This window comes from Pseudarthrobacter sp. Y6 (assembly GCF_050156205.1).
GTDB lineage: Bacteria > Actinomycetota > Actinomycetes > Actinomycetales > Micrococcaceae > Arthrobacter.
Genome location: NZ_CP189574.1, coordinates 2,494,669 through 2,952,305, shown reverse-complemented (window position 1 = coordinate 2,952,305; position 457,637 = coordinate 2,494,669). Strand labels below are relative to the sequence as shown.

Genomic DNA, 457,637 nt, shown 5'->3' with positions numbered 1-457,637 from the left:
GCGGCTGCCACGCCGCAGGTGTGCAGAAGGTCCAGCGTGGTGGCCGAATGCGGCGCCGCGGCCGCCAGCCACCACCAGGAACCTTCCTGCCGGATTCCCGTGAGATTGACCTGGAGGACACTGTCCAACGGGTAGCCGGGCGCGTTCAGGACTGCTTCCAGCGCGGCCCGTCCGCCCCAGTCCTCCATCGCGGCGGTACCCAAAGCCTTGGCCAACGCGGCCACCGCCGCGCCGCTGCAGAGCAGCAGGACGGGAATCATCGCCTTGGTGAGGGCCAGCCGTCCGATGACGAGGCCCACCAGCAGGTATGACAGCCACTGGAACACCGGGTAGTAACCGGTCAGGAACAGGTCTCCCAGGAGACGGAAAGGGGTCGAGAGGTCTTCCCAGGACGGGTTGTGCCCCAGGTTCAGGGGAGGGTTGGCCGCCATCAGCCAGGGGCGGAGCAGATAGGCGAGCACCGGGGAAACCATGATCCAGCCGACAGCCCACGCGCACAGCGCCCTCAGCTTCAGGCCCAGGAACGGGAGGATGCACAGGAACAGCAGGGCGTAGTGGACCAGGATGATCGCGAGGTTTACTTCCAGCCCGCCCAGTGAGAGCCCGACGGCGGCAATCACCAGGGCGCGCAGTGCGATGCCGCGGCGGGCTGCGTTCAAGGCAGTACCTTCCGGAGGTACCTGCTTTCCGGTGGACAGTGCTAGTCCCACGCCAGCCAATACGGCAAACAGCGCGGCCGCCCTGCCGGAGAAGGTGAGGCCGATCCACGTGGGCGTGAGGTCGGCGTTTGCCTCGAAGGTGGGGAGCAGATGCGTGGCCATCATGCCAAGGAGCGCCAGCCCCCGGGCTGCGTCAATACCGCGGAGGCGGCCCGCGGCATGTGAGGTTCGAGGCACCCGCGAGGGTCTTGCCGGGGCGCGGGACGTCATGAGGCGATGTTCTCACACCAACCTTTGTGACGGCAGCCAAGAGCCGGCAGGAAACACGGTCTTGTAGACCTTGTGTTCGAATATATGTTCGAATAATATGAACACCATGCAAACCCCATCCCAGCCGCGACCGCTTCCGGAATCCCCAACCGCCGGCGGATCGGTGCGCCCCGCCCGGGATGCCCAGGACGCCGCCTTGGCACATCCTGCAGGTCTGATGAAAGCGATGAGCCCAGGAGTTGTGGACTTCCTCTTCCGCCAGCTCGTGGCAGGTCGACCCCCTGTGGACATCCAGTGGCAGGACGAAGGCGTGACACTCACCGCCCAGCCGGCGGGGGCAGAGCTGGCCCGCAGATTGGCCGACACCGACCTCGATGCCCTGACGCCCACTGAGCTGTTCCACTACGTCCGGGCGGCACAGCGGCTCGCGGCCTGGGCTGAGGGGCTGCGGGAGGCTGGGGTGGACCGGTACTGCCAGCCGGGGAAACCGCAGGATGGCGTGGCACGGGCTGACGAGCCTCCCGCTCAGTTGCGGCGCCCGGCTGAACTGCAGCCCCCTGCTGAACTACAGCGCCCGGCTAATCTGCAGCGCCCTGCCAATCTGCGGCGTTCCCTCGGTTAGGCGAGCCCTAGGATAAAGAGGTGACTGATGCCCTGACCGTCTCTGCCGTGCAGTACCAGGCGCTGGAAGGCGGGATTATCCCGAATGTGCAAGAACACGTCCGGCTGATCGAAGATGCCGAATCCCACGGTGCCCGGCTGGTGGTTTTCCCCGAGCTGTCGCTGACGGGGTACACCCTGTCGCAGTTGGCCGATGACTACTATTGGCTCCAGCACGGCGACCCGCGGCTGGGCGATCTCCACGAAATCTGCCGTCGGACCGGGATCACCGCCGTGGCCGGTGCTGCCTATTGGGAACCTGATGGCACGCCGCGGCTCGCCAGCCTCGTGATCCACCCCGACGGCACCATCGAACTCGGCTTCAAAACCCACCTCCACGGCCAGGAGCGGGAGGTCTTCACCGCGGGCGACGGTGCACTCGTGATCGACCTGGATGGCTGGCAGATCGCGCTGGCCATCTGCTTTGACGCCGCGGTTCCTGCCCACTCCACCGGGGCAGCCCAGGCCGGCGCGGATATCTATGCCGTATCGGCGCTGTATACGCTGGCCGAAGAACGGCGGCTTGCGCTGCACCTCGGGGCCAGGGCCATGGACAACCGGATGTTCGCCATCCTGGCGAACCTTGGCGGATCCACCGCGCTGGGCCCGTCCTGCGGCCTCAGCGGGTTCTGGGGGCCGGACGGCTTCGAACTGAAAAAGGCCGCCGGAACCGGCACTGAAGTGGTCACCGCCGTCCTGCAGCGGAGTGCCTTGCGGAAATTCCGCTGACGCTGCGGATGTCGGACTCCCAGTGGTGGTGACCGCAGTTCCTGGGGCACGGCAGCCCGCTATTTGACGCGTATCACGCCGCCCCCATTGTCCTAACCAGCCGCCGACAGGGTAACGTTTTTTCCATGCCTCACAAATCCGCCACCGCTCCTGCCCTTGGTACGCTCCTGACCGCCATGGTCACGCCCTTCACCAAGGATGGCGCAGTGGACTACAAGCAGGCAGCCGAACTGGCCACCAAACTTGTGGACGATGGCTGCGACGGCCTGGTCGTCACCGGGACCACCGGCGAAACTTCCACCCTCTCGGACGAAGAAAACCTTGGCATGTTCCGCGCTGTCAAGGAGGCCGTGGGAGACCGTGCCGCCATCATCGCCGGCACCGGGACGAACGACACCGCACATTCGGTGCACCTCTCCCAGAAGGCGGCAGCGCTCGGCGTCGACGGCCTGCTGCTCGTCACGCCGTACTACAACAAGCCCAGCCAGGCCGGCGTCCGCGCACACTTCGAGACCGTCGCGTCTGCAACTGATGTGCCCGTCATGCTGTATGATATTCCGGGCCGCTCCTCCATCGCGATCGAGCCCGAAACCATGATTCGCTTGGCGCAGCACCCGAACATCGTCGCCGTCAAGGACGCCAAAGCCGATTTCATGGCAGCCAGCCGGGTGATGGCAGAGACGGACCTGTACTTCTACTCCGGAGACGACGGACTGACCCTTCCGTGGATGTCCTTGGGCGCCGTCGGACTCGTGGGTGTCACAACCCACGTCGCAACGCGCCGCTTCCGCGAACTGATCGACGCCATCAACGCGAACGACCTCGAAACCGCGCGTAAGATCAACGTCGAGCTGCTGCCCGTCGTGAGGGCAACGATGACCCGCGTCCAGGGAGCCGTTGCAGCCAAACTAATTCTTAAATGGCAGGGAGTCCTGCCCAACTCGATTGTCCGTTTGCCCCTCGTGGAGCCGGACGAAGCCGAGATCGTAACCATCCGCGAGGATTTGGCGGAAGCGGGGCTGGTCTTTCCCTGAGGGCTAAGACCAGCACCCTTCCGCCTGGAAAGTAGTGCACTATGACCCAAACCGCCCTTCCCGGCCTTGTCACGCCTCCACGCCTGCCGCAAGGCACCCTTCGGATCGTTCCGCTGGGCGGACTGGGGGAGATCGGCCGGAACATGGCCGTGTTCGAAATCGACGGCAAACTGCTCATCGTGGACTGTGGTGTCCTCTTCCCGGAGGAGACCCAGCCCGGCGTTGACCTGATCCTGCCCGATTTCTCTTACATCGAGAACCGTCTCGACGACATCGTGGCCGTTGTCCTTACCCACGGCCACGAGGACCACATCGGTGCCGTTCCCTACCTCCTGCGGCTCCGCGCCGACATCCCCCTGGTTGGCTCACAGCTGACGCTGGCCCTCATCGAGGCCAAGCTGCAGGAACACCGGATCCGTCCGTACACGATGACAGTTGAAGAGGGCCAGGTCGAAAAGTTTGGCCCCTTCGAATGCGAGTTTGTCGCGGTCAACCACTCCATCCCCGACGCACTGGCAGTGTTCATCCGCACGGCCGGCGGCACTGTCCTGCACACGGGCGACTTCAAGATGGACCAGCTGCCGCTGGACGGCCGGATCACCGACCTCCGGCACTTCGCCAAGCTGGGTGAAGAGGGCGTTGACCTCTTTATGTCCGACTCCACCAACGCCGACGTGCCGGGCTTCACCACCGCCGAGAAGGAAATCGGCCCCACGCTGGAACGGCTCTTCGGCCAGGCCACCAAGCGCATCATCGTGGCGTCCTTCTCCTCGCACGTCCACCGCGTCCAGCAGGTGCTTGACGCCGCCGCCAAGCACAACCGCAAGGTGGCCTTCGTGGGCCGCTCCATGGTCCGCAACATGGCCATCGCCGCCAAGCTCGGCTACCTCGACGTTCCCGAGGGCCTCCTCGTGGACATCAAGAACATCGACAACCTGCCGGACAACCGCGTGGTCCTGATGTCCACTGGTTCCCAGGGCGAACCGATGGCCGCGCTTTCCCGCATGGCCAACGGCGACCACCGCGTAGTTGTGGGCGATGGCGACACCGTGATTCTGGCCTCCAGCCTCATCCCGGGCAACGAGAACGCCGTGTTCCGTATCATCAACGGCCTGCTCAAGCTCGGCGCGGACGTCATCCACAAGGGCAACGCCAAGGTGCACGTCTCCGGACACGCGGCCGCCGGCGAGCTGCTCTACTGCTACAACATCCTTGAGCCGCTCAACGCCATGCCCGTGCACGGCGAGACTCGCCACCTGATCGCCAACGGCAAGATCGCCATCGAGTCGGGCGTCCCCACCGCCAGCGTCATCCTTGCCGACAACGGCACGGTGATCGACCTCAAGGACCACCGCGCAGACGTAGTGGGCCAGGTTGAAGTGGGCTTTGTCTACGTGGACGGCTCCAGCGTCGGCGAAGTCACGGAAGCGGACCTCAAAGACCGCCAGACGCTCGGCGACGAAGGCTTCATCTCCATCATCACCGTCATCAACCGCACCACCGGCAAGGTTGTCTCCGGACCTGAGATCCACGCCCGCGGCGTGGCCGAAGGCGATTCGGTCTTCGACGAGATCATCCCCAAGATCAACGCCGCCCTGGAAGAAGCCGTGCTCAACCGCACGGACCACACCACCCACCAGCTTCAGCAGGTTGTCCGCCGAGTCGTCGGCACCTGGGTCAACCGCAAGCTGCGCCGCAAGCCCATGATCATCCCGGTGGTCCTCGAGGCGTAACAGCCCCGAAGGCAAGCGGAATGGCAAAGGCCCGGTTCTTGTAGAACCGGGCCTTTCCCATCCGCAACATGAGGCCGGGAACAGCCGGAAATCCGCGGAAAACCGCGCCAGTTCCGGTACCGTGGCACGTATGGCCACTCGTACTACTCCCGCGCCCCGAGGCGCCGCTGGCGGCAAATCCAGCGCCAAATCCGGCAGCTCGGGGGGCCGCGGTGCAGGCGCCACAGCGTCCAGCAGCACCGGCAGCCGGGCCGGATCATCGGCGGGTACTGCGCGCACCCGCCAGCTTCCCGCCGTCGAACAGCGGCAGCCCTGGCTCCTGCGCGTTGTAGGCGGCGCCTGGTTGGGCGTCGGCCATCTGGTCGGCGGCGGCGTCCGCAGGATCGGCTCCGATGTCAGCGACCTGCCGGCAGAGGAACGCCGCGACGGCGCGGCCCTGTTCAACCTTGCCCTGGGCGTCTTCATCGCCACCTTCGCGTGGTGGGGAATGACCGGCTGGTTCCCCGACGCCGTCTACAGCGTGGTCAACGGCACCTTTGGCTGGATGTCACTGCTTTTGCCGCTGATGCTTTTTGTGTGTGCCTTCCGGCTCTTCCGGCAGCCCGACGACGGCCGCGGAAACAACCGGGTGGGGATCGGTTTCCTCATCATGACCTTTGCGGGCTGCGGCCTTGCCCACGTTGTGGGCGGGCAGCCCACCGTAGCCGAAGGCTTCGACGGGCTCCGCCAGGCCGGCGGTATGCTCGGCTTCCTGGCCGCCTCACCCCTCGCGGCCATCCATGCGGCGGTGCCCGTGGTGGTCTACGGCCTGCTGGCCTTCGTCTCACTGCTCATCATTACCGCCACTCCCTTCGGAGCCATTCCGCGCCGGCTCCGGGTGTCCTATGAGCACCTGATGGGCCTGGACCTGCAGGAACCCGGCGACGCCGGGGACAGCCACGACCGCAGCTACCTCGAGGAAAAAGGGGCGGCCGCTGCGCCGCGGAAGAAGAAGCGGCGCTTCTTCGGTAAGGACGACGAGTCCGACGCCGGGCTGGAAGGCTACGTGGGCGACGAAGCCTTCGAGCACGCCGTCATTGACGACGACGAGGCCGACGCAAAGTCAGGCCGTGGACCGCGCCCCGCTCCCGGCGTGCGCCGCCCCACCCAGGCGGAAATTGCCGTCGAAAAAATCAAAGCAGCCCAGGGGCTCGGCGCTGCCGGGAAGGGGCCGGCAGAGGACAACGCCACCGAGGCCATCCCGCTGGTCACACCCGGAATGGTGGCTGCCGGCTCACTCAACCCCGTCCCCGCCGCCGTTGCGCAGGTGCCGGCCAAGCCCGTCACACCCGTGCCTCTCCCTGCGCCCATTCCGCAGCGGACCGAGCAACTCTCACTGGCGGGCGACGTCACCTACACCCTGCCGCCGTCGGACGTTCTGACCCCGGGCTCCATCCCCAAGGAGCGCACCGAAGCCAACGACGCGATTGTGGCTTCCCTGACCGAAACCCTCAACCAGTTCAACGTGGAAGCGCAGGTCACCGGCTTCAGCCGCGGGCCCACCGTCACTCGGTACGAGATCGAACTGTCCCCGGGCACCAAGGTGGAGCGCGTCACCGCACTGTCCAAGAACATCTCGTACGCGGTTGCTTCCAGCGACGTCCGGATCCTCAGCCCTATCCCGGGCAAGTCCGCCATCGGTATCGAGATCCCCAACACGGACCGCGAGACCGTCTCACTCGGTGACGTCCTCCGCAGCCAGAACGCCCGCCGGACCGACCACCCGATGGTGATGGGTGTCGGCAAGGACGTCGAAGGCGGCTACGTCGTGGCGAACCTCGCTAAAATGCCCCACTTGCTCGTCGCAGGTGCCACGGGCGCCGGCAAGTCCTCGTTCGTGAACTCCATGATCACCTCGATCCTCATGCGGGCAACCCCGGACGAGGTCCGCATGGTCATGGTGGACCCCAAGCGTGTGGAACTGACCGCCTACGAAGGCGTCCCGCACCTGATCACGCCCATCATCACCAACCCGAAGAAGGCTGCCGAGGCCCTGCAATGGGTGGTCCGCGAGATGGACGCCCGTTACGACGACCTCGCCAACTACGGGTTCAAGCACATCGATGACTTCAACAAGGCAGTCCGCGCAGGCAAAGTCCAACCGCCCGTGGACTCCAAACGCGTCATCAGGCCCTACCCGTACCTGCTGGTGATCGTTGACGAGCTCGCCGACCTGATGATGGTGGCCCCGCGCGACGTGGAAGATTCCATCGTCCGCATCACCCAGCTGGCCCGGGCTGCCGGCATCCACCTGGTCCTGGCCACCCAGCGGCCCTCCGTGGACGTCGTCACCGGCCTGATCAAGGCCAACGTGCCTTCCCGGATGGCCTTCGCCACGTCATCCGTCACGGACTCCCGCGTGGTCCTTGACCAGCCCGGTGCTGAAAAACTCATCGGCCAGGGCGATGCGCTGTTCCTGCCGATGGGTGCCTCCAAGGCCATGCGTGTCCAGGGCGCCTGGGTCACGGAGTCTGAAATCCACAAGGTCGTGGAACACGTCAAGGGCCAGCTCAAAGTCGACTACCGCCACGATGTCGCCCCCGAGGCGCCAAAAAAGCAGATCGACGACGACATCGGGGACGATCTGGACGTGCTGCTGCAGGCGACCGAACTGGTGGTCACCACACAGTTCGGTTCGACGTCGATGCTCCAGCGCAAGCTCCGGGTGGGCTTCGCCAAGGCCGGACGGCTGATGGACCTCCTCGAGTCCAGGGGAGTGGTTGGCCCCTCCGAAGGGTCCAAGGCACGCGACGTCCTGGTGAAGCCGGACGATCTCGCTTCGGTGCTGGCGGCCATGAAGGGCCAGGACGCGCCGGCAGTTGCTGATTCGCAGACGGCGGCGCTCAGCGACAACGCCAACGCGAACATCGCCCAGGGCGGTTATGCGGAAGACCTCGTGCAGGCGGATCTGGACCAGCGCAGCCAGAAGGTTGAGTACTTCGACGGCGCCGATGGCACCTCCGGCGACGACGAGGACGGTTCCGAAGACGCGTGGTCACTCACCGGACGGTAGCCTAGGAGTGTGACTAGCACCGAAGCAACTCCCGCCGGCTCCAGCAGCCCAGGAATCTGGAATCTTCCCAACATCCTGACCATGCTGCGCATCGCCCTGGTGCCTTTCTTCGTCTGGTTCCTCCTCGCCGATGCTCCCGGGCTGAACAGCGAGTCAGGGCCTTGGCGCTGGGCCGCGGTGGTGGCGTTCGCCGTCGCCATCTACACTGACAAGCTCGACGGCGACATCGCCAGGAGCCGCGGCCTCGTCACCAATTTCGGCAAAATTGCTGACCCCATCGCCGACAAGCTCCTCATCGGCTCAGCACTGGTGATGCTCTCCATCCTGAATGAACTGCCGTGGTGGGTCACCATCGTCATCCTCGTCAGGGAATGGGGCATCACCGCCCTTCGCTTCTTTGTCATCCGGTACGGTGTCATCCCGGCCTCGCGCGGAGGCAAGCTCAAGACCGTCGTTCAGACAGCCGCGATCTTCCTGTACCTCCTGCCAGTCGGTGCGCTGGCACCGTGGCTTGTGTGGGTGGCTTTCGCCGTCATGATGGTGGCCGTACTGATCACGGTGTGGACCGGCGTCGAATACGTCATTGAAGCCCTGCGAATTCGGTCACAGGGCAAACGGGCCGGAAAAACTACAGCTGGCAACTAGGGAGCCGACGTGACCAACCTTCACCACCTGGCGGAACAGGCAGTCAAAAAGGCCCTGGAATCGGGCCGCACCGTGGCGACCGCGGAGTCGCTCACGGCGGGAATGGTCAGTGCCGTTCTCGCCGACACAGCCGGAGCCTCAGGCATGCTCCAAGGCGGCGTGGTGGCCTACCAGAACTCCGTCAAAGTGGACGTCCTGGGCGTTCCGGCAGAGCTGCTGGCCGCCGCCGGGTCCGTTGACGGCGCCGTAGCAGCGGCCATGGCGGCCGGGGCGAGGACTGCGCTGCGTGCTGACATCGGCGTCGCCACCACAGGGGTAGCCGGCCCGGAGGAACATGACGGCAAGGCGGTGGGGACGGTGTTCATCGGGGTTGCCACAGCGGCCGGTGCATCCTACGTCGAGTACGGCTTCACGGGTAACCGCGCAGAGATCCGCGGACAGGCCTGTGGTGCTGCACTGGAAGGTCTGATCGCGGCCCTGCCTTCCTGAAGCTACCGGGCGTAAAGTTGCCGGGAACAAATCCCGGTGTCCATTAGTTATTACATTGTGTCGCTTCCGGAGAGCGGAGGCGCCTAGGATGAATAAACCACCACGGTTCGCTCCACGGCGGACCGAACTTATGAGGGAGCAAGGCGATACAGATGGTAAAGCAGCCCGTATCCATTAACGGCGTTGTCCGCTGGAAGGATGTGGGCCTCGCCGATCAGGCCAAGAGCGAACAGAAGGAGCGGAAGATGGTTGTCCTCCGTCACGAAATCGGTGATGTCCTGCGCGATGTACGCCAGCGCCAGGGACGCACGCTCCGCGAAGTTTCGCACAGTGCCCGTGTTTCCTTGGGCTACCTCAGCGAAGTAGAGCGCGGCCAGAAGGAAGCTTCATCAGAGCTCCTCTCGTCAATCTGCTCAGCCCTGGACGTGCCGCTGTCCAGCATGCTCAGGGAAGTCAGCGACCGTGTCGCCGTCGCCGAGGGCGTTGCCGTTCCGGACACCGTTCCTCAGGAATTCTCACAGCGCTATGGCCGCGACCTTGATCGCGATTTGAGCGCTGAACTCAACAACGAACTGTCCAAGGGCCTGCTTTCCGGCGCACGGTAAGCCGTCCGCAGGAGCCAGACAGGAAGTACAACAAAGCCTCCGGCCATGGGCCGGAGGCTTTTGTTGCGTGTGGTGGCTATTTTGCAGTGTCGCCGGCGGACGGGTCCTTTGCGCAGCCGTCGAGTTCAAAGATGGAGTTGAGCTTTGCCATGTATTCGGCGAGGGTCTGCAGTTCCCCGACCGGCCACTCACCCAGCCGCTCACGGAAGTCCTGGCGGCGCGCATCCTGGACCTGATGCATTTTTTCCTCGCCCTTTTCGGTGAGGCGGATCGATTGCGCCCTTCCGTCCAGTGGATCAGCTTCCTTGAACACCAACCCGATGCTTTCCAGGAAGGCGATCTGGCGGCTGACGGAAGGCTTTCCCACGCCGATGTTCAGGGCGAGGTCGGTCAACCGGATGGGTCCCTCGCGCCGGATGACCGCAAGCAGGCCGTAGGCCGCCGGCTCCATGTCCGGGTGCACCTGCCGGGAGAGCTGATGGGACACTGAACGGGCACGCCGCCAAAAGAGACTTATTTGGTGTTCCACGGTGTTCAAGGCTTCATCGACGGTGTCCTTGTCGGTGCCTGTCTCCACAGGGGACGTCGCGGGAAGGCCTGTCGCGGGAAGGCCTGTCGCAGGAGGGTTGCTCATGGCAACAATTCTAGGGTCCGGGACCGTGAGAGACTCTATTGGTGCGGATCAGTGACTATTGGCGGCTTATGGACGACGAATTCGGGGCTGGCTACTCCCGGGTTTTGAGCAGCACCCTGGTCCTGGCCGGGGCCGGCGGGCGCACCGCCGACCAGGCACTCGCAGCCGGAGTGAGCCCCCGGCATGTGTGGTCGGCCGTCTGCGACGTCCAGGATGTGCCGCCGGAGCGGCGCCTGGGACGCGACGTCAAACCCCTGCGCGACTGACGCCGCCACCAACGCGTCCGCGTTCTCCAGGCTCATGTGCGCCCCTTTCTGCGCTGACACGCCGCCGGATCTGTTCGAATATCTGTTCGGGTAAAGCTATGCTTTTCGTAGTGGGTTATCCACATAGGCGATGTCATCCGGCCAGAATGTCAGCGGGTGCCATTAGCGTCAGAGATGACCAAGAAATGGCCGCTGAGGCCACTCCAAAGCGAGAAAGCATTAGAGGTGTGAACCATGGCGGCAGCCCCGGATCGTCAAAAGGCGCTCGACGCAGCGCTGGCACAGATTGACAAGCAGTTCGGCAAGGGCTCGGTCATGCGGCTGGGCGATGAAGTCCGTGCCCCTATCGAGGTCATCCCCACCGGATCCATCGCGTTGGACGTGGCTTTGGGAATTGGCGGCCTGCCCCGCGGCCGCGTAGTGGAGATCTACGGTCCGGAATCTTCGGGTAAGACCACCGTGGCCCTGCACGCCGTTGCCAACGCGCAGCGCCTGGGCGGCATTGCCGCCTTCATCGATGCCGAGCACGCCCTGGACCCTGAATACGCCGCCCGGCTGGGCGTGGATACGGACGCCCTCCTGGTCTCGCAGCCGGATACAGGCGAGCAGGCCCTGGAAATCATGGACATGCTGATCGGCTCCGGCTCGCTGGACGTCATCGTCATCGACTCCGTTGCTGCCCTTGTGCCGCGTGCGGAAATCGAGGGCGACATGGGCGACAGCCACGTGGGTCTGCAGGCCCGCCTCATGAGCCAGGCGCTGCGAAAGATCACCGGCCGCCTGAGCCAGACCAAAACCACCGCCATCTTCATCAACCAGCTCCGTGAAAAGATCGGCGTGTTCTTCGGCTCCCCGGAGACCACCACCGGCGGTAAGGCCTTGAAGTTCTACGCGTCCATCCGCATCGACGTCCGTCGGATCCAGACGCTCAAAGAAGGTGCCGACTCCGTCGGTAACCGCACCAAAGCCAAGATCGTCAAGAACAAGATGGCCCCGCCCTTCAAGATCGCCGAATTCGACATCATCTATGGCCAGGGCATTTCCCGCGAGGGCGGCATCATCGACATGGGCGTTGAGCACGGCATTATCAAAAAGTCGGGTTCGTGGTTCACGTACGACGGCGACCAGCTGGGCCAGGGCATGGAGAACTCCCGCAGGTTCCTGCGCGACAACCCCGAGCTGGCAACCGAACTGGAGCGCCTGATCAAGGAGAAGCTTGGTGTCGGGGTAGTCAAGCCCGCCGAAGCCGAGGCCAAAGAGACACCGAAGCTGAAGGCTGTTGACGGCTTCTAGGGACGCCCCTGACCTGACGGCCGGGCAGAGCGCCGGATGGCGTGCCGCCGGGCAGGACGCCGGATCGGGGCGACGGCAGCGGAGACGGGGCGGCGGACGCCACGGCTTCGGACCGGACGGACCCGATCCGGATGCTGCCATCGCCGCAGACGCAGACGCAGACGCAGAACCGGATCCCGCGTCCGTGGCGCGGGCCATCGTGCTCCGGCAGCTGACCAGTTCGGCCAAGAGCCGGCTGCAGCTGGCGCGGAAACTGGCCGAGCGGAACATTCCGGAGGATGTGACGGAAGCCGTCCTGGACCGCTTCCAGGAGGTCCGCCTCATTGACGACGCCGAGTTCGCCGACATGTGGGTGCGCTGCCGGTCGCAGTCTCGGAAGCTCGCCAAAGGGGCCCTCCGGCGCGAACTGGCGGACAAAGGGATTGATGCGGACACCGCTGCCGCCGCCCTGGAACAGCTTTCCGACGCGGACGAGGAAGTGTCTGCCCGGCTCCTGGTGGAGCGGAAGCTCCGGGCAGGCACAGATTTGTCGGACCGCGCTGAGCGGGACAAGACCACCCGGCGGTTGGCGTCAATGCTGGCCCGCAAGGGCTATCAGCCGTCGCAGGCGTTCCGGATCGTCGGAGAGGTGCTCGACGCACGTGCAGATAGCCAGGCAGAGCCACCGGACGGCCTGCTGGATCCATAGGCCGCCGGAGCGGCGCCTCCGCCGATCCGGCAACCTGAGCGACCCGGTACCCTTAACAGGTGAGTTTGACCATTCCTTCCCCCGCATCCGGTACCGCCCCGCCAGCCGACCCTGCCCTCCGGCAGCCCCGCACCTATCAGGTGCGCACGTTTGGCTGCCAGATGAACGTGCATGATTCGGAGAGGATGGCAGGCATGCTCGAGGACGCGGGCTACATACCGGCCAGCGGTGAGCCGGCCGACGTCGTGGTGTTCAACACCTGCGCCGTCCGGGAAAACGCGGACAACAAGCTCTACGGCAACCTGGGCATGCTGGCCCCGGTCAAGGCGGCCAACCCGGGGATGCAGATCGCCGTGGGAGGCTGCCTGGCCCAGAAGGACCGCGAGACCATCCTGAAAAAGGCTCCCTGGGTGGACGCTGTCTTCGGCACCCACAACGTCGGGGCGCTCCCGGCACTGTTGGACCGGGCCCGGCACAACAACGAAGCCCAGCTGGAGATCCTCGAATCCCTGGACGTCTTCCCCTCCACGCTGCCCACCAAGCGTGACTCGGTGTATTCCGGCTGGGTGTCCATCTCGGTCGGTTGCAACAACACCTGCACCTTCTGCATCGTCCCGGCCCTGCGCGGGAAGGAAAAGGACCGCCGCCCGGGCGACATCCTGGCTGAAATCCAGGCCCTGGTGGATGACGGCGCCATCGAAGTCACCCTGCTGGGCCAGAACGTGAATTCCTACGGCGTGGAGTTCGGTGACCGGCAGGCGTTCTCCAAACTCCTACGCGCGTGCGGTGAGATCAAGGGCCTGGAACGGGTCCGCTTCACCAGCCCCCACCCCGCCGCCTTCACCGACGACGTCATTGACGCCATGGCCGAAACCCCCAACGTGATGCCGCAGCTGCACATGCCGCTGCAGTCCGGGTCCGACAAAGTCCTGAAGGACATGAAACGGTCCTACCGATCCACCAAATTCCTCGGCATCCTGGACAAGGTCCGCGAGAAGATCCCGCACGCCGCCATCTCCACCGACATCATTGTCGGCTTCCCCGGCGAAACCGAGGAAGACTTCCAAGCCACCCTCGATGTTGTGGAGCAGTCGCGCTTCGCTACCGCTTTCACCTTCCAGTACTCGAAGCGTCCCGGTACTCCGGCCGCGGACCTGCCGGACCAGCTTCCCAAGGCCGTGGTCCAGGAGCGATTTGAACGCTTGACCGCGCTGCAGGACAGGATTGCTGCCGAGGAAAACGCCAGGCAGCTTGGCCGCCGGGTAGAGGTGATGGTCACTGCCCATTCAGGGCGCAAGTCCGAAGAAACCCACAGGCTGTCCGGCCGGTCCCAGGACCAGCGGCTGGTGCACTTCTCTGTTCCCGATGGGGCACAGGCGCCACGACCCGGGGACCTGGTCACCGTGACCATCACCGAAGCGGCAGCCTTCCACCTTGTGGCGGACCCGTCGGTGCAGGACTACAGCCTGCGACGCTCCCGCGCTGGGGATGCCTGGGACAGGTCCCAGGCAGATTCGTGCGGCGCTCCCGTTCCGGCTGCCGCAGGCGGTGGCGGCGGACGGACCGGGGTCTCGCTGGGTATGCCCACGCTGCCGGTCCGGAGCCGCTGACCGGTGGCCCAGCCTCCGGTTATTGCTGTTGTTGGTCCCACGGGGTCGGGCAAGTCCGATCTGGCCGTGAGCCTTGCGCTGGAGCTGGACGGCGAGGTCATCAACGCCGATGCCATGCAGTTCTATCGCGGGATGGACATCGGCACCGCCAAGATCACGCCGGCAGAACGCAAGGGCGTTCGCCATCACCTTCTGGACATCCTGGACGTCACGGAGGAAGCCAGCGTTTCAGACTTCCAGCAGCAGGCCCGGAGCCTCATCTGCGACATCCATGCCCGCGGCAAGCGCGCCATTCTGGCGGGCGGTTCGGGTCTCTACGTGCGGGCTGCCCTCGATGTCCTCGAATTTCCCGGCACGGATCATGTCCTCCGGCGGCAGCTTGAGGCTGAGCTTGATGAAGTCGGCCAGGATGCCCTCCTGGCGCGGCTCCGGGAGGTGGATCCGGTGTCCGCGGGCCGTGTCTCCGATTCGCGCCGGATCATCAGGGCGCTCGAAGTCCACGAGCTCACCGGCCGGCCCTTCAGCTCCTTTATGCCGCAGCGGGAGTATTTCCAGCTTGCCGTCCAGATCGGGCTGGCGGTGGACCGCGACGTCCTGCGCGAACGGTTGGCTCTGCGCGTCCACAACATGGTGGACAAGGGGCTGTTGGCGGAAGTGCGCCGGCTGGACGCGGCGGGTCTCCGCGGTGGCAAAACTGCGCCGCGGGCGCTGGGCTATGCCCAGTTCCTGAAAGTGCTCGACGGCGGCTCAACAGTTACCGAGGCTGCCGAGGACACCATTGTGGCCACCCGGCAGTTCGCCAGGCGCCAGCTCACGTGGTTCCGTGCCGATCCTCGCATCACCTGGCTGGACTGGCAAGCGCCGGACCTTGCGGCCCAGGCCGTGGCTCTCAGCCGGTAATCTAGGACCATGGATGCAACTCCCGCAGAGATCACAGAGCCCGCCTTCGGAACATTGGGCGGTCTCCGCTTCTCCAAGGGCCATGGAACAGGCAACGACTTTGTGCTGATCGCTGATCCCGACGGCGTCCACACCATCGACGCCGACCGGGTAGCCGCGCTCTGCGACCGTCACCGCGGGATCGGCGGCGACGGCCTGATCCGGGCCGTCCCCTCCCGGTACCTCTCCGAAGGCCGCGAGCTGCTCCTTAGCAGCCCCGAGTCCGAATGGTTCATGGACTACCGCAATGGCGACGGCTCCCTGTCGGAAATGTGCGGCAACGGGGTCCGCGTTTTTGTGCACTTCCTGCGTGCCGAGGGCCTGGTAGACCTGCCCGACGGCGGTGCGCTCACCATCGGGACGCGCGGCGGCGTCAAGACCGTGGTCCGGACAGGGGACAGCTACGCGGTGGACATGGGGCCGTGGGAATTCATTTTCCCCGGCGACGCGACCGCCAAAGCCATGGATTCGCTGGTAACCGCGGACGGCTTGGAGGTGCCCCGCCCGGCCCTGTCAGTCAGCATGGGTAACCCGCACACCGTGGTGGCACTGGCGGAACTATCCGAACTGGAAGCCACCAGGCTATACACGGCTCCGCAGGTCGATCCGGTGCCCGCCAATGGAACCAACGTTGAATTCGTAGTGCCTTCTGAACCGCTGGTCCACAACGGGATCGGCACCGTCACCATGCGCGTCCATGAGCGGGGCGTGGGCGAAACCCAGTCCTGCGGAACAGGCGCGTGCGCCGCCGCAGTGGCCATCCGGCACTGGGCAGGGGCGGAAGCGCCGGATTCCTGGCAGGTCAACGTGCCGGGCGGCGTCGTAGGGGTCAAGTTCTTCGCCGGGGCGGGCGGGCACGAGCACGTCGAGCTCAGCGGGCCCGCCGAGATTGTCGCTACCGGGACGCTTTCCTGACCCGAAGCATCCGGAAGGACTTGGACGTGGACTCTCGGCTTACGGTGAACGATGCATCCAGCTCCGTCGAGAGCCAGCGCTGCAGCGAATCAGAGCCCAGGTTCTTTTGGACCACCAGCCACGCGGAGCCGCCCGGCGCCAGCCGGGGCAGCCACATCTTCAGGAGACTGTGGAGTTCATCCTTGCCGATCCGGATGGGCGGATTGGACCAGATCGTGTCAAAGCGCAGTCCCGGGTCCACCGCGTCAGGCGTGCTGGCCAGCACGTTGCCCAGGCCCAGCAGGGCCGCATTCTCATTGGTCAGCGTGATGCAGCGTTCATTGACATCCACGGCGTACACCTTGGCATGCGGCGCCCGCAACGCGAGCGTCAGGGCAATGGGCCCCCAGCCGCAGCCGATGTCAAGGAGGTTGCCTGTGGGGTCCGGAGCCGGGACCTCAGCCAGGAGCACCGCCGTCCCCTTGTCGACGCCGTCGGGGCTGAAGATGCCGCCGGACGTCTGCAGCGTGCGCGTCTCGCCGGCCAGTTCCACTGTGAGCGGCTTGCGGGTGAACGGCCCGGCGGGCGTTGCGCTGAAATAGTGTGCAGACTCCATAACTGGCCAGATTAGTTGGCCGGGGTGGACAATGCGAAACCGCGGCCACCGCTTCTGCTAATCTTGAACCCATGTTCTTGATCTTCGAGTAGCCGGCACTGCCGGTGTCCACCCGACGCCGCCTGTCCCGAAGCCGTGCCCCGCAGCGATGCAGGTATTAACCTTCCGCAAGTGCGCCACACAACAGGTCTTTCGTACCTGTTATGCCGCCGGGCAATACTCGAGCGATCTGCCGCTGCCGGTCCCTTGCTGTTTTGCCCGCGCTTTCCACCACTCCACGCATCTCCCGGATGCGAAGACTCCCTGCGCGCCACGGTCCTGACCGGCGCGCACAGCAGACCAGGAGGCCCGGATGACTGCAAGCCGTCAGCCCAGCGCGAATACTTCACCACTGACCAACGATCGGCACTATTCTGAAAATGCCGAATCTTCAAAGGAGACCATGACCAGCCAGCCCAACACCGGTTCCGATCCAGCAGCCCAGGACATGAGTCCCGAAGAGATCCAAGCTGTCATCGACCGGATTCTCGCCAAGGACGTACCGGCCAGGAACGTCACCGCCGCAGACGGTGACAAGGCCGTGTTCGGCAGGGCACAGGCGATCTCCCGCCTGGACGACGAACACACCAGCTACGACGGCGACCAGCAGGACCGGGAGGAACGCCGGGCCCTGCGGCGTGTGGCCGGCCTGTCCACCGAACTCGAAGATGTCACCGAAGTCGAATACCGGCAGCTGCGGCTCGAACGTGTGGTCCTGGCCGGGCTATGGTCCGAAGGCACCTTGGCGGACGCGGAAAATTCCCTGCGTGAACTCGCCGCCCTCGCCGAAACAGCAGGCTCGGAAGTCCTGGACGGGATGGTGCAGCGCCGTGCCAAACCGGACCCGGGCACATTCCTGGGTTCCGGAAAGGCCCTTGAGCTCAAGGAAATCGTGACGGCCACCGGGGCTGACACCGTTGTGGTGGATGCCGAGCTGGCACCGTCCCAGCGCCGTAGCCTTGAGGACATTGTCAAGGTCAAAGTCATTGACCGCACGGCCCTGATCCTGGACATCTTCGCCCAGCACGCCAAGAGCCGTGAAGGCAAGGCCCAAGTGGAGCTGGCGCAGCTCGAATACCTCCTGCCACGCCTGCGTGGCTGGGGCGAATCGATGTCCCGCCAGGCCGGTGGCCAGGTGGGCGGCGCGGGCGCCGGCATGGGTTCGCGCGGACCGGGTGAAACGAAAATCGAACTGGACCGCCGCCGGATCCGCACCCGCATGGCCAAGCTGCGGCGGGAGATCGCAGCGATGAAGCCGGCAAGGGAAACCAAGCGGGCCAACCGCCGTCGTAATTCGGTGCCTTCCGTTGCGATTGCCGGGTACACCAACGCCGGGAAATCATCGCTGCTGAACAGGCTGACCGACGCCGGCGTGCTGGTGGAGAACGCACTGTTCGCCACCCTGGATCCCACCGTGCGAAAGGCCGAGACCTCCGATGGCCTCGGGTACACCCTGGCGGACACCGTGGGTTTTGTCCGTTCACTGCCCACCCAGTTGGTGGAGGCCTTCCGCTCCACGTTGGAGGAAGTGGCTGACGCGGATCTGATTCTGCACGTGGTGGATGTTTCCCATCCGGACCCCGAGGGCCAGATTGCTGCAGTCCGCAAGGTCTTCAGCGAAGTGGATGCCCGCAAGGTGCCCGAGATCATTGTCCTGAACAAGGCCGATGCCGCTGATCCGTTTGTGGTGGAGCGCCTCAAGCAGCGCGAGCCGCGCCACGTGGTGGTCTCGGCCCGCACAGGCCAGGGGATCGCCGAACTGCTGCGGGCCATCAGTGAAGGGATTCCGCGGCCCAGCGTGAAGCTGGAGCTCCTTATTCCCTACGATCGCGGTGACCTGATCAGCAAACTACACGAGACCGATGCCGAGATCCTGAGCCTGGATCACGGCGAGCACGGTACCCGCGTTTTGGTGATGGTGCGCGAGGGCCTTGCGGCTGAACTGGAATCCTTCATCAACCATGACTGAGGTCGCGGCGGGGGAAGTCAAAGGTACGGCCAGCGAACAGTTCGTGATCGAATTGCTCGACCGCGCCGTGGCTGGCATGGGCGGTCAAAGCCGCAGTGGGCAGCACGAGATGGCCAGGCAGGTGGCCAAGGCCATCGAAACGGGCGACCACCTCCTGGTTCAGGCCGGAACGGGGACCGGAAAGTCGCTGGCCTATCTGATTCCGCTCATTGCGCACTCGCTCGTGAGCAACAAGCCCACACTGGTGTCCACAGCCACGCTTGCGCTGCAGACCCAGATTGTGGGGCGCGACCTTCCCCGACTGCTGAAGACCATCACCCCTGCCCTGGACCGCCCGGTCAAGGTGGCCCTGGTCAAGGGCCGCTCCAACTATGTGTGCCAGCACAAGCTCGAAGGCGGGTTCCCCTCCGAGGAACCCGCCGAGGGCCAGCTGTTCTCCCTCGGCGAAGACACCAGTGTCCCGCATTTCGCCGCTGCATTGGGCGGGCCGTCGTCCCAGCTGGGGAAGGAAGTGGTGCGCCTGCGCGAGTGGGCGGAAAAGACCACCACGGGCGACCGTGATGAACTGCTTCCCGGTGTTACCGACCGGGCGTGGCGGCAAGTTTCTGTTACGTCCATGGAATGCCTGGGGGCCCAAAAATGCCCGATGGCAGCCGAATGTTTCAGTGAACTGGCGCGCCACGACGCCGCCGAGGCTGACGTTGTGGTCACCAACCATGCCATGCTCGCCGTCAGCGCGTTTGAAGGCCTCGCAGTGCTTCCCGAATACGACGTTGTGGTGGTGGATGAGGCCCACGAACTGCAGGACCGGGTCACCGGTGCGGTGTCGGGGCAACTCTCCGTGGCAATGGTCCACGCTGCGGCGTCGGGCGCGCGGAAACACACGGCCATCACGGTAGATGCCCTCAACGCAGCTGCCGCCAACCTGGAACTCGCCTTGGCCGGGGTGCCCAACGGGCTGCTCCCCAACGGCCTCAACGACGAACAGCTGGACTGCGTGGACCAGTTGCGTGAGGCCTGCCGGGCTGCCCTGTCCGATTCCAAGGGCGACGGCAGCCAAACGGCCGACGGCGGGCGGCAGCTCGCCCGGTCACGCCTGATGCTGATCCTCGAACTGTGTGAACGGCTCATCGGGGCCCGTGAAAACCGTGAAGTGGTGTGGTTTTCCCGCGCAAGTTCCTTCGATCCGCAACAGGGCTATGCGCAGCCCGACGAGTCAGCTCCGGCCCTGGTCAACATCGCGCCGCTCAGCGTTGCCGGCAAGCTCCGCGAAGGGCTTTTCGCCGGCCACACCGTGGTGCTGACCTCGGCAACGCTTGCCATCGGCTCAGCCTTTGAACCGGCCGCCGGAGGCTTGGGGCTGGTGGGGGAGGGTGCGCCGAGCTGGACCGGGATCGACGTCGGATCGCCCTTTGATTATCCCAAACAGGGGATCCTTTACGTCGCAGGGCACCTCCCCAAGCCAGGCCGCGGGGCGTCGCCGGAGGCACTCGATGAACTTGAGGCGCTGATCCGGGCGTCCGGCGGCGGCGCCCTGTGTCTCTTTTCATCGCGCCGTGCCGCTGAGGAGGCCGCGGAGGCGATGCGTCCCCGGCTCGGCCTCAGCATTCTCTGCCAGGGCGACTCCACCATGACGGCACTCGTGAAGCAGTTCGCGGACGAGCCCGATACCTGCCTCTTCGGAACCATGTCCCTGTGGCAGGGTGTTGATGTTCCGGGTGGATCATGCCGGCTCGTGGTGATCGACCGCATTCCGTTCCCGCGGCCGGATGATCCGCTGATGACCGCGCGGTCCCGCGCCGTTGCGCAGGCCGGCGGAAACGGCTTTATGGCGGTATCGGCGACCCACGCGGCCATCCGCCTGGCCCAGGGCGCGGGCAGGCTGATCCGTTCAACCGGAGACAAAGGCGTGGTGGCCGTGCTTGATTCCCGGCTTGCCACCGAGCGCTACGCCGGATTCCTCCGCGCCGCACTGCCGCCGTTCTGGCCCACCACGGACCGCAGGACAGCGTTCGCAGCCCTGGAGAGGCTGGCCGGGAAGGGCGCCTGACTGAACGCGGACCCGGTATGGCCTTGCAAGCCGGGCCCCGTCCCGCAGCGCACCCTCGTCCTGGCCGGGGCGTGCAGGGCCCGATTGCGTCCTAGAGTGACCGCAGGACCGAGACGACCTTGCCCATGATCGTGGCGTGATCGCCCAGGATGGGCTCATACTGGGTGTTCTGCGGCAACAGCCACGTGTGGCCATCGCGCTGGCGGAACGTCTTCACGGTGGCTTCATCGTCCAGCAGGGCCGCGACAATATCGCCGTTTGCGGCGTCGGCCTGCCGGCGGACCACTACCCAGTCGCCGTCGCAGATGGCGGCGTCCACCATGGAGTCGCCGGCCACGCGCAGCATAAACAGCTCACCTTGGCCCACGAGCTGCCGCGGCAGGGGCATCACGTCTTCCACCACCTGATCAGCAAGGATGGGCCCGCCGGCCGCGATCCGGCCCACCAACGGCACCATGGCGGTGTCCATGGCAGTGGGAAGTTCGGTGACCGTTCCGCCGATGCCGTGCAGGACTGAGGGCTTGGTTGCCCCGCTGGTTTTGGCCGACCCGCCGTCCAGCGTCAACGGCATCAGGACTTCCATGGCGCGCGGACGCTTGGGGTCCCGGCGCAGGTATCCCAGCTTCTCCAGCTGCGACAGCTGGTGGGTCACGCTGGACAAACTCGCCAGGCCCACGATGTCGCCGATTTCACGCATCGACGGCGGATAGCCGTTGTCATTCACCGAGCGCTGGATGGTTTCAAGGATCTTCTTTTGGCGGGCGGTGAGCCCCTTGGGGGTCCGTTGGGGCTGGCGGCGCTGCGGTGTCGCCTTGCCCTCGGCGGCTGGTGCTGCCATGTTCGCCAATGCCTTTCGGTTGCCCGGATCCGCTCCGGCCGCTGGTGCCTGGAACGCCCCGGGGCTGTTTGTCGGAGTTGATTGTCAGACCCTGCTGATCAACTACAGAGGTGGTTGTTCTTTGATCCAAACGTAGGCCAGCCACAGGGCTTTTTCAAACATTTGTTCTAGCGAGTCTCGACAATATTCGTTGATAAGTGCTAAAAATGAAGAAGCAAAGTTCGAATATGTGTTCTACTCGTTGCTTGCGGATTCGAATATTCGAATTATGGACGGCCCAGGCCGGCACCGGCAAGTGGACGCGGAGGGCGCGCCGGGCAGCACAGTATGGTCCAGGAGGGCTCATTTCATGTCAGCTATATCTGCTTCGCAGGACTCGCGTCCGCAACTCATTTCCGTGCAGGACCTCACTTCGCGGCCGTGGTCCGCACCCATGTCGGCCTCGGTTTCGGCGCCCAGGCAGCGCAGGGAATCCTTGCCCCCGCTGCGCCTGACCGGCAGGGGCCGGATTGTCCTCATTGGCATCCCGCTGGTGATCCTCGCCGCAATCCTGCTTTCGCTGGCCGGTTTCCTCAACGCCCCGGCGAAGGCCGCCGATTCCGCCGCCGACCTGTCGTTGACGCCAACAGTCTCGGTCACAGTGCAGCCCGGACAGTCGCTCTGGGCCATTGCCGGTACCGTGGCGCCCGAGCGTGATCCCCGTGATGTCATCGCGGATATCGCTCAGTTGAACAACCTTTCCGCCGGGGGTGTTGTCCCCGGGCAGCAGCTCTTCGTCCCCACCAAGTAGGTGCCTTCGGGCTCGGGGGCGTGCCGCAGCAACCCGTCACATTTTCAGGCCGTCTGCTTCGGACCTAAACTGTTCAGGTGAATGACCAGCTAGAGCGTCTGAACAGACTTCCCCTCCGGACCAACCTCCGCGGACTGACCCCGTATGGTGCCCCGCAGTTGGATGTACCTATCCTGCTGAACGTCAACGAAAACACCCATGGCGTCCCGGCGGACGTGCGGGCCGCGATCAGCGTGGCCGTGACGGAAGCCGCGGCAGGCCTCAACCGCTACCCGGACCGTGAGTTCACCGAGCTCCGGGAAGCGCTGGCCGAATATCTCGGCCACGGTCTTGATGCCACCAACATTTGGGCGGCCAACGGGTCCAACGAGGTCCTCCAGCAGATTCTCCAGGCTTTCGGCGGACCCGGGCGCACGGCCCTGGGTTTCCCGCCCACGTACTCCATGTATCCGCTCCTGGCCAGTGGCACGGACACCGGGTACATCGTAGGGCAGCGGGCGGATGATTACGGGCTCAGTGCTGAGTCGGCCGCCTCGCAGGTCAAAGAGCTTCAGCCCAACATCGTTTTCCTCTGCTCGCCGAACAACCCCACCGGCACGGGCCTGGGCCTGGACGTTGTGGAGGCCGTGTACGCGGCCGGCGAGGACAGCCAGACCATCGTGATCGTTGACGAGGCCTACCACGAGTTCGCCCACGACGGAACGCCCAGCGCCCTGACGTTGCTGCCCGGCCGGGAGCGCCTCATCGTGTCCCGCACCATGAGCAAGGCGTTCGCCCTCGCGGGCGCCCGCCTGGGCTACATGGCCGCCGCTCCTGAAGTCACGGACGCACTCCGCCTGGTCCGGCTGCCGTACCACCTTTCGGCCATCACCCAGGCAACAGCCCTCGCCGCCCTCCAGCACCGCACGGCCCTGATGGCCGACGTCGAGGACATCAAGGCGCAGCGAGACCGTATCGTGTCGGAGCTGACGCGCATGGGCCTCAAGCCTGCCGCCTCCGATTCGAACTATGTCTTCTTCGGCGGCCTCGACAGCCCACATCACGTCTGGCAGCAGTTGCTGGACGACGGCGTACTGATCCGTGACGTCGGCATCCCCGGCCACCTGCGTGTCACGGCGGGTACTGAGACGGAGACCACAGCGTTCCTGACGTCGCTGGAACGCATCCTGGCCAGCCAGGCCAAGCTGTCCGCCTAAACTTGAAGTATCGGCGCTGCCGCGCGCTGGCACATCTCCTTCGCTTACGCATCACTGACTTCGCCTAAAGGACGTATGACCATGAGTTCCACCGGATCGAACGCTGCCGCGCCCCGGACCGCACGCATGGAGCGTGCCACCAGTGAATCGTCAGTGCTCGTGGAGATTAACCTCGACGGCACAGGAGTATCGGACATCGACACGTCCGTCCCGTTCTACGACCACATGCTGACTGCGCTGTGCAAGCACTCGCTCATTGACATGACGGTCAAGGCCACCGGTGACACCCACATTGACGTCCACCACACGGTGGAGGACGTCGCCATCACGTTCGGTGAAGTGCTGCGAACCGCCCTGGGCAACAAGGCCGGGATCCGCAGGTTCGGTGAGGCCACGGTGCCCCTCGACGAAGCACTGGCGCAGGCTGTCGTCGACGTCTCCGGCCGCCCCTACCTGGTGCACGGCGGCGAGCCTGCCGGGCAGGAGTACCACCTGATCGGCGGCCACTTCACGGGGTCGCTGACCCGCCACGTCTTTGAGGCCATCACACTTCATGCCGGCATCTGCCTCCACATGAACGTCATCGCGGGCCGCGACCCGCACCACATCGTGGAAGCGCAATTCAAGGCCTTCGCCCGCGCCCTGCGTGCTGCGGTCGAACCCGATCCCCGCGTTGAGGGGATTCCGTCCACTAAGGGTGCCTTGTGAGCGGCCAAATTCTCCGGGACGGCGCCGTCATCGATCCGGCCGCCGGTAAGAAGCCCGTTTCGCCCGAAGGCAAGCCCACGGTCACCGTCCTGGACTATGGTTCCGGAAACGTCCGCTCCGCCGTGCGCGCTCTTGAGCGGGCCGGGGCCGAGGTCATCCTCAGTTCCAAGCCTGAGGACGTGCTTAATGCCGACGGCCTGGTAGTACCCGGCGTCGGCGCCTTCGAGACTGTTATGCGCGAGCTCAAGGCCGTGGACGGCATCCGGCTGATCGGCAGGCGGGTGGCCGGGGGCAGGCCGGTCCTGGCAATCTGCGTCGGCCTGCAGGTCCTGTTCGAAGCCGGGGTAGAGCACGGGACAGAAGCCGAAGGCATGGGGGAGTGGCCTGGCAAGGTGGAACTGCTTCCCGCAGAGGTGGTGCCGCACATGGGCTGGAATACCGTGGACGTACCGGAAGGATCCAAGCTCTTCGCCGGGGTCGCGGACCAGCGGTTCTACTTCGTTCACTCCTATGGTGTCCAGGAGTGGAACTTCGACGTGATCCAGCCGCGGATGACTGCGCCGCTGGTGACCTGGTCAGAGCACGGCGCCCGCTTTATCGCCGCTGTGGAGAACGGCCCGCTCTGCGCTACCCAGTTCCACCCCGAAAAATCCGGCGACGCCGGTGCACGGCTGCTGCGTAACTGGGTAGACGGCCTTCGCAAGCCAGCTGCCACGGACGCCGCCTAGATGTGGTCGATTGTCCTGATGGGCCTGGCCGGCGTCCTGGTGGGCGGCGCCCTGTCCTTCAGGCAGCAGGACAAGCCGCTCTGGACCCAGGTAGGCTTCTACGTCCTGGCCGGTATGGCGCTGCTGGCCGCTTACCTGCTGACGCTTCCTGGGAACTAGCCCCACGAACTACCAGTTCCGCTTCCACGAGCAACCCAACACCCAAGAGGATTTGAGATGACCACCGCAACCGATCTGCCGGTTCTTGAACTGCTGCCCGCCGTCGACGTCGTAAACGGACAGGCCGTGCGGCTGGTCCAGGGAGAGGCCGGCAGCGAGACGAGCTACGGCACACCGCTGGAGGCAGCCCTCAACTGGCAGGAGCAGGGCGCCGAATGGGTGCACCTGGTGGACCTTGACGCCGCGTTCGGCCGCGGCTCGAACGCCGAGCTGCTCCGTGAAGTGGTGGGCCGGCTGGACATCAAGGTGGAGCTCTCCGGCGGCCTCCGGGATGACGAATCCCTCGAAGCGGCGCTGGCCCTCGGCGTGGCCCGCGTCAATCTCGGCACGGCGGCGCTGGAAAACCCGGAGTGGACCCGCAGTGCCATCGACCGCTTCGGCGACAGGATCGCCGTCGGCCTCGACGTCCGTGGAACCACGCTGGCAGGCCGCGGCTGGACCAAAGAAGGCGGCGACCTCTGGGAGGTCTTGGGCCGCCTCGAAGAAGCCGGGTGCTCCCGGTATGTTGTCACTGACGTCACGAAAGACGGCACTCTCCAGGGTCCCAACGTTGAACTCCTGCGGCAGATGGTGGAGAAGACCGGCAAGCCGGTGGTTGCCTCCGGTGGCATCTCCAGCCTGGACGACTTGAAAGTGCTGCGCTCCCTGGTGCCGCTGGGCGTGGAAGGCGCGATCGTGGGCAAGGCGCTGTACGCCGGCGCCTTTACGCTCCCCGAAGCCCTCGACGTCGCCGGACGCCGCTAAGCAGTTTCCGTGGACAGCACGCACAACGCCGACACTGCTGGGGAATCCCCGCCGCCGCGCCATCTGCCCGGACACATTGCCGCGGCATTGGCGGGCGCGGGTGGCCGCGCTGACTCGGCGGGCCAGCCGTGGGAAGGTCGGAGCCTCGCCGGGGACGACGGCAAGATCCACAACTTCGAGGACGACGACGGCACGGCCGACGTCGGCTACCTCGCCGCCGTCGCGGCTCTGGTTGAAGGCACCGGCGACGAAGCGGCAGTGGTCGCCTCGCTGGCCACCGCCCGAGTCTTCATCCCGATCATCGCGCAGCTTGGCGAGCAAGCGGCAGGCGTCGACGGCCTGATGGCGGACAAGCAGGCGGACATGGCGCTGGTCACCCTGAAGGCCGCCGACGGCCGGACGGCCATGCCGGCCTTTACCTCGGCGGATGCCCTGGCCGCCTGGCATCCCGAAGCCCGGCCGGTGGCCGTGTACGCGGCCCGGGCCGCCCTCTCAGCCGTGGCCGAGGGTGCTGAGTTGCTGGTGCTCGATCCCGGCTCGGAGGTCACCTTCGTGGTCCGGAGGCCCGCCGTCTGGGCGCTGGCCCAGCAACGGGACTGGGTCCCTTCCTACACTGATGCAGCGTTGGCAGCAGAGATGTCCGAGGCAACCGCCGGATTCACTGCAGTCCGTAAGCTGGCGCTCCACCCGGGATCCGGCGTCGGAGCCCTCACCGGCACGGGTGCCACGCTTCCGGGGGGCGGCGCCGGACCGGAACTGCAGGTGCTGCTCCACCTTGAGGATGGGCTGGACGCCCCGGCAGTCCAGCAACTCGTATCCGGGCTCCAACAGGCGTGGTCCCGGAATGTATTGTTTGGAGAGCGTGTTGACTCGATCGAAATCAAGTTGCGGCGCGCAGCACAGTAGCTAACGGTTGGCGCGGAGATCCCGGGCTGCCGTGGGCAGACCCAAAGGATTTTCCGTGAACTTCGCTCTTTACCGGGAGCTGCTGGCCGTCCGGCCCATCCGCCGGCTACTGCTGGTCGGCATGATCGCCCGCATTCCCCACTCGGCGGCAGGCGTGCTGCTGACCCTGCACATCGTCCTGACCCTGGACCAGGGCTACGCAGCGGCCGGTGCCGCGGCGGCTGTTATGACCATCGGTATTGCGGTGGGCGCACCATGGCGCGGCCGGCGCGTGGACACTGTTGGCCTGCGCCGGGCGCTGATTCCGTCAGTGGTGTCAGAGACCCTGATCTGGTCCGTGGTGCCGCACGTGTCGTACCAGTGGCTGCTCCCGCTGGTGTTCGTCGGCGGCCTGCTGACGTTGCCCATCTTTAGCGTCGTACGGCAGTCCCTGGGCGTCCTGGCAGACGGCAACCAGCGGCGCACGGCCTTCGCCCTTGATGCCATCACCACCGAGGTGGTGTTCATGATGGGACCGGCGGCCGGAGCCGTCGTAGCCACCAGCGGCCATACCGTTGTCGGTCTGACCGTCGTGGGAGTTTCCACGTCACTCGCCGGGCTGTTCCTGATGTGGTTCAACCCGCCCACCCGAAGTGCCACGCAGACTGAGGAAAGCGAGGCAGACCAGCGCCATGCCGCGGAAGCGGCTGTGGTTTCTGCCGCTCCCGCCCACCTCCAGGAGGCGGCTGCCGACCTGGTTCCCGCGGGACCCCCCCGGATCGGGGCAGAACGCGTCCTAAGCGGGCAGGCGGGGCTGCGCGGCAAGGTGGCCCACAACTTCGCCTGGTTCACGGCCACTGTCGCGGCCGTCTTCGCCGTGGCGGCTGGAACCGGCATGGTGCTCAGCGGCACCGACGTTGGCATTGTTGCTGCCTTGGAAACTGGCGGCCACCAAGCCGAAATCGGCATTGTGTTCCTCTTTTGGTGCGCCGCATCGGTGGTCGGCGGGCTGGTGTACGGGGCCATGCACCGCCCAGTTTCGCCGATCTTCCTGCTGCTGGGCATGGCTGCCCTGACCATCCCGATGGGCTTCGCCCAGGACACCTGGACGTTGGCCTTCGTCTCGATCCTTCCGGGCCTTTTGTGCGCCCCCGTCCTGTCGGCTGCCTCCGAACAGGTGGCAGACCTGGTGGCGGAGGACCGCCGCGGCGAGGCAATGGGCTGGTACGGCTCTGCGCTGACTGCCGGGGTGGCGCTCGGGGCACCACTTGCAGGGATTTTCATCGACGGGATGGGGTCATCCGGCGGGTTTGTCTCCGTGGGGGTCGGCGGGGTGGCGCTGTGTCTGGTGGGTCTGCTGCTCCAGGCCCTCCGACGCCGCCGCGCTGCCGTCTGAGCGGGCCTCTCGAAAGATCAACGAAGGCTCAGAATTCACCGCCCACCATCCACAGTTTTTGTCCAGATATCGCGCCTTTTCCGGTGCGGAAGTCCCAGTATCTGGACAAAAACTCAGGGAAATGACGACGTCGGCGGGCGGACCACCATAGTCCGCCCGCCGACGTCGTAATTAATTGGGAAGGATTGCTTGAGTCAGGTCAGTTGACGGCGCCCGTGTACTTCTCGCCCGGGCCCTTGCCCGGGGCATCCGGAATGATGGACTCCTCGCGGAACGCGAGCTGCAGGGAACGCAGGCCATCGCGCAACGGGCCTGCGTGCTGGGATCCGATTTCGGGGGCGGCTGAGGTCACCAGTCCGGCAAGGGCGGTGATGAGCTTGCGGGCCTCGTCCAGGTCCTTGAGTTCCTCGGCATTGTCCTCGGCGGCGAGGCCCAGCTTGACGGCGGCTGCGCTCATCAGGTGCACTGCGGCCGTGGTGATGACCTCGATGGCCGGCACCTCCGAGATGTCGCGGATTTGCTGGGTGACGTCAGCCTTGGCGTCCGGGGCCTCGAAAACGTGTGAATTATTGTCTGGGGTGCTCATGCTGGTAAGCTTGTCACAGACCGACTGGATGTCGTTATTTCGCTGTGGAAGGTCCCACTAACGCCTAGCCGCGTTGGGCGGGATTTTTTTCTGTAGAATGACATGCAGTTTGCAAGCGGAGTTCTCTCCCACCCGCGTCAGCCGTTTTCCCGCCGGAAGTAATTCCTGAGGAACCAAGGTTGCCGGGTACCGGTCGGACAGTTCTTTCAGGCGTTGAGCCTGGGGAAGTGCGCACTGCCTCTACTGAGGACCGTGCATCCGATCATCGAGGCCTTCGATTGCTCCGGCAATTGGGGGCCTTCTCTATTTTCCGGTGGAATACCACATCAATCACAGGAGTTTTAACATTAGCGAGCCAAGAATCAATGAGCGTATCCGCGTCCCCGAGGTGCGGCTGGTCGGCCCTGCAGGTGAACAAGTAGGAATCGTCCGTATTGACGATGCCCTGCGTTTGGCTGCCGAGTCTGATCTTGATCTCGTTGAAGTTGCACCTCAGGCCAAGCCTCCGGTGTGCAAGCTGATGGACTTCGGCAAGTACAAGTACGAGGCCGCCGTCAAAGCACGTGAAGCACGGAAGAACCAGACCAACACTGTTCTGAAGGAAATCCGCTTCCGCCTCAAGATTGACACCCACGACTACGAGACCAAGCGCGGCCATGCACTGCGCTTCCTCGGTGCCGGTGACAAGGTCAAGGCCATGATCCAGTTCCGCGGCCGTGAGCAGCAGCGTCCGGAAATGGGCATCCGCCTGCTCCAGCGCTTCGCTGACGATGTCGCCGAAGTGGGCGTTGTTGAGTCCAGCCCGCGTATCGATGGCCGCAACATGGTGATGGTTGTGGGCCCGCTGAAGAACAAGGCCGAAGCCAAGGCTGAGGCACGCCGCGCATCGCAGCGTGCAGAGGCCAAGGCGGAGAACGAAGCGAAGGCTACGGGCGGCGGCCGCATCGACGTCTCCGGCGACGACCAGGCACCGCTGACGCAGTCGCTGGCTGACCTTCTTCCGGAAGGTTTCGCCATCACCACGGAGCCGGAACCCGAAGCTCCGGCAAAGTCTGAAGCACCTGAGGCGCCTGTTGAAGCCGCTCCGGAAACCGAAGCCCCTGTCAAGGAAGCTCCGGCAAGGGAGGCTACCGTAAAGGAAGCTGCCGCGAAGGAAGCTCCTGCAAAGGAAGCCGCCGCGAAGGCAGCCCCCGTGAAGGAAGCCGCCGCCCAGGAGGCGCCCAAGCAGGCCGCCCCGAAGGCCGCTGCTCCCAAGCGTGAGGCTCCCAAGGCAGCTCCGGCGCCGGTCAAGGCTCCTGCCGCTGCCAAGCCCGCCGAAGCAGCTGCTCCGGCTCCGGCTGCCCCGGCCGCTCCTCGGCCGCCGGTGCCGATGCCTAAGCCGGTAGCCCGGCCGGCAGCGCCGAAGCCTGCTGCAAGGCCTGCCCCCAAGGCAGCTCCGAAGCCGGCTGGCAAGAAGACTACCTAGTTCAAAGCTGCGGGAGGTTATCCTCCTGCAGTACGCAACCAGCATGCCGCCTGCAGGGGTGGCTGCTCGAAAGAACTGCAGACAATGTCTGTGGACACGTAAGGAGATCGGTTCCCATGCCGAAGATGAAGACCCACAGTGGTGCTAAGAAGCGCTTCAAGCTGACCGGCAGCGGCAAGCTGCGCCGCCAGCAGGCCAACCGCCGCCACTACCTTGAGCACAAGTCCTCCAGGCTGACTCGTCGCCTCGCCGGCGACAAGATTGTCTTCAAGGGTGACGCGAAGGTCATCCGGAAGATGCTCGGCATCTAAGTTCCAAGTTCTCTGACTGATGCCACCTGGCAGCAGTCAACTACCAAAAAGGCTTCTCAAGCCAGCCGGTTGTTCCGGCAGTAGATGCTTGGGATCAGAATTTTCGAAGGAGTACGCACGTGGCACGTGTGAAGAGGGCGGTCAACGCCCACAAGAAGCGCCGGGTTATCCTTGAACGCGCAAAGGGCTACCGTGGACAGCGTTCACGCCTGTACCGCAAGGCTAAAGAGCAGCTGCTGCACTCGTTTGTGTACAGCTACGGCGACCGCAAGAAGAAGAAGGGCGACTTCCGCCGCCTGTGGATCCAGCGCATCAATGCTGCATCCCGCGCCAACGGTCTGACTTACAACCGCCTGATCCAGGGCCTGAAGGCCGCTGAGGTCGAGGTTGACCGCCGTATGCTTGCTGAGCTGGCCGTTTCGGATGCGAACGCATTCGCCGCGCTGGTGAAGATCGCCAAGGATTCCCTGCCTGCTGACACGTCCGCCCCGGCCGTCGAGGCAGCAGCCCCCAAGGCTGCCAAGGCACCCAAGGCCAAGGCTGCAAAGCCTGCCGCTGACGTGGCTGCCGAGTAGCACCCACGCCAGTTCGAGGACTGGTGGCTGAAGCCACTAAGGTTCTTATATGAACGAAACCGGGCGCCCGCAAGATTTTCCACTCTCCAATCCCCGAGCTGATCGGGTGAGGAAGGTGGCACAACTTGCCGGGCGCCCGGCCCGTTTAAAGCGCAGCGAGTTCCTGGCGGAGGGTCCCCAAGCTGTCCGTGAGGCCCTGACGCTGCACCAGAAAAGGATTGCTGCGGGGGAGCCCGGCGTCGTCTATGAGGTGTACGCGAGCGAGGCCTGCCTCGACCGGCACCCGGACCTGGAGACACTCGCGGAGGGCACTACCGCATACCTCACCACCGACGAAGTGCTGGCCGCGATGGCGGACACGGTAACCCCGCAGGGCATTCTCGCGGTCTGCGGTTTCCTGGACGTGAGCCTTGAGCAGGTCCTCGACGCAGGCCCGCGGCTGCTTGCCGTGCTGTGTCAGGTCCGGGACCCCGGCAACGCCGGCACCGTGCTCCGGGCAGCTGACGCGGCCGGGGCGGACGCCGTTATCCTGACCGCATCCAGCGTTGACATCTATAACCCCAAGGCGGTCCGTTCCACCGCCGGTTCCCTGTTCCATCTGCCCGTGGTCCTGGGCGCCGATATTGCGGAAGTGGCAGCTGCGTGCCGTGCGCGGGGGATTGGATTACTGGCCGCCGACGGCGACGGCGACGTCAACCTGGATACGCTCCAGGACGAAAACGCCGCCCGCCGGATCGCAGGCCCTGGCGTCGAATCGCTGTTCGCCCTGGAGGGTCCCACAGCGTGGTTGTTCGGAAACGAAGCGCAGGGGCTCTCCGAAGATGAACTGGCCTTGGCCGATCACCGGGTAGCCGTGCCCGTTTACGGGGCCGCGGAAAGCTTGAACCTCGGCACGGCGGCAACTGTGTGCCTCTACGCGAGTGCACGGTCCCAGAAGGCGTGACTCACCAGAAGGCGTGACTCACCAGAAGGCGTGACTCACGAGATAGTCCGACTCACCCGAAGACGTGACTTAAAAGTCAGGGCCCCGGAAGTTCTCCGGGGCCCTTGCTGTCTGAATCAGATGACGTAGATGTAATCAGGGTGCCCGTGTGCTCTTGCTGCGTCCCGTGATGGCGCCGTAGACACCGGCAACTACCAGGCCGCCTACAATGGCCAAGATCCAGGTACCCAGATCAAAGAATCCCATGTCGCCCTTGGCGAACAGGAGGTTGCCGATCCACCCGCCGACAATCGCGCCGACCACGCCGAGCACGAGGCTCGTCACCCAGCCGCCGCCAACCTTGCCCGGCATGACGGCCTTAACGATGGCCCCTACGATGAGGCCGAGAATAATCCAAGCAAGAAAACCCATGTCTCCTCCTTCATATTCGTCGGGATTAAACGTCCCGATTAGTGTTCAAGCTAACACACGGCCGCAGCATTGTCAGCAGGCTTAGTGCCTGTCAGAGGTGCGTCTTCTGCACCCGAAAAGGTACGGTGTTCGTGGGCGGAGCCGACTGCGGCGCCGCGAATATCCCTGCTTGTTCTTGAAACCTGTGAAGAGGAGAAGCCTCCGTGGCTGCAAATGGCGGTACCAAGGCGATCGTCGCGGCCCTAGCCGCAAACCTGACCATCGCCGTCCTGAAATTCGTGGCCTTTTTTCTGACGGCATCCTCGTCAATGCTGGCCGAAGCCATCCACTCGGTGGCCGACTCGGGCAACCAACTACTGCTCCTGATCGGCGGTAAGAGCGCCAGGAAGGCAGCCAGCCCGGAGCACCCCTTCGGGTATGGCCGGGAACGCTACATTTACGCCTTTATCGTCTCGATCGTGCTCTTCAGCGTGGGCGGGCTGTTCGCACTCTTCGAAGCGTGGGAGAAGCTGCAGCACCCGCATGCCATCGAAGGGGACTTCTGGTGGGTTCCCCTGGCCGTGCTGATCGGCGCGATCGTGGCTGAGTCCTTCTCGTTCCGGACGGCCATCATCGAGTCCAACCACGTCCGCGGCAAGCAGGGCTGGGTGAGTTTTGTGCGCACGGCCAAACAGCCGGAGCTGCCCGTGATCCTGCTGGAAGACCTCGGGGCGCTTCTCGGCCTCGTGTTCGCGCTCGTCGGCGTGAGCATGACCCTCATCACCGGCAACGGGATCTGGGACGCCGCCGGTACCGGCATGATCGGCCTGCTGCTGGTGGCCATCGCGGTGGTGCTGGCTATCGAAACCAAGTCGCTGCTGCTGGGAGAATCTGCCACCCGGGACGACGTGGCCCGCATCAGCGAGGCCATCGAGGCCGGGGGACACAACCGCATCATCCACCTCAAGACCCTTCACCTCGGACCGGAGGAGCTGCTTGTGGCCGCCAAGATCTCCGTGGGTGCCGCCCAGACCGGCCGGGACATCGCCGCTGCGATTGATGGTGCTGAGTCCAGGATCCGCACGGCTGTTCCGACGGCCCGGGTGATCTACCTCGAACCGGATCTGCACCGCGAAGTCGGTCAGCGCACGGACGGGGTCTCAGGCACAGGTCAGGTCTCAGGTGCCGGCCACATCTCCGCCGAGGCCGGGTCGCAGGACGCACAGGCTTGACGTTCCGCCCTCAGCCCACCTGATGCTTTGGTGAAGCCGTTGGCCGCCCGTCCCCCAGGATCAGGCGGTCAGCGGCTTCTTGCGTTCCAGGAGGCCGCTGGTCACGGCGATGGCCAGCCCCAGAACAGCCAACACGGCCCCCACGAGCGCGGGCGCCACGAAGCCCCAGCCCCAGGCGATCACTACGCCGCCCAGGAAGGCGCCCAAGGCATTGGCAACGTTGAGCGCGGCGTGGTTGAGCGAAGAAGCGAGTGAGGGGGCGTCCGGCGAGGCATCCAACAGGCGGGTCTGCAGGGCCGGGATCAGCATGGAGCCGGACGCCCCCACCACAAAGACCATCACGAGGGCTGACCAGGGCCAGTGCACAGCCACCGCGTAAACCACCAGGGCGACGGCGATACCGGGCAGGACCCAGTACAGCGTGCCCATCACTGACTTGTCGGCAAGCCTGCCGCCGACGACGGTTCCCGCCACCATGCCCAGTCCGTAGAGTGCCACCACAATGGGCAACAGCGACGCCGGAATCCCGGCCACCAGCGTCATGGTGTGGGCAATGTAGGTGTAGGTCGCGAAGAAGCCACCAAAGCCGACGATGCCGATCAGGATGGCCAGCCACACCTGAAGCCGCTTGAGCGCACCGAGTTCGCGGCGGATGCTCGCGTCGGGATGGGGTGCCTGGTACGGAACATAGCGCCACAGCAGGACCAGCGTCAGCAAGCCAATGCCTCCTACGAGGAGGAACAGCAGCCGCCAGCCGAAGGTCTGGCCGACCCAGGTGGCCGCGGGCACGCCGATGACGTTTGAAACGGACAGGCCTGCCATCACCATGGAGATGGCCCAACCGCGGCGGGTGGGGGAAACAAGGGAGGCGGCGATCACGGCCGCGACTCCGAAGAATGCGCCGTGCGGCAGTCCGGCCGCAAACCGGGAAACCAGCATGCTGCCGTAGTCGGGAGCAAGATAGGACGTCAGGTTTGCCAGGGTGAAAAACAGCATGAGGCCGAGCGCGAGGTGTTTGCGCGGCAGTTTGGCTCCTACCGCGGAGAGCAGCGGTGCGCCAACCACGACTCCGAGGGCATAGGCGGAGATGAGGTGCCCGGCCTCAGGGGTGCTGATGCTGAGTCCTTGTTCCACCTCTTTCAGCAGGCCCATCATGGTGAACTCCGTGACACCGATTCCGACGCCGCCCATTGCCAGCGCAAAGATCGCTGCGCCAACGTGCGGTGTCTTCGCCTTGGACGCGGTGGGTGTTTGGACGATGCTGCTCATGTGCCTGCTTTTCAGGAAGATTCTGGGATGGAGCCGGTGTGGAGGCCCGCAGTCCATTGTCCCCCATAGGCGGGGTGCCACTCGAAGGCGGTGCGTCACGCACGGGCAGCATCGCCCACAGGCAGCCTCCCTCATAGACTGAGGCGGTGAGTGGACTGATACAGGTAGTTGGCGGAGCAATAGTGGACTCGTTGGCGGGCCCTGCCCGCATGCTGGTGGCTAGGCGGACTGCTCCCGAGCAGTTCGCCGGACTTTGGGAATTTCCCGGCGGGAAAGTGGACGCCGGTGAGGAATGCGAGGCCGCTCTGCACCGGGAACTGAGGGAGGAGCTGGGCATCAGTGTGCGGTTGGGGCCCGAGCTGCCGGCAGCGGCGGCCACCGGGTGGCCACTGAACGACCGGGCAAGCATGCGGGTCTGGCTGGCCGAAATTATCCAGGGCGAGCCGCAACCGCTCGAGGACCACGACGCATTACGGTGGGTCGCACTGACGGACCATCGGGAAGTGCTCGACCTGCCCTGGATCCCGGCCGATTTCCCCATTGTCGAGGCGCTCCTGCACTCACTCAGTTCACAAGAGCTTGACACGCGTACGCGATAAGTTCTCCAACACGCTGAATTCTCTGTAGGGCTGAAATCCCCAGGTCAAAAAAGGGTTGGCTGGCGTTCCGAGGCTGCCTCCGCAGGATGCCGAATGCCTGTTGTCCCCGAGCCGTCTGGCCCGGGAGTGCTCACCGCCCGGGAAACAGGCAGGATTCCTTCCGGATACTGGGCTTCCTCGCTCCGGGGGTCGTCCTCCAGATCGCGGTGGCTGAAACGGTGGGAACTTGAGAAGCCATGCCGCTGCTTGAAGTAGCGGACTTTGGCGGCGAGCCACGTGCGGTATTCCTTGGAGGCATAGGAGCCTGTGCCGTAGAGCCTCCGGTAGCGGCCTGCCAGTTCCGGGTGGTTCCTGGCAATCCACTCCATAAACCATTCCCGGGTACCCGGCTTCAGGTAAAGGGCGCCGGCCGTCACGCCGGTGGCTCCTGCGGCGGCCAGGGAGCCGAAGAGGGCATCAAGCGCTTCGTCGCTGTCCGACAGCCACGGCAGGATGGGCATCGCCATAACGCCGCAGGGGAGCCCGGCATCGCGTAAGCGGGAGACCAGCTTCAGCCGTGCCCGCGGCCCTGGCGTGCCTGGTTCCACGGCTTCCGAGAGTGCCTCGTCCGTCATCGCCAGGGAAATGCCCACTCCTACCGGCACCTGGGCGGCAGCCCGCTTCAGCAGCGGAATGTCCCGTGCGAGCAACGTCCCCTTGGTGAGGATGGACAATGGCGTGCCTGAGTCCGCCAGCGCCGTGATGATTCCCGGCATCAGCTGGTAGCGGCCCTCGGCCCGCTGGTAGGGGTCCGTGTTGGTGCCAAGCGCCACCTGGTGGCGGCCCCAGGACGGCTTAGCCAGCTCCTTCCGGAGGACCTCGGCAGCATTGACCTTGACCACCACCTGGCTGTCGAAATCCAGCCCGGCGTCAAAGTCGAGATACGTGTGGCTCTTGCGCGCAAAACAGTAAACACAGGCATGGCTACAGCCGCGGTACGGGTTCACGGTCCACTCGAACGGCATCCGTGACCCGGCCACCACCTTGTTGAGCACCGATTTGGCGGTGACCTCATGGAAGGTGATGCCGGCGAACTCGGGGGTGGTGACCGAACGGACCAACCCGGCAAGGGGGAGCAGTGCAGGTGATGGGCCACTTCCGAGGTCATCGGCGGGCCGGGGCATCAGTGCTTGTGCATCCCATCTCATGTCCTCTATTCGAAGATATGTTTCCTTCAGCCCTTGGCTGGATGTCTTTGACGTAGCCTACGGGCGGCCTACGACAGTCACGTCCGGCTTGTGTGGAGCGTTATCTGGAGTGTTGTCCACGAGTTCACGGTTCAGTCGATTGGGCCTGTTAGACCTGATGCCAGAACATGAGTCTGTTTCCAAGGAGCCGCCATGCCCTGGTCCGTTCAACGAGTGATTCAGCACGATGGCGAGGAGTCCTGGACGGTCACCGACCCCTCGTACGACGTCGTGGCTCCAGTGGACCGATTTCTTGCCCACCTGGGTGCCGTGGACCGTTCGCCCGGGACGGTCAGGTCTTATGCCTTCGATCTGCGGGATTTCTTCACTTTTCTCGAGCAGTCCCAGGTTCGGTGGCTTGACGTGCAATTGGAGGACTTTGGCCGCTTCGCCAACTGGCTGCGACTCGCTCCCGCCGAGAGATCGGGACAACTGCGCAGCCTGACGGGCAGGGAGGAGCATTGTTCGGCGACGACGATCAACCGTAAGTTGTCCGCCGTCGGATCGTTCTACCAGTTTCATCAGCAACACGGGGCGGGTTTTGAGTTCATGCCGCTGTCGGGCCGGCGTGGCGGCGGCGGTTCGTGGAAGCCGTTGCTTGCCCATCTTGGCGGTGCGGCCAGACCGGGCAAGGAACTGAAACGGCGGACGCCGTCCCGGATACCGCGGACGCTCAGCGCAGAACAGGTTTCGGCGGTGCTGGGTGCGTGTGACCATCTGCGGGACCGGTTGCTCTTCGCCCTGCTGGCTGGATCCGGAATGAGGATCGGTGAAGCACTTGGGCTTCGGCACGAGGATATTGACTCCGCTGAATGCATCGTCAGGGTGCGGGCCCGGCAGAACGCCAACAACGCCAGGGCGAAGACCGGCGACCGTGACATTCCCGTCCAGCCGGGTCTGGTGAGGATGGTCGCCGATTACCTGTTCGACGAGTACGGAACGCTGGACTGCGACTATGTCTTCGTGAATCTCTGGTCGGAGCCCGTGGGCCGTCCGATGACTTATCAGGCAGTCCTTGATCTGGTCACCCGGCTCAGGGTCCGCACGGGGTTTCACTTCACACCGCACCAGTTCCGCCACACGTATGCCACGGACCTGCTTCGGCGGAACGTCCCGTCTGAGGTGGTCCAGAAACTGCTGGGCCACTCGTCGGTCGCGACCACGATCGATACCTATTCCCACCTCGACATCCGTCACGTGCGGAAGGCGCTGGCATCGGCGGGCTGGCTGCCGGATAAGCCGGCTACCGACGGCGATACTTTGGGTCCGAGCAAAAAGGGGGCCGCTGATGACCCGACGTGAAGTCAGGGGCGGTTCCACGGGCCCGGGCGACGCCCTGCCACGGATGCGCCTTGCCCTTTCGCCACGGTTTGATGCCGCTGTGATTGTGCTCGATGACGCTGACCTGGCGGGAAACCTGTTCCCGGTCTGCAGCATTGCAGGGTGCGTCCGGTTCCTCCGTACCAAGCAGATGTGCCAGACGCACCTCTTCCGGTGGAACAAGCTCGGCCAGCCTGGTCTCGATGAGTTCCCGGCATTGTCGGGGTCGGCGACCAAGCCTGAAAGGTTGGATCTGGGCGGCTTGCCGGAAAGGTTACGCATTGAGCTGGCCTTGGCGATCCAGCTTCTGGCTTCCAGCCCCAGGGAACGGCAAGGGTTCCGGTCACAGGACCTCCGCAGTCTGCTCAGCATGCTGAGGCAACGGGAGGCAGGGTCGTTACTGACCGATTCGAGCGCAGAAAGCACCGAACTTCAGGATGCGCCATCGCCGGTACGCCGTGCGCACACGGCACTGTCCTCGGCGCTGGAACATTTTCTGGAACCGCCCAACGCTTCCTCGGAATTCGAGCGCGATGTCTGGCGGCTCGAGGTCATGGGATTCAGGGGCAGGACCGGCCAGCAGGGCAGGTTGCGGTTTAGCACCCTGCCGCAGCCGTGGCTGAGGCTGCTGGCGAAGCGGTTCATGCGCTGGCGGATCTCCACCGGCACGAGCTATTCCCAAATCAACCGGGACATGACATCCCTTCAGCGATTGGCTGACGCTTTCACCGAACACGCCGGTGCCAACGGCGCAGTGCAGCATTTCACCCGGGAAAGCATCGAGGTCTATCTCAACCTGTTGCTTCGGCTTCGCCTCAGTCCCGCCAGCCGCAGCTACTCCCTGAGCTCGACTGCCTTGTTCCTGCGCGCGGTCCGCGAAAACAACTGGGAACCGGCGCTGCCCTCATCTGCCGGGATCCGAATGGGTGACCATCCCCGCCGTCCGGCAGCACTGCCCCGGGCACTTTCGGAGTTCGTCATGGCCCAAATCGAAGACCCCAAGGCGCTCGAGCAGTTGGAGCAGCCACACCGGCTCATGATGCAAATACTCATCCGCACCGGGCTTCGCCTTTCCGATACGTACCGTCTGGAAATCGACTGCCTCCTCAACGACAACCAGAACGCCCCCTACCTGCGCTACATCAACCACAAGATGTCCCGCGAAGCGACGCTGCCGATCGATGACGAACTCGCCGCCGCGATCACCCAGCAGACGATTACCGTCCGAGCCCTCATGCCGGAAGCCCGCTACCTGGCCCCCGCCCGAAACTCCCGAAGCGGGGACCGGCCATGGAACCCCGGAACCGCCGCCGGCCTCATTCAGGTCTGGCAGACGACGATCGGGCTACATGATGAACAGGGCCACCCGTTCCGCTTCACCGCACACCAACTCCGCCACACCTACGCGACACGACTCATCAACGCCGATGTCCCGCAGGAAGTGGTCCGCCGGTTGCTGGACCACGAATCCCACGAGATGACCGCCCGCTACGCCCGGCTCAAGGACGAAACCGTCCGCCGTCACTGGGAACAAGCAACGAAAATCAACATCCACGGCGAAACCATCAGCGCAGGGCAGGATGACACGATCAATGACGCGGCCTGGATGAAAGAAAACCTGGGTCGGGTCACCATGGCCCTGCCCAACGGGTACTGCGGACTGCCACTGCAGCAGGCCTGCCCCCACGCCAACGCCTGCCTGACCTGCCCGGTCTTCGTCACCACCCCGGACTTCCTGTCAGAGCACCTCGACCATCTACGCTCCACGAATCGGCTCATTGCCCAGGCCGAGACGGCAGGGCAAACGCGAGTCGTCGAAATGAACCGACGCGTCGCGGCCAACCTGGAAAGCATCATCGGCACCATCCAAAGCACCGGGGACGGGAGCAGCAACGATGCGAACTGACAACACCCATCACCTCCTGGCCGCCGCTCGCCAGCGATCGGAGAAAGCGCGTCAACAAGTGGAGGAGGCGCTCAAGCAACTGGACCAAACCACCCGACCCGCGACCGTCAGCGAGCTCGCCAGGACAGCGGGCGTGTCACGGTCCTGGCTTTACACCCAGCCGGACCTGTTGGAGCAGCTCCACCAGCGGAAACGACCAGGGAGAACGTCACCAACGGGGTCGTCTGTTCGCGCGTCCGAGGCCTCCATGCAGCGGCGGCTTCAACTTGCCCACCAGCGCATCCGGCAGCTCACGGAAGAGAACCGCCGCCTGCAGGAGCGGCTGGCACGGGCGCACGGGGCGCTGCGCGAGGCCCGACGTTGACGTCGCAGTAGTCCCCGCGTCATCGTGCACTTGATTGTGCATGGTTCTGGCCTGTGCTCTGGGAATTGAGCGTGGAACGGGGGTCTAGTTTCTGATGGCTGTGGCGGGATTTTGGCGGCTGGCCACCCACGCAGGGTAGAGGGAGCTGAGGAGTCCGGCGCAGATCGCTGCGCCGAGGCCGATGAGGGGCAGGCTGCTGGCAAGGACGGGGGTCCATCCTTGTGCGGCGGCGCCCAACAGTGTCCCGGCAATGCCGAGGGCGACTCCAATGGCGCCGCCCATCGAGGAGATAAGGATTCCTTCGATGATGAAAAGGCGTCCGATGAATCCCCGACTGGCTCCGATGGCCCGAAGGAGCGCGATTTCCGACGTCCGGGATTGGACGGTCAGATACATAACGGTGGCTGCGCTGGCGGCGGTCAGGGCGAGGAGTACCGATGAAAGAATTCCGACGAATATGCCAAGGTCATTGGATACACCGTACCGGAGGGTGTCCAGATCAGCGACGGTTCGAGTCTTGATGCTTCCCGGGCTTGCGGGGCTGAGGGCGATAGGCACGGCGCGCGCGACGGCCGCGGGGAAACCCATCTCCGTTCGTATGATGAGGGAGAGCTGAACGTCCGCGTTACTGGCGATGACGCCAGGGCTGACGACGACAGAATTTTCGAGCTGTTGAAACCGGTCGTTGACCTCAAATGTGCCGACCACCGGTACGCGGACCTCGTCTATCCAGATGGCATATCCGGGGCTGAGGCTCATTCCGTCCTGGACGGGGAGGCTAAGTGCCGTGGCAGCATTCTTGGAGACCAGCGCGACAGGCCCCATGGATGTATTTTCCAGCAGTTGGGCGCTGGAGGCGGGTGTTACCTGGGTGGTTGCCAGGTTCATGAGGGATGCGGAGCCGCTGGCAAGCCCGATGGCTTGATGCGGTTCCTGGCCCGTTGGGTGCAACCGGGAAATCCAGGTGCCAGCGGGGTCGACCGTGGCAAGGAATCCTGCGCCGGCCACATGGGGCAGGCTGTTGATCTTTTGCAGGTCCAGGCTCAGTTGCTCGCCGGTCGTGTTGAGGAGAGTTGCGGGGTTGTCGAGGTCGACCCGGACTTCATCGAGGGCCGCAGCGGTCAGGCGATTGCTGATTTGGGCTGATGCGGTTTCGCTCAGCCCTGCCGAGGTCACGAGACCGCCGATGCCGAGCGCAAAAGCCACCATCAGCAGCAGCGTGCGGACACCGCGCGTTGAAAGTGCCGATACGGCGGCGAGAACGTCATCGACCAGGGATCCCCAAGGGCCCAGTCGTCCGCTTTTCTGCTTGAAGGTGGCGAGGGGTGCTCGTTGGGGTGCCGGTGCTGGTGGCCGGTCACGTGTGGTGGCGTCCTGAACGATTCTTCCATCGAGGACGCTTATCCGGCGAGTGGCTGCGGCAGCAACGTCCATGTCGTGCGTAATGATGACTACCGTGGCCCCTGCGCGGTGGAGGCTGCGGAGGTGCTCGACAACCTTCTGGCTGTTCTCGGAATCCAGGTTCCCTGTTGGTTCATCGGCAAGGATCAGGGCCGGTGAGGCTGCAATCGCACGGGCTATGGCGACGCGCTGCCGCTCACCACCCGAGAGCAGTTTTGCCCTGGCGGTGGTCTTGGCTTCCAGTCCAAGCTGTGTGAGGGCGTCGGCAGCGAGCCGGACACGTTCCCGGATCGGAACCCGCTGGACACGCAAGCCCATCGCGGTGTTGGAAAGGACGGATTCGTCGCCCAGTACGTGTGAGGATTGAAAAATGAATCCGAAGGCTGCCGAGCGGAGATGGTTGAGCTCCTTCTCGTTCATGGAGCCTGTATTCAGGCCCAGCACCTGATACTCGCCTCCCGTGGGAGTATCTAGCAGGCCCAGGATGTTCAGGAGTGTGGACTTTCCGGATCCCGAGGGGCCCACGATGGCAACGAATTCTCCGGGATGGATTTCGAGGGAGATCCCGTCGATGGTGGGGGCGTCGTTGCCGGGATAGCGTCGGGACACCTCCCTTAGTGACAACAGTGGGGAGCCGGGAGCCGGATGCCGGACATCCTCAGCGGCTTGGTCAAGCAGCGTCATTGCTAGGACACCTTGACCTGATCGCCGGCGTTCAGCTCGGCGTTGATCGCAGCGTAGCCTCCACCGGTTCGCAGGACTTTGACATCAATGCGCTCTACCACTGCGACCGGGGCCGGTGACGTTCCACCGGGGTTTTGGGCTGCATCGTTTACCCGTCTGGTGACATAGTGCCCCTCAGCGTCCTCACGGACAGCGATGAGTGGAACGGAGAGGGATGCCTCGGTCTCACCGACGGTGACGATGATCGCCGCCTGACCGACCGGAAGATCCAAATCGCCGCCCTCGGCGGGAGCCAGCGAAATAGGCTTCCCGGGTTTGGTTCCTTCCTTTCCTTCCTGAAAGGCCCCGATGTTTGCCACGGTGGCCAGGAATTCCTTGGAGTCGAGCCGGACGGAGAGCTTCTGGCCTATCTGGAGGCGATCTGCCTGGGCGACGTCAGCCGTGAACTCCACGAAGCTGGGCGTCGCACGAATCGTCAGGAGAGGGGTGTCGGCAGTGATTTCGGCTCCCACCGGAGCGGTCGTGGCAACGACACCGCCCCCTGCCGGCATCACCAAAAGCTGCCGGAACGGGATATATGGAATCTTGGCTGCGGATGCCGGCTGGCCGGCCTTCGATTCGGACCCACCAGCCGGGAGATTCTGGGATGCCGAAGAAGGATCGGGTAGGGAAAAGCCTGCGGCAACAAAGAGATCCTTCACAGCATTCAGGGTGAGCTGATCCACTACTCCGCTCAGTTCGACACGATAGCCGGTTCTTCCGAGCGCCGTCTGAAGGGCCAGCACGTCGTCCCCCTCGTCGTTGAGCGACATATTTCGGTACAGGGGAAGCGGTCCCGGCAGGAAGAAATACGGTCGCCCAGACACCACCCCCGCCAGGCTTCCGGCCGCTACTTGGTCGCCAATTGCGAGGACCTGCCGCACCACAACATTTGGCAAGGCATCGGAGACTACCGCAATGCTGGCATCGGTTCCCGGCTGAACCCGGCCCGTAAACGTTACCCGGTCATCGACGACCTTGGTTTCAACTGCCGACCAAACATCGATGGCCTGCTGCGCCGATTGAATGGCATCGCGGGGAGGTGCCTCAATGAAACGCCCGGCAAGAAAAGCCGCTGCCAGCAGCACCGCCACCAGCGCAGTGACAACGGCCACGCGGAATGGATAGGCGACCCGCCGGGACCGGAACTTCTGGCCAGTAGTGTCCGCAGACCCCGGCGACTGCCTACTGGTGGTTTGCAAGATAGGTTTCTGCCTTCGTAACGTATTCCAGATTCTTCGACTTTTGTTCGTTGAGGGCTGCCTGTCGTGCTTTGATCAAACCCACCTGGTAGCCGGCCTCAATATCGCCCAGATTTTGGGTAAGGGCGGTCGATTCGTTGCAGGTTGCCTCCTTCACCGCAATGCGGATCTCTTCCTCTTTTTCCGCCGGCGCCTCTCCGCGGGGGCGGTCAAGTGCCTGCTGGCTGGACCAGCCCTCCTCGTTGGCAGGGGGGACCAGCCCGGCGTCCCTCAGACACTGCCACCACTCGTCGCGATGCTTCTTCCATTGCGGGTCCTTCGCGGCCAGGTTGGAGGCCTCCAACCTCACCTCGAACGATGGCGGGTGGGTGGTGAGTTCGTCCGGAGGTGTGAAGGCATCAAGTTCGCTGGAAAGGGACCGCATGCACGTGGTTCTGGCTTCGACCCATGCCGGATCCAGTTCCCGGTACACGCCCGAGGGTCCGACTGAGGAAGTTGATGTTTGGTCTGCGGGGGCCAACCCGAAACCATACAACTTGGCCCGCTCAACGATCCAGAGCCCGTAGGTACGATCTTCCTTTACGGTTGCTTCGGGAGAACCGGCATCCGCGACCCCGTGCTGGGCCATGCAGCCGCTGAAGGCAAGTTCACGCGCCCGGGATATGGTCGCAAAGCCATCATCCGATATGTCGTACTCATCCAAGGGCATCGTGATCGTGGATGCTGCACGGTCCAACTTGGCCCGGGTTACTCCGCCGGTGGCTTCGTTGCCGATGACGCCGCATCCGGCTACCCACACACATGCCAGTGCAAGCGTTATGGCAGTCACGCGTTGGGAATTTTTCAATTGTTAAGCCCATTCCTGGTTACTAATTGCCGTGGGTAGCGGTTTGCCGGATACCGATAAATTTTTCAGCGGATCTTGCTAGGTAGGAAACTCCGAAAGCCGCCGCCGGCATCAGCGGAATTTCTTCCCTGCCGGCGGCGGCTAGCCGGCTATTACCAGCGTCGGTAGCTGCTGATGTCGTCGTCCCAGTTCCAACCCGGGTACATCGAAACAGCCCTCAGATCGTTGTAGTCACTGCTCGAGGTGAAGTGGAGGCCGAGGTAGTCGTCGTACTGAAAGAAGCGAACGTTGTATCCGTAGTTCTTAAGCGAGGTTGCCTGGTCATCCATCGCACCCAGTATGTTTGCGTTGTCGGCGCCATACGTGAATCCGCTGTAGTTAAGGCCGCTGAAGAGAACAGTGGCATTTGCTCCGGGAGCAAGAGTCAAGCTCAAGGCGGCGGCGGCTACTACGCCCGCCAGTGTCTTGGATATTTTGTTCACGATTCCCCATTTTTCTACGCGAATCTGCAAGCGTTGCATTCCTCGAACGGTTGTCCGGAAAAGTGCTGCGCTCCAAGAGTATGAGCGGCTCAACGAAATAACAATACGGATGACCGGTTTTTTGATATGTTACAAACCGTTCGACCGGTATGATTCTGGCATGCGTGTCAGCGGGGGAAAATCGGCAGGGAAATTCTATGAACAGGATCGGGAATCGGGTGATTGGTTCAGTGCACCTATTGCGCGAGAGCTCGTCCACCGCCGAGCCGTAGCCGAGGTCTTCCTCACCGGAATCCACCGCGTCGAAGACCTGACCTACTCGGTCGCGGCGCAATGGCCCCGATGGCATGTCTTTTACGGATCCCACCATGATCGTTTTGACTCTGCACTGGTCGTTGAAACTCTGCGTCAGCTGACTGTTCTCATAGCCCACACTCAACTGGGTGTCGTGTTGGGAATGCAATTCCTAATGCCTGAGATGTCCGTCTCCATGGTCTCCGGTGTTACTCAAGACCGGTCCCGCCCCGCCGACGTGATCGTCGAAGTAAATGTTTCAGAGGTCAAGGAAGCGGGCCGGCGCATTTCATCTTTTCGTTCCATTGCCACCTTCCTGGTGGACGGGCACAAGATCGCTGAGGGAACAGCAAGAGCCCGGATCGTTGATCCTGAAGCGTATAGCCGGATCAGGGCCCGCCGCCGGGCCACTGGGGAACAACACGAAGTCCTGCCCGTATCGGCCGCCAGCGTGGGCCATGCGTCTGCCTGGAATGTAGTCCTCGGCGAGAGTGACACAGCTGGGCTTTGGCGCCTGCGCGTCGATGTCTCCCACCCGATCCTGTTTGATCATCCACTGGACCATATTCCGGGGGTTCTGCTTATCGAAGCCGTGCGGCAGGTTCTGCGGCTGGCTGTGCAGGATCCGGAACTGGACTTCGCCACTTTTGATGCCCAGTTCACCTCCATTGCCGAACTCAGCGATGAAGCCACGATTGCTCTGGAGTCCCTGACCATCGGCACGGATTTAACGACGGCGGTGGCCTCCATTCAGGCCAAGGGAAAGGTTCTGATGCGTGCACTCGTGGGCATCAGGCCGACGATCCCGCCATTGCTCCCAGCGGAACGGGATATCCAGTGGACACCAGTCCGGACAGTGCCTGCGGGTCCTCGTGGGAGTCTTCATGGATGATCCCGGGCAGCAGTAGATGCCACATCTCCTCGATTCGCTGCATAACGTCAGCGCGACCGGTGAGGACCTCGGAAACCATTTGAACCCCGGTGAACGAGGCGACAACATATCTGGCAAGAACTGCCGGGGCCACGGAGGACCGTACCTGCTTCTCTCCCTTGGCCCGGTTGATCAACTGCTCCATGGTGGCGATCCAGTCCTCGTAGGGCCCTTTCACGGGCAGGCCAAAGGTGGTGGCCTCCATCGTGAGCCGGATGCCGGCCCTGACCACCGGCTCGTGGACGAGCTTGAGCCCAAATGCGCGGCACATGAGGATCACGGTCACCAGGGCAGGGTAGTGCTCAGAGAGGATGCCCTCGCTCTCCGCCACAACCAAGCGATGCTGTTCTTCGATGACCGCTCTGGCCAAGTCGTCCTTGGACTTGAAGTGAAAGTACAGTGCCCCCTTGGTCACACCGCCCGCCTCGGCTACCTGGCTCAAACTGGCGCTGCCGTAACCGTGCTCCTCAAAGATCGCCGCCGCCCCGGCAATGATCGCCTCTCGCGTTGCTTTTGCACGATCCTGAAGGACCATATATGAACCTCAACTCTGGTAATTACGCATGTGTTCACGGCGTTCACCCGTCCGCTGTTTGCAGCGAGCCGGCACCTTGGACGACGAAGGTCCTGCTGATCGGAGCCACCGGTTTCATCGGAAGTCGGATCCTCCAGGCGCTCAGGGCCCGTGACGACGTCTTGGTTTCGATCCTAGCAAGGCGGTCAACCGGAATGGTTTCAGAGGGCTCCCAGGCGATTCACTTCGGGGATGTCAGGGACGAGGAATCGGTCTTCCGGGCAGTTGGGGGCGCGGATGTCGTGATTAACGCGTCCTCGTACGTTGGCCGCGAAGAGCATGTTGCCATGGAGGTCAATCTGGCAGGCACGGAGTCGATTCTCCGCGCCTGCGAAGAGTCACATGTCCGGCGGATAATTCAGATCAGCACGACCGCTGTCTATGGTTCGGGACCCCACCGGGCGCTTCTCACCTCGGAGGCTCAATACCGCCCTGAGTCTGCCGCCAGCCGAACCCGAGCATCGGCAGACCGGGCAGTGCTAGCCGCTGGTGGCGTCGTCGTCAGGCCCAACCTCATCTACGGCATCGGAGACCGCTGGTTCATCCCCGGGGTCGTGGGCATGTTCAGGGCTCTCGCCACGAACATAGAGCACGGCAGAGCGATGCACTCCATGATTGATGTCGCAGACCTAGGTAAACTCGCGGCTTCCCTTGCTGCGGCAGCCTTTCCCGTGGCCGGCGCCTTTCATGCTGTCGACCCCACCCCGGTTAGTCTGTCCATTCTTCTCGAGACCATCAGCCGGCAAATATGCCCGCTTGCTCTGAGCGGAAGTTCCTCGCTTGAACAGGCGCACCGGGCCCTCGTACCTGCCGGATTTCGACCCCATCAAATAAACTTGGTCGGCATGGACCACCACTACGATGCGCAGGAACTGTGGAATATTGCCGGGCTACAGCCATCGGGTTTCCGGTTGACGCCAGAAACCATTGCTTGGTACAAGGCCCAGAAAGTCGCCTAACGCCGGGAGCTGGCCCCCGGCTGTCCAGCACATTCCCAGTGCAATGCAGGTGGGCCCCGGTGGCGGCACCGACAGGACAGAGTACACAGACGCTGGGATCGGTTGGATGAGGGTTCACGGAGCGGTCCTCTTTTCTCGGTCCGGAATCGTATTCGTCGAAGCCCAGCCACCTAAAAAGCGGGTTCTAGCCATCGGCCATTCGGGTCCGATGGCCCCGTTTCGGTGCTGGCCTGACTGGGGTCACTGGGCAACGGTGCACAGACTGTGCCCATGCTGGTTCTTCGGGCCAGAGCTCGAAGTGGCCAGCGCCAACGCGCGGAGGCGGCACCGAAAGTCAGCTCATAAGACCGCCCGCTGAACCTGTGATTTAACCGCCAAACGAAGGTAACAATCACAGGCCAGAGTCCGAACAGCATCATGAATAGTCCGCCGAGCGGGCAGCGGTACGCTTCGATGGAGATCCGTTGACTGTGAAGAAGGGGACGCTCCGTGAACCCTTTTGCGGCCAGCGGGCAATACATAATGTGAGCACAGATAACGACATCATCAGGCGGTCCCGGGCCAGTCCCGCAGTTTTCGGGGAGTTGTACGACAGACACGCCTCAGCCATCTACAGATACGCCGCCAGGCGGGCCGGCGACTTCGCGGCCGACGACGTCACATCCGAAACCTTTCTGGTGGCCTGGGAACAACTCGAAACCTACGACCTTGACCGGGAGGATGCCCGGCCCTGGCTGTTCGGCATCGCCACGAATCTGCTCCGGCGGCATCACCGTGCTGAAGCCAAGGTGCTGAAAACCGCGGCCAAAGCAGCGTCACGAGAATCCGTGGCTGATGCTTCTGACCGGATCGCCGCCCAAGTGGACGCCGTTGTAACCACCGGGCGCATCGCCGGCACCCTGAAGTCCATGCCGGCCATCGACCGCGAAACGTTGCTGCTCTACGCCTGGGCGGACCTGACCTATGAAGGCATCGCCCTAGCTATGGACGTTCCGGTGGGCACCGTGCGCTCCCGCCTGAACCGCGCCCGCCAGACACTGCGGACGCAGCTCAAACTCGAAATACTTGACGAAACGGAGAACGATCATGGACGACTTGCAGCTGCTCCGCGAAATGCGTAGGGACATCGGTTCCCCCTCGCCGGCTACGCTGGCCCGCGGCCGCACCAAACTCATGACCAGGATAAATTCGACTTCCGCCTCCGTGGCGTCGACAGACAGGGACACCAAAGGCACTGTCAGCCCGATCCGGTTTCGGCGCCGGGTCCTGCTCGCTTCGGCGGCTGCGGCTCTGCTCGTGGGCGGAATCGTCGTGGCAGACGTAGTCAGGCCCAGCGGTCCGGGCGCAACTGCCGAAGCCGCCGAGGTCCTGAACAACGCCGCGGCAGCAACCATCCAGACCTCCGACCCGGTAGTGGGACCAGGCCAGTACCTGAAAATCGAGACGACGGAGCTCACCGGCAGTGGCTTGCAGGCCGCCGATGGAAGCGACATTTCCTGGCAGGAAACGACCGGCGGACAGGTCTACGTACCGGCAGAAGAGAACGGGGAATGGGTCTGGAACCGTGATGAGCGCGTTCCCCTTGACTCCTCCAGCGACGCCGCCAAGGCTGCAGCGGCCGAGTTGGCACAGAGACGGAAAGCACAACCTGAAGGTGCCCCATTACTGGTCGGGATCCTACGTGCCCCAGGAGGTGCCTTCTACGGAAACGAGCCAACCATCATTATCGGCACGCCCCTCAAGGACGCCATCAGTCTGCCCAGAGACCCACAAGCCCTGCTGGACATCATCTACGAGCGGACCAAGGGCGCCGGGAAGTCTCCCGAAAGAGCGGCATTCGTGACCATCGCTGACGGCCTCCGCAACGGAGTTGTACCTGCCGACCTGCGCGCAGCCCTCTACAAGGCCGCTGCCCTCATCCCCGGCGTCACCGTCGGGGACCGGCAGGCAACAATCGATGGCAGGACGGGGATCGCCATTGGAATCCCGTCTCCCGACGGAATAGCGAGGACGGACATCGTCATCGATCCCACCTCGGGACTGGTGATCGGGGAGCAGGACATACTGCTCAAGGACTATCCTGGCTTTCCCGCCGGGACCGTCTCGACCTGGACATCCGTGAAGACATCCGTGGTGAACGCCGCGCCCTGAGCTCCTGACGACAACGACAACGACAACGACGCCGAGACGGCCGGTCACCCATCCAAGGTGACCGGCTGGCTCCCTCGATTGCGTGACGCGTATACGGCCGCTGTGAATGCTGGCCTCGATAAGGTCTCATTCGCGGAACCCTCGACGGACGTTTGTCGGGTCAAAAAGACAGGTGTCTTAGACGTAAAACCCATGCTCCAAGCGGGAAAACACGCCAAGAGCTAATGGGAATATATGTTCGAACTTAAGTCAAGGGCCGCTCACCGCGGGAGTCCGCGCGCCGGGCTCGACACCGGCTGGGGGCCTTCAGGCCTGCAGTTCCCACACCACGGTGACGCTGGCGTTAATGCTCGCGTGGCCCGCTTCCACGCTGATGGATTCGCTGGCGGCGGCGCGCTGGATCCGGGCCACCGGTACCGGCCCCGGCGCATCGGGGTGCTCGGCAATGGACAGTACCGCGCCAAGCCGCGCCGTCGCCAGGGATGCAAACTGTTCGGCCCTGGCAGCGGCATCCTGCCACGCAGCTTCCCGGGCAAGGGAGGCGACGGCTGACTCATCCGAGAAGCCAAGCTCCAGTCCGTTCAGACGCACGTCATCGCCGCCGGCATCTACTGCGGCGGCAATGACATCGGACGCCGCGCTCACCTGCCGCAGGCGCACGGTGAGCACGCTGGAGGTCGCATACCCGGTCACTTGCTGGCCCCCGCCGTCGCGCCAGACGAACTCCGGCCGGACGTTCAGTCCGGACGTCCGGATGTCCGCGTCAGCCACGCCGTGCCCGCGGAGCGAACCGGATACAGCCGCGGACGCTGTTCCCGCATCCGCATAGGCGGTGCCCACGCTGTCCCGCCGGCACTCGATGCCCACAGAAATGGTCAGCAGGTCAGGTGGCGCCTCGGCCGTCCCCGTTCCGGTCACGGTGATGGTCCTGTTGCTGGGTTCGCCCGTCATTGTCAGACCTCGATTCTGTCGGCGCCCCGGGGAGCCGGTCCTGGTGCGCTGATGTCAATGTAACCGCCGGCTGCCAGGCCGGCCTGCCGTTCGAAGAAATTTGCGGACGCCGGATTTCCCGTCCGTAGCCGCGACCAGCCGGCGGCCAGGAAATACAGCGGAAGGAAGGGCAAACCCAGGCAGTAGGCGTACTGGCTGCAGTGTTTCTCCTCATGCCCGAGGAGCGCCGGATTGGAGGTGAGTTCTTCAGTCCGGATCCGGCAGATGACCACGTTGCCCAGAGTGAAGGCTCCCGCGTAAGGAATGCGCCACCGGTAGCCGGACGCTATGAACAGTCCTCGGGGGCCTTGGCTGACGGCTGTTCCCGCAGCTGCGGCAACGGCCAGGCCCAGCAGGGTAGTGCCGTTGGCCAGGTTGGCGAGGTGCCGTACCCGCTGCCCCGGCGTCAACAGCTGCGCGGCTGCCCGGCCCTGCCCTTGTGTCATGAGGCCATGGTAGCCGGAGCCTTCACTTAGACTGGAGGATAGTGGCCACCAGTTTTGATCGGTGTGCCCTGACCTGGTCATCGAGTGCATTCATCAAGCATGGATTCACGGAATGACCTGCCAGTGACGGATGCGCTGCCGGGAAACCGCGCACGGCTGCACCGCTCACCGGCAGCCCCGACTCGTAGCTAAGAACAGTAGATGACTGAAACTTTGCCGGGCGCCGCCATCCCGAACCCTACGGATGAAGCCGCCATCACTGCCGCTGTAGACCAGGCCATCGCCGCCATTGCCGGCGCCGGCTCCCTTGACGAACTCAAGGCGGTGAGGCTGGCGCACACCGGTGAGAAGTCACCGCTCAGCCTGGCCAACCGGGAGATCGGCGGACTGCCGAAAGACCAGAAAGCCGTAGCCGGCAAACTCATGGGTTCCTCCCGGGGCCGGGTCAACAAGGCGCTCGCGGACCGCACCGCCGAGCTGGAAGCCGAAAACGACGCCCGGATCCTGCTGGAAGAGACAGTGGACGTCACTGCCGCGCCCCGCCGCCGTCGTGCCGGCGCGCGCCACCCGCTGTCCACCCTGCAGGAGCGCGTGGCGGACATCTTCGTCGGCATGGGCTGGGAGATCGCCGAAGGCCCCGAGGTCGAGTCCGAGTGGTTCAACTTCGACGCGCTGAACTTCAAGCCGGACCACCCGGCCCGCGAAATGCAGGACACCTTCTTCGTCGAGCCGCCGGAAGCCCACCTCCTGATGCGCACGCACACCTCGCCGGTGCAGGTCCGCTCCATGCTGGAACGCGAGCTGCCCATCTACGTGCTGTGCCCGGGCAAGGTGTTCCGCACCGACGAGCTGGACGCGACGCACACCCCGGTCTTCCACCAGTTCGAGGGCCTGGCCATCGACAAGAAGCTCAGCATGGCGGACCTCCGCGGCACCCTGGAGCACTTCACGCGCCAGATGTTCGGCGACGGGGCCCAGATCCGGCTGCGCCCCAACTATTTCCCGTTCACCGAGCCTTCCGCGGAGCTGGACATCTGGCACCCGGGCGCCAAGGGCGGCCCGCGCTGGATCGAATGGGGCGGCTGCGGCATGGTCAACCCGAACGTGCTCCGCGCCGCAGGCATCGATCCGGACATCTATTCAGGTTTTGCCTTCGGCATGGGCATCGAGCGTGCCCTCATGTTCCGCAACGAGGTCGGCGACATGCGCGACATGATCGAAGGCGATGTACGTTTCAGCGAACACTTCGGGATGGAGATCTAACAGTGCGTATCCCACTTTCCTGGCTGCGTGAATTCGCGCAGGTACCGGCAGGAGCATCGGCCGAAGACGTCATGGCCGAACTCGTTAAGGTCGGCTTTGAAGAAGAAGCAGTCCACCGCCCCACGGACACCTTGCAGGGCCCCATCGTGGTGGGCCAGGTCCTGAGCATCGTCAAGGAACCCCAGACCAACGGCAAAACCATCAACTGGTGCCAGGTCCGGGTTGTCCCCGAAGGCCAGGAACAGACCCTCGCCGGCGACGGCATCGACCCGTCCGGCGTGCAGGGGATCATCTGCGGCGCCCACAATTTCGTTGAGGGCGACAAGGTGGTAGTCACCCTTCCCGGAGCAGTCCTGCCCGGCGACTTCCGCATCTCCGCCCGGAACACCTACGGCCACCTGTCCGCCGGCATGATTGCTTCTGTCCGTGAGCTTGGCATCGGCGAGGACCACGACGGCATCCTGGTGCTGTCCCGCATCGGGCTTGATCCGAAAATCGGCACGGACGCCATGGAACTGCTGGGCCTCTATGACCAGGCAGCCGAGATCAACGTGACCCCGGACCGCGGCTACGCGTTCTCCATCCGTGGTGTGGCCCGTGAATACGCCCACGCCACCGGAACCTCCTTCACGGACCCCGCCGCCAAGGTCCAGGCCCCGGCGGAACTTTCCGGCGGTTACGGCGTCAAGCTCAACGACGACGCGCCCATCTACGGCAAGCCCGGCTGCGACCGTTTCGTGGCCCGCACCGTCCGCAGCGTCGACGCCACGAAGCCGACACCCCCGTGGCTGACCTCGCGGCTGCGGCTTGCCGGGATCCGCTCCATCTCCCTGCCAGTGGACATCTCCAACTACGTGATGGTCGAGCTTGGCCAGCCCACGCACTGCTACGACCTGGACAAACTGTCCGGCGACATCGTGGTCCGGCGCGCCGTGGTGGGAGAGAAGATCACCACCCTGGATGGCAAAGAGCGCGCGCTCGACGTCGAGGACCTCCTCATCACCGATGGTTCCGGCCCGATCGGCGTTGCCGGCGTGATGGGCGGCGCAGCCACCGAGGTGAGCAATTCGACGTCGAACGTCCTGGTGGAAGCGGCCCACTTCGACGAGGTGTCCATTGGCCGTTCCCGCCGCCGGCACAAGCTGCCGTCCGAGGCGTCCAAGCGCTTCGAGCGCGGCGTCGACTGGCACGTTGCGGACATCGCTGCCCAGCGTGTTGTTGACCTCCTGGTGGAACTGGCCCGTGGGGTTGCTGACCAGGCGGGGACCGACGTCGGGACCGCGCCGGACGCGGTGACCATCGCGCTGCCGGCAGCCTTCGCCGCCCAGCGGATCGGCATCGACTTCACCGAAGAACAGATCACCACCTCGCTGGTGGACCTCGGTGCCATGGTGGAAAAGAACAACAGCGGCTGGACCGTTACCGCCCCCAGCTGGCGCAACGACCTGGAAACCAAGGAAGACCTCTCCGAGGAAATCGCGCGGCTGGTGGGTTACGACAACATCCCCGCCACCCTTCCGGTGGCCCCTCCGGGACGGGGTCTGACCCGCGTGCAGCAGCAGCGCCGTCGGCTCATCCAGGCCCTGGCGGACGCCGGGCTGACCGAAGTCCTGGCCTACCCGTTCGTCTCCAAGGCCGCCAACGACACGTTCGGCGTCGCCGAGCAGGGTGCTGCCCGGAGCGCGGTCAAGCTGGCGAACCCTATCAGCGAGGAACACAGCTTCCTGCGCACGTCCATCCTCCCCGGGCTCATCGAGGTGGCCAAGCGGAACCACTCCCGCGGATTCCGCGACCTGGCGCTCTTCGAGTCGGGCCTCGTTTTCCTGCCCGGCGGGACCGTCGGAACACCGTCCATCCCGCCGCTGGGCGTCAAGCCCGCCGATGAGGTACTGGATGCACTGTACGACGGCGTTCCGGACCAGCCGCTGTACGTCGCCGCTGTCCTCACGGGCCACGATTCACCAGCTGCCGCCAGCCACACGCCGCGCTTGTGGGACTGGTCCGACGCGCTGGATATTGCCCGGCTCGCCGGGGATGTCCTGGGCGTGGAGGTCGTTGTCAGCCAGGGTGCGCACCAGGCGTTCCACCCGGGCCGCGCCGCGCAGCTCTCGCTTCGGACCGGTGAAGTGGTGGGTTACGCCGGCGAGCTGCACCCGAAGCTCCTGGCCGCGCACGACATGCCGGCCCGTTCGGTGGCGCTGGAATTCAACGCGGATGCGCTGTTCGAGGCAGCCGCGGATGTGATTGTGGCCCGCCACATCTCCACGTTCCCGGTAGCCACCCAGGACGTTGCCTTGGTGGTACCGCAGGACATTCCCGCGGACCAGGTCCTCGAGGCGCTCCGCGAAGGCGCCGGCGAGCTGTTGGAGGACGTGGCGCTGTTCGACGTCTACGCCGGCAAGGGCATTGAAGAAGGCAAGAAATCGCTGGCCTTCGGCTTGCGTTTCCGGGCAACGGACCGGACGTTGACTGCCGATGAGGCCTCGGCTGCGCGCGAAAGCGCTGTTGCCCTGGCTGCAGAGCGCTTCGGCGCCGTGCAGCGCTAAGCGCGGATCCGGATGGCAGGGCCGGGGGCCCCAGAGATGGCGGAGCCGGTGGCGCCAGGGCCAGTCCTGCGGTCCTGCCCTCCCGGATTGCCGGGAGGGCAGGACACGACGGCGGGCGGCCAGCGGGTAGTGCTGGAGCCTGCAGAGCTGGCGCGCGCCGACGCCTTGGCGCCCGGCCCGCGGGCCGTTTTTGTGGCTGGCCGGCGTGCCCTGCGAACGTTCGCAGCAGAACTGCTGGATGTCCCGGCGTCGGACCTCACCACGCACTTCCGCTGTCCCCGGTGCGGCGCCGGCCCCGAGCTGTCGCACGGCAGGCCCGGGTACAGGCTCAGGGGAGAACCGGTGCCGCTCGCGCTGAGCCTGTCCCGGAGTTCCGGGTGGATCCTGTTGGGCGCAGTGGTGGATCCACCTGCCGGAGTCACCATGGGCGTGGACCTGGCTGACCCGTCCGGCATGGCCTTTGAAGGGTTCGACGGCGTGGCCCTCACCGCCGCCGAGCGCGCGGCCCTCGCCGGGCTGGCAGGGCCTCAGCTGCTGCGGGAGCGGGCACGGCTCTGGGCGCGCAAAGAAGCCTGGCTCAAGATGACGGGCGACGGCCTCGCTACCGCCCCGGACACCCTCGATGTTCTGTCCCGCCCTGAAATCCGGGACCTGGCCGCCGGAGAGGCGGGCCTCCCGCTCGACTTTCGCGCCGCCGTCGCGGTTTCGCGCACCGGCAGCTAGCGCACCTGCCCGTCAGCGCACAGGCAGCGGCGGAAGGGCTGCCTCGAGCAGCCACGGGTGCAGCAGCGCCTCAGTGTCCAGGCCGGTGGCCCGGTCCGCGGCGAGGATAAACGCCGCAGTGGACACTGAACTGTGACGGTGGGCATCCGTCCAGTCGTGCAACAGCGCAAAAAATGCCAAGTCGCCGCAACGGATCCGCAGGGCATGCAGGGCCAGGGCTCCGCGCTTGTAGACGCGGTCATCAAACATAAGCTCCGGCCCCGGGTCGCCCACGATGATGTCTTGGCTGCCGGCGGCCAGCTTCCGCCAGGCTGCGGCGGCCCGGTCCGCGACGGGCAGGACGCCCGCTTCCTCGGACCAGATCCACTCCGCGTAGCAGGCAAAGCCCTCGTGGAGCCAGATGTCCGCCCAGGATGCGGCAGTGAGGGAGTTCCCGAACCACTGGTGCGCGAGCTCGTGGGCGATGAGCCGCTGGGACTCCCACTCCTGCGTCAGGTGGTTCCGGCCCAGAATGGAAAGCGTCTGCGCCTCAAGCGGTATTTCCAGCTCGTCTTCGGTCACCACCACGGAATATTCCGGGAAGGGGTAGGGCCCGAAGCAGTTGGCAAAGGTGCGCATCATCTCAGGCTGCCTCGCCAGGCCTTCGCGGGCCGCGTCGAACAAAAGCGCCGGGACGGCGGCGAACTGCGGAACCTGCCCGTCCACGGGGAAGGGAGTCAGGGTGAGGAACTCATACCGGCCGATCTGGACCGTGGCAAGGTAGGTGGCCATGGGCTCCGCTTGCTCGTAGACCCAGGTCTCGCGGCTGGCCCTGCTGGTGTGGGAGATCAGCGTGCCGTTACACACGGCCCGGTAATTGGCGTCGGTGGTCACGCTGATCCGGTAGCTGGCCTTGTCACCGGGGTGGTCGTTGCACGGGAACCATGAGGCGGCACCGTTGGGCTGGCCAGCCACGAGGACGCCGTCGGTGAGTTCCTCCCAGCCGACCTCGCCCCAGAACCCGCGCCGGGGAGCAGGGTTGCCTTCGTAGCGGATGTCCAGGGTAAATTCCTCGCCCGCCGGCAGTGCGGCCTCGGGCACAATGACTAATTGCCCTGCGCGCTGGCTGAACTTTTTTACCCGGCGCCCGCTGAGCTGGATCTTCGTGGCCCGGAGCCCGGCCAGGTCCAGCACAAGGGCAGCCGTCGCGTACTGGGTGACGGCGTTCAGGACCGCGCGCCCGCTCAGGCGGTTGCTGCTGAGCTTGTAGTCAAGGTCCAGTTCGTAGCGGCTGACTTTGTACGCGTTCGTGCCATGGCCCGGCATGTAGGGATCAGGTGCTGAAGCATCCTGCTCCGACGTGCGGGCAGGGCCGGTACTCGCGGCCGTCGGGCTCGGTGCGGGGGAACTCATAAGAGGGTCTTTCCGATCAGCGTAGGGCGGCAGGACAGCTGGTGCGGGGGCTACCGTGGTTTGGGAGCGGACGCTGCGGGACCACTCCAGGGGCTCACCGGATTGCCCATCCAATAGGTCGCGGCTGGAACCGATTCGCCCCTCATCACGAGCGACGCCGGTCCTACCGTTCCACCGCTGCCGATGCTCGCCTGCGGCAGGATGACACCGTGAGGCCCCATGGTTGCTCCGTCTTCGAGGGTAACAGTGTCCAGGCTCATGACGCGGTCGTGGAACAGGTGCGTCTGGACCACGCAGCCTCTGTTGACGGTGGAGTTCCGCCCGAGGGATACGAGGTCAGCTTCGGGGAGCCAATAGCTTTCGCACCACGTTCCGCGGCCGATCCGTGCGCCGAGCGCCCGGAGCCACCAGACCAGGGCCGGCGTGCCGGTTGCTGCGCGGGCGAACCAGGGGGCGCTGACCATTTCGATAAACGTGTCCACCACCTCGTTGCGCCAGATGAAGGAGCTCCAGAGCGGGTGCTCGCCGGCACGGATCCGTCCCACGAGGACCCATTTGGCGACGACGGCGCTGCCCGCGGCCACCGCGCCCGCCAGTAGCATAACGACGCCGCCCAGGGCCGCGGCAATTCCGTAGTTGTACGCGGCGGCCAGCCAGTCGAAGGCAAGCATCACGGCGGCCGCGATGGAGACCGTGGTCATGACGGGAACGAAGCGGCCCAGTTCCCAGAGGCCGCGGGCAATCTTGAGCCGCAGCGGCGGCTGGAAGGTGCGCGTGTCATCCGAAGCGATGGCGGTGCGCCGGAGCCGCACAGGCGGGCTGCCCAGCCACGACGTCCCGGACTTGGCCTTGGCCGGGGTGGCCGACAGGACGGCGACGAGTGAGTTCTTGGGGACGTTCCGGCCGGCAGCGGTCATGCCGGAGTTGCCCAGGAAGGAGCGCTTGCCGATCTTCGCGGGCGCAATCCGCAGCCACCCGCCGTCGAGCTCGTAGGAGGCCACCATGGTGTCGTCGGCCAGGAAGGCGCCCTCGCCCACGGTGGTCATCTTGGGGATGAGCAGGACCGTGGAGGCTTCGACGTTCTTACCGATCTTGGCGCCGAGGAGGCGCAGCCAGACCGGAGTGAAAAGGCTGGCGTAGATCGGGAAGAGCAGGTCGCGGGCCAGATCCAGTACACGTTCCGTGGCCCAGACCTGCCAGCCGATCCGGCTGCGGACGCGGTAGTAGCCCTCCGCCAGGCCTATGCCGAGCAACCGGGTAGTACCCAAAATGAGCAGCAGGTTGACGACGAACCACACGAGGGCCGCGGGTGCGAGGGCGAGCATGAGCTGCGGGACAGCGGCGGAGAGCGATTCACTGCCCCGGATAAAGCCAAAGACCACCAGTGCCGCGGCGGCGGCGGAGACGTAAGGGATCAGGGCCAGCACGGCCGAAGCCACGGCGAATCCGGCGAACCAGAGCCGGCCAATCAGCCGATGTTCTGCGGGAGTATCCGGCAGCGAGTGCTTCGCCTTGCCCCGACGCTCGGCCGGGGACCCGGCAACGTGGTGGCCGGCCTTCACCTTGCCGAGGACGGCCGAGCCCGGCTCCACCTGGGCTCCGGTGCCGATGGAAGCGCCGGGCATCAGCGTGCTGCGCGCCCCGACGCTGGCTCCTGCCCCGATGTGGACGGCCCCGATGTGGACGATGTCCCCGTCGATCCACCAACCGGAAAGATCCACCTCAGGCTCGACGTTGGAGCCACTGCCGAGGGAAAGCAGCCCGGTGACCGGCGGCAGCGAGTGCAGTTGGACGTTGTTGCCGATCTTGGCGCCCAACGCCCGGGCGTAGTACGGCACCCAGGGTGCGCTGGCGAGGCTGATGGCGCCGGCGAGGTCCTGGATCTGTTCGGCCAGCCAGAGGCGCAGGTGCACGCGCCCGGAGCGCGGGTACGTTCCCGGCCCCACCTTCCGGAGCAGGATCCGGGCCGCGGCCACGGAAATCAGCATCCGGCCGGCCGGAGAGACGAAGACGAGCCAGGACGCGGCCACCCACCACCAGGAAACGGTGGGGGCCGCGCTGAAGCCGGCCAAGGCGGCCAGCACGTTGTTAGTCGCCATGAGGTAGGTCAGCCAGCGCATCCCCACCAGGATGTGCAAGGGAATGCCCATCAGCGTCTGAAAGACCTGGGACTTGAACGCGGTGGGGCGCACAGTCCTGGACGGCGCCGGTCCGGCGGCCACTCCGCCGGGAAGCGTCTGGCGGGCCGCATCAATCAGGGCCCCGATCCTGGGCGTGGCATAGATGTCGGCGACCGTGATGGTCGGGTACCGGCCCCTGAGGGCGGAGACCAGTTGGGCAGCGGATAGGGAGCCGCCGCCGTAGGCGAAGAAGTCGGCGTCGAGGCTTGTTACGGGGCTACCCAGGACGGCAGTCCACCGTTCGGCCACCCAGGCGGCATCTTCCGGCAGGTTCAACGGGGCAGCGTCAGCCTCCGCCGCGCCGGTCCCGGTCAGCGGCCAGGGCAGGGCATGACGGTCCACCTTGCCGCTGGTTTTTGTAGGCAGGGAGTCGATGACCGTCAGCAGTGGAATGAGGGGCGCGGGGAGACTCGTCGCCAGGAGTTCGCGGGCTGCCACCAGATCCAGGTCCGCATCAGCGGCGGCCAAATATCCCACCAGGATCTGGTTGCCCGCCGCGGTTGTCCGTACGGCCGCCGCAGCTCCGGCAACGTGGGGGAGGGCCTGCAGGGCGGAGTCAATTTCGCCCAGTTCGATCCGGCGTCCACCGAGCTTGACCTGTTCGTCGGCGCGGCCCATAAAGATCAGTCCGACGGCTTCGTAGCGGACCAGGTCGCCGGAACGGTACGCGCGCTGCCAGCCGAAGGACGGCATGGGCGCGTACTTCTCCCGGTCCTTGTCCGGGTCAAGGTAACGGGCCAGTCCGACGCCGCCGATGATCAGTTCGCCGATGTCCCCTTCGCCGACGGGCAGTCCTTCAGCGTCCACCACGGCCAGGTCCCAGCCGTCCAGCGGTAGTCCGATCCGGACCGGACCGGGACCACCCAGAGGGGCCGCGCAGGCCACTACCGTGGCCTCCGTGGGGCCGTAGGTGTTCCAGACTTCACGGCCCGGGACGGCCAGCCGCTCTGCGAGCTCGGGCGGGCAGGCTTCGCCGCCGAAAATCAGGAGCCGGACACTCTCCAGGGACTCGGCCGGCCAGAGGGCAGCAAGGGTAGGGACAGTGGACACTGCGGTGATGCCGTGGCTGATGAGCCACGGGCCGAGGTCCGTTCCCGTCCTGACCAGGGTACGCGGCGCGGGCACCAGGCAGGCGCCATGACGCCAGGCAAGCCACATTTCCTCGCACGAGGCATCAAAGGCGACGGAAAGCCCTGCCAGCACCCTGTCCTGCGGGCCGAGGGGTTCCTCCTGCAGGAAGATCCGGGCTTCGGCGTCAACAAAGGCAGCGGCGGAGCGGTGCTGGACGGCGACGCCCTTGGGCGTGCCGGTGGATCCGGACGTGAAGATCACCCAGGCGTCATCGCCGGGCCTGGCAGAACGGCGCTCGACAGAACGGTGTTCAGCGCCACGGCGGTCTACGGTGGGCCGGGAGGCCGGCACAATGACCGCGTCCCCATGGGTGAGGACTGCGGTCACTCCTGCCTCGCCGAAGACCAGCCGTGCACGCTCCTCAGGGTCGTCGGCGTCCACTGGCACGTAGGCGGCGCCGACGTGCAGGATGGCGAGAATCGAGATGTAGAGCTCGTTGGTCCCGGACGGAATCCGTACACCGACCCTGTCCCCGGCGCCCAGCCCGGCGGCATGGAGCTCCCGTCCTTTGGCCCGGACTGCGGCCATCAGTTCGGCGTAGCTCAGGGAACGCCGGCCGTCGTCGAGCGCCGACGCCTCCGGGAAACGGGTGGCCGATTCCTCCAGGATGGCCGTCAGGGTCCGCTCGGACGGAGCCAGGGGCGAACCGGCCAGCTGGGGGCGGTACAAGACATCCGGCAGGGATGCGACGACGTTCGACGGATGCTCACTCACGGTCGGATTGTGCCCGGGCAAGGTGAACGGAAGGTGTCCGAGATTGGTTGAAGGTTCATATTCCGTTTATCCGGATCCCATGAATATTTCAGGGAACCAGGAGGACCTTGCCCGTGGTGCGCCGGCCCTCGAGGTCCTCGTGGGCCTGCCGCGCCTCGGCCAGGGGATAGGTGGCACCGATCCGTACCTTCACGCTTCCGTCGGCTACGGCCCCAAAGACCTCGCTGGAGCGCCACCGCCGTTCCTGCGGGTTGGCGAGGAAATGCGCCAATGTCGGCCGCGTCAGCGACAGCGAGCCGCCCGCGTTGAGCCGCTGCGGATCCACCGGCGGCACCGCCCCGGAGGCAGCCCCGAACAGGACGAGGAAGCCGCGGGTGCGAAGGCTGGCAAGCGAGCCATCGAACGTATCTTTCCCGACGCCGTCGTAGACCACCTGGACGCCGGCACCGTCGGTAAGGTCGCGGACTGCTTCTGCGAATCCTTCATAGCGGAGCACAACGTCGGCGCCGGCTCCCTTGGCCAGTGCTTCCTTCTCGTCGGTGGATACCGTGGTGATAACCCGGGCTCCGCGGGCCTTCAGGAGCTGGGTGATCAGCAGTCCTACGCCGCCTGCGCCCGCATGGACCAGCACTGTGTGGCCGGGCTCCACCTTGAAAGATGAATTGATCAGATAATGGGCGGTCATGCCCTGGAGGGGCAACGCCGCCGCCGTCAGAAGGTCCACGCCATCCGGTACGGGGAGCGCTTTCGCAGCGTCCAGCAAGGTGTAGGCGGCGTAGCACTTAGTGCCCTCGGCCGTGGCCACCCGGCTGCCTACGGTAAAACCCTCAACGCCCTCGCCAATTTCCCCGACAACGCCCGCTGCTTCCGCGCCCGGTGTGAAGGGATAGGCAACCTTGTACATGCCGCCGCGCTGGTAGGTGTCAATGAAATTGACGCCCGTGGCCGCCACTTTGATGAGCAACTTGCCAGGGCCCGGCGTCGGACGGTCCACCTCGGCAAGCTCGAGGACTTCCGGACCTCCGGACCGGCGGGCAACGATGGCATGCATAAAGGGTCTCCTCTCCGGGCGGGAATTTCCCGCGGCCGGTGTCTCTGACCATCCTAGGGATACCGCTACCGACGAGGAAGCGACGGCCGGTAGCCGGCCGTCGCTTCAGGTCATGTGGGGGAAAGAATCATGTTGGCGAGCCCGCGTGACCCGGTGTGCGTGCTAGAACCGCCGGGTAACCGTAGCCATAGGGCACTCGAAGTGGCGTCCTGCAGCAAGGCCCACGTCGTTGAGGTAGCGAACGATGATGCCGTAGGACTGCAGCAGCGTGGTTTCCGTGTAGGGAACCTGGTGCTTCTTGCAGTACTCGCGAACGATCTTGGCAGCCTTGTCCAGCTGGGGGCGCGCCATGTCCGGGAAGAGGTGGTGCTCAGCCTGTCGGTTCAGGCCGCCGAGCAGGATGTCCATGAACCGGCCGCCGGAGATGTTCCGTGACGTCAGCACCTGGCGGCTGAAGAAGTCCACGCGGCTGTCCGCGGGCAGGACCGGCATGCCCTTGTGGTTCGGTGCGAAGGAAGCACCCATGTAGAAACCGAAGACGGCGAGCTGCACGCCGATGAAGGCGAACGCCATTCCCAGCGGCAGGAACGTAAACGCCAGCACGGGCAGGAGGCTTAGGCGTACCAGCAAAATGGGAAGCTCTACCCAGCGGTGCGTCACCTTGGCCCGGCGGAAGACGAACTTCACCGAATCGATCTGCAGCCCGAGGCCAACTAGGAACAGCAACGGGAAGAAGAACCAGCCCTGCTTGCGGGTCAGGAATGAAAACCGGCCTTGCCGCGTAGCGGCACCTTCGGTGTGGAAGGCGATGGCCCCGGTGGCAATGTCCGGATCCTTGGAAATGACGTTGGGGTGGTTGTGGTGGGCGCCGTGCTTCTGCTCCCACCAGGAGTAGCTCATGCCTGCCACCGAGGTGGCCAGGATCCGGGCGGTCCAGTCGTTGGCCCGGCGCGATGCGAAGATCTGGCGGTGCCCGGCCTCGTGGGCCAGGAAACTCAGCTGCGTGCAGAGAACCCCGACTGCCGCGGCGATGAGGAGCTGGAACCAGCTGTCGCCGATCAGGGCGAAGCCGAACCAGGTGGCGGCCATCAGGAGGACCAGGCTGGCAAAGAGCGTGATGTAGAAACCGACGCGGCGTTCCAGCAGGCCTTCAGCCTTGACGCTCTTCAACAGCTCCGAATAGCTCAGGACAACGGCGTTGGGCTGCCGGACACGCGATTTAGGGCGCTCTGAAGTGGGGAGGGTGGTGGTCATGGAGCGGGCCTCGTAACTGTTTCGGGCAACGCTGCAGCCGACATTCGGACTGCACGGTCACGATCACCCTCACCCCAGCCTACGCCTGCTTGCCTAACGGCCCTGGGAATCGATGAAACGCCTGATGCATAAATATCGGGCACACTGAATACTTTTGCTGTAAGATTCACGGCATGACTATTTCTGTTGCCGTCTCCGGAGCCAGCGGCTACGCCGGGGGAGAAGTCCTGCGCCTCCTGGCGGGGCATCCGGACGTGACCATCGGTGCCATCACCGCGCATAGCAATGCAGGCTCCCGCCTCGGCGAACTGCAGCCCCATCTGCACGGACTGGCCAGCCGCATCCTGGAAGACACCACGGTGGAGAATCTATCAGGGCACGATGTGGTGTTCCTGGCGCTCCCGCATGGCGCTTCCGCCGAGATTGCGGCGCAGCTTCCCGAAGGCACCGTAGTGATCGACGCCGGCGCAGACCACCGCCTCGAAGATCCGGCCGCGTGGGAAAAGTTCTACGGCTCGGCCCACGCCGGCACCTGGCCCTACGGTCTGCCGGAGCTCCCCGGCCAGCGCGAGGCCCTCAAGGGCGCCACGCGGATCGCCGTCCCGGGCTGCTACCCGACGTCGGCCCTCCTGGCGCTGACGCCCGGGTTTGCCGCCAAGCTGCTCCAGCCGGACGACGTCGTGATCGTTTCCGCTTCCGGCACCTCGGGTGCGGGCAAGGCCGCGAAGGTGAACCTGATCGGCTCTGAGGTGATGGGCTCCATGAGTCCGTACGGCGTGGGCGGCGGTCACCGCCACACCCCCGAGATTGAGCAGGGGCTATCCCGTGCGGCGGGGGAGAGTGTCACGGTGTCCTTCACCCCGACGCTCGCGCCGATGAGCCGCGGCATCCTCACCACCGCCACCGCGAAGGTCAAGCCCGGCACCACCGCGGCGGACCTCCGCCAGGCGTGGGCGGATGCCTACGACGACGAACCGTTTGTCCACCTCCTGCCTGAAGGGCAGTGGCCCGCCACCAAGTCGGTCCAGGGCTCCAACCACGCGGCCATGCAGTTGGCACTGGATGAACACACTGGCCGCGTGATTGTGACGTGCGTCATTGATAACCTCACCAAGGGGACTGCCGGCGGCGCCGTGCAGTCCATGAATATTGCGCTTGGCCTGCCGGAAACCGCCGGCCTCAACCTGCAGGGAGTTGCACCGTGACCGTTACCGCCCCCTTGGGATTCCGCGCCGCAGGCGTCACCGCCGGCCTGAAGACGTCCGGTAAGCCGGACTTCGCCCTGGTCGTCAACGATGGCCCGTCCAAGGCGGCTGCAGCCGTCTTTACCAGCAACCGGGTGGCCGCGGCTCCCGTCCACTGGTCCCGCCAGGTGGTCTCGGACGGCCGCGTGGACGCAGTGGTCCTCAACTCCGGCGGTGCCAACGCCTGTACCGGTCCCCAGGGGTTCCAGAACACCCACAGTACGGCCGAGAAAGTGGCTGCTGTCCTGGGTATCTCGGCGACGGACGTGTTTGTCTGTTCCACCGGCCTGATCGGCGAGCAGCTGCCCATGGACAAGATCCTCCCGGGCGTCGAAGCTGCCTCGGCAGCGCTCAGCACGGACGGCGGGCCGGATGCGGCCAACGCCATCATGACCACCGACTCGGTGCCCAAGTCCGCACTGTTCATCGGCACGGACGCCGACGGCCAGGAGTTCACCATCGGCGGCATCGCCAAGGGCGCCGGCATGCTGGCACCCGGCCTGGCCACCATGCTGGTGGTCCTCACCACTGACGCCGACGTCGAAGCGGAAATGCTCGACGTCGTCCTCCGCGATGCCACGCGCGTCACCTTCGACCGGGCTGATTCGGACGGCTGCATGTCCACCAACGACACCGTGGTGCTGCTGGCTTCCGGCGCGTCCGGCGCGGTCCCGTCCGCGGAAGCCTTTGGTGCAGGGCTGACCCAGGTGTGCGCTGAACTGGCGCGCAAGCTGATCGGGGACGCCGAAGGCGCCAGCCACGATATCGCCATCCGCACGTTCAACGCGGCCACGGAGCGGGACGCCGAAACTGTCAGCCGCTCCGTGGCCCGGTCCAACCTGTTCAAGGCAGCCATCTTCGGCAAGGACCCCAACTGGGGCCGAGTGCTGTCCGCCGTGGGCACCACGGACGCCGTGTTCGAACCGGACCAGCTGAACGTCGCCATCAACGGCATCCAGATCTGCCGCAACGGCAGCATCGGCGACGACCGCAACCTGGTTGACCTCGAACCCCGCGAAGTCCTGGTGGAAATTGACCTTCAGTCCGGGGACGCCGAAGCCACCATCTGGACCAACGACCTCACCCACGACTACGTCCACGAGAACAGCGCCTACTCAAGCTGATCCGCAAGCTAGATCCACCGGCAACCCTGGAGATACTGCACGCATGAACACCCAGACCCGCGAAGCGACGTCCATGAGTGATGCCCAAAGCAAGGCCGGCACGCTGATCGAGGCGCTGCCCTGGATCCAGCGGTTCGCCGGCACCACCATGGTGATCAAATACGGCGGCAACGCCATGGTTAATGACGAACTGCGCCGTGCCTTCGCGGAAGACGTGGTGTTCCTGCACCATGTTGGCATCCACCCCGTGGTGGTCCACGGCGGCGGCCCGCAGATCAACTCGATGCTGGCGCGGCTGGGTATTGAGTCCGAGTTCAAGGGCGGCCTCCGCGTCACCACCCCCGAAGCCATGGACGTTGTCCGGATGGTCCTTACCGGCCAGGTGGGCCGCGAACTGGTGGGCCTGATCAACTCCCACGGCCCCTACGCCGTGGGAATGTCCGGCGAAGACGGTGGCCTGCTCCGTGCCGTCCGGACCGGCACCGTCATTGACGGCGAGGAAGTGGACCTGGGCCTGGTGGGCGAAGTCGTCGGCGTAAACCCCGAGGGCATCCTGGACATCCTGGCAGCCGGCCGCATCCCGGTCATCTCCACCGTGGCCCCGGAAATCGAGTCCGACGGCGTCGAGACGGCAGCCGGAGAGGTCCAGACCACAGGCCAGGTCCTGAACGTCAACGCGGATACTGCTGCGGCGGCCCTGGCCGAAGCGTTGGGGGCGTCCAAACTGGTGATTCTCACCGACGTCGAAGGACTGTACGCCAACTGGCCGGACCGGTCCTCGCTCATCTCCTCCCTCACGGCCTCGGAGCTGCGGCAGCTGCTGCCCTCCCTTGAGTCCGGCATGATCCCCAAGATGGAAGCTTGTCTCAAGGCGATTGACGGCGGAGTGGAACGCGCGCACATCGTGGACGGCCGTCTGCCGCACTCCATGCTCCTGGAAACATTCACCACCGCCGGCATCGGCACACAGGTGGTCCCCGACGGGGACACCGGCAGCGACGCAAAGGGAGTTAACCCATGAGCCAGACGAAGACAGGCAGCCACGCTGCCGCCACCCTGGAGAAGACCCCGGCAGGGGACCTGCTCGACACCACAGGCCACACCAGCGGGGCCGACTGGCTCGCCCGCTATTCCACGTCCCTGATGGGGGTGTTCGGCACTCCGCAGCGGGTCCTGGTCCGCGGCGCCGGCTGCCTGGTATGGGACGCTGACGGCAAGGAGTACCTGGACCTGCTCGGCGGCATCGCCGTCAACGCCCTGGGCCACGCCCACCCGTTTGTCACGTCCGTGATTTCGAGCCAGCTGGCCACCCTTGGCCATGTCTCCAACTTCTTCACCAGCCCCACCCAGATCGCACTGGCCGAAAAGCTGCTGGCACTGACGCACGCCCCGGCGGGCTCCAAGGTGTTCTTCACAAATTCCGGCACCGAGGCCAACGAAGCCGCCTTTAAGCTGGCACGGCGCAACGGGGCCAGCCCCGACGGCACCACTGGCAAGCGCACCAAGATCATCGCCCTGGAAGGTGCCTTCCACGGCCGCACCATGGGTGCCCTGGCCCTGACCGCCAAGGAAGCCTACCGCGCACCGTTCGAGCCGCTGCCCGGCGGCGTGGTCCACATCCCGTTCGGCGACGTCGCAGCCCTGGAAGCAGCCATCGACGAAACCGTGGCCGCCGTCTTCCTGGAGCCCATCCAGGGCGAAGCCGGAGTGCGGCCACTGCCCCCGGGCTACCTGAAGGCAGCCCGCGAGGCGACCACCAAAGCGGGAGCTCTGCTGATCCTGGACGAGGTCCAGACCGGAATCGGCCGGACCGGCAAATGGCTCGCGACGGAGGACGCCGGGATTGTTCCGGACGCCGTCACCCTGGCAAAGGGCCTCGGCGGCGGCTTCCCCATCGGAGCGCTCCTGACGTTCGGTGAGCAGACGTCGTCGCTCCTGACCGCGGGCCAGCACGGCACCACCTTCGGCGGCAACCCGGTGGCGACGGCGGCCGCGCTGGCCACGCTGCACGCCATCGAAAGCCAGCGGGTACTGGAAAATGTTGCTGCCGTGGGGGACTACCTCCGCGCCGGACTCGCCGCCGTCGACGGCGTCACCGAAGTCCGAGGCGAAGGCCTGCTCATCGGCTTCGACCTGGACGCCGCTGTCGCGCCTGCCGTGGTGACGGCCGGCCTGGACGCCGGATTCATCGTCAACAGCCCCGGCCCGCACACCATCCGGCTGGCCCCGCCGCTGGTCCTCACCAAGGACCAGGCAGGCACCTTCCTCGCGGCCCTCCCGGCAATCCTCCAGACAGCTAAGGACGCGCAGTGACCCCTGTAGTTTCTTCCGCCGGAACGGCACCCAGCACCCGCCACTTCCTCAAGGACACGGACCTCAGCCCCGCTGAGCAGGCCGAGGTCCTGGACCTGGCCGTCCGGATGAAGGCAGCGCCGTACAGCGTGCAGCCCTTCGCCGCGGAGCAGCGCGGCCGCAAGACAGTTGCCGTCATCTTCGACAAGACCTCCACCCGTACGCGCGTTTCGTTCGCCACGGGCATCGCGGACATGGGCGGCAACGCCCTGATCATCAACCCGGGCGAGGCCCAGATCGGCCACAAGGAATCTGTCGAGGACACCGCCAAGGTCCTGGAGCGCATGGTCTCCACCATTGTGTGGCGCACCGGCGCGCACTCGGGCCTCGTGGCGATGGCGGAAAACTCCAGGGTGCCCGTTATTAACGCCTTGTGCGATGACTACCACCCGTGCCAGCTCCTGGCGGACCTGCTCGCGGTCAAGGAACACAAGGGCGAGCTCAAGGGCCTCACCATGAGCTACCTGGGCGACGCCGCCAACAACATGGCCAACTCCTATCTCCTGGCGGGCGTCACCGCGGGGATGCACGTCCGCGTCGCGGGTCCGGAAGGTTACCTCCCGGCCGCGAAGATCGTGGCCGCCGCGGAGGAACGCGCCGCGCAGACCGGCGGGTCCGTGCTGGTCACTACTGACGCCGCCGCTGCACTCAAGGGCGCGGACGTTGTGGCCACGGACACGTGGGTCTCCATGGGCCAGGAAGCCGAAAAGGAAGCCCGGCTGCGGCTGTTCCGGGAGTACTCCGTGGATGAGGCGGCCATGGCACACGCGGCGGACGACGCCGTCGTGCTTCACTGCCTGCCCGCGTACCGCGGCTACGAGATTTCGGCGGGGGTCATCGACGGCCCCCAGTCGATCGTGTGGGACGAGGCCGAGAACCGGCTGCACGCGCAGAAGGCCCTGATGGCCTGGCTGATGCACCAGTCGGGACTCGCCGTCGTCGAAGGCCTGGCCCTGGTGGACGGGCTGGCGCCACGGGAGGTTGGCAACTAGTGTCCGTCCCGCCGGCATCGCCGGGCTCCAGTCCGGCCACCAAAACAGCCCGCCAGGCGCGCATCACCGCCATCCTGACGGGTGAATCGGTGCGCTCCCAGGCGGAGCTGGCCGCTTTGCTGGCGGACGACGGCGTCCAGGTCACCCAGGCCACGCTCTCCCGGGACCTCGTGGAACTCGGCGCCGTCCGCGTCCGCGGCAAGGAAGGCGTGCTGGTTTACGCCGTCCCCGGCGAGGGCGGCGAACGTGCGGCCAAGAGCGGGGTTAGCCAGGAGATCCTCGATGCCAGGCTTGCCCGGCTGTGCAGCGAACTTCTGGTCACGGCGGAAGCCTCGGCCAACATCGCGGTGCTCCGGACCCCGCCCGGTGCGGCCAACTTCCTGGCACTGGCCATCGACCACTCGGTGATGCCCTCCATCCTGGGGACCATTGCCGGTGACGACACCGTGCTGCTGGTCTCCCGCGATCCCCAGGGCGGGCAGGACCTCGCGGTCCGGTTCCTGCAGCTCGCCGAGGAAGCCGGCGGCAGCCAGTAACGGCGCACGCCGCCAGAACACCCTCCCGGTGTGACAGGCTTTCCCCAGAACGTTTTTCCCCGAAGAATTTCCCCGACAATATCTACAACCCCAATTAGGAGCATTTTCGTGACTGAGCGCATTGTTCTGGCCTACTCCGGTGGCCTCGATACTTCCGTAGCCATCGGCTGGATCGGTGAAGCCACCGGTGCCGAGGTCATCGCCGTGGCGGTCGACGTCGGACAGGGCGGCGAGTCCCTCGAGACCATCCGCCAGCGTGCACTGGGCTGCGGCGCCGTCGAGGCATACGTGGCCGACGCGTCCGACGAGTTCGCCAACGAATACTGCATGCCCACGCTGAAGGCCAACGCCCTCTACCAGGGCCACTACCCGCTGGTTTCCGCCATCTCCCGGCCGGTCATCGTCAAGCACCTGGTCAAGGCCGCCCGTGAATTCGGCGCCACCACCGTGGCCCACGGCTGCACCGGCAAGGGCAACGACCAGGTCCGCTTCGAGGTGGGCATCCAGACCCTCGGCCCGGACCTGAAGTGCATCGCACCTGTCCGCGACCTCGCCCTCACCCGCGACAAGGCCATCGCCTTCGCCGAGGAAAAGGGACTGCCGATCGAGACCACCAAAAAGAACCCGTACTCGATCGACCAGAACGTCTGGGGACGCGCCGTCGAAACCGGTTACCTCGAGGACATCTGGAACGCGCCCACCAAGGACATCTACGACTACACCGCGACGCCGGAGTTCCCGCCGGCCCCGGATGAGGTCACCATTTCCTTCGAAGCCGGCGTGCCGGTAGCGATCGACGGCGTCCGGGTCACCCCGCTGCAGGCCATCAAAGAACTCAACCGCCGCGCCGGCGCGCAGGGCGTGGGCCGGATCGACGTCGTCGAGGACCGCCTCGTGGGCATCAAGTCCCGCGAGATCTACGAAGCCCCGGGTGCCATGGCGCTGATCACCGCGCACAAGCACCTCGAGGACATCACCATCGAGCGCGAGCAGGCCCGCTTCAAGGCCTCTGTTGGCCAGCGCTGGGCCGAACTGGTCTACGACGGCCAGTGGTTCTCACCGCTCAAGCGCTCCCTGGATGCCTTCATCGAGGACACCCAGCAGTACGTCTCCGGTGACATCCGCATGGTGCTGCACGGTGGACAGGCGATCGTGAACGGACGGCGTTCCGAGACTTCCCTCTACGACTTCGACCTCGCCACCTACGACACCGGCGACACGTTCGACCAGTCCATGGCGCGCGGCTTCATCGAACTGTGGGGCATGTCCGCCAAGGTTGCCTCCGGCCGCGATATCCGCGTCGCAGGACAGTAAACCGTTGGCTGAGCAGACCCCGGTTCCGACAGGCTCAACCACCGGCTCGACGAACACGGGCGCACTGTGGGGTGGCCGGTTCGCCGGCGGCCCCGCAGATGCCCTCGCGGCCCTGAGCAAGTCCACGCACTTTGACTGGCGGTTGGCCCGCTACGACATCGCCGGCTCCAAAGCTCACGCCCGCGTGCTGCACAAGGCCGGGCTGCTGGACGACGCTGAGCTCGAAGGCATGCTGGACGCCCTGAGCCGGCTGGATGACGACGTCGCCTCCGGCGCGTATCTTCCGGCCGAGTCCGATGAAGACGTGCACGGGTCACTGGAGCGCGGCCTGATCGAGCGCGCCGGCACCCAGCTGGGTGGCAAGCTCCGCGCCGGACGGTCCCGCAACGACCAGGTGGCCACGCTGGGACGTATGTTCCTGCGTGACCACGCCCGGATCATTGCGCGCGGCGTGCTGGCAACCATCGAGTCGCTGGTGGGGCAGGCCAAGGCCCACCAGGGCGTGGCCATGCCCGGACGTACGCACCTGCAGCACGCCCAGCCCATCCTGCTCAGCCACCACCTGCTGGCCCATGCCTGGGCGCTGCTGCGCGATGTGCAGCGGCTCCAGGACTGGGACAAGCGCGCAGGGGTTTCGCCTTACGGCTCCGGTGCCCTCGCGGGCTCGTCGCTGGGCCTGGACCCGGAGGCCGTCGCGGCTGACCTGGGCTTCTTCTCCGCCACCCACAACTCGATTGACGGCACCGCATCGCGCGATGTCTTCGCCGAGTTTGCGTGGGTTACGGCCATGATCGGCGTGGACCTGTCCCGCGTCTCGGAGGAAGTCATCCTCTGGGCCACCAAGGAGTTCTCCTTTGTGACCCTGCACGATTCCTACTCCACCGGTTCCTCGATCATGCCGCAGAAAAAGAATCCGGACGTCGCCGAGCTTGCCCGCGGCAAGGCAGGGCGCCTGATCGGCAACCTGACCGGGCTGCTGGCCACGCTCAAGGGCCTGCCGCTCGCGTACAACCGCGACCTGCAGGAGGACAAAGAACCGGTCTTCGACGCCGCCGACACCCTCGAGCTGCTGCTCCCGGCTGTCTCGGGGATGATCGCGACGCTGAAGTTCAACACGGAACGGATGGAGTCGCTGGCACCCCAAGGCTTCGCGCTGGCCACGGACATCGCCGAATGGCTGGTCCGCCAGGGCGTTCCGTTCCGCGAGGCACACGAGCTCTCCGGAGCGGCCGTGAAGCAGGCCGAAAGCCGCGACGTGGAGCTGTGGGACCTGACGGATGAGGAATACCTTGCCATCTCGGAGCACCTGACTCCGGAGGTCCGCACGGTCCTGTCCACCGAGGGGTCGCTCAAGAGCCGCAACTCCCAGGGCGGCACCGCACCCGCCGCCGTCGAACGCCAGCTGGTTGCTCTCGAAGGCGAGCTTGCAGGCGTGCGCGGGTACGCGGGCTAGCTACATGCGAGATGGCATTTCGCGGCAGTGCTTTTCCCAAACACCGCCGTGAAATGCCATCTCGTTCTGCGTTAAGGGCTGTTAACTCTGTCGGATACTATGGCGCTATGACCGAGATCACTACTTCCGCAGTTCTGGCCGAACTGCATAAGGCCGCCGACGCCGTGGCCTCCACAGCCGCGAAGTTCACCGATGAGGACGTCAAGGCGCACTCAGCCCTCCCCGGATGGACCCGCGGGCATGTCCTGGCGCATCTTGCCGGCATCTCCAACGCGATGGCACGGCAGCTGGAATATGCCGCCCGCGGTGCCACTGTTGAGCTGTACGACGGAGGCCAGGACGGACGCACGAAGGCCATCGAGATGGCCGCAGGCCACAACGCGGATGCTCACCGGGCTGACGTGCAGGCAGGCCTGGACCGGGCACTGAAAGCCTTTGATTCGTTGGAATCCAACTCCAGTTGGCAGAGACCCATTGCCTATCGTGGAGGAGTGGTCTTCGACGGCGGCCTCGCGCTGTGGCGGGAACTGGTGATCCACACGGCCGATCTGGGCGCGGGCCTCGGCCCCGAGACGTGGAGCCGGAAATTCTGTGAGCACCTCTTCGACTTCCTGGCGGCCCGGGTGCCGCCGGGGGACAAACTGGTGCTGCAGCCGCTCGGGCTGCCACCTGTGACCCTCGGCGGCGGCCGCTCCACCGTCATCAGCGGCATGATCACCGACATCGCTGCCTGGCTGGCCGGCCGTGAACCGTCGCTCGGCAGCCTGCGTGCCTCAGCCGCCGCGGACGGCGTGGACCTCCCGGAACTGCTGCCCTGGCCATCCGGGACACCGGCTTCCGGAGCTACGCCATCCGGGACATCCGCAGCGCGGTAGCCCCTATCCGGCTTCGCGGGCCAGCAGGCTCTCCTTGATGGCCAGGCCCCAGCGGAAACCGCCCAGGGAACCGTCGGTGCGGATGACGCGGTGGCACGGCACAAACAAGGCTGCCGCGTTGAAGGCACAGGCGCTGGCTGCGGCCCGGACAGCTTTCGGGTTTCCGGAAAGTCCGGCGTACTCGGTGTACGTCACCGGCGATCCGGGGCGAACGGTCCTCAGCACATCCCAGGCGTGTGACCGGAAGGGTCCTGACTTCTGGCGCACGGGGACGGCCATAGCGGGTGCGGGGTCGCCGGCATAGAAGGCTTCCACGGCCCGGGAGATGCTGCCCAGATCCGTAACCGCCTCAATGTCTCCGGGCCGCAGCTCGGGGTGGATCTGGCCCGTCAGCTCACCCGGCTCGGCGGTCCAGCCCGAGGCCAGGACCACGCCGTCCTGGGCAAGGATGGTGAACGGACCATCCGGGGTGGACATCACTAACAGCTGGGCTTTCATAGGATCGCTTTCTCTGGAACGGCTTGTTCACGTTTGGGGAATTTGGGCGCCGCGCCGGCGCGCCACAGGTGCATGGTGGCGTAGGACCGCCACGGGCTGACCTCGCGGAAATCGGGGCTAGTCGTCAGGCCAGGCGAGTCAACGCCGCGGCCGTCTTGGCTCGTGCGGGCTGGGTCAAGCACCCGGATGCCGTTTCGCACAGCGGCATCGTTGGCCAGGAACACGTCCGGCGCGCCGATGACACGCATTGCCACGTAGCCGACGGTCCACGGGCCCACGCCGGGAAGGGGGAGCAGCTTGGCGCCGAGTCCGGGCAGATCGTCCCCGTAGCCGAAATCCAGTTGGCCTCCAGCGAGGGCCGACGCGGCAGAACGGATGGCGTCAATCCGGCGTTGCGGACCGCGCAGCAGCGAGTAGCCGGCCTCGGCTATTTCGGCCGCGGTGGGAAACAGCCGGTCAAGTCCCTCGTCGGGGACCGCGCTGGGACTGCCGGCGGCGGCCAGTTGCGTCAGTGCGGTCCGGGCAGCTGCCACCGTGATTTGCTGCCCGATCATCGCCCGGATGAGCAGCTCCTGCGGCTCCACCGCCCCAGGCATCCTGATGCCCGGCGCACTGGCAACCGAGGCGGTCAGGCGGGGCTCCTGAGACAGGGCACTGTCGATGGCTACCGGATCGGCGTCGAGGTCGAAGAGCCGGCGTACCCTGCTCAGCAGGGCGGGCAGGTCCCGGAGGTCCACGGCGCCGATGGTGAGGGTCAGCGGCCGTCCGGGAGCGCCGTCGTCGTAAGTCACGCTGAAGCGGGCATCAGCATGTGGGAGCTGCAAAGTACGGGCGTACGACGTCGGCGTCCCCGCCTCGATTCCGGGGATCGCCCTGACGGCGAGGAAGGAAAAGATGCCGGGATCGAACGGTTCGCGGTACGGCAGGCTCAACGTCAGTGACGTCGCGGCGGCAGGGGAGGGGTGGTGCCTGGCGGTTGCGCGCAGGGCAGTGGGGGTCATGGCGAACACCTCCACCATGGTGTCGTTGAACTGGCGGACGCTGCTGAAGCCGGACGCGAACGCGATGTCCGCCAGCTTCATCGCCGTGGACACCAACAGGGTGCGGGCGGTCTGGGCGCGGCTGGCCCTGGCGAGGGAGAGCGGACCGGCGCCGAGCTCGTGGCTGAGGATACGGTTGAGCTGGCGGGAGGAATATCCCAGGCGGGCGGCGAGGCCCTCCACCCCGTCCCGGTTGATTACGCCGTCGTTGATCAGGCGCATCGCGCGGCCCGCCAGGTCCTGCCGGATGTTCCACGCGGGAGTTCCGGGCACCGCCTCGGGGAGGCAGCGCTTGCACGCCCGGTATCCGGCGTCGTGCGCTGCGGCAGAGGTTTCGTAGAAGGTGACGTTCACCGCTTTCGGGGTCCGGGCGGGGCAGGACGGACGGCAGTAGATGCCGGTGGTCCGGACAGCGGTGTAGAACTGCCCGTCGAACCGGGTGTCCCGCGCGTCAATCGCGCGGTAGCGCTGCCAGAAGTCCATGCCCTCCATCCTGCCAGCCGGCGACCGGGTCTGCTAGCGGAAATCGGACACGGCCGTGGCGTTCGGTAGAGTCGGACCATGACCGTCAGCAGCAGCCCTATGGCTCCGGAGCAACTCCGCGAACTGCTGTCGGGCGACGCCCGGAGTGTCGCTCCGCAACTGCTGGGATCCGTGCTGACCCACCACAGCCACGAGGGAACGGTGGCCGTGCGGATTACCGAGGTGGAGGCGTACATGGGTCCTGGCGACTCGTCGCATCCGGATCCCGGCTCCCACGCTTTCCGTGGCCCCACGGCGCGCAACGCGCCCATGTTCGGCCCGGCCGGCCGCCTCTACGTCTATTTCACGTATGGCATGCACTGCTGCGCCAACATCGTCTGCGGCCCGGCGGGCACGGCGTCAGCCGTCCTGTTGCGGGCGGGCGAGGTGGTGGAGGGGCAACACCTCGCGCTGGTGCGGCGTCCGACGTCAAAATCGGCCCTCGACCTGGCGAGCGGCCCGGCCCGGCTGGCCACCACCCTGGCCCTCACCACTGCCGACAGCGGCCGGGATGCGCTGGCTGACCCCTTCGAGCTGCGGCTGCCTTCGGTTCCTGCCATGGAATTCATGTCCGGGCCGAGGGTAGGCGTCTCCGGCGACGGCGGCTCCGCGACGTTTCCATGGCGCTTCTGGCTGCCAGGCGATCCCACCGTGTCCCGCTACAAGGCGGCGAAGGTGCGCCGGGCATAGTCCGTCCCGCCCGTGGGGTCTCCCGCCAGTGCGAAGGGCTCCAACCGGTGCTGGAGCTGCGGCGCTGCGCACACTGCGTGCATCGCAGCGAAACGCAACCCGCTGCACTTGAAGGACTTCGAACGCAAACTCAAGCAGGGCGTGCTTGCTGGCGGATTTACTTGAGTGCCCCAGAATTGCCGTCCAAAGAAAGTGCCGCCCACTTCCACGCGTTGCTGGGCGGCCTCGAAGGCATTCAGGGCGGTTGTGCCCAGGAGGGCCCCGGTCCGCTGGTCCAACACGGCGAAGGCCAGGCTGGCCGGGTCCTCAATCCTGGCCGCAAACAGTCCTGAAAGCTCGTGCGCAGTGGCCGGCAGGGGCGCGGCCATTCCTGCCCACATCGTGGCGTCCACGAAGTCAAACAGCCCTTCGGCATGGTGCGGAGCCAACGGAAGTAGGGAAAGCCCGTATCCGGTCAGGACGCTCTCGTGGTGCATTGCAGCATTGAATCACTCACGCGGCGGCGCAGCTACGGATGTGTGCGGCCTGAAAGTGAACATTGGGTTACTTCCGGGGCAGGGGACCGGCGGGCGGGTTACCCGAAATGGTTGTAGAATGGACGGTCTGTCTTTTGCGATAGGGGAACGTTTAATGCTCGACGCCGATTTGGCCCACGAACGGGACTATGTTGCCGGCCTGTATGCGCGGCTGGAAGAGCTCCGCACGGAAAAGCGCCAGCAGTTGGCGCAGGTCCGCCGGGCCGGTGCCGTGGGCACCATGCAGAATGTTTCCGAACGCGACGCCTTCGCCGCGCTCTACGAGGACCGCCTCGCCCAGCTCGACGCCGTCGATGACCGCTTGGTCTTCGGCCGCCTCGACCTGGATTCCGGAGAGGCCCAGTACATTGGGCGCATCGGCCTGACCACCGATGACCTCCAGCGGCTCATGGTGGACTGGCGCGCGCCCGAGGCCGGCCACTTCTATCAGGCAACGGCGTTTGACCGGCAGGGCGTCCGCCGCCGGCGGCACCTGATTCTGCAAGGCCGGGAAGTCAAGGCCATCGAGGATGACGTCCTTGATGCGGACATGCTCGCGGACGACGCCTCGCTGCAGGGCGAAGGTGCATTGCTGGCGGCGCTGGATTCCAAGCGCACCGGCCGGATGTCCGACATCGTCGGCACCATCCAGTCCGAGCAGGACCGCATCATCCGGTCATCCATTTCCGGTGCCCTCGTGGTGCAGGGTGGTCCCGGTACCGGTAAAACTGCTGTGGCACTGCACCGGGCCGCGTACCTGCTTTACACGCACCGGGAACGGCTGAAGACTGCCGGTGTGCTGCTGGTGGGCCCGTCGTCGTCGTTCATGAAGTACATCGAACGTGTTCTTCCATCGCTCGGTGAGACCGGCGTGGTCATGGCCAGCGTGGGTCGCCTGATGCCGGGGATCAAGGCGGTTGCTGAACCCGAGGCAGAGGTCGCGGCCATCAAGGGGCGGCTGGACATGGTGAAGGTTGTGGCCAATGCGGTGGCGAACCGGCAGCGGATCCCTGCCGAAGACCGTGTCCTGGACGTTGACGGCCGCAAGCTGGTGCTGACGCGGCGGCAGGTAAGCCGTGCGCGCGAACGTGCCCGGTCCACCGGCAAGCCCCACAACGAGGCACGCCTGACGTTCATCAAGATTCTGCTCCGCGAGCTGACCGAGCAGATCACCGATCTCGTGGAGGCCGGGAGCATCGGCAACAATGCCGACCGCTCGTATCTGGCCGAAGATGTCCGAACGGCCCGCGACGTCCGGATCGTCCTGAACCTGTGCTGGATGCCGATGACTCCGGAGAAGCTGATTACTGAGCTTCTGAGTAAGCCCGCAGTCCTGGCGGCCTGCACACCGCAGCTGTCCCTTAAGGAGCAGTCGCTGCTGCTGCGCCCAGCTGATGCTCCCTGGACCGAGGCCGATGTCCCGCTTCTGGACGAAGCCGCCGAGCTCCTCGGGGAACTGGACCCGGCCGCCGGACGTGGACTTGCACAGCAGGAGCACGACCGTGCCCGGGACCTTGCCAACGCCAAGCAGACGCTGGTGAACATGGGGGACATGGGTGTCGACGTCCTCATCACCGCCGAGGAACTCGCCGACCAGAACCAGGAGCGCGAGAACCGCCAGACGGCCGCAGAGCGCGCCACCAGCGACCGTACGTGGGCCTTCGGCCACATCGTGGTGGATGAGGCGCAGGAGCTTTCGCCGATGCAATGGCGCCTGCTGGTCCGCCGTTGCCCGCTGAAATCCTTCACCATCGTGGGCGATATCGCGCAGACCAGTTCAGTTGCCGGCGCCAACTCCTGGCAGGGGGCACTTGCGCCCATGTTCGGTGACCGCTGGCAGTTGGAGGAGTTGACAGTCAACTACCGGACGCCCTCGCAGATCGCCGAAGCCGCCGCCCGCATGGCCAACGCCGCCGGACTCGTGGTTTCCGCGCCGAAGGCCGTCCGTGAGGGCCGTTGGGCCCCTGTCATCGACAAAGTTGACCACGGACAGGTGGTGAGCCGTTTGGTAGAGGTGCTCCCCGAGGAGCTGGCAGCGCTCGACGGCGGCCTCCTGGCCGTGATTGCCGACGGCGACCTTCTGCCCGCAGCAACGTCAGCGCTGCGTGCCGTGTACGGCCGGCGCATCGGCAACGGGGCAGGCAGCTACGTGCAGGACATCGTGGTCATCAGCCCGCGCGAGGCCAAGGGCCTGGAGTTCGACGGCGTTGTGGTCCTTGAGCCGTCCGTCATGCTCAACCACGAGCACGGCCGCGTGGGCGATTTGTACGTCGCCATGACCCGGCCCACTCAGCGGCTCAGGCTGATCGCCGCGGAAGGTATTCCGGCCGGCATAGAAGACTGAGCCGGTTCGCTTTGCCCCTTGACGCCCGGCGCCGTTCATTTCGGCGCCGGGCGTCGCCGATCCTGCTAACTTAGAAGTCGTGTCAGAACTCAACGATCTCGAATCCCAGCAGAACGACCCCACCTTCGCCAATGTCTGGCAGGAACTGAAGTGGCGCGGCCTTGTCCACGTCTCCACCGATGAAGAGGAACTGGAAAAGCTCCTCGCCGGTGATCCGATCACCTATTACTGCGGATTCGACCCCACCGCGCCGAGCCTGCACCTGGGAAACCTGGTCCAACTCCTCGTCATGCGCCGGCTGCAGCTCGCCGGGCATAAGCCGCTGGGGCTGGTGGGCGGATCCACGGGACTGATCGGCGATCCGCGGCCCACCGCCGAGCGCACGCTGAACACCAAGGACACCGTCAATGAATGGGTGGGCTACCTCCAGGCCCAGGTCCGCCGATTCCTCAGCTTCGATGGCCCCAGCGCCGCCCGCATGGTCAACAACCTCGACTGGACCGCGCCGTTGAGCGCCATCGACTTCCTGCGCGAGATCGGAAAGCACTACCGGGTCGGCACCATGCTTCGCAAGGATGCTGTCGCTTCCCGCCTCAATTCGGACGAAGGCATCAGCTACACGGAATTCAGCTACCAGATCCTGCAGGGCATGGACTACCTCCAGCTGTTCCGCGACTACGGCTGCATGCTGCAGACCGGCGGCTCGGACCAGTGGGGCAACCTCACCAGCGGCACTGAACTCATCCGCAAGGTTGAGGGTAAGAGCGTGCACGCCCTGGGCACGCCGCTGATCACCAATTCGGACGGCACCAAGTTCGGCAAGAGCGAAGGCAACGCCATCTGGCTCGACGCCGGCATGTGCAGCCCGTACGCCTTCTACCAGTTCTGGCTGAACACCGCCGACTCTGACGTAGTGGACCGGATTAAGGTCTTCACCTTCCTCAGCCGCGCGGAGATCGAAACGCTTGAAGTCGCTGTGGCCGAGCGCCCCTTCGCACGGGAAGGCCAGCGGAAGCTGGCATACGAAGTGACTTCCCTCGTCCACGGTGTGGAGGCAACAGAGAAAGTCATCGCCGCATCTGCTGCCCTCTTTGGCAACGGTGACCTGTCCGCCCTGGACCGGCCAACGCTGGAAGCAGCCACATCAGAGCTTCCGTCCGCCCGCATCCAGGTGGATGGCCTCGGGATCATTGATCTGTTGGTGGCATCTGGCCTGTCGGAGAGCAAGTCGGCGGCACGGCGGACTGTCGGCGAAGGCGGCGCCTATGTAAACAACGAGAAGGTGTCCGACCCGGAAGCTGTCATCTCCGAGTCGGAGCTGCTGCATGGCCAGTACCTGCTCCTGCGCCGCGGCAAGAAGAATCTCGCGACTGTCGAAGTCCTGGTTCCTTAGCCTTCCCAAGCCCAATTCACGCTCCTCCGCAGCCGATTTGCACGGCCGCGGGGGAGCGTGTATTGTTTTCTGAGTCGCCGCCGCTGAGTGGCGATAAACCCCCTCCACAAGAGAAGCAATTCATCGTGTGCAAAGCACGAAAATGATGAAAAGCTTCAATTTCTGATGGGCGGATTCGTTCCACAGAGTGAATATCGGGAAAATAACCCGGATTTGCAAAGTGAATAAGAATGAAATAAGCTATAAACATCGCAGCGAAGAAAAGCGAAATAAAAGAATTCATTTGAATATGAATTGTTTCGGGAATTATTCGAATGTGTCTGTTGTTTGAGAACTCAATAGTGTGCCAAGTTTGTTGATACCAATTGTTTTATTGATTGGTTGTTTTGGCCAGGTCCGCCACCCCGTGGTTGGGTCTGGTTTTTACAGCTGGTTTCAAATTTTGCAGCCATTTTATCCTGTTATTTCCGGGGTTGGTGGTTGTGTTCGTTTTTGTTTTACTTCAACGGAGAGTTTGATCCTGGCTCAGGATGAACGCTGGCGGCGTGCTTAACACATGCAAGTCGAACGATGATGCCAGCTTGCTGGTGGATTAGTGGCGAACGGGTGAGTAACACGTGAGTAACCTGCCCTTAACTCTGGGATAAGCCTGGGAAACTGGGTCTAATACCGGATATGACTCCTCATCGCATGGTGGGGGGTGGAAAGCTTTATTGTGGTTTTGGATGGACTCGCGGCCTATCAGCTTGTTGGTGAGGTAATGGCTCACCAAGGCGACGACGGGTAGCCGGCCTGAGAGGGTGACCGGCCACACTGGGACTGAGACACGGCCCAGACTCCTACGGGAGGCAGCAGTGGGGAATATTGCACAATGGGCGAAAGCCTGATGCAGCGACGCCGCGTGAGGGATGACGGCCTTCGGGTTGTAAACCTCTTTCAGTAGGGAAGAAGCGAAAGTGACGGTACCTGCAGAAGAAGCGCCGGCTAACTACGTGCCAGCAGCCGCGGTAATACGTAGGGCGCAAGCGTTATCCGGAATTATTGGGCGTAAAGAGCTCGTAGGCGGTTTGTCGCGTCTGCCGTGAAAGTCCGGGGCTCAACTCCGGATCTGCGGTGGGTACGGGCAGACTAGAGTGATGTAGGGGAGACTGGAATTCCTGGTGTAGCGGTGAAATGCGCAGATATCAGGAGGAACACCGATGGCGAAGGCAGGTCTCTGGGCATTAACTGACGCTGAGGAGCGAAAGCATGGGGAGCGAACAGGATTAGATACCCTGGTAGTCCATGCCGTAAACGTTGGGCACTAGGTGTGGGGGACATTCCACGTTTTCCGCGCCGTAGCTAACGCATTAAGTGCCCCGCCTGGGGAGTACGGCCGCAAGGCTAAAACTCAAAGGAATTGACGGGGGCCCGCACAAGCGGCGGAGCATGCGGATTAATTCGATGCAACGCGAAGAACCTTACCAAGGCTTGACATGAACCGGAAATACCTGGAAACAGGTGCCCCGCTTGCGGTCGGTTTACAGGTGGTGCATGGTTGTCGTCAGCTCGTGTCGTGAGATGTTGGGTTAAGTCCCGCAACGAGCGCAACCCTCGTTCTATGTTGCCAGCGCGTTATGGCGGGGACTCATAGGAGACTGCCGGGGTCAACTCGGAGGAAGGTGGGGACGACGTCAAATCATCATGCCCCTTATGTCTTGGGCTTCACGCATGCTACAATGGCCGGTACAAAGGGTTGCGATACTGTGAGGTGGAGCTAATCCCAAAAAGCCGGTCTCAGTTCGGATTGGGGTCTGCAACTCGACCCCATGAAGTCGGAGTCGCTAGTAATCGCAGATCAGCAACGCTGCGGTGAATACGTTCCCGGGCCTTGTACACACCGCCCGTCAAGTCACGAAAGTTGGTAACACCCGAAGCCGGTGGCCTAACCCCTTGTGGGAGGGAGCTGTCGAAGGTGGGACTGGCGATTGGGACTAAGTCGTAACAAGGTAGCCGTACCGGAAGGTGCGGCTGGATCACCTCCTTTCTAAGGAGCACCTACAGATCAGCTGCCTCATGTATGTGGGGTGGGGGGTTTGTCAGGAGTATATGCCCGTTGCGCAGACGCTAGTTCTGCGGCGGGTGCTCAAGGGTGGAATATCAATGAATAGCGGCCGCTTGTTTTGCTCCTTGCCCAGTACGGATCCCCTCTTGAGGGTGTCCTGGAACGGTGTGGGTGTGGGGTGGGTGGTTTAGTGTTTGGCACACTGTTGGGTCCTGAGGCAACAGGGCCGGGGGATGGGGTCGTGGCTTTCGGGTTGCGGTTGTGTCTGTCGGGTTTGTTTGTTTCTGGTTTCCTGGCTGCATCGATCATGCGCGTTTGGCTCTTTTGGGGGCCTGTGTGTGGGGTGTGTGGTATGGGGTTGTTGTTTGAGAACTACATAGTGGACGCGAGCATCTTTTATAAGAAGCAATTTCCAAGAATATGAACCTGGATCTGTCTGCACCTTTGGGTGTGGGTGGTTTCCGTGGTTCTCTCGAAAATTAGCGTTTTTGATCTTTTGTGGTCAAGTTTTTAAGAGCACACGGTGGATGCCTTGGCATTAGGAGCCGAAGAAGGACGTAGGAATCTGCGATAAGCCTGGGGGAGTCGATAACCGGACTGTGATCCCAGGGTGTCCGAATGGGGAAACCCCGCCAGGGGCGCGAGCTGCCTGGTGACCCGCATCTGAACACATAGGGTGCGTGGAGGGAACGCGGGGAAGTGAAACATCTCAGTACCCGCAGGAAGAGAAAACAATAGTGATTCCGTCAGTAGTGGCGAGCGAACGCGGATCAGGCTAAACCGTTCCATGTGTGATAGCCGGCGGGCGTTGCATGGTCGGGGTTGTGGGACTTTCCGTACTGTCTCTGCCGGGACAGTGAGGTGTGATGTGCAGGCATAGGTGAACGGTCTTGAAAGGCCGGCCAGAGAGGGTGTGAGCCCCGTAACCGAAATGTTTTGTCCGCCTGGAGAGTATCCCAAGTAGCACGGGGCCCGAGAAATCCCGTGTGAATCTGTCAGGACCACCTGATAAGCCTAAATACTCCCTAATGACCGATAGCGGACCAGTACCGTGAGGGAAAGGTGAAAAGTACCCCGGGAGGGGAGTGAAACAGTACCTGAAACCGTGTGCTTACAATCCGTCGGAGCATCTGCAGCTTGTCTGTATGGGTGTGACGGCGTGCCTTTTGAAGAATGAGCCTGCGAGTTAGTGTTACGTCGCGAGGTTAACCCGTGTGGGGAAGCCGTAGCGAAAGCGAGTCTGAATAGGGCGTTGCAGTGGCGTGATCTAGACCCGAAGCGAAGTGATCTACCCATGGCCAGGTTGAAGCGACGGTAAGACGTCGTGGAGGACCGAACCCACTTCAGTTGAAAATGGAGGGGATGAGCTGTGGGTAGGGGTGAAAGGCCAATCAAACTTCGTGATAGCTGGTTCTCCCCGAAATGCATTTAGGTGCAGCGTTGCGTGTTTCTTACCGGAGGTAGAGCTACTGGATGGCTAATGGGCCCTACAAGGTTACTGACGTCAGCCAAACTCCGAATGCCGGTAAGTGAGAGCGCAGCAGTGAGACTGTGGGGGATAAGCTTCATAGTCGAGAGGGAAACAGCCCAGACCACCAACTAAGGCCCCTAAGCGTGTGCTAAGTGGGAAAGGATGTGGAGTTGCGAAGACAACCAGGAGGTTGGCTTAGAAGCAGCCATCCTTAAAAGAGTGCGTAATAGCTCACTGGTCAAGTGATTCCGCGCCGACAATGTAGCGGGGCTCAAGTACACCGCCGAAGTTGTGGATTTCAGATAATTAGCTAAGCCGCCCCCTTTGTGGGGTTGGTTCAGGCGTCTGGAGTGGTAGGGGAGCGTCGTGTGGGCAGTGAAGTCGCGGTGTAAACCAGCGGTGGAGCCTACACGAGTGAGAATGCAGGCATGAGTAGCGAAAGACGGGTGAGAAACCCGTCCGCCGAATGATCAAGGGTTCCAGGGTCAAGCTAATCTGCCCTGGGTAAGTCGGGACCTAAGGCGAGGCCGACAGGCGTAGTCGATGGACAACGGGTTGATATTCCCGTACCGGCGAAAAACCGTCCATGTTGAACAGGGGATACTAACCGCCCGATACCTGCCCGATCGCCCTTGTGGTGTGAGGGTTTTGGTGGAGCGCGGGACCTGATCCTGGGAGGCAAGCGTATTAACAGGTGTGACGCAGGAAGGTAGCCAAGCCGGGCGATGGTTGTCCCGGTCTAAGGATGTAGGGCGAACGGTAGGCAAATCCGCCGTTCATGATGCCTGAGATCTGATGGGACCCCCTCACGGGGGGATTTGGTGATCCTATGCTGCCGAGAAAAGCATCGACGCGAGGTTTTAGCCGCCCGTACCCCAAACCGACACAGGTGATCAGGTAGAGAATACTAAGGCGATCGAGAGAATTATGGTTAAGGAACTCGGCAAAATGCCCCCGTAACTTCGGGAGGGGGGCCCCAACCTTGATGGACACTTGCTGTCCGGAGGGGATCGGGGCCGCAGAGACCAGGGGGAAGCGACTGTTTACTAAAAACACAGGTCCGTGCGAAGTCGCAAGACGATGTATACGGACTGACTCCTGCCCGGTGCTGGAAGGTTAAGAGGACCGGTTAGCCTTACGGCGAAGCTGAGAATTCAAGCCCCAGTAAACGGCGGTGGTAACTATAACCATCCTAAGGTAGCGAAATTCCTTGTCGGGTAAGTTCCGACCTGCACGAATGGAGTAACGACTTCCCCGCTGTCTCAACCATAAACTCGGCGAAATTGCAGTACGAGTAAAGATGCTCGTTACGCGCAGCAGGACGGAAAGACCCCGAGACCTTTACTATAGTTTGGTATTGGTGTTCGGAGTGGCTTGTGTAGGATAGGTGGGAGACGTTGAAGCCCGGACGCCAGTTCGGGTGGAGTCATCGTTGAAATACCACTCTGGTCACTTTGGACATCTAACTTCGGCCCGTAATCCGGGTCAGGGACAGTGCCTGATGGGTAGTTTAACTGGGGCGGTTGCCTCCTAAAAAGTAACGGAGGCGCCCAAAGGTTCCCTCAGCCTGGTTGGCAATCAGGTGTCGAGTGTAAGTGCACAAGGGAGCTTGACTGTGAGAGAGACATCTCGAGCAGGGACGAAAGTCGGGACTAGTGATCCGGCGGTACATTGTGGAATGGCCGTCGCTCAACGGATAAAAGGTACCTCGGGGATAACAGGCTGATCTTGCCCAAGAGTCCATATCGACGGCATGGTTTGGCACCTCGATGTCGGCTCGTCGCATCCTGGGGCTGGAGTAGGTCCCAAGGGTTGGGCTGTTCGCCCATTAAAGCGGTACGCGAGCTGGGTTTAGAACGTCGTGAGACAGTTCGGTCCCTATCCGCTGCGCGCGCAGGAAATTTGAGAAGGGCTGTCCTTAGTACGAGAGGACCGGGACGGACGAACCTCTGGTGTGTCAGTTGTACTGCCAAGTGCACCGCTGATTAGCTACGTTCGGATGGGATAACCGCTGAAAGCATCTAAGCGGGAAGCTCGCTTCGAGATGAGATTTCCATACACCTTGTGTGTGAGAGGCCCCCAGCCAGACCACTGGGTTGATAGGCCGGATGTGGAAGCGAGGACTAACGACTCGTGAAGCTGACCGGTACTAATAGGCCGATAACTTACACCACACACCACCCCCGTAAACCCATTTCAAAAGGGGTTTACACCACGGGGCGGTAAAAAGAAAACAAGACTGCTTGCGTCCACTATGTGGTTCCCAAACAACAAACCCGTCCACGGACGGCACGTTGCACAGGGAACAAAAACACAACACAATAACAACACCACACCTGCAACAACAATTGCAGGGCATGTTGTAACCAGATTTCCCACACACCCCCTTTTCGGGTGTGACGGGTCGAAGGGTTACGGCGGTCATAGCGTGGGGGAAACGCCCGGTCCCATTCCGAACCCGGAAGCTAAGACCCACAGCGCCGATGGTACTGCACCCGGGAGGGTGTGGGAGAGTAGGTCACCGCCGGAACATCATTAAATGGTCGAGAGCCTCCAGACACACGTCTGGAGGCTCTCCCACTTTAACCACCACACCGGCACCAACCGTCCAGGTACTGCGATTGCGTCCCCGGGACACTGCAGGAACTGCGAGAGCGTCGGCTGGGGGTGTGAACATTCCCACGACGGAGGCCTGGAGACGGATCCATGTCATCTGTCGGTGGGGTCTCGCCTAGAATTGACTGAGATGTACGGACTTCGAAGCGCTTGATTTCGGGTTGCGTAGGATAACGAAACACGGAACGAGCGGCTGCGATTGCGCCAGTGGTCGGCTCATAACAGGAGGAATCCCCATGGCTGAGCACAACGGCGGCAACCGCGGCGGTAACGACCGCGGTCCTTTCCGCGGCAATAATAACTCTGGCGGCGAACCGCGCGGATTCCGTTCCCGCGAAGACCGTGACTCCGAGGCTCCGAAGCGCGCGCCAGGTTCCGGTGAACGTAAGCCTTTTGGTGATCGTCCGCGCCGCGAGGGCGAGGGTGAGCGTCGTACCTTCGGCGGGGGAGAGCGCAAGCCGTTCAGCGGCGGTGGCGGTGAGCGGAAGCCTTACGGCGACCGTGACAACAAGCCTTATGGTGATCGTCCGCGCAGAGAGGGCGACGGCGAGCGTCGTGGATTCTCCGGTGGTGGAGAGCGGAAGCCGTTCAGTGGCGGTGGCGGTGAGCGGAAGCCTTACGGCGACCGTGACAACAAGCCTTATGGTGATCGTCCGCGCAGAGAGGGCGACGGCGAGCGTCGTGGATTCTCCGGTGGTGGAGAGCGGAAGCCCTTCAGCGGTGGTGGAGAGCGGAAGCCTTACGGCGACCGTGACAACAAGCCTTATGGTGATCGTCTGCGCCGTGAGGGTGACGGCGAGCGTCGTGGATTCTCCGGCGGCGACAACCGGAAGCCGTTCGGTGACCGCCAGGACCGCGCCCCGCGCAGCTTCGACCGTGGTGATTCCGGCCCCCGCCAGTTCGGCAGGGACCGTGCGGAAGACCGCCCGGCCCGTGTACCCAACGCGCGTGACCTTCGCAGCGCCAACCGCCCGGACCGCGAACGTTCCCCGGAAATCGATGAGGATGTCACGGGCAAGGAGCTTGACCGCGCTACGCAGCACCAGATCAAGACTCTGGAAGACAAGAGCGCCGAGTGGGTTGCCCGCCACCTGGTAATGGCCGGACGCCTGATCGACGAAGAACCCGAGCTGGCTTTCCAGCATGCTCTCGCCGCGAGCCGGCGTGGTGGCCGGCTCGCGGCCGTCCGTGAAGCCGTCGGACTCACCGCTTACGCTGCAGGACACTACGGCGAAGCACTGCGCGAATTCCGGACCTACCGCCGCATCAGCGGTTCGAACGTCCACCTGCCCGTGATGGCAGACTGCGAACGCGGACTGGGCCGGCCTGACCGTGCCCTCGACGTGGTGCGGTCCGAGGAAGCGAATGACCTGGACGCGCCCGGCAAAGTCGAGTTGGCCATCGTGGCGGCCGGAGCTCGGTCTGACCTCGGCCAGTTGGACGCTGCCGTGGCTGAACTTGAAATTGCCCAGCTGGACATGAACCGTGCGTTCTCCTACAGCCCAAGGCTCTTCCGGGCCTACGCAAATGCTTTGGCCGCCGTTGGTCGCGAAGACGAGGCGGCTAAATGGCAGAAGCAGGCCGTGGTGGCTGAAAATGCCCTTGGCCTTGGTGCCGATGAGGAACCGGACATCGTGGACCTGGGCTGGGACGAGGAAGAGGAAGCCCGTGAGGAAGCACAGCGCCGGCGACTGTTGGAGCGCGCTGCCGCAGGCCCCGAGGCCAGTGCTTCCACGCCTGCTGCCCGTTCCGAGGTAGCCGCGGACAAGACTGTCGTTGAGGCCGCCGGCGTGGATGCAGCCATCGATGACGTGGAATCGGACTTCTTCGAGTCCGATGACGCCGAATCTGATGAGGATTCCGTCGAAGCAGACGAGCTGGAAGCCGGTGAGGCCGAGCCCGACGCAGAAGAGCCCTACGCCGAGCACAGCGAAGCAGACGGCAGTAACAACGGCACCGATGGCGACTCTGAAGGACGGGACAGCTAGCCCGCTATGACTGAAGTTCCACTGATTTCCCTGTTTGACGCCCTTTTGGCGGATCTGGACGGTGTGGTCTACGCCGGACAGCACGCCATCCCAGGCGCCGTGGACTCGCTGCAGCAACTGGAAGGTTTGGGCATTGGCCTGGGGTATGTCACCAACAATGCCTCACGCACTCCGGCGCAGGTAGCGGAGCATCTTCGTGAACTGGGCGCACCGGCAGACGACGATCAGGTGGTCAGTTCCTCGCAAGCGGCAGCTGAGCTCCTGGCATCGCTCGTCGCCCCCGGAGCGCGGGTGCTGATCACCGGCAGCCCAGCTCTGGCGCAGGAAATCGAGCTGGTGGGACTGACTCCTGTCTACAGCCAGGATCAGGATCCGGTAGCCGTGGTCCAGGGATTCAATCCCGGGATCGGTTGGAAGGATCTGGCCGAGGCGTCATACGTCGTCTCGGCTGGAGCACTGTGGATCGCTACCAACACCGATATGTCCATTCCGCAGGCACGCGGCATAGCCCCGGGAAACGGCACACTGGTGGCGGCAGTAGCCGCCGCCACCGGACAGACTCCGCGGGTTGCCGGCAAGCCGGAGGCCCCGCTTTTCCACGCCGCCGCCAAACGGCTCGCGGCTGACCGCCCGCTGGTGGTGGGCGACCGCCTGGACACCGACATCCTCGGCGGCAACAACGCCGGGTTTGCCACGGTGGCTGTGCTGACCGGCGTCGACACCACGGCCACCATCCTGGCCGCACGCACGGCCGAACGCCCGGACTACATCATCAATTCCCTCAGCGACCTCCACCGTCCCTACCCGGCCGTGGACCACACTGACGGAACGCACCGCTGCGGGGCCTCCACCGCGCGGGTCAGCGGTGACACCATCCAGATCAGCGGCAGCGAGAGTGACCTGGATTCGTGGCGGGCCGCCTGCGCCGCCTGGTGGACTGCGGTCCCTGACGCCGCCCGGCCCACCGAGCCCAAACTCGAGTGGCGCAATCATTAGACTGGTCCGATGACTGAGCTCAACGAAGCCCAACATCCGAAAGCAGCCCAGCCAACGCTGGAATGGCCGGACACAGCTGCGCCGGCAACCACCGATCCGTCCATTGCGGCCCTTATGGCCACGCTGGGCGGCGTCGAAGACTTGCCCGTATCGGAGCATGAAGCTGTTTACAGCGACCTCCACGATGCCCTGCTGCACGCGTTGAACGAAGAGGCCCCAAACGGCGAGGGAGAAGCTTGAGCATGGCACGACTTGACCAGGCGCTCGTCGCCCGCGGCCTGGCGAGGTCCCGGACCCACGCAGCATCGTTGATTGCCGAGGGCAAGGTGAGCTCGGCCGGCCAGATTCTGTCCAAGGCGTCCCAACAGGTAGACGACGGCAAAGACCTGTCGGTCGAGCGAACGGAAGAGGACAGCTACGTCAGCCGGGCCGGGCACAAGCTGGCGGGCGCTCTGGACGTATTCCCGGAGGTCACGGTTGCGGGCAAGAGGTGCCTGGACGCCGGGGCCTCCACCGGCGGCTTCACCGAGGTGCTCCTGCGGCGCGGTGCGGCACACGTGGTGGCGGCCGACGTCGGCCATGACCAGCTGGTCCCGCAGCTCCGCGCCGATGAGCGGGTAGCCGTGCATGAAGGCCTGAACGTCCGGTACATGGCGCCGGCGGATATCGGCGGACAGGCCGAACTCACGGTGGCCGACCTCTCCTTCATCTCGCTGACCCTGGTGGTCCTGCCACTGGCGCTGTGCACGCAGCCGGGTGGTGACCTGGTGCTGATGGTGAAACCCCAGTTCGAGATCGGCAAGGACAGGCTGGGCCGCACCGGCGTGGTCAATTCAGAGCGCGAACGACGCATGGCGGTGGAAAAAGTTGCCAATGCAGCGCTCGACGCCGGACTGGACTTATGCGGCTTAGCGGCCAGTCCGCTGCCGGGCCAGGACGGAAACGTCGAATACTTCCTGTGGATAAAGCGCAGGATGACCCAAGAACTGCCTAAGATCGAAGAGCGCCTCGCAGCCATTGACGGATTGCTTGGACGAATCTGGCCGAACCACTAGAAAGCGGAACCCGATGAGCAGGCGAGTTCTTGTCCTTGCCCACACTGGCCGCGAGGAATCACTGAAGGCCGCCTGGGAAGCCTGCGCCCAGTTGCATGACTCCGGCATTGTTCCCGTCATGCAGGAGTCTGAGCTGCGTGACATGGAAAGATTCTTCGGGCAGCTCACCCAGCCGGTAGAGATCCTGCACGACCACGTACAGTTGCCGGACGTCGAGCTGGTGATGGTGCTGGGCGGTGACGGCACGATCCTGCGCGCCGCAGAGCTGGTGCGGGAGGTGGACGTGCCGTTGCTGGGCGTCAACCTTGGCCACGTCGGCTTCCTGGCCGAAAGCGAGCGCGCGGACCTGGCCCAAACGGTGGAATGGATTGCCCGCCGCGACTACACGGTGGAAGAGCGCATGACCATCGACGTCCAGGTCTGGGTCCGCGGCCAGAAGATCTGGCACACCTGGGCCCTGAACGAGGCCGCGATCGAAAAAGGCAACCGCGAACGCATGATCGAGGTGGTGACCGAAGTGGACGAGCGTCCGCTGACCTCCTTCGGCTGCGACGGTGTGGTGGTGGCCACCCCAACGGGTTCCACGGCTTACGCGTTCTCCGCCGGCGGGCCCGTGGTCTGGCCGGAGGTCGAGGCCCTGGTGATTGTTCCCATCAGCGCCCATGCGCTCTTTGCCAAACCGCTGGTCGTGTCGCCTCGGTCCCGGCTGGCCGTGGAAGTCCTCACTCGCACCGGTGCCCAGGGCGTGCTCTGGTGCGATGGCCGGCGCTCCGTGGACCTGCCGCCCGGCGCCCGGGTTGAAGTGACCAAGTCCGCCACACCGGTCCGGCTGGCCAGGACGCACCAGACACCATTCTCAGCGCGACTGGTCCGCAAATTTGAACTCCCCATACACGGCTGGCGCGGGCCCGTGCCGCAGTCGGAGACCATCCACACCGGACCCATCCCGATCGTCCGGACGCCACGGCCCAGGCCGCCGCTCCAGCTTGCCTCAGGCGACCAGCCGGAGGACCAAACCGATCCCGCGACGGCAAAGTGAACCATGCTTGAAGAACTGAGAATCCGCGATCTGGGCGTCATCACCGACGCCACGCTGCCGCTCGGCCCCGGGCTGAGCGTCGTCACCGGCGAAACCGGTGCCGGCAAGACGATGGTGGTCACCGCCGTCGGCCTCCTCCTGGGGGCGAGGTCCGACGCCGGGGCGGTCCGGAGCGGTGCGAAGAGCGCCACGGCGGAGGCCGTCCTCAAGCTCGACGCCGGGCATCCGGCGATTGCACGGGCGGTGGAAGCGGGTGCCGACGTCGAGGAGTTCGACGGCGGCGCTGAGCTCATCCTTGCGCGTCGCCTCGGTGCCGACGGGCGCAGCCGGGCCTTCCTGGGCGGGCGGGCAGCCCCCGTGGGCGTCCTCGCGGAGATCGGTGAAACCCTCGTGGTGGTCCACGGCCAGTCGGACCAGATCAGGCTGAAGGGGGCGGCCGCCCAGCGCGGCGCCCTGGACAAATTTGCCGGCGATGCGCTGGCGGGCCCGCTGGCCTCCTACCAGGCGCTCTACAGCCATTGGAAGGCCAGCCAGGCGGAGCTGGAAACCCTGCGCAGCGCCGCTCGTGACAGGCTCCGCGAGGCCGAGTCGCTGGAGGTTGCCCTGGCCGAAATCAGCAACGTGGATCCGCAGCCGGGGGAGGACGAGTCCCTCAAGGCCGAGGCCGTGAAATTGGCCAACGTCGAAGAGCTCAGGATTGCGGCGAACACGGCGCACCAGGCGCTCATCGCGGAGGACTACGGTGACGCGGGCGACGCAACCACCCTCGTGGACGTTGCGAAAAGAACTTTGGAGCACGTGGCCGAGCACGACGCCGAGCTGGGGTCTGCCGCCGCCCGGCTGGCCGAAGTGGGCTTTCTGCTCAACGACATCGCTACGGAGTTGGCCAGCTACCAGGCCGGCCTGGATTCAGAGGGCCCCGAACGCCTGGCCGAGATCGAGGACCGGCGGGCCGCCCTGGCTACGCTGGTCCGCAAGTACGCCCCCAGCATTGACGAAGTCCTGGTGTGGGCGGAAAATTCCCGGGTCCGCTTCGACGAGCTGCAGGACGACTCCACCAGGATCGAAGCCCTGGACGCGGACGTGGTCCGGACCGAGGCGGAGCTGCTGAAGCAGGCAGCCGCCGTGAGCAAAATCCGGGCCAAGGCTGCCAAGGACCTGTCCGGCCGGGTGAGCTCGGAGCTGAAGGCACTCGCCATGGCGGACGCCACCCTGGTAATCACCCTTGAGTCCGCCGGGCAGCTGACACCGTATGGAGCGGACGAGATCTCGTTCCTGCTCCAGCCGCACTCTGGAGCCCCGGCCCGTCCGCTGGGCAAGGGCGCCTCCGGCGGCGAGCTGTCCCGCGTGATGCTGGCCATCGAGGTGGTGCTGGCCGCGGTGGATCCGGTGCCCACGTTTGTGTTCGATGAGGTGGACGCCGGTGTCGGCGGGCGGGCCGCCGTCGAAATTGGCCGCCGGCTGGCCATGCTGGCGCAGCACGTGCAGGTCCTGGTGGTCACGCACCTGCCGCAGGTGGCAGCCTTCGCGGACCAGCACATCACCGTCACCAAGACATCCGTCAGAGGGGCCGACGGCGGCACCGCCACCGGGTTCACGTCCAGTGATGTTCGCCTCCTGGACGGCCCTGAGCGCGTGCGGGAGCTTGCCCGGATGCTGGCCGGCCAGGAGGATTCAGAATCGGCCCAGGCACACGCCCAGGAGCTGCTGGACGACGCAAAACTGCTGCCGCAGCGGGCCTGACGGCGGACACCCCTTGATCGCAGGGCGCCTCGCCCTGCACACTGGATCATTTGGGGAGACAGTTCCTGATCGGGAAAGGCTCAATTGATGATAGGCTCGAATTCCGTGGTGCAGCGATCAAATTCCCGTGTAAATTCCCGGTTCCCGGGCTCGTCCAAGACGACCAAACACATCTTCGTAACCGGTGGTGTGGCGTCCTCGCTCGGTAAGGGACTGACGGCTTCAAGCCTCGGTCACCTCCTGCGGGCACGCGGCCTGTCTGTAACTATGCAGAAGCTCGATCCCTATCTGAACGTGGATCCGGGCACGATGAACCCCTTCCAGCACGGCGAGGTCTTCGTCACTGACGACGGCGCCGAGACTGACCTGGACATCGGACACTACGAGCGGTTCCTCGACGAAAACCTCGAGGGCTCAGCCAACGTGACCACCGGCCAGGTCTACTCCACCGTGATCGCCAAGGAACGCCGCGGCGAATACCTCGGGGACACCGTCCAGGTCATCCCGCACATTACCGATGAGATCAAGCGGCGTATGCGGCTTCCGGCCGAAGGCAAAAACGCGCCGGACGTCATCATCACCGAAATCGGCGGCACCGTGGGCGACATCGAGTCGCAGCCCTTTCTTGAGTCGGCCCGCCAGGTCCGCCAGGACATCGGCCGCGGCAACGTCTTTTTCGTCCACGTCTCGCTGGTGCCCTACATCGGACCCTCGCAGGAACTGAAGACCAAACCGACGCAGCACTCCGTGGCAGCCCTGCGCTCCATCGGCATCCAGCCCGAGGCAATCGTGATCCGCTCGGACCGCGAAGTCCCCGCACCCATGCGCGCCAAGATCGGCCGCATGTGCGACGTCGATATCGAAGCCGTCATCGGGTGCCCGGATGCGCCCAGCATCTACGACATCCCCAAGACCCTGCACACCCAGGGACTGGATTCCTACATCGTCCGCGCCCTGGACCTGCCGTTCAAGGACGTTGACTGGACCAGCTGGGACAAGCTGCTCGAAGCAGTCCACAACCCCAAGCACCACGTGGAAATCGCGCTGGTGGGCAAGTACATCGACCTTCCGGATGCTTACCTGTCCGTGACCGAGGCCCTGCGCGCCGGCGGCTTCGCCAACGACACCAAGGTCAAGATCCGCTGGGTACCGTCTGATGAATGCGAAACCCATGAAGGCGCCGTGGCGTCCCTGGACGGCGTGGACGCCATCTGCGTTCCCGGTGGCTTCGGCATCCGCGGCCTCGAAGGCAAGCTGGGCGCCCTGAAGTACGCCCGCGAAACCAGGCTGCCAGTCCTGGGCCTGTGCCTGGGCCTGCAGTGCATGGTGATCGAATATGCGCGCAACGTGGTGGGCCTCGAGGGCGCTTCCTCGTCCGAGTTCGAGCCGGATTCCAAATACCCGGTGATTGCCACCATGGAAGAGCAGCTGGACATCGTGGACGGCAAGGGCGATCTTGGCGGCACCATGCGTCTTGGCTTGTACGAGGCAAAGCTCGACGACGGCTCGGTCATCGCAGAGACCTACGGCAAGACCACCGTCAGCGAACGCCACCGGCACCGCTACGAGGTCAACAACAAGTACCGCGACCAGATCGCTGCCGAGGGCCTCGTGTTCTCCGGAACGTCACCGGACGGCAAGCTCGTGGAATTTGTTGAGCTGCCCCGCGAGGTCCACCCGTTCTACGTGGCAACCCAGGCGCACCCCGAACTGAGCTCTCGGCCCACGCGGCCGCACCCGCTCTTCGCCGGGCTCATCAAGGCCGCACTGGACCACCAGAACGCACAGGATGCGCCGGCGGCCAAGCCGTCGCGCACCGCCGCCGCAAAATAGAAACGAATAAGTAGAGGACGGCGCGATGCCCGGCACACCTGAAACCCCCCAAGCTGCACGGCAGGTTTCGGATGCACCGAGCCCGCGCCGTCTTCTGTCTACGGAGAAGGTCTATGAAGGCCGCATCTGGGATGTGGTCAGCGACAGCTTCCAGCTGAGCGAGACAGGGGAGTCCCTGACCCGCGACTACATCGACCACCCCGGCGCCGTGGCAGTTCTGCCGATGAACGACGCCGGCGAGGTTCTGCTGATCAGGCAGTACCGGCACCCCGTAGGCATGGACCTTTGGGAAATCCCTGCCGGCCTCCTGGACGTGGAAGGCGAGGATTTTGTGGTGGGGGCTGCCCGCGAGCTCGCCGAGGAGGCGGACCTCGGGGCCGGCGAGTGGAACGTCCTGGTGGACTTCTTCAATTCGCCGGGCTCCTCCAGCGAGGCCATCCGCATCTACCTCGCCCGGGACCTCACGGAGGTGCCTCACCACGAACGCCACGAGCGGACTGATGAGGAAGCGGAAATTGAATTCCATTGGATCGCTTTGGACGACGCCGTGGCCGCGGTCCTCGAGGGCAGGCTGCACAACCCGTCCGCCGTCGTCGGAATCCTGGCCGCGGCCGCGGCGAAGGCTGAGGGCTTTGCCGGACTGCGTCCCGCGGATGCACCCTGGCCTGCGCACCCCAGCCAGCGTTGATGACAGCGAGTACTGAGGCAGAAGCCCCGACGCCGCCCGTGCGGCCACAGACGGCCATCGATCGCGCCATCACCGAGTATCTGCAGCATATGGGGGTGGAACGCGGCCTGGCCGCGAATACACTCTCCGCCTACCGCCGTGACCTGGCGCGGTACTCCCGCTACGTGACCTCGGAGGGCTGCCTCGGCCCTGGCCAGATCACCCGCCATCACGTGACGGGGTTCGTTATGGCCCTCAACGACGGATCCGACGGCGGCACATCCCTGGGCGTGAGGTCTGCTGCCAGGACTGTGGTGGCTGTCCGGGGACTGCACAAGTTCTGGGCTCTGGAGGGGATCACGACGACGGACCCCGCCAGCGACGTCCACCCGCCGATACCGGGCAAGAGACTGCCCAAAGCCATCAGCGTGGACGAAGTCACCCGGATCCTTGAAGCCGCGGGCACGGACACCGCCACAGGACTCCGGGACCGCGCCCTGCTCGAATTTCTCTACTCCACCGGGGCGAGGATCAGCGAGGCCGTGGGCCTGGACGTTGACGACATTGCCTTACAGGAGGCCGAGTCGGGGCCTGCCGTGGTCCGCCTGTTCGGCAAGGGATCCAAGGAACGGCTGGTGCCGCTGGGATCCTATGGGGCGCGGGCTGTGGACGCGTACCTGGTGCGCGGCCGCCCGCTGCTGGCGGCGAAGGGTGCCGGAACGCCCGCCCTGTTCCTGAACGCCCGGGGCGGCCGGATAAGCCGGCAAAGCGCCTGGACCATCCTGAAGGCGGCTGCCGACAGGGCCAACATCACGAAGGACGTTTCCCCGCACACACTGCGGCACTCCTTCGCGACGCACCTGCTCGAAGGCGGCGCGGATGTCCGCGTTGTTCAGGAGCTGCTGGGGCACGCCTCGGTCACCACAACGCAGGTCTACACCCTGGTCACCGCTGACACGCTCAGGGAAATTTACGCAGCAGCCCACCCCCGGGCGCTGGGCTGACGCTGGCGGCCAGGCTATCGCTATAGGGTTGAGGGATGACGTTCACCCCTGTCACGCTGTGCTTCCTCACCCGGGAGTCCGCCGGTGTGCCACAGGTCCTGCTTGGCCTGAAGAAGACCGGCTTCGGCCGCGGCAAAGTGGTGGGACTTGGCGGCCATGTTGAGCCGGGGGAGACGGATGAAGAGGCTGCCTGCCGCGAAGTCCACGAGGAAGCCGGCATTGTGGTCCGGCAGGAGGACCTGCGCGACGCAGGCGTGGTGACCTTCGATTTCCCGGCCCGCCCGGAGTGGAACATGAGTTCACGGCTCTTCGTCGCAGCCCGATGGACCGGGCAGCCAGCCGAAAGTGCCGAGATCCGGCCGGAATGGTTCGATGTCGGCGCCTTGCCCGTGGACCGGATGTGGCAGGACGCAGCGCACTGGCTTCCGCTGGCGCTTGGCGGGTCCGTGTTGCGCCTGACAGTGGTCCTGAACGATGACAACGAGACCGTCCACGAAGTGCTGGACTACTCGAGCCGCTGAAGCCTGAAACGGCTTAGTACTACAGTTGCGGTTATTTTCTGACGTATCGGCGTTACAAGCACGCTCCCGCGAGCGGGGTTACGTCCCGTGGGGTGGTGTAGTTCTCCGCAGTTGCGCGTTGCCCGGGCAAGGTAGTGAGCCATCGTGCGATGGTCAGTGAGTACCGATCAAAGTCACTCACAGAAAGACACAAACACACGATGGCTCTAGACTAGCAACCCTAACGTCGGATATTTCGCTTTTTCACAGGACGCCCTCTAGTCTTGCAACCCTGATCGTGGTCGATATCTCGGAGTGTTCTCTTTGTTCTATCCGGAGAACTTTGAACCGTCCCGGGTTTGATGCCGCTATCTTCTGTGAGAAAGATAGTGATCATGCCCAAGCAGTTCCCTCCCGAAGTCCGTGACCGTGCAGTGCGCATGACGATGGACCGGTTGTCCGAATATCTGTCTGTTTATGCTGCCTGCAAGGCACTGGCCCCGAAGCTCGGAGTCGGCCCTGAATCGCTGCGCCGCTGGGTTGTCCAAGCCCAAGTAGATGCCGGTGAGAAGACCGGTTCGAGCAGTGACGAGGTGGAGGAAAGCAGGCGGCTTCGAGCTGAGGTGCGGGACTTGAAGGAGTCCAACGAGATCCTGAAACAGGCCTCGATTTTCTTCGCGAGGGAGCTCGACCCTCGCCGCCGCTGATCTGTCGATTCATCGACGAAATGCGGGCTGAAGGTTATGCGGTCGAGCCGATCTGCGGCGTCCTGCGGGAGCAGGGCGTGCAGGTCGCCGATGCGAAGGGTCGCCCCCGGCCCGAGATCATCTACGGACGGCGGAAGATGACGCACTGGCTGCGTCGTAACGGCTTCCCGGAAGCCTCGAAACACACCGCGGACCGGCTCATGCGCGAAGAGGGCATGAACGGCCTCGTGAGAGGCCGTAAGACCCGCACCACAATCCGTGGCGAGGACGGCCGCCGCGCCGGCGACCTGCTCAGCAGGAACTTCACAGCCCCCGCCCCGAACTAGATTTGGGTGACCGATTTCACGTACGTGCCGGTCTACTCCGGATTCGTCTACGTCGCCTTGGTCATCGACCTGCACTCCCGGGCGTTCGTCGGCTGGCAGACCTCAACGGTCAAGGACACGGCGTTCGTCGAACACTACCTTCGTATGGCCCTATGGAGGCGCCAACACACTGACCGCCCGGTACCGGCAGGACTGATCCACCACTCCGATTATGCCGAGGAAATCGTTAAGGGGCCCGTCTGGCGGAGCTCCTGTGCTGTCCCAAGAGCAGGGGCAGCTTGAGCAGATCAAGTACCTGGCGGGTATGAGCCGGCCGCCTAATCAGCCGAGCAACGGCCCGGCCGCGACGCCGCCGGGCGCTGAGAGTGCCAAGGCTGCAGAGAAGTCCAAGGACAAGGGACGGGGCCGAATAACTGTCGGCGTGGCCTCGGCCAGCGTGAAACTCAGTATCAATTGACATGAAACTTAGTTTCAGTGTAGAACGGTGGCATGGTTCCTGACAATGTCGTTGAAACTGCCTCGCTCGCGGGGGCTGGCCCAGCTGCCTCCAAAGCGCCCGGAAAATCGGCCAGTGCATATGCCGCGGCCCTACTGGCCATTGAACGGCACCGTCCGCCGGGCGCTCCCGGAGCTGATCCGCGCCCTGTCCGCAGCGTCGGGGTGATCGGAGCCGGGCTCATGGCCAGCCAGCTCGCCCTGGTCTTTGCCAAGCAACTTGGAGTTCCGGTCCTGATCACCGATCTGTCCCAGGCAAAGGTGGATGGCGCGCTTGCATGGGTCGCCGCACACCTGGACAAGCTGGTGCGCCGCGGTCAGCTCAGCCAAACGGCGGCGCGGGAGCTTGGCGATCTTGTCCGCGGAACGGTGGATAAGAACGAGTACCGGAACTGTGACGTGGTCATTGAGGCGGTGTTCGAGGAGTTGAGCGTCAAACGCGCCGTCCTCGCGGATATCGAGCCCCTGCTGCGCGCCGATGCTCTGCTGCTGACGAACACCTCGTCCCTGTGCGTGACGGCGATGGGCCGCGGCCTGGCCCATCCGGAACGCCTGGTGGGACTGCATTTCTTCAATCCTGTGGCTGTGCTGCCGCTCGTGGAAATCATCAGGACTGAAAACAACGACGACGCCAGCGTCGCCACCGCCTGTTCGCTCGCCCGGCTGCTGGGCAAAACTGCGGTCCTGGTTACGGACACGCCGGGCTTTGTGGTGAACCGGATCCTGACCCGGCTGTTCTGTGAACTGCTCCAGGTCATTGATGACGGGGCGGATATCGAACTGGCGGACCACGCCTTGGACCCGCTGGGGCTGCCCATGACTCCGTTGACCCTGCTGGGTTTCATCGGACCCGCGGTCCAGCTGCATATCTGCGAGACCATGCACGCCGCCTACCCTGACCGTTTTTATGTCAGCACAAGCCTGGCAGCCATTGCGGATGCCCGGCTGCGCGGCTATCTGGACAAGCCCGGCACCGTGCTTCCCGAGGCGGCCGCCCTGCTGCCGGCTGCCGACGCCGGCAATCCGCCGGTGCCTGACACAGACGCCATCCAGGCACGGATCCTTGATGCCCTGGCCGAGGAGGTGGGCCTGATGCTGGCCGAAAAGGTGGTGGCCGGTCCGGCGGAAGTGGATCTGTGCATGCTTCTCGGCGCCAACTTCCCGCAGCATCAGGGGGGCCTCACACCGCTGCTTGACCTCAGCGGCGCCTCCCGGCGCGTGTGGGGAACGGAATTCCACCCCGGCTCCGGATTTGCCGAATAGATAAGGGCGCGCGGGCCGCCCGAACAAACTCCGCTTCAAACCACGCCATTCCTCAATTCCTCCCCCCAAAAAGGATGCAAACCATGCCCGACTATGACGTCGCCGAACCGCTGGACACGGACTACTACTCCGTCTTCGCGAACATTCCCGCACCCGACCGCGACGTGTGGAGGCGCGCCAGGGCTTTCACCGGGGAGGCCCTGCCGCAGATGAACGACTACTGGGAACGCGCCGAATTCCCCGCCCACCTGGCCAAGCGGATGGGCAGCATGAACCTGCTGGCCGATGGCATTGACGTGCAGGGTCTGGAGCCGATGTCCCCGCTGGCCGCCGGGCTGGTCAACATGGAGATCTCCCGCGGGGATGGTTCGCTGGGTACGGTGATCGCTGTCCAGGGCGGGCTGGTAATGCGCTCGATTGCCCTTTTTGGTTCCGAAGCCCAGCGCGGGACGTGGCTTGGTCCGCTGGCCCGCGGCGAAAAGCTCGGCGCCTTCGCCCTGACGGAACCCGACCACGGCTCGGATTCCGTGGCACTGGAAACCACCGCCACGCTCGACGGGGAGGAATACGTCCTCAACGGCGAGAAGAAGTGGATCGGCAACGGCTCCGTCGGGGATGTCACCGTGGTCTGGGCACGCGATGACGCCGGCGATGTCCGCGGCTTCCTGGCGGAGCAGGACCGGGAGGGTTACGAGGCAGAGACCATCACCGGAAAGGCCTCGCTGCGCGCAATACACCAGGCCCGGATCAGGCTCAACAACGTCCGCATCCCAAAGGCTAATCTGCTCCCCGGTGCGCGCACTTTCAAGGACACGTCCGAGGTCCTGGTTGCCACTCGCCTGGGTGTGGCCTGGTCCGCCCTCGGCCACGCCACCGCCGTCTACGAAGCCGCGCTGAACTACGCCACGCAGCGGACACAGTTCGGCAAGCCACTGGCAAAGTTCCAGCTGGTCCAGGAGCGTCTGGCGTACATGCTCTCGGAGCTGACCAGCATGCAGCTGCATTGTTTCCACCTGGCGGGTCTTGATGCGGCCGGCCAGATGCGCCCCACCCAGGCCTCGATGGCGAAGTACCACAACACCCGCAAGGCCCGCGAGCTGGCATCCATTGCCCGCGACATGTTGGGCGGCAACGGCATCCTGCTGGAAAACCACGTGATCCGGCACCTGCTGGACATCGAATCCATCCATACGTATGAAGGCACGCAAAGCATTCAAACCCTATTGATAGGCCGCGATGTCACCGGACAAAGCGCCTTCGCCTAAGGATTCGCCATGACCACATTTGAGCTTCCCAATGAAACTCCGCTGAGCCCCCTGCGGTTCCTCCAGCGCTCCGCCGAGGTCTTCGGGCAGAAGACGGCGATCATCCACGGCGACCGCTCCTACACCTACCGGGACTTCGCTGCCGAAGCCCAGCGGCTGGCCAAGGCGATCAAGAGCCGGATCCAGCCCGGTGATCGCGTGGCCTTCCTGTGTCCCAATGTGCCGGAACTGCTGATTGCCCACTTCGCCGTCCCCCTGGCCGGGGGCGTCCTGGTGGCCCTGAACTCGCGGATGACCGCCCGGGAGCTCCAGTACATCCTGGAGCATTCCGAAGCCAGGCTGCTGTTTGCCGATTCGGAACTGCTGGGCACCGTTGCGGGACTGGACCTGGGTCTGACGCACCTCGCTGCGTTGATCGAAGTGCCTGACAGCACCATCAGCTATCCGGAGGTCCCCGCGGGCATTTGCGCGACGCAGTATGCGGATTTCCTCGCTGCGCCGGGCGGCCAGGACGCAGATCTTCCGTGGGGCATCCAGGACGAACGCGCACCGATTACCCTGAACTACACCTCCGGCACCACCGGCAAGCCCAAGGGCGTGCTGTATTCGCACCGCGGGGCCTACCTGAACTCGCTCGGAGAAACCTTCCACAATCACTTCACCGGCGACACTCGCTACCTCTGGACGCTTCCGATGTTCCACTGCAACGGCTGGTGCACCACGTGGGCCGTGACAGCGGTGGCGGGCGTCCACATCTGCCTTCGGGCGGTGCGCGCGGACACAGTTTGGGACGCCATCGACACTCTCGGCGTCACCAATCTCTGCGGCGCCCCCACAGTGTGCAGCATCATTGCCGGCGCGCCCCAGGCCCACGAACTGAAGGTGCCGCTGCGGATCACGACGGCGGGCGCGCCGCCGTCGCCCGCGATCATCACCTCCTTGGAGTCGATCGGGATCAGCGTGGTCCACGTTTATGGGCTGACCGAGGTGTACGGTCCGTACACCATCTGTGAGCACCAGGCCGAGTGGGATGATCTGTCCGCCCAGGACAGGGCCGTGAAGATCTCCCGGCAGGGGGTCGGGATGCTGCAGGCCGAGACGGCGCGCATCGTGGACCTGGACATGCGCGATGTCCCGGCCGACGGCGCAACGATGGGCGAAATCGTGCTGCGTGGCAACAACGTGATGCTCGGCTACTTCAAGGATCCCGAGGCCACCGCCGATGCCTTCCGCGGCGGTTGGTTCCACACCGGAGACCTCGGCGTCATGCATCCCGACGGCTACATCCAGCTCAAGGACCGGGCCAAGGACATCATCATCTCCGGCGGCGAAAACATTTCCACCATTGAGGTGGAGCAGGCCATCATCAGCCACCCTGCGGTACTGAACGTGGCGGTGATCGGCGTCCCGCACGAGAAATGGGGCGAACGGCCGGTTGCCTTTGTCATCCGCAGCAGTTCGAGCTCAGTGACGGCCGAGGAGATCCGTTCGCACGTCAAGGGCCTAATCGCCGGATTCAAGGTTCCGGACAGGATCCTCTTCGCCGACGAGCTCCCTCACAACTCCACCGGCAAGGTCCTGAAGTCGCGGCTGCGCGCCCTGGACATCAGCAGCAAGGAAGGCACCAAATGAGCAGCGAGGACATAGTCGTTGTGGGTGCGGCACGCACGCCTCAAGGAAAACTGATGGGGCAGCTGGCTTCGCTGAGCGCGGTGCAGCTGGGTGCCGCCGCCATCGCCGCGGCCCTGGAACGCTCCGGGATGGAGCCGGCGGCCGTCGATGCGGTCATCATGGGCCAGGTCCTGACGGCCGGCGCGGGCCAGAACCCGGCGCGGCAAAGCGCCGTCGCGGCAGGAATACCGCTCAGCACCCCCGCCGTCACCGTGAACAAGGTCTGCCTGTCCGGGCTGACGGCCATCATCCAGGGCGTCAGGCTGCTCAAACTGGGCGAGGCGGACGTCGTCGTCGCCGGTGGCCAGGAATCCATGAGCCAGGCGCCGCACCTGCTCGCCGGCTCGCGCGCCGGCTACTTCTACGGCGGCATCACGGCCGTGGACTCGGCCGGCCACGACGGACTCACGGATGCCTTTGACCAGGAGTTGATGGGCATTGCCACGGACCGCGCAAACGCGAACCTTCAGCTTTCCCGCGAGGCGCAGGACCAGGTCGCGGCGCTGTCCCACCAGCGGGCGGCCGAGGCCCAGGCCGAGGGGAGATTCAGCGCCGAGATTGCCCCTGTTGCGGTGCCGCAGAAGCGGGGCGCACCCGCGCTGGTAAGCCAGGACGAGGGCATCCGCCCGCAGTCCACACAGGAGGTACTGGCCGGACTGAAGCCGGCCTTCACGGCGGCGGGGACTGTCACGGCCGGAAATGCCTCGCCGCTGAACGACGGCGCTGCCGCCGTCGTGCTGGTGACCCGCGCGTACGCCGAAGCCCACGGGCTTGAGGTGCTGGCCGTCGTCGGGCCCGCCGGACAGATCGCCGGGCCGGACACGTCGCTGCCGGACAAGCCGGCGCAGGCAATCACGGCGGCCCTGGCCCGCGCCGGCTGGACGGCCGGGGAGCTTGACTTCGTGGAGATCAACGAGGCCTTCGCCTCGGTGGTGGTGCACTCCGCTGCGGCCCTGGGCCTCGGCTTGGACAAGGTCAACGTCAATGGCGGGGCCATCGCCATTGGACATCCGATCGGTGCCTCGGGCGCGCGGCTGGTGGTCTCGGCCGTCCATGAGCTGATGCGGCGCGGCGGCGGCAAATCCGCCGTCGCGCTCTGTGGCGGCGGCGGACAGGGTGACGCGCTGCTACTGTACCGGGATGGCATCAGTGGCTAATTTCCGTTCCGAGGTGGCCGAGGCCGCCCTGGATCTGTTCACCGACAATGGCTACGATGCGACCAGCGTGGAGGATATTGCCCGGGCTGCCAGAGTCTCCCGCAGTACTTTCTTCCGGCAGTTCCGTGCCAAGGAAGACGTGATCTTTGCCGACCACGAAGCCTTGCTCGATGAGCTGACCGCCTACCTGGCGGCGAGCCATCCGGATCCGTGGGAGGCTGTGTGCCAGACCGCGGCAATGGTCTTCGGGAAGTTTTCCGCACGCCGGGAGCTGGCCCAAAAGCGGTACCACGTGGTGCAGTCGGTGCCCGCGCTCCGGGACAGGGAAACGATCATGGTTTCCCGCTATGAACGGCTTTTCTCGGACTACCTCCGCCAGGCTCTCCCAGGCATATCAACGCTTGATGCAATCCGGTTCGCCGCCGCGGTCACGTCAACCCATAACTATGTGTTGCGCGAAATGATGCTGGATTCCCCCCGTGGTTCCCTCCAGAACCTGGAACACGAACTACTGGCGGTGCGCCGCATTTTCGGGGTGCTGCCGCAGGGGGACCCCGCATCCATCCCGGCCGAGGATGACCTGGTAGTTGCCGTTTTTCCCCGCTCGACACCCACCGCTGAAGTGGCGCGTCGCATCCAGGCCAAGCTCGACGGGCGCTCCGGCTAGCAGCTCCGTACAACTGCTCCATCTAAATGTTCTATCCAGCTGGGGAAGGGCGCTATGACAGGGCATAACAACGACGTTTACCGTCCGAGTGACCGCGACCTGCTGAGGCGGGCGATCAGGGAGACCGCAGCCCGGACAAGATCCGGGGTGTTCTTCGCAGGCCTCGTGAACCGCACCGAGCTCACCATCACCGAGTTCTTCGGCACCACGACACACGGCCTGAAGAACCTCAGCGTGCAGCCCGGCGAGGGGGTTGGCGGACGCGCCCTGTCCCAAGCGCGCACCATCGGGGTGGCCGATTACTTCGACTCCGACAGCATCACCCATCATCACGACGAAGCCGTGCGCATCGAGGGGCTGCGGACCATGGTGGCGCTCCCCATCCTCGTGGACAGTCGTGCCCGGTGCATCCTTTACGCAGCAACCCGCGAGCGCACCTCGATCGGCGAGTACGTGGTGGATGAACTTAGCGCCGGCGCCTTGAGGATCTCGCGGGAACTGGCTATTCGCGACGAGGTGGACCACCGGGTCTCGATTCTCCGGGTGGTCCACAGCCTGGCCGCGGAGCCACGGGACCGTGACCTCCTTGAGATCGTCCGGCTTGCGCATGCCGAACTCCTCTCCGTTGCCCGCATCACGGATGATCCCGAGCTCGCCCAGCGCATCCTCGCCGTGACCGCACGGCTCGAGGGCTCCGACGCCGCACCGGCCGGCGCCCCACGCCTCACCCGACGGGAGACGGATGTGCTCGCCCAAGTGGCGCTCGGCTGTTCCTATGCCGAAGCCGGCAAGCGGCTGTCGCTCAAGGCAGTCACGGTGAAGAGCTACATGCAGTCGATCATGACGAAACTGGACGTTCACGGCCGCACGGAGGCCGTAGTGGCCGCGCGCGGGTTCCGCCTTTTGCCCTGATCGGTCGCGTGAAAGCACCTCCATCGGGAGGTGGTGGCGAACGCACGGCGCTGACACGATGACATCTCCGCGTCGAAACAACATCGTCTCGACGACCGATGTCAAAGGAGATATCGCATGCTCGAAAGCCTCGCACCGGTTGCGACCCGTTCCGGTCCACGCCGCACCTCAATGGCCCGGGTCGCCGTCGCCAGCTCGATGGGCAGCATCATCGAGTTCTATGACTTCCTCATCTACGGCACGGCAGCGGCCCTCGTCTTCCCCCAGGTGTTCTTCCCGGCCCTCGGCCCGGCGGCCGGCACTCTCGCCTCTTTCGGGACCTTTGCCGTTGCCTTCGTCTCGCGCCCCCTCGGTGCTGTCCTGTTCGGCCACTTCGGTGACAGGATGGGGCGCAAGAAAACGCTCGTCAGCACACTGCTCATCATGGGCATAGCGACAGTCACTATCGGGCTACTGCCCGACGCCAGCGTGATCGGTGTCGCCGCACCGATCATCCTCGTTGTTCTCCGCTTTCTTCAGGGATTCGCCGTCGGCGGCGAATGGGCCGGCGCGGCACTGCTGGCCGCCGAGTACGCCCCGCCCAAGCAGCGGGGCCTCTTCGCGGCCTTCCCCCAACTGGGCCCGTCGATTGGCTTCGCCCTCGCGAGTGCGACCTTCCTCATCATCAATCTGTCGCTCGGCGACAAGTCGGAGGCATTCCTCACGTTCGGCTGGCGCATTCCGTTCATTGGGAGTGCTGTGCTCGTCATGGTTGGTCTCTACATCCGCCTCAAGATCGAAGAAACTCCCGTCTTCAAGGAGGCCAGCGACGAGGGCACCGTCTCGGCAGCGCCACGCAGGCTGCCCGTGTGGGAGTCAGTGCGCAACCAGCCACGCCAGATCCTTCTGGGCGGCGCGTCAACCATGATGCTCTTCGCCTTCTTCTACATCGGTACAGCCTTCCTCAGCAGCTACGGTACGAGTGCCGAGGGCCTTGGCCACAGCCGACCGACCATCCTCTCGCTGGGAATCGTCGGCGCGATGTTCTTCGCAGTCGGAACTATTGCCAGCGCAATCCTCTCCGACAAGGTCGGCCGCCGAGCCGTAATCGTCGGCTCTTGCGTCGTGGCGATACCCTGGTCGCTCTTGCTCTTCCCGATCCTCGACATCGGCACGACCTGGTCGTTTGCCATCGGACTGTCGGGCACGCTGCTCATCGTCGCCGGAATCTACGGTCCGGTCGGCGCCTTCCTGCCGGAACTCTTCGCCACCCGCTACCGGTACACCGGTGCCGGAATGGCCTACAACCTCGGAGCGCTGGTCGGCGGTGGCGTCACGCCGCTTGTGGCGGCATCGCTCGGCGCCAGCCTGGGGAGCCCCGCCATCGGCCTGCTTCTTGCCGGCGTAAGCCTTGTGAGCCTGCTCGCCACGTTCGGCCTCCCGGAGACCCGCGGCATCGACCTCGCTACCTCCGGAAGTACAGCCGCACGGTGACAGCCGGTAACCGGGCCCTCGTCGGCGTCGACGTCGACCAAGGCCCGGTAGCCGGTCACCTTCGGCTCCCCGTTACATTTTATTGAGTCCCCCGAAGGCCGGGGACTTGGTCGCTGGATCCGGACGGATCTTGGAGACGGTGGGGTTCTGCTCCGCAGGGGAAGCAAAAGACCTCCCTGGCATATACGACGTCTCGTAAAAATCGTTGCCCCGGTCCCCAGGGTCCCGTCGAAGGACCGGGCCGGTTCGGTGAGCTTGTTCCTGCGTCCGATACCGGTCTCGCTGTCCCATTCGAGTTCTTTCGGCACGCCGCCGAAAACACTCAGCAGTGCCCACATTCCGCAGAGTAGGTCCACGGACTGCCGGGACGGGAGCATCAGCGCCGCGAGCATCCTCGAGAACCACAGGACCATCACCAGCACCGGTGGGTCCCGGACTGCCCGGCGCCCAGGGGAATCACCGCCGGCGGGAACCACAGATCACACTGGACGCGTTCCCCGGCGGCGTACTCGGTCCGGTCAGTCGGATCGATCCCTCGATACTCCGGCCTGGGTCAAGCCGGGCGAGCTGACCATCGTCAAGACAGCGGTGGGCGGCAACGGCTCGTTCTCTTCACCATCACCGGCGAAGAGAACGACGTCGAGACCGAACGGACCATCGTGACGGCGGGTGGTACCGGAACAGCCACAGTGGCACTCGTTCCGGGTGTCCAATACACCGTGAGAGAGATGAACCTGGGTTCCGGCTGGACGATGGGGGACTTCAGCTGCACGCTCAACGGCAAGGCGATGAGCATCCCGTTCACGGCCGGACCGGACGCGGACATCACCTGCGCCGTCACCAACACGGCCAAGGGCAAGATCGTCATCGTTAAGAACGTCGACGGCGCCGATGGCACCTTTGATTTCAACGGCACCAGGACGTCGGGAACTCCGGCCTGGATGATGGTGCCTTCGATGTCACCACGGATGAGGGGGCCGGCAGCAGGAGGTTCATGAACGTCCTGCCCGGCAGCTACGCGGTCTCCGAGGACGACCCCTTCCCCGCCTACCTGTCCCGGGTGCTGTCCTGCTCGGACTCCAAGGCCAACGGGACCGCCAGCACCATCGACGGGGCCGAACCTGAAGGGCACCATCAAACTGGACCCGGTGAGACGGTGACCTGCGTATTTGAAAACACGCAGACCGCCACAGTCATCATCGACAAGGAAACGGTCCCCGAAGCCGACTCCGCAGTCTTCGACTTCCAGTGGTTCCTGCCCAACAGTGAGTTCGGCGAGGCCTTCACCCTGACGGATACGCAGGAACCGAAGCTGTTCGCCGGCCTCAACCCGGACCAGGACTGGGGCATCACCGAGATGGCCGAAGACGGCTGGCGGTTCCTGGGCCTCGAATGCCTCAAGGGCGGCGAACCGTTCGACGGCACCACGGCGGACGGAACGGAGGCGATCCTGAACCCGGCACCCGGCGACGTGATCACCTGCACCTGCACCAACGGCAAGCGCGGACCGGTGGACATCAGCAAGACCGTCACCAGCGGACCGGACCTGAATGCTGATTCCACCTACACTGTTACGTACAGCATCGGGGTCAGCTCGGAATCGTTTGTCACCGAACAGTACAACCTGTGGACACGCTGAACTTCGGCGATGGTATCACCGTCACCTCAGCCAGCGCTGGCAGCACGGATGCTGAGGTCAACCCCGCCTGGAACGGCACCACTGTCACCGACCTGACGGCGGCGCCCACCACGATCGACCCGGATGCGGTCCATACCTTTACTGTGACCACCACATGACCAACGCCCCGGCAACAGGATCGGATGCCAGGGACTGCACGCTCGGGGAGGGCGACGACGGCACGGGCTTCCTGAACAGCGTGACGCTGACCGTGGTTGATGGTGAAGGCGGTGAAGCAGAGGCCTGCGCTCCTGCGCCGGATGAGGCCGACGTCGCAATCGTCAAGACCGGCACCGAAAAGGTCCTGCTGCCCAATACGGGCGGCTCGGCAGTGCTCTCCTACACCCTCATGGTGACCAATAACGGACCCACGGAGGCCAGGGACGTTGTGGTCACGGACACCATGCCCCGACGAGGTCACGGCAGATATGGTCACGCCTTCCGCCGGAGGCTGCACCAATTCCGGCACGTCGTTCACCTGCGACCTCGGTCTGCTCGCCGTCGGACAGGAGTCACCATCGGCGTCCAGGCCTCGATTACGGACTACATGAAGGCGCAGCGCTCGCCGCCACAGGTACCGGCGCCGCCGCCTGGCTTTTGCCGGCGACGGCACTGCTGCTGGCAGGGACATTGCTGGTCGGCGCCGTGAAGCCCAAGCGCCGGCGGGACTTCCGGACCGCATAGTCCGGGAACCGGAAATACCGAAACGGCGGGCCGGCCACCTTCAAAGGTGACCGGCCCGCCGTCGTGCGTCCCAAGTAATTACGGAACGTGCCGTTCTTCCGGTCCGTTGTATTCGCTCAGCGGGCGGATCAGGGAGTTGCTGGCTGCCTGTTCCATGATGTGGGCGGTCCACCCGGTGATGCGGCTGGCCACGAACAGGGGTGTGAACGTGGGGGTGTCGAAGCCCATCAGGTGGTAGGTGGGACCGGTCGGGTAGTCGAGGTTCGGTTTGATGGCCTTGGCTTCGTCCATGGCCTGCTCGAGGCCGTTGTACAGCCCTAGCAGTTCGGGGCGGCCGTAGTGGGCGATCATCTTGTCCAACGCAGCCTTCATGGTGGGGACGCGGGAGTCGCCGTGCTTGTAGACGCGGTGGCCGAAGCCCATGACTTTCTTCTTCTGGGCCAGGGCGTCCTCCATCCAGGCTTTGGCGCGGGCGGCGGCTTCGTCCAATGATTCCTCGGGCCGGATGCCGATCTCGTCGAAGGTGTGCATCACGGCTTCGTTGGCGCCGCCATGCAGCGGGCCCTTGAGTGCGCCGATCGCGCCCGTTACTGCCGAGTGCAGGTCGGACAGGCTGGACGTGATCACGCGGGCGGTGAAGGTGGAGGCGTTGAAGGAGTGCTCGGCGTACAGGATCATCGAGACATTGAAGGCCTCCACGACCTCGGGGACCTGGTCTTCGCCGAACGCCATCCACAGGAAGTTCTCCGAGTAGCCCAGGTCATCCCGGGGCTCAACGACTTCCTGGCCTCGCCGGCGGCGCTGGTCGTAGGCGACCACCGCCGGCATCGCGGCGAAGAGATCCACGGCCTTGGCCATGTTGGCCTCGGGCGAGGAGTCTTCGGCCAGTGGGTGCCGGGCGCCCATGACGGAGGCCGCGGTCCGGCAGACGTCCATCGGGTGGGCGGTGGTGGGGAGCGTGTCGACGATCTGCTTCACCACAGGATCAAGGGCACGGCCGGCGCACTCGCGGGCCGAGAACGCGGACAGCTCATCAGGGGTGGGCAGTTCGCCGTTCCACAACAGGAAGGCCACTTCCTCGAAGCTGCATTTGGCGGCGAGCTCCTGGACGGGATAGCCGCGGTACAGCAGCGAATTGGTGTCCGGGTTGACCTTCGAAACCGCGGTGTAGTCCACCACGACGCCGGCCAGGCCCTTCTTGATATCGACAGCTACCATGCTGTCCTCCTTCGTTCGTTGGGCAAGCCCGGATTTGCCGGAATGCTTGCAGTCTCCTTGGTGGCTCCCGGGTCCTAGCGGACGCCGGGAATGTGGAAGTTGAAAACGCCGGTATCGAAGTGGTTGTAGGCCTCATAGTCCACAAGGTCATAAAGCCGCGAACGGGTGAGCATGTTCTCCACTTGTGCTTCCTGCGACCCTGTGGCCTTGATCGTTTCCAGCGTACGCTCTGCGGCGCCCATGGCAATGCGCAGGAGCGTGACCGGGTAAATGACCATGTTGACTCCGACGCCCTGCAGCTGATCCACGGTGAACAGGGCGCTCTGGCCGAATTCGGTCATGTTGGCCAGGATCGGCACGTCCACGGCGTCACGGATGGCCTGGAACTCGGACAGGTCCTTCATCGCTTCCGGGAAGATGGCGTCCGCACCGGCATCAACCAGGGCCCGTGCCCGGTCCTTGGCGGCCTCGATCCCGTCCACGGCGCGGATATCGGTCCGGGCCATGATGAGGAAGTTCGGATCCCGGCGGGCATCAGCTGCGGCGCGGATACGCTTGGTGGCCGTGTCCAGGTCCACCACGTTCTTGCCGTCGAGGTGCCCGCAGCGCTTGGGGTTGAACTGGTCTTCGATGTGGCAGCCGGCCAGGCCGGCGTTCTCCAGTTCCTGGATGCTGCGGGCCACGTTCATGGGCTCGCCGAAGCCGGTGTCCGCGTCCACCAGCGTGGGCAGGTCGGTCATGCGGGCAATCTGCCCGGCACGGTTGGCGACCTCGGTGAGGGTGGTCAGCCCAATGTCCGGCAGGCCGAGGTCATTGGCCAGCACTGCGCCGGAGATGTAGACCCCGGGGAAGCCCTGTTCCTCGATGAGCCGTGCCGAGAGCGGGCTGAAGGCGCCCGGGAATTGCTGGATGGTGCCGGACGCGAGCATGTCGCGCAGCGCGATCCGCTTCTGTTCCGGGGTTGTCTTGGAATACAGCATCTGATTCTCCTGTGCGGGGTGGGTGAGCAGAGCTTAGAAGAGGCCGGCGGGTGCGTTGCTGAGGTCGATGACACCCGGAGCGGCGGTGATGTTCAGCTGGTCCAGTTCACCCGGGCCCAGGTCCGGAAGGCTTTCGGCGGCTGCGAGGAAACGCTCGATTTCCTCCTCGGCGACCAGACCGGCTGCCAGGGTGCGGAACTTGTTGATGTACTGCTGGCGGGCGAACGGCCGGGCGCCGAGCGGGTGGGCGTCGGCTACGGCGATCTCATCGGTGATGACCGTGCCGTCGTTCAGGGCGATTTCCACTGAACCGCCGAAGGCCTTCTCGGCGATGTCCAGGGAGTGGTAGCGGCGGGTCCATTCGGCATCTTCGACCGTGCTGACCTTGTTCCACAGCTCGACGGTGTCGGCGCGGCCGACGCGTTCCGGGGCGTAGGAATTGACGTGGTGCCAGGAGCCGTCCTGGAGTGCCACGGTGAAGATGTACGGGATGGAGTGGTCCAAGGTCTCGCGGCTGGCTGTGGGGCTGTACTTCTGCGGATCGTTGGCACCGGAACCGATCACGTAGTGCGTGTGGTGGCTCGTCTTGATCAGGACCGACTTCACGTTGGCGGGGTCAGTCGCCTCCGGGTGTTCCTTGTGCAGCTTGCGGGCCAGGTCGATCCAGGCCTGGGCCTGGTATTCGGCGGAGTGTTCCTTGGTGTAGGTGTCCAGGATGGCGCGCTTTGCCTCGCCTGCCTCGGGCAGCGGGACCTCGTAGGAGGCGTCCGGGCCATCCAGCATCCAGGCGATCACGCCGTCTTCGCCTTCGTAGATCGGCACGGGGGAGGTCTGGCCGCGCATGGAGCGGTCCACGGCTTCGACAGCCATCTTGCCTGCGAATGCCGGCGCGTGCGCCTTCCAGGTGGAGATTTCGCCCTTCCGGGACTGGCGCGTGGCGGTGGTGGTGTGCAGCGCCTGGCCGACGGACTGGAAGATTGTCTCGACGTCCAGGCCCAAAAGGGTCCCGATACCGGCAGCGGCGGAGGGGCCGAGGTGGGCCACGTGGTCGATCTTGTGCTTGTGCAGGCAGATGGCCTTGACCAGGTTGACCTGGATCTCATAGCCGGTGGCGATGCCGCGGATCAGGTCCTTGCCGCTGGCGCCGACGTGCTGCGCCACGGCGAGGATCGGCGGGATGTTGTCGCCCGGGTGGGAGTAATCAGCCGCCAGGAAGGTGTCATGGTAGTCGAGCTCGCGGACTGCAACGCCGTTGGCCCAGGCCGCCCATTCGGGCGAGACCCGGTCCGTGATGCCGAAGACTCCGGCGCCCTTGCCGTTGGTGGTGGGTGCGTGGGTCAGGGCCTGGGCGCGGGCAGCCACGATCGGGCCGCGGTTCAGGGAGGCGATCGCCACGGAGGCATTGTCGATGACGCGGTTGATGACCATCTCGGTGACCTCGGGCGTGACCTCGACGGCGTCGGCGGCGACGACGGCGATCTTGTGCGCCAGCTGGCCTTCACGGGCGAGGTTCTCTTCGCTCTTGTAGACGCGGACGTGGTTGAGCTTAACCATGGTGCTCCTTCTTAGTGCTGTGGGTGGGTAGCTTTGACGTGGGAAAGGCTGCGGTGCAGGTGCACGGTGGTGGCTGCTTCGGCGAGCCTCGCGTTGCCTGCTGCGATGGCCTCGGCTATGGCCGCGTGCTCGACGGCGGCCGCGTTCAGTCGCGGGGCATCATCGGCAGCGAGGCGGCGGACCCGGACCAGGTGGACACGCAGGCTGCGCATCGCCTGTGCGAGGTAGGAGTTGGAGATGGCGGCGTCGATTGCTTCATCGAGCCGGCCCACCAGGGCGTAGTACTCATGCCGGGCGGGATCAGTGTCGCTGATCAGCTCCTGCGCCCGCAGGAGATCGGCGTGGAGTTTCTCAAAGACCGCGCGCTCGCCGCGTTCGGCAGCGAGGGCTGCCGCCTTGCCCTCCAGGGTTTCGCGGAGCTCGAACATCTCGTCGATGTCCTCCAGCGAGATGTCGGTGACGACGACGCCGCGGCCGCCTGCCGCCGTCGTCAGTCCTTCTGCGCTGAGCCGGCTCAGCGCCTCCCGGACGGGAGTGCGGGACACGCCCAGTCGCTCCGACTGCTCCACTTCGGCAAGGACCGTCCCGGGTGCCAGACGCCATTCGATAATGTCTTCGCGAAGCGTTGCATAGGCTTTGTCGCTGGCGCGCATGGTCCCTCCCGCCAATCTGCTCATGAGAATTAGTGTATACACGAATTGCCGAAATGCCTAGCAAAAGCCCCCGGATAATCGAATTTGCCGCATTCGTGTATACATAAGCCTTGTCTGGGGCGCGTTGCCCGCATAGGATGGTGGCAACACAGTGACGTGGACGGGAGCCCATGATGGTCAGCGGAAATTACCGGGAAACATATTCGCGCAGCATCGAGCAGAGGGACGCCTTCTGGCTCGATGCAGCAAACGGCGTGACCTGGTCCAGGACGCCGGAAACCGCGCTGGATGAATCAGCCGCCCCGCTGTTCCACTGGTTTCCCGACGGCATGCTCAATACGAGCTACAACGCCTTGGACCGCCACGTTGCGGCTGGCCGCGGGGACCAGGATGCACTGATCTACGACTCCGCGGTGCTGGGGGTCAAGCGCACCTACAGTTACGCCGAACTGACCGACCTTGTGGCGCGGTTCGCGGGTGTGCTGCGCTCGCAGGGAGTCCGCAAGGGGGACAGGGTGGTCATCTACATGCCCATGATTCCCGAGGCCGCCATCGCGATGCTGGCGACGGCCCGGCTCGGAGCCGTGCATTCGGTGGTCTTCGGCGGATTCGCGCCCAAGGAACTGGCCGCCCGCATCAAGGATGCCGGTCCGTCCGCGATCGTGACGGCGTCCGGCGGGATTGAGCCCTCGCGCCGGGTGGAGTATCTGCCGGCGGTCGCCGAAGCGCTTGAACTCGCCGGCGCCGGGCAGACGCCCGTCATTGTCAGGGACCGGGACGGCTTTGAGCATGCAGCCTCCGAGTATCCGGACTGGCTGGACTGGGACACGTGCATGGCGGCTGCCGTGCCGGCGGCACCCGTGGACGTCGCAGCAGCCGACCCCCTCTACATCCTCTACACCTCAGGCACGACCGGCACGCCCAAGGGCGTGGTGCGGGACAACGGCGGCCATGCAGTCGCGCTCAGCTGGACCATGGAGAACATCTACGACGTCGGTCCGGGTGACGTGATGTGGACGGCGTCGGACGTCGGCTGGGTGGTGGGCCATTCCTACATTGTTTATGGCCCGTTGCTGGCCGGAGCCACCACGGTCCTCTACGAGGGCAAGCCCGTGGGTACGCCTGATGCGGGGGCGTTCTGGCGCGTGGTGCAGGACCACAAGGTCAACGTCTTGTTCACCGCGCCCACGGCACTGCGCGCGATCCGCAAGGCCGACCCCCAGGCGGCAGAGCTGGCCCGGTACGACATCTCCACCCTGCGCACGCTGTTTGCCGCCGGCGAGCGGCTGGACACGGACACCTACCGCTGGGCGGGTGAGGTCCTCGGTGTTCCGGTGGTGGACCACTGGTGGCAGACCGAAACCGGCTGGGCCATCTGCGCCAACCCGCGCGGGCTGGAGGACCTTCCCTTCAAGCCCGGTTCGCCTACCGTGCCCATGCCCGGCTTCGAACTGAAGATTGTCGACGGCTCCGGGGCGGCAGTGCAGCAGGGGGAGGAGGGCAACATCGTCCTGGGGCTTCCCTTGCCTCCCGGTACCCTTACCACCCTGTGGCAGAACGACGACCGCTATGTGTCCTCGTACCTGGCGGCCTTCGAAGGCAGCTACGCCACGGGCGACAGCGGCTACCGGGATGCCGACGGCTACGTCTTTGTGATGGGCCGGACCGACGACGTCATCAACGTGGCAGGCCACCGGCTGTCCACCGGAGCGATTGAGCAGGTCATCGCCAGCCACCCGGCCGTCGCGGAATGTGCCGTGATCGGCGTGGCGGATCCCCTCAAGGGTCAGCGCCCCAGCGGCTACGTGGTGCTCAAAGCAGGCGTCACCGCCGCGGAGGACGAGCTGGTCCGCGAGCTGATCGCCCTTGTCAGGAAGGACATCGGGCCGGTGGCCGACTTCAAGCACGCCACAGTGGTCGAAGCCCTCCCCAAGACCAGGTCAGGAAAGATCCTGCGCAAGACCATGCGGCAAATAGCCGACGGCGAAGAGTACGTGGTGCCCTCCACGATTGAGGATCCGGACGTCATCGGGCAATTGGTGGGTGTGCTGCGTCCGCACCCCGCCGGGGCCCGGCCGCCCCAACATGGCTAGGGCCGCTTCCAGCCGTATTCGTTCTCTGGCCGGCCGGGCGTGCCGTAGCGGGGCGCCCGGGAAACGCGGCCGGCGTCGGCAAGGTATTCGAGGTAGCGCCTGGCGGTCACGCGGGACATGCCAAGGGCGGCCATGACCTCCGTGGCCGAAACAGATCCCGAATGTTGTTTCAGGTACGCCTGGACTGAGTCGAGAGTGGAGACCGAGAGGCCTTTGGGCAGGGGCATTTCCGACGGCGCCCGGAGGCTTGCGAAGGCCTGGTCAACCTCGCTCTGGGATGCGCCGGTCCTGCCGGCACCGGACTCCGGGGAGGCCAGCTGCTGCCGGAAAAGCCGGTAACTGGACAGCTTGTCCTCAAACGTGGCAAAGGTGAACGGCTTGATCAGGTACTGCACCACGCCGATGGCCACGGCACTCCGGACAATCGCCACTTCCCGGACCGCGGTGATGGCAATGATGTCCGCCAGAATTCCCGCCGCACGCATCCGCCGGGCGATGTCCAGGCCATGCAGGTCCGGCAGGTTCATGTCGAGCAGGACCAGTTCCACCGGCTCGCCGGCTGCCGCGAGCTCCCCCAGCAGCCTGAGCGCGGACTGGCCGTCAGGGGCCGTCCCGGCCAGCATAAATCCTGCCATCCTGCCCACGTAGGCCGCGTGCGCGGCCGACGCCACCGGCTCGTCCTCCACCACGAGGACGCGGATATCGCTCACTGGAACTGCTCTTCTTTGTCGGTTCCGCCAGCCATGGCCGGCAGGAAAACATGGAAGCGTGCGCCGTCCGTGCCTGTGATCGTCATGGTACCGTCCAGGCGCTGCACGGCCTGGCGGACGAGGGCCAGGCCAATCCCGCGTCCGAACGGACCGGCGGCCTTAGTGCTGAAGCCGTGCCGGAAAATATCCTCCACGGCGGCAGGGTTCACGCCGGAGCCGGAATCCTCCACCGTGATGTCCAGCCCCTCGGCATCGGACTCCACGGTCATTTCCACCGTCCTGGGAGCCGCGCCATCCGCGGCGGCGTCGATCGCGTTGTCCAGGAGGTTACCCAGGATGGTGACAAGGTCCTGGACAGCCAGTCCTGCAACGGACGCGGACCCCTCGGTGGAGAGCGTCAGCTTCACCCCACGCTCACTCGCTTCCGCAGCCTTCCCCATAATCAGGGCGCTGAGGACCGGCTCGTCCAAGGAGCTCACCATCTCGTCGGTCAACTGCTGGCTCAGTTCGAGATCCTTGGTGGCGAATTCCAGGGCCTCCCGGGTCCGCCCCAGCTCCAGCAGGGAAACCATGGTGTGCAGCCGGTTGGCGTGCTCGTGGGTCTGGGCGCGGAGGGCGTCGGACAGCGTCCGCATTGTTTCGAGTTCGCTGCCCAGCGATTCGATCTCCGTCCGGTCGCGGATGGTGGCCACGGTGCCGAACACCGCAGGGCGGCGGAGGCCGGGGGAGTCTGGCCCGACGGCCGGGCCCTGGTTCACCACCACAATCCGCGGGCCCGTCAGGTGGATTTCATCGTGGGCGGTGCGGCCGGATTCAAAGAGTTCCTTGAGGCTGGGGGCCAGCGGGAGGTCCGTCAGGAAGGGCGGCCGCGACGGATCGTCTTCCGAATCGCGGGGCGCCAGTCCCAGCAACTCAGCGGCCTGGTCGTTGTACATCACCACCCGGCCCTTCGTGTCGATCAGGATCAGCCCCTCACGTACGGAGTGGAGGACCGATTCGTAGTAGGCAAAAAGCTGCGCCAGTTGCTCAGGTCCCCATCCCCGGGTCACCCGGCGCAGGTACCGGCCCAGCAGCCACGAGGCCAGGGACCCGCCCACCAGCAGGGCCAGGCTGATGGCCAGCAGCGCCGGCAACCGGCCGGACAGTGCGACGTCCACCGTCCGCACCGTGACGCCGGCCGCCACCAGTGCCCTGACGTTTCCCGCCGCATCCATGACCGGAACAATCGTCCGCACCGACGGCCCCAGTGTGCCGGCGGTGACCTCGGTGAACACCTCGCCACGGAGCGCGGCATCTATCGAGCCGATGTACGGCTTGCCGAGTTCCTCCGCCCGCGGATGCGTCCACCGCGTCCGGTCCGGGGCCATGATGGTGAGGAAGTCCGCTCCGGATCCGGCCATGACGTCCACGGCGTAGGGCTGGAGCACCGCTGTGGGATCCGTTGTGCCCGCGGCCTGGAGCACCAGGGGATTGGCGGCGACGGCGGCAGCTACGCCGGTCATCCGCCGTCCGGCTTCCTCGTAGCTCCGGTCCCGGGCGTCGATGAAGGTGGCAGTGCCCACGACCGCCGTAAAGGCCAGCACTATGAGTAAATTCGCAACGAACAGCCTGCGGGCGATACTCCAGCGGTGGATCATCAAGCACCTCCCATGACCAATATGAACGCAACGGTGAGCTATGTCACGGTGTAGCTAATGATGGATATCACACCGGACTGACGCGATGAGCCCAGAGACTGCGCCGCAGCGTCTACCAGATTATCCATAAGGAGACACATCATGGCTTCTCAACGAGGAGAGTCGCTCGGCACCGTGAAAACGCGGCGCAAGGGCCTGGACAAATCCCACTACCTTTACATGGCAGTCATAGCTGCCGTCATCCTGGGCGCCGTCGTCGGCCTGCTGTTCCCCGAGGTCGGCAAATCTCTGAAGCCCCTTGGTGACGGCTTCATCAAGCTCATCAAGATGATGATCGGCCCCATCATCTTCTGCACCATCGTCCTGGGCATCGGTTCCATCGCCAAAGCCGCCACTGTGGGCAAGGTCGGCGGCCTGGCCCTGGGCTACTTCGTCGTCATGTCCACCTTCGCCTTGGCTATCGGCCTCGTGGTCGGCAACCTCATCCACCCGGGGGAAGGCCTGAAACTCACGCCGTACGACCCTAACAAGAAGGCTGCAACTGACAGCACTGTTGACTTCCTGCTCGGGATAATCCCCGGTGACATCCCCGTGCTGCCGACGCTGCTAGCCGCGATCCTGGTCGGCTTCGCACTGCAGAAGATGGGCCCGCAGGGCACCCCGATTCTGAGGGCAATCGGCCACGGCCAGGCAGTGGTCTTCCGCATCCTCATCATGATCATGTGGCTGGCCCCCGTGGGTGCCTTCGGCGCCATTGCGGCAGTGGTCGGGGCCACTGGCTTCCAGGCGATCGTGAGCATGTTCACCCTGATGGTCGCGTTCTACATCACGTGCGCACTGTTCATCGTGGTCATCCTCGGCGGACTCCTCCAGGTGGTGGCCGGAGTAAACATCTTCAAGCTAATGAAGTACCTGGCCCGCGAGTACCTGTTGATCTTCTCCACGTCCTCTTCCGAAGCCGCGCTTCCGCGGCTCATCGCCAAGATGGAACACCTGGGTGTCTCCAAGCCGGTTGTTGGTGTCACCGTCCCCACGGGCTACTCCTTCAACCTGGACGGCACGGCCATCTACCTGACCATGGCCTCGCTGTTCGTGGCCAACGCCATGGGCACGCCGCTGGATCTCGGAGCGCAGATTTCCCTGCTGATCTTCATGATCATTGCCTCCAAGGGTGCCGCCGGCGTCACCGGTGCCGGCCTGGCCACCCTGGCTGCCGGTCTCCAGGCGCACGCGCCCCAGCTGCTGGGGGGCGTGGGCATGATTGTCGGCATCGACCGCTTTATGTCCGAGGCCCGCGCACTGACCAACTTCACCGGCAACGCCGTCGCCACCGTCCTGATCGGCACCTGGGTGAAGGAGATCGACGGTGAACAGGTGGACCGCGTTCTCTCCGGACAGTTGCCTTTTGATGAGCAGACCATGGTGGCCGGCCATGGCGACCGCATGGGGACTACATCGGGCAGTCCAGCGGAGCCGGCGCATGCTTGACCTGCGGACCTGACGAGGCACTACACCGCCCGCACAGCCCTGGCTGTGCGGGCGGTTCCTGCGTGCGGGAGCCTAACCTTCGACCTCTACTAGAAGGTCAAGGCTCAGAATCCACGCAATGTCAAGTTCCCTCGAATGCCGTGTCGGGGCCTGTAGCCTAGGTGGGAAGCAGGATCGGCGCTGGACCTCCAGCGGCAGGAAAATCACCGTCATCGAAAGTGTGGATAGATACGTGAGCAGCGAACAGGGTTCGGCAACTCTGGAAGGCACGGAACTCGATCTGGAAGACGCCGTGATGGGTCCCACAGGGCGCCCCCACCGCGAATTTCCGGAGCCCGCCCCGCTGTCGTCCCACGGTCCCGCGCGCGTGATCGCCATGGTTAACCAAAAGGGCGGCGTTGGCAAGACCACGTCCACCATCAACCTGGCAGCGGCCCTTGCCGAATACGGCCGCAGGGTGCTGCTGGTTGACTTCGACCCGCAGGGCGCGCTGTCCGCGGGCCTGGGCATCAACCCCCACGAACTGGACCTGACGGTCTACAACGTCCTCATGGACCGCAAGGTGGACATCCGCGATGCCATCCACCAGACCGGCGTCGAAAACGTGGACCTGCTGCCGGCCAACATCGACCTCTCCGCCGCAGAAGTGCAGCTGGTCAATGAAGTAGCCCGCGAGCAGGTCCTGGACAGGGCGCTGAAAAAAGTCGAAGACGATTACGACGTCGTCCTGATTGACTGCCAGCCGTCCCTGGGGCTGCTGACGGTCAACGCCCTGACTGCCGCCCACGGCGTGATCATCCCGCTGATCTGCGAGTTTTTCGCACTCCGTGCGGTAGCCCTGCTGGTGGAAACCATCGACAAGGTCCAGGACAGGCTGAACCCCGGCCTGCAGGTTGATGGTGTCCTAGCCACCATGTACGACGCCCGTACGCTCCACAGCCGCGAAGTCATCACCCGCCTGGTGGAAGCCTTCGGAGACAAAGTCTTCGAGACCGTCATCAAACGCTCCATCAAGTTCGCGGACGCCACCGTCGCGGCCGAGCCGATCACCAGCTATGCAGGCAGCCACATCGGCGCCGATGCCTACCGCCGCCTGGCCAAAGAGCTGATTTCGCGCGGCGGCGCACCCTAACCACGCCGTGGCCGAGTCCAAACCCGGCTTTGAGGTGCGGCTGGCCAACTTCACCGGCCCGTTCGACCTCTTGCTGGGCCTGATCGCCAAGCACCAGCTGGATATTACCGAGGTGGCCATTGCCACCGTCACTGACGAGTTCATCAAGTACATCAGGAAGCTCCAGAAGCTCGGCGAGGAATGGGCACTGGATGAAGCCAGTGAATTCCTGGTCATCGCCGCCACCCTCCTGGACCTCAAGGCGGCGAGGCTCCTGCCCGCCGGTGAAGTCGAGGACGATGAGGACATCGCCCTGCTGGAAGCGCGGGACCTCCTTTTTGCGAGGCTCCTTCAATACAAGGCGTTCAAACAGGTGGCAGCCCTGATGGCTGGAACCTTGGAACAGGAAGCCAGCCGGTTTCCGCGTCAGGTTGCCTTGGAGGAGCAGTTTGCCGCCATGCTGCCGGAGCTGGTGTGGAAGCACACGCCGGACCAGTTCGCCCGCCTGGCAGAGTCCGCCCTGGAGCCCAAGACGCCGCGGCCCACCGAGGTGGGCCTTGCCCACCTGCATGGCAGTGCTGTCAGCGTGAAGGAACAGGCCGAGATCCTGGGGCTCCGGCTTCAGTTAGGGAAGCCACTGTCCTTCCGTGCGTTGATCGCCGACGCCGATTCCACCCTCGTGGTGGTGGCCAGGTTCCTGGCATTGTTGGAGATGTTCCGGGACAGGGCAGTCTCCTTCGACCAGGTGTCGCCCTTGGGCGATCTCACGGTGCACTGGACGGCAGACGGCCCGGACTGGTCAACAGAAAACCTAAGCGAAGAATACGAGGAACTGTGGTGAGCCAAGAACTTCCGGAGACTGGGGCGAAGCCGGGCATGGACGTCCGGGATCTTCCTGGCGGTGCCAAGGCAGCACTCGAGGCAGTCCTGATGGTCCTGGACCAACCGGCCACCGCTACTGAACTGGCCGCCGGGCTTAACCTGACGGTTGCCGTCGTCGAGCAGTTACTGGCGGAACTGGAGCGGGAGTATAGCGGCTATACTGTTAAAGCCCCGGACATGGACGATGCCAGCGATGCTGGTTTCAGCGCCAGCCCCCGGGGTTTTGAATTGCGGAACATCGCCGGTGGCTGGCGGATCTACTCCCGCGCAGACTTCGCCGAGATCGTCGGACGGTTTGTGCTTGAGGGTCAGACGGCCAGGCTCACGCAGGCGGCTCTGGAAACACTGGCCGTCATCGCGTACCGCCAGCCTGTCTCCAGGGCCAGGGTGTCTGCAATTCGAGGAGTCAATGTCGATTCTGTCGTACGGACATTGACCCAGCGCGGGCTGATCGAAGATTCGGGACACGATCCTGAGTCGGGAGCCATCCTCTACCGGACTACGCCGTATTTCCTGGAACGGATGGGAATCGGCTCCGTAGCGGAACTGCCTCAGCTCTCACCCCATCTTCCGGGGCTTGAGGGCATCGCGGAGTTCTACGACGCCGACAGAATGTAGGCGGGGAATCCCGCGTGCGCACACGAATATTCATAAGGGCAGATAATTTCTGCATGGCTGGCTAGGGTTGTTCTTGGACAACCAGCCGGCCAAATAACGAAGGACGGGTCATGACACAGGCGGGACGCCAGGGTTCACCACGTAACAGTTCGGGACGTAACAGTTCAGAACGCAATTCTGCACAGGGCGGCGCGAGCCGTAACCCTGCACAGGGCGGCAGCGGCCGCCCCAGCGCGGCGGGCGGCGGATTCCGCGCCGGCGCCGGCAAGCGCAACGCCGGATTCGGCGGCGGCGACCGGCCGTACAAGGCCCCGAGGCCGCGCGAGGAGCCATTTGTGGATCCCGGCGACGCCCCGGCGTCGCCACCGGCCGGCCGCGGTGCCTCCGACTGGAAGCCGGCTGCCAGCCCATCGGCGCGCAAGCCTGCTGCCCGCAAGCCCGGCGCCAACAAGGCCCCCGGCACGCCGGGTGCACTCAAGCCCAAGCCACGCACCGGCAGGCCCGGAGCAGCGGCGTCACGCGCCTTCGGCAGCGAACGTTTTGGCCAGAACCTGGGTCCCGTGCGCAAGCCCGCCCGCAAGCGTGGACCCCGCGGTGCCGTTCCGCAGTCGGAAATGCACGACGCCGACGGTACCCGCCTGCAGAAGGTCATGGCCCAGGCCGGCGTGGCTTCGCGCCGCGTCTGCGAAGAGATGATCTCCGAAGGCCGGGTAGAAGTCGACGGCCAGGTGGTCACTGAACTTGGTGTCCGAGTGGACCCCAAGACAGCGGTCATCCACGTCGATGGCCTGCGCATCCAGCTGGATGAAAACCTCGTGTACATGGTCTTTAACAAGCCCAAGGGCGTGGTGTCCACCATGGAGGACCCCGACGGCCGTCCCTGCATCAGCGATTTCGTGCGGAAGACCCACCAAGGCGAACGCCTGTTCCACGTGGGCCGGCTGGACGTCGCCACCGAAGGTCTGTTGCTGCTGACGAACGACGGCGAACTGGCCAACCGGCTGACCCACCCGTCCTACGAGGTCCCCAAGACCTACCTCGTCCAGGTCCGCGGCCCGTTCCCGCAGGGAATCGGCGCCCAGCTCAGGGAAGGCGTGGAGCTCGAGGATGGCTTTGCCTCCGTTGACTCCTTCAAACTGGTGGACTCCACTCCGGGCCACGTGCTGATCGAAGTAGTCCTGCACTCGGGCAAGAACCGGATTGTCCGGCGCCTGTTCGACGCCGTCGGGTTCCCGGTCCTGCGCCTGGTGCGCGTCAAGGTGGGTCCCATTGGCCTGGGCGACCAGCGCCAGGGCAGCATCCGCAACCTTGGCAAGCAGGAAGTCGGCCACCTGCTGGCATCCGTAGGACTCTGAGGCATGTCCGCATTTCGCTCGCACGGGCGGGGGCACCTCAACGGGCCGGTCGTGGTGATTGGCACCGGCCTGCTCGGTGCCAGCATCGGGCTGGGCCTGCGTGGACGCGGTGTGCCCGTGTTCCTGTCTGACCCGTCGCCTACTAACCAGGCGGTGGCCGTCGATATCGGTGCCGGCCAGCCCCTGGACCAGCTTGGGGACGAGGCGCCGGAGCTCGTTGTGGTGGCAGCACCGCCGGACGTGACCGGCGACGTCGTGGCCCGTGCGCTTGCCGACTATCCGGATTCCGTGGTAGTTGACATCGCCAGCGTCAAAGCCGCCATCCTGGCGGAGTTGGGCGGCCGCGGCGCGGACCTCACCCGCTATGTGGGAACCCATCCGATGGCAGGGCGCGAAAAGTCCGGGCCGGTTGCGGCCCGCGGCGAGCTCTTCACGTCCATGCCGTGGGTGGTTTGTCCGGGCCTGGAGTCATCCGCGGCTGCCGTGCAGACTGCGCGCTCCCTCGCCATGGACCTGGGAGCTGTGGTTTCCCAGTTCACTGCCGACGAACACGACGAAGCCGTGGCCTTGGTGTCGCACCTGCCCCAGATCATGTCCTCCCTGCTGGCCAGCCGTCTGCAGGGAACGCCGCTTCACGCGCTGTCCCTCGCCGGCAACGGCTTGCGGGACGTCACGCGGATCGCCGCCAGCGATCCCACGCTGTGGGTCCAGATCCTGGGCGGCAACGCGGGGAAGGTCGTGGAGATCCTTTACGGGGTCCGCGAGGACCTGAACCGGCTCATCGGCACGCTGGAGGAACCGCTTGCGCCGGGCGCCAGGCTTGACCTGGCCCAGCTGATCAGCGAAGGCAATGCCGGGCAGGCCCGTATTCCGGGCAAGCACGGTGGCCCGCCGCAGGCATACTCCTGGCTGACGGTCCTCGTGGATGACCGGCCGGGTCAGATCGCGCAGCTCCTCACCGAAATCGGTGAGATCGGCGTGAACGTGGAGGACCTGCGGCTGGACCATTCCTCGGGCCAGAACGTGGGCATGGTGGAGCTGTCCGTGCTGCCGAACAAGCATGACCAACTGATCGAAGCACTTAACGACCGCGGATGGCGGGTATTGCAGTAAATGACACAGGAACTTCTTGACACCCTTCCTGCCTTGCGCGTCGGCAGGCCCTTGGTGGTTGCCATCGACGGGCCGTCAGGCTCCGGCAAATCCAGCGTGAGCAAGGAAGTGGCCCGCCGGCTGCACCTTGCCTACCTCGACACCGGCGCCATGTACCGGGCCCTGACCTGGTTCTGCGTCACCAGCGGAATCGACCTCAGCGACGCCGCCGCCGTGGAGCAGGCTTCCCGGGACCTGGTCCTGGAACTTAGCACCACACCGCGGGAGGATTACGTCCGTGTGGACGGGACCGATGTCACGGACGCCATCCGTGAGCCGGCAATTTCGTCGGCGGTCAGTGCGGTGGCCACCACCCTTGGTGCCCGGACCGAACTGATCCGCCGACAGCGTGAGCTCATTGAAAAGCACCACCGCCGCATAGTGGTGGAGGGCCGGGACATTACCACCGTCGTGGCGCCGGGCGCTGAAGTCCGCATGCTGCTGACGGCCAGCCAGGAGGCCCGGCTTCGCCGCCGCGGCATCCAGCTGGGCGGCACGCAGAATGCCGAGCAGCTCGCCGCCCAGGTCACCCAGCGCGACGCCAAGGATTCCACGGTGGTGAATTTCACCCAAGCCGCCGACGGTGTTGTCACCCTGGATTCATCCGATCTGGACTTCTCCGAAACCGTGGACGCGGCGCTCGTGATCGTCACGAAGGTGCTTAACCGTGACTGACCGCCGCCTACGGCTTCCCTCCGGCTGGACCATGACATGGAGCCGGCCCGTCGGCTGGCTCCTGGACCATGCGGTGTACCGGACGTCCGTCACCGGCGGGGACAACGTGCCTACTGGGGGGCCGGTGATCTTTGCCGGGAACCACATCAGTTTCCTGGACGGGCCGGTGATGTTCGGCGCGTCGCCGCGTCCCATGCACATCCTGGTTAAGAAAGAGATGTTCAAGGGTTTGCTGGGTCGGGTCCTTCGGGCCTCGGGTCAGCTGCCGGTGGACCGCTCCGGGGACCGGGCTGCGCTGCTGCTGGGCAAGGACATGCTCGACGCCGGCCGTTGCATCGGGATTCTTCCGGAAGGTACGCGGGGGAGTGGCCAGGCAGCGGACATCAACAACGGGGTGGCCTGGCTGGCGCTGAACTCGGGCGCCCCCGTGGTTCCCGTGGCGATCCTCGGCACCCGGACGGGCAACGAACACCTCGACTCGGTACCCAGGCCGGGGCGGCGGTTCCACGTCAGCTTCGGCAACGCACTGACCCTCAGCCGCAACCCCGGCGAAACGGGCCGTGCTTCAATGGACAGGGCGGGAATGGAAATCCGCGCTGCGCTGGCGGGGCACGTCCAGGAGACCATCCAACACAGTGGGCAGCCTTTGCCCCACGCGGATTTCCGCACGAACTTCACAGCAGTAGCCGGGACGCCGGCAGATGACCACTAAGGAAAGTGCAATGAGCGATACGACTCAAACCTCCGGCCACTCCGGCGCCGGCGAAGACGAATACACGCCCACCGGCACGGACCAGGTGGCCGAGCGGCTGGCCGCCATGGACGACGGCGAAGCGGAGATGCGTGCCGCGTCGCTCCTCGCCGGCCTGGCCGACTACGAACTCGATGAGGACGACGCCGCCCTGCTGAGCGGCGATTACGACGACGAGGACTTTGACGGTCCGGTCAAGCTCGATCCCGTGCTTGCCATCATCGGCCGTCCCAACGTGGGCAAATCCACTCTTGTGAACCGCATCCTGGGCCGCCGCGAAGCCGTGGTCGAGGATACTCCCGGCGTGACGCGGGACCGGGTGATGTACTCGGCACACTGGAACGGGCGCAACTTCACCGTGGTGGACACTGGCGGCTGGGAGCACGATGCCCGCGGCATCCACGCCCGTGTGGCAGAACAGGCCGAAATGGCCGTGGAACTGGCTGACGCCGTGCTCTTCGTCGTCGACTCCGCGGTGGGCGCCACCGCAACGGACGAGGGCGTCATGAAGATGCTCCGCCGCAGCAAGAAGCCAGTCATCATGGTGGCCAACAAGGTGGACGACTTCGCCCAGGAGGCGGACTCCGCCAGTCTGTGGGGCCTCGGCTTCGGTGAGCCTTACCCCGTCTCCGCCCTGCACGGACGCGGCGTGGCCGACCTTCTGGACCACGTGATGGACACCCTGCCGGAGTTCTCCACGATTGAGGGCCTGGAACGCTCGGGCGGCCCGCGGCGCATCGCGCTGATCGGCCGCCCGAACGTGGGCAAGTCATCGCTGCTGAACAAGCTGGCAGGGTCTGAGCGTGTAGTGGTGGACAACACCGCCGGCACCACGCGTGATCCGGTGGATGAGTTCATTGAGCTTGGCGACCGCACCTGGCGCTTTGTGGACACGGCAGGTATCCGCCGCCGCCAGCACATGGCACAGGGCGCCGACTACTATGCCTCCCTCCGGACGCAGGCCGCGCTCGAAAAGGCGGAGGTCGCCGTCGTTCTTCTCGCCGTTGACGAAGTCCTCAGCGAGCAGGACGTACGCATCCTGCAGTTGGCCATCGAGTCGGGCCGCGCCTTGGTGCTGGCCTTCAACAAGTGGGACCTGCTCGACGACGAACGCCGCACCTACCTGGAGCGCGAAATCGAGCAGGACCTGGCCCACGTGGCCTGGGCGCCCCGGGTCAACATCTCCGCGCTGACGGGCTGGCACAAGGACCGTCTGGTTCCTGCCCTGGACCTGGCCCTGGAGAACTGGGACAGGCGCGTCGCCACCGGAAAGCTCAACGCCTTCCTCGGCGAGCTTGTGGCGGCGCACCCGCACCCGGTCCGCGGCGGAAAGCAGCCGCGCATCCTGTACGGCACGCAGGCGTCCAGCCGGCCGCCGAAGTTTGTGCTGTTCACCACCGGATTCCTGGACCCGGGCTATCGCCGCTTCATCACCCGCAGGCTCCGCGAAACGTTCGGTTTCGAGGGCACGCCCATCGAAGTCAACATGCGCGTCCGCGAAAAGCGCGGCAAGAAGCGTTAATTAGGACACACCGGGGGCGTGCACGCGGCAAAGTGTCACTTGCACCCTCCGGTATCGTGTAAGCTTTTCAAGGTGGTTCGGCCGGACTGCTGAGTTGAAATCCTGGCTAATATCGGGAGTAAACGCAGCGGAGAACGGCGGAACTAACGGGCTGTAGCGCAGCTTGGTAGCGCACTTGACTGGGGGTCAAGGGGTCGCAGGTTCAAATCCTGTCAGCCCGACCAAAACAGAAGCGTCCCGGAGAATTTTCTCCGGGACGCTTCTGTTTTGTGCCGGCCTTTCGGGTGTTGCGTCACCCGGCCTATTTCAGGAACTTCGAGGTCCTGCGGTCCGCCAGGATTTTTCCCTTGGTCTGGCAGGTTGGGCAGTACTGCAGGGAGGTATCGGCGAAGGACACTTCCCGGACTGTGTCACCGCACACCGGGCACGCCTCGCCGGCGCGGGCATGGACCCGCATGTGGCTGCGTTTGACGTCCTTGAGCTCGCCGGGTGGCTTGCCCTCCGCTTCAGCCAGGGCAGTTCCGAGCACGCTGTGGATGGCGTCGTACAGCACCAGGACCGTTTCGCGGTCCAAGGACTTGGCGATGGCGAAGGGGGAGATCCTTGCAGCATGCAGGATCTCGTCGCTGTAGGCGTTCCCGATCCCCGCGATCACGCTCTGGCTCCGCAGGACGCCCTTGATCTGCTGGGACGTGGAGCCCAGAATTTCCGCCAGCATGTCGGCGTCGAACGCTGGGCTGAACGGGTCCGGCCCGAGTGCCGCGACGCCCGGCACATCCTGGGGGTCGCGCACCACGTAGACGGCAAGGCTCTTTTTGGTCCCCGCCTCGGTGAGATCCATGCCATGGGCACCGTCCGGCCCGGTGAACGCCAGCCGGGCGGCGATGTGGCCCTTTCCCATCCGCAGCTGGGTGCCGGTGGGGGAGTCCGTGAAACGGACCCATCCCGCCCGGGCGAGGTGGAAGACAAACGACGGTCCGTTGGTGTCAATGCTGACAAACTTTCCAAACCGCCGCACGCCGGCGACCATGCAGCCCTGCAATGCCGTGAAGGGCGGATCCGCTGTCTTCAGCACCGCAAAGGAAACGATCTGGATCTTCCGCACCACCGATCCGCGCAGGTGCTCGTCCAGGAAACCGGTCAGGCCTGCAACCTCGGGTAGCTCCGGCATGGCTTTACCTGCGGTCAGCCTGGCTGTCGGTTGCGGCCGGCGCCTCAGGAACAGGTGAGCTGGCCGCCTGGTCTTTGGCCGCCTTGGCAGCCATGGAGCGCTCGGCATCAACCTTCTTGAGCGCTTTCATCTTCCTGCCGCGCTGCCGCCAGATCCTCCACAGGACCACGCCAACCACAAAGATGACAGCGGCGGCGATGGCTGAGATCTGCGTCCACAACAGGAACCACGTGGCCTCGGTGCCAAGGATCCGCTGGCCGTTGTGGGCGGCCTGCGAGCTGCCGAACATGATTCCGGCGGTCAGCAGGTTGGGGGAGGCGAGGGCCACAGCGGCAACAAGGATGACGAGCTTCCAAGGCCAAATCACGGCTTTGCGCATTGCCTGCCAGGCCACCAGGAGGGGGATGAACGTGAAAACGAACCCGTAGAACATCCCCACCAGGATGCCGGCCCCAAGATTGCCCTGGACCTGGTTGCGGATAACATTCGCCCACCAGACCGGGAGGATGGCCGCAAAGTCAAAGTAAGCGATGCTGAGGACCACCAACGCCACCGCACCGAGGATGATCCGCGCCGCCCAGTTTGCCTTTTTCCCGGGCGTTTCCTGTGGGTGTGTTCGCATGCGTCCCATCATGTCAGAATCCTCCTCGAACGCCCGTTGAGTTGTGCCTATACTTTCAGCGGCGGCTTGTTTACTTGGCCCCGTTGACATTGGTGATTGACCCGATGAAAGGCCCCTGATGAGCAACATTCCCGAAGATCTGTCCTACACCGCAGAGCATGAGTGGGTATCCGCCCCCAACGACGGCGTGGTCCGGGTGGGTATCACCGACTTCGCGCAGGACGCACTCGGAGATGTTGTCTACGCCCAACTGCCGGAAGCCGGCACCAAAGTCACCGCGAACGAAGTCGTGGGCGAGGTCGAATCCACCAAGAGCGTCAGCGATATCTATGCTCCGGTCAGCGGTGAAGTCGTCTCACGCAACGAATCCCTCGATACCGATTCGGCCTTGATCAACTCCGATCCGTACGGTGATGGCTGGCTGATCGAGATCCGGCTTGCCGAAGCAGACGCGGTGGAATCCTTGCTCAGTGCATCCGAGTACGAACAGCAGGTAGGCTGAAGCTAACGGGTTCATCCGGTCGGGCCAACGGGCGTCTTCGCACGTCAGTGGCCGGATCGGGGCCCGGCAACGGATCCGCGAGGCGAATCCGTTAGGGCAAATGTTGATTGCAGGCGTTAGAGCTGCAGCGAAAGAGGAGGAATCCATGGTTGGCCACGAACAGGACCCTGCCGAAGGCGAGTACGGCACAGGTGCGGCCAGGGCTTCTGAGACCACCTCGATCCATCTCACCCCCGTCTCCGACGAGCCCACTATCGCCCCCAAGCTGTCCACGGACGAGCATTCATCCGTGGAGGCGCTGCCGGCCGGTTCCGCGCTCCTGGTCGCCCACAGCGGCCCGAACGCGGGCGCCCGCTTCCTGCTTGACACGGACATCACCACGGCCGGCCGTCATCCTGACGCCGACATCTTCCTTGATGACGTCACCGTATCGCGGCGCCACGTCGAATTCCGCCGCACTGTGCGGAGCTTTGAAGTGGTGGATACAGGCAGCCTCAACGGCACCTACGTTAACCACGACCGCGTGGACAGCGTTGAGCTAAGGTCCGGGAACGAAGTCCAGATCGGCAAGTTCCGACTCACCTTCTACTTGAGCCCTGCCCGCGCAGCAGGCCGCGCCTGATCCCGGGACATTTGCCTGTGGCAATGACACAACCGGAACGCCGGGGGCCCCAAGTTCTGAACATCGGGGAAGTCCTCGCGCAGCTCAGCGGCGACTTTCCGGGTATGACCGCGTCGAAAATCAGGTTCCTGGAAGAAAAAGGACTGATTAATCCGCGCCGTACTCCGGCCGGATACCGGCAGTACTCGGATGGTGACGTCGAACGTCTCCGTTTCGTGCTGGCACTGCAGCGGGACCAGTACCTTCCACTCAAAGTCATCAAGGACTACCTTGATGCGATCGACAGGGGAGAACGGCCGGAGAACCTGCCGCCCGGCGTCGTGGTTTCGCCGCGGATCGTTTCGGATGAACTGGCCGTGGAGCTTCAGAACCACGGACGGAAGTTCAGCGAGGAACAGCTGCGGACTCAATCCGGCGCCAGCATTCCGTTGCTCCAATCCCTGCTGAGCTTCGGGCTAATCAGCCACAGCAACGGCAAGTTTGACGAGCACGCCCTCCAGGTGGCCCGTGCCTGCGTGCAACTGGAGAGCCACGGCCTTGAACCGCGCCACCTGCGTCCGTTCCAGGCCGCCGCGGAACGTGAATTCGGGCTCGTGGAGCGGGCAGTAGCGTCGCTCGCGTCCCGGCGCGATTCCGCCTCACAGGCGCGGGCTGCGGAAGCGGCCCGCGAAATCAGCGACCTCTGCCTGGTCCTGCACCGGGCACTGGTTCAGGACCGTATCTCACGTATGGACATCTGATGATCGAAGTGGAGATCGTAGGCGTTCGCATCGAACTGCCGTCCAACCAGCCGCTCGTCCTGCTGCGCGAGATCCACGGCGAACGTCACGTGCCCATCTGGATCGGGACTCCAGAGGCAAGTGCCATCGCACTGGCCCAGCAAGGGGTAGTGCCTCCGCGCCCGATGACCCACGACCTCCTGGTTGATGTGGTGGAGTCCCTGGGCCATTCGGTTGTCAGCGTCAACATTGTGGCCGTTGAGGACAACATCTTTTATGGCCAGCTCCAGTTCGAGAACGGCACCACCGTCAGCTCACGCGCATCGGACGCCCTCGCGATCGCGTTGCGGGCCAAATGCCGCATCTGGTGCGCGGACTCCGTGATGGACGAAGCCGGAGTCCGCATTACCGAGCATGACGAGGGCGAGGACACTGACCCGGGCCCCACCGTGGACGAGGAGCGCGAACTGCGGCGCTTCCGTGAGTTCCTGGACGATGTGGAGCCTGAAGATTTCGATGGCTGAGGTCACGTTAAGGTTAAAGTTGAGCCTGAAAGTTCCGACACGCCTGCACTAAGCGGCCTAGATCTTTGACCTTGAGGCGCAGCGGGCCTAACGTCGAAGGTATCAAGCTCCCATTGCTTACAGCAGCCGCGCAAGTCACACTGTAAAAGTACAACCCCCGCGAAATTACATGCATGAACTTCATGCGTGCACCGGCTGAAGCAGTGGTCCCCGGGAGCTTATGACAAGGAGGATCCAGGTGAGTCCCAAAGGCGAAGCAGGCGGGCTGAAGCAGCCCACAACGGCTGGCGTGGCTGTGCCCGCGAGCGGTGCCCAGGGTCTCCTGTTTACCGAAGACCTTCCCGTCCTGGACGAGGACGCCGGTTACCGCGGCCCAACGGCCTGCAAGGCGGCCGGCATCACGTACCGCCAACTGGACTACTGGGCACGCACCGGGCTGGTTGAGCCCGCCGTCCGCGGCGCCGCAGGCTCGGGCTCGCAGCGACTCTACGGCTTCCGGGACATTCTCGTCCTTAAGGTAGTAAAGCGGCTTCTGGACACCGGCGTTTCCCTGCAGCAGATCCGCACGGCGGTGGAACACCTGCGCGAACGCGGCGTGGAGGATCTGGCACAGATCACGCTCATGAGCGACGGCGCGAGCGTCTACGAATGCACCTCCGCTGACGAGGTCATCGATCTTGTCCAGGGCGGCCAAGGCGTTTTTGGCATCGCCGTGGGCAGGGTCTGGCGCGAAGTCGAGGGCAGCCTGGCATCCCTGCCGAGCGAACACGCCGCCGAACAGTCCTTTCCCGACGACGAGCTGAGCAAGCGGCGCGCTGCCCGCAAGATCGGCTGACACGGCACCAAGCAGAAGAGGCCACCTCCGGCAGCGGGGGTGGCCTCTTTTTGTTGTCCGCGGAACCCCTTGGCTGCAGCGGGGCGCTGCAGCCAAGGGATTACCGCTGGGTGCGGTTGCGCAGGCCGCTTCCGGTCTCCAGGAGGTTGACCAGGAGGGCGTCGAACAGTGCAGCGGATGATTTGGCGGATTCGCCGGGCCAGTGGTGCACCGGGTGTGCCGCGCCCTGGATCTGCTGCCAGTTCGCCTGTTCAGGAATGCGCGGGCTTAGCAGGAGGTCACCGAACATCGATTCCATTTCCGCGAGCCGGTAGGTGTGCTCGGATGAGCCCGTGCGCACGCGGTTGGCCACAATGCCTGCGGGGGACAGGTTGGGCGCGAATTCCTGCTTGAACAGCTGGATGGCGCGCATGGTCCGTTCCGTTCCCGCCACCGAGAAAAGTCCCGGCTCGGCCACCAGGGCCACCTTGTCACTCGCGGACCAGGCCATCCGGGTCAGCCCGTTCAGCGACGGTGGGCAGTCAATGAGGACCAGCTCGTAGCGGTCGGCGCCGGCCAGGACCGCGGAAAGCCTGCGGAGATCCCGACGGCCAAGGTCGGGGCGGTCGTAGATGCCGGTATACGCCGAGCCCACAGCGACGTCCAGTACGGCCGGTCCGGATCCGTTCGTATGCGCCCGTGCCGTCCAGGAGCTGCCCGCGACATTGTCCGCCAGTTTGGCGCGGCGGGGGCTCTTGAGCATCCTGCCGATGTCCAGCTGGTCGCCGGCCTGGACCCCGAGGGCAGTGGTCGCGTCCGCATGGGGATCAAGGTCCACCACCAGTGTGGGGATGCCCGCGGCAAGCGCCGCAGACGCCAATCCTGTGGTGACGGACGTCTTGCCGACTCCGCCCTTGAGGCTGCTGATGCTGACTACTTGCACTTGTGAGACCAATACCTAACGCCGGCTGCCGTGTTGGGGGTAATGTTTGCTCCGGCACTGCCGAAGCTGGCGGCTCGAGCCGCCTTACTCATCATATGTGGCTGCGCCGGTGAATCCCGCCTTATGGGAACGCGGCATGGCACGGCGATGGTATGGGTGGCCGGTTCTGCCAGCCTCCGTCGATGCACGCGGGACATGACGGAAGTTTCTGTGACTGTGGCCACAATGATTTGTAATTCTAAGCGCGGGTCTTAGACACTGTGACCACTTACCGATACACCCGCAATGATGCAGGAGAATTATGTTTTCCAAGATTCTGGTGGCCAACCGCGGCGAAATCGCGATCAGGGCCTTCCGTGCCAGCTACGAGCTGGGCGCCAAGACCGTTGCTGTCTTCCCCAATGAGGACCGAAACTCGATCCACCGCCAGAAGGCCGATGAGGCATATCTGATCGGCGAAGTGGGGCATCCCGTCCGGGCCTACCTGGATGTTGCCGAAGTGGTCCGCGTCGCCAAGGAGTCCGGCGCCGACGCCATCTACCCCGGCTACGGCTTCCTTTCGGAAAACCCGGACCTGGCCCGCGCAGCACAGGAAGCGGGCATCACCTTTGTTGGCCCGCCGGCTGAGGTGCTTGAGCTGGCCGGCAACAAAGTTGCAGCGCTGAAGGCTGCCCATAAGGCCGGTGTTCCGGTCCTGAAATCGAGCGAACCCTCGAAGGACATGGATGAGCTGATCGCTGCCGCCGACGAGATCGGTTTTCCCATCTTCGCCAAGGCCGTCGCCGGCGGCGGCGGACGTGGCATGCGCCGCGTCGACACAAGGGAAGCCCTTCCCGAGGCGTTGCAGGCCGCCATGCGCGAAGCCGATGCGGCATTCGGTGACCCCACCATGTTCCTGGAGCAGGCAGTGCTGCGCCCGCGCCACATCGAGGTGCAGATCCTGGCCGACGCCGAGGGTAACGTCATCCACCTCTTCGAACGTGACTGCTCCATCCAGCGCCGTCACCAGAAGGTCATTGAGATCGCTCCCGCGCCCAACCTGGACGAAGGCATCCGCCAGGCCCTTTACCGTGACGCGGTGAAGTTCGCCAAGGCCCTGAACTACGTCAACGCCGGAACTGTAGAGTTCCTGGTGGACACCGTCGGCGAACGCGCCGGACAGCACGTCTTCATCGAAATGAACCCCCGCATCCAGGTCGAACACACCGTCACTGAGGAAGTGACGGACGTTGACCTGGTGCAGGCACAGCTTCGGATCGCTTCCGGCGAGACCCTGGCGGACCTCGGGCTTTCCCAGGAGACGGTCCAGCTCAAGGGCGCAGCGCTGCAGTGCCGCATCACCACTGAGGATCCGGCCAACGGGTTCCGGCCGGATGTCGGGAAGATAACCGGCTACCGCTCCGCCGGCGGCGCCGGTGTAAGGCTCGACGGCGGCACCGTGTACTCGGGTGCCGAAATCAGCCCGCATTTCGACTCCTTGCTGGTGAAGCTGAGCTGCCGCGGCCGCGATTACCCGGCCGCCGTGGCCCGCGCACGCCGGGCCCTCGCGGAGTTCCGCATCCGTGGTGTATCCACCAACATTTCCTTCCTCCAGGCCGTGCTCGACGATGCCGACTTTATTGCCGGCAACGTCGCCACGAATTTCATTGACGAGCGTCCCCAGTTGCTGAAGGCCCGGGTCTCCGCCGACCGCGGCACCAAGCTCCTGACCTGGCTGGCCGAGGTCACAGTCAACAAGCCCAACGGCGAGCTGAAAGTGCACTCGGATCCGGCCGCCAAACTCCCCGCCGTTGCGGATCAGCAGGCAGCACCGGGATCGCGCCAGCGACTCCTGGAGCTTGGCCCCGAAGGCTTCGCCAAGGCCCTGCGTGAGCAGACCGCCGTGGCCGTCACCGACACCACCTTCCGCGACGCCCACCAGTCCCTGCTGGCCACCCGCGTGCGCACCCGCGACCTCGTGGCCGCCGGTCCAGCGGTCACAGCCCTCCTGCCGGAACTCCTGTCCGTTGAGGCCTGGGGCGGCGCCACCTACGATGTGGCATTGCGCTTCCTCGGCGAAGACCCCTGGGACCGCCTGGCCGCCCTGCGGAAGGCGCTGCCCAATGTCTGCCTGCAGATGCTGCTGCGCGGCCGGAACACGGTGGGCTACACGCCGTACCCTGAAGAGGTGACGGTGGCTTTCGTCAACGAGGCCGCCGCCACCGGTATCGACATTTTCCGCATCTTCGATGCCCTGAACGACGTGAACCAGATGGCCCCCGCCATCCGCGCCGTCCGGGACACCGGCACAGCTGTAGCCGAAGTAGCCCTGTGCTACACCGGCGACATGCTGAACCCGGACGAGAAGCTCTACACGCTGGACTACTACCTGGAACTGGCACAGCGGATTGTGGACGCCGGCGCCCACATCCTGGCCATCAAGGACATGGCGGGGCTGCTCCGCCCGGCAGCGGCCGCCAAGCTGGTGGCTGCACTGCGCGAACGCTTTGACCTCCCGGTCCACCTCCACACGCATGACACGGCAGGTGGCCAGCTTGCCACCCTGCTGGCGGCAGTTGACGCCGGCGTGGACGCCGTTGACGTTGCATCCGCGTCGCTGGCCGGGACCACCAGCCAGCCGTCCGCCTCCGCCCTTGTGGCGGCGCTGGCGCACACCCCTCGGGACACCGGCTTGAGCCTTGACGCGGTCAGCTCCCTTGAGCCGTACTGGGAAGCAGTGCGCCGCGTCTATGCGCCGTTCGAGTCAGGCCTTCCAGGCCCCACCGGCCGTGTTTACCAGCACGAAATCCCGGGTGGGCAGCTGTCCAACCTGCGCCAGCAGGCCATGGCGCTGGGTCTGGGGGAGCGTTTCGAGGCGATCGAGGACATGTACACCGCGGCGGACCGCATCCTGGGCCGCCTGGTGAAGGTCACGCCGTCGTCCAAGGTGGTGGGCGACCTCGCCCTGCACCTCGTGGGTCTCAACGCAGATCCGTCGGACTTCAACGAAAACCCGCAGAACTACGACATCCCCGACTCCGTTATCGGTTTCCTGTCCGGTGAACTCGGCGACCCGCCCGGAGGATGGCCGGAACCCTTCCGCACCAAAGCACTCCAGGGCCGCAGCATCAAGGTCCGCGACGTTGAACTCAGCCCCGAGGACAGCGCCGCGCTCCAGGGTGATTCCAAGACCCGCCAGAGCACGCTGAACCGCCTGCTCTTCGAGGGCCCCACCAAGGACTACCTCAAGAGCGTGGAGACGTACGGCAACATTTCCGTCCTCGACACCCGCGATTACCTTTACGGCCTTCAGCGCGGCGCCGAGCACGAGATCCAGCTGGAGAAGGGTGTCCGGCTGATCGCCTCGCTGGAAGCCGTCTCCGAACCCGATGAAAAGGGCATGCGCACGGTGATGTGCACCCTGAACGGCCAGTCCCGCCCGGTTGTGGTCCGTGACCGCTCCGTGGTGAGCAACGTCAAGGCCGCCGAGAAGGCAGACCCGGCCCAGGCGGGCCACGTTGCCGCGCCGTTCGCCGGCGCCGTCACCGTGACCGTCACGGCCGGCGACACGGTCAACCCCGGTGACACGGTGGCCACCATCGAAGCGATGAAGATGGAAGCCTCCATTACGACGCCGGTGGCAGGCAAAGTCTCGCGGCTCGCCATTTCAGCGGTGGAGCAGGTCCAGGGCGGGGACCTCCTCCTCGTCGTCGAGTAGGAACTCTCCGAACCCAAGAAGGGCTCCTCCGGCTATGGCTGGAGGAGCCCTTCATTTTAAAGCAACGCGGGGTCAGATACGGCCCATCCGGAGGCTCCGATTGGGCCGTATCTGACCCCGCGTTGCTTGAGCCGGGGGCCTTAGGCGAGGGTGGACCGCTTGGCGGAGTACATTTCTTCGATGACTGTCTCGAAGTCCTTCATCACCTGGGCCCGCTTCACCTTCATGGACGGCGTCAGGTGGCCGGACGCTTCCGTGAAGTCCGAAGCGACGATCCGGAATGACTTGATGGCCTCCGCCTGCGACACGGAGGCGTTGGCCTGCGTGATGAGGTCCTGCACGGCGGCCTTGACCACCGGGTTCTCGACGGCTTCGTCGATCGTGGTGGTGGCCGGCAATCCGTGGCGCTGGAGCCAGCCAGGCAGGGCTTCTGGGTCCAGGGTCACCAGTGCGCCGATGAACGGCCGGTTGTCGCCCACCACCAGGACCTGGGAGACCAGCGCATCCGCCCGGATTTGGTCCTCCAGCAGGGCCGGAACCACGTTCTTGCCGCCGGCCGTGACAATGATTTCCTTCTTGCGACCGGTGATCCACAGGAAGCCGTTGTCGTCGAGCCGTCCGATGTCGCCGGTGCGGAACCAGTCATCGGCAAATGTTTCCGCCATCAGGTCATCGCGCTTGTAGTAGCCGCGCATGACGCAGACGCCCTTGGCAAGGATCTCGCCGTCTTCGGCGATCTTGACGGAGTTGCCCGGCAGGGGCTTGCCTACGGAACCGATCTTGATCAGGGCAGGCGTGTTGACGGAAATCGGGGCGGTTGTCTCCGTGAGGCCATACCCTTCAAGGATCTGCAGCCCGATGCCCTGGAAGAAGTGGCCCAGCCGTTCGCCGAGCGGGCCGCCGCCGGACACAGCATGGGCCACGTTGCCGCCCATGGCAGCGCGCAGCTTTCCGTAGACGAGTTTGTCGAACACCGTGTGCTTGAGTTTCAGCCCCAGGCCAACGTGCCCGGCCTGCCGGGCTTTGGAGAACGCGATGGCGGTCTCCGTGGCCTTGTGGAAGATCGCACCCTTGCCGCCGTCCTCTGCCTTTGTCAGGGCCGAGTTGTACACCTTTTCGAAGACGCGCGGGACGGCCAGGATGAACGTGGGCTGATAGCTCTGCAGGTCAGCCAGTAGGTTTTTGATGTCGGGGGTGTGCGCCACAGTGGCCCCGGCGGCCACGGCCAACACCGAAATGAACCGTGCAAAGACGTGGGCCAAAGGCAGGAACATGATGGTTTTGGACTGCTCGTTGACGACGCCGCCAAGCAGGGCCAGGGCGTTGTCGGACAGCTCAACGAAGTTGCCGTGGGTCAGTTCGCAGCCCTTGGGCCGGCCCGTGGTGCCGGAGGTGTAGATGACGGTGGCAACGTCACTGAGCCGTGCCGATGAGCGGCGGGCCTCAAGGTCGGCGTCGCTGACGTCCCGTCCGGCCTCACGGACGGCGTCCAGTCCGCCGCCTTCGAGCTGCCAGACATGCTGGAGGGCGGTGAGGCCTTCCGAGGTGGCAGCCTGCCGGATGATGTCCTCGTGGTGGGCGGCCTCGCCGAAGGCGGCCACCGCCCCGGAGTCACCGAGGTTCCAGGCAACCTGCGACGGCGATGAGGTCTCGTAGATGGGCACTGAGACGGCGCCGGCGAACCAGATGGCGAAGTCGATGAGCGCCCACTCATAGCGTGTGCGGGACATGATGCCCACCCGGTCGCCGGCTCCCACGCCGCTGGCCATCAGGCCCTTCGCAAGGGCTGAGACGTCCGCCAGGAAGTCTGTGGCGGAGACGTCCCGCCAGGCGCCTGCGGAGTCCAGCCGCGAGAAGAGCGCCGGGTTGCTGGGCTTGGCTGCCTGCCGAAGCACAAGATCGGTGATGTTGGTTTCCGGTGGGACAACAACCAGGGGCGGAACACTGAATTCGCGCACTATAGCTCCTTTGATATCCATAGACCCGCACAGGGGTATGCCTAAAGACTAATACGCCTGTAACTTGGCCGTGCAGAAACAAACCTACTGGCCAGTAACATATGAGTCAAAGAGGAGTGCGGAGGCCCTGGGCCCGGCCTCCGGCGCTGCCCGACCGGCGCGCCCTAGAATGAAGCACTATGTACGTAACGCCCCCCGGTGAGCCCGCCGCTCCGCTCCGACGTCCAGCCCCTTGGCGGCGGCGGCGGCCGCTGGCCTTGAGGGCCCGGCCCAGGCAAGTGGAATCGTTCCGCGAGCACCTGCGACTCGGGCGCAAGGGGCTGGCAATCGGCATCGATATCGGCGGCACAAAGGTCGCCGCCGGCGTGGTGGACGCCGACGGAAGGATCCTGAGCGAGGCCCGGCGGAACACCCCCGGCAGCGACCCGCGTTCGGTAGAGCAGGTCATCGTAGAGCTCGTGGACGAACTCGGAGCCGGCCACAGGGTTTGGTCAGTAGGCATCGGTGCGGCCGGTTGGATGGATCTGGACGGCGGAACCGTGCTTTTCAGTCCTCACCTCGCCTGGCGCAACGAGCCGTTGCGGGCAAACCTGCAGCGACTGCTGCGCCGGCCTGTGCTGCTGACGAACGACGCCGACGCCGCGGCCTGGGCGGAATGGCGCTTTGGTGCGGGGCAGGGCGAGGACAGGCTGGTGTGCATCACCCTCGGTACCGGTATCGGCGGTGCCATGGTGATGGACGGACGGGTGGAGCGCGGCCGGTTTGGTGTAGCCGGCGAATTCGGCCACCAGATCATCATGCCCGGCGGGCAGCGTTGTGAGTGCGGCAACCGGGGTTGCTGGGAGCAGTACGCCTCGGGCAACGCCCTGGGCCGGGAAGCGAGGATTCTGGCGCGCGCCAATTCGCCGGTTGCCCAGGAGCTGCTGGCCACCGTCGGCGGTGATGCGGAGCAGATCACCGGGGCGATTGTCACTGATCTGGCACTCGCCGGTGACGCGGCCTGCCGCGAACTCCTGGATGAAGTGGGTGAATGGCTGGGCCTGGGATTGGCGAACCTGGCGGCATCTTTGGATCCGGGGCTGTTCGTGATCGGCGGGGGACTTTGTTCTGCAGGGGACCTGCTGGTGGAGCCGGCTCGTAAAGCGTTCGCCCGGAACCTTACCGGCCGTGGCTTCCGTCCGGCGGCCGGCATCGAGCTGGCGGCGCTCGGACCAAACGCGGGGCTCATCGGGGCGGCTGATCTGTCCCGCGTCAGCAGCCGCATGCGGTGACGGACGCTCCTCAGACGCGGGCGCCGTCGTCGTTCTCGTCTTTTTCCTGGGGCAGCTTCATGATCAGGTAAACCACGGCAAGGATGAACGCTGCCACCATGCCCACTATCGCCAGCAGCGGCGCTGACCGCCAGAACATGACGGCCAGAAGCAAGGCAAGGGGCGCACCAATTGCGCCGAGCCAGGCAAGCATGGTCAGGGGATCCGTCCCGGCAAGGCTTGGCGGTTCTTCGGGAACGAAGTCCCCGGCGTCGCCCTCCACAGCATAGTCACGCGGGCCCAAGTCGGCGGCGTCGACCTGCCCGCCGTCGCCCTTCCCGCCGTCGCCGGCGCCCGGCGTCGCCGCCTGCCGTTCGGCTGCGGACAGTTCGGTGGGGGCTGTTCCCGCCAGACCCAGCGGATCAAAGTCGCGGAACGTCGCGGACCTGCCGGACCCGGCCACTGCGTCCGGGCCCGCTGGATCAGGAGTTTTGACGCCAGGACCTTGCGGGTTACTGCCCGTGGCATCAGGGCCCGGGGCGTTCGCACCGGGGGTGATGGCACTGGCCGGGTCCGTGCCGGTATGGGCTCCGGGCTTCTCTTCGAGCCGGGCTACAAGGTCCAGCCATACAGCATCGTCCTGGTTTGCGCCCTGGTCCGGTGAGCCCGAGTCGGGCCTATTCATGGACGGTGCCCTCCTGAACCTGGGCTGCTGCCGTGCCGGCAACCACCGCCCGGATGAAGTCGGCGGACCCTCGGAAGATCTCCTCGGCGTCGTTATCAAGCGTTGCCACGTGGTAGCTGTTCTCCAGGGTGGTCAGGGTCAGCGGCGCGTTCGTCAGGCCGCGGCGCAGCGCTGCCACACTCGTGTCTGAGACCACATGGTCCACGGTGGATCGGAAGACCCGTACAGGCGCGGTGATGCGGGGGAGCAACCGGATGGTGTCCTTGAACATCTTGTTCAGCTCATGGGCCGCAGCTACGGGCGTTCGCGGGTAGGCGCCCTCGTCCATCCCGGGTTTGAGGATGTCGTTGGCAATGGCCGGGGTGCTCTTCAGGACCAGTTTCAGGATGCCGGCCAAGGGAGCGCGGGGATCATCAATCACCAGTCCGGGGTTCACCACGATCACCCCGGCTACGGGCCGGGTAGCGGCAATTCTCAGGGCCAGGGCACCGCCCATGCTCAGCCCGGCGACGAAGACGTGATCGCAGCGGGAGTCCAGGTCCAGGTATGCGTCGTCCAGGGCGCCGTGCCACTGCGACCAGCGCGTGCGCGCAAGGTCCTGCCAGCTGGTGCCGTGCCCGGGCAGCAGCGGCATGCGTACGGCGAAGCCGGCGTCGGCGAGCGACTGGGCCCACGCGCGCAGCCCGTGCGGACTGCCCGTGAACCCGTGTGCGAGGACCACCCCGATCCGGGGTCCGTCGCCGTTGACGGGACTGCTGAAAGGGCTGTGGTCCGGTAGGCCGGTCATGAAGTCTCCGAGGTGGTGTGTGGTGTGGCCGCGGTTCGGGTTGACGGTGCGGTGCTGGGTGTATGGGTAAGGAAGAATGCGCTGGAACGGGCAAAAATCTCGGGCGCATCAACATCCAGCGTGGCCACATGACCGCTGTTGTGTAGGTCCACTACTTCCACCAGCCGTGGGCCCAAACGCTGCCGCAACGTCAGGAGTGAGGTGGCCGGCACCACGACGTCCGACTGGGACTTGAACACCTGCACCGGGGCGGTGACCTGGTGCAGCCCGCGGGTGGCTGTGCCGAAAAGCTTCTTGAGCTCGTGTACGGCTGCCAACGGAGTCCGCGAGTAGTCGCCGTCACTGGTGGCTCCCGCCGTGGTCTGTTCCTCCTGGATGGGCAACGTAGTGCGCTGGAAATACTTGAGCACTCCGATGACACGCACTCGGCGGTCATAGAAGCTGAGGCCGGGATTGACCAAAGAGACGCCAGCCACGGGATGCCTGGCGGCCGTCAGCAGCGCGATGGCGCCGCCCATCGAGAGGCCGGCCACAAAACACTGCTCCGTCCGGGCGTTCAGCTCCAGGTACGCCGATTCAAAAGTCCCGTACCAGTCACGCCAGTTTGAGCGCGCGAGCTGCCGCCAATCCGTGCCGTGGCCGGGCAGGAGCGGCACCGACACCGCGAATCCCTGGGCGGTGAGGTGCTCTGCCCAGGGCAGGACGCTGAGCGGGCTGCCGGTGAAGCCATGGCAGATGGCAATCCCGGTGGTGGCATTGGGTCCGTGGCCGGGGTAGCTGAAAGCGGCAGGCCGGGGCGCGATGCTGCTTTCTGTCATGACTCCATCGTGTCATTGTTCGGGACAAATCTCACTAGAGTAGGGTTGCATTGAAGTGCCCGCCCGGCCCGACGAAGGGCCGGCCGGCCGGCTTCCGGAGAGGTTCATCACGTGTTCTATTGGGTCATGAAGAGGATCTTCCTGGGGCCGGTGCTGCGGCTTCTTTTCCGCCCCTGGGTCAAGGGCCTGGACAATGTTCCGGCGCAAGGGGCGGCCATTATCGCCTCGAACCACCTGTCTTTCTCCGACTCCATCTTTATGCCGCTGATGGTTCGCAGGCCGGTTGTCTTCCTGGCCAAGGCTGAGTACTTCACCGGCACAGGCATCAAAGGCAGGCTGACGGCCATGTTCTTCAGGCTCACCAACCAGCTGCCCATGGACAGGTCCGGCGGGGCGGCGTCGGCTGTATCGCTCAACGCCGGCATGGATGTCCTGACCGGCGGTGGACTATTGGGCATCTACCCTGAAGGGACCCGCAGCCCCGACGCACGCCTGTACCGGGGGAAAGTGGGCGTCGCCAGGCTGGCCCTGCAAGCTGGTGTGCCCGTGGTTCCCGTGGCAATGATTGGCACGGACAAAGTTCAGCCCATCGGCAAACGGATGCCGAATATCCGGCGGATCGGCATGATTTTCGGTGCTCCGCTGGATTTCAGCCAGTATGCAGACCAGACGGAGGACCGGCTGGTGCAGCGCAGGGTCACCGACGAGATTATGTTCGAGCTGATGCGGCTCTCCGGCCAGGAGTACGTGGACGAGTACGCTGCCGTGGTGAAGCTCCGCCTTACCGGCGCAGCAGCCACGGATCCCGACGGCGCGGCAGCGAAACGCGCCGATGCTGACGGCGGTGCTGAGGGCACTGATACCGACGGTAAGGACCCGGCAGCAGGCTGACTGTGACGCCGCTCTCGGTACGCGTGACGGTCAGGTGTCCTGAAGCCAGCCGCGCACATTAGTCTTAGATAGTGACTGAGCTATCTGCAAAACCTGCCTTTTCGCTGTCCAGCACCGCCCAGAGCGGAGCAGCCAATTATCCTGGCCTCGATGATTGGCGCGACCTTCCCGTTTCCCAGCAGCCCAGCTGGCAGGACAAGGACGTTTTCGACGCATCTGTCGGGGAACTTTCTGTGCTCCCGCCGCTGGTTTTCGCCGGCGAAGTGGACATTCTCCGTGAACGGCTGGCGGCTGCAGCGGAGGGCAAAGCTTTCCTGCTTCAGGGTGGCGACTGTGCTGAGACCTTTGAAGCCGCAACGGCGGATAAGATCAGCGCCCGGGTCAAGACCATCCTCCAGATGGCAGTGGTGCTCACCTACGGTGCAGCGATGCCAGTCATCAAGATGGGCCGGATGGCCGGCCAGTTTGCCAAGCCCCGCTCCTCCAACGACGAGACCCGCGACGGCGTGACCCTCCCGGCGTACCGCGGCGACATCGTCAACGGCTACGAGTTCAACCCCGAGTCCCGTGGCCATGACGCCGCCCGGATGCTCAAGGCGTACCACACGTCCGCCTCCACGCTGAACCTCATCAGGGCCTTTACACAGGGCGGGTTTGCCGACCTGCGCCTGGTGCACCACTGGAACAAGGGCTTCACCGAAAACCCGGCGCACGCCCGCTACGAATCGCTGGCCCGTGACATCGACCGCGCCATCAAGTTCATGGCGTCCTGCGGTGCTGATTTCGAGGCACTCAAGCGGGTGGAGTTCTTCGCCAGCCACGAGGCCCTGCTGCTGGACTACGAGCGTGCACTGACCCGCATCGATTCGCGGACCGGCTTCCCGTATGACACCTCGGCGCATTTCTTGTGGATCGGAGAGCGTACGCGCGAACTTGACCACGCGCACGTTGACTTCCTCTCACGCGTCCGGAACCCCATTGGCGTGAAGCTGGGCCCGTCGACAACTGGCGACGACGCCCTGCGCCTCATCGACAAACTGGACCCGGAGCGGGAGCCGGGCAGGCTGACGTTCATCACGCGCATGGGCGCGGGCAATATCCGCGAGAAGCTTCCGGCCATCGTGGAGAAGGTGACTGCCTCCGGCGCAAAGGTTCTTTGGGTCACCGATCCGATGCACGGCAACACGGTCACGTCGCCCAACGGCTACAAGACCCGCAACTTCGACGACGTCATTGACGAAGTGCGTGGGTTCTTCGAAGTCCACCAGGCCCTGGGCACGGTTCCCGGTGGCCTTCACGTCGAGATGACCGGTGACGACGTCGCCGAATGCCTGGGTGGTGCCGACCCTGTGGACCAGGAAGCGTTCCTCGACAAGTACGAGTCGGTCTGCGATCCGCGCCTGAACCACATGCAGTCCCTCGAAATGGCGTTCCTGGTGGCTGGGGCACTGGCCAAGCACTGACCGCCTGGCCCGGAGTCAAGCTTCCGCGGTGGTGTGGCAGGCGGCCCGCCGGCTACACCACCGTGAGGGTCACGACGGAGCCTTCAGGCACTTTCTTCTTCACCGGGTCCTGATCCCGTACCGTGCCGAAGAAGCCGCCGAGGATATTGTTCACCCGCACCTCGAAGCCCAACGCGCGCAGGGCTTCTTCGGCTTCCTTGGCTTGTTTACCGATGAAGCTGGGGACGTCCACGAGCTTGGGGCCGTCGGATATGGTCAGCGTCACTGTCCCGCCCTTGGTCAGGGTGCCGGTCGCGGGCGACTGCGCGGCAACCGACCCCTTGGGCACTTTGGGATCGTTGACCTCGTCCTTCGCGACATCGGCCTTGAGGCCGGCCGCCTCTATGGCGTCGACGGCGGCGTTTTCCTCCAGTCCGACGACTGACGGAACGGGGATCGGCTGCGGCCCCTTGGAGACCAGAAAATTCACCGGTGTGCCGTGGCGCGCGGGAGTCGCGGCGGCCGGATCCTGGGCCAGCACGACGCCAACTGCAACGGCGTCATCAAACTGTTCAGCGACGGTACCCAGGGCCATCCCGGCCTTGTTCAGTGCGTTTTTCGCGTCATCCAGCGTTCCGCCGGTAAGTTTCGGGAGTTCAAACAGTTGCGGGCCCTTGGAAACAAACAGGGACACAGGCTGGAACTTCCTGGTCTCGGTGCCGGCAGTCGGTTCGGAGCCGACAACGAGTCCGGAGGGAACGTCGTCGTCGAAGACATCGATCATACGCGACTGGAACCCCGCCTCGCTCAGCAGTTGCTGGGCCTGGGCCACTGACTTGTTGGCGATCGCCGGGATGGTGCCCGGCGACCCGGGTCCCATACCGAAGAACCAGCCGGCTCCCGTGGCAAGCAACGCGATGACGACCAGGACCACCACCCAGAGGACGCCGCGGCGCCGCGGGTTGCCCTCCCGCAGGCTCCGGACCGGGGTCGCCGCAGCCCGGGACCTAGCCTTCTCGTCCTCCTTGTCGAGCCTGCGCCGGGCGCGTTTGCTGAGGGGTACCGCAGCCGGGGCCGCGTCCTGATCATCGGGCCCGTACTGCGTTTGCGGCCTGTACTGCAGTTCCGGCCGGTACTGTTCGCCGGGCCGGTAGTCGGCGTCGGGCGGATACAGGGCATGCGGTGGGTGCTGTGGCTGCGGCCGGGAGAAGGACGACATCACTGCTGTTGGGTTGTTGGTGCGGGCGATGATCTCGGTAGGGTTCTGCTGCCCGCCCGGGGCCGCGGCAGGCGCAATGAGGTCCAGTTCGGCGTCCGTGAGGTTGGTCCGGATGTGGCGTAGTTCCTGCAGCAGGGCGTTGCCGTCCACCGGGCGGTTCTCGGGATCGTTTGCGGTGCACCACTGGACGAGTTCATCCACCTCGGCGGCGAGGCCAGGCACCAAGGCCGACGGCGGACCCACCGTTTCATTCACGTGCTTGTACGCGACCTGGATGGGGACCTCGCCGTCGTACGGCTGCTGGCCGGTCAACATCTCATAGAGCATGATGCCCACGGAATAGATATCACTCCGGGTGTCAGCCTGTTTTCCCAGCACAAGCTCGGGGGAGAGGTAACCCACGGTACCGATCAGTGTCCCGGTACTTGTGGACGTCGTTACCGCGCGGGCCAGCCCGAAGTCGCCGATCTTGATACGGCCGTCGTCGGCGATAAGGACGTTCTCCGGTTTCACATCCCGGTGGATCAGCCCCGCGGCGTGGGCCGCGCCGAGGCCCTGCACTACCGGATCAATCAGGGCAAGGGCCAGACGGGGAGGCAGTGCACCTTTGGATCTGATGACATCCCGTAGGGTGTGGCCCTTGATGTGTTCCATCACCAGATAGGCCGTCTGGCCGTCGTTACCCTGGTCCAGGACGCCCACCACATGGGTGTGGGACAGCTTCGCGGCGGCCTTTGCCTCGCGGCCCAGCCGGTCCAGGAACGTCTCGTCGGTGGCGAGATGGGGATGGAGGACTTTGAGGGCAACATCGCGCTCAAGCCGGAGATCCGTGGCCAGATATACGGTGGACATGCCGCCGCGCGCGAGTTTGGAGCGGACGGCGTAGCGGTTGTCCACCAGCGTTCCAACGAGACGGTCTGACACTTGTTCCTGCACCCTACGATCCTAATCCCGCATGGAAAAGGGTCCGAACCGACGTGCGGTCCGGACCCTTAACGTTATCCCCAGGGCTGGCTTCAGCAGGCCCGGGCACATTGATGCGGTGGCTTAGCCGAAGTTCTGCTGGTGCGCCTTGATGGCCGCTACGTAAACCTTGGTGTCGTCGTACATGCCGTATTTGCTGACCGAGTACTGGCCCTGGTAGTACCCGGCAATTGCCGTGTCCTGGTCCTTGCTGGTGGCGATAAGCCGCTTAATGATCGCCACGCCGGCCGTTGCGTTGTCGTAGGGGTCCAGCAGGTTCAGCTTCCGCCCTACGAGGTCTGAGGCCCACTGCCCGGAGGACGGGATGATCTGCATGGTGCCGATCGCGTTGGCCGGTGACACCGCACGCTGGTTAAAGCCTGACTCCTGGTACGCGAAGGCCAGTGCCAGTGAGGGGTCTACTCCCATTTGGCGGGCCGTGTCGGCCACAATTGCCTGCATTTCGGCCCGGGACGGGACGGGAGAGGCGTTCAGCAGGGCCTTGTTCTCGTTGGCAGAGCTCACAACGGCCGCGGGGTAGGTAAAGCCCAGGAAAGTGCTCGGTACCAGCGGTGCGGCCGGGGCTGCCGGGGCGGCCGGGGTGGAGGAAGCAGGCTGAATGGAGGCGCCCGGAATAACCAACTTGTTGCCCGGGTAGATGACAGTAGTCATGCTCAGCTGGTTGGCGGCCAGGATGTCCGAGAGCTTCACACCGTGCCTGGAGGCGATCGCTGACAGGGTGTCCCCGGCCTTGATCGTGTATGACCCGCCGGGAGCGGGAGCGGGAGCGGGAGCCGGAGCTGCAGGAGCGGGAGCCGGAGCTGCAGGAGCCGGCGGAGCGGGAGCGGAAGAAGGCTGGAGGGCCGGAGCCGGTGCGGCCGGGGCTGCGGGAGTACCCGCGCCGACGTTGATCTTCTGGCCCGGGTAGATGATGGAGCGCATGTTCAGGCCGTTCCGGCTGAAAACATCCGACAGGCTGACGTTGTGCCGGGCCGCGATGGCGCCGAGCGTGTCGCCGGCCTTTACCGTGTAGGTGCCTCCGGCATTGGCCGGAGTGGTCGCGGCGGGGGCCGCCGGTGCCGGGGCTGGGGCGGAGGCGGAACCCTTGCCCGACAGCTTGATCTTCTGGCCGGGGTAAATGATGGTGTTCGGCTGGAGGTTATTGAGCTTGAGGACTTCGTACGTTTCGAGTCCGAATTTGCCGGCAATTCCGCTGATCGTGTCGCCCCGGGCGATGGTGTACTCCGCGGGCGCCGCCGGCTGCATGGGCTGGAAGGCAGTCGGAATAGTGGTGGAGACAGAGGCCGCCGGGATCAGGGCAGCCTTCGCTTCGGCCGCCTGGGCTTTCATCGCGGCGGCAAGGGTTGCCGGGATTGCACGGGCAGGTGCCTCTGCGGCAGCAGGCTGGGCGAGGGCCAACGACGACAAAACAACCGCAGGAAGCGCCGCTGTGGTGACGGCAATCATGGACAGGCTCTGCCTGGGGGGCTGCTTTGGCGAGCGGGACGTCGTCATGGAAAGAATCCTCTTCTTCAACTGCCGGGGGCGGGGGATGCTGTGTGACTATTGATACTAGTGTTACTTAAGTTATTGCTGTTACAAATGTGATCTATGTGAATCTCTCATGAAATTTTGCATAGCACAAGAATTCCGCCCTACGCGGCATAAAGAATTTTGTGGAGTGTCGCGTGATTCGCGGCAATGGCGGCCACTGCCGACTAGGCGGCAGGGCTCCGGCCGTGGCAACCTTGATCCGTGAGTAACGTAGAAAGCCTTGTGGGCGAGTGGCTGCCCCTGCCGGATGTCGCGCAGTTGTTGGACGTTTCGATTACGAGAGTCCACGGCCTTATTGATGAACGCGCTTTGGCGGCCCTGCGGGTCGGGGAACGGCGGATACGCTCAGTTCCAGCCGCGTTTATCCTGGACGGCCAGGTTGTTGACAGCCTCAAGGGGACCATTGTGGTCCTGGCGGATGCTGGCTATTCCGACGAGGACCTGATCGTCTGGCTGTTTACCCCCGACGAGTCGCTCCGCGGCAGGCCGATTGATGCGTTGCGGGAAGGCCGCAAGACGGAAATCAGGCGCCGGGCCCAGACCCTGGCCTGGTAAGCAGCACAAAGGGCCCGGACGTCGGGCCCGCGGATGTCGCGAAGACCAGCGCCAACGTCAGGATGCCCGGCTGACCGTGGCTTCCGCCAGCTTCCGCAGGGCAGTCTTGGGCAGTTCGTCCAGCGGCAGCTGTTCCAGAGCCTCATACGCCGCGGCGCCGAATTCGTTGATCAGCACTTCAGTCGCCTGGAGCGCTCCCGACTCTTCGATGATCCGGCGGATCTCGGCCACGTCGGCGTCGCCCAGGTCAGGGCTGCCCAGCTTCGCATCGATAAATGCCGATTCTGCGGTTGATGCCTGGCCCAGCGCGAGGGCGATGAGTACGGTCCTCTTACCTTCACGGAGATCGTCACCTGCCGGCTTGCCTGTAGTGACAGGGTCCCCAAAGACGCCCAGGACGTCATCGCGCAGTTGGAACGCCTCGCCCAGCGGCAACGCGAAGGCCGAGTAGCCCCGGAGCAACTCGTCCGGAGCGCCCGCCAAGGCGCCGCCAAGCGCCAGCGGGTGCTCAGTGGAATATTTGGCGGACTTGAACCTGATGATGGACTGTGCTCTTGTCACCGCGCCGGCCCGGTCCCTGACAGGACCGGCCACTTCCTCCAGGATGTCAAGATACTGCCCGGCCATTACCTCGGCACGCATGAGGTTGAAGATCAGCCGCGCCCTGCTGCCCGCAGCCGCCTGTTCGCCGATGTCCGTGAAGGCCTCCTCGCTGAAGGAGAGGCACAGATCCCCGGTCAGGATGGCGGCTGCATGCCCAAACCGCTCGCTGTCCAGCGCCCAGCCTTGCGCTTGGTGCAGCTGGCTGAAGCGGCGATGCACGCTGGGCCCGCCGCGCCGCGTGTCCGAGCGGTCAATGATGTCGTCATGGATAAGGGCAGCTGCCTGGAAAAGCTCCAGGGCCGATCCCGCCGTCACGATTTCCTCGGCCGCCTGCTCGCCGCCCGCGCCGCGCCACCCCCAGTAACACATAAGGGCACGGAGCCTTTTGCCGCCGGTCACCAGGTTGGAAATGGAACCCATGATGGGATCGATATCGGGTGAAATGGCAGCCATGAGGGATTGCCGCGTGGTGAGGAAGTCTGTCAGCTCACCGGCTACAGCGGCAACGAATGCAGTCTGCTCAATCCTCAACTGCTCCGAAACGCTCACTTGGCTAACTCAGCAGCCACGTTGGCGCCAATGGTGAACGTGGACACACCGGCTGCTTCGACGGCGGCGATGTTGACCGTCTCGGAGTCGTTCCGGACGAAGTCCTTGGAAGCAACAGCGCCCACAGCGTCGCCGGGGACGGCTTTGAATCCCTGCGCTTCCAGGTGCTTTGTGTAGAAATCCAAGACGGCGGCCGTCGGGGCGTTGATGCTGGCCACGAGTGCCGCCGTGGCGGGCGTTGACGTCTTGTCAAAGCTGCTCGAAATCACCTTGGCACCGGGCATCAGGGGGAGCAGTGTTTCCGGGAACCCTGCGACGATTGTCCCAACAGTGGCGGAAGTTCCCGGCGACGCCGTCGGGCTGGCGGAGGCGGTAATGCTGGCGCTGCCGGATGCTGGTGAGGATGTAACTGAGGAGGATGATGTCGCTCCAGGCTCTGCGGGGCTGCAGGCAGCGAGGGCCAGCATTGCGCCCGCGGCCAGTGCCGCTAATCCTGTTGGCTTAAGACTTCTCATGACGGTCACAGGGACTGTCCTCCTGGTGTTGATGCCGGATTCAGCCTCCAGTTTAGTCAGTACCAACCGATACAATTGCCGGTGTGGGGCCTGAGCCGAACAACCAGTACACCGAAGCAGGTCTTCGTGAGCTCCGGCGTAACTGCATCATGCACGTCGACATGGATGCATTCTTCGTCTCCGTGGAGCTTCGCACGCGGCCGGAACTCCGCGGCAAGCCAGTGATTGTCGGATTTCCTGCGGACCGCTCGGTAGTCCTCTCGGCGTCGTATGAGGCCCGCGCCTTCGGAGTGAAGTCCGCCATGCCCATGGTGGTCGCAGCCAGGATGTGCCCCAAAGCAGTCATCATTGAACCGCGCCACAAGCTGTACTACGAGGTTTCCGCCCAGCTGATGGAAATCTTCGAGTCCATCACCGATCTGGTGGAGCCGCTGAGTGTCGACGAAGCCTTCCTGGACGTCGGCGGCGCCATCCGGCGGTTGGGACCCCCCCGTGCAATCGGTGAACTGATCCGACGCCGGGTGGCTGCCGAACTGGGCATTACAGCCTCCGTGGGCATAGCAGCCAGTAAGTTCGTAGCCAAAATTGCTTCCACGCGTTGCAAACCTGACGGGCTGTTGCTGATTGGACCCGACGAGACCGTGCCCTACCTCCACAGTCTGCCCGTCGGGGCTTTGTGGGGCATAGGCGCCAAGACCACGGACGTCCTTGCCCGGATGGGCATCAGGACCGTGGCGGACGTGGCGGCCACGCCGGTGTCCTCCCTTAAGAAAATGCTGGGTGCCACCGGTGAGCACGTCTACCGGTTGTCGTGGGGGATCGATCCGCGGCCCGTGACCCCCGTGCGGCTTGAGAAGAGCATCGGGGCTGAAGAGACCTTCGCCGTGGACACCGGCGATGACGCCCTGATCGCCCGGGAGCTGCTGAGGCTTTCCCACCGGACGGCAGGACGGCTGCGGAGTTCGGGGATGGTGGCAAGAACGGTGGCATTGAAACTCCGCTATGCCGATTTTTCCACCATCACCCGGAGCCGCACTGTCCGCACACCCATGGACAGCGCCCAACTGATTTATGCCGTGGCCATCCAGCTCCTGGAATCATTGGGGAGTCGACCCATGACCGTGCGGCTTGTTGGCATCCGGGCCGAGCAGCTCGAAGACACCGCCCACACGTCCCTCCAGTTGAGCCTTGACCGCCGGGATGACAACTGGCGGGCAGCAGAACAGGCACTGGACGAGGTCAGCCGAAAGTTCGGAAACAAATCCGTCCTGCCCGCCAGTCTGCTGGATTCCGGAAACGGGTCTTAGCAGGGCGCCGGCACGTTGCGTGCTTGGTTCAGGGAGGTGATGGCCGTCTTTCAGAACGGCCCCCGACAAACTATCCTTATATGTACATAGTTTTCTGTTATTGCCGGACTTCTTGGACATGCTGCAGTTCCAAAGGCCCGCATGCCGGTGTTCGCATTCCGCCATCGTCGGCGGGGCGGGAACCTCCCGGGCATGCCGGTCGTTATCGGAGCAGTAGTACGGGATGGGACCAGTCCGGACGTTGGCCTACTTAAGGAGGTCGTGATGCCGCTCTCGGAGCACGAACAGAAGCTGCTGGAGCAGCTGGAGAAGCAGCTGCACGAAGACGATCCGAAATTTGCGAATTCCATGGGTTCGGATCCTGGGCGAACGTGGTCCACCCGTCACATCGTGATTGGTGTGCTCTGCACCCTCGCGGGGATCGCCCTGCTCCTGGTCGGCGTTACAGTCCAGAACATCTTCGTCGGTGTCCTGGGCTTCGTGGTTATGGGCGGCGGTGTGTACTTCGCCACAATGCGCAACGCTGCCGGCGGCAAGCAGCGCTCCGCACCTGGCACAGGTAAATCCGGAAAGCCCCGGAGTTCATTCATGTCCAGCCTGGAAGAGCGCTGGGACGAGCGTCGCCGCGACGAATCCTAGAGCAGCGCCTGTAGCCGGTTCCACGGCCATAGGCCCTGCACTGTCCTCCATTTCGCTCCCCTCGGTCAGGATGACCGCAGCAGAAGACCCGCCACGGCGGGTCTTCTGCGTTTAACCCATAGGTAGGTAGCCGTAGGCGTCTTTTTGAGCGCTCAAAACGACACCTACTGCTACCTGGTTGGGGAGCCGGGCGCCCGCGGATTCGCCGCCTGCGTCAGATGAGAGCGCGACGGCGGCGTGGCACCGCCGTCGGGCACTTATGGTTCGAGCCGAAACGGCGACGGGACCCTCCACTTCCATCCACCTCCTGCTTCCGCACCATTTGGGGGGACAAAGGTCCGAAGGGGGGAATATTGGCCTGATTCGCGTTGACTGTGGGGGAAAGTGGAGTAATGTGGAGGGCATAAGAGGGTAGTTGCAACACAGGGGATGTGCAGTTCCTGACGGCAGACAGGCGGTGGGCCAGTGTTTCTGGGCACACACTCGCCACGTCTGGACGAAAAGGGCCGAATTATCCTCCCCGCGAAGTTCCGTGAGGAACTTGCCAGCGGACTTGTTCTCACCAGGGGACAGGAACGTTGCATCTACGTCTTCAGTGAGCAGGAATTTGCACGTGTCCACGAGCAAATGCGGGAGGCGCCCATCTCCTCCAAGCAGGCCCGGGACTACATCCGCGTCTTTCTCTCTGGAGCCTCCGACGAGGTACCTGACAAGCAGGGGCGCGTAACCATTCCATCCGCGCTCCGGGAGTACGCAGGCCTCGGCAGGGAACTGGCCGTCATCGGTGCAGGAACCCGCGCCGAGATCTGGGATGCCCAGGCCTGGAACGAGTACCTCGCGGAGAAGGAAACCGCCTTCTCCGAAACCGACGATGCCATTCCGGGGATTCTGTGATCACCTAAACGGCCCGGCGGAACCGCTTCTTGGACGAGATCTCCAGCCGCCCATCGGACAGTCAACCTGGCTCACTTCCCCGGAGCCAGGCCGGCAGGATGATAGGCGCGGATGGGGATCTGGCTCAAGAAGCAGCACACCAACACCGACGGCAGGAAAGGACGAAGGCATGAACGATGACCCGAAGCCAACGTCCGAACGCCATGTGCCGGTCCTCAAGGACCGGTGCATCAATTTGTTGGCCCCCGGTTTTGACGCTGCCCGCCTCCGTGGTGAAACCCCCGTCGCCATTGATGCGACCCTCGGCATGGGCGGCCACTCCGAAGCCATGCTGGAGCGCTTCCCTGATCTGCACCTGATCGGCATCGACCGTGACGAGGAAGCCCTTGCCCTCGCCGGGGAGCGGCTGGCTCCCTTCGCTTCCCGGACGGACCTGGTCCACGCTGTCTACGACGAAATTGCCGACGTCCTCGAAGACCTGGGCGTGGCGCAGGTTCATGGCATCCTGATGGACCTGGGCGTGTCATCGCTGCAGCTGGACGAGCGTGAGCGTGGCTTCGCCTACTCTTTTGACGCTCCGCTGGACATGCGGATGGACACCAGCCGCGGGCAGACTGCAGCAGATGTGGTCAACAACTACAGCGAAGAGGATCTCGTCAGGATCATCCGGAAGTGGGGCGAGGAGAAGTTCGCCGGCCGGATCGCCAACAGGATTGTCGCAGCGAGGACTGTCAAGCCTTTCGCCACCACGGGGGAACTCGTGGAACAGATCCGCTCCGTGGTTCCGGCGGCAGCCGCCAAATCGGGCGGCCACCCTGCCAAGCGGACGTTCCAGGCACTGCGCATCGAAGTGAACGAGGAACTCGACGTGTTGGAGCGCGCTGTCCCTGCCGCCGTGGCAGCAACGGCCCTGGGCGGGCGCATCGTGGTGATGTCGTACCACTCCCTCGAGGACAAAATCGTTAAATCAGTTTTCCAGGCTGGCTCCAAATCCTCAGCCCCCCTCGGATTTCCGGTGGAACTTGAGGAACACAAGGCCTTTCTCAAAACCCTGACCAAGGGCACCGAGGTACCCACCGCCGTCGAGATTGCAGAAAATCCGCGCGCAGCTTCTGCAAGGCTGCGGGCCGTGGAACGTATCAGAGCCAGGAGAGAAGCATGAGCACTGCCGCCGTCAAGAACTTTCCGGTCGTCTCCGGCAGCAGCGCCCCGGCGATCAGGACGCTTCCCTCTGGCGCCGGCCGCAGGGAACGCACACCCCTGTCTGTGGTGCGTTCCGCCCCCAAGAAGCGCCGCGCGCCGTTTGTGGTGATGTGTTTCGCCCTGCTCGCCGTTGCGCTCGTCGCCGTCCTGGTCCTGAACATCTCAGTCTCTACCTCCCAGTACCAGCTGGTGGAACTGAGGGGCAAGCAGAGCACACTGACCAAGCAGAACCAGGACCTGACACAGCAGGTCCAAAACTTCGAGGCTCCCCAGAACCTGGCGGCCAAGGCCTCAGACTTGGGAATGGTGGCTTCCACAGTCAAAGGCCAGATCGACCTCTCCACCCTTGCCGTCACGGGCAAGGCAACTCCGGCTGTGAAGGGTGGCGCGGCTGGATCGGTCATCCCTGCTCCAGCCGTCGAAGGAGTGCTCACAGTGGTTCCCCCGGCAACGAAGTGGGAGCCGCTGACGAACCGTAAACCGGCTGCCAGGGAACCGGCCACTGCAGCGGCCCCTGCGCCGGCCCCTGCAGCGGCACCTGCCGCTGCAGTACCGCCGGCTGAAGCGCCCGCACCACCGGCACGTGCCGTGGAGCTCCACGGCGGTTCGGTTCCAGCACCCGAACAGAAGGTGCCCGGGTCTAACCGGTAGCCGCTGAAGGATAGCCAGTCAGGTAATAAACAGGCAACAGGCGAGCAGCAAGGGAATCACGGTGGCGCAGAGGACCGGCAAGGCAAAAAGCGGCAAGGCCCCTAACGCCACCAAGCGGCTGCGCCTCGGCCTGGGCATTATGCTGACGCTGCTATTAGTGGTGGGCGGCAAGCTCTTTGTCGTCCAAGGGCTCGACGTCGGCGGGATGGCCGCAGCTGCGCTCGATTACCGGATGCGCGAGACTTCCCTCCCCGCCGAACGCGGCAGCATCCTTGGCGCCAACGGGACGGTCCTGGCCAACAGTGTGATCCGCTACAACGTTGTGGTGGACCAGAGAGTCAACACCAAGACCGAAACATTCCCACGCTTTAACAACGTGGATGGCAAGGACAAGCTGGTGGAAGTGACCCGGGAGCAGGGCCTGCGGGAGCTGGCCGCCGCTCTGGGCATGGACCTTGACGCGGTCCGCGAGGCAGTCACCGGCGAACAGGGTTACTACATCGTGGCGAAGGACCTGAAGCCGGACGTTGAGCTCAGGGTCTCAGAACTCAGTATTCCTGGCGTCGACACAGTGGGTGTCAGCAAACGCGTGTACCCCAACGGTTCCGTGGCCGGCGGCATTGTCGGCTTCCTCCAGGACGGCAGCACCGGCCAGGCGGGGATCGAGCAGACCCAGGACGGGCTGCTGCGCGGGAAGGACGGCAAGCGGCTCTTCGAGATCGGCGCTGACGGTCTCCGGATTCCTGTCGGTGTGGATGAGCTGACACCGCCGGAGGACGGCAAGGACGTCAAGCTCACGCTCAATTCCGATCTCCAGTATTTCGCCCAGCAGGCCATCCAGAGCCAGACGGACAAACTCGGTGCCGAATGGGGTGTCATCATCGTGATGGACGCCAAGACCGGCAACCTGATCGCAATGGCCGACACCAACGCGCCGGACCCGAACGACCCGGGCAGGGTGGCCGCCAAGGACCGCGGCGTCCGCTCCGTGACTGCTGCGTATGAGCCCGGATCGGTGCAGAAGATGATCACGGCGGCCGCCCTGATTGAGGAAGGAAAATCCAGCCCGCTGGACACGTTCACTCTCGGACCTTCATACACCGTGGATGGCCAGACCTTCACGGACTCCTTTACCCATGGCACCGAAGAGCGCACGCTCGCAGGCATCCTGGGCTGGTCCATGAACACTGGCACCGTGGCGGCCGGCTCGCGGCTCACCAAGGACCAAAGGCACGACTGGCTGCGGAAGTTCGGCATCGGCGAAGCGCCGGACATCGGGCTGCCCGCCACCGCATCCGGAATTCTTACCCCGGCGGACCAGTGGGACGGCCGCCAGGAGTACACCGTGCTGTTCGGCCAGGGTGTGTCGCAGTCCACGCTGCAGACGGTCCGCGCCTTCCAGACGATCGCCAACAATGGTGTGATGCTCCAGCCGCGCCTGATTGACGCGTACGTTTCACCGGACGGAAAAGAGGAGGCGGTTGCCCCGCAGCCTTCCCGGCAGGTGGTGTCGGACGGCACCGCGCAGCAGGTCCAGGACATCCTGGAAAGCGCGGTGACCGAAGGCCAGATCAAGGACGCCGCGATCGACGGGTACCGGGTGGGGGCAAAGACCGGAACGTCTGAATCGCCGTGCGATGACGGGAAGTCAGGGTTCTGCGGCTACACCGCTTCCATCGTGGGGATGGCACCGATGGACGACCCGCGGTTTATTGTTGAGGTGGTACTGCAGCGTCCGAAGGGCAGCATTTACGGCATCACGCAGGGGCCGGTGTTCCGTTCGGTCATGAGCCAGGCCCTGCGCACCTACAACGTCCAGCCGTCCACGGGCGAACCGGCCAGGCTGCCGCAGTACGCCAAATAGCATCAAGCCAGGCAGCAGTTCCCTCAACGCCCGCAGCCGACGCAGTCTCTCGCGGGCATGATCGACTAGTACCACCATCGGAGATTCCTTTGTCAGAGCAGAACGCATCAGCCAGCAACGCGGGGCCGGCAGGGGAACCAGCCCCCGCGCGGTTCAGGCCTACGGCAGTTGCTGCGGTCCGCCTGGACACGATCGGCGATGCGATCGGTGTGCAGGTCCCGGGCGCCTCCGCTGCCGTCAGCGTCACGGGGATTTCACTGAATTCGCGAACCGTGGAACGGGGCGACCTGTACGTGGCGCTGCCGGGTGCTTCCCGCCATGGCGCTGACTTCGTGCCGCAGGCGGTCGGCAGGGGAGCAGTGGCAGTCCTGACCGACGACGCCGGTGCACGCCTGCTCGCGTTGTCTGCGGACACCACCGTTCCCGTCCTGGTGGTGGACGGACCGCGCCACGTCGTGGGGCCGCTGTCCGCCATGATCTACCAGAGCCAGCCCTCAGCCGGGCGGACGCCGCGCTTGTATGGTGTGACGGGAACCAACGGCAAGACCACCACCACGTACTTCATCAACGCACTGCTCCGTGCGCTCGGACAGCAGACCGGCCTGATCGGAACCATCGAAATCCTGGCCGGCGGGGAGCCGGTTCCCAGCCTCCTGACCACACCTGAGTCACCGGACATCCACGGCTTGCTCGCCCTCATGCGGGAACGGGGACTGGACGCCGCGTCCATGGAAGTCTCCTCCCACGCAGTGTCCTTCCAGCGGGTTGACGGTGTGCTCTTCGACGTTGCCGGTTTCACGAACCTGACGCAGGACCATCTGGACCTGCACGGCACCATGGAGGACTACTTCGCCACGAAGGCGGAACTGTTCACACCGGGCCGTGCCCGCAGGGCTGTGGTGACGGTCGACGACGAATGGGGCCGCAGGCTTGCAGCCACGGCACGGATCCCGGTTACCACCCTCTCGATGACACCCGGCGGAGCTCCCACGGACTGGACAGTAAAGGCTACCGCAGCGCGTGGACTGGGAACCGACTTCAGCCTGCAGGGGCCCGGCGGCGTCAACCTTAACGTCCACACCGGCCTGCCGGGCACTTTCAACGTCGCCAACGCGGCGCTGGCCACGGTAATGGTCATGGCCAGCGGAGTGGACGCCGCTACGGTGCAGGCCGCCCTGGACCGCCACGATCCGTTCACCGTGGCGGTCCCGGGACGCATGCAGCTCGTCTCCGAAGAACCGGCAGCTGTAGTGGACTTCGCCCACAACACTGATGCCCTGGCACGCGCACTGGAAGCGGTCAGGTCACCGCTGCCCGGCTCCCGGGTGATCGTGGTTTTCGGAGCCACCGGGCAGCGCGACCAAGGCAAGCGGCCCGCCATGGGGGCCGTCGCCGCAAAGATGGCCGACATCGTCATCGTCACGGACGACGACCCCCACGATGAGGACCCTGCGGCCATCAGGGCAGATGTAATGGCGGGCGCGCGGTCAGCGCGCGAACAGGAATCGCCGGGGTGTGTGATCGAAGAGGTTTATCCCCGCGACGCCGCCATCCAACGGGCCGTTGAACTGGCCGGTCCGGGCGACACCATCCTGGTGGCTGGCCGCGGCCATGAGGTCTGGCAGGAAGTTAAGGGCGTCAATCTTGCACTGGACGACCGCGTGGAACTGCGGAACGCCTTGACAGCCAGGGGATTCACCGTTCTCCGAGACGACCGGATAGAGTCCTAGACCGAGATGATTGCACTTACTGCGGCGGAAATCGCCGATATCACACACGGCCGCCTGGACGCCGATCCGGGGATCACACCCCTTTCGGTGGTCACTGATTCGCGAGAGGCTGCCGCCGGGTCGTTGTACGTGGCGAAACCTGGCGAGCACGCCGACGGCCACGACTTCGTTGCTGCGGCCTTCAGCCGCGGTGCGGTGCTGGTTCTCGCTGAGCGCCCCGTGACGGGGCCGGACGGCGTTCGCTATCCGGCTGTCCTGGTCGAGGATGCCGTGCTGGCCATGGGCGCGCTGGCCGCCGAAGCGGTCCGTCGGATCCGTCTGGCCCGGTCTGCTGCAGGCGAGGCCCTGACCATCATCGGAATCACCGGTTCCGCCGGGAAGACCACCACCAAGGACCTCCTCGCCGGCATCCTTACCCAACAGGCCGCCACCGTTGCCCCTCAGGGGTCCTACAACGGAGAGGTGGGCGTGCCGCTCACTGTCTTCCGCGCCGACACCCAAACGAGGTACCTGGTGATCGAGATGGGCGCCACTGGCATCGGGCACATCCGCTACCTGGCCGACATGGTGAAGCCTGACATCGGCGTAGTCCTCGGCATAGGCACTGCCCACGCCGGGGAGTTCGGCGGCGTGGAAAACATTGCCCAGGCCAAGGGCGAGCTGTTGGAGGCCCTCGCCGGCGGCGGCACTGCCGTCCTCAACCTCGACGACGACCGCGTGGCTGCCATGCGCAGCCGCACCGGCGCCACCGTGCTGGGCTTCTCGGCCGAAGGACGCACTGACGCGACCGTTCGGGCCGTGAATCCGGACACAAACGCTGAGGGCAACCCGGAATTCGAGCTCGTCCTGCCCGGCGGCGAAACAGGCCTGCACGTCAGCAGCCGCCTCATCGGCGCCCACCACACCGGCAACCTCCTCGCCGCAGCAGCTGCCGCGCACGCGGCCGGAGTGCCCGGTCAGGACATCGCCGCATCGCTGAGCACGCAGTCAGCAGCAAGCCGTTGGCGGATGGAACGCACCGAACGTGCTGACGGCGTGACCGTCATCAACGACGCCTACAACGCCAACCCGGAGTCCATGCGGGCGGCCCTGCGCACCCTGGCCGACCTGGGCCGCGGACGGCGCACCTGGGCTGTCCTGGGCGCCATGCTGGAACTGGGACCTGATTCAATCCGTGAACACACTGTTGTGGGCACCCAGGTGGTCCGCCTGAACATTTCCCGGCTGATCGTCGTCGGCCGCGAAGCCCGGGCACTTTACGTTTCCGCCGTCCAGGAGGGTTCCTGGGGCGACGAATGCGTATTCGCCGAAACCGCCGAGGACGCCTATGCGCTCCTGAACGCCGAGCTTGAGCCCGGTGACCTGGTGCTTTTCAAGTCGTCCAACAGCGTTGGACTGCGGCACCTGGGCGATCGGATAGCATTACCCCCACAATCCACGGAACCCGCCGATGAAGGGAGCGAGCTGCTGTGATTGCACTACTGATCGGCGCAGGACTTGCCCTGCTGTTTGCCTTGGTGGGAACGCCGCTGTTTATCCGCTTACTTGTGCGCAAGAGCTACGGACAATTCATCCGTGATGACGGACCCACCTCCCACCACACCAAACGCGGTACGCCCACCATGGGCGGCACCGTGCTGGTGGGCGCGGTCCTGCTCAGCTACGGACTGACCCACCTGATTATGTGGATGATGAACCCGGATTCGGCAGGCCCGTCCGCCTCGGCCCTGATACTGCTCTTCCTTATGGTCGGCATGGGGCTGGTGGGCTTCCTGGACGACTTCATCAAGATCTCCCGCCAGCGGAGCCTCGGCCTTGACGCGAAGGCCAAGCTCATCCTCCAGGCTGCTGTGGGCATAGCCTTCGCCATCCTTGCCCTGAACTTTCCCAATGCGGGCGGCGTCACCCCCGCGTCCACGAAGATCTCCCTGGTGCGCGACGTGCCCTGGCTGGATATGGCCTTCGCCGGCACGGTGGTGGGAGCGATCCTCTTTGTTCTCTGGTCCAACCTGATCGTCACAGCCGCGACCAACGGCGTGAATCTCACGGACGGCCTGGACGGGCTGGCCGCCGGCGCATCGGTCATGGTGTTCGGTGCCTACACGCTGATGGGCATCTGGCAGAACAACCAGGCCTGCGGGTCACCGCGCGAGACCGGCAGCGGCTGCTACTCGGTCCGGGACCCCTTGGACCTGGCGCTCCTGGCGGCCATCATGAGCGCCGCCCTGGTGGGGTTCCTGTGGTGGAACACCTCACCGGCCAAGATTTTTATGGGTGACACCGGGTCGCTGGCCATCGGCGGCGCCATCGCCGGCTTCGCGATCCTGTCGCGCACGGAACTGCTGCTGGGAATCATCGGCGGCCTGTTCGTCCTGATTACCCTGTCCGTGATCATCCAGGTGGGCTACTTCAAGGCCACCGGCGGTAAGCGCGTCTTCAAGATGGCGCCGCTGCAGCACCATTTCGAACTCAAGGGCTGGGCAGAAGTCACGGTGGTGGTCCGGTTCTGGATCCTGGGCGGGCTCTTCGTGGCCGTGGGCCTGGGTGTCTTCTACGCTGAATGGGTTGTGCTCCTGTGACTGTTTCTCCCCGCCTGCAAAACCTGGTCAGTTGGGACTCTGATTGGGCGGGGCTGCGCGTTGCAGTCACCGGCATCGGAGTGTCCGGGTTCGCCGCGGCAGATACCCTCGTCGAACTCGGCGCCCGGGTGGTGGTGGTTGACGCCGCCACCAGCGCGACAGCCAAAGCGCAGGCCGACACCCTGAAGATCGTCGGCGCCGTGGACGTGCTCCTGGGCGAGGACGCCGTCAACAGGATCCCCAAGATCGATGGCAGCTTCCCCGAACTCATCGTCACCTCCCCGGGGTGGCGGCCTGACCAGGCGCTCCTGGCCGCCGCTGCACGCGCCCACATTCCGGTCTGGGGGGAAGTCGAGCTTGCCTGGCGCCTGCGCGTCCGGGCCGGGCACAGAACCGCTGACTGGCTGACCATCACCGGCACCAACGGCAAGACCACCACGGTGGGCCTGACCTCGTCGATGCTGCAGGCCGCCGGCCTGAAGGCCATCGCGGTCGGCAATGTGGGCACCCCCATCCTGGACGCCCTCCGCGACCCGGTGGAGTACGACGTCTTCGCGGTTGAACTTTCCAGCTTCCAGCTGCACTGGGCTGAATCGCTGTCGCCGGTGGCCAGTGTCTGCCTGAACGTGGCTGAGGACCACGTTGACTGGCATGGTTCCTACAATTCCTACCTCGCGGACAAAGCCAAGGTCTACGCGCGGACCCAGAAAGCGTGCATCTTCAACGCGGAGCAGATCGAGACCGAACGGATGGTTGAAGACGCCGACGTCGTGGAGGGCTGCCGCGCCGTCGGCTTCACCACGCTCACCCCGGCCATCAGCATGCTGGGCGTGGTGGAGGGACTGCTGGTGGACCGTGCGTTTATCGAGGAACGCAAGGACAGCGCCGCCGAGCTGGCCTCGATGACGGACCTGGGGCAGTTTGCGCCCAGGCACATGGTGGCCAATGCCCTTGCGGCTGCTGCCCTGGTCCGGGCCTACGGTGTGGATGCGAAGGCGGTGCGCCAGGGAATCCAGGACTATGTGCCCGGAAACCATCGCATCCAGCCGGTCGCCAGGGAAAACGGCGTGCTCTGGGTCAACGATTCCAAGGCCACCAACCCGCACGCTGCCGCAGCGTCACTTGCCACCTTTGAGAATGTCATCTGGATCGCGGGCGGCCTGTCCAAGGGCGTCAGCTACGACCACCTGGTCCGGGACCACGCTGCCCGGCTCAAGGCTGTGGTGCTCATCGGTACGGACACCGCCGCGCTTGCGGACGCCTTGCAGCGACACGCGCCGGATGTCCCCGTGATCACGACGCCGGCGGGCGACACTGAAAATATGCAGACTGCCGTAACGGGCGGAGCCACTACGGGCAGCTCGCCGGATTCCGGAGCGGCCGTGATGTCCCGGGCCGTTGCGTCAGCGGCGCAGCTGGCGGCATCAGGCGACACTGTGCTGATGGCCCCGGCAGCTGCTTCCATGGATCAGTTCTCTTCCTATGCTCACCGCGGCGACGCCTTTATTGAAGCTGTCCGCGAGCTGGTGGAAGGGCAGGCCCAGACCGGCGAGGAGTAACAATGGTCAGCACGCCCACCCGGTCGCCGGCCTCACGGCCGCGCGCCGGGAAACCCGCTTCGCCCGCAACGTCCACCATCACCCTGCCGGACCGGATCAGGGGCTGGTACCAGGCCTTCTGGTCCACGCTGGAAGGAACCGGCACTTCCAAGAACGGCTCAACGTATTACCTGATCCTTGGTTCCACGCTGGCACTTACCGCCATCGGCATCATGATGGTGCTGTCGGCCTCCAGCGTCGAATCCATCGCTGCGGGAAAGTCACCCTACGGGGACGCCCTGAAGCAGGGAATGTTCGCCGCCATCGGCATCTTCACCATGTTTGTCCTCTCGCGCATCAACGTGGTCTGGCTGAAGCGCCTGGCCTGGCCGGGGCTGGGCGGGGCCCTTGTCCTCCTTGTCCTGGTGCAGCTGATCGGTGACGAAGTCAATGGCAACAAGAACTGGATCGACCTGGGCGGCATCACCTTCCAGCCGTCCGAGGCGTCCAAGCTGGCGCTGGCGCTGTGGATGGCCACCGTCCTGGCCAGGAAAGGGAAGCTGCTGCGGCGCTGGTCCCACGTGCTGATCCCGGCCGTGCCGCTGGCGGGCGCGGTAATCGGCCTGGTCCTGTTGGGAAATGACCTGGGCACGGCCATGATCATCATGATGATCACTGCTGCCGCCCTCTTCTTCGCCGGGGTACCGCTGTACCTGTTCGGGTTCGCCGCCCTGGTGGCCGCAGCCGGTACAGCCGTCATGGCCATCACCAGCTCAAACCGCATGTGCCGCATCACCTCGTGGTGGACGGGCCAGTCCTGTGCCGACGGCATTGACGCCAACTACCAGGCCACCAATGGGCTCTACGGGCTTGCGTCCGGGGGCTGGTTCGGCGTCGGACTCGGCCAAAGCCGGCAGAAGTACAGCTGGATCCCGGAAGCCCACAACGACTTCATTTTCGCCATCATCGGCGAGGAACTCGGCCTGGTGGGCACCGTCGTCGTGCTTGTCCTTTTTGCCATCCTTGGCGCCGCCATCTACCGCGTGGTGGTGGCGCAGGAGGATATGTTCCACCGGGTGCTGGCCGGCACCATCATGGTGTGGCTGCTGGGACAGGCCACGGTCAACATGGCCGTAGTGACAGGGCTGATGCCTGTGATCGGAGTGCCGCTCCCGTTCATTTCCTACGGCGGTTCGGCATTGCTGATGTCGCTCTGCGCCGTGGGGGTGGTGCTGTCGCTCGCCCGCGAACAGATGGCGCCTGCCCTCCGGCCGAAGAAACTGCTGAAATTCGGCGCAAGGAAGGCCGCCGGATCCACAGGCCGTAAAACTGCTGGCCGCAAAACCGCCAGCCCCAAAACAACCGCAAGAAAGCGTACGTAGCACCAGATGACTTCCCAGAATCTGTCCATTGTCCTGGCGGGCGGCGGAACCGCCGGCCATATCAGCCCTCTGCTGGCCATCGCGGCCGCCCTGCGTGCGGCCGCGCCCGGTGCCAGGCTGCTCGCTGTGGGCACGCCCGCCGGCATGGAAACGCGGCTGGTGCCCGCCGCCGGCCTGGAACTGGCCACCATCGACCGGGTGCCCTTTCCGCGGAAACCTTCCGCTGACCTGCTCAGGCTGCCCGCACGGCTGGCCGGGGCGGTCAGGCAGTCCGGACGCATCCTCGACGAAGCCTCGGCCGACGTCCTGGTGGGCGTCGGCGGCTACGTCTGCACACCGCTGTACCTCGCCGCACGGCGCCGGGGAATCCCCATCGTGATCCATGAGGCCAATACCAGGCCTGGCCTGGCCAACCGGGTGGGATCGTTCCTGACCCGTTACGTGGCCACCGCCTTCGACACCACGCGCCTGCGTCACGCCCGCCATGTCGGCATGCCCATGCGGACCGAAATCTCCGGACTGGACCGGGACACTGCCCGTGCCGCCGCGCGCGAAGCCCTGGGCCTGGATCCCACCATGCCAACGCTGATTGTGACCGGCGGTTCCTCCGGGGCCCAGAGCATCAACCGCGCGGTCGCCGCCGCCGTCCAGGACCTTGGCGCGGCGGGAATCCAGACGCTCCACATCACCGGCCTCGGCAAGACTGTTTTGGGGCCCGACGGCGGACCGCTCGCCGCGCCGGGCTACCGGCAGGTCGAGTACGTGGACGGCATGGAGCGGGTGTACGCCGCCGCGGACGTGCTGCTGGCGCGGTCCGGCGCAGCCACGGTCTGCGAAGTGGCCGCCGTGGGATTGCCCGCAGTGTTTGTCCCGCTGCCCATCGGCAACGGCGAGCAGGCGCTCAACGCGGCGGGCCTCGTGAACGCCGGCGGAGCACTCCTGGTCCCGGATAAGGACTTCACCGCGCAGTGGGTGGCGAGCCAGCTCATCCCCCTGGCAACCGACCCCGGCCGCCTGGCCACCATGGCCGCCAACTCGCGACGCCTTGGCATCAGAAACGCCGATCAGCGCATGGCTGATCTTGTCCTGGAAGCGGTATCCGCATGATCCCCGCAAGCATCCGCAGCCAGGAGTCCCTGGGCCGCGTCCATTTCATCGGCATCGGCGGGGTGGGAATGTCCGCCGTGGCCCGCATCATGGTGGCCCGCGGCGTCGCCGTCAGCGGGTCGGATGCCAAGGACCTTCCGGTGATGGCGGAGCTGTCTGCCGCCGGCGCGAGGATCGCCGTGGGCTACGCCGCATCCAACCTGGGCGATGCCCAGACCGTGGTGGCCGGCTCCGCGATCCGTGCGGACAACGCCGAACTGGTGGCCGCGCGTGCGGCCGGCCTGCCCGTGCTGCACCGCTCGGAGGCACTGGCGGCCACCATGGGCGACGACCTCGTGGTGACCGTGGCAGGCACCCACGGCAAGTCCACCACCACATCCATGATCACCGTCCTGCTCCAGGGCGCCGGGATGGATCCGTCGTTTGCCATCGGTGCCAACGTGCCGGCGCTCGGCGTCAATGCCGCGCACGGCACGGCAGGGGTGTTTGTGGCCGAGGCGGACGAATCCGACGGGTCGTTCCTGAACTACCGGCCAAAGATTGCCGTGGTCACCAACGTGGAACCCGATCACCTGGACCACTACGGCACCGCCGAGGCCGTCTACGAGTCCTTCGACCGCTTTACGGCGCTGCTTCCGGCCGACGGCGTCCTGATTGCCTGCGCTGATGACGCCGGCGCCGCAGCCCTCGCAGAGCGCACGCTCGCGCGCGGCAACACCCGGGTGGTGTTGTACGGCACCTCGGACGGGTCGGACCTGGTACTGCACGACGGCGGCCCGGGGGACGTGGCGGTCTCCTCACCTGCCGGACGGTTCGCCTTGGACCTGCAGGTCCCGGGCCGGCACAACGCGCTGAACGCCGCCGCCGCCGTCGCCGTCGCGCTGGAGCTGGGGGTCGACGCCGAAAGTGCCGCGCGTGCCCTGGCGCACTTCTCGGGCGCTTCCCGGCGCTTTGAATTGAAAGGCGAGGCGCGCGGCGTGCGCGTCTATGACGACTACGCCCACCACCCCACGGAGGTACGGGCCGCCCTGACGGCTGCGCGGTCCGTGGCGGGCGGGCACCGCGTCCATGTCCTGTTCCAGCCGCACCTCTTCTCCCGCACCAGGGAGTTTGCCAAGGAGTTCGCAGCAGCGCTGAACCTTGCAGACACCGCCCTCGTACTGGACATCTACCCCGCGCGCGAAGACCCCATCCCAGGGGTCAGCAGCCAGCTCATCGCCGAGCACCTGGCTCCCGGCGGACGCCTGGTGGAGTCGGGCGGGGCAGTGGCTGCCCTCACGGACGCCGCCCGGCCCGGCGACATCATCCTGACCGTCGGGGCAGGGGATGTCACGGCCTTCGGACCGCAGATCGTGCAGGCTCTCGATGGGTAGTCCGCGCCGGCCCACGTACGCCTCACCGGGCAGGCGGCAGCCAGCCGCGCCGGCGCAACCGGAGGTCATCTCCGCCTCCAAGAGCGCCCCGGAAACGGATACCCCGCCTTTGCCGGGGCGAAAAAAAGCCAAGGACGCCGACCGCAAGCGGACGGCGGACAAGGCACCAGCAAGCACTGACAATGTGCTGGCCTTCCCGGAGCCCCCCGGAAAGCGCCGCAAACGGAACTTCCTGGTGGCCCTCGGCACTGTCCTGGCTCTGGTCTGTGCGTTGCTGGCCGCCGCAATCTTTTCGCCGGTCCTCGCCGTTGGCACCGTATGGGTGTCCGGGACGCGGCTCGTCACCCCGGAACAGGTCCAGGCCGCACTGGAACCCCTGAAGGGCAAACCCCTGCCCCAGATCAGCGATGAGGAAGTCAGCCGCCTCCTGGCACCCCTCGTCCAGATCAAGTCCGTCTCAACCCAGGCACGGCCGCCGTCCGGGTTAGTGGTCCAGGTGCTGGAGCGGGTTCCCGTGGCCCTGGTCAAGCAGGGGGAGCAGTACCAGTTGGTGGATGTGGACGGTGTGGTGCTGGCCAGCCCTGCGGACCCGGCGGCGATTGCCCTGCCCGTGATCGACGGCGGCGCCGGAACCATCGGCAAGGACCTCTTCCAGGCCACCGCAGCGGTCCTCGGTGCGCTCCCGCTGGACGTGCTGTCGAAGCTGTCCAACGCGTCCGCCCAGTCTGTGGACGCCGTGGAGCTCAAATTGGTGGATGGTCAGACCATCATTTGGGGGAACGCGGGGGAGAAGGAGCTCAAGGCCAAGGTGCTTGAAGCCCTGCTGAAGGTTCCCGCGGACCCGAAGAACCCCGTCCGTGTGTACGATGTGAGCGCGCCCCGGCATCCGGTGACACGCTGAACGCTTTATTTACCCGGTATTCCCGCGACACGCGGCTCCGGTTATTGAATGTCTGAACCATAGGAAATAGCGTTCCAGACATGAGTTACTTGACATAACTATAACCTTCAACTTGAAGGTTAAGGTTCGAAGTTTCAAGCCCGACTCCACAGTTTTCGCAATAGGACACGAACAAGGGACACGTAACGTGGCAGCTCCGCAGAATTACTTGGCCGTCATCAAGGTCGTCGGCATCGGCGGCGGTGGCGTGAACGCAGTCAACCGCATGATCGAGGTCGGTCTTCGCGGCGTCGAATTTATCGCGGTAAACACCGATGCGCAGGCGTTGTTGATGAGCGATGCAGACGTCAAACTCGACATCGGGCGTGAGCTGACGCGCGGCCTGGGAGCCGGTGCGAACCCTGAGGTGGGCAAGCAGGCTGCGGAGGACCACGCCGAGGAAATCGAAGAGGTCATCCGCGGCGCGGACATGGTGTTTGTCACCGCTGGCGAAGGTGGCGGAACGGGTACCGGTGGCGCCCCCGTGGTGGCACGCATCGCCCGGTCGCTTGGTGCCCTGACCATCGGTGTGGTGACCCGTCCGTTCACGTTTGAGGGCCGCCGTCGTGCGGGTTCTGCAGAGGCGGGCATCGACGCCCTTCGCGATGAGGTGGACACGCTGATCGTGATCCCGAACGACAGGCTTCTGTCCATCAGCGACCGCAACGTCTCCGTCCTGGACGCTTTCCGTTCCGCTGACCAGGTCCTGCTGTCCGGTGTCCAGGGCATCACGGACCTCATCACCACCCCCGGCCTGATCAACCTCGACTTCGCGGACGTCAAGTCCGTGATGCAGGGCGCGGGCTCCGCGCTGATGGGCATCGGCTCCGCGCGCGGTGAAGACCGTGCGGTGAAGGCTGCTGAGCTCGCCATTGCATCGCCGCTGCTGGAAGCCTCCATCGACGGCGCCCATGGTGTCCTGCTCTCCATCCAGGGCGGTTCCGATCTTGGCCTGTTCGAAATCAATGAAGCTGCCCGCCTGGTCCAGGAAGTGGCCCACCCCGAAGCCAACATCATCTTCGGTGCCGTGATCGACGACGCACTCGGTGACGAGGCCCGTGTCACGGTCATTGCCGCCGGTTTCGACGACGTCAAGGCCACCTCGCCCTCCATGGACCAGTCGCAGCCGCAGGTTGCACCGCAGCGGCCCGCCGCGGCGCCTGCACCGGCTCAGGCCCCCACCTCGGGTGGCAGCCACCAGCACAACGTCCAGCCGGTCCATGCCGGAGTCGGGGCGTCAGGCCTGAGCAACTGGGGCCAGCAGCGCCCGTCGGCGGTACCCGCCGATTCAGGTTTCGACGTCGACCTGCCCTCAGTAGTGGAGCCGGACCTCTCGGGGAACCGAGCCGATGACCTGGATGTCCCCGACTTCCTGAAGTAGGGCCCGGGTTGTTCTATTGGCGGGCTGAAGTCTGTCCTGGCGTGAGTGTTGCGTTCACAGACGCCCAGGCCGGCAATCTCGCCCTGCACGTCGGGGACAACGCCGTTGACGTTCTCCAGCGCCGCGAGGCGTTGGAGAACGCTGCCGGCATGGCCCGTGGTTCCCTCCGGTTCATGCAGCAGGTCCACGGCACTGCCGTGGAAATGATGGAGCCGGCCACACCTGCCCCGACAGCCGATGCCATGGTGTCGCGGGGGCTGCCGCTTGCGGTGATGGTGGCCGACTGCATCCCTGCGGTGCTCGTGGGGGAGGGACCAGGCGGTCCGGTCCTCGCCGCCGTGCACGCAGGCCGCCCGGGGATAGAAAATGGCATTCTCCCGGCGGCAGTGAAGCGGATGCGCTCAGCCGGGGCCACGGGCATCCGTGCATGGCTGGGCCCGTCAATCTGCGGGAACTGCTATGAGGTGCCCGCTGACCTGCGCGCTCGAGTGGCAGCGCAGGTGCCGGCGACGTGGGCTGCCACGTCCTGGGACACGCCCGCGCTGGATCTCCCGGCGGGGGCGAAGAGCCAACTTGAAGCTGCCGGCGTCGTCATTGAATATGCGGGTCCGTGCACCCTCGAGAACGAGGATCTTTTCTCTTACCGCAGGTCCAACACCACTGGGCGCTTTGCCGGACTGGTGTGGTCGCATGAATGAGGGCATGGTGGAGGATAACCCGGCGCGGATGGCTGACCTGGCGGAGCGCCTCGCCGCCGTGCGGCGGCGTATTGAAGCCGCCGTCGAAGACTCAGGCCGGGTGGGGGAATCGCCCACGCTGATTGTGGTCACCAAGTTCCATCCGGCCGCGGACATCAGGCGCCTGGCTGCGCTGGGCGTCCGCGACGTCGGCGAGAACCGGGATCAGGAAGCTTCCTCGAAGGCGGCCGAACTGGCAGGCCTCGGACTGAACTGGCACTTCGTCGGGCAGTTGCAGAGCAAAAAAGCGAAATCCGTGGCCAAGTATGCACAGGCCATCCATTCCGTGGACCGCGTGGCCCTGGTGGACGGCCTGGAGAGCGCCATCGCGGCGGAACAGGAGCGGACAGGCCGGGGAGCCCTGGAGTGCTTCATTCAGGTCAGCCTTGACGACGACGCCGGCGCCCACCGCGGCGGCGCGGCCGCGGCAGAGGTACCGCTCCTGGCTGAACGGCTGGCGGCTGCGGCAGGACTGGAACTGGCGGGCGTTATGGCTGTCGCCCCGTTGGGGACCAGTCCGGAGGCGGCGTTCGAAAAGCTGGCAGCCATCTCAGCGGCCCTGGTGGCGGAGCATCCCGGCGCAACGGCCATCTCGGCGGGCATGAGCCAGGACCTGGAAGCGGCCATCCGTTTCGGAGCGACACACCTGCGAATCGGTTCCGATATTCTCGGATCGCGTCCCGCCGTGGGGTAGCGTCGAATCCATAGGAAGTGAGTGGCGGGGGATTCAAGGCTGTCAAGTCATTGGGCGGCCCGCCTACGGACACGATTAGGAGTCGACCATGGCCGGCGCTCTGCGCAAGACAATGATCTATCTTGGGCTCGCCGATGGCGATGAACATTACGAGTCCGAGCCCACAACAACACGTAAGGACGAGGACGATTCGATGGAAGTTGACCGCGAGGAACGCCGTGCACCGGCACCGGTCCGCGATGTCAGCCGCGAGTCATCACACGCCCCCGAAGAGGAATACCGCGCACCAGTGACCCCCATCAAGCGTGCGGCCTCGAGCCGCGAAGAACCGTCCGGCCTTCGGCAGATCACCACGATCCACCCGCGGTCCTACAATGACGCCAAGCTCATCGGTGAGAGTTTCCGGGACGGCATCCCCGTCATCATGAACGTGACCGACATGGGCGAAGCTGACGCCAAGCGTCTCGTCGACTTCTCGGCCGGCCTGGTTTTCGGACTCCGGGGCAGCATCGAACGGGTCACCAGCAAGGTTTTCCTGCTGTCACCGTCGTACATTGAGGTCATTGGCGATGACAAGAAGGTCAGCGAGACCCAGGCCAGCTTCTTCAATCAAAGTTAGCCCTGAGCTTATTCCGGATGCCAGACAGGTACACCTGTCTGGCATCTGTGCTGAAATAGACGAGAAACATTGGCAGGGCACCGCGGTATCCGGAATGGACATGGAGATATGAGTTAAGTCATGGGAATTGTTTTCGGACTTCTCTATATCGCCCTTTTGCTGTTCTTTGTGGCGCTGATCATCCGGCTGGTCTTTGACTGGGTCCAGATGTTTGCCAGGGAATGGCGTCCGCGTGGTGTTGCCCTCGTGGTGGCCCACACGGTGTACTCGATCACCGATCCGCCGCTCAAGTGGCTCCGGAGGCTGATCCCGCCGTTGAGACTCGGAGGGGTGACCTTGGACCTCGGGTTTCTGGTCCTGTTCATCGCCGTCAGCATCGCGATGGCGGTCACCAGAGGATTCGCGTAATCTTCGACAAGACCTAGCGGCGCAGGCGAAGTTCTTGGAATTCGAACTCCCTCTGCGACGCGAAGAAATCTCCGGTTTGACACCCAGTGTTGAATTAGAGGAACCAGACAATATTTAGGTACCGTAGTTTTGACGGCCGGAAGGCCTACTGACTAACTAGACCAATGAGGTGACCAGATGGCTTTGACGCCAGAAGACGTTGTCAACAAGCGCTTTCAGCCGACCAAGTTCCGCGAAGGCTACGACCAGGATGAAGTTGATGACTTCCTGGACGAGATCGTCGTCGAACTCAGGCGCCTGAACCAGGAGAACGACGAGCTCCGCAAGAAGCTTGCAGAATCAGGTTCCGGCGTGCCGGCCAGCTCCGCTGCGTCCGCCCCGGTGGTCGAGAAGGTTCCCGCACCCGTCAAGGCTGACAAGGTTGAGTCTCCGGCGAAGGCCGAGGTGGAGGCGAAAGTTCCCGAGGCAGCCAAGAAGAAGGAAGCCGAGCCGGTAGCACCGGCTGCGGCCGTTCCGGCTGCTGCGCCCGCCGCATCCGCTGGAAACATGGTTTCGGCCGAGTCCGCTGCCGGACTGCTCGCCATGGCGCAGCAGATGCACGACCGTCACGTCGCCGACGGTCAGTCCCAGAAGGACAAGATCATCGCCGAGGCCCAGATCGAGGCCAGCAGCCTCGTCAACGATGCCCAGGAGAAGTCCCGCAAGATCCTCGGAGCCCTCGAGCAGCAGCGCTCCGTCCTGGAACGCAAGGTAGAGCAGCTCCGCGGCTTCGAACGCGACTACCGCTCACGCCTGAAGGCCTACATTGAAGGCCAGCTGCGCGACCTTGACGCCCGCGGTTCCGTGGCGGCGCCTGAGGTTGAAGCGAACTAGTCCCTCAAGCAAGTATTCTGAGAGCCGGTGGCTGAGGATTCCTCGGCCGCCGGCTTTTGGGATTAACATCGGTTTTACAAAATGAAAGCACCATGACTGACCACCTCGCTGCTGACGCCGCAAACCCCTCTCCTTTATCGGCCCGCCCCCGGCGGGCACTCCTGTTCTCGCTCTTCGCCGGTTTCGCGGTCTTTGCCTACGTCCTGGACCAGCTGACAAAACTGTGGGTGACGTCCTCCATGGTGGAGGGTGAACGCATCCCGGTGCTGCCGCCACTCCTGCACTGGTACTTCATCCGCAATTCCGGCGCCGCATTTTCGATCGGGGAAAATGTCACGTGGGTGTTCTCCATCATCATGGCCGGCGTCTCCGTCGCCATCCTGTTCCAAGTGCGCAAGCTGGGCTCGGCCTGGTGGTCGCTGGCACTGGGTCTGCTCCTGGGCGGGGCCCTGGGCAACCTGACGGACAGGCTCTTCCGGGAGCCCTCGTTCGGGATGGGGCACGTGGTGGATTTCATCCAGCTGCCGAATTTTGCGATCTTCAACATCGCCGATTCCGCGGTGGTCTCAGCGGTAGTCATCATCTGCATCCTGACGTTGCGGGGAATAGCCCTTGATGGCTCACGGCACGTCGCGGCGCCACGGAAAGAGGCGGCCAAGCCGAAAGACACGGACGATGTCTGAGCGTGTGGTGGTCGCCGACGAATTCGGCGGAACGCGGGCGGACGCAGGGCTCGCAAAGCTGATGGGGATTTCCCGTTCAATGGCGGCGACCCTCATTGCCGAAGGCAACGTGGTGAGCGGCGGCAAGAAACTCGGCAAGTCCGCGCGGTTGGTTGCCGGCGATGTCCTGGAAGTGACGGTGCCTGAACGACGGGACCCGCTTGAAGTGGTGGAGGAAGTTGTGGAAGGCCTGAAAATCCTGCTGGACGACGACGAATTTGTCGTTGTGGACAAGCCGGTGGGCGTTGCCGCGCATCCTTCCCCCGGCTGGGTAGGGCCCACCGTGGTCGGCGGTCTCGCCGGGGCCGGATTCCGCATCTCGACGTCGGGTTCCCCTGAGCGGGTGGGGATCGTGCACCGGCTCGACGTCGGCACGTCCGGGGTAATGGTGGTGGCCAAGACGGAGCGCGCCTATACGGTCCTGAAGCGGGCCTTCAAGGAGCGCACTGTGGAGAAGGTGTACCACGCGGTCGTCCAGGGGCTCCCGGACCCCCTGGAGGGCACCATCGACGCACCAATCGGGCGCCACCCCGGACATGACTGGCGCTTTGCCGTGATCGAAGACGGCCGGCCGTCGATCACGCACTATGAGGTTTTGGAGGCTTTTGGCAAGGCCACTCTGGTGGAGGTGCACCTTGAGACAGGGCGCACACACCAGATCCGTGTCCACTTTTCAGCGTTGCGGCACCCGTGCGCCGGAGATCTTACTTACGGGGCGGATCCTCGGCTCGCCGCCACCCTCGGCCTGACCCGGCAATGGCTCCATGCCCGGCAGCTCGGCTTCGACCACCCGGCAACGGGGGAGCGTGTGACGGTCACCAGCGAATACCCGCAGGACCTGGCCTTTGCCCTGGAAGTCCTGGAGTCGGGGGAGGCGTAGCGGCTGGGTCGATGGGCCGTTGGGGGTCCGCCAGCGCTTAGAATGGTGCGGTGACTTCCAGCAATGCCTCGTTCGTCCATCTCCATAACCACACCGAATACTCCATGTTGGACGGCGCAGCCCGCCTGGGTGAGCTCTTCAACGAGACTGAACGCCTCGGTATGCCGGCCCTGGCCACCACCGACCACGGGTACCTGTTCGGGGCTTTCGATTTCTGGAAGCGCGCCACGGACCAGGGGATCAAGCCGATTATCGGCGTCGAAGCCTACGTCACCCCCGGCACCGCGCGGACGGACAAAAGCCGTGTCCGCTGGGGCGAGGAACACCAGCGCAAGGACGACATCTCCGGTGGTGGCTCCTACACCCACATGACGCTGTTGAGCTATAACAACGTCGGCATGCGCAACCTCTTCCGGGCCTCGTCCATTGGCTCGCTGGACGCAGTTTTCGGCAAGTGGCCGCGTTTGGACCGTGAGCTGCTGAACACATACTCCGAAGGCCTGATCGCCACCACTGGCTGCCCCTCGGGGGAAGTGCAGACGCGGCTGCGGCTGGGCCAGTACCGCGAGGCCATGGAAGCCGCCTCGGAGTTCCGTGACATTTTCGGTGCGGAGAACTATTTCTGCGAACTGATGGACCATGGCCTGGACATCGAGCGCCGGGTCACAGGGGACCTGCTGCGGCTGGCCAAGGATCTGAATCTGCCGTTGGTGGCCACCAACGACCTGCACTACACGCACGAACACGACGCCAAGGCACACGAGGCCCTGCTGGCCATCCAGTCAGGGTCCACATTGCTGGAGCCAACGTATGACAACGGCGGTTCCCGCTTCGCATTCTCCGGCAGCGGCTATTACCTCAAGTCCCCGCAGGAGATGCGGGAGCTGTTCAGGGACCACCCGGATGCTTGCGACAACACCCTGCTGATCGCCGAGCGCTGCGAAGTCTCGTTCAACACCGGCGCAAACTATATGCCGCGGTTCCCCTGCCCGCCGGGTGAGGACGAGACATCCTGGCTGGTCAAGGAAGTTGCCACCGGACTGGAATACCGGTACCCGGGCGGTGTCCCGGACAAAGTCCGCACCCAGGCTGACTACGAGCTCGAAGTCATCACCTCCATGGGGTTCCCTGGATACTTCCTGGTGGTGGCCGACTTCATCAACTGGGCGAAGAAAAACGGCATCCGCGTCGGTCCGGGCCGTGGCTCCGGAGCCGGCTCCATGGTGGCGTACGCCATGCGCATCACGGACCTTGATCCGCTCCTGCACGGCCTGATCTTCGAGCGGTTCCTCAACCCGGACCGTGTGTCCATGCCTGACTTCGACGTTGACTTCGATGACCGGCGCCGGTCTGAGGTCATCGACTATGTGACCCGGAAATACGGCGACGAGCGCGTGGCCATGATTGTCACGTACGGCACCATCAAGACCAAGCAGGCGCTAAAGGACTCTTCCCGTGTTCTGGGTTACCCGTTCAGCATGGGGGAGCAGCTGACCAAGGCGCTCCCGCCGGCTGTGATGGCCAAGGACATCCCGCTCGCCGACATCCAGAACAAGGACTCAAAGCGCTACAGCGAGGCCGGTGACTTCCGCCAGCTGATCGCTACTGATCCCGAGGCCGCCAAGGTCTTCGAGACAGCTCTCGGCATTGAGGGGCTGAAGCGCCAGTGGGGCGTGCACGCCGCCGGTGTCATCATGTCCTCGGACCCCATCATCGACGTCATCCCGGTCATGCGGCGCATCCAGGACGGCCAGGTGATCACGCAGTTCGACTACCCCACCTGCGAGGGCCTGGGCCTGATCAAGATGGACTTCCTCGGCCTGCGGAACCTGACGATCATTTCCGACGCCTTGGAGAACATCAAGCTCAACTGCGGCCTGGACCTGGACCTGGACAGCCTGGCCCTTGATGACGTGGCCTCGTATGAACTGCTGGCCCGGGGCGACACCCTGGGCGTGTTCCAGCTTGATGGCGGGCCCATGCGCTCCCTGCTGAAGCTGATGAAGCCTGACAACTTCGAAGACATCTCCGCCGTGCTCGCGCTCTACCGGCCCGGTCCGATGGGCGCCAACGCGCACACCGATTATGCGCTGCGCAAAAACGGGATCCAGGAAGTCATTCCGATCCACCCCGAACTCAAGGAACCTCTTGCTGATATCCTCGGCGGGACTTACGGCCTGATCGTCTATCAGGAGCAGGTGATGGCCGTGGCCCAGAAACTCGCCGGCTATTCCCTCGGGCAGGCAGACATCCTGCGGCGCGCCATGGGCAAAAAGAAGAAATCCGAGCTGGACAAGCAGTTCGCAGGTTTCTCCCAGGGCATGCAGGACAACGGCTATTCCATGGCCGCCGTCAAGACCCTGTGGGACATCCTGCTGCCGTTCTCCGACTATGCCTTCAACAAGGCCCACTCGGCCGCCTATGGCGTGATCTCCTACTGGACCGCCTACCTGAAGGCGCATTTTGCGCCGGAGTACATGGCTGCCCTGCTGACGTCGGTCGGTGACGACAAGGACAAATCGGCAATCTACCTCAACGAATGCCGGCGCATGGGAATCACCGTGCTGCCGCCGGATGTGAACGAATCCGCGCTGAACTTCACCCCGGTAGGCACCGACATCCGCTTCGGCATGGGCGCCATCCGCAACGTAGGCGTCAACGCCGTCGAAGCCATGGTGGCCGCGCGCGAAAAAGAAGGCGCCTACACGTCCTTCAAGGACTACCTCATGAAGGTCCCCGCGGTGGTCTGCAACAAGCGGACCATTGAATCCCTGATCAAGGCCGGAGCCTTCGATTCCCTCAACCACCACCGGCGCGCGCTGGCGATGATCCATGAAGAGGCCATCGACTCCGTCATCACCCTCAAACGAAACGAGGCGATCGGCCAGTTCGATCTCTTCGCCGGTTTCGAGGAGGCAGAATCCGAAGCGTCGCTGAGCATTGAGATCCCCGACCTGCCGGAATGGGAGAAGAAGGACAAGCTCTCGTTTGAGCGCGACATGCTCGGCCTGTATGTTTCAGACCACCCGCTGCAGGGCCTGGAAGGACTCCTCAGCCAGCACGCGGACCAGTCCATCACCTCGATCATCGGCGAAGACGGGCCGCACGACGGCGCCATCATCACCATCTCCGGCATGATCACCTCGCTCAGCCGCAGGATCGCCAAGGCGAGCGGCAACGCCTATGCCCGTGCCGAAATCGAAGACCTCGGCGGTTCCATGGAGGTGATGTTCTTCGGCCAGGTCTACGGCCCCATCGCTTCGGTCCTTGCCGAGGACCTGATCGTGGTGGTCAAGGGCCGCCTGCAGCGGCGGGACGACGGTGCCGTGACGCTGAACTGTATGGAACTGTCCGTTCCGGATCTCAGTGAAGGAACCAACGGCCCCGTGCTCATTTCGATGCCTACCCACAAGGCCACCGAGGCTGTTGTCACCGAACTGGGCGATGTACTTCGGAACCATCGGGGGAACTCGGAAGTCCGGCTGCACCTGCAGGGGGACACCCGGACGGAAGTCATGGGGCTGCCCGTCCATCTCAGGGTCAACCCCAGTCCGTCATTGTTCGGCGACCTGAAGGTGCTCCTGGGCCCAACCTGCCTGGATAACTAGGTTCCGATAGTTAGATTTCGTAGTCCAGCGGGACCGACTGGCCGTAGCCGCCGGAGTGGTACAGGAGCGGCGAACCGTCGTCGCCCACTTCGCCGTCCACAACTTCAACTACCACCACGGCGTTGTTCTCGAAGGAGAGCCGCATCTGGATCTTGCCGATCAGCCAGCCCGCGACGTCTTTGAGGACCGGGACCTCGTGCGGGCCAAGTTCCCAGTGGTCCCCGCCGAACCTGTCCTTGGTGCGCGCGAAACGGTCGGCCAGCGCCTGGTTTTCCAGACCCAGCATGTGGACGCCGAGGTAGGTGGCGTTGGCCACCGCCGGCCAGGAACTCGAACTGCGCGCCATGTTGAAGGTGAACCGCGGCGGCTGTGCCGACAATGAGGCCACGGACGTGGCGGTAAAGCCGTAGGGCTCGCCCTGGTAGTTCACGGTGATGATGGCGACCCCGGCCGCATGCCGCCGGAACATTTCCTTGAAGGTGCCCTCGAACGGCGTCTTGTCTGTCATCGTGAAGGTTGCTCCCTGAAAAAGCAGGCTGAAATGGACTCTTCCTTAAGGGTATTAGTCCCCCGGACAGGGAGCAATCGCTTGACCCAGCACGTCATCTGTCAAGACTGCCGACGTCATCTGATCGGCCACACCCGACATTTGTTAAGGTTTGTTTCATGAGACAACACATCAGCCGCCGGTCTTCCCGGCCGCCGTGGAAATGGTTTGCCGCTGCTGCTGCCGGTGGTGTTCCCGTCGGCCTGCTGTGGTGGCTACTCGCCCCAGGGGGGATGAACCTGATTACCCGCAACCCCGCCTTGGCGGACGGGACTAATCCGGAGGTGTGGCTGCTCAGGGACCTCACCCTTGCTGGACTGTGCGTCTTCGCGGGGTGTCTGGTGGCCGTCTTCCTGACCGACAAGGGCGGCCGCAATGAGCAGGCGGCCTTTCTCCTGGGCCTGGCCGGGGGACTGGGCGGTGCCCTGATCGCGTGGCTGACTGGCGTGCTTGCGGGCCAGTTGTGGGGCGGACCCGCAGACACGTCGGTCAATGCCAGCGTCGCTTTCACGCTCCGGTCCCTGCCCGTGCTGATCCTGTGGCCGGCCGCGACTGCCACGTCCGTGTTTGTCCTGAGCCTGATGAACCTGCTCAAGGGCGGGCCCGGGAGTGCGGGTACGCCGGTAGCCGAAGGCAACGCACCCGGCGCGTAAAATGGACCGGTGACCATTTCTCCTGAATTTCCAGCCACCCCTCCTGCCGCCGCTGTCAGCTTCCGGACGGTCGACCTTCGGGGCAGGGGCCTGACCCTTGCCGGTTTGCGCGCCGCCGTTCCCCGTGCCCGGCAGCACACCGTGGCGGATGCGGAACAAAAGGTACTGGACATCATCAAAGCCGTCCGCGAGGACGGCTTCACCGCCCTCAGCGACCTGGCACTCCGTTTCGACGGAGTCCAGCAGGTCCACCCACGCGTCCCGGCGGCCTCGTTGGCCCGGGCGCTGGCGGAGCTGGATCCGGCGGTGCGCGGCGCGCTGGAAGAATCCATCAGCCGGGCCCGGCGCTTCGCGGACGGGCAGCTGCCGCGCGATCTCGACGTCGAACTCGGCGACGGTGCGCTGGTGAGCCAGAACTGGGTGCCGGTATCGCGGGTGGGCTTGTACGTCCCCGGCGGCCTCGCCGTCTATCCGTCGTCGGTCATCATGAATGTTGTCCCGGCGCTGGCTGCGGGAGTGCAGTCCATCGCCCTGGCATCGCCGCCGCAGAAGGACTTCGGTGGCCTCCCGCACCCCACCATCCTCGCGGCAGCGGCCCTGCTCGGCATCGACGAGGTCTACGCCATTGGCGGTGCACAGGCCATCGCTGCCTTCGCCTACGGCGTGGCGGCAAATGACGCCGGGCCGGCGCTCGAGCCCGTTGATGTAGTCACGGGTCCGGGAAACATTTTTGTGGCAACGGCGAAGCGCCTCGTCAAGGGTGTGGTGGGAATCGATTCCGAGGCGGGGACCACCGAAATCGCCATCCTGGCTGATTCAACGGCGCAGCCTGACCTCGTGGCAGCAGACCTGATCAGCCAGGCTGAACACGACCCCCAGGCGGCCTCGGTGCTCATCACGGACTCGGAGGACCTTGCCGCGGCAGTCCGCGCCGAACTGGACCGGAAGGCGGCCGGCACCAAGCACTCCGCGCGCGTATTTGAGGCGCTGTCCGGCCCGCAGTCGGGAGTTGTCCTGGTGGAGGACCTGGAACAAGGCATCGCCGCCTGCGACGCCTACGCCGCTGAACACCTTGAAATCATGACCGCGGACGCGCCGGCGGTAGCTGCCCGGATCCGGAACGCCGGGGCGATCTTTGTGGGGGACTACAGTCCTGTCAGCCTGGGCGACTACTGCGCCGGCTCCAACCACGTCTTGCCCACCAGCGGGACCGCGGCGTTTTCCTCCGGACTGAACGTCACCACCTTCCTGCGCGCCATCCAGGTCATCAACTACAGCCGGGCGGCGCTGCAGGAAGTCAGCGGCCACATCGTGAGCCTGGCCGGTGCCGAGGACCTGCCGGCCCACGGTGAAGCTGTCACGGCACGCTTCCGGGAGGCCCGCTGACGCGGCAGGTCTGCGGGGCAGGCTGCAGGCACCACTACATGTGGTAATTACAGGATTGTTATTCCGCAACATGTAGTCGTAAACTGAGAGGCGGAGAGGTCCGCCGGGCCGGAAACATCGGCGCCGGAAGACATCGAGGGAGGGGACACCATGTACTGTCCATTTTGCCGCAATCCCGACTCCCGCGTTGTGGACAGCCGCATGGCCGATGACGGCTCGGCCATCCGCCGCCGCCGGCAGTGCCCGGAATGCGGCCGCAGGTTCACCACCGTGGAAACCACCAGCCTTTCGGTGATCAAACGCTCCGGGGTGGGCGAACCCTTCAGCCGCAGCAAGGTCATCAACGGCGTGCGTAAGGCATGCCAGGGCCGGCCGGTCAGCGAAGACGACCTGGCGCTCCTTGCCCAAGAGGTGGAGGAGCAGATCCGCGCCTCCGGCGCGGCCGAGATCGACGCCCATGAAGTTGGCCTGATCATCCTTGGTCCGCTGCAGAAGCTTGACCAGGTGGCCTACCTTCGGTTCGCCAGCGTATACCAGGCCTTCGAATCCCTCGAGGACTTCGAGACCGCCATTGCGCTGCTCCGCCACGAGTCCGTGGACGAAGGCACGCAACCCGCGGCGGCGCCCGCCAAGAGCTCCGAAAAGAGCCCCCTGTAAGCTCCGGTGGCGGCCGCGGAGGGGAATCCGCCGCCACCACCGGCACCGGCTGCCCCTCGGCGCCGGTCAGCCCCCGGTTACTTCGTGAGCTTGTGCTTCACGGCAATTTCGACAGCGGCACCGACGATCCCGGCCTCATTCTTGAGTTCAGCCGGCACGATCCGGGTGCGCAGTTTCAGGTGCGGCAGGTATTCGTCCGCGCGCTTGGAGATGCCGCCGCCAACGATGAGCAACTCGGGTGAGAACAGGAATTCCACATGGGAGAAGTAGCGCTGCAGCAGGACGCTGTATTCCTCCCAGCTCAGGCCGTCCCGTTCGCGGGCCACGGCTGAGGCTTTGCTTTCGGCGTCAAAGCCGTCGATCTCCAGGTGCCCCAGTTCTGCGTTGGGGACGAGGCGGCCGTCGAAGATGAATGCTGAGCCAATTCCGGTGCCCAGGGTGATCACCAGGACAGTGCCGTCCACGCCCTTACCCGCGCCATAACGGGCCTCCGCCAACCCGGCGGCGTCGGCGTCGTTGATGACCTCCACCGGGCGGCCAAGCCGTGCGGTGAGTAAAGCGTCAATGTCGGTGTTGAGCCAGCTCTTGTCCACATTGGCTGCCGAATGGACCACTCCATGCTGGATGATGCCGGGGAATGTGACGCCCACGGGCGAGTCCGCGGCCGGAGCCTCCGGGCGGCTTGAAAGCTCGGCAACCACTTGCGCTACGACGTCGGCTACGGCGTCAGGAGTGGCGGGCTGAGGCGTAGGCACGCGGACCCTCTCACCCAGGAGCTTGCCTTTTTTCAGGTCGACGATGCCGCCCTTGATTCCCGTGCCGCCGATGTCAATGCCGATCAACGGGGCGTTCTTGTGCGACTTCTCGTCCTTCTTGGTCAATGTTGTTCCGTTCGTGGCAGGGCGGGCAGGTCGGCCGGACGGCTGACCGGAAAAGTTCAGGGGAGCGTGAGGATTTCGACGCCGGACTCTGTTACCAGCAGCGTGTGCTCAAACTGGGCGGTCCGCTTGTGGTCGCGGGTGACAACAGTCCAGTTGTCCTCCCACATATCCCATTCGATGGTGCCGAGGGTCAGCATGGGTTCGATGGTGAACACCATGCCGGCCTCGATGACTGTGTTGTAGGCCGGCGCCGCATCATAGTGGGGGATGATCAGGCCCGTATGAAACGCTTCGCCGACGCCGTGGCCGGTGAAGTCCCGCACCACGCCGTAGCCGAAACGCTTGGCGTAGGACTGGATGGCACGGCCGATCACGTTGATCTCCCGGCCGGGAGCCACGGCTTTGATGGCGCGGTTGAGGGATTCCCGGGTACGCTCCACCAGCAGGCGCGATTCGTCGTCGACCTCGCCCACCAGGAAGGTGTGGTTAGTGTCCCCGTGGACTTCGTTGATGAAAGCCGTGATGTCGATATTGAGGATGTCGCCGTCCTGGACCACGGTGCTGTCCGGGATGCCATGGCAGATCACTTCATTCAGCGACGAGCACAGGGACTTCGGGAACCCGCGATAACCAAGCGTGGACGGGTAGGCCTTGTGGTCCAGCAGGAATTCGTGACCCACCTTGTCCAACTGATCGGTGGTCACGCCGGGCTTGATGTGGTTGCCCACCTCAACGATGGCCTGGGCGGCGATCCGGCTAGCGATCCGGATTTTCTCAACCGTCTCGGCGGATTTGATCTCGGAGCCGGTGAACTTGGCCGGGCCGGGCTTGCCCACGTATTCCGGGCGCGGGATGGACGCGGGAACGGGGAGCTGCGGGCTGACGGTTCCCCGGGTAAGGGTGCCGGTGGGTGCAGTCGAGGCTAGGGAAGGCATAGATTGATCATATAAGGCACCGCATTAGGCCAAGTAACCGGAAGCCCCAAGCTGTCCGCATCCACGTTTAAGTTACGTGGATCACGGCAGGGCCCCCGCCGGCCGGAACGAGGAGCACCGATGACTGAGTACTGGTACAACGTAAACACCCACGAGGTGGAAGAAGACGCACTCTCGGACTGGAGCCAGCTGATCGGCCCCTACAAAACGCGGGAAGAGGCCGAACACGCCCTCGAAAAGGTCAAGGCACGCAATGAGGCGTGGGACAAACAGGACGACCAAGACTGACGTGCGAGGGGCCCCTGGCGAGCTGGCGAGCTTGGGGAGCGCGTCAGTCGCTAGAAGGAGTGCTCCGGGCCGGGGAACTGGCCTGAACGGACCTCGTCGCCGTACGCCTTCGCTGCGTCACTGAGCGTAGTGCGCAGGTCGGCGTACTGTTTTACGAACTTCGCCATCCTCCCGCCGCGGAACCCGGCCATGTCCTGCCACACCAGCACTTGCCCCGTGGTGGCATTGCCGGCGCCGATCCCGACCGTCGGCACGCTTACTGCCGCGTCAACTGCAGCTGCGGTGTCCGCCGGAACCATTTCCATCAGGACGGCGAACGCCCCCGCTTCAGCCAGCGCGACGGCGTCGTCAATCAGGCGCTGCGCGTCATCCCCGCGGCCCTGGACCCGGTAACCGCCCAGCGCGTGTTCACTCTGGGGGGTGAAGCCAATATGGGCCATAACCGGGACGCCGGCCTGGACCATGGCCCGGACGGTTTCCGCATAGTACTTTCCGCCCTCGATCTTGACAGCATGGGCCAGCCCCTCCTTAAGGAACCGGACGCCTGTTTCCACACCCTGCTGCGCCGAGACTTCATAACTGCCGAACGGCAGGTCTGCCACCACCAGGGCGCGCTTGGCGGACCGCGCCACGGCGCGGCAGAGAGGCAGGAGTTCATCCACCGTGACCGGCAGGCTGGTCTCGTTGCCGAACACATTGTTGGATGCCGAATCGCCCACCAAGAGGACCTCGATGCCGGCCTGGTCGAAGATCTCCGCGCTGTACTGCTCGTAGGCGGTCAGCATGGCAAAGCGTTTGCCGTCCCGCTTGGCCTGCTGCAGGTGGTGGATGCGCACCCTGGGTGCCGGCTTCGCGTTCACTTCCGACGACGGCGGCTGCACCGGTGCAGGTCCGTTTCCGTAAGGTGCGTGTACTTCAGCGGACGCGCTTGACTCAGAGCTATTGGTTGAGGCCATGGCAAGAGCGTAATGCGGCAGCAGCAGTCCTAGCCAACGTAGACGGGCCGGCGGACCGTGATCCGCGTCATATTCAGGCGCCCGCCAAGGGCATTTTTGCCACCGGTCGGCGCTGCCGACCATGGTTGCTGTGTTAACGCTGTGTTACGTGCGGTGCGGTCGCCCGCATTGCAGCCAATTGCTTAGTAAAGTGATGGTGAACTGCTGCCGGCCGCCGCTTCCGCGGACCCGGGGCATGAACGATTGACCGGAGAAGAGGCCATCATGGACCGCCAGCAAGAGTTTGTCCTGCGCACCATCGAGGAGCGCGACGTACGGTTCGTACGCTTGTGGTTCACCGACGTCGTAGGTTCACTCAAATCGGTGGCACTCGCCCCGGCCGAGGTTGAAGGTGCCTTTGAGGAAGGGCTCGGTTTCGACGGTTCAGCCATCGAAGGCCTGGCCCGCGTGTTCGAATCGGACATGCTGGCGCAACCGGATCCGTCCACGTTCCAGATCCTGCCCTGGCGTGGCGAGACCGAACAGACCTCGCGCATGTTCTGCGACATCCTGACTCCGGATGGCGAACCCTCGGCCGCGGATCCCCGCAATGTCCTCAAGCGCACGCTGGCCAAGGCCGCGGACATGGGGTTTACGTGCTACACGCACCCGGAGATCGAGTTCTACCTCCTCAAGTCCCAGCAGCCCGGGCCCGATGGTGCGCCGGTACCCGTTGACGAGGGCGGCTACTTCGATCACGTTCCCGGCGGCGTGGCGCAGGATTTCCGCCGCACGGCCGTGACAATGCTGGAATCCGTGGGTATTTCGGTGGAGTTCAGCCACCACGAAGCCGGTCCCGGCCAGAACGAGATCGACCTGCGCTATGCGGACGCCCTGCAGACGGCGGACAACATCATGACGTTCCGCACGGTGATCAAGGAAGTGGCCCTCCAGCAGGGAACCTACGCCACGTTTATGCCCAAGCCTTTCACCGACCACCCCGGCTCCGGGATGCACACGCACTTCTCGCTGTTCGAGGGCGACACCAACGCATTTTATGAGGCGGGCGCCGAATTCCAGCTTTCCAAGACGGCCCGCCAGTTCATCGCAGGCATCCTGAAGCACGCTCCCGAGTTCACGGCTGTGACCAACCAGTTCGTGAACTCCTACAAGAGGCTCTGGGGTGGCGGCGAAGCGCCGAGCTACCTCAGCTGGGGGCACAACAACCGTTCGGCCCTGGTCCGGGTCCCGCTATACAAGCCAGGCAAGGGCCAGTCGGCCCGCATCGAATACCGCGGCATTGATTCTGCCGCGAACCCCTACCTTGCCTATGCCGTCCTGCTGGGGGCCGGACTTAAGGGGATCGAAGAAGGCTATGACCTGCCCGCCGCAGCAGAGGACGACGTCTGGTCACTGAGCACCGCCGAGCGCCGTGCCATGGGCCACGACCCCCTGCCCGCCAGCCTTCACGATGCCATCAGGTCCATGGAGGACTCCGAACTGATGCCGCAGATCCTTGGTGAGCAGGTCTTCGAGTACTTCCTGCGCAACAAGCGTGCCGAATGGCAGGACTACCGGCTCCAGGTGACGCCCTACGAACTGCAGCGCAACCTCGGCATCCTTTAGGCGGGGGTGAGCCTCGCACGCCGCCTCATCTCAGCCGGCTTCAGTGATCTGGAGAAGGGTGAGCGATTCTTGGCTGCCCCGGAACTGGACGGCCTGGACCCCGACAGGATTTTCGCCGGGCTGCAGCTGGCTGCCAACCCCGACACCGCACTGCAGTCGCTGGTGCGGCTGATTGAAAAGCACCCCGGTCTCCGGGAGCTGGCGGCGGCTGATCCGGAGATCAGCGAGCCGCTGTATCGGGTCCTGGGGGCCTCCGAAGCGCTGGGCGAATTCCTCATCCGGCACCCGGAACACCTCGATGCCTTCGAAGTCACGGCCAGTCCAGAGCCACTTCAGGCAGATTCGGAACAGCTCCGCTCTGTCCTCCTGAAATCTGTCCGCGCAGAACCCGGATCAGCCCGGCCAGTGGCGGGAATGACCGGAGCCGACGCCTATGCTGCGCTGCGGTCGGCCTACCGCCGCGGGGTGGTGGACCTGGCGGTCAAGGACATGTGCGCTGCTGACCCGCTGGACTTTATGCCCGCCGTCGGAGCTGAACTCGCTGACCTGGCGGGAGCCGCGATCGAAGCTGCGCTGGCAGTTGCCCGCGCCGAGGCTGCTGAGCAGTTCAGCGCCGGGGAGGTGGCCGCCGTTGGCCTGGCCGTCATCGGGATGGGCAAATGCGGAGCGCGGGAACTGAACTATATTTCCGACGTCGACGTCATCTACGTAATCGACGCCGGCGACCTGGACGACGCCCGTGCCAGTACCATCGGCACAGCCTTGGCCACCGGCATTTCCCGGGCCATCTCCTCGGTGGCACGTGAACCCGGCCTCTGGGAAGTTGACGCCAACCTGCGGCCGGAGGGCAAGTCCGGCCCCCTGGTCCGAACCTTGGCCTCGCACGAAAGCTACTACGCCCGATGGGCCGAGAGCTGGGAATTCCAGGCGCTCCTGAAGGCACGGACCATCGCCGGCGACAAGGATCTAGGGGAGCGCTACGAAAACGCGGTGGCCCCACTGATCTGGAGCTCCGCGGGCCGGGAAGGGTTCGTGGAGTCCGTGCAGGCGATGCGCCGCCGTGTCACCGAACATATCCCGGCAGCGGAGGAACAGCGGCAGATCAAGCTTGGCCGCGGCGGCCTCAGGGACGTGGAGTTCACCGTCCAACTGCTCCAGCTGGTGCACGGAAAATCCGACGAAACCCTCCGCCGCAGGGATACCACCGCAGCCATAGCGGCCCTGTCAGCCGGGGGCTACATCGGCAGGTCCGACGCTGCCGCTTTCGATCACGCCTACCGGTACCTGCGCCTCCTGGAGCACCGCATCCAGCTGTTCCAGCTCCGGCGGACGCACCTGATGCCAGTCAGCGAAGCGGCACAGCGTGCCCTCGCAAAGGCCGTGCTTAGCCCGTTCTCCAATGACAGGCCGCCGCCGGCTTCGTTGCTGGCCACCTGGCAGAAAACTAAACGCTCTGTCCGCGAACTGCACGAACGTATTTTCTACCGCCCGCTGCTTAACACCGCGGCCAAACTCAGCAGCGAGGACGCCAGGCTGACACCTGAGGCAGCCCAGGGCCGCCTTGCCGCGCTGGGCTATCGCGACCCGCGGGGCGCGATGCGGCACATCGAGGCGCTCACCGCCGGTGTCAGCCGGCGCGCAGCCCTGCAACGCCAGCTGCTGCCCATCCTGCTGGACTGGCTCGCCGAAGGTGTTGATCCCGACGCCGGGCTGCTCGCGTTCCGGCGCGTCAGCGAGGCCCTTGGCACCACCCACTGGTATCTGGGAATGCTCCGCGATTCCACAGCCGCGGCCGAACGTCTGTGCCACGTACTATCCAATTCACGGCTGATTGCTGACCTGCTGGAGGTGTCGCCGGAATCGGTGGCATGGCTGGGCACCAACAAAGACCTTGTGCCGCTGGGCTTCGAAGCCCAATGGCAGGAGATCACGTCCAAAATGTCGCGCCACTCGGACCCGGAAAACGCCATCAGGCTGATCAGGCTGATCAGGCGCAGGGAGATCCTCCGGATCGCGATCGCCGATTCTGCCGGGCTTCTCAACCAGGACCACGTGGGCGCGGCGCTGGCGGACACCGACCGGGCAGCGGTGCTGGGCGCCCTGCGCGTGGCCGAAGGCATCGTCTCCGCTGAGGGACCGCTGAAGACCGCGGTGCTGGTGGTGGCAATGGGCCGCCAGGGCGGCCGCGAGATCGGCTACGGCTCCGACGCCGACGTGATGTACGTGCACCGCGCGTTGCCGGGCTATACCGACGAGGAAGCGCAGGATCAGGCGGCCCGGATTGTCTCCAAGGTCTCCAGCCTGCTCACCCAGCCACTCAGACCGGCCATCATGGCCGAGCGGGTGTTGCAGATGGATGCGGATCTTCGGCCCGAAGGCAAGAACGGCGCCATGGTCCGCTCCCTCGATTCGTTCGCCGAATATTACCGCCGCTGGTCGTTGATCTGGGAGGCGCAGGCGCTGCTGCGGGCCCGGCCCATGGCGGGCGACGATGCCCTGGCTGAGGACTTCCTGGCCCTCATCGACCCGATCAGGTACCCGGAGTCGATTTCGGAGCAGGACGTCCGGGAGGTTCGCAGGGTCAAAGCGCGGGTGGAAGCGGAGCGGTTGCCGCGCGGGGCCGACCCGGCACGCCACCTGAAGCTTGGCCGCGGGGGACTGAGCGACGTCGAGTGGCTGGTGCAGCTCCTTCAGCTCCAGCACGCGGCCAGGCACCCGGAACTGCGGACAACGTCCACGGTGGAGGCCCTTGAAGCCGCGGCTTCACTGGACCTGCTCGCCGGGCCTGACGCGAAGCTGCTGGTCGACGCGTGGCGGCTCGCCAGCCGGATCCGGTCCGCCAACGTCATCTGGAGCGGCAGGGCGTCGGACCTGCTGCCGTCCGCGCGGGGGGACCTTGAGGCGGTGGCCCGATGGTGCGGCTACGAACCAGGCCACGCGGCCGCCCTGGAAGAGGACTACCTCCGCCTGAGCCGGCGGGCCCGTGCGGTGTTCGAGAAAGCCTTCTACGGTCATTAGCGGCTGACTGAGGTCCTCCCGGAAGGCAGCAGACAGCCGCGGCGGTGCGGTGCTAGGTTGGGGGCCATGGCTACGCAAATCTACCTGAACCTGCCCGTGAAGGATCTGAAGCGGTCCGTCGATTTCTTCACCGCCCTTGGCTTCTCCTTCAATCCGGACTACACCGATGAAAACGCGACCTGCATGATCATCAACGACAACGCGTTTGTCATGCTCCTGGTGGAGGGTTTCTTCAAAACGTTCACCTCCAGGGATGTGGCCGATGCCACCAGTTCCACCGAGGCCATCATGGCCTTTTCGGTGGACAGCAAGGAAGCCGTGGACGAAACGGTAGGCAAGGCGCTGGCCGCCGGCGGCACACCGTCGCAGGAGGTCCAGGACTACGGCTTTATGTACAACCACAGTTTCCAGGACCCGGACGGCCACCTGTGGGAAGTCATGTGGATGGACCCTGCCGGCCCATCGGCCGACGGCGGGGCTCCCGCCGGATCCGACGGACAGCCGACCTGAAAACCCTGGTTGGTTCTGTCTGGCTCATCGCCCTGGATGACCTCAATGCTGATGCCCTTGCCATCCAGTTGGGTGAGGTAGCCAACATTGAACTGGGCCTGGGACAAGACAGCTTCGTTGGTGACCCGCTCCGCATGGTCCTGGCGGGACTGGAGGAGGATTCGCGGTTCCCTTATGTCGTGGAGGCTGCGGGCTACGCCGTCGGGGTGCTGACCCTCCAGGCCGGTGCCGCGCGCCTGGCTGGCTGGCCGGACGAGGATTCTGCCTGGCTGTTGCGCGGTTTCCTGATCGACAGGCGCCACCAGGGACAGGGCCTCGGGCCGCTGGCGGCAACGTCCGCAGTGGAGGCCGCCGCGAAACTGACCGCCAGGCGCGGAACCCGCGAGGCCGGCGTCGTGCTTTCCGTCAACGAAACCAACCCGGCCGGCTTGTCCGCGTACAGGACCGCTGGCTTTGTGGACAAGGGGCAATACCTGGGCGGAAGTTCCGGACCGCAACGGACCATGTACCGGAGCTTCACGGGATAATTCGCAGACACGGCGGCCGGGCATTGCCTCCGGCTCCACATTGACCGATCATGTGGATTGGCGGTGTTCTTCAAACCTTGTTGGGGGGAAGGCTTGAAAAGTCTTCGTCTCGGGGAGCACATGTCAGGGGGCTGGCTCCTGGTCTCAGCACGTCTGGAGCCAGCCTCCACCTTGGGGACAAAAAAGTCCGCCCGGACAGCGTTGATGCTGGCAGCCCGGGCGGACTTTTTGGCGGACTGAACGGGTTCAGCCGCGGATCTGGCTAGACGCCGTAGTAGAGCTCGAACTAAACAGGGTTGGTTGGCGGTTGCTGGACGGCCTAGAAATCGGCTAGATTCCGGGGTTTTCATGGTTGGTTCTGATGGTCTGAAATTGCCCTCTTGCGGACCTCTTGCGGACTTTCTGCGGACTAGGGTCCGCTTCATCCTTGAATGTCATCATCACGCGCTAGGCTAACGCTCGTCCCGCTGGGGGACGGAACAACTAAAGAAACAGGTCTCACCATGAACAGCACAATTGCCATGCCGGCCACCGTCCGCGAACTCATCGGAGCCGCTCAGGAACGTGGAGTGCAGCCCTCCGAACTGCTGCCGCCGGCCGGTTACACCTTGGCCGAAGGCTGCTCTGACTACTACATTGGCACCGAGACGAAGAATGACGCCTGGGTAGTCGCCGCCGGGTGGGACGCACAGATCGCGGCTCACCGAATTGAGGTCTGGACAGTCAAGGACCGAAACCTGTCGCCCGCTGAAGCCCTAGAAATGGCCGCGGCACTGACTGCTGCCGCTGAGGCCGCTGACGCCTGACAACGGTCGTACGCGCCTAGAAACTGCCCCGGATCCGGTTATCGGTCCGGGGCTTTTCTGCGCCCTATTTGGCGCAGATTGCGAGGGTGGGCGCAGCTAGTCTTCCACTCGCACCACAAGTGCCCACTCCTCGTGCAGCCCGTCCACGTCCATGTCCGAATGCACCCAATGATTCTGCGTTAGAAGCGTCTTGCATGCGACGTTGTTCGGGTGAACGAGCGCAGTGATAGTCAGAGAGTTGAAGACGGACGCGTCTTGCGCAAGACCAACAAGATCGTTGACCACGTGCGTGTATGTGTGTTGCCCTGCACCCTGCCGGGTGAACACCAGGTGCGTAGCGAGTACATAGAACGATGCACGATGGTGTCCATCCGATGATTCGATGAACTTCGCCCAGCCAACGGACTTCACCAGTTCATACTCATCCACGTAGCAGATGTGCATTCTCTCCGGATAGGCAGCGCGGGGTTGCAGGTTACGCACAATCGACTGCACTGCGATCGCGTACTGCTCCGGATGTGGCGTCCGCCGCTTCTTCGCTTGACGAAAAGGTATAGGACCGCACCAGAACTGCTGCAGGAACTGCCGATGCTTAAACTCGGCCTCAACTAGGTCAAGCAAAGGATTCAACGGCGACGCGGTACCGTGAGAGCCGGAGCTATACGCTTGCGCTTCTCGATGCGGCGAGGATCGTTGGTTATACGATCGATCCTATCCGCGTACTGTTCGGGGGTCTCTAGTGCTGGGCCAACATCCAGCGGACGAGCACGCTGGTGATCGCATGAAGACGTGTGCCGGTGGCTGTGATCGTCGTGCCAGCCGTTGTTATCGCTCATCGTTCACCTCGTCTTGTTAGCTTCTGACAGTAGTTGAATATGGATATTTCAGCAATGCAGCAATCCCTCGGCGCGGCGCATCTATTTAGCACGCTCGTGCTTCTGACACATGTGGCTTTGTCGGTGAGCGGCCCTATGCTTTGACCATGAAATCAAATATTGGGGGCGCCACTCTTGTGGCATGCATGATCTTTCTTAGCGGCTGTGGAGCGCCGGCACAGTCAGCCGCTGAATCTCCAACTCCGACACCAACGCCAACCCCGACGGCCTCTGTTACTCAATTCGCTAGCATCATCACTGAGAATGAACAGGCGTGGCGCGACTACGAGGAAAACATTGGCACGTGCGCTTTTGCCTCGATAGGAACTACCGCGGCGGACTTTGCCAAGAGGCTCACATGCCGATACACCGCCCAAACGGTCACCCTCACGGCGAAGACGGCCGCCCGGGAACTACGAAAATTACCGACGCCGCCGCCCGAGATTGACACGTTGGTTTCCCGAACGCTCCGCACCCTGGACGTCATCGGGAAAAATGATGCCTCAGCAGCCTGCAAGGAAACTGAAAGCGAAACGTGCGATGCCGCCGAAACCCAGGCCAACGGCGACATCCGCCCGCTCATACCCATCCTCGACGCATGGAAGCCTTACACCCGCTAAGACTTGATGGTGGTAGTCGCTAGCGGGGACGTTTCCGTGAACCATGCCCGCACGGCGCCGGTAGGTGTGACAAAGCGGCCCCGGATCTCATCAGAGGTTCGGGGCCGCTCACGTACCTAGGGTGCTGGTTAGACCTGGGCCAGGTCGGCCTGTAGCGCGTCAAACAGGCGGCTCGTGGCCCCACGCCTGGACCCTGACGACGGCGGCCCCACAACCACGGGCGCCATGCCCTCGTAAGTGGCAGTGAAGGACACGTGATCTTCGGTTGCCTCATTGTCATTTCCGAAATACTCCACCTGGTGCAGGGTCAGGCTGCGGAGTGCGGACCGGGGAACAATCACCACATCCCCTGTGAGGTCCCTGGGTGCGATCTGCTCATTCGTGGCGTGCAAAGCCCCGGAAATGACCAAATCAGCGGTGAACAAAGTAGCCGCAAAGTGCACCCCGCTCGCGTCCTCCTCGGTCACGGATGAAATGGAAAACTCCACTTCCCGCGGGCCAACGGCCCGAGCCAGCCTCTTTTCAAGGATCCCGGCCCTGCCCTCGGCAGTGGTCCAACCGTCCCGCGGCCAGCGATTGTTAGCCTCAGTCAAGTGCTCGTGCATGGTGTCAACTAGCTGCAAAGTCATTTTTAACCTGCCCCAATTCAGACGCCGGCCTGTTGCCTGGCGATGGAATCAGGCTACATGCCAACACTTTGCCGGATCAGTCTAAAACTCCTCCATCCCGTACGGATCAAAGTCACCGTCCCCGGCGGGAAAATTTGGGCGGGACGGGGTAGGGGGATTCGGCCCCGGTTGGTGTTAGTCGAACGGGTCGTCGTCGTCCTGCTGGTCGGGGCGGACAAGGCGCGCTGCTGTGGACGGTGATAGTCCGAGCTCGGCAGTGAGTCCGCGGCGGTGGGCGCGGTACTGGTTCAGCACAGTGACCAACGGATTCTTGACGTCGCCGCGCTGCCCCTGGACTATCAGGCCTTCGATGGATAGCTGCCGTTCCATCTGCTCAATGCGGGCCGTGTGGATGCAGTACTCGACTAAGCACTCCTGCTGTTCAAATACCAGGCCGATGCTTCGTGACATGACGGGCGAGAGCTTCAGCCATAGCGCGGCGCAGCGTTCCCTTACGCGCCTCTCTCCGTCCGCTGTGCCGGGCAGCAGGTCATCCCATGCGGGCTCGATAAGCGTCGATGGAGGGAGGACTACGGGCATGTCCTGCCCGCGCCTGGTGCCCTCCCTGACCGCTGCGAGGTAGGGCCGTTTGTTGTGTCCGCCTGACACCATAACCGGGGGTCCAATCGTTCGTTGATCAAAATGGGATTTGCTTGCGCTCTGGGAGTTGTGCTCACCGGCGGTGCCCTGAGGGACCCGGGGAGAGGTCAACGCCCCGGGTCTGGTGGCCCGCATCGTTGGACGCGGGCCACCAGCACGGTGCTGGGTTAGTTGAGCTGCATCTTTCCCTTAGTCGCGGCGGCGAGTGCCAGCCATTCCTGGCGTGGTTCTGTGAAGGTCTTGCGTCCTATCGCGTTGTTGGCGTAGGCGAAGATGGCTCCGGCTTTGATGCCGGTGTCCGGGTCCGCAAAGCAGGCGGTGTAGTCGGTGATCACGTCGCCGTTATAGAAGGCCTGGGGTGGCAGCCCTAGCTTGGTGGACATCTTGACGCGGAGATTCTTGATGCGTTCCAGCGCCCTTACGTGGGTGTTCAGGTCGTTCCAAAGTGCAGCGGCGGTTGCGTCCTCGAGGTCCAAGACATCTTGCGCGGTGGAGTGGGGGCGGATGCCTGCTTCGACGGCGGCGTGTACCTGTCCTGCTGCGGCGTCGAACGTGGGGCGAAGTTCTTGGATGATCCGGTCTGTGTCGGCGGCGAGGATTTCCCACGTTTCGCGGACGGCCTGATCCTGAAGGGTGCTGACGGCGACGCCTACGGCGGGCTGTCCAGGCATGAAGGTGGCTTTTGAGCGGGCGATGGCGAAAGCGTGTTCGATTGCTTCATCTTCGGTGAGGTCCAGGAGTGTCACGGCGGGAACGGTGGTGACTCTGGGGTGCAGCGTTTCGTAAAGCTGGATCCCGTGGGCAACCTTCGGGTTTGGCTTGATGCCGTACGCGGCGGCGGTGTCCACGATGTCGCGGAGGTCGGTAATGCCGATGGTCATGGGGTTGAACTGAAAGGCCATGGTGGTTCCTTACTTGGTGGGGAAAAAGTGGTTGTAGAGTTCGGCGTCTTCGGTGGTGAGTTCCGCCGGCTGTGGTTGGCCGTAGATCGATGCGTAGAACGCGTCTGCGGCTTCCTGTTCGGTGGGCTCTGGGGTTTCTGCCGGTTCGGTCATGCGCTGGTGACTCCTTGGTTGTTGCTCCGGTGGGATGCGAGGGCGTCCGCGATGGAGTCAGCGAGGCGGTAGGCCTGCGCTTCTTCCAGCGCGTATTGGAAGCCGTGGCCGTTGAAGATGATGACGGCGGGTTCCGTGGCGCCGTCTGGTTTGCCGATTAGTCCGGCGGCGGCGCGGAGCTTGGAAGCCCGGTGTATGTTCTCGGTGTAGTACTCCGGCTTGGTAGTGAAGAGTGAGGGGCGGTAAGCCATCTACTGGTTCTCCTTTTCGCTGGCGAGCTCTTGGGCTGTTGAGCCCCATTCGTTGCGGTTTATCTGGTTGCAGGTGAAGCAGATACTTGGTTGGGGCGTCTCGTGCAGTTCGCAGCGGTCGGATGTGGTGGTCATGGTTGCTACTCCTGTTCAGACTTTGCTGGTAATGCGCTTGATGGACTGTTTCAGTGCGTCGATGTCACGTTGCTGCTGCTGAACTGTCAGCCGGAGTGCGGCGAGCTCCTCAGCGCAGGTCTGGCCGGGTGCGGGCTCGTTGCCGCTCACGGGGCGGGAACCGGTGCAGCGGGCATGATCGGGTCACCGTGGGGATTCCACGGCAGGCTCGGATCACGCGGGATGGGGTTTGGCATTCCGGGGCGTTCCGGCGCGGGGGCCTGGAACGTCTGTGCGGGCTCCGGGATGACTACGACGGGCGCGGGTGCCGGCGGGGCGATGATGACCGGTTCGGGAGCGTTTGCCGGCTCCGGGGCGACAACGGCAGGCGCGGCGGGCACCGTCTCGGTGACCGGAGTGACGATGGGTTCAGGGGAAGGTGTAACGGTCATCTTGGGCTCCTGGGGTGGGGTCGTGGTCGTCGTGGTTACTGGCGTCGGGGTGGGCTGGTTTTCGGCGTTTGCCATGGCAATTCCGCCGAACGCAGCGGCGGCGGCGAGGAGCGTTCCCGCGACACCAAGTGCTACTGATTTCTTTTCCATGTGACTTGGTCCTACCTGAGGAATATCGCGGTTGCGTAGATGTTGGCCTGGTTACCTGTGGACGCTGCCCATGTGCCGTTTCCGGCGCGGGTGGCAACGGCCACGGTGATGGTTTCGCCGTCGGTGAGCCCGGTCAGGCTCAGGTGGAACGGTGCGGCGAGCCCGACGCCCACGCCGGCCGGAGCCGATGTATACAGCTCCCCGCTGCCTACGCCTTGGATTACGGATTGCACGTAGAGATAATCGGCGGTGGCGGTGCTGTTGTAGCCCATTGCCGTTGGGTTTGCCGTGACCACGGCCTGCGTGAAGCCAGCCGGGCAAGTCAGGGTGATCGATTTGCGGACCGTGGACGCCGTATTGATCGCGTAGTTGCCGATGCCATCACTCGCAGTGCCGATCGTGACCGGACTGCTCAGCGCGTCGTTGCCGATGATCCCGGCGGGAAGATCCAGCGTGCCGGTGATGACTGCGGCGCCGTTGATTGTCAGCGGGCCGTTGACGGTCTGTGAGCCTTCTACGGTGATCCCGCCGTCTACTGCGCGGATGCCGGCGGCGCCAAGCTGGTTGGCTGCGGCGAGCTGCTGCACAAACCGTTCAAGGTCGCGGACCTTGCGCACCAAATAGTCGTCACCTTTGAACATATCGCCTGGGAGTGGTGCCATGGTCTTACTCGCTTTCGGGGTGGGGGAGGGTTTCGAGGGCCGGCTCCGGGTTTCCCGCGGCGTCGGTTAGGTCGTGGATCCGGTCGGCCAGGGTCCGGGCTTCATTGGGTGTCAGGTGGGCCTTGACTGCCCCGCCTTGAAACAGGCCGACACCCGGGGTGCCGCTGCCGTCTTTGGACTTCCAGACGTAGGGGCGGGCGCTGAGCTTCGGGCGGCGGGTCATCTGGTCTCCTTAGTGATCTCGGTGCGGGGCTGCGGCGGTTCGTAGGCGGTTCTGAGAGCGGCTAGGGATGATTCCGCAAGCAGACAGCGGTTCATCCATGCGCGGGCGTCCTGGTGCTCTTGCTGGGCCTTGTCGCGGAACCTGTCCGCTAGTTCGATGTACTCGGCTTTCGAGAGCTTCATAACGGCCACTGAGGGCGGCTGATTGTTCATCGCGTCTGCTCCTGCTGCCACTGCTTCTCTTGGGGGATCCAGACATCCAGGACTGTGGCTACGTCGGTGCGTAGTACCGTCGCGGAAGTGTAGGAACTGATGCCGGGGAGGGTCATCCAGTAGTTGCCCTTACGGATGCTGTGAACCGCGCTCTTGACGAACGGGTGAACATGCTCTTGCAGCCAGTCGCGGGCCGATTCGGGAGGGTCTGAGGCGTTCCACCTGTCCACGACGATGGTGCAAGCTGATGGCCCGTAGCCGTTGGGGTTCACTCTGAAGCTAAGCCAAGGCTGGCGGCCTTCTATCGGGCTGCCCACGGGGACCGTGTAGTAACCGCCGGTGCGGCGTCCGCCGTGGTCAAGGATTGCCTCATGGAACGTTGTGCGGAGTTCCTTTGCTGTGGTCATTTCCTGTTCCTTTTGCTGAGTGTGTCCGAGTGTGTCCCGAGTGTGTCCGGGACACGGTGAGTGTGTGTGTCCCCGTTCGTTTCTTTAGAACGGGACACACTCACACTGCTTTTAGACCGGTGAGTGTGTCCCCGGCAGGGTGTGGGGTGGATTAGGTGGTGAAGGTGTGAATTTCGGGGGCCCTGATCGATGCGGATATGTCCGAGCTGAACCAGATCCGTGATGGCCTTTTCGATGGTCTCCCTCTTGCCTCGGACGCAGGCGTTGATGCTTCGGAATGAAAGCGCTTTTCCTGAGTCCTGGAGGGCCTGAGAAATCTGCTCCATGAGCGCCGTTGGCTGCCAGTTGGTCCCGGAACCTTCGTCCAAGCTGCGGGGCGCTTCCAGCCGGTAGTGGATCTTGCCCGGCTCGGTGGAGTCGAACACTGCCACCGCGATTTCCTGAGTTCGGTCTGACTTCCGCCAGGTGCCGGCGTTCGGCCTGACTTGTCCGGGGCGGTCCTTGCCGATGCGTAGGGCTATGCGTCCGATCATGCCGACTCCGCCCGGCTCGATCACCTCCAGGCCGTAGGCGGCTCCGGTGAGGTATGAGAGCTTGGCTTGGGCTCCGATGGCGAACCGTCCGCGGCCTTCCTCTGACTTGGTGACGTGGTCGATGAGGAACACGGCCGCCCCGGTATGGTCAGCGATCCTGCGGGGGATTTCCCTGCCCCAGCGGGTCACTTCATCGTTGTCGATGCTCTTGACTCCGAAGATTGCGAACGCTTCCGTGATGCCGTCGATGATGGCGAGCCCGTATGCGCGTTGCAGTAGTCCGCGGAAGGCCAGGCGTTCCTGTTCGGTTCCGGCGGGGTGCATCTGCGGGCGTACGTAGTGGAAATAGTCCTTGATCTGTTCCGGGCGGGCTCCAAGCATGAGTAGCCGGTTGATTACGGCTCCTTGGTCCGACTCACAGTCGATGTAGAGCACGTCGATGCCCTCGTTGACGCTCCGGGCTGACTCGGCCTGTGCAACCATGGATTTCATGGATTCGGATTCGCCGTTGAGCGCGTGAACCAGGGCCGGGTAGCCGAGACAGACGCCGTCTTCCCGTTCCATGTAGGTAGGCTGCGGGGCCTGATGAGTGCCATTTAGGACGGCGGTAAGGTCAATGGGTTCCCATGTGGCGGGTTCCCTCTCGGAAACATCCTCACCTTCCGCTGCCCTGGACTTCCAGTGTTCCTCCGGCGGTGATGCGTAGTCGTCCGTCACGCGGCGGCCTCCAATTCCTTCATGTAGGCGGGATCGTGTTCGGCGAGCCAGCGCAGGAGCTCCCAGCGCTGATACGTGGCTACGCTGATCATCCGTCTGGCCTATTCGCCTTCAGCTACGCCGGCGGCTTGCGCGGCGAGGACTAGCGCCGTGCCGAGTTCGAGCGCTTCCTTGGGCGTGAGGTCCCTGCCATCGACTGTCCAGACGTTGATGCAGTGGCCGGTGTCAAACTTCCAGCCCGGCGTCATGATCCAACTGCGGTTCATGGTCTCGGTCCCGATCCACAGGTCTGAGGTTCCCGGCGCCAGGGTGTAACCGGACGGAGGATGCGGGATGGGGCCGACTTCCCTTTCGAGCTCGACCATTAGCTCGACAATGTTCAGGCCCTGCTTTTCGGCCATATCGCCGAGCTCTCGCACTGTCGCGGGCCAGTTGGTACCATTAGTCATTGGAATCATCCTTTTCGTGGGTGTTTTCGGTGGCGGCGCTGGTGTTCTTCTTGGTGGGAGAACCGGCGTCGCTTTCTTTTTTGGTGTACGGGTTCTTGCCTCTCACGGCAGCTTCATTGAGCGGGCCCTTATGGTCCACGCCGCGCCAGTAGCCACGCTCGAACGCAATGGCAAGGTCCGCTTCGGTGTAGGTTCGGGCGCTCATGCCGACTTGGCGTCCTCTTCAAATGCGGCGTTTACCCAGTCGATGACGTCCTGTTCCCGATACATCACGCGCCCACCTAGTCGGGCCGCACGCGGGCCCGTTCCGTTGTGGCGCATCCACCGGATTTGAGCCGGCGACTTCCGCAACATATCCGCGACCTCATCCAGCGTTAGCAGCTTCATGGCCTTTACGGTTTCCATCTAAATTCTCCTCTGAAGAGTAGAGCTTGTAATCCTGACAAGAGCAAGCATGCCCGATGCTGGGCATGGTTGTCAAGCGTGGGAGGAGTACGTAGTCTGTTCTTGTGGAGAACATAGAAAAGCGGCTCGGTTCCGTCGTCAAGTCCTTGCGACTGGCGGCCGGGATGACCCAAGAGAATTTAGCCAAGCAACTGACTGCCGCCGGGCTTCCAACGAAGCAGAACACCGTTGCCAAGCTGGAAGGAGGGCTACGCCCGACAACCGTTCCGGAATTGGGTGCCTTAGCCAAAATCTTTAAGTGCAGCATTGAGGAATTCGCGGGCTGGATCTTTCCGGAGCATGAAGACGAAGCTGCCGTAGCCGCCGCCCGCGCCGACCTTGCGCTCCAAGCGGCCGTTGTGGAAACGCTTCGAAACAGCGCCAACGAAGCCAATATGCGCTTTATGGAGATACAAACGCGGCTTCTTGATGAGCAGGCTAAGTACGATGAGATGGAAGCGCGGCTCTCCAATTCGGCAGCATTTAAGTCGGATCCCTAATGGCGAGCATCCAGAAGAGGGATAACGGGTCCTGGCGCGCGCGGTACCGTGACGACGCGGGCAAGGAACACGCCCGGCACTTCGCCCGGCAGAAGGATGCCAAGGCGTGGCTTGATGAGGTCACGGCGTCCGTGGTGTCCGGAACCTATGTGGATCCAAAAACCGCGCTGACCACCGTTCGGGAGTGGTCTGTGATCTGGCTGAAGGGCTACGAGAACAACCGGCCGTCGACCGTGCGCCAGGCGAAGACCCATCTAAAGCGGATCAATGAGGCTTTCGGGAATCGCGCTCTAAAGAGTGTGCGGCCGTCTGAGGTCAAGGCGTGGACGGCGAAGCTCAGTGATGAGGGGCTGGCTGATTCCACGATCTATGCGCTGCATTCACGCATGGGGCAGCTCTACAGTGACGCCGTGCACGATGGGCTGTTGCCGAAGTCGCCGCTGAGCCGCAGGACGGCGCCGAAGGCAGGGGAGCAGCGGCCCTATGTTGCCACGACGGAACAGGTCTGGGCCCTGCATGACGCGATGCCGGAAGGTCTACAGCCAGCGGTGCTGCTGGCGGCGTTCGCCGGTCTGCGTGTCGCTGAGGCCGTGGCGCTGCGGGTTTCTGACGTGGACTTCATGCGCGGAATCGTCGCGCCGGCCATCCAGTATCCCGGCGTGGAACTCAAAACCAAGGAATCCAGGACGCCTATCCCAATTCCTCAGAACCTATGCCTTGAACTGTCGGTGAATCACACACGGTGGGGGAGTGAAACGCTCGTGACCAACGCCTGGGGCCGCGGGCTCTCGCCTCATCGGCTTGAGCACTACTTCCGGGAAGCGCGGGTAACGGTCAAGGATCTGCCGGAAGGGTTCAGGTTCCATGACCTCCGGCACTACTTCGCATCGCTGCTCATTGCGCAGGGCCTTGACGTGAAGGTGGTGCAGAAGAGCCTCCGGCATTCATCAGCTAAGACGACGCTGGACACCTACGGGCACATGTGGCCGGACAAGGAAGAGTCAGCGCGGGCGGCCGTGGCCGGGGTGTTGCGGGAGCGGCTGAGCTCGCGGACTGAGCGGCACGGCTAAACGGATCCAGACACAACAAAAGGCCGGCCCCGGGTGGTGAAACCTGGGACCGGCCTTTGCTGTATCCGGATTCTTGCGGACTGTCTGCGGACTATGCCCGCTTTTGCCGCATGGTGGCGCTAGACGCCGTAGTAGAGCTCGAACTCGTACGGGTTCGGGCGCAGGGACAGCGGGCGGATCTCGTACTCGTACTTGTACTCGATCCAGGTGTCGATCAGGTCCTGGGTGAACACGCCACCGGCCTGCAGGAACTCGTTGTCCTCGTGCAGGGCCTCCAGTGCCTCTTCCAGCGAGCCCGGAGCCTTCGGGATGTCCTTGGCTTCCTCGGCGGGCAGCTCGTAGAGGTCCTTGTCGATCGGAGCCGGCGGTTCGATGCGGTTGCGGATGCCGTCAATGCCGGCCATCAGCTGGGCAGCGAATGCCAGGTACGGGTTGGACGAGGGGTCCGGAGCGCGGAACTCGATGCGCTTGGCCTTGGGGTTGGAGCCCGTGATGGGGATGCGGATACCGGCGGAGCGGTTGCCCTGCGAGTACACCATGTTGACCGGAGCTTCGAAGCCCTTGACCAGACGGCGGTAGGAGTTCACCGTCGGGTTGGTGAAGGCAAGGACGGCCGAGGAGTGCTTCAGCAGGCCGCCGATGTACCAGCGGGCCATATCGGACAGGCCGGCGTAGCCCTTTTCGTCGTAGAACAGCGGCTCGCCGTTGGTCCACAGCGACTGGTGGCAGTGCATGCCCGAACCGTTGTCGCCGAAGACCGGCTTCGGCATGAAGGTTACGGACTTGCCCCAGGCGTCGGCCGTGTTCTTGACGACGTACTTGAACTTCTGCAGGTCGTCTGCGGCGTGGGTCAGGGTGGTGAACTTGTAGTTGATTTCAGCCTGGCCGGCGGAGCCTACCTCGTGGTGGCTGCGCTCGACCTCGAGGCCTGCCTCATCCAGGGCGATGCACATGGCGTCGCGGAGGTCAGCCTGCTTGTCGGTGGGGGAAACCGGGAAGTAGCCGCCCTTGATGGGGGTCTTGTAACCGAGGTTTCCGCCCTCTTCTTCGCGGCCGGTGTTCCAGTGTGCTTCTTCGGAGTCGATCTTGTAGAAGCTGCCCTCGGGGGAGGACTGGTACTGGACGTTGTCGAAGACGAAGAATTCGGCTTCCGGAGCGAAGAACGCGGTGTCGGCGATGCCCGTGGAGGCAAGGTAGGCCTCAGCCTTCTCGGCCACGCCGCGGGGGTCGCGGTGGTAAGGGTCGCCGGTGCGGGGGTTCACGATGGAGAAGTTCAGCGCAAGGGTCTTCTCCATGCGGAAGGTGTCCAGGAATGCTGTAGTGACGTCCGGGATCAGCTGCATGTCGGATTCAGCGATGCCCTGGAAACCGCGAATGGAGGATCCGTCGAAGAGCTGGCCGTTGACGAAGAAGTCCGCGTCGACGCTCTTTGCCGGCACGTTGAAGTGCTGTTGCACACCCGGGAGATCGGTGAAGCGGATATCAACGAATTTAATATCTTCGTCCTTGATGAACTTGAGGACTTCGTCCGCAGTCTTGAACATCTATGCTCCTTACGCATATGTAATAACTGGCTGGCAAGCCAACTGATCCAGCGCAATCCGAAGGGCAGGGAAACCAGGTTTCCCTGCTTGGGCGGTATTGCTTGAAACTGCTACCAGCCTATGGACACGTCATTTCCCGTCAGTGTCCACATTGTTTCGGGCAGGTTACAGAATTGTCCTGAACAGGTAACGCTATCCGGTGTCCATAGTGTGGTCCAACGGTTTCCACTCTGTGGTCGCCGGTGAGTCGGTAAGCTTGGACGGTGGTAGATCGCAATGACATAGGCTCCTGGCTCAGCGGACCGGACACGTCCGGCATCTCAAAGTACCCGGGGGAGCGCCTGGGATTGCCCGAATCCGGTTCCGGTTCCATCGCCAGGGCGGGCAGGCGCATCCTCGCCATCGTCCTTGACTGGGGCGTTGCCCTGCTGATCAGCAATTTTGCCTTTGGCGGTGACTCCTGGGCAACGTTGGCGATTTTCGCCGCGGAACAGATGCTGCTCGTGGGCACCCTCGGTTACAGCATCGGCCACCGCATGGCCGGGATCCACGTGCTGCGCCTGGGCGGCGGGCCCGCGGGTCCGCTGGCTGCCGTGGTGAGGTCGGTGCTTCTGTGCCTGGTGATTCCTGCAGTGATTTTCGATCCGGACCAGCGGGGACTGCACGACAAGGCGATGAATACCGTTCTCGTGCGGCGCTAGCCGCGATCAGGAGCCTGGCGGCGGCGGTATGCCGGCACCTGACGGAGCGGGGTCAGACTCCCGCCGTTTCCTTTGTGCCGGCAGGAACGGCCGTGCCCGGCGTCAGGTATCCGCGGTTTCCGGCCCAGCGTTCGAACGCGACAGTGGCGAACGGGAACACTGCCGACAGTCCCGCGAACAGGGCCACTACGAAGGGCCACCGCTGGAGCCGCCAGAGGGCGAGGGCGGCGATGCCGTAGCCCGCAAACAGCGCACCATGGATAGGGCCGGCGATCTCCACACCCAGTTCGGTGGTCTGGGCGATCCACTTGAAGTACATGCCCGCCAGCAGCGCAGCCCAGCTGAAGGCTTCGGCAACCGCCAGGACGCGGAAGGCCCGGATAACAAGGGTTCTAACAGGAATCGTCATGTAGGTACTTCCAATTAACGTGCCCGCCTGGTTGGCCGGCGTCCGGCAGACAAAACCGCCCTGCTTCCGGCCAAGCCGGAAACAGGGCGGTTCAAGGGACTTAGCGCCCGCGGTTGGGGCGCGCTTTGTAAGGGTCGATTCCCTTGGGAATCGGGAGGCGGTTGCCCAGCGAGGAAATGCGCTTGGACACCGCATTCACCTCAAGCTTGGTCAGTTCGTTCTTTAGCTTGCCCATCTTCTTGGCTACCTGGCTGATGGGAACCTGGCCCTCGCCGCGGCCGCTTTCGATCATGTGGACCGTGACGTTCGGGAGGATGCGCGCAAGGCGCTTACGCTCCGCGTCGAGCATCGGCTTGACTCGGATGGTGGGGCCCTCGCTGACGAGGACGACGCCGGGACGGCCGACGGCGCGGAACACGGCGTCCTGCGTGCGCGGGTTTACGGCGACTGGCTGGTCCTCTGTGATCCAGCCGCGCTTAAGGGTGCCCAGTGCTGCGCCTGAGGCCCCGGGCTGGTTCTCGATCTGGGCGAAGGCGGCGCGTTCGGCACGCCGGGAGAGAATCAGGGTGGCGCCGAGGAGGCCCAGCGGAATACCGATGAGCAGGCCGGTGATCCAGTTTTCCAGCCAAAAACCCACCAGGAAGCTGACAGCCACAACGCCCAGGAACACCAGCAGCATCAGCCACGGGACCATGGGATCATGGCGGCGGGTCATGTTAAAGACTTCGCCGATCTGCTTGAGCCGGCTGGGCTTCTTGACCTTTGCTTCTTTTGGCTTGCGCGAGAAGAGGCCACGCTTCGGGGCGTCAGAGGCCGCCGGACTGCTGTTACTGGAATCAGGGGAGTTCGCCATAGTTCCTCAATTCTACGTGATTTATGCCTGAGGGCCGGACGCCGGAGAATGTCCGGTGCCGGCCCTCAGGGATACCAAACTACGGCTTAGGAATGTGCGGCGAGCAGTGAGCTGGCTTCCTGGCGGGTGCTGCCGGAGGACTCGATGTGGGCGAGCTGGGCGGGGATTTCCCAGCCCTTCTTGCGCATCGCGGTGGCCCAGAGCCGGCCGGCACGGTAGGAGGAACGGACCAGCGGCCCGGACATCACCCCGAGGAACCCGATCTCCTTGGCCTCGTCCTGGAGGTCCACGAACTCCTGCGGCTTGACCCAGCGGTCCACCGGCAGGTGCCGCTCGGACGGGCGCAGGTACTGGGTGATGGTGATCAGGTCGCAGCCGGCCTCGTGCAGGTCCCGCAACGCCTCGGAGATCTCCTCACGGGTCTCACCCATGCCCAGGATCAGGTTGGACTTGGTCACCATGCCCAGCTTCCGGCCCTGGGTGATGACATCCAGGGACCGGTCATACCGGAACGCCGGACGGATGCGCTTGAAAATCCTGGGCACGGTCTCGACGTTGTGCGCGAAGACCTCCGGCTTGGAATCGCAGATCGCCTCGATGTGCTCGGGCTTGCCGGAGAAATCAGGGATCAGCAGCTCCACGCCGGTGCCCGGGTTCAGCTCGTGGATCTTCCGGACCGTCTCGGCGTACAGCCACACACCCTCATCGGCCAGATCATCACGGGCCACCCCCGTCACGGTGGCGTAGCGCAACTGCATGGCCAGGACCGAACGGGCCACCTTGGTCGGCTCGAACATGTCCACCGGGGACGGCTTGCCCGTGTCGATCTGGCAGAAATCACAGCGCCGGGTGCATTCGGACCCGCCGATCAGGAACGTGGCTTCCTTGTCTTCCCAGCACTCAAAAATGTTCGGGCAGCCGGCCTCCTCACACACCGTGTGCAGGCCTTCCTTCTTGACCAGGTTCTTGAGCTGGACATACTCCGGACCCATCTGGACCTTCGCCTTGATCCACTCCGGCTTCCGCTCCACAGGTACTGCAGAGTTACGCTGCTCAACACGCAGCAGCTTCCGGCCTTCTGGTGCCAGTGTCACAGGAGTGCTCCCTCAGGGCTTGAAACGAGTGCTTCTTCGTGCTTGCGAAATTCTTCCACAAACCGGTCCGCGATATCGCTCGGGGCGATGTTCCTGCCGGTTTCGATGGACATTGTGGTGACGCTGGCGTCGGTGATGCCACAGGCAATGATCTGGGCATAAGGCGCCAGATCATTGTTGCAGTTAATGGCGATTCCGTGCATTGTGACCCCGTCCAGGACGCGGATGCCGATTGCTGCAATCTTCCGGTCCGGGCCTTTGCCGTCACCTGTGATCCACACGCCGGCGCGTCCCTTGATGCGCTCAGCGTTGATGCCATAGTCAGCCATGACGGCGATCATGACCGCTTCGAGCCGCTCAACGTAGTCGCGGATGCCTGACCGGTTCTTCAGCTTGAGAATCGGATACGCGATCAGCTGGCCGGGGCCATGCCAGGTCAGCTTTCCGCCGCGGTCCACCGCCACGACGGGCGTGCCGTCCAACGGGCGCTCGTGCTCTTCTGTGAGCTTGCCGGCTGTATAGACGGCGGCATGTTCAAGGATGAGGACAGTGCTGGGAGCCTCGGCTGCGACGACCTTGCCGTGGATTCCGCGCTGCAGATCCCAACCGCGCGTGTAGTCAACGAAATCCGGGGCGAGACCCACCTGTGAAAACTCAAGAGTCATGCCGTCCAGCTTAGACCCCGATCCGCGAGGGGTCCGGCTATAGTGTCGGACCTCTCATGCCACCGGCGGAGCCAGTGGATGCCCATGGCCTGTGGATAACTTCTGCAGGCATTCCCGGATTCCGCTAAACATGTGTCATGGATGATTTCACTGCCCCGGTGGTCCCCGGCTTCCTGGTGGGCCGCATGTTGGGCCGCGGCGGAAGTTCAACAGTGTGGCTGGTTACTGAAGAAAGGTCCGGCCGCGAGTTTGCCCTGAAATGCCTTGGTGAAGGGCACAGCGGGGTGACCGGTCCTGGCGAAGGCAGGGAGCCCGGGGCCGACGCCGAGGAGGCCATCCGCCGTGAAATCCGTATTCTTTCTGTCCTCGACCACCAGCACCTCATCAAGGCCCACGACGCCCTAAGTCTTCACCGGCCGGCCGGATCAGAGGTGACGGGCGGAGGGACAATAGGGCTGCTGCTGGATTACGCGCCCGGCGGTTCCCTCGGAGATCTGGTCGGCAGCAGGGCCAAGCTCACCATCGGGGAGACGGTCACCGTGCTCACCCCTATTGCCCAGGTGCTTGGCTACCTGCACGGCCAGGGGTTCACCCACGGTGACGTATCGCCGGGGAACGTCCTCTTTACAGGTCATGGCAAGCCAATGCTGTCCGACGTCGGCATTGCCAGGATGGTGGGTGATGTTTCGGCAGTGCCGGACCATGGCACCCCGGGGTTTATGGATCCGGCACCGGTGGACGCCGTGCGGGCCGGGCTGCAGCCGGAACGTGACGTCTACTCGGTGGCGGCACTGGGGTGGTACTGCCTCACGGGCCAGCGGCCACGCCGGACCGCCGACCGCCCACCTCTCTCACTCCTGCTCCCTGACGTTCCTGCCGAGCTGGCCGCTGCCCTGGAGGCGGGCCTTAATGAGGACCGGCGGCTGCGGCCCACGGCTGTTGAGTTGGCGACGGCGGTCTACCGCAGTGCCCCGCCGCTGCCGGTCGACCTCGCGTCCTCCGTCCACGCCACGGTCATTCCGCAGCTGCTGACGCGGCGCCGCGTCCCGGAACATCCCGGCGGCGCGCTCCGGACTGGTCTCCGGGCCTGGCGGCGCCGGATCTCGACGTCGCGCTGGTCCGGACTGGTGGGGGTTCGGCAGGTCCTTCCGTTCCCGGCTGGGGAGGAAGCGGAGATGCCAGTGGTGCGCGCACCTATGCTCCGCATACCAGAGGCCGGCGAACCAGAGGCCGGCAGTCCGGCCGTGCCGGTACAGGCGGTCGACGATGAAAAGCCGGCGCCGCGCGGCAGGCACGCCTTGGCGCCCGGCCCGAACGATGAAGAACCAATCCCCGGCGCGAGGCGTCGATCGGTGGCGTCACAGAAGGCGGTGGGCCCCGGCCCGAACGATGAAGAACCAATCCCCGGCGCGAGGCGTCGATCGGTGGCGTCGCAGAAGGCGGTGGGCCCCGGCCCGAACCGGGGCGGCGGGCGTGCAGGGATGGCCGGACGCAATCGGGGCACCGTGCTGCTGGCGGTAGGAGCCGGCGCCATCATGGCAGGTGCCATCTGGGCCGCTGGCGCCTTTGGGCCGGACGGGCCGTGGGTGGCGCCCGCAGGACCGGGGGCCGTGGCTGCCAGCTCGGGTGACAGGACCCGCGGACCGGCATCGGCGGAGAGCGCGGATACCGGAGAGGTGGACATTATGCTCGCCGCCGCAGGAGTCCCCGCTGCCGCCGCGGCGCAGCTGGACTCGGCGGACCCGCTCGAAGCAGTCCGGGGACTGGCCGCCGTGAGGTCCCTGGCCTTCAGCTCCGGCCGGCTGGAGCTGCTGGATCTGGTTAACGCCCCGGGATCGGCGGCCTCTGCCATGGATGCAGGCCTCAAGGCTGAGCTCCAGGAGTCCGGCCACGTCCTGGCCGGATTCACCAGTTCCGTATCGAACCTGCAGGTCCAGCCCGTCAGTCCATCGGGTCATGTTGTAGTCAGTGTCACGTCAGCCACGTCGCCCTATGAGGAAAGGGACGGTTCCGGAGCGCTCGTGGCGGCGGGCGCGCCGGCGGCCGCCCAGAACCTCCGGCTAGTGCTGGTCTCCGTTGACGGCCGCTGGCGGATTACGGACGTCCTGCCGGGGTCCTGACTGTTGGCTCAGCCCATTGACTCAGACTCAGTGCTTGCCGGCCACCCAGGCAGCGGCCTCGGCCAGTGACGGGTGCTGCCACTGGAAGCCGGCTGCTTCCAGTGCCGCCGGTTCCATCCGCTGGCTGGCCAGGAGGAGTTCGTCGGCCAACTGCCCCATGACCAGCCGCAGGGCCGGCGCAGGCACCCTGAGGATCGCCGGCCGATGGAGCGCGGATGCCAGCGCGCCGATCAATGCGTTGACGTCAGCGTTTTCGGGCGCACAGACATTGACCGGTCCGCGGAGCCCGGAGTCAGCGAGGAACATAAAGGCCGCGGCGACGTCCGGGAGCGTGATCCACGGCCAGTACTGCCTGCCGTGGCCGAGTGGACCGCCCAGCCCGAGGCGAAGCAGGGGCAATAGCCGGCCCAGTGCGCCGCCTGCGGGGCTGAGGACAACACCGGTGCGTGGTGTGACCACGCGGACACCGGCCGGTGCCTGATGGGCGGCGGCCTCCCACTCGACGCAGATACGTGACAGAACGCCCGAGCCCGGCGACGCGCTCTCCCGGAGCTGGGCGGACCCCGAATCGCCGTAGTACCCGGACGCCGACTGGCTGATGAACGTCCGCGGCGGATCGTCAAGCCGGGCCATGGCAGCGGTCAGGGTACTGGTGGCAGCCAGCCGTGAACTTAACAGTTCGTCGATCCGGCGGCCGGTCCAGGGCCTGTCCCCGATCCCGGCACCGGAGAGGTTGATCACGGTGTCGGCACCGGCCAGCGCCTGCGCATCGAGGCGATGGGCAGCGGGGTCCCAGCGGACTTCGGCCGTGGACGAAGGCTCGCGTCGGACGAGGGCCACCACGTCATGGCCGGCCTCGCGCAACGTTGCGGACAAATGGGTTCCGATCAGCCCGGAGGCCCCGGCAATGACAATGTGCATGATCCATCTCACCACGGCCCGCACGCCGTCGGTACCTCCCTCGGACCGTACCGGGAGTTGACTATGATCGAACGATGACTTCTTCGAGCTACTTCCGGTTTCCGCATGTCCACGGCGATCTGGTCACGTTTGTGGCAGAGGACGACGTTTGGATCGCACCGCTCAGCGGCGGCCGTGCATGGCGGGTGTCGTCGCTGCAGTTGCCCGCCCGCAATCCGCGGTTTACCCCTGACGGCAAGCGGCTGGTCTGGACTGTTATCCAGGGAACCGCCCCGGAAGTGGTCTCGGCGGAGGTCGACGGCGGTGGCTACCGGCAACTGACGTATTTCGGCCACGCCACAACTAAGGTCAAAGGCTTCACCGCAGCCGGCGACGTAGTGGTGACCAGCGCGTTCCGCCAGGCTGAAAGCCGGCACACCTATGCTTACAGCGTCCCAGTCGACGGCGGGTCGGCTGAGGAGCTTGCCTTCGGGCCGGTCGAATCCGTGGCCTTCGGTCCCGAAGTGGGGGACGAGCGGCCGGTTGTCCTGGCCAGCGTGCTCTCCCGTGAACCGGCCTGGTGGAAGCGGTACCGCGGCGGCACCGCGGGAAAGCTCTGGATTGACGCCGATGGAAACGGGGAGTTCGAGCGCCTGCTTCCCGACCTCGACGGAAACCTCGCAGATCCGCTGTGGGTGGACGGGCGCATTGCGTTCCTGTCAGACCATGAGGGTTACGGAAACCTGTACTCGGTGCTGCCCGGCGGCGGCGATCTGCGACGGCACACCGACCACGAGGACTTCTACGTCCGGCACGCGTCCACTGACGGTGAGCGGGTCATCTTCGAATCTGCCGGTGAGCTCTGGATCCTGCACGATCTGTCCTCTGCCGCGGTACGGCTGGACATCTCGCTGGGCTCCGCGTCGCAATCGCGTCGCCCGGGCCTGCTGAAAACCTCCAAACACCTGGGCGCGGTGGTGCCAGATGACAGCGGCTCCGCCAGCGCCGTGGAGGCCCATGGCACCCTTCACTGGCTCCGCCACAAGGACGGCCCCTCCCGTATCGTCGAGGCCACCCCGGGTGTCCGGGCACGGCTCCCCAGGCCGCTCGACGGCGGCCGCCTCGCTTACGTCGCAGATCATGACGGTGTGGAGGCGATCTACATCAAGGAGATTGCCGCTCCGGTCCCCGATACTGTGGTTCCTGCCGTCACGGCAGCCCCGGTTGCGGTGCCCGCCGCAGCCGACCGGGACCAATCGGAAGCGCCGCTGCCGCGGCCGGTTCCCGCGGCGGCATCTTCCGCAGCGGTGACTGCCGACGTCGTTGTTCCGGTGCCGGATGACTCGTCGACCGATGAATCCCCGGCCGACGCCGCACATGGCACGGCGGAATCCGCCGTCAACGCAGCAACCACCGGCCTGCCGACCCGCATCGCTTTCCCCAAGCCGTCACGCGCCAGCGCCCTGGAAGCGAGCCCCGATGGCCGGTGGATTGCTGTGGGTACCTCCTTCGGAGATGTGTATGTGGCGGACACAGCCACCGGGGAATTGTCTCTGGTCACCAGCATCGGCGAGGGCACCATCGCGGAACTCGCGTGGTCTCCAGACTCACAGTGGCTGGCCTGGTCCGAACCCGTCACCTCGTTCGGCTCCCGGAGCCGGCTCCGGCTGGCCAACGCCACGGACTTGGCGGGCGGCGTCGTCGAGGTCACAGACGGCCGTTTCTGCGACAGGTCCCCAAGTTTCACGCCGGACGGAAAGTTCCTGGCTTTCCTGTCCAACCGCAGCTTTGATCCGGTCTACGACGGACACTCGTTTGACCTGTCCTTCCCCAGCCCCATCAAGCCGTATCTGGTGGCACTGGCCGCCGCGACGCCGTCGCCGTTTGGCCCCGCTGTTGACCTGGCCCCCGCCGCAAGCACGGACGGCACGGATGCAGACGCCGCGGCAGGTCCCGCGGTCCGTGTCGATCCGACCGGATTGGCCCACCGTGTCATCGGCGTTCCCGTGCCCCAGGGCAACTACACCTCACTGACGTCAACGGAGGGCGCACTGCTGTGGCTGGACTGGGCCCTGGCAGGCGTCACCGGCGACGGCAAAGCCAGCCAGGAAGACAAGGATGCCCGCCCGAGCCTGGTCCGGTTCGACCTGGCCCGCCGGAAGTCCGCCACGCTGGTGGAAGCCCTGGATAGCTACCGGCTCTCCGGCGATGGCAAGAAAGTGGTGCTGGTCAACGACAATCAGGTCAGCGTGGTTCCCTCTGCCGCCAAGGCCGATGAGGAATCCGGCCAGCTGGTCAAGGTGGACCTGGGCCGCATCCGGGTGATGATGGATCCGCTCAGCGTCTGGGGCCAGGCGTTCGACGAAGCCTGGCGCCTGCAGCGCGACTTCTTCTGGGCCGAGGACATGGCCGGCCAGGACTGGGAGTCCATCCACAAGCGGTACCGGCCCCTCGTGGACCGCCTGGGTTCCCATGATGACCTGGTGGACCTGCTCTGGGAGCTTCACGGGGAGCTGGGCACCTCGCACGCCTACGTCCGGCCTACAGCGGTCACGGAGAACGGCAGCAGCGGCCAAGGACGGCTCGGCGCAGACTTCGCCTTCACACCGGCCGGGTGGGAGATCACCCGCATCCTTGCTGGCGAGTCGTCGGACCCCCTGGCCACATCGCCGCTGACACGGCCCGGCGCTGCCGCGATGGCCGGGGACGTTGTCCTGGCCATCGACGGTGTGCCGCTGTCCGCCACGGTGAGCCCCGCGATGCAGCTGGTGGGCGCCGCCGGACGGGCTGTAGAGCTAACACTGCGCAACGGAGCCGCGCATGGAGCTGAGGCCGGGGAGCAGCGGCGGATCGCTGTGATCCCGGTCAAGGACGAGGAGCGCCTGCGCTACCAGGAGTGGGTGGCCGCGAACCGCCGGATCGTCCGGGAGGCCTCCGGCGGCCGCTACGGGTACCTGCACATCCCGGACATGATGGCTAACGGCTGGGCGCAGCTGCACCGCGACCTGGACACCGAAACTGCCCTTGACGGCCTCATCGTGGACGTCCGCCGGAACCGTGGCGGCCACACGTCCCAGCTGGTGGCGGAACTGATTGGCCGGAAGGTCACCGGCTGGAGCATGCCCCGCGGCGAACGTCCGCGGACCTACCCGCACCACGCCCCGCGGGGCCCAGTGATCATCCTCGCCGATGAATTTGCCGGGTCCGACGGCGACATCATCACCCAGGTCTCCAAGCTGCGGGGGATCGGGCCAGTGATCGGCACGCGTACGTGGGGCGGTGTGGTGGGGATCGACAACAGGTTCTCCCTCGCCGACGGAACCGGCGTAACCCAGCCGCGGTACGCCACCTGGTTCGGTGGCGGCGTGGGCTGGTCCGTGGAAAACTACGGCGTGGACCCCGACATTGAAGTGCTCTACCCGCCGCACGCCTACGCCGCCGGCAGGGACCCCCAGCTGGAATACGGGATCGGTGCGCTTAAGGAAATGATCCAGGAGCTGCCCACGGACAAGCCCCCTGTCCGCGAAGGCTACCGCCGCCTGAAGCCCGCGCCGCTTCCGGCCCGCCGGCACGGCGGCTAAGGCCGGCCCGGCGCCTGCAGAACAAAAGAGGCCCTGCTCCTCCCGGTTAGTCCGGGCGGGAGCAGGGCCTTTTCGGTTTCAGGAGCCGTCAGCGTTCATAGCGAACGCGGCAGCGGCCTGGCTGGATCAGGACTGCAGGGTAGCGTCCAAGGTGATGTCGATGCTGGCCAGTGCGCCGGAAACCGGGCAGCCAACCTTGGCTTCGCCGGCGATCCGCTGGAATTCCTCTTCGGAGAGGCCGGGGACCTTGGCGGACACCGTCAGGTGGCTGCCGGTGATGCCTGTGCCCGGCACGAAGGTGACGTCCGCTTTGGTGTTGATTTCCTCGGGTGCGTGGCCTGCCTGGGCGAGCATGTTGCTGAACGCCATCGAGAAGCAGCTCGCGTGCGCTGCGGCGATCAGTTCTTCCGGGCTGGTCTTGCCTTCGGCCGCTTCGGTGCGTGCCTTCCAGGTAACGTCAAATGTGCCCAGGCCGGAGCTGTCCAGCGTGGTCTGACCCGACCCTGTGATCAGGTCGCCGTTCCATACTGTGTGCGCGGTGCGTATTGCTGCCATGTCCACTCCTCAAAGTCGGTTCGAACCGGGACCGGCCGTTGCCTGGCCCCGCCGGTTCCAATCCTAGGGATTGGGCGGCGCCCGTGCACAGAGTGTCCGCTCTCAGTGGATTGTGACTGCGCGCCCCGGCCGCTTGGCGACTGACGCCCGGCGGTCACCGCTTGGCCGTTAAACAGCGACGGCGCCGCTCCGGATGAGGGGAGCGGCGCCGTCGTGCGTGGTTCAGTGCGCGATCAGTTCCAGAGCGTGGCGATGGCCACGTTGAGCAGCGCAAGTCCGCCGACTCCGTGGGCCAGGCCGGTGGAAACCGGTTCACCCTTCTTGACCTTACGGGAGCCGATCACGGCCAGCACGGCAACAGTGACACCGATGGCGAACTTGATGCCAAGCTTGAAATAGTCGGCATGCATGTTCAGTTCCGGAATCGTTATCATGCCCATCATGGCGACGCCGGTCAGCAGCTGCAGGAAGGCGCCGTCACGCTGGCGCGGGTGGACGGTCGGCTCTTTGATCGTGGCGATCCAGTAGCCCACGATCATTGCTGCGCCGACGATATGCAAGAACACCAGGATGCTGAACACGATAGTCATGGCACCAGCTTAGCCAGTAGATTCTACGTCGCGTAGCAAAGCCACGCGGGGCCCGAAAGTACCCCGCCATAAACCACGACGGCGGTGCTCGCGTTCCAGTGGTTTCCCACCGGTGCGTGCACCGCCGTCGTTCGGCTCTGGCTCGGGGCTAGAGTCCCAGGTCGGCCTCGAAGGCGCCTTCTTCAAGGCGGGCCTTCAGGGTCTGGAGGAAGCGTCCTGCATCCGCGCCGTCCACCAGGCGGTGGTCGTACGTGAGGGACAGGTACATCATGGAGCGGATGGCGATCGAGTCGTCACCGTTCTCATCGGCCACCACCACGGGGCGCTTGACGATCGCGCCGGTGCCCAGGATGCCCACCTGCGGCTGGTTGATGATCGGGGTGTCGAACAGGGCGCCGACCGAACCGATGTTGGTGATGCTGAACGTTCCGCCGGACAGCTCATCCGGGCCGATCTTGCCGTCGCGGGTGCGCCCGGCAACGTCGGCGATCTTGGCGGCCAGCCCGGCCAGGTTCAGGTTGCCGGCATCGGTGACGACCGGAACCAGGAGGCCCTTGTCCGTGTCCACTGCGATCGCCAGGTGCTCGGCGTTGTGGTACGTGATCTCCTGCTTGTCCTCGTCGTACGCAGCGTTGAGCTTGGGGTGCTGCTTGAGGGCCTCGGCCACGGCCTTGGCGATGAACGGCAGGAAAGTGAGCTTGACGCCGTTCTGGGCCAGGAACGAGTTCTTGGCCTTCAGGCGGAGCTTGGCCACCTTGGTCATGTCCACTTCGTGCACCTGCGTGAGCTGCGTGGAGATTTCGAGGGATTCGCGCATACGGCGCGCGATGACCTGGCGGATGCGGGGAGCCTTCTGCGTGGTGCCGCGCAGGGAGGAGGCTGCCGGGCCGGCCGGAGCGGCGGACGGCTTGGCCGGGGCGGCTGCTGCGGGAGCGGCCTTGGCTTCTGCCGCGGCGAGGACGTCCTGCTTGCGGATGCGTCCACCAACGCCGGTGCCGGACAGTGATGCAACGTCCACGCCGTGCTGGTTGGCCAGCTTCCGGACCAGGGGAGTCACGTAGCCGGACTCGCCGCCGGCAGCAGGCTCGGCTGCGGGTGCCGGGGCTGCTGCAGGAGCAGGTGCCATGGGAGCAGCAGGTGCCGCCGGAGCAGCCTCTGCCTTGGGTGCAACGGGAGCAGGTGCCGCGGCGGGCGCTGGTGCCGCAGGCTCGGCGGCGGGTGCCGGAGCTGCTGCCGGAGCGGAGGCTGCGGGGGCTGCCGCGCCGGAGCCGATGACGGCGAGGACTGCGCCAACCTCGGCGGTTTCGTCTTCGTTGACCCGGATTTCCTGCAGCGTTCCCGCGACGGGGGACGGGATTTCAGTGTCGACCTTGTCGGTGGATACCTCGAGCAACGGCTCATCCACTGCAACGGTGTCGCCTACGGCCTTCAGCCAGCGGGTGACCGTTCCTTCGGTGACGCTTTCGCCCAGTGCCGGGAGGGTGACGTCGTGGCTTTCGCCGTCCGACGCGGCGGGTGCTGCCGCTGCGGGAGCTTCTGCCGCCGGGGCCTTTTCAGCAGGTGCTTCTTCGGCTGGTGCCTCTGCAGCCGGTGCGGCGGGGGCTTCTTCGGCCGGCGCTGCTGCTTCGGGGGCCGCGCCGCCGCCGGAGCCGTCGCCGATGCGGACCAGGGGAGCGCCTACTTCGGCGGTCTCGTCTTCGGCAACGAGGATTTCCTCGATGATGCCGGCAATCGGAGAGGGGATTTCGGTGTCTACTTTGTCGGTGGAAACCTCGAGCAGCGGTTCGTCCACCTCTACCCGGTCACCTACCTGCTTGAGCCAGCGGGTGACGGTTCCTTCGGTGACGCTCTCACCGAGGGCGGGCAAGTTAACGGATTCAGACATGTCGTCCCCGTTCTCCTTATTGATCTTTTGTGCGGATGATGGCTGGCTTGTTCGAGCTTAGTGCACCCGGCGGGTCACGCCGGGTGCACTAAGCCCTGTTGTCTTGCTGTGCTGTTGGCTGTAACTAGCCGTGAAGCGGGCGCCCGGCCAGGGCCATTGCTGCCTCGCCGAGTGCCTCGTTCTGCGTTGGGTGCGCGTGGATGAGTCCGGCAACATCTTCCGGGTAGGCTTCCCAGTTGACGATCAGCTGGGCTTCGCCGATCTGCTCGCCGACGCGGGTGCCGATCATGTGGACGCCAACAACGGGGCCGTCTTTTTCGCGGACGAACTTGATGATGCCGCCGGTGCCCAGGATGGCGCTCTTGCCGTTTCCGGCCAGGTTGTATTCGGTGCTCTCAACCTTGTCCTCGCCGAACTTCTCCTTGGCGGCCTTCTCGGAGTAACCCACCGAGGCAATCTCGGGGTCGCAGTAGGTGACCTTGGGGACGTTGATGTCGTCGACAACCACCGGCTTCAGGCCGGCGATTTCTTCGGCGACGAAGATGCCCTGCTGGAAACCGCGGTGTGCCAGCTGCACGCCGGGAACGATGTCGCCGACGGCGTAGACGTTGCCGACGCCGGTGTGGAGGCGTTCGTTGGTGATCACGAAGCCGCGGTCAACCGTGACGCCCGCTTCTTCGAACCCCAGGCCAGCCGTGGACGGTCCGCGTCCGACAGCCACGAGCAGAAGGTCTGCTTCGAAGGTCTTGCCGTCCACCAGGGTGACCTTGACGCCGTCGTTGTTCTGCTCGACGCCCTGGAAGAAGGTGCCGGTGTTGAACTTGATGCCGCGCTTCTTGAAGGTGCGCTCCAGGACCTTGATGATCGATGCGTCCTCGTTGGGCACCAGGGAAGGCAGGCCCTCAACGACGGTGACGTCCGCGCCGAAGGACTTCCATACTGAAGCGAATTCGACGCCGATGACGCCGCCGCCCAGGACGATGACGCTCTTGGGCACGTAGTCCATCTTGAGGGCTTCGTCAGAAGTGATCACGCGGCCGCCGATTTCCAGGCCCGGAAGGGAGCGGGAGTAGGAGCCGGTGGCGAGGACGATGTTCTTGCCCTTGTAGGCCGTGCCGTTGACGGTGATGGTGTCCGGGGCGGTGAGCTTGCCCTCGCCCTCGATGACGGTAATGCCCTTGCCCTTGATCAGACCCTGCAGGCCCTTGAACTTACCGGCAACGATGCCGTCCTTGTAGGCGTTCACGGCGGTCATGTCGATGGACTGGAGCTCCACGTTAACGCCGTACTTGGCGCCGTCGCGGGCGTGGTCGGCAACTTCTGCGGAGTGCAGCAGAGCCTTGGTGGGGATACAGCCGTTGTGCAGGCAGGTACCACCCAGTTTGGCCTTCTCAACCAGACCAACGGTGAAGCCAAGCTGTACGGCCCGCAGGGCTGTGGCGTATCCGCCGCTGCCGCCACCTAGTACCAGGATGTCGAATTCTTGCGCAGTTGCCTGATCGGCCACTTAAACGCTCCCTCGCGTGAACGATGACGCGATCGTGCGCATCATCTGGTCTTGAACTTGTACTGCCGTGATTATGCCAGCAGGCAGGTTCTCGTGCATTTGTGACTACCGGGGTTCACCTTAGCGAACCCCTCATCCATGCTCCACCTTGGCGCCGCCTTTGTGGGGCGCTTGTGTCGAGTGTCACGCGGCCATGTGGCCAAGGGATCACGGCCGTTTCTGCAGTCGCATGGCAAGCGGCCGCGTGACAACTCAACAGCAAGGTCAGGTGGCTCTGGGGTCAGGCGGCGGCCGCCAGGATGTCCTCCACGTAGGCCACCAGTGTGCGGACCGTGCAGCCCGTGCCCTGCTTGTGGGTGTAGCCGTACGGGCTTCCGTTGTTGAATGACGGGCCGGCGATGTCGATGTGCGCCCAGGGGATCTGCTCCCCGTCCTTGCCCTTGCCCACAAACTCGCGCAGGAAAACAGCCGCGGTCATCATGCCGCCATGGCGTTCACCGATATTGGCGAGGTCGGCCACCTGGGAGTCGATGCTCTGACGCAGCTCTTCCGGCAGCGGCATGGGCCACACCAGCTCGCCTGCACGGTCAGCGGCGGCCTTAAGCGGCCCGGTGACGCTATCCGAGCCCATCACGCCGGCGGTCCTGTTGCCGAGGGCGATGAGCTGCGCGCCGGTGAGGGTGGCGACGTCGATGATGGCGTCAGGGTATTCACGGCTCGCCGCGACGATGCCGTCTGCCATGACCAGGCGGCCTTCGGCGTCGGTGTTGAGCACCTCGACCGTCTTGCCGCCGAACATGGTGAGCACATCCGCAGGCCGTGAGGCGGAACCGGACGGCATGTTTTCCGCGATGCAGAGCCAGGCGGTCGCCTTCACCGGCAGGCCAAGTCCTGCGATCGCCAGCACAGTATTAAGGACGACGGCGGCGCCCGCCATATCGCTCTTCATGTCGCCCATGCCAAGGGCCGGCTTGATCGAGATTCCGCCGGTGTCGAACGTGATGCCCTTGCCCACCAGGGCGATTTTTGCGGTGGCCTTTGCGGGGGCGTATTCGACCTTCACAAGGCGGGGCTGGCGGGTGGACCCCTTGCCCACGCCCATGATGCCGCCGAAGCCTTCCTTTTCGAGGCGCTTTTCGTCCCAGACCGTCACCTTGACAGGGAGGCCCTTGGCCAGCTCCTTGGCGGCCTCGGCGAAGGATTCGGGGTACAGGTGGCTGGGCGGCTGGTTGACCAGGGACCGTGTCGCGTTGACGGCTTTGCCGATCAGGCCTGCCCGTGTCAGTGCAGAGCGAAGCGCATCATTGGCAGCAACGTCCGTGTAGATCACCGCGTTGCGGACCGGTTCCTTCAGCCCGTCGTTGGACGACCGGTACTCGGTGAAGGAATAGGCTCCCAGGGCGGCACCCTCGGCGACCGCTGCGACGTCGGCGACTCCCGCCGTCGGGAGCGCGAGGACTACGGTGGGCAGGCCGCCGAGCTGGCGGACGGCGGAACCTGCGGCACGCCGCAGGGCCTCTTCGGTCAGCGGACGGCCAGCGGCCACCTTGCCGACGCCGGCGAGAACCAGAACCCCGGCACCCGTTTCCGGCAGTCCGGGCAGCCGAACGATCTGGTCAGCGGCGCCGGTGACGCCCAGAACCTTCAGGGAATCGGTCAGCGCTTCAGCCGATTTCGCGGTCAGCGGGTTCTCAAGCAGGACGGGGCCGTCCGATCCCTGTCCCACGCCGATGACCACGGCGTCACTGGGGGTCCTCTTCAGGTCCTTAGCGAGGGTACTAAGGTTGATTTCAGTATTCTTGACCACGGGGTAAGTCCTCAATTCTCGAAAAGGCTGTTCGCGCTGGTATGGATGTCAGGCGCTCGGCCATGGAAATCCGGCGGCCGTCCGATCGGGACGTTGCCGGGGTGCCGGTAAAACCCGTCCGGCAGGCCATTTACGATCGTAGCCGCTGCGGGCCGCGGCAGCGGAATCTCCTGAGACCTGCGCCACACCGGCTGGCGGAATGCCGGGGTGCCTGGCCGCGTTGTACAAGATATTCACCGACTCCTTGAAAGGACGACGCCGTGCTTGAACGGATTTCCGGTTCCCTGCTGGACCCCGATGCGCTCTATGCGAGCAACATCGAGCTGTTCCACAGCCCGGCGCTCCGCGGGCTGAACCTGGTGATGGGTTTCACCGGCTTTGCCGATGCCGGCCACGTGGTGAAGCAGATCAATGCGGAGCTCCTGGACACCCTGGACGCCGAGGCGGTGGCTGTGTTCGACGCCGACCAGCTCATCGACTACCGGTCGCGGAGGCCCCACATCTCCTTCGTGGAGGATCATCTGCAGGACTATCAGCAGCCGAAGCTGGCACTGTACAAGCTGACAGACGGGCTCGGCAGCCCGTTCCTGCTGCTGGCCGGTTTTGAACCTGACCTTCAATGGGAGCGGTTCGCGCGCGCCGTCGTCGGCATTGTGGAAAAGCTGGACGTGAACCTCGTGACCTGGATCCACTCCATTCCCATGCCAGTGCCGCACACGCGCCCTGTGGGTGTGACCGTCCACGGCAACCGTCCGGAATTGATCGAGGGCATTTCGGTCTGGAAGCCCACCGTCGACGTTCCGGCGGCCGTGGGCCACATTCTGGAATTGCGGCTGATGGAAGCTGAGCGCAATGTTGCCGGATACGTGATCCACGTTCCGCACTACCTTGCTGAGGCGGAATACCCGCCGGCCGCCGTAGCCGGACTTGAATTCCTCGGTGCCGCGACATCACTGATGTTGCCTGCGGACCGGTTGCGCGAAGCTGGCCGGGAAGTGGGCCGCCAGATCGCCGAGCAGGTCGCAGCCTCGGAAGATGTGCAGCAGGTGGTCGCCCGGCTGGAAGAGCGGTACGACGAGAAGGCCGAAGGCACCGTCCGGCGCTCGCTCCTGGCCGATGAAAATGACGAACTGCCCAACGGGGACGAGCTGGGCGCGGCAGTGGAGGCCTACCTGGCTCGCGAGAATCCGCATCCGTAGCCCGCCCCACGGCGTCCGGCTGGCAGACGCCTGCCCAGGGTGGGGCAGCAGTCCGGGCATAATGAGGGAGTGACTGCACCCCGAGCCTGGCTGATCTGGACCATCGGCATCTTCGCCTACCTTGTGGCCGTCTCCCAGCGCACGTCATTCGGTGTGGTGGGACTTGAGGCCACCGAGCGGTTCCATGCCGGCGCGTCCGCCATCTCCTTCTTTACCGTGCTCCAGCTGCTGGTCTACGCAGGCCTGCAGATCCCGGTAGGCCTCCTGGTGGACAGATTCGGCTCGCGCATCATGATCGCCGGTGGAGCCGTCCTGATGGGTCTTGGGCAGCTCCAGTTGGCCTTCGCCGACACCATCCCCGGCGGTGTGGCGGGGCGGATTCTTGTGGGTGCCGGGGATGCCATGACGTTTATTTCCGTGATCCGACTCATTCCCTTGTGGTTCGCGCCGGCCCGGGTTCCGCTGGTCACCCAGCTGACGGGCATGTCGGGCCAGCTCGGGCAGCTGTTCAGTGTGCTGCCTTTCGCCTTTGTCCTGCATTCCTTTGGCTGGACCCCCGGCTTCCTGATGCTCGCCGGCATGGCGGGCCTGGCAGTAGTCCTGGTATTGGTGCTATTGAAGGACCACCCGCCCGGTGCGCCTGCCCCGCAGGCGCGGCAGGGGTTGAAAGCCACGGGCGCCTCGCTCGCGCGGGCCTGGCGCCAGCCGGGTACCCGGCTGGGGATGTGGAGCCACTTCACCATCCAGTTCAGCGGCACCGTCTTCGCCATGACCTGGGGATATCCGTTCCTGATCTCGGGGCAGGGCCTGGATGCCGCAACCGTGGCCGGCCTGATGACCTTGTACGTTGCGGCGGCGATGGCCGTGGGCCCCTTCATCGGGCAGTTCGTTTCCCGCCACCCGCTTCGCCGGTCAACTATGGTCCTGCTCATCGCCGGCGCCACCGCCGCTGCCTGGGCCGCGGTGCTGCTGACGCCTGGCCGTTCCCCGCTATGGCTGCTGGCGTGCCTGGTGGTAGTCCTGGCCATCGGGGGGCCAGGATCGATGATCGGGTTTGATTTCGCGCGGACGTTCAATCCGGCCCACAGGATCGGTACCGCAACGGGCATCGTGAATGTGGGCGGATTCATCGCGGCCCTGGTTGCTATCTTCCTGATCGGCCTGGTGCTGGACGTCCTGCTGGCCAGCGGCTATTCCGACGGCGTCCTGTACGGGCTCGAACCGTTCCGGATCGCACTCAGCGTACAGTTCCTGCTGCTGGGCTTTGGCGCCGCCATGACGCTTGTCTGCCGGCGCAAAGTTCGGCGCCAGATGGCGGCGCAGGGTGTGGTGGTCGCGCCGCTCCTTCGGGCCATGGCGCAGCAGCGGCGGGCGAACCTGACACAGCGGCGCCAGCGCGACCGCGCGGTCAAAGACTGACACCTTTCCTGCACAGGCAGGTTATTCACATACGGGAAGTTGGCGCTTCACCGCGGCTGGCACTGCGCCAAAGCTGGAAACATGAAACCTTCAGAACACCTGACCGTCCGAGGCCCCGAAGACATCCTCGGTTTCATTCCGCATTCCCTGGGCTACTGGCCGGCAGACAGCCTGGTTGCGATGACCCTGCAGGGAAACCGGCTGGGAGCAACCCTGAGGCTGGATCTTCCAGGCCCGGAAACTCTCGCGGACCCGCGGGACTACGCCCGCACGGTGCGCGATTATCTCCAGGCTGACGAGAATGCCGATGCCGCCCTGCTGGCCTGCTTCACCAACGACGGCTGGATGGAACCACCTGGAACCTACCGTGGCCTACTGGACGCGCTGCAGGCGGTCCTTGGTGCCGCGGGGATGCCGGTACGGGCCGCCTGGTACGTCGGTGACGCCTTCTGGCGTGATGCTTTTTGCACCGACCCGTCCTGCTGCCCCTCGCCGGGCCGGTCTGTTCAGGCGATCCGGGACAGCATGCTTAATGCCGAAATGGTCTTCCGCGGCAGCAGCGTCGGGCCCGCGCCGGAGGACGGCGCCCATCCTCCGCCCACGCTTTCCGGCGAGGACCGGACAGCCATCCTTGCCTCCGAGGCAACGTGGGCGGCGCAGCTGGACCGGCGCCGGGGGAGCAGGGAGCAGTTCGGCCAGCTGATGGTCCAATGGGAGGCCCTGCTGGCCAACGTGCCTGGTCAGGCGCTGCCGGTCAATGACGTTGCTTACCTTCGGGCGTCGCTCCGGGTCCCCGCCTGGCGTGACGCCGTCCTGGTGATGGCCGCCGCCGGTCAGGCGGCTGCCCTGGCGGGTGCCGCGAGGTTCGGCATCTTCGATACCGGCTGCATCCTGGCTCCGGTGGGGCCTGCGTTCCTGGGCCCCTCACCTTCCGGACTTCCAGCGTCGGGAGCCGGACTGCCAGGACGGGAGCCTGCCGGACCGGATACCAAAGGCATGCCGGGCATTCCGGGATATGGCGAAGTCCTGTTGGGGCTGGACCCGGTGGTTCCTGCCTGGCACACACTCAACAGCCTTGACGCAGTGCTGGAACAGCTGTCGGCATCCGGCGGGCAGGCCGGTGCAGCCGCGCTGGCCGGGCGTGGGTGGATCGCGTGGTGCAGGGGGCGGGGGTCCTACGCTGCTGCGTACCTCGGCCGCGCCCTTGAGGAGGAACCAGGCTACCGGCTCGCTGAACTCATGCTTGAGCTGGTGCGGCGCGGCACCCTCTGCGGCTGGGCTGCACGTAAGGAGGCCGCCTGGCGGAATTTCCAACCGGACGCGGCCTGACGGGTTGCAGCATGACCGGTTGCAAGCCCGGGGTCCTGCCGCCTCTCGGCCGCCAAGGGCTGTCGGCGTGCGCCCCAGGCCGGCTGGCCCCAGCTCCGGGGCTGGGGGCAGCCTTGAGGTCGGGTTTGGGAAAACCGTGAGACAATGGTTGCCGAGACCCGGTTGGGTCCGTGAATCAAGTGCATGTGATGAAGCCCAGTCGGGAACATTACAGCCGCCCCGGCAGTTCTACTTGTAGACTCTGCCGGCCGTGGTTGCACCTGATATTCATCACGGACTTGACAGGGTCATAGTGGTGTTGCCCGTATGGTGATTCCACAGACCGCCGCTAGAAAGGTTTTCTGTGACCCCGTCTTCCGCGAAGAAGGAACCCGCCGCCCAGGACGATTTGTCCCCTGAGGCGAAGCAGGCTGCAACGAACGCCAAGCGAGCAGCGACGCGGGCAGCCAACAAAGCCATCAAGGATGCCGCCGGTGACACCGGTTTGGACGGCAAGCCTGAGCCCAAGAAGCGCGGGCCCAAGCCCGGCGCCAAAGCCGCTGCCGAAGCAGCCGGAAAATCCGCGCGCGGCGCATCGGACTCCGATGATGAGGACGTTGAGGAAGACCTCGACGACATCAACATCGCCGATAACAGCGAGATCAACGCAGCCAAGGCCGCATCGGCAGCCACGGGCAAGGGTTTTGTCTACTCGGATGCCGATGACGACGACGCCCCTGTCCAGCAGGTGATGTCGGCCGGTGCCACGGCTGACCCCGTCAAGGATTACCTCAAGCAGATCGGTAAGGTTGCGCTGCTCAACGCCGAGCAGGAAGTGGACCTCGCGCTCCGGATCGAAGCCGGGCTCTTCGCCGAAGAGAAAATCAATGCCGACGACGGCTCGATGGACCCCAAGTTCAAGCGTGAACTTGAGTTCGTCATCCACGACGGCAAGCGCGCCAAGAACCACCTGCTTGAAGCCAACCTCCGCCTGGTGGTCTCGCTGGCCAAGCGCTACACCGGCCGCGGCATGCTGTTCCTGGACCTTATCCAAGAAGGCAACCTGGGCCTGATCCGCGCTGTCGAGAAGTTCGACTACACCAAGGGCTTCAAGTTCTCCACGTACGCCACGTGGTGGATCCGCCAGGCCATTACCCGCGCCATGGCAGACCAGGCCCGCACCATCCGCATCCCGGTGCACATGGTTGAAGTCATCAACAAGCTGGCCCGCGTGCAGCGCCAGATGCTTCAGGACCTGGGCCGCGAACCCACGCCCGAAGAACTGGCCCTCGAACTGGACATGACTCCTGAGAAGGTCGTGGAGGTCCAGAAGTACGGCCGCGAACCGATCTCCCTGCACACCCCGCTGGGTGAAGACGGTGACTCCGAGTTCGGCGACCTCATCGAGGATTCCGAGGCCGTGGTTCCCGCTGATGCCGTGAGCTTTACTCTCCTGCAGGAACAGCTGCACTCCGTCCTGGACACCCTGTCCGAGCGCGAAGCCGGCGTGGTAGCGATGCGCTTCGGCCTGACCGATGGCCAGCCGAAGACTTTAGACGAAATTGGCAAGGTCTACGGTGTGACGCGTGAGCGCATCCGCCAGATCGAATCCAAGACCATGTCCAAGCTCCGCCACCCGTCACGGTCGCAGGTACTGCGGGACTACCTGGACTAGATCAAGGACTCAGGCAGCGCGGGTCACCTTCCGCCCATCATCTTCGGATCCATGGGCGTAAAGGGGACCCGCGTTTTGCTGTCTTGGGCTTCATGACAAAGAAGAGGACCCCTCCGGCTGGAGAGGTCCTCTTCGAGGTGTATCAGGTTGTGGTATTCCTGGTCAGTCGAGGGCTACGGGAGCCTTCTCGTGAAGCCTGCCCGTCTCATCGTGCCAGTCGGAGCTCAACGGCCTCAGCGTAGCCTCGATTGCGCGGGCATGGTGGCCGCAGAACAGCAGCTCACCGCCGGAGGACTCGAGTACAACGCGGACATATGCCTGAGCTCCGCAGCGATCGCACCGGTCCAGTGCGTTGAGTGTGCGGTCTGCCACTGCTGTTGTCATGTCGGCCTCCTTAGTAGATCTGTATGTCTATATAACCAGTATTCGTATCAATCCCATCGCAAGGACGGGTCAAGTTCGCTGTCCGCGTAGCCACAAGAATCGATCAAGCCGCCGGCCTGGGTCACGGAAGGATAACGAGTGGCCTCACCCACAGCCTGGGGGACGTGTGGCAGGCACCCGTCCGCTGCAGCGCCGACTAGGCTTGATGGAGCGCCCGCAGCGCCAGCTGTTCCGTCACTGAAGGAGTTCACAACCCGTGGCACCAAGTTCTGATTACACCGCCCGGCACCTTTCTGTCCTGGAGGGCCTCGAGGCCGTCCGTAAGCGCCCCGGCATGTACATCGGCTCCACCGATTCGCGCGGGCTGATGCACTGCCTGTGGGAGATCATCGACAACTCGGTGGACGAAGCGCTTGCTGGTTTTGGGCACGACATCAAGATCATCCTGCACGCGGACAACTCGGTGGAAATTCACGACGACGGCCGCGGCATCCCCGTGGACGTCGAACCCAAGACCGGCCTCACCGGCGTCGAGGTGGTCTTCACCAAGCTCCATGCGGGCGGCAAGTTCGGCGGCGGGTCCTACACGGCCTCCGGCGGCCTGCACGGCGTGGGCGCCTCCGTGGTGAACGCCTTGTCTGCGCGACTCGACGTGGAAGTGGACCGCGGCAGCAAGACGTACAAAATGTCGTTCCGGCGCGGCGAGCCGGGGCGTTTCCAGGATCAGGGATCCAAGCTGGACCCGTCGGCAGTGTTCGCGCCGTTTGTGGACGGCTCGGTGCTGGACGTGGTGGGCAAGGCGAAGCGTGGTGTGACCGGGACCCGGATCCGCTACTGGGCGGACCGCCAGATTTTCACGCCGGACGCCAAGTTCTCCTACGACGAACTGGCTGCACGGGCACGTCAGACCTCCTTCCTGGTGCCGGGGCTCAAGCTCACCGTCCGCGATGAGCGCAGGCTGGCCGGTACCCCCGGTGAAGCAGCTGGCCACGAAGAGGTGTTCCACCACGACGGCGGCCTGTCCGAGTTCGTGGAGTTCCTGGCCGCCGATCCCGCCGTCACCGATGTCTGGCGGCTGCACGGTTCAGGTAAGTTCAAGGAAACCGTGCCGGTACTCGACGAACGGGGCCACAGCCAGCTCGCCGAGGTTGAACGTGACTGTGAAGTGGACGTGGCTCTCCGGTGGGGCATCGGCTACGACAGCACCGTCCGCAGCTTCGTCAACATCATCGCCACGCCCAAAGGCGGTACCCACCAGTCAGGCTTCGAGCAGGCGCTGGTCAAGACGTTCCGGAAAGCGGTGGAGGCCAACGCCCGCAAGCTGAAGGCCGGCAATGACAAAATCGAGAAGGATGACATCTTTGCCGGCCTGACGGCTGTCCTGACGGTCCGGTTGGCCGAGCCGCAGTTCGAGGGCCAGACGAAGGAAATCCTGGGCACCTCCGCCGTCCGCGCCATCGTCTCGAAGGTGGTGGAGCAGGAGATCACCGCGAAGCTGAATTCAGCCAACCGGAATGATAAAGCCCACTCCGCGCTGCTCCTGGAAAAGATCGTCAGCGAGATGAAGTCCAGAATTTCCGCACGGGTCCACAAGGAGACCCAGCGGCGCAAGAATGCCCTGGAAACCTCGTCCATGCCCACCAAGCTCGCCGACTGCAGGACGGACGACGTCGACCGTTCCGAACTGTTCATCGTGGAAGGCGACTCCGCACTGGGAACCGCCAAGCTGGCGCGGTCCTCGGACTTCCAGGCTCTGCTGCCCATCCGCGGCAAGATCCTGAACGTGCAGAAGGCGTCCGTAGGGGACATGCTGTCCAACGCGGAATGCGCTGCCCTGATCCAGGTGGTGGGCGCCGGTTCGGGCCGCAGCTTCGACATCAACGCGGCCCGGTACGGCAAAGTCATTCTCATGACCGACGCCGACGTCGACGGCGCCCACATCCGAACGCTGCTGCTGACGCTCTTCTTCCGGTATATGCGCCCGATGATCGACGCGGGACGGGTCTATGCTGCCGTGCCGCCGCTGCACCGGGTAGAGCTCATTAACGCCGGGCAGAAGGCCAACGAGATGATCTACACGTACTCGGAGGCGGAACTCCACGTGCTCCTGGCCCGGCTGGCCAAGGAAGGCAAGCGCTACAAGGAGCCGATCCAGCGGTACAAGGGCCTGGGCGAGATGGACGCCGGGCAGCTGGCGGAAACCACCATGGACCCGCGGCACCGGACCCTGCGCAAGGTGGGGATTGAGAACGCCAAGCACGCGGAGGACACGTTCGACCTGCTGATGGGGTCCGATGTTGCCCCCCGCAAGGACTTCATCATCGCCGGCGCCTCCAGCCTGGACCGGGAGCGGATCGACGCCTGACGTCCTGTGAGGGCTCGGCCCACGACGGCACGGCCCGCGACGGGGATTCAGTCCGCGCCGGGGGTTCAGCCCAGCAGGCCCGGCACGATCAGCAGGGCGGTGGGCAGGGCCAGGAGCAGGGCGCAGCCGGCAAGCACCATCCCGCGGGCGGCGGAAGGCAGCTGCGGCTGAGGGGAAAGCAGCCGGCTGACTCGGGAAATAGTGGTCCTGGCAGAACCTGAGACGGCGCCGGTGGGCGCCTCAAGCCCGTCCAGGGTAAGGCTCTGGTGCGAGGACGGCATGGCGGCGGCCGCCATGCTTCCGGCCATACCCGCCCCCATGCCTCCGGCCATACCTCCTGTCGGTCCGCTGGCCACAATGGCGATCGCCTTGATGAGCGTGGCTTTGCTTTCCGTCTTGAGCGCTACGTCGTCAGCCAGCATTTCGATGAGAGAGTTCACCGCCTCCTGCGCGAGGCGGGTGGTGGGAAGCCAGGGGAGCGCCTGGCGCCACGCGGCAAACGCCCAGAGCAGGAGATGGTGGCGCTGGTTGAGGTGGGCATTCTCATGGCTCAGGACGGCCCGTAATTCAGCCGGCTCCAGGGCCGCCATCAGGCCGTCCGAGAGCACCGTGACGGAGCGGGCCCCGCCCGGGAGGCAATAGGCCACGGGTGAATCGTGGCTGATGACCACCGTGCGGGCTGCATCGACGGACGGCGCGGCCAACAGAGCCAGGAGCGCCCGGTGCCTACGCCGCTGCCGTTCGATCTTGTAGTAGGTCAGCAAGAGGGTGAAGACCAGATGGGCCGTGAGCAGCGCCGCGGCCGAAAGTGCGAAGAGATGCCAGAAGCCCAGTGCGGTGGTGGGCGCGTTGAAGAGGACCATATCCGCGAGCCCACGAAGCCCGGAGATGAGGTTGTCACCGATCGGTTCGAGGCCATAGACCAGCATGGCGCCGATCATGGACAGTCCGCCCGCAAGTGCTATTGCCTGCCACAGCAGCATGGCCGTGAATGGTGACCGGGCAGGCCACGAGGCACGGGAAAGCAAGATAGGCACTGGCCATGCCAGGACTATCGCGAGGACCGCCAGCAGGTACGAGGTCCAGAACATGGTCCGCTAGATGTGGCCAAGCAGTTTGCGCAGCGTTTCCGCTTCACTGTCCGTCACGGAGCCGATGAACCGTGCCAGCACGGCTTCACGGTCAGGCGCTGAGCCCAGCACTTCATGCATCAGCTCCGCCGTGTGGTCTTCCCTGCTGGAAACGGCCTGGTAGCGGTGCGGCCGGGTACCGCGTTCCCGCTCCACCAGGCCCTTCTTCTCGAGCCGTGAGAGGACGGTCAGGACTGTTGTGACGGCAAGCTCCTTGCCCTCATGCCCGGCAGCATCCCCTTTTGCCTCGGTGGTTGTTGCCAGTCTGTCGCGCAGGGTATTCGCGGTAGCTGCTTCGTGGCCCGCCCAGAGCAGATCCATCACTGCCCGTTCCAGTTCGCCAAGACTTGCCATTGGAATACATCCTTCGATTTCCCCGCACCGGGCCGTTGACGGCCGCGGTGACTGCACTAAGCGCTACAGATACAAAAACAAATTTACCTGTTTTTCGCCTGAGTTTCTACGTACGGTAGAACACTGGGCGCGCCGCGGCCTTGTGGGAGCCACTTCCACGTGGAACTGTTGGTTTACAGTGCCCGCCCCACTGTTCTACACTCTGTAGAAGTCAAAGTTCTACGGTTCGTAGAAAAGTTGCACCGCCAACCCGAGGGACTGCTGTGGAAGCTCTGGAAATCGCACGCTGGCAATTCGGGATTACCACCGTCTACCACTTCATGATGGTGCCTCTCACCATCGGACTGGGCCTGGTGGTTGCCGTGATGCAGACGCTCTGGCACCGCACCGGCAAGGTCGAATACCTCCGGATGACCAAGTTCTGGGGCAAGCTCTTCCTGATCAACTTCATCATGGGCGTGGCCACCGGCATTGTGCAGGAGTTCCAGTTCGGCATGGCCTGGAGCGAGTACAGCCGCTTCGTCGGAGACGTGTTCGGGGCGCCGCTGGCCCTGGAGTCGCTGCTGGCCTTCTTTGTTGAGTCCACGTTCCTGGGCCTGTGGATCTTCGGCTGGAAGCAGCTGAAGCCGGGCATCCACCTCGTCTGCCTCTGGGTGGCCGTCGTGGGATCGGTGTTCTCCGCGTACTTCATCATCGTGGCCAACAGTTGGATGCAGCATCCGGTGGGCGCGGAGATTATTGACGGCCGGCCGGTCATGACGGACGCCTGGGCCGTGTTCACCAACAACACCGCCCTGGTGGCCTTTCCGCACACCCTGATGGGAGCACTGGCCGTTGCCGGCGGCTTCCTCCTGGGCATTGCCTGGTACCACCTCTGGCGCAGGCGCACGGACGGCATCGATACCATCGGCGCTGACGGCCGCGTGGTTCCCGGCGAAGCCGCCATCCCAGGCCGCGACCGGACCGATCACAAAGTGTGGATCCGCTCCTTGCGGATCGGCGCCGTCGTCGCCATGATTTCATTCGCCGGCACCGCCCTGACCGGTGACCTGCAAGGCAAGCTGATGTTTGAGCAGCAACCCATGAAGATGGCCGCGGCCGAGGCCGCCTGCCACGACGGCACGGGCTTCTCGGTGCTGAGCATCGGGAACCTGGGCTCCAAGAACTGCGATGACATCAAGGCCCTGATCGAGGTTCCGGGCATCCTCTCTTTCCTGGCCAACGGCGACTTCACCACGGAGGTCAGGGGCGTCAACGGACTCCTGGACCAGTACAAGGCCGACTACGGAACGCACCTGCCCGACAACCCGATCTACGGCGAGCGGGCCGGCCAGGAGATCGAGTACGTCCCGGTTATGGAAGTCACCTACTGGGGCTTCCGGATGATGATCGGCTTCGGCGGCCTTGCGGCGCTGGCGGCGCTCATCGCGCTCTGGGCGACGCGGAAGGGCACCGTGCCTGCATCGCGCTGGCTGATGCGCCTGGCGGTGTTCGGCATCCTGGCCCCGTTCGGCGCCAACGCGGCCGGCTGGATCTTCACCGAGATGGGCCGGCAGCCGTTTGTGGTGGCCCCCAACCCGGACCTGAACGGCATCGACCAGGTATTTATGTTTACCGCGGCCGCAGTCTCCCCCGGGGTCTCCGCTGGCGAACTGCTGACGTCACTGATCGTCCTGACCGCCGTCTACGCCGTGCTGCTCGTGGTTGAGGTCAAGCTCCTGGTCAAGTACATCCGGGGCGGCGTGGTGTCCGCGATGCCGGAAATTGCACACACCCCGGCCGACGAAAACGAGGACCCCACCAAGGGTCCGGGCACTGGCAAGCCCGCCGACGACGTCCTGGCATTCGCCTACTAAGAAGAGCAGAGGATACTCGAGCATGGAACTGCTGCCCACTATCTGGTTCATCGTGATCGCGGTGCTTTGGACCGGCTACCTCTTCCTTGAAGGCTTTGACCTCGGCGTGGGAATGCTGATGAAGCTATTCGCGCGGGACAACACCGAGCGCCGGGTGCTGCTGAACACCGTCGGCCCGGTCTGGGACGGCAACGAAGTTTGGCTGATCACGGCCGGGGCCGCAACGTTTGCGGCGTTCCCGCTGTGGTACGCCTCGCTGTTTTCTGCGCTCTACCTCCCGCTCCTGGTGGTGCTGGTTGCCCTCATCTTCCGTGCCGTGGCATTCGAATACCGCGGCAAGGTGGACGCCGACGCCTGGCGGGCGCGGTGGGACTGGGCCATTGCCCTGGGGTCCTTCTTTGCCGCCTTCGGCGTCGGTGCTGCCCTGGCCCTGACCACCACGGGCCTGCCGCTGAACGCGAACGGCGACCGCGTAGGCGGTGCGTTAGCGTGGTTCAGCGGTTATGCCGTGCTGGGCGGGCTGGCCGTGGTGGGGTTCTCCCTGCTGCACGCGCTGGCGTTCCTGGCACTGAAGACCGACGGCGATGTGCGCCACCGCGCACGCCGCTGGTTCGTCCGGCTGCTTCCGGTCCTGCTGCTGCCACTGGCCGGCTGGGCGCTCATCATCCAGTTCCTGGAGGGTACGCCGTGGACCTGGGCGGCGGTGATCGTGGCCGTGACGGCCGCAGCAGCCGCGTGGTTCCTGGCACGGCGGGGCTCCGAAGGCAGGGCGTTTATGGCGATGGGGGTCTTCCTCATCCTCGGCAGCGCGTCGATTTTCGGTGCCGTGTTCCCGGTGGTCCTGCCTTCCACCCTGGACCCTGCGTTTGACCTCACCGTTGCCAACGCGTCGTCGTCCGATTACGCGCTCGGGCTCATGAGCGTGGTGGCAGCCGTTGGCCTACCCCTCGTGATCACCTACCAGGCCTGGACCTACTGGGTGTTCCGGCGCCGTGTCAGCGCGTCCCACATCCCCGCGGCCCACAGCTTTCTGCCGGCCATTGCCGTCAAGGCATTCACAACGAAGGGCTGACCGGCAGTGCGCCCAGATTTTCCGGCCGGACCGGCCACCCGCTCCGCCATCTACTGGCTTGGCCTGCTGGCAGCGCTGAAGGCGCTCTCACTGGTCCTGATGGGCCAGGCCGTGGCTGCCATGCTGGCCGGGCTGGCCACCGGGAACGGGTCCTGGCCCGAGCAGCTGCCCTGGGGCCTGGCGGGAGTTGTCCTGAGGTCCGCCACAGTGTGGGCCCAGGGCATCGCCGCGCGCCGCGCCGCGCTGGGCATCAAAGAGGAACTCCGCTCCGAACTGCTGACCCGTGCCCTGCGGAACGGTGCGCGCAGCACCGGCCCGGCCGACGGCGGGCTGGCCGTGCTGGCTACACGCGGGCTGGATGCGCTGGACAGCTACTACACGCAGTTCCTCCCCGCGCTGGTGAACTGTGCCGCGATCCCGCTGCTGCTCGGGGCGCGCATCCTGTTCACCGACTGGGTCAGCGCGGTGGTGATTGTCCTGACAGTTCCGCTCGTCCCGCTGTTTATGGTGCTGATTGGCCGCTACACCGAGGACCATGTCCGCGAGGCCCAGGAAACCCTGACCCGACTGTCCGCACACATGCTGGAGCTGGCCAAGGGCCTGCCCGTACTGGTGGGACTGGGCCGTGCCACGGCTCAGCGCAAGGCCCTCGAGGAGATCTCGGAGGAATACCGTGTGAGGACCATGGGGACACTGCGCACTGCGTTCCTGTCCGCATTGGCCCTGGAACTAATCGCCACGATCTCCGTCGCAGTGGTTGCCGTGTTCATCGGCGTGCGCCTGGTGCACGGCGACATGCCACTCGAATCCGGCCTCCTGGCGCTGATCCTCGCGCCGGACTGCTACCTGCCGCTCAGGGAGCTGGGCACCGCCCACCACGCCAGTGATGACGGCCGGGCGGCCCTGGCCGAGACGAGGAAAGTCACTGAAGCGCCCGAGTCGAGGCCGCTGCCCGCACAGGGAAGCGAAGCTTCCGCGTACGACGGCGGCAGCCGGGGTTCCGTGCCCGGGTCCGGGGGAGTGACGGTCACCGACCTCACCGTCACGTACTCCGGACGGTCCGCTCCCGCCGTCGGGCCCCTGACCTTCACTGCCCCGCACGGGCTGATCACCGCCCTGGACGGCCCCAGCGGCGCCGGCAAGAGCACTGTCCTTGGCGTGCTGGCCGGGACCGTCGGGGACGGCGGCGGAACCACGGTATCCGGCCGCCTCTCCGGCCTGGAGCGCGACGCAATCGCCTGGGTTCCGCAGCATCCGGTCATGGTGGCGGACTCCGTGCTTGACGAAGTCCTCCTCTACCTCAATGGCGGCATGGGCTCTGACACTCCGGCAGGAGCGGAGGCGGCAAAGGATTGCCTGGCCGCGGCGGCTGCCGGGCACCTCGCCGGCCACCATCCGGCCGAACTGAGCCCGGGTGAGCTGCGGCGCGTTGCGTTGGCACGCGGCCTGGCCCGTATCAGGTCCGGTGCCACCGTTCTGCTTCTCGACGAGCCCACCGCACACCTTGACGGGCTATCGGCGGCGCTCGTGCAGGACTCGATCCGTGCGCTCCGGGGCCAAGTCACGGTCATCCTGGTGGCCCACGACCAGCAGACCCGCGAGCTGGCTGACCACCTGGTGCCCGTATCCGCCCACGGCATCACAGCTCCCTCCGACGGAGCTGCGCTGATTGAAGTGACAGCGCCGTCCGGGGAGGCACTGACGGCCTCGGTGACGCTGCCGTCCGGAACCGGGCGCGACGGCGGAACCGTGGCGACCATGGATCAGGTGCACGCCACGGAACCTGGCCGGCGTCGTCCGACGAAGGCCCAGACGCCCGCGGCAGGGACTCCGCGGCCAAGCGGGACCGCCCGCCTCCTGGCCGGTCTGCTGTCACCGGTGGCCGGCCGGTTCACGGGCGCCGCCGTGGTGGGCACTTTGGCCGCCATTTTCGCCGTTGCCCTGTCCGCCCTGTCCGGCTGGCTCATCATCAGGGCCAGCGAACAGCCGCCCATCCTGTACCTGCTTACTGCCATCGTCGGGGTGCGGTTCTTCGGGATCGGGCGCGCCGTCCTGCGCTACTGGGAACGGCTCCTGCTGCACGATGCCGTCTTCGGCGCCCTCACCCGGCTGCGCGGCCGGCTCTGGGAATCACTGAGCCGCAAGGCGCTGGCGCTTCGACGGCTCCTGCAGGGCGGCAACGTCCTGGGTACGGTGATTGACGACGTCGACACCGTCCGCGACCTGCTGCCGCGGGTTGTCCTGCCGCCCGTCACGGCGCTTGCCGTGGCTGGTTCAGCCCTGGTGGCAACCGCACTGGTGGCGCCTGCAGCGCTGCCGGCCGTTGCCCTGGCAGCAGCTGTCAGCCTGTTCGTGGCGCCGGCCGCCGCCCTGTGGGGGGACCGTCGCTCGGCCACAGCGGAACAGAGCCTGCGGGCAGGCGTCCTGCGGCGCACGTCTGCTGCGCTGGATGCCCGGTCGGAGCTGCACGCGAACGGCATCGCTGCAGCCGTCCTGGACGCGTTGCGCTCCGAGGACCGCTTGGCCACCCGGGCATCGCAGCGTTCCGCCTGGGCCGAAGGCCTCGGCCAAGCCATTACCGTCGCTGCCTGCGGAAGCGCCGCTTTGGCTGCTGCCGTGCTGGCTGCACCCCAGGTGCTGGCAGGAACCATGGAGCCCGCCACTGCCGCGGTTGTTGTCCTACTGCAGTTGGCGTTGGTGGAACCGTACGCGGCGATGACGACGGCGGTGCGCCAGTACCCGGCGCTTCGCAGCGTTATGCGCCGGGTCGCGGAGTCAGGGGTGCTGGATGGCGACCCCACGGAAACCGGGGGCGGCGACGGCCTGCATGTTGTCCCCGCCCGTTCCGGCGCCGCCGCGGGTGTCGAACTGGAAAGTGTCGGGGCGGCCTGGCCCGGCGGGGAACCCGTGTTCTCCGGGGTCTCCGCAACTGCCGGACCGGGCATCTGGCTGGCGGTCACCGGACCGTCCGGCGCGGGGAAATCCACGCTGCTCGCCGTCCTGCTCGGATTCCTGCCGGCCGCCACCGGCCGGGCAGCGGTGACGGGGACGGCGGCCTGGTGCCCGCAGGAGGCACACCTGTTCGATTCGACGCTGCGGGGCAACCTGATGCTGGGCGTCCCCGCCGCGGAGGCGCCGGGTATCTCTCCTGCACGCGGGGACAGTGTGCCTGCCGCCGGTGACGCCGAGCTGGAAGCGGCGTTGACCGCCGTCGGCCTCAGCGCCGTGGTCTCGAGGCTGCCGGCCGGTCTGGACACCCGGATCGGGCCGGGCGGTTCCTTCCTCAGCGGCGGCGAGCGGCAACGGCTGGCCGTGGCGCGGACCCTGCTGACGGGGGCCGAGGTCATCCTGCTCGACGAGCCCACGGCTCATCTGGACGCGCAGGCGGGACGGGAAATACTGGCTGACCTCCGCGCCGGCCTGAAAGACCGCACAGTGGTCATGGTGACCCACAATCCGGCCGACATCCGGCCGGATGACGCCCGGCTGGAGCTCTCAGCAGCTTCCCGGACGGGCGCGGCCGCTTCGCTGGTTGGTTGAGTCCGCAGCCTGAATGCGCGGCCTGCGCTGCCCGGCCATCCCCGGCTCAGCGTCCCGGCTCAGCCGTCTACTCCTCAGCCGTCCACATCGTGGAGGTGATGGACGACGTCGTGCAGGAAGTACTGGGCCAGCGTCAGGACCGTGAATTCGGAGCCGTTGCTGCGCATGCCCCGCCGTCCCCACTCTGCCTCCCGGACGCCGGCGAAGGACTCGGCGACCTGCTTGCCCTCCGCCGTCAGCTCGGCGCTGACCACGGCGGGATCGGCGTTGGCGTAATCCTTTTCGACGGCGGTGCGGTCCTGGTCCCAGTTCTCAAACCGGGCGCCGTCGGCGTCGAGCATGAGGTTAAGCCGATGGTCGAAAAGCGTGAAGACGTCGCGGACGTGGCAGGCGTATTCCAGGGCCGACCACGTCCTGTCATCCGGGCGTTCGGCAACCTCAGGCCGGCGGAGGACGGCCCGCCAGCGCGGCAGCATGTTCTCCACGCTGCCCGGCACCGTGGCCGGTGTGGCGGTGGAAGCGTCGAAGGAGCACTCGGGGCAAGGCCGGGAAAGGACCCAGGTCCAGTCCTTTTCATCAGGAATGATAGGCATGGCAGCAGTCTAGGACGGATCGCTCCAGGCCATGGCCGGACCCACCGCGTCCACCGCTTGGGACAGCGGAATCCCCGAACCGTCCCGCCGGCCGTGCTCCTGCGGCAGCGACCTGGCAATGCCGGCCATCGATGAAGCCTTCGCGGGTCCGTGCCCGGCCCATGCCAGCAGCAGCGTGTCTTCGCCCTTGAGGAACCTGTGGGCGCGGACGCCTGCCGTCGCACGGCCCTTGGCAGGGTATTCGGCGAAGGGCGTCACTTTCGCGGCACCCGGCGCGGTGCCGGGAAGGGCGCCGTTGGTGCCGGCAATGGTGACCACCACGGCCGCGTCGTCGGAGGCGGTAACCGCCCCGAAGAACAGCACCTGGTCCCCGACGCCGAGCTTGATTCCCACCATGCCGCCTGCCGTCCTGCCTTGGGCCCGGACGTTGGCGGCGCTGAAACGGAGCAATTGAGCCTCACGGGTCAGGAACACCAGATCGGTCTCCTCAGACCCGGCCGGCGCCACACCCACCACCACGTCCTTGTCCTTGAGCGCAATGACTTCCCAGTCCTCGCGGTTCAGGGGGTAATCGGGCTGGACCCGCTTGACAACACCCTGGGCGGTGCCGACGGCCAGGATTTCATCCACCGGGGCGAACGCCACCAGCGTTTCACCCTTCAGCAGCGTGATGAAGTCCTTGGCCGGGACACCGCCGGTGAGGTTGGGCAGGCCGGACATCGGCGGCAGTACCGGCATGTCCAGGACCTGAAGCCGCAGCATCCGGCCTTGGGAGGTGACCGCGGCTATTTCCCCGCGGGCTGAGGTCTTGACCACTGAGCGGAAAACGTCGTGTTTGGCCCGCGGCCCGGATTCGGCGAGGGGCTCCTGGTTGGACGTGCGGGCGATCTGGCCCGACGCCGTCAGGATGGCCCAGCAGGGATCGTCCGAGATCTCCAGGGCGAGCGGCGCGGCCTTGCCTTTGCCGTTGGGGGCGGCTGCCAGGGCCGCGGCCACGGTAGGGGACACGGCCTCGGATTCGAGCAGCACAGTCCGCCGCGGCGTGCCGTATTTTTCGGCGATTTCGCCGAGTTCGGAGGACACAAGTCCGCGCAACCGCTCCTCGGAGCCGAGGATGGCTTCCAGCTCCGCGATCTCGCGGCGCAGCTCCTCCTGCTCTTTTTCAAGCTCGATCCGGGAGTACTTGGTCAGCTGCCGCAGCCGCAGTTCCAGGATGTAGTTGGCCTGGATATCGGAAAGATCGTAGATGGACATCAAACGGACCCTGGCCGCCGCCACCTCATCCGAGGAACGGATGATCTGGATGACCTCATCGATGTCCACGAGGGCGATCAGCAGGCCCTCCACCAAGTGCAGGCGGTCCTTCTTCTTGCCCAGCCGGAACGCCGTCCGCCGGCGCACCACATCGATCCGGTGCTCCACGTACACGGAGAGCAGCTTCACCAGGCCGAGGGTTTGTGGCTGGCCGTCCACGAGGGTCACGTTGTTGATGCCGAAGGAATCCTCCATCGGCGAGTAGCGGTAGAGCTGCTGGAGGACGGCGTTCGGGTTGAACCCGTTCTTCAGCTCGATGACCAGGCGCAGGCCATGCTGGCGGTCCGTCAGGTCAACGATGTCACTGATCCCGGTCAGTTTTTTGCTATTGACCGCGTCCTTGATCTTCTCGATCACCTTTTCGGGGCCCACCATGTACGGCAGCTCGGTGACGACCAGGCCGGTGCGCCGGGCCGAGAGTTGCTCGATCTCCACCTTCGCCCGGGTCTTGAAGGAACCGCGTCCGGTGGCGTAGGCGTCCCGGATGCCGTCCAGGCCTACGATCCGGCCGCCCGTTGGCAGGTCCGGTCCGGGGACAAAGCGCATGAGGTCATCGAGGGTCGCGTCCGGGTGGGCGATCAGGTGCCGCGCGGCGGAGATGACCTCCACCAGGTTATGCGGGGCCATGTTGGTGGCCATCCCGACGGCGATGCCCGTGGCGCCGTTGACCAGCAGGTTGGGGAACGCGGCCGGAAGGACGTCCGGCTGGGTCAGCTGGTTGTCGTAGTTGGGGACAAAGTCCACCACGTCTTCGTCGAGGTGGTCGGTCAGCGTCAGGGCCGCCGCCGCGAGCCTGGCCTCCGTGTACCGGGGTGCCGCGGGACCGTCGTCGAGGGAGCCGAAGTTGCCGTGGCCGTCAATCAGCGGCAGGCGGAGCGAGAAGTCCTGGGCCATCCGGACCATGGCGTCATAGATGGCAGTATCGCCGTGGGGGTGGAGCTTGCCCATGACCTCGCCCACCACACGGGCGCTCTTGACGTGGCCGCGGTCCGGACGCAGGCCCATCTCGCTCATCATGTACAGGATCCGGCGCTGGACCGGCTTGAGCCCGTCCCGGGCATCAGGCAAGGCCCTGGAGTAGATCACCGAATAGGCATACTCCAGGAAGGAGCCTTCCATCTCGGACGTGACATCGATGTCCACGATGTTCTCGACGAAATCCTGGGGAGCGTCCCCGGCAGGGGCTGGGCTTTGGCGGCGGGCCATGGGGCTGGTGGATCCTTCTGGGTTACTCGTGGTGCTGTGGTCTGGGCGCAGGTCTGTAGGAAGACCTCCGGGCGCACGGCCTGCGCCGTCAGTTTGTGGTTAGGCTAAGCCTATGGTGGATCAGCCCGGGGACGGCGAATATCCGGAACATTGGGAAGCCGATGTCGTGCTCCGTGACGGTGGCACCGCGCATCTGAGGCCCATCCACCCCAGCGATGCGGACGCGGTGCAGGCTTTCCATGCCGGGCAGTCGCAGAACTCAATCTACATGCGCTTCTTCGCTTTCAAGGCCCGGCTGTCCAGCAAGGAGCTCAAGCGCTTCACCGAAGTGGACTACAAGGACCGGGTTGCCCTGGTCATCACCTTTGGCGGCGAAATCCTGGGGATCGGCCGTTACGACAGGCTTGATGATCCCCTCGAAGCCGAAGTCGCGTTCAACATCGCCGACGCCCACCAGGGCAGGGGCATCGGCTCAATCCTGCTCGAACACCTTGCCACGGCCGCCCACGAAAACGGGATCCGCCGCTTCAGCGCCGAAGTGCTGCCGGAAAACCGCAAAATGCTGATGGTGTTCGCCGATGCCGGCTACGACGTCAAACGCCACTTCGACGACGGCGTGGTCAGCCTGGAGTTCAACATCGACCCCACCGAAAAGTCCCGGGCGGTGATGGAATCACGCGAGCACCGCGCCGAGGCGAGAAGCGTCCGGGACCTGCTGGCGCCGTCGTCCATTGCCGTCGTCGGGGCGAGCCGCAAATGGGGGACCGTGGGGTACCGACTGCTGGAGCACATCATCGAAGGCGGCTTCTCCGGGCAGGTCTACGCCATCAATCCGGAGGCGTTGGAGCTCGCCGGAATGATGTCCTTCGGCAGGATTTCCGAGGTCCCGGAGCCGGTGGGGCTGGCCGTGATCGCCGTCCCCTATGAGGAAGTGGCCACGGTGGTTGACCAGTGCGCCGCGGCCGGGGTCAAGGGGCTGGTGATCGCCTCCGCGGGCTTCGCGGACGACGGCGAACGCGGCCTCGCCCGCCAGCGCAACCTGGTCCGCAAGGCCAGGGCAAACGGCATGAGGGTGATCGGGCCCGCTTCCCTGGGGATCGTGAACACCCATCCCGACGTGAAGCTGAACGCCTCCATGGCGCCCTCACTGCCACGCCGCGGGGGCCTGGGCCTGTTCACCCAGTCGGCGGCGATCGGTGTTTCCCTCTACGCGGCGTCACACCGCCGCAGGCTGGGCCTTTCCACGTTCCTGTCGGCGGGCAACCGCGCCGACGTCTCCGGCAACGACATGATGCAGTTCTGGGAGGACGACGCCGACACCACCGCGGTGGGCCTCTACCTGGAGTCGATCGGGAACCCCCGCAAATTCTCCCGGATCGCCCGGCGGCTCGCCCGCACCAAGCCCGTGGTGGTAGCCAAGTCGGAAACCATGGGCCTGCGGCTGCCGCCTGGCCACGCCGTCCGGACCACTCAGGCACCTGCCGGTGCGCTGGACGCCATGATGCGCCAGGCCGGCGTCATCCGGGTAGAGACCATAGAACAGCTGATGGACATCACCCAGATAGTGTCCGGCCAGCCGCTCCCGGCGGGGCCAGGGCTGGCCATTTTCAGCAACTCCCTGGCGCTGGGCAAAGTGGTGGCGGACAGCGCCGAGGCACACGGCCTGACCGTGGACGGCATGGTCACCGACGTGGATCTCGACGCCGGCATGTCCCTGGCGCTGCCCGCCCTCCGCCGCAGCCTCCAGGACACCCTCGCGTCCGACGCCGTCCACGCCGTGGTGGCCGCGCTGCTGCCGGTGCGTGGGCTGACGGTGGACCATATCGCCGAGGTCCTGGCCGAATGCTCGGCCGCCGCCGGGAAACCGGTAGTCGCTGCCTTCACCGGAATCCTTGACCCCTCCATCTACGTGGAGGGCATGGTGGGAGCTGAGGGACGGACAGTACCATGCTTCTCCAACGCCGGTGCGGCTGTGGCGGCGCTCGCCGCCGTGGTGCGCTACGCGGAATGGGTGGCACGGGACCCCGGCCACTTTGTCCAACCCGAAGGCTGCGATCCGGAAAGCGCACGGATCCTGCTGGATCAGCTTCTCCACGATGTCCACGGGGAGCAACTCAAGACCTTGGAGCCGGCGTCCGCGGCCGAGCTGCTGGCGCACTACGGCATTCCAGTGCTGCCGTCCGCCGGGTTCGACTCAAAAGACGAGGCCGTTGCTGCCGCCGGCAGGCTGGGCTGGCCCGTCGCGCTGAAAACCACCGACCCGGCACTTCGCCACCGCCTCGACCTGGGCGGAGTCCGCCTCGACATCGAGGATTCGGATTCCCTCCGCCGCAACATCGTGCAGATGCGGCGCTCGCTTGCACCCTACGGTTCGTCGGCCCTGGAGGTGCAGTCCATGGCCCCCGTGGGGCAGGCGTGCACGTTCCGGGCCATTGAGGATCCGCTGCTGGGGCCGGTGGTTTCCTTCGGGCTGGCCGGGGACGCCGTCAACCTGCTGGATGACTGGGCGCACCGCGTGCCTCCGCTGTCCGCGGCCGACGTGAAGGACTTCATCCGTGGGCCCCGGGCAGCCCGCAAACTCCTCGGCTACCAGGGCCTTCCCGCCGTCGATATTGACGCCTTGGAGGAAGTCGCCGGGCGGTTGGCCTGGATGAAGGACAACCATCCGGAAATAGCCTTGGTGGAATTCAACCCGGTCCTCTGCGGAAACCAGGGCGTGTCCATCCTGGCCGCAGATATCAAGATCGGCAATGCAGCCCAGCGCACTGACAGTGCCCGCCGGGCCATGCTGGGCTGACTGCGGTTAGCATGTCCCCGGCCGATCTGTGAAAATGGGGGAATGAGCTCACAGCCTTCCCAGTCGACGCCTTCCACCTCCGGCAGTGACAACCAGGCAACCCGCCCCCACAGCTCACACAGCCACACGCCCCAGGGCCAGAGCCTGGACGGTGCGCTCCAGAAGGCGGGTTTCTACCCGCGCCTGGTGGCCGACGTCGTTGACGACGCCCTGGACGGCCGCGAATGCGTGGCCCACCTGGTGCACCTGGAAACCCACTTTGACCGGGCCGAAGTCCGCCGCCACATCACCGTGCTGGTCCTGACCGCCGACATGCTGGTGATCACCCATGTGGATGACCAGCAGCTCGATGAGGCCGGCGAACAGATCGTGGCCCAGATCTCCACCGAATCCGTGCCCGTCGCGCAGATCCGCTCCGTGGTCCTGAGCTACATGTACTCCCAGCCGCAGGACTACAAACCCTCGGATCCGGTCCGGGAAGTCACCCTCGCCATTGCCTGGTCCGGTGGCCAGCGGCTGGACATGGGGCCCGCGAGCTGCGGAGACCCGCAATGCGAGGCGGACCACGGCTACAGCGGCACCATTGCGCAGGAGGACATCGTCCTGCGGATCAGCGCTGAAGCCGACGGTCCGCAGGCCGTCCAGGACGCCAAACTCTTCGCCCGCGCCCTGCGGGCCGTGAACACCGGCTCCACGGCTCCCGTGCCGCACGCCGGCCAGACGCTCCAGCCCCGGCCCCGGACGGGTGTGTTCGGAAACAAGCTCAGCCGCGGGCACCAGCAGCGCTGAGATGCCGGACCAAGGGAAAGCAACAGTCTACTCAGCCGCTTCCGCAGCGGTTTCCCAAGTGGCTGCCCCTCATCTGAGTATGCCGCCCGCCCCTGCCTTCGGCCGGCGGTCCATCGCGGACGTCCTCACCAGCGCGGCGGCAAGCCTCGGGGTGGAGGGTTTCACGAACGTGCTCGGCCTTCCGTCGGCGTCGCGCGTCTGCGTGGTCCTGGCCGACGGCCTGGGCCGGAACCTGCTGAAACAGAAGTCGGCCCACACGCCCTTCCTGCGCTCCGTTATGCAGTCCGGTCAGGGGGAAGTTCCCGTCTGGCTTGACTCCACGTTCCCCTCAACCACGGCCGCTGCCTTGGCCAGCTTCGGCACAGGCCTACCGCCCGGCCAGCACGGAATGGTGGGCTATGACGTCCTGGACCCGGAACAGGACAAAGTAGTCAACATGCTCGGCAACTGGGATGCCGGGGTGGACCCCGCTGAGTGGCAGCCGTTCCCTACCGTCTTAGAACGGGCCGCCGAGTCAGTTAATGTGACCACGGTCAGCCTCCCGCAGTTCGGCAACTCGCCCATGACCCAGGCGGCCCTCCGCGGCGGGAATTTCGTCTCAGCCGTGACGGCCCACGCCCGCACAGCTGCCGCCGCCGAAGCCATGGACACCGCCGGCCGGTCCCTGATGTACTTCTACGTCAACGAACTGGACAAGGCAGGCCACCGGCACGGTTGCCAGTCCGAACAGTGGGAACACCAGCTCGAAGAGCTCGACGCAACCGTCAAACGGCTCAACGCGTCGCTCCCGGCCGGGACCACCGTTCTCCTCACCGCGGACCACGGGATGCTCGACGTCCCGGAACAGCAGCGGATCGACTTCTCCGCGGACGCGTCTCTTGTTGACGGCGTGCGGCATACGGCGGGGGAGCCCCGGATGGTCCATCTCTACCTTCAGGATCCGGCAGACGCCTCGGGCCGGGAGCGCTTGCTGGGCGCGTGGCGTGCCCGTTTCGGCGACAGAATCTGGGCCTTTACCCGGGAGGATGCCATCGCCGCCGGACTGTTCGGGATGCTGCGCCCCGCCGTCGGGCCCCGGATTGGCCACATCATGATTGCCGCGCGGGACGCCCTGGCCCTCTACGACACACGCCGCGGGCGCCCCGCCGCCATGGAGGTGGTAGGCCAGCACGGCTCGCTGACCAAAGCGGAACGCGAAGTACCGCTGCTGTGCTTTACGGCCGAAGGCAGGCCGCGCCGCCGCTGAGGCGTCAGTCCCGCTTGGTCCCGAAGACGATCTCGTCCCAGCTGGGAACCGTGGACCGCTTCGGTTTTGCGGGCTGCCGCTCAGGCTGGTCCGCGTCATGGTCGTGGTGCTGGCCGGATCCTGCGTCATCGGTGCCGGCCGTGTAAGCTGCCCGGCGCGGGCTTCCGCCGCCCAGCAGTTCGTCCAGGCCCACGTTCGGCGCGGGGCGTCCCGGCCCGGACTCGCCTGGGGCACCTTGTCCTGCGGGACGAAGCGGGGACGCCACAATGGTGATTTCCCTCGTATCAGTGCTGACGCCGTCGTGCAGTTTCAGGACGTCGTCATCGTCAGAGTCCCGGTGCGGCGGGATAAGGCTCAGCCGGGACAGCATTGACGGCCGCGCGTCGCGCCTGCGGGTGAGGGGGTCAGCTGCGGCGGCAGGCGCGGCGTCGTCCGGTGCGGTGGACTCGGCGGGAGCTGCCTCGCGGGTTTCCGGCTCGCGGTACTTCTGTTCCTTGGATTCCGGTTCAGGGACCAGCTCCGAAGGACGTGGATGGGCAGCCGGCACGCCGTGGGTCAGCAGCAGCGCCAAGGCGTCATCCGCGTCCTCGTCGACGCCCAGGCGCTGGCCGCGGCGTGAACGGAGCATATCCAGGAGACCGTCGGATTCCCTGGACTGTGGGACAGGCGGGCCGGTCGAATTGCGGGCGGCCGCCGCTTCCGCGTCCGTTTCAAAGTCAAACGGCCGGTCCGAGACCGCAGTGAGGCGGCGGGCCGGGACGGGGCCGTCCAGCGGCTCCAGCTCTCTGAGCTGCTGCGCCCAGCGGTTGGTGTTCTGCAGTGACTTGCGGGCCGGACTGAAAGTCCACCGCGCAGGCGGCTCCTCGCCGATGCCTGCGGTGCCTTCCTTGTTGGTTTCAAAACGGGCCACCACGGTCCAGTTGCCGTCCTGGCGCCGCCACGAATCCCATTCCACGGTGGAAGGTTCAATCCCGTGGGCTGAGAGCCGGTGGTTGACCATGTCGTTGAGGGACGCCGGGTTGTCGCCAAAAACGGAGCGGTAGGTGTCATGGCCGGGGGAGGGCGAAGCCACTTCCACCTTCCGCGCCTGTTGCGCTACATACTCGCGCTCGGCAAGGACAGGGCCCTCATACCGCTCGACTTTTGCAAGGGGAAGCCCGGAAAGCTCAGCCACCTCCGCTGCGGTGGCACCGCTGCGGATCCGTGACTGGATGTCCCGCGGGGACATGGCAATGGGCGCAGCCGCTGAAGCGGTCTTCGCCGAAGACCGGCTGGCCGCCCGCAGTGCTTCATCGATCGGCAGCTGGAACATCTCGCCGCCGGCGCCGCTCAACAGGAGATGCTCCCCGTCGTCGTGTACGCCTACAAGCCGTAGATCCTGCATACAAATCCTCCACCCTGGCATTACTATCAATCGAAACTCTGCCACTCACTGGCGCCTATTTGGGTTAGGAGCAAGGGCGCGCCGCGATATTCCGGCACTTTCGGGCGCCGTTGCGGCCAGCAGCACGCGTTTCAGGAGTGCAAGCGGACCGGACCCGCGCAGAAGTCTGGATTTTGCCGGCTGCTCGCGGAAAGATGTGCCCCGCGCGGGGCACAAACAGAAGGCGTCCGGCGTTATGAAGGGTGTCACCCGCTGACCGGAAAGGAACGGAGTGAAACCGAGATGGCCACCGACTACGATGCGCCGCGAAAATCCGAAGAGGATCTCACCGAGGAATCGCTTCAGGACCTGAAAACCCGGCGATCAGACATCCCCACGGCCGCGGTTGATGTGGACGAAAGTGACCTGGCCGCTGGCTACGAGCTTCCCGGGGCGGACCTGTCCGGCGAGGAACTGCTGGTTCTGGTGGTGCCTCCACTGGCGGACGAGTTTACGTGTTCCTCGTGCTTCCTGGTCCGGCACCGTTCGCAGATTGCGCGGGAGAAAGACGGCCGCTTCTACTGCACGGAGTGTGAAGCCTGATCCGGGGGTGCCTATTTCCGCGAAAGCGCGGCACTGAGTTCCTCGGGCCGCTTGGACGACGTCAGCCAATAGGGGGTCCGGTCTGACGGGTCGGTGATTTCGATCCGCACCACCGGGTCGATCCAGCCACGGATGCACAGGTAGGCGAGGCCGTTGAGCCGGGTCCCCCGCTGGGCCGTGGCGTCCTTGCCGTGGAACGCCGCCACTTCGCCGACGAAGCGGCGCTCGATGGTGGCACGTCCTACTGTCAAGGCGTCACTGGTGACCATGATAGTTGGTGTGGACAGCACCAGCAGTACAGCCATGATCGTGAACAGGATCGCGGCGGCCGTGTATCCCGCCGTCATGCTGATCGGGGCGAAAACGAGAATCCCGGCACCGGAGATCCCCGCCGCGATGACCCAGATCCAGACGTTCGGCCACAGCCTCTCCCGGAAAACCGCCGGGGTACCGGCAGAGGGGGCGTCAGGGACGGGCGCAGTGGAGCTGGATTCTGGCATGCCACCAGCTTTCCACCTTTGGCCGGCTATTTCATCTTGGGTACATCCTGCGTTTGCCTGCGGCGTCGGTTGAATCTAGGACGGAACTGCGGCTGGGCGTTAGAGTGAGTGACTGTGACTGACGAACTTGCCACTGTTGAAACCGTTCCTAACAATGAGCTGGCCGGCGCTGCAACGGAAACCGCCGCAGCTTACGGGGCCCCGACGCTGCAGGTGCAGCTGAAAATGCTCGACGCCGGGCTGGAGGCACCGTCCTATGCCCACCCTGGCGATGCAGGGGCTGACCTGCGGGCCCGGGAAGATGTGGTCCTGGCGCCGGGGGGGCGGAAGCTGGTGGCAACGGGTGTTTCCATCGCACTGCCGGACGGTTATGTTGCCCTGATCCACCCGCGCTCCGGCCTGGCCACGAAGCACGGGCTGACCATTGTCAATGCGCCCGGCACCGTGGATGCCGGCTATCGCGGGGAAATTTCCGTGACCCTCCTCAATACCGATTCCACGAACGCCATCGAGCTCCGGCGCGGCGATAGAATTGCACAGATGGTGATCCAGCGGGTGGAATATGCGCAGTTTGTCCCCGTCAACGAATTGAGCGAATCGGTGCGGGGAGCCGGCGGATTCGGATCCACCGGCGGCTTCACCTCGCCAAACGCCTGACACCCGCCGACGGCGCAACCAGCGGCGGTTGCCCGCGGCAGTCAAGACTTCCGACGGGACCTCCAGGCCGGCGAGTCACTTTCACAACTAAGGAGACAAACCCCATGGTTTTTGGGCTCGGCAGGAAATCAAAGAAGGACCAATCGGCCGACCCGGACGAATCCCAGGCCTCGGCGGAATCAACGTATGCCGCTGACACGGCCTCGGCGGACGCCGGGCGGCGGGCCGCGGGCCCCTTTGATGTTTCCGAGGTCTCCAGCCGCGACGGCTACGTTGACCTCGGTGCGCTGCTGATCTCCCCGAGCGAAGGGCTCCAGCTCCGGCTCGAAGTTGAGGAAGCCACCCAGCGCGTGGTCGCCGTGACCATGGACCTGAACGGCTCCAGCCTTCAGCTGCAGGCGTTCGCTGCACCCAAGACCGAGGGACTGTGGGACGAGATCCGCGAACAGATCGGTCAGTCCGTGGGAAGCCAGGGCGGACAGGTTGAAGAAGTCCAGGGTGGCTTCGGAACCGAACTGATCGCCAAACTGCCCGCTGGTGCGCAGGACGGCAGCCAAGGCTACAGGGTGGCGCGCTTCATCGGCATTGACGGTCCGCGATGGTTCCTGCGCGGCGTCCTGGGCGGCGCGGCAGCGATGGAGCGCGAGGCAGCGGCACCGCTTGAGTCCCTGTTCCGCAAGATTGTGGTCATCCGGGGCGACAGCCCCATGCCGCCCCGGGACCTGCTTCAACTGCGGCTGCCCAAGGATGCCAGCGTCACCCCGCCGCCTGCTTCACCCGAATTCAAGGGCCCTGAACGTGGTCCGGAAACAACACAGATTGGCTGATTCCCGCCAAGGTCCCCCGGACTCCTCCCCGGACGCGGGGATGCCCGTCAGCCGGCTGCCGGAACGGGGGAGGGTGGTGTGCCAGGGGCACATCGAATCGGTCACCTACATGCCCGCAGACCAGAACGCCGCCTTCACTGCCATTGTCTCGGACCCCGACATTCGCCAGTCCGGCGCCAAGCGGGCCCAGGGAAGGGGCGGCCGCCTGCGTGTGGTCTGGCTGGGGCGGCGCAGAGTACCGGGCATCGCTGCAGGGACCGAAGTCCGCCTCGAGGGCATGCTGTCCCAAAGCCACGGCCTGCCCACCATGTTCAATCCCCGCTATGAAATACTTTCCCGCCAGGAGAACGAATGACCTCGCCCCAGCAGCCCGAGCCGTCCAAGCAGCCCGAGGAGTCCGCCGTGAAGGGACTTGCTGAGGGCTTTGCAGCCAAAGCCGGCCTGCACCGCACCCATGACGGCCGGATCGATGTCCTCAAGAGCGCGGGCGGATTCCAGGGCATCGCCGAGAGCATTGTGCCCGGCTTGGTCTTCCTGATTGCCTTTACCATCACCCGGGATCTGACGCCGTCGCTGGTGGCCGCGCTGGCCTCCGCCGCCGTCTTTACGGTGGTACGCCTCGTCCAGCGGCGCCCGCTGACCCAGGCCCTCGCCGGAGTGGTGGGGGTGGGCATCTCGGCCTGGCTCGCCAACACCACGGGCAAGGCTGAGGATTTCTACCTCCCGGGCTTCTTCACCAACATCGCCTACATCCTCGCCATGGTGATCTCCATCGCGATCAAGTGGCCGGTGGCCGGCCTGCTGTTCGGGATCATCCGCAACGAAGGGTTGGACTGGCGCAAGGACCCCGCGCGGCTTAAGGCGTACCGCCTGGGCACATGGATCATCGTGGCGGTCCTGATACTTCGGCTGGTCGTCCAGGTTCCCCTGTACCTGATGGGCGCGGACGGACTGGCCGCCCTGGCCACGACCCGCCTGATCATGGGGGCGCCGCTCTATATCCTGGGCGTCTGGATCGCTTGGCTGCTCACCCGGCCGGTACCGGCGGACGCCGACGCCCCGCCGTCGGATCAGCCGTCGAAGCCGTCGTCCTCCGGCGCCTGAGTTTCGGCAGGCTGCACGCCTTCGGGCTCATCCGCGTCGTCCTCCGGCTCGCCTGCTGATTCGGGCGACAGCAGCGCACGCAACTCGTCCTCGGCCGCGATGGTGGTGATGAAGAACAGTTCGTCGCCGCCATCGATCACGTCGTCACGGCTGGGAGTGATGGGCGCGTGGTCCCGGAGGATCGCCACCAGCGTGGAGTCCTCAGGCCAACGGATGTCGCCGACCGTCAGGCCAATGACGTAGGAATCGTGCGGCACCGTGAACTCCACCAGCGAAGCGACGCCGGTCTGCAGAGTCAGGAGCCGGACCAGGTCACCGATCTCCACAGCTTCCTCCACGAGCGCGGTCATCAGCTGGGGTGTGTTGACGGCTACGTCCACGCCCCACGAGTCGTTGAACATCCAGTCGTTCTTGGGGTTGTTGACCCGGCCCACTGTGCGGCCGACGCCGAATTCGGTCTTGGCCAGGAGCGAGACCACCAGGTTCACCTTGTCATCGCCCGTTGCTGAAACAACGACGTCGGCTTCCTCCACTTTCGCTCCCTGCAGGGTGCTGAGCTCGCACGCGTCGCCCACCAGCCAATGCGCGCCGCGCAGCCCGCTGCGTCCGATGACCTCAGGCTTGAGATCGATCAGCAGGATTTCGTGTTTGTGGGCCAGCAGTTCCCTGGCGATCGATGACCCGACGCTGCCGGCACCGACGATGACAACTTTCACTACAACTCCTTGGCGGGTGCTTTGGCCAGGATCTGGGCGACCTGGGAACTGCGGTCCACCGGCAGCATGGCGTGGACTGTGTCGCCGTCCTGGTAGGAAGTCCCGGATTCGGGGAGCATGCCCTCGCCGAACCGCGTGAGGTACGCCACCCGGATGTCGGCAACCTTTTCGACCTCACTGATCCGGTGGCCGATCCAGCCGGCATCCAGATCCATTTCGGCGAGGACCAGTCGGCCGGAAGGCTCGCGGAAATCGCCGGCCAGATGTTGTTCAGGCAGGATGCGGCGCAATACCTGGTCTGCGCTCCACCGGACGGCGGCAACGGTGGGGATACCGAGCCGTTGATAGATTTCTGCCCGGCCGGGATCGTAGATCCTGGCCACAACGTGGGGGACGTGGAACGTTTCGCGCGCCACGCGGGTGGCCAGGATGTTGGAGTTGTCACCGCTTGAAACGGCGGCGAAGGCGTAGGCCTCGGCCACGCCCGCCTGCTGGAGCGTGTCCCGGTCGAAGCCCACCCCGGTGACTTTGCGCCCGGTGAAGCCCTGCCGAAGCCGGCGGAACGCGCGGTCATCCTGGTCGATGATGGCGACGGAGTGACCTGCGTCTTCCAGCGTGTGCGCCAGGGTGGCCCCTACCCGGCCACATCCCATGATCACGAAATGCGCCACCGTGTCTCCCTAATTTCCGTAGCCTGTTGCTGCTGCTAGAACTCTACCGGCAGCGCGCGTGCTCCAGCCGCCCGGACGCCGTCATGACATGGGCGGGGAATCAGACTAGCTTTGTGGAGTGCTGACAATATTGAATGCCGTGAAACGGGTGCTGGTGGGCAGGCCCTTCAGGAATGACAGGCTCGCCCATACCTTGCTCCCGAAACGGATAGCACTTCCGGTTTTCGCTTCCGACGCATTGTCCTCCGTGGCCTACGCGCCCGATGAAATCCTGCTGACACTGGCCCTGGCCGGCGTGAGTGCAGTGGCCTTTTCGCCGTGGGTGGGCCTGGCCGTCATGGTTGTCCTCCTCACGGTGGTGGCGTCTTACCGGCAGAACGTGCACGCTTACCCTTCCGGCGGCGGAGACTACGAGATCGCTAACGAGAACCTAGGTAAGTTTTCCGGGCTGACGGTGGCCTCGGCGCTCCTGGTGGACTACGTCCTGACGGTGGCTGTCTCGATGTCCTCGGCGGCCACCTACCTCACCACGGCGGTGCCTTCCCTGCATGGGCAACAGGCCCTGTTCGCTACCATCGGCGTCGTTATCCTGGCCCTCGTCAATCTTCGCGGCATCAAGGAAGCCGGCAGCGTTTTTGCCGTCCCCACATACATTTTTATGGCCTCGATCCTCGGGATGACAGCGGTGGGTGTCTTCCAGGCCGCCACTGGCCAGTTGCGTGAAGCACCGTCAGCGGCCTTTGAGATTGTGCCGGCCCCCGGTTTCGACGAAGGGCTGGTGGGCCTGGCCGGCGCCTTCCTGCTGCTGCGCGCGTTCTCCTCCGGTGCCGCTGCGCTGACGGGTGTTGAAGCCATCAGCAACGGTGTGCCCAACTTCAAGGTACCCAAAAGCAAAAACGCGGCCACCACGCTGCTGTTGCTCGGCGTCATCGGCGCCACAATGCTGGCGGGCATCATGTACCTCGCCAACGCCACCAAGGTCCACATCGTGCTGGCCCCGGCCACGGAGTTCCTGAACGACGGCCTGCCGCTGCCGGACGGCTACATCCAGAGCCCAGCCATCAGCCAGATCGCGCAGACTGTTTTCGGGCCGGGGTCCATCCCCTTTTTCATCGTGGTGGCGGCCACGGGTGTGATCCTGGTGTTTGCCTCGAACACCGCCTTCAACGGCTTCCCGGTACTGGGTTCCATCCTGGCCCAGGACGGCTACCTGCCGCGCCAGCTGCGGACCAGGGGTGACCGCCTGGCGTTCAGCAACGGTGTCCTTGCACTGGCCGCCGGAGCGCTGGTGCTGATCCTCGCGTTCAACGCCGACGTCACCAAACTGATCCAGCTCTACATCGTGGGCGTTTTTATCTCCTTCACCCTCAGCCAGCTGGGCATGATCCGGCACTGGGGGAGGCACCTCAAGCTCGCCAAGGACAAAGCCGCCCGACGCCGGATGGTTAAGTCCCGCACCATCAACAGCATCGGGTTCGGCATGACGGCCCTTGTGCTGGTGATCGTCCTGATCACCAAGTTCCAGCAAGGCGCGTGGATTGCCCTGCTGGCCATGTTGGTGCTGTTCCTGATCATGTGGAGCATCCGGGCGCACTATGACAATGTGGCCAAGGAGCTTGCCGTGGACGAGGATTCTTCGCCGCGGGCCCTGCCGTCCAGGGTCCACGCGGTACTGTTGGTGTCCCATGTGCGCAAGCCTGTGTTGCGCGCCCTGGCCTACGCACGGGCCTCGCGGCCGTCGCGGCTGGACGCCATCACGGTGGACATTGACGCAGCGGAAACCGCGCACACAGTTGCCGACTGGGAAAAGCTCGAGATCCCCGTGCCGCTGACCGTGCTCGCCAGCCCGTACCGGGAAACCATTACACCCATCATGGAATACGTCAAGAACATGCGCCGTGATTCCCCCCGTGACCTCATCGTGGTCTACATCCCCGAATACGTGGTCGGTAAATGGTGGGAACAGCTGGTTCACAACCAGACAGCGCTGCGCATCAAAACCCGGCTGCACTTTGAACCTGGCGTGATGGTGGCCAGTGTCCCGTGGCAGTTGAAATCGTCCGAAGAAGCCAAAAACATGCAGGATATCCGATGAACCCCCACACCCAGACCAACTCCGCAGCTGCCACGGCAGCCCCCACCGACCTGGTGCTCGACGTCGGTCCGGTGGCCCACGGCGGCCACTGCGTGGCCCGCCATGAGGGCAGGGTGATCTTTGTCCGGCACGGCATCCCCGGTGAAAAAGTACGCGCGCGCCTCACCGACGCGGGGGAGTCAGCCAAGTTCTGGCGCGCCGACGTCGTCGAGGTGCTGGACGCCTCCCCGGACCGTGTGGAGCACTTCTGGCGTCCGGCGGATTCCCTCCGCGCCTGGGCCCACGGGCATCCGCCGGTGGGCGGAGCCGAATTCGGCCACATCTCGCTGGGCCGCCAGCGCGCGCTCAAGTCGGCTGTACTGGCCGAACAGCTTCAGCGGCTCGCCGCCGTCGAACGCCTGCCCGGAGGGCTGGACCTCGGAAACCTCGTTGAGGCCGTGGACGCGAGCGGGGCGGATTCCGGCCAGGGGACGGATTCAAAGTACGACGCCGGCACTGGCCTTGGGTGGCGGACGCGCGCCAGTTTCTCGGTGACGCCGGGCGGAAAACTGGGCATGCACGCCCACCGTTCTGACCATATTATTCCTGTCCGGGACATGCCGCTCGCAACGGAGCGCATCAACCGGCTGCGCTTGTGGGACATCGACCTGACAGGCATCGAACGTGTGGAGGTGGCGGCGCCGTCGAACGGTTCACGCCCACTGGTGCTGCTGGCTCCTGCTCCCCGCACCAAGCCCAAGCGGCTCAGTGCGATCGCAGCACAGCTTCCGGACGACGTTTCCGTGGCTACTTTCGACCCCCTGACCGGTGAAGTTGCGCAGCTGCGGGGTCGGACCTGGGTCCAGGAGTCGGCAGCCGGCCACGACTACCGGGTCACCGGCGCCGGTTTCTGGCAGATCCACCGCGACGCGCCCGGAACGCTTGTGGGGGCCGTCACAGAATTCCTCCACGCTGGCGGGTTTCTGGCGCCGGGTTCCGTGGTGGCCGACCTCTACGCCGGCTCCGGGCTGTTCACGGCTCCGCTGGCTGACGCGGTGGGGGAGACCGGGTCCGTTCTCTCGGTGGAAGGTGCGCCGGGAACCAGCCGCGACGCCCGCAAGAACCTTCATGGTGCGCCGCAGGTGGAGATCGAGCACGGCCGGGTGGAACGTGTTCTCCGCCAGAAGCCGCGGAATTTCGACGCCATCGTGCTGGATCCGCCCCGGGCGGGCGCCGGGAAGCCCGTGGTCAGCCAGCTGATCGCCGCCGGGCCCCGGGCCATCGCCTACGTGTCTTGTGATCCGGCGTCGTTTGCCCGGGACGTGGGGTACTTCCAGCAGGCAGGCTGGTCCCTGGCGGGCCTGCGGGCCTTTGATCTCTATCCGCACACCCACCATCTGGAGACGGTGGCGTTACTGACGCCGGGTCAGTGATGCTACTAGGATTGCGGTAGTAATCCCCCGTCGCGCCCCGTATTCACGGCTGACCTCCTGCAACTTTGTGGCCAGCACTAATTAGGCCTGCCTAACTAGTAAGCGGTCTACCGCGCGACAAAGATGAAACTGTTGCGAGAGGAGTCCTGCGATGAGCACTGTGGACAGCTTCGGTTCAAAAGGCAAACTTAATGTAGCCGGAACCGAATACGAAATTTTCCGGTTGAACTCCGTTGAAGGTGCAGAAAACCTTCCGTTCAGCCTCAAGGTATTGCTTGAAAACCTGTTGAGGACCGAGGACGGCGCGAACATCACGGCCGATCACGTGCGTGCCTTGGCTGGCTGGGATCCTGATGCCCAGCCCGATACAGAAATCCAGTTCACGCCTGCCCGCGTGATCATGCAGGACTTCACCGGCGTCCCCTGCGTGGTTGACCTGGCGACAATGCGTGAAGCGGTCAAGGAACTCGGCGGCGACCCCAAGCGGGTCAACCCCCTTGCTCCTGCGGAAATGGTCATTGACCACTCCGTGCAGACCGACGCTTTTGGTAACTCCGGCGCACTGGAGCGCAACATGGAGATCGAGTACCAGCGCAACGGCGAGCGCTACCAGTTCCTTCGTTGGGGCCAGACCGCATTCGACGACTTCAAGGTTGTTCCCCCGGGAACCGGCATTGTGCACCAGGTCAACATCGAATACCTGGCCCGCACGGTCATGACCCGCGAAATCGACGGCGTCCTTCGTGCCTACCCGGACACCTGCGTCGGCACCGACTCGCACACCACCATGGTCAACGGCCTGGGTGTCCTGGGCTGGGGCGTTGGCGGCATCGAAGCCGAAGCGGCCATGCTGGGACAGCCTGTCTCGATGCTCATCCCGCGTGTTGTGGGCTTCAAGCTGACCGGCTCCATTCCGGCCGGCGCCACCGCCACGGACGTGGTGCTGACCATCACCGAGCAGCTGCGCAAGCACGGTGTGGTGGGCAAGTTCGTGGAATTCTACGGCGAAGGTGTTGCGGCAGTGCCGCTGGCCAACCGCGCCACCATCGGCAACATGAGCCCGGAATTCGGCTCCACCGCCGCAATGTTCCCCATCGACGACGTCACATTGGACTACCTGCGCCTCACCGGCCGCTCGGACGAAAACGTGGCACTCGTGGAGTCCTACGCCAAGGAACAGGGCCTCTGGCACGATGCTTCCCGCGAGATCAAGTTCTCCGAGTACCTCGAGCTGGACCTGTCCACGGTTGTTCCCTCCATCTCCGGCCCCAAGCGTCCCCAGGACCGCATTGAGCTGACGGATGCCAAGGAACAGTTCCGCAAGGACATCCACAGCTACGTCGCCATCGAAGACGGCAGCGTGGACGAGTCCCTGGACGAGTCCTTCCCCGCATCGGACGCCCCGTCCTTCACGCACGCCGACTCGCACACCACCGAGACCAGCCGTGTTGTGTCCGCAGCGAACGGCGCCCACGGGCGCCCGTCCAACCCGGTGCACATCAAGACTGAAGACGGCCGCGAGTTCGAGCTGGACCACGGAGCGGTATCAATCGCCTCGATCACGTCCTGCACCAACACGTCCAACCCTTCGGTGATGCTGGCCGCAGCCCTGCTGGCCCGCAACGCCGTCGACAAGGGCCTGACCTCCAAGCCGTGGGTCAAAACCTCCGTGGCTCCCGGGTCCAAGGTTGTCACCGACTACTACAACAAGTCGGGCCTGACCCCGTACCTCGAGAAGCTCGGCTTCTACATCGTGGGTTACGGCTGCGCCACCTGCATCGGTAACTCCGGACCGCTGGACGCCGAAATCTCCGAGGCCATCCAGGCCAACGACCTTTCCGTCACCGCGGTGCTTTCCGGTAACCGCAACTTCGAAGGCCGGATCAACCCGGACGTGAAGATGAACTACCTGGCCTCCCCGCCGCTGGTCATCGCGTACGCCCTGGCCGGTTCCATGGACTTCGACTTCGACACCGATTCCCTGGGCAAGGATGAAGCCGGCAACGACGTCTTCCTGAAGGACATCTGGCCCAACCCGGTTGAGGTCCAGCAGGTCATCGATTCCTCGATCGACAAGGACATGTTCGCCCGCGGCTACGAAGGCGTTTTCGACGGCGACGCACGCTGGAAGGCGCTCGACACCCCGGCCGGTGACACCTTCGCCTGGGACCCGAACTCCACCTACGTGCGGAAGCCCCCGTACTTCGATGGCATGAAGGCTGAGCCGGAACCCGTCCAGGACATCTCCGGCGCACGCGTGCTGCTGAAGCTGGGCGATTCGGTCACTACCGACCACATCTCCCCGGCCGGTTCCTTCAAGTCGGACACCCCCGCCGGCCAGTACCTGCTGGCCAACGGTGTGGAGCGCAAGGACTTCAACTCCTACGGCTCACGCCGTGGCAACCACGAAGTTATGATCCGCGGCACGTTCGCCAACATCCGCATCAAGAACCAGATCCTGGACGGCGTCGAGGGCGGCTTCACCCGCGACTTCACCCAGGCTGACGGCCCGCAGGCATATGTCTACGACGCCGCGCAGAACTACCAGGGCGCCGGCACCCCGCTGGTGGTCCTGGCGGGCAAGGAATACGGTTCCGGATCCTCGCGTGACTGGGCTGCCAAGGGCACCGCGCTCCTGGGCGTCAAGGCCGTCGTCGCCGAGAGCTACGAGCGCATCCACCGCTCCAACCTGATCGGCATGGGCGTCCTGCCCCTGCAGTACCCGGCTGGAGAATCCGCAGCCACCCTGGGCCTGACAGGCACGGAAACCTTCTCGGTTGAGGGCGTCATTGCCCTGAACGAAGGCACCACGCCCAAGACCCTGAAGGTCACCGCCACCGCTGAAGACGGCTCCGCCAAGTCCTTCGATGCAGTACTCCGCATCGATACTCCGGGCGAAGCCGACTACTACCGCAACGGCGGCATCCTGCAGTACGTCCTGCGCCAGATCTCCGCCAACTAGCCGGAATCTGAACCCACGCAGTACGCTTTCGAAGCCCCGGCCGGTCACCGACCAGCCGGGGCTTCGGCTTTGCATTTTCCGCGAGGCGTTAGAGTTAACAGGCACGTCTACCACCCGAAGGAGGGGTCATTGGGAATCTTGGACACCATCCGGAATCCGCAGGACCTGAACCAGCTGTCTCAAGAGCAGCTCGAAGAGCTGGCCGCTGAGGTCAGGAGTTTCCTGATCACCAACGTCTCCCAGACAGGTGGACACCTCGGCCCCAACCTCGGCGTTGTGGAACTGACCCTTGCCGTGCACCGCATCTTCGATTCGCCCCGGGACAGCATCGTGTTCGACACGGGCCACCAGTCCTATGTGCACAAGCTCCTCACCGGCCGCCAGGACTTCAGTACCCTGCGCCAGCAGGGCGGCATGTCCGGCTACCCGTCCCGCGCCGAGTCCGAGCATGACATTGTGGAAAGCTCGCATGCTTCCTCTTCCCTCTCCTGGGCGGACGGCATATCCCGCGCCAGGCAGCTCACCGGCGAGTCGGAGCGCTACACCGTCGCCGTCGTCGGAGACGGTGCGCTGACCGGCGGCATGGCCTGGGAAGCCATCAACAACATTGCGGCGGACAAGCGCCGCCGCGTGGTGATCGTCGTCAACGACAACGGCCGCTCCTATGCCCCCACTGTGGGCGGCTTCGCGGACTACCTTGCCTCACTGCGCCCCACCATCGACTCGTTCCGCGCCGCCCCTGCCTATGAGGGCACGCTGGACTGGTGGAAGAAGAAGCTCCAGAACAGCGGCCCCGTCGGCCAGTTCACCTACAAGAGCCTGCATGCCATGAAAAAGGGCATCAAGGACTGGTGGGCGCCGCAGGGCATGTTCGAAGACCTCGGCATGAAGTACATCGGCCCCGTCGACGGCCACAACCTGCAGGCCATGGAGCACGCACTGTCCACGGCCAGGAACTACGCCGGACCGGTGATTGTCCACGCCATGACCGAAAAGGGCCACGGCTACGCCCCGGCCCGGGCCCACGAAGCGGACCAGTTCCACGCCGTCGGCATTATCGATCCGGAGACGGGTGAACCGACGGGAGTCTCCGGGGCACAGTCCTGGACGTCTGTTTTTGCTGACGAGATCGCGACGATCGCCGATGAACGCCCCGACATTGTGGGCATCACCGGGGCCATGCTCATTCCCGTGGGCCTGCACAAGTTTGCGGCCAAGCACCCGGACCGGGTGATCGACGTCGGCATCGCCGAGCAGCATGCGCTCACGTCCGCCGCCGGCATGGCTTTCGGTGGGCTCCACCCCGTGGTGGCCGTGTATGCCACCTTCCTGAACCGTGCCTTTGATCAGCTCCTGATGGACGTGGCATTGCACAAAGCCGGCGTCACCATCGTCCTGGACCGTGCCGGCGTCACCGGACCGGACGGGGCCAGCCATCATGGCATGTGGGACATGGCAATGGTCCAGATCGTTCCCGGACTCCACCTTGCCGCGCCGCGTGACGCCGCCCGGCTGCGGGAAGAGCTGCGCGAGGCCGTGGCCATCAATGACGCCCCCACTGTGGTGCGCTTCTCCAAGGGCACCGTGGGCGCCGAAGTGGAGGCCATCGAACGCCTGGGCGACGGTGTTGACGTGCTGGCCCGCCGGCCGGCAGGGTCCACCGAAAACGACGTCCTGATTGTCAGCGTCGGAGCCATGTCCGAACTGGCCCTGGACGTGTCCAACCGCCTGGGCGCCCAAGGCATCAGCACCACCGTGGTGGACCCGCGCTGGGTGCTGCCCGTGCGGCGTTCCATCATTGCGCTGGCCTCCCACCACCGGCTGGTCATCTGCATCGAGGACGGTGTCAGGGCAGGCGGCGTCGGATCGCGGATCCGGCAGGAAATGCGTGCCGCCGGCGTTGACACGGCCCTGAATGAAGTGGGGCTCCCGGCGGAGTTCCTGGACCACGGCACGCGCAGCCAGGTGCTTGAGCGCGTCGGGCTGACGGCCCAGCAGATCACGCACGACGTCGTCGCCCAGGTTCTGGGCACAAAGGTCCCCTTCGCGCGTCCCCTGCCAGGCCAGGAGCACCCCACCACCGGCAGCCTGCCCATCCTGTGAAGGAAGAGGATGCTCTGAAGTACCCGGCCGCCGTCGGGGATCCACGCCCGGCGCGGCACTCGAGCACCACCCGCGTTCCCGCGGGACTGCAGCCGGGCCAGCTGGTGGTGGCCCGCAACCGGAAATGGAACGGAAAAGCCCACTGGGTGGTCCCCGGGCGGTACCTCGGCGAAGACCGGCACGGCTGGTGGATCTTCCAGGGAACCAATGAATTCTGTTCGCGTCCGGGCGCAGCCTTTTACACAGCGTCCGACGCCGTGCTGCTGGTGCCGCGGTCCGGAGACTGGGTTGCCACGTTCTACGACGACGCCCACCCCAGCGGCGTCAGGGTCTACGTGGACCTCGCCGTCTCCCACGAGTGGACGGACATCCGGCCGGCGGTCACCGAGTTCCATGTGATCGACATGGACCTGGACGTGATCCGCATGGCCGGCCGGGGCGTCTTCATCGATGACCAGGACGAGTTCGCCGAGCACCGCATCGCTATGAATTACCCGGACCTGCTGGTGGATGACATCCAAGCGGCTGCGGACGAGCTTTATCAGGCCGTCAAGGCACAGCACGCACCATTCGACGGAACAGATGTCGAGTGGTTCACGAAGGGACGGTCATGAGCGGAATCATCAGGGTCTACAAACGGGACGACGAAGGAGTACTTCACTTCCGTGAAGGCTGGTTCGACGAGGACTACAGCCAGTTTGTGATGAACTACGGCGTAGTTGGCCACCAGAGCAAGACCGAAGAGACCGATGTGGCAGATGCCGCTGCGGTGGAGGGCCTGATGGATGCCTTCGCCGTGCAGTGCGCTGAGGACGGCTTCGCCGAAATCCCCGACGAGGACCAGTTCTGGGTGGTGGCGCAGTTCGCCCTCAAGACCAAGGAGGGCACCGACCGTGACCGCTACCTTGAGGAAAAGGCGAAAGACGCCCTCATCAGCCACCTGGCCTGGCGTGGCCTGGGAACCGTGGAACGCTCGGAGTTCAGCGACTACAAACTGAACATCGTCTGCCTCTGCCCCGACGTGAACAAGGCCGTCAGCGCCATCAAGGTCTGCAGCCGCGGAGAAGACCTCGACTTCACCAAGCTGAGCATCGGTGCCGCCTCCTACGGCGAACCGGAAAACTTCAAACTCAAGCACTCTGCGAAGCCTGCCAACACCTTCAGCCTCTAGGGGGAAATCCATGCCTGACTACCGACGCCTGGGAAACTCCGGTCTGACCGTCTCCGCGGTGGGGCTCGGCTGCAACAACCTGGGCCGCGCCAACACGGTGACCGAATCGCAGGCGGGGACCGACGCCGTCGTCCATGCCGCCCTGGACACCGGCGTGACGCTTTTCGACGTCGCCGACAACTACGGGCGCGAGCCCGGACTCAGCGAGACGATGCTGGGCAAGGCCCTGGCCGGCAAGCGGAATGATGCGGTGGTAGCCACCAAATTCGGCATGGATGTCCGGGGTGCCAACGGCAACGACTTCGGAGCCAGAGGGTCCCGGCGCTACATTGTCCGCGCGGTAGAGGCCTCGTTGCGGCGGCTGGGCACGGAATGGATCGACCTTTACCAGTTCCACACCCCGGACCCCCTGACTCCCATCGAGGAGACGCTGAGTGCCCTTGATGACCTGGTCACCAGCGGCAAGGTCCGCTATATCGGACACTCAAACCGTGCCGGCTGGCAGATTGCCGAGGCGGAATTTGTGGCCAGGGCGGCCGGCGGCACGCGTTTCATCTCCACGCAAAACCACTACAACCTCCTGGACCGGCGGGCCGAACTGGAAGTCACCCCCGCGGCAGAAGCCTACGGTCTGGGCGTCCTGCCCTATTTCCCGCTGGCCAACGGCCTGCTGTCGGGCAAGTATTCGCCGGGCTCTGCTCCGGCCGGCTCGAGGCTGAGCCATACACGGACCAACATGGTGCACGACGCCGACTGGGACCAGCTCCAGCGTTTCAGTTCCTTCGCTGGGGAACGTGACCTGACCGAGATCCAAGTGGCATTCTCCTGGCTCGCGGCCCAGCCTGCCGTCAGCAGCGTGATCGCCGGAGCCACAAGGCCGGAGCAGATCCGCGAAAACGCGGCCGCTGTTGCCTGGGTGCCGTCACCGGCGGAGCTCGCGGAACTGGATGCGATCTTCCCGAAGGTCCCTAAAGTCGCGCTCTTTTAGGAAACCCTGCCGATGACCAGGCTGCTGCTGGACGTGGATACCGGGATCGACGATGCCCTGGCGCTGGCTTACCTGGCCTCCTTGCCGGAGGTGGAGTTCGTGGCCATAACAGCGTCCCCGGGAAACGTGGATGCCCAGCAGGTGGCGATCAACACCCTGGCGCTGCTGGAGCTGTGCGGCCGGCGCAACGTGGAGGTCGCCGTTGGGGCACTGGTTCCGCTGAGCATTCCGCTGGTGACAACGCCGGAAACCCATGGTCCCCAAGGGCTGGGGCATGCAGTCCTGCCCGCGCCGTCGGGCAAAGTGTCGGCGCGGCACGCCGCAGACGTCTGGGTGGAGGCTGCCCGCGCCCATCCGGGGGAGCTCACGGCCCTGATCACGGCGCCGCTGACCAATTTCGCCCTGGCCATCCGGCGTGAACCGCGGCTGCCCGAGCTGCTGGGCAAGGTAGTGATCATGGGCGGCAGTTTCTACCACCAGGGGAACACCACACCCACGGCAGAGTGGAATACGCATGTTGATCCGCATGCGGCTAAGGAAGTTTATGCCGCCTACCGGGGCCTGCCGGCGGACCGGCTGCCCATTGTCTGTTCCCTGGACACCACGGAGCGGATGGAGATGCGTCCGGAGCATGTGCAGCGGCTGGCCGCAGCGGCAGGCTGCGCGGTGGAGGAACTCGTGCTGCCGGAACAGGCCGAAGGGCTCAGGAGTACCTCGGATAACACTCTGGTGCGGCACCTGTCCGACGCGCTGCGCTTCTACTTTGAATTCCACCGGCACTATGACCAGGGCTACCTGGCGCATGTCCACGACTTTTTTGCCGCCGGCGTGGCAGCCGGCACCCTGGATTACAGCACCCGCCCGGCCACGGTGGACGTGGAGGTTGATTCCGCCATGCTGATGGGGACCACTGTGGCGGACTACCGGAACCTGTGGAACCAGCCGCATAATGCCCGGATCGTTTCTGACAATAACCCGGCGCAGGCCTTCGATGAACTGGTGGCCTCCCTCGGGCGCCTGGCCCGCAGCGTCGGCCAGGACCGGGCACTTCCCCGGTAGAATGATGGGCGTACCGGGCCGGCGCAGACGCCCCCGGCTGCCGCCGAGGTGACATAGGCAGCGCTCCGCACCGCCCGGGCCATCCGGGCGCCACAGCCTGCACCCTTCGAAGGAACGCCATGTCATCGCACTCCCTCACCTTGCCGCCCCACACGCCGGCCACTGCCCGGAACCGCCGCCTGCTGGAAACCCTCGGAGCGGTGGCCATCGCCGGCACGTACATCTACCTGGTCCTGAACCAGCCCGCGGACATCACCGGTGGCCCGGGCAGCGCCTCGGCCCTGATCGCCCTGTCCGGCTTCCTGGTTGGCGCCGTGCTGCTGATCATCGGCGTCCTGCCAACGTTGCCCGTGTCCACGCTGGTGCTGATTCCTGTGGCACTGGTGCTGAACATTGTCCTGGGCCAGTTCGTGGGCAGCACCTTGGTGCCGTTCTACCTCGACGCCATCGGCACCGTCCTGATCGCCGTCCTGGCCGGACCCGCCGCCGGGGCAGCCACGGGTGCCCTCAGCAGCATCGTCTGGTCCTTCTTCAACCCCACCGTCCTGCCGTTCGCCGCCGGTGCCGCCCTGATCGGCTTCCTGGCCGGCGTCGCAGCGCGCCACGGCGTGTTCCGGCGCTTCTACCTGGCACCGGTGGCGGGCTTCCTGGCCGGCATCATCGGCGGTGTGGTCTCCGCTCCCGTTGCCGCGTTCGTCTTCGGCGGCACCTCCGGCCTGGCCACCGGCGCGATCGTCAGCGCCTTCCGCTCCATGGGTGACACCCTCCTGGCAGCCATCACCAAGCAGGCCCTGATCTCGGACCCCATGGACAAAGCCATCGTCTTCACCTTGGTGGCCGTGCTGGTGTACGCCCTGCCGCGCCGGGTCCGCCTGCAGTTCCCGTTCGTCCGGCGGTACCGCGTGCTCGCGGGAACATCCGCCAGCCAGCCGATCGGCCAGTCCACCGGCCAGGACTCCTAACCCAGCCCTGATGCGCCTTCATCCCCTGACGTCGCTTGCGGTTGCCGGCAGCACAGCAGTCATCACGACGGCGGCTGCCAGTTGGCCGCTGTCCGTCGCCGTGATCGCCGCGGCCGCTGGCTTGTCGGTAGCCGGGGGAGTGGCGCGCCGGATGCTGCCGGCGGTGACGGTCGTCCTGGTTCCGTTGGTCCTGTCGCTGCTGGCCATGCATGGACTGTTCTTTCCTGAGGGCACCACGGTGCTGGCGCAGTGGGGCCCGGCGCGCGTCACCGTGGAAGGCCTCCATTTTGCTTTCGAGCGGGCTTCGCAGGTTTCCGCCGCGGTGCTGGTGCTGCTGCTGTGGTCCTTCACCACAAGCGTCCCGGACCTGGTGGCCGCCCTGTCCACCCGCGGCGTCCACGCGCGGTTCGCGTTTGTGGTTGCCTCCACCCTGACGCTGCTGCCGGCCATCAGCTCACGGCTGGGGCGGATCCGGCAGGCCCAGGAAGCGCGTGGCCTGGTGATCAGGCCTGGAATTGTCGGGCGCGCGGGCGCGTTCCGGTGGCAGGCGGTTCCCCTGGTGCTGTCGCTCGTGGAGGAAGCAGGCACCCGCGCGGCGGCCTTGCAGGCCCGCGGTTTCGGCAGTTCCGGGCCACGCACGAGTTACCGGGACGTTCCCGACCCTCCGGCCCAGCGGTGGGCGCGCGTGGTTCTGCTGCTCGCGGCGGTGGCGGCCATCGCCGCCCGCCTCTGGCAGCCGACGGCGGGTGCTTAGTAATGTCGCGAAGCTCACGTCCGGCTCTGGCTGCGGGTATCGAAGAATTTGTCTTCCCCGGCGAGCAGGAACCGGTTCTGGCGGGACTTGACGTGTCCTTCGCCGCGGGATCGCTGACAGCCGTGCTCGGCGGATCCGGCAGCGGAAAGTCAACACTGGGACGGCTGCTCGCTGGCTGGTTGCTGCCCGGGGACGGTGGGACACTCACGGGCTTTCTCGAGCTTGCCGGCACGCGCCTCCGGTTCGCCGGAACAACTGCCGATCCGCGGATCGATCCCGGCAGTTGGGGCCGCCAGGTGGGCTTTGTGCCGCAGGATCCCGCCGCCGCCGTGTCCACGGTCCGTGCCACGGTGGCCGAGGAGTTGGCCTTTGGACTGGAAAACGCGGGGGTTGACCGTGAGAGCATGGCCAGCGCCGTCCGGCACACGGCAGCGCTGACCGGCCTAACCCGGCTGCTGGACCGGGATCCTGCCACGCTTTCCGGCGGTCAGTTGCGCCGCCTGGCCATCGGCTGCGCAGTCATTTCCCGCCCTGCAGTTCTCATCATGGATGAGCCCTTCGCCTCCCTCGACACGGACGGAGCCGAAGACCTCGCTGCCCTGGTGCGGAACGTCGTACGGGACGGCACCGCCGTCGTGATCCTGAGCCAGCGGGCTGATGCCTTCCTGTGCAACGCCGATACCTGGCTGGTCCTTGCCGGCGGTACCGTAGCTGCGGCTGGCTCGCCGGCAGAAATCGTGGCTGCCGGGGCGCTGGAAGTGGCGGGCGTGGTCCGCCCCCGCCCGCATACGGGTCTCCGGCCGCTGGCAGACGCAGGCTATTCATCAGCTTTTGCCGGTCCGCCGGCTTTGGAACTGCGTGACATATCGTTCGCGTACCGGGGGGCGCAGCGCCGAAGCTGGTTCAGGGCACAACCGGGCCCGCCGGCTGACATTGTCCTGCACGGACTCAGCCTGGCCGTCAGTGCGGGCGAGATCCTGGCGGTGGCAGGTCCCAACGGCGCGGGAAAATCCACACTACTGAGGCACCTCAACGGCTTGCTTCAACCCACGGCAGGCAGTGTGCTGGTCAAAGGGCGGAACATCGGCGGACAGCCGGCGGGACGCGTGGCCGCCGAGGTCGGACTCCTTTTCCAGCAGCCCAGGGACCAGCTGTTTGAGCGGACGGCGGAACGGGAAGTCCGCTTCGGACTCGAGCGCCGGCAGCCAGCGGCTGACCAGGCGGTGCAGCAAGCACTCGCCGCCGTTGGCCTGGAGCACCTTGCCGGACGGCATCCGGCCGAACTGCCCGCGTCCCAGCAGCGGCTTCTGGCCCTGGCCACTGTGCTGGCCCGGCGTCCCTCAGTCCTTGCCCTGGACGAGCCGACCGTTGCCCTGGACGGTTATGGCCTGGCCGCGCTGGACCGGGTGGTGCGCAGCACGACGGCGGAGGGCGCCGCCGTCGTGCTGGTCACCCACGACCTGGACTACGCTCGGTCCATCGCGCACCGGCTGGTGCGCCTCGACGCCGGCCGCTTGCTACCCGCGGACTGATTCCGGGGTTGCTGGATACGGGCTGACTGATTCCGAGGACTGAACCGCCACACCGGAGGCTACGCCGGGTGGGAGGAACCGCCTGCCGTTGACCCGCTCTGAGGCGCCCACACGGTCCAGGTATGGCGTGATGCCGCCCAGGAACATCGGCCAGCCAGCGCCGAGGATCATGCAGAGGTCGATGTCTTCAGGACCGGCCACCACGCCCTCATCCAGCATCAGCCCGATCTCTTCGGCCAGGGCATCCTGGACACGGCGCAGCACGTCGCCTCCGGTGGACGGTGACGTGCCAAAGGACATGAGCGACAGGGTGGACTCCGGGATCTCGCGGGAGCCGTCGGCCGCCGGGGCCCAAAGTGATTTCACGCCGTTCTCGATCAGTTTCTGCAGGTTCGTGGACACGGCGAAGCGGTCTCCGAAGGCGGCGTGCAGGGACTCCTGGACATGCTGGGCCACCGGCAGGCCCACCATGGCACCCAGCGTGAACGGGGTCATCGGCAGGCCCATGGGGCGCAGCGAGGTGTCGGCAATGTCCGCAGGGGTTCCTTCGTCGAAGGCGGCCGTCACTTCGCCCATGAGCCGCAGCAGGATCCTGTTGACCACAAAGGCCGGCGCATCCTTGACCAGGACCGCGGTCTTCTTCAGGCCCTTGGCGAGCTCAAAAGCGGTGGCCAGCACGGCGTCGTCGGTCTTGGGCGCGCGCACGATTTCGAGCAGCGGCATCACGGCCACCGGGTTGAAGAAGTGGAAGCCCACCAGCCGTTCCGGGTGCGCGAGGTCTTCGGCCATGGCCGTCACGGACAGCGAGGACGTGTTGGTGGCGAGGATGCAGTCCGGCGAGACGATTGCTTCCACCTCGGCGAAGACCTGCTTCTTGACGTTTAGCTCTTCGAAGACAGCCTCGAGGACAAAGTCGGCGTCCGCGAAGGCTTCCTTGGAGACCGATCCCGTGACCAGCGCCTTGGTGCGGTTGGCTGCGTCCTGACTGATCCTTTTCTTGCCGAGGAGCTTGTCCACCTCGGCATGGACGTAGCCCACGCCCTTGTCCACACGGGCCTGGTCGATGTCCGTCATCACCACGGGGACCTTGAGTTGGCGGGCGAACAAAAGGGCGAGCTGGCTGGCCATGAGGCCCGCACCCACGACGCCGATCTTGGTGACCGGACGGGCGAGCTTACGGTCCGGTGCGCCGGCGGGCCGCTTGGAACGCTTCTGGACCAGGTCCAGGAATGCGTATACGGTGGCGCGGAACTCGTCTGTCTGCATCAGACCGGCGAGGGTTTCGCACTCGAGGGCTGCCGATTCGGCCTGGGACATGGTCCGGTTGGCTTCGAGGAGGTCCAGGACCTTGGCCGGCGCAGGAGAGGCGTTGGAGGTCTTGGCCTCCACAAACGTCCGGCCGGCGGCGACGGCTGCGGACCAGCGCCCGGCAACGGCGGGTTCAGCGGGGTCCACGGCGTTGGCCCGTGCCGGGACCACCTCGCCGGTGATGACCATGGCCGCCCAGGCGAGGGACTGTTCCAGGAAGTCTGCCGGTTCAAACAGGGCGTCGGCGATGCCGAGCTGGACGGCCTGGGGCCCGTTGAGCGTCCGGTTGTTGCTGAGCGGGTTCTCGATCATCACCTTGACCGCGTTCTCGGGTCCGATCAGGCGCGGCAGGATGTAGACGCCGCCCCAGCCGGGGACCAGGCCGATGAAGGCCTCGGGAAGCGCCAGCGCACCGGCGCCGGTGGACACCGTGCGGTACGAGGACTGCAGGGCGATCTCCAGACCGCCGCCCAAGGCAACGCCGTTGATGAACGCGAAGCTGGGGACGCCGAGGTTGGCCAGTGTGGCATAAACGTCATGCCCGAGCTGCGCCATCCACAGGCCATGATCGCGGTCCTCGAGCGACTTCACCGCGGACAGGTCAGCGCCGGCCACGAGGAAGTACGGCTTGCCGGTCACGCCCACGCCCACGATCTCGCCGCGGGCCGCACGACCCTTCAGGCCCTCCAGGACCGTGCCCAGTTCTACCAGGGTATTGGGGCCCAGCGTGGTGGGTTTGGAGTGGTCCAGGCCGTTGTCCAGGGTGATCAGCGCAAACACTCCGGGGCTCTGCTGGCCGGGGCCGGCCGGCAGCGTGATGTCCTGGACGTACGAGTGGGTCACGGTTTCGTCGGGGAAGAGCTCGGCAAGCTTGGTGAAATCGGCGGCGCTCATGCGGCGGCTCCTTCGGTGGTTGCTTCGTTCGCTGCCGCTGCTACGACGGCACCGCTGTAATCGGAGTGGTACGGGTTTTCCCAGATGACGGTGGCGCCCATGCCCAAGCCTATGCACATGGTGGTGATCCCGTACCGGACGGAGGGGTCTTCTTCGAACTGCCGGGCGAGCTGGTTCATCAGCCTGACGCCGGAGGACGCGAGGGGGTGGCCCACCGCGATGGCGCCGCCGTAGCGGTTAACGCGGGAGTCGTCGTCGGAAATTCCAAAGTGGTCCAGGAAGCTCAGGACCTGCACGGCGAATGCTTCATTGATCTCGAAAAGTCCGATGTCCTCAATGCTGAGGCCGGCGTTCTTGAGGGCCTTTTCGGTGGCGGGCACGGGCCCGATGCCCATGACCTCCGGCTCGACGCCCGCGTAGGCGTAGCTGACCAGCCGCATCTTGACCGGCAGGCCCAGTTCCGCGGCGGCCTCTGAGGACGCCAGGACGGCGGCAGTAGCGCCGTCATTCAGGCCGGCGGCGTTGCCTGCCGTCACGCGGCCGTGGGCTCGGAAGGGAGTCCGGAGGGCCGCCAGGTCCTCGAGCGTGGTATCCGGGCGGGGCGGCTCATCAACACTGTTCACCGTCCACCCCTGTCCCGGCTTCAGGGTAGCGACCGGAACGAGGTCAGGCTGGATCTGGCCCTGGGCGTAGGCGGCTGCGAGCTTGTCCTGCGAGGCAACCGCGTAGGCGTCCGTGCGTTCCTTGGTGATGGCGGGAAAACGGTCGTGCAGGTTTTCGGCCGTGTTGCCCATGTTCAGGGCGGCAGGGTCAACCAGCCGCTCGGACATAAATCGCGGGTTCGGATCGGCGCCGGAGCCCATCGGGTGGTTGCCCATGTGCTCCACCCCGCCGGCGATGACGACGTCGTAGGCGCCGAAACCGATGCCGCTCGCCGTTGTGGTGACTGCGGTCATGGCTCCGGCGCACATGCGGTCGATGGCGAATCCGGGGACGGTGCGGGGGAGCCCTGCCAGGAGGGCGGCTGTGCGGCCGAGGGTCAGTCCCTGATCGCCGGTCTGGGTGGTGGCGGCGACTGCGACTTCGTCGATCCGGGCCGCGGGCAGGGTGGGGTTGCGGCGCAGAAGTTCGCGGATGCACTTCACCATCAGGTCATCGGCGCGGGTTCCGGCGTAGATGCCTTTCTCGCCGGCCCGGCCGAAGGGTGTGCGGACGCCGTCAACAAAAACGACGTCGCGGACAGTTCGCGGGGACCCGCTGCTTACGTGGTGGCTCACGTTTACTCCTCATCGAGACGTTGGCGCCGTCCGGAGGCCAAAGGGCAGCACTCGGCGGGACGGCAGTGCACACCATGTTACTCGCCAGTAACATGGTGTGCAAGGCTCGGTGAAGGGGCGTTTACTCGGTGGCTGCGGTTGCCTTATTTTCCTTGGCCGGCAGCGGTTGCGGGTTGAGGAAAGCGTCAGTGAGAAGCGGCGCGACCACTCCGATCTGCCAGTCGCGGGCACCGAGGGTGCGCAGCTCAGTGGCCACAGCTTCCTCGGTAATATCCGACGGCGGACGCCACGCCACGCGGCGCAGGTAGTCCGGCGTCAGCAGGTTCTCCACGGGAAGGTTCAGCTCGTCCGCCTTCTCCTGCAGGAGCGGGCGGGCGCTGGACAGGCGTGCGGCGGCCTCGGGGTCGCGATCGGACCACACCCGCGGCGGGGGTGGTGCGTTGGTAGGCAGGTGCAGCGGCGGAAGGTCCTCAAGATCGCGGGCAGCGGCGATGCACCGGAGCCACCGGGGTGCCTCACGCTGAGCCGCACGGCCATGGAAGCCCTTGGTGCCGAGCAGTTGGGGAACGGTGGATGGCATGGCCTTGGCGGCGGACACCAGGGCGGAATCAGGAATCAGCCGTCCCGGCGCCACATCGCGCTTCTGTGCCAGGGAATCGCGCTCCAGCCACATTTCGCGGACCGCGGCCAGCTGGCGCCGGTCACGGATCTGGTGCAGGCCCGACGTCTTGCGCCAGGGGTCAACCCGGGGAGGGGCCACACCCGCGGCAAGGATTGCGGCAAATTCCTGCTCCGCATATTCCAGCTTGCCGTCGGCCTGCAGCAGTTCGATGAGTTCTTCGCGCAGTTCGGTCAGGACTTCCACGTCCAGGGCGGCGTAGCGCAGCCACGGCTCGGGCAGGGGCCGGGTGGACCAGTCGGCGGCCGAATGTTCCTTCGCCAGGCCAAAACCGAGCAGTTGTTCGATGACGGCAGCCAGGCCAACGCGTGGCAGCCCGGCCAGCCGCGCGGCGAGCTCCGTGTCAAAGAGCTTGTCCGGCCACATGCCCAACTCCAGCAGGCAGGGCAGATCCTGGCTGGCTGCATGCAGGATCCATTCCACCCCCTGGAGCGCATCGTTGATGATGGACAGGTTCTCGAACGGTTCAGGATCGATCAGCCAGGTACCGGAGCCTTCGCGCCGGATCTGCACCAGGAACGCGCGCTGGCCGTACCGGAATCCTGAGGCCCGTTCTGCATCAACCCCTGCGGGCCCTGTTCCGGCGGCGATGGCTGCCGCACACCGCTCCAGCCCGGACTGCGTTTCGATAACCAGCGGCACGCCGTCGCGCGGTGCGTCAAGGTCAATGACAACGGGGACTTGGCTGTCGAAGCCTTCCACCGTGATGTGGGGAGTGGTATCAGCAGCCGGAGCGCCGGTGGTGTTTTCCGGAATATGAGGGGTCATGATGCCTTCAGCTTACCGACAAGGGGCAGTCCTAGTTCCGGCGCCGGCGCGGGAGGGCCGCGACGCCGTCGGGCAGAGGGGGGAGGCCGGCGAACGTACAGACCATGTCTGACCATGCCTCCAGATGGGCAGTGACGTCCGAAGACGCCGGAGTCCAGGAGGCGCGCAGCTCGATATCGATCGACCCGGGCCGGTCAGAAAGTGTTCCAAAGCTCTCCGACAGGACGCGCGTGGCGGTCCCGCCGGCCGCCCGGTACGGGGCCTTGTGATTCTCCAGTGCCTCGACCAACCAGGTCCAGGCGACGGTGCCCAGCATTTCGTCGTTGCCCATTTCGGGCTCAAGCTGGGCCCGGATGTAGGTGACAATCCGGAATTCGCCGTCCCAGACTGCCGATCCTTCGGGGTCGTGCAGCAGGATGAAGCGGCCCGTGGCCAGCTCGGTGTCGTCGTCGTCCTCGGTGCCGGACGCCGCGGCCAGGGCCATGGCTGCGGGCCCGTGGACCGGTGTGGTGCCGCTGCCCGGTCCGGGCGCCATGACCTCGGCCCCGAGTGCCACGGCGAACGGTGCCAGGCGCGCCGGGGCGGGAATTTCCGCCAGGCGCAGTTCACTGCGGCATTGGGCCTTCCTGAGGGTTCCCAAGGCGTGGAGAAATTCCGGGGGAACCTGGGCTAGTGCGTTCACCTTCGCAGATTACGCAACGGCAGGGGGCGGGCAGCGCAGGCTCGCCGTCGGCCGGTCCATGCTATCCGGCTTCCCTGACCGTGTGGTGGGCCGCAAGTTCCCGGCGGATCGCGGCCACAAAGGCGTCGACATCGTCCTCGCTGGTGTCGAAGGAGCACATCCAGCGGACCTCGCGGGCGGCTTCATCCCAGTCGTAGAACCGGAAGGACTCCCGCAGGCGGTCAGCTATGCCGGCCGGCAGGACGGCAAACACGCCGTTGGACTCCGTCTTCTGGGTGGGCTCCACGCCATCGATCGTGTCCACCGCGGCGCGGAGGCGGGCGGCCATGGCGTTGGCGTGCGACGCCGAACGGAGCCACAGGTCGCCTTCCAGCAGGGCGATGAACTGGGCCGACAGGAAGCGCATTTTCGAGGCAAGCTGCATGTTCATCTTGCGCAGGAATATCAGGCCGTGGGCCGCTTCGGGGTTCAGGGCCACCACCACCTCGCCGTACAGCAGTCCGTTCTTGGTGCCGCCGAAGGAGAGGATGTCCACGCCGGCGTCGCGCGTGAAAGCCCGCAGCGGAACCTTCAGGTGCGCGGCGGCGTTGGCCAGCCGCGCGCCGTCCATGTGGAGTTTCATACCCTTGGCGTGGGCATGTTCCGCGATGGCCCGGACCTCATCCGGGGTGTAGCACGTGCCAAGCTCGGTGGTCTGGGTGATGGACACTGCCAGCGGCTGTGCCCGGTGTTCATCACCCCAGCCCCACGCCTCGCGGTCAATCAGCTCCGGCGTCAGCTTGCCGTCCGGGGTGGGGACATGCAGGAGTTTGATCCCGCCGATCCGTTCGGGAGCGCCATTTTCGTCCATGTTGATGTGCGCCGTCGAAGCGCACACCACAGCGCCCCAGCGCGGGAGCAGCGACTGCAGGGACAGCACGTTGGCCCCTGTGCCGTTGAACACCGGGAAACACTCGATGCCGGCGCCGAAGTGCTCCTCCATCAGCCCCTGCAGCCGTGCAGTGTAGTCGTCCTCGCCGTAGGACACCTGGTGGCCCTCGTTGGCAGCCGCGAGGGCGGCCAGGACCTCGGGATGGACACCCGAGTAGTTGTCGGACGCGAAACCGCGGACGGACGCGTCATGCAGCCGGGCGGCGGGATTTTCAAGCCGCGGGGCGGCATCTGCCGTTGTTGTCATTGCTTTGCTCACGTTCTCAGTCTAGGGAGGTCGGGTCCGGCCGGTCAGGGGTCCAGCAAGTCAGGGGATTTTGGGGTCAGGGGGTCAGGAGCAGGCGCCGGCCGTTCAGTTCGGCTGCCGGGCGGCTGAACAGTCCGACGACGGCGGCAGCCAGGTCCTCGACGTCGGTGGCGCCGGGGAAGGTCCGTTCCGGGTGCGCCTTCCGGAGTTCCGCGTCCACCAGCGCTTTCACCACCAGGACGACGGCGGCGCCGCGCAAGGCGCTGCCCTCGCCGGCAGCCCCGCGGGCCAGGCCCTCGGCCATCGCCAGTGTCCAGGTCTCGGCGGCGGCCTTTGCCGCCACGTAGCTGGCCGTCGCCGCGGTCGGTGTGTCCACCGCGGTGGAGGACACCATGGCAAACCGTCCGGTTTCGGCGGCGGCCAGGTCGGCGTAGAACACCCGGGACACATTCCTGAGCGTGGTGATGGCGCCGCGCTCCAGGAAGTCCCAGTCGGAGTCGCTTTGGCCTGTGATGCCCTTCGCGCCGCGCCAGCCGCCCACGAGGTGGACGACTCCGTCCACGCGTCCGGCGGTTTCCGCCAGAAGGGTCTTCCGGAGGGCCTGGACGTCGGCGAGATCCGCAAGATCGCACACAAGTGGCGTCACGCCGTCGCCCGCCTGCCTGGCAGCACCCTCGATGCGCGTCCTGTCCGAGCCGACCGTGAAGACCCGGAACCCCGCCTGGTGCAAGGCCCGGGCCACCGCGACCCCGGACGGTCCGCTGCCGCCGGTGACCAGGACGTTCAGCATGTGGGCGTGGTCAGGGGTAGGAGCTGCGCTCAGGGCACCGGCTTCGCTCACAGTGCGGACGCTCCGGTGATGCCGGCGGTGGATTCGATGACAGGGCGCATTTTCTTCTCCAATGCTTCGTAGAACATGGACAGCGGGAATTCGTCGTCCAGCACCTGGTCCGTCAGGCCGCGGGGCGGACCGGCAACGGGAAGCGCGTCCGGGCCTTTGGCCCAGACTGATGCTGGGTTAGGCGTGACGGTGGCGGCGATCAGCTGGTACGCGGCCAGCCAATGGGCCGTCTTCGGCCGGTCAATGGAGCGCCAGTAGAGCTCGTCGATCGAGGCGCCGAGGGCGATTACCGCGTCCGCCACCTGGTCCCAGTCGATGCTGAGCCGGCTGTCGGTCCAGTGCAGGACGTGGTGCTGGTGCAGCCAGGCAAAGAGCAGCTGCCCGCCGAGGCCGTCGTAGTTGCGCACCCGGTTGCCGGTGATCGCAAAGCGGAAGATCCGGTCGAAGATGATGGCGTACTGCACCAGTTTCGCGTGCCGGCGTGCTTCCGGCCCGGCGTCTTCGTCCTGTTCGATCCGGACGGATTCGCGGAAGGCTGTGAGGTCGCAGCGCAGTTCTTCAAGCGAATACAGGAAGTAGGGCATCCGCTGCTTGATCATGAACGGGTCAAAGGGCAGGTCGCCGCGCATGTGGGTCCGGTCATGGATCAGGTCCCACATCACAAACGTGGCCTCGGTCAGTTCCTGGTCGGCCAGGAGTTCCGCGGCGCCCGCGGGCAGGTCCAGGGAGGTGATGTCTGCGGCCGCACGCAGGACCCTGCGGAACCGGGCAGCTTCGCGGTCCGCAAAAATGGCGCCCCAGGTGAAGGTGGGTGTTTCCCGAACAGCCACGGTTTCGGGGAACAGCACCGCCGAGTTGGTGTTGTAGCCGCTAGTGAAGTCCAGGAATCGGATGGGCACAAAGAGCTTGTTGGAATAGTCCCCAGCCTCAAGGCCGGCCACAAAATCGGGCCAGATGACCTCGATCAGGACGGCCTCCACGAGCCGGCTGCTGCTTCCGTTCTGTGTGTACATGGGGAAGATGACAACATGCTGCAGGCCATCCTGGCGCTGCAGCTGGGGCCGGAACGCCAGCAGGGATGCGAGGAAGTCCGGGACGCCGAATCCAGCCGTGGCCCACGCCTGGAAATCATCGACGACGGCGTCAAGGTAGGCCGCGTCGTGCGGGAACAACGGTGCCAGTTCGGCGAGCGACTCAGCGATCGCGGTAACCTCGAGCGCTGCGGCTGGGTGGTGGCCCGCGTCAGGCACGGAGCCGTCCTGGACCTGCAGTGTCTGCAGGGCTTCGGCCGCGCTCCTGAGGCGGAGCCAGACGGGATTTTCGGTGGTGATCCTTGGCGGGGCGCCGGTTACGGTGACGGTCATGGTGCGACTGCCTTTCTCATTGCTTGGGGCATCTACGGCGAGCGTAGCAAGCAACCAGAGTCCCTAACTCAAATTGTGCCTGAGCATAAGATACTCTCAGGCTCGAGGCGCCTCGCGGCGCCGCCAGATGTAGGCGAAACCATGTCTGGCGGACTCAGGACTCCGTGGATTCTTTCCCGGCAGTGCCGCGCGGCACCAGCTTCAGGGACACTGAATTTATGCAAAAGCGCTGGTCCGTGGGCGTGCCGTAGCCCTCACCTTCGAACACATGGCCCAGGTGCGAGTCACAGTGCGCGCACCGTACCTCCACCCGCTTGATGCCGAGCGTCCGGTCGTGGATGTAACGGACGGTGCCTTCGGCGAGCGGTGCCCAGAAGGACGGCCAGCCACAATGCGAGTCGAATTTTTCGTTGCTCCTGAAGAGCTCGGTTCCACAGGCACGGCATTGGTAGACACCCTCCGTGTGGGTGTCCACGTACTCCCCGGTGAAGGGGCGTTCAGTACCCGCCTGCCGCAGCACGTGGTACTCCTCCGGCGTGAGTTCCTGCCGCCACTCGGCATCGGATTTCTGGTATGCGGGTTCCGCAGCGCCGGCGTCGGCGGCCGGACCCGGGACCGAATCCGCGGCCTTGTTGTTGAAGATGCTCTTTCCAAAGATGCTCATAGTCAGCTCAACGCTCAGGAGTCGCCGATAAATCCCGAACCGGCGTACAGGTGGAGCACGGGGAGCCCTAGCCGGTCCTGGGCTTTGTTGGCCCAGTCCGTATGGAACGTATCCGCGACCGCATGGGGACGGGTGATCACCACCGCCTGGGCTGCGCCGAGCTCCTTGACTTTGGCCACGAGGCCGTTGACGGCGCCACCGTCGACTACCTCGCCCGTTACTCCGGCGCCCAGCCCCTCCAAGGCAGCCAGCGAGACGGCCAGAGTCTCTGCAGCCTCGGCCCGTTCAGCGGTGGGGTTCGGGGCGTGGGCGGTCAGTTCGCGGAACGCCTTAGCAACGTCCAGTAGGGAGAGATTCTCAAGAAAATCCACCAGCAGGTGCCGTTCAGTGTTCCCTGGAACCAGCAGGACAAGGGGCGTGTCCTGCCCGTCCACCAGGCGTTCGATGTTGACGCGGTCGTCCGCGCCCAGGGGTTCTTCGGTCAGGATGACGATTGGATCGCTCATGGCATCAGCCTAGTCGTGCGCACCGGCGCCTGCATCCATTTGGGCCGCACAGCCGTTGAGGTGTCTTGCGCGCGGCGTCCTCGGGGCCGGCAGAATTCCGGCGCCACGTGCCGGACGGAATATGGTCAACCCGTCTGCGGCAGTAAGAATGGTTCCATGGCACCTTCCACGCGCACACCCACGTTGACGGCGGCACCTCCGATCCAGGCCGGCGGCCGCATGTCGCTTCGCGCCAAGTGGGCGCTCGGCGGCGTCATTGGCGGCGGGGCACTTGCCGGCCTGCTGGCCACAGGCTCCTCCGCACTGGCGCTCTATTTTGCCAGGCGTGTGATCACTCCCGTCCGGCAGCGGACGGCGGACCAGGAAGTCCTGGCCGTGCTCCGGGAAGGCGGCGGCCGGCAGGTTATCCTGACAGCGACTCCGGAGACCACGGTGGACGGTGTCTATGGGTTGTTTTTCGACGGCGGGAAAGGGCACGCCCGGATCGGGCAGATCGTCTCCTATTCGCCGGCGGACGGCACGGTCCTGCGCGAAGTGGAAGCCGTCTATGCCGGCGATCTCGACACGGCCCGCCGCGGGTGGTGGAGCGGTGCGCTCTATCCGGATCCCGCCGCCGCCGGCTTCGTGGCCGAGGACGTGCTGATCGACGTCGACGGCGGCACAGCACCGGCGTGGCTGGTCCGGGCCGGCGGAACGGCCGGGACCTGGGCAGTCATGGTTCACGGCCGCGGGGCAACCCGTCAGGAGGCCCTCCGGGCAGTGGGCCCCGCCCTCGAACTGGGGCTCACCAGCCTGCTTGTCTCGTACCGGAACGACGGGTTGGCGCCATCGGCCGAGGACGGCCGGTACGGCCTGGGTTCCACGGAATGGCAGGACGTGCAGGCCGCTATTGAGTTCGCCCTGGCCAACGGCGCCGAGGAAATTGTTCTCTTCGGCTGGTCCATGGGCGGCGCCATCTGCCTGCAGACGGCCGATCTCTCGCCTCACCGTCACCTGATCCGGGCCATGGTCCTGGACGCGCCCGTCATCAACTGGGTCAATGTGCTGGCCCATCATGCGCAGATTAACCGCATTCCGTCCCTCGTGGGCCGCTACGGGCAGCTGATGCTCGGCCACCCCGTGGGCCGCAGGCTCACCGGCCTGGCCGCACCCGTGGACCTCAAGGCCATGGACTGGGTGGCGCGTGCCGTGGAAGTCCGTACGCCCACTCTGATCATCCACAGCGTTGATGACGAGTACGTTCCCTATGAACCCTCCGCCCTTCTGGCCGAGCGGAATCCGGACATGGTCACGTTCGAAACGTTCAATCACGCCAGGCACACCAAGGAATGGAATGTCGATCCCGAACGCTGGGAGAACCTGATCAAGGCCTGGCTTCGGCCCCAGTTGGCTCCGCGGCTTAACCCCGGCCAGAACCGCCCGGAGTAATCCCAGCCGGCGAGATGACATTTTGCGGCAGTGTTTGCGGCCGCGATTGCCGCGAACTGTCATCTCGATCAGCTCCGGAGTCGATCCCGGTCCGAGGCAGGGGCAGGGCAGAACCGCTAAAGTGTGCGCGTGCCGATGGCGGCAGTCACGGCGGACGTCAGTTGGATGAGGTGGGCCGGTGCAAGCTCAACGTCCAAGCCGCGCTTACCACCGGAAACCAGCATGGTTCCCAGGTCAAGGGCGCTGCTGTCGACCACCGTGGGCGATGGCTGGCGCTGGCCCACCGGCGAGATCCCACCGAGGACGTAGCCTGTGCGGCGTTCAGCCGCCGCGGGGTCTGCCATCGAAGCCTTCTTGGCGCCCAGGGCGGCGGCGAAGGCCTTGAGGTCAAGGTTTCCGCTGACCGGCACAACCCCCACTGCCAGCCGGCCTTCCACTTCCACCATGAGGGTCTTGAAGACCTTCTCCGGAGCGATGCCCAAGGCTTCGGCGGCTTCCGTGCCGTAGCTGGCCGCGGAAGGATCGTGGGCATACGGATGCAGCACAAAAGGAACGCCGGCTGCAGCCAGTGCGGCGGTGGCCGGCGTTCCGTTTGAACTCTTGCGTCCCAAAGCGTTCAGTTTCCGATCAGGAGATCAAGACGCGGACCGGGACGTAGCGGCGACCTTACGCTTGATCCGTCCCAGCATGGCGGTCATGCCGCGCATCCGCAGCGGTGTGATGGCCCGCGTCAGGCCCAGCAGCTCCGGCATATCGTCCGGCACCGCCAGGATTTCAGCGGCGCTGAGTCCGTCGAGTCCCTCGTGGAGCACGCCAGCGAAACCCCTCGTGGTGGGGGCTTCCGGTGGCGCCTTGAAGTAGAGCCGAACGGCGTCGTTCTTTTCCGTCTCGATGGTCAGAAACAGCGGCGACTGGCATTCCACCACTTGCTCCAGGAGCTCGGGGTGGTCCTTCAGCCGGTCCGGCAGCTCCGGCAGCTCGCGCGAGAACTCGAGCAGTAACTGAAGCCGATCGGCTTCGGTCAGGGCCTGGAAGTCATCCACGATTTCCGCCAGCGCGGCGGGCAGGTCATGTGTAGTCATCTGTTCCAGTTTACGCCGGGACCGTGCCGCGTTCCGTGCCCTTGGCAATGGGAACCCGGACGGCATTGCCCCACTCGGTCCAGGAGCCGTCGTAGTTCCGGACGGTGTCAAAGCCCAGCAGGTACTTGAGCGCGAACCAGGTGTGGCTGGAACGTTCGCCGATGCGGCAGTAGGCCACCACGTCATCGCCTGCAGTCAGGCCGGCCTCGCCCAGGTAGAGGGCCTCGAGCTCTTCCCGGCTGCGGTAGGTTCCGTCCGGCGCAGCGGCGCGTGCCCAGGGAATGGATGCTGCCGTGGGAATGTGGCCGCCGCGGAGCGCACCTTCTTCCGGGTAGGCCGGCATGTGGGTCCGCTGGCCGGTGTATTCCTCGGGGGAGCGGACGTCAATGAGCGGCTTGCCGAAGTGTGCCAGCACGTCTTCCTTGAAAGCGCGGATGGGGGCGTCGTTGCGCTCCACCACTGGGTAGTCGCCGGGCACCGGGGCGGTCCGCTCCGTGGTCAGGTCACGGCCTTCGGCGATCCACTTGTCCCGGCCGCCGTCGAGCAGCCGGACATCCTCGTGGCCGAACAGGGTGAAGACCCAGAGTGCATAGGCGGCCCACCAGTTGGACTTGTCCCCGTAGATGACCACCGTGGTGTCGCGGGAAATGCCCTTGGCAGCGGCCAGGGCGCCGAAAGCCTCGCCGTTCACGTAATCGCGGGTCACTTCTTCGTTGAGGTCGGTGTGCCAGTCGATTTTGACGGATCCCGGGATGTGGCCGGTCTCGTAGAGGAGGACGTCCTCGTCGGATTCGACCACCACCAGCTTTCCGTCCGCAAGGGCGCCAGCCTCGAGTGCGGCGGCAAGCCACTGGGTGGACACCAGCCGCTCCGGATTGGCGTAGGCGGCGAACTTCTCGTTTTGTTCAACTGCGTAGGACATGGTGTTGGCCTTTCACTGAGACACATGGCGGATCTGCTGAAGAAGGAAACCTGCATCCACACTAGCCACGGCTCGTCGCCCTGTCCGCCTCCTTGTTAACAGAGGGAAATATGTCCTTCGTCACGCCGGGGACGTTGCCGGCCACACGGCGGGGGAGGCCCGGGCCGTTGCCGGTATTCTTTCTGGGGACAACCCACCAGCAGAACGGACCACCTTGGTACAGATCGAACAGCTTGCCGCCCGCACTCCGGCGGTTTCGGTGGATGAGCTTCTTAAGGGTTTTTATCCGTCCCCACGGTTTGGTCAGGTCTCCTTTGCCAGCTACCGGCCGGACCCGAACCAGGCGTCCCAGGCGGCGGCGGTCAAGGCGCTGGAAGCGTTCGCCGGGGGAGTGGGAGCCGGCGACGGCGACGGCCTGTTCAAAAAGCTCTTCACCAAGAAAGTCGCTACCAGGGCGGGGATCTACCTCGACGGCGGATTCGGCGTCGGCAAAACCCACCTGCTGGCCTCGCTGTGGCACGCCGCCCCGGGGCCCAAGGCCTTCGGCACATTTGTGGAATACACCAACTTGGTAGGGGCACTTTCCTTCCGCAAAACTGTTGAAGCGCTGAGCCACTACAAGCTGGTATGCATCGACGAATTCGAGCTGGATGATCCGGGTGACACCGTGCTGATGTCCCGTCTTATGCGTGAACTGGCCGACGCCGGCGTCAAGCTTGCTGCCACGTCCAACACCCTCCCGGGTTCGCTGGGTGACGGCCGCTTTGCCGCCGTCGACTTTGCCCGTGAAATCCAGGTCCTCGCGGACCAGTTCGACGTCATCCGGATCGACGGCGAGGACTTCCGCCACCGTGGCCTGCCCGCCGCCCCGGCACCGCTGAAGAACAGCCAGCTCGCAGCACAGATGAAGGCCGAGTTCGACGGCAAGACCGTTGCCGAAGACGAATTCAGTTCACTGATCGGCCACCTTGCCGGTGTCCACCCGAGCCGATACCGGCAGCTTATCGACGGCATTGACGGCGTCGTATGGCGAAACGTGGAGACCATCACCGAACAGGCCGTGGCGCTGCGGTTCGTGGTGTTGGCCGACCGCCTGTACGACAAGGATGTGCCCATCCTGGCCAGCGGCGTCCCCTTCGACAAGCTTTTCACGGACGAGATGATGCACGGCGGGTACACCAAGAAGTATTTCCGTGCTGTGTCCCGCCTGACCGCGCTGGCCCGCGAGGGCCAGAACCACGAGCCGTCCTAGGGGGCGGCTGGCGAAGCTGGACAGTCAGTCAAACGCCAAAGGTGCGGGTGCCGCCTCCCGGCGGGACCCGCACCCCCTTGACGTGCTAGAGCAAAGCCCTGGCCAAATCCTTGTTAGGGAGCCTTGTCAACCGGCGGAACCGGGTTGACCGGCGGAACCTGCTCGCTGGCAGGAGTCTCGCCGGGGGTTCCGTCATTTTTGTCAACGAGCTTGGAAGCGCCCTCCTGGACTTTGTCCACGTGACCGGCGTACTTGCCGCCAGTCTTGGAGTCGACGAAATCGCCGGCTTTCGTGATGCCGTCCTTGATGGCCTGCTCGTTGCCGTGGATGAGACCCTGAGCCTTGCCCTTAAGATCGTCAATCAGTCCCACGAGCACCTCCCTTCAATCGCGGAGCCAGTTCGCTCCTCCGCAACCGATCCTAGCCCTGTCTGCCGGGCGTGCCAACATGCTGTGACAAATGTTGTAAAGTCGAGGCGGGCTATTCGGGCAACAAAAAAGCAGCTCACGGGGAGCTGCTGTGTGTGGGCGATACTGGGATCGAACCAGTGACCTCTTCCGTGTCAGGGAAGCGCGCTACCGCTGCGCCAATCGCCCGGAACCGGAAGTCCGGTCATTTCGGATTTATTACTGGGGTAGAGAGCGGACGACGAGATTCGAACTCGCGACATCCACCTTGGCAAGGTGGTGCTCTACCAGCTGAGCTACGTCCGCGTATGAAGTACAGCCTGGCCGGTGGCCTGGCGTACTGCATGCAGCAAGTTTCCTTGCTTGGTGGGCGATACTGGGATCGAACCAGTGACCTCTTCCGTGTCAGGGAAGCGCGCTACCGCTGCGCCAATCGCCCATTTCGTCCGGCGTGAACCGGAATCCATGGTTTTCACCGAGGTGGGTACGGGATTCGAACCCGTGTGAACGGCTTTGCAGGCCGCTGCCTCGCCTCTCGGCCAACCCACCGTGTAAGCGCCGATTCCGAAAAACCTTTGCTGTGACAGTGTCCTGCGAGCGGACGACGAGATTCGAACTCGCGACATCCACCTTGGCAAGGTGGTGCTCTACCAGCTGAGCTACGTCCGCATTTGGGCCGCTGAATCCTTGCCGTTTCGGGCAATTCCTCGCGTTCCAACGAGTAAGAACTCTATAGGAGGTTCAGGGATTCTCCAAATCGCGCGTTCCCCAGCCACAACTATGCCCCTGGATCCCTGCAATCTAGGGGATTTTGCTAATTACAGGCGTGTAATTCGGCCCCGGTCCCGTCTCGATTTCCATAAACCCCGCCGGGTCGGCTAGCATTCAAAGGCATCGGGGCGATTGGCGCAGTGGTAGCGCGCTTCGTTCACACCGAAGAGGTCACTGGTTCGAACCCAGTATCGCCCACCGAGGAATCTGGTCCGTTTCCGCTCAGCCGAGCGGAAACGGACCTTTTTTGTGCCCGCCATTCTGTCAGCCCCTTGTGAAAGAGTCTTTGTATGACTGATCCACTCCTTGCCCATGCCACGGAATACGGCCGCATGTATGCGCGGTCCACTTCCGAACAGTTCTCCGTTCCGTCAATCACCACCGTCATCGGCCAGCAGCCGCACGGACTGGACGGCTGGTTCGGTTATATGGGCGCCAGTAGCTTGGCGAAGGATCCGTTGCTGGCCGATTGCCTGGGCAGTCCGGCGAAAATCCGGCAGGCCGTCAACCGGGCCTCAAAGGCCGCAGAAATGTACCGGGACGAGGCAGCCAAACGTGGTGACCGCGTCCATAACTACTGCGAGCAGGTTGCGCTCCGCGCCCTGGGCCGGCCCCACGCCATGAAGGAAACCCGCGAGGCCCTGGCAGCCAACGGCGAGGAAGCCTTTGCCCTGCGCTTCGATGAGTGGTGGGACCTCTATGGCGTGGAACCCATCGCACCGGAAATCACCGTCTGGAACAAGTCAGTGGGCTACGCCGGGACGCTGGACCTCGTGGCCAGGATCAACGGCCGGATCTGCGTCATTGATTACAAGACCAAGGGCACCACGCGGGACGGCGCCGTCAAGCCGCTGGACGACAAGGTGGTCATGCAACTGGTGGCCGGCATGAAGGCCGAAGAAAGCCTCGTGGACCCGGTGGCAGGGGAATGGGAGCCCTGGAAGTACGGCGAGGCCCCGCTGCTGCTGGCTGTGGCCATTGGCGAGACGGAAGTCCGTCCGGTCCGCGCCAATCCCGACGTCCTCAAGCACCACTGGTGGAAGTTCTGCGCCCTGCGCCGGGTCTGGGAACTGTCCGCCGATACGCTCGCCGCCGGTTCAGCGCTTCTTCCGGTTGCTCCGCCCGCGTCCGCGCAGGTCCGCAGCGCCTAGCGGAGCACGACTGCCCGCAGTCCCGGGGCTGGTGCCCCTGCACCTAAACTGGATAGGTTCGCCATTAACGCCCACCGTGAGGAAAGACAGCACATGGCCATTCTGAATATCCGCATCATTGGTGATCCTGTGCTCCGCACAGTGGCCGATCCTGTGACGGAATTCGGTCCTGAGCTCGCCAAGCTGGTTGCGGACATGACGGAAACCATGGAGGACGTGGACGGCGCCGGCCTCGCGGCCCCCCAGATTGGCGTCAGCCAGCGGGTCTTCACCTACCGGATCGACGGCGTGGAGGGCCACATCATCAATCCGGTCCTGGAAAACAGCGAGGACTTCCAAGCGGACCAAGTTGAGGGTTGCTTGTCCATTCCTGGCCTGGCGTTCCCGGTCCGCCGCTTCCGCGCCACACGCGCCACCGGCGTTGACCTTAACGGGAATCCTGTGGCTGTGGAAGGGGAAGGCATGCTGGCCCGTTGCTTCCAGCACGAGACGGACCACCTGGACGGCATCCTCTTCACCGACAGGCTCGAAGGTGAGGACCGGAAGACGGCCCTGCGCTCCATCCGCAACGCCAACTACGACGCCATCACGGAACGCACGACGACGAAGCGCGCCAAGACGGTCGGGTCCAGTTTCGGGGGCGCCAGCTTTGGTGGCGCGAGCTCTGGTGGGGCCAGCTTCGGCGGCGGCGCCACCACATGAGGGTACTTTTTGCCGGCACCCCCGCCGTGGCCGTCCCGTCCCTTGATGCCCTCGTTGCGGCCGGCTTTGAGATCGTTGCGGTCCTGACCCGTCCCGACGCGCCGATAGGGCGCAAGCGGGTGCTGACGCCGTCGCCCGTTGCAGCCCGCGCCGCCGAGCTGGGAATCGACATCATTCATGCCACCCGCGTGGACGATGGGGTGACGGCGAAAGTCGCTGCCGCCAAGCCGGACGTGGCCGCCATCGTGGCCTATGGCGGACTGATTCCGCGCACCGCCCTGGATGTTCCCCCGCACGGTTGGATCAACCTGCACTTCTCCCTGCTTCCCGCGTGGCGTGGCGCTGCCCCGGTACAGCGGGCCGTGATGGCCGGCGACGACGTCACCGGGGCCGTCACCTTCCTGCTGGAAGAAGGTTTGGACACCGGCCCGGTCTTCGGAACGCTGACCGAGGGCGTTGGCCCGGAGGACACCGCTGGAGCGCTGCTCGAGCGGCTGTCCCACAGCGGTGCCGTCCTTCTGTCCCAGACGCTGTCGGCCGTCGAGGCCGGGAGGGCAGCTCCGCAGCCGCAGGCGGGCGACGTCTCACTGGCCCCCAAGCTGACTATCGATGACGGCCGGCTCGACTGGAAGCAGCCTGCCCTGGCGATTGGCAGGCGCGCCCGCGGCGTAACTCCCGAGCCCGGCGCCTGGACCACCCTGGACGGACAGCGGGTCAAACTCGAACCCGTCCGGCTCCGGCCAGGTAGCACGGACCTGCAGCCCGGCGCAGTATTCCTCGAGGGGAAGAGCGTCCTGGTGGGCACCGGGTCCCACGCCGTGGAGCTGACGAGGATCCAGCCTTCGGGCAAAAAGATGATGGCCGCCGCCGACTGGGCGCGCGGCATGGCAACACTGGAAAGCGTGGTCTTCGAATGAGCGAATCCGGCGGTAATGCAGGCGGCAGGGGCGGCAGCGGAAGCGGCGCCCCAGGCGGCGGACGGGGCAACAGTGGACGGGGCAAGGGCGGGCCGCGGGATTCCAGCCAGCGCAACGCCCAGGGCCGCGAACGGAACCGGAGCGCCCAGCGGAGTTTCACCGATAACGCACCCTCGCAGCGCACCCGCCGGGCAGATCCGGCACGGCTGGTGGCCTTTGAGGTCCTGCGCGCGGTAGCCGCCGAGGATGCCTACGCCAACCTGGTGCTCCCGTCCCGCATCCGCCATCACGGCCTGGACAAGCGCGACGCCGGCTTCGCCACCGAGCTCAGCTACGGCGCCTTGCGTGGACAGGGCACCTACGATGCCATCCTGGCGCGCTGCGTTGACCGGCCGCTGGACCAGCTTGACCCGGCCATTCTCGACGCCCTGCGGATCGGCACCCATCAGCTGCTGGCCATGCGTGTCCCGGCCCACGCCGCCCTGGATCAGACCGTTGGCCTGGCCCGCGCCGTCATCGGTGCCGGACCCTCCGCCCTGATCAATGCGGTGCTGCGGAAGGTCACGGCGCATACGCTCGAGGAGTGGCTTGAGGTCCTCGTTGCCGGTGAAAGTGACGAAACCACCATCGCGTCCCTCCGGTACGCCCACCCCGAATGGATCGTTCGGGCCATGCGCCAGTCCTTGGTGGCCCACGGGCGGTCAGCCGCCGAAATCAACGATCTGCTGGAAGCCGATAACGAAGCTCCGGTGGTCAACCTCGTAGCCCTGCCCGGCCTGGGAAGCCTGGATGAAGCCTTGGAGGGCGGGGCCACGCTGGGTGAACTTGTTGAAGGCTCGGCGCTCTCCAGCGGCGGCGACCTGGGCCGCCTCGCGTCCATACGGGAAGGCAGCACGCGCGTCCAGGACGTCGGCTCACAGCTGGTGGCCCGCGCCATGGCGGCAGTGGAGCTGGATCCCACCGTCGCCGCCGGAGCAGGGCGGCCGCACGAAACCTGGCTGGACCTGTGCGCCGGCCCCGGTGGCAAGGCGGCCCTGCTGGGCGCGCTGGCCAACGCCCAGGGTGCCACGCTGCTCGCCAATGAACCGGCCCCGCACCGTGCCAAACTCGTCAGCCAGGCCTTGTCCGCCGTGCCCAGGGACGTCTGGCGCGTCCGGACCGGCGATGGCCGCGATGTCGGCACTGAGCAGCCGGAATCCTTTGACCGGGTCCTGGTGGACGTCCCCTGCAGCGGGCTGGGTGCGCTGCGCCGCAGGCCGGAGTCCCGCTGGCGGCGCACCCCCAAGGACCTCGCGGACCTGGGGCCGCTGCAGCGCGCCCTGTTGAAATCGGCGCTGGACGCCGTCCGCCCCGGTGGCGTGGTTGCCTACGTCACCTGTTCACCCCACCCGGCCGAAACCACGGCGGTGGTCAGCGATGCCCTCCGGAAGCGTGATGACCTGGAGCTGCTGGACGCCGGTGCGGTGCTGGACGGCGTGAGCCTGACCGGGAACCTGGGCGCAGGCCACGATTCCACGGCGCAACTCTGGCCGCACATCCACAGCACCGATGCGATGTTCCTGGCCCTCATCCGGAAGAAAGCCTGACCCGTGAAAGATTCCCCCATGCCGCAATGCTGCATCAACCCCAGCATCCTGTCCGCCGACTTCGTCAACCTCGAAGCCGAACTGCAGCGCATCAGCAACGCTGACGCCGTGCACGTGGACGTTATGGACAACCACTTTGTCCCCAACCTCACCTTGGGCTTGCCCGTGGTCCAGCGGATCCAGGCGGTCAGCCCCATCCCGCTGGACGCCCACCTGATGATCTCCGACGCCGACCGCTGGGCGCCGGGGTTCGCCGACGCAGGGCTGGCATCCGTAACGTTCCACGCGGAGGCCTCCATTGCACCGGTCAAGCTGGCCCGCGAACTGAGGGCCCGAGGCTCCAAGGCCGGCATGGCGCTGCGCCCTGCCACAGCCGTGGAACCCTACCTGGACATGCTCGAGGAACTGGACATGCTCCTGATCATGACCGTGGAACCGGGCTTCGGCGGCCAGGCGTTCCTGGACTTCACCCTGCCCAAGATCCGCAGGGCCCGGGCAGCCATTGACGGTTCTGGAATCAATGTCGCCCTCCAGGTGGACGGCGGCATTACCGAGGAAACCATTCTGCGGGCGGCCGAAGCAGGTGCGAACGTCTTTGTGGCGGGTTCGGCTGTCTACGGCGCGGAGGACCCGGCAGCAGCCATCGGACGGCTCCGCGAGGCCGGCAGCATGAAGTTACGTGCTGCGTCCGCGGAATAGTCTGGGCCACCTTGTGGTTATGGCACAATAGCAACACACAATACGTGCTCCGGGGTCGGTGTAAGTCCGAACCGGCGGTGATAGTCCGCGACCCGCGAGCTGGCGCTTTCCCTCTTCAGGGAAGGAACCAGCGGACGGTTGAACTGGTGAAATTCCGGTACCGACAGTTAAAGTCTGGATGAGAGAAGCACGTACAGCTGTATCTGCGGCGCCCTTTGGCGCTGCGGTCTTCTGCTGTCGTATACCCCCGGAGCCATCGCGGTTCTAGAGGGAAGGAACGACAACACACATGAACCCCTTGCGATGGCTCTTTGAAGCCAGGATTTCCCATGGTCCGGGAACCGAAGCCGCCGAACCGGTGGCTGCCCCATGACCCGGATCGAAAACGTCACGGCGTTCAGCGCCGCCGAAACCGCCGCCATGGAGGCAGCGCTCGAAGCAGCCGTGCAGGGTCCGCGCGGAGCGAATCCGCTGGTGGGCGCCGTCGTGATCGATGCGGCCGGCCGCCAGTTGGTGACCGGGTACCACCGCGGCGCCGGCACACCGCACGCTGAAGCGGACGCCATCACCCAGGCTGAGGCCGCAAGGCTGGACCTGAGCGGCTGCACGATGGTGATCACGCTGGAGCCCTGTGACCACAGCGGCCGCACGGGGCCCTGCACGCAAGCGATCATTCGTGCCGGAATCACGGACGTGGTCTACGCCGTCGACGATCCGCATGACCCTGCGGCGGGCGGCGCGGCCACCCTCCGGAACGCCGGGGTGCAGGTCCGCAGCGGGCTCGCTGCCGGCGAGTCGTTCGAGTTGAACCGTCAGTGGTTCCTGGGAGTGGCCGCACAACGCCCGTTTGTGACGCTGCACATCGCCCAGACGCTGGACAGCCGGATCGCCGCCGAAGACGGCACGAGCCAGTGGATCTCCTCGCCGGAGTCGCTCGCTGACAACCACGGGCTCAGGCGGCGGATTGACGCCATTCTCGTGGGGACCCAGACCGTGCTGGTGGACAACCCCCGGCTGTCAGCCCGGGACGAGTCCGGGGCGACATCGGGCAAGCAGCCGCTGCGAGCCGTGATGGGCCTGCGCGACATTCCGGCCGACGCAGCCGTCCGCGGTGATGACGGTAACGTGCTCCACCTCGCCACGCGGGATCCGCGGGAGGCGCTCTCGCTCCTTTATGCGGAGGGAGTCCGCCACGTCATGGTGGAAGGCGGCTCACGCATCCTCAGTTCATTCCTGGCCGCCGGGCTTGTGGACGAACTCATTGTCTACGTTGCCCCCACCCTGCTGGGCTCCGGAACTCCCGCCCTCAACGGACTGGGAATCACCACCCTCGCGGATGCCCGGCACTGGGCCTGGGACCCCTCCGACGGCGGCGCCGTCCTGACCCTGGGCCGGGACCTGAGGCTGCACCTCCGTCCAGAACCAACCGAAGCTCTTGAACCACAACTATCCCGCACTGCCGCGGAACCAGCCATGGGAGGCTACTGATGTTTACCGGAATTATTGCCGAGCAGGGACAGGTCCTGTCCGTGGAGCGCGACGGCGATGCCAGCGCAACGCTCCGCCTCCACGCGCCCGGCACCACCGAAGGGCTCGGACTGGGCGGGTCCATCGCCGTCAATGGAGTCTGCCTGACGGCCACCGCAATCGAGGGCAAAGAGTTCAGCGTTGATGTGATGGGCGAAACCCTCGTCCGCAGCACCATCGGCGAACTTGCCGCCGGTGACTCGGTGAACCTTGAGCGTTGCGTCCCCGCCGGCGGCCGCCTGGACGGCCACGTCGTCCAGGGCCACGTCGACGGCGTCGGGCAGCTGCTGGAGCGCGAGGCGCTCGGCAACTGGGAGCGCCTCCGCTTCGGTGTGCCGGCCAACCTCGCCCGCTATATCGCGGAGAAGGGCTCCATCGCCATCGACGGCGTCTCGCTCACCGTCACGGCGGTCAGCCCCGCCGCGGAGCCGGAGCCATGGTTCGAGGTGGGGCTGATCCCCACCACGCTGGCCGAGACCGGCCTGGGGGCCAAGGCAACCGGCAGCAGGGTCAACCTTGAAGTCGACGTGCTGGCCAAATACACCGAACGGTTGCTGGCATTCAGCACCGGCGCAACCATCGGGGGAGAACGATGAACGCCACCGTCCGGCTGGAGCCGGCCGCGGACGCCCGCCCGGTGCCTAGCGCAACCTTCGGACTTGACCCCGTGGAAGATGCCATCCGCGCCATGGCCGCCGGCCGGCCCGTGCTGGTGGTGGACAACGAGGACCGCGAAAACGAAGGCGACATCATCTTCGCCGCACAGCATGCCACCCCCGCCCTCATGGGATGGACCATCCGCTACAGCTCCGGCGTCATCTGCGTCCCCCTGACGGGGGAGCGCGCCGACGCCCTGGCGCTGCCGCCCATGGTTGCAGTGAACCAGGACGCGAAGGGCACCGCGTACACCGTTTCCTGCGATGCGGCGGTGGGTGTCAGCACCGGAATCTCCGCCACGGACCGGGCCCTCACGGCCCGAGTCCTTGCAGACCCCGGGGCCGAACCGGCGGACGTGACCCGGCCCGGGCATATTTTCCCGCTCCGGGCAGTTAACGGAGGAGTGCGTGAACGCCCCGGCCATACCGAAGCGGCCGTGGACCTCTGCCGGCTCGCCGGATTGGAGCCCGTGGGCGTGATCGCCGAGGTTGTGTACGACGACGGTGAAATGATGCGGCTCGACGGGCTGCGGGGATTCGCTGCTGAACACGGGTGCCCCCTGATCTCGATTGAGGATCTGGTGGCCTACCTTGAAGCAGGAGCCGGGGCTCCCGCCGACAGTGACACCGGGCCGGACGCCCGGGCGGAGTAGAGGAGTAATGATGACGGCTTCCGGAGTATCGGACGACAGCCACCAGAATGACCACCATCAGGGGGCGGCCGGCAATGGCCGGGCCCACCACCCCGTGAGCGGCGGTCCGATTGTGCAGCTGCCCACGGCATTTGGCGATTTCATTACCCAAGCGTGGACAGACCTGGTCACGGGCGCCGAGCACCTTGCGGTGAGCTCGCCCAACCCGCCCAAGGATGGCGTTGCTCCGCTGGTCAGGCTGCATTCCGAGTGCCTGACCGGCGACGTCTTCGGCTCCTACCGTTGTGACTGCGGCGAACAGCTGGCCTATGCCCTGGAGCTGATCAACGAGTTCGGCGGCACGCTGCTTTACCTGCGCGGGCAGGAAGGCCGGGGGATCGGCCTGGCCAACAAGATCAAGGCCTACGCCCTCCAGGAAGCAGGCTTTGACACCGTGGAGGCCAACGAACAGCTGGGTCTGCCGGTGGACGCCCGCTGCTACAAGGCGGCCGCCCAGATCCTGGCCGAGATGGGCCTCCACGAGATCCGGCTCCTGAGCAACAACCCGGACAAAAAGAACAGGCTCGCCAAAGCGGGTGTGAAGGTGGTGGAAATGGTGCCCACCGAGGTGCCGTCCCGCGACCAGAACATCCGCTACCTGCAGACCAAAAAGGACCGCATGGAGCACCGGCTGACGCTGGACACACACATTGTCACAGTGCCAAGCGGCGCTGCCGACGATTTCGACCACGACCAAAACTGAACGGATCAGATTCACGCATGAGCGGACACGGCGCACCAGATATTGACCTCACTACCCTCAACCCGGCGGAAACGTCGCAGCTGCGGCTGGCCATTGTGGCAGCCAGCTGGCACACCCAGATCATGGAAGGACTCCTGGAGGGTGCCCTGCGCGCCGCCAAAGACGCGGGCATCAGCGAACCCACCGTACTGCGCGTTCCGGGGGCCTTCGAGCTTCCCGTCGCCGCCGCGCGGCTGGCACCGCACTTTGACGCAGTGGTGGCCCTCGGCGTCGTGATCCGCGGCGGCACGCCGCACTTTGAATACGTCTGCCAGGCCGCGACGTCGGGACTGACCGATGTCAGCGTCTCCACCGGCGTGCCAGTGGGGTTCGGCGTGCTGACCTGCGATACGGAGCAGCAGGGACTGGACCGCGCGGGCCTGCCGGGCTCCAGCGAGGACAAGGGCCACGAAGCAGTGACGGCAGCCCTGGCCACCGCAGTCCTCCTCAAGCAATACAAGTAGCAGCCCGCGGACGGGCGCGGTGTGTGTTCGCTCACATCGCGCCCGTCATGCAGCGGCCCGAAAGGCGCCCCCGGGCAGGCAGCAAGTAGGCTGTAGGGCGTGAAGAATTTCGAGACGCTGTTCGCTGAACTGAGTGAGAAGGCAGCCACCCGCCCGGCAGGCTCCCGCACCGTCGCTGAATTGGAGTCCGGAGTCCACGGCATTGGCAAGAAAGTCGTGGAGGAAGCAGCCGAAGTCTGGATGGCCGCTGAGTACGAATCCGATGAGGCCACGGCCGAGGAAATCTCCCAGCTGCTCTACCACCTGCAGGTTCTGATGCTCGCTAAAGGCCTGACCCTGGAAGACGTCTACAAGCATCTGTAGCCACTGCAGCACCCGGCGGTCAACACTTGCCTGCCCGTGCCCTGCGTGGCCCGTTTGCCTGATCCATAGACCTCCCAACCAAGAAAGACCCCCATGCTGCGAGTAGCTGTACCAAACAAGGGCTCCCTGTCCGAAGCCGCCTCCGCCATGCTGTCCGAAGCGGGCTACCGCCAGCGCCGCGACACCCGCGAGCTGGTCATGATGGACCCGGACAACGACATTGAGTTCTTCTTCCTCCGTCCGCGCGACATCGCAGTGTACGTCGGACGCGGAACCCTCGACGTCGGCATCACCGGCCGCGACCTCCTGCTGGACGCCGAGGTGGAGGCCGAGGAATTGCTGCCCCTGGGCTTCGCTGCGTCCACGTTCCGCTTCGCCGGACCCGTGGGTGACTTCGCCGCGGCAGAAGAGCTGGAAGGCAAGCGCCTCGCCACGAGCTACGACGGCCTGCTCCGCGGCTACCTCGCCGAGCGGGGCATCAACGCCAAGGTGGTCCGGCTCGACGGTGCCGTGGAGTCTTCCGTGCGCCTGGGCGTAGCGGACGCCATCGCGGACGTTGTGGAAACGGGCAACACCCTCAAGGCCGCCGGGATGGAAATCTTCGGCGAGCCGATCCTCAAGTCAGAAGCTGTCCTGATCCGCCGCACCGGCGATGGCGGAGCCGCTAACGGCACCGCCAAGGAGATTGAAGTCCTGATCCGCCGCCTGCAGGGCGTCCTCGTGGCGCGCCAGTACGTGCTGATGGACTACGACATCCGTAAGGAACTCGTGGAACAGGCCGCCGCGCTGACTCCCGGCCTGGAATCACCCACCGTCTCACCGCTGCGCGACTCCGACTGGGTGGCTGTCCGGTCCATGGTTCCGAAAAAGGAAACCAACCGGATCATGGATGAGCTCTACGACCTCGGCGCCCGCGCCATCCTGGTCAGCAGCATCCACGCCTGCCGTATCTGAGCGTCCCGCCCGGTTCACTCCGCGCCGCAGAATCCACCCGAGAATTTCAGGAGTCCCCATGGCTGTAGCTGTACGAGTCATCCCCTGCCTCGATGTCGACGCCGGGCGCGTTGTGAAGGGCATCAACTTCGAGGGGCTCCGCGACGCGGGGGACCCGGTGGAGCTGGCACACCGCTACGACAATGCGGGCGCCGACGAACTGACGTTCCTGGATGTCACGGCATCCTCCGGCAACCGCGAAACCACCTTCGATGTGGTCCGCCGAACGGCCGAGGAAGTCTTCATCCCGCTGACCGTGGGCGGCGGTGTCCGCGGCGTCGCCGAGGTGGACAAGCTGTTGCGGTTCGGCGCGGACAAAGCTTCCATCAACACGGCCGCCGTGGCCCGGCCGGACGTCATCAACGAAATCAGCCGGCACTTCGGTTCGCAGGTGCTGGTCCTGTCCGTGGACGCCCGCCGGAGCCGCCCCGGGTCCCGGCCCACGCCGTCGGGGTTTGAAGTGACCACCCACGGTGGCCGTACGGGTACCGGGATCGACGCCATCGAGTGGGCCAGGGAAGCCGCCGACCGCGGCATCGGCGAAATCCTGCTCAACTCCATCGACGCCGACGGCACCAAGGACGGCTTCGATCTGGAACTGATCCGCTTGGTCCGGGCCGCGGTGAAAGTGCCCATCATCGCCTCAGGCGGCGCCGGGGAACCGGCTCACTTCCCGCCGGCCGTCGCCGCAGGAGCGGACGCCGTGCTGGCCGCGTCGATCTTCCACTGGGGACCGGACAACATGATGTCCCAGGTCAAGCAGGCCATCCGCGACGCAGGCTTCGAAGTCAGGTAATCCCACCCGCCGACCACAACGCGGGGTCACTTAGCGCCCATCCCTGAGGGGATTATGGGCGCTAAGTGACCCCGCGTTGCTGTAGTTAGAGGCCGACTTCGGCTGACTGGAGCAGGGCGACAGCGTCGGGCTGGCCTTCGAAGGTGACCAGGGCGTGGCGGGTCCGGCCGTGGGCGTGCATCAGCAGTTCGCCCGGCTCACCAACGATCGCCACCGAAACGGGTGCCCGCTTGGCGACGTGCCGCGGCCCGGACGGGCGCACCAGGACAATGCCCAGGTCGACGCCGCGGTAAAGGATGGCTGCCCGTTTGATCAGCTCGTCCCAGAGGGCGTCCGAATAAGCCTCGTCGAGGGCGCGCGGCGCCCAGCGGTCCACAGCCCGGCGGATGTCCTCGGTGTGGACGAAATATTCGATCAGGTTGGAGCTCTCGTCCAATGCCTTGATGTTCATGGGGGACAGCGCCGGCGGGCCGCCGCGGAAGGTGTTCACCAGGCCGGTGTAGTCGTCAGGGGTCTTCAGCTTCGCCGCGAGCTTGGCGGTGGCCTTGTCCGAAGCCTTGGACAGGCTCTTGATGATGAGGCCCAGCCCCACGGCCGCCTTGCGTTCGCGCAGGTAAAGGTGCGCGGCAAGGTCCCTGGTGCGCCAGCCTCTGCAGAGGGTAGGGGCATCAGGACCGGCCGCCAGCAGGGTTTCGGCCAGGACTTCTCGGGACGGTTCGACGAAATGCATCACTTGTGAAACTAGCACGAGAGCAGGGAGGTTGGGCAGCAGAACCGCCAGCCGATGGGTGCCCTTGTTCACACACTTGGTGTATGCCTGATTGTGCATATTCAGGGACCGCTGATCAGGCACTAGACTTGGTCTGATGTCTGAGCAGCCCGCCTCCGCCCCCGTAATTGTCCCGGCCCCCGCCACAAGCCCGCTTCCGCCCGCCGTCGCGGACGCACTGAAGCGTGACGGCGCCGGGCTCGTAGCCGCCGTCGTACAGCAGTTCGATACGAACGAGGTGCTGATGCTGGGCTGGATGGACGACGAAGCGCTGCACCGCACCATGACCAGCGGCCGGGTCACGTTCTATTCCCGCTCCCGCCAGGAGTATTGGCGCAAGGGGGACACCTCCGGCCACGTCCAGTGGGTCAAATCGGTTGCCGTGGACTGCGACGGCGATGCCCTCCTGATCCGCGTAGACCAGGTCGGCGCGGCATGCCACACCGGCACCCGGACCTGCTTCGACGGCAGGGACCTGGAAGTCCAAACCGGCGAGGCGCTCTGATCCACGGCCCGTGGGCGGATGACCGGCCCGCAGGCACACACTTTTTGGCAGCAAAGACTGGCGCCGTTCCACACCCGGCGACATTCACGAGGCGACACACAAGAACAGGCGGCGAAGCATAGCCATGCAGGACCTTGGAATCATCAGCCCGGGCCTCGAGGAGTTCCGCGAACTCGCCGGCAACAGCCGGGTCATCCCCGTCACGCTCAAAGTGCTGGCAGACGCGGAGACCCCTATCGGCCTCTACCGGAAGCTTGCCCAGGGCCAGCCCGGCACGTTCCTGATGGAGTCCGCGGCGGTGGGCGGCACGTGGTCGCGGTATTCCTTCATCGGCGCGAAGTCCCGGGCAACCCTGACCACCAAGGACGGCCAGGCGCACTGGCTGGGCCAGCCCCCTGCCGGTGTGCCCCTGGCCGGCAGCCCTGTGGACGCCATCCGCGACACCATTGAAGCGCTGCGGACCAGCAGGTTTGACGGCCTGCCGCCCTTCACCTCCGGACTTGTCGGCTTCCTGGGCTGGGAGACTGTCCGCCATTGGGAACGGCTGACCAGCCCGCCGGAGGATGACCTCCACCTGCCCGAGATGGCGCTGAACCTGGTCACAGACATGGCAGTGCACGACAACCATGACGGCACCGTGCTGCTGATCGCCAATGCCATCAATTTCGACGGCAGCTCCGACCGCGTTGACGAGGCCTGGGACGATGCCGTGGCACGGGTCAAGGCCCTCCTCACCCGGATCAGCACGCCCGTGGCCCAGCCGGTTTCCGTGCTGGAACCCGCCGCCCTGGATTTCGCCTCCAGCGTCGAGGAACGGTGGGACGAACCCTCCTACCTGGCCGCACTTGACCGCGGCAAGGAAGCCATAGTGGACGGCGAAGTGTTCCAGGTGGTGATTTCACGCCGCTTTGAGATGGAGTGCGGAGCCTCGCCCCTGGACGTGTACCGGGTCCTGCGCAACACCAACCCCAGCCCGTACATGTACATCTTCAGCCTCGAAGACGCCGACGGCCGGGAGTACTCGATCGTGGGGTCCTCACCCGAGGCCTTGGTGACGGTGACCGGTGAGGAAGTCATCACCCACCCGATCGCCGGTTCACGGCCCCGTGGCAAAACCGTGGAGGGAGACAAAGCCCTCGCTGAGGAACTGCTGGCCGACCAGAAGGAACGCGCCGAACACCTGATGCTCGTGGACCTCTCCCGCAACGATCTGTCCAAGGTCTGCGTCGCGGGAACCGTGGACGTCACCCAGTTCATGGAGGTGGAGCGGTTCAGCCACATCATGCACCTGGTCTCCACTGTGGTGGGCAAGCTGTCCCCGGACGCCAACGCCTACGACGTCCTGAAAGCTACCTTCCCCGCAGGCACCCTGTCAGGTGCCCCGAAGCCCCGGGCACTGCGCCTGCTGGACGAGCTTGAACCGCACCGACGCGGCATCTATGGCGGCGTGGTGGGCTACCTCGACTTCGCCGGCGACATGGACATGGCCATTGCCATCCGCTCGGCCCTTCTCCGCGAAGGACGCGCCTACGTCCAGGCCGGTGGAGGCATCGTGGCGGACTCGGTGAACCCCACAGAAGCGCTGGAGACCGTGAACAAGGCGGCCGCTCCACTACGGGCCGTGCACACCGCCGGATCGCTGCACAACATTGCGGCGGAATCGCTCCCAGGCACCTCTCACATCAGCGACTTCGGCACCGCCGGCGAAAGCCAGGGCGCCGAATGACGCCGGCCTGGGCCAGGAAATCCACGCTGGTACTACTGATCGCCGTTCTTGCGCTGGCCGTCTTCGGTGCCACCACGCAGACCTGGATGACTGTCAGCCTGGACGCCAACCAGGTGGGCCAGGCCGCGGGGGACCAGAACACCCTTCCGGTCCAGGGCAGTAAGGCCGCCACGGCAGTGACGGCTCTGGCCGTCGTGGCCCTGGCGGGCGGACTGGCAGCATCCATCGCCGGAAAGTTCGCGCGGTGGGTCATCACCGCCCTCATCATGTTGGCTTCAGTAGGCATCATTGCCGCGGCCGCCACAGTGCTGGCTGACCCGCTGGGCGCCGCGCAGGGCTCCATCGCCGCTGCCACCGGGGTCACCGGCGGCCACGCGGAAGTGGCTGTTACCGTGTTTCCTGTCCTCGCCGTCGTCGCCGGTGCCCTGCTGGCGCTGGCCGCCCTGCTGATCATCCCCGCTGGCCGGCATTGGAAGTCGCGGACCAAATATGACGCGGCCACGTACGGGGCGCCCGCCGGCAGCACGGCGGCCGCCACCGGTCCGGTGGACGAGATCGACAGCTGGGACCGGCTCTCGCGCGGCGACGACCCCACCTGAACCCCCGCTCGCAGCCAAACCCGAGCATCCCGCTAAAACCTGAGTACGGTCTGCCGATGGGCAGGTCACGGCCAAAAAATGGCAGAATGTAAGCAGTATTCATCCCGAGGAGATTCACATGAGCAAAGCACCCGCTTCCGTATCGAAATCAGGCACCCGGACCGTTGCCCCCGGCGTTGTTGACCACAGCCAGGAACTCGGCCACGGCAACAGCCCCGCGGCCTGGACCTGCGTGATCGTTATGCTGGTCGGCGCCCTCATCGCGTCCATTGCCTTTGTCATCGCCAACACCCCCATCTTCATCGCCGGCGCAGCCGTGATGGTCGTCGGCCTGATCCTGGGTTACGTCATGCGCAAGGCCGGCTACGGCGTCGAAGGCAGCAAGCTGAAGAGCTCCGGCCACTGATGGCGACCGTTCTCGATGACATCAATGCCGGTGTCAGGGAGGATATGGAGGCCAGGAAGCGTCTCGTGTCGCTGGCGGAACTGAAGGACCGGGCTGCGGCCGCGGCACCCGCCCGGGACGCCTGGTCGGCCCTCGGCGGCACCGCGGCGCAGCGGGACCAGCTGAAGGTCATCGCGGAAATCAAGCGGCGCAGCCCGTCCAAGGGCGACCTCGCCACCATCGTGGATCCGGCATCGCTGGCAGAGCAATATGCGGACGGCGGCGCAGCCGTGATCAGCGTCCTCACCGAACAGCGGCGCTTCAAGGGTTCCCTTGCGGACCTGGACGCCGTCCGTGCCCGCGTGGACATTCCGCTGCTCCGCAAGGATTTCACGCTCGACGAGTACCAGATCTGGGAGGCCCGCGCCCACGGCGCGGACCTGATCCTGCTCATCATGGCCTCGCTCTCGGACAGCCAGCTCCGGGACTTCAGCGCGCTCAGCCGCGAACTTGGCATGAACGTGCTGGTGGAGACGCACACGGAAGAGGAAATCGAACGTGCTGTGGCGGCTGAGGCGCGCATCATCGGCGTCAACGTGCGCAACCTGAAGACGCTCGACGTCGACCGTTCGGTTTTCGCCTCACTCGCCGGAATGATTCCTGCCGAAGCGCTGGTCATCGCCGAATCCGGTGTGCGCGGCGTGGACGACGTGACGCACTACGCCGCCAACGGAGCCAACGCCATCCTGGTGGGCGAGGCCCTGGTCAGCGACTCAACGCCGCGTGACCGGATCGCCGAATTCACGGCGGCCGGCGCTGCCGCCATCGCCGCCCGGGCCTAGTCCGGGCACCCGCCGGCCCTGGTGCCGGCGGCACAACACTTCCGAACGATCAACTGGAACAGGACGGTGAGACTGATGGTTGACGCACCCTCAGAAAACGCTGACAACAATGCTGCGGACGCTTTCCTGCAGGGCGGCTCGCTGAAGCACGCCCCGGGGCCGTACTTCGGCGGCTACGGCGGGCGCTGGATGCCGGAATCGCTGATCGCCGCCCTGGACGAGCTCGAAGACACCTTTGAAAAGGCCAAGGCAGATCCCGAATTCCTTGCCCAACTCTCCGACCTGAATAAGAACTACTCCGGCCGCCCCTCGCTCCTGACCGAAGCCAAGCGGTTTTCCGAGCACGCCGGCGGCGCCCGGATCTTCCTGAAGCGCGAAGACCTCAACCACACCGGATCCCACAAGATCAACAACGTCCTGGGCCAGGCCCTGCTGGCCAAGCGCATGGGCAAAACCCGCGTGATCGCCGAGACCGGTGCCGGGCAGCACGGCGTTGCCAGCGCCACCGCCGCCGCGCTTCTTGGCCTGGAATGCGTTGTGTACATGGGCGCTGAAGACTGCCGCCGGCAGGCGCTGAATGTCGCCCGGATGCAGCTGCTAGGCGCCACCGTGGTGCCGGTGGTGAACGGTTCGCAGACCCTCAAGGACGCCATCAACGACGCCCTCCGGGACTGGGTCAGCAACGTGGACAACACCCACTACCTGCTGGGCACCGCCGCCGGGGCGCACCCGTTCCCGGCCATGGTCCGTTTCTTCCACGAGGTCATCGGCGAGGAAGCCCGCGCCCAGATCCTGGAGCAGACCGGCAAACTGCCCGACGCCGTCTGCGCCTGCATCGGCGGCGGTTCCAACGCAATCGGCATCTTCCACGGATTCCTGGATGATCCGTCCGTGAAGATCTACGGCTTTGAAGCCGGCGGCGACGGCGTGGACACCGGCCGGCACGCAGCAACGATCACCCTTGGCAAGCCGGGCGTCCTGCACGGCGCACGCTCCTACCTCATGCAGGACGACGACGGCCAGACCATCGAGTCGCACTCGATTTCGGCAGGCCTGGACTACCCGGGTGTTGGCCCAGAGCACGCGTACCTGGCCGATATCGGACGCGTCAGCTACGAGCCCATCACCGACAGCGAAGCAATGGATGCGTTCAAGCTGCTGTGCCGGACAGAAGGCATCATCCCAGCCATCGAGTCCTCACACGCCCTCGCGGGTGCCATCAAGGTTGGCAAGCGCCTCACCGAAGGCGCTGCTGACCCGTCCGAAACGGTGATCATCGTGAACCTTTCCGGCCGCGGCGACAAGGACGTTGAGACCGCCGCGGAATGGTTCGACATGCTCGATGAGGAGGGCAAGGTCAAGGGCACCAACCTGTCCACCCGCAAGCCCAAGGGCCCTGCCGACCGGGCAGAAACTGAAGCAGTTCCCGCGACAGCCGCTCCTGCCAGCAGTGCCACGGACAACAACGAGGACCAGAACTGATGACTGAACAGACGGCCAGCAAGTCCGCCGCCGCCATCGACCGTGCACGGGACGCCGGGCGCTCAGCGCTCGTGTGCTACCTGCCTGCCGGGTACCCGGACGTCCAGGCCACCATCGACGCCGGCATTGCCATGGCGAAGAACGGTGCCGACCTGATCGAAATCGGCATTCCCTACTCGGATCCGGTCATGGACGGCCCTGTCATCCAGGCCGCCACCACCGAAGCCATCGCCAACGGATTCCGGGTCGAGAGCGTCTTTGACGTTGTCGCCGGCATCACGGCAGCCACCGACGTCGCCGTACTGGTGATGACCTACTGGAACCCCGTGGTCCGAATGGGTGTGGACGAGTTCTCCCGCCGGCTGGCCGAGGCCGGGGGAGCAGGGCTCATCACGCCTGACCTCATCCCGGACGAAGCCTCGGAATGGTTCGCCGCCTCGGACAAGTACGGACTGGACCGCGTGTTCCTCGTGGCGCCGTCCTCCACTCCGGAGCGCCTGGCCATGACGGTCAAGGCGAGCAGGGGCTTTGTGTACGCCGTCTCCATCATGGGCGTGACGGGTACCCGCCAGGCTGTCAGCAGCAGCGCGGAGAAGCTCGTTGCCGACACGCATGCCGCCGGCGCCGAACGCGTGTGTGTGGGACTCGGTGTCTCCAACGCCAGCCACGTCCGCGAGATTGCAGCGTACGCAGACGGTGTCATCGTTGGCACCGCGCTCGTTGCCGCCATCCGTGACGGGGGAGTCCCCGCCGTCGCGGACCTCACCCGGGACCTGAGCGCCGGACTCGTCAGGGAAGAAGCCTAACCACCATGCAGATCCTCCTTCAGGCCGCCGCCCTGGTGCCGGCCAGCATCCCCAGCCCGGACTGGTCCGGCTTCGACATCCCACTGCCGTGGGGGACTCTGCGGATCCATGCCTATGCCCTGTGCATCCTCGCCGGGATCATCGTCGGTCTGTGGCTCACGTCCGTCAGGTGGGCCCGCCGCGGTGCGCCCGAAGGCAGCGTATGGGACATCGTCATCTGGGCGATTCCGTTCGGCATCATCGGCGGCCGCCTCTACCACGTGGTTTCGTCCCCGGACGCCTACTTCGGGCCCGGCTTCGACGGGACCGGGGACCTGTGGCTCATCCCGCAGATCCAGCGCGGCGGTCTCGGAATCTGGGGTGCCGTGGTTCTGGGCGTCCTGGGCGCCTGGATCGGCTGCCGCCGGTCCGGTGTGAAACTCACCGCCTTCCTGGACGCCGCGGCGCCCGGACTGCTGCTGGCCCAGGCCGTTGGCCGATGGGGTAACTACTTCAACCAGGAACTCTTTGGCGGGCCCACCACCCTGCCGTGGGGCCTGCAGATTGATGCGGACAATCCCAATTTCCCGGCCGGCATGCCGGTGGAGACGCTCTTCCATCCCACGTTCCTGTATGAGTCGCTCTGGAACATTGCCGGCGTGCTCATCCTGCTGGCACTGGACCGCCGATTCCACTTCCGCCGTGCCCGGCTCTTCTGGCTCTACGCCATGTATTACACCCTGGGCCGGGTCTGGATCGAAGCGATGCGGATCGACGACGCCGAACAGATCAACCTGTTCGGCATCACCACCAGGCTCAACGTCTGGACCAGCATTTTTGTCTTTGTGGCAGCGCTCATTGTGTTCGTACTCCTGGGATTGAAGGGCCGCCCGGAACCGGACACACCTTTCCTGGCTGGTCGCGAGCCGGCAGGAGACGATGCCATGGACGCCTCGGGGGCAGAAAAGGCACCGGTCCGCGATGCGGACTCTTCTGTCTCAGATAGTGAATCGCGTGATAATCTCCCAAATAACCAAAATGGTGCCCGGATCCCTTCCACCCCAACGGAAGAGGAACCGGCACTCCGGGACGGCGACAAGCCTGTACCGGAGTCGCCGGTAACCGGAAGTTCCCGCCACAAGGCAACGGAATCCGCGCCGGAGGCTGGCACAAGCAAGTAGGACGCCAGCACGGCAGGGTAGCAGAGTCAACGCTCGGAGCGCCCACACACCACAGCGTCGTGGCAACAGGGCCCATCCGGCCAGCAGACAGCAGCTGGCCGGTCAAGTCCGGGTCAGTGGCCTGCGTAACTGTTAGTTCAGCAGGCCCGGCTGGCCTACAATTTCCAGTAAATAACACTTTGTTGTGCCCATCACAGAGGCGCTGACGAGTGGGGCCAACGGTGTCCCTTCCATACGCACGATCAGGAGGAAGGACGTCTCCCCATGAGCCAAACTCTTCACACTCCCAGCTGGTCCGAACCGGACCAGCCGGTGGCTGCCATGTCGCCGTTTAAGCGTTTCGCTGCGCTGCCCGAGGCCCGGGGTCTGTACAACCCAGAGAACGAAAAAGACGCCTGTGGCCTGGCGATCATTGCCACGCTCCGCGGCGAGCCCGGCTATGACATTGTCGACGCCGCCCTGACCGCGCTCCGCAACCTGGAGCACCGCGGTGCTGTGGGTGCCGACGAGGGAACCGGTGACGGTGCCGGCCTGCTGATGCAAATCCCGGACGAGTTCTTCCGCGCCGTCACAGAATTCGAACTCCCCGCACCGGGCCAGTTTGTTGCCGGTACCGCCTTCCTCCCTGCCGAGCAGCGCGAAGCCGACGCCGCCAAGGCCGGCATTGAAGGCCTTGCCGCCGATGAAGGCCTGACCGTGCTCGGCTGGCGCGAAGTGCCCATCGTCGCAGACCTCGTCGGCGCCATGGCCCGCGCCTGCATGCCCTACTTCTCACAGCCCTTCCTTGCCTCGGCAACCGGCGAGGAACTGGACCGCAACGAGCTGGACTCACGCGCCTGGCGGATCCGCAAGCGTGCCCAGAACAAGTTCGGCGTGTACTTCCCGTCGCTGTCCTCGCGCACCATCGTCTACAAGGGCATGCTCACCACGGCCCAGCTGGAGCCGTTCTACCCGGATCTCTCGGACAAGCGATTCAAGACCAAGCTGGCGATCGTCCACTCGCGCTTCTCCACCAACACGTTCCCGTCCTGGCCGCTGGCCCAGCCGTTCCGCACCATCGCCCACAACGGTGAGATCAACACCGTCAAGGGCAACCGGAACTGGATGCGCGCCCGCCAGTCCCAGCTCGCCAACCCGCTGCTGGGTGACTCCCCGGAAGAGCTGTACCCCATCTGCACGCCCGGTGCGTCAGACTCCGCGTCCTTCGACGAAGTCGCCGAGCTGCTCTGGCTCTCCGGCCGTCCCATCACGCACTCGATCATGATGATGATCCCCGAGGCCTGGGAAAACCACGCCACCATGGATCCGGCGCGGCGTGCGTTCTACGAATACCACTCCCTGCTCATGGAACCGTGGGACGGCCCCGCCGCCGTCTCCTTCACCGACGGCAACCTCGTCGGCGCCACCCTGGACCGCAACGGCCTGCGCCCTGGACGCTACTGGATCACCGAAGACGGGTTGATCATCTTCGCCTCAGAGGTGGGCGTGATCGACGTCGAACCCTCCAAGGTGGTCAAGAAGGGCCGGGTTTCCCCGGGCAAGATGTTCCTGGTGGACACCGACGCCGGCCGCATCATCGACGACGAAGAGGTCAAGGCCGAGGTCGCTGCCGCGAATCCTTGGGCCGAGTGGGTCAAGGACAACCTGATTGACCTCAAGGACCTCCCCGAGCGCGAGCACGTGGTCCACACCGCCGCGTCCGTCAACATCCGCCAGCGGACCTTCGGGTACACCACCGAAGAGCTTAAGATCCTGCTTGGTCCGATGGCCCGCACGGGCGCCGAACCGCTGGGCGCCATGGGCTCCGATACCCCGGTGGCTGTGCTCTCCAAGCGTCCACGGCTGCTCTTTGACTACTTTGTGCAGTCCTTTGCGCAGGTTACCAACCCGCCGCTGGATGCCATCCGTGAAGAGTTGGTCACGTCGCTGACCTGTGCCATCGGCCCGAACGGCAACCTGCTGGACACCAAGCAGGTCCGCCAGCCGCAGGTCATGCTTCCGTTCCCGGTGATCAACAACGACCAGCTCGCCAAGATCGCCAACATCGAAACGCCCGACGGCGACCGTGTGGCCATGAAGGTCCGTGGCCTGTACCGCCCCGAAGGCGGCGAGAACGCCCTGCGTGCCCGGCTCACCGAGATCTGCGAGCAGGTGTCCGGCGCGATCAACCGCGGCGTGCAGTATGTTGTGCTGTCCGACCGCGACTCGAACGCGCAGTGGGCCCCGATTCCTTCCCTGCTCCTGGTCAGCGCTGTGCACCATCACCTGCTGCGCAGCGCCAACCGCACCAAGACCGCCCTGGTGGTCGAGGCCGGCGACGTCCGCGAGACGCACCACGTTGCTGTCCTGATCGGATACGGTGCCTCTGCCGTGAACCCGTACCTGGCCATGGAGTCCGTGGAACAGCTCATCACCGCCGGTGACGTTATCGGGGTCACGCCGCAGGACGGCGTCTACAACCTGATCAAGGGCCTCGGCAAGGGCGTCCTGAAGATCATGTCCAAGATGGGCATCTCTACCGTTGCGTCCTACACCGGCGCGCAGACGTTCGAGGCACTGGGCCTCGGACAGGAACTGGTGGACGAATTCTTCGCCGGCACGCATTCCCAGCTGGGCGGCGTGGGCCTGGCCGTCATCGCCGCCGAAGTTTCGGCACGGCACCAGATGGCCTACCCCGAAGGCGGCATCGAACTGCCGCACCGTCCGCTCCTGGGCGGCGGCGAATACCAGTGGCGCCGCGACGGTGAGCCGCACCTGTTCAACCCGGAGACTGTTTTCCGGCTGCAGCACGCCACGCGTGAGCGCCGCTATGACATTTTCAAGGCGTACACCAAGGGCGTGGATGACCAGTCCGAGAACCTGATGACCCTGCGCGGGCTGCTTAAGTTCAAGAACGACCGTCCTGCTGTTCCGTTGGAGGAAGTGGAGCCCGTCTCCAGTGTCGTGAAGCGTTTCTCCACCGGCGCTATGAGCTACGGGTCCATCTCGAAGGAAGCCCACGAGACCCTCGCGATCGCCATGAACCAGCTGGGCGCCAAGTCCAACACTGGCGAAGGCGGCGAAGACGTGGACCGGCTGCTTGACCCGAAGCGCCGCTCTGCTGTTAAGCAGATCGCGTCGGGCCGGTTCGGCGTCACCAGCCTGTACCTGACCAACGCTGATGACATCCAGATCAAGATGGCCCAGGGCGCCAAGCCCGGCGAGGGCGGCCAGCTGATGGCGCAGAAGGTGTACCCGTGGGTTGCGCGGACGCGCCACTCGACGCCCGGCGTCGGCCTGATTTCGCCGCCGCCGCACCACGACATCTACTCCATCGAGGACCTCGCGCAGCTCATCTACGATGCGAAGCGCGCCAACCCCTCGGCCCGTGTGCACGTCAAGCTCGTCTCCGAAGTGGGGATCGGCACTGTGGCGTCGGGTGTCACCAAAGCGAAGGCCGACGTCGTACTGGTCTCCGGCCACGACGGCGGAACCGGAGCGTCCCCGCTGAACTCGCTCAAGCATGCGGGTGTGCCGTGGGAGCTCGGGCTCGCTGAGACGCAGCAGACGCTGATGCTCAACGGCCTGCGCGACCGTGTGGTGGTCCAGGTGGACGGCCAGCTCAAGACCGGCCGCGACGTTGTTATCGCCGCGCTGCTCGGCGGCGAGGAGTTCGGTTTCGCCACCGCCCCGCTGGTGGTGGAAGGCTGCATCATGATGCGCGTCTGCCACCTGGACACCTGCCCAGTGGGTGTCGCAACGCAGAACCCCGAACTGCGGGCCCGCTTCACCGGCAAGCCCGAATTTGTGGTCAACTTCTTCGAATTCCTGGCCGAGGAAGTCCGCGAGATCCTCGCGGAACTCGGTTTCCGGAGCATCGAAGAGGCGATCGGCCATGCCGAGGTCCTGGATGCCCGCGAGGCGATCAACCACTGGAAGGCCGACGGCCTGGACCTGGATCCGATCCTGCACGGGCTCGAGTTCGACGACGATGCTCCGCTGCGCAACATGACCTCGCAGAACCACGAGCTGGACAAGCACTTTGACCAGCGGCTGATCACCATGGCCACTGAGGCACTGACTGACCGCAGCCCCGTGAAGATCGCCGTGGACGTGATCAACACGGACCGCTCGGTGGGTACCATGCTGGGCCACACCGTGACCAAGACGTTCAGCACGGACGTGCTGGCGCCGGACACCATCGACATCACGCTGACCGGTACCGCGGGACAGTCGCTGGGCGCCTTCCTGCCCGCCGGTATCACGCTGCGCCTCTTCGGTGACTCGAACGACTACGTGGGCAAGGGCCTTTCGGGCGGGCGGATCATCGTCCGGCCGGACCGCACCAACGTGTTCAAGGCCGAAAGCAATGTCATTGCCGGCAACGTGATCGGCTACGGCGCCACGAGCGGTGAGATGTTCCTGCGGGGCCAGGTGGGCGAACGCTTCCTGGTGCGCAACTCCGGAGCCACCGCAGTTGTTGAAGGCATCGGCGACCACGGCTGCGAGTACATGACCGGCGGGCAGACACTGATCATCGGCCGTACCGGACGCAACTTCGGCGCCGGCATGTCCGGCGGCACGGCTTACGTGCTGGACCTGCAGACCACCCAGGTCAACAAGGACGCCTTGCAGTCCGGCGAACTCCAGCTCGTTGAACTTGACGCCGAAGACCGGGACATTGTCCACGGTCTGCTGGTGAAGCATGTCGAGGAAACGGAATCGCTCCATGCTGCCCGTTTGTTGGAGAACTTCGACGACACCGCTGCCCGCATTACCAAAGTGCTGCCGCGCGATTACGCGGCAGTTCTGCAAACCCGTCTGGACGCCATCGAAGAGGGCCTTGACCCCGATGGCGAAGAAGTATGGGCTCGAATCCTGGAGGTAACCGGTGGCTGATCCACGCGGATTTCTTAAAGTACGCCAGCGTGAAACGCAGCCGCGCCGCCCCGTTCCGGTCCGCATCATGGACTGGAAGGAAGTCTATGAGGCCCAGGAAAAGGGTGTCCTGAAGGCGCAGGCCGGCCGCTGCATGGACTGCGGCGTGCCGTTCTGCCACCAGGGCTGCCCGCTGGGCAACCTCATCCCCGAATGGAACGACCTCACCTGGCGGGACAAGGGCGAGGAAGCGATTGAGCGGCTGCACGCCACCAACAACTTCCCCGAGTGGACCGGCCGGCTTTGCCCGGCACCGTGTGAGGCGTCCTGCGTGCTGGGGATCAACCAGCCTGCGGTGACCATCAAGCAGGTTGAAGTCTCCATCATCGACGAAGCGTTCGAAAACGGCTGGGTCAACCCGCTGCCCCCGACGCGCCTGACCGGAAAGACCGTTGCCGTCGTCGGCTCCGGCCCTGCCGGCCTGGCCGTGGCGCAGCAGCTGACCCGGGTGGGCCACACCGTCGCGGTGTACGAGCGTGACGACAAGATCGGCGGCCTCCTCCGCTACGGCATCCCCGACTTCAAGATGGAGAAGGAGCAGGTGGACCGCCGCGTCGAGCAGATGAAGGCGGAAGGCACCCGCTTCCGCACCGGCGTCGCTGTGGGCACCGACGTGACGTGGGAGCAGCTGCGACGCCGCTACGACGCCGTCGTGGTTGCCACCGGCGCCACCATCCCGCGGGACCTGCCCATCCGGGGCCGCGACTTTGAAGGCGTGCACTTCGCCATGGATTACCTGGTGCCGGCCAACCGCGTTGTCGCGGGGGAGACGGTGGAGAACCAGATCCACGCCAAGGGCAAGCACGTGGTGATCCTGGGCGGCGGCGATACCGGGGCTGACTGCCTTGGCACCGCGCACCGCCATGGAGCCGCGTCGGTGACCACCCTGGCCATCGGCAAGCAGCCTCCGGCCGAACGTGCCGGGCACCAGCCCTGGCCCACATTCCCCACCCTGTTCGAAATGGCCAGTGCCCACGAGGAAGGCGGCGAGCGGACGTACCTCGCCTCCACCGTGGAGTTTGTCGGCGAGAACGGCAAGCTCACCGGCGTCAAGGTTGCCGAAACGGAATTCGTTGACGGTAAGCGGCTCCCGAAGGCCGGCACCGAACGGATCATCCCGGCGGACCTGGTCTTCCTGTCGCTGGGCTTCACCGGAGCCGAGCCTGCGGGCATCACCGAGCAGGTCAGCGCCGAATTCGACGGGCGCGGCAACGTGACCCGCGACGGGTACTACATGACCAACACGGAGGGCATCTTCGTGGCCGGTGACGCCGGCCGCGGGCAGTCGCTCATTGTGTGGGCCATTGCTGAGGGCCGGGCCTGTGCCGCCGCCGTGGACAAGTTCCTCATGGGCAGCACCATCCTGCCGGCGCCGGTGGCTCCGACGGACCGGGCCATCACGGTTCTCTGACGCCAGTCAGTTGGCCGCGGATTAACCTCCACAACAACTTAACCAATGCAGGACACTACTAGGGTAGGTATATGAGACGCGCTAAGATTGTGGCCACTTTTGGCCCGGCAATTGCCAGCTTCGAGAACACGCTCGCGGTGTTGGAAGCCGGTGTGGATGTTGCCCGGATGAACATGAGTCATGGTGACTATTCCGTGCACGACAACACCTACGAGAATGTCCGCAAGGCAGCAGCCCAGCTGAGCAAGCCGGTGGCAATCATGGCTGACCTGCAGGGCCCCAAGATCCGTCTTGGGCGCTTTGTGGACGGCCCCCACGCCCTGGCCGAGGGTGACATCTTCACCATCACCACCGAAGACGTTCCGGGCACCAAGGAGGTCTGTTCCACCACGCTGAAGAGCCTCACCGAGGACGTCAACGTGGGGGATGCCCTGCTGATCGACGACGGCAAGGTCGCCCTGCGGGCGATCGAGGTCGACGACGTCAAGGTCGTTACTGTGGTAACCGTCGGCGGGATGGTGTCCAATAACAAGGGCATCAACCTTCCGGGCGTTGCGGTCAACGTCCCGGCGCTGAGCGAAAAGGACGAGGACGATCTCCGCTGGGCCATGCGCCGCGGTGTTGACCTGGTTGCCTTGTCGTTTGTCCGCGACGCCTCCGACATCGTCCGTGTGCACGAGATCATGGACGAAGAAGGCCGCCGTGTGCCGGTCATCGCCAAGATCGAAAAGCCGCAGGCAGTGGAGCAGCTCCACGAGATCATCGACGCCTTCGACGCCATCATGGTGGCCCGAGGCGACCTCGGCGTGGAACTTCCCCTTGAGGAAGTGCCGATCGTGCAGAAGCGCGCCATCGAACTGGCACGCCGCTGGGCCAAGCCGGTCATCGTGGCCACCCAGGTCCTGGAATCCATGATTGACAACCCGCGGCCCACCCGTGCGGAAGCCTCCGACTGCGCCAACGCCGTCCTCGACGGGGCCGACGCCGTAATGCTCTCCGGCGAGACCAGCGTGGGGAAGTACCCGATCGAAACCGTCAAGGTCATGGCCCGGATCATCGAGTCCACCGAGGTCCACGGCCTGGAGCGCGTCCCGCCGCTGGGCACCAAGCCTAAGACCCGTGGCGGCGCTATCACCCGCGCGGCCGTCGAAATCGCCGACCAGCTGGAGGCAAAGTACATCTGTACGTTCACCCAGTCCGGTGACTCGGCACGCCGCCTGTCACGCTTGCGTCCCATCCGGCCGGTGTTCGCCTTCACCCCGGTGGAGCACGTCTGGAACCAGCTGGCACTGACCTGGGGCATCCAGCCGGTGCTGGTCCCCATGGTGGGCCACACCGATGAGATGACCGCCCAGGTTGACCGCAGCCTGCTCGAAATGAAACTCGTCGAAGACGGTGACCTCGTGGTCATTGCCGCCGGTTCCCCTCCCGGAAAGGCCGGCTCCACCAACTCGCTGAAGGTGCACAAGGTGGGTGACCTCGCCGACACCACTGGCCTTGGCGAGGCGGCTGGAAACAAGGAAAAGCTCGGTCCCTGGCCGGAAAAGAAAAAGAAGGCCTAGGCTTCAAGAGAACAAAAGGGGAGGATCCCCGCCAGCTGGCGGGGATCCTCCCCTTTTTGTCTGCCTGTCTGTTTGTTTGCTGTTTTGCTGCTGCCGGTGGCTAGTTGACCTGGTTGATAATGGTCTCGGCAACCTCGCGCATGCTGAGGCGGCGGTCCATGGAGGTCTTCTGGATCCAGCGGAAAGCTTCCGGCTCCGTCAGGCCCATCTTGGTGGTCAGCAGGCTCTTGGCGCGCTCGACGAGCTTGCGGGTGGCGAATTGCTCCTGCAGGTCCGACACTTCGCTTTCGAGGGCCTTGATTTCCTCGTGGCGGGAGAGCGCAATTTCCAGGGCCGGGATGAGGTCGGCCGGGGTGAAGGGCTTGACCACGTAGGCCATGGCGCCGGCGTCACGGGCGCGCTCCACCAATTCCTTCTGGCTGAAAGCCGTCAAGAGGACTACGGGGGCGATGCGGGCCTTGACGATTTTTTCGGCTGCGGTGATGCCGTCCATTATCGGCATCTTGACGTCCATCAGGACGAGGTCCGGCTTGAGTTCCTCGGCGAGCTGCACGGCCTTCTCGCCGTTGTCTGCTTCGCCCACCACGTCATAGCCTTCGCCGCGCAGGATCTCGATGATGTCGAGTCGGATGAGGGTTTCATCCTCGGCCACAATGACGCGGCGCGCCGGCGGGGACGTGGGTTTTGACTCCGTCTGTTCAGTCACGGGATCTCCTTGGAAAGGTACGTCGGGAACATCACCATCTTAGGTGCGCCCGCGGCCGTACTTTGATCTACATGGTCTATTGCGGCGTCAGCGGCGCGATTCTGGAATTCAGCCTATCTGCATGTAGAGTAATTCCGCGTACGGGAAGCGATCGCGTTGCTCACAATCAGCTGTGGGCGTACCGGTTTGCACAACGTATTCCGCGCCCGAGTGGCGGAATTGGCAGACGCGCCGCACTCAAAATGCGGTATCGAAAGGTGTGTGGGTTCGAGTCCCACCTCGGGCACAGTGTTTCCGCAGGTCAGAGGTGTTTTTCTCTGAAATTGGCACTTTTCCGTGTGCACAATGTGCACACTCTTGCCTCTGACCTGGTTCTCGGGGGTGTGTGGGTTCCCGGGCCCCTGTTCGGTTGTGTGGGGGAGTGGGTTCAGTCCGGCCAGCCGGGTCCCGACTGAACAGACTCCCTCTGGGAGTTCATCCTTGGTCCTTCCCGTTGGTTTCGTCTTCACCAGTCCATGGCGGCTAGGGCCGGAGACAACATGACCTGCTGACTATTTGTGGCCCTGGATCGTGGCTGACGGCCAGTTCCGATATAGCTGTTCTGACTCGTTCACGTCGGAATGTCGGTGACGGAGGCCGCGGCCCCCATGCGGCTCCTCGCTTGGGTCGTGAACGTGGCCATTGAACAGGCCCCCACGGCCAGGAATATTTCATCTCCAAACCTAAACAGCGGCTCCAGGTCTGTCTCCGCCGAGACGCGGCTCCTCAATTGAGCCCACCAAGCCATGAGGATATCGAGCAGGGATGAACGCCACGTGCTGCGCCTCGTGATCCTCCCACCGGTAACCACCAGTTCTCAGGATGGTCTTCAACGAAACGGTGAGACTGGTCCTTCACTCACGGGTCACTCAATCCGACTATTCCCGATCATCTTTGGGTAGCGCTCACCCAACAGGTCCGGGAGATTGTCGTAGGTTCCTCTTGCCCGACGGGCAGCTGACAAAGCTCGCCGCCCGTCATCAGGCGCACGGTGACGACGGTTCCTATGACCAGCCAGAAGGACGCGCCGATGCCAAACGCGGCCATGGCCGCACTATGGGCGTGGACGGTTGAGAATCCGATGCTGGCAACGAAGAATCCGCGCACGACGGGCAGCAAGTAGCCGGGATGGATGGATTGCATGGATACCCCGCCGGTGATCCAGTGAGCGAGGAGCTGGGCAGCGACGATGGCAAGGGCGGCAATGAAGGCCGTGCACAGTCAGGCGCCCCATGGCGGCAGATACTGGCTGCAGTGCGACGAAAGCAGGATCCCCACCAGTGGGATGAAGGATGCAAAGGGCCCCGCCAGTTGATGTCTCAGGTCGGCCCGGAATGCTCCTCTTCTGCGAAGGCCACGGAACACGTAGACGGCGGTCAGGACCAGCCACAGAGAGCTGGCTGCTCCGTAAAGAATTTCCTCCGGCCATACCGGGGATCCGAGAGAGCTCCTCGCGGCCGACCAGCCGCCGCCGAGACCGGCAAGCGCCAAGGGAATGCCGAAGCGGCTCAAAGCCGGCCTTCCCGAAGGGGTGGCCGGGGACAAGGCGCGACCCTGAGATGTAGGCGTCAGCGCAACATCGGTACCGGTATCAGTCATCATGTCAGGGCGCCCGGTTGGTGGGTGAAGATGAGCAGCGTGCTCGTCGCCGTGGCGAGGAGCTCTCCACTGGCGGTGCTGAGGTGGCCTTCGGTGAATATCACGCGCGAGCCGGATTTCACGACTGACCCCTCTGCGCGAAGAGCACCCTTCTGGAGCGTGATGGGTCGCAGGTACTTGACCGTCAGGTCGATGGAGGTGTAGCCGATCCCTGCTTCCAGCGTACTGTGTGCTGCGCAGCCGAGCACCGTGTCGAGGAGCGTGCAGGCCAGCCCGCCGTGCACGTTTCCGAGGGGGTTGTAGTGCGCTTCTCCCGGCCAGCACTCGAACTCGACGTGTCCGTACTCCGCATCGACGAGATCGAAATTCATGAGGGAAGCGATCGGCGGCGGCGAAATGCTGCCGTCGCGGAGGCCGGAAAAGTAGTCCAGACCAGACAGTCGTGGCAGTTGTTCGAGCGCCATTGCTGGATCCCTCCAGGTGAAGGTTTCCGAGCGTTCCGCTGACGTGTTGGTTGACATAGGGGTTTCCTCCTTGGGTTCTCTGCGGGTCTTGCGGGTTCTGGGACTCAACCCTCAAGTTCCTTCTCGAAGCAGACTGACGACGGTATGGCCGTGTTGTAGGGCGGATACACTGGAATTTCTCTGTAGCCGATCTTTCGGTAGAGGGCTTCTGCTTCTGGTTGTTTGCCACCGGTTTGAAGAATGACCCGCCTGGCGCCAGCCGCAGCTGCGATTTGCTCCAGTCCGGCCATGAGTTGAGTCGCGGCTCCGAGGCCACGCGCTGCGGGGTCAACGATGACACGCTTGACTTCCCACTCCCCGTCCAGCAGGCGAAGTGCCCCGTGCCCTATCGCGTGCCCGAAGGAGGTAACGACGAGGACATTCGCGACAAAGTCTTCAGCCGGGACGCTTAATGCAGACCTGGCGGCAGCCGGAAGGGTGGGCACTTCCGCCGTGGCGTACCGGGCGAGGAGTTCCTTGTTCAGCAGATCCAGTAATCGGGCAGCACGCGGATCTTCAAAACTAACTTCCTCCAGATTCAGAGCCAACTTCTCAGCCGACACGACACCCTCCTTCAGATAACCGTGGTCGCAATTCCTACTTTGATCATGCATTTTCTGGGCGGCGCTCCTCTATTCCCAGCCGCACTGGAGTCCCCAGCCGGGGACTCCAGTGCGGCGTCACTGTTCTGCTCTGGGGCCGCTCAGTGGCTCAGGCAGACGCCAGCTTCCGGATGCGGGGATGGTTCTCCAGCGCCCACCGCACGGTCTTTGGCGGGCGCCCGAGCAGGGACTCCAGCTGTTCGCTGACTCCGGCGGCGCCGTAGCGTCCGCCGGCGACCAGTCGCGTCAGGGACTTCAGGTGCTCCGCAACGTGTGGATGGGCGGCCAAGGCACTGTCCACGTACTGCTTGTTCCAGGTTTCTACATCTTCGGGAATGTAAGTGACTTGGCGTCCCAGCGCGGCTGCGTAGTCTTCCGCGAACTCGTGCATGTCTTTCAGTTCCGGACCGGTGAGCTCGTAGGACTTCGAGATGTGCGGTGCCGGGTCGAGGAGGATCTTCGTGCATAGTTCCGCGACGTCGTAACCGGCGATGGGCGCGAACCGCTGGGCGCCGAAGGGCAGGCGCAGTTCGCCATTGCCCAGCGGCTCCAGCGCCAGCCAGGTCAGGATGGGGTTCTCTACGAAGATGGCCGCCCGCACGTTGACGGTCGGCACACCGGACCAGTCCAGCACCTGCTCGGCGACCCAGTGGGCCCGATGCTGCGGCGACCAATCCGTGACGAGTCCGCCGAGCCACGAACGCCGTTCTTCGACTGGTGCGGTCATCTTCTCGAACGGCATGAACCACTGCTCGTACTCGGAGATGTTGACGAAGACCTCGATGTCGCCCTGGGCCCGCGCCGCCGCGGCCATCAGACTGACGGCGTCGGTGTAGTACGGCGACAGGCTCATGCTGAAGTAGATGCGTCGGCAGCCCTTCAGTGCGGCTGTCACGTCGGCGATGTTGAGCAGGTCACCGACGAAGACCTCGGCCCCCGCCTGGCGGAGTGATTGCGCGCGTTCGTCGTCCTGTCGCACGAACGCGCGCACCGGGTGCCTTGTTCAAGCAGCATGTTGACCATCGTCCTGCTCACGCCACCGATTTCGCCGGCCGCGCCGGTGATCAGGATGGGATTGCGCTTTGTCATTTGTGTCCTTTTGTCTGGTTGGGGTTGTCTGGTTGTGGTGGGTCAGATGTTCAGAGTGTCCAGGATGTACTTGGCGACCGTCGTGGGCTGCTGGAGGTGGAAGAAGTCCTCCCCGTGGGCGAAGGTGATGAGTAAGATGACAGCCTCCACAAAGACCCAGGGCCCTGTCCCAGCCGAATGATGCCGGAGAGCCGGGGTGGCTCATTAAAAAGGTTGCTGGGAAGCGCGTTAGTTAGCTGGGCAAGTGGTTCAGCTTGCGAATCTGGCTGTCGAAGGCCGATGCAGGGACGTAGCGTCGGAGCATGCTGACCTGCCGGACGCGGGAGCCGGCGGCATATCGGAGCTTGGGCTTGGAATCCTGAGCGGCGGCAACCACTGCGTCGGCAACCACTGATGCTGGATGGCCTTCCTTCATGGCGCCAGCCATGTACTCGGTAAAGATCGCCCGCTGTTTGGCGTAAGTGTCCATGGGCTTGTCGGCCTGCAGGTTGTTGGCTTCAAAATCGGTGTCGGTCCAGGCCGGCTCCACCAGGACTGCGCGGACACCGTGCTCCCGGAGTTCGTGGTCAAGAGATTCCGTGTACCCCTCGATCGCGTGCTTTGAGGCAGAGTATGTGGCCATGTACGGCTGCGGAATGAAGCCGACGATCGAGGAAAGATTCACGATGCGCCCCGATTTCCGGGCGCGCATGTGGGGCAGAACCGCCTTGGTCATCCGCATGACGCCGAACACATTGATGTCGAACACGCGGCGATCCTGGTCAAGCGAGCTTTCTTCGGCTGCCCCCGAGGACCCGATGCCCGCGTTGTTGACCAAGACATCGATCTTTCCGAAACGGTTGATGACCTCTTGGACTGCAGCTGCAACGGAGTCGTCACTGGTGACGTCTAGGTCAACGAATGTCACTCCGGGGACGGGCGTGACGCCTGCCGAGGTGCGGCTGGTCCCGACAACCTCGTATCCCGCTTCCGCCAGGGCGGCAGCTGCCGCCTTCCCGATTCCTGAAGATGCACCCGTAACGAGGGCTACCTGCCGTGCTGTTGTCATCGCCTGCTCCTGCTGCTGGTTGGTGAAAGTTATCACTAGTGTAGCTATTATTAAATGAACTGCAACAGTTCTGTTCTATTTGCTCGGTTAGGTGCGGCTTGACGGTAGCGGTTACGATGGACGGAGGAAGATCGGAGGAACTGTGGCGAGACCCCTAAGGGCTGACGCAGAGAGAAGTGTGCGGGCAATTCTGGAAGCAGCAGAACAAGTGCTGAGCCATGATTCAGGCGCTTCCATGGAGCAGATCGGCGACGCTGCCGGGGTGGCCAGGACCACGGTTCATCGCCGCTTCGCCAACCGCCAGACCCTCATCGACGCCTTGGCGATCTCGGCCATACAACAGCTGGCCGAAGCCATCGAAGAGGGCAGGCCAGATACAGCCCCACCTTTGGTGGCGCTGTACCGGGTAACCGCCAACGTCTTGAAGACCAAGAACGCCTGGAAATTCACCCTCGGCAATCCCACGGCAGACACCAGCGCCGCCGCGTTAATCTGGGAGAGGATCAACACGCGCTGCATGGATCTACTCACCAGGGCACGGCGAGAGGGTCTACTGGACGCGGCCGCAGACCTGGAGTGGACCCGCCAGGTCTACTACGCCCTCATGAGCGAGGCCTTGCAGCGGCCCACCCCAGGATCAGAAGACGCCGACACCGATGCCCTGGCTGAGCTGGTCGTTGACACCCTGCTCCACGGTGCCGGGATGCGGACCCAATGACGACCAGGTCCTCCTCCCATACTTACCGTCGGCAGGGGAAGGTGCCGCAACGTATGGAATTCCAACGTCTCCTAAGGCAAATGGTCATCGTTTGGCGGAAGACAGCTTTGGAAGCCACCCCCACCTGATCTGTTTTCTGCAGTGTCAATGGCCAATAATTTGTGCCCACGGGCGGCCAGCAGAAATGCCCGCTTGAACTCGCCCAGGTGTTCGGTGGTGTTGGCCATGTCGGGGTCTGGGTTTAGTTCATTGGTGTGACTCCTTTCCGGCCAGGGCCTGGCTGAGGCGGATCGATTCCCCTGAGGTCTGGCAGACGTGCGCGTGGTGCAGCAGCCGGTCGACGGTCGCCGTGACGAGGGTTTTGGGCATGAGCTCGTCAAAGCCGGCGGGATGCAAATTTGAGGAAACCGCGATGGACCGTTTCTCATAGGCGGCGTCGACGAGGCGATAGAGGCCCTCGGCCGCGTCCGTTCCGACCGGCAACAGCCCGATATCATCGACCACAATCAAATCCGCGCGCAGGATCCTAGCGACGGCTTTGGTGACGCTGTCATCGGAGCGGTGCGCGCGCATCAGCGCGCCGATGTCCTCGAGGCGGAACCATGCCACCCGCATGCCGGCCTCGACGGCCTGCTGGCCGAGAGCCTCGAGGAAGAACGTCTTGCCCGTGCCGGAGGGGCCGCAGATCACGACGTTCTCCTTCCTTCCGATCCATTCCAGTGTCCGCAGCGCCTGCTGTGTCGGCGCCGGGATCGAGGAGGCGGCGGGGTCCCAGGTGTCGAAGGTCTTCCCGGTCGGGAAGCCCGCGGCCTTGCGTCTGGTGGCGAGCATGGACCGGGACCGGCCGGTGACTTCCTCGGTGAAGAGGGCTTTGATGACCTCGGCCGGTTCCCAGCGCTGGGCGCGGGCGGTCGCGATCAGTTCCGGCGACAAAGCCCGCGCATGGGGCATCTTCAACTGCCGCATCAGCGCCTCCAGCTCCGCCGACAACGCCGGTGCGGTGACCGGGACCGGGCTCATGCGCTTTCCTCCAGAACGGCGGCGGCGCTGGCGGTTGCGGGTGGGCGCCCGATCGCCGCACGTTGAAATGCTGATCTCACCGCTCACGCCCATGACGCCCAATATCGAGGACGGTGTCGTCACGTGGCGGGTCCCGCTCGGAAAGGGCGCCGTTCCCCACGTGTCCCTCGAAGATTGTGGTTTCTATGTTCGCTGGCTTTTCGACAATCAGGAACGGGCGAACGGCATGGACCTCGAAGTCGCTATTGAACACATGACCTATGCCGATATGGCTGCTGCATTCGAGAAGGTCACGGGGCATCCGGCACAGTTCATCGACACGGATCTGGACACGTATTTGGGGTGGCCCACTGAAGGGTGCTGCTGATCTGCCTGCCGGATACAACGCCGATCCCAACGACAAAAGCACCATGAGCTTCCGGGATAACTTCACGGGCTTCTGGAATGTGTGGAAACACGACATCATCACCAGGGATTACGCCCTGCTCGACGAAATCCACCCCAACAGGATCAGGACTGCCGAACAGTGGTTCAGGCGGGAAGACCAGCTGGGCAAAGACCTCGGCAAGGGAAGTCTCTGGGAGAGGGTCCAACCGGAGAACTGGCGCAGCGACTCTCCGATCCTTAAGGGGAGTGCAGATGCGAGGACGGGCACCTTGTAGACCGGTGAGCGGCAATACGAACCCGTCCTCGATCGATCGGTCAAGGCACTGAGAAGGTCCGCCTGTGGGCGCAGGCGGATCTTCCCAGTCAGAAGCCATATCGTTCCTGAAGAGCCACCCAGTAGACAACTGTCGAGTGCGGACTGTTGGGGATCCAGGTTTTTTGGTTTTCGGCGACGGTGCTTGCCAGAGGTAGATAGGGCTCCACGGGCACGGCTCGGCGAGCCTCGCCAGCAGCTAAAGCGACGCCGCCTCCTCCAGTGCGAGTCCTCGAGTTTCGGGTGCCATCCGAAGGCTTACGAGGAAGCCGACCAGTGTGATGCCCGCGGCGATCAGCATCGTCGCTCCGATCCCCAGCTCGGTCAGCGAGAGCGGAACAAGGTAGGTGCCTGCTGCCGCGCCAATCCGGCTCAGCGAGGATGCGAGTCCAACGGCGGTTCCCCGCACCTCGGTCGGAAAGAGTTCGTTGGGGTACACCCATTGCAGGATTTGGGTTCCTCCAATAAAAAGCGCATATCCTGCAAAAAGAATCATTGTGACGGTCGGGGAAGACTGGGGGAAGAGGCCCAATCCCAGCAGGGCAAGGCCCGACCACAAGAAACTGTGGAGGATCACCTTTCTGCGGCCCAGTCGATTGATCAACAGGACGAACACCACGGTTCCCAACAAAAAGAGGACGGTGATGGCAGCGGATCCAAAGTTGGCCCTGGTCCCTCCTAGGCCGAGCGCGTCGAGGATCCTGGGCGCGAAGGCATATATCGCGAACAGCGGAATGATGGAGCAGGTCCAGAAGACGGAAATGAAGAAGATACGGCCGCCGTACCCGGACCGGAACAGGACGCCGGCACTCACGCGATCGCCCGCGGCCGACTCGAAGCTCGCCAGCTTCACGCCTTCGCCGAAGACCCGGGTAACTACGGCTCTCGCTTCTTCCATACGCCCTTTGTTGGCGAGCCATCGCGGTGATTCGGGAGTGCCGTGCCGGAGGATGAGGAAGACCAAAGCCGGGAACGTGGCGCTGGCCAGCATCCACCGCCATCCATCAGGTCCTGTTTGGAGCAGCAGTTCACCCACGATGTAGGCGACTGCGGCACCCACAAACCACATGACGATCAGGCTGCCCACTAGGGGTCCCCGATATCTTCGAGGAGTAAACTCAACGAGCAGCGACGTGGCTATCGGGTAATCGGCGCCCACCGCGATGCCTATCAGGAGCCTGAGCACAAATAATCCAAGCGCGTCCTGAACCCAAAATTGCAGCGCTGAACACAAGACGATTGCGGCGAGGTCAAGAGTGTAAAGCGTTTGCCGTCCGAACTTATCGGTCAGCCATCCGCCGAGGAATCCGCCAAAGAAGATTCCTACGAGCGCGGAGGCGCCGATCAGGCCTTCCCAGTAGACGGTCAACTCCAGTTGTGGAGTCGCTTGGACCAGCGCAACGCCGATGATGCTCAAGACGTAGCCATCAAGGAAGGGACCGCCGGCTGAATAGACGGCCAGCCGCTTATGGAAGCTGTTGAGGGGAAGGTCCTCTACGTTTACTGATGGTGGCATCACCTTGAGTGTCCTACAAAAGTCCGATCCTGACGAGACCGCTCCGGGTGAATGATGCCTACTGGGGGACGAGGCGTTTCTCGAGGCGCTGGCGAGCACTGGCCAAGGACTGCTTGGTCAATTTAGTGGCTGCCTTCACGTCCCTTGCCCGGGCGGCTTCCAAAATGGCGGGCTGTGGGGTCCAAAGACTGGCGTCGTCGTGCTCGATTGCTTCCGTGGCGCCGATGACTTTGTAGGGCCGGCACTGAAGCCAGAGATTTTCTATGACGTCCATCAGGACCGGGTTGCCGCCTGCGGAGTACAGAGTGCGGAGCAGGTCTTCGTCATCATCCAAGGCATCCCACACGCGGCGTTCGGTGACCGCCTTTTGCATTCGGGCGCAGGCAGCCTCCATGCGCGCTACGTCAGCGTCAGTGACGTTGGCAGCTCCGCGGCGGGCGGCCTCAATCTCCAATGTGGCCCGTACTTCGTAGATATGGATCAGTTCATCGACGGTGAATTCACGGACGACTGCCCCCCGGTGGGCCGCCACCCGAGTGGCCAGTCCTGTCTCTTCCAGCCGGCGAATGGCTTCCCTGACCGGCATCACGCTTGTACCGACCATCGCAGCAACGTCCCGGACCCTTAAAGGGGAGCCCCCGGCCAATTCGCCGGTGAGAATCGCGGTGCGCAGGGCCTCGTAGACTTGATCCGCTACAAGGGTGGGTGTGATCGAAAAGGCCGGAAAGGATCCGGGCTGGGCCCCCAACAAGGGCTTCTTGATCTCCTGTTGTTGGGCAGCATCCGCTTTTTTTCCTGGCATGGGAACGATCCTAATGGCGAGCGGCCCTGTTTTGCTCGTATTGCTAGTGTCAATCGTCATGCACACACTCCTAAACATGATCCGAAAATCTCCAGCCTAGCTATTGCGTGATTTGTGATCACATATCTAAACTGGAGTAAAGGCGCCAAGCACGCCATAGAGAAGTCAAGTAAGCAGTAGCGGCACGCACCCAGTGCCATATCACCGACAGAGGCCGGGCCCCAAGGACAATAATTGTCCAAAGCCACTAAGACCAGGAAACCGCAGCCATGAAGAAGCTGACAGCCCCAAGAACCACCCAGCAGCGCCTGCACTACGACGCACTTCCAGCCTTGAAGCAGGAAGCGGCCGACCAGCGCACCTGGACAGGTTGCACCGGTGGAGAGTTTTCGCTGGATTGCCCCTTCTGCTGGAGCCCCGAACCCAGCCGTCAGCGCAACGTGGCTGACGACCTGTGCTGAAACCCTGAGGACCGAATGTCCGAGCGTCACAATCAGCCCACAATTAAGCCGCTTCCCGGAAGCCTCTCCGGAACCCGTGTGGCGGGGATCGTTGATCGCGTTGGAACTCCTGTGTGGATCTACGATGCGGGCACCATCCGTGCACAAGTTGATCAACTTCGAAACTTCGATGTCATCCGATACGCACAAAAGGCAGGATCAAACATCCACATCCTCCGCCTGATGCAGGAGCTGGGTGTACTGGTGGACGCGGTATCTGCTGGCGAGGTCCTAAGGGCCCTGACCGCCGGATACACACCTGGCACGGCTGAGGAGCAGATTATCTTCACGGCGGATCTGCTGGACCGCGAAGCGTTGAAGCTGGTTGCTGAGCGACGGATACCGGTGAACGTAGGTTCACCACAGATGCTGGAACAGCTGGGACCGGCCTCGCCCGGCCACGCTGTGTGGCTCAGAATCAACCCCGGATTCGGGCACGGCCATAGCCGCAAGACGAACACCGGTGGCGATCACAGCAAGCACGGCATCTGGCACGAGCATCTCGCAAAAAGCCTGGACCTCGTCGATCGGCAAGGGTTGAAACTGGTCGGCTTCCATATGCACATTGGCTCCGGCGTCGATTACTCCCATCTCGAGCAGGTGTGCGACGCCATGGTTCAGCAGGTCAAACGGCATGGCCGGGACCTTGAGGCGATATCGGCCGGTGGCGGCCTCTCCATTCCCTATGCTCCGGACGACCCGACCGTGGACACGGAACGGTACTTCAACGTCTGGGACGCCGCGAGACGCGAGATCAGCGACCATTTGGGTCACAGCGTCAGACTCGAAATTGAACCAGGTCGTTTCCTTGTCGCGCAGTCAGGAGTGCTTGCCGCCGAAATAAGGGCGAGCAAGCAGGTTGCCCACAACCACTTTTTGCTGGTCGACGCTGGTTTCAATGACCTTGGCCGCCCGGCCATGTATGGCAGCAGGCATCATGTGACAATCCTCGGTGCCGACGGATCCCCGCGCTCGGGTCCGCTTTCCGACGTCGTGCTCGCCGGGCCGCTCTGCGAGGCCGGTGACGTCTTTACGCAGTCCGAGGCAGGCGAAGTTCAGACCATGAAGCTGCCTGAGGCCGGGCTTGGCGACCTGGCTGTATTCCATGACACCGGCGCCTAAGGCTCCAGCATGTCGTCAAACTACAACTCCCGTCCGCTCATACCGGAGGTCCTCGTCGACGGCGACATTACTACGCTGATACGACGCCGCCAGACGGTTCAGGAACTGATCGGCCTGGAAACGGACGCAGCATGTGAGCTCCGCTGACGAGAAGAGTTTGCCCGAGGCCCGGCAATGCCAGGCTGGAGGCAAGGTGCACATCCCACGGGCCTTCCGCAACACTGGCGCTGGCACGTCCGCGGGGGCGCGTCAGCTCGGGGATCACGCCGTCGCCACCTCGGTGGCTACAATTCCCGCCGGCCCCCGCAACCGCACTGCGCTCGGCGCGTAGCGGATATTCGGGTTCGATAACCTCACAGGGAGTATTCCGGGTGTCGTCACGTGCACGGCGTCCTTGGTGGTTCTCCGGATGAGGAATGCGGGGCGGGCAGCACGCCAAGGACAAACAGGTATCGCCAGCTGAGCTCTGAGGGTGCCGCGGACGGCCTCGCCGGCGAGGACGCATTGATGCGCTGACGTTGGCGGCGCCCCTCGCCGCGGTGCCGCCATCGCCGTCGTCGGCCTTAGGAATGCCGCAACCCGCGTCAGACGGGTGCAGTCACATGGCCAAGGTCCGCGGCTGCCTGGCAGGTGCAGTCGATGAACCGGGCACGGGCGTCCTCTGACTCGGCCCGTTCAAGGGGGACCATGGTGGTGACGACGCCTGCGAGGTGGCCGGCCTCGACAAAGACGGGGGCGCTTACGCCCCAGATGCCCGGAGCGAGGGCGCCCGAGCTCGTTGCATAGCCGACCTCCCTGATCTCAGCGAGGTCGGCACGGATGGTGGCTTCTTCTTCTCGGCCAAGGAGATGCCCCGCAAGAATTGCATCGACTTCATCCTCCGGCACGGCGGACAACATCGCCCGCGCGCTGGCCCCGTGCAAAAGCGGACGCGAGCGTCCGGCGGCATAACTGCAACTGAGGATGTGCTCGCTCTCCACCGATTCGACGCAGAGGGCCTCACCGCTGCTCTGAACCAGGAAGGCAGCCAACTCTCCGGTTTCCCGTGAAAGCTGTTCAAGCCGCTGCCTCACCACCCCTTGTGCCAAGGCTTCATTGCGGTAGTTGTCGGCTAGCCGCACCACCTCCGGCCCCGCTGAATAACGGCCCATAACCTGGTTTTCCACGACGAAGCCGGCCTGCAATAAGGTCTGGAGATGCCGGTAAACAGTGGACAGTGGCAGCCGCAGAAGGCCTGAAATCTGCGAGCTGCTAAGGCTCCGGTGGCGGGCGAACAGCAGCAGGATGGACATCGCCGTCCCGCGTTCGTCACGCCGTTTGGGTGACGCGGTTGAGGCATGATTAGGGGCCGTTGGTTTATGCGTGAGAATACGTTTCTTCATGGGAGAACTTCCGTGGCTGTGTGGAAGGCCGGAGAGAGGGCAGCAGCCGCCGCCTGAGCATGATCAGGCGGCGGCTGCTGGAAGCCGTTCGGAGCGTTGCGAGAGGCCCGACGGCGGTTGGAGGCCGGGTGCGCCATAGCGCACCCGGCCGGTCACGGGATGACCCGGTCAGCGGGGCCTTGGATTTGTTACCGGGCCGTCTACTACTGGGCGAGGTACGGCTGGCGCCATTCGGTGGACGGTGAGAAGTTCTCGTGGATGAACCGGCCGCTGAGCCACCGCTGCAGGGCCAGGCGGGAACCGGCCTTGTCATTGGTGCCGGAGCCGCGGCCACCGCCGAAGGCGACCTGTCCCATGAGGGCGCCGGTGGGCTTGTCGTTGATGTAGGTCATGCCGGCAGCATTGCGGAGCTTGTCCAGTGCCAGGGAGACTGCCCGGCGGTCGTTGGCGAAGATGGACAGGGTCAGGGCGTAGTTGCTGGTCTGGTCCACCAGGTCCAGGACGGACTCCCATTCGTTGTCCTCGTAGACGTAGACCGTCAGGAGGGGACCGAAGAATTCCTCGCTCATGGTGAAGGCGTGGGGATCGGTGGTCTCGAAGATCGTGGGTTCGACGAACCAGCCCTCTTCGGCGTGTACGTTCCCGCCGGCCAGGAGGGTGTGGCTCGGGAGGGCCTTGGCCTTCTCGAGGGCAGCCTCGATCTTGCGCAGCGACGCCTCGTCGATAACTGCTCCGAGGAACGTTTCGTGCTCGGCCACATCGCCCACCCGCAGCGACTTGACGGTCTCGACGAGTTCGTCCTTGATCTGGGTCCAGACGCTGCGCGGGATGTAGGTGCGTGATGCCGCGGAGCACTTCTGGCCCGAGTACTCGAAGCCACTGCGAACCAGGGCAGCGCGCAGGGCGTCCGGGTCGGCGCTGGGGTGTGCTACCACAGCGTTCTTGCCACCGGTTTCGCCTACCAGGCGGGGGAAGGATCGGTACTGGTCGATGTTGTCTCCGGCTTTTTTCCAGAGGCTGCGGAACACGTCCGTGGAACCCGTGAAGGTCAGGCCTGCAAAGTCCGGGTGGCTCATCGCCTGGTCGGAGATCGCACGGCCCGAGCCGTGGACGAGGTTGATCACACCTGGCGGAAGGCCGGCTTCCTCGAACATCCGCATGAGGACGTCATTGCTGAGGGCCGCCTTCTCTGAGGGCTTCCAGACAACGGTGTTTCCCATGAGTGCAGCAGTGGTGGGCAGGTTGCTGGCAATGGCGGTGAAGTTGAACGGCGTGATGGCCAGGACGAAGCCTTCCAGGCCACGCTGGTCCAGTGAGTTGCCTTCGCCCTGCAGGGACTCGGGCTGATCAGCGAAGATCTGCTGGGCAAGGTGGGCGTTGAAGCGGAAGAAATCCGCTACTTCGCTGGCGGCGTCGATCTCTGCCTGGTGGAACGTCTTGGACTGCCCCAGCATGGTGGTGGCCACCAGCTCGTCGCGGTACTTCCCCGCGGCGAGGTTGCCGGCACGCAGGAAGATCGCTGCCCTTTCCCACCAGGGAGTCCGGGACCAGTCGTGCTGGGCGGCCAGGGCTGCGTCGATCGCAGACTGGACTACCGCCTCATCTGCCGTGGGGATGCGGCCCAATACCTGGGAGTGGCGGTGGGGAGAGGTGACGTTGCGCAGCTCCCCGGTCATGGACCGTACTCCGTTGATGACATGGGGAAGGTCGCGGACGCTGGCCGTAACCTCGGCGATCTTCTTCTTGACGTCGGCTGCTTCGGGGGATCCCGGACGGAATTCGCGGGACGGCTCGTTGAAAGGGGTGGGTACCTTGAAGTTTCCAGCAACGCTGACTGATTGAGTGGCCATGATCTGGTTTTCTCCTCTGCGATGTGCCGGGGCAGTATGCCCCGGGTTGGTTATTGGGTTTCCAGTCGGAGCTCCAGCCGGCGCAGGGCGCTGGCGAGGGAGTCCGCGGTGATACCGGTGGTTGCGGCGGTGTCGCCGTCGATGAGTGCCTGGACCAAGGCTGGTTGCGGAGTCCAGAGCGTGTTGTCGTTCTTGGCAAGGGCCTCCGTTGCGCCGATCACCTTGTAGGGCCGGCACTGGAGCCAAAGTTGTTCGATGATGCTGACGAGTACGGGATTGCCCGAGGCCCGGTACAGGGTCCGGAGAACATCCTCATCCAGGTCCAGGGCGTCAATGATGCGGCCTTCCGCGACGGCCTTCTGCATCTTTTCGCAGGAGGTTTCCATCTCCCGTAGGTTCTTGGGGCTAACGTTGGGGGCTCCCTGGGTCGCAGCTTGTACCTCGAGGATTGTCCGTACGTCGTAGATGTGAATCAGTTCGGTGGCAGTGAACGTCCTGACCACCGCACCCTTGTGGGGGATGCGGGTGGCCAGTCTTGCTTCTTCCAGGCGGCGGATTGCCTCCCGGACGGGCATGACGCTGGTGCCTACCATGGCTGCTAGGTCGCGGACCCGAAGGGGTGACCCGGATTCCAAAGTGCCGGTCAGGATGGCGTTCTCCAGGACCTCGTACACCTGGTCAGCCACCAACGTGGGGGTGACTGGTCGGGTCATTGGAAGGCTCATGGAGTACTCCGTTTCTAGCTGGCGGCCGCTAAGCGTGATATTTGATCACAATTCAGCTTACGTCATTCCAGATCAGCCTCCGATGAGGGAGCGAAGGAAGAGCAGCAGGTTGGCTGGTTTCTCAGCCATCCGGCGCATCAGATACGGGTACCACTGCGTGCCGTAGGGAAGGTAAACGCGCACGCGGTATCCCTCCCGGACTAGTTCATCCTGCAGTTTCCTCCGGACGCCATACAGCATCTGGAACTCGAAGGCGCGCTTGTCCAGGCCCAGTTCGGCTGCGGTTTCCTTGACGACACCGATGCAGGTGTCGTCGTGGGTTCCGAAGGCCGGGTCCGGCAGGTGCTGAAGCGCCCAGCGGGAAAGATACTTGTATTGCTCTGTGACCTCGTCTGCATTGCACAGTGCTGCCGATGAGGACTCGTCAAAGGCGCCTTTGACAAGACGGATCCGGGGCTTGATGTCTGTGAAGGACAAGAGGTCCTCGGGCGTTTGGCGCATGTTGGCCTGAATAGCCAGCCGGGTGTTGGGATGGTCCGGCAGGATGCTCTTGTAAATGGCGAGGGTTTCCCGGCCCACCGAGCTGTGTTCCATGTCGACCTCCACGATTGCCCCGTGGGTGGTGGCAGCATTCAGAAGGGCCTTCAGGTTGTTCGCACACTCCTGGGGGTCGATCATGATGCCAAGCTGGGAGAGCTTCACCGAGACGGTTGAGCCCGGGGCCTGGTTTCGAATATTCTCGATGGCGCCCTGGTATTCCTGGGTGGCCGCTTTGGACTGGGCAAGGTGGTGTACCGACTCGCCCAACAGGTCCAGGCTGACATCGATTCCGGCCTTATTAAGGGCTTTGGTGGCAGTCCAGGCTTCGTCCAAGCCGCGGCCCGCGACATACCTGTCCACGATGGGCCGGGTTAGCCGATTGCGTGTGGCAATGGCTTCAAGTTTCTTATTCTCTGCGACATGCAGGAGAAGTCTGTTCGGCATAGGTGCACTTCCTAAGAGTCGCCGCGGTGGGACCGCGGTTCCCGGCTGCTGGCCATTCCCTGGATGCGGGGCCGGGCAGTTAATGTGGCCCAACTCTCTTTCGAGCGCTGTTAGACCACCATAGCTTGTGATCACAAATCACACAATAGATGTCTTTGAACCAAGTTAAAGGTAGTTCCAGGGGTTGAGGACAGTGGCAATTCCGTGCTTAGATCTGTCCTGCCAACGGTGTCGCTTCCATGATGGCCGGCATATTGGGGGCCATTTCACCCGCGCCAGAGCGGGCCCCGGAAACCAATGACCTTCACCTTGGCGTCCGGCCGCCCCCAAAGCAGTCGGCCGGCCGCGCGCATCGTCCTTCGAACATGAACGGAAATTACCCCATGAACAGGATTCCAGCAGATGGCGTGGAACTGCCCGATGACGACGATGTCTGCAGAAACGGCTTCGCAGTAGACGGTTGCTTCTACTGCACAGGGCCGGAAACGGACTAAAGCCGAGGGCGGGCCCAGCCACTACAGTCTGTGGACCGTGGTGATAGCTAAGAGGCACCCCTGGGCTTCGAGCTCCTCGGTGTGTGCGCCCAGGACCAGGGTGGCCAGGTCCGCTAGTTTCCTGCCATCAGACGTGATGGCTGTACCTTCCAGGACGATTGCCGCAACAATGCCGGTGCTGGGATCCAGTGCCAGTTTGCCGTCCAGCCGCTGAACGCTCGTCCGTCCGGTGCAGGAGCCACGACGGGTCATGAGGTTCAAGCCAAGCTGGGGCTCAGGCGAAGCCAGTTCGATTGTTACGGCTACTTCTCCCGTGAATTCAACTTTTTGACCTAGCCGCAAAGTACATTTCACGCCGTCTGCCGACATCGCTAAAGGTCCCTGGCTTGCGAGCGTAAAGACCCGGTCGATTCCGGGGAGGACCGAAAAATCGGCCGTCCGCGTCAGCTCGGCCAGGCTGAGCCGCCACTCGTAGTCCGCGGAGTGCCTGTCCAAAGAGCGTTGGGGGCCGCTCTTGGTACTGACGCTGATTTCCCTCGTGTAGCCTGCGCCGTTGGCCCAGGCGGTTCGGGGGAGGTCAAGGGGGAGGACCACTCTTGGATCCGATGGGCCTGTCATGTGCTTCCTTTGCAGGTAGGGCAGGGCAATTCAGTGGGGTTGGAACAAGTTTACAAACCCGTTACACCAAACTATTGACCAGATATGTGATCACAGATTACATTTTAGGTGTGACACCAACCACATTCGACCACCGTTCCCCGGAGGCCGATCTTCCCGGCACTGAACCGCCAGGGCTAAAGACCATCAGTCGGCGGGTGAAAGCCCGCCGGCACCAGCGCCTCCCGGCGCCCATCTGGAGGATGAGTACCCAGTGACCGACAATCAACCAAACCGCACCCAGGGTGCGGCCGGCACCACCGACGCGCAGAAGGCTCCGCAGCTTCAGCTGAAGGACATCCACAAGGAATTCAACGGGAATATCGTCCTGTCCGATATATCCCTGGAGGTGAAGGCCGGTGAAGTCGTGGCGTTCATCGGTCCTAGCGGCGCCGGCAAGAGCACACTGTTGCGTTGCGTGAACTACCTGGAGACGCCATCGAGCGGTGAGCTGTTGATCGACGGCAGGCCTACGGTGAAGATCGCTTCGAAGCCGACGCGGAACGAGCTGATGAACCTGCGCCGCCAGGTGGGGATGGTTTTCCAGTCCTTCAACCTCTTCCCGCACATCAGTGTGCTCCGCAATGTGGCACTTCCGCAGGAGCGGGTCCTGGGACGTTCCCGCAAGGAAGCCGAGGAACGGGCCATGGAATTACTGACGCGTGTGGGCCTTGGAGACAAGGCGGACGCCCGCCCGAGCAAGTGCAGCGGCGGGCAACAGCAGCGCATTGCGATCGCTAGAGCACTCGCGTTGGACCCCGAGATCATGCTCTTTGATGAACCTACATCCGCCCTCGATCCCGAATTGGGCGGGGAAGTGCTGGCGGTCATGCAGGAACTCGCGGCAACCGGCATGACGATGCTTGTGGTGACTCACGAGATGTCCTTCGCCCGGAGGGTCTCGGACCGCACAGTCTTCATGGCCGACGGGCGGATCGTGGAGCAAGGAGCTCCCGAACAGGTTTTCGGGGCACCCCGCGAGGCCCGGACCAAGAAGTTCCTCGAGGCGGTGCTGGAACGGTGATCGAGGCAATCCCCTTCCTCCTCCAGGGCCTGGGTACAACGGTGATCATCACCTTTGGATCCTTCCTGATCGGTGCATTTTGTGCCATCCCGCTCGCATTGGCCAAGCTCTCAGACATTGCGCCGTTGCGCTGGCTGGCCACTGCCTACATCGAAGTTGTTCGAGGCATTCCACCCATTGCCTGGATGTTGGTACTTTTCTACGGGCTCGGGCGCTACGTCACCCTCCCGCCGCTCCTGGCAGCCTGCCTGGCCCTCGGTGCAGTCTCCACCGCGTACCTTGCGGAAAACTACCGTGCTGGCATCCAGGCTGTTGCCGGCGGGCAGTGGGAGGGCGCCGGAGCCCTTGGCCTTTCAAAAGGCGACACGTTCTGGCGCGTCATCGCACCCCAGGGCATTGGGGTGGCGCTCCCGCCGTCGGCTTCCTACGCGGTGGGGCTGCTCAAGGACTCGGCAGTCGCTTCCGTCATCGGTGTCAGTGACATCGCGTTCCAGGCGCTGACCCTGAACCAGCAGGGCAACCCCGGCCTCCCGATCTTTCTGGCCGCCGGTGTGGTCTACATGATTGTCAGCGTCCCCATGGCTGTCCTTGCACGCAAGGCAGACACCTTCATTCGAACCCGAAGCGCGGTGTGAACATGTTTGAGCAATGGATTCAATGGCTGCCGGGCCTCCTTTCCGGCCTCCAGACCAGCCTTGCAGTAACCGGTCTTAGCCTTCTGCTGGGCCTGCCGCTGGGCCTTGTCTTCGCCTTCGGAATGATCTCCCGTACCCGCATCCTGCGCCAGGTGACCATTCTCATCGTCGAGCTCGGCCGCGGTATTCCGCTGTTGGTCGTCCTGTACGTTGTCTATTTCGGTCTGCCCGACGGCGGCATCGTGCTTGAGTCGTTTGCCGCGGCCGTGGTCGCTATTGCCTTCAACACCGGGGCGTACACCAGCGAGATCTTCCGTGCCGGACTCCTCAGTGTTCCCCGCGGACACATCGAGGCCGCCCAAAGCCTGGGACTGAACTGGACTGACGAAGCACGTTACATCGTTCTGCCTCAGGCGCTCCGCGCGATTGTGCCTCCCCTCATGTCCTACAGCGTCATCGTGTTCCAGGCCACGAGCCTTGGCTACGCGATCGCCCTGCCGGAATTGCTGAACAGCGCCTATCAGATCGGTTCGGTGACCTTTGAATTCCTGAGCGTCTTTATCCTTGCCGGACTCATCTACGCTGCGCTGTCCATCCTCGTATCCCGCTTCGTAGACGCCATCCACAGCAAAACCGCCCACTAACAACAACCCTCATATCTCCAGGAGTATCCCCATGCGCAAGTTCAAGATCACAGCCGTTATGTTTGCAGCGGCCCTGCCGCTGGCAGCCTGCGGCGGCACCCCAAGCACCCCCACCGCAGTGTCGTCCGACTGTAAGCCGGTGGTGTCCGGCGTCGAGACCGCCACGAAGGGCAAGCTCACCATGGCAGTCGCGGAGTACCCGCCGTACGTGTCCATGAAGGGCGGCTCGCTCTCCGGGGTCGACGGCGAAGTCCTCAAAAGGGTAGCAAAAGACCTGTGCCTCGAGCCCGATGCCAAGACATCCAGCTTCACCGCCATCATTGAGTCCGTAAAGAACGGAAGCGTCGATCTGACGGCCGGCAACTGGTACATCAATGAAGAGCGTGGACAGCAGTTCGCCGTCAGTGCGCCCGTCTACCTGGACAAAATGGCCCTGCTGACATCGGACGGCGCCGACACCATAGATGGCGTGTCCGGCGGCACGGTCGGGACCCCGCAGGGATATCTGTGGGTCGGTGACCTCCAGAAGACCTTGGGCACTGACAAGGTCAAGCTCTACGCCACGGAGGACGCTGTCTACCAGGACGTGAAGTCCGGCCGGGCCGGCGCAGGCGTGATGACATACGGTGCTGCCCTGCAGCTCGTCAAGAGCAACAATGACAGCAAGCTGAAGGTCGCTGAACTCAAGCCGGACGAAAGGATCCAGGCTTCCGTAGGCGCGGCACAAACCGCCGTACTGGTGAACAAGACCAAGACCACTTTGCGGGACGCTGTCAACCAAATCGTCGAGAAGATGCGTGAAGACGGATCCCTCAAGAAGGCGCTCGAAGACAACGGACTGCCAGGCACGGCAGCTGATGTGAAGGCTGCCGCCGGCAGCTGATCCGCAGACACTCCCACAAAGGCGGTTGGATCCCTCCGGAGGATCCAACCGCCTTTGCGTTCCGCGGGTGTTAGTGGGAACTCCTTTATGGCGTATTTGGTGGTGCAGGCGGAAGCAGCGCCCGGTATGTCTGGCCCACTGACGGTGGTGGCGCCAAGTCGCCGCCGGTGCCCAGACCGAAAGCCTCAAATAGGGACGCCCGCAACCGCGGCGAGAGCGCTGCGGACATCGGGCCGCCGACCCAGGCAAGGCATGCGTGAGCCATGAGCACCAGCACGATGTCTTCGGCGACGGAGTGGCGGAACCCCGGCTCCTGGGTTTGGGTCCTTCAGCATGGCCTGAACCCGGTTGGCATGCACCGCCACCTTGTCCGCGAAAGCTTCCGAAACCAGCTCCTCGTTTGAGGAGAAACGGCCCGGCAGGGTTGGCTCACCCACCCCGGCACGTTGCGCGGCCTCACGCATAGAGGCATCCAGCCCGTTCTCGGCGAACACTTCGCGCGGCGCACCCAGGATCAGCTCCCTGTCACGTGCCGCGTCGTCCGCAGCCGGATAAGGCAAAATCACTAAAGTGACCGTCTAACCTTGATGGCTTAGTTGGCATGCCAAAGCCGCCGAATGCCTTGGTCCAATCTGAAGGTCCCGCGGCGCAGGGCTGCCAGTACGTGGAGAAGTGGACAGGAGGGTCCAGCCTCAAGGGCACAGGAAAGCACCCGCGCCGAACAGGTCGGCGCGGGTGCTCATCTGTACTTAGGCCATTAGCCCGTGAAGGGCGTCCGCCAGCGTTTGTGCCCCGGTTTCAGCGTCCTCGTCGACCACGTGTTCTTCGGGGGAGTGGGACACCCCGCTCGGGTTCCGGACAAAGATCATGGCTGTTGGGACGTAGGGCGCCAGGACGCCGGCGTCGTGTCCGGCCCCGGTGTCCAGAACAGGAGCCTGCGGCAGGGACAGCTGTAGTTCCTTCTGTAATCCGGGATCGAAATGGACGGTGGGGCTCAGCGACTCCTCGCGCAGCTCTACGGTGCAGCCTTCCTCGGCGGCAATCAGCCGGGCCTGGGCATGGATGGCTTCCACAACGTGCGCTGTTACGGCGTCGTCGGGGTGCCGGACATCCAGCCAGAAGTCCACACGTGAGGCGATGACGTTGGTCCCGCCGGGCACCGGCTGAAGCCGTCCGACGGTCGCCCTGGCGTTGGTTTGGTTGCGAGCGATGTCGCGGATGGCGACCACCATCCTGGAGGCCGACACCATGGGGTCATGCCGGTCGGCCATCAGCGTTGTTCCGGCGTGGTTGCCCTGTCCGTGGACGCTCAGGCGCCAGCGGCCGTGGCCGAGGATGGAGGAAGCAATCGCTATGGGCTGGTCGAGATCGATCAGCCCGCGGCCCTGCTCAACATGCAGTTCAACGAACGCGCCGATTTGGCCTAGGAGCTTTTCATCCCGGCCAACGAAACGCGGATCGAGGCCGTTGGCCTGTGCGATGTCCGCGAAGGTTGAGCCGTCCTGGTCGCGGAGGTTCCGGGCCTTGTCGGGGTCGATCGCGCCGGTCATGAGGCGGGAACCCAGGCAGGCGACGCCGAACCGTGAGCCTTCTTCTTCCGGAAAGACCACCACGGCCAGTGGCCGGGTAGGCGTGGAGATCCGGAATTTGAGGATGTCCACGGCCACCAGGGCGGACGCTACGCCCAGGGGGCCATCAAAAGCGCCGCCTCCGGGCACCGAGTCGAGGTGGCTGCCGGTCACCAGACTGTTGCTGCGGTCTCCGCTGGGTACATCCCACCAGGCCCAGATTGCTCCGTTGAGGTCGGTTTCGACGCTCAGGCCCCGCGTGGTGGCCTGTTCAATGAACCAGTTGCGCAGGTCAAGCTCTGCGGTGGAATACACCGGACGGGTGTAGCCGCCCCTGAACTGATCCGTACCGGTGCCGGCGATCTCAGCCAGGAGGCCGGTGACGGTTGCGGGCAGACCTTGGGTTGAGGTTTCGGTGGCGGCGGTCATGCGTGTGCACCTGCTTCCACGTGGCCGGCCTGGGCTGCCAGCCGGAACTGGTCTGGAACCGAAGCGGTGCCCGTGGCCAGCCCAGCGGCGAGCTGGCCGATCAGCGGCGCGAACTTGGCGCCGTGTCCCGAGCAGGGGGAGAGGATGGTGATGCCGTCGACTCGGTCCAGGATGAAGTCCTCATTGGGGGTGTTCGTGAACAGGCAGGTGGTCTCGGCATACGGTTCCGGAATGAGTCCCGGCATGTACTGCTTCACGTATTCGATGACCCGGCGACGGTTGGCGGGATCAATCTGTCCGTCCTGGTCCGCGGCCGACGGCAGGATCTTGCCGCCGTTGTATTCGGCGACTTTCTGCCCTCGGAAGTCCGCATCGCGGCCGCCCGGCAGGCCATACGCCTGCCAGCCTGCGCGCTTGTGGATGAACGTGGGCCACGGCGATTCCGCCTGGTCCGGCTGATCGGCGTAGGGGAAGTGGTAGGCCTGTTCCTGGCGCACCTGGATCTGCGGAATGGCAGACAGGAACGACGACGGTAGAGACAGTGAGCCCAGGAGCTGTGGAAGCCAGCCGCCGGCTGCGACGATCACGTTGGCGGCGTGCAGGGACCGGCCGTCTTCGGAAGTCAACACGTAGCCGCCGTTGGCTGCCGTGATGGAGGCAACGGCCCAGTTGTTGTGGAGCTGCGCTCCGTGGGCCACCGCTTGGTCCACCATGGAAGCCACGGATTCGTGCGCGTCGATGACGCCGGCGTCGGGGTGCCACAGGACCTGGGTGTCAAAGGCGATCTGGGGCCAGCGCTCCGAGGCTGCTTGGGCGCTCAGAAGCTCATGGTCGATGCCGCGCCCGGCGAGGACCGCGGCGAGGCGTTCCGGCTGGCGGACCTGGCCGTAATCCACGGCGCCCGTCGGGGTGATGAGCTGCTTGCCGCTCAGACGGGCCAGCTCATCCCACCCGGCCTTCGCTTCCTGCACCAGGGCGGTGTAGAAATCCTCGGGGTAGGCGTAGCGGAAGATCCGGGCCGAGCCATGGGAGCTTCCGGCATCGTTCGCGGGGGTTGAACGTTCGAGCAGGGCAACGTCGTGGCCGCGGGCGGCGAGATGCCACGCGGTGGCAGCTCCAGACAGTCCCGCGCCGACAACGGCGTATTCGGTCGATTCCATGAGTGCCTCCTGGGGAATGGGATGGGCTCGATGACTTCGCCCGGGTATACAACCAGTAACTCACCCCTGATAACACTGCGTCCAATATAATTTAACACAGAATTATTAGCGTCAATCGAAAGAATCATCATGGAGCTCCGGCAGCTGCGGTACTTCCTCGTCGTCGCGGACGAACTGCACTTCGGCCGGGCCGCCGAACGCCTGCACATAACCCAGCCGCCACTCACAGTCGCCGTCAGGAAGCTGGAGCGCGAGCTGGGAGTCCAGCTCTTTGACCGGACCACCCGCCGCGTGACGCTGACCGCGGCGGGCCAGGCGTTCAAGGAGCGGATCCAGGCTGCCGTTTCGGACATCGACGACGCGGCCGGGGATGTCGCCGACGTCGCGGCAGGCAAGAGCGGCAAGATCAGGGTGGGATTCGTCAGTTCAGCGAGCTACACCACCGTTCCCGAAGCCATCCGGGCCTTCCGCCAACAGTGCCCGCGCATAGACCTGGTCCTGAATCCGCTCACCAGCGGGGAGCAGATTGAGCAGTTGCTGGACGGGAACCTTGATCTCGGACTCATCCGGGATCCGGGTGACATCCCCGGGCTGAACCTTGAACTGCTGAGCACGGAGGACCTGGTGGTGGTCCTTCCCGACACACACCACCTGGCGGCCGCGAAGGAAATTCGCCCCCAGGATCTCGAGGGGGAACCCATGATCCTTTTTCCCTACCGCCTGATGCCCGGGTTCGTGACGCGGGTCCTCCGACTCTTCGATGCGCTGCGAACACCGCCGATCGTGGTGCAGCAGGCCATCCACCAAGAAACTGTCCTGGGCCTGGTCGCGGCAGGTCTGGGGATATCCGTCCTGCCGGAATCAGTGCAGCGGTTCCAGATGCCGGGGGTCACTACTCGCCGCTTTGCTGGCAGGCCGCAGACGGAACTCCATATGGCCCATGTATTTGGTCATTCGCCGGCCGTAGATGACTTCATCCTGTGCCTCAAGGGAGAAATTCCGACATAAGCCTTGTGTGATCACATATCCCAGAAGTATCCTGAGCGGACTTCTAAGTTGGCCGCCGTTCCGGGCTGCCGACGCTTCCCAAATACAGAGGAAGTCCCATGCTCCAGCCAGTCGCCGTCGTCGAACGTTTGTGCATCCAGGCTGCGCAGGAAGCCGGCGCTGCTGAGGCCGCTGCGGCGGCGCTGGCCGATGCCATCATCCACGCGGAGCTGCGTGGCCGCAGCTCCGTCGGTGTTTCGCACCTCTTCGACTACCTTGCCGGGCTGGAATCAGGTGCCATCAACGGGGCGGCGGTGCCGCTCATCTCAGTCCGGGGCGGAATCATCGCCTGCGATGCCGGCAAAGGCATCCCTCACACCGGGTTTCTCGAGGCTGTCGACACAATCCTGGATGTGGCCGGCACCCATGGCTGCGCCGTCTTCCTGCAGAACAATTCGTACACTTGCGGTGAGCTCGGCTATTTCACGGACCGCCTGGCCGAAGCCGGACTGGTCTCTCTTGCCGCGGCAAATTCCCCCGCCCTGATGGCAGTGGGTTCCAGCGGGCGACGGGTTCTGGGGACAAACCCGATATCTTTCGCCGCCCCCACCGGTGCCCAGCAGCCTTTCCTCATCGACCAGGCATCAACTGAGACAGCATTCGTAGCCGTCCGCGAGGCGGCGGCGGCCGGAAGGGCAATACCAGCCGGGTGGGCTGTCGATTCCCAGGGTGAGCCGACCACAGATTCCCGTGCCGCCGTCGAAGGTTCCCTTTTGCCCTACGGAGACCACAAAGGCGCCAACATGGCGCTCGTAGCAGAGGTGCTGGCCGGACTGGCAGGCGGACTCTGGTCGGTCGATGCGCCGTCATTCACCGAAGGAAGTGCAAGCCCCGAAATTGGCATGACTGTCCTGGCCATTAATCCGCGCTTCGCCGATGCGGCTTTCCCGCTAAGGCTTGGCGCACATTTGGACCGGCTATCCCGGGACTACCAGGTACGGATCCCGGGACGGCGCCCGGAGGGCACAGCAGGCAAAGGCGAATTGGAGATCGACAGCGGGCTGTTCGAGAAACTTCAGTCCGCCGCGCAGAAAAACACGAACAGAAAGTCGGGACAAGCATGAACGACATACACAATGTCGTGGTGGTCGGGGCGGGACCGGCGGGGCTGGGACTCGCATACGATCTCCGCGACCTGGATCTGGACATTCAGGTACTGGAAGCCGACGACGACATTGGCGGACGGACGCGGAGCCTCCAACTCGCCGGCGCCACTGTCAACACGGGTGCCATGTTCATCTACCGCGGAACGCGCGCCGAAGCGCTGGCGAAGGAACTGGGACAGGATACCTTGCCGTTCCATCCGGCTACCTATGGTGTGCATATCGACGGCGTTACCTCCGTTGCGGGTTCCACCGCCGAAGTCGTCGAACGCCTACCGTTGCCTCTTGAGTCCAAGGACGCGCTGGTCGATTTCATGGAAGGACTGGAGAGTGAGTACAGGGCAAATGTGTCGGGCGGAACCATCACCGCCAAGGCCGCGGGCCTGGAGCATGAAACCGTTGCCGCCAGGCTGGAAGGGCTCCCAGGGCCTGCCCGGAGCATCATTGAATCAGCGGTCCGGGGCGGTGCGGTGGGGGATGCGGCCCAACTGTCGGCCAAGTATGCTCTCCGCTATCTCGCTAGCTACATCGCCCACGAATGCGACAACCGCCTCTACCCGGTGAACGGCATGCAGGCCCTTCCGCGCGCCCTCGCCGCCAATGCCGGCGCCCGGACCTCCATTGCTACAGGCATGCGCGTCCACAGTGTGCGGCTACGGGATGATCTGGTTGAAGTTACTGCCGGTGACGGAGAGCGGCAGCGGGTGTTTCTCGCCCGCCACGTTGTGGTGACGGTGCCCGCTCCGCAGGTGGCAGGCCTGTGCCACGACCTGCCCCGCTGGAAGGTTGAGGCCCTGAGGGCGGCCGAGACGCCGGGCAGCACGACGCTCACCATTGCCGCCAACATAGAGGGCCTGCCGAAGTTCGCGGACTGGTCCTTCGTTTCGACTGTGGGTAAGAAGTTTGACGCCATCATCAATCCGCAGCCCGGAGTTCTGCCGGCCGACGGAATCGTCAGGTTCACGTGCTACGGAAACTCGGCAGGATTCGTCCCGGGAATCGAAAGCGACGAACAGCAGATACAGCGGTGGATCGAAGATTTCCTCGAGGTCGCGCCGGAGCTCCAAGGCCGGATTGTCGGGTCAGTGGCCACCACCTGGGAGCACTGCTTCTCCGTGCTGTCCCCGAAGCGAAACGACGCTTTGCCCGAGCTCCAACGCAGTATCGGCAATCTGCATTTCGCGGGGGACTACACTTCGGAGACGGCAGGTTCGCATGGTGCGTACGGGGAAGCCAGTCGTGTGGCGCAGGTGTTGCGAGAAGCCTTCGGGGAAGGGCCCACAAGCCCGTCCCACCGGGGACTATTAGCGTCTGGCTAATAGATGCATGCCCAGCAGTTGGCAGGAGAAGCGCAGCCCTCCGGGGACTGCGCTTCCTGTGTTTAGGGGGCTCCCTGCAGCTTCAAACTCTCCCAAAAAGATGCGCGAAAAGGGTGGTTGTGATCACATATCTCATCTATACTGTGATTCAGCCGACGATTTTCGAGGTGTCTTGAACCTCGATGACGGTAACCAAATTCTTGCTTCACCGCTAAGGGCGCCAATGCGCGACTCCTGACGCTAACTCGACATTTTGACGTGAAACGTAGACGTCTCTGACCGTAAGGGAGATAACGTGGCCACCGCCCGAATTGACGCAGACACCCGTATCCTCATCATTGGCGCCGGCGTCGTTGGTGCAGCGCTGGCCGACGATCTGACCCGGCACGGCATGAAGTCCGTAACAGTGGTGGACCAAGGGCCCCTGTACCGGACCGGTGGGTCCTCATCCCATGCCCCTGGCTTCGCGTTCCAGACGACAGGTTCGTCGGTGATGTCCGAACTGGCCCGGCGAACACTCGACAAGCTGGACGGGCTGACATTGGATGGCCAGTGGGTCCTCAAGCGGGTGGGCGGTCTCGAACTGGCTTGTGACGGGGAACGGCTGGAGTACCTGCATCGCCGGCACAACCTCGCCCAGTCATGGGCCATCCCGTCCCGGATCGTGTCCCCTGAAGAGTGCGGGAAGCTGTTCCCGGGCCTCGACACTTCCGCCGTGCTCGGCGGACTGCACACGCCAACGGACGGAGTGGTCAAGGCCCTACGCGCCGTCGAATGGCAGGCCCGTCGTGCCATTGCGAACGGGGCACGTTTTTATGGCCATACTGAGGTTACGGGGTTCCGTATGGAACGTGGACGCGTGACCGGCGTCGACGTCGGACGCACACCGCCGGTGCCGGGCAACCCCTCCAAGGGTGACCAGCTTCCAGAAGGGACGTCCTTCCTGGAAGCCGATATCGTCGTCGTATGCGCCGGGCTCTGGGGCCCCGGGCTTGGCAAACTGCTGGGCCTGGAGCTTCCCATGGTCCCCATGGAGCACTGCTCCGCCTCCACCGACGCCCTGCCGTCGCTTGCCGGCTTCAGCGACGAGGAAGAGATCGACCGACCAATGGTGCGGCACCAGGCCACCGGTTCCTACTTCCGCCAGGGCGGAGAGCGAATTCTGTGGGGAACCTACGAGCACCGCGTCATCCCCGTGGACCAGTCCCAGATCGCTTCCCCTGAGGACTTTGCCAGAACGCAGATTGAACCAGCCATCCATCCCCTGGCGTGGAACGACGCCAAGGACGGGTGGAACGAACTGAGGCGGCTGTTCCCGGAGGCGAACAGCTGCGAACCAGCAGAGGGATACAACGGAATCTTCTCGTTCACTCCGGACGGCAACCCGCTCCTCGGGGAGGTCCCGGGCATCAGGGGACTTTGGCTGGGCGAATCCGTGTGGCTGACCCAATCCGCAGGCGTGGCCGGCGTCCTGGCTGACTGGATTGTGACCGGAGATCCCGGCGTTGACACGACGAGCCTCGACTTCCGTCGCTTCGATCAAGCACACCTGACGCGCAGCGCCAGCATTGCGCGGGCCAGCGAGAACTACGACGAGGTCTACGACATCAGCCACCCGCGCAACCAGACGATGCAACTGAGGAAGTTCGCCACAACGCCCTTCTATGTTCGGCAGGAAGCCCTGAAGGCAGAGTTCGGGACTTCACAGGGCGGCTGGGAGCGTCCCCTGTGGTACGGCACTACCAAGGCGAATCAGCCAGCAGTGTCGCGGGACGCATGGGGGACGTACGGATGGTCTCCGTCCATTTCTGCCGAGGCGCGCCAGGCCGCAAACGGCGTTGGGCTCGTCGACAGGGGAGCGGTCAGCGTCTTCGAAGTCCGCGGTGAGGATGCCGGGAAGCATCTGGATGAAATCCTCGGCTCAGCTGTAACTTTGCAGGTCAACGGTTCAGCATACGCCCACCTGAAGAGTCCGTCCGGGGGTATCGCAGCTGTTCTGACAGTTTTGCGGACTGCTGACGACTCATTTCTCGTCATCGGCAGCAGCCCCGAGGACGTCTGGCATCTCCGCCGGAAGACTCCGCACTCTGACACGGTCACCGTTTCCGATTTGTCGTCAGCAACAACCGCGTTGGCGCTGATCGGTCCGGATGCAGCAACAGTTCTCGGTTCGGTCACGCGCGGTGCCGCCCCCGCGGCGAACTCACCCGAGACGCCAGCGCTCGACGTCGGAGGCGTTCCGGCCCGCGTCGTGGCAGAAACCGCCTCAGGTCTGGGCGGCTGGACACTTTATACGGCCACAGAGCACGGCCTCTACCTCTGGGATCTCCTCGTTGAGGCCGGTGCGCAGCATGGGATTGCTCTCGTCGGCGACGAAGCATTCACAGCGCTGCGGATTGCCAACGGAGTGCCTGCATTCGGTGTTGAGTACGGCCCCCGGGACAACGCCTTTGAAGCTGGCCTTGCCGGTCCTTCCACCGATGAGGGCGCACGTCCTGGGCACCGACTGCTCGTGCGCCTGAGAATGCGCAGCGATCTCCACGCCGTCGTCCCGGGTGAACCGGTGTCGAAGGACGGCTGCGTGGTCGGGTTCATCACAAGTTCCGCCGAGGACCCCGCCTCAGGTCATTTCCTCGCTTTCGCCTGGGTCGACCCGGAAGTCGCGGCGGTGGGCGCTGAAGTGGAGATATCACACCTCGACCAGCGTTGGGCGGCGTGCGTCGAGCGTTCCCGCTAAGAACCAATTCGGGCCGTCGTCCGGTCATGCGTGTTCCTATCTGTTTTTACATGGGATGCATGGAAAGGAGGAACAAGTCGCCATGACCTTCGTTGATTCCCAGCCTGCTCGTTGGCCCAGAGCCCTGGCTGGTGGACCTTCCGCCTGCTGAGGTCTCGGGTTATTTGGGCCTCCTTTCTGGGTTGTTGTTGTGGCCGTGCTTGGTCTTTCACATTTCATGTCCCGGGTTGTTGTGATGACATGACCTGGGCGAGATTTCTTGAAGATTTTTCGGTTCGCTTCGCTCCTTTCTGTGGCATAGGGGAGCAGTTTTGTGGCCGGTTGTCTGGCCAAAGGCGTGTGTACGTTGTCCACACCGTGTCCACAGGCGGCTGTCGGCCCCGCATTCCGGCTCCCTTCCTGCATTTCTGCCGACACCGCTTCATGCGCTTCCCTGTTTCAGACGAGATGACTTTGCGGGCGGTTCTCCTATAGTTGTTGGGGGAAAATGGCCAGCCCGGCGGTCCGGATCATACTTGAGAGTGCCCGGAGGGGACATCGTGGCCGGCGTGCGGTAAAGGGACGGGTCGACGTGTGTGGGACCCAAGCCTTCTTCGGGGCAGTTTCTGGGCTGGATGGTCTGCCAGACGTATCCAAGCCCAAGGCGAGCCTATAGGCATGACTTGCCCTGGACTGGATAAGTGGCTGCTTGGATTTGTTCGCCGCGGCAGTGTGCTGCGGCGCCGTGTGACTGTTATTGCTCGGGGTCGGCCCGCGTCGACGGGCCGTGTGTCCCCCGTGCCGGGCCAGGAGTCCGGCGGGGATCCTGGGACGGACCGACGTAAGGCGCAGTGGCGGGTGCGTGCGGGAGAGCGGTGCGCATGGTCCGGTGCGGTCCTGGCCTGGGTGGTGTCATACGGCTTCATGATCGCGTAGCCGGTTCAGGACGTGACTTGATCTGGGGTTCATTGGTGGATTTCTGGATCCGTCCGCCTACCGCCTGAGCTCGGTCTGTACGCGTCCGCATTGAGTTCTGGCATTGTTGTTCGGCGCTGAGCGCAGTGGTATGGCCGATCTGGATCTTTCGCTCCCGGAGGAGACGACTGCGGCCAATGAGGCTGACCAAGTCGGCGGGTGTGGTGATGTGCAGGTGTCCGTGACGATCTCTTTGGTGCGGCGGCTGCTGTTGGTTCGTCCGGCGGCCGGTGTGGTGCCTACTGGTAGAGGAATCACCTCCGGGTTTGAGGGACCGGAGTGCAACCCTGGGGACCGGGCAGGCGGAGGAGATTGTTGCGGGGAAATAAGCGACGCATGAGCGCCGAGGAATAAAGTCTGGGGGGAAGGCCGGGCGCATGGCGCCCATGACTGACGCCGGAAGTGCCTGTTTGGTCTGAAGGATAAAACTCTTCGTAGGCTACGGAAACGACCAAGCCCTCGCCGGCACCGACGCGGCACGCTGGCCGCACGCACCCCGGCCCCGGCCGGGAAACTGTGCTGATCACCAACGAGGCCCACAACGCGATCACCGCGCCCCTGCTCGCCGGCGAAACCGCCCTCGAGGAAGCCACAGCAACCCACCGCGCCATCCAGACCCGGGTACGGCTAAGGGCCTTCGGCACCGGGCCAACTCGTCCTTGACATCGAAAGCAAACACTTAACGCACGCCATCCGGACCGCCGCATTCAACACAGTCACCGCCCTAGCCCGGGACCTGCGCGTCAACACCGGCTACGCCCACGCCGCCGACGAAGCCCACACCCTCATCCGGCAGGCCCTCACCCCCAGCAGCGACATCCACGCCACCGGCGAGGGGCAGATGACCATCCACCTGGACCCAATGCCCACCCCGCGGGCCACCAAGGCCATCGCAGACGTCTGCGAACATCTCACCGCAACACGCACACACTACCCCGGCACCGGCTCACCCTTCGCTACGCGATCAAGAACCATTCCTGACCTCACGCAAACCATCCGACAATGTCAGGAGTCTTGGTGTCAGGGCTCCAAGGGCAGGAAGATCACCGTGTAGATTCCGAGCAGGGCGAGTAGTACGACGCTGGCTGCGGCGGCCGCCGTCGATGCGACGTCCGGGGCCATGCTTTCCTGGTTGATTCCGCGGACGGCTCGCTGATAGCGGCGTTTGCGTGTGACATTGATGGCGAGGGCGGTCACGACGGCGGCCGCTACGAGGGTGCCGACGAACCAGCCGTGGTGGGGCATCCATCGTAGGAAGACTGCTGCTGCGACGACCATTGCCATGGTGGTTCGGCCCCAGGCAAGATCGGTGCGTTCGGGTTGCAGGCCGGAGTCACCATGCTGGGACGCGTCCTGGTGGGTTGTCACGGTTCAGGCCGGGCGGACGACGACGACGACGACCAGAATCGCGGCGACAAGGGCACCGCCTGCGGCGAGGATGGGCGCGATGAGGGGGAGGGGCAGCGGCGTTTTTCGGCGCATAGCGCGTTCGACGTTCAACCACCGGAAGAACGAGCCTCCGCCGATCACGAGAGCCAGGACGAGCAGCAGCACTGAGATGGTCTTGCGCAGTTCCGGGCCGAACAGGTCGGACATGAATGCCTCGACGGCGACACCGCCGGCGAGCATGGCCAGCGAGGTGCGGATCCAGGCCAGGAAGGTGCGCTCGTTGGCCAGGGTAAACCGGGGATCCGGCTCAGTGCCGCCTCGAAGGATCCGCCGCGAGAAGCCGCTCCGCCCTTCGGCGTCCTGGGCGTCCGGCTCCTCTGTCACGGTGTGTCCTTCCCTGCGTCGCGGTCCTGCGTGCATCCTAATCCGATTTCGGCCCTGCTGTGTGCTGTGGCGTTCACGCGAGCGCCACTGTCCGGAAGCCGCAGTTGCCGCTGGAGGACTCCGGCGTGTTGGACGTGCGGGCGGCGACGCGGTATCGGTTGCAGTAGGAGTCGTGGCACAGGTAGGAGCCGCCGCGCATGACGCGCCCGGCGCCGATGGTGGGACCCTGTGGGTTACCGACAGGGGAGTTGCGGTAGTACTTGGGGAGGAACCAGTCGTTGCACCATTCCCAGACGTTTCCGGCCATCTCGTACAGTCCGTAGCCGTTGGGTGGAAAGGTTCTTACCGGGGCCGTGCCGAGGTGGCCGTCGTCTCTTGTGTTGGTCTTCGGGAAGCTACCCTGCCAGATATTGCAGCGGTGTTCGCCTCCCGGGGTGAGCTCGTCGCCCCAGGCATAGCGTTTGCCGTCGAGTCCGCCCCGGGCCGCGTGTTCCCATTCGGCCTCGGTGGGCAGGCGCCGTCCGGCCCAGGCGCAGTAGGCCGACGCGTCGTTGTGCGACACGTGGACCACCGGGTGGTCGGGAAAGTCTTCCCATTGCGACGCCGGACCGGTGGGGTGCGCCCAGTCGGCGCCGCGGATGTTCAGCCACCACGGCGCGCCCGCGTCGGCGCCGAGAACGTCGGCGCCGGAGGACGTGGAGAGCAGGTGAAACACGGCTGAGGATCCGTATTGTTCGGCTTCGGTGCGGTAGCCGGTGTCCCGGACGAATGCTGCGAACATGCTGGTGGTGACGGCTGCGGCGTCGATCCGAAACGCGTCCAGATACACTTCGTGTACCGGCGTTTCGCCGTCGGCGGGGTAGCCCTCGCCAAACGCGTCACCCATGCCGAACGTGCCCCCGGTCAGCTGGACATCCTCATGTGGCGACGGGCTGGGTGCCGCCGAGGCCCTGTGCTCGCGGCCGTCTGTTCCCGTCCCGGCGAGGGGTTGGCGTGATGGTGTGCAACAACTCTTGCCGTTGCCACCGGCTGAAATGTCCGGCCGGGCTGCACTCGTCACTCTTACTCCTGGGCCATGATCGACGCGGCACGCCGCTTGAGCATTGCGGCGCGGTCCTCCTTGTGGAGCGGAACCTGCGCATGCCAAGAAACGTGGGTTGCTCCGTTGTTCGGGTGCAGCCGCTCCATGAGATCCTCTGCGAGGTGGCCTCGGCCTGTGTCGCGAACGTGTTCCATGTACTCCTCCAGTCGATTATAGAGGGTTGGACCGGTCTGCAGAGCCGCCTGCATCGGGCCGGGGAGGGCGCCGGGGGTTCCGGCGTAGAACCCGAGCCATTCCGTCAGGTTGGACCTCATCTGCCAAACAGGTCCAGGATGGTGGGGGCGTAGTCGATGTTGTAGAGCAGAGCGTCATTCCTGGTCGCGGCAACTCCGGGCTGGTCCGTGATGCCCGGCCAATGGATGATCATCGGCGGCCGGTGCACAGGCTCGGAGGCCAGGCTGGCGACGCGGAGTCCCGGACAAGGCCAGCGAAGACGATTCCGAAGCCGACGACATACCTGCCGGCGACGAAGCACGAGACTTTTTCGACGGCAATAAGGACTAATGCCGGGGGGAGCACCGGTGCAGTGAGCGGCCTGTGGGCCCTATTTATCGGTGGGGTGGTGGCACCGGCAGGACGCATGGCTACGGTGATGACGGCGCTGGCCAGCGGGATCGTGGCCGGCACGGCCCTCGGCTCCTACCTCGCCGGCCAGCTGGCGGAGACCCGGGGCCCGGCGGCGGCGTTCGTGGCGCCATGGCCGCGTCTGCTGCATTGTTTGTCCTGGGCGGGATCGCCGCGCTGGTTCTGCGGCGCAGCCAGCACGCTGCACACTGAGACGCGCCTCGCTCTGAACACGGCCGGTCCCTGCGGGCAGCGGTGCGCGATCCGTGCACGGGAAATCAAACCCTGAGCGCGGCCGCCGCAGCCGTCGTCGCCGGCCGCGGGAAACAATGATGGTCATCCGAACCGTGAAGGAGGACCATGACCCAAGGCCTGGCCACCCCGCCGCAGGAGCAGGGCCGACCGCTTCCGGCCAAGCCCGGAATGCTGCATCCGCGGCTCGCGGCAGCAGCGGCAGGGGCAGGGGCGTTGTCACACGCCTTCATGCTCTCCACGCACACGACTCCCGTGGCGGTGGCGCTGGCGGTGGTCATGACGGCTGCTTGCGTGCCGTGTGCGGTGTCGCTGTGGCGCCGCGGAGATCCCCGGTCTGCGCGGATGCTCATGGCGATGTCGCTTGCGATGGTGACAATTCACGGATTCATGCTGACCGGGGGCCTCACAAGTGCAGCTCCGCACGCCGGGCATACCGCCGGTGCCGGCCACGTTGCCGGTGGGGGAGCAGCGAGTAGAGCGGTGTCGATGATCGCCGTGATGGGGTGTGACTACATTGCCGCAGCCTTGGCCGCTCTCTGGCTATCCAGACTTCGTTCCGCCCGGCGGCGGGACAGAGTGTCCGACGGCCAACAGGATAGCCTGACGACGGCCTCCTGAGTTTGCGGTCCCGAGCTGGTCAGGCGTAGTCGAGGCTTCGGGCCAGACTGCGCGCGAGCAGTTCGACGAGCTGCTTGGACCTGGCTTCGTCCGGATCTGCCAGATGCTGCATGCTGATGCCGTCCACCCCGGAAATGAACAGGCGCGTGATTTGTTCCAGGTTCGTCGGCTGAGGCTCGCCGGCGTCCTCGGCGGCGGAGCGGAAGAGTTCGATTGTCGAGGTGATCCAGCCCTCGTACATGGCCTGGTTGAGCTTCAGCGCCTGCGGCTGGTCTGCTGGTTCCACGCGGATGCGGCGCAGAAGCAATTCGAAGGTGGTGACCTGTTCGTGCGGGTTCGCCATCATTCGCGCCCAGACGCGTCGGGCATGCGCCTCAATCATTGAGGACAACCCGCGGCCGTCGTTGGCGATCGGGGGGAGGGCCTGGGCATAGTCCCGGCTGAGGAAGTGATAGACCTCCTGAAGGAGCTCATCCTTGTTGCGGAAGCAGTAGTGCAGGGCCGCGAGCGGCGCCTGGGCCTCGGCCGCAATCCGCCGGGTGGTGGCTGCGGCCACGCCGTCGCTTGCAATGACCCGGGCGGCCGCCCGCACAAACTGCAGCCGCCGGTCGTCGACGGAAACTCTGGCCATGGCGTCCTCCCCAAATGTGTCGGTGTTCATTTTATGCCCGCTGCGACGCCCCCTTTGAACGGGCCCGCAGACTGCGAACAGGGTCTGCGAAAATTTCTTGCCAAAAGATCTAGTCAAATGACTAAGTCAAGCGACATACTTATGGCACCAGAGTAACTCAAATCACACTTCAGCGGGAGAATGGATTCAGATGGAGGCAGCGGTGAACGGCTATGCGGACCTGGCGATCGTCAACGGCTCGGTCGTGACCATGGCCGGGGGAGACTCCGCCGCGAGCGCCGTCGCCGTGACAGGCGGAACCATCACGGCAGTCGGCAGTGATCAGGTCCGGGCCCTCATCGGCCCGGCAACCCGCATCGTGGACGCCGTCGGCGGGGCGGTGCTCCCCGGCATCAACGACGGACACCTTCACTTCATCGCCTCCGCCATGGTCGGCTTCGGCTACTTGCGTGTTGGAGCGGATGCCGCAAATTCATGGGACGAGATCTTCCGCATCATTGAGAAGGCTGAACCCGGAGCGGACGGCTGGATCCGGGCCCACGGATGGGACGAGGTCACCATCGGCACCCGCCCAGGGGCCCTGCTGGATTGCCGGCCGGGAGTACCCGTGGTCGCCTTCGACCAGACCGGGCACCAGCTGATGGCCAACCGGACCGCGATGGAGCGCGCCGGAATCAATGACGCCACCCTGGAACCAGCCGGCGGCGTCATTGTCCGCGGTAGGCGCGGCGAGCCCACGGGGCTCTTTCAGGACGGTGCCATGGAGCTCGTTTCCCGTGCACTGCCGGCTATCCCGTCCGCTACCCTGCGCCGCGCAGCCCTGTCCATGCAGGCACGGCTGCACAGCCAGGGCATCACTTCGCTCACGGAACCAGGGCTGGGCCCGGCGAGCGCCGGACTCCTGGACGGCTCCGGATCGACGGCGGCTCTGGAGCTGCTGGGCGATCTGGCCGCCACGGGGGAGCTCACGATGCGCATGAACGTTCTCCTGCTCTTCGCCGGCACGGGCGGTGTGAGCAGCGCGGCCGTTGCCGCCGGGCTGGAGTCCGGTCTTGCGGCCAGCTTCACCGGCCGTGACATCGATCCGAAGCTGCTGCGCATTGCCGGAGTCAAGGTCTTTGCCGACGGCATCCCGCGCAGCGGCACGGCCTGGATGAGTGAACCCTACGGGGATGCCTGTACGCACGGAAGCCTCGTGGTGAAGGGGGGCAGCGAGGCTGAACGGCTTGCGGAGCTGGACAGGATCCTGCGACTCATTGACGCGGCCGGACTCCAGGCCGGCATCCACGCGACCGGCGACGCCGCGACCGAGGCCGCCGTCGGGGCCCTGCTGGACGGCACCCGGAACGGGGACAACCGGCACTACATCATCCACGGTGCCTTCAGCACGGAAGGCACCCTCGACCGTATGGCCGCCGCAGGCATCGGCTACAGCACCAACCCGCTCATCCGCGCGATGGCCGGCGACGTCATGCGCACCCTTCTTGGCGAGTCACGCTTTGCCCGTCACCAGCCACTGCACTCGGCACTTGCCGCGGGCGTGCACCTCAACCTGGCTTCCGATGCCCCGGTGGCGAGCACCGATTGGCGGCGCACCGTCGTCGCCGCCGTTGAGCGGTCAACACCCTCACGGGCCGCGTCCTCTGCTGACCCCGAGCGGATCACCGGGCTGCAGGCGCTCGCCGCCATGACCGTCCAGCCCGCCTGGCAAGACCATGCGGAGGGATTCAAGGGCACGCTGCTGCCTGGCATGGCAGCCGATCTTTGCCTTCTCGAGGGCGAATGGCCCAGCGACGAAAACATCAACAGGCTTCTGACCACAGACGTGCTGATGACCATCAGCAACGGTCGCGTAGTACATGACCGGCTGGATGCCTGACGGGCAGCAGCACCCCATCACGGACAACAAGGAGAACAAAATGCAACGACGCATCCCCCTCGCACTGACGGCCATTGTGGCCCTCGCGCTGACCGCCTGCGGAGGCGGTCCGAGCGGCACCCCGACCGGCCAAGGAGGTCTCACGACCCTCAAGGTCGGCACGCTCGGCATCGGCTCCGACGCCGCTATCCAGCTGGCCGTTGACAAAGGCTACTTCAAGGACGAGGGACTTGAAGTCCAGACCTCTGTTGTGGCCAACCCGCCGGCCGGTGTGGCCGCGGCTCAGAGCGGCCAGCTGGACCTGACCTACACGCCGTCCATCCCCCTGCTCAACGCCCTGAGCCAGAACGTCCCGCTCACCGTCGTGGCGGCCGCGGACGGCTACTCGGCCGAAGGCGTTGCCAATCCCGATCTGTCCAAGGTCGACGACACCGGCCTGCTGGTGCGTAAAGACTCCGGCATCACCCGGCCGAAGGACCTCGAGGGAAAATCCGTCTCGGTGCCGGCCCGCAAGGCACAGTTTGAAGTGACCGTCAGCAAGGTCATCAAGGACGACGGCGGCGACCCCGCCAAGGTCAACTGGTTGGTCCTTGACCCGTCCTCGGCCATGCAGTCCCTTTCCTCCGGACGCATCGACGCGGCCTCGCTCATCTCGCCCTTGACCGCCAAGGCGATCTCGGAGGGCAACGTGCTGCTCGCCAGCCCCGGCGTCGAGTTCTTCGGCGCCAGCGCCGTGGGCCTCTGGGTCGCCGGCAAGTCGACAGTCGACTCGAAGAAAGGCTCCCTGCAGGCCTTTCAACGGGCCATCTACAAGGCCAACGCCTATGCCAACACGCACATCGATGAGGCCCAGCAGGCCAGCGCCAAAATCACAGGCACGACGATCGACATCGTCAAGGCCGGCGCCGTGAACTACTGGCCGGACGCCGTCAAGGTTGAGGACATCGAGAAAGTCGGCCAGTCCCTCGTGGAACTCGGATTCCTGGCAAAGCCCGTCAAGCTCGGCCCGGACCTGCTCCTAGGCAGCTGAACAACCTTGCGATCCGAGCCCCGGAGAAACACATGAAGTTCCGTCCCAAACCCCTCATAACGAGCGTCGCCGGCATCCTTGCCGCGATCGTTCTCTGGCAGCTGATTGCTGTGGGCCCCATGGCCGACAGCCCGCTGCCCCCGGCCAGCGCGGTGGCCGAAAGCCTTAGCACGGTGCTGGGCACGTCCCTGTTCTGGTCCGATCTGGCCGCAACGGTCGGCATCGCCCTGCTCGGACTGGGAACCGCGGCCCTGGCGGGAGTGGTGCTGGGCATTCTGGTCGGCAGCTTTGAGCCCTTCCGATATGCAACGCTGGCGGTGCTTGAATTCCTGAAGCCGATCCCGCCCATCGTCATCCTGCCCCTCATCGTGCTGGTTTTGGGACCAACGGGGCAGATGTCGTGGGTGCTCGTGTTCTTCGGCTGTGTGCTCCCGATCATCATGCAGACGGTGGACGGCGTGCACGATACCGATCCCGTGGCCCGGGACACGGCTCGCTCCTATGGTCTCAAGGAGACGGAGATCCTGGCCCGGGTTGTGCTTCCCAGCGCCATGCCGTTCATCGGCACGGCGATGCGCGTGGCCGCCCCCGCGGCCCTCGTCATCACAGTGGTTGCGGGCCTGCTGGGCGGCGGTCCGGGTCTGGGCCGCAGCATCTACCAGGCCCAGGCTGCCGGTGACTACCCAACCCTGTACGCCCTGGTTGCCGTCCTGGGCGTGCTCGGGCTCCTGTTCCAGGGCGCTACGCGCCTGGTGGAGGGCAAATTGCTGAACTGGCACGAATCGTTTAGAGAGGCGGCCCACGCATGAACCGCAAGACATTGCACTGGATTCTCGGCGCGGGCACACCCGTCCTGCTGCTGGCACTCTGGTGGATCGCGTCCGAGCAATCCACCAGCGCCTTTTTCCCTCCGCTCCGCGTCATCCTGGAGCGCTTCCAGGCCCTCTGGCTCTTTGAGCACTTCCAATCGGATGTGCTGCTGAGCCTGCGCAATCTGCTCCTGGGCTACGGTGTGGCCTCGGTGGCCGGCATAGCCTTGGGCTTTGTCATCGCGCTGCTCCCGGTGGCCCGGCAGATCCTTGAGCCGCTCATCCACTTCCTGCGCGGGATTCCGCCTGTGGCCCTGGTACCCATTTTCATTTCGCTCATCGGTTTCGGCATCGAAATGCGGGTCGCCAGCATCGCTCTGGCCTCACTCTTCCCTACCATGATCGCCACGGTGGACGGAATTCGCAGCGTCGACCCCGGGCTCAAGGACGTTGCCCGGGTCTACCGCTTCACAACGACGGAAAAGATCTTCCGCGTCTACCTGCCCGCGGCGGGACCGCAGATCTTCTCTGGGCTGCAGGTCGGCCTGCAGGTCGCTTTCATTGTCATGATCGCGAGCGAGATGCTGGGCTCCTCCCAAGGCATCGGGGCCATGACGATCCTGGCGCAGCAGAGCTTCATGACAGCCGATATGTGGGCCGGAATCCTGCTGCTGGGCGTGATCGGCTTCGCCGCCAACCTGATTTTCGATCTCATCCGGCGCCGGGTCCTGGCTTGGTACATCGGATCCCGGAAACTGGCGCGTGCAGCATGAAAACCTCCCTCCCTCCCACCCGTTCGAATTCCGCCGCGCCCGCGGCGCCGTCGCGAAAGAATGCCATGACCGAAGAACAGACCCCGGCCCCCGCCGTCGTCGCGGGCACTGCGCCGGCCCGCCTCGATGTCTCCCATCTGGCCAAGAGCTATGGCACCGGTGACAAAGCCAAGACCATCATCGAGGACCTCACCTTCACTGTCGCCGTCGGGGAGGTCGTGTGCATCGTAGGGCCCTCCGGCGTCGGTAAGACCACCCTGCTCAAGTGCCTTGCGGGCCTCCACCCGGCCACCAGCGGCAGGGCCTCGATCGACGGCCGTGTCATCAACGGGCCGCCCCCGGAAATGGCCTTGGTCTTCCAGGACTACAACCGTTCGCTCATGCCCTGGCTTACGGTGCGCAAGAACCTGATCCTGCCGCTGCGCCACCTGCATCTGAGCGCCCAGGAGCTCAAGGAACGCTGCGACAGTGCGCTCGCCGCCGTTGGTCTCGAACACGCCGAATCGCAGTATCCGTGGCAGCTCTCGGGCGGCATGCAGCAACGCGTGGCGATCGCCCGGGCTCTGGCATATCGTCCCGAGATCCTCATCATGGACGAGCCTTTCGCCTCGGTGGATGCCCAGACCCGTTTCGATCTGGAGGATCTCTGCCTGAAGATCCGCCGCGACTTCAACATGACCATCCTGGTGGTCACCCACGACATTGACGAGGCCGTCTACCTGGCCGACCGTGTGGTGGTGCTGGGGTCCAAGCCTGCCCGTGTGCTGCGCATTGTCGACATCGAACTGCCCACCGTGCGGGACCAGATCAGCACCCGCGCGCTGCCCGAATTCGCCCGTCAGCGCACCGAAGTGCTGTCCCTCATCAAGAGGCCGGCATGACGGCGGCTTCGGCTGCCGGCCGGAGGCCGAACGTGCTCGTCTTCATCGCCGACCAGCTGCGTGCGGACCATCTGGGGTTTGGCGGCAACCGGACAGTCCGCACACCTAACCTGGACGCCCTGGCCGCCGACAGCATGGTCTTCACAGCGGCCACCGTGGCCAATCCGACCTGCATGCCGAACCGGGCCAGCCTGATGACCGGGCGCTGGCCCTCCGCACACGGGACCCGCTGCAACGGCATCACCATGGACCCGCAGGCACAGACGCTGCCACGTTCACTGGCCACGGCCGGGTACCGGACCATCGGGGTGGGCAAGCTGCATCACCAGAACATGGGCTGGGAATTCGAACCGCAGCAGAAGGAAGAGATCGAGGCGACTGCCCCGTTGCTCCTGGACCCCGCCGCCGGGGATGCCAGCGCACGGCCTTTCGGCCCGGGGTGGGACAGATGGGAAAACCGGGACGCCCACGACGAGCGGTTCATCGAGTTGCCACCCGACTACTACGGCTACGGCCACGTGGATCTGGTGATCGGCCACGGCGACAGGCCGGGCGGGCACTATGTGCACTGGGCCAGGGAACGCGGCGTGGATCCCGTTGCGGTCGGCGGGCCGGAACACGCCGCGGAAACGTACGGCGGCTGGGATCAGGTGTACCAGACTGCCGTCCCGGCAGAGCTGCACCCTACGAGCTATGTCAGCGAGAAGGCGATTGAGCACCTGAAGGACGCCTCGGGGCAGGACCAGCCCTTCTTCATGTTTGTCTCCTTCCCGGACCCGCATCACCCATTCTCCCCACCTGAGGGCTACGGGGATCTCTACGACCCGGACGAGCTTGAGCTGCCCGTCGGCTTCAACCAGGACCACTCGAAATCCCCGGCCCATGTGCGCCGCATGATCGAGCACCGCGGCGAGCCCGATCCCGACCCCACCATGACCTGGGCGGCCACGGAGGATCAGTACCGGCACGCGGCCGCTGCCCAGTACGGACTCATCACACTCATGGACGAGCACATTGGGCGGATCCTGGCCGAGCTGGATGAACAGGGACTCGCCGAGGACACCATAATCGTCTTCACGAGCGACCACGGCGACCTCTTCGGCGATCACGGGCTCATGCTGAAGCACTTCAGCCACTACCGGGCCGTGACCAACGTTCCGCTGCTGATTCACCTGCCCAGCGGCGAGGGCCGTCGCAGTGATGCCCTAGTCTCCAGCGCTGACCTTGCTCCGACGCTTCTCGAGCTGACGCGTACGGCTTGGTACCGCGGCATCCAAGGCCGTTCCCTCCTTCCGCTGCTACAGGGGCGCGAAGCAGCGCACCGCGATGCTTTGCTCATCGAGGAGGAGCAGCCTTTCGGGCTCCTTGGGCTACCCGGGCCCGTGCGGATGCGCAGCGTGATCACCGCCGAGGGCCGGCTCACCAGGTACTTCGGCACAGACATGAGCGAACTCTACGATCACCGCAGCGACCCTGACGAGCTGGACAATCTCGCCGGACTGCCCGAACACCGGGCGCTGGAGCATCGGCTCAGCGAGGCCATGCTCGTGGAAATGGCGGCCTTGGCCGATGAGGGGACGGCGCCCACGGCCGCAGCCTGAGCAGAGGCCATTTGCCAGGGGCCCGACGCCGGATGGACACCGGGGTCGGGCCCTCTTCTTTGCCTGCGGCCGGTTCCGCGGCCAGCGGCCTACGCCAGCCAACCGACCACAGAGAAATCGACCACAGAGAAGGGGCGGAAGCCGGTCATCGCCGGCTTCCGCCCCTTTTGCTGTCTATCCTGCGTGCTGTCCATCCTGCCTCAGTGGCAGCAGCTGCCGCCGTCGTTCTCAGTTGTGCTAGTTGTAGAGTGGTGCTTCGCCGCGCCGTCGGGCAGGTCCAGGGCCGGATTCCGGTCCAGGAAACCGTTGGGCTTAAGCATGAAGCCCGAGTAGTCCACCGGCATGATGGGCCAGTCCTCCGTGCGTGGCACGTGGGTGGGTCCGAAGACATGCCAGAGCACGACATCGGTGTTCTCCAGGCTGCGGTCCGCCTGCGTCCACTTGGCCAGGCCGTCGCCGGTGTGCTGGTTGGGGTAGTCGCCGGCGGGGAAGCGCTCGGCCGGATCGAACGGCGTCACCCACAGGTGCTTGGTGGCGAACGCCGCCCGCGAGGCCACCGAGGATCCGGGCTGGGCCATGAGTGCCGGCCCCGGCTGCGGGATCAGGTGGTACGACGTCGGCTGGCCCACATGGTTGAGCCGGTTCGGGTTGGTGATGTACCAGGACCGTCCCACGCTGGTGTCCGCCATTCTGGCGGCCTCGGACTCGCGCACCAGGGGAGTTTTCCGGTAAGTGAAGGCGTTGCCGTAGGGATTTTTCGGGCCCATAGGGATGCCCACCATCTCGGCTTCCTGCACCGTGTTGGCGTTGCCGTCAACGGCCATATCCAGCCGGGCACAGAAGAGGTGCTGGTGGACCGGGGCGATGAGCCCGGGGGAGACCTCCGGTGCGTGCCGGTTGGGCACGCCGGGGATGGTGGCGCCGGCAAAGACGATGCCGGTGGCCTTGGCCTCGACCTGGATGGTGCCGTCCAGGTAGAAGTACCAGAAGAAGCCGTAGTCGTAGTTGCCGATGGTGGAGAAGTAGGAGATCACCAGGCGCCTGGAGCGGCGGACCACGGATTCCTCGCCGGGCTCGGTGTGCTTCCAGAGGATCCCGTAGTCCTCCTCGTGCATGCAGATGGCCTGCGGGATCTTGACCGGGTGGCCGTGGTCGTCGGCCACGAAGCCGTCGAAGTAGTGAATGACGCCCAGGCAGTCGCAGCCGAGCTTGAGCGAGTTGGCGTTCTTGCCGAGCAGGTACTCGCCGGCGTCGAAGTAACTGATCCAGAAGCGCGTGTTGGAGGTGTCCCCGTACGGGACCACCATTTCCGGTACCGAGGCGCGGTACAGCACCGAGCGGTCCTCGTCGCCGTCACGGAAGGTGATGTTGTTCAGCACCAGGCCTTCCTTGGCGTTGAAGCCGACGCGCAGCTTCCAGTTCTCCCAGGTCACGTGGTTGCCGTCCACCTGGAAGCTGGGGCCCTCGGGCTGGGTGATCTCAATCGGCTTGAGCGTGGTACGGGCCGGGCCGGTGAACTCGGGGGTGTAGTTGCCCTCCGCGGCCGGAACCGGCACGTCGCCGTCGTCGTCGACCCTGATCACGCGCTTTTCGGTGAGGTCGATGTGCACGATCAGACCCTCCACCGGGTGCGCCCAGGGGCTGTCACCGGCGAAGTTGCGCATGAAGGTCAGCGAACGGATGACGCGCCGGCCCACCTCGTCCGCGCGGCCGAAGGATCCCGGGGCGAGGGGAGCGGCAAAGGCATTCTCCAGGTCGTCCAGCCCGCGGCGGGCCATGGCGGCCTGCCATTGGGGATCCGCCTTGACGATCTCCGCGGCGAGGTCGTACTCCTCGAACAGGTATTGGGGCTGGCCGTAAGGATCGTCCCGGTTGTTCAGCGGCGTCCAGGAAAGCAGTGCGGAACCGGTCACGGAGACCACGGCCTCGGCGGCGTCTCCCGTGGCGGTATCCAGCACGGTCAGGATGACCCTGCGTTCGAAGGCATCGCCCGGCTGGTAAGCGAGCATGGCGGCCTTGTCCGGTTCGACCGGAAGGACCTGTGGGAAGCGGCTTGTTTCGAGCAGCTTTCCGGCGTCAGCCAGGACCTGCCGCGCGGCTGAGATCTCCTGCGGGCCCAGCGGGTCAAGCGGATGCCCGACGGCGGCCGCGCCGGCCGATGCGTGCAGCTCGTGTTGAATTGTCATTTTTTACTCCCCGTAGTGCATCCAGACGCCCTTCACCGCGGTGTAGGCGTCCCGTCGTCCAATCAGTCGCGGGTGCCGCCATTGGCACCGCTCCCGAATCGAGTATTCACCCACAGGCACAGCCCGGTCTTGTCTGGCAGTGAAGGGGCGTTGATATCCCGCGAACGCTTGACTGTCGCCGGGCAATCGAGCGGCGGAGCTTGGCCTCAGGCGGCGTTGCGGTAGCCGCTGGGGGACTGACCGTAGGCCGCCCGGAAGACCCTGCTGAAGTGCGCCGCGTCGGTGAAGCCCCAGCGCGCGGCGATGGCCGTGACTGGGCGGTCCGCCAACACGGGGTCATGCAGATCCCGGCGGCATCGTTCGAGCCGACGCTGGCGGATGGAGGCCGAGACGGTGGTGCCGATCTCCTGGAACAGATCGTGCAGGTGCCGAGTGGAAATAAAGTGTGCACTGGCGATCGTGGTCGGGGTCAGATCCGGGTCGCCCAGTTGTGCCTCGATGTAGTCGTGGATCCGGGCCAGCATCAGCTCGTGCGGGCTCCGGCCGGCGTCGATCTTCAGATCGAGCTCGCCGTTGAACAGGGTGGTGACCAGATCCACCGCATTGTGGGCCAGCCGCAGACCGTTGCTTCCGGAGAGCGCCTCCAGATTGTCCGCAAGCCGGACCATAAAGGGGCTGATGAGCCCGCCCAGTCCCACATCACCCGGCATCCGCACGGCCGTGAGCCAGCCGACGGCCTCGACCGGCAGATCGATCAGGCTGTGCGGGAACATTAGGACCAGGGTCCGGAAATCGCCGTCAAAGGAGAGCGTGTAGGGCCGGTTGGTGTCGTAGATGGCCAGATCCCCGGGGCCCAGCGTGGCCTCGCGGTTGTCCTGGCTCAGCAGGCCCGTGCCCGCGAGCTGGATACTGAGCTTGAAGTATTTGCGGTCCGTCTTGGCGATCAGCTCCGGGGTTCGAGCAACGGTATGCCGGGCCGCAATGACCTCGACGACGGAGATTTGACCCAGGACCCGGGAGCGCAACTGGCCATGGAAGGTCGCGGGACGATCCGTGTAGGCCTTGAGCGGGACAAAGGACTCCGAGATGACACGGCTCCAAGCGTGAAAATCATCCGCCACCGTGGTGTGCACCGATGTGGAGCCGGTATCCGCCACAGTGGTCATCAAACTCCTTCTTCGCAGCCCGCCCGCACCACCTGCCAACGGCTGGCCAAATGTGAGCTTGGCGACAATTCTACACCCGGAGGGCAGGGGGTCGGCCGGAAGGCCGCCGGGCGGCGTGCATCCGTCGACAACTTCCATTCCTTATGAGACAAGTCACAGCCGGGGGTTGGGGATCAGACTAGCGGGGTGGCCGCGCTCCGTAGCTGGCGGCCCGGATCAACCACAGGAGAACACCATGAGTATTGACGCCCCTAGTAAAGGCCCGGCCGTGACGACGCCGCACAATAGACGCCGCTTGGGCGTCCCGTCAGTGACCTTCATGATCATCGCCGCCTCAGCTCCGCTGACCGTGCTGGCCGGCGGGGTCACGACGACGTTCGCCGTCACAGGCGTCACGGGCGTCCCGCTCTCCTACCTGCTCCTTGGCCTGGTCCTGGCGCTCTTTACCGTCGGCTACGCCGCCATGAGCCGCTACGTCACCAACGCGGGCGCCTTCTACGCCTACATTGCGCAGGGCATCTCCCGGCCGGTGGGCATCGGCGCGTCCCTCGTGGCGCTCATGTCCTACAACCTGATGCAAGTCGGAATCTACGGGCTCTTCGGCTTCACGGTCTCCTCCCTGCTGAGCGCGCGCCTCGGCGTGAGCCTGCCCTGGTGGATTCCAGTGCTTGTGTGCATCGCGATCGTGGCCGTGCTGGGCGTGAACCGCGTGGATCTCTCGGCCAAGCTGCTGGGCCTGCTCGTGGGTCTCGAATTCCTCGTCGTCATCGTCTACGACGTGCTGTCCTTCGCCGTCGCCCCGCAGGGCTTCAGCGTCGAGGCGCTCAGCCCCGCGAGCCTCTTTGTGCCGGGCATCGGCGCCGTGCTGTCCTTCGGCATCGCGGCGTTCATGGGCTTCGAATCGGCGGCCATTTACGGCGAGGAATCCAAGGACCCCAAGCACACCGTCGCCCGGGCCACCTTTCTTGCGGTCGGCGTCATCTCGCTCTTCTACGCTGCCTCCTCTTGGGCCATGACGATCGGCACCGGGCCGGGTGCCGTCGTCGAGACCTCTACGACGGAGGGCCCCGCACTCCTCTTCAACTTCCTGGGCGCGCATGGCGGAGTCCTGCTGAGCGACATCGCCCAGCTGCTCTTCGTCACGAGCCTCTTCGCGGCCCTCGTGAGCTTCCACAACGCCGTGGCCCGGTACTTCTTCTCGCTTGGCCGGGAGCAGGTCATCCCGCCGATCCTGGCGGCCGTGCGCCGACACAGCGGCGCCCCCTTCGCCGGTTCGCTCGCACAGACCGCGATCGCCGTCGTCGTGACCGTGGCCTTCGCCGTGGCGGGCTCCGGTTCCGAACTGGGCGAGCTCTACCCCGTGCTGACTATGTTCACGTGGCTCACCAACGACGGCGCGATGGGCCTCGTGCTGCTCATGGCGATCGTCTCGCTCTCAGTCATCGGATTCTTCCGCCGGCAGCGGCACGGTGTGGGCCTGTGGGCCCGGCTCATCGCGCCTATCCTCGGTGTGGTCCTGCTGGGGATCGTCTTCGTGCTGATCCTGCAGAATTTCAATGTACTGCTGGGCCAGAGCGAATCCACAGCGGCGAGCTTCATCCTGCCGGCGCTCATCGTGTTGCCCGGGCTTGCCGGTGTGGTGTGGGGCCTGTATCTGCGCAAGGCGCGGCCGGAGGTCTACCGCAAGGTGGGGCACGGCGAGGAGGGGCCGATCCACCTGGCCGCGACGGACTGAGGGCCTTGGCCCGGACAGCCGACCGCCCGTGCCCCTGAACTGGGGCACGGGCGGTTCCGCTGCCCACAAATGAGGAGCCTTCACATCTTTCTCGCTCCAGGCTGGGCGGGTCTCAGCCGTTGATCACTTGTGGAACGCCGAGGGACTTCAGCCCTTCAACTCCGAATTCGAGTCCGTAGCCCGACTGCTTGACTCCGCCGAAGGGAACCATTGGGTGGACGCCGCCGTGGGAGTTGATCCAGACCGTACCGGCCTGGATGCGTGCTGCCACCTTGCGGGCTTCGGCCGGGTTTGATGACCAGACGGATGCCCCGAGCCCTGCGTCGAGGCCGTTGGCCTTGGCCACGGCCTCGTCGACGGTGCTGTAGCGGATGATCGGCAGGGCGGGGCCGAACTGCTCCTCCGCAACCAGCGGGTTGTCATTGTCGATGTCGGCCACGAGCGTAGTGGGGTAGAAGTAGCCGGGCTGGTCCGGCTCGGGGTTACCGCCCAGCAGCACGCGGGCGCCGGAATCCTTGGCGGACTGCACGAGGCGGGCCACGATGTCGAATTGCTGCTTGTTCTGAAGGGGGCCCAGGACATTGGCCTCGTCGAGTCCCACCCCCATGGGCATGGTGGCCGCGACGGCGGTGAGTTCCTCGCAGACGGCCTCGTAAATGTCGTCGTGGACATAGAGGCGCTTGAGCGCGGCGCAGGTCTGGCCAGTGTTGATGAAAGCCCCCCAGAACAAGTCTCCTGCGATGGCCTTCGGGTCGGCGTCAGGGAGCACGATACCGGCGTCGTTGCCTCCGAGCTCAAGGGTGAGCCGCTTGACCGTATCGGCGGAGGTTTTCATGATGGCCTTGCCTGTTGCGGTTGAGCCGGTGAACATGATCTTGCCGATGGCCGGGTGCCCGGCCATGCGGGCGCCGACTTCAGGGCCGCCGCAGACCGCGGTGAGGAGACCCTCAGGGAGTTCCTGGTTGAGCACCCGGACGAGTGCTAGGACGCTGAGCGGGGTGTGCTCGGAGGGCTTCACCACCACGGCATTGCCCATGCGCAGGGCCGGAGCAATCTGCCAGATCGCGATCATCATGGGCCAGTTCCAGGGGCCGATCGCGCCGACGACGCCGATGGGCCGGTAGTGCAATTCGGCGTGGGTCTGGCCGTCGTCCACCACGGTTTCGGGCTCCAGCGGCGTGGCAGCGGTCGCGCGCAACCAGCCGGAGCACGCGCCGACCTCGAACCGGGCGTTGGGCCCGTTGAGCGGTTTGCCCTGCTCCCTGGAAAGCAGCCGGGCAAGGTCCTCGGCTGAACGGTCCACTGCGTCCGCGGCACGCAAGAGGGCGGCGCTGCGGGCCTCATGTCCGAGCGCAGCCCAGGCCGGCTGGGCGGCCGTGGCGGCCTCGACGGCGCGCTCCAGGTCCTCGACGCCGTGCACGGGAGCTTCACCCACCTCCTCCCCGGTGGCGGGGTCGAGAATAGTGCGGGTCCGGCCGGGCTCCGGCGTAGTCGAGGCGAGAAGTAGTGCGTCGTAGGTTTCCATTGTTACTCCACTCCGAGTAGGTAAAGCACACAGGCCGGTACGGCAATGCAGCGATACCTCAAGAGTGGTCCAGTCCGCAACTTCCGGTCTTGTCTATCCGGGAAGAGCACTTGACCGAAAGCGATCAATGCTGGCACCGGGCCAGCGCCCCGCCGGTGTCCGCGTTGCCGAGTTGCGGAACCCGGACACCGGCAGCGTGTCGACCTAACCGCTGATGACTTGCGGAACACCGAGGGCCTTCAGGCCCGCGACGCCAAACTCCAGTCCGTAACCCGACTGTTTGGTACCGCCGAACGGAACCATGGGGTTGATCCTCCCGTGGGCATTGATCCACACGCTGCCGGCCTGGAGCCTCTCCGCGATCCGGTGGGCCTGCTTGCGATCGGAGGACCACACGGAAGCTCCCAACCCGGCGTCCAATCCGTTGGCCAGTTCGATGGCCTCATCCAGATTCGTATAGCGAATAATCGGCAGCGCCGGCCCAAACTGTTCCTCGGCGACGAGCGGGTTGTCGTTGCCGATGTCCGCCACGAGAGTCGTGGGATAGAAGTAGCCTGGCTGGCGTGGGTCTGGATTGCCGCCGACCAGCACCTTCGCTCCGGATTCTTTGGCGGCGTCCACGAGCCGGGCAACGATGTCGTACTGCTGCTTGTTCTGCAAGGGGCCCAGCAGATTCTGCTCGTCCGTGCCGATTCCCATGGGAGTGGCGAGAGCCACGTCAGTCAGAGCATCGCACACGGCGTCATAGATGTCTGCATGGACGTAGAGCCGTTTGATTGCCGCACACGTTTGTCCCGTGTTGATGAACGCGCCCCAGAAGAGATCCTGGGCGATCGCCCGCGGATCGGCGTCCGGAAGGACGATGGCCGCGTCGTTGCCGCCAAGCTCAAGCGTCAGACGCTTAACGGTGTCCGCGGAGCTGCGGACGATGGCTTTCCCAGTCTCAGTCGAGCCGGTAAACATCACCTTGCCGACAGCAGGATGAGAGGCGAGGCGGGCGCCCACCTCCTGGCCGCCGGCGATGACGGTGAGCAGCCCCTCGGGCAACACCTGGTTCATCACCACGGCCAAAGCCAGAACACTCAGTGGCGTGTATTCCGAGGGCTTGAGGACCACCGTATTGCCCATGCGCAGGGAAGGGGCGATCTGCCAGATGGCGATCATCATCGGCCAGTTCCAAGGGCCGATTGCCCCGACGACGCCGACCGGCCGGTAGTGGACCTCCGCGTAGGTTTCGCCGTCGTCGACTACAACCTCGGGCGCAAGTTCAATGGATGCGGTTGCCCGGAGCCAGGCAGAGCAGGCGCCCACCTCGAACCGGGCGTTCGGCCCGTTCAGCGGCTTGCCCTGCTCGCGGGACAACAGCTGCGCCAGAGCCTCCGCGGACCGATCGATGGCATCGGCCGTGTCGAGCAAGACCTGGCTTCGTTCCTGGTGGCTCAGTGCGGCCCACGACGGCTGTGCTGCCCGGGCCGCCTCGACAGCCGCTTCGAGGTCTTCAACGGTGTGCACGGGCGCGGCGGTGACGGTACCGCCGGTTGCGGGGTTGAGGATCGGGCGGGTTGCCGTCCCCGCCGGTGGAGTAATCGCGGTCAGCAGGCTCTCGTAGGTTTCCATGCGTGGTCCTCCTTGGTTTGTCTTGGAAACGGTCATGTGGCTAGTACGTGGTTTCGTTCAGAACTTCGGCGACGGCGCCTACCTCGAAGTTCACGTAGCTGGTGAAGTCGAATCCCTTGTAGCCGAAGATCTTCCCGTCGGTCTTCAGCCGGTCCATGTCGATGAGGATGACGCCCAGGGTGGGAACGATCTTCTCCCTCCAGACAAACAGATACAGCTTCTCGGCGATCTTGATGTAGTGGCACCGGTCGGTATCACCGAGACCCAATTCGGAACCCTTCAGGCAATGCCAGGTGTAGAAGTTCCCGTTCAGGTACACGTGTTCGTATACTTCGTCGGGGCTGTAGTGGTAGCGGTTGCGCAGGCCCAGCAGCTCGTCCGTGGGTGCATGCGGCGTGCCGCCTGCAACGCCGTCGATGGTTCCGTGGAGAATCTCGGCATTCACCCCCGTGAGTTCCATTCCTTCGCGGGCCCGGTCATAGGCGCTCACCGAGGTCTCCTCGGCGTTCGGCAGAGCGCCCTGGACGAGTGTCACGTGTCCGCCGGCAGTATCGAGGACGAGGCTGACGGATTCCTTAACAGCTTCACCCAGCAGAAAATCCACGAAAAAGATTCCGCTGCGAATCGACGTCACTCTGGCCTCGGTTTCCAGGCCATCCCAGATCACCTTGCTGCTATCCGTTACCGTGCAGGCGTGTAAACGGTCGCCAGGAAAGCGCAGGGTCAGTGAACGGCCGTTCAGCCCGGCGTCCTCCACCAGCACATTGTTGTCGATGGCGAATCCTTCCCCGAGGGCGCCGACCGAAATGAATTCGGGAGTGGTTGTCATGACAGTTCCTTTCAGTGACCGTTGCGGTCCCTTCGTGGTGGTCGTGCATGCAGCCCGTCGCCACGGCCGATGATCAGCTGGTTTCAGGGCTTTAGAACACTATGCCCGGAGAGAAGCAGCAATAATTTGTCGGAGAACGAACATGCGTTGACTATCGCGGCACGATGACGGAGAGGCTCCCGGGGACGGCCCCGGCGAAGCCAAGAGCCACAGCCTAACGCTCTCCCGTAAGACCAATCCGGTCCGGCGTTTGTTCCCGGTCCGACAAGGAGTGTTCCTCCTGAGCCAAGCCGTCAATGCGCCCGGCTGGCAGGCTGGATGCGTAACCGCGACTAGTGGGGTGGGAATGGAACTCGATCTTGGCGGTAAATCCGTCGTCATCTCCGGTGCCGCATCGGGGATCGGGCGGGCGTGTGCCTGGGCTTTTGCCGAGGAAGGCGCCAGGCTGGGCCTGATCGATATCGATGCTGAAGCCAGCCAAGCGCTCCAGGCCGAACTGGAAGCTGAACTCGGTGCGGTCTGCGCCTTCGTCACGGCGGACATCACCGCCGAATTCGAGGTTGCAGCGGCCGTGGAGTCCATCGCAGCCCGCTACAACGGCATCGATGTCGTCGTCGGCAGCGCTGGGATCTCCGGTCCCCACGACTGTGGCATTGAGCAGATCTCCGCCGAGGCATGGGATGCGGTCATGGCTGTCAATGTGCGCGGGCAGTTCCTGCTGGCCAAGCACACCCTTAGGTATCTGCGTGCGTCGGCTGCGCCGTCACTGATCCTGATCGCCTCGGACAGCAGCTTCGTCGCGGCTCCGGGTATGGTCCCCTACAACGCCTCCAAGGGAGCCGTGCTGCAGCTGACCCGGGCCCTGTCGGTGGACCTCATGGAGGACGGCATCCGGGTCAATTGTGTGTGCCCGTCCGTCGTCGACTCAGCAATGTCGCGTGCCGATCTTGGGCAGACCGCTGAGACGTTTGCGGCGCAGGACTATCCGGTCCAGCGCCCGGAACAAGTGGCCAACCATGTGCTGTACCTGGCTTCGGCAAGGTCTTCGCCCGTGAACGGGACCAGCCTGGTCTCCGATTTCGGCTATCTGGCACAGTCTTCATTCCCGGCGTGAATCGCCCCTACAGCACTGGAGGACCCATGAACCAGCAATTACCCCTCCGCGGCCAGAGCGCCCTGGTGACCGGGGGCGGCACAGGCATCGGCGAGGCAATCGCCGCGCGGCTCCTCCGGGAAGGCGCGCAGGTGGCGGTCGCCGGCAGGCGGCGGGAGCCATTGGACGCCGTCGCTGAACGTCACGGTGCTTGGCCCGTGGTGGCGGACATGTCGGATTCCGCCCAGGCCCGTGCTGCGATCAGCGGTATCGTGGAAGAATTCGGCAGGTTGGACATTGTTGTGGCCAATGCCGGCGGGCACGGATTCTCCGCGGTTGCCGACACCGATGATGCGGCCTGGCAGGCCAGCATCAACGCAAACCTGACCACGGCCTTCACCACCGTCCGCGAAGCCCTGCACCAGCTCCGGGCAAACAGCGGCCGGGTGGTGATCGTCTCCTCCCTGGCCGGCCTGTTCGCTGGCCCGGAGGTCGCTGGATACACCGTGGGCAAGCACGCCCTGATCGGATTGACCCGGTCACTGGCCAGGGATTATGGGAGCCAGGGAGTGCGCGTGAACGCGCTGTGCCCCGGCTGGGTCAAAACGCCCATGGCCGATGCGGAAATGGACCATTTTGCCGAGGCCGCCGCGATGGCCAGCAGGGAAGAGGCTTACCGGACCGTGACGGCAAATGTGCCGCTGCGCCGGGCCGCCGACCCTGCTGAGATGGCGGCTATCGTGAACTTCCTGGTTTCCTCTGAATCGTCATACATCACCGGTGCCACGATCGTCGCTGACGGCGGTGCCCACATCGTGGACTTGCCCACCATTGCCTTTGAAGGCGTTGTCTGACCGGTCCGGATGGACCACGAAGTCGGCGGGCCGCCTTCTGTGGAAGGTGGCCCTTACGCCAGCTGGGTTTCGATCCGCGCGGCGCTCGCAGCCAGCGCTGCGCCGACGGCGGCCTGGTCCTGTTCGCGCCGGATATACACGACGGCGATCGCCGCCGTCGGGCCGCCCGGCACACGGATCGGAGCGGTCAAGGATGGCAAGCCGGCAATGACTTCGTCATGGCTGGCAGCGTAGCCAGGCCCGCGCGCCTCGGTTGCTTCCGGACGGTACCGCAGGCCCGGCGCGAGCGCACCCGATTGTTCCTCGGTCATGGTGGCGTCCGTCGCGACGGGCCTCCGCGCTCATAGCCTCTCAACCCGCGACGGCCGGAACCTGGACCAGCATCTGAAGAGCCTCATCGTCCCATCCGGGCGACCGGGCGAGTTTGAATTCGGCCGGCTACTGTTGGTCCCCGACCAGTCCAACCCCCATATACGAACCTGAGCTCATGCATCTGCAGCGGCTGCGGCGTCCTGCTCAGCAGGGGGAGGATCTGCCCAAATTACCGCGGGGAATTGGCAGCTTCAAGGGTCCAAGGCATCACTGTTGAAGAGTAGGCAAGCCAACACCGCTCCCGCCGAGAGGTGATACTGGGCTGCCTGGTGCCGAAATGTGCGCGCGGACACGCGAAGCTTGGTCTGTGCAGTGCACACTCGGCCACCTACTGCAGAACGGTCGTTCCTCGACGCCTCCGGATGTCCTGTAGGACTACATGGGTCATCAGAATTTCAACACGACCATGGCGTACTGCCAGGTCACCGCACAGCGCCGCAAGAAGGGGCTCGGCGCGATCCCGGCGAGACGGCTCAACCTCCGCGGCCAAGTCATCCACGCAGATCGAGAGCGCGACGGTTTCGGCAAGATCGCCGTGGCGCTGGGCCACTGCACAGAGCCGCAGAACGTGGCCGCCAACGGCCACCAGGGCCCGGAGATCCCGGATGCGCTGGCAGAGGACACCATGTTCAGGACTCCGGCGGGAAGGCCGGCGTCGAGCATGGACTGGACGAAGAGTTGCGCGGTCAGCGGGGTGAGTTTGGCGGGTTTGAGGACCATGGTGCACCCGGCGGCGATGGCGGGGGCGACCTTGCGGGTGGCCATGGCGAGCGGGAAGTTCCAGGGCGTGATGAGCAGGCAGGGGCCCACGGGCGTGTGCTTGACCAAAATTTTGTTCTTGCCCTCTGTGGTGGTGACCTAGCGGCCGTAGTCACGAACTGTTACTTCGGCATCTCGGCGCGGTCCTCGCCCACGAGGCCTGCACCTCGTCGGCCGCGTCCAGGGCTGCGACGGCGCCCTCGCTGGTTGCAGAGGCCAGGGTGGCCAGCACGTCCCCGGTGGCCGGATCGTGCACGTCGAAGTGCTGCCGTCGGATGCGTCACGCCACTGCCTGCCGATCAGCAAGCCGGTCGGGACGGAGGCTAGGAGCGTGGCTTCGCGGGCGGGTGAGATGGCAGGGGAGAGCGCAGCAGATGTAACTGTCATGGAAGAAGTCTTTGGTAGAAGGCAGTCAGTAGCTGGTTGGGGTTTCGACAGGCTCAACCACCGGGTCTTGGGGGATGTATTGCGCGGCGAGTGCCTCGGAGCCGCGGGCCAGGATGGCGACGTCGGCGCCCACCAGGACAAAGGCGGCGCCGGCGGCGAGGTAGCTGCGGGCGGTGGCTGGGTTGAAGGCGTTCACGCCGGCAGGTTTCCCTGCGGCTGCAGCGGCTTTGAGGCAGTGTTCGACGGCGGCGCGTACTTTGGGGTGTTCCTGCTGTCCCAGGAGTCCCATGGAGGCGGCGAGGTCGGAGGGTCCCAGGAAGATGGCGTCCACGCCGTCCACTTTCAGGATGTCCCCGACCGCGTCCACGGCCGCCGTCGATTCGATCTGGACCGTGACGCTGATGGTGTCCCCGGCCCGAGCCAAGTAGTCCGGGATGCGGTTCCAGCGGGAGGCCCGGGCGAGGGCGGATCCCACGCCGCGGACGCCGTGGGGCGGGTATCGGGTGGCGGCGACGGCGGACTGGGCTTCGGCGCCCGAGTTCACCATGGGAATCAGCAGGTTCTGCACGCCCAGGTCCAGGTATTGCTTGATCAGCACGGTGTCGTTGACGGGCGGCCGGACCAGGACCTGGACCGGGTGGCCGTTGACGGCCTGGAGCTGGGCGAGGATGGATTCGAGGCCGTTGGGGCTGTGTTCGGCGTCGATGAGGAGCCAGTCCAGCCCGGATCCGGCGCAGAGCTCGGCGATCAGCGGGCTGCCGGAGCAGACCCACATCCCCGCCAGCGGGCGGTCAGCCGCGGCGAGGGCGTCCCGGAACGTCGTCTCCGGTTCTACTCGAAGCGGCATGTGATGGCCCCCAATGGTCCGTAGTCGGCGTGGACGGTGTCGCCCTTGTACACCCACAGTGGGCGGGTGAAGGAGCCGGCGAGGATGATGTCCCCGGATTTCATCCCGTCGCCGTGGGCGGCGATCTTGTTGGCGAGCCAGTGCACCCCGTTGGCGGGGTGGTCCAGGACGCCGGCGGCCACACCGGTTTCCTCCACGGTCTGGTTCTTGTAGAGGATTGCCGCGACCCAGCGGAGGTCCACGGCGTCGGGCTTTACGGGGTTGCCGCCGATCACCATGGCGCCCATCGCGGCATTGTCGGCGATGGTGTCCACGATGGTCCGGCCCTCCATTTCGATCCTGGAGTCCAGGATTTCGAGGGCCGGCACCACATAGTCCGTGGCGTCCAAGACGTCGAAGATGGTGCAACCGGGGCCGGCCAGGTCTTTCTTCAGCACGAACGCCAGCTCAACCTCCACCCGCGGATGGGTGTACTGGTCCCACTGCACCGTGCAGCCGGTTCCGAGCACCATGTCATCGAAGATGGCGCCGTAGTCCGGCTCGGTGATGCCGGTGGCGGCCTGCATGGCCTTGGACGTGAGGCCGATCTTGCGGCCCACCAGCGTGCGGCCGGCGTCCTCGTTGCGCCGCCGCCACAGCTGCTGCACAGCATAGGAGTCCTCCACCGTCATCTCCGGGTAGCGTGCCGTGAGGCGGGGGACAGGGGCGCGGGTCCGGGCGGCCTCCAGGAGTTCGTCAGCGATGGCCTCAATCGTCTTGGCATCCAGCATGGCTACAGCTGCGCCCCGAGCTTGAAGCCTTCGGCTGCGCTGTCTGCGTCCGGGCGGGTGTAGGAGAAGCCGTCGGCACCCACGGTGACCGCCATTTCGCTCTTTTCCTCCCGGATGATGACGGGCTGCGGGTTGCCGTCGAGGTCCAGGACCAGGGAGGCCTCGGTGTACCAGGACGGGACGACGGCGTTGCCCCACCAGTCGCGGCGCTGGTTGTCGTGCACGTCCCACGTGACCACCGGGTTGTCGGGGTCGCCGGTGTAGTAGTCCTGGGTGTAGATCTCGATGCGGTGGCCGTCGGGGTCCAGGATGTAGAGGTAGAAGGCGTTGGAGACGCCGTGCCGGCCGGGGCCGCGTTCGATCCGGTCGCTGATGCGCAGGGCGCCCATCTTGTCGCAGATCTGGATGATGTTGTGCTTCTCGTGCGTGGCGAACGCGACGTGGTGCATGCGCGGGCCGTTGCCGCCGGTCAGTGCGGTGTCGTGGACGGTCTGCTTGCGGTGCATCCAGACGGCGTACGTGACGCCGTCGGAGTCCTGGATGTCCTCGGAGACGCGGAAGCCGAGGTCCTCGAGGTATTTGCGGCCGCGGGGCACGTCGGGGGTGACCTGGTTGAAGTGGTCCAGGCGGACCAGTTCACCGGCGGAGTAGAGGTCGTAGCGCTGGGTGAGGCGTTCCACGTGCTCCACGTCGTAGAAGAATTCGTAGGGGAAGCCCAGCGGATCCTCGACGCGGACGGAATCGCCGATGCCCTTGGTGAAGCCGTCCTTGCGGCGTTCCACCCGGCACCCGAGTTCCTTGTAATAGGCCTCTGCGGCGTCCACTTCGGCGGGAGACTTCACCCGGTAGGCAAAGGCGGCGACGGCGGCGATGGGTCCCTTGCGGAGCACCAGGTTGTGGTGGATGAACTCCTCGAGGGAACGCAGGTAGATGTTGTTCTCGTCTTCCTCGGTGACATGCAGGCCCAGGACGTCCACGTAGAACTCACGCGATTTGGCGAGGTCGGTGACCACGATCTCCATGTAGGCGCAGCGGACGATGTCGGGAGCCGGGACGGAGGGGGTGCGTACAAAGTCAGTCATGGGGTTCTCTCTTCTTTGAGGAGGGTTGGGTGGGGCTTACGCGCCGAATTTGGGGGTGTGGACGGTGCCGAGGGTGATGTGCACGGCTTGCTGGTCCGTGTAGAAATCGATGGAGCGGTAGCCGCCTTCGTGGCCCAGGCCTGAGGCTTTGACGCCGCCGAACGGGGTGCGGAGGTCGCGGACGTTGTGGCTGTTCAGCCAGACCATGCCGGCTTCGACGTTCTGGGAGAAGTTGTGGGCGCGGGTCAGGTTCTGGGTCCAGATGTAGGCCGCGAGCCCGTAGCGGGTGTTGTTCGCCAGAGCCAGCGCCTCGTCGTCGTTCTCGAACGGGGTGATGGCGACGACTGGACCGAAGATCTCCTCCTGGAAGATCCGCGCGTCGGGCGCGACGTCGGCGAACACGGTGGGTGCGATGTAGTTGCCTTCGGGGAGGTGGTCGGGGCGGCCGCCGCCGGCGAGGAGCCGGCCTTCGGACTTGCCGATCTCCACGTAGGAGGCCACCTTCGCGTAGTGCTCGGGGTGGACCAGGGCACCCACTTCGGTCTTGGGATCGTGCGGGTCTCCGACGACGATCTTCTTAGCGCGGGCGGCGTATTTTTCGCAGAATTCGTCGTAGATGGCGCGTTCGACGAGGATGCGGGACCCGGCGGTGCAGCGTTCGCCATTGAGGGAAAAGACCCCGAACAGGGCGGAATCGATCGCGGCATCCAGGTCGGCGTCGGCGAACACCACGCACGGCGACTTGCCGCCGAGTTCCATGGACAGGCCCTTGAGATTGGTGGCGGCATTGCGGAAGATCGTCTGCCCGGTGGTGGTCTCGCCGGTGAACGAGATCAGCGGGACGTCCGGGTGCTTGACTAGGGCGTCGCCGGCTTCCTCGCCGAGGCCGTTGACCAGGTTGAAGACACCGTCGGGCAGCCCGGCGTCCTTGAAGATCTGCGCCCACAGCGAGGCGGAGAGCGGGGTGAATTCGGCGGGCTTCAGGACCACGGTGTTCCCCGTGGCCAGTGCCGGGGCCAGCTTCCAGGACTCCAGCATGAACGGGGTGTTCCACGGTGTGATGAGGCCGGCGACCCCGATCGGCTTGCGGTTCACGTAGTTGATCTGGGCGCCGGGGACCTTCATGGCGTCGTCGAACTGGGCCACGATCAGGTCCGCGAAGAAGCGGAAGTTCTCGGCGGCGCGGAGCGCTTGGCCCTTGGCCTGGGTGATGGGCAGGCCGGTGTCGAAGGTTTCGAGTTCGGCGAGGCGCTCCTCCTGGGCCACGACAGCGTCGGCAATCCTGTTCAGGATGCGGGCACGTTCGCGCGGCTTCATCCTGGGCCACGGACCGTTGACGAAGGCTTCGCGGGCGGCGGCCACGGCGAGATCAATGTCTTCCGTCTGGCCAGCCGCAGCGGTGGCGTAATTCTGGTTGGAGACAGGATCGAGGACATCGAAGGTCTTGCCGCCCGCGGAGTCAACGAACTCTCCGTTGATGTAGTGCTGGATGTGGGAGGGCAGGTCCTGCGGTACGTAATGCGTGGCGGCTTCTGCTGCAGTGAACGTCATTGTTGTTTCCTTACTGCTTGGGCGGGGGCTTTGCTCCGGTGAAGAGCGGGTCAGATGCTTTTGGCCTGGGCGAGGTAGGCGTCCAGGGTGGCGGAGCGGTGCTGGCGGGCGGCCTTTTCGATCTCTTCCGCGCCGGCGCCGGCCTCGATGAGCCGCAGCAGCGCCTCGTGCTCGTCCACCGATTCGTGGGCACGCCCGGGGACAAACCGGAAGGTGGAGGACCGCAGCGAGGCGAGCCGGTTCCAGCCGCGATGGACCAGGTCCAGGATGTGCGGGTTGGGGCAGTGCTCAAAGAGGACACTGTGAAAGTCCTGGTTCAGATGCGTGAAGCGGACCGGGTCGAAGTGCTGGAGGCATTCCCGCATGTCTTCATTCACGGCCCGGGCGCGGGCGATCGTCACGGAATCGATCAGCGGCGCGGACAGGGCAGTGGCCGCGCCCTCCACGATGCTGAGGGTCTGCATGGTGTAGAGGTACTCCGTGGGGTCGATCCCAGATACCGTAGCGCCGACGTTCCGCTCGAACTTCACCAGCCCTTCGGCTTCAAGCCTGCGGATCGCTTCACGGACCGGCACTACGCTGACGCCCAGATCCTTGGCGATGGTGGCAAGGACCAGCCGGTAGCCGGGGGAGTAGGTCCCGTCCACGATCCGGGCTTTGACGGCCGCGTAGGCCTGTTCGGACTTGCTGGCCGGTGCCTTAGTTCCTGGCTGAGTGCCTGCGGCGGTTGCCGTTTCAGTCATTTGCTGTGCCTGCTTCCCATGCCTCGTACTTGGTGCGCCACTGGGCGTTCAGCGGGTAGAGGCCGTCAACGCTGTGGCCCTGTGCCACCATTTCGGCGATAAACGTTTCCTCGCGTTCCTGGATGATGGAGTCGTCCGCAAGCTCTTCGGCGAGTGCCGGCGGGATCACCAGGATGCCGTCAGAGTCCGCCACGATGATGTCTCCGGGCTGCACTGTGGTGCCGCCGCAGGCGATGGTGACGTCCGTGTCCCACGGGATGTGCCGCCGCCCCAAGACGGCGGGGTGCGGGTTGGAATAGTAGGTAGGCATGTCCATCGCGCCCACCGCGGAGAAGTCCCGGACGCCGCCGTCGGTGATGATGGCCGCAGCACCCCTGACCTGCGCGCGGAGGGCCAGGATGTCGCCGATTGTGCCGGTACCCTTCTCGCCGCGGGCTTCCATGACGAGGATTTCGCCCTCGTTCACGGAATCGATGGCCCTCTTCTGGGCGTTAAAACCGCCGCCGTGGGTTTTGAAGAGGTCCTCGCGGTTGGGCACATACCGCAGCGTCCGGGCCAGGCCCACCACGCGCTTTTCCGGGCGGGTTGAGCTGAGGCCGTCGATGCTGACGTTGTTCAGGCCGCGCTTGCGGAGCTGGGAGGAGAGCGTGGCGGTGCAGACACTTTCCAGCTTCGCCTTCAGAGCGGCGGTCAGCACATGCCCGACGGCGGTGCCCGCCACCGCAGCACCCTCCACCGGGGCAAGGCCCGCCGCTGCCCGCGAACCGTACGCCTCTTCCCGCTGCAGGTCATCGGTCTTGGGCCGCGCACCAAAGTCCGCGAACGCCGTCGAACCTTCCTCCACCCGGGTGACCAGACGCCCCGTGGAGAGACTGGCGGATCCGCTGGCTTCAACGGTGCTGACTTCCACCTCGACGACGTCTCCGGGCTTGGCCACGGAGGCTCCGGCCGGGGTGCCGGTCAGGATGATGTCGCCCGCCTCGAGCGTCAACAGCTGGGACAGGTCTGCAATCAGGCGGGCGAACGGGAAGAGCAGTTCCGCCGTGGTGTCGTCCTGGACGAGGTCGCCGTTGTGCCAGGTACGGATGCGGAGACCGGCGGGGTCCACGGCGTCCGCGGGGATCAACCCGGGGCCGATCGGGGTGAAGCCGTCGCCGCCCTTGGACCGGAGGTTGGAGCCCTTGTCCGCATAGCGGAGATCGTAGACGCCAAGGTCGTTGCTGGCGGTGACCCATTCGACATGACGCCAGGCGTCCGCCAGCCCGACGCGTCGGGCGGGCTTGCCGATGATCAGGGCGATCTCGCCCTCGTAGCCGAGGAGTTCGCAGCTGGCCGGACGCTCCACGACGGAAGGCGCTTCTGCCGAGCCGAACGCCAGGGAGGTCGGCGGTTTCAGGAAGTAGGAGGGCTGCTCCGGCGTGCGGCCCCGCTGGGCAGCGCGGCTGGGGTAGTTGATGTGCACCGCGACCACCTTGCGTGCCGCCGCCAAGGACTCCTCGTTGACCTGCTCCAAAGCTGTCTCCTCATCAAGTACAAAATCGTATACGAAAAACTATCGCCCATGATCCGAGCTTCGTCAAGGCCTAGTTGTACGCTTTTTCAGCCACTTGTTGTTCGGATCACATTGACGTACAGTTTTGGGCCAACACCCCTATCTTTCTAATATCGAACCGTCAATTCGCATATAGAACACCGTGCGGGTGATCGACAGCCACACAGTGAAGTGAGGAAGCCCGTGCAGTTCCACCACCACGGATACGTATCCGGAGACCCGCGAGTCCGGCCCGCCGCCGGCGTCGGCATCAATCGGCCCGCCGAGCTCCCCGATGAGGTAGACGTGCTCATCATCGGCACCGGACCTGCCGGCATGCTCACCGCCGCACAGCTGTCCCAGTTCCCGAACGTCACCACGCGCATCGTGGAGCGCCGCGCCGGGAGGCTCGCCATCGGCCAGGCTGACGGCATCCAGGCCCGCAGCGTCGAGACCTTCCAAGCCTTCGGCTTCGCCGAGCGGATCATCGCCGAGGCATACGCGATCACCGAAATGGCGTTCTGGAAGCCGGACGCCGCGGACCCCTCGCGCATCATCCGGACCGCCCGTACCCAGGATGACCCCGCCGGCATCAGCGAGTTCCCGCACCTGATCGTCAACCAGGCCCGCGTGCTGGACTACTTCGCCGAGTACATGGCCAACTCACCTACGCGGATGTCGCCCGACTACGGCTTTGAATTCCGTTCCCTGAGCGTCTCGGACGAGGGGGAATACCCCGTCACCGTGACCCTTCTCCAAACCTCAGGCCCCAATGAAGGTCAGGAGCGCGTTGTCCACGCCAAGTACGTTGTCGGTGCGGACGGCGCGCGCAGCAAAGTGCGGGAATCCATCGGCTGCACCCTGGCCGGAGACCAGGCCAACCACGCCTGGGGCGTCATGGATGCCCTCGCCGTCACGGACTTCCCTGATATCCGCACTAAGTGTGCCATCCAGTCCGGTACTGGCGGCAGTATCCTGCTAATCCCGCGCGAGGGTGGCCACCTCTTCCGCATGTACGTGGATCTCGGCGAAGTAGACCCGAACGATAAGGGTGCCGTGCGTAACACCACCATCGAGGAAATCATCGGCAAGGCGAATGAGATCCTCCATCCCTACACACTCGACGTTCGCAACATCGCGTGGCACAGCGTCTACGAGGTGGGCCACCGACTTACCGACCGTTTCGACGACGTCCTTCCGGATGAGCGCGGAACCCGCACCCCCCGCGTGTTCATCGCCGGCGACGCCTGCCACACCCACAGCGCCAAGGCCGGGCAGGGCATGAACGTCTCCATGCAGGACGGCTTCAACCTGGCCTGGAAACTCGGGCACGTGCTCGAGGGCCGCAGCCCGGAAAGCCTGCTGTCTACATACTCAGCAGAGCGGCAGGTGGTCGCCAAAAACCTGATTGACTTCGACAAAGAATGGTCCACCCTGATGGCGAAGAAGCCCGAGGAGTTCGAAAACCCCTCGGAGCTGGAGGACTTCTATGTCAGCACTGCTGAGTTCCCCGCCGGATTCATGACGCAGTACGCGCCGTCCATGCTGGTGGCCGCCGCTGACCACCAGGAGCTGGCTACCGGCTTCACGGTGGGCAAACGGTTCAAGTCCGCGCCCGTTGTTCGGGTCGGCGACACTAACCCGGTACATCTCGGCCACCACGCCACGGCGGACGGCCGGTGGCGGATCTACGTCTTCGCGGACACTGCTCTCCCGGGCGCAACGTCGTCCACGGAAGAGTTCGCCGAGTGGCTCGCGAGCTCGCCGCAATCTCCGCTGGCCGCAACGCCGTCGGGCGCCGATCCTGACGCCTGGTTCGACGTAAAGGTGGTCTACCAGCAGGGTCACCCGAGCATAGATTTCGGTGCTGTTCCCGGAGTGTTCAAACCCCAGGTAGGCCCGTTCAAGCTCGCAGACTACGAGAAGGTCTACGCCACTGACCCTGCCGCGGATATCTTCGAGCTCCGCGGCCTGGACCGCGGCGGCGTCCTGGTCGTTGTTCGCCCCGATCAGTACGTGGCGAACGTCCTGCCGCTCACGGCAACGGCCGAGCTGGGAGCATTCTTCGCGCCCTTGCTGCCAGAGCGGAAGGCCGCGGCTGTGTTGTCTGCGGCCACCGAACCGTGAGCCCTAATGAGGAATTAGAAGCTGAGGATTTGTTGTCATCGTCGTAAACCACGCCGACGTGCTGGTGGAATCGTGGATTGAACGGCGGAAGCGCGTGGCCAGCCGGGGGGTGCGCCGGCGTCGAACGCTGCCGGCCGCCCGTTGGCACCACGTCACCACGCCTCACCCGGGCCCGGTCCGGGGGTACTTTGGCGCGGACACGCCGTCAACTATGACGCCGGCGTCGAACATGGCGCCCAAAGTGGCCCCGGACGGAATCACCCAGGCACGGATTGGGGCTGCCGGCCGCCCGTTGGCACCACGTCACCACGCCTCACCCGGGCCCCGGCCGGAATCACCAGGCACGAAACAACGGAAAGCCCCCTCGATGAGGGGGCCTTCCGCCCTAACTACCGTTTGATATCGGGACCTTCCAGCGCTTGGACCTCCGCCGGGTCCAGACGCTGCGTCGTGGTGGTGTTCCCGGTGGCTTTTGCAACATCACCGAGGCCACGAACCGGGTCCGCGCCGCGACGATCGCCCGCCTCTGCCAAGTACTCCGTCGCGATAAGCCAGATCAAGTCGTCCACATCAGAGCCGGTAAGACGCCGCGGCTTCTGTTTGTCTGGGGTGTAGGGCCCCATTTGTCGAGATGCCGCTCATCCACCTGGTTTCAAGCGGGCCGTCTGGCTGGAACACAGGGGCGATCACCCCTGTGTTTCCGCTGATGGACCGAGCACGGACTGAGGGCCGGACCGCGTGGCGCGGCGGCGTCAGGTCGCGGTGTGGTCTTGACGCTCGAGTAGGCGGGATACGCCGTAGCCGATGACCACGCCCCAGAACGCGGCATGGATGTTGAAGAGGTCCAAGCCAGAGATCGTGACGACGAAAGTCACCAGGGCTCCCAGGGTGAAGTTCGTGGCGAATGCGGTAACGAAGGCCTGTTGGAGGGCCCGCAGCATCGCGAGGCCACCCAGGGCCAGAATGAAGGCTTCGGGAGTGGCAAGCATGAAGCGGGTGAGCGTGGGGGCCAGCAGGGCGCAGACGAGAGACAGCAGGCCGTAGACCACTGCGGCGGTGTACTGGCGCTGTTTCTGCCCGGAGGACGTCAGCAATGCGTTGGTGGGGCCGGTGACACAGGCCGAGACGGCGCCGAATGCGGCATTGAGCAGGGAGAACACCCCCGAGCTCATCGCGAAGACGTTGATCGGAGGGTGATGGCCTGCGGTCCGGAGCACGGCGGCTCCCTGCCCGTTCTGCACCACCAGTACCGTGAGCGCAAGGGGTATGACCAGTTCCAGTTGGGCGGCCCAAGTGAACTCGGGGGTAGTGAACACGGGGGCGGCTAGGATCCGTCCGCCGTCCTCAATGGTGAACCGGCCGCTAAGTGCGACGGCGACGACGCCCACCGCAAGCGTGCCGAGCACCGGAGGGAGATACTTGCCCAGGGCGGGCACGGCGGCGAGCACGACGAACGCCACCACCATCGGTGCCGCCACTGCGGGGTCGGTCCGGGTGGAGGCGACGATGTCCGTCCCAAACCGGAGGAACACGGCTGCAACCATTGCCATGACAATCGGCACGGGAATCGCGGCCATTATCGGGCGCACTACTCCGGTGGCACCCAGGGCTAGAATCAGCACCCCGGCAGAGAAAAACGCCCCGATCACCTCCGGGAAGGACAGGTGTTGCAGGGACGGCCCCAGCAGTACGGTCCCCGGGATGGACCAGGCGAAGCCCAACGGCTGGCGATAGATCAGTGACATGACCAAGGTCGCCGCGCCGGCCGAGAGGAAAATGGCGAAAACCCACGACGCGAGCTGGGACTGCGTCAGTCCGCCGAGCGACCCGACGGCAAGGGTGACTGCGATCGGCCCGGAGGCGGAGAAGGCCAATCCGACGACCCCGTTCGAAGCATAGTGCGGGCCGATGTCCCGCAGGACGTCGCGCACTCCAGCCGGGCCGACCCTGGGCCGCTCGAAGAGCGGTTGGGCTCCCGGGTTCCGGCCCGATCCTGCCTCGGTAGTCGTGGACGGGGCCTTAGGGGGGTGGGACATGGTGGCTCCTGAGCAATTACGGGTGGGGAAGATGGCCACTCATGAAGGAGTGGAAGGCTGTGAACTGCCGTCAAATATCAATCGTCCCTGAAGAATCCGCCTCGACCCGTCAACGGATGGAGTTGGGATGCTTGGCTAGCGGTGTGACCTTAATTTTCATGAAGGGGTACATCGGAAATCCGCTCAGGATCTGGTGCAGCTCGTCGTTGGATCCGACGTCGAACACCGAATAGTTCGCGTACTCGCCGACCACTCTCCAGATGGAGGCAAGGCGGCCCTCCTGTTGCAGGGCCTGGGAGTACTCCTTCTCCAGCCCCTGCAAGCGGGTGATGTCCTCACTGGACAGGTGCGCTGGGAATTGCACATCCATGCGGGCCAAAAACAACATTTTTCTTCTCCTTGGTTGTCGGGGTTAGGACAGGCGGTACATCGCGAGTTTGTCCTCGTCGATCTCTGCTCCCACCCCTGGCAAATCGCGCACGGAAATCGTGCCGTCGATTATCCGGAGCGGATCAGCCAGCAGGTCGTCGGCCATGTCGAGGAAGTTCGAAAGTTCCCCTGCCCGGCGGCTGGTGGCCTCGTGGGCGGCGCCGAAGGTGACGGTAGCCAGCGAACCGACCTGGGTGTCGATCTGGTTGCCCATGGTCACATCCACGCCGAGGCCGGTGCACAACCCCAGTATCTCGGTGGCCTCGGTGAAGCCGGAACGGGCGGTCTTGATACAGATGGCATTGCAGCCGCCCGAAAGCAGTTCCCGCGACGCGTCCCCAGCCGTGGGGACGGATTCATCGCCCACCACCGGGATTGGCGATTTGTCGACCAGGCGGCGGCGGCTCATTGCTTCCTTGGCGTCGCAGGGTTCCTCGAGCAGGGTCAGTCCCAACCCCTCGGTGCGCCGAAGTACCTCGAGGGCCTCATTTGCGGTCCAACCGCGGTTCGCGTCAATATACAGCTCCACGTCTTCCCCCAGTCCCTCTCGCAGCACGTGGCAGGCCTCCACATCCAAGGACAGCGGCCGGCGGCCCACCTTCAGCTTGAAGGTGGTGATGCCATATTCCTCGCCGAAGCGCAGGGCTTCGTCCAGGAGTTCCTGCGCCGGCCGGAAGCCGAGCATATGGCTGACCCGCATGCGGTCTGTATACCCACCAAGCAGCTTGTGAACAGGAGTGCCGAGCGTCTTGCCGATTGCGTCCCACACCGCGATGTCGACGGCGCCCTTCGCCACCTGGTTGTGTATGGTCCGGCGCATTACGGCCTGGATCTGCTCCCGGTCCACGATCTCGAGACCCATGAGCTGCGGGGCGAAAGTCTTCCCGATAATCGTCCCGATGGACTCCTGCGTCTCACCGTAGGTGTAAGGACGGGGAGGGGCGTCTGCAACTCCCACGACGCCGTCGTTGGTGTGCACACGTACCAGAACATGGTCGGCGGTTGCCACCTCACCGCTGGCGAACTTCAGCGGGTGGGTATACGGGATGGAGTAGGGAATCACTTCAATCCGTTCGATTTTCAACGGCGCGGTTCCTTTCGGTTCGGTCGGGAGGTCAAGCGATGCAGGGAGGAACGGGTGCCCCAGAGCTCACGCTCTGGGGCACCCCATAGGCCTTAGAGCCCGGCCATGTCAGGAGAGAATCCCTACCTGGACTGTCCCACCTTGGCCAGGACGTAGTCGTAAGAGGCTTCCTCGCCGGCAGCGCCGTCGGTTCGCGGTTTGGTATTGAGCATTAGCTCCGGCTTGACCGCCGAAGCAATGTCGTCGGCATTGTGCGGGTCACCGGGGAAGTAGAGCTGCTGGGTTACGGGCTGGTAGCCAGGCGCGGAGACCTTTATGTGGATGTGAGCGGGGCGCCAGGCGTGCCACCCCGCGGCACTGATCAGCTGCCCACAGGCTCCGTCAGTGGGGATCTGGTAGGGAGCCGGTCGCATGGTGTGGAGGACGAATTGTCCATCGCTGTCGGCCTGCACGTTCGCGCGGAACAGCCAGTCAGGCAGTCCCGGGGCGTACTGGGAGTAGAAGCCGGCCGCATCCGCATGCCAAATCTCCAGCTGTGCACCTTGGATGGGGTCACCGTCGGTGTCGGTAAACCGGCCGCTGAACTGCAGCGGAACGCCCTCTTCATCATCACGCATCTCAACCGTGGCAGGGGACTCGAGCACCGGCGAGTTCGGGACGTAGTACGGCCCCTCGATGGTGCCCTTGGTGCCGGGCCGGTCCTGGGAGTTGACATCTTCCACGGTGTGCTCGAGCCACACGTCAAGGAACAGGGGCCATTCGCCATCATTGCCCACTTTGATAAGCCAGGCTTTCAGGGCGTTGTACTCCTCGTAGGTGACTTCGTGCTCGACGACGATGTCGTTTGCAGCCTTGATGAGGGCCCCGGCGAGCACGCTCACGCGCTCCTTTGTAACCCCCAATCCCGCGAGCTTGCCCGACGCGGCGAAGCGTTGGGTCGCCTTTGAGCCGGCCTCCACGGCCGTGCCTTCATCTTCCTTGCGGGTGTCCAGCTGATTTTCATTCATGGTGATCTCCACACTCCTCCTAGCATCGGGGACAGGAGATGATCCCGTCCGCCGTGACGCGCCGGCCGCGGGCTTGGCACCCGCCGGTTTACCGGCTTCACGTGACGTCCATCTCATGCTAGTTAGCGAATAAGGACGAAACAAGAACCGATTTAGCGCGAATTGGGTCACTAAAGTTACATAAAAACACCCTTGGTCCGGACTAGGGTTTTGCCTGATGTGAGAGCCGTCACTTTACGCCAGAATCGTTGAGACACATTCATTCCGCCCGAGGGGTCGAAACGAGGCTGCACAGTCGCTGCCCCCACCCTCACCCCTCCAAAGAAGGAGCACACCATTACCGAGAATCTGACACGTGTCCGTGAAGTACTGGCTGACGCCGTCGTCGACGATCGAGAAAACGGCGTCATCCGGGCAAAGCGTGAAATCTTCACCGACCAGGACATCTTCGAGCTGGAGATGAAGCACATCTTTGAGGGCAACTGGGTGTACCTTGCCCACGAGTCGCAGATCCCCAATGTGGGGGACTACTTCACCACATACATTGGCCGGACTCCCGTCGTCCTCACCCGGGACAAGGACGAGAAGATCAACTGCATCGTCAACGCGTGCTCCCACCGCGGCGCGATGCTGTGCCGACGCAAGACCGACAACAGGACCACCTTCACCTGTCCCTTCCACGGCTGGACCTTCAAGAACTCCGGCGAACTGCTGAAGGTCAAGGACTCCCGCAACGCCGGATACCCGGAAACCTTCAACAAAGAGGGGTCACACGACCTCACCAAGGTCGCCCGCTTCGACTCCTACCGCGGCTTCCTGTTCGGCTCCTTGAATGCTGACGTTCTTCCGCTCGAAGAACACCTGGGAGACGCCACCAAGGTCATCGATTCGATTGTGGACCAGTCCCCGGAGGGACTTGAGGTCCTGCGCGGGTCTTCCACCTACACCTACGATGGCAACTGGAAGGTCCAGGCGGAAAACGGCGCCGACGGCTACCACGTCACAGCCGTGCACTGGAACTACGCCGCGACTACTGCCCGCCGAAATGCCGGTGACTCCGCCAACAGCACCAAGGCTATGGACGCCGGCAAGTGGGGGAAGGTCAAAGGCGGCTTCTATTCCTACGACCACGGGCACTTGCTGCTGTGGCAGGAGTGGAGCAACCCCGAAGACCGTCCGCTGTGGGACCGCCGCGACGAGCTCGTCCAGAAGTACGGCGAGGAGATGGCAAACTTCATGATTAACATCTCGCGCAACCTTTGCCTGTACCCGAACGTCTACATCATGGACCAGTTCTCCTCGCAGATCCGTCACTTCCGCCCTATTTCAGCGGACCAGACCGAAGTGACGATCTACTGCATTGCACCAAAAGGTGAGTCGCAGGAGAACCGCTCAAAGCGCATCCGCCAGTACGAAGATTTCTTCAATGCGACCGGCATGGCCACGCCGGACGACCTCGAAGAGTTCCGCTCCTGCAATAAGACCTACTGGGCCACCTCGGCGCCGTGGAACGATATGACGCGCGGATCTACCCACGAGATTGCGGGTCCTGACGAGCAGGCCAAGGCTTTGGGCATGTCCCGAGTGATCGCCTCTGGCGTGCGCACCGAGGACGAGGGGCTCTATCCGATTCAGCACGGGTACTGGAAAGAAGTAATGGACAAGGCCCTCGCCGACGCGGAACCCTCCGCCCAGGAAACCGTGCCGGTCACTGCCTGACCGATACCTCGAACCCACAGAGAGGGCTGAACACCAATGGCCAACCTGCTTAACCCCCTGACCGCGCTCAAGAGCGCCGAGGAGATCGCGACCCTCGAGACCGTCCGCGCCTTCCTTTACAGGGAAGCCCGGCTCCTGGACGACCGCCAGTTCGACGAGTGGCTCCAGTGCTACCACCCGGACTCCGAGTACTGGATGCCGGCGTGGGACGTCGACGACCGGCTAACCGTGGACCCCCAGAACGAGATCTCACTCATCTATTACGACAACCGCGGCGGTATCGAGGACCGGGTGTTCCGGATCAAGACGGACCGCTCTTCCGCTACCTCCCTGCCGGAGCCCCGCACCGGACACAACATCACGGACATTGAGGTCCTGGAGCAGGACGGCGCCGAGGTCAAGGTCCGTTTCAACTGGTTCACCCTGTACTTCCGTTACAACACCACCGACACCTATTTCGGCACGAGCTTCTACACCATCGACCTCGCCGGCGAGCAGCCCGTGATCCTGAAGAAGAAGGTTGTCCTGAAGAACGACTACATCCACCACGTGGTGGATGTCTACATGGTCTGACGGCATCGGGCACCGTCCCGGCCCGACCGGGACGGTGCCGGCAGGACCAACCTGCCGGCTCATCTGCTCATACGAGACATCCGCACTAACTTTTTCGGGGTTGCTAGGAAGCGACACCCAACCAGGAGGAAATCATGGGCCATCAGGTAGCCCTCAGTTTCGAAGATGGCGTCACCAAAGTCATCAAGGTCGGCGACTACGAGACAGTTATGGATGCGGCCTACAAGGCGCGCATCAACATCCCTTCAGACTGTCGTGATGGCGCCTGCGGCACGTGTAAGGCGTTTTGCGACTCCGGCTCCTTCGACCCCGGAGACTATATCGACGACGCGATGACCGAGGAGGAGCTTGAGAAGGGCTACCTCCTCACCTGCCAGGCGGTCCCGGAATCGGACCTCGCCATCCAGATCCCGGCCACCTCCGAATCCGCGAAAACCTCAGCTGTCACGTTCACGTCCACGCTGAAGGAGCTCGATAAGCACTCGGAGTCCACCATCTCCTTCGCTCTTGAGGTGGAGAACCGGGACGCCCTGGCGTTCCTGCCCGGGCAGTACGTCAACATCAAGGTCCCGGGCACCGACGCCGAGCGCTCGTACTCGTTCAGCAACGGCCCCAGGGTGGATGACGCGTCCTTCATGGTGCGCATCACACCGCAGGGTGCGATGTCCGAGTACCTGCGGGACCGGGCGGCGGTAGGGGACACCATCGAGTTCACGGGCCCTTACGGCTCCTTCTTCCTCCGCGAGCCCAAGCGTCCCTTACTCCTGCTGGCAGGCGGCACCGGCCTGGCCCCGCTCCTGTCCATCCTGGAGAAGCTGTCCGAGAACCCGCCGGACACTCCGGTGCACCTGATCTACGGCGTCTCCCGTGAAGCCGATATCGTCGGCCTCGACTGGCTGCGCGCCTATGAAGCGAAGCTGCCGAGCTTCACCTGGGACTACATCGCCTCCGAGCCGGAGACTTCCGCGCCGCACGCGGGCTATGTCACCCAAATCATCCAGCCGTCCCACCTCAACGACGGCGACGTCGATATCTACCTGTGCGGACCGCCGCCCATGGTAAACGCTGTCTCTAAGTGGCTGGACACCGAGGCCATCCAGCCGGCCAACTTCTATTTCGAACGTTTCGCCCCCAAGGAGGCCACAGGCGGGGACGCCGAGACAGGCTCTCCGGCCCCCGTGGAGCAGCTGGAGAGCGCAGGTGACACGATCAGCCGGGTGGAAGCCATTTCTTCCATGGAGACCGGCCGGCTCGAGTTCCGGAAGGAAGACAGTTTCGCCCACCTGGATGCCCGCATGGGCCTTGAGCTTGCGGTCACCGAGCTGATGCTGAACCGCCTCAGCAAGGAGCAGTTGCGCCAGTTCCGTCGGCTCGCCGAGGCCACCACACGCGCAGTCGACGCTGGAAGGGTGCTCGACCCGGAAGAATACGTCAAGACCAACGAAGAGTTCCACGAATACCTTTTCATGATCTGCGATAACCCCATGCTGCTGGAGTCCTACCGTCGGCTCGACGTCCACGCCCAGATGGCTGCCACCTTCACGGAGGGCACCCACATCTTTGAGCGGGTCGCCCAGGACCACCTCGACGTCGTGGACGCGTTCGAGCGGGGCGACAAGGACCGGGCCAGGGAAGTCATCATGGCCCACGCCCGCGACGCAAAGGGCACCATGTCCGAAGCGATCAACGCCAAAGACGGCGGTTTCCAACGGTGACGGCGTACGCAGGACATTTCATAACTCCCGGCCGCTTCGCCGGCAAGGTGGCAGTGGTCACCGGCGCGGCCCAGGGAATCGGGCAGAAAGTAGCGGAGCGGATCGGAGCTGAAGGGGGCGCCGTCGTCGTTGTTGACCGTGCCGACATCGTGCAGGAAGTTGCCAAGCGGATCCAGGAAGCCGCGCAGAAGTCCGGCTCCGGGGGATCCGCCAGTTCCGTGACCGCAGACCTGGAAAGCTTCGCCGGCGCAGAACACGCGGTGAGTTCGGCGCTGGCTCTTCACGGCAGGGTCGATGTACTCGTCAACAACGTTGGGGGCACCATTTGGGCCCGCCCTTATGAAGAGTACGACGAGGAGAAGATCGAAAGGGAGATCCGACGTTCGCTCTTCCCCACGCTGTGGACGTGTCGCGCAGTACTTCCGGCAATGCTCGTCCAAGGCTCGGGCACCATCGTCAACGTCTCGTCAGTGGCAACCCGAGGAATGCACCGTGTTCCGTACGCCGCGGCTAAGGGCGGTGTCAACGCCCTGACCCAGTCCCTGGCCATGGAGGTAGGAGGGCGTGGTATCCGGGTTGTCGCCACCGCCCCGGGCGGTACGGAAGCTCCGCCCCGAAAGGTCAAGCGTGGACCGGAAGCTGAGTCGACTACCGAAAAGGCGTGGTATCAGACCATTGTCGAACAGACCGTTGAGTCCTCCTTCATGAAGCGATACGGCACGCTGGACGAACAAGCTGCGCCGATAGTGTTCCTGGCTTCCGACGAAGCATCGTACGTCACTGGCAGCATCCTGCCGGTGGCAGGCGGGGACCTGGGCTGAGCGTGCTGTGACGCCAACTCGTGCGCGTGGACGCTCGGTGCGCCCGAGTATGCTTGCCAGCATGATCCCGGCCCCCCACCACGGCGACACTGAGGATGATCTGGCGCTGCTTGGCCGTGCCGAGGTTTTCGAGGAGTTGCTGGAGACACTTCGTGTTGTGCGCAAGGGTAACGTGCGCACCGTGGTCATCAGCGGCCCGCGGGGATCCGGGAAGACTGCGTTGCTGGATCTTTTCCTGGAGCACTGCCGCGCCGTGGCGCGTGGTGTGCGGGTGCTGTCCGCTACTGGAGACGAGTGGGAGGCTCAGTTTCCCCTCGCCGGCTACTCCCAGCTCATGGTCACGCCGCCGCTGCGATCGGCCAAGGACGATGGCCGGGACCACGTCCGGTCCGCGGACCTTATCGGTACTCTCGGCCCTGTTCAGGTCGCCAACTACGCTGCGACTCTCAACGCCCACCTCGATGGGCTTCAATTGCACGGGAGCGTGGTGGTTGCCGTTGATGACGTCCAGCACTTCGACGCCGAAACCCTGCACGTACTCGCCTTCGTTATGCGCCGGCTGCGCGGCAAGCGCATCCTGTTCTTAGTCACTCTGGATCCCGCTCAAGCCCAGCTGGTGCCCGCGGGCGTCCTCGCGTTTCTCACAGGCCATCAGGTTTCCCGCGTTCCGCTGGAACCATTGTCACCGCAGCGGGTCCAGGATCTTGCCCGGCGCCGGTTCGGCATCGACTTGAACGCGACGGCCGCCCACGAGATCGTACGGCATACCGGTGGTTGGCCCGAGCCGATTGTGGAACTCCTGGGGGAGCTTCCTCAGGAGACTTGGCAGACATGGTTTTCATCCCTGCCCCCGAGTTCGCGCGTGCGGGCCCGGGTGCGCAGTCTCCTTAACGCCGCGTCTCCCGATCTGGTGGCTGTGGCGGAAGCCGCGTCCGTCCTGAGGCGCAGCGCCGGGATAGCGGAGGTTGCCCACGTCAGTGGAGTCGCGTCTGTTATGGATGCCCTCGACGAGGGACATAAGGCCGGACTTCTGGGCCTGTCGGTAGAACAGGCCCGCTCGGTCGTGACATTCTTTGAAGCGGGAACTATTGAATCCGTCTACGAGCAGACTGCACCCAGCCGGCGCATATGGCTACACCGTAGGGCTGCGGAAGCCGCGCAGATCGAGGGCGATCGCTTGGGCCACCGAGTGTCCGCGACCCCGGGCGCCGACGAGGCACTGGCCACGGAACTAGAGGAGTACGCCCGCCAACAGGCTCAGGTGGGTGCCTGGCAGGATGTCTCGACGGCACTGTTTTCCGCCTCCAGGCTCTCAGGGGATATCCGCGCCGGCAACGATCGCCTCCTCAGGGCAGTGGATGCCCTTGTGGGTTCTGGCAACATCGCCCAGGCACAGATGTGGGTCGCGGCCGTCGATGCCATGGCACCCTCGCCGTTGCGTTCCTCCGTGCTTGGCTACCTCTCCACGGCGTCGGGACAAAACCACAGCGCCCAAACCCAGTTGGAGATGGCCTGGCGAACGAGTAACCCGCAGCAGGACCCGGCGGCCGCTGCGCAGGTGGCCCAACGCTTGGTTCTGCATGGGGTGGCCTCCTGGGATGGCCCCCTCATCACCCGTTGGGCGGAGCAGGCCATGTCCCTGACGAAGCCCGGCACCCCGGCCCACATCGAATCTGAAGCCATCTACGGCCTGGGTCTTTATGCCCAAGGCCGGATTTCGGCAGCCGAAGCTTCCTATCGCAGGGCCTTCGAACACGCCTCCGAGAACGCCCAGAAGCAGCGCGTACAGATGGGTGCGGGGTGGCTGGCCCTGCGATTGGACGACGCCGAGACGGCGCTTGTAAATTTCGAAGCCGCGGCCCCCACTGAGTTCCGGGGCGGATCAATGCGGATCTCCCTATGGGCCGAGGCGTGGTTGGCCCGTACGCACCTCGTGCTAGGTAACTGGGACGCGGCCGCGGCCACAGTTGCCCGTGCCTCCGTCCGGCTTGAGACCTCGCGGATGCCACTGATCCGGCCGTTGTTGTACTGGACCGCCGCTGAGCTCTGGTCCATGCGCGGGGATTGGGACCGGGCCCGGTACTACGTCTCCCAGGCGGCCGTGCAGCCGGGCACTTATCGGGCCATGCAGGTCCCGGCCAGCCTGGCGCGGGCGCGTTTCCATGAGGCACGGGCGGACTACGAAAGCGCTTTGGCCGTGTTGCAGCCCCTGACGGAGCTGGATCCCTGGACAGAGAACAGGGTGTCGTTCTGGCCCTGGCAGGACACCTACGTTAACGCCCTTGTCATGACAGACCAGCTCGATGTGGCAGATTCCTTCCTCACCGCCTTCGAGCAGGTGCGGCGGGAGCGGGCAGTACCATCCGATCTTGCGCGGATGGCGTGGGCCCGGGGCCGGCTCGTAGCCGCCCAAGGGGATCCCGATTCCGCCAAGGAGCACTTCGAAACGGCGCTGGGGCATCTGCGCGGGCTTAACCGGCCATATCTGCGGGCTCGGGTGAGCTTTGCCTTCGGGCAGAGCATGCGACGGGCCGGCAAAAGACGTTTGGCATCCTCAGTGCTGCGGGTGGCAAGGGATCTCTACGATTCCCTGGGCGCGGCCACTTACGTGGATAGATGCGATCGGGAGCTGAAGGCGACAGGCCTGGATGTCGGCAATCTGCCCGACCCGTCTGACGCTGTGCTCGCTGCCGTGACTCAACCACAGGTCCAGCTCACGGCCCAGGAGCAGTCAGTTGCCGAACTCGTAGCAGCCGGCGCCACCAACAAGGAGGCTGCCCGTGCACTGTTTCTGGCCGAGAAAACCGTGCAGTACCACCTGACCCGTATCTACGGGAAGCTGGGGGTCCGCTCACGCAGCGAACTGGCGGCGCGGTTCCGCCCCACGGACTGAGGCGCGGGCGACCTGCCATAGGGCGGGCGCCCCATAGTTATGGGGATCCGGGCGGGGTGGGAGCGCGATTAGGCAGTCCCTTAGTTGCAGCGCCCACAACGTCGAGAAAACTTTGGAGCAGCGCTGACCGGTCCTCACGGCGCCAAGCAACGGCCAGCTCAACTTCAGGGGCTTGTTCAATATCGCGATAGACCACGCCCTCAAGCTGGAGGGCGCGGATGCTTGCCGGGATGACGGCGATACCACCACCGGCGGCCACGAAGGAAAGCATCGTGGAGGTTTCACTAATCACCTGTGTGATTCGTGGCTGGAAACCGGCCTGGCGGCACATGGCTGCTGTGGTGCGGTAAAGCACCGACTCCGGTGGATACGAGATAAATTCCTGGTCCTGAAGTTCGTGCACGGCGACCGGTCGGTCCACGGCCAGAGCGCTGAATGAGGGTAATGCCACGATGAGCGGCTCGCGCGTCACGATGCTGTAATCGATCTCGTGGGACGCGATGGGCGGCCGCAGCAGGGCCGCGTCGAGGGTGCCGTCCCGCAGCCCTGCCTCCATGGCGGGGGTAAGCATCTCGCCGTGCAGAGCCAGCGACAGCCCCGGGAGTACCTGCTTGGCTTGTCGTACGATCGGCGGCATAACCCCGTATGTCGCCGAGCCGGAGAAGCCCACACGCAGCACACCGGACGCGCCCTGCCCGACCTGGTAGACGTCGGCCCGGAGCGTCCCGACCGCGTTGACGATCTGCCGCCCCCGGTCCAGCAATTCCTGCCCGGCGGCCGTGAGTTCCACCCTTCGGGTAGTGCGATTCAGCAGGCGGACCCCCAACTGTTCCTCCAACTGGCGGATCTGCTGGGACAGGGGTGGCTGGGCCATATGCAGGCGTTTGGCGGCACGGCCGAAGTGGCGTTCCTCCGCCACGGCAATAAAGTAGTTGAGCTGCCTGATTTCCATTGTCTAAGCTGTCCCTCCGGGTGGTGTCTCCGGCCTGACGCCGAACCCCATTGATTCACAGAGTAACTATAAAGCGATCCACTCATAAATGCATCACACCTAATGACGGGCAGTGCGGTTGGCATCTGATGGCAGCAGCCGGCCGACTGCCTAAGCGCGTCCTGGGCACATTGTCCCTGGATCATGGCTTGTATAGGCAACGGCCGGCCGTGCCGGGTTAGAGGCGGACTGGAGGAGCCGTGGACAATGACTCTTCCGCGGCGTGCTCTACGATTTCCTCGACTTTGTGTTCGGCTGCCTCCAGCTTGCGCTGGTGGGGGACCAGAACCGTCACGACGGCACCCACGAGCGCTACGCCACCATAGATGTAGAACGCGGTTGCCCCGCCGATTCCCGCAGCAGCCAACCAGCCGCCGATGATTGGTCCCAAAATACCGCCCAGGCGGCCCACACTCGCACACCAAGCCACGCCGGCGGCCCTGGCATTGGTGGTGAAGTAGTTGGACTGGAACCCGTAAATCAGCACCTGGGTGCCGAGCGTTCCCACTCCGGCGATGGCGATGCACAAGAACAGCACCGGCAGTGGGAAGCCGAAGGTCATCAGCACCAGGCTGATAGTAGCCAGCACGAAGGTGCTCGCTATGACCCGCTGGGGACCCGCCTTGTCAGCGAAGCGCGAGAGCAGCAGACCTCCCGCCACGGCGCCGAGGTTCAGCGCCAATGGGAAGAACAGGGCGTATGTCCGCCCGTAGCCGTATCCCTCCATGATTTTCGGTAGCCACGTGTTGAGGCCGTAGGTCAGCAGCAGGCCGCAGAAAGACATCAAACCCAACAGAATGGAAGCCACTGCGAACTGTTTGGAGAACACAGCCGCGAAGCCGGTCGTCTGCGGGGCGGCGCCTGACTCCTGGATAACACGTTCCTCAAGGAGCGGGACACCGGTGCGCTTGGCAGCAGCCTGGGCTTCCTCCTCACGGCCACGCGCCAGCAGCCAGCGCGGGGACTCGGGGAGCTTGAACCACGCGATGGGCAGGAGCAGGATCAGGGGGAGGGAACCGATCATGAAGAGTCCGCGCCATCCGATGTTATTGAGGAACAGAATGCCCATGATGGAGGCGAACACGCCGCCAGCGGGGACACCGGAGTAGACGATCGCGTTGTAGAACTGGCGCCGGCCGGCTGGCGCGAACTCTGCCATGGTGGCGCCAGCGGTGGCGATGACTACACCGAGGCCGAGCCCCGTTATGAAACGCATAGCGCCGAAGGCGGTTACGGTCGTGGTCAGCGCCGTGACGAACATCCCCACCGAAAACCATGCGATGCCTAGGAGCATGAGTCGGCGGCGGCCGAAGAAGTCGCCGACCGCGCCGCAGATCAGCGACCCGACGAGCACTCCGACAAGGGCCCAGGAACCCAGAACGCCGGCCGCGGCGGCATCGAAGGCGCCAATCTGACTTGGGTCGGCGAGCAGTCCCGGCAGGACGGTGCCGTATACGACAAGGTCGTAGCCATCGAATAGAAGAGCGACGCAGATGACGAAGGCCACCCAGTTCGCAGTGCGCGCCTCTTTGCGCGGGTCTTCGGCGATGACGGTGTGGAGCTTAGCCATATGCCTGTCCTCTCTGACTGAGCATGGAAGTAGTGCCGTAGGGGTGAACCTGCATCCCCTGGCTTTGTCCAGTGTTGCAGAGGTGTGACGCCCGCCATATGCGGTAAATACCCGGGATCGGGCCGGGGTGCCATTCATATGCTATGGATATCAATCAGATCCGACAGAGCGTATCTTGGAAACAAGTGTGACCAGTTGGCGGCGGAGAGGTTAGAGCGCTGATGCGTCAGTCGCGTGCATTTCTGCTGCCGAAGACCTGCGAAACTCCGAGGGCGACATGCCGAGCTCGGATTTGAAAGCTTTGGCGAGCCACTGGGCGTCATGGATGCACCCTCCCCGCAGACGCTGGTGGGCCCAGTAGTCAACGACAGCCAGCTTGAGGGCTAAAGGCGAAGATCGCAACAGCCAAAGCCGAGGGCGCCCGTACCGTCCTTGAAGACGAAATCACGGGCCGGATCGTACCTCCGCACGTATTCGCCGATGTCAGCCCGGACATGGAGATTGCCCGCGAAGAGATCTTCGGACCGCTGGTGGGCATCATTAAAGCCAACGACGAGGCCCACGCGCTTGAACTGGCCAACGCCAGCGAAATCGGTTTGTCCAGTTCCGTGTTCACCCAGGACCTTGAGCGTGGCGTGCAGTTCAGCCTGGGCATCAAGGCCGGCATGACCCATATCAATGAGATGCCGGTCCATGACGAATCGCACGAGCCATTCGGCGGTGAGGGCAACTCCGGACTGGGCCGGTTCAACGGTGACTGGGCCATCGCCGAGTTGCCCACCGACCACACCGTTGGGGTCAAGCGCATCTAAGCACTGTTGCCCCGCCGCAGCACGGTTAACGTGCCGCGGCGGGGCGATTCCGTCTCCAACGTACGGCCATCAGCCAGCATGATCCGTCTAAATCGGAACATTTTAGATATGAATCAGCGGCAGGGACTGCCGGCTGGCGGCGGGGCCAAAGGATAAGGTGAAATTATGATCAATCCCGCACGACTGCACTCAGATCTGTCCCGCCTCGGCCGGGAGACGGCTATGTTCATGGCAACCGTCGAGTCGCTGTCCGACGCCGAAATGACCGCTCCGTCCCTGTGCGAGGGATGGACCCGGGCGGACGTCATTGCCCACATCTCCTCGAATGGCCAAGCCTTGGTCAAGCTCATTGACTGGGCAACCTCGGGCGAGGAGCAGCAGCTCTACGCCTCGAAGGAAGCCCGAGCCGAGGAGATATCCGGGCTGGCCTCATTGCCTCGCGGTGAACTGCTTAGCCGGCTTCGCCAGTCTTCCGCCTACTTTGCCGATCAGGCCCTGCGGCTGGGAGGAGAACTGACTGTCGAAGAAGTGCATTTGCACGGTAAGCAGATTCCTGCGACATCTATCGTGGCGTTGCGGATTGCCGAAATTGTGGTGCACCACCACGACCTCGACACCGCATGGACCATGGAGGAGGCCGACCCGGACTCGGTACACAACGCTCTGGAAGCCGCAGTGCGCACGTTGCGCGCCCAAGGGGCACCGGGGATGACCCTGGTCACGGAGGAACGCGACGAATGGGTGATCGGCGACGGCGCCTTGCGGGTCATGTCCGACCGTGAGGGATTGCTCGAATGGCTCGCCCGCGGTGCAACTGACAACGTCGAGGCTGACGGCCCCCTGCCTATACTGCCGCCCTGGTAAGCCCTGCATCTCAGGGGCCGTGTTCAGCATGCCGGCATAATGAACACAGGCCTGGCCGTCTGTTAGCCAAAAAGCTCGATGCCTTGGGGATCGATCGCTGCGGGGGAGACTGTTCAGCTATCATGACGCGCTCATTGGCATTTGCATTGAACAGGAGCTGGAATACATCCGGCCTTGAGTAATGGCCAACGGGGTCGTATGCGTTTTTCGCGGAAAGGATCTCGTAGTGGTCGATCTGGCGATCCGCCAGGGACAGCTTCGCCTTGGTTCGCTGCCTTCCTGGGCCCGGCGCTGTAATACGAATCCAGCGCCAGGCACCCGGCTGCAATTCCCGGGCGTTCCCGGCCCCATTGCACTTAAAGCTTCATCTGTGGGTTGACTTGATTTGGAGTGTGGACACTGTCCACACTCTTGCCTTCGGACTGGGTCGTACATCGGCCGGACTAGCTCGGATCGGCGATGTTTTCGGGAGTTCCCGGTGTTTACAAGGCCTGGAGTCCGGTTCGAGTCCCACCTCGGGCACAGTGTTTCCGCAGGTCAGAGGTGTTTTTCTCTGAAATTGGCACTTTTCCGTGTGCACAATGTGCACACTCCGGCCTCTGATCTGGTTCTCCGGGGTGTGTGGGTTCCCGGGAGGCCCGTATTCGGTTGTGTGTGGGGGAGCGGGCCTAGCCCGTCGGGCCTCGTCCTGCCTGAGCGGGCTTCTTCCGGGAGCTCATCTTTGTTTGTTCTTTCCGCTTGGTTTTTCGTCTTCACCAGTTCATGGCGGCTAGGGCCGGATACAACATGACTTGCTGAATGCGATTTCCCCTGTGGCGCGACGCCCCGACTTTGCGACGCTGGTCGCCTTCCTTCGGTGGCGCACCGGCGGAAGTGGAATTCTGATCCGGCGCGGTGGGACGCTGCGCATGCGCAGGATGGTGCGCCCTGCGAACAAATCTGGGTTGCGTCTTGACGACCCCGCCCGAGCCACATAACATGCAACCAAATGGTTGTAGATGTTGAGCTCTCTGACGCTGCGGTCGACCGCCTGTTCCGGGCCCTCGCCGACGCCACCCGCCGCGACATCGTGCGCCGCACCCTCGCCGGTGAGGCCTCGGTGTCCGAACTCGCCACCGCCTACGACATGTCGTGGGCCGCAGTACAGAAGCACGTCGCTGTCTTGGAAGGGGCCGAGCTGGTGACCAAGGAGGCCCGGGGCCGCGAGCGCATCGTTCGCGGCATCCCCCAGCAGATCCAGCGCGCCCAGGCGCTGCTGGATTCGTACGAACAGATCTGGCGGGGGCGGGTTCAGCGACTCGATGCCCTCTTTGCCGAAGAAGACAACTGACCATCACCATCCACAAGGAGACGAACGTGACTACCACAACGCACACTCTCGAGCTCGCTGACGTTGATCTCGTTTACGACGTCCACGGGCCGGTGCCGTCCGTCGACGGCAAGCCGATCCTCGTCATGATCGGCCAGCCGATGACGGCAGACGGATTCGCCGACCTGGCCGCGCAGTTTCCCGATCGGACCGTGGTCACCTATGACCCGCGCGGTCTCGGCCGAAGCGTCGTGCGTCGCGACGGTCGCACCGACCAGCGGCCCGAGGACCAGGCGGCCGACCTCCACGCATTGGTCGAGCATCTTGGTGCGGGCAAGGTCGACGTCTTTGGCAGCAGCGGCGGCGCTGTCGCCGGCCTGACATGGGTCGCGACCCACCCGGACGACATGCACACGCTGGTGGCGCACGAGCCGCCTTCGACCTGGGCACTCTCCCATGACGCCGACGAAGCCGATCGGGCCTTCGACAACGTCCGACAGGCCTACCAGAGCGGCGGGTTCGGACCTGGCATGGCGCAATTCATCGCCCTGACCATGTGGCCCGGCGAGTTCACCAGTGAGTACTTCGCGCAGACGCCGGCCGACCCGGCGATGTTCGGATTGCCCGCCCAGGACGACGGCAGCCGAGATGACCCGTTGCTGTCCGAGCGCAGCCTGTCGGTCACGCGATACGCGTACGACCTCGACGCCGTTAAGGCGTCTCCCGCTCGGGTGGTGTTGGGCGTCGGCGAAGAAACCGGCAACACCATCACGGCGCGGACCACACATGCCGTCGCCGATCGCCTCGGCACGCCGCCGGTAGTGTTTCCCAGCCACCACGGTGGCTTCGTCGGTGGCGGCCCCGAGAACCCTTACGCCGGCAAGCCCGTCGAGTTCGGCGCCACCCTGCGCACTGTCCTCGATTCCCTCTCTCGCTAACCACCACCACCGACGAAAGTTGTCGCCGAGTGTTGCTATAGCTTCTGTGGGACACCTGCATCGACGCGCGCCAGATCGAGAAGTTCTGGGGGCCGCCGGGCTGGCCAGCCACGCTTACCGGCACGACGCCTTCCCCTGCGGACGGTCGACGTATTCCATGACAGGAACGATTGAGCCAGTGGCGTCTGACCTCGTGTCGTTTCGAGGAGAGCCCCCTTCCTTCCTTCCTTCCTTCCTTCCTTCCACGGTGAAATGGCGATGCCAATCGTCTCTATTTCCACAGTCCCACTCCTGGCCGGGGCCACCGGGACACGGGGCATAGGGCTGCGTCGAATGTTTGCCTCCGGCGTCTCAGCCACACGTAACTTCGGCCCAGCGGGCTTTCAAGATGGCCAAAAGAAGGGTGTGCACAATGTGCACACCCTTGCCTTCGGACTGGGTCGTACTGCTGCCCGACTGCCGCCGATTCGGCATGTTTTCAAGACTTCCCAGTGTTTCCGGGGCTTGGAACCCGGTTCGAGTCCCACCTCGGGCACAGTGTTTCCGCAGGTCAGAGGCGTTTTGGCCCTTTGATTGTGGACAAAACTTCGAAATGTGTTGACAGCGGCGTAGCATTTTGCCTATGGCCAGCATTCGAAAACGCTCAAAAAAGGACGGATCTTCGTCCTTCATGGTCTGCTGGCGGGACCCGGCCACAGGCAAGGAGCAGGGGGTAACCTTCGCTACGGAGCCTGAGGCGATAACCCTTAAACGTCTCCTAGACGCGAACAATCAGTCCTTTGAAATCGCGCAGCACGCGATCGTCAAGAATCAGGCCACCACGCCCACGGTGGGGGCCGTGATCCAGGAACACATCGATCTCCTCGTTCGCCCCTCTGTCGGCACTGTCCACACGTATCAGACGATGCTAAAGCTGCACATCGCTGACGTTATCGGCCACATCCCTGTCGACAAGCTGGACTACCGGCACCTGACGTACTGGATTAAATCTGTGATCTCTCAGGAGTTCGGTAACAGTTCTGCCTCAGGACAATGGTGACACTTGATGTATCCGGACATCGGTAGCAGTTCCATCCCTCGCGGCCTACCTTCGGAAGCGGGCGCGAGCCTTGCTGATCCCGACGTAGGGGGTTCCTTCGGGGCGGCCAGAAGTATTCTGCGATGACCTCGCCGTCCGTATTCGCGAACACGACGCCGTCAAGGTCCCAGACGGCAGTGATAATTCGTCCGCCCATCCGCTTGGTCACCGAGTACAGGGTCCGCCCGATGTTGATCACGCCGTTGGGATAGACCTTCAGCTTCTGGCTCCCGGTGGCTGCCGGGTGGGCGATGCTGCCGGGTGGGCGATGCTGCCGCTGATCTTCTGTGATGCAGTGGTCTCGAAAGAAGCTTCTGTTCCAGGGTCCGTGGTGGTCTGCTCCACCGCTTCCGTATCGGCGTCCGCGCCTGGTTCGGCAGGGCTCGGTGGCTTGGCCACCCGCGCCGACTCCTGCGGTTCGGGAAGAACCGGCAGTGGTTTCGGCCGGGGCGCTTCGGCAGCAGCCGTGGCGTCCCACGACTGCTGCGGAGTGATACGCCCCGGCAATCCCTGGTGCGGACGCTCGGTGTTATAGATCAGGTCGAACCGGTCCACCTGAGCTTGGAGCTCTGCATGGGATTGGGCCAGGGGCTGCTTGTCCAGCCACCGGAAGAGGGTCTGATGAAACCGCTCATTCTTACCCTGAGTAGTCGGTTTGTACGGTTTGCCGGTGATCGCCTCGACCCCGAGCGAGGACACATGGGCGACCAGCTGGCCTTCCCACCCGCGGCGTGAGGGATTCAGCGCCACGCCGTTGTCGGTCAAAAGTCTTTGCGGTACTCCGTGGGCGCCGACGCCCTTCTTGACGACCGCCAGGGCCGCTTCGCTGGTTTCGCCGGCCGCTACGTGGGAGGCGACCGGGTGAGGTTCCGGGGTTCTGTGCTTCATCGCGAAAATCGTCATGCCGTCAATGTGTGCGGCGGGCGGCACGCGGGTCATCGCTGGCCAACGGGGGTCTGTCTCGGTGGCGTGTGGCGCAGCGGCCGTGCGGCCGGATGATCCACTGACGCGGAGGAGATTGCTCATGGCAGGCAAGTTTGAGGTCTACAAGGACAAGTCCGGCGGATTCCGGTTCCGGCTCAAGGCCGGCAACGGCGAGACAATCGCGTCCTCGGAGTCCTACAAGACGAAGGCCAGCGCCCTGAACGGCGTCGAGTCCGTCAAGAAGAACGCCGGCTCCGACGTCGTGGACCACCGAGGAATCCTGACCCGGAAACTGCGCGGGAAAGCCCGGCCACCCTTTGTAGGGCGGCCGGGCTTTTTTGGGTGTGGGGACTATTTGCCGAACGCGGCAGTGCCCGGTGGAACCACACGATAACAAGCGGTTCTAGGGTCTGAGATGACTATTTGATGGAACTGCGTGAGAGGCCGCCTGAAGGGTCACCGGGTGCGACACCCGTCAATTCCGAGATCACGTCTACCTGCTGCGGTGCGGTGCCAGCGGGAATCGGAATCTGAATGTCGTACTGCCCCTTCTCATCCACGGTGACGACTACCGGCGCGGTGAGCTTAACCTGCTCCCCGACTTGGTGGTACATGCCGGTTGAGTCCTGAGACGGCATGGCCATGAGCTGCGCGACGTAGACCGTGGCAATGGCACCGGGCTTCATTGTTCCGCCAGTGACCCTCATGCTTTCACCGGCTTTGGTTCCCATGGGGTCCACGTAGGCCAGCGCGTCGAATTCGTAGGGCATGGTGTATTGAGCGGCAGCGCTCGTCTCTGCCGTGTGGGTCGGTGCGGCTTTGGCCGAAGCGGACGCTGGAGCTGCGGGAGCCTCAGCCGCCCTCACGGAGGTAGCTGCACAGCCCGTAGTCAGCAGGAGCGACGCGACCCCGGCGACCAGAAGCGACATCTTGAATACGGTGGTCATGATTCCCTTGTTCTGCAATGCGTTCCCCCAAAATTGTGGCCGCGGTGCGGCGTTGAACTGATCCCGCCAGATGATGCCGGCGGGCCTTGTGGCGATTCCCCTCGACCTAGCGGGAATTCTTTTTGCTCACGGCGCGGACGAGCACGGCGCGGGCAGGGCGGACGAACCAGACCAGCGCCGCGGCCAGCAGTGCCCCGCCGATGATGAAGATCAGCGGAGCCGGGTTGAACGCTTCGGTGCTGGAGGCCTGCTCGGCCGACACCGTTACCGCTTCAGGAGACACCGTGGCGCGTGGAGTGGCTGACGGGCTCGGTGTCACGGTGGCCGCAGGGGTAGAGACGGCCGCAGCAGTCGCTTCGGGTTGCGCCACCGGAGTCTCAGCTGCCGGGGCAGCCTCCACCGGAACCTCGGCCGGGGCCACTTCGGCAGGAGCACCGGCAGTCGTGCCGATGGCCGGCCCGTACTGCGGCGCGGTGCCGGGAACAGCGGCCTGAGCCGGGGCGTAGTTCTGCGCAGGGGCAGCATTCCGGACCGGAGCCTGCACGGGTGCCTGATTCACCGGGGCATAGACGGGCGCGGGCGCCTGGACCGGGGCTGGTGCGGGTGCCGGAAGCGCCGGGATGTTGACGACTGGTGGTGGCGGCGGCGGGGCGTAGTCGCTCGAGGTGCCACCACCGTTGCCAGAACTGGATCCACCTGTGCCGACACCGCTGCCTGCACCGTTGTCCTGGCAGACCTGTGACCCGTTGCCGGCGGTCCAGCAGACGGTGGCGGCTTGGGCCGGGGCGGGTGCGAGCAGGAAGGCGGCCCCGGCAAGCAGGACCGCCACGCCGGCGCGGCGGGTATGCGAAATGGTCACGATGCTTCCCCCAAAACTGTGGCCGCGGTGCGGCGTTGAACTGATCCTAGCCGATGAAAAGACCATTACCGCAGGTCAGGAGTGCGTTACAGCGCCGCGGTTGGCACGCTGAACTGGGTCCGCTCAGCTAGGCTAGCCGAAGCCGGTCCGCCTGAGGACCCGTATTGGGGGATACATCATGAACACCACTCCGCACTTCCGCGCATCACGCACCGCTGCCGCACTGGGAACCGTCCAGGCCGCCGCAGCCCTCGCGCTTGGCGCCGCAGGACCGGCCCAGGCGCTCACCTGCGGCCCAGGCTATGTCGTCGCAACCGCCGCTAACGGGTGCTGAATTCTGCTCACCCACAGGCACCGGTCGAACAGTCGGAGGTGGCACCGTTGTCGTCGGTGGCGGGGGTTCCACCGTTCCCGGCCAGGCCGGTCCCATTGTCGGAAGCGGGGGAGCCCCGCTGCAGCCAGCACTAGCATTAGACCAACGAACCCCGGAGCCACGAATGACCCATGAACCAGACCTGGACGACCCGGCAGACCGGCGCAAGCTGATGCTGGAGGCGGCCGACCACGCCGCAAATTCATCCGCACACCAGCTGCGTTCCTGGTTCGCCTCCAAGTACCTCACCGGCCGCCTGTCGATACTTCCTGAGCGTTGTCGCCCCGGTGTTCTCCGATCGCCGATACCTGGCCGGAGCGGGCCTGGGCGCATGGGAGCAGGACGAACGCGAGGAGCCGAGAAGAATCCACGTTTCGTCCGTGGACTCCCTGGCGCCATCCACCCTAAGCTTCGGACTCCCTGCAGACGAAGACTCCGCGGCAGCCTTCAGACCCGCCACCAGGATGCGCCCCAAGACCGGGGCACTCCGGCTGAGCGGATACAGCTCGCTCGATCTGGTGGACGTTGCGCACGGCGCCACGCAGGGCCATTTCGAGGCCGGTGTGGACCACGCGGACGTCGCCGCGGGCCTGCTCATCCTCGCTGAAGCAGGTGGAGTCAGTACCGACGGGCGGGGTGACTTCATCCATCCACGGTCTAGCGCGGGCCCAATCAACCTCGCGGCCAGCAACGGCAGGATCCACGGCGAGATGCTCCATACCCTCTCGAAGATCAAAACCGCGCCTGCAGCTCACGCGGCCTGAACCTCGATTCGCAGCCGCGCACATGTAATCTGACACCAAACCATTACCAATTGGGGGAACATTGACCGAGAACATCCCGCCGATCCCGCCGGCGCCACAGAGCTACCCGTCTCACGCACTTTCCGGGGTTATCCCGGGCAACGAGCCGCCGTACGGACCGCCCCAGCCCTACACCCAGCCGCCGCCGGCTCCTTACGGCCAGCAGCCCTACGGGCAGCCCCAGTACGCACCGTACCCGCCTCAGCAATATCCGCCCACCGCTCCGTGGCAGCAGACCGGTCCGTCGAAAGCCAAGTCCTCGGGCTTCCGGGTCGCATCCGGCATCATCGGCATCGTACTCGGCACTTGGCTGTTCATCCCGTCCATCGCAGGGTTCAACAACGGCAGCAGCACGGCCTTCATGGCGTTCCTGATCCTCTTGGCGGCTCTTGGCAATATCACCGCCGGAATCCTCTTGCTGGTCAGCCAGCGCAACCGGACCAAGGGCGCTCCTGCGACGTCTCTGAGCACCGCCGGATTCGCGCTGCTGCTGGGCTTCATCGGACTGGTGGTCGAATACTACGGCGCGGCCCTGTTCGTGACCTCACTTATCCTGGCCGCCCCGATCCTGATTGTCATGGGGATTGGCCTTTCGCGGGAGAAGCGCGGCGCCTGATCCACCGAAGCGGTTCGCCCCGGCATGTCCCATCGGGGAGTCGGGGCTCCGCTGCCGCACACATGCTCGATTACGACAGCGAGCAGTCTGCTACCTGCATGAACGATCCTTTTGGGGGATTCTTGAAACTTTTGCCCACTGCGGCCCTGCCCGTCCTGCTTTGCGCGCTGCTCTTGACAGCGTGTGGTCAGCCGGCTGACCTGAAAGCCGATGCTGCCGGCTCAGCGTCAGCCGAACCCTCAGCAGAGCAGGTCGTGGACACTCCGGCCCCTGCTCCGGTGTCTGCTGGTGTTACTGCATCGCCATCGCCGTCCGCTACCCGTCTCAAGTACCCGGCATCCGCTGCCCAGCCAATCCGCTGATGGAATATCAGGAAACCCAGGTCACCCCGGAGGAGAAAGCAATCCGGGACCGGATCTACGAAGCCTTCCCTGAGATCGTCAATCAGGCCTCACCGAACTTTGAGTCACCGCAGGACCACGCCGCCGCGCACCGGATCTCCGCTTCGGCACTTCGGTGTACCAGCGCATGTCGCATGCGGCAGTCGCGGCGCCGGATGCCGAAGTGCGTGCAGGCCTTGAGACGCCCCGTGCGGCCGAGGCTGCTGCGCTGGCGGCAGAGCCGGTGGCACCCGCCTACCACATCGCGACAAAGAGCCCAGTGGTGGTGCCCCCTTTTGGGACCGAATCAAAGAATGAGATGAACTACTGAACCGAGGCGATCAGCCTGCGCGACCGAATCGAGATTGCCCAAGCGGGCGAGCAAACCAAGTCGCTTTTCCCCATTACGAACCCGAGATTTGCTTTGTTCTTGCTGGAGGGCTTGTTCGGCGATCTCTCGGAGTCTCCTGCGCTCTTCAGCAAGGCGCGGCTTGTAAGGCTGATGACTCAATATATCTCCACGGCTTCGAAATGGAGCGAGTCTCGGCATTCACCCGGACTACCTGAGCTAACCGTCTACCCACTTGCGCTGTTATCGGCCCTTGGTGGCACCGCTATATTTTCCTCCGGCCGGCCGATCCCCCGCCGGGTCTGCATGGTTATCGGCGCTATTTCTACGAGTTCATCAAGGTGGAGAAGGCGAACCATCCTGAAGCCCTTGTACGGGTAAGACGACTGGAGTACATATATAGGGAACTACTAGTTCTCTAACGTCTGGAACCGGGTCATGGGCGATGTCCAGCAGCACACGCCGCGGGTCCCCTCCGCCATCCGGACGGCGCTTCCGGGCATCCTGCTTGTCATGTTCCTCGGGGCCCTGGATCAGACTGTGATGGCCTCGGCGTTGCCGGCGGTGGCCGGTGACCTGAATGGCCTGGACCAGATGTCCACCATCATTACCGGCTACCTTGTCGCCGCCACGGCCGCTATGCCCCTGACCGGGAAGCTGGGTGACGCCTACGGCCGCAAGCGTGTTCTCCAGGCCTCATTGATCGTCTTCACCGGCGGTGCGGTGCTGTGCTCTGTTGCACATTCCGTTCCGGAGCTCATCGCGTACCGGGCGGTTCAAGGCATCGGCGGCGGGGGCCTAATGATCGGGGCCCAGGCGATCATCGGCGAACTTGTCAGCCCGCGGGACCGGGGCAGGTTTCTTGGCATCATCGGGGCCGCGTTCATCGTGGCGGCGGTCGCCGGTCCGCTGGCCGGCGGGGCCGTGGTGGACCATCTGTCCTGGCGCTGGATCTTCTATTTCTACGTGCCGCTGGGGCTTACGGCCCTTGCAGTTGTGACACTGACACTGCGGCTTCCGGACCCTCCGCGGGGGCGGCGCATCGACTACGGCGGGGCCGCCCTGCTGTGCCTTGGGATCATATTGGTGATCATGGTGTGCAGCCTTGGCAGCTACGGCGCCCCGGGCTGGCTCGCTCCCGTTCTGGCGGCGGTGGCGGCGGCGGCACTGGCCGGGTGGTTGGTCACCTCCCGCCGCAGTGCGGATCCGATCATTCCGTTGTTCCTGTTCCGTGACGCCGCGTTCGCCATCCCGACGGCGGTCAGTTTCCTCATCGGCTTCGCGATGTTCGCCACGCTCAGCTTCCTGCCGGCGTTCCTGCAGGTGGGCATGGGGATGTCGGCCACCGCTTCCGGCGGCATGCTGATCGCCCTCATGGCCGGAATTCTGCTCACAACGGCGGCCTCCGGCGCGCTGATCACGCTCACTGGGCGCTACAAGATCTACCCGGTGGCCGGGACGCTCCTGGCCGTTCCCGGAATCTGGCTGTTTAGCACCCTGGATGCGCATAGCAGCCCGTGGCTGGTGCTCGCCTCGATGCTCCTACTCGGGCTGGGCATCGGGCTGGTCATGCAGGTCATGGTGCTCGTGGTGCAGAATTCCGTGGAGCGCCGCGATCTCGGGGCAGCCACGTCCACCGTGACGTTTCTTCGCCAAGTGGGCAGTTCCGTAGGCGTGGCGGTCCTGGGGTCCCTCATCACGGTGCGCTTCACGGCCGCCGTGCCCGCGCCGCTGGCAGCGGCGCTTGGCGACCGCATCAAATCGTTGACGCCGAAGACTCTTGAGCAGCTCCCTGCAGCGGACCGCAGCGCGGTGGCCGAGGCTTTCGGCCATGCGCTTCCACCGGTCTTCGGCTACGCAGCCCTCGTGTTGGCGGTCGCCTTCGTTCTGACGCTTTTCCTGCCTGAGCGGGAGCTGCGGACAACGGCGCACGCCGACGCCGACGCCGCGCGCCTAGACGCCGAGGCGTCCGACGGTCTGGCCGCGGACGCGGGGCCGACCAATCCCAATGACCCTGCCGACCGCGCACGAGGAGCCTCCGATGACTGAGAAGACCACCGCCCCGCTGGCCGATTTCGGTTCGGCGGACATCGACGCCGCCGGTGGAAAAGGTGCCGCCCTCGGCGAGCTGATACGCCAGGGATTTCCGGTGCCGCCGGGCTTCATCATTACGACCCGCGCGTACCGGTCCCTCCTTGCCGACACGTCGCTGGGGGCGGCCCTGGGCGGACTGCTCCGCGCCGGCACCGCGGAAAGAGATCCCGACGGCGCCGCGATCCGCGTGCTGTTCGCCGGAACGGACATGCCTCAGGACTTGCGGACGGAGATCGGTGTTGCCTATGCAAGGCTGGGGCGCGGAGCGGTGGCAGTACGTTCCAGTGCCACGGCGGAGGACCTGCCGGGGGCAGCGTTCGCCGGCCAGCAGGACACGTTTTTGAACGTTGTGGGCGAGGACGCGGTGGTCCGGGCGGTCGCCGACTGCTGGGCCTCGCTCTGGACGGACAGGGCCATCGCCTACCGCCGGCGGCAGGAGATCGATCCCCGCGAGGTGGCCATCGCCGTCGTCGTGCAGAAAATGGTGCCGGCCGACATCGCCGGTGTCATGTTCACGGCCAACCCCGTCACGGGTATGCGCAGCGAAATCGTCGTGGAGGCGAGCCCCGGGCTGGGGGAGGCGGTCGTCTCGGGGCGGGTGACGCCGGAGCACTACGTCCTGGACCTCTCGGGAAAGTGCCGCAGCTTTGCACCGGGTGGCCGCGAGGTCGTGATCAGCGCCGCCGTAGGCGGGGGCACGCAGGAAGTCCCCGGGACCCCGGGTGCCGGTCCGGGGCTGGGCACCGAACAGCTGGCAGAGCTGGCCCGCCTGGCTCTGAGGTCCCAGGAACACTTCGGCCGGCCGCAGGACATGGAATGGGCGGTGGCCGGGGGCCGACTGTTTGTCCTGCAGTCGCGGCCCATGACGGCGTTGCCGCCGCAGCCGCAAAGGCTCAACCCTTTCCAGCGTAGGGTGGGGCCGTTCTTCGCGGAAATGTTCCAGGAACGGCCCTACCCGCTGGACGTGTCCGGCTGGATGAACCACGGGATCCTGGCCATGCTGCACCGGATGGCCGGGAGCGTGGGCGTGGTCTTCCCCACAGCTGAGCAGGTGCTCCCCGAAGAAGACGGCGTGGTGGTGCAGCTCGTGCCGCCGGTTCCGCATCCCACGCTCCGGAGCCTGGCCGCGCCGGTGTCGCTAGCCCGCCGTGCACGGCAATACAAAACAGCCCGGTGGACGCAGGATCCGAGATTTCCGGCCTTCCTTGACAGAATTGAGCGGCTGACCGCGAAGGACCCGGGCGCACTGCGCTGGGCCGGGGTCGTTGCCATGGCAGAGGAATCCTTCGCGGCCATGGGCGGTATCACCGACCTGCGGATCTCCTACCTGTCCGGTATCTTCCTGCCCATGCTGAAAATGCGCGCGATGCTCCTGCTCCTTGGGAAGATGGAACTGGGGTCTGCGCTGATCGCGGGGGCGGAAACCCGGACGAGCCAGGCCAACCGTGCACTGGAGCAACTGGCCGAAACAGCCGGCGCCGATGCCGAGCTGGCGCGTGCCCTGTCCGAAGAGGACCCAGTCAATGTCCTGGACCTCGTCGAAAAGGATCCCTCCCACGCGGCCTTCCGCGAGGCATTTACGGCGTTCCTGCTCGAATACGGCAACCGCGAAACAGTCAGCGTGGTGCTGAGCAGTACCCCCACCTGGTTCGACGCCCCGGAGGTCGTCCTGGGACTCGTGAAGGCCATGCTGGGCGCCCGGCCGCCGAGGACCGACCAGACCGGCACGGCGATGAGCGAGCTGGCGCGGCATCCGGCACTGCGATTCGGGCCCCTGCGACGGCGGGTGTTCGCCGCCGTCGCAGCTGCCCAGGCCGGGATGGCGTTCCGGGAGGACACGCATTTTTACGCCACCAAGGTCATACCGCCGCTGCGCCGTGCCTACCGCGAGCTCGGCCGGCGGCTCACGGCGGCCGGCGTGATCGATGATGCCCATGACGTCTACCACCTGCGGTTCGAGGAGCTGGCATCGATCACGGACACCGACGACGGCGTGCTGCCGGCTTCCGTCCGGGAGCACTTCCGGCCGCTGGTGCTGGCGCGTGCGGCCAAGCGGCGCGAACTGGAGGGGATCCCTCTGTTGGACACGGCCTTGCTCTTTGGGCACATCCGCCGTGTGGCGGGGGCCCTCGTCTCCGGCACGCCGGCAAGCCGTGGCCGCGCAGAAGGGCCGGTGAGGGTGATCCGCGGACCGGCCGAGTTCGGGCGACTGCGCAGCGGAGAAATCCTGGTCTGCCCGTACACCAACCCGTCCTGGACACCCCTGTTCCAGCGTGCCGCGGCCGTCGTCGTGGACACCGGCGGCCTCGGCTCCCACGCGGCGATCGTGGCGAGGGAGTACGGAATACCGGCCGTCATGGGGACCGGCACTGGCACCAGCATCCTGACCGACGGGCAGCATGTCGTGGTGGACGGGAACACCGGGGTGGTCATGCCTTCCCCCTCCGGGGCGGGGGCCTGAAATGGCGGAGTCCCAGGACCACCGCAAGCTGCCGCGCCGCCGCGGACCCGCCCTGAACAGTGCAATCTTTGAAGCGGTCCGGGCGGAGATTGCAGAATCCGGATATGCCGGGCTGACCATGGACAGCGTGGCCGAGCGCGCCCGGGCCAGCAAGGCCTCGCTCTACCGGCGGTGGCCCGGGCGCGCGGCCCTGGTACTTGACGCAGCCTACGACGCGATGCCCGGTCCGGCGTCAGCCCCCGACACCGGGAGTCTCCGCGAGGATGCCCTCGCGGTCATGCGGCACGCCGCGCGTCAGCTGGACGGGACCGTCGGGCTGGCCATCCGGGGGCTGCTGGGCGAGGCACTCCAGAATCCGGCCGTGGCCGCCGAAATCCGTGAGTACGCACGCGGGAATGCCGGCAAGGTCATGCTGACCATCATCAAGCAGGCCGTGGCGCGGGGCGAATGTGACCCGGCCCTGGCCACGGACCGCACCGTCGAAGCCGGCCCCGCGCTACTGCGGCAGAGGTTCATCTTCTCGTCCATGCCCATCGACGACAACTATCTCGTGCAGGTTGTCGACGAAGTGGTGCTGCCGCTGCTGGGACTCAGCCCGCCCGGGGTCCGAGGCCAGAAGCCGAATAGGACCTGACTGGTTTGTGTTTATCCTGCAGTGCTCGGACGGATTTGTACGCTTGATTCAGCCAGTCCAGTCAGCTCAATCCAAACCTCGGCTGCTAATGGCCCTAATGTGCGGCTTCGCCGGGACGGATCGTCCACAACGCCTCCCGGCTCTACCGGGTGTGAGCGTCAGTCCGCGAGCCGGGGACAATTGCTTCGTCGCCACGTGTGCGGCGTTTCCTCCGTTGACTGGCTACGCAACGCTCCCGCGGGAGTTACCGGACCCTGTTCCCCCGGCCGCCGCGGGACAGGGACTGCTGAACAACCACCGGGTCGAATCCGGCCGGGGGCCGGCACTGCGGTCCTGACGACCGGCGGATGCGTTCGGTTTCCTGATAGCTCCACTCAGCCGGCACCGGCCACGCAGGAGTGCCTCCACAGGTATCGGGCTGATAGAGCATGCAGCTGAAGAAAGAGGGGTAGCGATGATTGATTGCGAGTCCGACCGCGGATGCCATGGTCCAGGCGATCCACACCGGCGATCCTCACACGGTGAGGCGGCTGTTGCGTGAGAACCCCGCCCTGGCTGGCGCCAGATTTGGCGCCAGATTTGGCACCGGAGACCCGCACGGGGTGGCACGCACGCTCCTGCATGTGGCCACCGACCTGCCGGGCCAGTACCCCCACAGTGCCGACTGTCACGATACTCGCCGAAGCCGGGGCTGACGTCAGCGCCCCGTGCACCGGGCCGTACGCCGAGACCCCGCTGCACTGGGCCGCGAGCGGTAACGATGTCGAGGCGCTCGACGCCCTGCTGGACGCAGGCGCGGACATTGAAGCCCCGGGAGCGGTGTTCGGCGACGGCACACCACTGGCGGACGCCATCGGCTTCGGGCAGTGGCAGGCGGCCCGGCACCTGATCGACCGCGGTGCACGCACGACGCTGCGGCAGGCGGCGGCTACGAGACTACGATCCAGCATCCTCGAGTGCTTCCCCGACGCGGCGCCGCCTTCGCCGGATGAGCTCAATGCCGCGTTCTGGTACGCCTGCCACGGCGGGCAGTTCAATGCCGCGATTTACCTTCATGGCCGGGGGGCCGACCTGAACTGGATACCGGCGCGGGAAGAGCTGACGCCTCTGGACGCGGCGCGGCGCAACGGTGCCGCCGACCTCGTCCAGTGGCTACACACCCTCGGGGCCCGGTCGGCCACGGAACCGCGGTTCCCCCGATAACGGCGCATTGGTTCAACCCGCAGCCTCCTCAAAGGACAGGCCGCCGGGCTTCTGCGCCCATTCCGCCAGCACAGCGTAATCGGCGGCGGCACCCGAAACCGCGGTGCCGAACACCGCGCCGCCGACTGCGACGCCACAACACCCTCACCGACCTCGTCCACGACGCCCGATGCGTCCATCCCCGCCCCGAGGGAGGCCTCAAGGGCATCATGCCCGCCAGGGCCCCGCTGCGGATCTTCCAGTGGATCGGGTTTACGCCCGCCGCCCCGACGGCTTCGCGGATCTGCCCGGGCCCGGCCAGCGACTCCTCAACCTCGACGACCTTGAGGACCTCCGTACTCGGCGAACTGGACAGCTTTCACGACATCCCTCCTCATGGTCAACCTAGCCAATGCGGGTGCCGCGGCATTTCACGCATCTTCCCGGCCTGCTCCCCAGAACCGGTGCCACAGCCCACGCGTGCTCTCCGCCAGAGCATCGATGACGTCCTGCCCGGACCCGGCAGCCTCGGCTACTCCAAGAACCCGGCCGCTGTCACGCCACGGGGTTCCAGCGGCGACAGCCGCATGGACCGCCTCACCAAGGGCCGTGTCAAGGGCCGTGGAAGCGCGGCAGCATTCGCGCAGGGCCTCCACCGGGTCCTATCGCCAATGGCCGCGCCGCCGCACGCGCAGTCCAGCGAGCGTCTCAGGGGAAGAAGCGCCCTTCCCACAGTGTTTTAACGGGTACAGGTTGCCGTGGAAGCAGGGGAGATGAGGTGCCATGGTGAGGATAGCCATCGTGCTGGGAAGCACCCGCCCGGGCAGGGTCGGGAAAGCGGTCGCGGACTGGGTCTATGAGCAGGCGAAGAAGCGTTCTGATGCACAGTTCGAACTTGTCGACGTGGCCGACTTCTCTCTACCGCTGCTGGATGAACCGCTCCCGCCCTCCCGCGGGCGGTACCGGAACGAGCATACGAAGGCCTGGGCGCAGGTCATCGCCTCCTTCGACGGTTACATCATCGTCGCCGGCGAATACAACCACTCCGTGCCGGGGGCACTGAAGAATGCCATCGATTACCTCTATCGGGAGTGGAACAACAAAGCCGTCGGTTTCGTCAGCTACGGCAGCGACGGCGGGATCCGGGCCGTGGAACATCTGCGGCAGATCGCCGCCGAAGTGCAGATGGCCGATGTCCGCGCCCAGGTCTCCCTGCCACTGGCCACGGAGTTCGAAAACTACACCACGTTCACCCCGTCGCCCCGGGCGGTGCAGGGCCTGGGACCGGTCTTCGACCAGGTCATCGCGTGGGCCGGGGCCCTCAAAACGCTGCGCCCCTGAAGGAGAAAGCGGCTAAAGCACGGCAGGAACCTCCCGGAGCATCCGCCGGCGGGATGCGTCCGGCATGTAGCACCGGTTCCTTGGTCGGCGACGCCTGCCGCGACGACGGCGATGTCACCACTGGACGCTGCTGTAACTGTGGTTTCGGCACCGCCCCCAATCGAGGACTTCTCGAGCACTACAATCACCACAGGCCCCACACGGCACTCAAAGGCGCCTCACCCACCAAACGCGTCACCAACGTACCGGGTTAGTACATCTGGGCGGGCAGCTTCTAAAGCGCCAGGCGGTGGTAGGCGGAAGCAAAATGTATGAGCGGGTCCGGTACCTCCGACCCCGGAGCGTCACCGCCCAACGCAACTACCTCTCCTACGACGAGCAGATGTGTAGCCGCGGGATGGATGGCAACCGTTCTCAGCTCGAAGTACGCGATCGATCCGTCGAGGATCACGATCCGGTGGCCGGGCCACGGCGGTACGGGACCCGGGCCAGCAGGCCCTCAACCGGGGTCCCTGGACTGGCCAGCCAGTCCGCCGCGCCTTGGTGCTTGCTGCGCAGCAGACTCAACGCCCATGTACCCGTCGCGGCGACCGCTTCGCCGATGCGTGAGCCCGCGTAGAGGCTGACCAGCATCGTAGGAGGGTCATCGGAGACGGAGAGAAAAGCAGTCACAGTTGCCGCGTAGTCGTGCCTGCGCAGGGATGTGGAAACCACAGCGACGCCACAGCTCAATATGGTGCAGGGCTCCCTTGGAATCGTTGTTCACGGAGTGAGTCTTTCATGCGCGCAGTTACCGCCGCCCGGATCGGGATCCTTTATCGGGCATCTATCCGTCGAGACGAGCCACCACGGCTGCCGCTGTGAATCGTCGCGATAGGTGGCGGCTTTATCGCAGCATTAAATGGCCTCCCCTTCGCCCATTAAATCGAGCGCCCGCCGCTCTGGAGGCTGCGCGACGATGTAGTCGACTTAGGATGTAGCTGTGAGCCAACCGTTGGATGAGGGTCCGTTCTTTCACGGCACGAAAGCCAATCTCCGGGACGGTGATCTCCTTAGAGCGGGCTTCAGGTCGAACTACCGTCCCGAAGTCGTGATGAATCACATCTATTTCACCGCTCTTCCGAACGGTGCGGGACTTGCGGCAGAACTCGCGGCGGGTGACGGCGCCCCGCGCGTCTACACAGTCGAGCCGACCGGGCCATTCGAGCACGACCCGAACGTGACCGACAAGAAATTCCCCGGCAACCCGACCAGGTCATATCGCAGCAGCGCCCCGCTCAGGGTCGTCGGTGAAGTCACCGATTGGACACGGCAGGCTCCCGAGGCTCTACAAGCGTGGAAAGAACTCCTGGCAGCACTCCGCGCGGACGAGCGCGGCGAAATCATAAACTGACGAGGATCACGCTCCTTCAAGGGCTTTGAACGTAGGCGGATCCTTCACCGGACACTCGCCATATTCTGCTTATCCGGCGGCTACGAGCTCGATCTCGAAGCCGTCTGAGTTGAAGAGGTAAGCGGCATAGTGATCGGGTCCGCCAGCCTGCGGGTACTTGTCCTGGAACAGCTGCATCCATCCGTGATGAGCTCCTTCCATGACAAGCGCATCCACGTCTTTTTGGCTTCCGGCGTGGAACGCCAGGTGGTTGAGGCCTGGTGCTGTGCGCTCGTGTTTCCGGCGGCTCAAGGCTGGTGACTGTTCAGCCACTATGTAGGTCTGATCAAGTCGCGAGCTGATTCCTGAGTCCCAGCTTTGGTAAGAGGAGTATCCCAATCGGGGCAGAATCCAACCCCATTCCTGCTTCGCGCGGTCGATGTCAGGGACCCATACTCGATATGGTGCAGGGATCCCGTGGGAGGGGCGTTCACATTGTGAGTCTTTCATGCTCGATCACAGCTGCCCTCAGACCGATCCTTGAGCGGGCGGTGGCCGGATCGGGTGATTCATCGCACCATCCTCAGATTGCCGCGATACTAAGGGGATGGGTGAATCGCGGCTCCTCTATACGAGCGCAGGAACTGTCGAAATCATGTACATACCGGGAGACCTGCCCCCGGTGCTCTTCTTTCCCGGCGGCCATTGCTCGGCAGCGTCTGATTGCGGTTGGGGAATGTATTCAGAGTTGGGGCACGGTGTGCTTTCGTTCTCTCGCCCTGGGTACGGGGGCACCCGTGTTGGCCAATTGAGTGCAGCTGAGTTCGCGCCGCTGACACGAGAGGTGTGCGAGCAACTTGGCATCTCGGTGATCGCAGCGTCTGTGGGAGTCTCGTTCGGTGGTTTACAAGCCGCGTGCGTAGCCGCAGATAGGGAGAACGATGTCCCGCGCCTGATTCTGCATAGTTGCGCTCCGTCCTGCTTGCCCTACCCGGACAGCCGCGCGGAGGCGCTCTTGGGGCCGGTGGTGTTCTCCCCGCTTCTACAAGCCCTTGTGTGGCGTCTTGTGCGTGGCATTGTTCGTTCAGATTCAGGCCTCCGGCTCATGATGTCGAACCTCTCGACGCTTCCGGTCAATCAGTGGTGGGGGCTACTGGGTGCTGACGACAGAACGGAGGCGCGTGCCCTGTTCAATTCCATGCGCTCTGATTCCGGATTCGTCAACGACCTCCGCCAGGGCCGGGCGCGCGATGTTGCAACACGAAGATCTGTCATCGCGAGCGTCCAGTGCCCGACCCTTGTGACAGGCTCGCCGTACGATGGTGGCGTCGATTTCGTTCATGCGAAGGACTTCGCTGAAACGATTCCCGACGCGACGCTCATCGAACTCGACTCGCCGAGCCACATCTTCTGGATTGGTCCGCAAAGAGCGCAGCTTGTGTCGACCATCAACTCGTTCATCAATGAATGACCACAGCGCACGCACAACCCGCTGCCCGTTAGCCGGTCCCTCCAACGGCGCAAGCGCCACTCAAAATTTTCGGATCACGATCGCAGTGTTTCCGCTGTAAATTGCAGCGCTAAATGGCGGCTTTTTCGCAGCGCTGAGTGGCGTTCTTGGGAGTGGCGCCACATCGGTCTTTAGGCGGAGCGCCGTTGGAGCTCGCGGTACACCGTTGTCCGAGATACCCGGAACAGCTCCGCCAATTCGGCCTGCGTGTGCTCCCCGGCGTCGTGCAGCGTCAGAAGATGTTTGCGCTGCGTCTTGGATAATTTTGGTTGCTTGCCTTTCAGCCGCCCTTTGCCTTGGCGACCGCCATTCCCTCACGGGTGCGCATCCGGATTAGGTCCGCCTCAAATTCGGCCACCATTCCCAAGACGTTGAACAGCAGCCGGCCTACCGGATCAGTTGGATCGTGGGTGCTGCCGCCGAGACTGAGTGCCACCCCTTTGGCTGCCAGCTCGTCGGCTATATCCCTGGCATCGGAAAGCGAACGCGCCAAGCGGTCGAGTTTGGTCACCACGAGCGTATCGCCGCCTCGGCACGCTGCCATCGCTTCGCGGAGCCCGGGGCGCACCCGATTCGCTCCCGTCAGTCCGTGGTCGACGAAAATCTGCTTCTCTTCAACCCCCAGGGCAAAAAGTGCGTTTCGTTGGGCGGTCAGGTCCTGATCGTTCGTTGAGACGCGGGCATAGCCGATCTTCATTCCAGTCATAAGGAACATGGTTGCAGTAATCCCCCCATCACCGCGCATATCACCGTGCGGGTCTTACGTACATGGCCTCGGCCAGCAACTGCGCGGACCGTGCCGACAGGCTCCCACGGCACGGTGATCGACCGACTTACGCGCGTCACACGTCGAGAGAATTTCCTCGAACTTCGAATGGGAATTTTGCTACGCTCTTTGGCTGAAGGGCCAGGATCCCCACCTGGGTGCACGCCCCATCGATACTTATCTTGTTGCGGGCTCAGCGCTGGTCCTGCGGTGATCCACCCCCACGCGCAGGCCGCGTTCTTTTAGTTTCCGGGAAAGCGTTCCCGCAGATTCCGGTGGACGTCCGCGGCCGATCCTGCGCCGGTCGCCGCCTCCGCGGTGAGCCCGAGAACCGCCGAGGCCCCGGCACCGAGCGTTCCCGGGGGCGAGACGCGCGACAAGTCGGCGGCCAGCAGAACCTCGATGGCCAGCAGATCCTCGAGGAGGCATAACGCCTGCTCGGTTGTCCGGACGCTCAGCATGGCGCCCGTTGCATGGTCCTCGACTCCGACATCCAGGACGGTCGAGTCCAAGGTGGCGGGCGCCGCCAAGAGCCGGAGTTCGGTGTAGCAGGCGGACCCTGCGTAGCGAAGCTGCATCCCCGGGGCCGCGTCCGGCCCGCGGTTCCCGGGCGGAGGCCCCGACTTCATCGCCGCCATGAGGGCATTCCACAAATGGCTCATGCGGCGTTCGCTCAACTGCCCCACGTGGACCAGGGCGACGCGCAGGGCGTCGAAGGCGATGGCCAGCACCATCGGATGGAAGTTGCCGTTGCTCAGCACCGAGCCGGATTCGACGTCGATCAGAGGATTGTCGCTTGCGGAGTTCAGCTCGGTATCCACTGCACGCCCGGCTGTGGCGAGAAACTCCCGGAACGCCCCGTGAACCTGCGGAACTACCCGGAAGGAGAGAGCATCCTGAACGGACCGCGGGCCATCCCGGGTCAGGAGTTCGGAGCCTTTCAGCAGTTCATACAGATGGGCCGCTGCCGCCACTTGCCCCGGATACGGCTTGGCCGCCGCCACGGGCGCCGAGAAGCCCGAGGGGTTCCCACGGGTGGCTTCGATGGACAGGACGACGGCCTGGTCCGCTGCCCGGGCTGTCCGGGCCGCGCGGGCCAGCACCAGGGCGCCATGGCCGATCGAGACGCCGTTAGCCGAGATCAACGCCAGCCCATCCCGGCCTTGAAGCCGGAGCGGCTCGATCCCAGCCCGGTGCAAAGCCTCCGCGCCTGGGAGAACCTCGCCCCGGAATTCAGCCGTGCCGGTTCCCACAGCCACCTGGGCGATGCCAGCCATTGGGCTGATGTCGGCAGCCCCGACCGACCCCCTGCTGTGCAAGACCGGGTGCACCCCGGCATTCAACATGGCCAGCAGCGTGTCCGCCGCGGCCGGGCTTGCACCGGAACCGCCCCGGGCCATGCCGCAGACGCGAACGGCCATCGCGGCCCGGACCACTGTCCGGTCCAGCAGGGGCCCGAACGCGCCGCCGTGGCTCGCCACCAGGAACTGCTGCAGCTGCTCAAGCTCTTCTCGCGGAACCCGGGTGTCCTTGCCGTGGCCGACGCGGGTGCTGAGCCCGTAGATCGCGTCGCCGCTGGACATGGCCTCATCCAACAAGGCCCGGCTCGCGGCAATCCGTGCCTTGGCCGGCTCGCCGAGCACCAGCGGCATACCGTGGGCTACTGCGACGAGTTCCTCCTGTGTCATCGGCAGATCGCTGATGGTGACTCGTTCCATGGCGTTGCCTCCCGTCAACCAGTGTGGTCCCGCGTGCCCGACCGGGCAAGAGAAGACCGTGCGGCAGGACACTTCCCCCGCGGCGCCAGCATACTACTGGCCATCGGTGCTCCGGCCTTCGTCGGCCTGGCGGGGCCTTTCCTGCCTGTCCTCGGAGTGTTGTCCGGGCTGACCTTAGGGGCGGCTCAGCTCTGGTGGGCATGGCTCTTGTGGCGTTCAGCTTCCATGCCCGCACCCACTGCATCTTCGGTACTTCCGGGCCGGCAGCACCAGTAGGTTCTCACCGTCGTCGTCCTGCTGAAACCGCTACTTTGTTATGCCGCGAGCTACCTCATGATCTCGGCCCGGCGCAGTCGGACGATCTCCTCCACCACATTGTCCGTTAGACCGGTTCCCCAGAACCTGGTGTGAGTCCCGACGGTTCTGCCGTCAAGGCTGATCGTGACGGTTTCCGGATCCGCGGTGAAACCTACGAACCTGCGGATGGACTACGGGTGTCAGCTTCCGCCCGGTTGAATGTGTCCGGTGAGGGATCCCCTTGCGGACGGTCCTCGACGAACGGTCGTCGCTGTGTCTGCCGGTGTGTGGTGGGGTCGTCTGCTGACGTGCAACCGTCTGTGGAAACAAGCAGGAGAGGTCCTGACTGACGCCCTGGCAGAACGGTGAATGTTGCTGCTGCTATTGCCCTTGGGCGGCGGCAGCCGCAACGGCCAGCGGGTTCCGCGGAGGGCGCGCGAGAAGCTGGGTGATGTCTTCGGTGGTTTCGTCAAGGAAACCGTGGGCGACTGCGGTGTGTATGGATAGCAGCATGGCCGGTTGGAACGGCAGAAGCCCTGCGGTGTTCAGAGCGCTGCGGAGGTCCGCGAGTGTGCCTGGCTTGTAGGTTGCCCCCAGTTCGTGGGCGACGTCCAACGCGGAGATCGCCTTCGTGCCGACGAGGTTGTACGTTTGTCCGGCGTGTGGCTGTGGATCCTGTGCGACGATTGATGCCGCCTCAGCCAGGTCTTGGCGGGCGATCGCCGCGACACTGCCGGGGCCGAACGGCGCCGTGATTGTGCCGGCTTCAGGTGTGAGGAGTTGTCCGATCAGTTCCGCGTAGAGGCCGTTCCGTAGGATCGTCCAGGGAACGGTACCCTGCTGAAGGCGTCGTTCGGTCCAGCGGTGGGCCAGGGCAAAGCCGAGGTGGTCGCCGCCGTCGGCCACGCTCGTGTAGATGATGTGCTGAACGTTGCTGCGTTCTGCGGCGGTGATGACGTTTTCGTGCCGGGCAATCACGACGTCGTCTTCGGCCGTGCCGGCAGAGACAATGACAAGGGTGCCGACATCACCAAAGTCGAGGGTTGCGGGGTCGTCGAAGTTGAGCAGGCGCTGGCGCGGGTCGTCGCCCGGCGTGCGGGTGCCGCCGACCCCATCGACTCCGGCTTCTTTGAGATGGTGGAGGATCGCCTGGGCGAGGTGGCCAGAGGCCCCGGTAACGAGAATCATGGACTGGCTTCTTTCGCTGGTTCTTTTCAGTAACTAAACCCATCTTCGGTAACGTTGGGCACGGCCACAAGGAGGCACTTTCGTGTTAGACAGTCACACCGGGGTAACCGCTGCGCTGGAACCGTGCGGCAGCACCGACCACCAGGACTGCGGCATCCGCGACGTCCTCGACCGGATCGGCGACAAGTGGTCCGTCCTCGTCATCGTCGAACTGGCCTCCGGGGTGCGGCGCTTCCGGGAGCTGCAACGCGCCATCGACGGGATTTCCCAGCGCATGCTGACTCTGACCGTTAGGCGCCTCGAACGTGACGGCTTGCTCACCCGGACCGTTTACCCCACGGTCCCGGCGCAGGTCACCTACGAACTCACCGCCCGCGGCAGCGGCCTCACCCATTTGGTCAAGCAGCTCGCGGACTGGTCGCTGGCGAACAAGGATGCCATTGGACGATCAAGGGACCTCTACGACGAGCAGAACCCGGACCACGCGATCCGGTAGCTAACAAATGGAATGACCGCTCAGGGTTGCCCTAATCGGGCAGCCCGATCAGAGTTCGCGGTAGCTTCGAGTTGAGAAGATGCGGGTACGTGAGTGTTTCTGAAGCGCTGTTGCCGTTCCACGCTGTTTGTCCTTGAAGCGGCGCAAATTGTTTGTCGGTTCAGGAACCTTTTCGGATCCTGCGGACACTACAAGGCATGAGGCTAATGGGGGAAACCGACGAAGACCTGTGGCATAAGTGCATCGCAGGCGACGCTGATGCGTTCGGGGTCCTGTTCGACAGGCACGCCGATGCAGTCTTCCGGTATTGCCTGTCCCGTTGTGGTTCCTGGCACGACGCGGAGGAACTCGTCTCGATCACTTTCTTGGAGGCGTGGCGACAACGGAACAGGCTCAGACCGGAGAAGGACACTCTGCTGCCGTGGCTGCTGGGCGCGGCAACGAACGCGAACCGCAACCGGGCCAGGGGAACGCGCAGGCATGCCGCCTTTCTGGCCAGGCTGCCGCACTCCGACCCCCGTCACGGCCAAAATGAAGCAGACCATGCAGAATCGGTCGCCTCAAGGCTTGACGCAGAACGGTCCGTCCGCGAACTACTCGATACCACCGCCGGTCTGAATGACGGTGAACGGGATGTCGTTGTCCTGTGCCTGATGAACGGGATTGGCCAGGAAGAAGCCGCAAAGACCCTCGGTGTCCGAATCGGGACGGTGAAATCGAGACTGCATCGGGCACGGGCCAAACTTGCGGCCATGAACCGGGCACAAGAGCCCGCCGAACAACTCGACACGACGATCGTTGAAGCGAGGATCTCATGAACCTGTCTGAAGTGACTTACCCGAAAGACACGAAAAATCGTGTCCAGAACCTCCTCGTCCAAGAAGCCCGCCGCAAGCCGAAGACCGCCCCACGCTGGCGCAAACCGGCAGCGCTGACCTTCGCCGGACTGGCACTGGCCGGCACCACGGCCGCCGGTGTCTACGTGGCATTCGCTCCCGTGGAGGACAAACGGGACATCCGCTGCTACTACCACGCCGACCTCACCACCAGGCCCCCGGTGGAAGGGTCGCCGGGGGAGACAAAGCCCCCCTACATCACCACCGGGATTTTCATCACTGGATTCGACGCCAAGAACAACCCCAACCCGGACGATAAAAACGCCGGAATGCAACAGATCGCGGACCCCATAAACCAGTGCAGTCGCGTATGGGACATGGGAAACATGAACCTATCTGGCATTAACGACGACCTCATCCCCGAGGGTTTCATCTCCCCAACTCCAGGTGCTATGCCCACTGCAGAGGCAGTTGTGGACCAGAACGGCAAGCCCCTTTTCAGGGATCCCGCCCTTAGGTCGTTCGGAAATTTCATACCTTTCCTGACGGCATGCGTTGTGGACGGCACCGTGGCGGTCATCCCCGGCCCTGCTGAGGTCTGTGCCCAGCTCGGCATTCCTGCACTCGACGAAAGTAGCCGTTAGCCGGAGCCTACGGCGTCCTGTCAGAACATCGCGGGTGACAGTAGGCCGGCAACTCTCGCGAGTGACTGTGACGCGTTGACTGCGCCAGCCCTGCAATGCATTAAGGCTCCAGTCGATTTACGCAATCCCATCAGGGTGTGACTCGCAGCGATAAATGGCGGTCTTTGCGCAGCGCTATTTATCACCTCGCAGCCCGCAAGGGGATGGGTGAGCGGGCGTTTCCCCCGGACGGGGCTATTGAGGCCACGCCGGGGTCAGGTAGTCCTGCGGGCGTCCAGATCGCGGGCCGCGGTCTCCAGACTTGCGGCCAGGTCAGTCAGGGCCTCGATCAAATCTTCCACCCCGGTACGCGACAGCCCGGCCACTGTCGACTCGGCCAGATGAATCCAGTCAGCTGACAGCCCTTCGAGCAGCGCCTCGCCCTCGGCTGTCAGCTCTACGACCGTTGCGCGCCGGTCCTCGGTGGATGGGTGCCGGCTTACCAGCCCTAGCGCTTCAAGCTTCTGCACGGCGGAAGTGATGGTCGGGGGTTCACAGCCGGCAGCGGTGGCGAGCTGCGCCTGGGTCCGGGGACCTTGTTTTGCCAGTTCCATGATCAGGGACTCCTGGCCTATCGAGAGGCCGAGGCGGTTCAGTTCGGTAGCGGCCAGGACGCGATGATGTCCAGCGGATCCACGCCGGCTACTGGTCCCTGCGGTGAGACCCTGGTCCGTCCAGCCATCGGCGCCGGAACCAGATCAGCGCCGCCATGGCCCGGCGTGTACCCGGAGAGGCCAGGCGTTCCCGGACATCGGCGACGGCGGCGTTCCACACACCGTCCGAATACGTGGGGTAGGGGTGCGTCGTTCCTGCGATGTCGGACGTTGTCATTCCCTTGTGGACTGCCAGGGTCAGTTCAGCCAGGGATTCCCCGGCTCGGGGACCGACGATGGTGCAACCCAGGATTTTGCCCCGCCGGTCCATGATCAGCCTCGTGAAGCCGCTCGTGGAGTCCTCCGTCACGGCGCGGTCGACATGGGTGTGCCGGACAGTCCGGGCGCGGTGCTGCAGGCGGCTGTCGGCCCCGGTGAGCCCGACGGCGGCCACTTCCGGGGACGTGAATGTCACCCGGGGCACCGTGCCGCTGACCTGGCGTTTGAGTCCGAGCACCGCGTTCGAGGCGGCCACGGATGCATGAACGCCGGCAAGGTGGGTGAACTGGGGGTTCGCGGTCACGTCTCCCGCGGCCCAGATGAGCGGATTGGAGGTCATCATTCGGGAATCCGTGATCACATGGCCGTCCTCGTCCAGCTTGACCCCGATCCGTTCCAGTCCAAGGCCCGCGGTCCGGGGCGTGCGCCCGGTGGCCAGAAGGACCGCGTCCGTGTCGACGGCAGCGCCGTCCCCCAGCCGGATCCGGGTTCCAGCGGCCGTGGTAGCCGCGTTCTCGACGGATGCGTATTCCAGGATGCGGACACCGTCGGCTTCCAGGCTCTCCCGGACGAGGTCGGCGGCGTCGGGATCTTCCTTGGGGAGGATCCGGGAGCGGACGATCATGGTGACCTCGGTTCCGAGGCGGGCGAAGGCCTGTCCGAGTTCGCAGGCGACCGGGCCTTCTCCAACAATGGCCAGGCGTCCGGGAAGGGCATCGAGTTCCCAGATCGTGTCGGACGTGACGGTGGCCCCCGGGGCCAGACCCGGGATGCCAGTACTGACCGGTGTACCGCCGGTAGCGATCAGCGCCTGCCGGAAGCGGATCGTCCTGCCGTTGACGTCGGCAATGCCGGATGCGCGGAACGTCAGGGTGCCCTTGATGACTTCCACGCCGACGTCTTCGAGTGCCGCCGGCGAGTCGAGGGGTTCGATGGTGTTGATCGCGGCGAAGATGCGTTGCCGGACCGCGGCAGATTCCGGCGGCTGTCCGGTTAGCGCGCGGGCCCTCATGGCGTTTTCGGATGCAGCCCTGGCGACCTACTCGTTGTCCCTGATGCGGGACTGGGTGCAGGCTTGGACGAATATGACCGGGCTGCTGTCCGCAGACGCCCGGGTCGGGGTCGTGGACATGCAGGATCCGGTGGGATGGGCGCGGTGGCTGACTCCGCTGGCGCGGCTGGCGTGCGCGCTGGGAGGATCCGACCCCACCGCGGCCCCATGGCGGGCGGTGAAAGAACGGTGCGATGACGTTGTCAGAGCCTCCGCGAGGGGCGGCCACCTCCAGATCCGGGCCGGAATGATGATGCACGACGGGTGAAGCCCCGTCCGGTTCACCTCCTTGGGCTTTACCCGGGGCGCCGGTCGCAGCTCTCGATGTTTATCTGCTGTGTAGCGCAGATTACTGAACGGCATCATGGACCGGCCATACGTTGAAGACGTCAGCAAAGAACTCTTCGATGGAAGGTTGCCGTCATGGCTTCTGTGTCAGCTCATTCACATCACACGTCCGGGACCGGCATCGGCCGGCGGGTCTTGGCCGGGGCCGCCGGTGGTATTGCCGGGGGTATCGTGTTCGGGGTTCTCATGGCGATGATGGGCATGCTTCCCGTCATCGCGTCCATGGTCGGCTCCGACTCGGCGGTGGTCGGGTTCGGCGTCCATCTGATGATTTCGGTGCTGATCGGACTGGGCCTGACGGTGCTGTTCGGCAACCGGTTCCTGACCGTGTATGGCCGCGGCGCCCTCGTCGGGCTCGGTTACGGGGCCATCTGGTGGGTCCTTGGGCCCCTGATGGTCATGCCGGGCATAATGGGCATGACCCTGTTCACCGTTGACCTCACCGCGCTGATGAGCCTCATGGGACACCTGATCTATGGCGTTATTCTGGGACTGGTGGCGGTCCGCGTCCTCAAGAGCCAGGCATGAGCGATACCTGCCGGGTCGGCGTGGCGGCCACTGTCTCCGGAGACCTGCGCCCGTGGGCCCCGCGGCAACGAGAGGCCGACCCGCTCATGGCAGGACCCGCTGACCCGTTCAGCTGTTTGAACGAAGTTGATCTGTTCGCTGACCTGAGCGCGCAGGAGATCGCGGCCATGGACCTCATGGCCCCGGCCCGGCTGTTTCGCCGCGGAGAACTCCTGTTCAGCCAGAGCCAGCCCGTCAAGGCCCTGTTCATCCTCAAATCCGGCCGGGTGCGTATTTTCCGGGTCGCCGAGGACGGCAAGGCCCTGACGATGGCCATTCTGGAACCGGGCGCGGTGTTCGGGGAGATGATGCTCGTGGGCCAGCGGATGTATGACAACTACGCCGAGGCCATCGAAGACTCCGCGATCTGCCAGCTCAGCGTGGACGAGGTCGAACGGTTTCTGCTCTCGGATCCGCGCATCGCGATCCGCATCTCCCGGCTCCTGGGCGAACAGGTCGCCCGCCTCGAAGAGCGTCTGACCAATCTGGCGTTGCGGCCGTTATCGGCCCAGTTGGCGTCCACCCTGCTTAAACTCGGTGACGCCGGGGGGCCGCCGCGTTTCGGGCAGGCCCGGACCATCCATCTGACCCACGAACAGCTCGCCGGCCTCCTGGGCGCCTCCCGGGCGGCGACCAGCAAGATCATGGGTGAGCTGACGGCCAGGAAGGCCATCCGGCAGGGCCGCGGGCGCATCGTCATCCGTGACCGCGATATCTTGCACAAAACCGCCCGGAGCACCTCATGATCACCGCCACTTTCCACGGCCAGGTGATTGCCCGCTCGGAGCGCACGGTGTATCTGGAAGGCAACCACTACTTCCCCGCTGAGTCCGTGAGGCCGGGCGCACTGGCGGGCAGCCGGATCCGGACCCTGTGCTTCTGGAAGGGTGTCGCCCGCTACCATCACGTCCGCGCCGGGGGCTACCGGGCACCGAACGCCGCCTAGTCCTACCCGCGGCCGACACCCCTGGCCCGGATGATCAAGGGCCACGTTGCCTTCCCCCCCGGGAGCGGTGTGATCGTCACCGGCGAACGTCCCTGACGGGCCACATCCGCGGTGGAAGGTGCAGACTGGGGACCTGACCACCACTGCTCGGTCGTTCCGGCTACATGGCTATTCGGCAACGATCCGCGCATGCAGGCACCCGTGGAGTGGCCGTGCAGAGGACTTTGGATATTCCGTGCATACGACTCGGAAAATGACAAAAGTGGCGACACTCGACCCGATTTCGTCCCTTAACTATCCTTTTTCAATATGGGACGGCCGGCGCGTCGGAGGTTGGTCTGTGGAGTTCAGCGCTTCGTGGCGGCTTTCTGTGATCGCTTGATGTCGCTCAACCGGGCTTTGAGTCTTGCATCGCATGTGTTTCGACACACTGAGGTTACGAGACGCCTCACAGGCGAAGCGGGCTGCAATGGGTGAGCTGGGCGGCACCTAAAGTCTCGAGGTTTCCCGGAAGAGGAACCCTGAGCGGTACGATTTTGGCCCCGGCAAGGTCAGGAGGCCGCAGGCTCAGCGGCCAGGCCCGGTGGAGAGCCGATGCTTGCCAGGGATGTTTAGGGCAGACTGGTGGCGTGAGCGGAATCCGGTGGGTGCTGCACGTCGATCTCGACCAGTTCATCGCGGCGGTCGAAGTGCTCCGGCGGCCGGAGCTCGCGGGCAAGCCGATCATCGTCGGCGGTCGGGGCGACCCCACGGAACGAGCTGTAGTGTCGACCGCATCCTACGAAGCCAGGGCGTTCGGCGTGGGTTCCGGAATGCCCTTACGCATTGCGGCCCGGAAAGTGCCCGACGCTGTGATCCTGCCCGTCGATCAGGAGGCTTACCTGGCGGCGTCTGAAACCGTGATGACTACCCTGCGCGCGCAGCCCGGCGCCACCGTGCAGGTGCTGGGCTGGGATGAAGCCTTTGTTGGCACGGAGACAGAGAATCCGGAAGCCTACGCCCGGCGGGTGCAGGCCGCTGTCCTGGAGCGAACGCAGCTGCATTGCAGCGTGGGCATCGGCGACACCTTGGTCCGGGCCAAGGTCGCCACCGGTTTCGGCAAGCCGGCCGGCGTCTTCCGTCTTACTGCGGGGAACTGGCTCGACGTCATGGGCAGTCGGCCCACCAAGGACCTGTGGGGCGTCGGAACCAAGGTGTCGGGCCGGCTGGCCAAACTCGGCATCAACACAGTCGCCGAGCTCGCCGCGTTAGACCCCCAAGATCTGGTCCCGGAGTTCGGCCCCAGGATGGGTCCTTGGTACGCGGAGCTCGGACGCGGGGACGGCGCCAGCGTTGTGGACGACACCCCGTGGGTTGCCCGCGGGCATAGCCGGGAGACCACCTTCCAGCGCGACCTGACCGAGCCTGCCCAGGTGGACGGCGCCGTAAGGGAGCTGACAGCGCGTGTCCTTGAGGATGTCGTGGCCGAAGGACGGCCCGTCGTTGGGCTGACCCTCAAGGTTCGGTACGCGCCGTTCGTCACCAAGACCCACGCGAGGAAAATTCCCGAGACATTTGACCGGAACGAAATCCTCGCGCGTGCCTTGGACCTCGCAGCAGGAATCGAAGCGGGCCGTCCGATCCGGCTCCTGGGCCTACGGGCCGAAATGGCAATGCCCGACGATGCCCGAAAGGGACATACGCCAACGCGCGGCGGTTGGTGACGGCGTCGCTGCCTTCCTTACCAGCGCGGATGAATCGTCCGAAGACGTCTGCACCCGGACCAAGACGGGACTACTCCATCGTAAGGCGAACCTGTACCGGGCTGCCCGGCGGTATGAGTGTTAGCGGCCATTGAAAACTGCCCACAGGTGGCCACCGGGTGTTGCAACGACCCCTAGAATTCGTGTGGCGGCCAGTGGAATTACCCATTTGCGGTCATCATAGAGCAGTTCTGATGGCCGTCAGTGGGCATCCTCCACGCGAGACGGCAGAAGCGAACGGTGCTCCCTGAGCGCGATAAGGGCTCGGTACGCCGTGGGATGCTGGGGCTGGAAGGCATGAATCTCATGTATGCGGCGTGGACTCCCTGACTCCTCGCCGTGCCCGTAGGCTGTCGGCATAGGAGCAGGGGAAGGGTCCTCCGACGCTACAGCAACAATGGGGGAACTGTGCCGGTACAGACAGATTACGAAGCATCCATGGTCCAATACTTCGCAGGCCTCCTGGCGGAGGCCGCTGAGATGTCGATACCGGAGGCTGTTGAGGCAGTTGATGAGACCATCTTGGCGGAATTCCGCACGTCTGGTCAGAGGGGCCTGCACCTTCGGTTAGCTACTTGGTCCGCTGGCTCCGGCTTTTATCCGGGCAGTTAGTCCGTCGATTTGCTTTTGTTTCTGCTTCTCGGTGATCACATCGATCGCGGGGCGGCCCCGTTGTGCTGGCCAGGGTGCGAGCACGTCGAAGTCGAGGTCGCGCATGTGTTCGAGCGTTTCAAGGAACTTCTTCCGGTTGCTTTCGCCGAGGAGTACCGCTTTCCAGACGCCGTTCTCGACCCAGAAGCTGTCGCCGACGAAGAGGATTTTGTGCTCGCCGTTGTTCCAAAGGTAGAAAGCCGCGCCCGGTGTGTGTGCCAGGCTCGGGATGACTTCGAGGTCGTCTCCGATCATTTGCTGGTCTTCGAATGTGCCGTCGACTCGCATCGTGGACTCGAGCTGGGCTTGGTCCCGGCTGTGCACGAAGGTGGGGATATTCATCGACGGGGTCCCGGACATGCCCTCGTGCCAATGGTTGATGAGCAGGCGTCGGGGTTTCCCGAGGGATGATATCTCTTCTCCGACGGTGTCGATGGCTGGGGTGTTGTAGATGACGACCAGGCCCTGTTCTGTTTCCAGCACGAAGGAGTGAAGGTCGACACCGTCCATGAAGGGCAGTGGGACCGACGGGGTGGCGTGCAGGCCGGTTAGGAGCGGTTCGAGTTGGGGATGGTCCATGTCGGCAACCTCTGGGATGGGGCGGTGTCACGACGCCCGGGCGGGTGCAAGCGCTCACCCGGGCGTGGTGACTTCGAGCTCTTGACGTGTCGCTCGTTACCAGGGGGCGATGGTCTTTTCGCCGTTGTCGGTGGAGGTGAGGTTGCCCCCGAATGAACCGAGTACCTTGGAACTGAGACGGGCGTTAGCTTCCCTATGCGCGCTTCTGGATTAGGTCGATTCGTCGTTGTGCTTTGGGATGATGCGCCATGAGAGCGTTCCAGGGCGTCCGCCTCTTAGCGAATTTCTCCCGTGCCCGATAACTGCCCAAATGTTCTACGGCTCCGGGAAAGCTACCCGCCAGCTGGTGGGAGAAAAGATCGCAGTCCGCTTCGTGCTTGCGGGAGAGGGCCATCGCTATGCCCAGTGAGCTAAGGGCGAGCAGAAAGAGGGCGGAGGCACCGGTTATGTACAGGGACTTGGTGTTGGTGATGCCACCCACTGCCCAGATGACAGGCGCTGCCACAGCCAGAGGAATGAAGAGCCAATAGAAAATGTGGCGGAACATCATTGTTGGCGAGCGTTTCCGGATCATGTGTCCGAGCTCGTGGCCGAGCAAGCTTTCGAGACCATCATGAGATAGGTCCTTGGTGAGGTTGTGTGGTAGTTCGATAGTCCCGGCACCTCGAATACTTGAAGCCCTGGCCGTTGACGTGTCACCGCCGGGCAGCGCATCCACGATCTCTAGCGAGGGGACCGGATGCCCGCCCTTGGCGCAGAGAGCGGCCAGGATCGGCTCAGAGATTGCCCGCGCTTGTGCATGCGCGTCAGCTACTGGCGCTGACCTATAGTTCGTGTCGTCGCCGTCTCGGTCAAGGGGAGAGCCGGTTGAATCCATAGTCTTTCTCCTGTCTCTAACTATGATTGCCACGTTCGAATGGTAACGAGCTTATGCCCATCAGAGACCAGTTGCAGGAGCGCACCGTGTGCCGCGGTGTAGTCCTCGTCTTGGTGACCACGCCGGCTGAAAAGGAGGCAACTTTAGCTGGCGGTAGCCTTCTGTTCCTGGGGGGCACCGATCCGGGCCTGGGTGGCCTCGACCCACGGGATCGCTTTCATCCTGCGACCGGCCTTCAAAGGGGTGATACGCCAGCGGCCGGTTGGCTCCAGATCAGGGACCCCGGGTCCAAGGACCTGCACCGCGAAGATGCCAGGCACGTACTCCTTCACGAGCGAGTGGGATGTTTGCAGTTCGCGGTCCCCACGTTCCGGCCGCCCGCCTTGGATCATCAAACTGTGTGGCGAGGAGCTGCCGAAAGACTTTCGGGTCATTGCGGCATAGTCATACAGCGGGGCCAGGTCCGTGAGGAGATTCATGAGGGACTGCCCTGCGTCGTCCCTGTCCTTCTTGATCTCGGTATGGGCGAGAATCCACCCTTCGATGGAGAACCGGGCGCTCCAGTCACCATTGGCGGTGGGGAACAGCAGGTCCGCCCATCCGACGTCTTCGCAGCAACGAGTCAAGACATCGGCTACCTGGTGTGGTTTGCACTTGGACATAGTGAAGTGGATTCCCGCGAGGATGGGACCGACCGCGTTGTCCGCGGCCCAGCCGGCGAGCCGGTCCACGATCCCTGTGAAAGTTGGGTCGCCAACAGCCCACCGGTCCAAATTCTTTTTCACCGGCCGAAAAAACAGTGGCGTCTCGTCGTTGTCCAGCGCAGCCCCGGCGGAGCAGATCGCGGCGCCGTAGGAGTGACGATCTGTCTTGGGACGGGGGCCGATGCGGTCCCTGCATGCTGTGATAATTCCTGTGAACCCGAGGGGAGCGATGGCATCCGCGATCATTGCGCGGCGAACGCAGCGGCGCCCTTCGCCCCCATGACCGGGTAGGCGTAAATTGCCGCACCTTTGCTTACCGGGACCGCGTGGAAGCGTTGGTCCTGATTCCCAGGGAGCCTGATAGCGGCGATGGCGGCGTCGATTGAGTCCATTGATGGTAGGGCCGATCCATCTTCCGGCGCGCAGAGGAATCCAACGGTGGCGAGCGTTTCGTTGTTCACCCTGCGGATCTTGAGCTCATCGATGGTAATGCCCACGAGGTCAGTCATCGGAGAGCCCCCTCGAACCTATACATTCCCCATGAGTTGCGGGTGATGTCGGTGCTCATCTCCAGCCGGTAGTCCCCGGCGGCCAAGGCCACGATCATGTCCCCGGACGCGACCCAGGTGCCGAGAGTCATCTTAGGCTCTAGTCTTTTGCCGGCACTGCCTCGTGACATGGACAAAGCCTATTACCCCCCAACACCAGCGAGAAGACCACTAGCACCTCTCGTGCGTTTGACCTGCAGCGTTGCCACCTCGCTCGAGACGCATTCGGTTGAACGCGTCATCTGTTTGGCGCACGTATGGCAGCGACTTCGATGGCTAGACAGGGATTCTGTTACCTTCAAATCGAACCTGTTGCGACGATGGTGAGAAACCGCCTTCGTCCCTGGTCAGCCGGTGGCTGTACCTGCCGGCCCGGAGGGTTTCCCCGAAGTGCTTCCGGGCTGGTGTCCGTCGCGGAAGGTTGGCTGCCACGGTCGTCTCCATGGGGGTCTCAGTGCTACGCGGGAAGGGCTGCCAGAACGTCGTGCGGCCACTCTTGAGTGAGCACGTCGTTCAACTCCTTGTTGGGGCTTGTCACGCAGTAGGGAGTTTGCTCCGGGTTGAGCACCGCGAGGTTCACCGGGACAGCGAAAAGACCCCAAGGCTCGATCCTGTTGGCCAGGTAGCCCGTTAGCTTCAGTTCTCTGTACTCCGGGGCATTCCAGACCCTGCACGCATGCTGGAGGTCATCGGGGTGGATGGCGATCCAAACCCCGAACCGGAATTCGTATCCGCCTTGCAGTTTGACCGGCAGCAGGGCCCGGACGAACGGGCTGATGTTCGGGATCTGCATAAGCGTTGCCTTGTTGGGGTCAGGATCGCTCAGCCAACTGTCCTCGGCGTGGTGCTGCTCGGGGCTGTTCAGGACCGGATCCGGGAGGCGGAACCGGACATCGCGGTCGTGCGCCGCCGTCTTCCGCCCGCACATTTCGCACGCGTGCTTTCTGCCAAACATTATTCCCCCAAGGATCGTCCTTACGCTGAGTCTATGTGGGGGTGCGGGACCCCTGCGTGTCAGGATCGGGTGAGGCCAGTAGCTAAGAGCAAGTCCGCCGCGTCGTAGGGCGAGAACCAGGAATCGATCCACCATGTCCACTCCATCGATCAGCGTCGTGCGCGACGATAGTCCTATGAACAACAGCATCCCTGCAGGGCCGAGGTCGGGTGGTCCGACGCGGAGGCGTTCGATCACTCCGGCGCAGAAACTCGTCCACCTTGCCGCTTACGAGGTCGCGATCGCCACGAATACGGGCGGGGCGTATCTGCGTCAGCAGGGCATCTATTCCTCCCAGATCACCGAATGGCGAAAGCTCCGTGACGCTGGCGTGCTGGAGGGCAAACAGCCCGGGGAGAAGATCGGGAAACTCACCCCGGAGCAGGCCGAGATCGCCCGGCTCAAACGAAAACTGGAGTTGACGGACCAACGTCTGGCCACGACCGAGGTGGCGTTGGAGATCATGTCAAAAATGCACGAGCTGTTGGAAAATCTTTCCAAGAGCTCGCGGGACGAACCACCGCAGACGAGACAGTAAAAACCACCTATCGTGAGCTGACCGCCCGCGGCATTTCCACCCGCACGGCCGCCACGTTGGTCGGTCTTCCCCGGGCAACCGCCACCAGGAAGCCCCGGGCGACACGTCTGTCGGCGGTCGTGGTGGTGCCGGCGAACAAGCTCAGCGATGCCGAGCGGACCCACATCCTTGACGTGGTGAACTCGCCGGAGTTCGTCGATTTGGCGCCGATCCAGATCTACGCCCAGCTGCTCGACGCGGGCGTGTATTTGGCGTCGATCTCCACCATTTACCGGGTTCTGCGGGACAACCGTCAAGTGAAGGAGCGTCGTGCCCAAGCGCGGCATTCGGCGCGAGCCATCCCGGAACTTGTCGCCGTCAAACCAGGAGACGTCATTTCTTGGGATATTACCAAGCTGCCCGGGCCGATCAAAGGCAAGTATTTCGATGCGTACGTGATGATCGATATCTACTCGCGTTACATCGTGGGCTGCGCCGTCCACGCGTCGGAATCCGCGGTGTTAGCGGCGGAGATGATGACGAGAACCTTCGCTCTGCATGGCACCCCGCAGGTTGTTCACGCCGACCAGGGAACGTCGATGACGAGCAAGACCGTTGCCGCGCTGTTGTCAGATTTGGAGATCACCCGGTCGCACTCCAGGCCCCGGTGAGCAATGATAACCCGTTCTCGGAGGGCTGGTTCAAGACCTTGAAATACGCTCCCGTGTTCCCGGAACGCTTCGCCAGCCTCGGCGACGCACGCGCCTTCATGGCCGACTTCGTCGATGGTTACAACCACAATCATCGGCATACCGGCATCGGGTTGAACACCCCCGCGGACGTTCACTACGGTCTCGCGGCCGCCACGGCCCGAGCCCGCATCGCAGTCCTGAAGGCCGCCCGCGCAGCGAACCCGCACCGGTTCTCCACCACCACGGATCCGAAGATCCTCGCCCTGCCGGGCACGACCTGGATCAACAAACCCATGGAAACCACGACCGCCGAAATGAAGGACCCATCAACCGATGTCGAATTAGCTGCCTAAACTCCCGCTGGCCTCATCTGCCTTGACAAATTCCGCCCTGCCAGGTTTCACGGCCGATGTCTTCATGACACTTAGTCCAGGACGTCCGCCATGTCGTCGAAGACCAGGTAGTCGCAGTGGGCCGGGTGGAAGCCGAAACTCTCCCAGTACTGCCGTAGCGCCACTTTGGCCGATTCGTGCTCGGCTGTTCCTTCCGAGGGGGCGTCTTTGGTGAGTACCGGTGCCGCCTCCAGGAGGACCTTGGAGGCGGAGCGGCCGATGGTGCAGAGGATGGCTTTCAGGATGGAGTGGCCGAGTTTGTTGCCGCGGAATTTTGGGGCGATCCGCAGTGAGGACAGGACCAGCAGGTCACCGCCCAGGGCCATGTCCTCGATCAGGTCGGGACGGTTGATCGTCAGCATCTCCCCGACATTCGCTACCTCCTGGCTCACCGCGTCCAGGGTCAGGAACAGTTCGATGACACCCGCGTCCGGAACCACGTACAGGTGTGCTTCCCCGACGGACACTTCCTTGCCCTCACTGTCGTCCTCGTCCTCGTCCTCGTCCTCCCAGACACGCCCCTTGACCTTGACGGTCCAGAACACCGGGTAGCCTTCCGGGTCATGGTGGGCCCCGGGGATTCCCCGGAACTGGCAGCGGTAGTCGAAGGTCAGGTATTCAGGGACAAGGTCGGCCATGGCGATCCTCCAGACGTCAACGTGCTCGGCACGCTTGTGCCCACAGCACTCAGCCTAACCACGATCAGTCTGCCCCAGACCGCCCCTCCGTGGTCTGCCCTGCCGCCAGCCCGGGAGCCCTTCGTCGAGCTGGTTCTTCTTAACTGGGCCCAGCTTGCCGGCGCGGTCGTTGATCCGCTGCGTGTGCAGCCATACACCAAGGACGCGCTCTGCCCGGTCGTCGGTTTTGTTGTGCCGCGGCCAATCCTTGCCCGCAGCCCGGTACTTCTGGACCTCTTTCAGGCGCTGCTTCCAGCGCGCTTCGTCGTCGGCCCGCTTCGTGGACTGCTCACGCCAGCCGGGGATCACGTCGAGGGCCCGGGCATAAGTGGGGGAGAGGGTGCCCTGCGCTGCTTCCTTGCGGCGACGGTGCAGCCACACCGCCAAGGCTTTCTCGCGGGCGGAGGCGCCGTGAGAGGCAGGGAGCCGGTGTTCAGCCTCATACAGGGCCCGGATGTCAGCGAGGTTCCGGCGCCCGGCAACGGGCAGCTGTCTGGGTACGTCCGGAAGTGCCTCTTGATGCTCCCCTCTGATGCGGGGATCTTGCCTCGCAGCGATGGCCAGGTGATTCTATGCACCGCTCATCAACGGCGCCACCCAGGTGATGTACGAGGGCACCCCGGATTCGCCGCACCAGGGCCGCTGGTGGGAGATCATCGAGAAGTACAAGGTCTCCATCCTGTACACCGCCCCTACGGCCATCCGTACGTTCATGAAGTGGGGCCGGGACATCCCGGACAAGTACGACCTGTCCTCCCTGCGCGTCCTCGGTTCCGTGGGCGAATCCATCAACCCCGAGGCCTGGATGTGGTACCGGGACGTCATCGGCGGCAACAAAGCACCGATCGTTGACACCTGGTGGCAGACCGAAACCGGCGCCCAGATGATCGCCCCGCTGCCCTGCGTCACCGCCACGAAGCCCGGCTCGGCCCAGGTCCCGCTGCCCGGCATCGCGGTGGACGTCGTCGATGAGCAGGGCGAATCCGTGCCGGACGGCCACGGCGGCTTCCTGGTGATCCGGGAACCTTGGCCTGCCATGCTCCGCGGCATCTGGGGCGACCCCGAGCGGTTCAAGGAGACGTACTGGTCCCGCTTCGAAGGCATGTACTTCGCCGGTGACGGCGCCAAGAAGGACGAGGACGGCGACGTGTGGCTCCTGGGCCGGGTGGATGACGTGATGAACGTCTCCGGGCACCGGCTTTCCACCACCGAAATTGAATCCGCTCTGGTCAGCCACCCCTCAGTGGCCGAAGCCGCCGTTGTGGGCGCCGCGGACGAGACCACCGGCCAGGCCGTCGTTGCGTTCGTGATCCTGCGCGGCGACGCCGTGGACTCGGGCGACGCCACCATCCAGGAGCTCCGCAACCACGTGGGCAAGGAGATCGGGCCCATCGCCAAACCAAAAACCATCCTCGTGGTCCCGGAACTGCTCAAAACCCGCTCCGGCAAGATCGTCCGCCGCCTCCTCAAGGACATCGCAGAAGGCCGTGAAGTAGGCGACGCCACCACCCTCGCCGACAACACCGTCATGGCTCACATCGCCAAGTCCCTCGCGCAGTAAAGAGCAGTATAGAAAGGAAGGAGGGAGTGTCTGAATAACGGTGGATCCGTGGTTGGCCTGACACGCAGGGCCGTGCCTGGCTGGAAGGACCGATCATGAGCGAAACACTGGATCCCATGGCGACTGATGTGGATCAGCAAGAGTTGGCGCAGCAGCTCCTGGCCCAGGCCAGAGAACAGGGGATCGACCTCGTGGGCCCGGGCGGGTTGTTGAACCGACTCACGAAGAACGTTTTGGAGACCGCGTTGGAAGCCGAGATGGACGAGCACCTCGGTTATGGAAAGCACGACGTGGCCGGATGCGGGAGCGGGAACTCCCGTAACGGCATCCGCACGAAGACCGTGTTGACGGAGATCGGGCCGGTGGAGATTGATGTGCCGCGGGACACCGGCTCCACGTTCGACTCGCAGATCGTCAAGAAGCGGCAGCGAAGGCTGACGGGCGTGGATGAGATTGTGCTGTCGCTGAGCGCGAAGGGCCTCACGACCGGCGAGATCGCGGCCCATTTCGGGGAGGTGTTCGGTGCCAGGGTATCGAAAGACACGATCTCCCGGATCACCGAAAAGGTGATCGGTGAAATGACCGAGTGGCAGAACCGGCCCCTTGACCGGGTGTTCCCGGTGGTGTTCATCGATGCAATCCAGATCAAGGTCCGCGACGGTCAGGTCACGAACCGGCCGGTCTACGTTGCGGTCAGCGTCAACGGCGAACGGGACATCCTCGGGCTGTGGGCCGGGGACGGCGGGGAAGGCGCGAAGTTCTGGCTCTCCGTCCTGACGGAAATCAAGAACCGCGGCGTGGAGGACGTCTGCATCACCGTCTGCGACGGGCTCAAGGGCCTGCCGGAGGCCATCAACACGGTCTGGGACCGCGCCGTGGTCCAGACCTGCATCGTCCACCTGATCCGGAACACCTTCCGGTTCGCGGCCCGGCAATACTGGGACGAAATGTCCCGTGACTTGCGCCCGGTCTACACCGCTCCGTCCGAGGCTGCGGCGAAGGAACGCTTCGTCGATTTCTCGGGCAAATGGGGCCAACGGTATCCGGCGATCACGCGGCTCTGGGAGAACGCGTGGAGCGAGTTCGTGCCGTTTCTGGACTACGACGTGGAAATCCGGCGGGTCATCTGCAGTACGAACGCCTTTGAATCCGTCAATGCCCGCTACCGGCGGGCGATCCGAGCCCGGGGACATTTCCCCACCGACCAAGCCGCACTGAAATGCCTCTACCAGGCCACTCGGGCACTGGACCCGACCGGCAAAGGCAGGGCACGATGGGCAACGAGGCGGACGCCGGCCGGAACGCGTTCGCCATCACCTTCGAAGGAAGAATCAATTAAATGCCAGCCACGGTTCCACCGTTAGACGGACACTCACGTGGGACCCGTCTTCCTGACGTTTCATGGGGGCGTTGAGGGGGTGGCTGGTCACACAAGGCTAGCCTGCGGAGAAGCGGCGCAACGTTAGCGGCGACGTACTCCTACCGGTCCCAAACGTTTAACGGGGAGTCGTCGTCAACCTGGACGTGCTTAGGGCTCTTTCCCCCTAAAGTCCAAGGTACGCGTCCGAGGGGTAGTGTTTGCCCTAGTCGACGAAGGGGTCAACATGAGCTACAAATATCGAACTGTCCGGGTTCGCGGTACCGACTGGGTTGGAACCATTGCCCGGAAGCATGGAAGTGGACCTGAAATCTACGAAACGTCTAAGGACCCGAGTACATCAGTGGTTCCGGTGTTCTTCGAGGCGACGGGCGAGATCCGCTTTTTCGACAGGTCGACACTGGAGGATGTGGTGGCGACTGCAAGTTAGGGAGTGCCTCCTGATTGGCGGAGCCGATGACGACGATTGGACGACGCCTGCTCGGTAGGGCAGTGCGAGTACGTAAAAGCGGGTGGCGATGGCGCGCCTTTGCTAGACGCGGCCGGAGGACCTTTCGCAATGGACCGCGTTCCCTCCGTGGGGGGACGCGGTTGCCTTTTTTGGCGTGTGCAAAGGGCGAATTCGGAGTGTGCACAATGTGCACACTTTGGGCAATGGACTGAGGCGTACATCGGTCGGTTCGGGCCGGATTCCGCATGTTTCCGCGACTTACCAGTGTTTGCAGGGGCTGGAGTCCGGTTCGAGTCCCACCTCGGGCACGTGTGTTCCCTGTTCAGGGGCTTGTGGGCCTCTGAGTGTGGACAAACTGTTCACGTTGGGCCCCATCGGGGGCCTTTTTGGTGGCAGTTACTTGTTGCTGGCATCCTCCTTCTTGAAGTGTGGGGGCCGGGTTCGGGGCTAGTTACTCTTCATGGTTTCCTCTGGCCTCCACGACATAAACGTTGTGGATTTGGACGAGATGTCCAGTGGTAGCGGCTACGTGGCTGGTTCTTCATAATCATTCATTGCCTGTGTGTTGGATGACTACATGACGGAACGGCGAGACGCCGAGGTGGGCTCAGCGGTGGAGCCTGCCAGGTCCGCGTGCCGGCCAAAGCACAACCGAGCGACCCCGGAGTTCCTCCGCAAGCCGATATGAACCCATATGTCTCCCTAGCAGCCCGGCCCTGCAGCGTTCGCCTGGTGCCCGGAAGGGACACAAAACACCCCCCGAAGCCTTGATCAGGATGGAAGCCATTTGACGCCCGAGGGACCACCTCCGGCTGAAGGCCGGCCCTTTGAAATCAGGAGCCGGCGGCTAAGTCAGAGATGTGCTCGCGGTGGAGGCTTTTCGCTCGGCGCGGACGATGGCATTCAACAAACCTGGAAACGAATGGTCCAGAGTCCCGCAGCGAAGCCTGTTTAGGATCGCACTTCCTTGATAGCGCTGCTCGATGACTCCGGCCTCACGCAGAACCCTGAAGTGGTCGGTGGAAGTAGATTTGCTAATCGGCAGTTCGAAGGCGATGCAGGCCTGGTCGTGGTGCCCTTCGGCCAACTGGGCCACGATCCGCCGCCGCATGGGATCAGCCAATGCCGAAAGAACGTCATCGATCCGTATCTGATTGGGCGAGGGGTGGTCCAAGGTGTGCATAAGTCGATTTTCCAAGATTCAACTCCTGCCAGACGTATTATGAGTGATTGTCCCGTCGCTCGCGCTGACGGTGCGGCGCCTCCACGACGTCACCCAGAGCGGATGGTTGATCCTGCTTGGGTTGATTCCCTTCCTTGGCGCCATCGCACTGCTGGTCTTCGTGCTGCTGCCATCCAACCCGGCAGGTCAGCGGTTCGACCAGCCGACCGCCCACTGACTACGACGATAAAAGGAGCCCGCCGCCTGCGGGCTCCTTTTGATGCAGAGACTATCCCATCAATGGCTCCCACATCGCGCGCATGGTCTGCGCCCGCTCAGTCAGCCAGGCGCGGATCTCCCCCTCCTCCGCCGGGGTGACTACGCGAACTTCCGTGGCGACTGACCACGAAGAAGCGGTGACCTTGGCTCTGGTGATCTCTTCCCTGAGGGCCCCCGCTCCGCGCGCCGCCGACCGGTGGCGCGCAAGAAGGAGGGGTCAAGGAGCCGTCCCCTGCTCCGATCGAAGAGGATGTGGAACGCCCAGATCCGCCCCGAGGTCACCGTAACGGTCCATCTTGATCTCATAATTGACTCGGGGTCCTCCAGTTCGACGCCGGGCGAGAGCTCGGGGTCGACATCCGGGATGACCACCGTGTGGCTCGAGTCCTTAGCGTTGGCCGGTGCCTGCCTTGTGCAGGTGGCTCGCCTACGGTGTGATGACGGTGAACACGGCGTCGGTCCGGTTGGACGTGTTCGCGTCGTTGGCCCGTATGGACAGCGACGCGAACGACGAGTCGACGGGGGCCAGGCCGGCGTAGTCGCCCACGAAGAACCCGCGGGCCAAGGGCGCCGTCATCATGTCGAATGGGCCGTGGACGTGCGTCTCGTCCCCGAGCGCAGGAGTGCCCACAGGGGAGGAGATGAACCAGTAGTCCGTGGGCAGCGTGCTGGTGTTCCCGACGGTGAGGTTCCGGAAGTCGTAGTATGTGACGCCGACCTTCCCGCCGGCGACGCTAACGCTCGGGGTGAAGGCCGGGACGCCCTTCGGTGTGTTGGCGCGCTCCGGCGCGCTCCAGGTCGCCCCGCTGTCAGTCGACGTTGAGATCGCGACTTCGTCGTAGTGCCCGCCGTTGAACCGTGAATCCTGCCACACGACGTACAGCTGCCCGGTGGCCGGGTCGACAGCCGGCTCCGGGATGATGTCCCCGGTCCGAACGGGCGCACCCGTGTTGGGGTCGGTAACGCCCGCGGTGTTGAGCTTCGCGATGACCTGCGGGGCCGCCCAGCTGGTGCCCCCGTCCGTGGACTTGATGTAGGCCACGTTGAGCCCGTGCAGCTTGTCGATACCGTTCTTGCCCGTGCCCAGGATGAGGTCGAAGAAGTTGTACAGCGTGCCGTCCGGGCTGACGACGATCTGGTTGCCGATGGTCTGCTGCTTGTTGCCGGTGTGCACGATGACCGTCGGCGGGCTCCACGTGGCGCCCCAGTCCGTCGTCTTGGAGAAAAGCGTCGGTCCCGTGTAGGCGGACGCATGGGCTGCAGCCCGCGGGTTATCGGTCGGTGAAACGAGCCGGTCCCACACTGCGTAGGCCGTGCCCGAAATCAAGGGGTCAGCAGTGACGGACTCCTTGTCGTTGAAGAACTGTGGAGACCCGAGGTCTTCGATCAGGGTCTTCGGGGCAGTCCATGTTGCTCCGCCCTCGTGGGAGGTCGAGGCGAGAACGGCATTGTCGTAGCCGACGCCTTGGAACGAAATGGAAACCGAGTATGCCGTGCCGTCCGGTCCTATCGAGACCCACGGGTCCGAGGCACGGTCGTATCGGGAAGGTCCGCCCGCGGCGCAGACCGAGAACGGCTGGGCTACCTTATTCCAGGTCGTGCCCCCGTTCGTCGAGTAACCGGCCACGAGACCGCGCGCGCCGCCGTCGGACCAGCGGTCCTGCTGCCACACGCCGATGATGTTGTTGGAGTCGTGCGGATTGACGGCGACCCACGGCTCGACCTCGGCGTTCGGGTAGTTCACGGCGCCGGGAGCGGAGCCCAACGTGCAGGCCGAGAACGGGCTGGCCCCGCTCGCAACGACCAGGGGACTGAGCGTCGCGGCGGAAGCTCCGGACATGTTGAGCATGAGCGCGGCCGGCAGCATTGTGAGCAGCGCGGCTCGGCGCAGGCGTCTGGCGATCATTGGTTTCTCCTACAAGGGTGGGGGTGGCTGGATGCGTGGTGGGGGTGCGACAACGGTCAAGGGTCCGCTACGGGCCTGTGCGTTCCGGGAAAGTCCAGCTCACGAGGTCATCGAGCGGCTCGGCCTCGAACGCGGAGGGCCGGCCTCGGCGAACCCGCGGCTCGCACTGAACGGCTCAAAGCCCCTCGCGGCTCGGGCACGCGTTCAGCACGGTGATGCCCGCGCCAAAGACCTGGCGGCCCCGAGCTGGGCCGCCAGGGCAAGGAGCCGGGCGTCGTCACCCGGACGGCCGGGGAACGCGACCGCGAGCGGCAGGCCGAAGGAATCCAAGCCGTCGGGGACAATCATGGCGTGCGCACCGGCCGGCGCCCCGCCAGGCCCGGCGTCCCACACCAGAGCGTTGAGCTCGGGGTCGAGGCGTCGGATCCGCTCGTGGGCCGCAGTCTCAACTTCCGCCGGGCTCGCCTTCCGTGCTTGAACCAGATCGGCCTGCGGGAGGCCGTCGAGCCAGCGCAGCTGCTCGTCCATGCACTCCAGAGGACCACATACTTGCCGCCCGCGCAAGGGCCTGAGTTGACTAATGAGAGGACTGTCGGTGTGGGATCGAGAAGAAGGTGTAGTTTTGCTGTCGACCAGTTCCTGACGGCCAATTTCCTTGCCGCGGAACTGACCGACATTGTCGCTTCCGTGGCAACACTTTCCCGCGGTGCTCATGGCCTGCGCTGCTGGAAGCCGAAGAATGAACTGGTCTTCGCCGAAGCGACGTCCGAGGACGAGATCACGTCACAGACCTCCGGTACGGGAACCACCACCCGGGTCCTGAGCCACACCACCACCGAGGTGGCCCGGTCCACCGGCCGGTCCACGTTCCTCTCCCTGATGCCCTATGTGGTCATCATCAGTGTCTTCGCCATCAGCCAGATCCCGGCCGTCAAAACATGGCTCTCAACCGTCGGATCCGGGACCTTCGCATGGCCGGGGCTGAACGTCGCGGATGCCTCCGGCAAGACGGCGGCCGCGCAGATGTTCAAGCTCGACCACCTGAAGGCCACCGGCAGGCTACTCCTGCTCGCCGGTGTGATCGTGGCGGCCAGCTACCGCATCAGCGTCGCCCAGGCCGTGGCCGCGTACAAGGCCACCCTGGTCCAGCTGCGCTTCACCATTGTCACGGTGATGTCGGTTCTGGGACTCTCCTTTGTCATGCGTCTTTCCGGCCAGACCGCAAGCCTCGGATTCGCCCTCGCATCGGCCGGCGGCCTGTTTATTCTCTTCTCTCCGGTCATCGGCTGGATCGGCGTGGCCATCACAGGCTCGGACACCTCATCCAACTCGCTATTCGGACTCCTGCAAGTCACCGCTGCAGGCCAAGCTGGAATGGACCCCGTCCTCGCAGCAGCAACCGACTCCTCGGCCGGTGTCCTTGGCAAGATGCTCTCACCGCAGAACCTCGCCGTCGCCGCCGCCGTCGGAATGGCAGGACGGGAAGGCGAGATCTTCCGCAAACTCATCAGCTGGAGCCTGGCGCTGCTGGTCCTCTTTGTTGGCCTCGTCTACCTCCAATCCACACCGGTCCTGGGCTGGAGGGTGCCCGCATGCCGCCCTTCAACACCACAGGACCACAGATGAAAGTCCGGGGCGGCTCCCCGGGAAATCCTCAGCAGGGCTTAGGAGAAGCAACATGATTCACTACACCCACGGCGTTGGCGGTACGGCCGTATCCGACGCCCGGCCGGAGCCCGGCGCGGCGCCCCTTCGCATCCTCATCGCTCCGGACAAATTCCAGGGATGCCTCACGGCAGCTGATGTTGCCGGCGCCATCCGAACGGGAATCGGATCCCTGGCGTCCGGCCCCAGCATCCACGTTGCGGTACTGCCGCTTGCTTTCGACGGGACGACCGCGGTCGTGGAGGTTGCCGGGACCTGTGGGCTGGCAACTCTCCGCGGTCCCTTGCGCCCGCTGGATGCCTCCAGCCGCGGCGTCGGAGAAGCCATCCTCGCCGCGGCGCTTTTGAAACCAAAACGCCTGGTGGTGGCCCTCGGCGGCAGGGCGAGCACCGACGGCGGCGCCGGGATGCTGGCCGCACTCGGCGCGCAATTCAAGGATGTCCACGGAAGACTGATAGAACCCAGCGGCAGGGCACTGGAACGAATCGTCGACGTCGATCTCAGCAACGTCTTCGACTTCACCGGGATCGAACTTGTCGGCGCCAGAGACGTGACCAACCAACTCCGGGGACCTGACGGCGCCGCACACGTGTTCGGACCGCAGAAGGGAGCCCGCCCCGAAATGGTCGCCCGCCTGGACGCCGGGCTCGCCACCCTGGTTGATGCCTGCGGTGGCATCCCCGGCCTCGACGCCGACGCCCTGGCAGACCGTCCCGGAGCCGGCAGCGCCGGTGGAATCGGCTTCGGGCTGCTCCTCGTGGGCGGGTCCCTCGTGTCCGGGGCTGACTACTGCCTGGACCTCCTGGGATTCGATGCACAGGTGCGGTAATCCGACCTGCTCATCACGGGCGAAGGACGCCTTGACGCTCAAACGGCGGACGGGAAGCTCGTTTCCGCAGTCTGTGCACGGGCGGAAGGAACTCCCGTATGGGCAATCGTTGGATACTCAGCCCTGGATGGAACAGCCGCACAAGAGCTGGGCCTGGAAAATGTCATTGCCCTCCGGGACCTCTCTGCGCTCGATGCATCACAGGACCCCGCCGCGGCCACGATCCTGCTCCAACAGGCGGGACGGAACATCATCCATGCCCTCTCGGCAACGCAGCCAACCAATTAGCTATCAGCCGGATGGACGCGTCACTTTCCAAGGCTTGGCGAGACAATATTCTCAAGGACGGCCCTCGTTGCGAGCTCCAGTCGGGCGTGCCACCCCCATCACCAGATCAATTTGCACTGTCTGGGCCGCTACGATCGCCAAGCCCTGCCACAGTCCGGGCATGCCACTGAGCCTGTGGCACCAGTACTGGCTCTCACGGGAGGTAGCGGTGCCGATGTCGCGTTCGAGATGATGAGTCCCGCACGCCTGGCCCGAAACCCCGCGGATCCTCGCCCCCTTCGGTCAGCTGCTGCTGGCGTGATCACGCCCGCTGTCGAGACGTTCGCGCTGGTGCAGGCCGCCGAGGCGCATGGCATGCTCGAGGCGGGGCATACGGCCGGGAGGCTCATTCTCAAGCTTTAGCCATGAGGGGCCTGGAATCCGGCCGGGGCGTGCATAGCGTTCGTGTCCACGAACTATGAAAAGCCGCCACATTCCGAACAAACACTCCGCGCGTCGGTGCTCAGTCGCGGCCGTCGTCCAGACTCCAGCCCAGCCTCCCGACCATGCTATTTCAGAGCAGAACGAAATCACGCATGAGATAGAACTCCCGCGCGTTCGGAGGGAAGCGCGGCAGTCGCATGGATGGTGCCGGAAAATGGGCAAAAAGAGAGTGTGGACAATGTCCACACTTTGGGCTTCGGATCGGGCCGTTCGTCGGGCGGACTGGGCCGGATTGCCTATGTTTTTAAGAGTTCCCAGTGTTTGCAAGGGTTGGAGTCCGGTTCGAGTCCCACCTCGGGCACGTGTTTCCCCTGTTCAGGGGCTTGTGGGCCTCTGAGTGTGGACAAACTGTTCACTTTTGGGCCCCGATCGGATTTCCTGGGGTGTGCGGGGTTCCGGAGTTCCTTTTCGGTATGTGGGGGAGCGGCTCACGACGGCGGTCCTGGTCCCGCCTGTACGGGCTTCTTCTGGGAGTTGATCCTCGTTCGTCCTTCCCTTTGGTCTTCGACTTCACTACTTCATGGCGGCTGGGGCCGGATACAACTTGACCTGCTGATTATTTGTGGGACCTGGATCGAGGTGGCGGCCAGTTCCGATATATCTGTTTTGACTCGTTCATGTCGGGATGTATGCGGGACGGCATGACGTCTCTGCGTTTGGGAGATACCCGTCGACACGTTTCGGTCTGCGGAGCACACGCAGGAGTGGAATTCTGATCCGGAGCGGTGGGATGCTCTGGTGTTCGGTTGGCTCCGTAACGGCCCGCCGTCGTTGGTCTCTTCATCCCAGTGACTGGCGTCTAGGTTGCTTCAAGGCCGGATGGCCGGAAGGCCCGGTCTTTGTCCATGTTCCAGCCGGCGACCATTCCGCAGCCCATCATTTGGTCGCTGAGCCTGGCCAGACGGTAGGCGGGGTCGGCTTCGAGAGCGAATTCCAGGAACTGGTGGGCTTTGCTGACTCGGCCTTCCCACCAGTTGATGAAGGCGACCGCGGTGAGGAGGGGCGCCGAGTGCCTGGTGCTGCTGTGCGTGTAGGCGCGGAGGAGCAGCTGCTGCGCCCATTCGACTCGGGACCACTGAGGCCCGCCGTGCGTTTGGGCGAGGAGGACCCGGTCCATGCCATGCTCGACCGGGGCGGTCCGGGCTGGCGCTGCGCGAACGAGAGAAGTGCAGAGAGCCGGAACAACCCAGTGTCCCGGCTCTCTGCTGGTTAGGCCTCGATTGGTTACCTCAAATAGTCCCGGACATATCTCTCGAAGCACTCGAAGGGGGCGTTCAGCCCATCACTCTGCCGGCTCGAGCAGTGCTTCTGCTTCCGGGGCGACCGTGGAGACTTTCTTCTGGCCGCCCATTACGAAGAAGTAGGCGAATCCGGCGGTGAGGAGCCCGACAGGCCAGGCAAAGGCTGCAACCGCGCCAAGCGCCGGTACGAGTGCCATGGTGGCTGCGATCACGGCTGTCGGGACGAATACGCCAACGGCTTTCGGGTTGACTCCCTTGCGGAAGAAGTACTCTCCGTTTTCGTCTGACCGGTAAAGGTCTTTGATGTTGACGATGCCGCGGTTGATCAGGAAGTAGTCGGCGGCCATGATGCCGAACAGGGGTCCGAGGAACGCGCCCAGGCCGCCGAGGAAGTAGTTGACGACGACCGGGTTGGAGTACAGGTTCCAGGGCATGACGAGGAGGGCAAGCACTGCGCTGATGATCCCGCCGCGGCGGAAGTTGATGTGCTTGGGCCAGACGTTGGCCAGGTCGTAGGCGGGGGACACAAAGTTCAGGACGACGTTCACTCCGATCGTGGCCACAATGAACATCACTGCGCCGACGACCAGGATGAATGTGTCGGGTACCTTAGCGAGGATCAACGCGGGGTCGGTGATGGCTTCGCCGAAGGCGACAACCGTTCCAATGGTCATGGTGATGCTGATGGCAGCGAATGCCGCGAAGTTCACAGGTATTCCCCAGAAGTTGCCGCGGACAACCGACTTCGCCGATTTCGCGAAGCGGGTGAAGTCGCAGTAGTTCAGGAGCATGGTGGCGTAGGTAGCGACGAGGAGGAAGGCGCCGGTCAGTACGCCCCGGAATGCGTCGCCCCCTGCTAGCGGGTTGATCGAGAGGTCCATGGGGATGTTCCACCCTGCCAGGCTGAAGAGCCAGATGGCCATGGCGAGCATGACGGCCCAGACAATGGGGCCGGCCCAGTCCTGGAAGCGGCGGACAGCTTCCATGCCGCGGGTGATGACCAACAATTGCAGGATCCAGAGCAGGATGAAGCAGGCCCATCCCAGTAGTGACAGGCCGAGGAAGGTTTGGTTCTGCCACTGCTGCAGGTCAGGATCGATCCTCAAGAGAAGGACGACGACAGCCATCGAGGCCAGATAGGTCTGGATTCCGTACCAGCAGATGGCAATGACGGCCCTGATGAGGGCGGGGATATTGGCGCCCCAGATCCCGAAGCTGATGCGTGCCATAACGGGGAAGGGGACGCCTGTTTGTTGTCCCATTTTCCCGGCCCAGTTCATGCCGAAAAAGAGGATCGCGGTGCCGATCAAAATTGCTGCCAGTACCTGCCAGCCGGTGAGGCCGATGACGAACAGGCCCGCGACGAACGTGTATGTGCCGATGTTGTGGATCGCCGACATCCAGACGGCGAAGAAACTGTATGAGGTCCATTTCCGCTCCGTTGCGGGGGCAAGGTCCTCGTTGTAAAGCCGGCCCGATGGATCGAGCGCGGCCAGGGACTCGTGGCTGCTGTCCATGATGACTCCTTTGTCAAACATCTTCGGTGGGTTCGGTTGGGGTGATGCGGTTTGTTAGGCGGTGTGGTTCACGGCCTCGAGTGCTGCCGGGGCTGCGGGGGTGTACCGGAATCCGTGGCGCTTGATGAACCGGCCGACCGGGCCGGGGTCGTGGAATCCGTTTTCATCCACGACGATCCGTCCGGCTGAGACCACAAGCTGGGGCCAGCCCCGCAGAGCCTTCCCGTCGAACGGCGAGAAATCGGTGCCCATATGCAGGGCGGCGCCGGAGACGGTCCGTACTTCGGCGGGGTCGACCAGGACGAGGTCGGCGTCGAAACCGGGTGCTACGACGCCCTTTCCCGGAACGGCGTTGATGCGGGCCGGCCCGGCGGAGAAGACCTCCACGAAGCGTTCAACACCATGGCCTTCGGGCGAAACCATGGTCGTGAAGGTGACCGGCATCCTGGTTTCGACACCGGGGAGCCCGTGCGGCATCTGCCGGATGTCATCGCTACGTTCGCGTTTTTGTGACAGGTCGTAGCAGGAGTGGTCGGACGCGACGGTGTCGATGGCGCCGGCGAGTACCTGTTCCTTGAGAGCGGCGACCGTTTCCGGGCTGCGCATCGGAGGGCAGCTGGCGTACCATTCCGGAAAGTCTTCGCCGTAGACGTTTTCGTCCAGCGTCAGATAATGCGGACAGGTCTCCGAATAGGCCGTGAGCCCGTCCATTCGGGCTTCGGTCACCAGGTCGACAGCTCCCGGGGTGGACTGATGGACGAAGTACACAGGCGCTCCGGTGTATTCGGCCATCGCCAGGGTTTCTTTCACGGAGATTTCTTCGGCGAGCTCCGGCCGGGTCCGGTGCAGGTGGCGTATGCCAATGTCACCTGTGGCCGCGTGCCCGGCCGTGCAGTCGGCGATGATCGCGTCGTGTTCAGCATGAATGTAGGTGAGCCCGTCGAGCCGGACCATCTGCTTCATTACCCGCAGGATGGTGTCATTGTCCGCCATGGTGGACCCGCGATTCGTTGTGTACATCTTCACGGACCGGATTCCCAGCGCGGCTAGCTCTTCCAGCTGGGCCGGCACCGTTTCGTCCCACGTGACGACGGATGCGTGCAGGCCCACATCGCAGCGCGACTCGCGGGCCAGGGCGATCTTGTTGCGGGCTGCCTCCAACGGTGTTTCGGCGTCGTCCCGCGGGATGCCGAAGTCAATGATCGTCGTGGTTCCACCCCAGAGTGCAGCCGTTGACGTCACCGCGTAATCGTCGAGGGTGCGGTGTCTCCCCGTTACCTGGGCGACGTGACAATGCCCGTCCACGCCGCCGGGGAGTAACAGGCGACCGCGAGCGTCGACGGTGGCGGATGCCTGGGGCACCCGATGAACGGTGTCAACGAGTTCCGCGATCTTTCGGCCCCTGATGACCACGTGTGCGTTCTTGCGGCCGTCGGCGTTGACGACCGTCGCATTGGAGATGACGAGATCTGGCAGATCTTCCATTGGATGTCCCTTCTGTGGGGTTCTTTTGTCCGCCACGTGACGATTTTTGGGTGCACTAAATAGAGGGCCGGCAGGCTAATGGCAGCGAACCGTCCCGAATACCCGGGGTCAGTGGTGCAGGTAATAGTCCTTGCGGTACTTCTGGATGTGTTCCCTGGACGCAGCGCCGGCGCGGTCAGGGTCCCCGCTGGCGATAGCTTCGTAGAGTTGGCGGTGCTCCCGGATCAGCTCGGGAAGATCAGTTGCGTGCCGGAAAAGCCAGTGCATCCGTCCTTGCAGCGGCTCCAACGCGGCCCGCAGGAACTCGTTTCGCGCGATGGTTGTGATGGCGTCGTGGAACTGATTGTTTGCTGCGTGGGCTTCGAAAATTGATCCCGTGGCCAGGCAGCTTTGCGCCGTATCCAGCAGAGAATTCAGATGGACGAGCTCCGCGCGGGTGGCCCGTGCGGCTGCCAGTTCACTTGCCAGGACCTCAAGGGCAAGTCTGACATCGAACAGGTCGGCAACCTGTTCCGGCTTCAGGCTGCTGACCACTGTTCCCCGAGAGTTCGCCCGGTCGCTAACGAGTCCCTCCTGCCGCAGCATGCGCAGAGCCTCTCTAACCGGCAACCTGGAGACGCTGAACTCGTCCGCAAGGTCCCGCTCAACAAGCCGCGTGCCCGGAGCATAGTGGCCCTCGAAGATCCGGTTGCGGATCGCATCACGCACACTGTCACGCAATGGCCGGTCATCAATGCCTGCTGAACTGTCCATGATGTGTACCTCTGATATGGGTTCGAACGGGGGGGGGGGGGGGGGGGGGGGGGGGGGGGGGGGGGGGATGGTCCTCACCGGACACGAACGTCGTCAACGTTGTCCATACCGGCAGGTGGAGAGACGGCAGGGGCTGTTCTTCGGACCTAAGTGATGAACGGAATCCTTTTTGGGATACCTTTTTGGGATACCTTCTTGGGATCCCAAAAACCAGTGTGAGGTATCACACTTGTCGACGTCAAGACTTTTTCTTGAAGCGGTCCGCAGAAGAAAAGCTGAGCCCTAGCAGCGGACTGCTCCCGGGCACCAGCATGCAAAAAAATTCTGGTCGTTCGCCGACGCCCACACCATCGACACCGCTGACCTTCTGTCGGGTACCAACGGCCGGCCTCGTGGCCAGCAAATGTCAGGCTAACCCCATACACGCTCCCGGCAAGTTGTCAGGAAAGGGCACAACCGTGTGGATTTCGGCGCTTCGTGGCAGCGTTCTGTGATCGCTCGGCGTCGTTAGTTGCCGACGGGGTCCGTGTCTCGAAAACCTGTAGGTTTCTGCCGACGTCACCTCGAGAGTGAGCGGCCCCGTCATCGCAGGGTGAATATGTCAGTCGGAACGGAGCCCACTAAAAGGCCGCATTCTGATTGCAAAGCCACAGGCTTGAAGACAAAGCCGCTGCCCGCATAGGCTCCTGGCAGCGTCCACCATCAAGGGAGCCCAATGAACAGCATCAGGGTTTGGAAATATGGAGTTCCCCTCGTCCTTTTCGGCACATTAATCACATCCTGCGGATCCCAGCCTTCGGACGGAGGAGGTTCTGCCATCCGGCTCCTCCCTCGTCTAGCCTCAGCCCGGGCCCGATCGTCTCCACGAATTCCGCTCCCTCCCCGACCAGCTCCACCCAGCCTCAGGTCAGCTGTGCGCCGTTCCTGCCATCGGTCCCGTGTGCCATATATGCCAGCACTTCCGGGACAGCGGCTGGCCGGAATCTGCCCTGGGTGGCGTCGGGCAGCCTCAGGGTTCAGCAGGAGTCCGTCAACGGGGACCTTTACTTGAGCGTGAGGACCAATTGCGCACCCATTAGCGGGCCAGTGGACATTACCGGGAACGTCATGACCGTGGGTGACATTGGGATCGGCGCCGTGGGGTGCCCTGAAGATCTCGGCCAGCAGGACACATGGGTCCTGGAGTTCCTGAAACGTCCGGTCGAAGTGACATTCAGCCAGGACACTCTTCAGTCCCCCTGAATCGGCCTGCGATTAGAGTACCGCGTCCGGGTCGGGCAAGCGTTCCGCGGCATAGCCACGCCATGGCAACCGCTGGACGGGGTACAGACATTCACCGTTGCCCCGACGGCTCAGCGGATCCCGCTATCAACAATCAGCGTGATGCTAACCGGGTTGTCCGACACGACCACGGGCTCGGAAGCCGTCGAGGCGTAGCCGCCGACATTGGTCGCCTTAATTACGTAACGGCCGTCGGGCAGCGTCAGGCTGAAGGCACCTGCCGTGTCCGTGAGCGTTGAGCCCCGGACGCCGTCTCCGTCCAGGGCAACGACTGCCGCCCTTGATACGGGGCGCGGCGGACACGGCTGGCCAACACGTTCGACCGGACAGACCGGTGCCGTCAGGACGTGACCCGTGACCAGCCCTGAATGGCCTGTCACCTGCCCGGATTCGTCGGTGCACCCGCAAAGCAGGAGAGCGGCCGCGGCCAGCAAGGTCAGGTCGAACCGCGCCACCATCACTCACCAAGCAATCCTGAACACCATGAAGTTGGTCCCGCGTTTTTCCACGGAGGAGCGGCCTCCTGCGGCGCAACGATTTGTGTACAACACCGAGTATCCACGCTTCGTCGGCGGGAATATAGGCCCTCCTGGGTTCGGACCTTTGTGTGTCTCCCAGGCCATCCCATGAACTGCGGTATCTGCACGTGACGCCGCCGGCACAGAGCAGTTGCTATTCAGTCCGCGACGTGGTCGTGGCTGACATGAAAACAAGGTGACCACGGCCCAAGACGTGATGAAGTAGCGCCGAACGAAGTTTTGATCGGGCTCGGCGCGCAGCGCCGTGGTTACGCGGAGGGCGCGCCCGGTGATGGTGGGTCAGTAGAGCGACAAGCAGCAGCGATGAATCATCTGGTCATTCATGGTGGCTTCACCCACCACGCAAGGCAGCTTTGGGGGACTGTGCTTGGTGCGCGGGGTCGATCTGGTTGGCGGCTGGTCAGGCGAGGTCCCACGATCCAATACATAAGAGGTTGTGAAAGGGGACACAACTGCCATGACGCGCATCGAATCTAGGCCTGTGCTGCCTTGTCTGGTCGGCCAAACCTCAATCGTGGCCGCTAACGGTCACCCTCCGGTCCAGACCCTGGAGCCTGGCAGTTTCGATCGGAATCTGGCACAACGCAGAGCTGCGCCCTCGGAAGAGCGCGGCAGTTGCCTCGATTAGGGCAAGAACTGGGCAAAAAGTAGGTGTGCACAATGTGCACACTTCGGGCTTCGGACTGCGTCGTACCGGTGCCGGACCGGCCCGGATTCGGCATGTTTCCAGGACTTCCCCGGGTTTGCAAGGCCCGGAGTCCGGTTCGAGTCCCACCTCGGGCACGTGTTTTCCCTGTTCAGGGGCTTGTGGGCCTCTGAGTGTGGACAAATCTCCCTTTATGGGCCCCTGCGGGGCCCATTTTTGTTGATGGCCGTTGCGGTCTGGCGTCTCCTTCTCTGAGCTTGAACAGCGGTGCTGCAGTGTACTCCTTCATGGCCGGACGCACTTGGAACTGCATGACTTGGGATCAGATCCTCAGGGTCATCCCTGTCGGCAGCCGGAACTCCTGGAAAAGTCTCGTCATGACCTTGATGATGTTCTCGAGCATCGGGTAGGGGCAGGGCGAACCGATCGGGTTTGGCTGCTTCGTATGGATCCTGATTGGCTCCTGGGTGGCCAGCTTCCCGGAAACCCTAGAGGTCCTGTTCGGGCTGGAGTATGACTTCGAAGGCAACCTGGGGCGTTTCGCAGTTCACCTTCGAGGCCTTCGCGCTCGGCACCCTCGGCTGCATCCTGGCCCTGGGGCTGGCAGGCTACGCCCGCGGCAAGAAGGTCCGTGACGCTATGGCACCCGTCGACGCGGCCCTCGGGAGTGGGGCCAGCGAGGATGAAGCGCTCCTTCCGCGGAGCTTATGAAATTACGACGGCGGCGGGTCACCCCGGATTCCAATGGAATCCGGGTGGCCCGCCGCTGGCGTTGGCTGACCGTGCATTTACCTGGTGGCAAGCGAACTCTATTTGTCCGACGCTTCGGCGTAGGCTCCGAATCCCGGCACATGTATCCCGCCGGCGAGGATCCACCAATAGGGGTCGCTGGCATCCAAGCGCGTGCCCATGCTCAGCCGGCTGGCATCCTGCTCGGGAACATCCCGGCGCTGTGCACTGCTGCCGGGCCGGCCCACACGCCGGCTAAGAATCTGCCGTAGCGAGACCGCAGCCACGGCTACGCCTCCCGCCGACCGTCCACCCGCCGAGGCACTCTGAGGGGATTATCCCCGCGCAGTGCTTCCGGCAGGAGGTGCTGCGGGAAGCCCTGGTACGCGACCGGCCGCAGGAAGCGCTCGATCGCGGCGGTGCCCACGGAGGTGCTTCCGGCGGCGGTGGTGGCCGGGTAGGGTCCGCCGTGCTGTTGCGCGTGAGTTACCGAAACACCTGTCGGCCACTGGTTCCAGACCACCCGTCCCGCCTTGCGGGCCAGGACCTCCACAAGTTCGGCCACCTGGCAGGAATCAGTTCCATGGACGGTGGCGGTCAGTTGACCCTCGAAGGTCTCGGCGAGCTCGGCGAGTTGCGACTCGTCGTCGTAGGTGACGACTACGGCGGTGGGTCCGAAGCATTCGGTTTGGAGGGCGTGCGGCTCCGACAGCATATCCGAGGCACTGGTGAGGAGGAGCGTCGGACCCGGGGGGTCGGCTAGTGGGCCTGCTCCCTGGGCCAGCACCGTGAGGCGCGGGTCTGACTGCAGGTTCGACAGGACGTCGGTGTAGCCGGACTGAATCCGCTCATTGAGCAGGGGCGCAGCCGCTGGCAGGGCGGCGTCGCGCAAGGCTTCCACCATCCCTGATCCAGCCGGAACAAAAAGCGTGCCTGGCTTGGTGCAGAATTGTCCGGCGCCCATGGTGAAGGAGCCCACGAACCCCTGGGCGATCTCCGCACCACGCTGGTTTGCTGCGGCTTCGGTGACGAAGGCCGGGTTGTTGCTGCCCAGTTCCCCGAAGAAGGGGATCGGTTCCGGCCGGGAATTCGCGATATCAAACAGTGCGCGGCCGCCAGGGATGGACCCGGTGAAGGCGCCGGCTTTGACCCGCGAGTCGCGCAGGGCTGCGGCTCCCGAGGCTGTGCCGGCGATGAGGGCGAACGTGCCGTCCGGAGCGCCAGCCTCGCGAAGCGCGGAGGTCACCACCTCGGCTGTTAGCCGGGACAGCCCGGGGTGGCCGGAGTGGGCCTTGAGCAGGACCGGGCTGCCTGCAGCCAGGGCTGAAGCAGTGTCGCCGCCGGCAACGGAGAACGCGAAGGGAAAGTTGCTGGCCGCGAACACCACTACAGGGCCCACGGGCACGCGAACTCGCCGCAGATCCGGTCGTGGGGCGCCCATTGGCCACTCGGCGTCGGCGTGGTCGATGCGGGCGTCAAGGTAGCCGCCGTCGCGCAGCTCTTCCCCGAAGAGGCGCAGCTGGAAGGTAGTGCGCTTGAGCTCTCCCCGCAGGCGCGCCCCGGCCAGGTGGGTCTCCCGTTCGGCTTCGGGAATGAGCTGGTCGGCTGCGGCATCCAAGCGGTCCGCGACGGCGTCGAGCAGCCGGGCGCGCGCGGCGGGACGGAGTGCGGCCAGTGGCGCCGCTGCCGTTTGGGCTGCTGCCAGCAGATGTTCCAGCTCGGCGTCGGTGGTGGGCTGGAGTGCGACGGCGGAGGCCGGGGCGATCGTGGTCATGCGCAGTCTCCTTTCGGGAGGCAGGGTCTGAAGAGGAAGTTCAGTTGTCTGTAGTTTGGAGAGCGGCGAGTTCGCCGATCCCCACGGGTGCAGCCAATGGTCGTTTTGCGGCGGCGGACAGGCTTTCAATGGTGGGAGCACCACCCGGGCCTGCGCCCAGGCAGGCGACCGCGAAACCGCAGACGCGGCCCTGGCACCAGCCCATTCCGGCGCGGGTGAAGGATTTGAGTGTGCGGTCGTCGCGGGCTCCCAGGTCGTCCCGGGCCACGATGATCTCGCCGGCCGTGACCTCTTCGCAGCGGCAGACGGTGGTCTGGGGAGCGAGCCAGTCCTGCCAGCCGGCGGGCACGGGGTGGGCACGGTGCATGGCCTCGGCGAAGCGCCGTTGCCGCACCATGGCACGCAATCCCTGCATCGCCGCGGCGGGTTCCGGTTCAGCTGCTGCGGAGGCGCCGGCAGTGAGGCCCTCGAGTACCGCCAAGGTAGCGCCTCCGACACCGGTGACCTCCCCGGCGAGGAACAGGCCGGGAATGCTGGATTCCTGGCGCTCGGTGACGACGCCGACCAGGGAGCCATCGGCATCCAGGCGGGTTTCAACTCCGAGGGACAGAGGCAGTTCCATCTGAGGTGTGAAGCCCCAGCCGAAGCCGATGATGTCCACGTCCCGGTAAACGCGCTCCGTGCGGGGCCGGACGCGGCCGGTAGCGTCCACCTTGGCTGTGCGCACGCCGGAGACGCGGCCGTCTCCCAGCACCTCCGTGACGATGGTCCGGATGCGGTACGGGATCCGGTGCCGGGCGAACACGGCCGCGTACTCCACTCCCTCGACGGCCTTCTCAGGCACACCCGCGGCTGCCCTGAGGTGCGGCAGCCAGGCCTTGGGTGAGGACGATTCGAGCACTTCGAGGACCTGTCCGCCGGCTTCGGCAATGCCAGCCGCCACCGGCAAAAGGAACGGGCCGGTGCCGGCGATGACGAAGCGCTTGCCCGGTAGTGCCCCGTTTCCCTTGATAAACGCCTGGATTCCGCCAGCGGCCATCACGCCGGGCAGGTCCCAGCCGGGAACCGGCAGCTGGCGGTCGTAGCCGCCGGGGCACAAAACCAGGCGGCGGGCGACGACGGTGCTGCCGCCGTCGGCCGTTCCGGACGTCGGGCCCGCCGCCACGGTGGGCGTCGTGCGGACAACGAATCCGGCGTCGACCTTTTCCGCCATCCAGACCTGTTGGCCGGGCACGTACGTGATCCGGCCCGTGTGGCTGGCGGCGTCGAACCGGGCGCGGAGGTCCCGGTATGTCCGCCAGCCATGGTGGCCCATACCATCGGGGTTGGGCTCGACGGTTTCGGGGCGGTGCCGCCAGAACTGGCCGCCTGGTTGGGGGCCGGCATCCACAACCACGACGGCGCCTCCGGCCTCGGCTGCCGAAACGGCCGCTGCCAGCCCCGCCGGCCCCGCACCCACGACGGCAACATCCGCTTCAACGATGCCCGGAACCGCGGCACTCATTCCCGTCCCCCGTCGGATCCAGCCAATGGATGCACGTTGGGCTCGCAGGAACCCTTGATGTCCATGCCCTCACGCACTTCCACCAGGCAGGCCCGCTGATTCGGTACGCCGTCGACTGCGACAAGACAGTCGAAGCAAACGCCGATGCCGCAGAACAGCCCGCGGGGACGTGCGCGCCTGCGCGTATCGCGCCAGGCGGTGATGCCGTTGGTGACCAGCGCCGAGCCAACGCTTTGGCCCGGAGATGTCCTGATCGGACGGCCGTCAAAGCTGACGGTTACCTCGCCCGGCGTGCCAGGCAGGTTGTTTCCTGATGTGTAGGCGCTCATGCTGTGGCCTCCTCTCGGTGTGTTGAGCTGTTGGGGGCCTGTTCGCCGAACCGGGCTGGGGCAAACTGGGCCAGGTCAAGATCCGGCGACTGGCCGGCCAAGGCCTGTGCCAGGAGCTTGCCCGTACCTGCGGAAAGGCCAATGCCGGCACCCTCGTGGCCGGCCGCGTGCCACAGTCCGGGGGCTCGGTCGTCATGGCCTATCACCGGGAGGTGATCCGGGCAGTAGGGCCGGAAGCCGTGATAGTGGCGGATCGCCTTAACATGTTCGAGGAAGGGAAAGAGCGCCACGGCGTTGCCCGCCAGGAGCCGGAGCGCGTCGGTGCTCACGGTGCGGTCGAAGCCGACGCGTTCGCGGGTGGAGCCGATGAGGATGGTGCCGCTGGGGGTTCCTTCGACCACTGGGGAGGCCTGGAGTCCGGCGTCGGAACTGCCCACGTTGTCGATGTACTCGGCCGCATAGACCTTGTGGTGGACCATGGGCGGCAACGGCTCGGTGACCATAACGAAGCCGCGGCGGGGGAGGACCGGTACGCTCACCCCGGCCAGCGCGGCGAGTTGGCCGGCCCACGTCCCGGTGCAGTTGACCACGGCCGCTGCGGAGAAGTCGCCGCGCGGTGTCCGGACGCCGGTGACGCGGTCTCCGCTCCTAAGGAAGCCGCTAACGGGCGTATCCGCAACGAAACGTGCCCCGGCCTGAGTCGCCAGCCGGACCAGGTGCCCGGCAACCAGCATGGGCTGCACCTGGCAGTCCTCCGGGTAGAACGCTCCGCCCAGGGCGTCCGGTGTGATGTGCGGTTCGGCTTTCCGCAGCTCATCCGGGTCCAGCCTGTTCACAAGAACGCCGTAGCCGGACTGGGAGGCCATCACCCGGTTGAGCGATGCCAGGCTGCTTTCGCGGGAGGCCACGATAATGCCCCCCTTGGACTCGAATTCCCAGAGCCGCTTGTGCTCAGCCAGGTCGCCATGCCATACGTCCAGGGAGTAGCGGGTCAGTTCAAGCTCGGGGCCGAGTTCCTTGTCCGAGACGAGGATGTTTCCTTCGCAGGCCGATGACGTGCCGCTGGCGGGAAGCCCCTTGTCCAGGACGGTCACGGTGAGGCCTTGTTGCGTTGCGAAATAGGCGGTGGCGGCACCGATCACCCCTGCCCCGATGATAAGCACATCGCTCGCTGCGTTCATGTCTGCTGCTCCTGGCCTGTCTCGGTCTCCCCGGTGGCCCAAAGGCCACGGGCGTGGCTGATGTGTCGGCGCATCAGTTCGGTCGCGGCGGCTCCATCTCCGGCCTCGATGAGGTCCAGCAGGACGTGGTGTTCCTGGGCGGAATCGGCCAACCGATTGCTCTCGCTCAGGATCTTGAGGCCGTACAGGCGGGTTCGGGACCGGAGGCTGGTGGCCAGTTCAACGAGCTGGCCGTTGCCGGCATAACGCAAAAGCTCCGCGTGGAAGATGCGGTCCGCGGAAAGGTAGGCAGTGAGGTCGCCCTGCCGCGCAGCATCCACAATGTCGTCGGCCATGGACCGCAGGACCTTGACTCCGGATGGCGGAACAGTGCCGGCTACGTCGCCAACAACCGGCGGCTCGAGGAGCAGCCGGATCTCCGTCAGCTCGTCCAGCTCGCGGTCGCTCATGGTGGTGATCCGAAAGCCTTTGTTTTTGACTGTTTCCACCAGGCCTTCGCGCGTCAGGTCCATCATTGCCTCGCGCACGGGCGTGGCTGAGACACCAAAAGCGGCGGCAAGTACCGGTGCGGAATAGAGGGTGCCCTCCTCCAACGTGCCGGCGATGATCGCTGTACGCAGGTAATCGGTCACTGACTCGCGCAGGCTGTGCTGGCGGCCGAGCGGGGCGATCGGGAGCTGGTTGTTGGTTGGCACGGTGAGCGCTCCTTGTACGGAATTCATGATCGAGTGCCTCCTTCATACACCAGGCTGGCGATCACGAGGTCTTCCCATGCCATCCCCACCCCGGAGTACAGGCAGGGCTTTCCTGCCGAGCGCCCGAATTCGCCTTTCACAAGATCGCGGAGGTTGGCGGGACGGATCGCTTCCCATTCCTCTGCAGATCGCGCGGGTATCAGGTCCCCGGCTTCGCGCAGCGCCGAGGCCCGTCCCTCTACCACTACGTCGCTGCGCCGCACAAGGTTGGCGTCGACTTCCCGGGCATCCAAGCCGTGCTGGCCCACCGCTGCCACTACGGCGCCGGGGGCAACCAGGCCGCCGTCGAACAGCGGCGTACGGGAGGAGGTTGCGCAGATGACGACGTCGGCGTCGGGCACCTCGGCAGCGGTGCCGGGGCGGACTTCGATGCCCTCTGTCCCCAGCTGCTCGATCAGCGCTTCTACCCGGTCCGGGCGGCGGCCGACGACGGCGAGGTTCGCCTCCGGGAGCACGGCATGCGCGGCGCGGAGGTGATTGAGCGCTTGTACGCCGGTGCCGAACACGAGCACCCAGGCGGTACCGGGGTCACGGGGAGCGGCGGCGCGGGAGGCCGAGGCAAGGATGTGCTTGATGGCCATCAGCGTGGTGGCCGGTGTCCGGATAGCCGTGAGCTCGTTGCCATCCATCGTGGCCAAAGGAGTTGACGTGTCTGAATCGAAGAGAACATAGACCCCCTGGATCTTTTCCAGCCCCCGTGCCGGGTTGGCTGGGGCCACGGTGAGCGCCTTGATCCCGCTGTACTGACGGTTTGATGCAGGCATGAGCAGGAATTCGCCGTTTGGCGAGGGGCTGAACAACCGCGGGTTGTCCTCCTCAGGGTCAACCACGTTCAGGAGCGCCTGCTCGAGGGCATCGATGGCCGTTGTCCAGGGGGCAGCAGCCCGCACTGCCGTCGAAGCAAAGTAGGGAATGTTCACAGCAGGAACCCCGCAGGAAAGGGATCGGTGGGGTCGAGGAAATACTGTGCTGTACCGGTCAGCCAGGCCCGTCCTGTGACGGTGGGGATCACCGCTGGACGGCCGGCGACTTCCGTCTCCTCGACCAGGCGGCCGATGAAACGCGAACCTATGTAGGACTCGTTGACAAAGTCAGTGCCCAGGGCCAGCTCGCCGCGGCCATGCAACTGGGCCATCCGGGCGCTCGTGCCTGTGCCACAGGGGGAGCGGTCGAACCATCCCGGGTGGATGGCCATCGCGTGGCGGGAATGTTCCGCTGTGGAGCCCGGCGCGTTGAGGTACACGTGGTGGCAGCCGCGGATGTCGTCGCGCTCCGGGTGGACCGGTTCGTCCGTGGTGTTGATCGCATCCATGATTGCCAGTCCGGCCTTGAGCAGGTCATCCTTGCGTCCGCGCTCGAACGGCAAAGCCAGGCTGTCCAGGTCCACGATCGCGTAGAAGTTTCCGCCGAACGCCAGGTCGTAGGACACCGGACCGAACCCGGGCACTTCGACCTTGGCGTCAAGCCGCTCAACGAACGATGGCACGTTGCGGATGGTCACGGACTCGGCGTGCCCGTCTTTAACTGCCACCTCTGCGATCACCAGGCCGGCAGGAGTGTCGAGCCGTACGGTGGTAACGGGCTCGACAACGTCGATCATGCCGGTCTCCACCAGGACGGTTGCGACCCCGATGGTGCCATGACCGCACATCGGCAGCAGACCGGAAACCTCGATAAACAGCACACCGACGTCCGCGTCCGGACGCGTGGATGGCTGGAGAATGGCCCCGCTCATCGAGGCGTGGCCGCGCGGCTCGGTCATCAGGAGGGTACGGATCCAATCGCTGTTCTCCATGAACCACAGGCGGCGCTCAGCCATCGTGGCACCGGGGATCGTCCCGATTCCGCCGGTGATGACGCGCGTGGGCATGCCTTCGGTGTGCGAGTCCACGGCGTGGAAAATGCGGCTGGTTCTCATGGAATACTCCCTCTTTGTTCCATTTGTTGCTCCGTAGCTGCCCCTTGGAGTCCCAAAGGGCAGCTACGGAGCTTGCGGTGACCTGGTCGGTTATTTGTAGCCCTTGGCGAGGGCTGCTTCGGTGTCACGGATGACGGCGTCGCGCACGGCCGGGGTGAGCGGACCGCGCGGCGGGCGGCAGGCGCCGCCGCGGAGGCCAACGACGTCCATAGACAGCTTGATGGCCTGGACGAACTCCGTCTTGCTGTCCCAGCGGAGCAGCGAGTGCAGGTCGCGGTAGATTTCGCGGGCCCGCTCGAGGTCTGCGACATCGCCGGAGGTGGAGAGCCGATAGAGCTCGAGGGTGGCTTCCGGAATGGCGTTCGGGTACCCCGCCACCCAGCCCACGGCACCTGCCAGGCCCATTTCGACGACGGTATCGTCGGTCCCGATCAGGAGGTCCACTTCGGGAGCGAGTTCCTTGATCTCGTAGGCGCGGCGGACATCGCCGGTGAACTCCTTGACGCCGACGATCAGGCCTTCGCCGTGCAACCGCGCGATCAGCGGCGGGGTCAGGTCCACCTTGGTGTCGATCGGGTTGTTGTACGCCACGATGGGCAGCCCGACGGTGGCCGCGAGGCGGTAGTGCTCCACCACCTCGTCATCGGTGGCCCGGTAGGAGTTCGGGGGGAGCAGCATCAGGGCGCCGGCGCCGGCTTCGGCCGCCTGTTCCGCCCACTTCAGGGTTTGAAGGCCGCCATAGGCGCCCACGCCGGCCATGACGGTAAAGCCTTCGGGGGCGGCGTCGACCGCCGTGGTGATGACCCGGGCGCGTTCCTCTTCGTTGAGGGTCTGGTATTCACCCAGGGAACCATTCGGGGCCACGCCGTGGCAGCCTGCGTTTGCCAGGAAGCGGACGTGCTCGGCGTAGGCATCGTAGTCCACACTCAAGTCGTCATTGAACGGCAGTGAGGTAGCGACGAGCACTCCATGCCACGGCTTACGGGTTCCAGTCATGATGGATGATCCTTTCGGTTTGCACGCTTGGCGCGTGTGCTGCGGCCGTGACGTACCTCACGGCCAAGGTTACCATGTGACATTGCACAGGTTGCTAAAAATCGGGGATGGTTTTCGTTGAGGTCAGGTTCCGATGCGATCGGGCACTGGGGCTAGCTGGCCGGAACCACGTACTGTTCGGCGGCGACCTTGCCAAGCCCCTCGGACAGGCCGGCGTCGGTCAGTAGCTTCGCGATCGTTCCGTCTCCGCGCTGGGCGACAATTCCGGCGTCGAGCGCTTCCTTAAGGCTTGTGTTGCCTTTGGTGATCGGGAAGGCAGCCTCGGGGGCATTCTTGATGGCGCCGACGCGCGGATCCGGCTTCTCGTTGGAAAGGGCCACGGTCACACCCGGGGCATCCTTGAACTGGAGCACCTGCACGCCATAGGCGTCGACGTCCGCGTCGAGCCGACCGGAGTCGAAATCGGCCTTCAGCTCCACGCTGCTGGGGTACGTCACCAGGCGGTCGCCCAGGATCTTCTTGAGGTCCTCGACCCAGAGATAGCCATCGATGGTGCCCACCTTGTTCATCTTTTCAAGGTCGGTCACCGTGGTGGCACCGGACTTGGAGACGATGCCCATGCCGTCAAGGTACGTGGAGGCGGAGAAATCAACAGCCTTGAGACGCTTCTCGGTGGCGTCGATGGTGCCGAGGGCAAGGTCGATGTTTCCGCCCGAGATGGACTGGACGGCGTCGGCATAGGTGGCCTGCTGGTACACCGGGGTCAGGCACTCATCCGTGGCGATCTTGTTGACGATCTGGATGTCGATGCCTGTCGGGGTGCCCGAGCCATAGCTGCTGAACGGCGGGATGTCGATGACTCCGATAGTGAGCTTTCCCGGGGCGACGGTCTGGATGTCTGTGTGCTTGGGCGTGCACCCTGAATTGCTGGCATCCGAGGTCCCTCCGCAGGCAGAGAGGCTGAGGCCCAGTGTGAGTGCGCTCGCGGTCAGAAGTCCGGCTGTCTTGATGCGATTGTTGATCATGATTGCTCCCGTGGTGGTTGGTTGGGGGACTGGTGGAACGTTGACGATGGTGCAGGAAGACGGTCAGGCGTGGCGGGCCATACGTTTTTCGAAGAAGACGGTGATCCAGGTGGCCGGCATTGAGATGGCGGCGTAACAAAGACCGGCGAGGGTGAAGATCTGCAGATAATTGAAGTCCTGGCTGCCGATGTTGTAGGCGGACTTCATCAGCTCGGGGACTGCGATGGCGTATGCCAGGGACGTTCCCTGGAACATTTGAATGGCAACACCCATGAGCCCGGGGATTGCTGAACGCATGCCTTGGGGCATGATGACCCGCCAGAAGGTGTGCCGCTGGGCGAGGCCCAGGGCGCTGGAAGCCTCAAGCTGTCCGCGGTCCACAGACTGGATGCCGGCCCGCATGATCTCGGACGAGTAGGCTGCCGAGTTCCAGGTCAGTGCCAGGCACGCGGCTGTGATGCTTTCGAAGGCGATGCCGAACTTCGGCAGGCCGTAGTAGAAGAGGTAGAGGATGACCAGGGCCGGTGCCCCTCGGCCGATTTCGACCACGGCAAGCGCCAGGGTGCGGGTGGCCAGATTCTTTGCGCTCACCATGACGCTGAGGGCCAGGCCCAGGGGGTAGCCGGCGACGATCGATACCCCTGCGATCAGAAGGCTGACGCCAAGGCCGGACATCATCTGCGGCAGGTATGCCGCCCATTCGGTAAGCCAGGTCATGCGTAAACAGCCTTCCTCATGCGTGAATCGAGTCTGCGGGACAGGTAGGCGACCGGCAGGCTAAGCGCGATATAGAGAATTCCCACCAGGATGTAGGGCAGGATCCCCTCGACGGTTGGGTGCTGCCGGGCGAAAGACTGGGACTGGAAGACCATCTCTGCAACGATGATCGTCGATGCGATCGAGGAGTCCTTGAGTAAACCGGTCAGGTAGGTGGCGATGGACGGCGACACTATCCGGAAGGCCTGGGGGACCATCACGCCGTAGAACGTGGTTCCGCGGGTCAGGCCCAGTGCGTGGGCAGCTTCGCCCTGTCCACGCGGAACGGCTTGGAGTCCGCCACGATAGATTTCGGCGAGATAGGCCATGGAAACCACGCCCAGTCCGACTATCGCTGCGGCAACGGGGCTGAACTTGAAGGTTCCGATCTGGATGCCGAACTTGAGCAGGAACAGCCAAACGATGATCGGCACACCCCGGACCAGGTCGACGAAGAGCCGCGACGCCAGCCGGACAAGCATGTTTGACGACGACAGACCTACGGCCAGTGGGACGGCGCCTACTATGCCGATGGCGAATGCCGACAGGGTCAGCATGATGGTCATGGGCAAGCCTTGGAGTACTGCTGAAAGGGCGTCCATGTCAGCGCTCCAGCACAGCTCGCAGGAAGCGGCGGGTCCGGGCCTCCTGTGGGTCGCTCATGATGGCACCCGGGTCGCCCTGTTCGATGATCTTGCAATCGGCCATGACCACGAGCGTGTCGGAAACGTCCCGGGCGAACTGCATCTCATGCGTGACCACGATCATCGTCATTCCATCGGCCGCCAGTTCGCGCATGACGGCCAGGACCTCGAGACCCACTTCAGGGTCCAGCGCGGAGGTCGGCTCATCGAACAGCATGATGCTCGGATCAAGTGCCAGGGCGCGGGCGATGGCGATGCGTTGTTGCTGGCCGCCGGAGCACCTCCCCGGGTGTTGGTTCGCCTTCTCCTTGAGGCCAACCCGTTCCAGCAGCTCCATCGAGCGCGCATCGGCCGCTTCCTTGGTTCGCCCCAGTACTTTCTGCTGCGGAAAGCTGATGTTTTGCATGGCGGACATGTGCGGGAACAGATTGAAGGACTGGAAGACCATACCCACAGTGCTGCGCAGGGCGGCCAGGTCCTTGTTGTTGACCGCCTTGCCCGGTTCGATGGTGTGCCCGGCAACCTGGATGGTGCCGGAATCGGGACGCTCCAAGAGGTTGATGCACCTCAGGAACGTGCTCTTGCCAGCACCCGAGGGGCCGATAAGTGCTGTGACCGTACCCGGCTCGACGTGCAGGGACACGTCGTCGAGGACAGTGTGGTCGCCGTAGCGCTTGGAAATGTTGTCTAACGTGATGCCCGTACGGGGCGCGAGCTTGCCGTCTGCAATTTCTGAAAGGGTCATAGCGATCTTCCATGTGGGGACCAAAAAGGCCATCGGTCGATGTGGGCCATGTCACGTGATATGTGAAATGGTACATGGCACAGGACTCGAATGGAAGAGGGGTTTTAGAGACTCGGACGCGCGTGTCGACGGCCCTCGGTATGGCGCTCCACCGGTATGGAGCGAATGCGTGCTGCAAAGCATTCAGAGAAGCGTGCGAGGTTCTCGAAAATTTGCAGTCGGGGTTCGCCTGCCGACCCCGACTGCACACCGCCCCGGCCCTGGGA

The 457,637-nt window shown here is 64.7% G+C and carries 420 protein-coding genes, 8 tRNA genes, 3 rRNA genes, 13 pseudogenes and 1 riboswitch (1 of these 445 running past the window's edge); of the genes and pseudogenes, 262 read left to right on the top strand and 182 right to left on the bottom strand.

Annotated features, from left to right (window positions below):
* Positions 1-929, bottom strand: the 5' portion of a protein-coding gene (locus ACQCSW_RS14175; RefSeq protein ID WP_426986849.1) for a heparan-alpha-glucosaminide N-acetyltransferase domain-containing protein. The gene continues 307 nt to the left of window position 1, outside the view; 929 of the gene's 1,236 nt are visible here — the first part of the coding sequence; the start codon lies at positions 927-929; its stop codon lies off the left edge, out of view.
* Positions 930-1,035: 106 nt separating this feature from the next.
* Here ACQCSW_RS14175 and ACQCSW_RS14170 point away from each other — a divergent pair, with 106 nt between their 5' ends.
* The 8 genes from ACQCSW_RS14170 to ACQCSW_RS14135 all read left to right on the top strand — a co-directional run bounded on the left by ACQCSW_RS14170 (position 1,036) and on the right by ACQCSW_RS14135 (position 9,876).
* Entirely contained in the window at positions 1,036-1,551 is a 516-nt protein-coding gene (locus ACQCSW_RS14170; RefSeq protein ID WP_426986847.1) for a hypothetical protein, read from the top strand.
* 20 nt (positions 1,552-1,571) lie between these two features.
* Positions 1,572-2,318, top strand: coding sequence for a carbon-nitrogen hydrolase family protein (locus tag ACQCSW_RS14165; RefSeq protein ID WP_426986845.1), 747 nt, complete (start codon positions 1,572-1,574; stop codon positions 2,316-2,318).
* Positions 2,319-2,443: 125 nt separating this feature from the next.
* The gene (dapA, locus tag ACQCSW_RS14160; protein ID WP_426986843.1) at positions 2,444-3,352 is read left to right on the top strand and encodes a 4-hydroxy-tetrahydrodipicolinate synthase; all 909 of its coding nucleotides are present in this window, start codon (positions 2,444-2,446) and stop codon (positions 3,350-3,352) included.
* A gap of 41 nt (positions 3,353-3,393) precedes the next feature.
* Complete coding sequence (locus ACQCSW_RS14155; RefSeq protein ID WP_111906470.1) at positions 3,394-5,085, top strand: ribonuclease J; 1,692 nt, start codon at positions 3,394-3,396, stop codon at positions 5,083-5,085.
* A 130-nt stretch (positions 5,086-5,215) separates the two neighbouring features.
* A complete protein-coding gene (locus ACQCSW_RS14150) occupies positions 5,216-8,137 on the top strand; it encodes a DNA translocase FtsK (RefSeq protein WP_426986841.1) in 2,922 nt (973 codons plus the stop codon).
* Between the two features lie 9 nt (positions 8,138-8,146).
* Positions 8,147-8,782 (top strand): CDP-diacylglycerol--glycerol-3-phosphate 3-phosphatidyltransferase, encoded by a 636-nt coding sequence (gene pgsA / locus ACQCSW_RS14145; protein WP_426986839.1) that lies wholly within the window; start codon positions 8,147-8,149, stop codon positions 8,780-8,782.
* Positions 8,783-8,791: 9 nt separating this feature from the next.
* Positions 8,792-9,271, top strand: coding sequence for a CinA family protein (locus ACQCSW_RS14140; protein ID WP_426986837.1), 480 nt, complete (start codon positions 8,792-8,794; stop codon positions 9,269-9,271).
* Between the two features lie 152 nt (positions 9,272-9,423).
* Entirely contained in the window at positions 9,424-9,876 is a 453-nt protein-coding gene (locus tag ACQCSW_RS14135) for a helix-turn-helix domain-containing protein (protein WP_111906474.1), read from the top strand.
* Between the two features lie 76 nt (positions 9,877-9,952).
* Here ACQCSW_RS14135 and ACQCSW_RS14130 read toward each other — a convergent pair whose 3' ends face one another.
* Complete coding sequence (locus tag ACQCSW_RS14130; protein WP_426986835.1) at positions 9,953-10,510, bottom strand: MarR family winged helix-turn-helix transcriptional regulator; 558 nt, start codon at positions 10,508-10,510, stop codon at positions 9,953-9,955.
* Positions 10,511-10,551: 41 nt separating this feature from the next.
* On the opposite strand from ACQCSW_RS14130, the gene ACQCSW_RS14125 reads away from it, so the two are divergent.
* The 6 genes from ACQCSW_RS14125 (at position 10,552) to dapF (ending at position 16,221) form a co-directional block, all read left to right on the top strand.
* Positions 10,552-10,776: a DUF3046 domain-containing protein gene (locus tag ACQCSW_RS14125; protein ID WP_426986833.1), complete on the top strand. Its 225-nt coding sequence runs from the start codon at positions 10,552-10,554 to the stop codon at positions 10,774-10,776.
* Positions 10,777-11,010: 234 nt separating this feature from the next.
* Positions 11,011-12,069 (top strand): recombinase RecA, encoded by a 1,059-nt coding sequence (gene recA, locus ACQCSW_RS14120; protein ID WP_111906476.1) that lies wholly within the window; start codon positions 11,011-11,013, stop codon positions 12,067-12,069.
* Between the two features lie 184 nt (positions 12,070-12,253).
* Positions 12,254-12,757, top strand: coding sequence for a regulatory protein RecX (locus tag ACQCSW_RS14115; protein WP_426990703.1), 504 nt, complete (start codon positions 12,254-12,256; stop codon positions 12,755-12,757).
* A 59-nt stretch (positions 12,758-12,816) separates the two neighbouring features.
* Positions 12,817-14,367 (top strand): tRNA (N6-isopentenyl adenosine(37)-C2)-methylthiotransferase MiaB, encoded by a 1,551-nt coding sequence (miaB, locus tag ACQCSW_RS14110; RefSeq protein WP_426986830.1) that lies wholly within the window; start codon positions 12,817-12,819, stop codon positions 14,365-14,367.
* 3 nt (positions 14,368-14,370) lie between these two features.
* Positions 14,371-15,267, top strand: coding sequence for a tRNA (adenosine(37)-N6)-dimethylallyltransferase MiaA (miaA, locus tag ACQCSW_RS14105; RefSeq protein ID WP_426986828.1), 897 nt, complete (start codon positions 14,371-14,373; stop codon positions 15,265-15,267).
* A gap of 9 nt (positions 15,268-15,276) precedes the next feature.
* Entirely contained in the window at positions 15,277-16,221 is a 945-nt protein-coding gene (gene dapF / locus ACQCSW_RS14100; protein WP_426986826.1) for a diaminopimelate epimerase, read from the top strand.
* On the opposite strand, the gene ACQCSW_RS14095 is transcribed toward dapF, so the two are convergent.
* A complete protein-coding gene (locus tag ACQCSW_RS14095) occupies positions 16,202-16,816 on the bottom strand; it encodes a class I SAM-dependent methyltransferase (protein ID WP_426986824.1) in 615 nt (204 codons plus the stop codon). The two genes, dapF and ACQCSW_RS14095, sit on opposite strands and share 20 nt — an antisense overlap.
* 442 nt (positions 16,817-17,258) lie before the next feature.
* On the opposite strand from ACQCSW_RS14095, the gene hflX reads away from it, so the two are divergent.
* A complete protein-coding gene (hflX, locus tag ACQCSW_RS14090) occupies positions 17,259-18,824 on the top strand; it encodes a GTPase HflX (RefSeq protein ID WP_426986822.1) in 1,566 nt (521 codons plus the stop codon).
* The gene (locus ACQCSW_RS14085) at positions 18,817-20,874 is read left to right on the top strand and encodes an ATP-dependent DNA helicase (RefSeq protein ID WP_426986820.1); all 2,058 of its coding nucleotides are present in this window, start codon (positions 18,817-18,819) and stop codon (positions 20,872-20,874) included. Before hflX ends, ACQCSW_RS14085 begins: the two co-directional genes overlap by 8 nt.
* 91 nt (positions 20,875-20,965) lie before the next feature.
* On the opposite strand, the gene lexA is transcribed toward ACQCSW_RS14085, so the two are convergent.
* A complete protein-coding gene (lexA, locus tag ACQCSW_RS14080; protein ID WP_426986818.1) occupies positions 20,966-21,712 on the bottom strand; it encodes a transcriptional repressor LexA in 747 nt (248 codons plus the stop codon).
* A gap of 433 nt (positions 21,713-22,145) precedes the next feature.
* Between lexA and ACQCSW_RS14075 the strand changes: the two genes are divergently transcribed.
* From ACQCSW_RS14075 to ACQCSW_RS14040, 8 genes are all read left to right on the top strand, one after another.
* Complete coding sequence (locus ACQCSW_RS14075) at positions 22,146-22,502, top strand: LysM peptidoglycan-binding domain-containing protein (protein WP_426990702.1); 357 nt, start codon at positions 22,146-22,148, stop codon at positions 22,500-22,502.
* A 77-nt stretch (positions 22,503-22,579) separates the two neighbouring features.
* Entirely contained in the window at positions 22,580-23,698 is a 1,119-nt protein-coding gene (locus tag ACQCSW_RS14070) for a histidinol-phosphate transaminase (protein WP_426986816.1), read from the top strand.
* An 81-nt stretch (positions 23,699-23,779) separates the two neighbouring features.
* Entirely contained in the window at positions 23,780-24,406 is a 627-nt protein-coding gene (gene hisB, locus ACQCSW_RS14065) for an imidazoleglycerol-phosphate dehydratase HisB (RefSeq protein WP_160669680.1), read from the top strand.
* Positions 24,403-25,134 (top strand): imidazole glycerol phosphate synthase subunit HisH, encoded by a 732-nt coding sequence (gene hisH, locus ACQCSW_RS14060; RefSeq protein ID WP_354250349.1) that lies wholly within the window; start codon positions 24,403-24,405, stop codon positions 25,132-25,134. The genes hisB and hisH overlap by 4 nt, the downstream gene beginning before the upstream one ends.
* Complete coding sequence (locus ACQCSW_RS14055) at positions 25,135-25,293, top strand: hypothetical protein (RefSeq protein WP_354250348.1); 159 nt, start codon at positions 25,135-25,137, stop codon at positions 25,291-25,293.
* A 57-nt stretch (positions 25,294-25,350) separates the two neighbouring features.
* A complete protein-coding gene (gene priA, locus ACQCSW_RS14050) occupies positions 25,351-26,097 on the top strand; it encodes a bifunctional 1-(5-phosphoribosyl)-5-((5-phosphoribosylamino)methylideneamino)imidazole-4-carboxamide isomerase/phosphoribosylanthranilate isomerase PriA (RefSeq protein ID WP_058929461.1) in 747 nt (248 codons plus the stop codon).
* Between the two features lie 9 nt (positions 26,098-26,106).
* Positions 26,107-27,003 carry an SseB family protein gene (locus tag ACQCSW_RS14045; protein ID WP_426986813.1) on the top strand — a complete coding sequence of 299 codons (897 nt, stop codon included), beginning with the start codon at positions 26,107-26,109 and terminating at the stop codon, positions 27,001-27,003.
* A gap of 55 nt (positions 27,004-27,058) precedes the next feature.
* Positions 27,059-28,378 (top strand): MFS transporter, encoded by a 1,320-nt coding sequence (locus ACQCSW_RS14040; RefSeq protein ID WP_426986811.1) that lies wholly within the window; start codon positions 27,059-27,061, stop codon positions 28,376-28,378.
* 199 nt (positions 28,379-28,577) lie between these two features.
* Here the strand turns inward: ACQCSW_RS14040 and ACQCSW_RS14035 are convergent, their stop codons facing one another.
* Positions 28,578-28,964, bottom strand: a complete 387-nt coding sequence (locus ACQCSW_RS14035) for a DUF1844 domain-containing protein (RefSeq protein ID WP_426986809.1) — start codon at positions 28,962-28,964, stop codon at positions 28,578-28,580.
* A gap of 313 nt (positions 28,965-29,277) precedes the next feature.
* Here ACQCSW_RS14035 and infC point away from each other — a divergent pair.
* Positions 29,278-29,754: pseudogene (gene infC / locus ACQCSW_RS14030) on the top strand (translation initiation factor IF-3); the annotation flags it as partial.
* A gap of 350 nt (positions 29,755-30,104) precedes the next feature.
* On the opposite strand, the pseudogene ACQCSW_RS14025 reads toward infC, so the two are convergent.
* Positions 30,105-30,188, bottom strand: a pseudogene (locus tag ACQCSW_RS14025) (hypothetical protein); the annotation flags it as partial.
* 357 nt (positions 30,189-30,545) lie between these two features.
* Between ACQCSW_RS14025 and rpmI the strand changes: the two are divergent.
* The 3 genes from rpmI to ACQCSW_RS14010 all read left to right on the top strand — a co-directional run bounded on the left by rpmI (position 30,546) and on the right by ACQCSW_RS14010 (position 32,258).
* Positions 30,546-30,740, top strand: coding sequence for a 50S ribosomal protein L35 (rpmI, locus tag ACQCSW_RS14020; RefSeq protein ID WP_009358635.1), 195 nt, complete (start codon positions 30,546-30,548; stop codon positions 30,738-30,740).
* A 119-nt stretch (positions 30,741-30,859) separates the two neighbouring features.
* Positions 30,860-31,315: a 50S ribosomal protein L20 gene (gene rplT, locus ACQCSW_RS14015; RefSeq protein WP_426986807.1), complete on the top strand. Its 456-nt coding sequence runs from the start codon at positions 30,860-30,862 to the stop codon at positions 31,313-31,315.
* Positions 31,316-31,364: 49 nt separating this feature from the next.
* A complete protein-coding gene (locus ACQCSW_RS14010; RefSeq protein ID WP_426986805.1) occupies positions 31,365-32,258 on the top strand; it encodes a TrmH family RNA methyltransferase in 894 nt (297 codons plus the stop codon).
* Positions 32,259-32,393: 135 nt separating this feature from the next.
* Here ACQCSW_RS14010 and ACQCSW_RS14005 read toward each other — a convergent pair whose 3' ends face one another.
* Entirely contained in the window at positions 32,394-32,669 is a 276-nt protein-coding gene (locus ACQCSW_RS14005; protein ID WP_426986803.1) for a GlsB/YeaQ/YmgE family stress response membrane protein, read from the bottom strand.
* Positions 32,670-32,872: 203 nt separating this feature from the next.
* On the opposite strand from ACQCSW_RS14005, the gene ACQCSW_RS14000 reads away from it, so the two are divergent.
* Positions 32,873-33,880: a cation diffusion facilitator family transporter gene (locus tag ACQCSW_RS14000; RefSeq protein ID WP_426986801.1), complete on the top strand. Its 1,008-nt coding sequence runs from the start codon at positions 32,873-32,875 to the stop codon at positions 33,878-33,880.
* 60 nt (positions 33,881-33,940) lie between these two features.
* Here ACQCSW_RS14000 and ACQCSW_RS13995 read toward each other — a convergent pair whose 3' ends face one another.
* Positions 33,941-35,149, bottom strand: a complete 1,209-nt coding sequence (locus ACQCSW_RS13995) for an MFS transporter (RefSeq protein WP_426986799.1) — start codon at positions 35,147-35,149, stop codon at positions 33,941-33,943.
* 146 nt (positions 35,150-35,295) lie between these two features.
* On the opposite strand from ACQCSW_RS13995, the gene ACQCSW_RS13990 reads away from it, so the two are divergent.
* A complete protein-coding gene (locus ACQCSW_RS13990; RefSeq protein WP_426986797.1) occupies positions 35,296-35,748 on the top strand; it encodes a (deoxy)nucleoside triphosphate pyrophosphohydrolase in 453 nt (150 codons plus the stop codon).
* A gap of 44 nt (positions 35,749-35,792) precedes the next feature.
* Here ACQCSW_RS13990 and ACQCSW_RS13985 read toward each other — a convergent pair whose 3' ends face one another.
* Positions 35,793-36,935, bottom strand: a complete 1,143-nt coding sequence (locus ACQCSW_RS13985; RefSeq protein WP_426986795.1) for an Rv2578c family radical SAM protein — start codon at positions 36,933-36,935, stop codon at positions 35,793-35,795.
* Between the two features lie 192 nt (positions 36,936-37,127).
* Between ACQCSW_RS13985 and ACQCSW_RS13980 the strand changes: the two genes are divergently transcribed.
* The 3 genes from ACQCSW_RS13980 to ACQCSW_RS13970 are packed head-to-tail and all read left to right on the top strand — an operon-like array spanning position 37,128 to position 40,564.
* A complete protein-coding gene (locus ACQCSW_RS13980; RefSeq protein ID WP_426986793.1) occupies positions 37,128-38,276 on the top strand; it encodes a tyrosine-type recombinase/integrase in 1,149 nt (382 codons plus the stop codon).
* Positions 38,263-40,200, top strand: coding sequence for a tyrosine-type recombinase/integrase (locus ACQCSW_RS13975; protein ID WP_426986791.1), 1,938 nt, complete (start codon positions 38,263-38,265; stop codon positions 40,198-40,200). The genes ACQCSW_RS13980 and ACQCSW_RS13975 overlap by 14 nt, the downstream gene beginning before the upstream one ends.
* Positions 40,190-40,564, top strand: coding sequence for a DUF6262 family protein (locus ACQCSW_RS13970; RefSeq protein ID WP_426986789.1), 375 nt, complete (start codon positions 40,190-40,192; stop codon positions 40,562-40,564). The genes ACQCSW_RS13975 and ACQCSW_RS13970 overlap by 11 nt, the downstream gene beginning before the upstream one ends.
* An 84-nt stretch (positions 40,565-40,648) precedes the next feature.
* Here the strand turns inward: ACQCSW_RS13970 and ACQCSW_RS13965 are convergent, their stop codons facing one another.
* The 4 genes from ACQCSW_RS13965 to ACQCSW_RS13950 all read right to left on the bottom strand — a co-directional run bounded on the left by ACQCSW_RS13965 (position 40,649) and on the right by ACQCSW_RS13950 (position 45,066).
* The gene (locus ACQCSW_RS13965) at positions 40,649-42,649 is read right to left on the bottom strand and encodes an ATP-binding cassette domain-containing protein (RefSeq protein WP_426986787.1); all 2,001 of its coding nucleotides are present in this window, start codon (positions 42,647-42,649) and stop codon (positions 40,649-40,651) included.
* 2 nt (positions 42,650-42,651) lie between these two features.
* Positions 42,652-43,803, bottom strand: a complete 1,152-nt coding sequence (locus ACQCSW_RS13960) for a hypothetical protein (RefSeq protein ID WP_426986785.1) — start codon at positions 43,801-43,803, stop codon at positions 42,652-42,654.
* Between the two features lie 70 nt (positions 43,804-43,873).
* Positions 43,874-44,719, bottom strand: coding sequence for a hypothetical protein (locus ACQCSW_RS13955; RefSeq protein WP_426986783.1), 846 nt, complete (start codon positions 44,717-44,719; stop codon positions 43,874-43,876).
* Positions 44,720-44,889: 170 nt separating this feature from the next.
* The gene (locus ACQCSW_RS13950) at positions 44,890-45,066 is read right to left on the bottom strand and encodes a hypothetical protein (RefSeq protein WP_426986781.1); all 177 of its coding nucleotides are present in this window, start codon (positions 45,064-45,066) and stop codon (positions 44,890-44,892) included.
* Between the two features lie 70 nt (positions 45,067-45,136).
* Here ACQCSW_RS13950 and ACQCSW_RS13945 point away from each other — a divergent pair, with 70 nt between their 5' ends.
* Positions 45,137-46,405, top strand: coding sequence for a ScbA/BarX family gamma-butyrolactone biosynthesis protein (locus tag ACQCSW_RS13945; RefSeq protein WP_426986779.1), 1,269 nt, complete (start codon positions 45,137-45,139; stop codon positions 46,403-46,405).
* Here the strand turns inward: ACQCSW_RS13945 and ACQCSW_RS13940 are convergent.
* The gene (locus ACQCSW_RS13940) at positions 46,305-46,979 is read right to left on the bottom strand and encodes a ScbR family autoregulator-binding transcription factor (RefSeq protein ID WP_426986777.1); all 675 of its coding nucleotides are present in this window, start codon (positions 46,977-46,979) and stop codon (positions 46,305-46,307) included. The two genes, ACQCSW_RS13945 and ACQCSW_RS13940, sit on opposite strands and share 101 nt — an antisense overlap.
* A 2-nt stretch (positions 46,980-46,981) precedes the next feature.
* Here ACQCSW_RS13940 and ACQCSW_RS13935 point away from each other — a divergent pair, with 2 nt between their 5' ends.
* From ACQCSW_RS13935 to ACQCSW_RS13925, 3 genes are all read left to right on the top strand, one after another.
* The gene (locus ACQCSW_RS13935; protein WP_426986775.1) at positions 46,982-47,977 is read left to right on the top strand and encodes an NAD-dependent epimerase/dehydratase family protein; all 996 of its coding nucleotides are present in this window, start codon (positions 46,982-46,984) and stop codon (positions 47,975-47,977) included.
* 524 nt (positions 47,978-48,501) lie between these two features.
* Positions 48,502-49,098, top strand: coding sequence for an RNA polymerase sigma factor (locus tag ACQCSW_RS13930; protein WP_426986773.1), 597 nt, complete (start codon positions 48,502-48,504; stop codon positions 49,096-49,098).
* Entirely contained in the window at positions 49,064-50,128 is a 1,065-nt protein-coding gene (locus tag ACQCSW_RS13925; RefSeq protein ID WP_426986771.1) for a CU044_5270 family protein, read from the top strand. The genes ACQCSW_RS13930 and ACQCSW_RS13925 overlap by 35 nt, the downstream gene beginning before the upstream one ends.
* Positions 50,129-50,434: 306 nt before the next feature.
* On the opposite strand, the gene ACQCSW_RS13920 is transcribed toward ACQCSW_RS13925, so the two are convergent.
* Positions 50,435-51,079 (bottom strand): SIMPL domain-containing protein, encoded by a 645-nt coding sequence (locus ACQCSW_RS13920; RefSeq protein WP_426986769.1) that lies wholly within the window; start codon positions 51,077-51,079, stop codon positions 50,435-50,437.
* Positions 51,080-51,081: 2 nt separating this feature from the next.
* On the bottom strand, positions 51,082-51,564 hold the full coding sequence (locus ACQCSW_RS13915; protein ID WP_426986767.1) for a hypothetical protein: 483 nt from the start codon (positions 51,562-51,564) through the stop codon (positions 51,082-51,084).
* A gap of 201 nt (positions 51,565-51,765) precedes the next feature.
* On the opposite strand from ACQCSW_RS13915, the gene pheS reads away from it, so the two are divergent.
* From pheS to ACQCSW_RS13900, 3 genes are read left to right on the top strand one after another with little or no spacing between them, the layout of a single operon-like run.
* Positions 51,766-52,827 (top strand): phenylalanine--tRNA ligase subunit alpha, encoded by a 1,062-nt coding sequence (gene pheS / locus ACQCSW_RS13910; RefSeq protein ID WP_426986765.1) that lies wholly within the window; start codon positions 51,766-51,768, stop codon positions 52,825-52,827.
* Positions 52,828-52,829: 2 nt separating this feature from the next.
* Positions 52,830-55,373 carry a phenylalanine--tRNA ligase subunit beta gene (gene pheT / locus ACQCSW_RS13905; protein WP_426986763.1) on the top strand — a complete coding sequence of 848 codons (2,544 nt, stop codon included), beginning with the start codon at positions 52,830-52,832 and terminating at the stop codon, positions 55,371-55,373.
* A gap of 48 nt (positions 55,374-55,421) precedes the next feature.
* Positions 55,422-56,096 (top strand): 4'-phosphopantetheinyl transferase family protein, encoded by a 675-nt coding sequence (locus ACQCSW_RS13900; RefSeq protein WP_426986761.1) that lies wholly within the window; start codon positions 55,422-55,424, stop codon positions 56,094-56,096.
* Between the two features lie 12 nt (positions 56,097-56,108).
* Here ACQCSW_RS13900 and ACQCSW_RS13895 read toward each other — a convergent pair whose 3' ends face one another.
* The 4 genes from ACQCSW_RS13895 to ACQCSW_RS13880 form a co-directional block, all read right to left on the bottom strand.
* Positions 56,109-57,488, bottom strand: coding sequence for a M1 family metallopeptidase (locus tag ACQCSW_RS13895; RefSeq protein WP_426986759.1), 1,380 nt, complete (start codon positions 57,486-57,488; stop codon positions 56,109-56,111).
* Between the two features lie 50 nt (positions 57,489-57,538).
* Positions 57,539-61,513 carry a Pls/PosA family non-ribosomal peptide synthetase gene (locus ACQCSW_RS13890; RefSeq protein WP_426986757.1) on the bottom strand — a complete coding sequence of 1,325 codons (3,975 nt, stop codon included), beginning with the start codon at positions 61,511-61,513 and terminating at the stop codon, positions 57,539-57,541.
* 88 nt (positions 61,514-61,601) lie between these two features.
* Positions 61,602-62,564, bottom strand: a complete 963-nt coding sequence (locus ACQCSW_RS13885; protein WP_426986755.1) for a quinone oxidoreductase family protein — start codon at positions 62,562-62,564, stop codon at positions 61,602-61,604.
* A 162-nt stretch (positions 62,565-62,726) separates the two neighbouring features.
* A complete protein-coding gene (locus ACQCSW_RS13880) occupies positions 62,727-63,818 on the bottom strand; it encodes a fatty acid desaturase family protein (protein WP_104063390.1) in 1,092 nt (363 codons plus the stop codon).
* A gap of 173 nt (positions 63,819-63,991) precedes the next feature.
* Between ACQCSW_RS13880 and argC the strand changes: the two genes are divergently transcribed.
* The 9 genes from argC (at position 63,992) to ACQCSW_RS13835 (ending at position 73,708) form a co-directional block, all read left to right on the top strand.
* Positions 63,992-65,023, top strand: a complete 1,032-nt coding sequence (argC, locus tag ACQCSW_RS13875; RefSeq protein WP_426986752.1) for an N-acetyl-gamma-glutamyl-phosphate reductase — start codon at positions 63,992-63,994, stop codon at positions 65,021-65,023.
* Entirely contained in the window at positions 65,020-66,186 is a 1,167-nt protein-coding gene (gene argJ, locus ACQCSW_RS13870) for a bifunctional glutamate N-acetyltransferase/amino-acid acetyltransferase ArgJ (protein WP_111906506.1), read from the top strand. Before argC ends, argJ begins: the two co-directional genes overlap by 4 nt.
* Before the next feature lie 43 nt (positions 66,187-66,229).
* Complete coding sequence (gene argB, locus ACQCSW_RS13865; protein ID WP_426986750.1) at positions 66,230-67,207, top strand: acetylglutamate kinase; 978 nt, start codon at positions 66,230-66,232, stop codon at positions 67,205-67,207.
* Positions 67,204-68,499 carry an acetylornithine transaminase gene (locus ACQCSW_RS13860; RefSeq protein ID WP_426986748.1) on the top strand — a complete coding sequence of 432 codons (1,296 nt, stop codon included), beginning with the start codon at positions 67,204-67,206 and terminating at the stop codon, positions 68,497-68,499. Before argB ends, ACQCSW_RS13860 begins: the two co-directional genes overlap by 4 nt.
* Entirely contained in the window at positions 68,496-69,530 is a 1,035-nt protein-coding gene (gene argF, locus ACQCSW_RS13855; RefSeq protein ID WP_426986746.1) for an ornithine carbamoyltransferase, read from the top strand. Before ACQCSW_RS13860 ends, argF begins: the two co-directional genes overlap by 4 nt.
* Entirely contained in the window at positions 69,530-70,066 is a 537-nt protein-coding gene (locus ACQCSW_RS13850; RefSeq protein WP_111906510.1) for an arginine repressor, read from the top strand. The genes argF and ACQCSW_RS13850 overlap by 1 nt, the downstream gene beginning before the upstream one ends.
* 108 nt (positions 70,067-70,174) lie before the next feature.
* Positions 70,175-71,380, top strand: coding sequence for an argininosuccinate synthase (locus tag ACQCSW_RS13845; RefSeq protein WP_426986744.1), 1,206 nt, complete (start codon positions 70,175-70,177; stop codon positions 71,378-71,380).
* A 4-nt stretch (positions 71,381-71,384) separates the two neighbouring features.
* Positions 71,385-72,833 carry an argininosuccinate lyase gene (gene argH / locus ACQCSW_RS13840; protein ID WP_354250323.1) on the top strand — a complete coding sequence of 483 codons (1,449 nt, stop codon included), beginning with the start codon at positions 71,385-71,387 and terminating at the stop codon, positions 72,831-72,833.
* 107 nt (positions 72,834-72,940) lie between these two features.
* On the top strand, positions 72,941-73,708 hold the full coding sequence (locus ACQCSW_RS13835; protein ID WP_426986741.1) for a maleylpyruvate isomerase family mycothiol-dependent enzyme: 768 nt from the start codon (positions 72,941-72,943) through the stop codon (positions 73,706-73,708).
* Between the two features lie 3 nt (positions 73,709-73,711).
* On the opposite strand, the gene ACQCSW_RS13830 is transcribed toward ACQCSW_RS13835, so the two are convergent.
* Entirely contained in the window at positions 73,712-74,206 is a 495-nt protein-coding gene (locus ACQCSW_RS13830; protein ID WP_426986739.1) for a methylated-DNA--[protein]-cysteine S-methyltransferase, read from the bottom strand.
* Complete coding sequence (locus ACQCSW_RS13825) at positions 74,203-75,729, bottom strand: AlkA N-terminal domain-containing protein (protein WP_426986737.1); 1,527 nt, start codon at positions 75,727-75,729, stop codon at positions 74,203-74,205. The genes ACQCSW_RS13830 and ACQCSW_RS13825 overlap by 4 nt, the downstream gene beginning before the upstream one ends.
* A gap of 78 nt (positions 75,730-75,807) precedes the next feature.
* Between ACQCSW_RS13825 and ACQCSW_RS13820 the strand changes: the two genes are divergently transcribed.
* Positions 75,808-76,458, top strand: coding sequence for a DNA-3-methyladenine glycosylase (locus ACQCSW_RS13820; RefSeq protein ID WP_426986735.1), 651 nt, complete (start codon positions 75,808-75,810; stop codon positions 76,456-76,458).
* Here ACQCSW_RS13820 and ACQCSW_RS13815 read toward each other — a convergent pair.
* Positions 76,428-76,934: a GNAT family N-acetyltransferase gene (locus ACQCSW_RS13815; protein ID WP_426986733.1), complete on the bottom strand. Its 507-nt coding sequence runs from the start codon at positions 76,932-76,934 to the stop codon at positions 76,428-76,430. The genes ACQCSW_RS13820 and ACQCSW_RS13815 overlap by 31 nt on opposite strands.
* A 154-nt stretch (positions 76,935-77,088) precedes the next feature.
* Between ACQCSW_RS13815 and ACQCSW_RS13810 the strand changes: the two genes are divergently transcribed.
* Together ACQCSW_RS13810 and tyrS are read left to right on the top strand one after the other, a co-directional pair.
* Positions 77,089-79,317, top strand: a complete 2,229-nt coding sequence (locus ACQCSW_RS13810; protein WP_426986731.1) for a HelD family protein — start codon at positions 77,089-77,091, stop codon at positions 79,315-79,317.
* Between the two features lie 79 nt (positions 79,318-79,396).
* Positions 79,397-80,710, top strand: a complete 1,314-nt coding sequence (gene tyrS / locus ACQCSW_RS13805) for a tyrosine--tRNA ligase (protein WP_426986729.1) — start codon at positions 79,397-79,399, stop codon at positions 80,708-80,710.
* Positions 80,711-80,726: 16 nt separating this feature from the next.
* On the opposite strand, the gene ACQCSW_RS13800 is transcribed toward tyrS, so the two are convergent.
* Complete coding sequence (locus tag ACQCSW_RS13800) at positions 80,727-80,993, bottom strand: hypothetical protein (RefSeq protein ID WP_426986727.1); 267 nt, start codon at positions 80,991-80,993, stop codon at positions 80,727-80,729.
* Positions 80,994-81,212: 219 nt separating this feature from the next.
* On the opposite strand from ACQCSW_RS13800, the gene ACQCSW_RS13795 reads away from it, so the two are divergent.
* From ACQCSW_RS13795 to ACQCSW_RS13665, 27 genes are all read left to right on the top strand, one after another.
* Positions 81,213-82,736: ribosomal RNA gene (locus ACQCSW_RS13795) — 16S ribosomal RNA — on the top strand.
* Positions 82,737-83,254: 518 nt separating this feature from the next.
* Positions 83,255-86,399: ribosomal RNA gene (locus ACQCSW_RS13790) — 23S ribosomal RNA — on the top strand.
* 239 nt (positions 86,400-86,638) lie between these two features.
* Positions 86,639-86,755 (top strand): 5S ribosomal RNA (gene rrf, locus ACQCSW_RS13785).
* The 16S, 23S and 5S rRNA genes sit together here, the layout of an rRNA operon.
* A 322-nt stretch (positions 86,756-87,077) precedes the next feature.
* A complete protein-coding gene (locus ACQCSW_RS13780) occupies positions 87,078-88,829 on the top strand; it encodes a hypothetical protein (RefSeq protein WP_426986725.1) in 1,752 nt (583 codons plus the stop codon).
* Positions 88,830-88,835: 6 nt separating this feature from the next.
* On the top strand, positions 88,836-89,825 hold the full coding sequence (locus ACQCSW_RS13775; RefSeq protein ID WP_426986723.1) for an HAD-IIA family hydrolase: 990 nt from the start codon (positions 88,836-88,838) through the stop codon (positions 89,823-89,825).
* Between the two features lie 9 nt (positions 89,826-89,834).
* Complete coding sequence (locus ACQCSW_RS13770; RefSeq protein ID WP_426986721.1) at positions 89,835-90,065, top strand: hypothetical protein; 231 nt, start codon at positions 89,835-89,837, stop codon at positions 90,063-90,065.
* A 2-nt stretch (positions 90,066-90,067) separates the two neighbouring features.
* On the top strand, positions 90,068-90,880 hold the full coding sequence (locus ACQCSW_RS13765) for a TlyA family RNA methyltransferase (RefSeq protein ID WP_426986719.1): 813 nt from the start codon (positions 90,068-90,070) through the stop codon (positions 90,878-90,880).
* Between the two features lie 13 nt (positions 90,881-90,893).
* A complete protein-coding gene (locus tag ACQCSW_RS13760; protein ID WP_111906865.1) occupies positions 90,894-91,919 on the top strand; it encodes an NAD kinase in 1,026 nt (341 codons plus the stop codon).
* A gap of 3 nt (positions 91,920-91,922) precedes the next feature.
* Positions 91,923-93,662 (top strand): DNA repair protein RecN, encoded by a 1,740-nt coding sequence (recN, locus tag ACQCSW_RS13755; RefSeq protein WP_426986717.1) that lies wholly within the window; start codon positions 91,923-91,925, stop codon positions 93,660-93,662.
* Positions 93,663-93,749: 87 nt separating this feature from the next.
* On the top strand, positions 93,750-95,495 hold the full coding sequence (locus ACQCSW_RS13750; RefSeq protein ID WP_426986715.1) for a CTP synthase: 1,746 nt from the start codon (positions 93,750-93,752) through the stop codon (positions 95,493-95,495).
* 25 nt (positions 95,496-95,520) lie between these two features.
* Positions 95,521-96,183 (top strand): NUDIX domain-containing protein, encoded by a 663-nt coding sequence (locus ACQCSW_RS13745; protein ID WP_426986713.1) that lies wholly within the window; start codon positions 95,521-95,523, stop codon positions 96,181-96,183.
* Entirely contained in the window at positions 96,183-97,166 is a 984-nt protein-coding gene (gene xerD / locus ACQCSW_RS13740) for a site-specific tyrosine recombinase XerD (protein WP_426986711.1), read from the top strand. The genes ACQCSW_RS13745 and xerD overlap by 1 nt, the downstream gene beginning before the upstream one ends.
* Positions 97,167-97,201: 35 nt before the next feature.
* Positions 97,202-97,687 carry an 8-oxo-dGTP diphosphatase gene (locus ACQCSW_RS13735; protein WP_111906870.1) on the top strand — a complete coding sequence of 162 codons (486 nt, stop codon included), beginning with the start codon at positions 97,202-97,204 and terminating at the stop codon, positions 97,685-97,687.
* A gap of 374 nt (positions 97,688-98,061) precedes the next feature.
* On the top strand, positions 98,062-98,373 hold the full coding sequence (locus tag ACQCSW_RS13730) for a transposase (RefSeq protein ID WP_426986709.1): 312 nt from the start codon (positions 98,062-98,064) through the stop codon (positions 98,371-98,373).
* Positions 98,374-98,393: 20 nt separating this feature from the next.
* A complete protein-coding gene (locus ACQCSW_RS13725) occupies positions 98,394-98,699 on the top strand; it encodes an IS3 family transposase (RefSeq protein WP_426986707.1) in 306 nt (101 codons plus the stop codon).
* A gap of 6 nt (positions 98,700-98,705) precedes the next feature.
* Positions 98,706-98,981, top strand: a complete 276-nt coding sequence (locus ACQCSW_RS13720; RefSeq protein WP_426986705.1) for a DDE-type integrase/transposase/recombinase — start codon at positions 98,706-98,708, stop codon at positions 98,979-98,981.
* 207 nt (positions 98,982-99,188) lie between these two features.
* Complete coding sequence (locus ACQCSW_RS13715) at positions 99,189-100,457, top strand: 3-hydroxyacyl-CoA dehydrogenase family protein (protein WP_426986703.1); 1,269 nt, start codon at positions 99,189-99,191, stop codon at positions 100,455-100,457.
* A 74-nt stretch (positions 100,458-100,531) separates the two neighbouring features.
* On the top strand, positions 100,532-101,722 hold the full coding sequence (locus ACQCSW_RS13710) for an acyl-CoA dehydrogenase family protein (protein ID WP_426986701.1): 1,191 nt from the start codon (positions 100,532-100,534) through the stop codon (positions 101,720-101,722).
* A gap of 9 nt (positions 101,723-101,731) precedes the next feature.
* Complete coding sequence (locus ACQCSW_RS13705; protein ID WP_426986699.1) at positions 101,732-103,354, top strand: AMP-binding protein; 1,623 nt, start codon at positions 101,732-101,734, stop codon at positions 103,352-103,354.
* On the top strand, positions 103,351-104,550 hold the full coding sequence (locus ACQCSW_RS13700) for an acetyl-CoA C-acetyltransferase (protein ID WP_426986697.1): 1,200 nt from the start codon (positions 103,351-103,353) through the stop codon (positions 104,548-104,550). The genes ACQCSW_RS13705 and ACQCSW_RS13700 overlap by 4 nt, the downstream gene beginning before the upstream one ends.
* Entirely contained in the window at positions 104,534-105,217 is a 684-nt protein-coding gene (locus ACQCSW_RS13695; RefSeq protein ID WP_426986695.1) for a TetR/AcrR family transcriptional regulator, read from the top strand. The genes ACQCSW_RS13700 and ACQCSW_RS13695 overlap by 17 nt, the downstream gene beginning before the upstream one ends.
* Positions 105,218-105,271: 54 nt before the next feature.
* Positions 105,272-106,129 (top strand): response regulator transcription factor, encoded by an 858-nt coding sequence (locus ACQCSW_RS13690; RefSeq protein WP_426986693.1) that lies wholly within the window; start codon positions 105,272-105,274, stop codon positions 106,127-106,129.
* 117 nt (positions 106,130-106,246) lie between these two features.
* Positions 106,247-107,602, top strand: coding sequence for an MFS transporter (locus tag ACQCSW_RS13685; RefSeq protein WP_426986691.1), 1,356 nt, complete (start codon positions 106,247-106,249; stop codon positions 107,600-107,602).
* Positions 107,603-108,330: 728 nt separating this feature from the next.
* A complete protein-coding gene (locus ACQCSW_RS13680; RefSeq protein WP_426986689.1) occupies positions 108,331-108,600 on the top strand; it encodes a hypothetical protein in 270 nt (89 codons plus the stop codon).
* The gene (locus tag ACQCSW_RS13675; protein WP_426986687.1) at positions 108,597-109,241 is read left to right on the top strand and encodes a prealbumin-like fold domain-containing protein; all 645 of its coding nucleotides are present in this window, start codon (positions 108,597-108,599) and stop codon (positions 109,239-109,241) included. The genes ACQCSW_RS13680 and ACQCSW_RS13675 overlap by 4 nt, the downstream gene beginning before the upstream one ends.
* The gene (locus ACQCSW_RS13670; protein WP_426986685.1) at positions 109,229-109,399 is read left to right on the top strand and encodes a hypothetical protein; all 171 of its coding nucleotides are present in this window, start codon (positions 109,229-109,231) and stop codon (positions 109,397-109,399) included. Before ACQCSW_RS13675 ends, ACQCSW_RS13670 begins: the two co-directional genes overlap by 13 nt.
* Positions 109,396-109,929 carry a hypothetical protein gene (locus ACQCSW_RS13665; protein ID WP_426986683.1) on the top strand — a complete coding sequence of 178 codons (534 nt, stop codon included), beginning with the start codon at positions 109,396-109,398 and terminating at the stop codon, positions 109,927-109,929. Before ACQCSW_RS13670 ends, ACQCSW_RS13665 begins: the two co-directional genes overlap by 4 nt.
* A gap of 113 nt (positions 109,930-110,042) precedes the next feature.
* Here the strand turns inward: ACQCSW_RS13665 and ACQCSW_RS13660 are convergent, their stop codons facing one another.
* The 4 genes and pseudogenes from ACQCSW_RS13660 to ACQCSW_RS13645 form a co-directional block, all read right to left on the bottom strand.
* On the bottom strand, positions 110,043-111,182 hold the full coding sequence (locus ACQCSW_RS13660; protein WP_426986681.1) for a bifunctional 2-methylcitrate synthase/citrate synthase: 1,140 nt from the start codon (positions 111,180-111,182) through the stop codon (positions 110,043-110,045).
* A 74-nt stretch (positions 111,183-111,256) separates the two neighbouring features.
* Positions 111,257-112,162 (bottom strand): methylisocitrate lyase, encoded by a 906-nt coding sequence (gene prpB / locus ACQCSW_RS13655; protein ID WP_426986679.1) that lies wholly within the window; start codon positions 112,160-112,162, stop codon positions 111,257-111,259.
* A gap of 33 nt (positions 112,163-112,195) precedes the next feature.
* A complete protein-coding gene (locus ACQCSW_RS13650) occupies positions 112,196-113,716 on the bottom strand; it encodes an MmgE/PrpD family protein (RefSeq protein ID WP_426986677.1) in 1,521 nt (506 codons plus the stop codon).
* A pseudogene (locus ACQCSW_RS13645) lies at positions 113,709-114,369 on the bottom strand (GntR family transcriptional regulator). The gene ACQCSW_RS13650 and the pseudogene ACQCSW_RS13645 overlap by 8 nt, the downstream one beginning before the upstream one ends.
* Before the next feature lie 173 nt (positions 114,370-114,542).
* On the opposite strand from ACQCSW_RS13645, the gene ACQCSW_RS13640 reads away from it, so the two are divergent.
* Positions 114,543-116,462 carry an acetate--CoA ligase gene (locus ACQCSW_RS13640; protein WP_426990701.1) on the top strand — a complete coding sequence of 640 codons (1,920 nt, stop codon included), beginning with the start codon at positions 114,543-114,545 and terminating at the stop codon, positions 116,460-116,462.
* Here ACQCSW_RS13640 and ACQCSW_RS13635 read toward each other — a convergent pair.
* Positions 116,459-117,172, bottom strand: coding sequence for a response regulator (locus ACQCSW_RS13635; RefSeq protein WP_426986675.1), 714 nt, complete (start codon positions 117,170-117,172; stop codon positions 116,459-116,461). The genes ACQCSW_RS13640 and ACQCSW_RS13635 overlap by 4 nt on opposite strands.
* Positions 117,169-118,809, bottom strand: a complete 1,641-nt coding sequence (locus ACQCSW_RS13630; protein ID WP_426986673.1) for a sensor histidine kinase — start codon at positions 118,807-118,809, stop codon at positions 117,169-117,171. The genes ACQCSW_RS13635 and ACQCSW_RS13630 overlap by 4 nt, the downstream gene beginning before the upstream one ends.
* A 141-nt stretch (positions 118,810-118,950) precedes the next feature.
* Here ACQCSW_RS13630 and ACQCSW_RS13625 point away from each other — a divergent pair, with 141 nt between their 5' ends.
* From ACQCSW_RS13625 to ACQCSW_RS13580, 10 genes are all read left to right on the top strand, one after another.
* Positions 118,951-120,297: a cation:dicarboxylate symporter family transporter gene (locus tag ACQCSW_RS13625; protein WP_426986670.1), complete on the top strand. Its 1,347-nt coding sequence runs from the start codon at positions 118,951-118,953 to the stop codon at positions 120,295-120,297.
* A 232-nt stretch (positions 120,298-120,529) separates the two neighbouring features.
* Positions 120,530-121,429, top strand: a complete 900-nt coding sequence (locus tag ACQCSW_RS13620) for a ParA family protein (RefSeq protein ID WP_056342349.1) — start codon at positions 120,530-120,532, stop codon at positions 121,427-121,429.
* A 7-nt stretch (positions 121,430-121,436) separates the two neighbouring features.
* The gene (locus ACQCSW_RS13615; RefSeq protein ID WP_426986668.1) at positions 121,437-122,249 is read left to right on the top strand and encodes a segregation and condensation protein A; all 813 of its coding nucleotides are present in this window, start codon (positions 121,437-121,439) and stop codon (positions 122,247-122,249) included.
* 35 nt (positions 122,250-122,284) lie between these two features.
* Entirely contained in the window at positions 122,285-122,908 is a 624-nt protein-coding gene (gene scpB, locus ACQCSW_RS13610; RefSeq protein WP_426990700.1) for an SMC-Scp complex subunit ScpB, read from the top strand.
* Between the two features lie 110 nt (positions 122,909-123,018).
* Entirely contained in the window at positions 123,019-124,263 is a 1,245-nt protein-coding gene (locus tag ACQCSW_RS13605; RefSeq protein ID WP_426986666.1) for a pseudouridine synthase, read from the top strand.
* Between the two features lie 3 nt (positions 124,264-124,266).
* Positions 124,267-125,376: a prephenate dehydrogenase gene (locus tag ACQCSW_RS13600; RefSeq protein WP_426986664.1), complete on the top strand. Its 1,110-nt coding sequence runs from the start codon at positions 124,267-124,269 to the stop codon at positions 125,374-125,376.
* On the top strand, positions 125,377-126,090 hold the full coding sequence (gene cmk / locus ACQCSW_RS13595) for a (d)CMP kinase (RefSeq protein WP_426986662.1): 714 nt from the start codon (positions 125,377-125,379) through the stop codon (positions 126,088-126,090).
* Between the two features lie 31 nt (positions 126,091-126,121).
* Positions 126,122-126,802, top strand: coding sequence for a lysophospholipid acyltransferase family protein (locus tag ACQCSW_RS13590; RefSeq protein WP_426990699.1), 681 nt, complete (start codon positions 126,122-126,124; stop codon positions 126,800-126,802).
* A 10-nt stretch (positions 126,803-126,812) separates the two neighbouring features.
* Positions 126,813-128,363, top strand: a complete 1,551-nt coding sequence (der, locus tag ACQCSW_RS13585; RefSeq protein WP_426986660.1) for a ribosome biogenesis GTPase Der — start codon at positions 126,813-126,815, stop codon at positions 128,361-128,363.
* A 147-nt stretch (positions 128,364-128,510) separates the two neighbouring features.
* Positions 128,511-128,587, top strand: a tRNA-Pro gene (locus ACQCSW_RS13580).
* Positions 128,588-128,664: 77 nt separating this feature from the next.
* Here ACQCSW_RS13580 and ACQCSW_RS13575 read toward each other — a convergent pair.
* The gene (locus ACQCSW_RS13575) at positions 128,665-129,534 is read right to left on the bottom strand and encodes an Fpg/Nei family DNA glycosylase (RefSeq protein ID WP_426986658.1); all 870 of its coding nucleotides are present in this window, start codon (positions 129,532-129,534) and stop codon (positions 128,665-128,667) included.
* Between the two features lie 4 nt (positions 129,535-129,538).
* Positions 129,539-130,156: a hypothetical protein gene (locus ACQCSW_RS13570; RefSeq protein ID WP_426986656.1), complete on the bottom strand. Its 618-nt coding sequence runs from the start codon at positions 130,154-130,156 to the stop codon at positions 129,539-129,541.
* A gap of 118 nt (positions 130,157-130,274) precedes the next feature.
* On the opposite strand from ACQCSW_RS13570, the gene gcvH reads away from it, so the two are divergent.
* From gcvH to ACQCSW_RS13545, 5 genes are all read left to right on the top strand, one after another.
* Positions 130,275-130,658 carry a glycine cleavage system protein GcvH gene (gcvH, locus tag ACQCSW_RS13565; protein ID WP_111906893.1) on the top strand — a complete coding sequence of 128 codons (384 nt, stop codon included), beginning with the start codon at positions 130,275-130,277 and terminating at the stop codon, positions 130,656-130,658.
* A 145-nt stretch (positions 130,659-130,803) separates the two neighbouring features.
* Positions 130,804-131,280: an FHA domain-containing protein gene (locus ACQCSW_RS13560; protein WP_426986653.1), complete on the top strand. Its 477-nt coding sequence runs from the start codon at positions 130,804-130,806 to the stop codon at positions 131,278-131,280.
* 23 nt (positions 131,281-131,303) lie between these two features.
* A complete protein-coding gene (locus ACQCSW_RS13555; protein ID WP_426986651.1) occupies positions 131,304-132,020 on the top strand; it encodes a MerR family transcriptional regulator in 717 nt (238 codons plus the stop codon).
* Entirely contained in the window at positions 132,020-132,523 is a 504-nt protein-coding gene (locus ACQCSW_RS13550) for a bifunctional nuclease family protein (RefSeq protein ID WP_056342311.1), read from the top strand. Before ACQCSW_RS13555 ends, ACQCSW_RS13550 begins: the two co-directional genes overlap by 1 nt.
* Positions 132,524-132,761: 238 nt before the next feature.
* Positions 132,762-133,358, top strand: a complete 597-nt coding sequence (locus tag ACQCSW_RS13545) for a MerR family transcriptional regulator (RefSeq protein ID WP_111906896.1) — start codon at positions 132,762-132,764, stop codon at positions 133,356-133,358.
* 100 nt (positions 133,359-133,458) lie between these two features.
* Here ACQCSW_RS13545 and ACQCSW_RS13540 read toward each other — a convergent pair whose 3' ends face one another.
* Positions 133,459-134,280 (bottom strand): ParA family protein, encoded by an 822-nt coding sequence (locus ACQCSW_RS13540; protein ID WP_426986648.1) that lies wholly within the window; start codon positions 134,278-134,280, stop codon positions 133,459-133,461.
* 301 nt (positions 134,281-134,581) lie between these two features.
* Here ACQCSW_RS13540 and ACQCSW_RS13535 point away from each other — a divergent pair, with 301 nt between their 5' ends.
* Entirely contained in the window at positions 134,582-137,977 is a 3,396-nt protein-coding gene (locus tag ACQCSW_RS13535; protein ID WP_426986646.1) for a pyruvate carboxylase, read from the top strand.
* A gap of 140 nt (positions 137,978-138,117) precedes the next feature.
* Here ACQCSW_RS13535 and ACQCSW_RS13530 read toward each other — a convergent pair whose 3' ends face one another.
* Positions 138,118-139,935: an AMP-dependent synthetase/ligase gene (locus tag ACQCSW_RS13530; RefSeq protein ID WP_426986644.1), complete on the bottom strand. Its 1,818-nt coding sequence runs from the start codon at positions 139,933-139,935 to the stop codon at positions 138,118-138,120.
* 179 nt (positions 139,936-140,114) lie between these two features.
* Here ACQCSW_RS13530 and ACQCSW_RS13525 point away from each other — a divergent pair, with 179 nt between their 5' ends.
* On the top strand, positions 140,115-141,206 hold the full coding sequence (locus tag ACQCSW_RS13525; protein ID WP_426986642.1) for an ROK family glucokinase: 1,092 nt from the start codon (positions 140,115-140,117) through the stop codon (positions 141,204-141,206).
* Between the two features lie 10 nt (positions 141,207-141,216).
* Here the strand turns inward: ACQCSW_RS13525 and ACQCSW_RS13520 are convergent, their stop codons facing one another.
* The 3 genes from ACQCSW_RS13520 to ACQCSW_RS13510 are packed head-to-tail and all read right to left on the bottom strand — an operon-like array spanning position 141,217 to position 143,475.
* Positions 141,217-141,870 (bottom strand): hypothetical protein, encoded by a 654-nt coding sequence (locus tag ACQCSW_RS13520; protein WP_426986640.1) that lies wholly within the window; start codon positions 141,868-141,870, stop codon positions 141,217-141,219.
* Positions 141,863-142,657 (bottom strand): alpha/beta fold hydrolase, encoded by a 795-nt coding sequence (locus ACQCSW_RS13515; protein WP_354251887.1) that lies wholly within the window; start codon positions 142,655-142,657, stop codon positions 141,863-141,865. Before ACQCSW_RS13515 ends, ACQCSW_RS13520 begins: the two co-directional genes overlap by 8 nt.
* Entirely contained in the window at positions 142,654-143,475 is an 822-nt protein-coding gene (locus ACQCSW_RS13510) for an alpha/beta hydrolase (RefSeq protein WP_426986637.1), read from the bottom strand. Before ACQCSW_RS13510 ends, ACQCSW_RS13515 begins: the two co-directional genes overlap by 4 nt.
* Positions 143,476-143,586: 111 nt before the next feature.
* Here ACQCSW_RS13510 and ACQCSW_RS13505 point away from each other — a divergent pair, with 111 nt between their 5' ends.
* Both ACQCSW_RS13505 and ACQCSW_RS13500 read left to right on the top strand, forming a co-directional pair.
* Positions 143,587-144,366, top strand: a complete 780-nt coding sequence (locus ACQCSW_RS13505; protein WP_426986635.1) for a lysophospholipid acyltransferase family protein — start codon at positions 143,587-143,589, stop codon at positions 144,364-144,366.
* Between the two features lie 71 nt (positions 144,367-144,437).
* Positions 144,438-145,829, top strand: coding sequence for a class II 3-deoxy-7-phosphoheptulonate synthase (locus ACQCSW_RS13500; RefSeq protein WP_354251890.1), 1,392 nt, complete (start codon positions 144,438-144,440; stop codon positions 145,827-145,829).
* Positions 145,830-145,881: 52 nt separating this feature from the next.
* Here ACQCSW_RS13500 and pknB read toward each other — a convergent pair whose 3' ends face one another.
* Both pknB and ACQCSW_RS13490 read right to left on the bottom strand, forming a co-directional pair.
* Positions 145,882-147,963 (bottom strand): Stk1 family PASTA domain-containing Ser/Thr kinase, encoded by a 2,082-nt coding sequence (gene pknB / locus ACQCSW_RS13495; RefSeq protein WP_426986633.1) that lies wholly within the window; start codon positions 147,961-147,963, stop codon positions 145,882-145,884.
* A gap of 111 nt (positions 147,964-148,074) precedes the next feature.
* The gene (locus ACQCSW_RS13490) at positions 148,075-149,505 is read right to left on the bottom strand and encodes a LysM peptidoglycan-binding domain-containing protein (protein ID WP_426986631.1); all 1,431 of its coding nucleotides are present in this window, start codon (positions 149,503-149,505) and stop codon (positions 148,075-148,077) included.
* A 240-nt stretch (positions 149,506-149,745) separates the two neighbouring features.
* Here ACQCSW_RS13490 and ACQCSW_RS13485 point away from each other — a divergent pair, with 240 nt between their 5' ends.
* A complete protein-coding gene (locus ACQCSW_RS13485; protein WP_058929391.1) occupies positions 149,746-150,099 on the top strand; it encodes an Rv2175c family DNA-binding protein in 354 nt (117 codons plus the stop codon).
* A 57-nt stretch (positions 150,100-150,156) separates the two neighbouring features.
* Here ACQCSW_RS13485 and ACQCSW_RS13480 read toward each other — a convergent pair whose 3' ends face one another.
* Both ACQCSW_RS13480 and ACQCSW_RS13475 read right to left on the bottom strand, forming a co-directional pair.
* Positions 150,157-151,251, bottom strand: a complete 1,095-nt coding sequence (locus ACQCSW_RS13480) for a polyprenyl synthetase family protein (protein WP_426986628.1) — start codon at positions 151,249-151,251, stop codon at positions 150,157-150,159.
* Positions 151,248-151,775, bottom strand: a complete 528-nt coding sequence (locus tag ACQCSW_RS13475) for a hypothetical protein (protein ID WP_426986626.1) — start codon at positions 151,773-151,775, stop codon at positions 151,248-151,250. The genes ACQCSW_RS13480 and ACQCSW_RS13475 overlap by 4 nt, the downstream gene beginning before the upstream one ends.
* A 140-nt stretch (positions 151,776-151,915) precedes the next feature.
* Between ACQCSW_RS13475 and dinB the strand changes: the two genes are divergently transcribed.
* The 23 genes from dinB to dnaE all read left to right on the top strand — a co-directional run bounded on the left by dinB (position 151,916) and on the right by dnaE (position 178,895).
* Positions 151,916-153,073 (top strand): DNA polymerase IV, encoded by a 1,158-nt coding sequence (dinB, locus tag ACQCSW_RS13470; RefSeq protein ID WP_426990698.1) that lies wholly within the window; start codon positions 151,916-151,918, stop codon positions 153,071-153,073.
* A gap of 264 nt (positions 153,074-153,337) precedes the next feature.
* On the top strand, positions 153,338-153,712 hold the full coding sequence (locus tag ACQCSW_RS13465) for a DUF3040 domain-containing protein (RefSeq protein ID WP_111906911.1): 375 nt from the start codon (positions 153,338-153,340) through the stop codon (positions 153,710-153,712).
* Positions 153,713-154,177: 465 nt separating this feature from the next.
* Positions 154,178-154,606 carry a division/cell wall cluster transcriptional repressor MraZ gene (gene mraZ, locus ACQCSW_RS13460; RefSeq protein ID WP_111906912.1) on the top strand — a complete coding sequence of 143 codons (429 nt, stop codon included), beginning with the start codon at positions 154,178-154,180 and terminating at the stop codon, positions 154,604-154,606.
* 169 nt (positions 154,607-154,775) lie between these two features.
* Positions 154,776-155,768: a 16S rRNA (cytosine(1402)-N(4))-methyltransferase RsmH gene (rsmH, locus tag ACQCSW_RS13455; protein ID WP_426986623.1), complete on the top strand. Its 993-nt coding sequence runs from the start codon at positions 154,776-154,778 to the stop codon at positions 155,766-155,768.
* Positions 155,765-156,460 carry a hypothetical protein gene (locus ACQCSW_RS13450; RefSeq protein WP_426986621.1) on the top strand — a complete coding sequence of 232 codons (696 nt, stop codon included), beginning with the start codon at positions 155,765-155,767 and terminating at the stop codon, positions 156,458-156,460. The genes rsmH and ACQCSW_RS13450 overlap by 4 nt, the downstream gene beginning before the upstream one ends.
* 61 nt (positions 156,461-156,521) lie before the next feature.
* On the top strand, positions 156,522-158,324 hold the full coding sequence (locus ACQCSW_RS13445; protein WP_426986619.1) for a peptidoglycan D,D-transpeptidase FtsI family protein: 1,803 nt from the start codon (positions 156,522-156,524) through the stop codon (positions 158,322-158,324).
* An 89-nt stretch (positions 158,325-158,413) separates the two neighbouring features.
* Positions 158,414-160,054 carry a UDP-N-acetylmuramoyl-L-alanyl-D-glutamate--2,6-diaminopimelate ligase gene (locus tag ACQCSW_RS13440; RefSeq protein WP_426986617.1) on the top strand — a complete coding sequence of 547 codons (1,641 nt, stop codon included), beginning with the start codon at positions 158,414-158,416 and terminating at the stop codon, positions 160,052-160,054.
* A 6-nt stretch (positions 160,055-160,060) separates the two neighbouring features.
* Positions 160,061-161,527: a UDP-N-acetylmuramoyl-tripeptide--D-alanyl-D-alanine ligase gene (locus ACQCSW_RS13435; protein ID WP_426986615.1), complete on the top strand. Its 1,467-nt coding sequence runs from the start codon at positions 160,061-160,063 to the stop codon at positions 161,525-161,527.
* On the top strand, positions 161,524-162,633 hold the full coding sequence (mraY, locus tag ACQCSW_RS13430) for a phospho-N-acetylmuramoyl-pentapeptide-transferase (RefSeq protein ID WP_426986613.1): 1,110 nt from the start codon (positions 161,524-161,526) through the stop codon (positions 162,631-162,633). Before ACQCSW_RS13435 ends, mraY begins: the two co-directional genes overlap by 4 nt.
* The gene (gene murD, locus ACQCSW_RS13425) at positions 162,615-164,192 is read left to right on the top strand and encodes a UDP-N-acetylmuramoyl-L-alanine--D-glutamate ligase (protein ID WP_426986611.1); all 1,578 of its coding nucleotides are present in this window, start codon (positions 162,615-162,617) and stop codon (positions 164,190-164,192) included. Before mraY ends, murD begins: the two co-directional genes overlap by 19 nt.
* Before the next feature lie 2 nt (positions 164,193-164,194).
* Positions 164,195-165,553 (top strand): putative lipid II flippase FtsW, encoded by a 1,359-nt coding sequence (gene ftsW, locus ACQCSW_RS13420; protein ID WP_426986609.1) that lies wholly within the window; start codon positions 164,195-164,197, stop codon positions 165,551-165,553.
* 6 nt (positions 165,554-165,559) lie between these two features.
* The gene (murG, locus tag ACQCSW_RS13415; protein WP_426986607.1) at positions 165,560-166,660 is read left to right on the top strand and encodes an undecaprenyldiphospho-muramoylpentapeptide beta-N-acetylglucosaminyltransferase; all 1,101 of its coding nucleotides are present in this window, start codon (positions 165,560-165,562) and stop codon (positions 166,658-166,660) included.
* On the top strand, positions 166,657-168,033 hold the full coding sequence (gene murC / locus ACQCSW_RS13410; protein ID WP_426986605.1) for a UDP-N-acetylmuramate--L-alanine ligase: 1,377 nt from the start codon (positions 166,657-166,659) through the stop codon (positions 168,031-168,033). The genes murG and murC overlap by 4 nt, the downstream gene beginning before the upstream one ends.
* Positions 168,026-168,934 carry a cell division protein FtsQ/DivIB gene (locus ACQCSW_RS13405; protein WP_426986603.1) on the top strand — a complete coding sequence of 303 codons (909 nt, stop codon included), beginning with the start codon at positions 168,026-168,028 and terminating at the stop codon, positions 168,932-168,934. Before murC ends, ACQCSW_RS13405 begins: the two co-directional genes overlap by 8 nt.
* Before the next feature lie 187 nt (positions 168,935-169,121).
* Positions 169,122-170,354, top strand: a complete 1,233-nt coding sequence (gene ftsZ, locus ACQCSW_RS13400) for a cell division protein FtsZ (protein WP_111906923.1) — start codon at positions 169,122-169,124, stop codon at positions 170,352-170,354.
* Positions 170,355-170,362: 8 nt separating this feature from the next.
* Positions 170,363-171,052: a polyphenol oxidase family protein gene (locus ACQCSW_RS13395; protein ID WP_426986601.1), complete on the top strand. Its 690-nt coding sequence runs from the start codon at positions 170,363-170,365 to the stop codon at positions 171,050-171,052.
* Positions 171,045-171,785 (top strand): YggS family pyridoxal phosphate-dependent enzyme, encoded by a 741-nt coding sequence (locus tag ACQCSW_RS13390; protein WP_426986599.1) that lies wholly within the window; start codon positions 171,045-171,047, stop codon positions 171,783-171,785. The genes ACQCSW_RS13395 and ACQCSW_RS13390 overlap by 8 nt, the downstream gene beginning before the upstream one ends.
* 88 nt (positions 171,786-171,873) lie before the next feature.
* Entirely contained in the window at positions 171,874-172,404 is a 531-nt protein-coding gene (locus ACQCSW_RS13385; RefSeq protein WP_426986597.1) for a cell division protein SepF, read from the top strand.
* Between the two features lie 120 nt (positions 172,405-172,524).
* Positions 172,525-172,812 (top strand): YggT family protein, encoded by a 288-nt coding sequence (locus ACQCSW_RS13380; RefSeq protein ID WP_426986595.1) that lies wholly within the window; start codon positions 172,525-172,527, stop codon positions 172,810-172,812.
* Between the two features lie 177 nt (positions 172,813-172,989).
* Positions 172,990-173,685 (top strand): DivIVA domain-containing protein, encoded by a 696-nt coding sequence (locus ACQCSW_RS13375; protein WP_426986593.1) that lies wholly within the window; start codon positions 172,990-172,992, stop codon positions 173,683-173,685.
* Positions 173,686-173,777: 92 nt separating this feature from the next.
* Positions 173,778-174,368, top strand: a complete 591-nt coding sequence (gene lspA, locus ACQCSW_RS13370; RefSeq protein WP_426986591.1) for a signal peptidase II — start codon at positions 173,778-173,780, stop codon at positions 174,366-174,368.
* The gene (locus tag ACQCSW_RS13365; RefSeq protein ID WP_354251911.1) at positions 174,361-175,287 is read left to right on the top strand and encodes an RluA family pseudouridine synthase; all 927 of its coding nucleotides are present in this window, start codon (positions 174,361-174,363) and stop codon (positions 175,285-175,287) included. Before lspA ends, ACQCSW_RS13365 begins: the two co-directional genes overlap by 8 nt.
* A gap of 50 nt (positions 175,288-175,337) precedes the next feature.
* Positions 175,338-178,895: a DNA polymerase III subunit alpha gene (gene dnaE / locus ACQCSW_RS13360; protein WP_426986589.1), complete on the top strand. Its 3,558-nt coding sequence runs from the start codon at positions 175,338-175,340 to the stop codon at positions 178,893-178,895.
* A gap of 10 nt (positions 178,896-178,905) precedes the next feature.
* Here the strand turns inward: dnaE and ACQCSW_RS13355 are convergent, their stop codons facing one another.
* Positions 178,906-179,403: a flavin reductase family protein gene (locus ACQCSW_RS13355; protein ID WP_354251913.1), complete on the bottom strand. Its 498-nt coding sequence runs from the start codon at positions 179,401-179,403 to the stop codon at positions 178,906-178,908.
* Between the two features lie 158 nt (positions 179,404-179,561).
* Between ACQCSW_RS13355 and ACQCSW_RS13350 the strand changes: the two genes are divergently transcribed.
* The 3 genes from ACQCSW_RS13350 (at position 179,562) to nrdR (ending at position 182,138) form a co-directional block, all read left to right on the top strand.
* Positions 179,562-180,095 carry a hypothetical protein gene (locus ACQCSW_RS13350; RefSeq protein WP_426986587.1) on the top strand — a complete coding sequence of 178 codons (534 nt, stop codon included), beginning with the start codon at positions 179,562-179,564 and terminating at the stop codon, positions 180,093-180,095.
* 9 nt (positions 180,096-180,104) lie between these two features.
* On the top strand, positions 180,105-181,481 hold the full coding sequence (gene hisD / locus ACQCSW_RS13345; RefSeq protein ID WP_426986585.1) for a histidinol dehydrogenase: 1,377 nt from the start codon (positions 180,105-180,107) through the stop codon (positions 181,479-181,481).
* 150 nt (positions 181,482-181,631) lie between these two features.
* Positions 181,632-182,138, top strand: coding sequence for a transcriptional regulator NrdR (gene nrdR, locus ACQCSW_RS13340; protein ID WP_426986583.1), 507 nt, complete (start codon positions 181,632-181,634; stop codon positions 182,136-182,138).
* A gap of 77 nt (positions 182,139-182,215) precedes the next feature.
* On the opposite strand, the gene ppgK is transcribed toward nrdR, so the two are convergent.
* Both ppgK and map read right to left on the bottom strand, forming a co-directional pair.
* Positions 182,216-183,019 carry a polyphosphate--glucose phosphotransferase gene (gene ppgK / locus ACQCSW_RS13335; RefSeq protein WP_426986581.1) on the bottom strand — a complete coding sequence of 268 codons (804 nt, stop codon included), beginning with the start codon at positions 183,017-183,019 and terminating at the stop codon, positions 182,216-182,218.
* Between the two features lie 56 nt (positions 183,020-183,075).
* On the bottom strand, positions 183,076-183,954 hold the full coding sequence (gene map, locus ACQCSW_RS13330) for a type I methionyl aminopeptidase (RefSeq protein WP_426986579.1): 879 nt from the start codon (positions 183,952-183,954) through the stop codon (positions 183,076-183,078).
* Positions 183,955-184,074: 120 nt separating this feature from the next.
* Here map and ACQCSW_RS13325 point away from each other — a divergent pair, with 120 nt between their 5' ends.
* Positions 184,075-184,242, top strand: coding sequence for an SPOR domain-containing protein (locus ACQCSW_RS13325; RefSeq protein WP_160669959.1), 168 nt, complete (start codon positions 184,075-184,077; stop codon positions 184,240-184,242).
* Positions 184,243-184,292: 50 nt separating this feature from the next.
* Here the strand turns inward: ACQCSW_RS13325 and panB are convergent, their stop codons facing one another.
* Positions 184,293-185,198: a 3-methyl-2-oxobutanoate hydroxymethyltransferase gene (gene panB, locus ACQCSW_RS13320; RefSeq protein ID WP_354251920.1), complete on the bottom strand. Its 906-nt coding sequence runs from the start codon at positions 185,196-185,198 to the stop codon at positions 184,293-184,295.
* Positions 185,199-185,462: 264 nt separating this feature from the next.
* Here panB and glnA (ACQCSW_RS13315) point away from each other — a divergent pair, with 264 nt between their 5' ends.
* The 5 genes from glnA (ACQCSW_RS13315) (at position 185,463) to ACQCSW_RS13295 (ending at position 191,664) form a co-directional block, all read left to right on the top strand.
* The gene (gene glnA, locus ACQCSW_RS13315) at positions 185,463-186,803 is read left to right on the top strand and encodes a type I glutamate--ammonia ligase (protein WP_426986576.1); all 1,341 of its coding nucleotides are present in this window, start codon (positions 185,463-185,465) and stop codon (positions 186,801-186,803) included.
* Positions 186,804-186,809: 6 nt separating this feature from the next.
* Positions 186,810-189,821 (top strand): bifunctional [glutamine synthetase] adenylyltransferase/[glutamine synthetase]-adenylyl-L-tyrosine phosphorylase, encoded by a 3,012-nt coding sequence (locus ACQCSW_RS13310; protein ID WP_426986574.1) that lies wholly within the window; start codon positions 186,810-186,812, stop codon positions 189,819-189,821.
* Positions 189,822-189,887: 66 nt separating this feature from the next.
* Positions 189,888-190,331, top strand: a complete 444-nt coding sequence (locus ACQCSW_RS13305; RefSeq protein WP_426986572.1) for a VOC family protein — start codon at positions 189,888-189,890, stop codon at positions 190,329-190,331.
* 5 nt (positions 190,332-190,336) lie between these two features.
* Positions 190,337-190,858 (top strand): GNAT family N-acetyltransferase, encoded by a 522-nt coding sequence (locus ACQCSW_RS13300; protein ID WP_426990696.1) that lies wholly within the window; start codon positions 190,337-190,339, stop codon positions 190,856-190,858.
* 503 nt (positions 190,859-191,361) lie between these two features.
* Positions 191,362-191,664, top strand: coding sequence for a hypothetical protein (locus ACQCSW_RS13295; protein WP_426986570.1), 303 nt, complete (start codon positions 191,362-191,364; stop codon positions 191,662-191,664).
* Positions 191,665-191,760: 96 nt separating this feature from the next.
* Here the strand turns inward: ACQCSW_RS13295 and ACQCSW_RS13290 are convergent, their stop codons facing one another.
* A complete protein-coding gene (locus ACQCSW_RS13290) occupies positions 191,761-192,294 on the bottom strand; it encodes a hypothetical protein (RefSeq protein WP_426986568.1) in 534 nt (177 codons plus the stop codon).
* A 352-nt stretch (positions 192,295-192,646) separates the two neighbouring features.
* Between ACQCSW_RS13290 and ACQCSW_RS13285 the strand changes: the two genes are divergently transcribed.
* Positions 192,647-193,159 carry a hypothetical protein gene (locus ACQCSW_RS13285; protein ID WP_426986566.1) on the top strand — a complete coding sequence of 171 codons (513 nt, stop codon included), beginning with the start codon at positions 192,647-192,649 and terminating at the stop codon, positions 193,157-193,159.
* 128 nt (positions 193,160-193,287) lie between these two features.
* Here ACQCSW_RS13285 and ACQCSW_RS13280 read toward each other — a convergent pair whose 3' ends face one another.
* The 16 genes from ACQCSW_RS13280 to ACQCSW_RS13205 form a co-directional block, all read right to left on the bottom strand.
* Positions 193,288-193,788 (bottom strand): hypothetical protein, encoded by a 501-nt coding sequence (locus ACQCSW_RS13280; RefSeq protein ID WP_426986564.1) that lies wholly within the window; start codon positions 193,786-193,788, stop codon positions 193,288-193,290.
* A gap of 174 nt (positions 193,789-193,962) precedes the next feature.
* Positions 193,963-194,367, bottom strand: a complete 405-nt coding sequence (locus ACQCSW_RS13275; RefSeq protein ID WP_426986562.1) for a P27 family phage terminase small subunit — start codon at positions 194,365-194,367, stop codon at positions 193,963-193,965.
* A gap of 227 nt (positions 194,368-194,594) precedes the next feature.
* Positions 194,595-195,329, bottom strand: a complete 735-nt coding sequence (locus tag ACQCSW_RS13270; RefSeq protein ID WP_426986560.1) for a hypothetical protein — start codon at positions 195,327-195,329, stop codon at positions 194,595-194,597.
* Positions 195,330-195,338: 9 nt separating this feature from the next.
* Entirely contained in the window at positions 195,339-195,482 is a 144-nt protein-coding gene (locus ACQCSW_RS13265) for a hypothetical protein (RefSeq protein WP_426986558.1), read from the bottom strand.
* Positions 195,479-195,733: a hypothetical protein gene (locus ACQCSW_RS13260; RefSeq protein WP_426986556.1), complete on the bottom strand. Its 255-nt coding sequence runs from the start codon at positions 195,731-195,733 to the stop codon at positions 195,479-195,481. Before ACQCSW_RS13260 ends, ACQCSW_RS13265 begins: the two co-directional genes overlap by 4 nt.
* Positions 195,734-195,868 (bottom strand): hypothetical protein, encoded by a 135-nt coding sequence (locus ACQCSW_RS13255; RefSeq protein ID WP_426986554.1) that lies wholly within the window; start codon positions 195,866-195,868, stop codon positions 195,734-195,736.
* A 15-nt stretch (positions 195,869-195,883) separates the two neighbouring features.
* Positions 195,884-196,018 carry a hypothetical protein gene (locus ACQCSW_RS13250; protein WP_426986552.1) on the bottom strand — a complete coding sequence of 45 codons (135 nt, stop codon included), beginning with the start codon at positions 196,016-196,018 and terminating at the stop codon, positions 195,884-195,886.
* Positions 196,015-196,449 carry a hypothetical protein gene (locus ACQCSW_RS13245; RefSeq protein ID WP_426986550.1) on the bottom strand — a complete coding sequence of 145 codons (435 nt, stop codon included), beginning with the start codon at positions 196,447-196,449 and terminating at the stop codon, positions 196,015-196,017. The genes ACQCSW_RS13250 and ACQCSW_RS13245 overlap by 4 nt, the downstream gene beginning before the upstream one ends.
* Before the next feature lie 11 nt (positions 196,450-196,460).
* Positions 196,461-197,111 carry a hypothetical protein gene (locus ACQCSW_RS13240; RefSeq protein ID WP_426986548.1) on the bottom strand — a complete coding sequence of 217 codons (651 nt, stop codon included), beginning with the start codon at positions 197,109-197,111 and terminating at the stop codon, positions 196,461-196,463.
* A 4-nt stretch (positions 197,112-197,115) separates the two neighbouring features.
* Entirely contained in the window at positions 197,116-197,334 is a 219-nt protein-coding gene (locus ACQCSW_RS13235; protein WP_426986546.1) for a hypothetical protein, read from the bottom strand.
* A complete protein-coding gene (locus tag ACQCSW_RS13230; RefSeq protein WP_426986544.1) occupies positions 197,331-197,546 on the bottom strand; it encodes a hypothetical protein in 216 nt (71 codons plus the stop codon). The genes ACQCSW_RS13235 and ACQCSW_RS13230 overlap by 4 nt, the downstream gene beginning before the upstream one ends.
* Positions 197,543-197,953 (bottom strand): hypothetical protein, encoded by a 411-nt coding sequence (locus ACQCSW_RS13225; RefSeq protein ID WP_426986542.1) that lies wholly within the window; start codon positions 197,951-197,953, stop codon positions 197,543-197,545. The genes ACQCSW_RS13230 and ACQCSW_RS13225 overlap by 4 nt, the downstream gene beginning before the upstream one ends.
* Positions 197,950-199,050 (bottom strand): AAA family ATPase, encoded by a 1,101-nt coding sequence (locus ACQCSW_RS13220; protein ID WP_426986541.1) that lies wholly within the window; start codon positions 199,048-199,050, stop codon positions 197,950-197,952. Before ACQCSW_RS13220 ends, ACQCSW_RS13225 begins: the two co-directional genes overlap by 4 nt.
* Positions 199,051-199,304: 254 nt before the next feature.
* Complete coding sequence (locus tag ACQCSW_RS13215) at positions 199,305-199,652, bottom strand: hypothetical protein (protein WP_426986539.1); 348 nt, start codon at positions 199,650-199,652, stop codon at positions 199,305-199,307.
* Positions 199,645-199,857: a hypothetical protein gene (locus ACQCSW_RS13210; RefSeq protein WP_426986537.1), complete on the bottom strand. Its 213-nt coding sequence runs from the start codon at positions 199,855-199,857 to the stop codon at positions 199,645-199,647. Before ACQCSW_RS13210 ends, ACQCSW_RS13215 begins: the two co-directional genes overlap by 8 nt.
* Positions 199,854-200,057, bottom strand: coding sequence for a helix-turn-helix transcriptional regulator (locus ACQCSW_RS13205; protein ID WP_426986535.1), 204 nt, complete (start codon positions 200,055-200,057; stop codon positions 199,854-199,856). Before ACQCSW_RS13205 ends, ACQCSW_RS13210 begins: the two co-directional genes overlap by 4 nt.
* 104 nt (positions 200,058-200,161) lie before the next feature.
* On the opposite strand from ACQCSW_RS13205, the gene ACQCSW_RS13200 reads away from it, so the two are divergent.
* Entirely contained in the window at positions 200,162-200,596 is a 435-nt protein-coding gene (locus tag ACQCSW_RS13200; RefSeq protein ID WP_426986533.1) for a helix-turn-helix domain-containing protein, read from the top strand.
* Positions 200,596-201,666 (top strand): tyrosine-type recombinase/integrase, encoded by a 1,071-nt coding sequence (locus tag ACQCSW_RS13195; protein ID WP_426986531.1) that lies wholly within the window; start codon positions 200,596-200,598, stop codon positions 201,664-201,666. Before ACQCSW_RS13200 ends, ACQCSW_RS13195 begins: the two co-directional genes overlap by 1 nt.
* Before the next feature lie 119 nt (positions 201,667-201,785).
* Here ACQCSW_RS13195 and glnA (ACQCSW_RS13190) read toward each other — a convergent pair whose 3' ends face one another.
* Complete coding sequence (gene glnA / locus ACQCSW_RS13190; RefSeq protein ID WP_426986529.1) at positions 201,786-203,210, bottom strand: type I glutamate--ammonia ligase; 1,425 nt, start codon at positions 203,208-203,210, stop codon at positions 201,786-201,788.
* 263 nt (positions 203,211-203,473) lie between these two features.
* On the opposite strand from glnA (ACQCSW_RS13190), the gene ACQCSW_RS13185 reads away from it, so the two are divergent.
* Positions 203,474-203,911 (top strand): RDD family protein, encoded by a 438-nt coding sequence (locus ACQCSW_RS13185; protein WP_426986527.1) that lies wholly within the window; start codon positions 203,474-203,476, stop codon positions 203,909-203,911.
* A gap of 52 nt (positions 203,912-203,963) precedes the next feature.
* Here the strand turns inward: ACQCSW_RS13185 and ACQCSW_RS13180 are convergent, their stop codons facing one another.
* The 4 genes from ACQCSW_RS13180 to lipB all read right to left on the bottom strand — a co-directional run bounded on the left by ACQCSW_RS13180 (position 203,964) and on the right by lipB (position 206,932).
* Positions 203,964-204,320, bottom strand: a complete 357-nt coding sequence (locus ACQCSW_RS13180; protein ID WP_111906944.1) for a DUF3817 domain-containing protein — start codon at positions 204,318-204,320, stop codon at positions 203,964-203,966.
* A gap of 100 nt (positions 204,321-204,420) precedes the next feature.
* Complete coding sequence (locus tag ACQCSW_RS13175) at positions 204,421-205,173, bottom strand: DUF4191 domain-containing protein (protein ID WP_426986524.1); 753 nt, start codon at positions 205,171-205,173, stop codon at positions 204,421-204,423.
* 86 nt (positions 205,174-205,259) lie between these two features.
* Positions 205,260-206,267: a lipoyl synthase gene (lipA, locus tag ACQCSW_RS13170; RefSeq protein ID WP_111906948.1), complete on the bottom strand. Its 1,008-nt coding sequence runs from the start codon at positions 206,265-206,267 to the stop codon at positions 205,260-205,262.
* On the bottom strand, positions 206,264-206,932 hold the full coding sequence (gene lipB / locus ACQCSW_RS13165; RefSeq protein WP_426986522.1) for a lipoyl(octanoyl) transferase LipB: 669 nt from the start codon (positions 206,930-206,932) through the stop codon (positions 206,264-206,266). Before lipB ends, lipA begins: the two co-directional genes overlap by 4 nt.
* A 137-nt stretch (positions 206,933-207,069) precedes the next feature.
* Between lipB and ACQCSW_RS13160 the strand changes: the two genes are divergently transcribed.
* A complete protein-coding gene (locus ACQCSW_RS13160) occupies positions 207,070-209,052 on the top strand; it encodes a serine/threonine protein kinase (protein ID WP_426986520.1) in 1,983 nt (660 codons plus the stop codon).
* 27 nt (positions 209,053-209,079) lie between these two features.
* Here the strand turns inward: ACQCSW_RS13160 and ACQCSW_RS13155 are convergent, their stop codons facing one another.
* Positions 209,080-209,973 (bottom strand): TIGR01777 family oxidoreductase, encoded by an 894-nt coding sequence (locus ACQCSW_RS13155; protein ID WP_426986518.1) that lies wholly within the window; start codon positions 209,971-209,973, stop codon positions 209,080-209,082.
* 74 nt (positions 209,974-210,047) lie between these two features.
* Here ACQCSW_RS13155 and ACQCSW_RS13150 point away from each other — a divergent pair, with 74 nt between their 5' ends.
* On the top strand, positions 210,048-213,533 hold the full coding sequence (locus ACQCSW_RS13150) for a S41 family peptidase (RefSeq protein ID WP_426986516.1): 3,486 nt from the start codon (positions 210,048-210,050) through the stop codon (positions 213,531-213,533).
* A gap of 126 nt (positions 213,534-213,659) precedes the next feature.
* On the opposite strand, the gene ACQCSW_RS13145 is transcribed toward ACQCSW_RS13150, so the two are convergent.
* From ACQCSW_RS13145 to ACQCSW_RS13125, 5 genes are all read right to left on the bottom strand, one after another.
* Positions 213,660-214,088 (bottom strand): OsmC family protein, encoded by a 429-nt coding sequence (locus ACQCSW_RS13145; protein ID WP_426986514.1) that lies wholly within the window; start codon positions 214,086-214,088, stop codon positions 213,660-213,662.
* Between the two features lie 233 nt (positions 214,089-214,321).
* Complete coding sequence (locus ACQCSW_RS13140) at positions 214,322-214,678, bottom strand: hypothetical protein (protein WP_426986512.1); 357 nt, start codon at positions 214,676-214,678, stop codon at positions 214,322-214,324.
* Positions 214,679-214,826: 148 nt separating this feature from the next.
* Entirely contained in the window at positions 214,827-216,563 is a 1,737-nt protein-coding gene (sucB, locus tag ACQCSW_RS13135) for a 2-oxoglutarate dehydrogenase, E2 component, dihydrolipoamide succinyltransferase (RefSeq protein WP_426986510.1), read from the bottom strand.
* A 124-nt stretch (positions 216,564-216,687) separates the two neighbouring features.
* Entirely contained in the window at positions 216,688-218,070 is a 1,383-nt protein-coding gene (gene lpdA, locus ACQCSW_RS13130; protein ID WP_426986508.1) for a dihydrolipoyl dehydrogenase, read from the bottom strand.
* A 280-nt stretch (positions 218,071-218,350) separates the two neighbouring features.
* Entirely contained in the window at positions 218,351-219,877 is a 1,527-nt protein-coding gene (locus ACQCSW_RS13125; protein ID WP_354250722.1) for a leucyl aminopeptidase, read from the bottom strand.
* A 260-nt stretch (positions 219,878-220,137) separates the two neighbouring features.
* Here ACQCSW_RS13125 and ACQCSW_RS13120 point away from each other — a divergent pair, with 260 nt between their 5' ends.
* The 4 genes from ACQCSW_RS13120 to ACQCSW_RS13105 all read left to right on the top strand — a co-directional run bounded on the left by ACQCSW_RS13120 (position 220,138) and on the right by ACQCSW_RS13105 (position 225,478).
* Positions 220,138-221,076, top strand: coding sequence for a proteasome assembly chaperone family protein (locus ACQCSW_RS13120; protein ID WP_111906961.1), 939 nt, complete (start codon positions 220,138-220,140; stop codon positions 221,074-221,076).
* Between the two features lie 69 nt (positions 221,077-221,145).
* Complete coding sequence (locus ACQCSW_RS13115) at positions 221,146-222,495, top strand: MFS transporter (protein ID WP_426986505.1); 1,350 nt, start codon at positions 221,146-221,148, stop codon at positions 222,493-222,495.
* Between the two features lie 81 nt (positions 222,496-222,576).
* On the top strand, positions 222,577-223,824 hold the full coding sequence (locus ACQCSW_RS13110; protein WP_426986503.1) for a DUF4192 domain-containing protein: 1,248 nt from the start codon (positions 222,577-222,579) through the stop codon (positions 223,822-223,824).
* Positions 223,825-224,167: 343 nt separating this feature from the next.
* Positions 224,168-225,478: an RNA polymerase sigma factor gene (locus tag ACQCSW_RS13105; RefSeq protein ID WP_426986501.1), complete on the top strand. Its 1,311-nt coding sequence runs from the start codon at positions 224,168-224,170 to the stop codon at positions 225,476-225,478.
* Between the two features lie 162 nt (positions 225,479-225,640).
* On the opposite strand, the gene ACQCSW_RS13100 is transcribed toward ACQCSW_RS13105, so the two are convergent.
* Positions 225,641-225,862 carry a DUF7455 domain-containing protein gene (locus tag ACQCSW_RS13100; protein ID WP_426986499.1) on the bottom strand — a complete coding sequence of 74 codons (222 nt, stop codon included), beginning with the start codon at positions 225,860-225,862 and terminating at the stop codon, positions 225,641-225,643.
* Between the two features lie 256 nt (positions 225,863-226,118).
* Between ACQCSW_RS13100 and ACQCSW_RS13095 the strand changes: the two genes are divergently transcribed.
* A complete protein-coding gene (locus tag ACQCSW_RS13095) occupies positions 226,119-228,227 on the top strand; it encodes a DNA gyrase/topoisomerase IV subunit B (RefSeq protein WP_426986497.1) in 2,109 nt (702 codons plus the stop codon).
* Between the two features lie 65 nt (positions 228,228-228,292).
* On the opposite strand, the gene ACQCSW_RS13090 is transcribed toward ACQCSW_RS13095, so the two are convergent.
* Positions 228,293-229,318 (bottom strand): M56 family metallopeptidase, encoded by a 1,026-nt coding sequence (locus ACQCSW_RS13090; protein WP_426986495.1) that lies wholly within the window; start codon positions 229,316-229,318, stop codon positions 228,293-228,295.
* A gap of 6 nt (positions 229,319-229,324) precedes the next feature.
* Positions 229,325-229,711 carry a BlaI/MecI/CopY family transcriptional regulator gene (locus ACQCSW_RS13085; RefSeq protein ID WP_058929341.1) on the bottom strand — a complete coding sequence of 129 codons (387 nt, stop codon included), beginning with the start codon at positions 229,709-229,711 and terminating at the stop codon, positions 229,325-229,327.
* 263 nt (positions 229,712-229,974) lie between these two features.
* Between ACQCSW_RS13085 and ACQCSW_RS13080 the strand changes: the two genes are divergently transcribed.
* The 3 genes from ACQCSW_RS13080 to cydD are packed head-to-tail and all read left to right on the top strand — an operon-like array spanning position 229,975 to position 236,179.
* Positions 229,975-231,567, top strand: a complete 1,593-nt coding sequence (locus ACQCSW_RS13080; RefSeq protein ID WP_426986493.1) for a cytochrome ubiquinol oxidase subunit I — start codon at positions 229,975-229,977, stop codon at positions 231,565-231,567.
* A gap of 22 nt (positions 231,568-231,589) precedes the next feature.
* Entirely contained in the window at positions 231,590-232,639 is a 1,050-nt protein-coding gene (gene cydB, locus ACQCSW_RS13075; protein WP_426986491.1) for a cytochrome d ubiquinol oxidase subunit II, read from the top strand.
* Between the two features lie 6 nt (positions 232,640-232,645).
* Complete coding sequence (gene cydD, locus ACQCSW_RS13070; RefSeq protein ID WP_426986490.1) at positions 232,646-236,179, top strand: thiol reductant ABC exporter subunit CydD; 3,534 nt, start codon at positions 232,646-232,648, stop codon at positions 236,177-236,179.
* 74 nt (positions 236,180-236,253) lie between these two features.
* On the opposite strand, the gene ACQCSW_RS13065 is transcribed toward cydD, so the two are convergent.
* Together ACQCSW_RS13065 and ACQCSW_RS13060 are read right to left on the bottom strand one after the other, a co-directional pair.
* Positions 236,254-236,772, bottom strand: coding sequence for a DinB family protein (locus ACQCSW_RS13065; RefSeq protein ID WP_426986488.1), 519 nt, complete (start codon positions 236,770-236,772; stop codon positions 236,254-236,256).
* Between the two features lie 9 nt (positions 236,773-236,781).
* Positions 236,782-239,292, bottom strand: a complete 2,511-nt coding sequence (locus ACQCSW_RS13060; RefSeq protein WP_426986486.1) for a DNA gyrase/topoisomerase IV subunit A — start codon at positions 239,290-239,292, stop codon at positions 236,782-236,784.
* 112 nt (positions 239,293-239,404) lie between these two features.
* Here ACQCSW_RS13060 and ACQCSW_RS13055 point away from each other — a divergent pair, with 112 nt between their 5' ends.
* From ACQCSW_RS13055 to ACQCSW_RS13045, 3 genes are all read left to right on the top strand, one after another.
* Positions 239,405-242,089: a GNAT family N-acetyltransferase gene (locus tag ACQCSW_RS13055; protein ID WP_426986484.1), complete on the top strand. Its 2,685-nt coding sequence runs from the start codon at positions 239,405-239,407 to the stop codon at positions 242,087-242,089.
* A 42-nt stretch (positions 242,090-242,131) separates the two neighbouring features.
* The gene (locus ACQCSW_RS13050; RefSeq protein WP_426986482.1) at positions 242,132-242,878 is read left to right on the top strand and encodes a DUF5998 family protein; all 747 of its coding nucleotides are present in this window, start codon (positions 242,132-242,134) and stop codon (positions 242,876-242,878) included.
* Positions 242,879-242,957: 79 nt separating this feature from the next.
* The gene (locus ACQCSW_RS13045; RefSeq protein WP_426986480.1) at positions 242,958-244,124 is read left to right on the top strand and encodes an alkaline phosphatase family protein; all 1,167 of its coding nucleotides are present in this window, start codon (positions 242,958-242,960) and stop codon (positions 244,122-244,124) included.
* Between the two features lie 4 nt (positions 244,125-244,128).
* On the opposite strand, the gene sepH is transcribed toward ACQCSW_RS13045, so the two are convergent.
* Positions 244,129-245,508, bottom strand: a complete 1,380-nt coding sequence (gene sepH, locus ACQCSW_RS13040; protein ID WP_426986478.1) for a septation protein SepH — start codon at positions 245,506-245,508, stop codon at positions 244,129-244,131.
* 282 nt (positions 245,509-245,790) lie between these two features.
* Between sepH and ACQCSW_RS13035 the strand changes: the two genes are divergently transcribed.
* The gene (locus ACQCSW_RS13035) at positions 245,791-246,090 is read left to right on the top strand and encodes a DUF4193 domain-containing protein (protein WP_426986476.1); all 300 of its coding nucleotides are present in this window, start codon (positions 245,791-245,793) and stop codon (positions 246,088-246,090) included.
* An 11-nt stretch (positions 246,091-246,101) separates the two neighbouring features.
* Here ACQCSW_RS13035 and ACQCSW_RS13030 read toward each other — a convergent pair whose 3' ends face one another.
* Entirely contained in the window at positions 246,102-246,590 is a 489-nt protein-coding gene (locus ACQCSW_RS13030) for a DUF3093 domain-containing protein (RefSeq protein ID WP_426986474.1), read from the bottom strand.
* A gap of 114 nt (positions 246,591-246,704) precedes the next feature.
* On the opposite strand from ACQCSW_RS13030, the gene dut reads away from it, so the two are divergent.
* The 4 genes from dut to ACQCSW_RS13010 all read left to right on the top strand — a co-directional run bounded on the left by dut (position 246,705) and on the right by ACQCSW_RS13010 (position 249,178).
* Positions 246,705-247,247 (top strand): dUTP diphosphatase, encoded by a 543-nt coding sequence (gene dut, locus ACQCSW_RS13025; protein WP_426986472.1) that lies wholly within the window; start codon positions 246,705-246,707, stop codon positions 247,245-247,247.
* A 104-nt stretch (positions 247,248-247,351) separates the two neighbouring features.
* Positions 247,352-248,074, top strand: a complete 723-nt coding sequence (locus ACQCSW_RS13020) for a DUF3710 domain-containing protein (RefSeq protein ID WP_426986470.1) — start codon at positions 247,352-247,354, stop codon at positions 248,072-248,074.
* Positions 248,067-248,429 (top strand): hypothetical protein, encoded by a 363-nt coding sequence (locus ACQCSW_RS13015; RefSeq protein WP_426986468.1) that lies wholly within the window; start codon positions 248,067-248,069, stop codon positions 248,427-248,429. The genes ACQCSW_RS13020 and ACQCSW_RS13015 overlap by 8 nt, the downstream gene beginning before the upstream one ends.
* Complete coding sequence (locus tag ACQCSW_RS13010) at positions 248,426-249,178, top strand: DUF3159 domain-containing protein (protein ID WP_426986466.1); 753 nt, start codon at positions 248,426-248,428, stop codon at positions 249,176-249,178. Before ACQCSW_RS13015 ends, ACQCSW_RS13010 begins: the two co-directional genes overlap by 4 nt.
* Here ACQCSW_RS13010 and ACQCSW_RS13005 read toward each other — a convergent pair.
* Positions 249,145-249,894 carry a potassium channel family protein gene (locus ACQCSW_RS13005; RefSeq protein WP_426986464.1) on the bottom strand — a complete coding sequence of 250 codons (750 nt, stop codon included), beginning with the start codon at positions 249,892-249,894 and terminating at the stop codon, positions 249,145-249,147. The genes ACQCSW_RS13010 and ACQCSW_RS13005 overlap by 34 nt on opposite strands.
* On the bottom strand, positions 249,894-250,565 hold the full coding sequence (locus ACQCSW_RS13000) for a TrkA family potassium uptake protein (protein WP_354250702.1): 672 nt from the start codon (positions 250,563-250,565) through the stop codon (positions 249,894-249,896). The genes ACQCSW_RS13005 and ACQCSW_RS13000 overlap by 1 nt, the downstream gene beginning before the upstream one ends.
* Positions 250,566-250,683: 118 nt before the next feature.
* Here ACQCSW_RS13000 and ACQCSW_RS12995 point away from each other — a divergent pair, with 118 nt between their 5' ends.
* From ACQCSW_RS12995 to ACQCSW_RS12945, 11 genes are all read left to right on the top strand, one after another.
* Entirely contained in the window at positions 250,684-252,660 is a 1,977-nt protein-coding gene (locus tag ACQCSW_RS12995) for an APC family permease (protein WP_426986462.1), read from the top strand.
* Positions 252,657-254,072, top strand: coding sequence for a class I SAM-dependent RNA methyltransferase (locus ACQCSW_RS12990; protein WP_426986460.1), 1,416 nt, complete (start codon positions 252,657-252,659; stop codon positions 254,070-254,072). The genes ACQCSW_RS12995 and ACQCSW_RS12990 overlap by 4 nt, the downstream gene beginning before the upstream one ends.
* Before the next feature lie 151 nt (positions 254,073-254,223).
* Complete coding sequence (acnA, locus tag ACQCSW_RS12985) at positions 254,224-257,034, top strand: aconitate hydratase AcnA (protein WP_426986458.1); 2,811 nt, start codon at positions 254,224-254,226, stop codon at positions 257,032-257,034.
* A gap of 129 nt (positions 257,035-257,163) precedes the next feature.
* Complete coding sequence (gene dxs / locus ACQCSW_RS12980) at positions 257,164-259,137, top strand: 1-deoxy-D-xylulose-5-phosphate synthase (RefSeq protein WP_426986456.1); 1,974 nt, start codon at positions 257,164-257,166, stop codon at positions 259,135-259,137.
* Positions 259,134-259,751, top strand: coding sequence for a DUF402 domain-containing protein (locus ACQCSW_RS12975; RefSeq protein ID WP_426986454.1), 618 nt, complete (start codon positions 259,134-259,136; stop codon positions 259,749-259,751). Before dxs ends, ACQCSW_RS12975 begins: the two co-directional genes overlap by 4 nt.
* On the top strand, positions 259,748-260,308 hold the full coding sequence (locus ACQCSW_RS12970; RefSeq protein ID WP_426986452.1) for a hypothetical protein: 561 nt from the start codon (positions 259,748-259,750) through the stop codon (positions 260,306-260,308). Before ACQCSW_RS12975 ends, ACQCSW_RS12970 begins: the two co-directional genes overlap by 4 nt.
* A gap of 10 nt (positions 260,309-260,318) precedes the next feature.
* Positions 260,319-261,296: an aldo/keto reductase gene (locus tag ACQCSW_RS12965; protein ID WP_426986450.1), complete on the top strand. Its 978-nt coding sequence runs from the start codon at positions 260,319-260,321 to the stop codon at positions 261,294-261,296.
* 12 nt (positions 261,297-261,308) lie between these two features.
* A complete protein-coding gene (locus ACQCSW_RS12960; RefSeq protein ID WP_426986448.1) occupies positions 261,309-262,355 on the top strand; it encodes a nucleoside hydrolase in 1,047 nt (348 codons plus the stop codon).
* A gap of 119 nt (positions 262,356-262,474) precedes the next feature.
* Positions 262,475-263,317, top strand: coding sequence for an ECF transporter S component (locus tag ACQCSW_RS12955; protein WP_426986446.1), 843 nt, complete (start codon positions 262,475-262,477; stop codon positions 263,315-263,317).
* 10 nt (positions 263,318-263,327) lie between these two features.
* On the top strand, positions 263,328-264,071 hold the full coding sequence (locus tag ACQCSW_RS12950) for an energy-coupling factor transporter transmembrane component T (RefSeq protein ID WP_426986444.1): 744 nt from the start codon (positions 263,328-263,330) through the stop codon (positions 264,069-264,071).
* A 2-nt stretch (positions 264,072-264,073) separates the two neighbouring features.
* A complete protein-coding gene (locus ACQCSW_RS12945) occupies positions 264,074-265,603 on the top strand; it encodes an ABC transporter ATP-binding protein (RefSeq protein ID WP_426986442.1) in 1,530 nt (509 codons plus the stop codon).
* Here the strand turns inward: ACQCSW_RS12945 and ACQCSW_RS12940 are convergent.
* The 9 genes from ACQCSW_RS12940 to ACQCSW_RS12900 form a co-directional block, all read right to left on the bottom strand.
* Positions 265,589-267,805: a 3-hydroxyacyl-CoA dehydrogenase NAD-binding domain-containing protein gene (locus tag ACQCSW_RS12940; RefSeq protein ID WP_426986440.1), complete on the bottom strand. Its 2,217-nt coding sequence runs from the start codon at positions 267,803-267,805 to the stop codon at positions 265,589-265,591. The genes ACQCSW_RS12945 and ACQCSW_RS12940 overlap by 15 nt on opposite strands.
* Positions 267,802-269,082 carry a thiolase family protein gene (locus ACQCSW_RS12935; protein ID WP_426986438.1) on the bottom strand — a complete coding sequence of 427 codons (1,281 nt, stop codon included), beginning with the start codon at positions 269,080-269,082 and terminating at the stop codon, positions 267,802-267,804. Before ACQCSW_RS12935 ends, ACQCSW_RS12940 begins: the two co-directional genes overlap by 4 nt.
* 121 nt (positions 269,083-269,203) lie before the next feature.
* Complete coding sequence (locus ACQCSW_RS12930) at positions 269,204-270,529, bottom strand: HRDC domain-containing protein (RefSeq protein ID WP_426986436.1); 1,326 nt, start codon at positions 270,527-270,529, stop codon at positions 269,204-269,206.
* A gap of 31 nt (positions 270,530-270,560) precedes the next feature.
* Complete coding sequence (locus tag ACQCSW_RS12925; RefSeq protein ID WP_111906999.1) at positions 270,561-271,211, bottom strand: DUF3000 domain-containing protein; 651 nt, start codon at positions 271,209-271,211, stop codon at positions 270,561-270,563.
* 61 nt (positions 271,212-271,272) lie between these two features.
* On the bottom strand, positions 271,273-272,388 hold the full coding sequence (locus tag ACQCSW_RS12920) for a threonine aldolase family protein (RefSeq protein ID WP_426990695.1): 1,116 nt from the start codon (positions 272,386-272,388) through the stop codon (positions 271,273-271,275).
* 76 nt (positions 272,389-272,464) lie between these two features.
* Positions 272,465-273,178 carry an SDR family oxidoreductase gene (locus tag ACQCSW_RS12915; RefSeq protein ID WP_426990694.1) on the bottom strand — a complete coding sequence of 238 codons (714 nt, stop codon included), beginning with the start codon at positions 273,176-273,178 and terminating at the stop codon, positions 272,465-272,467.
* A gap of 47 nt (positions 273,179-273,225) precedes the next feature.
* Positions 273,226-274,593 (bottom strand): DUF6421 family protein, encoded by a 1,368-nt coding sequence (locus tag ACQCSW_RS12910; RefSeq protein ID WP_426986433.1) that lies wholly within the window; start codon positions 274,591-274,593, stop codon positions 273,226-273,228.
* A gap of 154 nt (positions 274,594-274,747) precedes the next feature.
* Positions 274,748-275,257 carry a peptide-methionine (R)-S-oxide reductase MsrB gene (gene msrB / locus ACQCSW_RS12905; protein WP_426986431.1) on the bottom strand — a complete coding sequence of 170 codons (510 nt, stop codon included), beginning with the start codon at positions 275,255-275,257 and terminating at the stop codon, positions 274,748-274,750.
* A 14-nt stretch (positions 275,258-275,271) separates the two neighbouring features.
* Complete coding sequence (locus ACQCSW_RS12900) at positions 275,272-275,763, bottom strand: hypothetical protein (RefSeq protein ID WP_354250685.1); 492 nt, start codon at positions 275,761-275,763, stop codon at positions 275,272-275,274.
* Positions 275,764-275,919: 156 nt separating this feature from the next.
* On the opposite strand from ACQCSW_RS12900, the gene ACQCSW_RS12895 reads away from it, so the two are divergent.
* Positions 275,920-277,191, top strand: a complete 1,272-nt coding sequence (locus ACQCSW_RS12895; RefSeq protein WP_426986429.1) for an alpha/beta hydrolase family protein — start codon at positions 275,920-275,922, stop codon at positions 277,189-277,191.
* 116 nt (positions 277,192-277,307) lie between these two features.
* Here ACQCSW_RS12895 and ybaK read toward each other — a convergent pair whose 3' ends face one another.
* The 3 genes from ybaK to ACQCSW_RS12880 are packed head-to-tail and all read right to left on the bottom strand — an operon-like array spanning position 277,308 to position 279,195.
* On the bottom strand, positions 277,308-277,802 hold the full coding sequence (gene ybaK, locus ACQCSW_RS12890) for a Cys-tRNA(Pro) deacylase (protein ID WP_426986427.1): 495 nt from the start codon (positions 277,800-277,802) through the stop codon (positions 277,308-277,310).
* Positions 277,803-277,826: 24 nt separating this feature from the next.
* On the bottom strand, positions 277,827-278,273 hold the full coding sequence (locus tag ACQCSW_RS12885) for a SufE family protein (RefSeq protein ID WP_426986425.1): 447 nt from the start codon (positions 278,271-278,273) through the stop codon (positions 277,827-277,829).
* 10 nt (positions 278,274-278,283) lie between these two features.
* Positions 278,284-279,195: a sulfurtransferase gene (locus ACQCSW_RS12880; RefSeq protein ID WP_426986423.1), complete on the bottom strand. Its 912-nt coding sequence runs from the start codon at positions 279,193-279,195 to the stop codon at positions 278,284-278,286.
* Between the two features lie 214 nt (positions 279,196-279,409).
* Between ACQCSW_RS12880 and zapE the strand changes: the two genes are divergently transcribed.
* Positions 279,410-280,447: a cell division protein ZapE gene (gene zapE / locus ACQCSW_RS12875; protein WP_426986421.1), complete on the top strand. Its 1,038-nt coding sequence runs from the start codon at positions 279,410-279,412 to the stop codon at positions 280,445-280,447.
* 113 nt (positions 280,448-280,560) lie between these two features.
* Here the strand turns inward: zapE and ACQCSW_RS12870 are convergent, their stop codons facing one another.
* The 6 genes from ACQCSW_RS12870 to ACQCSW_RS12845 form a co-directional block, all read right to left on the bottom strand.
* Positions 280,561-280,818, bottom strand: a complete 258-nt coding sequence (locus tag ACQCSW_RS12870; RefSeq protein ID WP_426986419.1) for an antitoxin — start codon at positions 280,816-280,818, stop codon at positions 280,561-280,563.
* Positions 280,819-280,971: 153 nt separating this feature from the next.
* A tRNA-Val gene (locus ACQCSW_RS12865) sits at positions 280,972-281,043 on the bottom strand.
* A 44-nt stretch (positions 281,044-281,087) separates the two neighbouring features.
* Positions 281,088-281,160: transfer RNA gene (locus ACQCSW_RS12860), tRNA-Gly, on the bottom strand.
* Positions 281,161-281,218: 58 nt separating this feature from the next.
* Positions 281,219-281,293 (bottom strand) — tRNA-Val (locus tag ACQCSW_RS12855).
* A gap of 39 nt (positions 281,294-281,332) precedes the next feature.
* Positions 281,333-281,403, bottom strand: a tRNA-Cys gene (locus tag ACQCSW_RS12850).
* A 47-nt stretch (positions 281,404-281,450) separates the two neighbouring features.
* Positions 281,451-281,523 (bottom strand) — tRNA-Gly (locus ACQCSW_RS12845).
* A 228-nt stretch (positions 281,524-281,751) separates the two neighbouring features.
* Between ACQCSW_RS12845 and ACQCSW_RS12840 the strand changes: the two genes are divergently transcribed.
* From ACQCSW_RS12840 to hisF, 14 genes are all read left to right on the top strand, one after another.
* Positions 281,752-281,823, top strand: a tRNA-Val gene (locus ACQCSW_RS12840).
* Positions 281,824-281,915: 92 nt separating this feature from the next.
* A complete protein-coding gene (locus tag ACQCSW_RS12835; RefSeq protein WP_426986417.1) occupies positions 281,916-282,776 on the top strand; it encodes a cytochrome in 861 nt (286 codons plus the stop codon).
* Positions 282,777-282,869: 93 nt separating this feature from the next.
* Positions 282,870-283,478 (top strand): peptide deformylase, encoded by a 609-nt coding sequence (def, locus tag ACQCSW_RS12830; protein WP_426986415.1) that lies wholly within the window; start codon positions 282,870-282,872, stop codon positions 283,476-283,478.
* Positions 283,475-284,395: a methionyl-tRNA formyltransferase gene (fmt, locus tag ACQCSW_RS12825; RefSeq protein WP_426986413.1), complete on the top strand. Its 921-nt coding sequence runs from the start codon at positions 283,475-283,477 to the stop codon at positions 284,393-284,395. Before def ends, fmt begins: the two co-directional genes overlap by 4 nt.
* Complete coding sequence (locus ACQCSW_RS12820; protein ID WP_426986411.1) at positions 284,392-285,981, top strand: RsmB/NOP family class I SAM-dependent RNA methyltransferase; 1,590 nt, start codon at positions 284,392-284,394, stop codon at positions 285,979-285,981. Before fmt ends, ACQCSW_RS12820 begins: the two co-directional genes overlap by 4 nt.
* Before the next feature lie 18 nt (positions 285,982-285,999).
* Entirely contained in the window at positions 286,000-286,680 is a 681-nt protein-coding gene (rpe, locus tag ACQCSW_RS12815; RefSeq protein WP_426990693.1) for a ribulose-phosphate 3-epimerase, read from the top strand.
* A 40-nt stretch (positions 286,681-286,720) separates the two neighbouring features.
* Positions 286,721-286,875, top strand: a riboswitch (FMN riboswitch).
* A gap of 174 nt (positions 286,876-287,049) precedes the next feature.
* Entirely contained in the window at positions 287,050-288,168 is a 1,119-nt protein-coding gene (gene ribD, locus ACQCSW_RS12810) for a bifunctional diaminohydroxyphosphoribosylaminopyrimidine deaminase/5-amino-6-(5-phosphoribosylamino)uracil reductase RibD (protein ID WP_426986409.1), read from the top strand.
* The gene (locus ACQCSW_RS12805; RefSeq protein ID WP_426986407.1) at positions 288,168-288,803 is read left to right on the top strand and encodes a riboflavin synthase; all 636 of its coding nucleotides are present in this window, start codon (positions 288,168-288,170) and stop codon (positions 288,801-288,803) included. Before ribD ends, ACQCSW_RS12805 begins: the two co-directional genes overlap by 1 nt.
* Positions 288,800-289,516, top strand: coding sequence for a 3,4-dihydroxy-2-butanone-4-phosphate synthase (gene ribB / locus ACQCSW_RS12800; protein WP_426986405.1), 717 nt, complete (start codon positions 288,800-288,802; stop codon positions 289,514-289,516). Before ACQCSW_RS12805 ends, ribB begins: the two co-directional genes overlap by 4 nt.
* A 10-nt stretch (positions 289,517-289,526) precedes the next feature.
* Positions 289,527-290,258, top strand: coding sequence for a GTP cyclohydrolase II (gene ribA, locus ACQCSW_RS12795; protein ID WP_426986403.1), 732 nt, complete (start codon positions 289,527-289,529; stop codon positions 290,256-290,258).
* Between the two features lie 17 nt (positions 290,259-290,275).
* Positions 290,276-290,761, top strand: coding sequence for a 6,7-dimethyl-8-ribityllumazine synthase (gene ribH, locus ACQCSW_RS12790; RefSeq protein WP_426986401.1), 486 nt, complete (start codon positions 290,276-290,278; stop codon positions 290,759-290,761).
* A gap of 99 nt (positions 290,762-290,860) precedes the next feature.
* On the top strand, positions 290,861-291,124 hold the full coding sequence (locus tag ACQCSW_RS12785; protein ID WP_056345618.1) for a phosphoribosyl-ATP diphosphatase: 264 nt from the start codon (positions 290,861-290,863) through the stop codon (positions 291,122-291,124).
* 93 nt (positions 291,125-291,217) lie between these two features.
* The gene (hisG, locus tag ACQCSW_RS12780; protein ID WP_058929289.1) at positions 291,218-292,078 is read left to right on the top strand and encodes an ATP phosphoribosyltransferase; all 861 of its coding nucleotides are present in this window, start codon (positions 291,218-291,220) and stop codon (positions 292,076-292,078) included.
* A gap of 58 nt (positions 292,079-292,136) precedes the next feature.
* Complete coding sequence (gene hisF / locus ACQCSW_RS12775) at positions 292,137-292,913, top strand: imidazole glycerol phosphate synthase subunit HisF (RefSeq protein ID WP_426986398.1); 777 nt, start codon at positions 292,137-292,139, stop codon at positions 292,911-292,913.
* 85 nt (positions 292,914-292,998) lie between these two features.
* On the opposite strand, the gene ACQCSW_RS12770 is transcribed toward hisF, so the two are convergent.
* Positions 292,999-293,643, bottom strand: coding sequence for a TIGR03085 family metal-binding protein (locus ACQCSW_RS12770; RefSeq protein ID WP_160678849.1), 645 nt, complete (start codon positions 293,641-293,643; stop codon positions 292,999-293,001).
* 136 nt (positions 293,644-293,779) lie between these two features.
* On the opposite strand from ACQCSW_RS12770, the gene hisI reads away from it, so the two are divergent.
* The 11 genes from hisI (at position 293,780) to pyk (ending at position 309,077) form a co-directional block, all read left to right on the top strand.
* Complete coding sequence (hisI, locus tag ACQCSW_RS12765) at positions 293,780-294,187, top strand: phosphoribosyl-AMP cyclohydrolase (RefSeq protein ID WP_426986396.1); 408 nt, start codon at positions 293,780-293,782, stop codon at positions 294,185-294,187.
* Between the two features lie 124 nt (positions 294,188-294,311).
* On the top strand, positions 294,312-295,913 hold the full coding sequence (locus ACQCSW_RS12760; protein WP_426986394.1) for an anthranilate synthase component I: 1,602 nt from the start codon (positions 294,312-294,314) through the stop codon (positions 295,911-295,913).
* Positions 295,910-296,512 (top strand): Trp biosynthesis-associated membrane protein, encoded by a 603-nt coding sequence (locus tag ACQCSW_RS12755; RefSeq protein ID WP_426986392.1) that lies wholly within the window; start codon positions 295,910-295,912, stop codon positions 296,510-296,512. Before ACQCSW_RS12760 ends, ACQCSW_RS12755 begins: the two co-directional genes overlap by 4 nt.
* A gap of 118 nt (positions 296,513-296,630) precedes the next feature.
* Entirely contained in the window at positions 296,631-296,918 is a 288-nt protein-coding gene (locus tag ACQCSW_RS12750; protein WP_426986390.1) for an HGxxPAAW family protein, read from the top strand.
* Positions 296,918-297,739, top strand: a complete 822-nt coding sequence (gene trpC, locus ACQCSW_RS12745) for an indole-3-glycerol phosphate synthase TrpC (RefSeq protein ID WP_426986388.1) — start codon at positions 296,918-296,920, stop codon at positions 297,737-297,739. Before ACQCSW_RS12750 ends, trpC begins: the two co-directional genes overlap by 1 nt.
* 75 nt (positions 297,740-297,814) lie before the next feature.
* Positions 297,815-299,221, top strand: coding sequence for a tryptophan synthase subunit beta (trpB, locus tag ACQCSW_RS12740; RefSeq protein WP_426986386.1), 1,407 nt, complete (start codon positions 297,815-297,817; stop codon positions 299,219-299,221).
* Complete coding sequence (gene trpA / locus ACQCSW_RS12735) at positions 299,221-300,027, top strand: tryptophan synthase subunit alpha (protein ID WP_056345641.1); 807 nt, start codon at positions 299,221-299,223, stop codon at positions 300,025-300,027. The genes trpB and trpA overlap by 1 nt, the downstream gene beginning before the upstream one ends.
* A 5-nt stretch (positions 300,028-300,032) precedes the next feature.
* Positions 300,033-301,187 carry a prolipoprotein diacylglyceryl transferase gene (gene lgt / locus ACQCSW_RS12730; RefSeq protein ID WP_426986384.1) on the top strand — a complete coding sequence of 385 codons (1,155 nt, stop codon included), beginning with the start codon at positions 300,033-300,035 and terminating at the stop codon, positions 301,185-301,187.
* Positions 301,188-301,451: 264 nt separating this feature from the next.
* Entirely contained in the window at positions 301,452-306,065 is a 4,614-nt protein-coding gene (gene gltB, locus ACQCSW_RS12725; protein ID WP_426986382.1) for a glutamate synthase large subunit, read from the top strand.
* Entirely contained in the window at positions 306,058-307,515 is a 1,458-nt protein-coding gene (locus ACQCSW_RS12720) for a glutamate synthase subunit beta (RefSeq protein ID WP_111907028.1), read from the top strand. Before gltB ends, ACQCSW_RS12720 begins: the two co-directional genes overlap by 8 nt.
* Before the next feature lie 71 nt (positions 307,516-307,586).
* The gene (gene pyk, locus ACQCSW_RS12715) at positions 307,587-309,077 is read left to right on the top strand and encodes a pyruvate kinase (RefSeq protein WP_426986380.1); all 1,491 of its coding nucleotides are present in this window, start codon (positions 307,587-307,589) and stop codon (positions 309,075-309,077) included.
* A gap of 100 nt (positions 309,078-309,177) precedes the next feature.
* Here the strand turns inward: pyk and ACQCSW_RS12710 are convergent, their stop codons facing one another.
* Complete coding sequence (locus tag ACQCSW_RS12710; protein ID WP_426986378.1) at positions 309,178-309,783, bottom strand: ANTAR domain-containing response regulator; 606 nt, start codon at positions 309,781-309,783, stop codon at positions 309,178-309,180.
* 204 nt (positions 309,784-309,987) lie between these two features.
* Between ACQCSW_RS12710 and ACQCSW_RS12705 the strand changes: the two genes are divergently transcribed.
* A tRNA-Leu gene (locus ACQCSW_RS12705) sits at positions 309,988-310,069 on the top strand.
* A gap of 641 nt (positions 310,070-310,710) precedes the next feature.
* Here ACQCSW_RS12705 and ACQCSW_RS12700 read toward each other — a convergent pair.
* The 6 genes from ACQCSW_RS12700 to ACQCSW_RS12675 all read right to left on the bottom strand — a co-directional run bounded on the left by ACQCSW_RS12700 (position 310,711) and on the right by ACQCSW_RS12675 (position 314,663).
* A complete protein-coding gene (locus ACQCSW_RS12700) occupies positions 310,711-310,965 on the bottom strand; it encodes a hypothetical protein (protein WP_354167878.1) in 255 nt (84 codons plus the stop codon).
* A 78-nt stretch (positions 310,966-311,043) separates the two neighbouring features.
* Positions 311,044-311,421, bottom strand: a complete 378-nt coding sequence (locus ACQCSW_RS12695; protein ID WP_426990692.1) for a hypothetical protein — start codon at positions 311,419-311,421, stop codon at positions 311,044-311,046.
* Entirely contained in the window at positions 311,421-311,942 is a 522-nt protein-coding gene (locus ACQCSW_RS12690) for a PaaI family thioesterase (RefSeq protein WP_354167873.1), read from the bottom strand. Before ACQCSW_RS12690 ends, ACQCSW_RS12695 begins: the two co-directional genes overlap by 1 nt.
* A gap of 47 nt (positions 311,943-311,989) precedes the next feature.
* Entirely contained in the window at positions 311,990-312,487 is a 498-nt protein-coding gene (locus tag ACQCSW_RS12685; protein WP_354167870.1) for a GNAT family N-acetyltransferase, read from the bottom strand.
* Between the two features lie 148 nt (positions 312,488-312,635).
* Positions 312,636-313,517, bottom strand: coding sequence for an NAD(P)H-binding protein (locus tag ACQCSW_RS12680; protein ID WP_354167867.1), 882 nt, complete (start codon positions 313,515-313,517; stop codon positions 312,636-312,638).
* A gap of 330 nt (positions 313,518-313,847) precedes the next feature.
* Positions 313,848-314,663 (bottom strand): oxidoreductase, encoded by an 816-nt coding sequence (locus tag ACQCSW_RS12675; protein WP_426986374.1) that lies wholly within the window; start codon positions 314,661-314,663, stop codon positions 313,848-313,850.
* A gap of 178 nt (positions 314,664-314,841) precedes the next feature.
* Between ACQCSW_RS12675 and ACQCSW_RS12670 the strand changes: the two genes are divergently transcribed.
* A complete protein-coding gene (locus ACQCSW_RS12670) occupies positions 314,842-315,381 on the top strand; it encodes a TetR/AcrR family transcriptional regulator (protein WP_426986372.1) in 540 nt (179 codons plus the stop codon).
* A gap of 246 nt (positions 315,382-315,627) precedes the next feature.
* Here ACQCSW_RS12670 and istB read toward each other — a convergent pair whose 3' ends face one another.
* Positions 315,628-316,401, bottom strand: a complete 774-nt coding sequence (istB, locus tag ACQCSW_RS12665) for an IS21-like element helper ATPase IstB (protein ID WP_426986370.1) — start codon at positions 316,399-316,401, stop codon at positions 315,628-315,630.
* On the opposite strand from istB, the gene ACQCSW_RS12660 reads away from it, so the two are divergent.
* Complete coding sequence (locus ACQCSW_RS12660; protein ID WP_426986368.1) at positions 316,400-316,768, top strand: NmrA family NAD(P)-binding protein; 369 nt, start codon at positions 316,400-316,402, stop codon at positions 316,766-316,768. The genes istB and ACQCSW_RS12660 overlap by 2 nt on opposite strands.
* 43 nt (positions 316,769-316,811) lie before the next feature.
* Positions 316,812-317,063, top strand: coding sequence for a hypothetical protein (locus tag ACQCSW_RS12655; RefSeq protein WP_426986366.1), 252 nt, complete (start codon positions 316,812-316,814; stop codon positions 317,061-317,063).
* 237 nt (positions 317,064-317,300) lie between these two features.
* Here the strand turns inward: ACQCSW_RS12655 and ACQCSW_RS12650 are convergent, their stop codons facing one another.
* Together ACQCSW_RS12650 and ACQCSW_RS12645 are read right to left on the bottom strand one after the other, a co-directional pair.
* Positions 317,301-318,617 (bottom strand): MFS transporter, encoded by a 1,317-nt coding sequence (locus ACQCSW_RS12650; RefSeq protein WP_426986364.1) that lies wholly within the window; start codon positions 318,615-318,617, stop codon positions 317,301-317,303.
* Positions 318,618-318,675: 58 nt separating this feature from the next.
* Entirely contained in the window at positions 318,676-319,479 is an 804-nt protein-coding gene (locus tag ACQCSW_RS12645; RefSeq protein ID WP_426986362.1) for a GntR family transcriptional regulator, read from the bottom strand.
* 209 nt (positions 319,480-319,688) lie between these two features.
* On the opposite strand from ACQCSW_RS12645, the gene ACQCSW_RS12640 reads away from it, so the two are divergent.
* From ACQCSW_RS12640 to ACQCSW_RS12630, 3 genes are all read left to right on the top strand, one after another.
* The gene (locus ACQCSW_RS12640) at positions 319,689-319,880 is read left to right on the top strand and encodes a hypothetical protein (RefSeq protein WP_111907055.1); all 192 of its coding nucleotides are present in this window, start codon (positions 319,689-319,691) and stop codon (positions 319,878-319,880) included.
* Positions 319,881-319,958: 78 nt separating this feature from the next.
* Complete coding sequence (gene lysA / locus ACQCSW_RS12635; protein WP_426986360.1) at positions 319,959-321,041, top strand: diaminopimelate decarboxylase; 1,083 nt, start codon at positions 319,959-319,961, stop codon at positions 321,039-321,041.
* A 9-nt stretch (positions 321,042-321,050) separates the two neighbouring features.
* A complete protein-coding gene (locus ACQCSW_RS12630) occupies positions 321,051-321,188 on the top strand; it encodes a hypothetical protein (protein WP_354167405.1) in 138 nt (45 codons plus the stop codon).
* Positions 321,189-321,294: 106 nt separating this feature from the next.
* On the opposite strand, the pseudogene ACQCSW_RS12625 reads toward ACQCSW_RS12630, so the two are convergent.
* From ACQCSW_RS12625 to ACQCSW_RS12600, 6 genes and pseudogenes are all read right to left on the bottom strand, one after another.
* Positions 321,295-321,546: pseudogene (locus ACQCSW_RS12625) on the bottom strand (hydantoinase B/oxoprolinase family protein); the annotation flags it as partial.
* A 79-nt stretch (positions 321,547-321,625) separates the two neighbouring features.
* A complete protein-coding gene (locus ACQCSW_RS12620; protein ID WP_354167387.1) occupies positions 321,626-322,423 on the bottom strand; it encodes an IclR family transcriptional regulator in 798 nt (265 codons plus the stop codon).
* Between the two features lie 203 nt (positions 322,424-322,626).
* Positions 322,627-324,273, bottom strand: a complete 1,647-nt coding sequence (gene pruA, locus ACQCSW_RS12615; protein WP_426986358.1) for an L-glutamate gamma-semialdehyde dehydrogenase — start codon at positions 324,271-324,273, stop codon at positions 322,627-322,629.
* A gap of 50 nt (positions 324,274-324,323) precedes the next feature.
* A complete protein-coding gene (locus ACQCSW_RS12610; protein WP_426986356.1) occupies positions 324,324-324,998 on the bottom strand; it encodes a GntR family transcriptional regulator in 675 nt (224 codons plus the stop codon).
* Positions 324,999-325,070: 72 nt separating this feature from the next.
* Positions 325,071-325,982 carry a proline dehydrogenase family protein gene (locus tag ACQCSW_RS12605; protein WP_426986354.1) on the bottom strand — a complete coding sequence of 304 codons (912 nt, stop codon included), beginning with the start codon at positions 325,980-325,982 and terminating at the stop codon, positions 325,071-325,073.
* Between the two features lie 515 nt (positions 325,983-326,497).
* Complete coding sequence (locus ACQCSW_RS12600) at positions 326,498-327,094, bottom strand: HutD/Ves family protein (RefSeq protein ID WP_426986352.1); 597 nt, start codon at positions 327,092-327,094, stop codon at positions 326,498-326,500.
* Positions 327,095-327,347: 253 nt separating this feature from the next.
* Here ACQCSW_RS12600 and ACQCSW_RS12595 point away from each other — a divergent pair, with 253 nt between their 5' ends.
* The 5 genes from ACQCSW_RS12595 to ACQCSW_RS12575 all read left to right on the top strand — a co-directional run bounded on the left by ACQCSW_RS12595 (position 327,348) and on the right by ACQCSW_RS12575 (position 330,723).
* Positions 327,348-328,157 (top strand): amino acid ABC transporter ATP-binding protein, encoded by an 810-nt coding sequence (locus ACQCSW_RS12595; RefSeq protein WP_426986350.1) that lies wholly within the window; start codon positions 327,348-327,350, stop codon positions 328,155-328,157.
* A complete protein-coding gene (locus ACQCSW_RS12590; RefSeq protein ID WP_354167372.1) occupies positions 328,154-328,792 on the top strand; it encodes an amino acid ABC transporter permease in 639 nt (212 codons plus the stop codon). The genes ACQCSW_RS12595 and ACQCSW_RS12590 overlap by 4 nt, the downstream gene beginning before the upstream one ends.
* Before the next feature lie 2 nt (positions 328,793-328,794).
* Complete coding sequence (locus tag ACQCSW_RS12585; protein WP_354167370.1) at positions 328,795-329,436, top strand: amino acid ABC transporter permease; 642 nt, start codon at positions 328,795-328,797, stop codon at positions 329,434-329,436.
* A 31-nt stretch (positions 329,437-329,467) separates the two neighbouring features.
* Positions 329,468-330,319 carry an ABC transporter substrate-binding protein gene (locus tag ACQCSW_RS12580; protein ID WP_354167367.1) on the top strand — a complete coding sequence of 284 codons (852 nt, stop codon included), beginning with the start codon at positions 329,468-329,470 and terminating at the stop codon, positions 330,317-330,319.
* A 263-nt stretch (positions 330,320-330,582) separates the two neighbouring features.
* Positions 330,583-330,723 carry a hypothetical protein gene (locus ACQCSW_RS12575; protein ID WP_354167403.1) on the top strand — a complete coding sequence of 47 codons (141 nt, stop codon included), beginning with the start codon at positions 330,583-330,585 and terminating at the stop codon, positions 330,721-330,723.
* A gap of 345 nt (positions 330,724-331,068) precedes the next feature.
* Here ACQCSW_RS12575 and ACQCSW_RS12570 read toward each other — a convergent pair whose 3' ends face one another.
* A complete protein-coding gene (locus ACQCSW_RS12570; protein WP_426986347.1) occupies positions 331,069-332,316 on the bottom strand; it encodes an allantoate amidohydrolase in 1,248 nt (415 codons plus the stop codon).
* Entirely contained in the window at positions 332,313-333,476 is a 1,164-nt protein-coding gene (locus ACQCSW_RS12565; protein WP_160670296.1) for an FAD-dependent oxidoreductase, read from the bottom strand. Before ACQCSW_RS12565 ends, ACQCSW_RS12570 begins: the two co-directional genes overlap by 4 nt.
* A 129-nt stretch (positions 333,477-333,605) precedes the next feature.
* On the opposite strand from ACQCSW_RS12565, the gene ACQCSW_RS12560 reads away from it, so the two are divergent.
* From ACQCSW_RS12560 to ACQCSW_RS12535, 6 genes are all read left to right on the top strand, one after another.
* Entirely contained in the window at positions 333,606-334,484 is an 879-nt protein-coding gene (locus ACQCSW_RS12560; protein ID WP_354167358.1) for a LysR family transcriptional regulator, read from the top strand.
* A gap of 98 nt (positions 334,485-334,582) precedes the next feature.
* Positions 334,583-335,587, top strand: coding sequence for an Ldh family oxidoreductase (locus tag ACQCSW_RS12555; protein ID WP_354167355.1), 1,005 nt, complete (start codon positions 334,583-334,585; stop codon positions 335,585-335,587).
* Positions 335,584-336,945 carry an NAD(P)/FAD-dependent oxidoreductase gene (locus tag ACQCSW_RS12550; RefSeq protein WP_354167353.1) on the top strand — a complete coding sequence of 454 codons (1,362 nt, stop codon included), beginning with the start codon at positions 335,584-335,586 and terminating at the stop codon, positions 336,943-336,945. The genes ACQCSW_RS12555 and ACQCSW_RS12550 overlap by 4 nt, the downstream gene beginning before the upstream one ends.
* Before the next feature lie 295 nt (positions 336,946-337,240).
* A complete protein-coding gene (locus tag ACQCSW_RS12545) occupies positions 337,241-339,682 on the top strand; it encodes an FAD-dependent oxidoreductase (protein ID WP_426986344.1) in 2,442 nt (813 codons plus the stop codon).
* A gap of 1,470 nt (positions 339,683-341,152) precedes the next feature.
* Positions 341,153-341,299, top strand: a complete 147-nt coding sequence (locus tag ACQCSW_RS12540) for a hypothetical protein (protein WP_426986342.1) — start codon at positions 341,153-341,155, stop codon at positions 341,297-341,299.
* Position 341,300: 1 nt separating this feature from the next.
* Positions 341,301-341,690 carry a putative transposase gene (locus ACQCSW_RS12535; RefSeq protein ID WP_426990691.1) on the top strand — a complete coding sequence of 130 codons (390 nt, stop codon included), beginning with the start codon at positions 341,301-341,303 and terminating at the stop codon, positions 341,688-341,690.
* Here the strand turns inward: ACQCSW_RS12535 and ACQCSW_RS12530 are convergent.
* From ACQCSW_RS12530 to ACQCSW_RS12515, 4 genes are all read right to left on the bottom strand, one after another.
* Complete coding sequence (locus ACQCSW_RS12530) at positions 341,657-342,004, bottom strand: DUF202 domain-containing protein (protein WP_426986340.1); 348 nt, start codon at positions 342,002-342,004, stop codon at positions 341,657-341,659. The genes ACQCSW_RS12535 and ACQCSW_RS12530 overlap by 34 nt on opposite strands.
* 3 nt (positions 342,005-342,007) lie before the next feature.
* Positions 342,008-342,409: a DUF202 domain-containing protein gene (locus tag ACQCSW_RS12525; RefSeq protein WP_258524258.1), complete on the bottom strand. Its 402-nt coding sequence runs from the start codon at positions 342,407-342,409 to the stop codon at positions 342,008-342,010.
* Positions 342,410-342,482: 73 nt separating this feature from the next.
* Positions 342,483-343,469, bottom strand: coding sequence for a formylglycine-generating enzyme family protein (locus ACQCSW_RS12520; RefSeq protein WP_426986338.1), 987 nt, complete (start codon positions 343,467-343,469; stop codon positions 342,483-342,485).
* Positions 343,470-343,471: 2 nt separating this feature from the next.
* Positions 343,472-343,765, bottom strand: a complete 294-nt coding sequence (locus ACQCSW_RS12515) for a hypothetical protein (protein ID WP_426986336.1) — start codon at positions 343,763-343,765, stop codon at positions 343,472-343,474.
* A 296-nt stretch (positions 343,766-344,061) separates the two neighbouring features.
* Here ACQCSW_RS12515 and ACQCSW_RS12510 point away from each other — a divergent pair.
* Positions 344,062-344,288: pseudogene (locus ACQCSW_RS12510) on the top strand (MFS transporter); the annotation flags it as partial.
* 147 nt (positions 344,289-344,435) lie between these two features.
* Positions 344,436-344,948 (top strand): hypothetical protein, encoded by a 513-nt coding sequence (locus tag ACQCSW_RS12505; protein ID WP_426986334.1) that lies wholly within the window; start codon positions 344,436-344,438, stop codon positions 344,946-344,948.
* A 19-nt stretch (positions 344,949-344,967) separates the two neighbouring features.
* Here the strand turns inward: ACQCSW_RS12505 and ACQCSW_RS12500 are convergent, their stop codons facing one another.
* Positions 344,968-345,609 (bottom strand): TetR/AcrR family transcriptional regulator, encoded by a 642-nt coding sequence (locus tag ACQCSW_RS12500; RefSeq protein ID WP_426986332.1) that lies wholly within the window; start codon positions 345,607-345,609, stop codon positions 344,968-344,970.
* Between the two features lie 160 nt (positions 345,610-345,769).
* Between ACQCSW_RS12500 and ACQCSW_RS12495 the strand changes: the two genes are divergently transcribed.
* The 6 genes from ACQCSW_RS12495 to ACQCSW_RS12470 all read left to right on the top strand — a co-directional run bounded on the left by ACQCSW_RS12495 (position 345,770) and on the right by ACQCSW_RS12470 (position 352,552).
* Positions 345,770-347,458, top strand: a complete 1,689-nt coding sequence (locus tag ACQCSW_RS12495) for an amidohydrolase (protein WP_426986331.1) — start codon at positions 345,770-345,772, stop codon at positions 347,456-347,458.
* Between the two features lie 40 nt (positions 347,459-347,498).
* Positions 347,499-348,488: an ABC transporter substrate-binding protein gene (locus ACQCSW_RS12490; RefSeq protein WP_426986329.1), complete on the top strand. Its 990-nt coding sequence runs from the start codon at positions 347,499-347,501 to the stop codon at positions 348,486-348,488.
* 32 nt (positions 348,489-348,520) lie between these two features.
* Entirely contained in the window at positions 348,521-349,297 is a 777-nt protein-coding gene (locus ACQCSW_RS12485) for an ABC transporter permease (protein WP_426986327.1), read from the top strand.
* Entirely contained in the window at positions 349,294-350,070 is a 777-nt protein-coding gene (locus ACQCSW_RS12480) for an ABC transporter permease (protein WP_426986325.1), read from the top strand. The genes ACQCSW_RS12485 and ACQCSW_RS12480 overlap by 4 nt, the downstream gene beginning before the upstream one ends.
* A 65-nt stretch (positions 350,071-350,135) precedes the next feature.
* Positions 350,136-350,951 (top strand): ABC transporter ATP-binding protein, encoded by an 816-nt coding sequence (locus ACQCSW_RS12475; protein ID WP_426986323.1) that lies wholly within the window; start codon positions 350,136-350,138, stop codon positions 350,949-350,951.
* Entirely contained in the window at positions 350,948-352,552 is a 1,605-nt protein-coding gene (locus ACQCSW_RS12470) for a sulfatase family protein (protein ID WP_426986321.1), read from the top strand. The genes ACQCSW_RS12475 and ACQCSW_RS12470 overlap by 4 nt, the downstream gene beginning before the upstream one ends.
* A gap of 200 nt (positions 352,553-352,752) precedes the next feature.
* Here the strand turns inward: ACQCSW_RS12470 and ACQCSW_RS12465 are convergent, their stop codons facing one another.
* Both ACQCSW_RS12465 and ACQCSW_RS12460 read right to left on the bottom strand, forming a co-directional pair.
* Positions 352,753-354,738 carry a primary-amine oxidase gene (locus tag ACQCSW_RS12465; RefSeq protein WP_426986319.1) on the bottom strand — a complete coding sequence of 662 codons (1,986 nt, stop codon included), beginning with the start codon at positions 354,736-354,738 and terminating at the stop codon, positions 352,753-352,755.
* 206 nt (positions 354,739-354,944) lie between these two features.
* Positions 354,945-355,904 (bottom strand): helix-turn-helix domain-containing protein, encoded by a 960-nt coding sequence (locus tag ACQCSW_RS12460; RefSeq protein ID WP_426986317.1) that lies wholly within the window; start codon positions 355,902-355,904, stop codon positions 354,945-354,947.
* Positions 355,905-356,139: 235 nt separating this feature from the next.
* On the opposite strand from ACQCSW_RS12460, the gene ACQCSW_RS12455 reads away from it, so the two are divergent.
* The gene (locus tag ACQCSW_RS12455; protein ID WP_426986315.1) at positions 356,140-357,639 is read left to right on the top strand and encodes an APC family permease; all 1,500 of its coding nucleotides are present in this window, start codon (positions 356,140-356,142) and stop codon (positions 357,637-357,639) included.
* A 112-nt stretch (positions 357,640-357,751) separates the two neighbouring features.
* Here the strand turns inward: ACQCSW_RS12455 and ACQCSW_RS12450 are convergent, their stop codons facing one another.
* The 3 genes from ACQCSW_RS12450 to ACQCSW_RS12440 form a co-directional block, all read right to left on the bottom strand.
* Positions 357,752-359,164: an aldehyde dehydrogenase family protein gene (locus tag ACQCSW_RS12450; protein ID WP_426986313.1), complete on the bottom strand. Its 1,413-nt coding sequence runs from the start codon at positions 359,162-359,164 to the stop codon at positions 357,752-357,754.
* A 204-nt stretch (positions 359,165-359,368) separates the two neighbouring features.
* Complete coding sequence (locus ACQCSW_RS12445; RefSeq protein WP_426986311.1) at positions 359,369-360,781, bottom strand: aldehyde dehydrogenase family protein; 1,413 nt, start codon at positions 360,779-360,781, stop codon at positions 359,369-359,371.
* A 40-nt stretch (positions 360,782-360,821) separates the two neighbouring features.
* Positions 360,822-361,610, bottom strand: coding sequence for a MoaF C-terminal domain-containing protein (locus ACQCSW_RS12440; RefSeq protein WP_426986309.1), 789 nt, complete (start codon positions 361,608-361,610; stop codon positions 360,822-360,824).
* Between the two features lie 346 nt (positions 361,611-361,956).
* Here ACQCSW_RS12440 and ACQCSW_RS12435 point away from each other — a divergent pair, with 346 nt between their 5' ends.
* Positions 361,957-362,724 (top strand): SDR family NAD(P)-dependent oxidoreductase, encoded by a 768-nt coding sequence (locus ACQCSW_RS12435; RefSeq protein WP_426986307.1) that lies wholly within the window; start codon positions 361,957-361,959, stop codon positions 362,722-362,724.
* 26 nt (positions 362,725-362,750) lie between these two features.
* Positions 362,751-363,557 (top strand): SDR family NAD(P)-dependent oxidoreductase, encoded by an 807-nt coding sequence (locus ACQCSW_RS12430; RefSeq protein WP_426986305.1) that lies wholly within the window; start codon positions 362,751-362,753, stop codon positions 363,555-363,557.
* A 53-nt stretch (positions 363,558-363,610) separates the two neighbouring features.
* Here ACQCSW_RS12430 and ACQCSW_RS12425 read toward each other — a convergent pair.
* The 8 genes and pseudogenes from ACQCSW_RS12425 to ACQCSW_RS12390 all read right to left on the bottom strand — a co-directional run.
* Positions 363,611-363,847 (bottom strand): annotated as a pseudogene (locus tag ACQCSW_RS12425) (ArsR family transcriptional regulator); the annotation flags it as partial.
* A 670-nt stretch (positions 363,848-364,517) separates the two neighbouring features.
* A pseudogene (locus ACQCSW_RS12420) lies at positions 364,518-365,075 on the bottom strand (aldehyde dehydrogenase family protein); the annotation flags it as partial.
* 25 nt (positions 365,076-365,100) lie between these two features.
* Positions 365,101-365,922 (bottom strand): HpcH/HpaI aldolase family protein, encoded by an 822-nt coding sequence (locus ACQCSW_RS12415; RefSeq protein WP_426986303.1) that lies wholly within the window; start codon positions 365,920-365,922, stop codon positions 365,101-365,103.
* Positions 365,907-366,692 (bottom strand): 2-oxo-hept-4-ene-1,7-dioate hydratase, encoded by a 786-nt coding sequence (hpaH, locus tag ACQCSW_RS12410; protein ID WP_426986301.1) that lies wholly within the window; start codon positions 366,690-366,692, stop codon positions 365,907-365,909. Before hpaH ends, ACQCSW_RS12415 begins: the two co-directional genes overlap by 16 nt.
* 2 nt (positions 366,693-366,694) lie before the next feature.
* Positions 366,695-367,774 (bottom strand): 3,4-dihydroxyphenylacetate 2,3-dioxygenase, encoded by a 1,080-nt coding sequence (gene hpaD, locus ACQCSW_RS12405; protein ID WP_426986299.1) that lies wholly within the window; start codon positions 367,772-367,774, stop codon positions 366,695-366,697.
* 36 nt (positions 367,775-367,810) lie between these two features.
* Positions 367,811-369,325, bottom strand: coding sequence for a 5-carboxymethyl-2-hydroxymuconate semialdehyde dehydrogenase (hpaE, locus tag ACQCSW_RS12400; RefSeq protein WP_426986297.1), 1,515 nt, complete (start codon positions 369,323-369,325; stop codon positions 367,811-367,813).
* Between the two features lie 50 nt (positions 369,326-369,375).
* On the bottom strand, positions 369,376-370,068 hold the full coding sequence (locus ACQCSW_RS12395) for a GntR family transcriptional regulator (protein WP_426986295.1): 693 nt from the start codon (positions 370,066-370,068) through the stop codon (positions 369,376-369,378).
* Positions 370,061-371,581 (bottom strand): fumarylacetoacetate hydrolase family protein, encoded by a 1,521-nt coding sequence (locus ACQCSW_RS12390; RefSeq protein WP_426986293.1) that lies wholly within the window; start codon positions 371,579-371,581, stop codon positions 370,061-370,063. The genes ACQCSW_RS12395 and ACQCSW_RS12390 overlap by 8 nt, the downstream gene beginning before the upstream one ends.
* Before the next feature lie 222 nt (positions 371,582-371,803).
* Between ACQCSW_RS12390 and ACQCSW_RS12385 the strand changes: the two genes are divergently transcribed.
* Positions 371,804-373,726 carry an FAD-binding monooxygenase gene (locus tag ACQCSW_RS12385; RefSeq protein WP_426986291.1) on the top strand — a complete coding sequence of 641 codons (1,923 nt, stop codon included), beginning with the start codon at positions 371,804-371,806 and terminating at the stop codon, positions 373,724-373,726.
* Between the two features lie 752 nt (positions 373,727-374,478).
* Here ACQCSW_RS12385 and ACQCSW_RS12380 read toward each other — a convergent pair.
* The 4 genes from ACQCSW_RS12380 to catA all read right to left on the bottom strand — a co-directional run bounded on the left by ACQCSW_RS12380 (position 374,479) and on the right by catA (position 378,282).
* The gene (locus tag ACQCSW_RS12380; RefSeq protein WP_426986289.1) at positions 374,479-375,762 is read right to left on the bottom strand and encodes a benzoate/H(+) symporter BenE family transporter; all 1,284 of its coding nucleotides are present in this window, start codon (positions 375,760-375,762) and stop codon (positions 374,479-374,481) included.
* Between the two features lie 109 nt (positions 375,763-375,871).
* Positions 375,872-376,150, bottom strand: coding sequence for a muconolactone Delta-isomerase (gene catC / locus ACQCSW_RS12375; RefSeq protein WP_426986287.1), 279 nt, complete (start codon positions 376,148-376,150; stop codon positions 375,872-375,874).
* Positions 376,151-376,174: 24 nt separating this feature from the next.
* Positions 376,175-377,275: an enolase C-terminal domain-like protein gene (locus ACQCSW_RS12370; protein ID WP_426986285.1), complete on the bottom strand. Its 1,101-nt coding sequence runs from the start codon at positions 377,273-377,275 to the stop codon at positions 376,175-376,177.
* Between the two features lie 122 nt (positions 377,276-377,397).
* On the bottom strand, positions 377,398-378,282 hold the full coding sequence (catA, locus tag ACQCSW_RS12365) for a catechol 1,2-dioxygenase (protein ID WP_426986283.1): 885 nt from the start codon (positions 378,280-378,282) through the stop codon (positions 377,398-377,400).
* Positions 378,283-378,618: 336 nt separating this feature from the next.
* On the opposite strand from catA, the gene benA reads away from it, so the two are divergent.
* The 5 genes from benA (at position 378,619) to ACQCSW_RS12340 (ending at position 386,003) form a co-directional block, all read left to right on the top strand.
* Positions 378,619-380,001, top strand: a complete 1,383-nt coding sequence (gene benA / locus ACQCSW_RS12360; RefSeq protein ID WP_426990690.1) for a benzoate 1,2-dioxygenase large subunit — start codon at positions 378,619-378,621, stop codon at positions 379,999-380,001.
* A gap of 36 nt (positions 380,002-380,037) precedes the next feature.
* Entirely contained in the window at positions 380,038-380,574 is a 537-nt protein-coding gene (benB, locus tag ACQCSW_RS12355; protein ID WP_214840594.1) for a benzoate 1,2-dioxygenase small subunit, read from the top strand.
* Positions 380,575-380,708: 134 nt separating this feature from the next.
* A complete protein-coding gene (benC, locus tag ACQCSW_RS12350) occupies positions 380,709-382,289 on the top strand; it encodes a benzoate 1,2-dioxygenase electron transfer component BenC (RefSeq protein WP_426986281.1) in 1,581 nt (526 codons plus the stop codon).
* Positions 382,286-383,110, top strand: coding sequence for a 1,6-dihydroxycyclohexa-2,4-diene-1-carboxylate dehydrogenase (locus ACQCSW_RS12345; RefSeq protein WP_426986279.1), 825 nt, complete (start codon positions 382,286-382,288; stop codon positions 383,108-383,110). The genes benC and ACQCSW_RS12345 overlap by 4 nt, the downstream gene beginning before the upstream one ends.
* Positions 383,111-383,171: 61 nt before the next feature.
* A complete protein-coding gene (locus ACQCSW_RS12340) occupies positions 383,172-386,003 on the top strand; it encodes an AAA family ATPase (protein ID WP_426986277.1) in 2,832 nt (943 codons plus the stop codon).
* Between the two features lie 37 nt (positions 386,004-386,040).
* Here the strand turns inward: ACQCSW_RS12340 and ACQCSW_RS12335 are convergent, their stop codons facing one another.
* Entirely contained in the window at positions 386,041-386,955 is a 915-nt protein-coding gene (locus tag ACQCSW_RS12335) for a LysR substrate-binding domain-containing protein (protein WP_426986275.1), read from the bottom strand.
* 217 nt (positions 386,956-387,172) lie between these two features.
* The gene (locus ACQCSW_RS12330) at positions 387,173-388,564 is read right to left on the bottom strand and encodes an MFS transporter (protein WP_426986273.1); all 1,392 of its coding nucleotides are present in this window, start codon (positions 388,562-388,564) and stop codon (positions 387,173-387,175) included.
* A gap of 395 nt (positions 388,565-388,959) precedes the next feature.
* Here ACQCSW_RS12330 and ACQCSW_RS12325 point away from each other — a divergent pair, with 395 nt between their 5' ends.
* From ACQCSW_RS12325 to ACQCSW_RS12305, 5 genes are all read left to right on the top strand, one after another.
* Complete coding sequence (locus tag ACQCSW_RS12325; RefSeq protein WP_426990689.1) at positions 388,960-389,376, top strand: aldehyde dehydrogenase family protein; 417 nt, start codon at positions 388,960-388,962, stop codon at positions 389,374-389,376.
* Positions 389,377-389,541: 165 nt separating this feature from the next.
* Positions 389,542-390,240, top strand: a complete 699-nt coding sequence (locus ACQCSW_RS12320; protein ID WP_111907957.1) for a maleylpyruvate isomerase family mycothiol-dependent enzyme — start codon at positions 389,542-389,544, stop codon at positions 390,238-390,240.
* 988 nt (positions 390,241-391,228) lie between these two features.
* A complete protein-coding gene (locus ACQCSW_RS12315) occupies positions 391,229-391,570 on the top strand; it encodes an ArsR/SmtB family transcription factor (protein WP_426986270.1) in 342 nt (113 codons plus the stop codon).
* 26 nt (positions 391,571-391,596) lie between these two features.
* Positions 391,597-392,487: an alpha/beta fold hydrolase gene (locus tag ACQCSW_RS12310; RefSeq protein WP_426986268.1), complete on the top strand. Its 891-nt coding sequence runs from the start codon at positions 391,597-391,599 to the stop codon at positions 392,485-392,487.
* Between the two features lie 622 nt (positions 392,488-393,109).
* A complete protein-coding gene (locus ACQCSW_RS12305; protein WP_426986266.1) occupies positions 393,110-393,526 on the top strand; it encodes a hypothetical protein in 417 nt (138 codons plus the stop codon).
* Between the two features lie 255 nt (positions 393,527-393,781).
* Here ACQCSW_RS12305 and ACQCSW_RS12300 read toward each other — a convergent pair whose 3' ends face one another.
* Positions 393,782-394,591 carry an integrase core domain-containing protein gene (locus ACQCSW_RS12300; RefSeq protein ID WP_426986264.1) on the bottom strand — a complete coding sequence of 270 codons (810 nt, stop codon included), beginning with the start codon at positions 394,589-394,591 and terminating at the stop codon, positions 393,782-393,784.
* On the opposite strand from ACQCSW_RS12300, the gene ACQCSW_RS12295 reads away from it, so the two are divergent.
* Complete coding sequence (locus ACQCSW_RS12295) at positions 394,590-394,883, top strand: YegP family protein (RefSeq protein ID WP_426986262.1); 294 nt, start codon at positions 394,590-394,592, stop codon at positions 394,881-394,883. The two genes, ACQCSW_RS12300 and ACQCSW_RS12295, sit on opposite strands and share 2 nt — an antisense overlap.
* 25 nt (positions 394,884-394,908) lie before the next feature.
* Here the strand turns inward: ACQCSW_RS12295 and ACQCSW_RS12290 are convergent, their stop codons facing one another.
* A complete protein-coding gene (locus tag ACQCSW_RS12290; protein ID WP_426986260.1) occupies positions 394,909-395,436 on the bottom strand; it encodes a hypothetical protein in 528 nt (175 codons plus the stop codon).
* Between the two features lie 106 nt (positions 395,437-395,542).
* Entirely contained in the window at positions 395,543-396,295 is a 753-nt protein-coding gene (locus ACQCSW_RS12285) for a hypothetical protein (protein ID WP_426986258.1), read from the bottom strand.
* A 178-nt stretch (positions 396,296-396,473) separates the two neighbouring features.
* Between ACQCSW_RS12285 and ACQCSW_RS12280 the strand changes: the two genes are divergently transcribed.
* The 10 genes from ACQCSW_RS12280 to ACQCSW_RS12235 all read left to right on the top strand — a co-directional run bounded on the left by ACQCSW_RS12280 (position 396,474) and on the right by ACQCSW_RS12235 (position 406,528).
* Complete coding sequence (locus tag ACQCSW_RS12280; protein ID WP_426986256.1) at positions 396,474-396,629, top strand: hypothetical protein; 156 nt, start codon at positions 396,474-396,476, stop codon at positions 396,627-396,629.
* 239 nt (positions 396,630-396,868) lie between these two features.
* On the top strand, positions 396,869-397,432 hold the full coding sequence (locus ACQCSW_RS12275) for an inositol monophosphatase family protein (protein ID WP_426990688.1): 564 nt from the start codon (positions 396,869-396,871) through the stop codon (positions 397,430-397,432).
* Positions 397,433-397,493: 61 nt separating this feature from the next.
* The gene (locus ACQCSW_RS12270) at positions 397,494-398,087 is read left to right on the top strand and encodes a hypothetical protein (RefSeq protein WP_426986254.1); all 594 of its coding nucleotides are present in this window, start codon (positions 397,494-397,496) and stop codon (positions 398,085-398,087) included.
* Between the two features lie 528 nt (positions 398,088-398,615).
* Positions 398,616-398,798 (top strand): hypothetical protein, encoded by a 183-nt coding sequence (locus ACQCSW_RS12265; RefSeq protein ID WP_426986252.1) that lies wholly within the window; start codon positions 398,616-398,618, stop codon positions 398,796-398,798.
* A 456-nt stretch (positions 398,799-399,254) separates the two neighbouring features.
* Positions 399,255-400,865, top strand: a complete 1,611-nt coding sequence (locus ACQCSW_RS12260) for an MFS transporter (protein WP_426986250.1) — start codon at positions 399,255-399,257, stop codon at positions 400,863-400,865.
* Positions 400,858-403,371, top strand: coding sequence for a PEP/pyruvate-binding domain-containing protein (locus ACQCSW_RS12255; RefSeq protein WP_426986248.1), 2,514 nt, complete (start codon positions 400,858-400,860; stop codon positions 403,369-403,371). Before ACQCSW_RS12260 ends, ACQCSW_RS12255 begins: the two co-directional genes overlap by 8 nt.
* Position 403,372: 1 nt before the next feature.
* On the top strand, positions 403,373-404,005 hold the full coding sequence (locus tag ACQCSW_RS12250) for a TetR/AcrR family transcriptional regulator (protein WP_426986246.1): 633 nt from the start codon (positions 403,373-403,375) through the stop codon (positions 404,003-404,005).
* A gap of 657 nt (positions 404,006-404,662) precedes the next feature.
* The gene (locus ACQCSW_RS12245) at positions 404,663-405,208 is read left to right on the top strand and encodes an ankyrin repeat domain-containing protein (RefSeq protein ID WP_426986244.1); all 546 of its coding nucleotides are present in this window, start codon (positions 404,663-404,665) and stop codon (positions 405,206-405,208) included.
* Positions 405,209-405,651: 443 nt separating this feature from the next.
* Positions 405,652-405,930, top strand: a complete 279-nt coding sequence (locus tag ACQCSW_RS12240; protein WP_426986242.1) for a hypothetical protein — start codon at positions 405,652-405,654, stop codon at positions 405,928-405,930.
* A gap of 40 nt (positions 405,931-405,970) precedes the next feature.
* Complete coding sequence (locus ACQCSW_RS12235) at positions 405,971-406,528, top strand: NADPH-dependent FMN reductase (RefSeq protein ID WP_426986240.1); 558 nt, start codon at positions 405,971-405,973, stop codon at positions 406,526-406,528.
* Positions 406,529-406,802: 274 nt separating this feature from the next.
* On the opposite strand, the gene ACQCSW_RS12230 is transcribed toward ACQCSW_RS12235, so the two are convergent.
* Positions 406,803-406,979 carry a flavin reductase gene (locus ACQCSW_RS12230; protein WP_426986238.1) on the bottom strand — a complete coding sequence of 59 codons (177 nt, stop codon included), beginning with the start codon at positions 406,977-406,979 and terminating at the stop codon, positions 406,803-406,805.
* On the bottom strand, positions 406,976-407,242 hold the full coding sequence (locus ACQCSW_RS12225; RefSeq protein ID WP_426986236.1) for a flavin reductase: 267 nt from the start codon (positions 407,240-407,242) through the stop codon (positions 406,976-406,978). The genes ACQCSW_RS12230 and ACQCSW_RS12225 overlap by 4 nt, the downstream gene beginning before the upstream one ends.
* Positions 407,243-407,510: 268 nt before the next feature.
* Here ACQCSW_RS12225 and arr point away from each other — a divergent pair, with 268 nt between their 5' ends.
* Entirely contained in the window at positions 407,511-407,921 is a 411-nt protein-coding gene (gene arr, locus ACQCSW_RS12220) for an NAD(+)--rifampin ADP-ribosyltransferase (protein ID WP_426986234.1), read from the top strand.
* A gap of 69 nt (positions 407,922-407,990) precedes the next feature.
* Here arr and ACQCSW_RS12215 read toward each other — a convergent pair whose 3' ends face one another.
* Entirely contained in the window at positions 407,991-408,410 is a 420-nt protein-coding gene (locus ACQCSW_RS12215) for a VOC family protein (RefSeq protein ID WP_426986232.1), read from the bottom strand.
* Positions 408,411-408,507: 97 nt separating this feature from the next.
* On the opposite strand from ACQCSW_RS12215, the gene ACQCSW_RS12210 reads away from it, so the two are divergent.
* Positions 408,508-409,371, top strand: a complete 864-nt coding sequence (locus ACQCSW_RS12210; RefSeq protein ID WP_426986230.1) for an alpha/beta fold hydrolase — start codon at positions 408,508-408,510, stop codon at positions 409,369-409,371.
* A gap of 170 nt (positions 409,372-409,541) precedes the next feature.
* Here the strand turns inward: ACQCSW_RS12210 and ACQCSW_RS12205 are convergent.
* The 3 genes and pseudogenes from ACQCSW_RS12205 to ACQCSW_RS12195 form a co-directional block, all read right to left on the bottom strand.
* Positions 409,542-410,116, bottom strand: a pseudogene (locus ACQCSW_RS12205) (recombinase family protein).
* 302 nt (positions 410,117-410,418) lie between these two features.
* On the bottom strand, positions 410,419-411,894 hold the full coding sequence (locus tag ACQCSW_RS12200) for an aromatic amino acid ammonia-lyase (protein WP_426986228.1): 1,476 nt from the start codon (positions 411,892-411,894) through the stop codon (positions 410,419-410,421).
* Between the two features lie 678 nt (positions 411,895-412,572).
* A complete protein-coding gene (locus ACQCSW_RS12195; RefSeq protein WP_426986226.1) occupies positions 412,573-413,379 on the bottom strand; it encodes an NmrA family transcriptional regulator in 807 nt (268 codons plus the stop codon).
* Between the two features lie 82 nt (positions 413,380-413,461).
* On the opposite strand from ACQCSW_RS12195, the gene ACQCSW_RS12190 reads away from it, so the two are divergent.
* The 3 genes from ACQCSW_RS12190 to ACQCSW_RS12180 all read left to right on the top strand — a co-directional run bounded on the left by ACQCSW_RS12190 (position 413,462) and on the right by ACQCSW_RS12180 (position 415,355).
* Positions 413,462-413,875 carry a winged helix-turn-helix transcriptional regulator gene (locus ACQCSW_RS12190; RefSeq protein WP_426986224.1) on the top strand — a complete coding sequence of 138 codons (414 nt, stop codon included), beginning with the start codon at positions 413,462-413,464 and terminating at the stop codon, positions 413,873-413,875.
* 206 nt (positions 413,876-414,081) lie between these two features.
* Positions 414,082-414,693 (top strand): RNA polymerase sigma factor, encoded by a 612-nt coding sequence (locus ACQCSW_RS12185; protein WP_160670377.1) that lies wholly within the window; start codon positions 414,082-414,084, stop codon positions 414,691-414,693.
* Positions 414,690-415,355 (top strand): hypothetical protein, encoded by a 666-nt coding sequence (locus tag ACQCSW_RS12180; RefSeq protein ID WP_426986222.1) that lies wholly within the window; start codon positions 414,690-414,692, stop codon positions 415,353-415,355. The genes ACQCSW_RS12185 and ACQCSW_RS12180 overlap by 4 nt, the downstream gene beginning before the upstream one ends.
* Positions 415,356-415,609: 254 nt before the next feature.
* On the opposite strand, the gene ACQCSW_RS12175 is transcribed toward ACQCSW_RS12180, so the two are convergent.
* Positions 415,610-415,990 carry a MarR family winged helix-turn-helix transcriptional regulator gene (locus ACQCSW_RS12175; RefSeq protein ID WP_426990687.1) on the bottom strand — a complete coding sequence of 127 codons (381 nt, stop codon included), beginning with the start codon at positions 415,988-415,990 and terminating at the stop codon, positions 415,610-415,612.
* 46 nt (positions 415,991-416,036) lie between these two features.
* Positions 416,037-417,278 carry a dihydrolipoyl dehydrogenase family protein gene (locus ACQCSW_RS12170; protein WP_426986220.1) on the bottom strand — a complete coding sequence of 414 codons (1,242 nt, stop codon included), beginning with the start codon at positions 417,276-417,278 and terminating at the stop codon, positions 416,037-416,039.
* On the opposite strand from ACQCSW_RS12170, the gene ACQCSW_RS12165 reads away from it, so the two are divergent.
* From ACQCSW_RS12165 to ACQCSW_RS12145, 5 genes are all read left to right on the top strand, one after another.
* A complete protein-coding gene (locus tag ACQCSW_RS12165; protein ID WP_426986218.1) occupies positions 417,277-417,585 on the top strand; it encodes a hypothetical protein in 309 nt (102 codons plus the stop codon). The two genes, ACQCSW_RS12170 and ACQCSW_RS12165, sit on opposite strands and share 2 nt — an antisense overlap.
* Positions 417,586-417,740: 155 nt before the next feature.
* Positions 417,741-418,193, top strand: coding sequence for a hypothetical protein (locus ACQCSW_RS12160; protein WP_426986216.1), 453 nt, complete (start codon positions 417,741-417,743; stop codon positions 418,191-418,193).
* Complete coding sequence (locus ACQCSW_RS12155; protein WP_426986214.1) at positions 418,190-418,978, top strand: Crp/Fnr family transcriptional regulator; 789 nt, start codon at positions 418,190-418,192, stop codon at positions 418,976-418,978. Before ACQCSW_RS12160 ends, ACQCSW_RS12155 begins: the two co-directional genes overlap by 4 nt.
* A complete protein-coding gene (locus ACQCSW_RS12150; protein ID WP_426986212.1) occupies positions 418,975-419,178 on the top strand; it encodes a DUF427 domain-containing protein in 204 nt (67 codons plus the stop codon). The genes ACQCSW_RS12155 and ACQCSW_RS12150 overlap by 4 nt, the downstream gene beginning before the upstream one ends.
* A gap of 647 nt (positions 419,179-419,825) precedes the next feature.
* Positions 419,826-420,881, top strand: coding sequence for a DNA polymerase IV (locus ACQCSW_RS12145; protein WP_426990686.1), 1,056 nt, complete (start codon positions 419,826-419,828; stop codon positions 420,879-420,881).
* A 606-nt stretch (positions 420,882-421,487) separates the two neighbouring features.
* On the opposite strand, the gene ACQCSW_RS12140 is transcribed toward ACQCSW_RS12145, so the two are convergent.
* The 5 genes from ACQCSW_RS12140 to ACQCSW_RS12120 all read right to left on the bottom strand — a co-directional run bounded on the left by ACQCSW_RS12140 (position 421,488) and on the right by ACQCSW_RS12120 (position 425,234).
* Entirely contained in the window at positions 421,488-422,150 is a 663-nt protein-coding gene (locus ACQCSW_RS12140) for an MBL fold metallo-hydrolase (RefSeq protein WP_354253051.1), read from the bottom strand.
* Between the two features lie 193 nt (positions 422,151-422,343).
* On the bottom strand, positions 422,344-423,060 hold the full coding sequence (locus ACQCSW_RS12135) for a M48 family metalloprotease (RefSeq protein ID WP_426986210.1): 717 nt from the start codon (positions 423,058-423,060) through the stop codon (positions 422,344-422,346).
* 110 nt (positions 423,061-423,170) lie between these two features.
* Positions 423,171-423,812 carry a hypothetical protein gene (locus ACQCSW_RS12130; protein WP_426986208.1) on the bottom strand — a complete coding sequence of 214 codons (642 nt, stop codon included), beginning with the start codon at positions 423,810-423,812 and terminating at the stop codon, positions 423,171-423,173.
* Between the two features lie 161 nt (positions 423,813-423,973).
* On the bottom strand, positions 423,974-424,240 hold the full coding sequence (locus tag ACQCSW_RS12125; protein ID WP_426986206.1) for a hypothetical protein: 267 nt from the start codon (positions 424,238-424,240) through the stop codon (positions 423,974-423,976).
* A 496-nt stretch (positions 424,241-424,736) separates the two neighbouring features.
* Positions 424,737-425,234: a DUF2199 domain-containing protein gene (locus tag ACQCSW_RS12120; protein ID WP_426986204.1), complete on the bottom strand. Its 498-nt coding sequence runs from the start codon at positions 425,232-425,234 to the stop codon at positions 424,737-424,739.
* A gap of 175 nt (positions 425,235-425,409) precedes the next feature.
* Here ACQCSW_RS12120 and ACQCSW_RS12115 point away from each other — a divergent pair.
* Positions 425,410-426,835 (top strand): annotated as a pseudogene (locus ACQCSW_RS12115) (IS3 family transposase).
* A gap of 71 nt (positions 426,836-426,906) precedes the next feature.
* Here ACQCSW_RS12115 and ACQCSW_RS12110 read toward each other — a convergent pair.
* Positions 426,907-427,512 (bottom strand): hypothetical protein, encoded by a 606-nt coding sequence (locus ACQCSW_RS12110; protein WP_426986202.1) that lies wholly within the window; start codon positions 427,510-427,512, stop codon positions 426,907-426,909.
* Between the two features lie 54 nt (positions 427,513-427,566).
* A complete protein-coding gene (locus ACQCSW_RS12105) occupies positions 427,567-427,932 on the bottom strand; it encodes a helicase associated domain-containing protein (protein WP_426986200.1) in 366 nt (121 codons plus the stop codon).
* Positions 427,933-428,122: 190 nt separating this feature from the next.
* Here ACQCSW_RS12105 and ACQCSW_RS12100 point away from each other — a divergent pair.
* Together ACQCSW_RS12100 and ACQCSW_RS12095 are read left to right on the top strand one after the other, a co-directional pair.
* A pseudogene (locus ACQCSW_RS12100) lies at positions 428,123-429,112 on the top strand (AMP-binding protein); the annotation flags it as partial.
* A 95-nt stretch (positions 429,113-429,207) separates the two neighbouring features.
* Positions 429,208-430,451 (top strand): annotated as a pseudogene (locus ACQCSW_RS12095) (IS256 family transposase).
* Between the two features lie 1,337 nt (positions 430,452-431,788).
* Here the strand turns inward: ACQCSW_RS12095 and ACQCSW_RS12090 are convergent.
* Complete coding sequence (locus tag ACQCSW_RS12090) at positions 431,789-432,124, bottom strand: ArsR/SmtB family transcription factor (protein ID WP_426986198.1); 336 nt, start codon at positions 432,122-432,124, stop codon at positions 431,789-431,791.
* Between the two features lie 46 nt (positions 432,125-432,170).
* Between ACQCSW_RS12090 and ACQCSW_RS12085 the strand changes: the two are divergent.
* Positions 432,171-432,341, top strand: a pseudogene (locus ACQCSW_RS12085) (DUF805 domain-containing protein); the annotation flags it as partial.
* 468 nt (positions 432,342-432,809) lie between these two features.
* Here ACQCSW_RS12085 and ACQCSW_RS12080 read toward each other — a convergent pair.
* Positions 432,810-434,288 (bottom strand): sialidase family protein, encoded by a 1,479-nt coding sequence (locus tag ACQCSW_RS12080; RefSeq protein WP_426986196.1) that lies wholly within the window; start codon positions 434,286-434,288, stop codon positions 432,810-432,812.
* Positions 434,289-434,492: 204 nt separating this feature from the next.
* The gene (locus tag ACQCSW_RS12075) at positions 434,493-434,816 is read right to left on the bottom strand and encodes a hypothetical protein (RefSeq protein ID WP_426990743.1); all 324 of its coding nucleotides are present in this window, start codon (positions 434,814-434,816) and stop codon (positions 434,493-434,495) included.
* Here ACQCSW_RS12075 and ACQCSW_RS12070 point away from each other — a divergent pair.
* From ACQCSW_RS12070 to ACQCSW_RS12060, 3 genes and pseudogenes are all read left to right on the top strand, one after another.
* A complete protein-coding gene (locus ACQCSW_RS12070) occupies positions 434,721-435,914 on the top strand; it encodes an L-lactate permease (protein WP_426990685.1) in 1,194 nt (397 codons plus the stop codon). The two genes, ACQCSW_RS12075 and ACQCSW_RS12070, sit on opposite strands and share 96 nt — an antisense overlap.
* A 52-nt stretch (positions 435,915-435,966) precedes the next feature.
* Positions 435,967-437,070, top strand: a pseudogene (locus ACQCSW_RS12065) (glycerate kinase).
* Positions 437,071-437,244: 174 nt separating this feature from the next.
* On the top strand, positions 437,245-437,472 hold the full coding sequence (locus ACQCSW_RS12060) for a zinc-binding dehydrogenase (protein WP_426986194.1): 228 nt from the start codon (positions 437,245-437,247) through the stop codon (positions 437,470-437,472).
* 880 nt (positions 437,473-438,352) lie between these two features.
* On the opposite strand, the gene ACQCSW_RS12055 is transcribed toward ACQCSW_RS12060, so the two are convergent.
* The 4 genes from ACQCSW_RS12055 to ACQCSW_RS12040 form a co-directional block, all read right to left on the bottom strand.
* Positions 438,353-438,670 carry a DUF4192 family protein gene (locus ACQCSW_RS12055; RefSeq protein WP_426986192.1) on the bottom strand — a complete coding sequence of 106 codons (318 nt, stop codon included), beginning with the start codon at positions 438,668-438,670 and terminating at the stop codon, positions 438,353-438,355.
* A gap of 165 nt (positions 438,671-438,835) precedes the next feature.
* Positions 438,836-440,311, bottom strand: a complete 1,476-nt coding sequence (locus ACQCSW_RS12050) for an NCS1 family nucleobase:cation symporter-1 (protein ID WP_426986190.1) — start codon at positions 440,309-440,311, stop codon at positions 438,836-438,838.
* A 54-nt stretch (positions 440,312-440,365) separates the two neighbouring features.
* The gene (locus tag ACQCSW_RS12045; RefSeq protein WP_426986188.1) at positions 440,366-441,796 is read right to left on the bottom strand and encodes a dihydroorotase; all 1,431 of its coding nucleotides are present in this window, start codon (positions 441,794-441,796) and stop codon (positions 440,366-440,368) included.
* 108 nt (positions 441,797-441,904) lie between these two features.
* Positions 441,905-442,549 carry a GntR family transcriptional regulator gene (locus ACQCSW_RS12040; RefSeq protein WP_426986186.1) on the bottom strand — a complete coding sequence of 215 codons (645 nt, stop codon included), beginning with the start codon at positions 442,547-442,549 and terminating at the stop codon, positions 441,905-441,907.
* A 1,086-nt stretch (positions 442,550-443,635) separates the two neighbouring features.
* Between ACQCSW_RS12040 and ACQCSW_RS12035 the strand changes: the two genes are divergently transcribed.
* The gene (locus tag ACQCSW_RS12035; RefSeq protein WP_426986184.1) at positions 443,636-443,791 is read left to right on the top strand and encodes a hypothetical protein; all 156 of its coding nucleotides are present in this window, start codon (positions 443,636-443,638) and stop codon (positions 443,789-443,791) included.
* A 110-nt stretch (positions 443,792-443,901) separates the two neighbouring features.
* Here ACQCSW_RS12035 and ACQCSW_RS12030 read toward each other — a convergent pair whose 3' ends face one another.
* Positions 443,902-444,288, bottom strand: coding sequence for a carboxypeptidase-like regulatory domain-containing protein (locus ACQCSW_RS12030; protein WP_426986182.1), 387 nt, complete (start codon positions 444,286-444,288; stop codon positions 443,902-443,904).
* A 1,240-nt stretch (positions 444,289-445,528) separates the two neighbouring features.
* Between ACQCSW_RS12030 and ACQCSW_RS12025 the strand changes: the two genes are divergently transcribed.
* On the top strand, positions 445,529-445,726 hold the full coding sequence (locus ACQCSW_RS12025) for a hypothetical protein (RefSeq protein ID WP_426986180.1): 198 nt from the start codon (positions 445,529-445,531) through the stop codon (positions 445,724-445,726).
* A 98-nt stretch (positions 445,727-445,824) separates the two neighbouring features.
* On the opposite strand, the gene ACQCSW_RS12020 is transcribed toward ACQCSW_RS12025, so the two are convergent.
* The 13 genes from ACQCSW_RS12020 to ACQCSW_RS11960 all read right to left on the bottom strand — a co-directional run bounded on the left by ACQCSW_RS12020 (position 445,825) and on the right by ACQCSW_RS11960 (position 457,371).
* A complete protein-coding gene (locus ACQCSW_RS12020; protein ID WP_426986178.1) occupies positions 445,825-446,031 on the bottom strand; it encodes a hypothetical protein in 207 nt (68 codons plus the stop codon).
* A 2-nt stretch (positions 446,032-446,033) separates the two neighbouring features.
* On the bottom strand, positions 446,034-447,518 hold the full coding sequence (locus tag ACQCSW_RS12015) for an aldehyde dehydrogenase (NADP(+)) (protein WP_426986176.1): 1,485 nt from the start codon (positions 447,516-447,518) through the stop codon (positions 446,034-446,036).
* Between the two features lie 40 nt (positions 447,519-447,558).
* On the bottom strand, positions 447,559-449,022 hold the full coding sequence (locus tag ACQCSW_RS12010) for an NAD(P)/FAD-dependent oxidoreductase (protein ID WP_426986174.1): 1,464 nt from the start codon (positions 449,020-449,022) through the stop codon (positions 447,559-447,561).
* Positions 449,019-449,351 (bottom strand): (2Fe-2S)-binding protein, encoded by a 333-nt coding sequence (locus tag ACQCSW_RS12005; RefSeq protein WP_426986172.1) that lies wholly within the window; start codon positions 449,349-449,351, stop codon positions 449,019-449,021. The genes ACQCSW_RS12010 and ACQCSW_RS12005 overlap by 4 nt, the downstream gene beginning before the upstream one ends.
* Positions 449,348-450,532: an NAD(P)/FAD-dependent oxidoreductase gene (locus ACQCSW_RS12000; protein WP_426986170.1), complete on the bottom strand. Its 1,185-nt coding sequence runs from the start codon at positions 450,530-450,532 to the stop codon at positions 449,348-449,350. The genes ACQCSW_RS12005 and ACQCSW_RS12000 overlap by 4 nt, the downstream gene beginning before the upstream one ends.
* A complete protein-coding gene (locus ACQCSW_RS11995; protein ID WP_426986168.1) occupies positions 450,529-451,254 on the bottom strand; it encodes a GntR family transcriptional regulator in 726 nt (241 codons plus the stop codon). Before ACQCSW_RS11995 ends, ACQCSW_RS12000 begins: the two co-directional genes overlap by 4 nt.
* Positions 451,251-452,207, bottom strand: a complete 957-nt coding sequence (locus ACQCSW_RS11990; RefSeq protein WP_426986166.1) for an ornithine cyclodeaminase family protein — start codon at positions 452,205-452,207, stop codon at positions 451,251-451,253. The genes ACQCSW_RS11995 and ACQCSW_RS11990 overlap by 4 nt, the downstream gene beginning before the upstream one ends.
* Positions 452,204-453,205, bottom strand: coding sequence for a proline racemase family protein (locus ACQCSW_RS11985; protein WP_426986164.1), 1,002 nt, complete (start codon positions 453,203-453,205; stop codon positions 452,204-452,206). The genes ACQCSW_RS11990 and ACQCSW_RS11985 overlap by 4 nt, the downstream gene beginning before the upstream one ends.
* A 90-nt stretch (positions 453,206-453,295) precedes the next feature.
* Complete coding sequence (locus ACQCSW_RS11980) at positions 453,296-454,201, bottom strand: dihydrodipicolinate synthase family protein (protein WP_426986162.1); 906 nt, start codon at positions 454,199-454,201, stop codon at positions 453,296-453,298.
* A 152-nt stretch (positions 454,202-454,353) separates the two neighbouring features.
* Entirely contained in the window at positions 454,354-455,226 is an 873-nt protein-coding gene (locus tag ACQCSW_RS11975; protein ID WP_426986160.1) for a substrate-binding periplasmic protein, read from the bottom strand.
* A 63-nt stretch (positions 455,227-455,289) separates the two neighbouring features.
* Positions 455,290-455,943 carry an amino acid ABC transporter permease gene (locus ACQCSW_RS11970; protein ID WP_426986158.1) on the bottom strand — a complete coding sequence of 218 codons (654 nt, stop codon included), beginning with the start codon at positions 455,941-455,943 and terminating at the stop codon, positions 455,290-455,292.
* The gene (locus tag ACQCSW_RS11965; protein ID WP_426986156.1) at positions 455,940-456,584 is read right to left on the bottom strand and encodes an amino acid ABC transporter permease; all 645 of its coding nucleotides are present in this window, start codon (positions 456,582-456,584) and stop codon (positions 455,940-455,942) included. The genes ACQCSW_RS11970 and ACQCSW_RS11965 overlap by 4 nt, the downstream gene beginning before the upstream one ends.
* Before the next feature lies 1 nt (position 456,585).
* Positions 456,586-457,371, bottom strand: a complete 786-nt coding sequence (locus ACQCSW_RS11960) for an amino acid ABC transporter ATP-binding protein (RefSeq protein WP_426986154.1) — start codon at positions 457,369-457,371, stop codon at positions 456,586-456,588.
* Between the last annotated feature and the right edge of the window lie 266 nt (positions 457,372-457,637).

Bases quoted from the DNA above. Each gene is read 5' to 3' on its own strand.
- ACQCSW_RS14170 (WP_426986847.1), top strand. From the start codon at position 1,036: ATGCAAACCCCATCCCAGCCGCGACCGCTTCCGGAATCCCCAACCGCC.
- dapA (WP_426986843.1), top strand. From the start codon at position 2,444: ATGCCTCACAAATCCGCCACCGCTCCTGCCCTTGGTACGCTCCTGACC.
- ACQCSW_RS14155 (WP_111906470.1), top strand. From the start codon at position 3,394: ATGACCCAAACCGCCCTTCCCGGCCTTGTCACGCCTCCACGCCTGCCG.
- ACQCSW_RS14150 (WP_426986841.1), top strand. From the start codon at position 5,216: ATGGCCACTCGTACTACTCCCGCGCCCCGAGGCGCCGCTGGCGGCAAA.
- ACQCSW_RS14135 (WP_111906474.1), top strand. From the start codon at position 9,424: ATGGTAAAGCAGCCCGTATCCATTAACGGCGTTGTCCGCTGGAAGGAT.
- ACQCSW_RS14130 (WP_426986835.1), bottom strand. From the start codon at position 10,510: ATGAGCAACCCTCCTGCGACAGGCCTTCCCGCGACAGGCCTTCCCGCG.
- recA (WP_111906476.1), top strand. From the start codon at position 11,011: ATGGCGGCAGCCCCGGATCGTCAAAAGGCGCTCGACGCAGCGCTGGCA.
- dapF (WP_426986826.1), top strand. From the start codon at position 15,277: ATGGATGCAACTCCCGCAGAGATCACAGAGCCCGCCTTCGGAACATTG.
- ACQCSW_RS14095 (WP_426986824.1), bottom strand. From the start codon at position 16,816: ATGGAGTCTGCACACTATTTCAGCGCAACGCCCGCCGGGCCGTTCACC.
- hflX (WP_426986822.1), top strand. From the start codon at position 17,259: ATGACCAGCCAGCCCAACACCGGTTCCGATCCAGCAGCCCAGGACATG.
- ACQCSW_RS14085 (WP_426986820.1), top strand. From the start codon at position 18,817: ATGACTGAGGTCGCGGCGGGGGAAGTCAAAGGTACGGCCAGCGAACAG.
- lexA (WP_426986818.1), bottom strand. From the start codon at position 21,712: ATGGCAGCACCAGCCGCCGAGGGCAAGGCGACACCGCAGCGCCGCCAG.
- ACQCSW_RS14075 (WP_426990702.1), top strand. From the start codon at position 22,146: ATGTCGGCCTCGGTTTCGGCGCCCAGGCAGCGCAGGGAATCCTTGCCC.
- hisB (WP_160669680.1), top strand. From the start codon at position 23,780: ATGAGTTCCACCGGATCGAACGCTGCCGCGCCCCGGACCGCACGCATG.
- ACQCSW_RS14055 (WP_354250348.1), top strand. From the start codon at position 25,135: ATGTGGTCGATTGTCCTGATGGGCCTGGCCGGCGTCCTGGTGGGCGGC.
- priA (WP_058929461.1), top strand. From the start codon at position 25,351: ATGACCACCGCAACCGATCTGCCGGTTCTTGAACTGCTGCCCGCCGTC.
- ACQCSW_RS14035 (WP_426986809.1), bottom strand. From the start codon at position 28,964: ATGAGCACCCCAGACAATAATTCACACGTTTTCGAGGCCCCGGACGCC.
- rpmI (WP_009358635.1), top strand. From the start codon at position 30,546: ATGCCGAAGATGAAGACCCACAGTGGTGCTAAGAAGCGCTTCAAGCTG.
- ACQCSW_RS14010 (WP_426986805.1), top strand. From the start codon at position 31,365: ATGAACGAAACCGGGCGCCCGCAAGATTTTCCACTCTCCAATCCCCGA.
- ACQCSW_RS14005 (WP_426986803.1), bottom strand. From the start codon at position 32,669: ATGGGTTTTCTTGCTTGGATTATTCTCGGCCTCATCGTAGGGGCCATC.
- ACQCSW_RS13995 (WP_426986799.1), bottom strand. From the start codon at position 35,149: ATGAGCAGCATCGTCCAAACACCCACCGCGTCCAAGGCGAAGACACCG.
- ACQCSW_RS13985 (WP_426986795.1), bottom strand. From the start codon at position 36,935: ATGAGATGGGATGCACAAGCACTGATGCCCCGGCCCGCCGATGACCTC.
- ACQCSW_RS13980 (WP_426986793.1), top strand. From the start codon at position 37,128: ATGCCCTGGTCCGTTCAACGAGTGATTCAGCACGATGGCGAGGAGTCC.
- ACQCSW_RS13975 (WP_426986791.1), top strand. From the start codon at position 38,263: ATGACCCGACGTGAAGTCAGGGGCGGTTCCACGGGCCCGGGCGACGCC.
- ACQCSW_RS13970 (WP_426986789.1), top strand. From the start codon at position 40,190: ATGCGAACTGACAACACCCATCACCTCCTGGCCGCCGCTCGCCAGCGA.
- ACQCSW_RS13965 (WP_426986787.1), bottom strand. From the start codon at position 42,649: ATGACGCTGCTTGACCAAGCCGCTGAGGATGTCCGGCATCCGGCTCCC.
- ACQCSW_RS13950 (WP_426986781.1), bottom strand. From the start codon at position 45,066: ATGGATGACCAGGCAACCTCGCTTAAGAACTACGGATACAACGTTCGC.
- ACQCSW_RS13940 (WP_426986777.1), bottom strand. From the start codon at position 46,979: ATGGTCCTTCAGGATCGTGCAAAAGCAACGCGAGAGGCGATCATTGCC.
- ACQCSW_RS13935 (WP_426986775.1), top strand. From the start codon at position 46,982: ATGAACCTCAACTCTGGTAATTACGCATGTGTTCACGGCGTTCACCCG.
- ACQCSW_RS13925 (WP_426986771.1), top strand. From the start codon at position 49,064: ATGGACGACTTGCAGCTGCTCCGCGAAATGCGTAGGGACATCGGTTCC.
- ACQCSW_RS13920 (WP_426986769.1), bottom strand. From the start codon at position 51,079: ATGACGGGCGAACCCAGCAACAGGACCATCACCGTGACCGGAACGGGG.
- ACQCSW_RS13915 (WP_426986767.1), bottom strand. From the start codon at position 51,564: ATGACACAAGGGCAGGGCCGGGCAGCCGCGCAGCTGTTGACGCCGGGG.
- pheS (WP_426986765.1), top strand. From the start codon at position 51,766: ATGACTGAAACTTTGCCGGGCGCCGCCATCCCGAACCCTACGGATGAA.
- ACQCSW_RS13895 (WP_426986759.1), bottom strand. From the start codon at position 57,488: ATGAGTTCCCCCGCACCGAGCCCGACGGCCGCGAGTACCGGCCCTGCC.
- ACQCSW_RS13885 (WP_426986755.1), bottom strand. From the start codon at position 62,564: ATGCATGCCATCGTTGCCCGCCGGTCCGGAGGTCCGGAAGTCCTCGAG.
- ACQCSW_RS13880 (WP_104063390.1), bottom strand. From the start codon at position 63,818: ATGACCACCACCCTCCCCACTTCAGAGCGCCCTAAATCGCGTGTCCGG.
- argC (WP_426986752.1), top strand. From the start codon at position 63,992: ATGACTATTTCTGTTGCCGTCTCCGGAGCCAGCGGCTACGCCGGGGGA.
- argB (WP_426986750.1), top strand. From the start codon at position 66,230: ATGAACACCCAGACCCGCGAAGCGACGTCCATGAGTGATGCCCAAAGC.
- ACQCSW_RS13860 (WP_426986748.1), top strand. From the start codon at position 67,204: ATGAGCCAGACGAAGACAGGCAGCCACGCTGCCGCCACCCTGGAGAAG.
- ACQCSW_RS13835 (WP_426986741.1), top strand. From the start codon at position 72,941: ATGACCGAGATCACTACTTCCGCAGTTCTGGCCGAACTGCATAAGGCC.
- ACQCSW_RS13830 (WP_426986739.1), bottom strand. From the start codon at position 74,206: ATGAAAGCCCAGCTGTTAGTGATGTCCACCCCGGATGGTCCGTTCACC.
- ACQCSW_RS13825 (WP_426986737.1), bottom strand. From the start codon at position 75,729: ATGGACTTCTGGCAGCGCTACCGCGCGATTGACGCGCGGGACACCCGG.
- ACQCSW_RS13820 (WP_426986735.1), top strand. From the start codon at position 75,808: ATGACCGTCAGCAGCAGCCCTATGGCTCCGGAGCAACTCCGCGAACTG.
- ACQCSW_RS13815 (WP_426986733.1), bottom strand. From the start codon at position 76,934: ATGCACCACGAGAGCGTCCTGACCGGATACGGGCTTTCCCTACTTCCG.
- ACQCSW_RS13810 (WP_426986731.1), top strand. From the start codon at position 77,089: ATGCTCGACGCCGATTTGGCCCACGAACGGGACTATGTTGCCGGCCTG.
- ACQCSW_RS13800 (WP_426986727.1), bottom strand. From the start codon at position 80,993: ATGAATTCTTTTATTTCGCTTTTCTTCGCTGCGATGTTTATAGCTTAT.
- ACQCSW_RS13780 (WP_426986725.1), top strand. From the start codon at position 87,078: ATGGCTGAGCACAACGGCGGCAACCGCGGCGGTAACGACCGCGGTCCT.
- ACQCSW_RS13775 (WP_426986723.1), top strand. From the start codon at position 88,836: ATGACTGAAGTTCCACTGATTTCCCTGTTTGACGCCCTTTTGGCGGAT.
- ACQCSW_RS13770 (WP_426986721.1), top strand. From the start codon at position 89,835: ATGACTGAGCTCAACGAAGCCCAACATCCGAAAGCAGCCCAGCCAACG.
- ACQCSW_RS13765 (WP_426986719.1), top strand. From the start codon at position 90,068: ATGGCACGACTTGACCAGGCGCTCGTCGCCCGCGGCCTGGCGAGGTCC.
- ACQCSW_RS13760 (WP_111906865.1), top strand. From the start codon at position 90,894: ATGAGCAGGCGAGTTCTTGTCCTTGCCCACACTGGCCGCGAGGAATCA.
- recN (WP_426986717.1), top strand. From the start codon at position 91,923: ATGCTTGAAGAACTGAGAATCCGCGATCTGGGCGTCATCACCGACGCC.
- ACQCSW_RS13750 (WP_426986715.1), top strand. From the start codon at position 93,750: ATGATAGGCTCGAATTCCGTGGTGCAGCGATCAAATTCCCGTGTAAAT.
- ACQCSW_RS13745 (WP_426986713.1), top strand. From the start codon at position 95,521: ATGCCCGGCACACCTGAAACCCCCCAAGCTGCACGGCAGGTTTCGGAT.
- xerD (WP_426986711.1), top strand. From the start codon at position 96,183: ATGACAGCGAGTACTGAGGCAGAAGCCCCGACGCCGCCCGTGCGGCCA.
- ACQCSW_RS13735 (WP_111906870.1), top strand. From the start codon at position 97,202: ATGACGTTCACCCCTGTCACGCTGTGCTTCCTCACCCGGGAGTCCGCC.
- ACQCSW_RS13730 (WP_426986709.1), top strand. From the start codon at position 98,062: ATGCCCAAGCAGTTCCCTCCCGAAGTCCGTGACCGTGCAGTGCGCATG.
- ACQCSW_RS13725 (WP_426986707.1), top strand. From the start codon at position 98,394: ATGCGGGCTGAAGGTTATGCGGTCGAGCCGATCTGCGGCGTCCTGCGG.
- ACQCSW_RS13715 (WP_426986703.1), top strand. From the start codon at position 99,189: ATGGTTCCTGACAATGTCGTTGAAACTGCCTCGCTCGCGGGGGCTGGC.
- ACQCSW_RS13710 (WP_426986701.1), top strand. From the start codon at position 100,532: ATGCAAACCATGCCCGACTATGACGTCGCCGAACCGCTGGACACGGAC.
- ACQCSW_RS13705 (WP_426986699.1), top strand. From the start codon at position 101,732: ATGACCACATTTGAGCTTCCCAATGAAACTCCGCTGAGCCCCCTGCGG.
- ACQCSW_RS13700 (WP_426986697.1), top strand. From the start codon at position 103,351: ATGAGCAGCGAGGACATAGTCGTTGTGGGTGCGGCACGCACGCCTCAA.
- ACQCSW_RS13695 (WP_426986695.1), top strand. From the start codon at position 104,534: ATGGCATCAGTGGCTAATTTCCGTTCCGAGGTGGCCGAGGCCGCCCTG.
- ACQCSW_RS13690 (WP_426986693.1), top strand. From the start codon at position 105,272: ATGACAGGGCATAACAACGACGTTTACCGTCCGAGTGACCGCGACCTG.
- ACQCSW_RS13685 (WP_426986691.1), top strand. From the start codon at position 106,247: ATGCTCGAAAGCCTCGCACCGGTTGCGACCCGTTCCGGTCCACGCCGC.
- ACQCSW_RS13680 (WP_426986689.1), top strand. From the start codon at position 108,331: ATGAACCTGGGTTCCGGCTGGACGATGGGGGACTTCAGCTGCACGCTC.
- ACQCSW_RS13675 (WP_426986687.1), top strand. From the start codon at position 108,597: ATGAACGTCCTGCCCGGCAGCTACGCGGTCTCCGAGGACGACCCCTTC.
- ACQCSW_RS13665 (WP_426986683.1), top strand. From the start codon at position 109,396: ATGACCAACGCCCCGGCAACAGGATCGGATGCCAGGGACTGCACGCTC.
- ACQCSW_RS13660 (WP_426986681.1), bottom strand. From the start codon at position 111,182: ATGGTAGCTGTCGATATCAAGAAGGGCCTGGCCGGCGTCGTGGTGGAC.
- prpB (WP_426986679.1), bottom strand. From the start codon at position 112,162: ATGCTGTATTCCAAGACAACCCCGGAACAGAAGCGGATCGCGCTGCGC.
- ACQCSW_RS13650 (WP_426986677.1), bottom strand. From the start codon at position 113,716: ATGGTTAAGCTCAACCACGTCCGCGTCTACAAGAGCGAAGAGAACCTC.
- ACQCSW_RS13640 (WP_426990701.1), top strand. From the start codon at position 114,543: ATGGTCAGCGGAAATTACCGGGAAACATATTCGCGCAGCATCGAGCAG.
- ACQCSW_RS13630 (WP_426986673.1), bottom strand. From the start codon at position 118,809: ATGATCCACCGCTGGAGTATCGCCCGCAGGCTGTTCGTTGCGAATTTA.
- ACQCSW_RS13625 (WP_426986670.1), top strand. From the start codon at position 118,951: ATGGCTTCTCAACGAGGAGAGTCGCTCGGCACCGTGAAAACGCGGCGC.
- scpB (WP_426990700.1), top strand. From the start codon at position 122,285: ATGGACGTCCGGGATCTTCCTGGCGGTGCCAAGGCAGCACTCGAGGCA.
- ACQCSW_RS13605 (WP_426986666.1), top strand. From the start codon at position 123,019: ATGACACAGGCGGGACGCCAGGGTTCACCACGTAACAGTTCGGGACGT.
- ACQCSW_RS13600 (WP_426986664.1), top strand. From the start codon at position 124,267: ATGTCCGCATTTCGCTCGCACGGGCGGGGGCACCTCAACGGGCCGGTC.
- cmk (WP_426986662.1), top strand. From the start codon at position 125,377: ATGACACAGGAACTTCTTGACACCCTTCCTGCCTTGCGCGTCGGCAGG.
- ACQCSW_RS13590 (WP_426990699.1), top strand. From the start codon at position 126,122: ATGACATGGAGCCGGCCCGTCGGCTGGCTCCTGGACCATGCGGTGTAC.
- der (WP_426986660.1), top strand. From the start codon at position 126,813: ATGAGCGATACGACTCAAACCTCCGGCCACTCCGGCGCCGGCGAAGAC.
- ACQCSW_RS13575 (WP_426986658.1), bottom strand. From the start codon at position 129,534: ATGCCGGAGCTACCCGAGGTTGCAGGCCTGACCGGTTTCCTGGACGAG.
- ACQCSW_RS13570 (WP_426986656.1), bottom strand. From the start codon at position 130,156: ATGCGAACACACCCACAGGAAACGCCCGGGAAAAAGGCAAACTGGGCG.
- gcvH (WP_111906893.1), top strand. From the start codon at position 130,275: ATGAGCAACATTCCCGAAGATCTGTCCTACACCGCAGAGCATGAGTGG.
- ACQCSW_RS13560 (WP_426986653.1), top strand. From the start codon at position 130,804: ATGGTTGGCCACGAACAGGACCCTGCCGAAGGCGAGTACGGCACAGGT.
- ACQCSW_RS13555 (WP_426986651.1), top strand. From the start codon at position 131,304: ATGACACAACCGGAACGCCGGGGGCCCCAAGTTCTGAACATCGGGGAA.
- ACQCSW_RS13550 (WP_056342311.1), top strand. From the start codon at position 132,020: ATGATCGAAGTGGAGATCGTAGGCGTTCGCATCGAACTGCCGTCCAAC.
- ACQCSW_RS13535 (WP_426986646.1), top strand. From the start codon at position 134,582: ATGTTTTCCAAGATTCTGGTGGCCAACCGCGGCGAAATCGCGATCAGG.
- ACQCSW_RS13525 (WP_426986642.1), top strand. From the start codon at position 140,115: ATGTACGTAACGCCCCCCGGTGAGCCCGCCGCTCCGCTCCGACGTCCA.
- ACQCSW_RS13520 (WP_426986640.1), bottom strand. From the start codon at position 141,870: ATGAATAGGCCCGACTCGGGCTCACCGGACCAGGGCGCAAACCAGGAC.
- ACQCSW_RS13515 (WP_354251887.1), bottom strand. From the start codon at position 142,657: ATGACCGGCCTACCGGACCACAGCCCTTTCAGCAGTCCCGTCAACGGC.
- ACQCSW_RS13510 (WP_426986637.1), bottom strand. From the start codon at position 143,475: ATGACAGAAAGCAGCATCGCGCCCCGGCCTGCCGCTTTCAGCTACCCC.
- ACQCSW_RS13490 (WP_426986631.1), bottom strand. From the start codon at position 149,505: ATGACGACGTCCCGCTCGCCAAAGCAGCCCCCCAGGCAGAGCCTGTCC.
- dinB (WP_426990698.1), top strand. From the start codon at position 151,916: ATGCACGTCGACATGGATGCATTCTTCGTCTCCGTGGAGCTTCGCACG.
- ACQCSW_RS13465 (WP_111906911.1), top strand. From the start codon at position 153,338: ATGCCGCTCTCGGAGCACGAACAGAAGCTGCTGGAGCAGCTGGAGAAG.
- rsmH (WP_426986623.1), top strand. From the start codon at position 154,776: ATGAACGATGACCCGAAGCCAACGTCCGAACGCCATGTGCCGGTCCTC.
- ACQCSW_RS13450 (WP_426986621.1), top strand. From the start codon at position 155,765: ATGAGCACTGCCGCCGTCAAGAACTTTCCGGTCGTCTCCGGCAGCAGC.
- ACQCSW_RS13435 (WP_426986615.1), top strand. From the start codon at position 160,061: ATGATTGCACTTACTGCGGCGGAAATCGCCGATATCACACACGGCCGC.
- murD (WP_426986611.1), top strand. From the start codon at position 162,615: ATGGGTTGTGCTCCTGTGACTGTTTCTCCCCGCCTGCAAAACCTGGTC.
- ftsW (WP_426986609.1), top strand. From the start codon at position 164,195: ATGGTCAGCACGCCCACCCGGTCGCCGGCCTCACGGCCGCGCGCCGGG.
- murG (WP_426986607.1), top strand. From the start codon at position 165,560: ATGACTTCCCAGAATCTGTCCATTGTCCTGGCGGGCGGCGGAACCGCC.
- murC (WP_426986605.1), top strand. From the start codon at position 166,657: ATGATCCCCGCAAGCATCCGCAGCCAGGAGTCCCTGGGCCGCGTCCAT.
- ACQCSW_RS13405 (WP_426986603.1), top strand. From the start codon at position 168,026: ATGGGTAGTCCGCGCCGGCCCACGTACGCCTCACCGGGCAGGCGGCAG.
- ACQCSW_RS13390 (WP_426986599.1), top strand. From the start codon at position 171,045: ATGAATGAGGGCATGGTGGAGGATAACCCGGCGCGGATGGCTGACCTG.
- ACQCSW_RS13385 (WP_426986597.1), top strand. From the start codon at position 171,874: ATGGCCGGCGCTCTGCGCAAGACAATGATCTATCTTGGGCTCGCCGAT.
- ACQCSW_RS13380 (WP_426986595.1), top strand. From the start codon at position 172,525: ATGGGAATTGTTTTCGGACTTCTCTATATCGCCCTTTTGCTGTTCTTT.
- ACQCSW_RS13375 (WP_426986593.1), top strand. From the start codon at position 172,990: ATGGCTTTGACGCCAGAAGACGTTGTCAACAAGCGCTTTCAGCCGACC.
- lspA (WP_426986591.1), top strand. From the start codon at position 173,778: ATGACTGACCACCTCGCTGCTGACGCCGCAAACCCCTCTCCTTTATCG.
- ACQCSW_RS13365 (WP_354251911.1), top strand. From the start codon at position 174,361: ATGTCTGAGCGTGTGGTGGTCGCCGACGAATTCGGCGGAACGCGGGCG.
- ACQCSW_RS13355 (WP_354251913.1), bottom strand. From the start codon at position 179,403: ATGACAGACAAGACGCCGTTCGAGGGCACCTTCAAGGAAATGTTCCGG.
- ACQCSW_RS13350 (WP_426986587.1), top strand. From the start codon at position 179,562: ATGAGACAACACATCAGCCGCCGGTCTTCCCGGCCGCCGTGGAAATGG.
- nrdR (WP_426986583.1), top strand. From the start codon at position 181,632: ATGTACTGTCCATTTTGCCGCAATCCCGACTCCCGCGTTGTGGACAGC.
- map (WP_426986579.1), bottom strand. From the start codon at position 183,954: ATGCCTTCCCTAGCCTCGACTGCACCCACCGGCACCCTTACCCGGGGA.
- ACQCSW_RS13325 (WP_160669959.1), top strand. From the start codon at position 184,075: ATGACTGAGTACTGGTACAACGTAAACACCCACGAGGTGGAAGAAGAC.
- panB (WP_354251920.1), bottom strand. From the start codon at position 185,198: ATGGCCTCAACCAATAGCTCTGAGTCAAGCGCGTCCGCTGAAGTACAC.
- glnA (WP_426986576.1), top strand. From the start codon at position 185,463: ATGGACCGCCAGCAAGAGTTTGTCCTGCGCACCATCGAGGAGCGCGAC.
- ACQCSW_RS13305 (WP_426986572.1), top strand. From the start codon at position 189,888: ATGGCTACGCAAATCTACCTGAACCTGCCCGTGAAGGATCTGAAGCGG.
- ACQCSW_RS13295 (WP_426986570.1), top strand. From the start codon at position 191,362: ATGAACAGCACAATTGCCATGCCGGCCACCGTCCGCGAACTCATCGGA.
- ACQCSW_RS13285 (WP_426986566.1), top strand. From the start codon at position 192,647: ATGAAATCAAATATTGGGGGCGCCACTCTTGTGGCATGCATGATCTTT.
- ACQCSW_RS13280 (WP_426986564.1), bottom strand. From the start codon at position 193,788: ATGACTTTGCAGCTAGTTGACACCATGCACGAGCACTTGACTGAGGCT.
- ACQCSW_RS13275 (WP_426986562.1), bottom strand. From the start codon at position 194,367: ATGCCCGTAGTCCTCCCTCCATCGACGCTTATCGAGCCCGCATGGGAT.
- ACQCSW_RS13270 (WP_426986560.1), bottom strand. From the start codon at position 195,329: ATGGCCTTTCAGTTCAACCCCATGACCATCGGCATTACCGACCTCCGC.
- ACQCSW_RS13265 (WP_426986558.1), bottom strand. From the start codon at position 195,482: ATGACCGAACCGGCAGAAACCCCAGAGCCCACCGAACAGGAAGCCGCA.
- ACQCSW_RS13260 (WP_426986556.1), bottom strand. From the start codon at position 195,733: ATGGCTTACCGCCCCTCACTCTTCACTACCAAGCCGGAGTACTACACC.
- ACQCSW_RS13255 (WP_426986554.1), bottom strand. From the start codon at position 195,868: ATGACCACCACATCCGACCGCTGCGAACTGCACGAGACGCCCCAACCA.
- ACQCSW_RS13245 (WP_426986550.1), bottom strand. From the start codon at position 196,449: ATGGAAAAGAAATCAGTAGCACTTGGTGTCGCGGGAACGCTCCTCGCC.
- ACQCSW_RS13240 (WP_426986548.1), bottom strand. From the start codon at position 197,111: ATGGCACCACTCCCAGGCGATATGTTCAAAGGTGACGACTATTTGGTG.
- ACQCSW_RS13235 (WP_426986546.1), bottom strand. From the start codon at position 197,334: ATGACCCGCCGCCCGAAGCTCAGCGCCCGCCCCTACGTCTGGAAGTCC.
- ACQCSW_RS13230 (WP_426986544.1), bottom strand. From the start codon at position 197,546: ATGAACAATCAGCCGCCCTCAGTGGCCGTTATGAAGCTCTCGAAAGCC.
- ACQCSW_RS13225 (WP_426986542.1), bottom strand. From the start codon at position 197,953: ATGACCACAGCAAAGGAACTCCGCACAACGTTCCATGAGGCAATCCTT.
- ACQCSW_RS13220 (WP_426986541.1), bottom strand. From the start codon at position 199,050: ATGGAACGGGAAGACGGCGTCTGTCTCGGCTACCCGGCCCTGGTTCAC.
- ACQCSW_RS13215 (WP_426986539.1), bottom strand. From the start codon at position 199,652: ATGACTAATGGTACCAACTGGCCCGCGACAGTGCGAGAGCTCGGCGAT.
- ACQCSW_RS13210 (WP_426986537.1), bottom strand. From the start codon at position 199,857: ATGAGCGCCCGAACCTACACCGAAGCGGACCTTGCCATTGCGTTCGAG.
- ACQCSW_RS13205 (WP_426986535.1), bottom strand. From the start codon at position 200,057: ATGGAAACCGTAAAGGCCATGAAGCTGCTAACGCTGGATGAGGTCGCG.
- ACQCSW_RS13195 (WP_426986531.1), top strand. From the start codon at position 200,596: ATGGCGAGCATCCAGAAGAGGGATAACGGGTCCTGGCGCGCGCGGTAC.
- glnA (WP_426986529.1), bottom strand. From the start codon at position 203,210: ATGTTCAAGACTGCGGACGAAGTCCTCAAGTTCATCAAGGACGAAGAT.
- ACQCSW_RS13180 (WP_111906944.1), bottom strand. From the start codon at position 204,320: ATGACGATTCCTGTTAGAACCCTTGTTATCCGGGCCTTCCGCGTCCTG.
- ACQCSW_RS13175 (WP_426986524.1), bottom strand. From the start codon at position 205,173: ATGGCGAACTCCCCTGATTCCAGTAACAGCAGTCCGGCGGCCTCTGAC.
- lipB (WP_426986522.1), bottom strand. From the start codon at position 206,932: ATGACTCTTGAGTTTTCACAGGTGGGTCTCGCCCCGGATTTCGTTGAC.
- ACQCSW_RS13160 (WP_426986520.1), top strand. From the start codon at position 207,070: ATGGATGATTTCACTGCCCCGGTGGTCCCCGGCTTCCTGGTGGGCCGC.
- ACQCSW_RS13155 (WP_426986518.1), bottom strand. From the start codon at position 209,973: ATGCACATTGTCATTGCCGGGGCCTCCGGGCTGATCGGAACCCATTTG.
- ACQCSW_RS13150 (WP_426986516.1), top strand. From the start codon at position 210,048: ATGACTTCTTCGAGCTACTTCCGGTTTCCGCATGTCCACGGCGATCTG.
- ACQCSW_RS13145 (WP_426986514.1), bottom strand. From the start codon at position 214,088: ATGGCAGCAATACGCACCGCGCACACAGTATGGAACGGCGACCTGATC.
- ACQCSW_RS13140 (WP_426986512.1), bottom strand. From the start codon at position 214,678: ATGACTATCGTGTTCAGCATCCTGGTGTTCTTGCATATCGTCGGCGCA.
- sucB (WP_426986510.1), bottom strand. From the start codon at position 216,563: ATGTCTGAATCCGTTAACTTGCCCGCCCTCGGTGAGAGCGTCACCGAA.
- ACQCSW_RS13110 (WP_426986503.1), top strand. From the start codon at position 222,577: ATGAAACCTTCAGAACACCTGACCGTCCGAGGCCCCGAAGACATCCTC.
- ACQCSW_RS13100 (WP_426986499.1), bottom strand. From the start codon at position 225,862: ATGACAACAGCAGTGGCAGACCGCACACTCAACGCACTGGACCGGTGC.
- ACQCSW_RS13090 (WP_426986495.1), bottom strand. From the start codon at position 229,318: ATGTTCTGGACCTCGTACCTGCTGGCGGTCCTCGCGATAGTCCTGGCA.
- ACQCSW_RS13085 (WP_058929341.1), bottom strand. From the start codon at position 229,711: ATGGCAAGTCTTGGCGAACTGGAACGGGCAGTGATGGATCTGCTCTGG.
- cydB (WP_426986491.1), top strand. From the start codon at position 231,590: ATGGAACTGCTGCCCACTATCTGGTTCATCGTGATCGCGGTGCTTTGG.
- ACQCSW_RS13065 (WP_426986488.1), bottom strand. From the start codon at position 236,772: ATGCCTATCATTCCTGATGAAAAGGACTGGACCTGGGTCCTTTCCCGG.
- ACQCSW_RS13060 (WP_426986486.1), bottom strand. From the start codon at position 239,292: ATGGCCCGCCGCCAAAGCCCAGCCCCTGCCGGGGACGCTCCCCAGGAT.
- ACQCSW_RS13055 (WP_426986484.1), top strand. From the start codon at position 239,405: ATGGTGGATCAGCCCGGGGACGGCGAATATCCGGAACATTGGGAAGCC.
- ACQCSW_RS13050 (WP_426986482.1), top strand. From the start codon at position 242,132: ATGAGCTCACAGCCTTCCCAGTCGACGCCTTCCACCTCCGGCAGTGAC.
- ACQCSW_RS13045 (WP_426986480.1), top strand. From the start codon at position 242,958: ATGCCGCCCGCCCCTGCCTTCGGCCGGCGGTCCATCGCGGACGTCCTC.
- sepH (WP_426986478.1), bottom strand. From the start codon at position 245,508: ATGCAGGATCTACGGCTTGTAGGCGTACACGACGACGGGGAGCATCTC.
- ACQCSW_RS13035 (WP_426986476.1), top strand. From the start codon at position 245,791: ATGGCCACCGACTACGATGCGCCGCGAAAATCCGAAGAGGATCTCACC.
- ACQCSW_RS13030 (WP_426986474.1), bottom strand. From the start codon at position 246,590: ATGCCAGAATCCAGCTCCACTGCGCCCGTCCCTGACGCCCCCTCTGCC.
- ACQCSW_RS13020 (WP_426986470.1), top strand. From the start codon at position 247,352: ATGGTTTTTGGGCTCGGCAGGAAATCAAAGAAGGACCAATCGGCCGAC.
- ACQCSW_RS13010 (WP_426986466.1), top strand. From the start codon at position 248,426: ATGACCTCGCCCCAGCAGCCCGAGCCGTCCAAGCAGCCCGAGGAGTCC.
- ACQCSW_RS12990 (WP_426986460.1), top strand. From the start codon at position 252,657: ATGAACCCCCACACCCAGACCAACTCCGCAGCTGCCACGGCAGCCCCC.
- acnA (WP_426986458.1), top strand. From the start codon at position 254,224: ATGAGCACTGTGGACAGCTTCGGTTCAAAAGGCAAACTTAATGTAGCC.
- ACQCSW_RS12970 (WP_426986452.1), top strand. From the start codon at position 259,748: ATGAGCGGAATCATCAGGGTCTACAAACGGGACGACGAAGGAGTACTT.
- ACQCSW_RS12965 (WP_426986450.1), top strand. From the start codon at position 260,319: ATGCCTGACTACCGACGCCTGGGAAACTCCGGTCTGACCGTCTCCGCG.
- ACQCSW_RS12960 (WP_426986448.1), top strand. From the start codon at position 261,309: ATGACCAGGCTGCTGCTGGACGTGGATACCGGGATCGACGATGCCCTG.
- ACQCSW_RS12955 (WP_426986446.1), top strand. From the start codon at position 262,475: ATGTCATCGCACTCCCTCACCTTGCCGCCCCACACGCCGGCCACTGCC.
- ACQCSW_RS12950 (WP_426986444.1), top strand. From the start codon at position 263,328: ATGCGCCTTCATCCCCTGACGTCGCTTGCGGTTGCCGGCAGCACAGCA.
- ACQCSW_RS12945 (WP_426986442.1), top strand. From the start codon at position 264,074: ATGTCGCGAAGCTCACGTCCGGCTCTGGCTGCGGGTATCGAAGAATTT.
- ACQCSW_RS12940 (WP_426986440.1), bottom strand. From the start codon at position 267,805: ATGAGCGCCGCCGATTTCACCAAGCTTGCCGAGCTCTTCCCCGACGAA.
- ACQCSW_RS12930 (WP_426986436.1), bottom strand. From the start codon at position 270,529: ATGACCCCTCATATTCCGGAAAACACCACCGGCGCTCCGGCTGCTGAT.
- ACQCSW_RS12920 (WP_426990695.1), bottom strand. From the start codon at position 272,388: ATGACAACAACGGCAGATGCCGCCCCGCGGCTTGAAAATCCCGCCGCC.
- ACQCSW_RS12915 (WP_426990694.1), bottom strand. From the start codon at position 273,178: ATGCTGAACGTCCTGGTCACCGGCGGCAGCGGACCGTCCGGGGTCGCG.
- ACQCSW_RS12910 (WP_426986433.1), bottom strand. From the start codon at position 274,593: ATGACCGTCACCGTAACCGGCGCCCCGCCAAGGATCACCACCGAAAAT.
- msrB (WP_426986431.1), bottom strand. From the start codon at position 275,257: ATGAGCATCTTTGGAAAGAGCATCTTCAACAACAAGGCCGCGGATTCG.
- ACQCSW_RS12900 (WP_354250685.1), bottom strand. From the start codon at position 275,763: ATGAGCGATCCAATCGTCATCCTGACCGAAGAACCCCTGGGCGCGGAC.
- ACQCSW_RS12895 (WP_426986429.1), top strand. From the start codon at position 275,920: ATGGCACCTTCCACGCGCACACCCACGTTGACGGCGGCACCTCCGATC.
- ACQCSW_RS12885 (WP_426986425.1), bottom strand. From the start codon at position 278,273: ATGACTACACATGACCTGCCCGCCGCGCTGGCGGAAATCGTGGATGAC.
- ACQCSW_RS12880 (WP_426986423.1), bottom strand. From the start codon at position 279,195: ATGTCCTACGCAGTTGAACAAAACGAGAAGTTCGCCGCCTACGCCAAT.
- ACQCSW_RS12835 (WP_426986417.1), top strand. From the start codon at position 281,916: ATGACTGATCCACTCCTTGCCCATGCCACGGAATACGGCCGCATGTAT.
- def (WP_426986415.1), top strand. From the start codon at position 282,870: ATGGCCATTCTGAATATCCGCATCATTGGTGATCCTGTGCTCCGCACA.
- fmt (WP_426986413.1), top strand. From the start codon at position 283,475: ATGAGGGTACTTTTTGCCGGCACCCCCGCCGTGGCCGTCCCGTCCCTT.
- ACQCSW_RS12820 (WP_426986411.1), top strand. From the start codon at position 284,392: ATGAGCGAATCCGGCGGTAATGCAGGCGGCAGGGGCGGCAGCGGAAGC.
- rpe (WP_426990693.1), top strand. From the start codon at position 286,000: ATGCCGCAATGCTGCATCAACCCCAGCATCCTGTCCGCCGACTTCGTC.
- ribD (WP_426986409.1), top strand. From the start codon at position 287,050: ATGACCCGGATCGAAAACGTCACGGCGTTCAGCGCCGCCGAAACCGCC.
- ACQCSW_RS12805 (WP_426986407.1), top strand. From the start codon at position 288,168: ATGTTTACCGGAATTATTGCCGAGCAGGGACAGGTCCTGTCCGTGGAG.
- ribB (WP_426986405.1), top strand. From the start codon at position 288,800: ATGAACGCCACCGTCCGGCTGGAGCCGGCCGCGGACGCCCGCCCGGTG.
- ribA (WP_426986403.1), top strand. From the start codon at position 289,527: ATGACGGCTTCCGGAGTATCGGACGACAGCCACCAGAATGACCACCAT.
- ribH (WP_426986401.1), top strand. From the start codon at position 290,276: ATGAGCGGACACGGCGCACCAGATATTGACCTCACTACCCTCAACCCG.
- hisG (WP_058929289.1), top strand. From the start codon at position 291,218: ATGCTGCGAGTAGCTGTACCAAACAAGGGCTCCCTGTCCGAAGCCGCC.
- hisF (WP_426986398.1), top strand. From the start codon at position 292,137: ATGGCTGTAGCTGTACGAGTCATCCCCTGCCTCGATGTCGACGCCGGG.
- ACQCSW_RS12770 (WP_160678849.1), bottom strand. From the start codon at position 293,643: ATGCATTTCGTCGAACCGTCCCGAGAAGTCCTGGCCGAAACCCTGCTG.
- hisI (WP_426986396.1), top strand. From the start codon at position 293,780: ATGTCTGAGCAGCCCGCCTCCGCCCCCGTAATTGTCCCGGCCCCCGCC.
- ACQCSW_RS12760 (WP_426986394.1), top strand. From the start codon at position 294,312: ATGCAGGACCTTGGAATCATCAGCCCGGGCCTCGAGGAGTTCCGCGAA.
- ACQCSW_RS12755 (WP_426986392.1), top strand. From the start codon at position 295,910: ATGACGCCGGCCTGGGCCAGGAAATCCACGCTGGTACTACTGATCGCC.
- ACQCSW_RS12750 (WP_426986390.1), top strand. From the start codon at position 296,631: ATGAGCAAAGCACCCGCTTCCGTATCGAAATCAGGCACCCGGACCGTT.
- trpC (WP_426986388.1), top strand. From the start codon at position 296,918: ATGGCGACCGTTCTCGATGACATCAATGCCGGTGTCAGGGAGGATATG.
- trpB (WP_426986386.1), top strand. From the start codon at position 297,815: ATGGTTGACGCACCCTCAGAAAACGCTGACAACAATGCTGCGGACGCT.
- trpA (WP_056345641.1), top strand. From the start codon at position 299,221: ATGACTGAACAGACGGCCAGCAAGTCCGCCGCCGCCATCGACCGTGCA.
- lgt (WP_426986384.1), top strand. From the start codon at position 300,033: ATGCAGATCCTCCTTCAGGCCGCCGCCCTGGTGCCGGCCAGCATCCCC.
- gltB (WP_426986382.1), top strand. From the start codon at position 301,452: ATGAGCCAAACTCTTCACACTCCCAGCTGGTCCGAACCGGACCAGCCG.
- pyk (WP_426986380.1), top strand. From the start codon at position 307,587: ATGAGACGCGCTAAGATTGTGGCCACTTTTGGCCCGGCAATTGCCAGC.
- ACQCSW_RS12700 (WP_354167878.1), bottom strand. From the start codon at position 310,965: ATGCAATCCATCCATCCCGGCTACTTGCTGCCCGTCGTGCGCGGATTC.
- ACQCSW_RS12695 (WP_426990692.1), bottom strand. From the start codon at position 311,421: ATGACTGATACCGGTACCGATGTTGCGCTGACGCCTACATCTCAGGGT.
- ACQCSW_RS12690 (WP_354167873.1), bottom strand. From the start codon at position 311,942: ATGTCAACCAACACGTCAGCGGAACGCTCGGAAACCTTCACCTGGAGG.
- ACQCSW_RS12675 (WP_426986374.1), bottom strand. From the start codon at position 314,663: ATGACAACAGCACGGCAGGTAGCCCTCGTTACGGGTGCATCTTCAGGA.
- ACQCSW_RS12660 (WP_426986368.1), top strand. From the start codon at position 316,400: ATGCGCTTTCCTCCAGAACGGCGGCGGCGCTGGCGGTTGCGGGTGGGC.
- istB (WP_426986370.1), bottom strand. From the start codon at position 316,401: ATGAGCCCGGTCCCGGTCACCGCACCGGCGTTGTCGGCGGAGCTGGAG.
- ACQCSW_RS12655 (WP_426986366.1), top strand. From the start codon at position 316,812: ATGAGCTTCCGGGATAACTTCACGGGCTTCTGGAATGTGTGGAAACAC.
- ACQCSW_RS12650 (WP_426986364.1), bottom strand. From the start codon at position 318,617: ATGCCACCATCAGTAAACGTAGAGGACCTTCCCCTCAACAGCTTCCAT.
- ACQCSW_RS12645 (WP_426986362.1), bottom strand. From the start codon at position 319,479: ATGACGATTGACACTAGCAATACGAGCAAAACAGGGCCGCTCGCCATT.
- ACQCSW_RS12640 (WP_111907055.1), top strand. From the start codon at position 319,689: ATGAAGAAGCTGACAGCCCCAAGAACCACCCAGCAGCGCCTGCACTAC.
- ACQCSW_RS12630 (WP_354167405.1), top strand. From the start codon at position 321,051: ATGTCGTCAAACTACAACTCCCGTCCGCTCATACCGGAGGTCCTCGTC.
- ACQCSW_RS12620 (WP_354167387.1), bottom strand. From the start codon at position 322,423: ATGAAGAAACGTATTCTCACGCATAAACCAACGGCCCCTAATCATGCC.
- pruA (WP_426986358.1), bottom strand. From the start codon at position 324,273: ATGGCCACTCAATCAGTCAGCGTTGCTGGAAACTTCAAGGTACCCACC.
- ACQCSW_RS12610 (WP_426986356.1), bottom strand. From the start codon at position 324,998: ATGAGCCTTCCAATGACCCGACCAGTCACCCCCACGTTGGTGGCTGAC.
- ACQCSW_RS12605 (WP_426986354.1), bottom strand. From the start codon at position 325,982: ATGCCGAACAGACTTCTCCTGCATGTCGCAGAGAATAAGAAACTTGAA.
- ACQCSW_RS12600 (WP_426986352.1), bottom strand. From the start codon at position 327,094: ATGACAGGCCCATCGGATCCAAGAGTGGTCCTCCCCCTTGACCTCCCC.
- ACQCSW_RS12585 (WP_354167370.1), top strand. From the start codon at position 328,795: ATGTTTGAGCAATGGATTCAATGGCTGCCGGGCCTCCTTTCCGGCCTC.
- ACQCSW_RS12580 (WP_354167367.1), top strand. From the start codon at position 329,468: ATGCGCAAGTTCAAGATCACAGCCGTTATGTTTGCAGCGGCCCTGCCG.
- ACQCSW_RS12575 (WP_354167403.1), top strand. From the start codon at position 330,583: ATGAGCACCAGCACGATGTCTTCGGCGACGGAGTGGCGGAACCCCGGC.
- ACQCSW_RS12570 (WP_426986347.1), bottom strand. From the start codon at position 332,316: ATGACCGCCGCCACCGAAACCTCAACCCAAGGTCTGCCCGCAACCGTC.
- ACQCSW_RS12565 (WP_160670296.1), bottom strand. From the start codon at position 333,476: ATGGAATCGACCGAATACGCCGTTGTCGGCGCGGGACTGTCTGGAGCT.
- ACQCSW_RS12560 (WP_354167358.1), top strand. From the start codon at position 333,606: ATGGAGCTCCGGCAGCTGCGGTACTTCCTCGTCGTCGCGGACGAACTG.
- ACQCSW_RS12555 (WP_354167355.1), top strand. From the start codon at position 334,583: ATGCTCCAGCCAGTCGCCGTCGTCGAACGTTTGTGCATCCAGGCTGCG.
- ACQCSW_RS12550 (WP_354167353.1), top strand. From the start codon at position 335,584: ATGAACGACATACACAATGTCGTGGTGGTCGGGGCGGGACCGGCGGGG.
- ACQCSW_RS12515 (WP_426986336.1), bottom strand. From the start codon at position 343,765: ATGAGGTCCAACCTGACGGAATGGCTCGGGTTCTACGCCGGAACCCCC.
- ACQCSW_RS12505 (WP_426986334.1), top strand. From the start codon at position 344,436: ATGACCCAAGGCCTGGCCACCCCGCCGCAGGAGCAGGGCCGACCGCTT.
- ACQCSW_RS12500 (WP_426986332.1), bottom strand. From the start codon at position 345,609: ATGAACACCGACACATTTGGGGAGGACGCCATGGCCAGAGTTTCCGTC.
- ACQCSW_RS12495 (WP_426986331.1), top strand. From the start codon at position 345,770: ATGGAGGCAGCGGTGAACGGCTATGCGGACCTGGCGATCGTCAACGGC.
- ACQCSW_RS12490 (WP_426986329.1), top strand. From the start codon at position 347,499: ATGCAACGACGCATCCCCCTCGCACTGACGGCCATTGTGGCCCTCGCG.
- ACQCSW_RS12485 (WP_426986327.1), top strand. From the start codon at position 348,521: ATGAAGTTCCGTCCCAAACCCCTCATAACGAGCGTCGCCGGCATCCTT.
- ACQCSW_RS12480 (WP_426986325.1), top strand. From the start codon at position 349,294: ATGAACCGCAAGACATTGCACTGGATTCTCGGCGCGGGCACACCCGTC.
- ACQCSW_RS12475 (WP_426986323.1), top strand. From the start codon at position 350,136: ATGACCGAAGAACAGACCCCGGCCCCCGCCGTCGTCGCGGGCACTGCG.
- ACQCSW_RS12470 (WP_426986321.1), top strand. From the start codon at position 350,948: ATGACGGCGGCTTCGGCTGCCGGCCGGAGGCCGAACGTGCTCGTCTTC.
- ACQCSW_RS12465 (WP_426986319.1), bottom strand. From the start codon at position 354,738: ATGACAATTCAACACGAGCTGCACGCATCGGCCGGCGCGGCCGCCGTC.
- ACQCSW_RS12460 (WP_426986317.1), bottom strand. From the start codon at position 355,904: ATGACCACTGTGGCGGATACCGGCTCCACATCGGTGCACACCACGGTG.
- ACQCSW_RS12455 (WP_426986315.1), top strand. From the start codon at position 356,140: ATGAGTATTGACGCCCCTAGTAAAGGCCCGGCCGTGACGACGCCGCAC.
- ACQCSW_RS12450 (WP_426986313.1), bottom strand. From the start codon at position 359,164: ATGGAAACCTACGACGCACTACTTCTCGCCTCGACTACGCCGGAGCCC.
- ACQCSW_RS12445 (WP_426986311.1), bottom strand. From the start codon at position 360,781: ATGGAAACCTACGAGAGCCTGCTGACCGCGATTACTCCACCGGCGGGG.
- ACQCSW_RS12440 (WP_426986309.1), bottom strand. From the start codon at position 361,610: ATGACAACCACTCCCGAATTCATTTCGGTCGGCGCCCTCGGGGAAGGA.
- ACQCSW_RS12435 (WP_426986307.1), top strand. From the start codon at position 361,957: ATGGAACTCGATCTTGGCGGTAAATCCGTCGTCATCTCCGGTGCCGCA.
- ACQCSW_RS12430 (WP_426986305.1), top strand. From the start codon at position 362,751: ATGAACCAGCAATTACCCCTCCGCGGCCAGAGCGCCCTGGTGACCGGG.
- ACQCSW_RS12415 (WP_426986303.1), bottom strand. From the start codon at position 365,922: ATGCCGCTTCGAGTAGAACCGGAGACGACGTTCCGGGACGCCCTCGCC.
- hpaH (WP_426986301.1), bottom strand. From the start codon at position 366,692: ATGCTGGATGCCAAGACGATTGAGGCCATCGCTGACGAACTCCTGGAG.
- hpaD (WP_426986299.1), bottom strand. From the start codon at position 367,774: ATGACTGACTTTGTACGCACCCCCTCCGTCCCGGCTCCCGACATCGTC.
- hpaE (WP_426986297.1), bottom strand. From the start codon at position 369,325: ATGACGTTCACTGCAGCAGAAGCCGCCACGCATTACGTACCGCAGGAC.
- ACQCSW_RS12395 (WP_426986295.1), bottom strand. From the start codon at position 370,068: ATGACTGAAACGGCAACCGCCGCAGGCACTCAGCCAGGAACTAAGGCA.
- ACQCSW_RS12380 (WP_426986289.1), bottom strand. From the start codon at position 375,762: ATGTCCCACCCCCCTAAGGCCCCGTCCACGACTACCGAGGCAGGATCG.
- catC (WP_426986287.1), bottom strand. From the start codon at position 376,150: ATGTTGTTTTTGGCCCGCATGGATGTGCAATTCCCAGCGCACCTGTCC.
- catA (WP_426986283.1), bottom strand. From the start codon at position 378,282: ATGAATGAAAATCAGCTGGACACCCGCAAGGAAGATGAAGGCACGGCC.
- benB (WP_214840594.1), top strand. From the start codon at position 380,038: ATGGCCAACCTGCTTAACCCCCTGACCGCGCTCAAGAGCGCCGAGGAG.
- benC (WP_426986281.1), top strand. From the start codon at position 380,709: ATGGGCCATCAGGTAGCCCTCAGTTTCGAAGATGGCGTCACCAAAGTC.
- ACQCSW_RS12340 (WP_426986277.1), top strand. From the start codon at position 383,172: ATGATCCCGGCCCCCCACCACGGCGACACTGAGGATGATCTGGCGCTG.
- ACQCSW_RS12335 (WP_426986275.1), bottom strand. From the start codon at position 386,955: ATGGAAATCAGGCAGCTCAACTACTTTATTGCCGTGGCGGAGGAACGC.
- ACQCSW_RS12330 (WP_426986273.1), bottom strand. From the start codon at position 388,564: ATGGCTAAGCTCCACACCGTCATCGCCGAAGACCCGCGCAAAGAGGCG.
- ACQCSW_RS12320 (WP_111907957.1), top strand. From the start codon at position 389,542: ATGATCAATCCCGCACGACTGCACTCAGATCTGTCCCGCCTCGGCCGG.
- ACQCSW_RS12315 (WP_426986270.1), top strand. From the start codon at position 391,229: ATGGTTGTAGATGTTGAGCTCTCTGACGCTGCGGTCGACCGCCTGTTC.
- ACQCSW_RS12305 (WP_426986266.1), top strand. From the start codon at position 393,110: ATGGCCAGCATTCGAAAACGCTCAAAAAAGGACGGATCTTCGTCCTTC.
- ACQCSW_RS12295 (WP_426986262.1), top strand. From the start codon at position 394,590: ATGGCAGGCAAGTTTGAGGTCTACAAGGACAAGTCCGGCGGATTCCGG.
- ACQCSW_RS12300 (WP_426986264.1), bottom strand. From the start codon at position 394,591: ATGAGCAATCTCCTCCGCGTCAGTGGATCATCCGGCCGCACGGCCGCT.
- ACQCSW_RS12290 (WP_426986260.1), bottom strand. From the start codon at position 395,436: ATGACCACCGTATTCAAGATGTCGCTTCTGGTCGCCGGGGTCGCGTCG.
- ACQCSW_RS12280 (WP_426986256.1), top strand. From the start codon at position 396,474: ATGAACACCACTCCGCACTTCCGCGCATCACGCACCGCTGCCGCACTG.
- ACQCSW_RS12265 (WP_426986252.1), top strand. From the start codon at position 398,616: ATGTCGCATGCGGCAGTCGCGGCGCCGGATGCCGAAGTGCGTGCAGGC.
- ACQCSW_RS12260 (WP_426986250.1), top strand. From the start codon at position 399,255: ATGGGCGATGTCCAGCAGCACACGCCGCGGGTCCCCTCCGCCATCCGG.
- ACQCSW_RS12255 (WP_426986248.1), top strand. From the start codon at position 400,858: ATGACTGAGAAGACCACCGCCCCGCTGGCCGATTTCGGTTCGGCGGAC.
- ACQCSW_RS12250 (WP_426986246.1), top strand. From the start codon at position 403,373: ATGGCGGAGTCCCAGGACCACCGCAAGCTGCCGCGCCGCCGCGGACCC.
- ACQCSW_RS12235 (WP_426986240.1), top strand. From the start codon at position 405,971: ATGGTGAGGATAGCCATCGTGCTGGGAAGCACCCGCCCGGGCAGGGTC.
- ACQCSW_RS12215 (WP_426986232.1), bottom strand. From the start codon at position 408,410: ATGAAAGACTCACAATGTGAACGCCCCTCCCACGGGATCCCTGCACCA.
- ACQCSW_RS12210 (WP_426986230.1), top strand. From the start codon at position 408,508: ATGGGTGAATCGCGGCTCCTCTATACGAGCGCAGGAACTGTCGAAATC.
- ACQCSW_RS12200 (WP_426986228.1), bottom strand. From the start codon at position 411,894: ATGGAACGAGTCACCATCAGCGATCTGCCGATGACACAGGAGGAACTC.
- ACQCSW_RS12195 (WP_426986226.1), bottom strand. From the start codon at position 413,379: ATGATTCTCGTTACCGGGGCCTCTGGCCACCTCGCCCAGGCGATCCTC.
- ACQCSW_RS12185 (WP_160670377.1), top strand. From the start codon at position 414,082: ATGGGGGAAACCGACGAAGACCTGTGGCATAAGTGCATCGCAGGCGAC.
- ACQCSW_RS12180 (WP_426986222.1), top strand. From the start codon at position 414,690: ATGAACCTGTCTGAAGTGACTTACCCGAAAGACACGAAAAATCGTGTC.
- ACQCSW_RS12165 (WP_426986218.1), top strand. From the start codon at position 417,277: ATGGCGTTTTCGGATGCAGCCCTGGCGACCTACTCGTTGTCCCTGATG.
- ACQCSW_RS12170 (WP_426986220.1), bottom strand. From the start codon at position 417,278: ATGAGGGCCCGCGCGCTAACCGGACAGCCGCCGGAATCTGCCGCGGTC.
- ACQCSW_RS12160 (WP_426986216.1), top strand. From the start codon at position 417,741: ATGGCTTCTGTGTCAGCTCATTCACATCACACGTCCGGGACCGGCATC.
- ACQCSW_RS12155 (WP_426986214.1), top strand. From the start codon at position 418,190: ATGAGCGATACCTGCCGGGTCGGCGTGGCGGCCACTGTCTCCGGAGAC.
- ACQCSW_RS12150 (WP_426986212.1), top strand. From the start codon at position 418,975: ATGATCACCGCCACTTTCCACGGCCAGGTGATTGCCCGCTCGGAGCGC.
- ACQCSW_RS12140 (WP_354253051.1), bottom strand. From the start codon at position 422,150: ATGGACCATCCCCAACTCGAACCGCTCCTAACCGGCCTGCACGCCACC.
- ACQCSW_RS12125 (WP_426986206.1), bottom strand. From the start codon at position 424,240: ATGACTGACCTCGTGGGCATTACCATCGATGAGCTCAAGATCCGCAGG.
- ACQCSW_RS12120 (WP_426986204.1), bottom strand. From the start codon at position 425,234: ATGTTTGGCAGAAAGCACGCGTGCGAAATGTGCGGGCGGAAGACGGCG.
- ACQCSW_RS12110 (WP_426986202.1), bottom strand. From the start codon at position 427,512: ATGGCCGACCTTGTCCCTGAATACCTGACCTTCGACTACCGCTGCCAG.
- ACQCSW_RS12090 (WP_426986198.1), bottom strand. From the start codon at position 432,124: ATGCACACCTTGGACCACCCCTCGCCCAATCAGATACGGATCGATGAC.
- ACQCSW_RS12080 (WP_426986196.1), bottom strand. From the start codon at position 434,288: ATGATCGCCAGACGCCTGCGCCGAGCCGCGCTGCTCACAATGCTGCCG.
- ACQCSW_RS12075 (WP_426990743.1), bottom strand. From the start codon at position 434,816: ATGGACGAGCAGCTGCGCTGGCTCGACGGCCTCCCGCAGGCCGATCTG.
- ACQCSW_RS12055 (WP_426986192.1), bottom strand. From the start codon at position 438,670: ATGGACCGGGTCCTCCTCGCCCAAACGCACGGCGGGCCTCAGTGGTCC.
- ACQCSW_RS12050 (WP_426986190.1), bottom strand. From the start codon at position 440,311: ATGGACAGCAGCCACGAGTCCCTGGCCGCGCTCGATCCATCGGGCCGG.
- ACQCSW_RS12045 (WP_426986188.1), bottom strand. From the start codon at position 441,796: ATGGAAGATCTGCCAGATCTCGTCATCTCCAATGCGACGGTCGTCAAC.
- ACQCSW_RS12040 (WP_426986186.1), bottom strand. From the start codon at position 442,549: ATGGACAGTTCAGCAGGCATTGATGACCGGCCATTGCGTGACAGTGTG.
- ACQCSW_RS12030 (WP_426986182.1), bottom strand. From the start codon at position 444,288: ATGGTGGCGCGGTTCGACCTGACCTTGCTGGCCGCGGCCGCTCTCCTG.
- ACQCSW_RS12025 (WP_426986180.1), top strand. From the start codon at position 445,529: ATGACTTCGAAGGCAACCTGGGGCGTTTCGCAGTTCACCTTCGAGGCC.
- ACQCSW_RS12015 (WP_426986176.1), bottom strand. From the start codon at position 447,518: ATGACCACGATCGCCCCGGCCTCCGCCGTCGCACTCCAGCCCACCACC.
- ACQCSW_RS12010 (WP_426986174.1), bottom strand. From the start codon at position 449,022: ATGAGTGCCGCGGTTCCGGGCATCGTTGAAGCGGATGTTGCCGTCGTG.
- ACQCSW_RS12005 (WP_426986172.1), bottom strand. From the start codon at position 449,351: ATGAGCGCCTACACATCAGGAAACAACCTGCCTGGCACGCCGGGCGAG.
- ACQCSW_RS12000 (WP_426986170.1), bottom strand. From the start codon at position 450,532: ATGAACGCAGCGAGCGATGTGCTTATCATCGGGGCAGGGGTGATCGGT.
- ACQCSW_RS11995 (WP_426986168.1), bottom strand. From the start codon at position 451,254: ATGAATTCCGTACAAGGAGCGCTCACCGTGCCAACCAACAACCAGCTC.
- ACQCSW_RS11985 (WP_426986164.1), bottom strand. From the start codon at position 453,205: ATGAGAACCAGCCGCATTTTCCACGCCGTGGACTCGCACACCGAAGGC.
- ACQCSW_RS11980 (WP_426986162.1), bottom strand. From the start codon at position 454,201: ATGACTGGAACCCGTAAGCCGTGGCATGGAGTGCTCGTCGCTACCTCA.
- ACQCSW_RS11975 (WP_426986160.1), bottom strand. From the start codon at position 455,226: ATGATCAACAATCGCATCAAGACAGCCGGACTTCTGACCGCGAGCGCA.
- ACQCSW_RS11970 (WP_426986158.1), bottom strand. From the start codon at position 455,943: ATGACCTGGCTTACCGAATGGGCGGCATACCTGCCGCAGATGATGTCC.
- ACQCSW_RS11965 (WP_426986156.1), bottom strand. From the start codon at position 456,584: ATGGACGCCCTTTCAGCAGTACTCCAAGGCTTGCCCATGACCATCATG.
- ACQCSW_RS11960 (WP_426986154.1), bottom strand. From the start codon at position 457,371: ATGACCCTTTCAGAAATTGCAGACGGCAAGCTCGCGCCCCGTACGGGC.